Source organism: Mycobacterium colombiense CECT 3035 (genome assembly GCF_002105755.1).
GTDB lineage: Bacteria > Actinomycetota > Actinomycetes > Mycobacteriales > Mycobacteriaceae > Mycobacterium > Mycobacterium colombiense.
Map to the genome: position 1 here is coordinate 1,314,847 of NZ_CP020821.1, position 461,373 is coordinate 1,776,219.

General features: G+C 68.3%; 384 protein-coding genes, 1 tRNA gene, 36 pseudogenes and 1 riboswitch (2 of these 422 cut by a window edge). Of the genes and pseudogenes, 176 read left to right on the forward strand and 245 right to left on the reverse strand.

All coding sequences use genetic code 11. The annotated features are described in order from the left end of the window. From B9D87_RS06075 to ag85B, 7 genes are all read right to left on the reverse strand, one after another. On the reverse strand, window positions 1–655 hold the beginning of the coding sequence (locus B9D87_RS06075) for a cytochrome P450 (RefSeq protein ID WP_007771273.1). It extends 668 nt beyond the left edge of the window; only the first 655 of its 1,323 coding nucleotides appear in the window; it begins with the start codon at window positions 653–655; its stop codon lies off the left edge, out of view. Between the two features lie 56 nt (window positions 656–711). Then, complete coding sequence (locus B9D87_RS06080; RefSeq protein ID WP_007771272.1) at window positions 712–1,134, reverse strand: lipoprotein LpqH; 423 nt, start codon at window positions 1,132–1,134, stop codon at window positions 712–714. Between the two features lie 12 nt (window positions 1,135–1,146). After that, the gene (locus B9D87_RS06085; protein WP_007771271.1) at window positions 1,147–1,980 is read right to left on the reverse strand and encodes an SDR family oxidoreductase; all 834 of its coding nucleotides are present in this window, start codon (window positions 1,978–1,980) and stop codon (window positions 1,147–1,149) included. A 5-nt stretch (window positions 1,981–1,985) separates the two neighbouring features. After that, complete coding sequence (locus B9D87_RS06090; RefSeq protein ID WP_174320916.1) at window positions 1,986–2,459, reverse strand: SRPBCC family protein; 474 nt, start codon at window positions 2,457–2,459, stop codon at window positions 1,986–1,988. A 35-nt stretch (window positions 2,460–2,494) separates the two neighbouring features. Then, window positions 2,495–2,932 (reverse strand): resuscitation-promoting factor RpfC, encoded by a 438-nt coding sequence (gene rpfC, locus B9D87_RS06095; RefSeq protein WP_007771269.1) that lies wholly within the window; start codon window positions 2,930–2,932, stop codon window positions 2,495–2,497. A gap of 105 nt (window positions 2,933–3,037) precedes the next feature. Then, window positions 3,038–3,622 (reverse strand): chorismate mutase, encoded by a 585-nt coding sequence (locus B9D87_RS06100; protein ID WP_007771268.1) that lies wholly within the window; start codon window positions 3,620–3,622, stop codon window positions 3,038–3,040. Between the two features lie 110 nt (window positions 3,623–3,732). Beyond that, window positions 3,733–4,725, reverse strand: a complete 993-nt coding sequence (gene ag85B / locus B9D87_RS06105) for a diacylglycerol acyltransferase/mycolyltransferase Ag85B (RefSeq protein WP_007771267.1) — start codon at window positions 4,723–4,725, stop codon at window positions 3,733–3,735. Window positions 4,726–5,410: 685 nt separating this feature from the next. On the opposite strand from ag85B, the gene B9D87_RS06110 reads away from it, so the two are divergent. Then, window positions 5,411–6,538 (forward strand): DUF7159 family protein, encoded by a 1,128-nt coding sequence (locus B9D87_RS06110; RefSeq protein WP_040629853.1) that lies wholly within the window; start codon window positions 5,411–5,413, stop codon window positions 6,536–6,538. Window positions 6,539–6,566: 28 nt separating this feature from the next. Here the strand turns inward: B9D87_RS06110 and B9D87_RS06115 are convergent, their stop codons facing one another. The 3 genes from B9D87_RS06115 to B9D87_RS06125 are packed head-to-tail and all read right to left on the reverse strand — an operon-like array spanning window position 6,567 to window position 9,464. Continuing rightward, window positions 6,567–7,127 (reverse strand): YceI family protein, encoded by a 561-nt coding sequence (locus B9D87_RS06115; protein ID WP_007771265.1) that lies wholly within the window; start codon window positions 7,125–7,127, stop codon window positions 6,567–6,569. Between the two features lie 12 nt (window positions 7,128–7,139). Further along, the gene (locus B9D87_RS06120) at window positions 7,140–8,153 is read right to left on the reverse strand and encodes an alcohol dehydrogenase catalytic domain-containing protein (protein ID WP_007771264.1); all 1,014 of its coding nucleotides are present in this window, start codon (window positions 8,151–8,153) and stop codon (window positions 7,140–7,142) included. A gap of 12 nt (window positions 8,154–8,165) precedes the next feature. Continuing rightward, window positions 8,166–9,464 carry a cytochrome P450 gene (locus tag B9D87_RS06125; RefSeq protein ID WP_007771263.1) on the reverse strand — a complete coding sequence of 433 codons (1,299 nt, stop codon included), beginning with the start codon at window positions 9,462–9,464 and terminating at the stop codon, window positions 8,166–8,168. 247 nt (window positions 9,465–9,711) lie between these two features. Between B9D87_RS06125 and B9D87_RS06130 the strand changes: the two genes are divergently transcribed. From B9D87_RS06130 to B9D87_RS06140, 3 genes are all read left to right on the forward strand, one after another. Next, complete coding sequence (locus tag B9D87_RS06130) at window positions 9,712–10,110, forward strand: hypothetical protein (protein WP_007771261.1); 399 nt, start codon at window positions 9,712–9,714, stop codon at window positions 10,108–10,110. Between the two features lie 92 nt (window positions 10,111–10,202). Beyond that, window positions 10,203–10,406 (forward strand): hypothetical protein, encoded by a 204-nt coding sequence (locus B9D87_RS06135; protein WP_238553439.1) that lies wholly within the window; start codon window positions 10,203–10,205, stop codon window positions 10,404–10,406. A gap of 78 nt (window positions 10,407–10,484) precedes the next feature. Continuing rightward, window positions 10,485–10,706, forward strand: coding sequence for an Rv1893 family protein (locus B9D87_RS06140; protein ID WP_007771257.1), 222 nt, complete (start codon window positions 10,485–10,487; stop codon window positions 10,704–10,706). Between the two features lie 16 nt (window positions 10,707–10,722). On the opposite strand, the gene B9D87_RS06145 is transcribed toward B9D87_RS06140, so the two are convergent. Together B9D87_RS06145 and B9D87_RS06150 are read right to left on the reverse strand one after the other, a co-directional pair. Further along, window positions 10,723–11,853 (reverse strand): nitronate monooxygenase, encoded by a 1,131-nt coding sequence (locus tag B9D87_RS06145; protein WP_007771255.1) that lies wholly within the window; start codon window positions 11,851–11,853, stop codon window positions 10,723–10,725. 123 nt (window positions 11,854–11,976) lie between these two features. Then, window positions 11,977–12,441, reverse strand: a complete 465-nt coding sequence (locus B9D87_RS06150; RefSeq protein ID WP_007771254.1) for a hypothetical protein — start codon at window positions 12,439–12,441, stop codon at window positions 11,977–11,979. 164 nt (window positions 12,442–12,605) lie between these two features. Between B9D87_RS06150 and B9D87_RS06155 the strand changes: the two genes are divergently transcribed. The 3 genes from B9D87_RS06155 (at window position 12,606) to B9D87_RS06165 (ending at window position 16,434) form a co-directional block, all read left to right on the forward strand. Further along, window positions 12,606–13,274: a hypothetical protein gene (locus B9D87_RS06155; RefSeq protein ID WP_101896835.1), complete on the forward strand. Its 669-nt coding sequence runs from the start codon at window positions 12,606–12,608 to the stop codon at window positions 13,272–13,274. Between the two features lie 174 nt (window positions 13,275–13,448). Next, entirely contained in the window at window positions 13,449–15,398 is a 1,950-nt protein-coding gene (locus B9D87_RS06160) for a flavin-containing monooxygenase (RefSeq protein WP_007771252.1), read from the forward strand. Between the two features lie 10 nt (window positions 15,399–15,408). Then, window positions 15,409–16,434 carry an alcohol dehydrogenase catalytic domain-containing protein gene (locus B9D87_RS06165; RefSeq protein ID WP_007771251.1) on the forward strand — a complete coding sequence of 342 codons (1,026 nt, stop codon included), beginning with the start codon at window positions 15,409–15,411 and terminating at the stop codon, window positions 16,432–16,434. A gap of 4 nt (window positions 16,435–16,438) precedes the next feature. Here the strand turns inward: B9D87_RS06165 and B9D87_RS06170 are convergent. Then, window positions 16,439–17,351, reverse strand: a pseudogene (locus B9D87_RS06170) (class I SAM-dependent methyltransferase). Between the two features lie 70 nt (window positions 17,352–17,421). Then, window positions 17,422–17,853, reverse strand: coding sequence for a D-aminoacyl-tRNA deacylase (gene dtd, locus B9D87_RS06175; RefSeq protein WP_007771248.1), 432 nt, complete (start codon window positions 17,851–17,853; stop codon window positions 17,422–17,424). Between the two features lie 51 nt (window positions 17,854–17,904). On the opposite strand from dtd, the gene B9D87_RS06180 reads away from it, so the two are divergent. Continuing rightward, window positions 17,905–18,210 (forward strand): MTH1187 family thiamine-binding protein, encoded by a 306-nt coding sequence (locus B9D87_RS06180; RefSeq protein WP_007771247.1) that lies wholly within the window; start codon window positions 17,905–17,907, stop codon window positions 18,208–18,210. On the opposite strand, the gene B9D87_RS06185 is transcribed toward B9D87_RS06180, so the two are convergent. After that, entirely contained in the window at window positions 18,207–18,701 is a 495-nt protein-coding gene (locus tag B9D87_RS06185) for a macro domain-containing protein (protein ID WP_007771246.1), read from the reverse strand. The two genes, B9D87_RS06180 and B9D87_RS06185, sit on opposite strands and share 4 nt — an antisense overlap. A 39-nt stretch (window positions 18,702–18,740) precedes the next feature. Between B9D87_RS06185 and B9D87_RS06190 the strand changes: the two genes are divergently transcribed. Further along, on the forward strand, window positions 18,741–20,027 hold the full coding sequence (locus B9D87_RS06190; protein ID WP_007771245.1) for a competence/damage-inducible protein A: 1,287 nt from the start codon (window positions 18,741–18,743) through the stop codon (window positions 20,025–20,027). A 2-nt stretch (window positions 20,028–20,029) separates the two neighbouring features. Here B9D87_RS06190 and B9D87_RS06195 read toward each other — a convergent pair whose 3' ends face one another. Further along, window positions 20,030–21,226 (reverse strand): MFS transporter, encoded by a 1,197-nt coding sequence (locus B9D87_RS06195; RefSeq protein ID WP_234010103.1) that lies wholly within the window; start codon window positions 21,224–21,226, stop codon window positions 20,030–20,032. 154 nt (window positions 21,227–21,380) lie between these two features. Between B9D87_RS06195 and B9D87_RS06200 the strand changes: the two genes are divergently transcribed. The 3 genes from B9D87_RS06200 to B9D87_RS06210 all read left to right on the forward strand — a co-directional run bounded on the left by B9D87_RS06200 (window position 21,381) and on the right by B9D87_RS06210 (window position 24,934). Further along, window positions 21,381–22,448 (forward strand): amidohydrolase family protein, encoded by a 1,068-nt coding sequence (locus tag B9D87_RS06200; protein ID WP_007771243.1) that lies wholly within the window; start codon window positions 21,381–21,383, stop codon window positions 22,446–22,448. Window positions 22,449–22,566: 118 nt separating this feature from the next. Continuing rightward, window positions 22,567–22,773, forward strand: a riboswitch (cobalamin riboswitch). Between the two features lie 234 nt (window positions 22,774–23,007). Beyond that, window positions 23,008–24,315, forward strand: a complete 1,308-nt coding sequence (locus B9D87_RS06205; RefSeq protein WP_007771242.1) for a PPE family protein — start codon at window positions 23,008–23,010, stop codon at window positions 24,313–24,315. A gap of 223 nt (window positions 24,316–24,538) precedes the next feature. Then, window positions 24,539–24,934, forward strand: coding sequence for a phage holin family protein (locus B9D87_RS06210; protein WP_007771241.1), 396 nt, complete (start codon window positions 24,539–24,541; stop codon window positions 24,932–24,934). On the opposite strand, the gene B9D87_RS06215 is transcribed toward B9D87_RS06210, so the two are convergent. The 7 genes from B9D87_RS06215 to B9D87_RS06245 all read right to left on the reverse strand — a co-directional run bounded on the left by B9D87_RS06215 (window position 24,931) and on the right by B9D87_RS06245 (window position 29,785). Continuing rightward, window positions 24,931–25,896, reverse strand: coding sequence for an FAD-dependent oxidoreductase (locus B9D87_RS06215; protein WP_007771240.1), 966 nt, complete (start codon window positions 25,894–25,896; stop codon window positions 24,931–24,933). The genes B9D87_RS06210 and B9D87_RS06215 overlap by 4 nt on opposite strands. A 70-nt stretch (window positions 25,897–25,966) precedes the next feature. After that, window positions 25,967–26,641 carry an Rv1352/Rv1906c domain-containing protein gene (locus B9D87_RS06220; protein ID WP_040629850.1) on the reverse strand — a complete coding sequence of 225 codons (675 nt, stop codon included), beginning with the start codon at window positions 26,639–26,641 and terminating at the stop codon, window positions 25,967–25,969. Between the two features lie 71 nt (window positions 26,642–26,712). After that, complete coding sequence (locus tag B9D87_RS06225) at window positions 26,713–27,207, reverse strand: SRPBCC family protein (RefSeq protein WP_007771238.1); 495 nt, start codon at window positions 27,205–27,207, stop codon at window positions 26,713–26,715. Beyond that, window positions 27,207–27,848: a nitroreductase family protein gene (locus tag B9D87_RS06230; RefSeq protein WP_007771237.1), complete on the reverse strand. Its 642-nt coding sequence runs from the start codon at window positions 27,846–27,848 to the stop codon at window positions 27,207–27,209. The genes B9D87_RS06225 and B9D87_RS06230 overlap by 1 nt, the downstream gene beginning before the upstream one ends. Before the next feature lie 17 nt (window positions 27,849–27,865). Then, window positions 27,866–28,348, reverse strand: a complete 483-nt coding sequence (locus B9D87_RS06235) for a carboxymuconolactone decarboxylase family protein (RefSeq protein ID WP_007771236.1) — start codon at window positions 28,346–28,348, stop codon at window positions 27,866–27,868. A 64-nt stretch (window positions 28,349–28,412) separates the two neighbouring features. After that, entirely contained in the window at window positions 28,413–29,321 is a 909-nt protein-coding gene (locus tag B9D87_RS06240) for an NAD(P)H-dependent flavin oxidoreductase (RefSeq protein ID WP_238553438.1), read from the reverse strand. 71 nt (window positions 29,322–29,392) lie between these two features. After that, window positions 29,393–29,785: a tautomerase family protein gene (locus B9D87_RS06245; protein ID WP_007771232.1), complete on the reverse strand. Its 393-nt coding sequence runs from the start codon at window positions 29,783–29,785 to the stop codon at window positions 29,393–29,395. Window positions 29,786–29,889: 104 nt separating this feature from the next. On the opposite strand from B9D87_RS06245, the gene B9D87_RS06250 reads away from it, so the two are divergent. Then, window positions 29,890–30,759 carry a LysR family transcriptional regulator gene (locus B9D87_RS06250; protein ID WP_040629847.1) on the forward strand — a complete coding sequence of 290 codons (870 nt, stop codon included), beginning with the start codon at window positions 29,890–29,892 and terminating at the stop codon, window positions 30,757–30,759. 25 nt (window positions 30,760–30,784) lie between these two features. On the opposite strand, the gene B9D87_RS06255 is transcribed toward B9D87_RS06250, so the two are convergent. Beyond that, a complete protein-coding gene (locus tag B9D87_RS06255) occupies window positions 30,785–31,384 on the reverse strand; it encodes a TetR/AcrR family transcriptional regulator (protein WP_007771228.1) in 600 nt (199 codons plus the stop codon). Between the two features lie 112 nt (window positions 31,385–31,496). On the opposite strand from B9D87_RS06255, the gene B9D87_RS06260 reads away from it, so the two are divergent. Then, window positions 31,497–33,074 (forward strand): phytoene desaturase family protein, encoded by a 1,578-nt coding sequence (locus tag B9D87_RS06260; RefSeq protein WP_007771225.1) that lies wholly within the window; start codon window positions 31,497–31,499, stop codon window positions 33,072–33,074. 1 nt (window position 33,075) lies between these two features. On the opposite strand, the gene B9D87_RS06265 is transcribed toward B9D87_RS06260, so the two are convergent. The 3 genes from B9D87_RS06265 to B9D87_RS06275 all read right to left on the reverse strand — a co-directional run bounded on the left by B9D87_RS06265 (window position 33,076) and on the right by B9D87_RS06275 (window position 35,069). Then, on the reverse strand, window positions 33,076–33,930 hold the full coding sequence (locus B9D87_RS06265) for a lipase family protein (protein ID WP_007771224.1): 855 nt from the start codon (window positions 33,928–33,930) through the stop codon (window positions 33,076–33,078). 17 nt (window positions 33,931–33,947) lie between these two features. Further along, a complete protein-coding gene (locus B9D87_RS06270) occupies window positions 33,948–34,556 on the reverse strand; it encodes a YbhB/YbcL family Raf kinase inhibitor-like protein (RefSeq protein WP_007771223.1) in 609 nt (202 codons plus the stop codon). A 66-nt stretch (window positions 34,557–34,622) separates the two neighbouring features. Continuing rightward, complete coding sequence (locus B9D87_RS06275; RefSeq protein WP_007771222.1) at window positions 34,623–35,069, reverse strand: SRPBCC family protein; 447 nt, start codon at window positions 35,067–35,069, stop codon at window positions 34,623–34,625. 103 nt (window positions 35,070–35,172) lie between these two features. Here B9D87_RS06275 and B9D87_RS06280 point away from each other — a divergent pair, with 103 nt between their 5' ends. The 6 genes from B9D87_RS06280 (at window position 35,173) to B9D87_RS06305 (ending at window position 41,335) form a co-directional block, all read left to right on the forward strand. Then, on the forward strand, window positions 35,173–35,886 hold the full coding sequence (locus B9D87_RS06280) for an MBL fold metallo-hydrolase (protein ID WP_040629845.1): 714 nt from the start codon (window positions 35,173–35,175) through the stop codon (window positions 35,884–35,886). Window positions 35,887–36,132: 246 nt separating this feature from the next. Next, window positions 36,133–38,421, forward strand: a complete 2,289-nt coding sequence (gene aceA / locus B9D87_RS06285; protein WP_007771220.1) for an isocitrate lyase ICL2 — start codon at window positions 36,133–36,135, stop codon at window positions 38,419–38,421. 260 nt (window positions 38,422–38,681) lie between these two features. Next, window positions 38,682–38,900 (forward strand): hypothetical protein, encoded by a 219-nt coding sequence (locus B9D87_RS06290; RefSeq protein WP_007771219.1) that lies wholly within the window; start codon window positions 38,682–38,684, stop codon window positions 38,898–38,900. Window positions 38,901–39,051: 151 nt separating this feature from the next. Next, entirely contained in the window at window positions 39,052–39,447 is a 396-nt protein-coding gene (locus tag B9D87_RS26975) for a hypothetical protein (RefSeq protein ID WP_007771218.1), read from the forward strand. Between the two features lie 167 nt (window positions 39,448–39,614). Further along, window positions 39,615–40,778: an LLM class flavin-dependent oxidoreductase gene (locus tag B9D87_RS06300; RefSeq protein WP_007771217.1), complete on the forward strand. Its 1,164-nt coding sequence runs from the start codon at window positions 39,615–39,617 to the stop codon at window positions 40,776–40,778. Window positions 40,779–40,951: 173 nt separating this feature from the next. Continuing rightward, window positions 40,952–41,335, forward strand: a complete 384-nt coding sequence (locus B9D87_RS06305; RefSeq protein WP_007771216.1) for a hypothetical protein — start codon at window positions 40,952–40,954, stop codon at window positions 41,333–41,335. 57 nt (window positions 41,336–41,392) lie between these two features. Here B9D87_RS06305 and B9D87_RS06310 read toward each other — a convergent pair whose 3' ends face one another. Further along, the gene (locus tag B9D87_RS06310; protein WP_007771215.1) at window positions 41,393–41,860 is read right to left on the reverse strand and encodes an SRPBCC family protein; all 468 of its coding nucleotides are present in this window, start codon (window positions 41,858–41,860) and stop codon (window positions 41,393–41,395) included. A gap of 208 nt (window positions 41,861–42,068) precedes the next feature. Here B9D87_RS06310 and B9D87_RS06315 point away from each other — a divergent pair, with 208 nt between their 5' ends. The 3 genes from B9D87_RS06315 (at window position 42,069) to B9D87_RS06325 (ending at window position 45,929) form a co-directional block, all read left to right on the forward strand. After that, window positions 42,069–43,916 (forward strand): fatty acyl-AMP ligase, encoded by a 1,848-nt coding sequence (locus tag B9D87_RS06315; RefSeq protein ID WP_007771214.1) that lies wholly within the window; start codon window positions 42,069–42,071, stop codon window positions 43,914–43,916. Window positions 43,917–43,982: 66 nt separating this feature from the next. Next, entirely contained in the window at window positions 43,983–45,215 is a 1,233-nt protein-coding gene (locus B9D87_RS06320; RefSeq protein WP_007771212.1) for an EstA family serine hydrolase, read from the forward strand. Window positions 45,216–45,251: 36 nt separating this feature from the next. Beyond that, on the forward strand, window positions 45,252–45,929 hold the full coding sequence (locus B9D87_RS06325) for a hypothetical protein (protein WP_040629843.1): 678 nt from the start codon (window positions 45,252–45,254) through the stop codon (window positions 45,927–45,929). 9 nt (window positions 45,930–45,938) lie between these two features. On the opposite strand, the gene B9D87_RS06330 is transcribed toward B9D87_RS06325, so the two are convergent. Further along, window positions 45,939–46,709, reverse strand: coding sequence for an SDR family oxidoreductase (locus tag B9D87_RS06330; protein ID WP_007771209.1), 771 nt, complete (start codon window positions 46,707–46,709; stop codon window positions 45,939–45,941). A 57-nt stretch (window positions 46,710–46,766) separates the two neighbouring features. On the opposite strand from B9D87_RS06330, the gene B9D87_RS06335 reads away from it, so the two are divergent. Continuing rightward, window positions 46,767–47,243: a nuclear transport factor 2 family protein gene (locus B9D87_RS06335; RefSeq protein ID WP_007771208.1), complete on the forward strand. Its 477-nt coding sequence runs from the start codon at window positions 46,767–46,769 to the stop codon at window positions 47,241–47,243. 65 nt (window positions 47,244–47,308) lie between these two features. On the opposite strand, the gene B9D87_RS06340 is transcribed toward B9D87_RS06335, so the two are convergent. Both B9D87_RS06340 and B9D87_RS06345 read right to left on the reverse strand, forming a co-directional pair. Then, window positions 47,309–48,052: a DJ-1/PfpI family protein gene (locus tag B9D87_RS06340; protein ID WP_007771207.1), complete on the reverse strand. Its 744-nt coding sequence runs from the start codon at window positions 48,050–48,052 to the stop codon at window positions 47,309–47,311. A gap of 19 nt (window positions 48,053–48,071) precedes the next feature. Next, entirely contained in the window at window positions 48,072–49,022 is a 951-nt protein-coding gene (locus B9D87_RS06345; protein WP_007771206.1) for a GlxA family transcriptional regulator, read from the reverse strand. A 121-nt stretch (window positions 49,023–49,143) separates the two neighbouring features. Between B9D87_RS06345 and tpx the strand changes: the two genes are divergently transcribed. Further along, window positions 49,144–49,638 (forward strand): thiol peroxidase, encoded by a 495-nt coding sequence (tpx, locus tag B9D87_RS06350; RefSeq protein ID WP_007771205.1) that lies wholly within the window; start codon window positions 49,144–49,146, stop codon window positions 49,636–49,638. A 19-nt stretch (window positions 49,639–49,657) separates the two neighbouring features. Here tpx and B9D87_RS06355 read toward each other — a convergent pair. Next, window positions 49,658–50,544: pseudogene (locus B9D87_RS06355) on the reverse strand (NAD(P)H-dependent flavin oxidoreductase). Between the two features lie 77 nt (window positions 50,545–50,621). Further along, window positions 50,622–51,002 carry an NYN domain-containing protein gene (locus B9D87_RS06360; protein WP_040629841.1) on the reverse strand — a complete coding sequence of 127 codons (381 nt, stop codon included), beginning with the start codon at window positions 51,000–51,002 and terminating at the stop codon, window positions 50,622–50,624. Window positions 51,003–51,080: 78 nt separating this feature from the next. Here B9D87_RS06360 and B9D87_RS06365 point away from each other — a divergent pair, with 78 nt between their 5' ends. The 8 genes and pseudogenes from B9D87_RS06365 to B9D87_RS06400 all read left to right on the forward strand — a co-directional run bounded on the left by B9D87_RS06365 (window position 51,081) and on the right by B9D87_RS06400 (window position 64,126). After that, entirely contained in the window at window positions 51,081–52,265 is a 1,185-nt protein-coding gene (locus tag B9D87_RS06365) for an acyl-CoA dehydrogenase family protein (RefSeq protein ID WP_040630331.1), read from the forward strand. A 236-nt stretch (window positions 52,266–52,501) separates the two neighbouring features. Beyond that, window positions 52,502–53,953, forward strand: a complete 1,452-nt coding sequence (locus B9D87_RS06370; protein ID WP_007771199.1) for a condensation domain-containing protein — start codon at window positions 52,502–52,504, stop codon at window positions 53,951–53,953. Between the two features lie 22 nt (window positions 53,954–53,975). Continuing rightward, window positions 53,976–55,324 (forward strand): annotated as a pseudogene (locus B9D87_RS06375) (hypothetical protein). A gap of 154 nt (window positions 55,325–55,478) precedes the next feature. Next, on the forward strand, window positions 55,479–56,852 hold the full coding sequence (locus B9D87_RS06380) for an amino acid adenylation domain-containing protein (protein ID WP_007771196.1): 1,374 nt from the start codon (window positions 55,479–55,481) through the stop codon (window positions 56,850–56,852). Between the two features lie 189 nt (window positions 56,853–57,041). Next, window positions 57,042–58,397, forward strand: coding sequence for a non-ribosomal peptide synthetase family protein (locus B9D87_RS06385; RefSeq protein WP_007771189.1), 1,356 nt, complete (start codon window positions 57,042–57,044; stop codon window positions 58,395–58,397). 29 nt (window positions 58,398–58,426) lie between these two features. Further along, window positions 58,427–59,788 (forward strand): wax ester/triacylglycerol synthase domain-containing protein, encoded by a 1,362-nt coding sequence (locus B9D87_RS06390; RefSeq protein WP_007771187.1) that lies wholly within the window; start codon window positions 58,427–58,429, stop codon window positions 59,786–59,788. A 31-nt stretch (window positions 59,789–59,819) separates the two neighbouring features. Next, on the forward strand, window positions 59,820–61,196 hold the full coding sequence (locus B9D87_RS06395) for a WS/DGAT/MGAT family O-acyltransferase (protein ID WP_007771186.1): 1,377 nt from the start codon (window positions 59,820–59,822) through the stop codon (window positions 61,194–61,196). Window positions 61,197–61,279: 83 nt separating this feature from the next. After that, the gene (locus B9D87_RS06400; RefSeq protein WP_007771184.1) at window positions 61,280–64,126 is read left to right on the forward strand and encodes an MMPL/RND family transporter; all 2,847 of its coding nucleotides are present in this window, start codon (window positions 61,280–61,282) and stop codon (window positions 64,124–64,126) included. A 2-nt stretch (window positions 64,127–64,128) separates the two neighbouring features. On the opposite strand, the gene B9D87_RS06405 is transcribed toward B9D87_RS06400, so the two are convergent. Together B9D87_RS06405 and B9D87_RS06410 are read right to left on the reverse strand one after the other, a co-directional pair. Beyond that, window positions 64,129–64,812: a response regulator gene (locus B9D87_RS06405; RefSeq protein ID WP_007771183.1), complete on the reverse strand. Its 684-nt coding sequence runs from the start codon at window positions 64,810–64,812 to the stop codon at window positions 64,129–64,131. Beyond that, complete coding sequence (locus B9D87_RS06410; protein WP_052002478.1) at window positions 64,794–66,479, reverse strand: sensor histidine kinase; 1,686 nt, start codon at window positions 66,477–66,479, stop codon at window positions 64,794–64,796. The genes B9D87_RS06405 and B9D87_RS06410 overlap by 19 nt, the downstream gene beginning before the upstream one ends. 79 nt (window positions 66,480–66,558) lie before the next feature. On the opposite strand from B9D87_RS06410, the gene B9D87_RS06415 reads away from it, so the two are divergent. The 4 genes from B9D87_RS06415 (at window position 66,559) to B9D87_RS06430 (ending at window position 69,901) form a co-directional block, all read left to right on the forward strand. Continuing rightward, a complete protein-coding gene (locus tag B9D87_RS06415; RefSeq protein WP_007771181.1) occupies window positions 66,559–67,461 on the forward strand; it encodes an NAD-dependent epimerase/dehydratase family protein in 903 nt (300 codons plus the stop codon). Between the two features lie 14 nt (window positions 67,462–67,475). Continuing rightward, window positions 67,476–67,928 carry a helix-turn-helix transcriptional regulator gene (locus tag B9D87_RS06420; protein WP_007771178.1) on the forward strand — a complete coding sequence of 151 codons (453 nt, stop codon included), beginning with the start codon at window positions 67,476–67,478 and terminating at the stop codon, window positions 67,926–67,928. Between the two features lie 4 nt (window positions 67,929–67,932). Next, entirely contained in the window at window positions 67,933–68,343 is a 411-nt protein-coding gene (locus tag B9D87_RS06425) for a VOC family protein (protein ID WP_007771174.1), read from the forward strand. Between the two features lie 103 nt (window positions 68,344–68,446). After that, window positions 68,447–69,901 carry an aldehyde dehydrogenase family protein gene (locus tag B9D87_RS06430; RefSeq protein WP_007771172.1) on the forward strand — a complete coding sequence of 485 codons (1,455 nt, stop codon included), beginning with the start codon at window positions 68,447–68,449 and terminating at the stop codon, window positions 69,899–69,901. Window positions 69,902–69,968: 67 nt separating this feature from the next. Here the strand turns inward: B9D87_RS06430 and B9D87_RS06435 are convergent, their stop codons facing one another. Then, a complete protein-coding gene (locus B9D87_RS06435; RefSeq protein WP_007771171.1) occupies window positions 69,969–70,223 on the reverse strand; it encodes a hypothetical protein in 255 nt (84 codons plus the stop codon). 177 nt (window positions 70,224–70,400) lie between these two features. On the opposite strand from B9D87_RS06435, the gene B9D87_RS06440 reads away from it, so the two are divergent. Together B9D87_RS06440 and B9D87_RS06445 are read left to right on the forward strand one after the other, a co-directional pair. Further along, window positions 70,401–71,060 (forward strand): hypothetical protein, encoded by a 660-nt coding sequence (locus tag B9D87_RS06440; protein ID WP_007771170.1) that lies wholly within the window; start codon window positions 70,401–70,403, stop codon window positions 71,058–71,060. 30 nt (window positions 71,061–71,090) lie between these two features. After that, window positions 71,091–71,933 (forward strand): class I SAM-dependent methyltransferase, encoded by an 843-nt coding sequence (locus tag B9D87_RS06445; protein WP_007771169.1) that lies wholly within the window; start codon window positions 71,091–71,093, stop codon window positions 71,931–71,933. 15 nt (window positions 71,934–71,948) lie between these two features. Here the strand turns inward: B9D87_RS06445 and B9D87_RS06450 are convergent, their stop codons facing one another. After that, window positions 71,949–72,797, reverse strand: a complete 849-nt coding sequence (locus B9D87_RS06450) for a glycoside hydrolase family 16 protein (RefSeq protein ID WP_007771168.1) — start codon at window positions 72,795–72,797, stop codon at window positions 71,949–71,951. A 249-nt stretch (window positions 72,798–73,046) separates the two neighbouring features. Between B9D87_RS06450 and B9D87_RS26475 the strand changes: the two genes are divergently transcribed. Further along, window positions 73,047–73,262, forward strand: coding sequence for a hypothetical protein (locus B9D87_RS26475; protein WP_085977797.1), 216 nt, complete (start codon window positions 73,047–73,049; stop codon window positions 73,260–73,262). A 401-nt stretch (window positions 73,263–73,663) separates the two neighbouring features. Here B9D87_RS26475 and B9D87_RS06455 read toward each other — a convergent pair whose 3' ends face one another. Both B9D87_RS06455 and B9D87_RS06460 read right to left on the reverse strand, forming a co-directional pair. Next, window positions 73,664–74,305, reverse strand: coding sequence for a carboxymuconolactone decarboxylase family protein (locus B9D87_RS06455; protein ID WP_007771166.1), 642 nt, complete (start codon window positions 74,303–74,305; stop codon window positions 73,664–73,666). Window positions 74,306–74,507: 202 nt separating this feature from the next. Then, entirely contained in the window at window positions 74,508–75,149 is a 642-nt protein-coding gene (locus B9D87_RS06460) for a cutinase family protein (RefSeq protein WP_007771159.1), read from the reverse strand. A 175-nt stretch (window positions 75,150–75,324) separates the two neighbouring features. Here B9D87_RS06460 and B9D87_RS06465 point away from each other — a divergent pair, with 175 nt between their 5' ends. Further along, window positions 75,325–75,987, forward strand: a complete 663-nt coding sequence (locus B9D87_RS06465) for a class I SAM-dependent methyltransferase (RefSeq protein WP_007771158.1) — start codon at window positions 75,325–75,327, stop codon at window positions 75,985–75,987. Between the two features lie 12 nt (window positions 75,988–75,999). On the opposite strand, the gene mmpH is transcribed toward B9D87_RS06465, so the two are convergent. From mmpH to manT, 3 genes are read right to left on the reverse strand one after another with little or no spacing between them, the layout of a single operon-like run. Next, on the reverse strand, window positions 76,000–77,076 hold the full coding sequence (gene mmpH, locus B9D87_RS06470) for an MMP endo-(1,4)-3-O-methyl-alpha-D-mannosidase (protein ID WP_007771157.1): 1,077 nt from the start codon (window positions 77,074–77,076) through the stop codon (window positions 76,000–76,002). Continuing rightward, a complete protein-coding gene (locus B9D87_RS06475; RefSeq protein ID WP_007771156.1) occupies window positions 77,063–77,821 on the reverse strand; it encodes a class I SAM-dependent methyltransferase in 759 nt (252 codons plus the stop codon). The genes mmpH and B9D87_RS06475 overlap by 14 nt, the downstream gene beginning before the upstream one ends. Then, a complete protein-coding gene (manT, locus tag B9D87_RS06480; protein WP_007771154.1) occupies window positions 77,815–79,065 on the reverse strand; it encodes an MMP alpha-(1->4)-mannosyltransferase in 1,251 nt (416 codons plus the stop codon). The genes B9D87_RS06475 and manT overlap by 7 nt, the downstream gene beginning before the upstream one ends. A 321-nt stretch (window positions 79,066–79,386) precedes the next feature. Here manT and B9D87_RS06485 point away from each other — a divergent pair, with 321 nt between their 5' ends. Then, entirely contained in the window at window positions 79,387–80,187 is an 801-nt protein-coding gene (locus B9D87_RS06485) for a DUF1906 domain-containing protein (protein ID WP_007771152.1), read from the forward strand. A gap of 71 nt (window positions 80,188–80,258) precedes the next feature. Here the strand turns inward: B9D87_RS06485 and katG are convergent, their stop codons facing one another. The 3 genes from katG to B9D87_RS06500 all read right to left on the reverse strand — a co-directional run bounded on the left by katG (window position 80,259) and on the right by B9D87_RS06500 (window position 84,353). Further along, on the reverse strand, window positions 80,259–82,499 hold the full coding sequence (gene katG / locus B9D87_RS06490; protein WP_007771151.1) for a catalase/peroxidase HPI: 2,241 nt from the start codon (window positions 82,497–82,499) through the stop codon (window positions 80,259–80,261). A 36-nt stretch (window positions 82,500–82,535) separates the two neighbouring features. Next, window positions 82,536–82,976 carry a Fur family transcriptional regulator gene (locus B9D87_RS06495; RefSeq protein ID WP_007771149.1) on the reverse strand — a complete coding sequence of 147 codons (441 nt, stop codon included), beginning with the start codon at window positions 82,974–82,976 and terminating at the stop codon, window positions 82,536–82,538. A 90-nt stretch (window positions 82,977–83,066) separates the two neighbouring features. Beyond that, complete coding sequence (locus B9D87_RS06500; protein ID WP_007771147.1) at window positions 83,067–84,353, reverse strand: L,D-transpeptidase; 1,287 nt, start codon at window positions 84,351–84,353, stop codon at window positions 83,067–83,069. Between the two features lie 165 nt (window positions 84,354–84,518). Between B9D87_RS06500 and B9D87_RS06505 the strand changes: the two genes are divergently transcribed. Both B9D87_RS06505 and B9D87_RS06510 read left to right on the forward strand, forming a co-directional pair. Continuing rightward, entirely contained in the window at window positions 84,519–85,340 is an 822-nt protein-coding gene (locus tag B9D87_RS06505; RefSeq protein ID WP_007771145.1) for a hypothetical protein, read from the forward strand. Window positions 85,341–85,402: 62 nt separating this feature from the next. Continuing rightward, window positions 85,403–86,893, forward strand: a complete 1,491-nt coding sequence (locus tag B9D87_RS06510) for an FAD-dependent oxidoreductase (protein ID WP_040629835.1) — start codon at window positions 85,403–85,405, stop codon at window positions 86,891–86,893. An 8-nt stretch (window positions 86,894–86,901) separates the two neighbouring features. Here the strand turns inward: B9D87_RS06510 and B9D87_RS06515 are convergent, their stop codons facing one another. Next, the gene (locus tag B9D87_RS06515; RefSeq protein WP_007771141.1) at window positions 86,902–87,945 is read right to left on the reverse strand and encodes a class I SAM-dependent methyltransferase; all 1,044 of its coding nucleotides are present in this window, start codon (window positions 87,943–87,945) and stop codon (window positions 86,902–86,904) included. A 52-nt stretch (window positions 87,946–87,997) separates the two neighbouring features. After that, the gene (locus B9D87_RS06520) at window positions 87,998–89,164 is read right to left on the reverse strand and encodes a glycosyltransferase (RefSeq protein ID WP_040629834.1); all 1,167 of its coding nucleotides are present in this window, start codon (window positions 89,162–89,164) and stop codon (window positions 87,998–88,000) included. Between the two features lie 452 nt (window positions 89,165–89,616). Between B9D87_RS06520 and B9D87_RS06525 the strand changes: the two genes are divergently transcribed. The 3 genes from B9D87_RS06525 to B9D87_RS06535 all read left to right on the forward strand — a co-directional run bounded on the left by B9D87_RS06525 (window position 89,617) and on the right by B9D87_RS06535 (window position 92,777). Further along, window positions 89,617–90,993, forward strand: a complete 1,377-nt coding sequence (locus B9D87_RS06525; RefSeq protein WP_007771139.1) for a PPE family protein, SVP subgroup — start codon at window positions 89,617–89,619, stop codon at window positions 90,991–90,993. An 81-nt stretch (window positions 90,994–91,074) separates the two neighbouring features. Continuing rightward, window positions 91,075–91,872 (forward strand): C39 family peptidase, encoded by a 798-nt coding sequence (locus B9D87_RS06530; RefSeq protein ID WP_007771137.1) that lies wholly within the window; start codon window positions 91,075–91,077, stop codon window positions 91,870–91,872. 62 nt (window positions 91,873–91,934) lie between these two features. Then, on the forward strand, window positions 91,935–92,777 hold the full coding sequence (locus B9D87_RS06535; protein WP_007771136.1) for an MOSC domain-containing protein: 843 nt from the start codon (window positions 91,935–91,937) through the stop codon (window positions 92,775–92,777). 18 nt (window positions 92,778–92,795) lie between these two features. On the opposite strand, the gene B9D87_RS06540 is transcribed toward B9D87_RS06535, so the two are convergent. From B9D87_RS06540 to B9D87_RS06565, 6 genes are all read right to left on the reverse strand, one after another. Continuing rightward, the gene (locus tag B9D87_RS06540) at window positions 92,796–93,047 is read right to left on the reverse strand and encodes a hypothetical protein (protein WP_007771135.1); all 252 of its coding nucleotides are present in this window, start codon (window positions 93,045–93,047) and stop codon (window positions 92,796–92,798) included. Beyond that, entirely contained in the window at window positions 93,044–93,262 is a 219-nt protein-coding gene (locus tag B9D87_RS06545; RefSeq protein WP_007771134.1) for a DUF3072 domain-containing protein, read from the reverse strand. The genes B9D87_RS06540 and B9D87_RS06545 overlap by 4 nt, the downstream gene beginning before the upstream one ends. A gap of 64 nt (window positions 93,263–93,326) precedes the next feature. Continuing rightward, window positions 93,327–93,575, reverse strand: coding sequence for a DUF6480 family protein (locus tag B9D87_RS06550; RefSeq protein ID WP_040629833.1), 249 nt, complete (start codon window positions 93,573–93,575; stop codon window positions 93,327–93,329). Between the two features lie 280 nt (window positions 93,576–93,855). Then, complete coding sequence (locus B9D87_RS06555; protein WP_007771132.1) at window positions 93,856–94,110, reverse strand: hypothetical protein; 255 nt, start codon at window positions 94,108–94,110, stop codon at window positions 93,856–93,858. A gap of 65 nt (window positions 94,111–94,175) precedes the next feature. After that, entirely contained in the window at window positions 94,176–95,192 is a 1,017-nt protein-coding gene (locus tag B9D87_RS06560) for a zinc-dependent alcohol dehydrogenase family protein (protein ID WP_007771130.1), read from the reverse strand. A gap of 58 nt (window positions 95,193–95,250) precedes the next feature. Further along, complete coding sequence (locus tag B9D87_RS06565) at window positions 95,251–95,799, reverse strand: thioredoxin family protein (RefSeq protein WP_007771128.1); 549 nt, start codon at window positions 95,797–95,799, stop codon at window positions 95,251–95,253. Between the two features lie 213 nt (window positions 95,800–96,012). On the opposite strand from B9D87_RS06565, the gene B9D87_RS06570 reads away from it, so the two are divergent. Then, complete coding sequence (locus B9D87_RS06570; protein WP_007771127.1) at window positions 96,013–96,570, forward strand: CsbD family protein; 558 nt, start codon at window positions 96,013–96,015, stop codon at window positions 96,568–96,570. Window positions 96,571–96,597: 27 nt separating this feature from the next. Continuing rightward, window positions 96,598–97,272, forward strand: coding sequence for a hypothetical protein (locus tag B9D87_RS06575; protein ID WP_007771125.1), 675 nt, complete (start codon window positions 96,598–96,600; stop codon window positions 97,270–97,272). Window positions 97,273–97,279: 7 nt separating this feature from the next. On the opposite strand, the gene B9D87_RS06580 is transcribed toward B9D87_RS06575, so the two are convergent. From B9D87_RS06580 to B9D87_RS06600, 5 genes are all read right to left on the reverse strand, one after another. Continuing rightward, a complete protein-coding gene (locus B9D87_RS06580; protein WP_040629831.1) occupies window positions 97,280–97,942 on the reverse strand; it encodes a cutinase family protein in 663 nt (220 codons plus the stop codon). A gap of 107 nt (window positions 97,943–98,049) precedes the next feature. Further along, window positions 98,050–98,409, reverse strand: coding sequence for a DUF3253 domain-containing protein (locus tag B9D87_RS06585; RefSeq protein WP_238553423.1), 360 nt, complete (start codon window positions 98,407–98,409; stop codon window positions 98,050–98,052). Next, a complete protein-coding gene (locus tag B9D87_RS06590; protein WP_007771120.1) occupies window positions 98,406–99,179 on the reverse strand; it encodes an enoyl-CoA hydratase/isomerase family protein in 774 nt (257 codons plus the stop codon). Before B9D87_RS06590 ends, B9D87_RS06585 begins: the two co-directional genes overlap by 4 nt. Window positions 99,180–99,238: 59 nt before the next feature. After that, window positions 99,239–100,261: a YihY/virulence factor BrkB family protein gene (locus B9D87_RS06595; RefSeq protein WP_007771119.1), complete on the reverse strand. Its 1,023-nt coding sequence runs from the start codon at window positions 100,259–100,261 to the stop codon at window positions 99,239–99,241. Window positions 100,262–100,334: 73 nt separating this feature from the next. Then, complete coding sequence (locus B9D87_RS06600) at window positions 100,335–101,318, reverse strand: diguanylate cyclase (protein ID WP_040629828.1); 984 nt, start codon at window positions 101,316–101,318, stop codon at window positions 100,335–100,337. A 193-nt stretch (window positions 101,319–101,511) separates the two neighbouring features. On the opposite strand from B9D87_RS06600, the gene hrpA reads away from it, so the two are divergent. The 3 genes and pseudogenes from hrpA (at window position 101,512) to B9D87_RS06615 (ending at window position 108,103) form a co-directional block, all read left to right on the forward strand. Then, window positions 101,512–105,420: an ATP-dependent RNA helicase HrpA gene (gene hrpA, locus B9D87_RS06605; RefSeq protein ID WP_007771110.1), complete on the forward strand. Its 3,909-nt coding sequence runs from the start codon at window positions 101,512–101,514 to the stop codon at window positions 105,418–105,420. A 115-nt stretch (window positions 105,421–105,535) separates the two neighbouring features. After that, window positions 105,536–107,061: pseudogene (locus B9D87_RS06610) on the forward strand (FAD-dependent monooxygenase). Window positions 107,062–107,125: 64 nt separating this feature from the next. Continuing rightward, window positions 107,126–108,103, forward strand: coding sequence for a DUF1444 domain-containing protein (locus B9D87_RS06615; protein WP_007771100.1), 978 nt, complete (start codon window positions 107,126–107,128; stop codon window positions 108,101–108,103). Between the two features lie 4 nt (window positions 108,104–108,107). Here the strand turns inward: B9D87_RS06615 and B9D87_RS06620 are convergent, their stop codons facing one another. Further along, window positions 108,108–108,290: a hypothetical protein gene (locus tag B9D87_RS06620; protein WP_040629827.1), complete on the reverse strand. Its 183-nt coding sequence runs from the start codon at window positions 108,288–108,290 to the stop codon at window positions 108,108–108,110. 132 nt (window positions 108,291–108,422) lie between these two features. On the opposite strand from B9D87_RS06620, the gene zwf reads away from it, so the two are divergent. Beyond that, entirely contained in the window at window positions 108,423–109,922 is a 1,500-nt protein-coding gene (gene zwf / locus B9D87_RS06625) for a glucose-6-phosphate dehydrogenase (protein ID WP_007771096.1), read from the forward strand. Window positions 109,923–109,946: 24 nt separating this feature from the next. Here zwf and B9D87_RS06630 read toward each other — a convergent pair whose 3' ends face one another. Next, window positions 109,947–110,870 carry a class I SAM-dependent methyltransferase gene (locus tag B9D87_RS06630; RefSeq protein WP_007771095.1) on the reverse strand — a complete coding sequence of 308 codons (924 nt, stop codon included), beginning with the start codon at window positions 110,868–110,870 and terminating at the stop codon, window positions 109,947–109,949. A gap of 185 nt (window positions 110,871–111,055) precedes the next feature. Here B9D87_RS06630 and B9D87_RS06635 point away from each other — a divergent pair, with 185 nt between their 5' ends. Next, complete coding sequence (locus B9D87_RS06635; RefSeq protein WP_007771093.1) at window positions 111,056–111,937, forward strand: HpcH/HpaI aldolase/citrate lyase family protein; 882 nt, start codon at window positions 111,056–111,058, stop codon at window positions 111,935–111,937. Window positions 111,938–112,042: 105 nt separating this feature from the next. Then, window positions 112,043–113,278 carry an osmoprotectant NAGGN system M42 family peptidase gene (locus B9D87_RS06640; RefSeq protein WP_007771091.1) on the forward strand — a complete coding sequence of 412 codons (1,236 nt, stop codon included), beginning with the start codon at window positions 112,043–112,045 and terminating at the stop codon, window positions 113,276–113,278. On the opposite strand, the gene B9D87_RS06645 is transcribed toward B9D87_RS06640, so the two are convergent. Both B9D87_RS06645 and B9D87_RS06650 read right to left on the reverse strand, forming a co-directional pair. Further along, complete coding sequence (locus B9D87_RS06645; protein WP_080598538.1) at window positions 113,212–114,048, reverse strand: class I SAM-dependent methyltransferase; 837 nt, start codon at window positions 114,046–114,048, stop codon at window positions 113,212–113,214. The genes B9D87_RS06640 and B9D87_RS06645 overlap by 67 nt on opposite strands. Window positions 114,049–114,100: 52 nt before the next feature. Further along, on the reverse strand, window positions 114,101–114,784 hold the full coding sequence (locus tag B9D87_RS06650; RefSeq protein ID WP_007771089.1) for a GAP family protein: 684 nt from the start codon (window positions 114,782–114,784) through the stop codon (window positions 114,101–114,103). Between the two features lie 279 nt (window positions 114,785–115,063). Here B9D87_RS06650 and B9D87_RS06655 point away from each other — a divergent pair, with 279 nt between their 5' ends. After that, window positions 115,064–115,543 (forward strand): lipocalin-like domain-containing protein, encoded by a 480-nt coding sequence (locus B9D87_RS06655; RefSeq protein ID WP_007771088.1) that lies wholly within the window; start codon window positions 115,064–115,066, stop codon window positions 115,541–115,543. Beyond that, the gene (locus B9D87_RS06660; RefSeq protein ID WP_007771087.1) at window positions 115,544–116,305 is read left to right on the forward strand and encodes an SDR family NAD(P)-dependent oxidoreductase; all 762 of its coding nucleotides are present in this window, start codon (window positions 115,544–115,546) and stop codon (window positions 116,303–116,305) included. Between the two features lie 29 nt (window positions 116,306–116,334). Here B9D87_RS06660 and B9D87_RS06665 read toward each other — a convergent pair. Further along, a pseudogene (locus tag B9D87_RS06665) lies at window positions 116,335–116,987 on the reverse strand (biliverdin-producing heme oxygenase). Window positions 116,988–117,110: 123 nt separating this feature from the next. On the opposite strand from B9D87_RS06665, the gene B9D87_RS06670 reads away from it, so the two are divergent. After that, complete coding sequence (locus tag B9D87_RS06670; protein WP_007771085.1) at window positions 117,111–119,396, forward strand: SpoIIE family protein phosphatase; 2,286 nt, start codon at window positions 117,111–117,113, stop codon at window positions 119,394–119,396. 14 nt (window positions 119,397–119,410) lie between these two features. Further along, window positions 119,411–119,563, forward strand: a complete 153-nt coding sequence (locus B9D87_RS06675; protein ID WP_007771082.1) for a limonene-1,2-epoxide hydrolase family protein — start codon at window positions 119,411–119,413, stop codon at window positions 119,561–119,563. A gap of 30 nt (window positions 119,564–119,593) precedes the next feature. Here B9D87_RS06675 and B9D87_RS06680 read toward each other — a convergent pair whose 3' ends face one another. Together B9D87_RS06680 and B9D87_RS06685 are read right to left on the reverse strand one after the other, a co-directional pair. Beyond that, window positions 119,594–120,136, reverse strand: coding sequence for an FKBP-type peptidyl-prolyl cis-trans isomerase (locus B9D87_RS06680; RefSeq protein WP_415623565.1), 543 nt, complete (start codon window positions 120,134–120,136; stop codon window positions 119,594–119,596). An 81-nt stretch (window positions 120,137–120,217) separates the two neighbouring features. Next, window positions 120,218–120,652 carry a MarR family winged helix-turn-helix transcriptional regulator gene (locus tag B9D87_RS06685; RefSeq protein ID WP_007771079.1) on the reverse strand — a complete coding sequence of 145 codons (435 nt, stop codon included), beginning with the start codon at window positions 120,650–120,652 and terminating at the stop codon, window positions 120,218–120,220. A 96-nt stretch (window positions 120,653–120,748) separates the two neighbouring features. On the opposite strand from B9D87_RS06685, the gene B9D87_RS06690 reads away from it, so the two are divergent. After that, window positions 120,749–121,336, forward strand: a complete 588-nt coding sequence (locus B9D87_RS06690) for a TIGR03086 family metal-binding protein (protein ID WP_238553421.1) — start codon at window positions 120,749–120,751, stop codon at window positions 121,334–121,336. 22 nt (window positions 121,337–121,358) lie between these two features. On the opposite strand, the gene B9D87_RS06695 is transcribed toward B9D87_RS06690, so the two are convergent. From B9D87_RS06695 to B9D87_RS06710, 4 genes are all read right to left on the reverse strand, one after another. Next, window positions 121,359–121,712 carry a DUF732 domain-containing protein gene (locus tag B9D87_RS06695; RefSeq protein WP_007771077.1) on the reverse strand — a complete coding sequence of 118 codons (354 nt, stop codon included), beginning with the start codon at window positions 121,710–121,712 and terminating at the stop codon, window positions 121,359–121,361. 100 nt (window positions 121,713–121,812) lie between these two features. Beyond that, window positions 121,813–122,724: an NAD-dependent epimerase/dehydratase family protein gene (locus B9D87_RS06700; RefSeq protein ID WP_007771076.1), complete on the reverse strand. Its 912-nt coding sequence runs from the start codon at window positions 122,722–122,724 to the stop codon at window positions 121,813–121,815. Between the two features lie 3 nt (window positions 122,725–122,727). Then, the gene (locus B9D87_RS06705) at window positions 122,728–123,933 is read right to left on the reverse strand and encodes a cytochrome P450 (RefSeq protein WP_007771075.1); all 1,206 of its coding nucleotides are present in this window, start codon (window positions 123,931–123,933) and stop codon (window positions 122,728–122,730) included. After that, the gene (locus tag B9D87_RS06710) at window positions 123,920–125,347 is read right to left on the reverse strand and encodes an ABC1 kinase family protein (protein ID WP_007771074.1); all 1,428 of its coding nucleotides are present in this window, start codon (window positions 125,345–125,347) and stop codon (window positions 123,920–123,922) included. The genes B9D87_RS06705 and B9D87_RS06710 overlap by 14 nt, the downstream gene beginning before the upstream one ends. A 54-nt stretch (window positions 125,348–125,401) precedes the next feature. On the opposite strand from B9D87_RS06710, the gene B9D87_RS06715 reads away from it, so the two are divergent. After that, the gene (locus B9D87_RS06715) at window positions 125,402–126,031 is read left to right on the forward strand and encodes a TetR/AcrR family transcriptional regulator (RefSeq protein WP_040629825.1); all 630 of its coding nucleotides are present in this window, start codon (window positions 125,402–125,404) and stop codon (window positions 126,029–126,031) included. Between the two features lie 113 nt (window positions 126,032–126,144). Here B9D87_RS06715 and B9D87_RS06720 read toward each other — a convergent pair whose 3' ends face one another. The 5 genes from B9D87_RS06720 to B9D87_RS06740 form a co-directional block, all read right to left on the reverse strand. Then, a complete protein-coding gene (locus B9D87_RS06720) occupies window positions 126,145–127,311 on the reverse strand; it encodes a serine hydrolase domain-containing protein (RefSeq protein WP_007771071.1) in 1,167 nt (388 codons plus the stop codon). Continuing rightward, the gene (locus tag B9D87_RS06725; RefSeq protein ID WP_007771069.1) at window positions 127,308–128,768 is read right to left on the reverse strand and encodes a biotin carboxylase; all 1,461 of its coding nucleotides are present in this window, start codon (window positions 128,766–128,768) and stop codon (window positions 127,308–127,310) included. The genes B9D87_RS06720 and B9D87_RS06725 overlap by 4 nt, the downstream gene beginning before the upstream one ends. Window positions 128,769–128,898: 130 nt before the next feature. Continuing rightward, window positions 128,899–130,203, reverse strand: coding sequence for a cytochrome P450 (locus B9D87_RS06730; protein WP_007771068.1), 1,305 nt, complete (start codon window positions 130,201–130,203; stop codon window positions 128,899–128,901). A 64-nt stretch (window positions 130,204–130,267) separates the two neighbouring features. Then, window positions 130,268–130,741 (reverse strand): SRPBCC family protein, encoded by a 474-nt coding sequence (locus B9D87_RS06735; protein ID WP_007771067.1) that lies wholly within the window; start codon window positions 130,739–130,741, stop codon window positions 130,268–130,270. After that, the gene (locus B9D87_RS06740; protein WP_007771066.1) at window positions 130,738–131,433 is read right to left on the reverse strand and encodes a DUF899 domain-containing protein; all 696 of its coding nucleotides are present in this window, start codon (window positions 131,431–131,433) and stop codon (window positions 130,738–130,740) included. Before B9D87_RS06740 ends, B9D87_RS06735 begins: the two co-directional genes overlap by 4 nt. A 164-nt stretch (window positions 131,434–131,597) precedes the next feature. On the opposite strand from B9D87_RS06740, the pseudogene B9D87_RS27370 reads away from it, so the two are divergent. After that, window positions 131,598–131,917 (forward strand): annotated as a pseudogene (locus tag B9D87_RS27370) (hypothetical protein). A gap of 201 nt (window positions 131,918–132,118) precedes the next feature. Here the strand turns inward: B9D87_RS27370 and B9D87_RS06750 are convergent. From B9D87_RS06750 to B9D87_RS06760, 3 genes are read right to left on the reverse strand one after another with little or no spacing between them, the layout of a single operon-like run. After that, complete coding sequence (locus B9D87_RS06750; protein ID WP_007771064.1) at window positions 132,119–135,481, reverse strand: ATP-binding protein; 3,363 nt, start codon at window positions 135,479–135,481, stop codon at window positions 132,119–132,121. Continuing rightward, complete coding sequence (locus tag B9D87_RS06755; RefSeq protein WP_007771063.1) at window positions 135,474–136,181, reverse strand: DUF4194 domain-containing protein; 708 nt, start codon at window positions 136,179–136,181, stop codon at window positions 135,474–135,476. Before B9D87_RS06755 ends, B9D87_RS06750 begins: the two co-directional genes overlap by 8 nt. Beyond that, window positions 136,178–137,653: a DUF3375 domain-containing protein gene (locus B9D87_RS06760; protein WP_040630307.1), complete on the reverse strand. Its 1,476-nt coding sequence runs from the start codon at window positions 137,651–137,653 to the stop codon at window positions 136,178–136,180. The genes B9D87_RS06755 and B9D87_RS06760 overlap by 4 nt, the downstream gene beginning before the upstream one ends. Before the next feature lie 233 nt (window positions 137,654–137,886). Here B9D87_RS06760 and B9D87_RS06765 point away from each other — a divergent pair, with 233 nt between their 5' ends. Continuing rightward, window positions 137,887–138,135: a hypothetical protein gene (locus B9D87_RS06765; RefSeq protein ID WP_007771061.1), complete on the forward strand. Its 249-nt coding sequence runs from the start codon at window positions 137,887–137,889 to the stop codon at window positions 138,133–138,135. Here B9D87_RS06765 and B9D87_RS06770 read toward each other — a convergent pair. Further along, window positions 138,132–138,581, reverse strand: coding sequence for a hypothetical protein (locus B9D87_RS06770; protein WP_040629823.1), 450 nt, complete (start codon window positions 138,579–138,581; stop codon window positions 138,132–138,134). The genes B9D87_RS06765 and B9D87_RS06770 overlap by 4 nt on opposite strands. A 136-nt stretch (window positions 138,582–138,717) precedes the next feature. Between B9D87_RS06770 and B9D87_RS06775 the strand changes: the two genes are divergently transcribed. The 6 genes and pseudogenes from B9D87_RS06775 to B9D87_RS27375 form a co-directional block, all read left to right on the forward strand. Further along, window positions 138,718–139,530: a PPOX class F420-dependent oxidoreductase gene (locus B9D87_RS06775; RefSeq protein WP_007771056.1), complete on the forward strand. Its 813-nt coding sequence runs from the start codon at window positions 138,718–138,720 to the stop codon at window positions 139,528–139,530. Between the two features lie 162 nt (window positions 139,531–139,692). Further along, entirely contained in the window at window positions 139,693–140,118 is a 426-nt protein-coding gene (locus B9D87_RS06780; protein ID WP_040629822.1) for a helix-turn-helix domain-containing protein, read from the forward strand. Beyond that, window positions 140,115–140,714 carry an alpha/beta fold hydrolase gene (locus B9D87_RS06785; RefSeq protein WP_007771054.1) on the forward strand — a complete coding sequence of 200 codons (600 nt, stop codon included), beginning with the start codon at window positions 140,115–140,117 and terminating at the stop codon, window positions 140,712–140,714. The genes B9D87_RS06780 and B9D87_RS06785 overlap by 4 nt, the downstream gene beginning before the upstream one ends. Then, window positions 140,705–140,962, forward strand: a complete 258-nt coding sequence (locus tag B9D87_RS27235; protein WP_007771053.1) for a hypothetical protein — start codon at window positions 140,705–140,707, stop codon at window positions 140,960–140,962. Before B9D87_RS06785 ends, B9D87_RS27235 begins: the two co-directional genes overlap by 10 nt. Further along, window positions 140,959–141,378 (forward strand): hypothetical protein, encoded by a 420-nt coding sequence (locus B9D87_RS06790; protein ID WP_202950003.1) that lies wholly within the window; start codon window positions 140,959–140,961, stop codon window positions 141,376–141,378. Before B9D87_RS27235 ends, B9D87_RS06790 begins: the two co-directional genes overlap by 4 nt. A 127-nt stretch (window positions 141,379–141,505) precedes the next feature. Beyond that, window positions 141,506–141,703, forward strand: a pseudogene (locus tag B9D87_RS27375) (IS481 family transposase); the annotation flags it as partial. A 33-nt stretch (window positions 141,704–141,736) separates the two neighbouring features. On the opposite strand, the gene B9D87_RS06800 reads toward B9D87_RS27375, so the two are convergent. Beyond that, window positions 141,737–142,447, reverse strand: a complete 711-nt coding sequence (locus B9D87_RS06800; protein WP_040629819.1) for a cutinase family protein — start codon at window positions 142,445–142,447, stop codon at window positions 141,737–141,739. Between the two features lie 117 nt (window positions 142,448–142,564). Here B9D87_RS06800 and B9D87_RS06805 point away from each other — a divergent pair, with 117 nt between their 5' ends. The 3 genes from B9D87_RS06805 (at window position 142,565) to B9D87_RS06815 (ending at window position 144,618) form a co-directional block, all read left to right on the forward strand. Further along, window positions 142,565–143,146 carry a dihydrofolate reductase family protein gene (locus tag B9D87_RS06805; protein ID WP_007771048.1) on the forward strand — a complete coding sequence of 194 codons (582 nt, stop codon included), beginning with the start codon at window positions 142,565–142,567 and terminating at the stop codon, window positions 143,144–143,146. Between the two features lie 176 nt (window positions 143,147–143,322). Beyond that, window positions 143,323–143,751 (forward strand): cellulose-binding domain-containing protein, encoded by a 429-nt coding sequence (locus B9D87_RS06810; RefSeq protein ID WP_007771046.1) that lies wholly within the window; start codon window positions 143,323–143,325, stop codon window positions 143,749–143,751. A gap of 258 nt (window positions 143,752–144,009) precedes the next feature. Then, window positions 144,010–144,618, forward strand: coding sequence for an LGFP repeat-containing protein (locus tag B9D87_RS06815; RefSeq protein ID WP_007771044.1), 609 nt, complete (start codon window positions 144,010–144,012; stop codon window positions 144,616–144,618). A gap of 46 nt (window positions 144,619–144,664) precedes the next feature. On the opposite strand, the gene B9D87_RS06820 is transcribed toward B9D87_RS06815, so the two are convergent. From B9D87_RS06820 to B9D87_RS06830, 3 genes are all read right to left on the reverse strand, one after another. Further along, window positions 144,665–145,120 (reverse strand): MPT63 family protein, encoded by a 456-nt coding sequence (locus B9D87_RS06820; protein WP_040629817.1) that lies wholly within the window; start codon window positions 145,118–145,120, stop codon window positions 144,665–144,667. A gap of 372 nt (window positions 145,121–145,492) precedes the next feature. After that, window positions 145,493–146,320, reverse strand: coding sequence for a DUF1906 domain-containing protein (locus tag B9D87_RS06825; protein WP_007771042.1), 828 nt, complete (start codon window positions 146,318–146,320; stop codon window positions 145,493–145,495). 158 nt (window positions 146,321–146,478) lie between these two features. Further along, complete coding sequence (locus B9D87_RS06830) at window positions 146,479–148,173, reverse strand: GMC family oxidoreductase (protein WP_007771041.1); 1,695 nt, start codon at window positions 148,171–148,173, stop codon at window positions 146,479–146,481. A gap of 183 nt (window positions 148,174–148,356) precedes the next feature. On the opposite strand from B9D87_RS06830, the gene B9D87_RS06835 reads away from it, so the two are divergent. Both B9D87_RS06835 and B9D87_RS06840 read left to right on the forward strand, forming a co-directional pair. Next, window positions 148,357–148,923, forward strand: coding sequence for a dihydrofolate reductase family protein (locus tag B9D87_RS06835; protein WP_040630301.1), 567 nt, complete (start codon window positions 148,357–148,359; stop codon window positions 148,921–148,923). A 253-nt stretch (window positions 148,924–149,176) separates the two neighbouring features. After that, window positions 149,177–149,416 carry a hypothetical protein gene (locus tag B9D87_RS06840; protein WP_007771039.1) on the forward strand — a complete coding sequence of 80 codons (240 nt, stop codon included), beginning with the start codon at window positions 149,177–149,179 and terminating at the stop codon, window positions 149,414–149,416. 5 nt (window positions 149,417–149,421) lie between these two features. Here the strand turns inward: B9D87_RS06840 and B9D87_RS06845 are convergent, their stop codons facing one another. The 3 genes from B9D87_RS06845 to B9D87_RS06855 all read right to left on the reverse strand — a co-directional run bounded on the left by B9D87_RS06845 (window position 149,422) and on the right by B9D87_RS06855 (window position 151,935). Then, complete coding sequence (locus B9D87_RS06845) at window positions 149,422–150,276, reverse strand: alpha/beta hydrolase (protein WP_040629816.1); 855 nt, start codon at window positions 150,274–150,276, stop codon at window positions 149,422–149,424. Window positions 150,277–150,514: 238 nt separating this feature from the next. Continuing rightward, window positions 150,515–150,949 carry an SRPBCC family protein gene (locus B9D87_RS06850; RefSeq protein WP_007771034.1) on the reverse strand — a complete coding sequence of 145 codons (435 nt, stop codon included), beginning with the start codon at window positions 150,947–150,949 and terminating at the stop codon, window positions 150,515–150,517. Between the two features lie 260 nt (window positions 150,950–151,209). Next, window positions 151,210–151,935, reverse strand: coding sequence for a TetR/AcrR family transcriptional regulator (locus B9D87_RS06855; protein WP_007771033.1), 726 nt, complete (start codon window positions 151,933–151,935; stop codon window positions 151,210–151,212). Window positions 151,936–152,044: 109 nt separating this feature from the next. On the opposite strand from B9D87_RS06855, the pseudogene B9D87_RS06860 reads away from it, so the two are divergent. The 3 genes and pseudogenes from B9D87_RS06860 to mhpA all read left to right on the forward strand — a co-directional run bounded on the left by B9D87_RS06860 (window position 152,045) and on the right by mhpA (window position 155,701). Beyond that, window positions 152,045–153,186: pseudogene (locus B9D87_RS06860) on the forward strand (VOC family protein). Further along, window positions 153,183–154,121 (forward strand): fumarylacetoacetate hydrolase family protein, encoded by a 939-nt coding sequence (locus tag B9D87_RS06865; protein ID WP_007771029.1) that lies wholly within the window; start codon window positions 153,183–153,185, stop codon window positions 154,119–154,121. The pseudogene B9D87_RS06860 and the gene B9D87_RS06865 overlap by 4 nt, the downstream one beginning before the upstream one ends. After that, the gene (gene mhpA, locus B9D87_RS06870; RefSeq protein ID WP_040629814.1) at window positions 154,118–155,701 is read left to right on the forward strand and encodes a bifunctional 3-(3-hydroxy-phenyl)propionate/3-hydroxycinnamic acid hydroxylase MhpA; all 1,584 of its coding nucleotides are present in this window, start codon (window positions 154,118–154,120) and stop codon (window positions 155,699–155,701) included. The genes B9D87_RS06865 and mhpA overlap by 4 nt, the downstream gene beginning before the upstream one ends. 110 nt (window positions 155,702–155,811) lie before the next feature. On the opposite strand, the gene B9D87_RS27780 is transcribed toward mhpA, so the two are convergent. Beyond that, window positions 155,812–156,096: a hypothetical protein gene (locus B9D87_RS27780; protein WP_338010230.1), complete on the reverse strand. Its 285-nt coding sequence runs from the start codon at window positions 156,094–156,096 to the stop codon at window positions 155,812–155,814. Window positions 156,097–156,602: 506 nt separating this feature from the next. Here B9D87_RS27780 and B9D87_RS27785 point away from each other — a divergent pair. The 7 genes and pseudogenes from B9D87_RS27785 to B9D87_RS06905 all read left to right on the forward strand — a co-directional run bounded on the left by B9D87_RS27785 (window position 156,603) and on the right by B9D87_RS06905 (window position 161,285). Next, a complete protein-coding gene (locus tag B9D87_RS27785) occupies window positions 156,603–156,902 on the forward strand; it encodes a cytochrome P450 (RefSeq protein ID WP_367648964.1) in 300 nt (99 codons plus the stop codon). 219 nt (window positions 156,903–157,121) lie between these two features. Beyond that, window positions 157,122–157,327: pseudogene (locus B9D87_RS06880) on the forward strand (antitoxin MazE family protein). Then, window positions 157,324–157,656: a type II toxin-antitoxin system PemK/MazF family toxin gene (locus tag B9D87_RS06885; RefSeq protein ID WP_007771023.1), complete on the forward strand. Its 333-nt coding sequence runs from the start codon at window positions 157,324–157,326 to the stop codon at window positions 157,654–157,656. The pseudogene B9D87_RS06880 and the gene B9D87_RS06885 overlap by 4 nt, the downstream one beginning before the upstream one ends. A gap of 427 nt (window positions 157,657–158,083) precedes the next feature. After that, window positions 158,084–158,344: a hypothetical protein gene (locus tag B9D87_RS27380; RefSeq protein ID WP_007771021.1), complete on the forward strand. Its 261-nt coding sequence runs from the start codon at window positions 158,084–158,086 to the stop codon at window positions 158,342–158,344. A gap of 140 nt (window positions 158,345–158,484) precedes the next feature. Then, window positions 158,485–158,961 (forward strand): MarR family winged helix-turn-helix transcriptional regulator, encoded by a 477-nt coding sequence (locus tag B9D87_RS06895; RefSeq protein ID WP_007771020.1) that lies wholly within the window; start codon window positions 158,485–158,487, stop codon window positions 158,959–158,961. Between the two features lie 87 nt (window positions 158,962–159,048). Further along, window positions 159,049–159,705 (forward strand): NAD(P)-dependent oxidoreductase, encoded by a 657-nt coding sequence (locus B9D87_RS06900; RefSeq protein ID WP_007771019.1) that lies wholly within the window; start codon window positions 159,049–159,051, stop codon window positions 159,703–159,705. A 161-nt stretch (window positions 159,706–159,866) separates the two neighbouring features. Further along, window positions 159,867–161,285, forward strand: coding sequence for an arylsulfotransferase family protein (locus tag B9D87_RS06905; protein ID WP_007771017.1), 1,419 nt, complete (start codon window positions 159,867–159,869; stop codon window positions 161,283–161,285). A gap of 1,096 nt (window positions 161,286–162,381) precedes the next feature. Here the strand turns inward: B9D87_RS06905 and B9D87_RS06915 are convergent. The 3 genes from B9D87_RS06915 to B9D87_RS06925 all read right to left on the reverse strand — a co-directional run bounded on the left by B9D87_RS06915 (window position 162,382) and on the right by B9D87_RS06925 (window position 164,755). Continuing rightward, the gene (locus B9D87_RS06915) at window positions 162,382–162,612 is read right to left on the reverse strand and encodes a DUF6400 family protein (RefSeq protein ID WP_174320896.1); all 231 of its coding nucleotides are present in this window, start codon (window positions 162,610–162,612) and stop codon (window positions 162,382–162,384) included. A gap of 236 nt (window positions 162,613–162,848) precedes the next feature. Next, a complete protein-coding gene (locus B9D87_RS06920; protein ID WP_007771013.1) occupies window positions 162,849–163,724 on the reverse strand; it encodes an acyl-CoA thioesterase in 876 nt (291 codons plus the stop codon). 26 nt (window positions 163,725–163,750) lie between these two features. Continuing rightward, the gene (locus B9D87_RS06925; protein WP_040630293.1) at window positions 163,751–164,755 is read right to left on the reverse strand and encodes a CobW family GTP-binding protein; all 1,005 of its coding nucleotides are present in this window, start codon (window positions 164,753–164,755) and stop codon (window positions 163,751–163,753) included. A gap of 203 nt (window positions 164,756–164,958) precedes the next feature. Here B9D87_RS06925 and B9D87_RS06930 point away from each other — a divergent pair, with 203 nt between their 5' ends. From B9D87_RS06930 to B9D87_RS06960, 7 genes are all read left to right on the forward strand, one after another. Beyond that, window positions 164,959–165,576, forward strand: a complete 618-nt coding sequence (locus B9D87_RS06930; protein WP_040629812.1) for a TetR/AcrR family transcriptional regulator — start codon at window positions 164,959–164,961, stop codon at window positions 165,574–165,576. A 40-nt stretch (window positions 165,577–165,616) separates the two neighbouring features. Beyond that, on the forward strand, window positions 165,617–166,291 hold the full coding sequence (locus B9D87_RS06935) for an enoyl-CoA hydratase-related protein (RefSeq protein WP_040629811.1): 675 nt from the start codon (window positions 165,617–165,619) through the stop codon (window positions 166,289–166,291). Beyond that, window positions 166,288–166,791 carry a hotdog fold domain-containing protein gene (locus B9D87_RS06940; RefSeq protein WP_007771009.1) on the forward strand — a complete coding sequence of 168 codons (504 nt, stop codon included), beginning with the start codon at window positions 166,288–166,290 and terminating at the stop codon, window positions 166,789–166,791. The genes B9D87_RS06935 and B9D87_RS06940 overlap by 4 nt, the downstream gene beginning before the upstream one ends. A gap of 98 nt (window positions 166,792–166,889) precedes the next feature. Then, entirely contained in the window at window positions 166,890–167,816 is a 927-nt protein-coding gene (locus B9D87_RS06945; protein ID WP_007771008.1) for an alpha/beta hydrolase, read from the forward strand. Window positions 167,817–168,016: 200 nt separating this feature from the next. Beyond that, window positions 168,017–168,625, forward strand: coding sequence for a TetR family transcriptional regulator (locus tag B9D87_RS06950; protein ID WP_007771007.1), 609 nt, complete (start codon window positions 168,017–168,019; stop codon window positions 168,623–168,625). 302 nt (window positions 168,626–168,927) lie between these two features. Beyond that, window positions 168,928–169,362, forward strand: coding sequence for an MmpS family transport accessory protein (locus B9D87_RS06955; protein WP_274517467.1), 435 nt, complete (start codon window positions 168,928–168,930; stop codon window positions 169,360–169,362). Then, window positions 169,359–172,259 (forward strand): MMPL/RND family transporter, encoded by a 2,901-nt coding sequence (locus B9D87_RS06960; protein WP_007771005.1) that lies wholly within the window; start codon window positions 169,359–169,361, stop codon window positions 172,257–172,259. The genes B9D87_RS06955 and B9D87_RS06960 overlap by 4 nt, the downstream gene beginning before the upstream one ends. On the opposite strand, the gene B9D87_RS06965 is transcribed toward B9D87_RS06960, so the two are convergent. From B9D87_RS06965 to B9D87_RS07000, 7 genes are all read right to left on the reverse strand, one after another. Then, entirely contained in the window at window positions 172,252–173,034 is a 783-nt protein-coding gene (locus tag B9D87_RS06965) for an SDR family oxidoreductase (RefSeq protein ID WP_007771004.1), read from the reverse strand. The genes B9D87_RS06960 and B9D87_RS06965 overlap by 8 nt on opposite strands. Window positions 173,035–173,143: 109 nt before the next feature. Further along, a complete protein-coding gene (locus B9D87_RS06970) occupies window positions 173,144–174,067 on the reverse strand; it encodes a TIGR03564 family F420-dependent LLM class oxidoreductase (protein ID WP_040630291.1) in 924 nt (307 codons plus the stop codon). Window positions 174,068–174,178: 111 nt separating this feature from the next. Further along, window positions 174,179–175,063 carry a universal stress protein gene (locus B9D87_RS06975; protein ID WP_007771002.1) on the reverse strand — a complete coding sequence of 295 codons (885 nt, stop codon included), beginning with the start codon at window positions 175,061–175,063 and terminating at the stop codon, window positions 174,179–174,181. Window positions 175,064–175,285: 222 nt separating this feature from the next. Continuing rightward, complete coding sequence (locus tag B9D87_RS06985; protein ID WP_007771000.1) at window positions 175,286–175,654, reverse strand: SpoIIAA family protein; 369 nt, start codon at window positions 175,652–175,654, stop codon at window positions 175,286–175,288. A gap of 107 nt (window positions 175,655–175,761) precedes the next feature. After that, window positions 175,762–176,628: a hypothetical protein gene (locus B9D87_RS06990; protein ID WP_040629810.1), complete on the reverse strand. Its 867-nt coding sequence runs from the start codon at window positions 176,626–176,628 to the stop codon at window positions 175,762–175,764. A gap of 14 nt (window positions 176,629–176,642) precedes the next feature. Continuing rightward, a complete protein-coding gene (locus B9D87_RS06995; protein WP_007770997.1) occupies window positions 176,643–177,872 on the reverse strand; it encodes an acyl-CoA dehydrogenase family protein in 1,230 nt (409 codons plus the stop codon). 81 nt (window positions 177,873–177,953) lie between these two features. Next, window positions 177,954–178,217, reverse strand: coding sequence for a DUF1801 domain-containing protein (locus B9D87_RS07000; protein ID WP_007770995.1), 264 nt, complete (start codon window positions 178,215–178,217; stop codon window positions 177,954–177,956). A 194-nt stretch (window positions 178,218–178,411) separates the two neighbouring features. On the opposite strand from B9D87_RS07000, the gene B9D87_RS07005 reads away from it, so the two are divergent. The 3 genes from B9D87_RS07005 to B9D87_RS07015 all read left to right on the forward strand — a co-directional run bounded on the left by B9D87_RS07005 (window position 178,412) and on the right by B9D87_RS07015 (window position 180,908). Further along, complete coding sequence (locus tag B9D87_RS07005) at window positions 178,412–179,218, forward strand: acyl-CoA thioesterase (protein WP_007770989.1); 807 nt, start codon at window positions 178,412–178,414, stop codon at window positions 179,216–179,218. A gap of 63 nt (window positions 179,219–179,281) precedes the next feature. Beyond that, window positions 179,282–179,800: a nuclear transport factor 2 family protein gene (locus B9D87_RS07010; protein WP_007770987.1), complete on the forward strand. Its 519-nt coding sequence runs from the start codon at window positions 179,282–179,284 to the stop codon at window positions 179,798–179,800. A 7-nt stretch (window positions 179,801–179,807) separates the two neighbouring features. After that, window positions 179,808–180,908: an NAD-dependent epimerase/dehydratase family protein gene (locus B9D87_RS07015; protein ID WP_007770981.1), complete on the forward strand. Its 1,101-nt coding sequence runs from the start codon at window positions 179,808–179,810 to the stop codon at window positions 180,906–180,908. Here the strand turns inward: B9D87_RS07015 and B9D87_RS07020 are convergent. Then, a complete protein-coding gene (locus B9D87_RS07020; protein ID WP_007770980.1) occupies window positions 180,905–181,876 on the reverse strand; it encodes an aldo/keto reductase in 972 nt (323 codons plus the stop codon). The two genes, B9D87_RS07015 and B9D87_RS07020, sit on opposite strands and share 4 nt — an antisense overlap. Before the next feature lie 92 nt (window positions 181,877–181,968). Here B9D87_RS07020 and B9D87_RS07025 point away from each other — a divergent pair, with 92 nt between their 5' ends. Further along, window positions 181,969–183,303: an acyltransferase family protein gene (locus B9D87_RS07025; protein ID WP_007770979.1), complete on the forward strand. Its 1,335-nt coding sequence runs from the start codon at window positions 181,969–181,971 to the stop codon at window positions 183,301–183,303. Window positions 183,304–183,706: 403 nt separating this feature from the next. On the opposite strand, the gene B9D87_RS27390 is transcribed toward B9D87_RS07025, so the two are convergent. The 11 genes from B9D87_RS27390 to B9D87_RS07080 all read right to left on the reverse strand — a co-directional run bounded on the left by B9D87_RS27390 (window position 183,707) and on the right by B9D87_RS07080 (window position 193,908). Next, the gene (locus B9D87_RS27390; RefSeq protein ID WP_254425578.1) at window positions 183,707–183,928 is read right to left on the reverse strand and encodes a hypothetical protein; all 222 of its coding nucleotides are present in this window, start codon (window positions 183,926–183,928) and stop codon (window positions 183,707–183,709) included. Between the two features lie 348 nt (window positions 183,929–184,276). Further along, on the reverse strand, window positions 184,277–185,164 hold the full coding sequence (locus B9D87_RS07035) for a universal stress protein (RefSeq protein ID WP_007770972.1): 888 nt from the start codon (window positions 185,162–185,164) through the stop codon (window positions 184,277–184,279). 97 nt (window positions 185,165–185,261) lie between these two features. After that, entirely contained in the window at window positions 185,262–186,176 is a 915-nt protein-coding gene (locus B9D87_RS07040) for a formate/nitrite transporter family protein (RefSeq protein WP_007770971.1), read from the reverse strand. After that, entirely contained in the window at window positions 186,173–186,442 is a 270-nt protein-coding gene (locus B9D87_RS07045) for a hypothetical protein (RefSeq protein ID WP_007770963.1), read from the reverse strand. Before B9D87_RS07045 ends, B9D87_RS07040 begins: the two co-directional genes overlap by 4 nt. After that, window positions 186,439–187,071: an RNA polymerase sigma factor gene (locus B9D87_RS07050; RefSeq protein ID WP_007770960.1), complete on the reverse strand. Its 633-nt coding sequence runs from the start codon at window positions 187,069–187,071 to the stop codon at window positions 186,439–186,441. Before B9D87_RS07050 ends, B9D87_RS07045 begins: the two co-directional genes overlap by 4 nt. 10 nt (window positions 187,072–187,081) lie before the next feature. Next, a complete protein-coding gene (locus B9D87_RS07055; protein WP_007770958.1) occupies window positions 187,082–188,149 on the reverse strand; it encodes an acyl-CoA dehydrogenase family protein in 1,068 nt (355 codons plus the stop codon). Between the two features lie 5 nt (window positions 188,150–188,154). Then, complete coding sequence (locus tag B9D87_RS07060; protein ID WP_007770956.1) at window positions 188,155–188,679, reverse strand: OsmC family protein; 525 nt, start codon at window positions 188,677–188,679, stop codon at window positions 188,155–188,157. A gap of 164 nt (window positions 188,680–188,843) precedes the next feature. After that, complete coding sequence (efeB, locus tag B9D87_RS07065) at window positions 188,844–190,157, reverse strand: iron uptake transporter deferrochelatase/peroxidase subunit (protein WP_007770955.1); 1,314 nt, start codon at window positions 190,155–190,157, stop codon at window positions 188,844–188,846. A 2-nt stretch (window positions 190,158–190,159) separates the two neighbouring features. Next, on the reverse strand, window positions 190,160–191,335 hold the full coding sequence (gene efeO, locus B9D87_RS07070) for an iron uptake system protein EfeO (RefSeq protein ID WP_174320913.1): 1,176 nt from the start codon (window positions 191,333–191,335) through the stop codon (window positions 190,160–190,162). Between the two features lie 37 nt (window positions 191,336–191,372). Beyond that, a complete protein-coding gene (gene efeU / locus B9D87_RS07075) occupies window positions 191,373–192,983 on the reverse strand; it encodes an iron uptake transporter permease EfeU (RefSeq protein ID WP_007770953.1) in 1,611 nt (536 codons plus the stop codon). Between the two features lie 91 nt (window positions 192,984–193,074). Next, entirely contained in the window at window positions 193,075–193,908 is an 834-nt protein-coding gene (locus B9D87_RS07080) for a DUF3097 domain-containing protein (protein WP_007770952.1), read from the reverse strand. Window positions 193,909–194,128: 220 nt separating this feature from the next. Here B9D87_RS07080 and B9D87_RS07085 point away from each other — a divergent pair, with 220 nt between their 5' ends. Continuing rightward, window positions 194,129–194,416, forward strand: a complete 288-nt coding sequence (locus tag B9D87_RS07085) for a DUF3349 domain-containing protein (RefSeq protein ID WP_007770951.1) — start codon at window positions 194,129–194,131, stop codon at window positions 194,414–194,416. Between the two features lie 47 nt (window positions 194,417–194,463). On the opposite strand, the gene B9D87_RS07090 is transcribed toward B9D87_RS07085, so the two are convergent. The 5 genes and pseudogenes from B9D87_RS07090 to B9D87_RS07110 form a co-directional block, all read right to left on the reverse strand. Beyond that, window positions 194,464–195,534: an ABC transporter ATP-binding protein gene (locus tag B9D87_RS07090; protein WP_007770949.1), complete on the reverse strand. Its 1,071-nt coding sequence runs from the start codon at window positions 195,532–195,534 to the stop codon at window positions 194,464–194,466. A 2-nt stretch (window positions 195,535–195,536) separates the two neighbouring features. Continuing rightward, window positions 195,537–196,379 carry a carbohydrate ABC transporter permease gene (locus tag B9D87_RS07095; protein ID WP_040630282.1) on the reverse strand — a complete coding sequence of 281 codons (843 nt, stop codon included), beginning with the start codon at window positions 196,377–196,379 and terminating at the stop codon, window positions 195,537–195,539. Continuing rightward, window positions 196,366–197,279 (reverse strand): annotated as a pseudogene (locus B9D87_RS07100) (carbohydrate ABC transporter permease). The gene B9D87_RS07095 and the pseudogene B9D87_RS07100 overlap by 14 nt, the downstream one beginning before the upstream one ends. Window positions 197,280–197,330: 51 nt before the next feature. Next, the gene (locus tag B9D87_RS07105) at window positions 197,331–198,656 is read right to left on the reverse strand and encodes an ABC transporter substrate-binding protein (RefSeq protein WP_007770942.1); all 1,326 of its coding nucleotides are present in this window, start codon (window positions 198,654–198,656) and stop codon (window positions 197,331–197,333) included. Continuing rightward, on the reverse strand, window positions 198,646–199,641 hold the full coding sequence (locus tag B9D87_RS07110) for a sigma-70 family RNA polymerase sigma factor (protein ID WP_007770941.1): 996 nt from the start codon (window positions 199,639–199,641) through the stop codon (window positions 198,646–198,648). The genes B9D87_RS07105 and B9D87_RS07110 overlap by 11 nt, the downstream gene beginning before the upstream one ends. Window positions 199,642–199,810: 169 nt before the next feature. Between B9D87_RS07110 and B9D87_RS07115 the strand changes: the two genes are divergently transcribed. Then, window positions 199,811–200,161, forward strand: coding sequence for a DoxX family protein (locus B9D87_RS07115; protein WP_040630279.1), 351 nt, complete (start codon window positions 199,811–199,813; stop codon window positions 200,159–200,161). Window positions 200,162–200,173: 12 nt separating this feature from the next. Here B9D87_RS07115 and B9D87_RS07120 read toward each other — a convergent pair whose 3' ends face one another. Together B9D87_RS07120 and pncA are read right to left on the reverse strand one after the other, a co-directional pair. Continuing rightward, the gene (locus B9D87_RS07120) at window positions 200,174–200,974 is read right to left on the reverse strand and encodes a ketosteroid isomerase family protein (RefSeq protein ID WP_040629807.1); all 801 of its coding nucleotides are present in this window, start codon (window positions 200,972–200,974) and stop codon (window positions 200,174–200,176) included. Then, a complete protein-coding gene (gene pncA, locus B9D87_RS07125) occupies window positions 200,974–201,534 on the reverse strand; it encodes a pyrazinamidase PncA (RefSeq protein ID WP_007770935.1) in 561 nt (186 codons plus the stop codon). The genes B9D87_RS07120 and pncA overlap by 1 nt, the downstream gene beginning before the upstream one ends. A gap of 101 nt (window positions 201,535–201,635) precedes the next feature. Here pncA and B9D87_RS07130 point away from each other — a divergent pair, with 101 nt between their 5' ends. Beyond that, window positions 201,636–202,703, forward strand: a complete 1,068-nt coding sequence (locus tag B9D87_RS07130) for a DoxX family protein (RefSeq protein WP_052002472.1) — start codon at window positions 201,636–201,638, stop codon at window positions 202,701–202,703. 22 nt (window positions 202,704–202,725) lie between these two features. On the opposite strand, the gene B9D87_RS07135 is transcribed toward B9D87_RS07130, so the two are convergent. The 5 genes from B9D87_RS07135 to B9D87_RS07155 all read right to left on the reverse strand — a co-directional run bounded on the left by B9D87_RS07135 (window position 202,726) and on the right by B9D87_RS07155 (window position 207,835). After that, entirely contained in the window at window positions 202,726–203,304 is a 579-nt protein-coding gene (locus tag B9D87_RS07135; protein WP_007770932.1) for an ATPase, read from the reverse strand. Window positions 203,305–203,334: 30 nt separating this feature from the next. Further along, the gene (locus B9D87_RS07140; protein ID WP_007770931.1) at window positions 203,335–203,724 is read right to left on the reverse strand and encodes a TA system antitoxin ParD family protein; all 390 of its coding nucleotides are present in this window, start codon (window positions 203,722–203,724) and stop codon (window positions 203,335–203,337) included. A 67-nt stretch (window positions 203,725–203,791) separates the two neighbouring features. After that, the gene (locus tag B9D87_RS07145; RefSeq protein ID WP_007770930.1) at window positions 203,792–204,286 is read right to left on the reverse strand and encodes a gluconokinase; all 495 of its coding nucleotides are present in this window, start codon (window positions 204,284–204,286) and stop codon (window positions 203,792–203,794) included. Beyond that, on the reverse strand, window positions 204,287–206,299 hold the full coding sequence (locus B9D87_RS07150) for a DUF7064 domain-containing protein (RefSeq protein ID WP_007770929.1): 2,013 nt from the start codon (window positions 206,297–206,299) through the stop codon (window positions 204,287–204,289). It lies immediately after the preceding gene. Between the two features lie 18 nt (window positions 206,300–206,317). Then, window positions 206,318–207,835 (reverse strand): carboxylesterase/lipase family protein, encoded by a 1,518-nt coding sequence (locus B9D87_RS07155; RefSeq protein ID WP_007770928.1) that lies wholly within the window; start codon window positions 207,833–207,835, stop codon window positions 206,318–206,320. Between the two features lie 79 nt (window positions 207,836–207,914). Between B9D87_RS07155 and B9D87_RS07160 the strand changes: the two genes are divergently transcribed. Beyond that, on the forward strand, window positions 207,915–208,589 hold the full coding sequence (locus tag B9D87_RS07160; RefSeq protein WP_007770927.1) for a hypothetical protein: 675 nt from the start codon (window positions 207,915–207,917) through the stop codon (window positions 208,587–208,589). On the opposite strand, the pseudogene B9D87_RS07165 reads toward B9D87_RS07160, so the two are convergent. Together B9D87_RS07165 and B9D87_RS27400 are read right to left on the reverse strand one after the other, a co-directional pair. Continuing rightward, window positions 208,579–209,546: pseudogene (locus B9D87_RS07165) on the reverse strand (SDR family NAD(P)-dependent oxidoreductase). The gene B9D87_RS07160 and the pseudogene B9D87_RS07165 sit on opposite strands and share 11 nt — an antisense overlap. Next, entirely contained in the window at window positions 209,543–210,757 is a 1,215-nt protein-coding gene (locus B9D87_RS27400) for a cytochrome P450 (protein ID WP_007770922.1), read from the reverse strand. Before B9D87_RS27400 ends, B9D87_RS07165 begins: the two are co-directional and overlap by 4 nt. A gap of 92 nt (window positions 210,758–210,849) precedes the next feature. On the opposite strand from B9D87_RS27400, the gene B9D87_RS07175 reads away from it, so the two are divergent. Beyond that, entirely contained in the window at window positions 210,850–211,479 is a 630-nt protein-coding gene (locus B9D87_RS07175) for a TetR/AcrR family transcriptional regulator (protein WP_007770921.1), read from the forward strand. Window positions 211,480–211,490: 11 nt separating this feature from the next. On the opposite strand, the pseudogene B9D87_RS07180 reads toward B9D87_RS07175, so the two are convergent. The 3 genes and pseudogenes from B9D87_RS07180 to B9D87_RS07190 all read right to left on the reverse strand — a co-directional run bounded on the left by B9D87_RS07180 (window position 211,491) and on the right by B9D87_RS07190 (window position 214,177). Then, window positions 211,491–212,104 (reverse strand): annotated as a pseudogene (locus B9D87_RS07180) (hypothetical protein). Between the two features lie 136 nt (window positions 212,105–212,240). After that, window positions 212,241–213,323: an NAD(P)H-dependent amine dehydrogenase family protein gene (locus B9D87_RS07185; RefSeq protein WP_007770919.1), complete on the reverse strand. Its 1,083-nt coding sequence runs from the start codon at window positions 213,321–213,323 to the stop codon at window positions 212,241–212,243. 65 nt (window positions 213,324–213,388) lie between these two features. After that, window positions 213,389–214,177: an SDR family NAD(P)-dependent oxidoreductase gene (locus B9D87_RS07190; protein WP_007770918.1), complete on the reverse strand. Its 789-nt coding sequence runs from the start codon at window positions 214,175–214,177 to the stop codon at window positions 213,389–213,391. 207 nt (window positions 214,178–214,384) lie between these two features. On the opposite strand from B9D87_RS07190, the gene B9D87_RS07195 reads away from it, so the two are divergent. Next, window positions 214,385–214,984, forward strand: a complete 600-nt coding sequence (locus B9D87_RS07195) for a TetR/AcrR family transcriptional regulator (RefSeq protein WP_007770917.1) — start codon at window positions 214,385–214,387, stop codon at window positions 214,982–214,984. A 21-nt stretch (window positions 214,985–215,005) separates the two neighbouring features. Here the strand turns inward: B9D87_RS07195 and B9D87_RS07200 are convergent, their stop codons facing one another. After that, window positions 215,006–216,106, reverse strand: a complete 1,101-nt coding sequence (locus B9D87_RS07200) for an NAD(P)H-dependent amine dehydrogenase family protein (RefSeq protein WP_040629804.1) — start codon at window positions 216,104–216,106, stop codon at window positions 215,006–215,008. 298 nt (window positions 216,107–216,404) lie between these two features. Between B9D87_RS07200 and B9D87_RS07205 the strand changes: the two are divergent. The 6 genes and pseudogenes from B9D87_RS07205 to B9D87_RS07225 all read left to right on the forward strand — a co-directional run bounded on the left by B9D87_RS07205 (window position 216,405) and on the right by B9D87_RS07225 (window position 220,940). After that, window positions 216,405–217,114: pseudogene (locus B9D87_RS07205) on the forward strand (hypothetical protein). Between the two features lie 164 nt (window positions 217,115–217,278). Then, the gene (locus B9D87_RS07210) at window positions 217,279–218,817 is read left to right on the forward strand and encodes a nitric oxide reductase activation protein NorD (RefSeq protein WP_007770909.1); all 1,539 of its coding nucleotides are present in this window, start codon (window positions 217,279–217,281) and stop codon (window positions 218,815–218,817) included. Window positions 218,818–218,839: 22 nt separating this feature from the next. Continuing rightward, entirely contained in the window at window positions 218,840–219,649 is an 810-nt protein-coding gene (locus tag B9D87_RS07215) for a CbbQ/NirQ/NorQ/GpvN family protein (protein WP_007770906.1), read from the forward strand. Window positions 219,650–219,664: 15 nt separating this feature from the next. Continuing rightward, window positions 219,665–219,793, forward strand: coding sequence for a hypothetical protein (locus B9D87_RS27700; RefSeq protein WP_007770904.1), 129 nt, complete (start codon window positions 219,665–219,667; stop codon window positions 219,791–219,793). Continuing rightward, on the forward strand, window positions 219,790–220,485 hold the full coding sequence (locus tag B9D87_RS07220) for a hypothetical protein (RefSeq protein WP_040629802.1): 696 nt from the start codon (window positions 219,790–219,792) through the stop codon (window positions 220,483–220,485). The genes B9D87_RS27700 and B9D87_RS07220 overlap by 4 nt, the downstream gene beginning before the upstream one ends. 14 nt (window positions 220,486–220,499) lie before the next feature. Beyond that, complete coding sequence (locus tag B9D87_RS07225; RefSeq protein WP_007770901.1) at window positions 220,500–220,940, forward strand: hypothetical protein; 441 nt, start codon at window positions 220,500–220,502, stop codon at window positions 220,938–220,940. 16 nt (window positions 220,941–220,956) lie between these two features. On the opposite strand, the gene B9D87_RS07230 is transcribed toward B9D87_RS07225, so the two are convergent. The 3 genes from B9D87_RS07230 to B9D87_RS27240 form a co-directional block, all read right to left on the reverse strand. Beyond that, window positions 220,957–223,566 (reverse strand): sugar epimerase family protein, encoded by a 2,610-nt coding sequence (locus B9D87_RS07230; RefSeq protein ID WP_007770900.1) that lies wholly within the window; start codon window positions 223,564–223,566, stop codon window positions 220,957–220,959. A gap of 72 nt (window positions 223,567–223,638) precedes the next feature. Beyond that, window positions 223,639–236,169 carry a type I polyketide synthase gene (locus B9D87_RS07235; RefSeq protein ID WP_007770899.1) on the reverse strand — a complete coding sequence of 4,177 codons (12,531 nt, stop codon included), beginning with the start codon at window positions 236,167–236,169 and terminating at the stop codon, window positions 223,639–223,641. A 408-nt stretch (window positions 236,170–236,577) separates the two neighbouring features. Continuing rightward, a complete protein-coding gene (locus tag B9D87_RS27240; RefSeq protein WP_077092254.1) occupies window positions 236,578–236,925 on the reverse strand; it encodes a hypothetical protein in 348 nt (115 codons plus the stop codon). Between the two features lie 179 nt (window positions 236,926–237,104). Here B9D87_RS27240 and B9D87_RS07245 point away from each other — a divergent pair, with 179 nt between their 5' ends. Next, window positions 237,105–237,440 carry an RNA polymerase-binding protein RbpA gene (locus B9D87_RS07245; RefSeq protein WP_007770897.1) on the forward strand — a complete coding sequence of 112 codons (336 nt, stop codon included), beginning with the start codon at window positions 237,105–237,107 and terminating at the stop codon, window positions 237,438–237,440. Window positions 237,441–237,463: 23 nt separating this feature from the next. On the opposite strand, the pseudogene lnt reads toward B9D87_RS07245, so the two are convergent. From lnt to B9D87_RS07265, 3 genes and pseudogenes are all read right to left on the reverse strand, one after another. Further along, window positions 237,464–240,027, reverse strand: a pseudogene (lnt, locus tag B9D87_RS07255) (apolipoprotein N-acyltransferase). A 313-nt stretch (window positions 240,028–240,340) separates the two neighbouring features. After that, complete coding sequence (locus B9D87_RS07260; RefSeq protein WP_007770893.1) at window positions 240,341–241,930, reverse strand: amidohydrolase; 1,590 nt, start codon at window positions 241,928–241,930, stop codon at window positions 240,341–240,343. Window positions 241,931–242,023: 93 nt separating this feature from the next. Continuing rightward, window positions 242,024–242,569, reverse strand: a complete 546-nt coding sequence (locus B9D87_RS07265) for an FxsA family protein (protein ID WP_007770892.1) — start codon at window positions 242,567–242,569, stop codon at window positions 242,024–242,026. A 73-nt stretch (window positions 242,570–242,642) separates the two neighbouring features. On the opposite strand from B9D87_RS07265, the gene B9D87_RS07270 reads away from it, so the two are divergent. Beyond that, the gene (locus B9D87_RS07270; RefSeq protein ID WP_007770891.1) at window positions 242,643–243,350 is read left to right on the forward strand and encodes a dienelactone hydrolase family protein; all 708 of its coding nucleotides are present in this window, start codon (window positions 242,643–242,645) and stop codon (window positions 243,348–243,350) included. 4 nt (window positions 243,351–243,354) lie between these two features. On the opposite strand, the gene B9D87_RS07275 is transcribed toward B9D87_RS07270, so the two are convergent. Both B9D87_RS07275 and B9D87_RS07280 read right to left on the reverse strand, forming a co-directional pair. Beyond that, the gene (locus tag B9D87_RS07275) at window positions 243,355–244,218 is read right to left on the reverse strand and encodes a type 1 glutamine amidotransferase domain-containing protein (protein WP_007770890.1); all 864 of its coding nucleotides are present in this window, start codon (window positions 244,216–244,218) and stop codon (window positions 243,355–243,357) included. 13 nt (window positions 244,219–244,231) lie between these two features. Then, window positions 244,232–244,621 carry a PPOX class F420-dependent oxidoreductase gene (locus tag B9D87_RS07280; RefSeq protein WP_007770889.1) on the reverse strand — a complete coding sequence of 130 codons (390 nt, stop codon included), beginning with the start codon at window positions 244,619–244,621 and terminating at the stop codon, window positions 244,232–244,234. Window positions 244,622–244,749: 128 nt separating this feature from the next. Between B9D87_RS07280 and B9D87_RS07285 the strand changes: the two genes are divergently transcribed. From B9D87_RS07285 to B9D87_RS07300, 4 genes are read left to right on the forward strand one after another with little or no spacing between them, the layout of a single operon-like run. Beyond that, window positions 244,750–245,988, forward strand: a complete 1,239-nt coding sequence (locus B9D87_RS07285; protein ID WP_007770888.1) for a DUF1214 domain-containing protein — start codon at window positions 244,750–244,752, stop codon at window positions 245,986–245,988. Next, entirely contained in the window at window positions 245,985–247,130 is a 1,146-nt protein-coding gene (locus B9D87_RS07290) for a sulfotransferase family protein (RefSeq protein ID WP_007770887.1), read from the forward strand. Before B9D87_RS07285 ends, B9D87_RS07290 begins: the two co-directional genes overlap by 4 nt. Window positions 247,131–247,134: 4 nt before the next feature. Further along, complete coding sequence (locus B9D87_RS07295; protein ID WP_007770886.1) at window positions 247,135–247,746, forward strand: TetR/AcrR family transcriptional regulator; 612 nt, start codon at window positions 247,135–247,137, stop codon at window positions 247,744–247,746. Between the two features lie 24 nt (window positions 247,747–247,770). Then, a complete protein-coding gene (locus tag B9D87_RS07300; protein WP_007770885.1) occupies window positions 247,771–248,574 on the forward strand; it encodes an SDR family NAD(P)-dependent oxidoreductase in 804 nt (267 codons plus the stop codon). A gap of 111 nt (window positions 248,575–248,685) precedes the next feature. Here the strand turns inward: B9D87_RS07300 and cobN are convergent, their stop codons facing one another. The 5 genes from cobN to B9D87_RS07325 form a co-directional block, all read right to left on the reverse strand. Continuing rightward, the gene (gene cobN, locus B9D87_RS07305) at window positions 248,686–252,261 is read right to left on the reverse strand and encodes a cobaltochelatase subunit CobN (protein WP_007770884.1); all 3,576 of its coding nucleotides are present in this window, start codon (window positions 252,259–252,261) and stop codon (window positions 248,686–248,688) included. Between the two features lie 47 nt (window positions 252,262–252,308). Then, window positions 252,309–252,983 (reverse strand): alpha/beta hydrolase, encoded by a 675-nt coding sequence (locus tag B9D87_RS07310; protein ID WP_040630266.1) that lies wholly within the window; start codon window positions 252,981–252,983, stop codon window positions 252,309–252,311. Between the two features lie 107 nt (window positions 252,984–253,090). Beyond that, window positions 253,091–254,101 carry an ABC transporter substrate-binding protein gene (locus B9D87_RS07315; protein WP_007770878.1) on the reverse strand — a complete coding sequence of 337 codons (1,011 nt, stop codon included), beginning with the start codon at window positions 254,099–254,101 and terminating at the stop codon, window positions 253,091–253,093. After that, window positions 254,098–254,853: an ABC transporter ATP-binding protein gene (locus B9D87_RS07320; RefSeq protein ID WP_007770877.1), complete on the reverse strand. Its 756-nt coding sequence runs from the start codon at window positions 254,851–254,853 to the stop codon at window positions 254,098–254,100. The genes B9D87_RS07315 and B9D87_RS07320 overlap by 4 nt, the downstream gene beginning before the upstream one ends. A gap of 11 nt (window positions 254,854–254,864) precedes the next feature. Then, window positions 254,865–255,680, reverse strand: a complete 816-nt coding sequence (locus tag B9D87_RS07325; RefSeq protein ID WP_007770876.1) for an ABC transporter permease — start codon at window positions 255,678–255,680, stop codon at window positions 254,865–254,867. A gap of 100 nt (window positions 255,681–255,780) precedes the next feature. Between B9D87_RS07325 and cobG the strand changes: the two genes are divergently transcribed. Genes cobG through B9D87_RS07340 form a run of 3 tightly spaced genes read left to right on the forward strand, consistent with a single transcriptional unit; the run spans window position 255,781 to window position 259,022 of the window. Beyond that, window positions 255,781–256,875, forward strand: coding sequence for a precorrin-3B synthase (gene cobG / locus B9D87_RS07330; RefSeq protein ID WP_007770874.1), 1,095 nt, complete (start codon window positions 255,781–255,783; stop codon window positions 256,873–256,875). Window positions 256,876–256,920: 45 nt separating this feature from the next. Then, window positions 256,921–257,547: a precorrin-8X methylmutase gene (locus B9D87_RS07335; protein WP_007770872.1), complete on the forward strand. Its 627-nt coding sequence runs from the start codon at window positions 256,921–256,923 to the stop codon at window positions 257,545–257,547. Further along, window positions 257,544–259,022 (forward strand): precorrin-2 C(20)-methyltransferase, encoded by a 1,479-nt coding sequence (locus B9D87_RS07340; RefSeq protein ID WP_007770870.1) that lies wholly within the window; start codon window positions 257,544–257,546, stop codon window positions 259,020–259,022. The genes B9D87_RS07335 and B9D87_RS07340 overlap by 4 nt, the downstream gene beginning before the upstream one ends. On the opposite strand, the gene B9D87_RS07345 is transcribed toward B9D87_RS07340, so the two are convergent. After that, window positions 259,019–260,674: a PPE family protein gene (locus tag B9D87_RS07345; protein WP_007770869.1), complete on the reverse strand. Its 1,656-nt coding sequence runs from the start codon at window positions 260,672–260,674 to the stop codon at window positions 259,019–259,021. The two genes, B9D87_RS07340 and B9D87_RS07345, sit on opposite strands and share 4 nt — an antisense overlap. A gap of 177 nt (window positions 260,675–260,851) precedes the next feature. Here B9D87_RS07345 and B9D87_RS27405 point away from each other — a divergent pair. Both B9D87_RS27405 and sigC read left to right on the forward strand, forming a co-directional pair. Next, window positions 260,852–261,493 (forward strand): annotated as a pseudogene (locus B9D87_RS27405) (DUF2275 domain-containing protein); the annotation flags it as partial. 165 nt (window positions 261,494–261,658) lie between these two features. Beyond that, entirely contained in the window at window positions 261,659–262,213 is a 555-nt protein-coding gene (gene sigC / locus B9D87_RS27410; RefSeq protein WP_007770868.1) for an RNA polymerase sigma factor SigC, read from the forward strand. Here the strand turns inward: sigC and B9D87_RS27180 are convergent. The 4 genes and pseudogenes from B9D87_RS27180 to B9D87_RS07365 form a co-directional block, all read right to left on the reverse strand. Then, the gene (locus B9D87_RS27180; protein WP_040630255.1) at window positions 262,202–262,930 is read right to left on the reverse strand and encodes a cobalt-precorrin-6A reductase; all 729 of its coding nucleotides are present in this window, start codon (window positions 262,928–262,930) and stop codon (window positions 262,202–262,204) included. The genes sigC and B9D87_RS27180 overlap by 12 nt on opposite strands. A gap of 21 nt (window positions 262,931–262,951) precedes the next feature. Next, a pseudogene (cobM, locus tag B9D87_RS27185) lies at window positions 262,952–263,686 on the reverse strand (precorrin-4 C(11)-methyltransferase); the annotation flags it as partial. Beyond that, a complete protein-coding gene (locus B9D87_RS07360) occupies window positions 263,683–264,849 on the reverse strand; it encodes a bifunctional cobalt-precorrin-7 (C(5))-methyltransferase/cobalt-precorrin-6B (C(15))-methyltransferase (RefSeq protein ID WP_007770866.1) in 1,167 nt (388 codons plus the stop codon). The gene B9D87_RS07360 and the pseudogene cobM, both read right to left, overlap by 4 nt. Next, window positions 264,846–265,595 (reverse strand): SDR family NAD(P)-dependent oxidoreductase, encoded by a 750-nt coding sequence (locus B9D87_RS07365; protein WP_007770865.1) that lies wholly within the window; start codon window positions 265,593–265,595, stop codon window positions 264,846–264,848. The genes B9D87_RS07360 and B9D87_RS07365 overlap by 4 nt, the downstream gene beginning before the upstream one ends. Before the next feature lie 35 nt (window positions 265,596–265,630). Here B9D87_RS07365 and B9D87_RS07370 point away from each other — a divergent pair, with 35 nt between their 5' ends. Beyond that, the gene (locus tag B9D87_RS07370; RefSeq protein ID WP_007770864.1) at window positions 265,631–266,041 is read left to right on the forward strand and encodes a F420-dependent biliverdin reductase; all 411 of its coding nucleotides are present in this window, start codon (window positions 265,631–265,633) and stop codon (window positions 266,039–266,041) included. Window positions 266,042–266,091: 50 nt separating this feature from the next. Here B9D87_RS07370 and B9D87_RS07375 read toward each other — a convergent pair whose 3' ends face one another. The 4 genes and pseudogenes from B9D87_RS07375 to B9D87_RS07390 form a co-directional block, all read right to left on the reverse strand. Continuing rightward, window positions 266,092–266,922 carry a hypothetical protein gene (locus B9D87_RS07375; protein WP_007770863.1) on the reverse strand — a complete coding sequence of 277 codons (831 nt, stop codon included), beginning with the start codon at window positions 266,920–266,922 and terminating at the stop codon, window positions 266,092–266,094. Further along, window positions 266,919–269,245 (reverse strand): annotated as a pseudogene (locus B9D87_RS07380) (putative alpha/beta hydrolase). Before B9D87_RS07380 ends, B9D87_RS07375 begins: the two are co-directional and overlap by 4 nt. A 433-nt stretch (window positions 269,246–269,678) precedes the next feature. Beyond that, window positions 269,679–271,990: pseudogene (locus B9D87_RS07385) on the reverse strand (prolyl oligopeptidase family serine peptidase). Between the two features lie 5 nt (window positions 271,991–271,995). Next, a pseudogene (locus B9D87_RS07390) lies at window positions 271,996–273,122 on the reverse strand (M24 family metallopeptidase). 123 nt (window positions 273,123–273,245) lie between these two features. Between B9D87_RS07390 and B9D87_RS07395 the strand changes: the two are divergent. Further along, window positions 273,246–274,202, forward strand: coding sequence for a 5'-3' exonuclease (locus tag B9D87_RS07395; protein ID WP_007770857.1), 957 nt, complete (start codon window positions 273,246–273,248; stop codon window positions 274,200–274,202). Window positions 274,203–274,214: 12 nt separating this feature from the next. Here B9D87_RS07395 and B9D87_RS07400 read toward each other — a convergent pair whose 3' ends face one another. The 11 genes from B9D87_RS07400 to dop form a co-directional block, all read right to left on the reverse strand. Next, the gene (locus tag B9D87_RS07400; protein ID WP_007770856.1) at window positions 274,215–274,979 is read right to left on the reverse strand and encodes a DUF4333 domain-containing protein; all 765 of its coding nucleotides are present in this window, start codon (window positions 274,977–274,979) and stop codon (window positions 274,215–274,217) included. Window positions 274,980–275,045: 66 nt separating this feature from the next. After that, window positions 275,046–277,814, reverse strand: a complete 2,769-nt coding sequence (locus B9D87_RS07405) for a DEAD/DEAH box helicase (RefSeq protein WP_007770855.1) — start codon at window positions 277,812–277,814, stop codon at window positions 275,046–275,048. Between the two features lie 19 nt (window positions 277,815–277,833). After that, window positions 277,834–278,790, reverse strand: a complete 957-nt coding sequence (gene tatC / locus B9D87_RS07410; protein WP_085977795.1) for a twin-arginine translocase subunit TatC — start codon at window positions 278,788–278,790, stop codon at window positions 277,834–277,836. A 43-nt stretch (window positions 278,791–278,833) separates the two neighbouring features. Continuing rightward, window positions 278,834–279,112 carry a Sec-independent protein translocase subunit TatA gene (tatA, locus tag B9D87_RS07415; protein ID WP_007770853.1) on the reverse strand — a complete coding sequence of 93 codons (279 nt, stop codon included), beginning with the start codon at window positions 279,110–279,112 and terminating at the stop codon, window positions 278,834–278,836. Window positions 279,113–279,211: 99 nt separating this feature from the next. Next, a complete protein-coding gene (locus tag B9D87_RS07420) occupies window positions 279,212–280,180 on the reverse strand; it encodes a helix-turn-helix transcriptional regulator (RefSeq protein WP_007770852.1) in 969 nt (322 codons plus the stop codon). Next, complete coding sequence (locus B9D87_RS07425) at window positions 280,177–281,214, reverse strand: helix-turn-helix transcriptional regulator (protein WP_007770851.1); 1,038 nt, start codon at window positions 281,212–281,214, stop codon at window positions 280,177–280,179. The genes B9D87_RS07420 and B9D87_RS07425 overlap by 4 nt, the downstream gene beginning before the upstream one ends. A gap of 70 nt (window positions 281,215–281,284) precedes the next feature. After that, window positions 281,285–282,643, reverse strand: a complete 1,359-nt coding sequence (gene pafA, locus B9D87_RS07430) for a Pup--protein ligase (protein WP_007770849.1) — start codon at window positions 282,641–282,643, stop codon at window positions 281,285–281,287. A 209-nt stretch (window positions 282,644–282,852) separates the two neighbouring features. Beyond that, a complete protein-coding gene (prcA, locus tag B9D87_RS07435) occupies window positions 282,853–283,617 on the reverse strand; it encodes a proteasome subunit alpha (RefSeq protein ID WP_007770848.1) in 765 nt (254 codons plus the stop codon). After that, the gene (prcB, locus tag B9D87_RS07440; RefSeq protein WP_040629797.1) at window positions 283,614–284,504 is read right to left on the reverse strand and encodes a proteasome subunit beta; all 891 of its coding nucleotides are present in this window, start codon (window positions 284,502–284,504) and stop codon (window positions 283,614–283,616) included. The genes prcA and prcB overlap by 4 nt, the downstream gene beginning before the upstream one ends. Then, window positions 284,501–284,695 carry a ubiquitin-like protein Pup gene (locus tag B9D87_RS07445; RefSeq protein ID WP_007770846.1) on the reverse strand — a complete coding sequence of 65 codons (195 nt, stop codon included), beginning with the start codon at window positions 284,693–284,695 and terminating at the stop codon, window positions 284,501–284,503. The genes prcB and B9D87_RS07445 overlap by 4 nt, the downstream gene beginning before the upstream one ends. A 118-nt stretch (window positions 284,696–284,813) precedes the next feature. Further along, window positions 284,814–286,322 carry a pup deamidase/depupylase gene (gene dop / locus B9D87_RS07450; protein ID WP_007770845.1) on the reverse strand — a complete coding sequence of 503 codons (1,509 nt, stop codon included), beginning with the start codon at window positions 286,320–286,322 and terminating at the stop codon, window positions 284,814–284,816. Window positions 286,323–286,531: 209 nt separating this feature from the next. Here dop and B9D87_RS07455 point away from each other — a divergent pair, with 209 nt between their 5' ends. Beyond that, window positions 286,532–287,713 (forward strand): hypothetical protein, encoded by a 1,182-nt coding sequence (locus tag B9D87_RS07455; protein ID WP_007770844.1) that lies wholly within the window; start codon window positions 286,532–286,534, stop codon window positions 287,711–287,713. 9 nt (window positions 287,714–287,722) lie between these two features. Beyond that, the gene (locus B9D87_RS07460) at window positions 287,723–288,367 is read left to right on the forward strand and encodes a hypothetical protein (protein ID WP_007770842.1); all 645 of its coding nucleotides are present in this window, start codon (window positions 287,723–287,725) and stop codon (window positions 288,365–288,367) included. A gap of 19 nt (window positions 288,368–288,386) precedes the next feature. Here B9D87_RS07460 and arc read toward each other — a convergent pair whose 3' ends face one another. Beyond that, window positions 288,387–290,216: a proteasome ATPase gene (gene arc, locus B9D87_RS07465; RefSeq protein WP_007770841.1), complete on the reverse strand. Its 1,830-nt coding sequence runs from the start codon at window positions 290,214–290,216 to the stop codon at window positions 288,387–288,389. Between the two features lie 318 nt (window positions 290,217–290,534). On the opposite strand from arc, the pseudogene lppK reads away from it, so the two are divergent. Together lppK and B9D87_RS07475 are read left to right on the forward strand one after the other, a co-directional pair. Beyond that, window positions 290,535–291,134: pseudogene (gene lppK / locus B9D87_RS27415) on the forward strand (lipoprotein LppK); the annotation flags it as partial. A 97-nt stretch (window positions 291,135–291,231) separates the two neighbouring features. After that, complete coding sequence (locus B9D87_RS07475) at window positions 291,232–291,531, forward strand: DUF503 domain-containing protein (RefSeq protein ID WP_007770839.1); 300 nt, start codon at window positions 291,232–291,234, stop codon at window positions 291,529–291,531. Between the two features lie 47 nt (window positions 291,532–291,578). Here the strand turns inward: B9D87_RS07475 and trmI are convergent, their stop codons facing one another. Further along, the gene (gene trmI, locus B9D87_RS07480) at window positions 291,579–292,424 is read right to left on the reverse strand and encodes a tRNA (adenine(58)-N(1))-methyltransferase TrmI (RefSeq protein ID WP_007770838.1); all 846 of its coding nucleotides are present in this window, start codon (window positions 292,422–292,424) and stop codon (window positions 291,579–291,581) included. 74 nt (window positions 292,425–292,498) lie between these two features. On the opposite strand from trmI, the gene B9D87_RS07485 reads away from it, so the two are divergent. After that, window positions 292,499–293,407, forward strand: a complete 909-nt coding sequence (locus B9D87_RS07485; RefSeq protein ID WP_007770837.1) for a RecB family exonuclease — start codon at window positions 292,499–292,501, stop codon at window positions 293,405–293,407. 1 nt (window position 293,408) lies between these two features. On the opposite strand, the pseudogene B9D87_RS07490 reads toward B9D87_RS07485, so the two are convergent. From B9D87_RS07490 to B9D87_RS07510, 5 genes and pseudogenes are all read right to left on the reverse strand, one after another. Beyond that, window positions 293,409–294,790 (reverse strand): annotated as a pseudogene (locus B9D87_RS07490) (FAD-containing oxidoreductase). Further along, window positions 294,787–295,308 carry a membrane protein gene (locus tag B9D87_RS07495; protein ID WP_040629796.1) on the reverse strand — a complete coding sequence of 174 codons (522 nt, stop codon included), beginning with the start codon at window positions 295,306–295,308 and terminating at the stop codon, window positions 294,787–294,789. The pseudogene B9D87_RS07490 and the gene B9D87_RS07495 overlap by 4 nt, the downstream one beginning before the upstream one ends. Window positions 295,309–295,425: 117 nt before the next feature. After that, a complete protein-coding gene (hisG, locus tag B9D87_RS07500) occupies window positions 295,426–296,280 on the reverse strand; it encodes an ATP phosphoribosyltransferase (RefSeq protein WP_007770832.1) in 855 nt (284 codons plus the stop codon). Between the two features lie 2 nt (window positions 296,281–296,282). After that, a complete protein-coding gene (locus B9D87_RS07505) occupies window positions 296,283–296,564 on the reverse strand; it encodes a phosphoribosyl-ATP diphosphatase (protein WP_040629795.1) in 282 nt (93 codons plus the stop codon). A gap of 26 nt (window positions 296,565–296,590) precedes the next feature. Then, window positions 296,591–297,219, reverse strand: a pseudogene (locus B9D87_RS07510) (TetR family transcriptional regulator). A 305-nt stretch (window positions 297,220–297,524) separates the two neighbouring features. Here B9D87_RS07510 and B9D87_RS07515 point away from each other — a divergent pair. The 10 genes and pseudogenes from B9D87_RS07515 (at window position 297,525) to B9D87_RS07560 (ending at window position 307,961) form a co-directional block, all read left to right on the forward strand. Next, window positions 297,525–298,367 (forward strand): MlaE family ABC transporter permease, encoded by an 843-nt coding sequence (locus tag B9D87_RS07515; protein ID WP_007770829.1) that lies wholly within the window; start codon window positions 297,525–297,527, stop codon window positions 298,365–298,367. Between the two features lies 1 nt (window position 298,368). After that, window positions 298,369–299,232, forward strand: coding sequence for an ABC transporter permease (locus tag B9D87_RS07520; RefSeq protein WP_007770828.1), 864 nt, complete (start codon window positions 298,369–298,371; stop codon window positions 299,230–299,232). A gap of 11 nt (window positions 299,233–299,243) precedes the next feature. After that, window positions 299,244–300,811 (forward strand): annotated as a pseudogene (locus B9D87_RS07525) (MlaD family protein). Next, entirely contained in the window at window positions 300,808–301,863 is a 1,056-nt protein-coding gene (locus B9D87_RS07530) for an MlaD family protein (RefSeq protein ID WP_007770826.1), read from the forward strand. The pseudogene B9D87_RS07525 and the gene B9D87_RS07530 overlap by 4 nt, the downstream one beginning before the upstream one ends. Continuing rightward, on the forward strand, window positions 301,856–302,911 hold the full coding sequence (locus tag B9D87_RS07535; protein ID WP_007770824.1) for an MCE family protein: 1,056 nt from the start codon (window positions 301,856–301,858) through the stop codon (window positions 302,909–302,911). Before B9D87_RS07530 ends, B9D87_RS07535 begins: the two co-directional genes overlap by 8 nt. Further along, a complete protein-coding gene (locus B9D87_RS07540; RefSeq protein WP_415623712.1) occupies window positions 302,902–304,023 on the forward strand; it encodes an MCE family protein in 1,122 nt (373 codons plus the stop codon). Before B9D87_RS07535 ends, B9D87_RS07540 begins: the two co-directional genes overlap by 10 nt. Further along, the gene (locus B9D87_RS07545) at window positions 304,020–305,258 is read left to right on the forward strand and encodes an MlaD family protein (protein ID WP_040629792.1); all 1,239 of its coding nucleotides are present in this window, start codon (window positions 304,020–304,022) and stop codon (window positions 305,256–305,258) included. The genes B9D87_RS07540 and B9D87_RS07545 overlap by 4 nt, the downstream gene beginning before the upstream one ends. Further along, window positions 305,255–306,514: an MlaD family protein gene (locus tag B9D87_RS07550; protein WP_007770820.1), complete on the forward strand. Its 1,260-nt coding sequence runs from the start codon at window positions 305,255–305,257 to the stop codon at window positions 306,512–306,514. Before B9D87_RS07545 ends, B9D87_RS07550 begins: the two co-directional genes overlap by 4 nt. A gap of 32 nt (window positions 306,515–306,546) precedes the next feature. Then, the gene (locus tag B9D87_RS07555) at window positions 306,547–307,176 is read left to right on the forward strand and encodes an Rv1363c family protein (protein ID WP_007770819.1); all 630 of its coding nucleotides are present in this window, start codon (window positions 306,547–306,549) and stop codon (window positions 307,174–307,176) included. A 17-nt stretch (window positions 307,177–307,193) separates the two neighbouring features. After that, window positions 307,194–307,961, forward strand: coding sequence for a mannan-binding family protein (locus B9D87_RS07560; RefSeq protein WP_007770818.1), 768 nt, complete (start codon window positions 307,194–307,196; stop codon window positions 307,959–307,961). A 247-nt stretch (window positions 307,962–308,208) separates the two neighbouring features. Here B9D87_RS07560 and metH read toward each other — a convergent pair whose 3' ends face one another. Further along, window positions 308,209–311,970, reverse strand: coding sequence for a methionine synthase (metH, locus tag B9D87_RS07565; RefSeq protein ID WP_007770817.1), 3,762 nt, complete (start codon window positions 311,968–311,970; stop codon window positions 308,209–308,211). A gap of 450 nt (window positions 311,971–312,420) precedes the next feature. On the opposite strand from metH, the gene B9D87_RS07570 reads away from it, so the two are divergent. Next, window positions 312,421–313,323, forward strand: coding sequence for a PAC2 family protein (locus B9D87_RS07570; RefSeq protein WP_040629788.1), 903 nt, complete (start codon window positions 312,421–312,423; stop codon window positions 313,321–313,323). Window positions 313,324–313,469: 146 nt separating this feature from the next. Further along, window positions 313,470–314,906 carry an amino acid permease gene (locus B9D87_RS07575; protein WP_007770814.1) on the forward strand — a complete coding sequence of 479 codons (1,437 nt, stop codon included), beginning with the start codon at window positions 313,470–313,472 and terminating at the stop codon, window positions 314,904–314,906. On the opposite strand, the gene B9D87_RS07580 is transcribed toward B9D87_RS07575, so the two are convergent. The 12 genes and pseudogenes from B9D87_RS07580 to B9D87_RS07640 form a co-directional block, all read right to left on the reverse strand. Continuing rightward, window positions 314,903–315,781 carry an SDR family oxidoreductase gene (locus B9D87_RS07580; protein WP_007770813.1) on the reverse strand — a complete coding sequence of 293 codons (879 nt, stop codon included), beginning with the start codon at window positions 315,779–315,781 and terminating at the stop codon, window positions 314,903–314,905. The two genes, B9D87_RS07575 and B9D87_RS07580, sit on opposite strands and share 4 nt — an antisense overlap. A gap of 1,054 nt (window positions 315,782–316,835) precedes the next feature. Continuing rightward, entirely contained in the window at window positions 316,836–318,575 is a 1,740-nt protein-coding gene (locus B9D87_RS07585) for an AMP-binding protein (protein ID WP_007770811.1), read from the reverse strand. A 2-nt stretch (window positions 318,576–318,577) separates the two neighbouring features. Beyond that, window positions 318,578–319,345: a siderophore-interacting protein gene (locus B9D87_RS07590; RefSeq protein WP_174320894.1), complete on the reverse strand. Its 768-nt coding sequence runs from the start codon at window positions 319,343–319,345 to the stop codon at window positions 318,578–318,580. A 16-nt stretch (window positions 319,346–319,361) separates the two neighbouring features. After that, entirely contained in the window at window positions 319,362–319,700 is a 339-nt protein-coding gene (locus B9D87_RS07595) for a hemophore-related protein (RefSeq protein ID WP_080598535.1), read from the reverse strand. After that, window positions 319,678–320,997, reverse strand: coding sequence for a cytochrome P450 (locus B9D87_RS07600; RefSeq protein WP_007770806.1), 1,320 nt, complete (start codon window positions 320,995–320,997; stop codon window positions 319,678–319,680). The genes B9D87_RS07595 and B9D87_RS07600 overlap by 23 nt, the downstream gene beginning before the upstream one ends. 19 nt (window positions 320,998–321,016) lie before the next feature. Beyond that, window positions 321,017–327,441: pseudogene (gene pks2 / locus B9D87_RS07605) on the reverse strand (sulfolipid-1 biosynthesis phthioceranic/hydroxyphthioceranic acid synthase). Between the two features lie 429 nt (window positions 327,442–327,870). Further along, window positions 327,871–329,379, reverse strand: a complete 1,509-nt coding sequence (locus B9D87_RS07615) for an MFS transporter (RefSeq protein WP_085977810.1) — start codon at window positions 329,377–329,379, stop codon at window positions 327,871–327,873. 37 nt (window positions 329,380–329,416) lie between these two features. Then, entirely contained in the window at window positions 329,417–339,484 is a 10,068-nt protein-coding gene (locus B9D87_RS27420) for a non-ribosomal peptide synthetase (protein WP_302476093.1), read from the reverse strand. After that, window positions 339,433–347,309 (reverse strand): annotated as a pseudogene (locus tag B9D87_RS27425) (amino acid adenylation domain-containing protein). Before B9D87_RS27425 ends, B9D87_RS27420 begins: the two are co-directional and overlap by 52 nt. Before the next feature lie 17 nt (window positions 347,310–347,326). After that, complete coding sequence (locus B9D87_RS07625; protein WP_007770801.1) at window positions 347,327–347,557, reverse strand: MbtH family protein; 231 nt, start codon at window positions 347,555–347,557, stop codon at window positions 347,327–347,329. 617 nt (window positions 347,558–348,174) lie between these two features. After that, window positions 348,175–350,766: a LuxR C-terminal-related transcriptional regulator gene (locus tag B9D87_RS07635; protein WP_007770800.1), complete on the reverse strand. Its 2,592-nt coding sequence runs from the start codon at window positions 350,764–350,766 to the stop codon at window positions 348,175–348,177. A gap of 456 nt (window positions 350,767–351,222) precedes the next feature. Next, window positions 351,223–353,910, reverse strand: a complete 2,688-nt coding sequence (locus tag B9D87_RS07640) for a helix-turn-helix transcriptional regulator (RefSeq protein ID WP_007770799.1) — start codon at window positions 353,908–353,910, stop codon at window positions 351,223–351,225. A gap of 1,175 nt (window positions 353,911–355,085) precedes the next feature. Between B9D87_RS07640 and B9D87_RS07645 the strand changes: the two genes are divergently transcribed. The 3 genes from B9D87_RS07645 to B9D87_RS07655 are packed head-to-tail and all read left to right on the forward strand — an operon-like array spanning window position 355,086 to window position 357,161. Further along, window positions 355,086–355,487: a helix-turn-helix domain-containing protein gene (locus tag B9D87_RS07645; RefSeq protein WP_238553433.1), complete on the forward strand. Its 402-nt coding sequence runs from the start codon at window positions 355,086–355,088 to the stop codon at window positions 355,485–355,487. After that, window positions 355,456–355,953, forward strand: a complete 498-nt coding sequence (locus B9D87_RS07650) for a hypothetical protein (RefSeq protein WP_238553417.1) — start codon at window positions 355,456–355,458, stop codon at window positions 355,951–355,953. Before B9D87_RS07645 ends, B9D87_RS07650 begins: the two co-directional genes overlap by 32 nt. After that, on the forward strand, window positions 355,950–357,161 hold the full coding sequence (locus B9D87_RS07655; RefSeq protein WP_007770795.1) for a DUF6545 domain-containing protein: 1,212 nt from the start codon (window positions 355,950–355,952) through the stop codon (window positions 357,159–357,161). Before B9D87_RS07650 ends, B9D87_RS07655 begins: the two co-directional genes overlap by 4 nt. Window positions 357,162–357,181: 20 nt before the next feature. Here B9D87_RS07655 and mshC read toward each other — a convergent pair whose 3' ends face one another. The 6 genes from mshC to B9D87_RS07685 form a co-directional block, all read right to left on the reverse strand. Further along, window positions 357,182–358,417, reverse strand: a complete 1,236-nt coding sequence (gene mshC, locus B9D87_RS07660; protein WP_007770793.1) for a cysteine--1-D-myo-inosityl 2-amino-2-deoxy-alpha-D-glucopyranoside ligase — start codon at window positions 358,415–358,417, stop codon at window positions 357,182–357,184. Window positions 358,418–358,551: 134 nt separating this feature from the next. Further along, a complete protein-coding gene (locus B9D87_RS07665; protein WP_007770791.1) occupies window positions 358,552–359,355 on the reverse strand; it encodes a 3'(2'),5'-bisphosphate nucleotidase CysQ in 804 nt (267 codons plus the stop codon). 68 nt (window positions 359,356–359,423) lie between these two features. After that, complete coding sequence (locus B9D87_RS07670; protein WP_040629785.1) at window positions 359,424–360,239, reverse strand: SCO1664 family protein; 816 nt, start codon at window positions 360,237–360,239, stop codon at window positions 359,424–359,426. Then, entirely contained in the window at window positions 360,223–360,810 is a 588-nt protein-coding gene (locus B9D87_RS07675) for a DUF3090 domain-containing protein (RefSeq protein ID WP_007770786.1), read from the reverse strand. Before B9D87_RS07675 ends, B9D87_RS07670 begins: the two co-directional genes overlap by 17 nt. 72 nt (window positions 360,811–360,882) lie before the next feature. Then, window positions 360,883–361,632, reverse strand: a complete 750-nt coding sequence (locus B9D87_RS07680) for a histidine phosphatase family protein (RefSeq protein WP_007770784.1) — start codon at window positions 361,630–361,632, stop codon at window positions 360,883–360,885. 149 nt (window positions 361,633–361,781) lie between these two features. Further along, window positions 361,782–362,093 carry a hypothetical protein gene (locus B9D87_RS07685; protein ID WP_007770783.1) on the reverse strand — a complete coding sequence of 104 codons (312 nt, stop codon included), beginning with the start codon at window positions 362,091–362,093 and terminating at the stop codon, window positions 361,782–361,784. A 110-nt stretch (window positions 362,094–362,203) separates the two neighbouring features. On the opposite strand from B9D87_RS07685, the gene B9D87_RS07690 reads away from it, so the two are divergent. Genes B9D87_RS07690 through B9D87_RS07700 form a run of 3 tightly spaced genes read left to right on the forward strand, consistent with a single transcriptional unit; the run spans window position 362,204 to window position 364,640 of the window. Next, complete coding sequence (locus B9D87_RS07690) at window positions 362,204–363,271, forward strand: YncE family protein (protein ID WP_052002470.1); 1,068 nt, start codon at window positions 362,204–362,206, stop codon at window positions 363,269–363,271. After that, a complete protein-coding gene (locus tag B9D87_RS07695) occupies window positions 363,268–363,537 on the forward strand; it encodes a DUF5703 family protein (RefSeq protein WP_007770781.1) in 270 nt (89 codons plus the stop codon). The genes B9D87_RS07690 and B9D87_RS07695 overlap by 4 nt, the downstream gene beginning before the upstream one ends. Before the next feature lie 32 nt (window positions 363,538–363,569). Continuing rightward, window positions 363,570–364,640 (forward strand): quinone-dependent dihydroorotate dehydrogenase, encoded by a 1,071-nt coding sequence (locus B9D87_RS07700; RefSeq protein WP_167540312.1) that lies wholly within the window; start codon window positions 363,570–363,572, stop codon window positions 364,638–364,640. 20 nt (window positions 364,641–364,660) lie between these two features. Here B9D87_RS07700 and B9D87_RS07705 read toward each other — a convergent pair. The 4 genes and pseudogenes from B9D87_RS07705 to B9D87_RS07720 form a co-directional block, all read right to left on the reverse strand. Continuing rightward, window positions 364,661–366,021, reverse strand: a pseudogene (locus B9D87_RS07705) (HNH endonuclease signature motif containing protein). Continuing rightward, a complete protein-coding gene (locus tag B9D87_RS07710; protein ID WP_007770778.1) occupies window positions 366,018–366,227 on the reverse strand; it encodes a hypothetical protein in 210 nt (69 codons plus the stop codon). Before B9D87_RS07710 ends, B9D87_RS07705 begins: the two are co-directional and overlap by 4 nt. Before the next feature lie 139 nt (window positions 366,228–366,366). Then, a complete protein-coding gene (locus B9D87_RS07715) occupies window positions 366,367–366,897 on the reverse strand; it encodes a YbhB/YbcL family Raf kinase inhibitor-like protein (protein ID WP_007770777.1) in 531 nt (176 codons plus the stop codon). Between the two features lie 37 nt (window positions 366,898–366,934). Then, the gene (locus B9D87_RS07720) at window positions 366,935–368,290 is read right to left on the reverse strand and encodes a M20/M25/M40 family metallo-hydrolase (RefSeq protein WP_007770775.1); all 1,356 of its coding nucleotides are present in this window, start codon (window positions 368,288–368,290) and stop codon (window positions 366,935–366,937) included. Between the two features lie 131 nt (window positions 368,291–368,421). On the opposite strand from B9D87_RS07720, the gene B9D87_RS07725 reads away from it, so the two are divergent. From B9D87_RS07725 to B9D87_RS07730, 3 genes and pseudogenes are all read left to right on the forward strand, one after another. Then, window positions 368,422–368,507: transfer RNA gene (locus B9D87_RS07725), tRNA-Leu, on the forward strand. Window positions 368,508–368,688: 181 nt separating this feature from the next. Next, entirely contained in the window at window positions 368,689–368,853 is a 165-nt protein-coding gene (locus tag B9D87_RS26980) for a hypothetical protein (RefSeq protein ID WP_167669433.1), read from the forward strand. Window positions 368,854–368,992: 139 nt separating this feature from the next. Further along, window positions 368,993–369,670, forward strand: a pseudogene (locus B9D87_RS07730) (phosphoribosyltransferase); the annotation flags it as partial. A 21-nt stretch (window positions 369,671–369,691) separates the two neighbouring features. Here B9D87_RS07730 and B9D87_RS07735 read toward each other — a convergent pair. The 20 genes and pseudogenes from B9D87_RS07735 to B9D87_RS07835 all read right to left on the reverse strand — a co-directional run bounded on the left by B9D87_RS07735 (window position 369,692) and on the right by B9D87_RS07835 (window position 392,441). Beyond that, on the reverse strand, window positions 369,692–370,042 hold the full coding sequence (locus B9D87_RS07735) for an SUR7/PalI family protein (protein ID WP_007770772.1): 351 nt from the start codon (window positions 370,040–370,042) through the stop codon (window positions 369,692–369,694). A 92-nt stretch (window positions 370,043–370,134) separates the two neighbouring features. Continuing rightward, the gene (wag31, locus tag B9D87_RS07740) at window positions 370,135–370,938 is read right to left on the reverse strand and encodes a DivIVA-like cell division protein Wag31 (protein ID WP_007770771.1); all 804 of its coding nucleotides are present in this window, start codon (window positions 370,936–370,938) and stop codon (window positions 370,135–370,137) included. 282 nt (window positions 370,939–371,220) lie between these two features. Beyond that, window positions 371,221–371,511: a YggT family protein gene (locus B9D87_RS07745; protein ID WP_007770770.1), complete on the reverse strand. Its 291-nt coding sequence runs from the start codon at window positions 371,509–371,511 to the stop codon at window positions 371,221–371,223. Between the two features lie 166 nt (window positions 371,512–371,677). Next, window positions 371,678–372,322 (reverse strand): cell division protein SepF, encoded by a 645-nt coding sequence (locus tag B9D87_RS07750; RefSeq protein WP_007770769.1) that lies wholly within the window; start codon window positions 372,320–372,322, stop codon window positions 371,678–371,680. A 66-nt stretch (window positions 372,323–372,388) separates the two neighbouring features. Further along, the gene (locus tag B9D87_RS07755; protein ID WP_007770767.1) at window positions 372,389–373,165 is read right to left on the reverse strand and encodes a YggS family pyridoxal phosphate-dependent enzyme; all 777 of its coding nucleotides are present in this window, start codon (window positions 373,163–373,165) and stop codon (window positions 372,389–372,391) included. Window positions 373,166–373,170: 5 nt separating this feature from the next. Continuing rightward, window positions 373,171–373,878 (reverse strand): peptidoglycan editing factor PgeF, encoded by a 708-nt coding sequence (gene pgeF, locus B9D87_RS07760; RefSeq protein WP_007770766.1) that lies wholly within the window; start codon window positions 373,876–373,878, stop codon window positions 373,171–373,173. Between the two features lie 78 nt (window positions 373,879–373,956). Continuing rightward, the gene (gene ftsZ, locus B9D87_RS07765; RefSeq protein ID WP_007770764.1) at window positions 373,957–375,114 is read right to left on the reverse strand and encodes a cell division protein FtsZ; all 1,158 of its coding nucleotides are present in this window, start codon (window positions 375,112–375,114) and stop codon (window positions 373,957–373,959) included. A 286-nt stretch (window positions 375,115–375,400) separates the two neighbouring features. Next, a pseudogene (locus B9D87_RS07770) lies at window positions 375,401–376,409 on the reverse strand (cell division protein FtsQ/DivIB). Beyond that, the gene (murC, locus tag B9D87_RS07775; RefSeq protein WP_007770762.1) at window positions 376,406–377,872 is read right to left on the reverse strand and encodes a UDP-N-acetylmuramate--L-alanine ligase; all 1,467 of its coding nucleotides are present in this window, start codon (window positions 377,870–377,872) and stop codon (window positions 376,406–376,408) included. Before murC ends, B9D87_RS07770 begins: the two are co-directional and overlap by 4 nt. Further along, window positions 377,869–379,095, reverse strand: a complete 1,227-nt coding sequence (gene murG / locus B9D87_RS07780; RefSeq protein ID WP_007770761.1) for an undecaprenyldiphospho-muramoylpentapeptide beta-N-acetylglucosaminyltransferase — start codon at window positions 379,093–379,095, stop codon at window positions 377,869–377,871. The genes murC and murG overlap by 4 nt, the downstream gene beginning before the upstream one ends. Next, window positions 379,092–380,800 (reverse strand): annotated as a pseudogene (gene ftsW, locus B9D87_RS07785) (putative lipid II flippase FtsW). Before ftsW ends, murG begins: the two are co-directional and overlap by 4 nt. 7 nt (window positions 380,801–380,807) lie before the next feature. Then, complete coding sequence (murD, locus tag B9D87_RS07790; RefSeq protein ID WP_007770758.1) at window positions 380,808–382,277, reverse strand: UDP-N-acetylmuramoyl-L-alanine--D-glutamate ligase; 1,470 nt, start codon at window positions 382,275–382,277, stop codon at window positions 380,808–380,810. Then, window positions 382,277–383,356 carry a phospho-N-acetylmuramoyl-pentapeptide-transferase gene (gene mraY, locus B9D87_RS07795; RefSeq protein ID WP_007770757.1) on the reverse strand — a complete coding sequence of 360 codons (1,080 nt, stop codon included), beginning with the start codon at window positions 383,354–383,356 and terminating at the stop codon, window positions 382,277–382,279. The genes murD and mraY overlap by 1 nt, the downstream gene beginning before the upstream one ends. Next, a pseudogene (locus tag B9D87_RS07800) lies at window positions 383,353–384,899 on the reverse strand (UDP-N-acetylmuramoyl-tripeptide--D-alanyl-D-alanine ligase). The gene mraY and the pseudogene B9D87_RS07800 overlap by 4 nt, the downstream one beginning before the upstream one ends. After that, window positions 384,896–386,488 carry a UDP-N-acetylmuramoyl-L-alanyl-D-glutamate--2,6-diaminopimelate ligase gene (locus B9D87_RS07810; protein ID WP_007770755.1) on the reverse strand — a complete coding sequence of 531 codons (1,593 nt, stop codon included), beginning with the start codon at window positions 386,486–386,488 and terminating at the stop codon, window positions 384,896–384,898. The pseudogene B9D87_RS07800 and the gene B9D87_RS07810 overlap by 4 nt, the downstream one beginning before the upstream one ends. 128 nt (window positions 386,489–386,616) lie before the next feature. Then, window positions 386,617–388,692, reverse strand: a complete 2,076-nt coding sequence (locus B9D87_RS07815; protein WP_040629782.1) for a peptidoglycan D,D-transpeptidase FtsI family protein — start codon at window positions 388,690–388,692, stop codon at window positions 386,617–386,619. Continuing rightward, window positions 388,689–389,973, reverse strand: a pseudogene (gene ftsL / locus B9D87_RS07820) (cell division protein FtsL). The gene B9D87_RS07815 and the pseudogene ftsL overlap by 4 nt, the downstream one beginning before the upstream one ends. Then, window positions 389,970–391,235, reverse strand: a complete 1,266-nt coding sequence (gene rsmH / locus B9D87_RS07825) for a 16S rRNA (cytosine(1402)-N(4))-methyltransferase RsmH (RefSeq protein WP_101896837.1) — start codon at window positions 391,233–391,235, stop codon at window positions 389,970–389,972. Before rsmH ends, ftsL begins: the two are co-directional and overlap by 4 nt. Beyond that, on the reverse strand, window positions 391,210–391,641 hold the full coding sequence (mraZ, locus tag B9D87_RS07830) for a division/cell wall cluster transcriptional repressor MraZ (protein ID WP_007770750.1): 432 nt from the start codon (window positions 391,639–391,641) through the stop codon (window positions 391,210–391,212). Before mraZ ends, rsmH begins: the two co-directional genes overlap by 26 nt. A gap of 398 nt (window positions 391,642–392,039) precedes the next feature. After that, window positions 392,040–392,441 carry an SCO2097 family morphological protein gene (locus B9D87_RS07835; protein WP_007770749.1) on the reverse strand — a complete coding sequence of 134 codons (402 nt, stop codon included), beginning with the start codon at window positions 392,439–392,441 and terminating at the stop codon, window positions 392,040–392,042. A 338-nt stretch (window positions 392,442–392,779) separates the two neighbouring features. On the opposite strand from B9D87_RS07835, the gene B9D87_RS07840 reads away from it, so the two are divergent. Together B9D87_RS07840 and lppM are read left to right on the forward strand one after the other, a co-directional pair. Then, window positions 392,780–393,388 (forward strand): GNAT family N-acetyltransferase, encoded by a 609-nt coding sequence (locus B9D87_RS07840; RefSeq protein ID WP_007770748.1) that lies wholly within the window; start codon window positions 392,780–392,782, stop codon window positions 393,386–393,388. Window positions 393,389–393,530: 142 nt separating this feature from the next. Continuing rightward, on the forward strand, window positions 393,531–394,181 hold the full coding sequence (gene lppM / locus B9D87_RS07845) for a lipoprotein LppM (RefSeq protein WP_007770747.1): 651 nt from the start codon (window positions 393,531–393,533) through the stop codon (window positions 394,179–394,181). On the opposite strand, the gene B9D87_RS07850 is transcribed toward lppM, so the two are convergent. Beyond that, window positions 394,178–395,071 carry a mycobacterial-type methylenetetrahydrofolate reductase gene (locus B9D87_RS07850; protein WP_007770746.1) on the reverse strand — a complete coding sequence of 298 codons (894 nt, stop codon included), beginning with the start codon at window positions 395,069–395,071 and terminating at the stop codon, window positions 394,178–394,180. The two genes, lppM and B9D87_RS07850, sit on opposite strands and share 4 nt — an antisense overlap. A gap of 258 nt (window positions 395,072–395,329) precedes the next feature. Between B9D87_RS07850 and idsA2 the strand changes: the two genes are divergently transcribed. Both idsA2 and B9D87_RS07860 read left to right on the forward strand, forming a co-directional pair. Then, the gene (gene idsA2, locus B9D87_RS07855; protein ID WP_007770745.1) at window positions 395,330–396,379 is read left to right on the forward strand and encodes a bifunctional (2E,6E)-farnesyl/geranyl diphosphate synthase; all 1,050 of its coding nucleotides are present in this window, start codon (window positions 395,330–395,332) and stop codon (window positions 396,377–396,379) included. 4 nt (window positions 396,380–396,383) lie between these two features. Further along, window positions 396,384–397,925, forward strand: a complete 1,542-nt coding sequence (locus B9D87_RS07860) for an alpha-(1->6)-mannopyranosyltransferase A (protein WP_007770744.1) — start codon at window positions 396,384–396,386, stop codon at window positions 397,923–397,925. Between the two features lie 10 nt (window positions 397,926–397,935). Here the strand turns inward: B9D87_RS07860 and B9D87_RS07865 are convergent, their stop codons facing one another. Continuing rightward, window positions 397,936–398,340, reverse strand: a complete 405-nt coding sequence (locus tag B9D87_RS07865) for an Rv2175c family DNA-binding protein (RefSeq protein ID WP_007770743.1) — start codon at window positions 398,338–398,340, stop codon at window positions 397,936–397,938. Between the two features lie 80 nt (window positions 398,341–398,420). Here B9D87_RS07865 and B9D87_RS07870 point away from each other — a divergent pair. Then, window positions 398,421–399,754, forward strand: a pseudogene (locus tag B9D87_RS07870) (protein kinase domain-containing protein). Between the two features lie 149 nt (window positions 399,755–399,903). Further along, window positions 399,904–401,355 (forward strand): FAD-dependent oxidoreductase, encoded by a 1,452-nt coding sequence (locus tag B9D87_RS07875; protein ID WP_007770741.1) that lies wholly within the window; start codon window positions 399,904–399,906, stop codon window positions 401,353–401,355. On the opposite strand, the gene B9D87_RS07880 is transcribed toward B9D87_RS07875, so the two are convergent. The 3 genes from B9D87_RS07880 to B9D87_RS07890 all read right to left on the reverse strand — a co-directional run bounded on the left by B9D87_RS07880 (window position 401,352) and on the right by B9D87_RS07890 (window position 404,294). Further along, window positions 401,352–402,740 (reverse strand): class II 3-deoxy-7-phosphoheptulonate synthase, encoded by a 1,389-nt coding sequence (locus tag B9D87_RS07880; RefSeq protein ID WP_007770740.1) that lies wholly within the window; start codon window positions 402,738–402,740, stop codon window positions 401,352–401,354. The two genes, B9D87_RS07875 and B9D87_RS07880, sit on opposite strands and share 4 nt — an antisense overlap. An 84-nt stretch (window positions 402,741–402,824) precedes the next feature. Next, a complete protein-coding gene (locus tag B9D87_RS07885; RefSeq protein ID WP_007770739.1) occupies window positions 402,825–403,307 on the reverse strand; it encodes a polyadenylate-specific 3'-exoribonuclease AS in 483 nt (160 codons plus the stop codon). A gap of 117 nt (window positions 403,308–403,424) precedes the next feature. Then, window positions 403,425–404,294, reverse strand: a complete 870-nt coding sequence (locus B9D87_RS07890) for a hypothetical protein (protein ID WP_372494644.1) — start codon at window positions 404,292–404,294, stop codon at window positions 403,425–403,427. Between the two features lie 107 nt (window positions 404,295–404,401). On the opposite strand from B9D87_RS07890, the gene B9D87_RS07895 reads away from it, so the two are divergent. Beyond that, on the forward strand, window positions 404,402–405,694 hold the full coding sequence (locus tag B9D87_RS07895) for a glycosyltransferase 87 family protein (protein ID WP_174320892.1): 1,293 nt from the start codon (window positions 404,402–404,404) through the stop codon (window positions 405,692–405,694). Here the strand turns inward: B9D87_RS07895 and B9D87_RS07900 are convergent. From B9D87_RS07900 to B9D87_RS07920, 5 genes and pseudogenes are all read right to left on the reverse strand, one after another. Beyond that, complete coding sequence (locus B9D87_RS07900; RefSeq protein ID WP_007770734.1) at window positions 405,691–406,416, reverse strand: lysophospholipid acyltransferase family protein; 726 nt, start codon at window positions 406,414–406,416, stop codon at window positions 405,691–405,693. The two genes, B9D87_RS07895 and B9D87_RS07900, sit on opposite strands and share 4 nt — an antisense overlap. A gap of 84 nt (window positions 406,417–406,500) precedes the next feature. Then, window positions 406,501–406,892, reverse strand: a pseudogene (locus B9D87_RS27435) (hypothetical protein). Then, complete coding sequence (locus B9D87_RS07910) at window positions 406,889–408,169, reverse strand: ArsA family ATPase (protein ID WP_193787391.1); 1,281 nt, start codon at window positions 408,167–408,169, stop codon at window positions 406,889–406,891. The pseudogene B9D87_RS27435 and the gene B9D87_RS07910 overlap by 4 nt, the downstream one beginning before the upstream one ends. Next, a complete protein-coding gene (locus B9D87_RS07915) occupies window positions 408,162–408,599 on the reverse strand; it encodes an SRPBCC family protein (RefSeq protein ID WP_007770727.1) in 438 nt (145 codons plus the stop codon). Before B9D87_RS07915 ends, B9D87_RS07910 begins: the two co-directional genes overlap by 8 nt. Window positions 408,600–408,701: 102 nt before the next feature. Beyond that, window positions 408,702–409,091, reverse strand: a complete 390-nt coding sequence (locus B9D87_RS07920) for a hypothetical protein (protein WP_007770726.1) — start codon at window positions 409,089–409,091, stop codon at window positions 408,702–408,704. 176 nt (window positions 409,092–409,267) lie between these two features. On the opposite strand from B9D87_RS07920, the gene B9D87_RS07925 reads away from it, so the two are divergent. Continuing rightward, on the forward strand, window positions 409,268–411,070 hold the full coding sequence (locus B9D87_RS07925; RefSeq protein ID WP_007770725.1) for an AMP-dependent synthetase/ligase: 1,803 nt from the start codon (window positions 409,268–409,270) through the stop codon (window positions 411,068–411,070). Window positions 411,071–411,117: 47 nt separating this feature from the next. Here B9D87_RS07925 and pimB read toward each other — a convergent pair whose 3' ends face one another. From pimB to B9D87_RS07945, 4 genes are all read right to left on the reverse strand, one after another. Then, window positions 411,118–412,248, reverse strand: a complete 1,131-nt coding sequence (gene pimB, locus B9D87_RS07930; RefSeq protein WP_007770724.1) for a GDP-mannose-dependent alpha-(1-6)-phosphatidylinositol monomannoside mannosyltransferase — start codon at window positions 412,246–412,248, stop codon at window positions 411,118–411,120. A gap of 64 nt (window positions 412,249–412,312) precedes the next feature. Beyond that, window positions 412,313–413,155, reverse strand: coding sequence for a DUF4157 domain-containing protein (locus B9D87_RS07935; RefSeq protein ID WP_238553432.1), 843 nt, complete (start codon window positions 413,153–413,155; stop codon window positions 412,313–412,315). A gap of 34 nt (window positions 413,156–413,189) precedes the next feature. Then, the gene (ripC, locus tag B9D87_RS07940; RefSeq protein ID WP_007770722.1) at window positions 413,190–414,326 is read right to left on the reverse strand and encodes a peptidoglycan hydrolase RipC; all 1,137 of its coding nucleotides are present in this window, start codon (window positions 414,324–414,326) and stop codon (window positions 413,190–413,192) included. Between the two features lie 181 nt (window positions 414,327–414,507). Beyond that, a complete protein-coding gene (locus B9D87_RS07945) occupies window positions 414,508–414,762 on the reverse strand; it encodes a hypothetical protein (RefSeq protein ID WP_174320891.1) in 255 nt (84 codons plus the stop codon). A gap of 208 nt (window positions 414,763–414,970) precedes the next feature. On the opposite strand from B9D87_RS07945, the pseudogene B9D87_RS07950 reads away from it, so the two are divergent. Continuing rightward, a pseudogene (locus tag B9D87_RS07950) lies at window positions 414,971–416,764 on the forward strand (DEDD exonuclease domain-containing protein); the annotation flags it as partial. Here the strand turns inward: B9D87_RS07950 and trpD are convergent. Beyond that, window positions 416,702–417,781, reverse strand: a complete 1,080-nt coding sequence (gene trpD, locus B9D87_RS27440) for an anthranilate phosphoribosyltransferase (RefSeq protein WP_254425565.1) — start codon at window positions 417,779–417,781, stop codon at window positions 416,702–416,704. The pseudogene B9D87_RS07950 and the gene trpD sit on opposite strands and share 63 nt — an antisense overlap. A gap of 150 nt (window positions 417,782–417,931) precedes the next feature. Here trpD and ctaE point away from each other — a divergent pair, with 150 nt between their 5' ends. From ctaE to qcrB, 4 genes are read left to right on the forward strand one after another with little or no spacing between them, the layout of a single operon-like run. After that, window positions 417,932–418,543 (forward strand): aa3-type cytochrome oxidase subunit III, encoded by a 612-nt coding sequence (gene ctaE, locus B9D87_RS07960; RefSeq protein WP_007770719.1) that lies wholly within the window; start codon window positions 417,932–417,934, stop codon window positions 418,541–418,543. A gap of 29 nt (window positions 418,544–418,572) precedes the next feature. Further along, a complete protein-coding gene (gene qcrC / locus B9D87_RS07965; protein WP_007770718.1) occupies window positions 418,573–419,430 on the forward strand; it encodes a cytochrome bc1 complex diheme cytochrome c subunit in 858 nt (285 codons plus the stop codon). Then, complete coding sequence (qcrA, locus tag B9D87_RS07970; protein WP_007770717.1) at window positions 419,427–420,638, forward strand: cytochrome bc1 complex Rieske iron-sulfur subunit; 1,212 nt, start codon at window positions 419,427–419,429, stop codon at window positions 420,636–420,638. The genes qcrC and qcrA overlap by 4 nt, the downstream gene beginning before the upstream one ends. Continuing rightward, on the forward strand, window positions 420,635–422,335 hold the full coding sequence (qcrB, locus tag B9D87_RS07975) for a cytochrome bc1 complex cytochrome b subunit (protein ID WP_007770716.1): 1,701 nt from the start codon (window positions 420,635–420,637) through the stop codon (window positions 422,333–422,335). The genes qcrA and qcrB overlap by 4 nt, the downstream gene beginning before the upstream one ends. A 36-nt stretch (window positions 422,336–422,371) precedes the next feature. Here qcrB and B9D87_RS07980 read toward each other — a convergent pair whose 3' ends face one another. The 5 genes from B9D87_RS07980 to ctaC form a co-directional block, all read right to left on the reverse strand. Beyond that, the gene (locus B9D87_RS07980) at window positions 422,372–422,818 is read right to left on the reverse strand and encodes a DUF5994 family protein (RefSeq protein WP_007770713.1); all 447 of its coding nucleotides are present in this window, start codon (window positions 422,816–422,818) and stop codon (window positions 422,372–422,374) included. Window positions 422,819–423,020: 202 nt separating this feature from the next. Next, complete coding sequence (locus B9D87_RS07985) at window positions 423,021–423,671, reverse strand: DUF2561 family protein (RefSeq protein WP_007770712.1); 651 nt, start codon at window positions 423,669–423,671, stop codon at window positions 423,021–423,023. Next, entirely contained in the window at window positions 423,671–424,606 is a 936-nt protein-coding gene (locus tag B9D87_RS07990) for an MmpS family transport accessory protein (protein WP_007770711.1), read from the reverse strand. The genes B9D87_RS07985 and B9D87_RS07990 overlap by 1 nt, the downstream gene beginning before the upstream one ends. Window positions 424,607–424,793: 187 nt before the next feature. After that, the gene (locus B9D87_RS07995; RefSeq protein WP_007770710.1) at window positions 424,794–425,213 is read right to left on the reverse strand and encodes a cytochrome c oxidase subunit 4; all 420 of its coding nucleotides are present in this window, start codon (window positions 425,211–425,213) and stop codon (window positions 424,794–424,796) included. 13 nt (window positions 425,214–425,226) lie between these two features. Next, window positions 425,227–426,336: an aa3-type cytochrome oxidase subunit II gene (gene ctaC, locus B9D87_RS08000; protein WP_080598533.1), complete on the reverse strand. Its 1,110-nt coding sequence runs from the start codon at window positions 426,334–426,336 to the stop codon at window positions 425,227–425,229. 157 nt (window positions 426,337–426,493) lie between these two features. Here ctaC and asnB point away from each other — a divergent pair, with 157 nt between their 5' ends. After that, window positions 426,494–428,440, forward strand: coding sequence for an asparagine synthase (glutamine-hydrolyzing) (asnB, locus tag B9D87_RS08005; RefSeq protein ID WP_007770703.1), 1,947 nt, complete (start codon window positions 426,494–426,496; stop codon window positions 428,438–428,440). A 77-nt stretch (window positions 428,441–428,517) separates the two neighbouring features. Here the strand turns inward: asnB and B9D87_RS08010 are convergent, their stop codons facing one another. Continuing rightward, window positions 428,518–429,489, reverse strand: coding sequence for a carbohydrate kinase family protein (locus B9D87_RS08010; RefSeq protein WP_007770702.1), 972 nt, complete (start codon window positions 429,487–429,489; stop codon window positions 428,518–428,520). Window positions 429,490–429,685: 196 nt separating this feature from the next. Between B9D87_RS08010 and B9D87_RS08015 the strand changes: the two genes are divergently transcribed. Then, window positions 429,686–430,363 carry an Rv0361 family membrane protein gene (locus B9D87_RS08015; protein WP_007770701.1) on the forward strand — a complete coding sequence of 226 codons (678 nt, stop codon included), beginning with the start codon at window positions 429,686–429,688 and terminating at the stop codon, window positions 430,361–430,363. A 57-nt stretch (window positions 430,364–430,420) separates the two neighbouring features. On the opposite strand, the gene B9D87_RS08020 is transcribed toward B9D87_RS08015, so the two are convergent. Further along, window positions 430,421–430,780, reverse strand: a complete 360-nt coding sequence (locus tag B9D87_RS08020) for a HesB/IscA family protein (RefSeq protein WP_007770699.1) — start codon at window positions 430,778–430,780, stop codon at window positions 430,421–430,423. Between the two features lie 96 nt (window positions 430,781–430,876). Beyond that, window positions 430,877–431,953 carry a glycerate kinase family protein gene (locus B9D87_RS08025; RefSeq protein WP_007770697.1) on the reverse strand — a complete coding sequence of 359 codons (1,077 nt, stop codon included), beginning with the start codon at window positions 431,951–431,953 and terminating at the stop codon, window positions 430,877–430,879. A gap of 248 nt (window positions 431,954–432,201) precedes the next feature. Between B9D87_RS08025 and B9D87_RS08030 the strand changes: the two genes are divergently transcribed. From B9D87_RS08030 to B9D87_RS08045, 4 genes are read left to right on the forward strand one after another with little or no spacing between them, the layout of a single operon-like run. Further along, window positions 432,202–432,837, forward strand: coding sequence for a DUF3043 domain-containing protein (locus B9D87_RS08030; RefSeq protein ID WP_238553431.1), 636 nt, complete (start codon window positions 432,202–432,204; stop codon window positions 432,835–432,837). Window positions 432,838–432,864: 27 nt separating this feature from the next. Then, a complete protein-coding gene (locus tag B9D87_RS08035) occupies window positions 432,865–433,401 on the forward strand; it encodes a bifunctional adenosylcobinamide kinase/adenosylcobinamide-phosphate guanylyltransferase (protein ID WP_007770694.1) in 537 nt (178 codons plus the stop codon). Further along, window positions 433,398–434,453 carry a nicotinate-nucleotide--dimethylbenzimidazole phosphoribosyltransferase gene (gene cobT / locus B9D87_RS08040; RefSeq protein ID WP_085977808.1) on the forward strand — a complete coding sequence of 352 codons (1,056 nt, stop codon included), beginning with the start codon at window positions 433,398–433,400 and terminating at the stop codon, window positions 434,451–434,453. Before B9D87_RS08035 ends, cobT begins: the two co-directional genes overlap by 4 nt. After that, window positions 434,450–435,208 (forward strand): adenosylcobinamide-GDP ribazoletransferase, encoded by a 759-nt coding sequence (locus tag B9D87_RS08045; protein ID WP_007770692.1) that lies wholly within the window; start codon window positions 434,450–434,452, stop codon window positions 435,206–435,208. Before cobT ends, B9D87_RS08045 begins: the two co-directional genes overlap by 4 nt. 9 nt (window positions 435,209–435,217) lie before the next feature. On the opposite strand, the gene B9D87_RS08050 is transcribed toward B9D87_RS08045, so the two are convergent. The 3 genes from B9D87_RS08050 to gcvT all read right to left on the reverse strand — a co-directional run bounded on the left by B9D87_RS08050 (window position 435,218) and on the right by gcvT (window position 438,595). After that, entirely contained in the window at window positions 435,218–436,207 is a 990-nt protein-coding gene (locus tag B9D87_RS08050; RefSeq protein WP_007770691.1) for an IS481 family transposase, read from the reverse strand. A gap of 107 nt (window positions 436,208–436,314) precedes the next feature. Further along, complete coding sequence (locus B9D87_RS08055; protein WP_007770689.1) at window positions 436,315–437,424, reverse strand: branched-chain amino acid aminotransferase; 1,110 nt, start codon at window positions 437,422–437,424, stop codon at window positions 436,315–436,317. Between the two features lie 55 nt (window positions 437,425–437,479). Further along, entirely contained in the window at window positions 437,480–438,595 is a 1,116-nt protein-coding gene (gene gcvT, locus B9D87_RS08060; RefSeq protein WP_007770688.1) for a glycine cleavage system aminomethyltransferase GcvT, read from the reverse strand. A 50-nt stretch (window positions 438,596–438,645) separates the two neighbouring features. Here gcvT and B9D87_RS08065 point away from each other — a divergent pair, with 50 nt between their 5' ends. Next, entirely contained in the window at window positions 438,646–440,193 is a 1,548-nt protein-coding gene (locus B9D87_RS08065; protein WP_007770687.1) for a leucyl aminopeptidase, read from the forward strand. A 7-nt stretch (window positions 440,194–440,200) separates the two neighbouring features. On the opposite strand, the pseudogene B9D87_RS08070 reads toward B9D87_RS08065, so the two are convergent. After that, window positions 440,201–441,795, reverse strand: a pseudogene (locus B9D87_RS08070) (phytoene desaturase family protein). After that, window positions 441,792–442,241 carry an SRPBCC domain-containing protein gene (locus tag B9D87_RS08075; protein WP_007770685.1) on the reverse strand — a complete coding sequence of 150 codons (450 nt, stop codon included), beginning with the start codon at window positions 442,239–442,241 and terminating at the stop codon, window positions 441,792–441,794. Before B9D87_RS08075 ends, B9D87_RS08070 begins: the two are co-directional and overlap by 4 nt. Window positions 442,242–442,383: 142 nt before the next feature. Between B9D87_RS08075 and B9D87_RS08080 the strand changes: the two genes are divergently transcribed. Further along, window positions 442,384–442,725 (forward strand): hypothetical protein, encoded by a 342-nt coding sequence (locus B9D87_RS08080; RefSeq protein WP_007770683.1) that lies wholly within the window; start codon window positions 442,384–442,386, stop codon window positions 442,723–442,725. Between the two features lie 6 nt (window positions 442,726–442,731). On the opposite strand, the gene B9D87_RS08085 is transcribed toward B9D87_RS08080, so the two are convergent. Continuing rightward, a complete protein-coding gene (locus B9D87_RS08085; RefSeq protein WP_007770682.1) occupies window positions 442,732–444,510 on the reverse strand; it encodes an SDR family oxidoreductase in 1,779 nt (592 codons plus the stop codon). A gap of 196 nt (window positions 444,511–444,706) precedes the next feature. Between B9D87_RS08085 and sucB the strand changes: the two are divergent. The 5 genes and pseudogenes from sucB (at window position 444,707) to B9D87_RS08110 (ending at window position 449,937) form a co-directional block, all read left to right on the forward strand. Then, window positions 444,707–446,508, forward strand: a pseudogene (gene sucB, locus B9D87_RS08090) (2-oxoglutarate dehydrogenase, E2 component, dihydrolipoamide succinyltransferase). Between the two features lie 16 nt (window positions 446,509–446,524). Further along, the gene (locus tag B9D87_RS08095) at window positions 446,525–447,448 is read left to right on the forward strand and encodes a TIGR01777 family oxidoreductase (protein ID WP_007770680.1); all 924 of its coding nucleotides are present in this window, start codon (window positions 446,525–446,527) and stop codon (window positions 447,446–447,448) included. A gap of 58 nt (window positions 447,449–447,506) precedes the next feature. Next, window positions 447,507–448,208, forward strand: a complete 702-nt coding sequence (gene lipB, locus B9D87_RS08100) for a lipoyl(octanoyl) transferase LipB (RefSeq protein WP_007770679.1) — start codon at window positions 447,507–447,509, stop codon at window positions 448,206–448,208. After that, window positions 448,205–449,128 (forward strand): lipoyl synthase, encoded by a 924-nt coding sequence (gene lipA / locus B9D87_RS08105; RefSeq protein WP_007770678.1) that lies wholly within the window; start codon window positions 448,205–448,207, stop codon window positions 449,126–449,128. Before lipB ends, lipA begins: the two co-directional genes overlap by 4 nt. A gap of 56 nt (window positions 449,129–449,184) precedes the next feature. Beyond that, window positions 449,185–449,937 (forward strand): DUF4191 domain-containing protein, encoded by a 753-nt coding sequence (locus B9D87_RS08110; protein WP_007770677.1) that lies wholly within the window; start codon window positions 449,185–449,187, stop codon window positions 449,935–449,937. A gap of 15 nt (window positions 449,938–449,952) precedes the next feature. On the opposite strand, the gene B9D87_RS08115 is transcribed toward B9D87_RS08110, so the two are convergent. Then, on the reverse strand, window positions 449,953–450,375 hold the full coding sequence (locus B9D87_RS08115; RefSeq protein ID WP_077092324.1) for an RDD family protein: 423 nt from the start codon (window positions 450,373–450,375) through the stop codon (window positions 449,953–449,955). A 244-nt stretch (window positions 450,376–450,619) separates the two neighbouring features. Here B9D87_RS08115 and glnA point away from each other — a divergent pair, with 244 nt between their 5' ends. Continuing rightward, a complete protein-coding gene (glnA, locus tag B9D87_RS08120; protein WP_007770674.1) occupies window positions 450,620–452,056 on the forward strand; it encodes a type I glutamate--ammonia ligase in 1,437 nt (478 codons plus the stop codon). Between the two features lie 79 nt (window positions 452,057–452,135). Here the strand turns inward: glnA and B9D87_RS08125 are convergent, their stop codons facing one another. Continuing rightward, a complete protein-coding gene (locus B9D87_RS08125; RefSeq protein WP_040629778.1) occupies window positions 452,136–452,624 on the reverse strand; it encodes a hypothetical protein in 489 nt (162 codons plus the stop codon). Window positions 452,625–452,727: 103 nt separating this feature from the next. Next, window positions 452,728–453,291 carry a TetR/AcrR family transcriptional regulator gene (locus B9D87_RS08130; RefSeq protein ID WP_202950002.1) on the reverse strand — a complete coding sequence of 188 codons (564 nt, stop codon included), beginning with the start codon at window positions 453,289–453,291 and terminating at the stop codon, window positions 452,728–452,730. Window positions 453,292–453,492: 201 nt separating this feature from the next. Between B9D87_RS08130 and B9D87_RS08135 the strand changes: the two genes are divergently transcribed. The 3 genes from B9D87_RS08135 to B9D87_RS08145 are packed head-to-tail and all read left to right on the forward strand — an operon-like array spanning window position 453,493 to window position 456,738. Continuing rightward, window positions 453,493–454,452: an NADP-dependent oxidoreductase gene (locus B9D87_RS08135; RefSeq protein ID WP_040629777.1), complete on the forward strand. Its 960-nt coding sequence runs from the start codon at window positions 453,493–453,495 to the stop codon at window positions 454,450–454,452. Window positions 454,453–454,502: 50 nt separating this feature from the next. After that, window positions 454,503–455,672 carry an oxidoreductase gene (locus B9D87_RS08140; protein WP_007770670.1) on the forward strand — a complete coding sequence of 390 codons (1,170 nt, stop codon included), beginning with the start codon at window positions 454,503–454,505 and terminating at the stop codon, window positions 455,670–455,672. A 52-nt stretch (window positions 455,673–455,724) separates the two neighbouring features. Beyond that, complete coding sequence (locus B9D87_RS08145; protein ID WP_007770669.1) at window positions 455,725–456,738, forward strand: zinc-dependent alcohol dehydrogenase family protein; 1,014 nt, start codon at window positions 455,725–455,727, stop codon at window positions 456,736–456,738. A gap of 667 nt (window positions 456,739–457,405) precedes the next feature. On the opposite strand, the gene B9D87_RS26835 is transcribed toward B9D87_RS08145, so the two are convergent. From B9D87_RS26835 to B9D87_RS08165, 4 genes are all read right to left on the reverse strand, one after another. Next, the gene (locus B9D87_RS26835; protein ID WP_148664686.1) at window positions 457,406–457,705 is read right to left on the reverse strand and encodes a hypothetical protein; all 300 of its coding nucleotides are present in this window, start codon (window positions 457,703–457,705) and stop codon (window positions 457,406–457,408) included. A gap of 378 nt (window positions 457,706–458,083) precedes the next feature. Next, window positions 458,084–458,944: a TIGR03619 family F420-dependent LLM class oxidoreductase gene (locus tag B9D87_RS08155; protein ID WP_007770668.1), complete on the reverse strand. Its 861-nt coding sequence runs from the start codon at window positions 458,942–458,944 to the stop codon at window positions 458,084–458,086. Further along, window positions 458,941–459,585 carry a PaaI family thioesterase gene (locus B9D87_RS08160; protein WP_007770667.1) on the reverse strand — a complete coding sequence of 215 codons (645 nt, stop codon included), beginning with the start codon at window positions 459,583–459,585 and terminating at the stop codon, window positions 458,941–458,943. Before B9D87_RS08160 ends, B9D87_RS08155 begins: the two co-directional genes overlap by 4 nt. Continuing rightward, window positions 459,582–461,373, reverse strand: the 3' portion of a protein-coding gene (locus B9D87_RS08165) for a bifunctional [glutamine synthetase] adenylyltransferase/[glutamine synthetase]-adenylyl-L-tyrosine phosphorylase (protein ID WP_040629775.1). The gene runs 1,205 nt beyond the window's last position; only the last 1,792 of its 2,997 coding nucleotides appear in the window; its start codon lies beyond the right edge, outside the window; it ends in the stop codon at window positions 459,582–459,584. The genes B9D87_RS08160 and B9D87_RS08165 overlap by 4 nt, the downstream gene beginning before the upstream one ends.

Sequence of the window (461,373 nt, forward strand, 5' to 3'; positions counted from 1 at the left end):
AGCCGGCGATGCCATCCTGCACGCTGCGGTACTGCCGCCACGGCAATCCGATGTCAAGACTCGGCGCGGCCAGTTCACCGAACTCCAGCACGCGGCGCCGCTCGGCCTCCGGCACCCCGAGGATCTCGCTGATGATCGAAACCGGAAGTTGCGCGCAGTACCGCCGGACGATGTCCACGACACCCAGCTCGCCGGCCAGCCGATCCAACAGCTCGGCGGCAGTCTGCTCCACCCGATCTCGCAGCGCGGCAACCGCTCTGGGGGTGAACACCGCCGATACGGTCTTGCGGTAGCGGGTATGGTCGGGCGGCTCGACCGCCAGTAACGACGGCGCCCGCAGCGGATGCAGAAGGTCGTCGCGGGTCCGGCGCTCCAGCCATCGCAGCGGCGCAGGCAGGTTCGACCCGAAGATCAGCACCCGGAAGTCATCGGACCGCAGCAGCTCGTGAGCGAGCGCGTGATCGGCCGTCAGATAGGCGACTCGGCCCTTCACCAGCTTGCCCCGGGCGCGGACCTCGTCGTAGTAGCGCACCGGGTCGGCGGCCACCGCCGGATCGGCGATCAGCCTGGCCTGAACATCACCGCGCCGGGCCCCGAGCGCCGCGGCTCCGCGGATGAAGCCGTGCATCGCGAACCAGTGCAATCGTTCCTTCACCGGCCCTCCCTCGTTCGGGGTGTCGGTACGAGCCTAGGCCCCGATCGCCTGGAGAGTCAGCACTGCGCGACGATTTTGAAGTCGGTGGTCACCACTTTGTTGGGGTTGCTGCTGTTGATGCCGTACGCGCTGCCGGTGATGGTGTACGCGTCGTTGGTGAGGTCGACGTGCGCGTCTCCCACCCCGCCTTGCCAGAAGCTGCCGGTGAAGCCGTCGACGTTGCGAATCTTCACCCACTGCGGCATCACCCGGTAACCGCTGAGCAGCACCACCGCCTCGACTCCGCCATCGTGGTCCGGGATGTCGATGCTGCGGTACATCTGGTCCTGGTGGCACGCCGGGGGTCGCGTCGTATGGGTGGCGCCGTCGATGGTCAGGCGCGCGGCCCGGCGCGGTGTCGTCTGGGCCGCGCTGCACCCCGCGACGCTCACGACGACCGCCGTCAGGGCCAAAGCGACTGCGAGCAACCGATTTCGCACCAGCCGACCTCCTTATCGTTGCTTCGGCACAAGCCTGGGTAGGGATTTGACGATGCTGCGTCGCACGAATTCCGGGCTCAGGCCTTTGAACAAGTCGATCAGCCGAATGCTCTTCGGCACGTACCAGTGCAACCGCTTCTGATTGTGGTAGGCCTGCCACGCCGTCTCGGCCACGCTGCTCGCCGGCATCAACCGGAGCATGCCCTTCTTGGGCGCGGTGGCCCGTAGTTGCTCGGCTGTCATGGGTGCGGCGCCGTCGTCGGAGTGGTTGGTCGTCGTCGTGAGGATGGCGGTGTCGATCAGACCGGGCAGCACGTCGGCGACGCGCACCCCGTGCCGCTGCCACTCCACGCTCAGGGCCTCGGTGAGCCCTTTGACCGCGTGCTTGGTGGACGAGTAGACGGCCAGGCGCGGCATGCCATAGGTGCCCGAGGAGGACGACGTCGAAAACATCAGGCTGCCAGGGGATTTCTTCAGGTAGGGCAGCGAGGCGTAGGCGCCGGTGAGTACCGCCTTGAAGTTCACGTCGACGACGCGCATCGCGGCGTCGTAAGGCACGTCCTCGAACCAGCCGGATTCGCCGATGCCGGCGTTGTTCCACATCATGTCCAGGCCGCCACCGGCGTTGCCGGCGCAGAAGTCGGCCAGGGCGCCGTCGAGGGCCGCCTTGTCCGTCACATCGACGGCGCGGGTCCACAGCCGATCGGTACCGAGCTCGCCGGCCAGGGCCGCCAGGCCGGCGTCGTTGCGGTCGACCGCGCCCACCCGCCAACCCTTGGCGTGGAACAGCTTTGCTCCCTCGCGGCCCATGCCGCTGCCCGCGCCGGTGATGAAGACCGATTTCACGCGCGTCAGCCCGCCTCGACGACGTCTTTGATGCGGTTCAGCGTCTTGGTCATGTCGCGGATATTGCGGCGCTTGCGCAGAAAGCCGCCGAACAACCAGTACACGCCGAGCCATGGTGCCGGGTTGAGCCGGAACGACTCGGTGACGTCGGTCCCGCCGTCGCTGGGCGCCAGGCGATAATGCCAGTTGTTGACCGGCCTGTCACCGAGCAGCACCGTGAACCCGAATTCGCGGCCCGGTTCACACGCGGTGACCTTGCACGTCGTCCAGTACACCGGGCCCATCTCGTTGCGCTTGACGTGGCCGCGGAATTTGGCACCGAGCGCCGGGCCGGTCGCGTCGCCCAGCCACTCGGCTTCAAAAACCTCCGGGGAGAACTTTCCGGTGTTGCGGACATCTGCGATGAGATCCCAGATCTTGGCCGCAGGCGCCGCCATGTGAACAGTCGCCGAACCTTCCATGGGCTGATCCAAACACAGCAGGGCGCCGGGTCATAGACCGCAGGTGCGTTTCGTCAGTGCGGGACGGCCGCCTGGATCAGGCCGTTGATGATCTGCTTGATGCCCTGCGCCGGGTGCGAGTACCAACCGATCGGCAGCCCGGAATTCGCGCCGCACTTCGGCCAGGCCTCCACGCCCTCTTCGGCGAAAACCCGGTTGGCCACGGCGATTTGCTGCTCCCTGGACGCGGCTGCGGGGTTCCCGACGCCGCCGTAACGGGCCCACGTGCTCGGTTTGAATTGCAGCCCACCGTATTCGCCGTTCCCGGTGTTGGCGTGCCAGTTGCCACCGGATTCGCATTGAGCGATCGCGTCCCAGTTGGGGGTGGGTTCCGCGCTCACCACACCCGCGGACGAAGCCATCGACGCTGCAATGAACCCGCCGACCGCTACGGACTTGACGAGAAGCTTGCAGAGATATTTCATGTCCAGGATTTCGGCGCGTGTGGCCAAAGCGTTACCTATTCGAAAATGGCGTGAGATATGCCATCTATCTGCGGAGATCGCTTTTTTAGCAGGCCAAATCGGACCGTTAGAAATCGGTGAGGAAAAATTAAATTATCGCTGGCAATACGACTGCGTCGCTGATGAGAGGGCCTTTTGGTACAGGCCGTCGAGCCGGCGATCACGGATGACCTCGTTCCGCGCCGCGCCCAGTTGCGCGGCGCATTCCGGAGAGTGCAGCAGGTTCCAGTCGTCCGAAATCTGGGCCACCATCGCCCGGTTGAAGGCGTCGATCGATGAGCGCGAGGCCGACAGGTCCGGCGAATCGCCCGGAGCGCTTGCCGGGTTCAGCTTCCAGTCCGCGAACCGGCTGTATTCGATGGCCTCGGTGGCGCCGATCTGGTCCCCGAAGACCCGGGTGACGTAGTCGCGGTCGACGTGCGCGGCGTCGGCCTCGTCGCCCAGCCTGGCCAACTCCTGCTGGACGCGGACCGGGTCTTCGATGGCGCCGTGCTGATTCCACTTGTAGGCGGCGACCGGCTCGGCAACCTGCAGCCGTTGCGCGGCGGCGTCGACCAAGGGGGTCAGCGGGCTCGCCGGGTCGGCCCGAACCGGTGCCGCGAGCATCGCAAGGCCCACGGTCACCGCGCCACACCGCGCGGCTGCGGTCAGGCGCGGCCGGTGAACGCTGCGGTGCATGACGACGATTCTGGCGTGTCGGTCACCCGCGCCGGGCAGCCGGACCCCTTGACGCACTACTGCGCCTGACGAAGTTGTCAGGCGCAGTAGTGAACGAGCCGGGCGAAGCGCTATCCGCCGCCGCCCTGAGTGGCGCCGAGGGCGCCTTGCAGGTCGGGCTTCATGGCGTTGAGCTGCGCTCCCCAGTACTCCCAGCTGTGCGTGCCGTTGGCGTCGAAGTTGAATACGGCGTTGTGGCCGCCGGCGCCGTTGTAGGCGTCCCGGAACTTCAGGTTGCTGCTGCGCACGAAGTTCTCCAGGAACTCGGCCGGCATGTTCGCCCCACCGAGCTCGGACGGCGTGCCGTTACCGCAGTACACCCAGAGCCGGGTGTTGTTGCCGACCAGCTTCGGGATCTGGATGGTCGGGTCGTTGCGAGCCCAGGCCGGGTCGCTCGACGGCCCCCACATGTCGTTGGCCTTGTAACCGCCGGCGTCTCCCATCGCCAAGCCGATCAGCGACGGGCCCATGCCCTGCGAGGGATCCATCAGGGCCGACAGCGAGCCGGCGTAGACGAACTGCGCCGGGTGGTAGGCGGCCAGGATCAACGCCGAGGAACCGGCCATCGAGATGCCGATCGCTGCGCTTCCGTTGGGCTTCACACTCTTGTTGGACTGCAGGTACTGCGGCAGCTCGCTGGTCAGGAAGGTCTCCCACTTGTACGTCTGGCAACCGGCCTTACCGCACGCCTGGTTGTACCAGTCGCTGTAGAAGCTGGATTGTCCGCCGACCGGCATGACGACCGACAGGCCCGACTGGTAGTACCACTCGAACGCAGGGGTGTTGATGTCCCACCCGTTGTAGTCGTCTTGAGCCCGCAGACCGTCCAGCAGATACACCGCGGGAGAGCCGTTGCCGCCGCTCTGGAACTGGACCTTGATGTTGCGGCCCATGCCCGCGGACGGCACCTGCAGGTACTCGACGGGCAGACCCGGACGCGAAAACGCGTTCGCTGTCGGGGCACCGCCGGCAAGACCGATCAGGCCCGGCAGTGTGGCTGCCGCCGCTGTGCCGACCAAAAGCCGGCGCCCCCAGGCCCGGACCTTCTCGCTCAGATCTGTCATACCTGCCCCTTGTCGATGTGGTCAGTGTGATCGTGGTCTCACAGGAATTTACCGTGTGACTCCGCGAAATGTCGATTGGGACGCGAACGCGTCTCGTTTCGGCATCGCTTTTCACCTCATAATTTCGCCACCCGGCACACCCGGGCGGCGATAGGCCACGCGTACCCGCTCGCCGGGCGGCCCAACCCGTCGCGTCGGAAAGCGCCAGGCAGCGCCGCCCTTGAGGGGTTGTGGGCGCCGCGGGCACCGCGATCGCCACGTTATAGAAGGCACCCAATACGAGCCCGGGATTAGATTTCGGCGCGCACCGCCACCGAACGGCGACGTGTCGCATCTTTGATCGGTTTGAGGCCTCGCCGCCGCGCGCCGACACCCGACGAATATTTGCCCGGCCGATAAATCGGTGTGGAATTTGCCGCAGAACTGCCGCCGCCCACCTCCGCGGGCGCGTCGGCAGCCGCGCCGCCGTTGCGGGCGCCGCCGTGTTCATCTGGCGATTCCCCAGCGATGACTGACCGGGGCAGCCGGACTTGCGCCGACCGCGTAGGCTCTCTCGGAGCAAGCCGACGAAGACCACGCTATCCCGTGTCTGTTCCGGCTCTCACGAATCACCGCGCCTGCGGCTTCATGGTGCGCGTCGGTGCGGCTGAGGGCGTCGGGCGCGGGACCGATTGGGGCATAGATTTTGGACACGGTTCTTGGCCTGTCAGTGACGCCGACCGCCGTTGGTTGGGTGGTCGCCGAAGGACACGGCGCGGACGGCACCATCCTCGATCACCAGGAGCTCGCGCTGCGTGCAGGCCACGGCGTGCGCGCCGTGGGTACCGCGGAGCAGGTAGTGGACGAGGTGTTGCGGGCCGAAACCACTGCGGCCGCAAGCGACCACCGCCTGCGGGTCATCGGAGTCACCTGGACCGACGAAGCATCCGCACAGGCCGCGCTGGTGCTGGAGGCGTTGACCGACGCGGGATTCGACAACGTCGTGCCAATTCGATTCCTGGACGCCGTCGAGACGCTGGCTCAGGCCATCGCGCCCGTCATCGGCTATGAGCAGACGGCGGTCTGCATCCTCGACCACGACGTGACAACCGTCGCCATGGTCGACACGCACGACGGGGAGACCCAGACGGCCACCAAGCACGTGCGCGGCGGCTTCGACGGCCTGACCCGATGGCTTACCGGCATGTTCGAACGCAACGGTTGGCAACCGGGCGGCGTGGTGGTGGTCGGCGGCCATAGCGACATCGACGGGCTCTCCTGGCAACTCGAAAAGACTTTGCCCGTACCGGTTTTCGTGCAGTCGATGGCCCAGGTGACCATTGCGCGCGGCGCCGCGCTGTCCGCGGCCCGCAGCACCGAATTCACCGACGAGCAGTTGGTGGAGCACGTCAGCGAACCCGTTCCGGCACCGGCTCAGAAGCGGCAGTTGTCCTACTCCGGGGCGCTGACCGCGCTGGCGGCCGGAGCCATCACCTTCGTCGGCTCGGTGTCACTCGCGGTGGGGATCCACGTCGGCCCCGCCAGCGCGGCGCCCGCGCCGAAGCACGCTACGCACCCGCCGACGCCGCAGATCGCCGAGGCGGTCACGGCCGTGGCGCCGCTTCCGGCGGCCCCTCCGACGAAGCCGGCGGCTGCGCAGGCCAAGCCGCCTGCCGGAGAACCGGTTTCGCAGCCGAGCCCCCCTGAGGAGCAGCCGGGCACCGGCGGCGACCGGCAGCCGTATCTGACCCGGGTACTGGAGCACATTCCCGGCGACACCGGCGAGCCTGCGGCTGAGGACACCCCGCGCGCAGCGACCGACCCGCAGCCCTGATTTCCCACCGGCGCCGCGCCCGCGGCGTTCAGCTGTTCCGGGCGTGAACCGCGGAGAAGGTCAACGACACCTCGTCGGCGACCTGGACCGAACCCATCAGCAGCGAGTAGGGCTTGATGCCGTAGTCGGACTGGCGGACGGCGGATTCGACTGACATCCGCCACGAGTCCCCGAGATCTTCTGTGCGGACGTCGATCACGTGGCCTCGCGACTTTCCCCGGATGTCCAGCGTGCCGGTCAGGTGGTACCCGCCGTCCGCCTCATCGATGACGTCCGCGGTGTAGCGGATCTCGGGAAATCGACTGGCGGACAACGACTTCAGCGCATTGGTGCGTACCAATGCCTTCTCCGCCCCGGACAGCCCTTTGACACCGCCGTCGCCGCGCAGCACCTCGAACGAATCCGTCTCGACCGCGAGTTGTGCGCTGACGGGCCGAGAACCGGCCCAGCTCACGGTGGCGCGCCAGCGCGTCATCGCGACGGTGAGCCGATGCCCCATCCGTGCCGCCCTACCGGCAACACCGGTGTGCAGCAACAATTCACCGTCAGTCGGACCGATCGTCCACACCGAGTTTTTGTCGGAGGTCACGGACCGAGGGTGTCACATGGTCAAAACGGTGCGGTAGTGCGCCCGACCTTCTTCCAGGGCCGCATAGCCCTCCCTGGCCTGTGACAGCGGAAGTTCCTCGATCCACGCCCGCACGCCGGACAGGACAGCGAAGTGCATCGTGTCTTCGACATCCTTCGCGGTCCCGGAGGGATGGCCGACGATGCTGACGCCCGGCGTAATCAGTTGCACCGGACTGATCGGCAGCGGCTCGGGCGTGACCCCGATGGTGACCAGTTCGCCTTGGGGGAGTATGCCGCCGACCGTGGCGGCCATGGCTTGTGAATTGCCGGCGGTGGCCAGGACGACGGTCGCGCCGCCCAGGTCCTTCAGCGCCTCGGCCGGGTCGCTGGCCGTGGAGTCGATGTAGTGATGGGCGCCCAACTTCCGGGCATCGTCGGCCTTGCCGGTACCGCGGTTGATCGCAATGGTTTCGAAGCCCATCGCCCGGGCGAACTGCACGCCCAGGTGGCCCAGGCCGCCGACACCGAGGATCGCCACCCGGTCACCGGGCAGCGCCTTGGTGTGCCGCAGAGCGTTGTAAGTGGTCACGCCCGCACACCCCATCGGGGCGGCTTCGGCGTCGGAAAGCTCGGCCGGGATTCGCGCCAGCGCGCTCACCGGCACGGTCACCGACTCCGCGTACCCGCCGGGATACTGCCAACTCGGCACCTTGCCGTTCTCGCAGTGAATGAACTGACCCTTACCGCATTGGTTGCAGCGGTGGCAGCATCCGCCGAACCAGCCGACCGCGACGCGATCACCGATCGCGAAATCCTGTACGCCATCGCCGATCTCGGCGACCTTGCCGGCGATCTCATGTCCGGGAGTCAGCGGCCAGGACATGCCCGGGAACCCGCCGTTGACGAAGTGCGCGTCGGTGCCGCAGATGCCGCACGCGGCGACCGTCAGCCGTACCTCGTCGCGACCCGGTGGTTTGGTTTCGGCATCGACCAGCTCCAAAGCTGCGCCTGCGGACGGGACATGGACGGCTCGATGCGTGGGCATGCCCCTAGCTTGTCACCCCTGCGCCTGATGCGCGACAGGGCATTGCTGGGCGCCGTTGGTGTGATAGTCGACCTGCCAGTGCTTGATTCCGTTGAGCCAGCCCGACCGGAGCCGTTCGGGCTTGCCGGCCGATTCCAGATTGGGCATGGCGTCGGCGATCGCGTTGAACATCAGGTCGATTGTCATCCGCGCCAGGTTGGCCCCGAGGCAGTAGTGCGCGCCGGTGCCACCGAAGCCCACGTGCGGGTTGGGATCCCGCAGAATGTTGAAGGTGAACGGGTCGTCGAACACGTCCTCATCGAAATTGGCTGAGCGATAGACCATTACGACCCGTTGGCCCTTCTTGATCTGCACGCCGGACAGCTCGTAGTCCTGCAGCGCGGTCCGCTGGAATGAGGTGACCGGCGTCGCCCAGCGCACGATCTCGTCGGCGGTGGTGACGGGGCGCTCGCGCTTGTAGAGCTCCCACTGATCCGGGAAGTCGGTGAAGGCCATCATGCCCTGGGTGATCGAGTTGCGCGTCGTCTCGTTGCCGGCGACCGCCAGCAGGATCACGAAGAAGCCGAACTCGTCGTCGGAGAGCTTGTGCCCGTCGACGTCGGCCTCGATCAGCTTGGTGACGATGTCATCGCCGGGGTTTTGCTTACGGTCGGCGGCCATCTGCATGGCGTAGGTGATCAGTTCGACCGAGGCGCCCATCGCGTCGTTGCGCGCGAACTCGGGATCCTGGTCGCCCACCATCTCGTTCGACCAGTGGAACAGCTTCATGCGGTCCTCTTGCGGCACCCCCATCAGACCGGCGATCGCCTGCAGGGGCAGCTCGCAGGACACCTGCTCGACGAAGTCGCCGGAACCCTCTGCGGCCGCGGCCGCGACGATGCGTCGGGCGCGCTCGTTCAGGTCATCGCGCAGCAGCTCGACGGCGCGGGGGGTGAACCCGCGGGAGATGATTTTGCGGAGGTGGGTGTGCTGCGGGGCGTCCATGTTGAGCAAGACGAACTTGCCGGTCTCCCGCTGCTCGCGCACCGTGCCCTCTTTGTATCGGGGCAGGGCGGTGTTCTCCAGGCTGGAGAACACGTCGCTGCGCCGCGAGATCTCTTTGACGTCCTTGTGCTTGGACACCACCCAGAAGCCGCCGTCATCGAATCCGCCCACCCCGTCCGGCTGTTCGTTCCACCAGATCGGCGCGGTACGGCGCAGCTCGGCCAGTTCTTCCACCGGGAGCCGCTCGGCGTGGATGTCCGGGTCGGTGAAGTCGAAGCCGGGAGGCAGATTGGGGACCGGCTTGGCGGATGGCTCGACGGTTGGCATGGCCCGCTCCTCGATGACGAAGTGGTCTAGTCGTCCTTGTGCAAGGAAACCACTGCCGCACCTTGGTTGGGAAGCATTGGCGCAAGATCCCCGGGCACGAATTGGAACGTGTTCTTCACCGGCGGTTTCTCACCGCGGGGCGGGTCTACGCCGGCGCTCGCGCCGGTACACCGGAACGGTCTTGTGGCCGGCGGTCCGACCGATATGCTTTGGTGCAGGTCACCGGCGACGACAGGCGGGGTAGGACATGATTCGGGAACTGCTCAGCGCCGCTTCGATAGCGGGCATCACGATCGGCTTGGCGCCGTGCGCGGCCGCCGGCTACGACGGCGACGTACCGGGGATGAACTATCAGGCCTCGCTGGGCGCTCCGTGCGACAACTACGAGAGTTTCATCTTCGGGCGAGGGCCCAGTGGCCAGGCCGAGGCCTGTCACTTCCCGCCGCCCAACCAGTTCCCGGCGGCCACCACCGGATATTGGGTGGCGTCCTACCCGCTGTACGGGGTCCAGCAGCCCGGCGCGAAATGCCCGGGGCCGCAGGCCGCGGCGCAATCGGATCGCGGACTGCCGATGCTGTGCCTGGGCGCCCAAGGGTGGCAAGAGGGATGGTTCACCGGCGCAGGGTTCTTCCCGCCTTCGGGATAACGGCGATGCGCGAACCCACGCCGACCCAAAATCCGATTCCCCGCTGGCTGCGTTTCGTGCTGGCCTCCGATCGCGCCGGGTCGGCGTGATACATCGGCACCGGGTTCTTCTTCGCGCCGGTGCTCGCGATGCTCTCCCCGTGGCCCACCGTCACCGCGGTGCTGTGGGGCGTCATCGCACTGGCCGGGCTGTGGCTGGGACTGCTGGGCATCGCGATGGCCGCCGGGCTGGCGCGAATAATGCGCTCCGGGGCCGAGATTCCCGACGACTACTGGCGTTCGTTGGTGCATTACTAGGCCGCGACGCCGACGAGAAATGGTGCGCGACCCCGTCTAGAGTCGAGGCGACCGCCCTGCGACCAAAGGAGACTCGAGATGGCCTTCAATCCCAAAGATGCAGTCGACGCGGCGAGGGACATCGCGACCAACGCCGTCGAGAAAGCCTCCGACATCGTCGAACACGCCAGCGACATCATCCGCGGCGACCTCGCCGGGGGCGCCAGCGGCATCGTTGCGAATTCGATCGACATCGGCACGTACGCGCTGGACCGGACGAAGGAAGTGTTCACCGGTCGCGACGAAGTCGACGACGTGTAGGGGCGACGCCTCCGCGCTAGACGGAGGCGGCCTCGTTGAGCTCGTCGAGCCGGTTGGTGGCTTCCAGGTACTCCTGCACCCAGCGCTCGATGACCGTTGAGGTCTTCTCCACCTTGGTGAACTGGCCGACCACCTGACCGACGGGGTTGAACGCCACGTCGACGGATTCGTTGGGGTACCTGTTGGTGGCGCGGACGGCCATGCCAGACACCATGTACTGCAACGGCATTCCGAGCGGCTTCGGGTTTTCCGGCGCCTCCCATGCCTCGGTCCAGTCGTTGCGCAGCATGCGCGCCGGCTTGCCGGTGAACGAGCGGCTGCGGACGGTGTCGCGGCTGCCCGCCTTGACGTAGGCCTGCTGCTGGACCGGGGTGTTCGAGGACTCCTCGACCATCAGCCACTGCGATCCGGTCCACGCGCCCTGCGCGCCGAGCGCCAGCGCGGCCGCGATCTGCTCACCGCTGCCGATGCCACCCGCGGCCAGCACCGGAACCGGGGCGACCTCCTTGACGACCTGCGGCCACAGCACGATCGAGCCGACCTCGCCGCAGTGCCCGCCGGCCTCACCGCCCTGGGCGATGATGATGTCGACGCCCGCGTCGGCGTGCTTGCGAGCCTGCGAGGGGGAGCCGCACAGCGCCGCCACCTTGAGCCCCGCGTCGTGGATGTGCTTGATCATCTCGGCCGGCGGGGTGCCCAGCGCGTTGGCGATCATCTTCACCTTCGGGTGCTTGAGCGCCACCTCCACCTGGGGCGTGGCGGTCGCCTCGGTCCAGCCGAGCAGCTGCAGGGTGTCGCCGTCGCTGTCCTCGACCGGCACGCCGTGGTCGGCGAGGATCTTCTTGCCGAAGTCCAGGTGCTCCTGTGGCACCATCTTGCGCAGCGTCTCGGCCAGCTCCTCCGCCGACAGGTGGGAGTCCATGCCCTCGTACTTGTTCGGGATCACGATGTCGACGCCGTAGGGGTGGTCGCCGATGTTCTCGTCGATCCAGTTGAGTTCGATCTCCAGCTGCTCGGGGGTGAAGCCGACCGCTCCGAGCACGCCGAACCCCCCAGCCTTGCTGACCGCCACGACGACGTCGCGGCAGTGGGTGAAGGCGAAAATCGGGAACTCGATCCCGAGTTCGTCGCAGATAGGGGTGTGCATTACAACTCCTAGGAGCTCGCCGAATTGGAACGTGTTCTAGTTTAGTACGTGGCTCACTGACGTGGCCAGCGGGTCCCGGCCTGCGCCTCGTTACTACGGTCCGTCGTGGGTCCGTCGTGCGTGTCAGATCGCGATGCTGGTCGCCACCCACAGGATGAGAAACGTGAGCATGCAGGCGGCGGAGAGCAGATGGTCTCGACAGATCGATCGCGCCAGGCGCGTCTGCTCGGACGGGCTGTCCGTGCGACGCCCGAGTTGTTTCGCATCGGGAACGGTGTGCGTCAACGCCAACATGGTCGGAATGCCGGCAATCGGGGCCGAGGTCACCAGCAGCCAGCCCGGGTCGTGTCCACGCGCGGCCTGCAGGACGAGCACCCCCAGCAACGTCAACATGACGACCGCGATCAGGCGGTTCATCGGCCGCGACGTGGTGGTCGCGCGGTGGTAGTACGCCGCGATGGACGCGAGCACGGGCTCGGGAAGTTCGGTCGGCGCCTTCCGGTAGCGGAGAACCTGGACGTCGAAAATCAAGTCCATCCACAAGACGGCGAACAGGAACCCGCCGCAGGCCATGAGCAACGAGGCCATGGCTCTCACCCACCTCTGATCCATCCCGGGCGGCGTGCCGCGACGCGGTCGCCACTTGGACCCATTGTTCTCGGCAGCGCAAGGGGCATCGGGGGCCGGCAAAGCCTCGGGCCACTCCTCGCGATTCGCATGCGGAACGCCGATCGTAAGCCTAGGGTCGGCGAATGAACTGGATGACGCTGGTGATGAATGCCGTCGTACCGCTTGCATCCGTGATTTCGAGCGCAACCGTCGCGATCTGGACGAAGCGCATCGACGCCAAGAACAAGGCCGAAGACCGCCGCCACGAACGTGTGCTCGACTTCGAGAAGCGGGCGGCCGAGGACAAGAAGGCCGTATTGAAGTCGCTGATCTCCGCGACGATCTACGTCAAACGCGCGGCGCAGTACGAAGGCGTCGGCACCGCCGAGGAGGTCGCGAGCCAGCGGCGCGCCGAGGCCATCCGTGAGCTCTACGACTTCCGTATGCGCCTGGGCCTGGACGACGGCGTGGCCGAGCTGTTGGTCTACGCCGCGCCACCGGTGCGCGACCTGGTCAGCCTGCTACTCGACGAGTGGGATCGGCAGTTCCGCGAGCACGGCTACTCACTCACTCAATTGGATTCGTGCAAACGGCAATTGGCGCAGAGCACGGCCTGCCCCGCCCCCCGCGAGGACGTGACCGTGTATTACGAGGGCGAGCTCAAGTGGTCGGAGCTGAGGAAGGTGGAGACGGTCTGGCTGGACAGGTTGGGCAGGGAATCGGATCTCGATCTCGAAGCACTCGTGGACCTGTGCGATCGCACCCTGGAGGCCGCGCACAAGGACTTGCGGGGCGGATACGGGCTCGAGTAACGCGGCGCCCATCACGCAGCGACGCCTTCCACCGTTGATGCGGGCGACGAGGCCGGCGAGCCGTGGCCCCGGATCCCTTGATCCGGCGCCGAGCGACCGGGTACCGTAGTGCTGCCAATTACGAAACTCTGCGTAGCGTAATTGGCTGCCACGCCACACGGAGAGGATCCCTTGATGCGCAGCCGCTACGCGGGCGATCCCTTCACCACATCCACACCCGAGATCGCCGCCGCGCTAAAGGATGTCAGCATCCCTACGATGTTGCTCTCACTCGTCCACATCACCGGCGATCCCAGATTCATCCGCGACTTCAAGCAGATGGGCATCTTCCTCAACGAGGTACAGGGATTCATGTCGGAGGAGGATAAGGCGCGCGCCCGCGCGGAAGCCCTGACGGTGATCACGCAGTACCGGGACCGCGGTTGCCCCGAACCGCCGCCGCTGCGCCCGGAACTCATCAGGGAGATGATGGATTGGGCGGCGTGCGAGCACGTTCCGGACGACTACCTGCCGCTGGTCGCCGAGGAACTCGACCTCGACGGTGCCGACCCCCGGCGACCCGCCGCATTACCGGCCGGGCGCGCCGCCGAGCTTCCGGTCCTGGTCATCGGGTGCGGCGAATCCGGCATCCTGGCCGGCGTCCGCCTCAAGCAGGCCAACATCCCGTTCACCATCGTGGAGAAGAACGCGGGGCCCGGCGGAACATGGTGGGAGAACAGGTATCCCGGCGCCCGGGTGGACGTGGCGAATCATTTCTATTGCTACAGCTTCGAGCCCAACAACGACTGGACGCACTTCTTCGCCGAGCAATACGAGCTGCAGGACTATTTCACCAAGGTCATCGACACACACCACCTGGGTGAGCACGTGCGGTGGCGGACCGAGGCCGTGGCGGCCGAGTGGAACGACGACGACGGCACCTGGAGCGTGTCGCTGCGTTCGGCCGACGGCGCGACGACCGACGTGCGGGCACGTGCGCTCATCACCGCGGTGGGTCAGCTGAACCGTCCCAACATTCCGGCTTTCGACGGGGCGGACACGTTCCAGGGACCGTCTTTTCACTCGGCGGCCTGGGACCATTCCGTGGACCTGACGGGTAAGCGGGTCGCGCTGGTCGGCGCGGGCGCCAGCGGCTTCCAGATCGCCCCGGCGATCGCCGGGGACGTCGAGCAGTTGACCGTGTTCCAGCGGACCGCGCAGTGGATGTTCCCCAATCCGATGTATCACGACGAGGTCGGCGACGGGGTGCGCTGGGCGATGCGCCACCTTCCGTTCTACGGGCGGTGGTATCGCTTCCTGGTGCTCTGGCCCGGTTCGGACAAAGGCCTCGACGCCGCCGAAGGCGACCCGGGCTACGCCGACCAGGATCACGCCGTCAGCGACATCAACGCCGCCGCGCACATGATGTTCTCGCAATGGATCACCAGCCAGGTCAGCGCCGACTCGGAGTTGCTGGCCAAGGTGATGCCGGACTATCCCGCGTGCGGCAAACGGACCCTGCAGGACAACGGCAGCTGGCTGCGGACGCTGCAGCGCGGCAACGTCGAACTGGTTCGCACACCCATCGCCGAGATCACGCCGCACGGCATCGTCACGGATGACGGCGTGACGCACGACGCCGATGTCATCGTGTACGCCACCGGGTTTCGGCACACCGAGGTGCTGTGGCCGCTGAAGGTCACCGGCCGAGACGGGACCGACCTGCACGAGATGTGGGGGAGCCGGCCCTATGCCTACCTCGGGATCACCGTCCCGCAATTCCCGAACTTCTTCGTCGTCTACGGCCCGGGAACGCACCTCGCGCACGGCGGCAGCCTGATCTTCCAGTCCGAACTGCAGATGCGCTACGTCGACCAGTGCCTGGCGCGACTGGCCGAGCCCGGTGTGTACTCCCTGGAACCCAGGCCCGAGGCCGCCGCGGACTGGCATCGGCGGACGCAGAGCCAGATCAAGAAGATGGTGTGGTCACATCCGGCGGTCAAGCATTCGTATTTCAAGAACGCCGACGGGGAGATCCACACCGTGAGCCCATGGCGGCTCAACGAATACTGGTCGGCGGTGCGCGAGCCCGACTGGTCACAATTCTTCGTGCGAACGAAAGATTCAGCGCAACAAGGAAAGTGAGCACATCCCTATGCGCACCGTAGTCGTCGACGGCCCCCGCAGCATCCGGGTGGACACCCGGCCCGATCCAACTCTGCCCGGGCCCGACGGGGCGATCGTGGAGGTGAGCGCCGCCGGCATCTGCGGATCCGATCTGCACTTCTACGAGGCCGACTTCCCGATGCCCGACCCGATCGCGCTCGGCCACGAGGCCATCGGAACGGTGGTGGACGCCGGGCCAGACGTCCGCAACGTGAAGGTCGGCGAGAAGGTCCTGGTGTCGTCGGTCACCGGCTGCGGAGCGTGCCCGGGATGCGCCACCCACGATCCGGTGATGTGCCACTCCGGCTTTCAGATCTTCGGTGGCGGTGTGCTCGGCGGTGCGCAAGCAGACCTGCTGGCGGTGCCCGCCGCCGACTTCCAGCTGCTGAAGATACCCGAGGGCATCAGCACCGAACAGGCACTGCTGCTCACCGACAACCTGGCCACCGGCTGGGCCGCGGCGCAGCGCGCCGATATTCCGTTCGGCGGCACGGTGGCGGTCATCGGACTTGGCGCGGTTGGGCTGTGCTCGCTGCGCAGTGCGCTTTTTCAGGGCGCGGCAACGGTTTTCGCCGTCGACCAGGTCGACGGCCGACTGGAGCGCGCCGCCCGGTGGGGCGCGACACCGCTCAAAGTGCCGGCGCTCGAGGCGATCATGGCCGCCACCGGTGGCCGCGGCGCCGACGCGGTGATCGACGCCGTCGCCACGGACGCCTCCCTGACCGACGCGATCAACGCCGTGCGGCCCGGCGGGACCGTCTCGGTCGTCGGGGTGCACGACATGAATCCGTTCCCGCTCAACGCCCTGGGCTGCCTGATCCGCAGCACGACGGTGCGATTCACCACCGCACCGGTGCAACGCACCTGGCCGGAACTGATACCGCTGCTGCAGTCGGGCCGGCTGGACGTCGAGGGCATCTTCACCAGCACGATGCCGTTGGATGATGCGGCCAAGGGCTACGCGACCGCGGAATTGCGATCGGGCGACGACGTGAAGATCCTGCTGAAGCCCTAGGCCGTCACCTGGTCGCCGTGATGTATTGCGAGCGCATGAAACTGTCGATTCTTCACGTCGACGTCCGGCGGGGTCATGCCGTACCCGGCTTGCAGCTCGAGCGTGTTGCGGACGGGCTCGACGTTCCATCCATGGGCGGTGAGCCACTCCGCCGGATCCGACTGGGGCTCGTAGGTCAGCGCCGAAAAGTCCACGTTGCCCGACACATTGACCCCCGGGTGGTTGGTCTCCAGCGCGTTGAGCTGGTCGTGGTCCAGTCGCGAGCCCAGCGCGCCGATGGCGATCCGGCTGCCCGGGGCGCTCAGGCCGCTGATCCGGGTGAACAGCGCGTGTTGCGCCTCGTCGGTCAGGTAGGGCAGGAGCCCCTCCACGGACCAGGCGCTGGGACTCTCCACGTCAAACCCGGCCGCTTCCAGCGGCCGCGACCAATCGGTGCGCAGATCGGCGGCGACCTCGACGCGGTGCGCCCGCGGTGTGGCGCCCTGCTCCCCGAGAACGCGCGCCTTGAATTCGAGGACCTTGGGCAGGTCGACTTCGAAGACCCTTGCGCCGTCCGGCCATTCGAGCCGATATGCCCGCGAATCCAGGCCGGCGGCGACGATCACCGCCTGCCGGATGCCGGCCGCGCCGGCGGCCTCGAAGAAGTCGTCGAAGAAGCGGGTCTGCACGCCGTACAGGCGCGGGAAGGCCGTCTCGTCGTCGGAGCTACCCGGGTTCGCCAGCACGCCCGCCAAATACGGGTCCTGCGAGGCGGCGATGAAGACTTTCGCGTACTCGTCGCGCACCAAGGGCCGCGGGCTCACGGCATGCAGCGCGCGCCATCCCGCCACCAGCAGCGCGGTGTACCCGACGCTGCTGACGATGTCCCAGTTGTCATCGTCGGAACGCAGCGACCCGAATTCGGGTGTCGTGCTCATGCCTGCCCCTCCCGTCGGCCCCGGCTCCGGCCCCGAGAGCCAACGCTTCCACGGTACCCGCGGCACGGCCTCAGAGCTCCAAAATCACCGTCACCGGACCGTCATTCACGAGTTCGACCTGCATGTCTGCGCCGAACACCCCGGTCTGCACCTCGGCGCCGAGTCGCCGCAACGCGTCGGCGAACTCCGCGATCAGCGGCTCGGCGACCGCTGCGGGGGCGGCCGCGTTCCATGACGGGCGCCGCCCCTTGGCGGTGTCGGCGTACAGCGTGAACTGGCTGACGACCAAGATGGGCGCCCGGGCATCGGCCGCGGAGCGCTCGTCGGCGAGAATCCTTAGCTGCCAGAGCTTCTCGGCCAGCCGGCGCGCCGTGTCGGGATCGTCGCTGTGGGTGACGCCGACGAATGCCAGCAGACCCTGGCCATCCGGCCGGATGGCCCCGACCACCGCGCCGCCCACCGAGACCGTTGCCGACGAGACCCGTTGCACCAACACCCGCATGGGCCTCGATGGTGCCAGATCGGTCCTTCGCGGGTTGGGTACGCTCGTGGGGTGTCCGTCCTCGTCGCGTTTTCCGTCACCCCGATGGGGGTGGGCGAGGGCGTCGGCGAGATCGTCGCCGAAGCGGTTCGCGTGGTTCGCGAATCGGGGCTGCCCAACAAGACGGATTCGATGTTCACCGTCATCGAAGGCGAAACCTGGGCGGAAGTGATGGCCGTGGTGCAGCGCGCGGTCGAGGCCGTGGCCGCCCGCGCGCCCAGGGTCAGCACGGTGATCAAGGCGGATTGGCGGGCCGGCACCTCCGACGCGATGACGAAGAAGGTCGCCACCGTCGAGCGTTACCTCTCCGGGAGCTAGCCGCGCACGGCGGCGCGAAAGGCCCGTTCGGCCGGCTCACCGTGCACGGCGAACACCACCCTGCGCAGCGAACTCGGGTGGTGCCGCCGCACCGCGTCGACCATCAGCCGCGCCGCCTCGTCGAGCGGGAAGCCGCCCACGCCGGTGCCGAAGGCCACCAGCGCGAGCGAGGCACAGCCGAGCTCGTCGGCCTTGCGCAGCGTCGAGGCCGTGGCGTCGGCGATGATCTCGGCCGAGGTGGGGCCGCCGAGCTCCATCGTCGCGGCGTGGATGACGTAGCGCGCCGGCATGTCGCCGGCCGTCGTCTCGACCGCTTCGCCGAGACCGATTGGCGCCTTTTCCGTCGATTCCCGCTGCACGGCGGGCCCGCCCGCGCGCGAGATGGCCGCGGCGACGCCGCCGCCGTGGCGCAGCTGCGTGTTGGCCGCGTTCGTGATCGCGTCGAGTTCGAGCTTGGTTACGTCGGCCTGGATCACCTCTAACTCGATCATCAGCTCATTGTCCCGCACCCCATGCGTAGGCTCAGGGCGGTGAGCGCACGCGCAGGAATCGTTGTCACCGGAACCGAGGTCCTCACCGGCCGCGTCCAAGATGCGAACGGGCCCTGGATCGCCGATCGCCTCCTGGAACTGGGCGTCGAGCTGGCACACATCACGATCTGCGGCGACCGGCCGGGCGACATCGAAGCGCAGCTTCGGTTCCTCGCCGACCAGGGCGTGGACCTGATCGTCACCAGCGGCGGCCTGGGGCCGACGGCCGACGATATGACGGTCGAGGTGGTGGCCCGCTTCTGCGGACGCGAGCTGGTGCTGGACGCCGAGGTCGAAGAGAAGATCGCCGACATCCTCAGGAAACTGATGGCGCGTAACCCCGCGTTCCAATCCGCCTTGGACCCGGGCACTTTCGAGTCACTGCGCGCCGCCAACCGCAAGCAGGCCATGGTGCCCGCGGGGGCGCAGGTGCTCGACCCGGTCGGTACCGCGCCCGGCGTCGTCGTGCCCGGCGCGCCGACGGTGATCGTGCTGCCGGGTCCGCCGCGCGAGCTGCAGCCCATGTGGCACACCGCCATCGCGACCCCCGGGGCGCAGGACGCGATCGCCGGCCGAACCGTCTACCGGCAGGAGATGCTGCGCATGTTCGGGCTGCCCGAGTCGGGCCTGGCCGAAACGCTGCGCGACGCCGAACGGGCCGTCCCCGGCTTCGGGCAACTCGAGATCACCACCTGCCTGCGGCGCGGGGAGATCGAGATGGTCACCCGCTACGAGCCGGACGCCGCCGACGCGTACGCCCAACTGGTCAAGCTGCTGCGGGAGAGGCACGGACACCAGCTCTACTCCGAGGACGGCTCGCGCGTCGACGATCTGGTCGCGCAACTCCTGGCCGGCCACCGGATCGCGACCGCGGAGTCCTGCACCGCGGGGCTGCTGGCGGCGCGCCTGACCGACCGGGCCGGCTCGTCGGATTACGTGGCCGGCGGTGTGGTGTCCTACTCGAACGAGGCGAAGACGGAACTCCTCGGCGTCGACCCGGCGCTGATCCAAGCGCACGGCGCGGTGTCCGAACCGGTGGCCGAGGCGATGGCCGCGGGTGCGCTGCAACGCTTCGGCGCCGACACTGCGGTCGCGATCACCGGAATCGCCGGCCCCGGCGGGGGAACCGAGGAAAAACCAGTGGGCACAGTCTGTTTCAGCGTGACGGCGGGCGGCCGCACCGACACCCGCACGTTGCGGCTCCCCGGTAACCGCTCGGATGTCCGGGAGCGCTCGACCACCGTGGCCATGCACCTGCTGCGGCGGCTACTTGACGACGGCGCTTAACCTCACGTCATTTCGGTTGCCAGGAAGGCGCTTTCGGTGGTGCCGAACCGGATTCCGGTGGCGTCCTTGCCGATCAGCGTCAGCACCGCGACTGCGATCAGCACCGGCACGATCGTCGCCGCCAGAGCAAACGGGTAACCGTGTGATTCGGCGAGGCGTTCCTGGATCGGCAAGTTGAACGCCGCCAGCAGGTTTCCTAATTGGTAGGTCACGCCGGGGTAGAGGCCGCGGATGGCGTCCGGGGACATCTCGGTGAGGTGGGCGGGAATCACGCCCCAGGCGCCCTGCACGAACAACTGCATCAAAAACGAGCCGAGGCACAGCATCGCCGCGCCGCGTGAGTAGGCGAACAACGGCACGATCGGCAGCGCCAAGACCGCGCAGAAGACCACGGTGTAGCGGCGGCTGAACCGCTGGGACAGGGTGCCGAAGACGAGCCCACCGATGATGGCGCCGACGTTGTACACCACCACGATCCACTTGACCGTCGTGCTGGACAGAGTCGCACCCTGGTTGGCGTGCGCCCCCAGGAAGGTGGGGTAGACGTCCTGCGTGCCGTGGCTCATCCAGTTGAACGCCGTCATCAGCAACGCCAGGTAGACGAACCGCCGGATGATCGCGCCGTTGCGCAGCACGTCGCGGATTCGGGTGCTGGTGAGCCTCATCTGATCCTGCGCGGCCTCCCACACCTCGGACTCCTCCACCCGATAGCGGATCACCAGGCTGATCAGGGCGGGGACGATGCTCAGGCCGAACAGCCAGCGCCACGACAATCCGAGCCAGTCGATCACCACCAGCGAGGCCACACTCGCCAGCAGGTAGCCGAATGCGTACCCCTCCTGCAGCAGCCCGGAGAAGAACCCTCGCCGCGCAACGGGGACCTTCTCCATGGCGAGCGCGGCGCCGAGCCCCCACTCACCGCCCATGCCGATGCCGTAGAGCAGGCGCAGGATGACCAGCACGGTGAAGTTCGGCGCGAACGCGCACAGGAAGCCCACCACGGAATAGAACATGACGTCGACCATCAGCGGCAGCCGCCTGCCGACGCGGTCGGCCCACAGCCCGAAGAGCAGCGCGCCGACGGGCCGCATGATCAGGGTGGCCGTGGTGACGAACGCGACCTCCGCCTTGCTGTGATGGAACGTCTTGGCGATGTCGGCGTAGACGAGCACCACGATGAAGTAGTCGAAGGCGTCCATCGTCCAGCCCAGCAGCGCCGCGATGAAGGAGTTCCGCTGATCGGCGGTCAACTTCTCTTTAGGACTTTGTGTGGTCACGTCAGCATCGTGCAGTACGCGGCGCGATACCGCGACCTGTTCCACCATGCGGGCTCCGAGAGTAAGTTCCGGATACATGCGGATCATCGACGCCGACGGGCATGTGGCCGAGAATTCCTCGCTGGCAATCGAAGCGATCAAACGATGGCCGCAGCACGTCAAGCTCAGCACGGACGGGCGGCCGGGGCTGACGCTGGAAGGCCGCAATTACCCCGAGGACACCGGCCCTGGCGCGGGTTGCCCACCCGAGCATGGGATCAGCAAGGCCCCCGACATCAATTGCCGCTCACCGGAGGGCGTGCTGGGCGACGCGGACCTCGATCACATCGACACGATGGTGCTGTATCCGAGCATGGGGCTGTGCGCGCCCAGTCTCGAGGATCCCGAATTCGCCGCCGGATTCTCCCGCCTGTACAACGAGTGGATCGCGGACTACTGCGCCTCGTCGGGCGGGCGGCTGCGCGGCGTCGCGGTGACGCCGATCGAACACGGCCGGGTGGCCATCGACGTGATGACCGAGGCCAAAGAGCTTGGGCTGATTGCGACTTTGGTGCCGCCGGCGCTCAAGAGCCGCAACCTCGACCATCCCGACCTCGACCCGTTCTACGCCGCCGCCGTCGAACTCGGCATGCCGTTGGGCGTGCACGGCGCCCCGGGCATCCACCTGCCCAAGATCGGCGTCGACCGTTTCACAAACTACATCCAGGTGCACTGCATCAGTTTTCCGTTCGACCAGATGACGGCGATGACCGCGATGGTGTCCGGCGGTGTCTTTGAGCGCCACCCGCAACTGCGGGTCGCCTTCCTGGAGGCGGGCGCGGGCTGGGTGCCCTTCTTCATGGATCGGCTGCACGAGCACTACGAGAAGCGCGGCGACTGGGTGCAGGGCGGCTGGCGCCGGGATCCGCACGACTATCTGGCCGCGGGCAACATCTGGGTGACGTGCGAGCCGGAGGAACCGATCCTGCCCGGCGTCATCGATGTGCTCGGCGACGATTTCATCATGTTCGCCAGCGACTACCCGCACTGGGACGGCGAGTGGCCGGAGAGCACCAAGCACCTGCGCACGCGCGGCGACATCAGCGAGGGCTCCCGGGAAAAGATCGGTGGCTTGAACGCGCAGCGCTTTTACAACCTGAACTGAGCGGCGGCGACGGCCGTACGCCGGGTCAAACGCGGCTCAGCGGATTCTCAGATTCTGCCGGCGTTGGGGTAATGTGCTCCGCGCAGCTGGTTTGCCAGGGTCACCGTGGGTGTCCCCGGCACCGAGTGGGGGCGCTGGTAGAGGCCCATCGCGAGAGGGAACCCGGTGTGAATCCGGGACTGTCCCGCAGCGGTATGCAGGAACGACCGCCGTCAGAGTTTTTGGCAAGCACTGGTCGCAAGACTGGGAAGCGACGGCCATTAGGGGCACCGTATTTCGGTGCGTGCCTGCGAGTCCGAAGACCTGCCAGTTGCGCCGGGCGCGCCGCGCCCGGCGTGCGCGTCGCCTCGTGGATTGGGCAGATGGCCGTGGGCAGGACAGCTGTGATGCCGATTTATCGGTGCGCTGACCGCGCCTGCGGCTGAACGTCTTTGGAGCGACGAGCATCCCGTCGCACCGAAGGACGATTGATGGCACCGCCGCGTATCACCACGACCATGCCTGCCGCGCCTGGCTTTACCGCCCAGCGCCCCGGGGCTGAACGAACGAGCCGTCAGTCATGACCGCGGTGCTGGATTATGGCCTGTTGCCGCCCGAGATCAACTCCGGGCGTATGTATTCCGGGCCGGGGCCGGCCCCGCTGCTGACCGCCGCAGCCGCCTGGAATGGGCTGGCCGCGGAGCTGAGGTCGATGGCCTCGTCCCAGAACTCGGTGATCGCCGCGCTCGTCGATCAGTGGCATGGTTCGGCCGCGGCGTCGATGGCCGCCTCTGCCGCGCCCTATGCGGAGTGGATGAGCGCCACCGCCGCCCAAGCCGAGCAGACTGCCGCTCAAGCCACCGCCGCGGCGACGGCTTATGAAACGGCGTTCGCGGCGACGGTGCCGCCACCGGTGATCGCCGCCAACCGCACCCTGCTGATGTCGCTGATCGCGACGAACTTCCTGGGCCAGAACACCGCCGCCATCGCGGCCGTTGAGGCCCACTACGGCGAAATGTGGGCGCAGGATGCCGCCGCCATGTACGGCTATGCCGGCGATTCGGCGATCGCCTCGGCGGTGACCCCCTTCGCCCCGCCTCCTCAGACCACCACTGCGACAGGGCAGGCCACGCAGGCCGACGCGGTCACGCAGGCCACCGCCACCTCGGCCGCGTCGAATACGCAGACCGCGCTGTCGCAACTGCAGACCGCGCTGCCGACGACTCTCCAAAGCCTCGCGATGCCCTCGTCGGTGTCGTCGCCCACGTCGGATTTGATCGATTGGCTGGGATTCGGCGGGGCGGACTTCTCCAGTCCGAAGGGAATCCTGAACTTCCTGGCCGGAACGGATGGGTCCCCGATGGGTGCCTTTCTCAACAACAACTTGCTGAACACCATATTTTCGTCAGGGTTCTACATGCCGGGTAACTACCTGGGCACTATGACCGACTTCGCCGGCATGGCGAGCTCCGGTGGCGCCGCGAGCGCCGGAGCGGCGGCCGAGGGTGCCGCCGCGGGAGCGGGCTCAGTCGAAGCTGCGCTCGCGAACGCGGTCAGCCCGCTGGGGCCGACGGGTCTGGGCGGTGCGGTATCGGCGGGCCTGAACCAGGCTTCGTCGGTCGGGGCTCTGTCGGTTCCGTACGGGTGGACCACCGCCGCCCCGGAAATCACCCTCGCCGCGCAGGCGTTGCCCAGTGGCGGGCTCGGCGCGGCACCCGCCGTCGCGGCGGGGGCCGAGGGAAGCCTGCTCAACGAATTGGCCCTGGCGGGATTGGCGGGACGCGGGGTGAGCGGCATGGGCACGGGCGGACGCTCGATGGGGGTCACCGCTGCCCAAAACCGGCCGCTGCCCATCGTCATCGTAAAACCACCCCCGTCGGCCGAATGACCCGACTTCGGCGGCCCGGGCCGTCGACCGGACAGCGGCACGCTCCTCAATCATGCTGCGCAGCAACGTCATCGCTACCCGTCATCGCTACGCCGCCACCGGGGAAAGCACGGGCCGCGGTTGGGCCGCGCGGCTCGCCGGTTCGGTTCCTCCGACGCCGGTGACAATCGCGCGCCGCTTGCCGGCTTACCTCCCGGCCGGGCGGGTGGCAGGATCTCGGGGCATGGGCCCTTTTCTGTTGCGCGCCGCATTGACCGGATTGGCGTTGTGGATCGTCACCCTGTTCGTGCACGGCCTGACCTTCGTGGGTGGCGACACGAAGCTGGAGCGGGTCGGCATCATCTTCGTGGTCGCCGTGATCTTCGGTCTCGTCAACGCCTTCATCAAGCCGATCGTCCAGATCCTGTCGATCCCGCTGTACATCCTGACGCTCGGCCTGTTCCACGTCGTCGTCAACGCGCTGATGCTGTGGATCACCGCGTGGATCACCGAGCACACCACGCATTGGGGACTGCAGATCGACCACTTCTGGTGGACCGCGATTTGGGCCGCGATCGTGCTGTCGATCGTTAGTTGGTTGCTGTCCTTGGTGATTCGGCGCACCGGCGCCGGACGCTAGCCCTCGGTTGCCAGGCTTACGACGTCGCGCGCGCAACCCCAGGACAGGGTGACGCCGTTGCCGCCGTGCCCGTAATTGTGGATGCACCGCGCCCGTCCCAACGGCTCGGCCTCCACCCGCACCGACGGGCGGTCGGGACGCAGCCCGGTGATCACCTCGATCACCTCGGCGTCGTTGAGCCTCGGCTCGACGGCGCGGCAGCGCCGCAGGATGCGTTCGGTCAGATCCGGTTCCGCCGCGGTGTCCCAGCGGTCGGGGATGCTGATGCCGCCGCAGACCACCCGCCGCGGGTGGGGGAAGTAGCAGGTCCATTCCGGACCGTCGTTGATGTGCACAAACGGTTGCCGCAGACCGGGATTGGTGAGCACCACGTGCTGGCCGAACAACGGCCGCACGGTGTCGTCACCGGTCAGCGCGCCCGCGGCCAGGCCGGTGCAGTTGACGACGATCGCGGCGGCGTCGGCGGCCTCCGCCAGGGATTGCACGGGATGTTCCTCGATTTCGCAGCCGGCCGACGCCAGCCTGCGGGTCAGGTAGTCGAGGTAGTGCGGCATGTCGATCATCGGCACGGTCGCGCGAAATCCGGTGCCGAAGCCGCCGGGCATGTCGGTCGGGTCGGCCGGGCGCAGGTCGGGGATCAGCGCCGCCGCCGACGATGACATCGCCTGGCCCGCGCTCAACTCACCGACGGCCAGCACCGGCGCCAGCTGAACCCCGGAATCGGGGTCCTGCGCCAGCTCGGTGAACACCCGCAGCGAGTGCTCGACCCAGCCCACCGTCTCGGCCGCGCGCTCGGCGGGTCGCGGTGGAAGCCAGATAGCACCGGCCACCGCCGACGTCGTTTGCTTCAGTGTCGCGGCCGCCCATACCCGGACCGGCCAGCCCGCCTCGGCAAGACAGATGGCCGACGTCAATCCGCTGACGCCTGCGCCGACGACAACGACCTGCTGCGAATGTGCCACGGCGCCACCGTAGCGAAAAGGCCCCGTCGCGGGTGGCGCCGCGGTCAGCGGCGAGCGCTCGTCAGGCGGGTCAGGAATGCGCGGCCTGCGGGGCCGCCGAGGTTGCCGGTGCGGCCGGTGCGGCGGCCGGAGCCTGCGGGGCCGGTGCAGCCGCCGGTGCTTGCGGGGCCGGTGACGCGGCCGGAGCCTGCGGGGCCGGCGAGGCCGGCTTCGCCTGCTGCTGACCGCCCAGCAGGCTGTTGAGGATGCCGAGCGTGCCCTGGACGCCCGCGGGCGGTGCCGTGGAGGGCGGAACGGCGTCCGGCGTCAGCTGCCAGGGCTGGCAGCCGGAAGTCTTGAACGCCTTGTCGCCCGCATCGATCTGCACCACCTGCGGCTTCTTCGACATGGCGTTGTCGATGAGGGCGCCGTCCGGGTTGCTCATCCGCTTCCAATAGCAGGTGCCGTTGTCGACGGGACCACCGGAGCTGTAGATGCCCGGCACGATGTCCGTGCCGACCGCATAGATGCCGTCCTTGTCGATGGACGTCTTCGGCCCGGCGGGTGCCGGCGAGGCGTCCGGCGACGGCGCGGCCGACGGCGCCGCTGACGCGGCCGGTGCCGGTGATGCCGCCCCGGGTGCCGGCCCTGGTGCCGGTCCGTGTGTCTCGTCCGGATCGGCGCTGGCGACCACGGTGGACGCGGCCCAGCCCGCGACCATCAGGCTCGCAGCAACCAGCCTTGCCGCAGTAGCTACTCCACCCATAGAGACCGAGGGTACCGGGGTCAACAACCTAATTCATATCGTTGTGAAATCGGCGCTGCGGCAAATGCCGCCTAGGCGAGCCGGTGCACCCGCCCCGCGTAACCGAGCGCGTGCTCATAGGTCTCGAGGTTGTCGCGGGAAATCTTCGCGTGCACCGGGCGTTCGAGGAAGAAGCGCAGCACCGGGTTGTAGGCGTGATAGGTCTCGTGGAAGGTCAGCACGGTGGTGCCGTCGGGCTGCTCTTCGAGGCGGTGATAGCCCTCGGCGCGGGACCATAGCGGAGCGCCGACGGCGACATAGCGCGACAGCTTGTTGAGCTCTGCCTCGGTCACCGTTTCCCACGATCGCGCCCTGCCGCCGGTCAGCAGGTATTTGGGCACTGCGAAGACGCAGGTGCGGACCAGGCCCTCACCGGCTTCGTTGCCCTCGTTGAGGATTTCCATGCTGCCGGTGGGCCAGGTAAGCACCCGCGGACGCGGGGCGTTCGGCGGCGCCGGCGGATGCAGGACCCGCCAGACTTTCCGCGGCGGGGCGTCGATGTGGAATCGCACGGTGTAGGACTGCATCAGCTCTCCCCATCGGCTGGCATCCAGCTGTTCCAGAACGTGATGGACTCGGCGGGGGGCCGCTTGGCCGGCCGGAAGTCAGTGCCGATCGTGTAGGCGACGGGGAACAGCGCGGCCTGCGTGACGGTGGGCGGGATGCCGAGCAGCTCGGCCACCTCCTGCTCCTTGAACAGATGCATCGTCGTCCACACCGACCCCAGCCCGCGCGAACGCAGTGCCAGCAGAAAGCTCCAGCCGGCCGGGATGATCGAGGCCCAGGCCGCAGCGGCGATGCCCAATGGGGCGCCGTCGACGCGCTGTTCGATGCACGGGATGACGTGGACCGGTACGTCCGCCAGCGTCCCGGTCAGACTCATCGCGCTCTGATACACCCGCTGCGTTTGCGGATCTGTCGCGCTGTTGGCCGCATACTCCAGGTATTGCGCGCCGATGCTGCGGTAGATCTCGGCGATCGCGGCTCGCTTGTCCGCATCGGTGATCACCAGCCACCGCCAGTCCTGCGTGTTGCTGGCCGTGGGCGCCTGCATCGCCAGCTGGATGCACTCCAGGATCACCTCGCGACTTACCGGGCGGGTCAGGTCGAGGCGTTTGCGAACCGACCGCGTGGTGCTCAGCAATTCGTCAACGGTGGCGATGTCCATTGGTTCCTTCCGAGTCGTCAGAGGTCGATGGCGCAGGACTGCTCGACGCCCAACACGCTCAGCGAGCGTCCCAGGCCGAGAAACACCGCGACGCACAGCGTGAGATCCAGGATCTCCTCGTCGGAGAAGGACGCCCGAAGGCGTTGAAAGAAGGCGTCATCCAGCGAGGCGTGGTCGGTGGCGAAGCGCTCGGCGTACTCGATGCAAAGGCGTTGTCGCGGGGTGTATCCCGGGTAGCGGGCGTACGCGGCGACGTTGTCGTACAGCTCGGGGGCCAGGCCGGCATCCAGCACCGACCGGGCCCGAAAATCCGAGCAGGCCACGCAGTCGTTGATCTGGGCGATGCGCATCCTGGCCAGCTCCCGCTCGTCGGCCGGAAGGATGCTCTGCTGATAGGCGCCGCGGATCATGCGTTCGACCATGCCGCCGAGTTCGGGCCGCAGCGTCCAGATCATGGCGGCGTCGCCGCCGGGACCATCCGGCACGTCGAGACGGGCCATCTGCGAACTCCTGCCCGCGAAAGTGAACTACCAGCTGAGCAAACCAGACCCGCCGCTGGGCTGTCTAGGGCGCGCCGTCCCGGTTGAGGATGCGCTTGGCTTCGCGGGCCATGTCGGTGACGATCTCAGCGGCGGGGCGAACGTCACGGATGCACCCCACCCCTTCGCCGGTGAGTATGGCGGCGGTGTCGAAATCCTCTGCAGCGACTGCCTTTTCGTAGGCGCTGATCGCTTCGGGCAGTTGCGCCGACAGCTCGGCCTCGTTGCCGTGCCAGGTGTCCAGGAAGGCGTTGCTCAGCGCCCGGGCGTCGTAACCGGCGGGCCAACCGAGGCGGCGCACAAGGTCATAGACCCGGGTGCGCACGGTGTCGTCCCCGCCGGCCGAAACGGCGCGCCGCTGGGCTCGTGGTGAGACCAGCGCCTCCGGGGTCGCCCAGAACCGGGTTCCGACGACAGCGCCATCGGCCCCCAGCGCCAGCGCGGCCGCCAGGCCGCGACCATCGCTCACGCCGCCCGCGGCCGCCACCAACGTCTCGGGCGAGCGATCCGCCACAAAATCGACGACCTCGGGCACCAGGGTGAAGGTCGACCGCACGCTCATGCCATGACCGCCGGCCTCTCCGCCCTGAGCCACAATGACTTCCGCCCCCGCGTCCAAGGCCTGACCCGCCTGATCGAGGGTCTGCACCTGCGCGAGGAGCGGAACGCCGGCGGCGTGAATGCGGTCGGCGAAAGGCCGTAGCTCACCGAACGACAGCATCACGGCCGCCGGACGACGGTCCAGGGCGATGTCGAGCACCCCCGGGTTTCGGGCCAGGCTCCAAGTGATGAAGCCGTATCCCACCCGGGCGTCGGCGGCCCGCTCGATCTGCGCCCGCAGCCATTCGGCGTCGGGGTAGCCCCCACCGATGAGGCCCAGGCCGCCCGCCCGCGTCACGGCGGCCGCCAGCTCGCCTCCGGAGACCAGCGCCATCGGCGCGAGCACGATGGGATGCTCGATCCCGAACAGCTCGGTGAGTCGCGTCGTCAAACCCGGGGCGGCGCTCACTTGAGCTCACCGGTGAGGAACTGCGCCCTGCCGAGGCCGAAAGACCAGTCCTCGTCGCCATTTTCGGTGACCGCGACGATGAGGTCGGCAGGATCGAGTCCGCAGCGGTCCGAGAGACGCGACGCCAGCAGCTCATAGAACTTCTGCTTGAGCTCGCGCGGGCGTCGCCGGCTCACCACGTGCAGGACGACCTGGCGAGACGAACGGTCGATGCCCAGACCGGTGTCCAGCGTGACGATCTCGTGGGCCGGATGGGTGCGCACCACCTGGTAGCGATCCCGCTCCGGGACGCCGAACGCCTCGACCACCGCGTCGTGAATCGTGTCCAGCAGTGCACGAACCTCCGGCGCCGAACGGCCCTCGACGAGGTCGACATACAACAACGGCATTTTTCCTCCTGCGATTAGCGGATTACGCATCCGTTGCAACCGACGGTAGGCCCGCGGGAATCCCGCGTGAAATGCCTTCTGTAGGGCATCTATGCTCGTCAGGCATGGATGTAGTGCAGGCAGGCCGGGTCGAGTTGCGCCACCTGCGGGCATTCGAGGCGGTGGCGCGCCTCGCGTCGTTCACGCAGGCCGCCCAGGAACTCAGCATCACCCAGCCCGCGCTGAGCAGGACCATCCAGCAGCTCGAGGACGCGCTGGAAGCGACGCTGCTGGACCGGAGTTCGCGACACGTGACGACCACCTCGGCCGGGCGGATTTTTTTCGACCACGTCGAGCGGGTCCTCGCCGAGCTGGGACGCGGCGTGGACGCCGTCCGGCAGCAGGCGAGCATCCGCCTCGGGTTCAGTTGGCTGCTGCCCGACCCGTGGGCGCAGGACACCGTCGCGCGCTTCGAGCGGGCCGCCCGGACCACGGTCAACCTGATCCGCACCGACGACGCGCTCGGCGCGGTCCAGCAGGGCAGAGTCGACATCGCGCTGGTGCGTGGGCATGTCACGTCGACCGCCATCCGGATCGTGCACCTCTTCGACGAGCCACGCGTGGCCGTGTGTTCGGTCCACTCGCCCCTCGCAGAGCGGGCGACGTTGGACTGGACCGAGGTGCCACGGTGGCCGCTGGTGGTGAACACCACCAGTGGCACCACCGGGCCCTGGTCGTGGCCCGCGGGCGGGGGTCCCGAAATCGTGGTCGAGACAACGAATTTCGATGAGTGGATCGAATCCGTCGCGGCCGGCCGGGGCATCGGGGTCATCCCCGACGTCGCCGTCAGACGCAACATCCACCCGGGCGTGCGGTTCGTCGGGCTGCGGGGCGCCCCCGACATCCCCGTCGCGCTGGCGTTTTTGAAGCGGTCCAACGGGCCCGTGCTGCGCCGCTTCATCGAGGCGGCGGTGGACGCCGCGACCGAGCCGTGACGGATCGCCCCCGCGGGCACCGCCGTCAGGCGAGCGGCGCCAGGCCCGAACGCACCAGATCCAGACTCGATGCCACGTCTGCCCCAAGGTCGCCGGAACAACCCCTGCGACCCCAATTCTCCACTGCCGCAACGAGAGCCGCGGCAATCGCGGAGCCCGCGACCTCGGCGGCCAGGTCGATGTTCGGCAGTTCGGGATTCCGCTGTCTGACGAAGTCGGTGAGGACCCGGGCGAACGAGGACTGCACGACCCGCAGGTGACCGGCGATCCGCTCGGCGCTGATCAGCTCGGCACGAGCGGCCGCGGCCTGGCGCACCACTTCGAGGTCGTGCGGAAAAGCGGCGACGCTGGCCAACACCGCGTCGAACAGCGATTCCGAGTCCGGGCGCTGGGCAAGCGCCTCGGCCAGCCACTCCAACTGGGTCTCGTAGTCCTGGAAGAGCACGGCTTCCTTGGTCGGGAAGTGCCGGAAGAAGGTGCGTTCGGTGACACCGGCCTCGCGGGCCAGCTCGGTGACGGTGACGTTGGTAAACCCCTTGTGGGCGAAGCTCTTCAACGCCGCTTGGCGAAGTGCGTCGTGCGTCGATCGTCGTCGTTGCTCGTGACGGTTGCCCGGGGAGGTCATCTCAGCGGCGATCGTATCCCAGGCGAGCGGGACACAACTGACATCTTCCAATTATGTCAGTACTGACATATTGTTGGCCGCGACGATCCGACGGAGGCGAAGGGCCGACATCATGACCGACACCGAGTACGACGCCATCGTGGTGGGCGCCGGACACAACGGGCTGACCGCCGCGGCGATCCTGCAACGGGCCGGCCTGCGAACCCTGTGCCTGGAGGCCAACACCTACGCGGGCGGCATGGCCGCGACCGTCGAATTGATCGACGGCTTCCGGTACGAGATCGCCGGTTCGGTGCAGTTCCCCTTGGCGAGCCAGCTCACCAAGGACCTCGGCCTCGACACGCTGCCCGCGGTGGAACCCGACGTGATGTCCGTCAACATCGGCGAACACGGGGAGGAGCCGATGATCTTCTACCGCGATCCGATGCGCCTGATGACACATCTGAGCGACAGGCACGGCCTCGAGGCGGTCACCGGCATGGCCGAACTGATCGGCTGGAGTCAGGGCCCGGCGAAGGCGCTGGGCCGCTTCGACGTGCGCCAGGCGCCCAAGACTTTCGACGAGATGTATGCCTGCGCGGCCGACGACTCCGAACGCCGGGCGATTCACGAGATGCTGTTCGGCTCGGCGATGGACGTGATCGACCGCTACCTGCCCGACAAGGACAAGCACGCCGTCATGCGCGGGATGCTGGCATTCCTGGCCGTCAACTCGACCTACCGTGGCCCGTACACACCGGGCAGCGCGACCTGTCTGGCCTTCGCCCTGGCAGTGCCCCAGGACGACACGGCCGGCACCGCGATGATGACCAAGCTGAAGGGCGGCATCGGCGCGCTCACCGAACACCTGCGCGAGCTCTTCATCGGCCACGGCGGCGAGATCCGGTTCCGCACCAAGGCCGAGGAAATCCTCGTCGACCGCGGCAAAGTGACCGGTGTGCGGCTGCGCGACGGATCGACGATATCGGCGCCGATCGTGATGTCCAACCTGTCGCCGGACGTCACCCTCACCGAACTGATTGCACCCGAGCATGTTCCGGCATCGCTGGCCGCACGAGTCTGCGCCCGCGACCACCGAGCCTCGTTCGTGCAGATCCACTTCGCCCTGGACGGGTTGCCCGAATTCGCCCCGCCGTATGAGTTCCTGAACACCGACGGCATGCAACAGTCGGTCGGGATCTTCGGGTCACCCGAATCCCAGCAGCTGCACTGGGAGAACTGCCGGCGGGGCGTCGTTCCGGACAACCCGTCGATGGGAATGCAGATCCCGTCGGTGCACGACCCCGCCATGGCGCCGCCCGGCAAGCACGCGGCGAGCGCGTTCGCCTACGCGTTCCCGGTCGAAACCAGCCGCGATCAGCACGGGCACCTCAAAAATGAGATGGCGCAACGGGTTATCGACAAGATCACCCGCCTGGCGCCGAACTTCAAGGACATCGTGATCCGCCACATCACGTTCGCGCCCTACCACATGAACACCATGTTCGGCGCGCCGTCGGGCGACTTCTGCCACGGGCTGCTGCACCCAGACCTGATGGGTCCCAACCGCCCCGGGCCGAAGGGCTTCCTCGACATGCCCATCGGAATCGACGGCCTCTACCTCGCGGGCGCCGGATGCCATGGGGGACCGGGCATCACCTTCACCCCCGGTTACAACGCCGCCTATCAGGCGCTCGACGACATGGCCTGAATCAGGGTTTGCATGCGGCCTCGAGCGCAAGCACGGGGCCACCGGATTGCAGCGACAACAGATACAGGTAGGTCGCGAGCGAATGTTCGCATGCCACCGTGTATTTCACCAGGGCCTTGGGCGGAAGCGGAACCAGCCGGATCGGGTTCAGCTCAACCGGATTGAGCACGTGCTCGTAGTCGATGGGCGGGGGCAGGGCGGGGACGATGTCCAGGCGGTTCGCCACGCGGTAGGAGTCCTTGACGACCTGGTCGAACGTGCCCGCAAACAGCGCATCACCGGTGCGTGGACTGCCGTAGGTGTAGACGGCCGGATTGGTGAACGCCGTGTTCGCGGCCACGTCGAGAGCGAGCAGTGTCGCGAGCGCCCCGCCCAGGCTGTGCCCGCAAACCGTCACCGAGCCGACGGGTTGCGCAAACGGGAGCGTCCCGAGCGCGCCGACCACCGCCGGCGAACCCGGCGCGGCTCCGGTGCGCAGGGACTCGTACATCTGGGTGAAGCCGTCCTCCGTGTGGCCGGCGCCGGCCAGGAACGGGCATGGCACCTGGAGAAAGTCGGCGTCGTGAATCCATTCCAGCCATCCCTCGGTGCCACGGATTGCGATCGCGACGTCGCCGGTCTTGACCTCCTGGCAGATCAGCCCCATGGACACTTCGTCGACGCCGCGGGCCGGGTTCATGTCCGTCGCCAGATCGTTCGCGTAGATCGTGGTCACCACGGTGTAGTCGACACCGCCGGCGCTCAGGGCTTGACCCGCCTTATTCGTCAGATCGCCGGGCAACGTCCCGTAGGTCGCATTGACGAGCTGAGCGAATTGTATTGCCCGCGTTGCGTCGAACGTCGGTGGTGTTGGCATGGCGCTCCCGCTCGGATTCAGCCGCCGAACATTCCGGTGAGTTGCGCCTGCGCGGTCGCGGCGCCGGCGATCGCCTGGGCCGCCGGAACGCCGGCCAGGCCGCCGGGCAGTTGGTAGTCGTTGGGCAGCTGGTAAAGGGTGAACCGGTAATGATGCGTGCCGGTTCCGGCCGGCGGGCAGGGGCCCTGGTACGCGGATTGGCCCGCCGTGTTCGGCAGGGTGGTCGCCCCGGCCGGGGTCTGACCGTCGGCGGTGCTGCCCGAGCCGGGGGCGATCCCGACGACGACCCAGTGGATGTACAGGCCGTTGACGGCGTCGGGATCGTCCACGACGAGGGCCGCCCCCAGCGGCGCCGACCAGGTCAGCGGGGGCGCGATGCCGGCGCCTTTGCAGGTGTACTGCACCGGAATCGCCGCGCCGTCGGCGAAAGCCGGGCTGCTGATCGTCAGCGGTCCGTCCGCGGGCGCGTTCGGCGCCGTGCGGCCGAGGGTGGTGATCTTCGGCGCGGGCGGTGTGGTCTGGTGGCTGTTACCGTGGCCGCCGCAGCCGGCCAAGCCCGGCGCGATCGCCAGCGCACCGATGATCGCCGCGATTCGGTGCAGCGTGCCCGCGGGCGTGGATTCCATGCATAACAGTCTGACTCGCGCACCGGCGGTGCGGAAGGACCCGATTTTCACCGGACCTCGATGCCGCTACTTGCCGCGCTTTTCGACTTCGAGCACCCGCTTGCGCAGCCCCTCGGTGGCCGTATCCATCAGGCTCTTGGCGCCCTTCTTGACCAGGAACCCGGGAACCGGCGCCACCAGGTCCACCATGAGCTCGAAGTGGACGCGGGTGGAGTCGCCTTCGGGGGTGAGCGTGTACCGACCTTCTTGAGCGCGTTGCTGTTTGGAGCTGACCAGGGTCCAGCCGACGCCGTCGTCGTGAACGGTGTACTCCAGCTCCTGTTCGTCACTGACGCCGACGAGTTTCACGACCTGCCGGGATCTGGTCGGGTGGTTCTGGTCGTCGCGCTCGAGCACTTCGACCTTCTTGTGGGCCGACGACCACTCGGGCAGCGACTCGATGTCGAACAGCACATCCTTGATCTCGTCGGGTGTCGCCTCGATGACGACTTCCCGGGAATCCGTGATAGCCATGTCCTGGGAAGTAGCCGGTGCGGCGCGGCTCGAAACCCAGCCGAACGACGCGTCAGGGGCTCGGCTGGGCAGCAGCCGGCCGGTGGGCTTACCTTCGGAGGGTATGCGTCTCGCCTGGGAACGACTGAGCAGCGGCGTGCAGCGCTGCCGGCTCCCGTTCTGCGACGTGACCGTCGGGCTGGTGTGGGGCAGCGGCGCGGCGTTGCTGGTCGACACCGGCACCACGCTCACCGAGGCGGCCGCGATCGACGCCGACGTCCGGCGGTTCGCCGGACGGACAGCGAGCCATATTGTCTTGACGCACAAGCACTTCGACCACGTACTCGGTTCGGGACTGTTCACCGGGGCGCGGGTGCACTGCGCCCCCGAGGTGGCCCAACACCTGTCCTCGGCAACCGGCCAGCTCCGCGAGGACGCCCTGCGGCATGGCGCCGACCCCGTCGAGGTGGACGCGGCGATCGCCGCGCTGCGGCCCGCGAACGGCGGCGGTCACGACGCCGTCGTCGACCTGGGGGACCGGACGGTGGCGATCGCCCACCTCGGTCGTGGCCACACCGCGTCGGACTTGGTGGTGGTCGCCCCCGGAAGGGACGGTGGCGAGCGGGTCGTGGTGTTCACCGGTGACTTGGTGGAGGAGTCCGCCGACCCCGCGATCGACGCCGACTCCGATGTCGCGGCCTGGCCCGCGACCCTGGACCGGCTGCTGGCGGTCGGCGGCCCCGACGCGATCTACGTCCCGGGCCATGGCGGCGTCGTCGACGCGGGCTTCGTCCGGCGCCAGCGGGACTGGCTGGCCCGCCGGGCGGCCGCAACGTGATCGACCCCGCACCGAAAAGCATTGTGTCCCAAGGCGTTGACGCCGTCCGCGAGCATGGCAACCCGGCGGACCCGCGTTGCGGGCGGGCAGCGGTGCGGGCCGGGCACCGCCCCCCAGCCGAAAAGCTCTCGCAAGTACAGGGCGCGGCAACAGTTTTGGCTCGAGTCCTTCGACCCCTGATTGAACTGCCGTTTCCGGGGATAGACTCACGTTCAGTGGAATCGTGTGCGAAGAGGAGCGTAAGACATGGCGATCATTGATAGGGACACGCAAGTCCGGCCATCGTTCGAGGACGAGGTCGCTGCCACGCAGCAGTACTTCGACGACCCGCGCTTTTCTCGCATCACCCGGCTGTTCACCGCCCGCCAGGTCGCGGAGCAGCGCGGCACCATCCCCACCGACTACACCGTCGCCCGCAACGCGGCGGCCGCCTTCTACGAGCGCCTGCGCGAGCTGTTCGCCGAGAAGAAGAGCATCACGACCTTCGGCCCGTACTCGCCCGGCCAGGCTGTCGCGATGAAGCGCATGGGCATCGAGGGGATCTATCTGGGCGGTTGGGCGACGTCCGCGAAGGGCTCCACCACCGAGGACCCCGGCCCCGACCTCGCCAGCTACCCCCTGAGTCAGGTGCCCGACGACGCCGCGGTGCTGGTGCGCGCGCTGCTGACCGCCGACCGCAACCAGCAGTACCAGCGCCTGAACATGAGCGAGCAGCAGCGGGCCACCGCCACGGAGTACGACTACCGGCCGTTCATCATCGCCGACGCCGACACCGGCCACGGCGGCGACCCGCACGTCCGCAACCTGATCCGCCGCTTCGTCGAGGTCGGCGTGCCCGGGTACCACATCGAGGACCAGCGCCCCGGCACCAAGAAGTGTGGCCACCAGGGCGGCAAGGTGCTGGTCCCGTCGGACGAGCAGATCAAGCGCCTCAACGCCGCGCGTTTCCAGCTCGACATCATGAAGGTGCCCGGCATCATCGTCGCCCGCACCGACGCCGAGGCGGCCAACCTGCTCGACAGCCGGGCCGACGAGCGCGACCAGCCCTTCCTGTTGGGCGCCACCAACCTGAACATCCCGTCGTACAAGTCGTGCTTCCTGGCGATGGTGCGCCGCTTCTACGAGCTGGGCGTCAAAGAGCTCAACGGTCACCTCCTCTACGCGCTGCCGGAGGGGGAGTACGCCGAGGCCACCGCCTGGCTGGAGCGGCAGGGCATCCAGGGCGTGATCTCCGACGCCGTCAACGCCTGGCGCGAGAACGGCCGGCAGTCGATCGACGACCTGTTCGACCAGGTCGAGTCCCGGTTCGTTTCGGCCTGGGAGGACGACGCCGGGCTGATGACGTACGGCGAGGCCGTGGCCGAGGTGCTCGAATTCGATGCGAGTGAGGGCGAGCCGGCCGACATGAGCGTCGACGAGTGGCGCGCCTTCGCGGCGCGCGCGTCGCTGTACTCCGCCAAGACCAAGGCGAAGGAGCTCGGCGTCGACCCCGGCTGGGACTGCGAGCTGTCCAAGACCCCCGAGGGCTACTACCAGATCCGCGGCGGTATCCCGTACGCCATCGCCAAGTCACTGGCGGCCGCGCCGTTCGCCGACATCCTCTGGATGGAGACCAAGACCGCCGACCTGGCCGACGCCAAGCAGTTCGCCGACGCCATCCACGCCGAGTTCCCCGACCAGATGCTGGCCTACAACCTGTCGCCGTCGTTCAACTGGGACACCACCGGCATGACCGACGAACAGATGAAGCAGTTCCCCGAGGAACTGGGCAAGATGGGCTTCGTCTTCAACTTCATCACCTACGGCGGACACCAGATCGACGGCGTCGCGGCCGAGGAGTTCGCCACCTCGCTGCAGCAAGACGGCATGCTGGCGCTGGCCCGGCTGCAGCGCAAGATGCGCCTGGTCGAATCGCCTTACCGCACACCGCAAACGCTGGTCGGCGGGCCGCGCAGCGACGCGGCGCTGACCGCCTCTTCCGGGCGCACCGCGACCACCAAGGCGATGGGCGAGGGCTCGACCCAGCACCAGCACCTGGTGCAGACCGAGGTGCCGAAGAAGCTGCTCGAGGAGTGGCTGGCGATGTGGAGCGAGAACTACAACCTCGGTGAGAAGCTCCGTGTGCAACTGCGGCCCCGGCGGGCCGGCTCGGACGTGCTGGAGCTGGGTATCTACGGCAACGACGACGAGCAGCTGGCCAACGTCGTCGTCGACCCGATCAAGGACCGGCACGGCCGCAGCATCCTCCAAGTGCGCGACCAGAACACCTTCGCCGAAAAGCTGCGGCAGAAGCGGCTGATGACGTTGATCCACCTCTGGCTGGTGCATCGCTTCAAGGCCGACGCGGTGATCTACGTGACGCCGACCGAGGACAACCAGTATCAGACCGAGAAGATGAAATCGCACGGCATCTTCAGCGAGGTCTACCAGGAGGTCGGCGAGATCATCGTCGCCGAGGTGAACCGGCCCCGCATCGCCGAGCTGCTGCAGCCCGACCGCGTCGCGCTGCGCAAGCTGATCACCAAGGAAAATTAGCCAGCCGGTCACCAGCGGCCGCCCCGTCGACCAACGCGGCGGCCGCTGACCGCTGCCATCCATCCAGGCCGGCACGCTTTTGCCGGTGATGCGCCACCCGGCTCGGGCCAGCCCGTCGCGCGCGCGGCCGGCGCGTGCCGTTTCGCCACCGTCCGCGATGCCAAAAATTTACCGTGCGAACAGTTGCACAAGTATATGATTTAGCTTGTAACAAACGTGCGTTCAATTTAACAAACGGCCGGAACAGAGAGGAGCGCCTGATGAGAACCCCGATCACGAAGGCGATCGCCGCGTTCGGTGGTGCGGCAGCGGTGGTTCTGGCGGTCGGAATCGGTGCCGGCGGTGTTAGCCCGACGGGCGACGCGCCGTCGGCGGCGACGCACCCGTCGCCCGGTGTCACGACGACACAGCCCGGCACACCCGCGCCGGGCGTGCACATCGCCACGCTCGCCGGTTGCATCCCGGGAGCCAACTGCTAGCCGATCACCATTCGCGATGGCCCGTCACACCGCTGTGATGGGCCACTTCGTCTGCCGCAATCTCGGCGCCGAAATCTGTTTGCACGGCGGCGGCCGGGGGTAAGAAAAGGTGGGCGGGGCGAAGTGACGCAAGTGCAGATTGGGGGATCCGATGAGATCTGGACCGAGGACGGCGGTCGCGCTGTTCGGCGGTGCGGCCATGCTCGTGCTGTCGGTCGCGTGCGGCGGCGGCCATAAAGGCGGCCCCAGCAGCACGACCACCCCGACGACTACCCCGTCGTCCAGCGTCGCGCCCACGACTGCACCCGGTGGCGGCGAGCCCGGCGGTCCGACCGGTGGCGGCGGCCCCGGCGGTGGCGGCGGCGGTGTGCCCGGCGGTCCGACCGGTGGCGGCGGCCCCGGCGGTGGCGGCGGCGGTGTGCCCGGCGGTCCGACCGGTGGCGGCGGCCCCGGCGGAGGCGGCGGCAGCATTCCCGGCGTCGGCGGTGGTGGCGGCGGACCGGGCGGTGGCGGCGGTTGTGTCGGCAACGTCTGCGGCGGCTACTGATCGCCGAGTCGCGTTGACCCCGCGCTGAAGCGCACCACACATACTTGTTTCGCTAGCCGGTGGGGCCGGGATTACCTGGCCCCATCGGCTGAACCCTTGTCTGGGCCTAGGGCCGAGCCCGCAATCCGAGTTATGGTTCTGGCCAACTCGGATGCAAGGGGACTTCAATGTCGAAGCTGCGGTTCGGATACTTCATCGCCCCGTTCCACCGCGCGGGTACCAACCCGACGCTGGCCCTGCAGCGGGATCTCGCGTTCGTCGAGCACCTCGACGCCCTCGGCTTCGACGAGGTGTGGCTGGGTGAACACCATTCGGCCGGCAGCGAAATCATCAGTTCCCCAGAGATTTTCATCGCGGCGGCCGCCGAACGGGCTAAGCGCATCCGATTCGGCACCGGGGTCATTTCGCTGTCCTATCACAACCCACTCTGGGTCGCCGACCGCCTGATGCTGCTGGATCACCTGACGCACGGCCGCATCATCGGCGGCATGGGTCCCGGCTCGCTGCCCAGCGACTCGTCGATGATCGGACTCACCCCCACCGACACGCGAGAGCTGCTGGAGACCAACCTCGACATCGTCGTGCGGTTGCTGGCGGGCGAGACGGTCAGCGCCAAGACCGCAACCCACCAGCTCTTCGACGCCAAGCTGCAGCTCGCCCCCTACTCCGACGGCGGGATCCCGCTGTCCGTCGCCGCGGTGGCCTCGCCGACGGGCGCGCGGCTGGCCGGCAAGCACGGCATCGGCCTGCTGTCCATCGGGGCGACGCTGACCGTCGAGGGTTTCAATGCGCTGTCCTACCACTGGGGCATCGTCGAGGAGCGTGCCGCGGCCTTCGGCACGCAGGTCGACCGCAAGAACTGGAGCCTGGTCGGCCTGTTCCACCTCGCCGAGACCGAGAAGCAGGCCCGCGAAGAGGTCAAGTTCGGCATCGAGCCGTGGTTCCGCTACTTCCAGAAGGTGGCCGCGTTCCCGCAGATGACGATGCCGGGGGAGCAGCTCGACGAAATGATCGACGTCATCAACGACAACGGGGCGGGCGTCATCGGCACGCCCGACCGGGCGCGCGAACAGGTACAGCGGTTATGGGATCAGTCCGGCGGTTTCGGCTGCATGCTGCAGATGGGCCACGAATGGGCCAACCCCGCCGCCACCCGGCGGTCCGCCGAATTGTTCGCCGCCGAGGTGATGCCGCACTTCCAGGGGCAGGCGCAGCCGACGCTGGACGCCGCCGCGCGCGCCGGCCAAGCCCGCGAGAACCTCGCGCAGTCGCAGTTGGACGCCGTGGCGCACATGACCAAGAAGTATCAGGATGAGGTCGACGCGAAGTAGCGTCTTCTCCGCAGCCACCCGAATTCCCTTGGCGGCCCGCATAATTCGCCGGTATCCGGCGTGGATTCCGGCTGCGGCCGGGGCCGGCGGCCATCCCGCGGCCGCGCAGGTTTCACATCCAGGCGACAGCCGGGACCCAGGGGGCAGCTACGGACGCGGCGCATACCTGGAGGATGACCACCAACACCCCTCACCCCACGACCGCCGGCCGACGCCGCCGGCGATTACTACGCCTGTGTCTCGCGGGTGCCGCAGCCCTTGCCGTCCTGGCCTTCTACGGCGCGGCGCAGCCGCAGATCCGCGGGACCACCGCGGGATCCGGATCGGTACGCCTGATCGACGCGGCCTTGTCACCCCAGGCGCCGCCGGGCCTGACCGGCGGCGCCCTGGCGGCCGATGACGACGACGACCAGGCCCAACTGCAACAGCAGCTGAATCAGCAGCAGCTGCAGCAGTCCATGCAGCAGGCCGAGGAGCAAAACGAGCAGGCCCAGCAGCAGTTCAATCAGGACATGCAGCAGCAACAGACCTACGAGAACCAGTTCAACAACCCGTAAATCGTGAATCCAAGCGTGGCGGCCGCTGTGCGCGGTCGTCACGCGCCATGCCAGAACCTAGCGGCCGCCGGTGGATTCGCGCTCGGCCGCCTTCACCAGCCGGCCCGCGAAGAACCGGACCGCCCCGCCCATGGCGGCGCGCATCAGCGGGCCGGTCCCGCGAACGCCTTCGGTGAACGAGCCGGTCCAGCGGATGTCGGTGCCGCCCGACGCATTCGGCGTGAGGATTACCTCGCCGGCGTAGTCCTTCACCGGGGTGGCGGGGCCCACCAGCTTGTAGGCGTGGCGACGGTCCGGTTCGTACGCGACCGTCTCCTCCTGTACGTAGACCGGCCACATGCCCACCTTGCGGATCGCGCCCACGCCGCCCGGCGCCGGATCGCCCTGGCGAGCCCAACTCGAATGCATGACAATCGGCTTGGCCCACTGCGACCAGTTGGCGCCGTCGGCTACCAGCCGGAACACCGTCGCGGGGGATGCGCTGCTGGTGCGGGTGATTTCGAAAGAAAAGTTCCGGCCCGGCATGACGACTCCTGGTGGATAGCAGACGGACGGCGCTGGACGCCGCTCGCCGGTAGGCTACCGCCCACGCCGGGCGCCGGCCGGGCCGGGTGGATCGCCGCCGTCAGCCCGGCGATCGGACGCCTGCCGGAATCGGCGAATGCGCCCGCCGCTCTTGATGTTTGCCGTTTGCCGCAGGGGAGCGCCGTATCGGCTTGCCTAGACTGCAGCTATGGATCGCGGTTCCCGGCAGGACAGCCCAGGCGCCGCTGGCCTGCTTCGGATCGAGGACTGCCTGGACGCGGCCGGCCGGGTCGTGCTGCCGCCCGGGGTCAACCTGATCTCGCTCATCGACCGCAACATCGCCAACGTCGGCGACACCGTGGCGTATCGCTACCTCGACTACAGCCGATCGGCCGACGGGCACGCCGAAGAAGTGACGTGGGATCGGTTCGGCGTCCGGCTGCAGGCCATCGGCGCGCGCATCCAGCAAGTGGCCGGTCACGGTGAGCGGGTTGCGGTCCTCGCGCCGCAGGGCATCGACTACGTCGCGGGCTTCTACGCGGCGGTCAAGGCCGGAACCATCGCGGTGCCGTTGTTCGCCCCGGAACTGCCCGGGCACGCCGAACGGCTGGAGACGGCGCTGCGCGATTCGGAGCCCAGCGTCGTACTCACGACGACGCCCGCCCGGGAGGCGGTGGAGAAGTTCCTGGCCCGCCACCCGCGCCTGCGCCGGCCGCGGGTGATCGCCGTCGACCAGATACCCGATTCGGCGGGGGAGTCGTTCGTGCCCACCGAGCTTGGCATGGACGACGTCTCGCACCTGCAGTACACGTCGGGCTCGACCCGGCCGCCGGTCGGGGTCGAGATCACCCACCGCGCGGTGGGCACCAACCTGGTGCAGATGATCCTGTCGATCGACCTGCTGGACCGAAATACCCACGGCGTCAGCTGGTTACCGCTCTACCACGACATGGGCCTGTCGATGATCGGCTTCCCGGCCGTCTACGGCGGCCACTCCACGCTGATGTCTCCCACCGCATTCGTGCGCCGGCCACAGCGATGGATCCACGCCCTGTCCGACGGCTCGCGGCAGGGCAATGTCGTCACCGCCGCCCCGAACTTCGCCTACGAGTGGGCGGCGCAGCGCGGCCTGCCCGGCCGCGGTGCGGACGTCGACCTGCGCAACGTCGTGATGATCATCGGCTCCGAACCCGTCAGCATCGATGCGATCACGACCTTCAGCAAGGCGTTCGCGCCGTACGGATTGCCGCGGACGGCGTTCAAGCCGTCCTACGGCATCGCCGAGGGCACTTTGTTCGTCGCGACCATCGCCCCCGCCGCCGAGGCCACGGCGGTGTACTTCGACTCCGAACGGCTGGGCGCGGGACACGCGGTGCGCGTCGACCCGGACGATCCCAACGCCGTCGCGCAGGTGTCGTGCGGCCAGGTCGCGCGCAGCGCATGGGCCGTCATCGTCGACCCCGCCCGCGGATCCGAATTGCCGGACGGCGCGGTGGGCGAGATCTGGTTGCAGGGCAACAACGTCGGACGCGGCTACTGGGGGCTGCCGGACGAGACGCGGCGGGCCTTCGGCGCCGAGCTGCGATCGCGGCTCGCCGAGGGCAGCCACGCCGACGGCGCGGATCCGGACCGCTCCTGGCTGCGCACCGGCGACCTGGGCGTCTACCTGGACGGTGAGCTGTACGTGACGGGCCGGATCGCGGACCTGGTCACGATCGGCGGCCGCAACCACTATCCGCAACACATCGAGGCCACGGTCGCCGACGCCGCGGAGATCGTCCGGCGCGGATACGTGACGGCGTTTTCCGTGCCGGACGGCGATGACCCGGATGCCGCCCGGCTCGTCGTGATCGCCGAACGCGCCGCGGGCACCAGCCGTCAGGATCCGCAACCGGCGATCGAGGCGATCGGTGCCGCGGTCGCGCAGCGGCACGGCCTGACCGTCTGGGACGTGCGCCTGCTGCCGGCCGGGGCCATCCCGCGCACCACCAGCGGCAAGCTGGCCCGCCGGGCCTGCCGGGCGGAATACCTGGGGCGCACCCTGGGCGTCCGCTGACCCGGCGAACGCGCAAAAGGGCCTGCGCGCGAACGCGGCTGGCTAGTCTCCACTCGGAGGCGTGAGATGGTTCTCAAATTGCGGGTGTCACCCGATCTGATCGGCGGCGACGTGGACGCCGGCTATGGCAAGGTGGCCGACGCGTTCCGGGCGACCTTCCGCGACGGCGCCGAAGTCGGCGCGGCCGTCGCCGTCTACTGCGACGGCGTCAAGGTGGTCGACCTGTGGGGCGGCTACCGCAACGGGCTGACCAAGGATCCGTGGCAGGCCGACACGATGGTGAACATGTTCTCCACGACCAAAGGGGTCGCCGCCCTGGTCGTGGCGGTGGCGGCCGCGCGCGGGCTCATCTCCTACGACGCCAGGGTCGCCGACTACTGGCCGGAATTCGCGCAGGCCGGCAAGGGCGACGTCACCGTCCGCCAACTCCTGGCGCATCAGGCCGGAGTCTGCGCGCTCAAGCCGAAGCCGACGCTGGCCGACGTGGCCGATCCACGACGGTTGTCGCGGATCCTGGCGGCCCAGGTGCCGGCGTGGCGGCCGGGCACCCGGCACGGCTACCACGCGATCACGCTGGGCTGGTACGAGTCCGAGTTGATCCGCCGGACCGATCCGGCCGGCCGCACGCTGGGCAGGTTCCTGGCCGACGAGATCGTCGCCCCTACGGGGCTCGACCTGCACATCGGCCTGCCCGCTTCGGTCGACCGCGCCCGGGTCGCCCATATTCACAATTGGGCGCGCGCGGAAACGATGCTGCATCTGGGCGTCATGCCCGCCGGATTCGTGGGCGCGTCGCTGAATCCGGTCGGCCTGACGGCCCGCACCATCGCGGTCCCGCGCGGGGTCAACCCGTTCAACGGGGACTACAACCGTGACGACGTCCGGGCCGTCGAGATCCCGTCGGCCAACGGGATCGGCACCGCCCGGTCGGTGGCGCGGATGTACGGCAGCGCGGTGCGCGGCGGCGCCGAGGTGCCGCTGAGCACGGACGTCCTGAAGGCGCTGACGGCCCCGGCGGTTGCGCCGAGCCATGGCGCGCGCGACAAGGTGATGCACATCGACGTCGCGTATTCCCTCGGTTTCTGTAAGCCGGTGCCGCAGTTCACCTTCGGTTCGTCCGACCGGGCGTTCGGCACGCCGGGCTTCGGGGGTTCCTTCGGCTGCGCCGACCCCGATACCGGCGTCGGGTTCGCCTACGTCATGAATCGGCTCGGGTTTCACCTGTGGAGCGATCCGCGGGAACTGGCGTTGCGGCAGGCGTTGTTTCGCGATGTGCTCGGGGTGCGCCCGCAGAGTTGAGCCAACACCGGCCGGTGCGGGTGGCATCCTGGCCAGGTGGGTTTGATATTCCGGTTGGCGGAGCTGCTGATCTTGATCCTGCCGCTGACCGGCGCGATCGTCGCCGCGGTGCGCGCATTCGGCGCCTACCGCCGGCGCGCCGACGAGCGGGCGCGCGAAATCGACGCCACACCGGCAGCCGACGCGGCCACCGCGGACGGGGCGGGCGTGAACCAGGCGGCCCGGTGGCGCTCGATCCGCCGCGTCCTCGACGAGCACGCCCGCACGGACGGGCGCTGGCTGGAGTACGAACTCGACGTCGCCAAGCTGCTGGACTTCCCGCTGATGACCGACATGCGCGACGCCAACACGATCGCGTTCCACAAGGCCAAGCTGCGGGCCGACTTTCTGCGCCCCGTCAAGGCCGAGGACCTGCTCGACGACCGCGACGGCGCCGCGCGATACATGGCCGCCGTCGAGGACTACGTCACCGCGTTCGACGCCGCCGAGTCCGAGGCGATTCGCCGCCGCCGCACCGATTTCTCCCAGGCGGATCAGCAGCGAATCACGCGGGCGCAGAGCCTGTTACGGGTCGCGGCCGATCCCGGGGCGGCGCCACACGAACGCCAGCGCGCCTATGACGTGGCCCGCAGCGAACTCGACGGCCTGCTGGTGCTGCCGTCGGCCACACAGGCCAACCTCGAACGCGGGATCTCCGGCGAGCTGGAGCGATAGCCGGCCGCGCTAGGGGCAGGTGTAGCCGCCGTCGATCACGACGTCCGAACCGGTCATGTAGCTGGAAGCCTCGCTGGCCAGATAGACGTAGAGGCCGGTGAGCTCCTCGGGGCGCCCGATGCGCCCGAGCGGGATCTTCGGTTCCCACTGGCGGTGGTACTCGGTCAACGGCTCGACGAGCTCGGTGAGGATGTAGCCGGGGCTGACGCTGTTGACCCGAATGTTGTGCGGCGCGAACTCGACCGCCATGGCCTTGGTCAGGTGGATGACGGCCGCCTTGGAGGCGCAGTAGTGGCCGACCCGCTGCGGGACGTTGATGATGCTGCCCGACATCGACGCGGTGGTGATGATGGCGCCGCCGCGGCCCTGCGCCACCATCGCCCGGGCCGCCGCCTGCGCGGTCAGGAACACTCCGGTCACGTTGGTGTCCTGGATGCGCTGGAATTCTTCGGGCGACATGTCCAGCATCGGGACGACGTCGATGACGCCGGCGTTGCAGACCGCGACGTCGAGGCCGCCCAGCTCCGCGATCACCCGGTCGACCATTCCGGTCACCTGGTCGGGTTGGGTCACGTCGCACCGGATCGGCACCACCTTGCCGTCACCGTCGGCCGCCAGCTCGGCGGCGATGCGTTGCAGCGCCTCGACATTCCGCGCCGCGATGGCCACGTCGGCGCCGGCCTGCACGTAGGCCTGGGCCACCTTCCTGCCGATGCCGCTGGACGCCCCGGTGACCACCGCCCTCTTGCCGCGCAGGCCGAACAAGTCCATCACGTTCATCCGAGATCCCCGTTCATACGAGCCGCCCAAAACCGGAACACGTTCTAGTGTGTCCGCATGGGCAAATTCAGCAGGGCAGAAATCGACAACGCGGTCGATAACTACACCAAAGTCGTCGAAGGGTGCAGCGCTTCGGGCGACTGGCGGCCGTTTGCGGACCTCTTCACCGAGGACGTCGTCTACACCGAGCATCACTACGGCGTCTTCCACGGCCGCGAGGCGGTCCGTGACTGGATCGTCGCGGTGATGGCGCCGTTCCCGCACATGCGTTTTCCCAATGACTGGGTCGCTCACGACGAGGACAACGATGCCGTCGTCGTCATGATCAAGAACCTGCTCGATCACCCGACCGACCCGAGCGGCGAACCGTTCTGGTTTCCGAACTGGACCCGGCTGGTGTACGCCGGCGACGGGCTGTTCTCCAGCGAGGAGGACATTTACAACCCGGAGCGCGACGCTCCCGGCGTCGTTGCGGCGTGGATGCAGGCCGGCGGCCAGCTCGCCACGACCGACATCCTGCAGCCCGGCGCCTGACGTCGGGCAGCGATAGCGGTTGCGCGCGAACCGCTATCGGCGGCGCTGGCTGTTTTCTGGTCCGCCTAGGACATGCCGGAGGCGACCGTCCGCCCGCGGCGCCGCGACCGGACCCTGCCCAGCGCCTGCTCCCAGGCGAGCAGGGTCGTGGCTTTCACGTTCGCGGGCTTCACGCTGTCGCGGGACAGCAGCGCCGTCGCGGCGGCCTTGGTGGTCGCCGACGCCTTCGACATGTGGCCCGAGTCGAACGGCGGCTGCGGGTCGTATTCGAGCGCGAGCTGAATCGCCTTCGCGCGGAATTCGCCGGCGATCTGGCCGGCCAGCCACAGCGCGAGGTCGAGCCCGGCGGACACGCCCGCGCTGGTGACGACGTCATCGCAGTGCACGATCCGTTCGTCGGCCACGGGCACCGCGCCGAATGCCTTCAGCGCCGGGATCGTCAGCCAGTGCGACGTCGCCCGCCGGCCGTCCAGCAGGCCGGCGGCCGCAAGGATCACCGACCCCGAGCACACCGACGTCGTCCAGCTCGCGCCCTGGTGGGCCTGCCGCAGCCACTCGAGCAGCACGTCGTCACGGGCGTGTACGGGCGTCGACGGGCCCCCGGGCACGAGAACCACGTCGGGGGAGGGGGTTTCGGCCAGCGAGTGGGTGGCGCCGATCACCAGCACGCCGGAGTCCGCGGTGATCGGTCCGGCTTGGTGCCACACGAAGCGCACCTCGGCGCCCGGCAGGTTGCGCAGCACCTCGTAGGGACCGATCATGTCCAGCGCGGTGAATCCCGGATAGGCCACCATGGCGATTTGGGTCATCGGAGTCGTCCTTTCGATGTCAGGCGAAGGCCTTGCGGTATTGGTCGGGCGAAATGCCAACGCGGCGAAGGAAATTGCGGCGCATGGTTTCCGCGGTGCCGAAGCCGCACCGAGCGGCGATGGCGACGACGGTGTCGTCGGTCTCCTCCAGCTGCCGGCGCGCGGCTTCGGTGCGGATGCGTTCGACGTATTGGCCTGGCGCCTCACCGATTTCGGCGGTGAACACCCGGGTGAAGTGCCGCGGGCTCATCGCGGCGCGGCGAGCCAGCTCGTCGATGCTGTGCGGTCGTCCCGGTTCGGCCTCGATCGCCTCCTGCACCTCGCGGATGGAGTCCCGTCTGGCGCGCGGCATCCACACCGGCGCGGCGAACTGCGTCTGGCCGCCCGGCCGGCGCAGATACAGCACGAGCCAGCGGGCGACCGTCTGCGCGAGCTCGGTGCCGTGGTCGTCTTCGATCAGCGCGAGCGTCAGGTCGATGCCCGCGGTGACGCCCGCGGCGGTCCACAGGGTGTCCGAGCTGCGCACGAAGATCGGGTCGGCATCGACGTCGACGGCGGGATATTCGCTCGCCAACCGCTCGGCGAAGGCCCAGTGCGTGGTCACGCGGCGCCCGTCCAGCAGACCCGCCTCGGCGGCGAGAAACGCACCGGTGCACACCGTCACCACCCGGCGTGCGCGGGTGGCGACGGCCTTGGTCCAGGCGACCAGGTCGGCGTCGCGGCGCGCGGCGTCCACGCCGGCGCCGCCGGGCAGAACGACCGTGTCGATCGGGTCGCCCGGGTCCGGCAACGGGCTCGCCACGAAGGCCAGGCCGGTGGCCGTCTGCACCGGTTGGCCACCGACCGAGGCCATCGCGACCTCGTAGCCGCCGCCCGTCAACAGCGATGCGCCGGTGAACACGTCGTACGGTCCCACCACGTCCAGCGCCTGCACGCCGGGAAAACCGGCGATGACCACCTTGCGAGGCATGGATACAGTGTTGGACACGCCGGGTCCTGTCGTCTACGCCATGCATCCCACTGATTAGGACATGGGACCTGTGCGCACCCTGCCCCGAGGCGACCACAGCGGCCTTGGCAGACTGTTGCCCATGGCACAGATAACGTTGCGTGGAAACCCGATCAACACTGTCGGCGAGCTGCCTGCCGTCGGATCCAAAGCCCCGGCCTTCAGTCTGGTCGGCGGCGATCTGGCTCCGGTGAGCAGTGACCAATTCGGCGGTAAGCCGTTGGTGCTCAACATCTTTCCGTCCATCGACACGCCGGTGTGCGCCGCCAGCGTGCGCACCTTCAACGAGCGCGCCGCCGGCGGCGGGGCGACCGTGGTGAATGTCTCGAAGGACCTGCCGTTCGCGCAGGCGCGATTCTGTGGCGCCGAGGGCATCGAGAACGTCAAGAGCGGTTCGGCGTTCCGCGACAGCTTCGGTGAGGACTACGGGGTCACCATCACCGACGGCCCGATGGCCGGACTGCTGGCGCGGGCCATCGTGGTGATCGGCGCCGACGGCAACGTCGCCTACACCGAGCTGGTGCCCGAAATCGCCCAGGAGCCCAACTACGACGCGGCGCTGGCGGCGGCGGGCTGACCTCGGCGCCCGCCTCGGGCTAGGCCCGCTCGGGCCCGGCCCGGCCCACCCGTTTCGAGGTGGCCGCGAGCACCTCGCGGCAGCCTCGCCACATCTCGTTAATGATGTCGGCGGCCGGGGCAGATCCTGGATGCGCCCGGCCACCTGACCGGTGTTGGCGACGCTGGCGTCCAGGTCGCCGTCGAAATACAGGCGCTGCACCCGCTGTAGTGCCGCGGCGCCCGCTTCGGCGGACGTCGCGGCGTCGAGCCGCTCGGCGGCCGCGGTGCGGATGACGCGCATCATCCGCGTGCCGTCGAGGGGGAGCAGCACCGTGCCGGTCTCGTCGGCGTCGACGACCGCTTGCTTGAGGTTGCCGTGCACCGGCGAATCCGCCGAGGCCAGCAGCCGCGTGCCCATCTGCACCGCTTCGGCGCCGAGAACAAACGCGGCCGCCATCGACCGCGCGTCGCAGATCCCGCCGGCCGCCACGATCGGGATGTCGACGTGGGCCGCCACCAGCGGCAGCAGCACCATGGTCGACGCGCCGAACCGGTTCTTGAATCCGCCTCCCTCGACGCCCTCGACCACCAGCCCGTCCACCCCGGCGTCGACGGCCTTCTTCGCCGCGGCCAGCGTGCCCACCACGTGGAACACGGTGATGCCGGCGTCGTGCAGGCGTTCGGTGAACACCGATGGGCTGCCGGCCGAGGTGGTGACGAACCGAATGTCGTTGGCGACGAGCAGATCCAGCATCGCCGGGTCGCGGTTGAACAGCAACGCGATGTTCGCGCCGACGGCACCGCCGGTCAGCTCGCGCACCCGTCGCAGATCGGCCTTGCCCTGGTCCGAGGTGGTCTCGATGATGCCCAGGGCACCGGCGTTCGAGACCGCGGCGGCCAGTTGGGCGCCGGCGATGTAGGTCATCGGCGCCTGGATGATCGGGATGTCGATGCGCGCGAGCTCGCAGACCCGGTTGGGTGCGGGGCTCGGGCCACCGGCGGTCATCGGCCCCGCGGATCGATGAGGTCGCGGAAGCCCTCCGACCGGTGGACCGACGCGCCGAGGCTGCGCACTCGCTCGGTCAACGCCCGATCGGACGTCACGACGCGAATGTCGTGCGGCGCAGCGTCGGCCGCGACCAGCCGGACGATTTCGTCGTCGGCCGAATTCGCGGCCGCCCTGGGCGCGTGCGCAATCTCGACCACCGATGACGCGATGGCCGTCGACGGCGGCCGTTCAAAAACCACTGTCACCGTTTCTCCTTGACCCGACGCCCATCGATCCAGGCTTTCCACCAATGTGACCATCGCACCGTTGCGGTCTTTCCACCAGCCGTCGGGACGACTTCCGATCACATTCATGCCGTCGACGATCCAGCGCACAACCCACACCGTAAACGACCTGGCGCGAGCCATTGATTTTCGTTCGAGAAGCCATCCGTGGTTGATACGGTCACCGTCATGACCTCGATCGCCGACACCGAAGACAGGGTGATCGCGCTGGCCCGCGGTATGCGGGACCTGGTGCGCGCCGAAGCCGCCGAATCCGAGCGGATGCGCACCCTGACCCCGGCGATCGTCGACGCGATGTGGGCCGGCGGCCTGATGTCCGCGTTCAACCCGGTGGCCGCCGGCGGTGTCGAGCCGTCGTTCACCGAGATGATCGAAACCTGGATCGAAATGGCTTGGCAGGACGGGTCCTTCGGCTGGGTGGGCATCGCCAATCTGCCGTCGTCCTTCGCCGCGGCGGCCTACCTGCCCGACGAGGGCTTCGCCGAAGTGTTTACCGCGCACGACAACCGGGTCACCATGGGCGGCCAGTTCTTTCCCAACGGGCAAGGCGCCGCCGTCGACGGCGGCTACCGGGTGACCGGCGCGTGGAACTTCGGCTCGGGCACCGGTCACGCGCAATACGTTGCGGCCGGCTTCCTGCCGACGGACAACGGCGAGATGCGCTGGGTCAGTGAGGGTTTCCCGGAGATGCGGGTCGCCGTGATCCCACGCGAGGAGATCAGCTTCAACGACGGCTGGTTCGTGCAAGGGCTGAAGGGCACCGGCTCCTACGACTACAGCGCTTCGGACCTGTTCGTGCCCGAGAGCCGCACGTTCGAGCTGTTCGCGCGGCAGCCCTACCGGGGGACCTCGCCGGCCACCCGGATGGGGCTGATGCCCGTGACCGCCGCCGGGCACGCCTCGTGGGCGCTGGGCGTGGCCAGGAGCATGCTCGACGACGTCCAGGAGTTGGCCGCGACGAAGTTCCGGATGAGTGACATGGCGGCCCTGGCCAGCCGGCCCACCTTCCAGAAGGGGTTGGCGCATCACCGCGCGGCCTGGCGTGCGGCCCGGCTCCTGGTGCTCGACGCCTTCACCACCGCCGAGGCGGCGGTGGCGGCGGGGCGCGACCTCACGCCGGCGCTTCGCGCCGACATGCGCGTGGCCGCCGTCTACGCCACCGATGTGGCGCGCGGCTGCGCCGAGTGGGCCCACCTGGTCGCCGGGACCAGCTCGATCCGCGAGGGCAGCCGGCTCGAGCGTGCCTTCCGGGACATCTACACCGGAACACAGCACGCCTTCATCAGCGAGAAGGTCGCCATCGACGTCGCCCAGATCTGGCTGGGCATCATCGACGACCAGCCCGGCTTGTGAGTCGCTGAACCACAGCCGCATCGGCTCCACCGAGCGAGCACAACGCGCAAAACCCCGTAATCGTCGGTTATCCCGACTATCGCCTACAAGCGCGACACCGCTGCGGGCGCGCCGTAACTTCGGTTTCACCGAAAACCGAATACGCCGACCGGCCGCAGCGTGAAATCCCTTCCGCGATAGCACTTTGCGGGCTCGGCGCCGCGCAAGATCGGCATTGCAGAGAACAGGATTCAGACATGGTCACGCTGGGCAAGATCACCGGATGGCAGCCACCGGCCGGTTCAGTCACCACCTGGATGGCCTCACCCGCGGCGCGGGCAGCGGCACGGAACGCTCCGCGAAGCGATCCGCCGCCGAGCTACCAGCGGGCCCGGCACCTGCGCACCGCCTACGATGCCGCGGCAACGGGCAGGCAGCTTCCGCGGCTGATGGTGGTGGCGTGGGATGTCCCCGGCGTGTGCGACGTCGCGGCCATGACGGCGACGATCAATACGCACGTCCGCCGGCATGACACCTACCACGATGCGTTCGAATTCGCCGACGGCGTCGTCGTCCGCCGGACCATCGACGACCCAGGGGTCATCGACTTCGCCCCAATGGAATTCGGGTACCTGACACCGGAGGAAATCCGCGAGCACGCGTTGACGACGACACCGGGCACGCTCGAGTGGGACTGCTTCACGTTCGGCATCGTCCAGCACACCGACCACTTCTCCTTCTACGCCAGCGTCGACCATCTCCACATCGACGGCATGTCCGCCGGCCTGATCTTCTTCGACATCCATTTGACGTACCAGGCCATCGCGAACGGAGCCGCGGGGCCGGCCATTTTTCCGCAGACCGCCAGCTATCACGGCTACACCCGACGCCAGCACGACAAGCTGGCGGGGCTGACCCTGGCGTCCCCCGAGGTCGAGGCCTGGGTCGAGTTCGCCCGCGACACCGCGGGCGAGTGGCCGAGCTTCCCGCTTCCCCTGGGCGCGAACGAGGTCGACACCGCGGGCGACTTCGTGACCGTCGACCTGCTGGACGCCGCCCAGACGGAGTCGTTCGATACCGCCTGCCACGCGGCAGGGGCCCGGTTCAGCGGGGGAGTCCTGGCGTGCGCCGCGTTGACCGAGCACGAGTTGACGGGCGACGACACGTTTCACGGTTTCACGCCGTACGACACGCGGACGCCGGCACTGGACTCGATGACCGTGGGCTGGTTCGCCAGCCTCATCCCGGTCACCGTGCCGACCGTCGCCGGCTCCTTCCCGGAGGCGGCGCGGGCCGCCCAGGAATCCTTCGACGGCGCCAGGCATCTCGCCGCCGTCCCGCTCGACCGGGCCATCGAGTTGGCCGACCCGCGTGGAGTGTGGATCCAGCCGCCCACCGCCCGCGCGATGATGGTGTCGTTCATCGACTTCCGCGCCGTGCCCGCCGCGGACCTGCTGGACGCCAACAACTTCGGAACCTACGCCGACAACCTGTCGCACGGCGGGATCAACCTGTGGATCAACCGCCACGCCGACAAGACCACGGCCACCATCTCGTTCCCGGACAACGCCGAGGCGCGCGCGTCGGTGCAGCACTACCTCGAGGCGCTGATCCGGTCGTTCGCCCGGGCAGTCAAGACCACCTCCGACTGGGTGGATGCGGTTGCCGCGCATGCGAACTGCGGCCACCGCACAGCCATCAACGCCTAACACCGAAGGGAGACCGAGGAACATGGACAACGTACTCGACCTGGTCGACGACACCTTCTTCCGCGTCGAGCGGGCGGCCGGCGTCACCAACGTGATTCAGTGCATCTGGGTGTACGACCGGGCCGTCGACATCGACGGCCTGCGCCGGTTCCACCGCCACCTCCAGCGCGGCCGGTTGTCGCGGCGCATCGAACGCTCGCCCCTGCCGTTCGGGCGCCACCGCTGGGTCGCGCCCGCCGATCAGCCGGCGATCGAGTTCGTCGAAACCGCCCGGCCGCGCGCGGAATTCGACGACTGGTGCGATGAGCAGTCCAACACCCGGCTGGACGCCGAAAGCGGACCGGGATGGCACCTCGCGGTGCTGCCGTTCACCGATGGCGGCGCCGGGATCAGCGTGATCGCCTCGCACTGCCTCACCGACGCCGTCGGCCTGTGCCAGGCCCTGGCCGCCGCGGCCGCCGGTGACGACAGCGCGGTCGACTGGCCCGCCGCCGGGTCCCGCGGGCGCTGGCGGGCGCTGCGCGACGACGCCCGCCAAACCGCGCGCGACATCCCCGCGATCGGGCGCGCCGCCGTCGCCGCCGCACGTTTCCTTCGCGACGGCGCCCCGCCGCACCGGCTGCCGCGACGCCGCCCCTCGCCGCCGCCGTCGACGAGAACATCACGCTCCCGGCGGCGACCTTCTTCGTCGACGCCGGCGACTGGGACGCCCGCGCCCACTGTCTGGGCGGAACCGGCAACGGGTTGTTCGTCGCGTTGGCGGCCCGCCTCGCCCAGCGGGTCGGGCGCGTGGGAGCGGACGGTTCGGTTGCGGTGACGATGGCCGTCAACGAGCGCACCGACGGCGACACCCGCGCCAACGCCATCACCAACGTCGACTTCACGGTGGACCCCGGCCCGGCGGCCATGGACCTGAGCGGGATTCGCGCCGCGACCAAGCGGGCGCTGGTCCGCTCGCAGCACGAGCCCGACGCACGATGGACCCTGCTGCCGCTGATGCCGCTGATACCCGAACGACTCGGCAAGCGATGGGTCGGTGCCGCCACCAACAGCGCGGCCACCGTCGGCTCGTCCAACATCGGCGCGGTCGACCCCGCCACGAATCGCCCGGACGGCAGCGACGCCGATCACTTCGCCATCCGGTCGCTGAGTGCGCGCATGACCACCGGCGTCATGCGCCAGCTCGGCGGCCTGCTGTCCCTGCTCTCGGGAAGGGTGAACGGACGGGTTTTCGTCTCGGTGGTCTGCTACAACCCGGCCGGCGTCAACTCCGGCCACGCCCTGCGGCAATGCATTTCGAGCGTGCTGGACGAATTCTCACTCGCGTCGACCCTGGGCTGGCCGTGCGCCGATCCGGTCCGCGGGCGGTGAGCACAATGCGCACAATCAAGCCGATCGCCGCTAATTCCGACTAACGCCCACAAGCGTGACACCGCGGCCGTCCCCACCCTACGTTGAATCTCAATCGAACCACCCAATGCCGTTCGCCCCCATGGCAACTGGCTCAGGCAAAGGACTCTGCGACATGGACAACGTTCTCGATTTGGTCGACCAGACCTTCTTTCGCCTCGGGGCGGCGGCCGGCGTCGGTCAGAACGTCTGGGTGTACAACCGCGAGGTCGACCTCGATGGTCTGCGCCGCTTTCATCGCCATCTGCAGCAGGGCCGGCTGGCACGTCGCATCGAACGCTCACCGCTGCGGTTCGGCCGGCATCGCTGGGTCGCGCCGAGCGATCGCGACGGGCTCGAGATCGCGGCGCCCCGTCCGCGCGCGGAGTTCGACGCCTGGCTGGGCGAGCAGGCCGGCATCCCCCTGGACGCCGAGCGGGGGCCCGGATGGCACCTCGCGGTGCTCCCGTTCACCGACGGCGGCGCCGGGGTGAGCTTCGTCGTCACGCATTGCCTCACCGACGGCATCGGAGGGTGCCTGGCCCTCGTGGAAGCGGCGTGCGGCTACGACCACCCGATGGACGTGCCCGCCGCCGGGTCGCGCCCGCGGGGGCGGGCACTGCGCGAAGACGCCCGCCAGACCGCACGCGACCTCCCCGCCATCCGGCGAGCCGTGAGTGCCGCGGTCGGCGCGGCGCGATCGGCGCGGCGCGACCGCCGCGCCGCCGGATCGGTGACCCGGCCCCTTTCTCAGGCCCGTCCCGCGCTGTCGATCGCCGGAGCCGACGACATCGTCACGATTCCGACGGCGGCCTTCTTTCTGGACGCGGACGAGTGGGACGCGCGCGCAGCCTCACTCGGCGGGACCAGCAACACGCTGCTCGCGGGAGTGGCGGCCCGGCTCGCCCAACGGGTGGGACGAATCGGCCCGGACGGTTCGGTCGCCCTGGCGCTCCCCGTCAGCGAGCGAACCGCCGACGACACCCGCGCCAACGCCGTCACGATGGTCGACATCAGCGTCGACCCGGCACCCGCGGCGACGGACCTGCGCGACATCCGCGCCACGACCAAGCAGGCGCTGATCCGCCACCGGGAGGTGCCCGACGAGCGCCGCACATTGCTGCCGCTGGTGCCCCTGCTGCCCGAGCGGCTGATCAAGAAAATGGTCGGCGTGGCCACGGGCGGCGCGACGAACGTCGTGGTCGCCTCCAACATCGGCGCGGCCCCGCCGGCGGCCAACCGGCCGGACGGCACCGACGCCGACTACGTCGCGCTGCTGTCTCGCTACCCGGGCCTGACCCGGGCGATGATGGACCAGCTCGGCGGCCTGATGGTGGTGCACTCCGCGACGGTGCACCGCCAGGTCTTCATCTCGGTGCTCGCCTATCAGCCGGGCCGGCTGACTTCGAATGACGGTTTGCGACAGCACGTTTCGAGCGCCCTGGACGACTTCTCGCTCACCGCCACCACCGGCTGGAGCGCGATGAACCGGTCGCCGGCGGCGCGGTAGACGGCGCCGAAAGCCGCCGATTCCGCGGGTGAGCACAATGCGCGAAACCGGGGAATCGCGGCTAAGCCCCACTATCAAGCACAAGCGCGACGGGCGGCGCCCGGCGCCATACGGTGAATCCAAGCGAGGCAAAAGCACTTCGTCCCACCGAATCCGGCAGCGCGACAGGCGAAAAGGAGCTGAAGAACGATGGGCAACGTACTCGACCTGTATGACCAGGCCTACTTCGACTTCGAGCGGGCGGCCGGAGCCACCTGCGCGTTGCAGTGCGTGTGGGTGTACGACCGCGGGATCGACATCGACGGCCTGCGTTCGTTCCACCACCGGCTGCGGCGGGGACGGTTGGCGAGGCGCATGGAACGCTCGCCCCTGCCATTCGCCCGGCATCGCTGGGTCGCGGCCGGCAACCAGGCCGACCTTGAGATCGCCGAAACGCCGCGCGCACGCGAGGATTTCGACACCTGGCTGGCCGAGCAGGCCGACACCCCGCTGGACGCCGAGCACGGGCCCGGATGGCACCTGGCGGTGCTGCCGTTCACCGACGGCGGCGCCGGGGTGAGCCTGGTCGTCTCGCACTGCCTCATCGACGGCGTCGGCTTGTGCGAGGCGCTGACGGAAGCCGCTACCGGACAACATCACCCGGACGACTGGCCGGCGGCCGCGTCGCGCCCGCGGTGGCAGGCCCTGCGCGAAGACGCCCGCCAGACCGCGCGCGACCTTCCCGCCATCGGCCGCGCCGTCGTCGCCGCAGCGCGATTCGCTCGACGCGACCCCGCCGCGGCGCCGATGGCCACGCCGGCCGCGCCGTGCTGCGGACCCGGCGAAAAAGCCACTCTGTCAACGGCAACCATCTTTCTCGATGCCGATCAGTGGGACGCCCGCGCGCGGGCGCTCGGAGGAACCAGCAACACCCTGCTCGCGGCGGTGGCGGCCCGCCTCGCCCAGCGGGTGGGGCGGCTCACCGCGGACGGGCGGGCCACTCCGTCGATTCCGGTCAACGAGCGCACCGCCGGCGACACCCGCGCCAACGCCATCACCAACGTCGACATCACTGTCGACCCCGCACTCGCGGACACGGACCTGCGGGAAATCCGGGCGGCAACCAAGCAGGCGCTGATCCGGCACCGCGACGTGCCCGACGAGCGGTGGGCCCTGCTGCCCCTGGTTCCGCTGCTGCCTCGGCGGTTGGTCAGGCGACTGGTCGGCGTGGCCACCGGCGGTACCACCAACGTCGTGTCGTCCAACCTGGGCGTCCTGCACGCCGCCGCCGTCCGGCCGGACGGCACCGAAGCCGACCACTTCGCCATGAAGTCCCTCTATCCGGGCGTGACCACCGCGATAATGCGCCGCACCGGCGGGGTTTTGGCGTTGCTGTCCGGAAGGGTGCACCGACAGATCTTCGTCTCGGTGCTTGCGCATCAGCCGGGCCGCCCCAACTCGAACAACATTCTGCGGCATGACATCTCGACCGTTCTGAGCGACTTCTCGCTCACCGCCTCGATCGGCTGGCCGGGCCCCGTGCCGGCGGCCGACCTGGCGGCGTAGGCCAGCGAGGAAGAAAGGACCCCACGACAATGAGCAACGTACTCGACCTGTTCGACCAGACGGTGTTCCTGGGCGAGCGAGCGACCGGCGCCACCAACCTGCTGCAGTGCGTGTGGATCTACCAGCGCGCGATCGACATCGACGGCCTGCGCCGGTTCCATCGCCACCTGGCGCAGGGGCGGTTGTCCCGCCGCATCGAGCCGTCGCCCCTGCCGTTCGGGCGCCATCGCTGGGTCGCACCGAAGGGGCAGTCCGACCTGGAGATCGTCGCGGCGCCGCGCTCGCGGGAGGACCTCGACGCCTGGCTGGGCGAGCAAGCCGACACCCCGCTCGACGCCGAGAACGGACCCGGCTGGCACCTCGCGGTGCTGCCGTTCACCGACGGCGGCGCGGCGGTGAGCCTGGTCATCTCGCACTGCCTCACCGACGGCGTGGGGCTGTGCGAGGCGTTGGCGGACGCGGCGGCCGGACGCCGCGACCCGATCACCTGGCCCGCGGCCGGGTCGCGCGGGTGGTGGCGGGCCGTGCGCGAGGACGCCCACCAAACCGTGCGCGACGTCCCGGGTATCGGGCGCGCGGTCGTGGCCGCGGCGCGCAGGGCGCGGCGTCCCAGCGCCGGCGCCGCGGCACCGCTCGCGGAGCCGCCTGTCCTCTCCGGCAGCGCCGACGAGCGCGTCACCCTGCCGACGGCGACGATCTTCGTCGACGCCGACGAATGGGACGCTCGCGCGGAGTCACTGGGCGGGACCGGCAACACGCTGCTCGCGGGACTGGCGGCGCAGCTGGCCCTTCGGGTGGGACGCATCGCGGCGGACGGCTCGGTCGCCGTGACCATGCCCGTCAACGAACGCGCCGCCGCCGACACGCGCGCCAACGCCATCATCAATGTCGACTTCGCCGTCGACCCCGCACCCGCCACGACGGATCTGGGCGAGATCCGGGCCACCATCAAGCAGGCGCTGATCCGCTCGCACGACGAGACGAACGCGCGGTGGGAGCTGCTGCACCTTGCTCCGCTGTTGCCGCAGTGGCTGGTCAGGCGGTGCGTGGGCGTTTCGGCTAACGGCGCGGCCAGCGTCATCTCGTCCAACCTCGGTGCGGTCGACCCGGCCTCGCGCCGGCCGGACGGAACCGCCGCCGACCACTTCGTCATGAAGCCGCTCGCCCCGGGCGTGACCAGGGGGGTCATGCACCGGCTCGGCGGCTTGCTGGTGTTGCTGTCGGGGAGAACGAATGGGCGCGTCTTCGTTTCGGTCCTGGCGTATCAGCCGGGCGGTTCCAACTCGAATTCCGCTTTGGCGCAGACCCTTTCGAGCACACTGAGCGACTTCGCGCTCACCGCCACGCTCGGTTGGCCGGACCCGGTGCCGGTTGCCGGCCTGACGGCGTAGGCAACCGAGGCAGACAAGGATCGTGAGAAAAATGGACAACGTCATCGACCTCGTCGACCAGAGCGCGTTTCTGGGCGAGCGGGCGACCGCAACCACCAACCTGCTGCAGTGCGTGTGGATCTACCACCACGCGATCGACATCGACGGCCTTCGGCAGTTCCACCGGCATCTACAGCGGGGACGGCTGTCCCGCCGCATCGAGCGGTCAGCCTTGCCGTTCGGCCGCCATCGCTGGGTCTCACCCGGCACCCAGTCCGACCTGGAGATCGTCGAAAGCCCCCGCCCACGCGAAGAATTCGAGGCCTGGCTCACCGAGCAGGCCGGCACCCCGCTGGATTCCGAGCAGGGTCCCGGCTGGCACCTCGCGGTGCTGCCGTTCACCGACGGCGGCGCGGGCGTGAGCTTTGTCATCTCGCACAGCCTCATCGACGGCGTCGGATTGTGCGAGGCGCTGGCGGACGCGGCCAGCGGCCGCCGCGACCCGATCACCTGGCCCGCCGCCGGGACGCGCCCGCGTTGGCGAGCGCTGCGCGAGGACGTCGGCCAGACCGCGCGCGACGTCCCCGGCATCGGCCGCGCCGTCGTGGCGGGGGCACGATTCGCCCGCCGCAACCGCCGCGGCTCCGGCGCCGAGGCGCCCAGCGCGCCGCGCGCGCCGTTCGCCGGACCTGACGCACGCGTCGATCTCCCGAAGGTGACGTTCTTCGTCGACGCCGGCGAGTGGGATGTCCGCGCGCGGGCGCTCGACGGAACCGGCAACGCGCTCCTCGCGGGATTCGCGGGCCGCCTTGCCCAACGGATGGGACGGGTCGCCGCGGACGGCGCGGCCACGGTGGCGATACCGGTCAACGAGCGCACCGACGGCGATACTCGCGCCAACGCGATCACCAGTGTCGACATCACGATCGACCCCGCGGGCGCGGCGGCGGATCTGCGCGAGATCCGGGCCGCGATCAAGCAAGCGCTGATCCGCCATCAGGAGGTCCCCGACGAGCGATTGGCGCTGCTGCCACTGGCCCCGCTGATGCCGCGGTGGCTGGTCCGGCGCATGGCCGGCGTGGCCCTCGGCGGCGCCACCACCAGCGGATCGTCCAACCTCGGTGCCGTCAGCCCGGCCGCCAACCGGCCGGATGGCACGGATGCCGACCACTTTGCCGTCAGGTTGCTCGCCCCGGGGGTCACCAAGGCGACGGTGCACCGGACCGGTGGACTGCTGGGCCTGCTCTCGGGACGGGCCCACGGACGGGTCTTCGTCTCGGTCGTCGCGTATGAGCTGGGCCGCCCCAATTCGGATGACGCGTTACGGCAGCATATTTCGAGCGTTCTGGAGGACTTCTCGCTCACCGCGACGATCGGCTGGCCGTGCCCGGCGCGAGCACAATGCGCAGAACCGCAAGATCGCCGGTAACGGCGACTATCGCTGACAAGCGCGACACGGGTGTCGCGGCGCCATAGATTCGGTGTCGACGATCGTCGACGAAGGGTTTCACCATGATCAAACGTCCAGGCGCGCTTGACATCTCGGCACCTTCCGGCGTGTTCGCGGCGTTGGGTCGCTGCTCCGTGCGCGCGCCCTGGCTCATCATCGCCGCGTGGGTCGCCGCGGTAGCCGTGCTGACCGTTGCCTTCCCGGCGTTGACGAAGGTGGTCGAAGGCCAGACGGTACAGCCGCTGCCGCCGCAGGCCATGGCCGCAACGGAGCAGATGGCCAAGGACTTCGGTGAATCCGGGCAGAACATCCTGATTGTCGTGCTCACCGACGGCCGGGGCCTGCAACCGGCCGACGAGGACGCCTACCGCGAGCTGGCCGCCACATTTCGCGGCGAGACCAAAGACGTGGCCGGCGTGCAGGACATCGTCGCCACACCCGCGCTGCGGTCGTTGATGGTCAGCGCGGACCACAAAGCGTTCTACCTCGCGGTGATCCTGCGGGCCCCCGTCGGTTCGCCCGAGTCGTCGCAGGCCTACCAGCGCATCACGGAGATCGCCAAGCGCGCCACCGCGGGCACGCCCTTGGCCGCACAGGTGACGGGACAGGGTGCGATGGCGGGCGACCTGGCGATCGTCACCGCTCACGACATGCAGACGATCGAGACGGTCACCGCATTGTTCGTCCTGATCATCCTGCTGGTGATCTACCGGCGACCCGTGACCGTGCTGCTGCCGTTGATCACCATCGGCGTTTCGGTCGCGTCGGCCCAGGGCCTGGTGTCCGGACTCGTTCAGCTCGGGCTCGGGGTGTCCTCGATGACGATCGCCTTGATGACGGCGATGATCTTCGGCGCCGGTACCGACTACGCCGTCTTCTTGATCAGCCGCTACCACGAGTGCCTCCGCTCCGGCATCGACTCCGACCTGGCCGTGCAAAAGGCACTGAGCTCGATCGGTGAGGTGATCGCCGCGTCGGCGGCCACCGTTGCCGTCACCTTCTTCGGCATGGTGTTCACCCGCCTACCCGCGTTCACGAGTATCGGCCCGGCGCTGGCGGTTTCGATCGGGGTCGCGTTCCTTGCCGCGATAACGCTGCTGCCCGCCGTGCTCGTTCTCGCCGGCCGGCGCGGATGGGTCACGCCGCGTGCGGCGCTCACCGGCCGCCTGTGGCAGCGCTCTGCCGTTGCGCTGGTGCGTCGGCCCAAAGCGCATCTGCTGGGGAGCCTCGCGGTGTTGCTCACGCTGGCCGGATGCGCGGCGTTCCTGCGGCCCACGTTCGACGACCGGCTGCAACTGCCGCGGTCGGCACCGAGCAATGCCGGCTTTTCGACGATGGCGCAACACTTTTCGGAAAGTATGTTGCTGCCGCAGTACATCTACGTCCGGTCGCCGCGCGACCTGCGGACGCCGCGGGCGCTGGCCGACCTGGACCAGATGGCTCAGCGCGTCGCTCAGCTGCCCAATATCGCTGCGGTGCGCGGCATCACCCGACCCGGCGGCCAGCCGTTGGATCAGGCCAAGATCAGCTTTCAAGCCGGGGAGGTCGGCGGCAAGCTCGAAGACGCCTCGACACAGATCAACGACAGGACGAGTGACCTCGACGCGCTGACCAACGGCGCAGACCAACTGGCGACGGCCCTCGCGCGGGTGCGCGATGAAATCCGCGGCGCCAGTGGGCCGATGACCAGCGTCACCGCGACACTGAACCAGGTGCAGCAGCAGCTCGCCACCGCGGCGAGCGCCCTGGACAACGTCCGTGGGCTCACGAACGGGTCCGTCTCGGCACTCGCCAACAGCGTCGTCGCGGCGGCGGGCCCGATGTTCGACGGTTTGACCAAGCAGTCGGCGGTTCCGGGCGTGCAGGCGGCCGTGCAAAGTCTGAGCGCTCAATTGGCAACGGCGACTGGCGGTCTGCGGGCGCTGCGTGGCAACGTCGCCGGCATGCAGCGCACGATCGCGGGAATGCAGGCAGCGGCCGATCAGCTCGCCGATGGCAGCCGGCGGCTGGCCGACGGCGTCCGGACACTCGTCGACAAGGTCAAGCAGATGGGCCTGGGCATGAACCAGGCGGCCGACCTGCTGCTGTCGGTGAAGCGTGACGCCACCGCGCCCTCGATGTCGGGCATGTACATCCCGCCCCAGGTGCTCACCTCGGACGAATTCAAGAACGCCGCGAAGCTGTTCTTCTCGCCCGACGGCCATTCGGTGCGCTATCTGGTCGAATCGAGATTCACCCCGTTCAGTCCGCCCGCGATGGACCAGGTTTCCTCGATTCTGGACACGGCGCGCGGCGCCCAGCCCAACACCGCGCTGGCGGACGCATCGATCTCCATGGTCGGGCTCAACGGGATGTACAGCACGCTGCGCGACTACTACGACGACGACTTCGGGCTGATCGTCGTCATGACGCTGCTCATCGTCTTCGCAATCCTGGTCATCTTGCTCCGCGCGATCGTGGCGCCGCTGTATCTGATTGTCTCCGTGGCGATCTCGTACCTGTCGGCGGTGGGGATGGGCGTCGCCTTCTTCCAGTTCCTGCTGCATCAGGCGATGTCGTGGAACGTGCAGGCCACCGCCTTCATCGTGCTGGTCGCCGTCGGGGCGGACTATAACCTGCTGCTGATCACGCGAATTCGCGAAGAGTCGCGCACGGGCATCCGCTCCGGCATCGTCCGGGCGGTCCGTTCCACGGGTGGTGTCATCACCTCGGCAGGCATAATCTTCGCCGCCTCGATGTTCGGCCTGCTGTTCGGCAGCCTGGCCACCATGGTGCAGACGGGCCTGGTCATCGGCGTGGGCCTGTTGATCGACACCTTTGTGGTTCGCACCGTCACCGTGCCGGCCATGGCGGCGCTGGTCGGCAAGGCCAACTGGTGGCCGGCCAAGAGGATCAACACCGGCCGCTAGGCTCAGCGCGGCGGCCCGGCCGGCCGCTTGGCGGCGGCCGCGAACTCTTGCTCGGGTCGTCCGGTCGTCCCGTACCGCAGGCCGACGGTGACGTCGCGGGCGGTGGCCAGCGCCGCCAGATAGCGTTGCGCGGTCGCCCGAGATATTCCGATCGCGGCGGAGACCTCGGCCGCCGACATCGGCCGCTGGGACGTTCGTAATGCCTGCAGCACAAGCTGTTTGGTCGATGAGGCCGCGATGGTGGCGGTTGGCGGGGGAGCGACCCTGGGCCGCAGCGCGTCGAGTGCCGCGTCCACGTCGCCGGCGGTCAGGTTGGGGCCGGCCAACACCTTGCGGTAGCGCGCGTAGCCGGCGAGCCGCGCGGCCAGCTCCGGGGGTGCGAACGGCTTGACGAGGTAGCTCAGCGCCCCGGCGGACAGCGCGGCCCGGATCGTCGCCGCCTCGGTGGCCGCGCTCAGCACCATGCTGTCGCCGTCACGTTCGCGGACAAAGTCGACTCCCGACCCGTCAGGCAGGTAGACGTCGACCAGGGCCAGGTCGACGGGATCGGCCTTGCGCGCGGCCTCGAGCGTGTTCGCCGTGCCGCTCACCGCGAAACCGGGAAGCGTGTTGACCACCTCGGCGTGTAGATTCGCCACGCGGAAGTCGTCGTCAATCACCAGCACCGTCAGCTCTGGGTCGCCCATTGCTCCTCCTCCACCATCACGCCCGGCAGCCGGGCGATGAATTCCGCACCGCGCAGCCGCAGCTCGGCGTCGCCGGCGCTGGCCAGCCACAGGTCACCGCCCAGCGCGCGAGAAATCTGGCGCGACAACGCAAGCCCGATGCCGCGGCCGCCCGGTATCCCCGAGTCGGGCTTGGTCGTGGTGCCCTCGGTGAAGAGGTGATCGACGAAATCGGGTGCCACGCCGCCGCCGCTGTCGGCGACGGTGATGTGCAGCGTCGAACCATTCTGCAGCAGTTCGACTTCCACTTCCTTCACGTCGTTGCCACCCGTCCGGGCCGCATCGATCGCGTTGTCGAGCAAGTTGCCCAGCACGGTGGTGACATCGACGGGCAGCCCGAGACGGCCGGACACCCAGGTGTTTTCACCGATCGTCATCGTCACCCCGGCCTCGCGGGCCGCCGCGGCCTTGGCCGCCAGAAATGCTTGCAGGTAGGCATCGCGGATGGCCTCGATGCCGGGCAGCGCGGATCCCAGCGGGCCCGACCCGAGAATTTCTTCCAGGTATTGCAATCCCTCGTCCACATGACCGCCCTGCAACAGCCCGTTCAGCAGGTGCAGGCGGTTGGCGAATTCGTGGCGTTGTGCGCGCAGCACCGTGCTCATCACCTGCACCGCGTCGAGTTGCCGCGTGAGGGATTCCACGTCCGTTCGGTCCCGCACCACCAAAACCGTTCCCAGCGCCCGCCCTTCGCGCGATACCGGCCGGGCCGAGACGACGATGATGCGCTCGCCCACGCTGGCCAACACCGGGGTCGAATCGGCGGCCTCGAACACGTCGAGAACCCGTGGGGTCAGGCCGATCTGGTCGACCGGCCGCCCCGTCTTGTTGGAGATCTCCAGGAGCCGGCATGCCTCGTCGTTGACGAACGTGGTGTAGCCGGACGTGTCCGCCGCGAGAACGCCTTCGCCGATTCCCTGCAGCACCGCCGCCTGCGTTCGCACCAGCCCGGTGATCTCCGCCGGCCGCAGACCCAGTGTCAGCCCCCGCCAGCGCCGGGCCAATACCGCCGAGCCGGCGACAGCGATGACCAGCAGGGCACCGGCCATCGCGGCCAATACGCGGAGGTTCCTCGAGAACTGCTCGTCGAATGCCTTGGTGGACAGGCCGACGATGACCACCCCCAGCACCCGGTCGGAACCCGATTCGAACACCGGGATTTTCGCCACGATCGCGCGTCCCATATAGGTGTCGTCATGTGATGTCACCTCGTGCCCGGCCAGCGGAGCCGCGATGTCGGCGGCAACGTGGGCTGCCAACCTGTCGCGCTGGGGGCACGCGACCCTGATGCCGCTCGCATTGGCGATGACGACGAACAACACGTGGGTGCGTTGTTCGACCCGGGATGCCACGCCCTGAATCGGACCCGTGGCGAGTTCGTCCACCAGCTCGGGGGTCGGGCTCAACGGGCCGCTGTCGTAGCGCGCGATGTTGGCGATCACCGTGGGGGAGGAGGCGACCACGCGGGCCATATCGGTGGCGTGGACGTGATATTGGCTGTCCAGGCGCGCCCGGTTGAATGCGGCGAAGAGCCCGAAAGCGACGATCAACGTCAGCGTCACGATGACGAGCTGCAGCAGCATCACCTGGGTGGCGAGTCGCAAGTCGATGCGACCCCTGGGGGCCATGGACAGACACTACCGCGCAGGTGAGCAGAATGCGCGAAAGCATGATCATCTCCGTCGCGATGTCGCTACCATTGCGCGCATGCGCGGCTCAAAAATCCTGATCACCGGCCCGACCGGTCAGATCGCCACCCCCATCGCCCGGGCGCTTGCCGCCGACAACGAGGTCTGGGGAATCGCCCGGTTCACCGATCCCGTCGCGCGAGAAGGTCTCGAGAAGGCCGGGATTCGTTGCGAGAAGGTGAATCTGGCGGCCGGCGACTTCGCGGCGCTGCCAACGGATTTCGACTATGTCCTGAACCTGGCGGTGGCCAAGAGCGGAAGCTGGGACAAGGACCTGGCGGCCAACGCGGAGTCGGTCGGCCTGCTGATGGCCCACTGCCGCAACGCGAAGGCCTTCCTGCACTGCTCGTCGGCCGCCGTATACGACCCGCCCGACGACGACCCCCGCAGCGAGCGATCCGCGCTGGGCGACAACCACAAGCCGTTGTTCCCGACCTACTCCATCTCCAAGATCGCCGGCGAGGTCGTCGCCCGGTCGGTGGCGCGCGTCCTCGGAGTGCCCACCACGATCGCAAGGCTCAACGTCCCCTACGGCGACAATGGCGGGTGGCCGTTCTATCACATGGAGATGATGTTGGGCGGCATCCCGATTCCCGTTCCACCCGGCGAACCCGCCCGCTACAACCCCATTCACGAGGACGACATCATCGCGACCATCCCCAAGCTGCTCGAGGTCGCGTCCGTCCCGGCGACCACGGTCAACTGGTGCGGCGACCAGACGGTCAGCCTGCAGGAGTGGTGCGACTACCTCGGCTCGCTCGTCGGCAGGGAGCCGATCTTCGAGGCGAGCGAACAGGCGCTGCGCGGCAATCCCACCACCATCGACCGGATGCACGAACTGATCGGCGGCACCTCGGTCGACTGGCGCGACGGAATCCGCCGCATGGCGGCCAAATTCCATCCCGAGCTCGTCGGCGTCTAGGGCCGGCGTCGCGAGTGGCCATCAGTTCCGAGGCGGCGGCGCAGCGCCTGCGCACGCTGGTCCTGTTGCGCCGCGTCCGCGACCGCATCGACCGGGACCACACGCAGCCACTGGACGTCGAGGCCCTCGCGAGGGGGGTGCACATGTCCGCCGGCCACCTCAGCCGCGAGTTCCGGAAGGCCTACGGCGAATCGCCCTACTCCTACTTGATGACTCGACGCATCGAGCGAGCGATGGCGCTGTTGCGCCGAGGCGATGTGAGCGTCACCGAGGTGTGCTTCGCGGTCGGGTGCTCGTCCTTGGGCACCTTCAGCACGCGGTTCACCGAACTGGTCGGCGTGCCGCCCAGCACCTACCGGCGCCGAGCGGCCGGTGCGCTGGCGGGCATGCCGCCGTGCGTGGCCAAGCAGGTGACGAGACCGATCAGGAATCGAGAAGCATCCGCCGTCGGACCGCACCTAGCCTGACCGCATGAACATCACCATTCACTCGAGCTTCCTTCCCCACCAGGACCCGGAAGCGTCGCTCGCCTTCTACCGCGACGTCCTCGGGTTCGAGGTCCGCCTCGACGTCGGCAAGGGCACGATGCGCTGGATCACGGTGGGTCCGCCGAACCAGCCCGACACGTCCATCGTGCTGAACCCGCCCGCCGCCAACCCGGGCCTCACCGACGACGAGCGCCGCACCATCGCCGAGATGATGGCCAAGGGCAGCTACGCCACACTGCTGCTGGCCACCAAGGACCTCGACGGCACCTTCGAACTGCTGCAGGCCGGCGACGTCGACATCGTCCAGGAGCCCACCGACCAGCCGTACGGGCTTCGCGACTGCGCCGTACGCGATCCCGCGGGAAACCTCATCCGCATCCAGCAACTGCCCTGAGCCGGTCGTGCTTGACCATCCGTGTGCACAATGCTAAGCAAGTGCTCAGCACTGAGCGCATTGGGCGCTGAGGCGCCACGACCGGCAATACGAAAGGGATCAGATGACGGTGCAGGCGGTATTGGACGACATTCGCAAGCGCCCCGGAACGGGTGACGTCATCTCGGTCATCGATCCCGCGACCGAGGAGACGATCACCGAATTCACCGACTGCGGGCAAGAAGCGGTCAACGAGGCCGCGGCCACCGCGAAGGCGACCTTCGAGTCGGGGGTCTGGTCGGACCTGCCGGGCCGCGAGCGGGCCAAGATCCTGTGGCGGATCGGCGAGCTGATCGACGAACACGCCGAGGAGTTCGCTCAACTCGACTCCCTCAACACCGGCATGCCGCTGATGCAGGCCCAGCTGCAGATGTCGACCTGTTCGGAGTTCTTCCGCTACTACGCCGGTTGGTGTTCGAAGATCAACGGCGTCGCCTACGACGTGAAGACGGACGGCATCGCGACCGACAACTACGTCAACATGCACGCCTACACGCTCAAGGAGCCGTACAGCGTGGTGGGCCTGATCTTCCCGTGGAACGGCCCCATCTTCAACGCCAGCGCGAAGCTCGCACCGGCCCTGGCCGCCGGCGGCAGCCTGCTCGTCAAGCCGGCCGAGGAGACGCCGCTGTCGGCTCTGCTGCTGGACCAGCTGATCCACGAGGCCGGCGTGCCCGAGGGCGTGGTCAACCTGCTGACCGGTTACGGCCACACCGCGGGTGCGGCGATCACCGCGCACCCCGACGTCCAGAAGGTCGCCTTCACCGGTTCGACCGAGGTCGGCAAGGAGATCGTGCGGGCCTCGGCGGACAACCTCAAGAAGGTCACGCTCGAACTCGGCGGCAAATCGCCGGTGCTGATCTTCGACGACGCCAACCTGGACAACGCCATCATGATGGCGTCGCTGGGCATCTTCGTGCACTCCGGCCAGGGTTGCGTGTGCGGGTCGCGCATCTTCGCCCAGCGCGGCGTCTACGACCGGGTCGTGGAAGGCATTGCGATGATGGCGAATTCGTTCAAGCTGGGCGCCCCCAGCGAGGAAGGCTGCGTCAGCGGCCCGCTGATCAGCGAGAAGCAGCTGAACCGCGTCATGGGCTTCATCGACGAGGGCAAGAGGGACGGCGTCGAGGTGGTCACCGGCGGCCACCGCCTGGACCGCAAGGGCTACTTCGTCCACCCGACGGTGCTCACCAACGTCGACACCAGCATGCGGCTGTACCAGCAGGAGATCTTCGGTCCGGTGGTCACCATCCTGCCGTTCGACGACGAGGACGAGGCCGTGGCTCTGGCCAACGACACCACCTACGGCCTGGCGGCCACCGCCTGGACGGAAAACCTGGGCCGGGCCCACCGCATCATGAGGCGGCTGCAGGCCGGCAGCGTTCAGGTCAACTGCCAGTTGGTCTTCGACCACGACGTGCCGTTCGGCGGTTACAAGCAGTCCGGCTGGGGACACGAGTTCGGCAAAGAGGGCCTGGAGATCTACCTGAAGACGAAGTCGGTGTGGGCCCAGCTCTAAGGTGCGTATAACGAAAAGTCCCGGGCCCCAACGGGGTCCGGGACTTTTCGATGTCGGCCCGAAGGCGTCAAGATCTCTTGTTGTAGCGGGTGAGGAACCCGACGGAGGCCACCGCGGCGGCGGTCCCGATCACGCCCCACAGCACCACCTGGAACGCCATCGCGCCGAAGAACCAGCCGAATGTCATCCCGAGGTAAAGCATCCAGATCAGCCGGTAGACGCTCCAGATCGCGAGCAGGCCAGTGCTGATCCCGATGTACAGGCTCCGTTGGCGATCGACACGGTTGATCTGCTCCTGGATGCTGGTCGGCACGATGTTCATCTGCTGTCTTCCTTTCGTGGGGCGCCGCCTCCGTGGCGGCGTCGTTGCGGTAAGTACAGACCCGCGAACCGGCTACCGATCCCAATCACGGCCGCCGATTCCGGGCCGCCGGCCCCGCGGGCGCTCTACCCTGCACAACGGGGGCCCGCTCGACCGGAGGTGCGCTCGATGAACGCGATGTGGCGACTTGTCCTGGTATCGGTCGCGGCGGGCGTCGCTTTCGTCGAGCCCGGCGTCGCGGCCGCCGATCCGCCCGCCACCCAGGTGATCACGGTGATGGCCGTCGGACCCGGCGGCGAAGCGATCAACGGCTACCGGGTGGCATCCGGGCCGGGCAACGTCGGTCAGGCCAGCGACTGCTCGGAACCGTCACCGTCGGCGGTCGCCGACGATGTCTACTACTGTTCGCCGAGCGCGGCAGGTGCCGGTACCTGCTGGCCCTCGACACCGGGATCGCTTCTGTGCGTGGACAATCCGTGGGACATGCAGATGCACCGGGTGATGTTCGACGGTCAGCTCCCGCCCGTGCACCCCAACGCCACCCCGGATCCGTTCGCGCTCGCCCTCGACGACGGCACCCGCTGCCTACTGCGCAACGGCGGCGCGTGGGGTGGGCGAGCCGACGGGTACACCGGGGTGTACGGATGCGGCGGCGCCGGCAGCGACCTTGCCGTGCTGTGGCTGCCCAGCCAGGGCGCCGGATCGTGCATCGACCGCTCGGCGTCGGCGTGGACCGTCAAGGTCGGTCGCCTCGGCGCTCCGGACGCCGTCCTGCCACCGCCCGCGACCCGCACCGTGACACAGGCCTGGTTCGCCGGGGGCAGGGCTGGGCAGTAGGGCCACGACGGTACTGCTATAACGCAACCTATGTCTGGTCCAGCGCACACCATTACCCATGTCTCCGATACGGCCCGGTGGACGGCCCTGCACCGGGCGACCGAAACGGCCCGTCCCGATGCGCTATTCAGCGACCCGCTCGCCGAGCGACTCGCCGGTGAACAGGGCCGCGCGATCGTCGACAACGTTCGATGGGCGGATCGCAGCGGATGGTGGCTGGTCGCACGCACCAAGCTCATCGACGATGCCCTCGCCGACGCACTCGCGCACGGCTGTGACCGTGTCCTGAATCTGGCTGCCGGCCTGGATACCCGGCCCTACCGCTTAGATCTCCCGTCCGATCTCACCTGGATCGAAGCCGATTTACCCAAGCTGCTCGCGGAGAAGACGCAAATACTCGCCGATCAGACTCCGCGCTGCCGGCTCACTCGCATAGCGGTTGACCTTGCCGACCCGCACGCCCGAGACGCCTTCTTCACCGAAGCGCTGGACGGCGCGGCGACGGCCTTTGTGCTGACCGAGGGTCTGTCGATGTACCTGGAGACCTCCGACATCGCGGCGCTGTCGGGTGCGATCAAGCGACCCGAGGTCGCCTGGTGGATGCTCGATTTCGCGTTCCCCGGCCTGCGGAAGCGGATCAACAAGAATATGGCCGGGATTGCGGCAAACGCCCCGTTCAAGTTCGCGCCCGAGAACGGGCTGGCCTTCTTCGAAGACCTCGGCTGGCGAGCTGTCGAAGCGGAAACGGTGCTGGTGGCAGCCCACCGGCTGCGCCGCTTACCGATATGGATGCGCCCACTCGCCTGGCGGCAGCCGGACTTGCGCCGTCCTGGCAACAAGCCCTCCAGTGCGGTCGCCCTGCTCACGCACTGAGGCGCCCGCACCCGCCTACCAGACGCGTATCCAGTCGATGAGCATGTCGGCGGGGTAGCTGCCCGGGCCGGGGTCTTCGCCACCCGAACCGGCGACCGCGAGGTTGAACACCGGATAGACCGTGTAACCCGCGCCGTTGAACGGCCAATCGGGCAGCGAACTCGCCGGCACGTCGAAGTAGGGCGCAGCGCCGTCGGTGTAGTCCTTCCAGAAGCGGATGCCCGCCTCGTCCCACTGCGTGCGCCAGGTGTGCCAGGCGCTGTCCACCGCGATGTTGTGGGTCTTCCATTCGCCGCCGTTGGCCTTGGCGTGGACGGTGGTCGCCGAGGGCCATTTGCCGTTGCCGTACCACTCCATCACGTCGATCTCGCCCTGATCGTCGTTGCCGAGCCAATACGCCGGCCAGGCTCCCGGGGTCAGGCAGTTCAGTTTGATCCGGGCTTCCCAGGTGTGGCCGACGCCGCCGCGCCACAGGCTTTGCACCTTGCCGCTGTAGTACGTGGGACCGTCCTTGGCCGCGCGCAGCACCAGGTTGGAATTGCCGTCGACGAACACGTTGCGGCGATCGTCGCGATACTGCCCGATGTGCTCGGGCAGCTCCCAAAAGGTCGGGTCCTTGATCGTCTCGCGGGCTTTGGCGATCGCCCACTTCGACGCGTCGGGGGCGGAGCCGGCCGGACCATCGAATTCGTCCGAGAAGATGTAGCTCCCGGATTGGCCGCTGGGCGCCGCGGGCGGCGGTATCCGGCCGGCAGGTTCGTCCTGCCGGGGCGGGTAGGCCCAGGCTCTCGAGGCCGGCAGCGTGGCTGCCAGCACGCCGATCCCGGTTGTCAAAATCATGCGGCGGCGGTCGATCTCCGGCATAAGCAAGGGACCCTAGCAGCCGACCGTGCATGACGCTCAAACGGGAATTCTGTCGGTGCCCGTCGCTATGGTTCTGATCGCGGTCGTACCAGCACGGACGGCAGCACGGCAGTGGCAACGGATTACGTTCGCAAATTCACGGCCAATTCTCACCTTGACGGGTGGTTTGGTCTCAGGATTCGGCGGGCATTCTGGAATCACGATCCGATAACCACACTGTTGTAGCTTTTGCGGGTGGTACTGAGAGGAGTGACGATCGTGGCGAATACACAAGAAGGCACGGTTATCTTCCTTCAATCCCATCCAGCATGGGCCGCCGCCCAACGACGCGAACGCGAACGCAATGAGGCAATGCGCCGTCATCCGTCGTTCCGCGCCCGCCAGCGCGCCGCAGCCGCTGGTAACCCGGTGGTTCCGATGGTCCGCAACTTCAAGCTGTACTCCAGCGGCAATACCCCCGCCTGAATTCGCCGTCCCATTGGCGCGATCCCGTTCGCATCCGGATCCCGGAATGCCGGCCGCGGAGCAAACGATTAATCCGACCGCATCGGCCGGAACTCTCAAGTTGTAGTTGAGGTATTTACCGACCGTTTCCGGCCTTACTACCGTGCGTAGTAGACATTGGTGGGGAACCGCAATATGGACGGACGGGATGCGGCGAGACCGCACCGTTCGCAAACTGCAGCCGTTGCCTTCGCCGGCTCGGTTTGGCGCCCCAAGTACTCGATCATTTCGGCAGGGGACGTTTTCGTGGCTCGCCGCCGTGACATCGGGGCGGGGCGATCCTCGGCCGTCGCGAGCATGCGGGTGAGGCGCGAAGCGGCCACCCCTTTGGACGCCGTTTGAGTACCGCTTAACGCGTCACGTCAGTCGCGCCCGGAGGTCGCGGCACCGATATCGAGCGCACCGCCGCCCGCTGGATCGTCGACCTCGACGATCGGGTCGTCAACGTCATCGAATTCCAGCCGCAGCGCCCGCGACATGATCGCGTGCATCACGTACATGGTCGTGGTGTAGGTGAATTCGAGGATCTCGGTGTCGGTGAAGACCTCACGCAACCGAGTGAACAACCGCTCGGGCACTCGGCCATGCTGTCCCGCAAGGCAATCGGCATAGGCCAGCAACAGCCGCTCGGTCTGGTCGAAACACTCGGCGGTCTGCCAGGACGGTATGGCCGCGATCTTCTCCTCGGACAGTCCCGCGGAACGGCAGGCCTTGCAGTGTTGGGAGAAGACAAACTGGCTGCCGACCACCCAGCCCGCCCGGATCTGGCCCAACTCTCGATGGTCGGCCCGGATGGAGACCTCTTCGCGGTAAAGGCGGAAGCCGCGCACCGCATGGCGCAGCGCGGCGGGGGATTGGGCCATCACCGTCCACCAGTTGCCGGGAGTGCCGCCGACGGCGCCCGGCTCCGCCACGGGATCGCGCTCGCCGAACATGAAGTCGTACATCTTCAGCGTGAATTCGTCGCTGACTTCACCCCGCGGTATCGGATCAAGACGCGGCATCGCGTCTCCTCTCGGCTGGCGGCCGACCTGGCATGACCGCAGATTGCTTTCGATCCTAGGTTCCGCGGGTGTCGTAACCCAGTTCACGGCGGCTCGGCGGCCGTTGGGCGATAGCCGCCAGTCCCGGCGACCATGCCGCACCGCACACGACCATGGACCGGCTCGCGAATCCGCTGCTAGCGCATGCGCCGTCGCGAGCCGGTCAGAGCTTGCTCGCGACGAAGTCCGCCGCTTGGTTGGCCATGCCGGCGTCGATGTAGGCGCCGGCCAGATGCTGGGGCCAGTTTTCCTTCCAGGTGTTCGGGTCGGCCGGGTTGCAGATCGGATCGGCGCCGTGGCACAGCTCGATGGTCCGGTCGTTGTAGGTCGGGTTGAAGTTGGTGATCGGACCCACCCACTGGCTGCCGTTGCCGAACAGTGCGACGGCGGCGATGTGCTGATCGACGCCCGGCGGCAGCGGGCTGTCGAAACCGAACGCACCGATCGGCGCGGCCAGCACGACGTCGGTGACCGCCGCGCCCAGCGAGTAGCCGCCCAGCACCAGCCGGGTGTCGGGGCAGTTGTTGACCATGTCCTGGACGTGGTGGCTCATGTCGTTGGCGCCCTGGGCGACCTCGGTGTCGGCCGGATACTGCACCGCGTAGGTGCCGACGGTCCTGTTCACCTTGCTGCGCACGTCGCTGATGAACGCGTTGCCCAGCACGCCCGGACCGGGTGATTCGTTGCGGCCGCGGGCGAACACGATTTGCACCGGCGGGCAGTTCGCGGCCCCGGCCGGCGGCGCGGCCCCCGGCGTCCCGGGCGGAAGCAGCGCGGCGGGCAACATCAGGGCGGCCGCGGCCATCACCGCGGCGAGGCCGACAACAGCAAATTTGCGGATAGGCAAGGCGCGCACCAGATGATGGTAGAGCGAACCCGCCCGGTCCGCTGGCCAGCCGTGATACAGATCGCGGATGATCGCTCAGCGCGAACAACGACCACGATGTCGGCGGTCCGGATCGAGACGATAGGTTCAGCTGATGAGTCACGTCGACGCGGATGCGCCCGAGCGCCTGTTCGCGCTGGCCGAACAGGTGCAAGGTTTCATGCCGGCCGACGAGGGTCGCGCGCTGTACGACGCCGCGCTGCGATATCTCGGCGGCGGCATCGGCGTCGAGATCGGCACGTACTGCGGCAAATCCACCCTCCTGCTGGGCGCAGCGGCGCAACAGACCGGCGGCGTGGTCTACACGGTCGACCACCATCACGGTTCCGAGGAGCACCAGGCCGGGTGGGAGTATCACGACGCGTCGATGGTGGACGAGGTCACCGGACTGTTCGACACGCTGCCGACGTTTCGCCGTGCGCTCGATACCGCCCGGCTGGACGAGCACGTCGTCGCGATCGTCGGCAAGTCACCGCTGGTGGCGCGGGGCTGGCGCGCACCGCTGCGGTTCCTGTTCATCGACGGCGGCCACAGCGAGGCCGCCGCGAACCAGGACTTCGACGGCTGGGCCAAATGGGTCGACATCGGTGGGGCGCTGGTCATCCACGACGTGTTCCCCGACCCGAAGGACGGCGGGCGGCCACCGTATTACATCTACTGCCGCGCACTCGATTCCGGACAGTTCCGGGAAGTCTCGGCCACCGGATCGCTGCGGCTGCTCGAACGTGTCAGTGGCGAGCCGGGGGAGCAGCTCTAGCGGAGCGGCGGTCTATCGGCCAGGACCGGTGACAACGCATTCGCAATCGAAGTCGGTCTGCAGGCCCACCGGCAACGCGTCGCCGCGGAAGATTCCCGCCCCGGCGGTGGTGTTCGACAAGGCGTCTGCCGCCAGGATCATCGCCGCACCGGTCCACGTGGTGCGCTCTTCGGGCCACCGCTTGCCGTCCGCGAAAACCAGTCCCGTCCAATACGATCCGTCGTCTTCGCGCAGATGCTGCATCGCGGCGAACTGGCGGCGAGCGTCCGCGTGCCGCCCGATGGCGTCCAGCGCCATCACCAGCTCGCAGGTTTCGGCGCCGGTCACCCAGGGACGATCGCCGACACACCGGATGCCCAGGCCGTCGACCACGAATGCGTCCCAGCGCTGCTTGATGCGCGCGGCCGCCGCCGGACCCCGCAGGGCGCTACCGAGGATGGGGTAGTACCAATCCATCGAGTAGCGGTCCTTTTCGGTGAACGCCTCCGGGTGGGCGGAGATGGCGTGGCCCAGCCGGCCCAGCGCCAACTCCCACTCCGGCTGCGGATCCTCGACCAGGGCGGCCAGGGCAAGCGCGCAGCGGATGCTGTGGAAGATGCTCGAACACCCGGTCAGCAGAGCTTCCGGCAGCACGCCGGCTTCGCTTCGCGCCCAGCCGATCTCGCCGTTGCCGAATTGCATGTCGATGACGAAGTCGATCGCCTTGCGCACCACCGGCCACATCTCGGCCGCGAACGTCTGGTCGCCGGTGACCAGGACGTGGTGCCACACGCCGGCGCCGATGTAGGCGCAGAAGTTGCTGTCGCTGTTGGCGTCTTCGATGACGCCCGCGCGGAATTGGATGGGCCACGAGCCATCGGGGCGCTGGGTGCGGCGGCTCCAGGCGAAGGCGGCCCGCGCCGGCTCCAGCAGCCCGGCGGTGGTGAGCGCCATCGCGCACTCGATGTGGTCCCACGGATCGGTATGGCCGCCCTCGAACCAGGGGATGGCACCCGATGGTTCCTGTTCGGCGGCGATGGAAAGCGCGGTCTGTCGGCATTGTTCGGGAGTCAGAACCCCCGGAACTGCGGGTAGGTTAGACCGATGCAACTGAATACCCTTCAGTCGCTTCGCTTTTCGCCTCCTGCGGTTTGACGAAGTACATCGCTACGCTCTTGCCCACCAGCGGATTGAGCAGCGACTCCGCCAGCTGGGTGATCTTCGGGCGCTGCATCAGGTCCCACACCAGTAGTTTGTGGTAGGCGGTCACCGCGCGGTGGTCGGTGTTCTCTACGCCCACAGCGCATTTGAGCCACCAGAACGGGGAGTGCAGCGCGTGGGCGTGGTGGGTGTGGGTCAGTTCCAGTCCGCCGCCGGAGATCTTGCCGCGCAGCTCGCTGGCCCGGTAGATGCGGACATGGCCACCCTCGTTGGCGTGGTACTCGTCGGACAGCCACCAGCACACCTGCTCAGGCAGCCACCGCGGCACGCTGACCGCCAGCGTGCCACCGACTTTGAGCACCCTGATCAGCTCCGCGATCGCCGCATCGTCATGGGGGATGTGCTCCAAGATCTCCGACGCGATGACGCAGTCGAACGTCTGGTCGGCGTAGGGCAGCTTCAGCGCGTCGCCGACGACCACCGTCGCCGAGGCGCCGGCGGGCGCCTCGCCGGTTTCGGCCATCGCGCGCAGAATGCTGTCCACCGAGCGCAATTCGGCCTCGTCGCGGTCGAAGGCGACGACGTCCGCGCCGCGCCGATACGCTTCGAACGCGTGCCGGCCGGCACCGCACCCCACGTCGATGACCTTGGTCGACGGCCCGATACCGAGCCGGTCGAAATCGACTGTCAGCATGGCGCCCCGTTCTGCGCGCTGCGGGCGATCGCCCGCTCGTACACCCGAACGGTTTGCGCGGCCACGGCTTCCCAGCTGAAGACGTTGACGGCACGGGTGCGGCCCGCCTTGCCGAGGCTGCGGCGCTTTTCCGGGGAGTCCAGGAGTGCGCCGAGCGCGTGGGTCAGCGCATCCACGTCTGCGGGCGGCACCAATTCGGCGCAAGCACCGTCGGTGCCAAGGACTTCCGGCAGCGCGCCGACCCGACTGGCGACGATCGGGGTGCCGCTGGCCATGGCCTCCACCGCGGGCAGCGAAAACCCTTCGTAGAGCGAGGGGATGCAGGCGACCTCCGCGGACGCGAACAGGGCGGCCAGCTCGGCATCGGACAGCCCGCTGGTGATGTGCACGATGTCGGAGATCCCGAGTTCGGCGATGAGCTTGTGGGTGGGGCCATTGGGCTCGACCTTGGCGACCAACCGCAACTCGAGATCGCGGACGGTGCGCAGCCGGGCGACCGCCTGCAGCAGGGTGCGCACGCCCTTCAGCGGGGTATCGGCGCTGGCGATCGCGATGATGCGACCGGGCTCGCGGGGGCCGGATCCGGGTTTGAACAGTTCGGTGTTCACGCCCAGCGGCACCACGTGAAGTTGCTCCGGTGCCACGCCGAAGTCGGCGATGATGTCCGACGCCGACGACGACGAGACGGTCAACAGGTCGGCGATGTGCCGGGCCACCTCTTGCTGCATGTCCAAGAACCCATACCAGCGGCGCACCAACGGCTTTCGCCACCATCGCGCGGCGGCCAGATCCAGCACCCGATCGCGGGTGATCGGGTGGTGCACGGTGGCCACCACGGGAAGCCCCGCCTGGGCGATGCTGAGCAGTCCGGTGCCCAGGCTCTGGTTGTCGTGCACGACGTCGAAATCGGCTGTCCGCTGGGCAAGTAACCGCGCGGCCCGCATCGTGAACGTTCGCGGTTCGGGAAAGCCCGCGGTCCATGTGGTGAGCAGTTCCAAGAGGTCGATGGAGTCACGAATCTCGCTCGGCCGCGGTACCCGGAAGGGATCGGGTTCCCGGTAAAGATCGAGGCTGGGCACCTCGGTGAGGCGGACCCGCGGATCGAGCAGGTCGGGATACGGCTGTCCGGAAAACACCTCGACGTCGTGACCGAGCTCCACCAGACCGTGGCTGAGATGGCGCACGTAGACGCCCTGTCCGCCGCAATGGGTCTTACTACGGTAGGACAGCAGGGCAATTCGCATACTCAACTCTTCTTTGCTGGAAAATGACCGCGGAATGGCGCCGAATCCATCGCGATCAACGGACTCCCGAACTCCGTGACAGCAAACTGGACATGTGTCCAGACTATAGTTCGATCACCTAATCGAGCGCAACGAGCCGGAGATCCGCCGTCCCGCGCGTAGGCGGCCCCCTGGATGTCCGACACGCAAAGATCATGCCACCCGTCGATGTCCGCCATCTTTCCGGCCGGTCGGTCCCGACCGGCCGGGCGCCGCAGGTGACCTGCGCTGACCGGCGAAGATCGGCCGAAGGAAGGCCCGCGTTTTTGTTACCATCGCGCGGTGCGGGATTCGGGCGGACGCGGCGATCGGCGATCGCCTTCGCGGCGCGACCTCTTCAAATATGCGGGCGCCTATGCCGTGGCGCCGGCACTGCTGACCCTGGGTGCGGGCGCCGCGGCCCCGAAGGCGTCGGCGGCCGGGATGAGGCTGATCGATTTCGCCGAGCGCCGGATCGCTCCCGACGAGATCAAGGCGGCCGGCTACGACGGCGTGGTGAATTATGTGTCGCAGTCGCGGCCGGGCGCCAACTTCGAGGCCAAGCCGCTGACCCGGGACTACGCCGACGCGCTGCGCGCCGCGGGCCTGCATATCGTCAGCAACTTCCAGTACGGCAAGCCCGGCTGGCCCGACCCGTCGGATTTCACCCGGGGCTATGACGGCGGCGTGGCCGACGCCCACACGGCCATGCAGTTGCACTCCGCGGCGGGCGGCCCGAACTCGGCGCCCATCTTCTTCAGCGTCGATGACGCCATCGACGCCAACGCGTGGAATAGCGCTGCGGTCCAATGGTTTCGCGGGATCAACTCGGTGTTGGGCGTGGGCCGTACCGGCATCTACGGAGACGCCCAGGTATGTGGATGGGCGATCAGGGACGGCGTCATCGGGCACTCCAGCACCCCCGGGCACCTGTGGGCGTGGCAGACCAGGGCATGGTCGAACGGCGACCGCGAACCCGCCGCGGTCCTCTACCAGACGGTCGTCAACAGCCCGAGCAATCCGGGGCCGCTGCTGGGCGGCATCAATGTCGATGTCGACGATGTGCTCGCTGCCGACTTCGGGCAGTGGGATCTCGATCGCTGACCCGGACGTGAAAGAACGGCACCCCGCGAGCCGGTCGCTCGCGGGGTGCCGCTTTCGATCAAGACCCTTTCCTACTTGAGGTCGAAGCGGTCGTTGTTCATCACCTTGACCCACGCCGCGACGAAGTCCTCCACGAACTTGCCCTGGGCGTCGTCCTGGGCGTAGACCTCGGCCAGCCCGCGAAGCACCGAGTTGGAGCCGAACACAAGGTCATTCGCGGTCGCGGTCCACTTCTGCTGGCCCGTGGAGCGGTCGACGACCAGGTAGACGTTCTCCGCCGACTCCGACGCCTTCCACTCATTGCCCATGTCGACCAGGTTGACGAAGAAGTCGTTGGTCAACGCGCCCGGCCGGTCGGTGAACACGCCGTGCTTGCTGCCGCCGTGATTGGCACCCAGGGCACGCAGCCCACCGATGAGCACCGTCATTTCCGGACCGGTCACGCCCAGCAGGTAGGCGCGCTCCAGCAACAGCTGCTCCAGCGGCGCCTTCTCCCCGGGACGGGTGTAGTTGCGGAACCCATCGGCCCGCGGCTCGAGCACCGCGAACGAGTCCACGTCGGTGTTCTCCTGCGATGCGTCGGTACGCCCGGGTGCGAAGTGCACCGAGATCTCGTATCCGGCGTCCTTGGCCGCCTTCTCGACCGCCGCCGAACCGGCCAGCACGATCAGGTCGGCCAGGGAGATCTTCTTGCCGCCGGACGCCGAGGCATTGAAGTCCTGCTGGATCTTCTCCAGGACGGGCAGCACCTTGTCCAACTCGGCGGGCTCGTTGACCTCCCAGCTCCGTTGCGGCTCGAGACGAAGCCGCCCGCCGTTCGCGCCACCGCGCTTGTCGGTGTTGCGGTAGCTCGAGGCCGCCGACCACGCGGTCTTGACCAGCTGGGGAACGGAGAGGCCGGACGCCAGCACCTTGCTCTTCAGAGCCGCGACGTCCTTGTCGTCGACCAGCTCATGGTCGACGGCCGGAACCGGGTCCTGCCACAGCTGCGGTTCGGGGATCCACGGCCCGAGGTAGCGGGTGATGGGCCCCATGTCGCGGTGCAGCAACTTGTACCACGCCTTGGCGAACGCGTCGGCGAGCTCCTCGGGATGGTCCAGCCAGCGCCGGGTGATGTCGCGGTAGATCGGCGACTCGCGCATCGAGATGTCGGTGACCAGCATCGTCGGGGCGCGGCCCGGCCCGCCGAACGGGTCCGGGATGGTGCCCGCCCCGGCGCCGTCCTTCGCCGTGAACTGCCAGGCGCCGGCGGGACTCTTGGTCAGCTCCCACTCGTACCCGTACAGCGTCTCCAGGAAGGAGTTGTCCCACTTCGTCGGCGTCGGCGTCCAGACGACCTCCAGGCCGCTGGTGATGGCGTCCTTGCCGACGCCGCTGCCAAACGAGCTCTTCCAGCCCAGCCCCTGCTGCTCGATCGGGGCGGCCTCCGGCTCGGGACCGATCAGGTCTGCGTCACCGGCACCGTGGGTCTTGCCGAAGGTGTGGCCTCCGACGATGAGGGCGGCGGTCTCCTCATCGTTCATCGCCATCCGTCCGAAAGTCTCACGGATGTCGATGCCCGCGGCGACCGGGTCCGGCTTGCCTTCGGGGCCTTCCGGATTCACGTAGATCAGACCCATGGTGGTGGCACCGTAGGGTTGCGCGAGATCGCGCTCGCCGGAGTAGCGCTTGTCGGTGCCCAACCATTCTTCCTCTTCTCCCCAGAGGATCTCTTCGGGCTCCCAGACGTCCTCGCGGCCGAAGGCGAAGCCGAACGTCTTGAATCCCATCGACTCCAGGGCGCAGTTCCCCGCGAAGATGATGAGGTCCGCCCAGGAGATCTTGTTGCCGTACTTCTTCTTGACCGGCCACAGCAGCCGGCGGGCCTTGTCCAGACTCACGTTGTCCGGCCAGCTGTTGAGCGGGGCGAAGCGCTGCATGCCCTGGCCGCCGCCGCCGCGGCCGTCGTGAATGCGGTAGGTACCCGCCGCATGCCAGCTCATCCGGATGAACAGGCCCCCATAGTGGCCGTAGTCCGCGGGCCACCAGTCCTGCGAGGTGGTCATCACCGAGATCACGTCGGCCTTGAGCGCATCGACGTCAAGTTTGGCGAACTCCGCCGGGTAGTCGAAGTCCTCGCCGAGCGGGTTGGACTGGGCGACGTGCGGGTGCAACTTCGACACGTCGATCTGATCCGGCCACCAGTCCCGGTTCGTCAGGGGCGCATGCGATTTCGGCGTAGGGGATGGGATTGCCGGGTTTTCGCTTTCGCTTTTACTAGCCGTCCCGGCGTCTGGCTGGGGCGGACGGCTAGCGGATGTATCAGATGACACAACATTCCTTTCCGGGGTGGGTGAATCGGCTGCGATCTAGGAACCCGTGGTCGAGCAATCGGCGCACAGGCCCCAGTAGATGACTTCGGCCTCGTCGAGAACGAAGCCATCAAGAACGTTGTCGTCGTCCGAGGGCGTGAGGCAGGGGGCGTCGCCGACGGCGCAGTCGATGTCGGCGATGATCCCGCAGGACCGGCAGACGATGTGGTGGTGGTTGTCGCCGACGCGAGACTCGTAGCGCGCCACCATCCCGAGCGGCTGGATGCGACGCACCAGACCGACGGCGGTCAGCGCATTGAGTACGTCGTAGACGGCTTGGCGCGAGACGTCGGGCAGGCCGACGCGGACCGCCGAGAAGATCGTCTCGGTGTCGGCGTGCGGATTGGCGTCCACGACTTCCAGCACGGCGACCCTGGGCCGGGTCACCCGCAGATCGGCCCTCCGCAACCTGTCCGCGTAATCGGCCGTCGATGACACGCCACCAATATGACGCACTTATTTGGAACGAGTCAAGACTTTATTGTGAAGTGGGGCACAACTGCGGGTGACAAATGAGCTGCGTCACGGTCAGGTCGGCTTCAGCGCGCTGCCCTTGCGCCAATCGTCCCAGCTGAGTGTCCAGTCGCCGTTCTGCGCCAGCGTCAACGGAGGCCCGCCGCTGTTGCGCACCTCGACCACGTCGCCGGGCACCGAAAAGTCGAAGAACCATTTCGCGTTGTCGGCATTGAGGTTCAGGCAGCCGTGCGAGGTGTCGCGGTGCCCCTGGGCCCAGACCGTCGCGTCGAGCTCGTGCAGATAGATGCCGTCCGAGCTGATCTTGGTGGCCCAGTTGATGGTCTCGCGGTAGCCGAGCCTCGAGTTCTTCGGCAGACCGAACGTCGAGGAGTCCATGATGACGGGATTGCCCTTGTCCAGGACGGTGTAGACGCCGGATGGGGTCCACAGCGAGATGGTTCTGCCGCCGACGTCCTCGGTGCCGCCCATTCCCATGCTGGTGGGCATCGTGCGCTGCAGGACTCCGTTGCTGAACACGCTGACCTGGTGGGTGGCGTCGTCGGCGATCGATACGTGCGCATCGCCGACACGGAACGACACCTTGGTGTCGTCCTGCCCGAACAGGCCGTCGCCCAAGGCGATTCCGTAGATCTTCGCCTCGGCCGTGACGTTGGTGCCCGGGGCGTAATAGCGCTCGGGCCGCCAGTGCGCGTTCTGGCCGTCGACCCAGTACCAGGAACCCTCGACTTTCGGGGTGGTGGTCACCGACAGCTGCCGCTCGGCGGTGGCGCGATCGGCGATCTTCTCGTCGAAGTGCGCCACGATCACCGTTCCGACGCCGTAGGTGCCGCCGTCGTGCAGCGCGGCTTCCGACGTGGTGGTGAACGACACCTTGGTCTGGTTGGACGGCTTGAGCGTGGAGAACGACGAAACCTGCTTGGCCGCAACGCCACTGACGCCGCTGCTGGTGACCGTCAGCGTGTAGGTCCGCCCGTAGCCCAGCGGGGCGGTGGGCTTCCACACCGTGTTGTCCGGGGTCATGACGCCCTCGATCGTTTTGCCGCTCTCGTTGACCATGTCGACGCCCGTGAGGGTCCCGTTGTCGGCTTTGACCATGACCGGGGCGACGGGGTCGACGTCGTGAGCGTCGGCGCCGGGGGTGATCGTGATCTGTGCCGGGCCTGCGGTTTTCGCGGGGGCGCCGCGCTGACCGCAGTCGCCGGTCGGGCAATGGGAGGCCGCCGTGAGATGTATCGCGCCGACCAGGGCGACGATCACGAACACCGCAAACAAGAATCGGCGGGGCCGGCTGACGCCGAGGATCCGGCCGACGAACTGATCGCTGGACTTGGACGTCATGAAGTTGCCGAAACCCTGCCTTCTGTTGCGCGCAGGCCGCGAACTTCTGCCCGGCGGTTCGATGTTGTAGATGAGGTATCCCGCGACGTGCGGGTTTTAAACCGCCGCGCGGTTGGGCGTGGTCACTGACGCCGCCGCCGGCCGCCGGCGAGAGATCATGGCCTCATGGCCGATGGGGAACTGGACAGCCTCTACGAGGCGCCGCCGAAGGAGTTCACCGCGGAGCGCGCCAGATTGGCCGCCGCGGCCAAGCAGCGCGGCGATACCGCGGCCGCGAAACGGATTTCCGCCGCCAACAAACCGACGACGGCGGCCTGGATCATCAACCGGCTCGCCCTGCGGCATGCCGACACCCGGCAGCGGCTGACGGACCTCGGGGAACGACTGCGCGACGCGCACGCGGCGATGGACGGTGGGCGGATCCGGGACCTGTCGGCCGAGCAACGCAACCTCATCGACGACCTCACCCGCACGGCGCTGCGGGAGGCCGACCTGACGCGACCGTCGGCGACCGTGCGCGAAGACCTGACCAGCACGCTGCAGGCCGCGATCGCCGATCCGCAGATCGGCGATCGACTGGGCAGATTGACCCGTCCCGAGCAGTGGTCGGGTTTCGGCGCCTTCGGCGGTGCGGTGCCGGAATCGATGGACGCCGCCGGCGAACCGGCGAAGCCGCGGCGCGCGCCCGCGCGGAAACGGCCCGCGAAGCGGCCGGCGCGCGACAAGGCGCAGGACCGACGGCGCGAGAAACTCGACGCGGCCGTCGCCACCGCAGAGCGCGCCAAGGCCGAGGCCGGCGACCTGGTGGCCGAGCGACGGGCCCGGCGGGACGCCGCCCGGCAGCGCCGTGACGATGCCGCCCGGGCGCTGCGCGCGGCCGAGCGGGAACTCAGTGCCGCCGAAAAGGACTACGACACGGCGCGGGACGCCGGCCGGACCGCCGCGGACGCTGTGCGGGAGGCCAAAGCCCGGTTGCGGCGGGCGTGAGCCGGGCGCGGCGTTTCCCCGCGCCGCGCAGGGGTATCAGCTCAGCCGTGACTTCTTTGTGGATGACCGAACGCAGCGAACAGCCTTGGGCCCCAAGCCGGCTTGATCAGGGACCGTTGTCCGCCGATGTCATCGTCGTGGGCGCGGGCATCACCGGCCTGATGACGGCGGTGCTGCTGGCCCGCGCCGGCAAGGATGTGCTGGTGCTGGAGGCGCGCACCGTGGGGGCGTGCGCCACCGGAAACACCACCGCGAAAATCAGCCTGCTGCAGGGCAGCCAGCTCTCCAAGGTGTTGCCACGGCACGGCCGGGACGTCGCGCGCGCGTACGTCGACGGCAACCGCGAAGGACAGGAGTGGGTGCTGGGCCACTGCGAGGCGCGCGGCGTGGCGGTGCAGCGCGAGGACGCCTACACCTACGCCCAATCCGTGCGGGGCGTCCCGTCGGCGCGCGCCGAGCTCGCGGCGTGTCAGGCGGTCGGGCTGCCGGTGACGTGGGACGACGACGCCGAGGTGCCGTTCGCCTATCACGGCGGTGTGCGGCTGGCCGATCAGGCCCAGTTCGACCCCATGCCCTTCCTCGACTCGCTGGCCGTCGAGCTGTTGGGGCACGGCGGACGGCTGGTCGAGCACACCCGCGTGCGGCGGGTCTCCTGGCGCGGCAAGGGGGTGCGTGTGCATGTCACTGACGCCGCCCAGCGGGACGTCGAACTGCAGGCGCCCCAACTGGTGCTCGCCACCGGGATCCCGATCCTGGATCGCGGCGGGTATTTCGCGCGGGTGAAGCCGAGCCGGTCCTACTGTCTGGCGTTCAAGGTGCCGGGCAACATCACCCGGCCGATGATGATCTCCACCGACTCGCCGACACGGTCGGTGCGGTACGCGCCGGTCGCGGACGGGGAGCGGCTGATCGTGGGCGGGGCCGGCCATACCGTGGGCCGTGAGAAGAGCCCGTCCGAGGCGCTGGACGAGCTGTCGACGTGGACGCGCAAGCACTATCCGGGGGCCGTGCAGACCCACTTCTGGTCGGCGCAGGACTACACACCCATCGACCATCTGCCGTACGTCGGCCCCATCCTGCCGAACACCGAAAGCATCTTCGTCGCAACGGGTTTCAACAAGTGGGGGATGACCAACGGCCCCGCCGCGGCGTTGGCGCTGTCCAGCCGCATCCTGGGCGGGCGGATGGACTGGGCCCGCGCGTTCGCCAGCTGGAGTCCGCACGAGCTGACGGGACTGGCGACGGCCCTGCAAGCCAACCTCGAAGTCGGCTTCAACCTGACGAAGGGCTGGATCACCCCGGCGATACGGACGCACCGCCGCAGCCCGGTCGACGGCGAAGGCGGTGTGGTGAGCGGCCCACCGTGGCACCTGGAGGCCCGCTGCCGCGTCGACGGGACCGAGCACCGCGTCTCCCCGGTGTGCCCGCACCTGGGTGGGATCGTGAACTGGAACGACGCCGACAACGCGTGGGAGTGTCCGCTGCACGGGTCGCGGTTCGCGCCCGACGGCACCTTGCTCGAGGGCCCGGCCACCCGCGACCTGACCGCGTAGCGCCGCAGTCAGCCCGCCTTCTCAAACACCAGCCAGCGCAACTCGATTGGGGAGTCGTCACGTTGGACGTCGAACACATCGAGGCCGCCTGCCCAGCCCTCGAACCAGCCCGTGGGCGGCCAGGAGTCCGGCGGTAACTGGGCCTTCTCGTATTCGTAGGCCGAGTCGTCGGCGATCGGTTCGAGGGGCAGCCCGGCGGCCGCGGCGGCCACCTCGTCGCGCGTGAAGATCATGCTGTTGCACTGCTGACTGAATTGCACCGCGACGTCGTCGGGAACGTAGCCGTCGCGGGGCAGGAAGGTGTTGAAAACCAACCGCCCGCCGCGGGCCAGGCAATCGGTGGCGAGTTCGAACATGCCGCGCAACTCGTGCGGCGTGCGGAAGTCGGACACCACCTCCGAGACCACCATCAGCTGATACTGATCGCGTACGCCCTCCATCGCGGTGAAGATGTCGCTTTGAATGACGTTGACGCTCAACGATTCACCAGCGGCTTCGGCGACAATCACCTCGGCGAACTTGGCTGTCATCTCGACCGCGTCGACGGGGTGCCCGCGCCGGGCCAGGGCCAGCGCGTTGCGCCCGGTGCCGGCGCCGACATCCAGCACCCGGTAGGCCGACGGGTCGGCCGCCTCGGCCGCCAGTGCCAGCACGCGCGCATCCGGTTCGGTGCCGAACAGCGGCGGTGGGCGGATCTGCGTCCACTGTTCGTAGTCGGCCTCGACCGTGCGCCAATCGGCTTGGACCCGGAAATTCACGCCCGTCCCGAATGGAGCCTCATAGGAGATGAGGACCTCGGAACGGGGCGAGGCCTTGAAGGCCTTCGCCAACTCGGCTTGCAGCGCGGCCCGCAACTGCGCGGACTGCTCGGGGGGACACCAGACGCCGAGGGTCGCGCAGACGTTGTTGCACAGCTGGACGTACTCGTCGATCAGGCCCGGCACCGCAGGCACCCGGATGTGGCCCTCGGCCGACAACCGCCGATACAGCCGCCTGATCATCGCCTCGCGCAGCATCGACGGGTCGAACGACGCATTCGGCGGATCCTGCACCAGAACCTTTTACACGACCGGCCGGCTTTGCACCACCGCTGGGCGCAAGCGGCTATGCCCGCCGGGCGGCGGATTCGAGAAGGTCGGCCGCCGCGGCGACGCTTTCGGCGGGCGCAATCATCTGCGTGGCCACCTCCCGGGCACGGGTGAGGTAGTGCGCGGAACGCACCGAGCGCAGGTCGGCGACCAGCGAGTCCAGGGTGGAGGCCGAGAATGCCCGGCCCACGCCGACTTCCAGTCGGCTGACCGCGTCCGCCCAGATCGGCTGATCGAGCCAGAGCCACAGGATCAACATCGGCACCCCCGCCCGCATGCCCGCGGCGGTGGTGCCGGCGCCGCCATGGTGGACGATCGCGCGGCACGCCGGAAAGACGGCGGCGTGATTCACTGCCTCCACGATCTTCACGTGGTCGGCGGGCGGGATGTGGGTGAAATCGTTTGGGCCACTGCAAATCAACGCCCGCTCACCGATCTGCGTGCAGGCCGCGCTGATCACCGCGACCGTCTCGGCGGGCGAGGTGACCGGCGTGCTGCCGAATCCGAAATAGATCGGCGGCGTCCCGTCGGCGATCCAGGACAACACCTCGTCGTCCGCATCGCCCGGCAATCCGAGGGTCAGCGAACCGACGAAAGGCCGTCGGTAGCCCGGCCCGGCCCATTGCTTTGCCAGTTCGGGTGCCCACAACTCGTCATACGTCTGAATCTCGAGCGGCGGTGGCGTCGCCGCGTGGTCGGACAGACCGAGCGCCCGGCGCTGGGCCGCTTCGGCCGCGCCGGTGACTTCGGACTGCAGCCGGCCGAGTTCCAGGGTCTCTGCGGGGAAGAAGTGCAGCGCCGCCAGCGGTATGCCGAGATGCTCCCCGACGTTGGCGGCAAGCCGCTGCTCGTTCATCCCGGCCACCAGCAGGTCGGCCCCGGCCGCCACCGAGGTCAGCGTCTCGCTCTTGCCGGTCCACACCGTGGTGACGCGCTCGATGAGTTGCGGCAGCGCGCTCACCGGATTCGCGACGTTGCGGACGAAGTTGGTCGCCATGGTGACCTGCTCGCGGCTGTCGGGGCCGTACGCGACCGCGGACAGCCCCGCCGACTCGGCCATGCCGAGCTTGTCGGGCGGCACGGCGATCACGACGTCGTGCCCTCGGCCGTGCAACTCCCGTGCGACGGCGACGCAGGGCTCGACGTCGCCGCGGCTGCCGTAGGCGGCCAGCACCATTTTCATCTAAAGACCTCACTCGGGGGGACGCCACAAATCCAAGCAGAAGCGGCGGCGCCAGACCCGCTGGGCGCACCCCCGACCCCTGAACAGGGCTTTTGCGGACGCCGGGTATACGAGCAGCCGCCGCCCGGACCGATCCCGTGCGTTGAGAGCCCGCTGAGAGTGATTTGCGCAATACGCGCCGAACCCTTGTGAGTTTCGGCCGTCATGTGCAGGTAACCTATCGTTAACCATCGGCAACAATTTCGCTGTATTCGTTGACGTGGGGGCACCTGCAGATGCGCGAGACCGGTCCGCTAGCACTGGGGACGGTCTTATTCGGCCGCCCTCGTTCGCGGCACTGGCAGCACCGGAGGGAATGCGATTTGTTTGCTGCTCTGTTGGCTATCCCCATACGACGCGCATCGATGCCGTCGATGCCCTCGCGGCCCTGAAAGCGATCGGAGGAGAACGGCATGGACTTCGCAGTACTGCCGCCGGAGGTTAACTCCGCGCGCATGTACGCCGGTCCGGGCTCGGGTCCGATGCTGGCCGCCGCGATGGCGTGGGACGAAGTGGCCGCCGCGCTGCAAACGACCGCGAACTCCTATCAGGCCGAGATCACGGCCCTGACGTCGGGCCCGTGGGTCGGCCCCTCGTCGGCGGCCATGGTCGCGGCAATCACCCCCTATCTGGAGTGGATGAGGACCGCCGGCGCCCAGGCCGAAGAAACCGCCAACCAGGCCAGGACGGCGGCCTTCGCGTACGAGACGGCGTTCGCCGAGACGGTGCCGCCCCCGGTGGTCACGGCCAACCGGACCCAGCTGGCGGCGCTCGTCGCGACCAACGTCCTCGGCCAGAACACGCCCGCGATCGCCGCGACCGAGGCGGAGTACGGCGAGATGTGGGCTCGAGACACCGCGGCCATGTTCGGTTACGCGGGTACGACGGCCTCCGCGACGCGATTGACGCCGTTTTCCCAACCCGACCCGACCAGCAATTCCGGCGCCGGCCAATCCGAAGCGGTGGCCCAGGCCGGCACCGCCGCGGGTAGCACTCGTAACACCGTGCAACAGTCGTTCTCGGCGGTACCCAACCTGTTGTCGAACGCGGCGCTGAGCCCGGCCGCCATAAGCCCGACGTCGGCGACGGACCTGCTGGGCCTGGAGAGCGACCTCATCGCGATCTTCCTCGACGCGCCGGCCAGCGTCGCCGGCCTGGGCATCGACGCGCCGGGCACCTTGGTCGCGCTGCCCTTCGACGTGGCCGGTGCGCTGACCGGTTTCCACACCGACGACATCGTCAGCGGCTGGGCCGGCGTGCAGGCCTGGCCGGGCACCGGCGCCGTGCCGCCATCGCCGTTCCCGGTCATCACGAACCCGGCGGGCGGATTCGGCACGTTGGCGTCCGCCGGGCTGGGGCAGGCCAGCACGGTCGGCGGCCTGTCGGTCCCGCCCGGCTGGACGGCGGCCGCCCCCGCGATTCGCCCGGCCGCCTTGGTGCTGCCGGCCACCACCGCGGGCGCCGCCGCGCCGGCCGCCGCCGCGGCGGCTTCCACCGGCACCGGCAGCTTGTTCGGCGAGATGGCCACGGCCAGCATGGCCGGGCGCGCGATGGCTGGTACCGGTGGCGCCCTGGGCCGCGAGCGGGCCCGGGCCGGTGAGATCGAGAAGGCAACGCGCTCGGCGCCGAAGGAGCCGACGACCGTGCCGACGGAACCACCCCAGGTCGCCGCGGGCGGCCCGATCACCAGCATCGCCGCCGAGTTGCGCGAACTGGCTTCGCTGCGCGACGCCGGAATCTTGACGCAGCAGGAATTCGAAGAGCAGAAAAAGCGCCTGCTGCCTGGCTGATCGGATCATTAGGACGACCGCGGTGCCGCGCGGGTGCTAACGTTTGCTGGCCATCGACCGTCGACGGGACCCCGTTCGCTCATGCTCACATTTCGGTTCGCCCCGGCGGCCCGTGCCGCGGCTATCGGCGCATGCATCGATTTGGCCACCGCGGCGCTCGTCGCGGGGTGCGGGGGCGGCCCGACGGCGACCACCTCCGCCACCACCTCGTTGACCACAGTCGTTGCGGCACAGACTAATTCACCCGCCCAGGGAAACGGTACCGCGGCGCCGACCGGCCCCCGCATGTACGGCAACCCGGCGGCCGCGGCCCGGTATTGGGTGGCGCAATCGCTCGAGGACAACTGCGGACTCGTGTCGATCGCCGACGTGGTGGGCGAGGTCACCGGCAACGCACCCACCGAGCGGCAGATGCTGGACCTGGCAGAGTCGATGCCGTCGGGGGCCAACCCCGGACCGATTTACGCGCCGCGGAACGACCCGAGCCACTCCGGGCCGAACAGCGGCATCTCGATGTCCGACCTGGTGATCCTGCTCGACCACTTCGGTATCAAATCCGAGATGACCGACACGTCCGACCGGGACCAGAACGGGCTCGCGCTCCTCGAGCAATACCTGGCCAAGGACCGCAAGATCATCGCCTTCGTGAACTCCTCGGTCATCTTGAACGCCGACGACCAGCGCACCAAGGCCGACCACTTCCTGGTCGTGACGGGCATCGACACCGGCACCGGCACCGGCACCGGCACCGGCACCGGGATCGTGCACCTCAACGATCCCGGTATCGATCACGCCGACGAACAGGTCGGCTTCGCCACGTTCATGGCCGCCTGGCAGACCAGCGATCAGTCGATCGTGGTGACCGCGGCGCCCGGCTGATCCCTGGTGACGCCAGGTCATTTCGGGCACAGTGGGCAGTGAGACTTCAGTAAAGGCGCGTGATGGACAACTCGACCGCCCATACCTCCGGTGCCGCGCCCATGCGGGTGCAGGCGTTGCTTCGCTATCCGGTCAAGTCGATGCTCGGCGAAACCCTCGATCGCCTGCTGGTCGACGAACGCGGCGCCGAGGGCGACCGGCGGCTGGCGCTCCTCGACGGCGAGACCGGGCACGTGGCCAGCGCCAAGAATCCGCGGCTGTGGCGTGATCTGTTGACGTGCACCGCGCATGCCGATGCCGAGGGTGTGCGCATCAGCCTGCCCGACGGGACCGACGTGGCCGCCGACGATCCCGGCGTCGATGAGCTGATCTCGCGGCTGACCGGCCGCCCGGTCCGGCTGGTCCGCCAACGCCCCGACGGCGCGACACTGGTGCGCCCCGACCCAGAGCAGTTGCTGGAACTCGGTCTGGACGCCGAGGTCGACGGGCGCATCCTGCGGATCGCCGCGGCCACCCCGGGCGAGTCGTTCACCGACGAAGCCCCGTTGCATGCGATCACGACGGCCACCCTCGACCACATCGGCGTGGAGGCGCTGCGTTACCGCCCGAATCTGGTGATCGCGACGCCGCCGGACTATCCGCCCTATGCCGAAAACGACTGGGTGGGTGGCGAAATCGCCGTCGGGGAGGCGTGGCTGCGCGTCCTGACGGCGACGTCGCGCTGCGTCGTCCCCACGCTCGAGCACGGTCCGTTGCCGCGAGCCCCGCAGGCGCTTCGCGTTCCGGCGGCCGAAAACCGTTTGAACACAGGCGGTCACGGCGCACAACCCTGCGCGGGGGCCTACCTCGCGGTGGTGACCGAGGGCGTCATCCGCGTCGGTGACCGCGTCACCGTGGGGCCTTAACGGCCGCCCGGCGACTCGTCAGCCGCCCAAGTTACGCAGCGCCGTGTCGAGTTCTTCGGCCTGCTCGGTCACCTCACGGTCGGAGAGCTCCGGGTGTCCGACTCGCTGCTCCAATTCCCGGCGCGTCGCGACCTGCAGGGCCCCGCGGTATTCGGTGGAGTCCAGATCAGCCGGTGTGACGACCGCGGCGCGCCCCTCGATCACCACCAGCGTCGCGTCGGCGTCCGGGCTGGCGAGGAGCCGTCGCACGTCCTCGGCGGTGATCGTCATGCCCCGCCGCCCCGCCCGGTTCGCTGTTGCAGCTCGTCGATCAGGCGGGAGGCCTGGGCCTTGGTGAGGTTGTCCGGGATCTCTTGGCCCGCCTCCTGCGCCAGCGTGTTCAGGTAGCTGCGCTGCGGCCCGGTCATGGGTTCGTCGCCGGTCACCCACTGCGACTGGTCCTTCTCCGGGTTCTCCTGTGGCGCCTGCGCGGCATCGTCGACCATGCATGTGGCTATGCCCGCAACCGGGCCGGCGTAATCAGGAAGTGGCGTCGACGGTTTCGGCACGTTATCCGCCCGCCCCGATCATCTTCATCACCAGCAGCACCGCCACCGCGACGAAAGCGACGACGAAGATGCAGACGGCGACCACGGTCAGCACCGAGCTCGGGGTGAATCGCCGGGTATTCGGCGGTTGCGGCTCGGACAGCCCGGAGGTTTGGGGCGCGGCCGGGGGAGTGCTGCCCGGTGCGGCGCCTCCCCCTGGCTCCAGCCCGGGTATCTGCGTCGGGTCAGGATCTGGAGGTTGCGCGGTCATGGGTGCCTCCGGCCCTGTTGCCGTGGGCGGAGCCGTAAGCGTTCGGCCGGGCCGCCACCGGCGTGCGAGTGTTCTCGTGGTTCGGCAACGGGTCTCATCGCGTGCTCCCTCCGTCGGGGCATGGCGGTACCCGCCTGGACGCCCCCCAAACGGCCGGTGCGCCCGCGGCTTGGGCGGCGGGCCGGCCCGGCCGTCGCGATGCCTCGAGACGTCGGGCGTTTAGGGGATGAAACGGGTTGTCCGCCAACACGTTCCGGATGCAAACGCGCTGACGGCTGCGTCAGTTCCCGGAGTTGGGCGTCGGGCTCTGTGCGGATTCCCACTTCGCCTCGAGGGACCGTGTCACCCGGGTGCCGGCCGCCAGATCGAGTTGAAAGGTCTCACCGCCGTCGGTCTCGAAGGTGATGAGATACCCCGCGTCGCTGGGATCCTTGAAGACGACTTTGTAGGGCTGTTCACCCGAGCCGCGGTCCACGGCGATGATGTCGCCAGGGGAGACGTCGTCGATCAGCTCGTTGCCGGAGACTTTGGACATACGCCCGACGTTAGCCGAAAAGACGCGGTGGGCGTCGGGCCGGCCTTCGCGGTGACCGAGCTCACCTAGGGCTGCAGGAAGGCCTTGATGGCACGGCGCTCATCCATGGCCCGATAGGCCTCGGCGACCTGCTCGAGCGGCAGGCGCAGGTCAAACACCTTGCCGGGGTTGATCTTTCCGTCAAGCACCGACTCGATCAGGGAGGGCAGGAAGTGCCGGACCGGGGCGGGCCCGCCGCGCAGCCCGACCTGGGTGCTGAACAGTTGCTCTCCGGTGATGGCGACATCGTGGGGGACGCCCACGAACCCGACGAAGGCGCCCGGGCGGGCGGATTGGATGGCTTGTTGCATGGCCTGCCCGGTCCCCACGCATTCCAGCACCGCGTCGGCGCCGACGCCTTCGGTCATCTCCTTGATGACGGCGACCCCGTCGTCGCCGCGTTCGGTGACGATGTCGGTGGCGCCGAATTCACGGGCCAGCTTCTGCCGCGGCTCGTGGCGGCTCATCGCGATGATCCGCTCGGCGCCCTTTTCGCGGGCGGCCAGCACCGCGCACAGCCCCACCGCGCCGTCACCCACCACCGCCACCGTCATGCCCGTGGCGACATTGGCCGCCTCGGCGGCGAACCACCCGGTGCCCATCACGTCCGACAGGGTCAGCAGGTCGGGGATCAATTCCTCGTCGGGTTGGGCGGGCAGCGCCACCAGGCTGCCGTCGGCCCAGGGGATGCGCACGGCCTCCGCTTGGCAGCCGCCCATCAGCACGCGGTTTACGCACGAACTCTGAACGCCGTTGCGGCAATTCGGACAGGTGCCATCGGAGGCGTAGAAGGATCCGATGACGAACTGGCCGGGCTTGACCGAGGTGACGTCGCTGCCGACGGCTTCGACGACACCGCAGTACTCATGACCGAACGGCTTGGGCTCGGGAACGGGGTTGATGCCGCGGTAGTCCCACAGATCCGAGCCGCACACGCAGGTCGCCGTGGTGCGGACGATCGCGTCGGTGGGGTCGACGATCCCGGGTTCCGGCAGATCTTCGAATCGGACATCGCCGGCGCCGTAGATCACAGCTCCTCGCATAACGTCTCCCTCTCGCCGCAGTAGGAAGCCCGGCTACCCGAAATCGTTCGACCGCGGCTCAACGCCATTTGATGCCGCACCCGATGGACGGGCGCTGGTCGGGATTCACCGGTCGCCCGGCCAAGACCGCGTCGACGGCGGCGCGCACGTCCGAGGCCGTGACCGGAAGGCCGTTTTTCGGCCGGGAGTCGTCAAGCTGGCCGCGGTAGACCAGCCGGCGTTCGCCGTCGAACACAAAGGTGTCGGGGGTGCAGGCGGCCGAGTAGGCGCGGGCAACGTCTTGGGTTTCGTCGTACAGGTACGGGAACGTCCAGCCGTGGCTGCGGGCCTCCACGACCATCTGATCGGGCCCGTCCTGCGGGTAGGTGACCACGTCATTGCTCGAAATGCCCACCATCGCAACGCCTTGCTCGGCGAGGTCACGACCGAGCGCGGCGAGCCCGGCGGCGACGTGCTTCACGTACGGGCAGTGATTGCAGATGAACGTGACGACCAGGGCGGGGCCGGTCAGATCGTCGCGGCTGAGCGTGCGGCCGGTGGCCGGCTCGGGCAGCGTGAAGGCCGGGGCGACGGTACCGAGGGCGAGCATGGTGGACTCGATGGCCATGCCGGCCAGCGTATCGTCACATCGCCCGTCCGCGCATCACGCGACGCGAAGACCGCGGAAGATGTTGTAACAGGCCATAATTCAACCTTGATGCCGCAATTTTTGCGGCTGGCACCCCGTGGCCCGGGACATGTCCGTGTTTGATCGGCCCGGTTCGTGGAATCACACACCTGACACGCACGAACGTTTTTGGCCAACGCCTCAAGGAGAATGATGAGTGAGCACCACAAGGCCGACGAAGCGCGTAGGGGCCTGATCGACCCGGTCAAGGGCAAAGCCAAAGAGGTCGTCGGCGCGGTCACGGGCAACGATTCGCTGACCGCCGAGGGGCAACTCGAGCAGACCCAGGCGCATGAACGCAAAGAAGCGAATGCGACCGAGGCCGTGGCCGAAGCCCAGGCCAAACAGGCCCAAGAGGACGCGGCCGAAGTTCGCGCCGAAGGCGCCCAGCAGCGCCTTGCGGCGAACGCCCAGGCCGTGGCCGCCGAGGATTCGATCCAGGCCCAGGAGGCCGCCCAGAAGCGTGCGGCCGACCGCGCGGCGCATCAACAGGCGGTCGCCGCCAAGACCCAGGCCGAGGCGGACGCGCAGCGCGACATCCACCTCGCGAAGGCCGAAGAGCGCGCGGAGATCCGCGAGGCGTCCGAGGAGATCGTCGGCGCCGTCGCCGAGCACCAGAGCGCGGTCCAGGTGGCCCGTAACGAAGAGTCCGAGGCCGACCGGCTGCGGCGCCAGGCCCAGAACGTGACCGACGAAGCCGACCTGCCCTGACGGCGGGCCTCACCCCAGGAGAAGCTGATGAAAATTTCCGAAGTCCCGCTGGCGGTCCTGCGGTTTCACTACCAACTCGCCCGATTCCCGCTGCAGCTGATCGAGGACCGGGTCGTCAACCGCATTCCCACGGAGGCGCCGGCGCGACTGCTGTACGAGCGTTCGCTGGGCATGCTCGACAGCACCGTCGGCAATGCGCTCGGCGACGCGACGCTCGCCGAGCGGGGGGCCGCCCTGGTCGAACGCAGCGACACGCTGGGCCGCGCGGCTCAGCTGGACGCGCAGGCCGCGGTCCGGAAGGCACAGGCCGACGCCAAGCTCAGAAGCGCCCGCGACGAGGCGATCCAGGAGCGCGAGGAAGCGCAGAAGGCCACCCAGCAGGAAGTCAAGGAGGCCCGGATCGGCGCCGAGCAACGCAAACGCGCAGCCGCGCAAACGGCGCAGCAGCAGAGCGCCGCGGCCAAGCGGCGCGCCGACGAGACGGCCTCGCAGCGCAAGCAGACCGTCGAATCCGCCAAGCGCCAGGTGGAAGACAGGACTCATGCCGCCGAGAAGGCCGTGGCCAAGGCTGCCGCGGCCACAGTGGACGAGGCCGAGGACAAGCTCGGTGAGGCCGCCGAGCAGCGCGCCGAGGCGGATCGCGTGGCGCAGCTGGCCGAGGCCGAGAAGCGGCAGCGCCGGGAGGAGCGCGCTAACGACTGACGGGGTGTCAGACGCTCGGGGCGCCCTGGTTGATCTTGTTGGCCGCAAACGTGGCGGCCTGGGCCGTCATTCCGGCGTCGATGTAGGACACGTGCGCCATGATGTTGCCGCCGCCGGAGCAGATCGGGTCGTCGGGCGCGCAAATGCTGGTGACCTTGGAGCCGTACGCCGGGTTGATCGTCGGTAGCGGCTGGCCGCCCCACAGCATGGTGGAAAACTGGCTGGTGGGCTCGCCGAACAGGGCAACGGCGGCGACGTGGTCGGCCACCGAGGTCGGCATCGCGTTGGTGGCCAGGTCGATCACCGTCGAGCCCTGGGAGTAGCCGCCGAGCACGATCTTGGAGTTCGGGCAGCTGGCGACGACGTCCTGGATGTGGGCGCTGGCGTCGTTGGCGCCGGCGTTTGCGCTGTTGTGGTAGTCGTCGTTGGCGGGATAGTTCACCGCATAGACGTCGACGGACTTACCGCCGAGCTGCGACGTGAGCGAGTCGACGAACGCCTGTCCTATGTTGCCCAGACCGGGCTCCTGGTGGGTGCCCCGGGCGAAAACCACCGAGACGTCCGAGCAGCCATCGGCGACGGCAGTGGGGGTTCCGAGGGGTGCACTCAACAGCGCCCACGTCGTCGCAACCGAGATACCAACCCAGCGGGCCAATTTACGTGCACTCATGGGAGAAATCCTGTCATATCGCCGGTCGTGGCCGTGCCGGCGGTTGAGGCCGGGACGGCGGGCCGACACCCTCGCGGATGAATGGCGTTGCAGCACAACGTCACTGCCTATGGGCCGGGGATTCGGATCCGGATGGGGCCGGACCAGTCGCCGCCGGGGTCGACGGGCTTGCCGCGCTGCGTGATCTCCACGTCGCCCGACCTCGCGAGCCGGCGCGCGGCCGCGCGGGCGTCGTCCATCAGCTCGCGCCAACCGGAGCCGCCGACGGCGCGGGCGGCGTCCGACGGGCAGATGCTGCTATGGGGTCCACGATGTTGTGCCAGCGCCCGGATCGACGACTCGAGTCGCTGTGACATCGGCCCGTCGCCGAGGGCTATCTCGGCGTCGTCGGCCCCGCGGCGCCGGCGGTCGAGCACGCGGCACAATTCGGCGCGCAATCGCTCACCCGCCCCACCAGTCGAGGTCACCGGCCGCGCCACTGCGGTTTGCGCTTCTCGGCCCAGGCGCGCAACCCCTCGGCGACGTCCTCGGTCGCGCCGGCCACCTTGCGCATGGTCTCGCCGAAGCGCACGGATTCGATCCAGCCCATGTCGGCGGTTCGCCACGCCACCTCCTTGGTCGCCCGCTGGGCCAGCGGTGCGGCCTCGGTGAGGGTGCGTGCCCAGGCCCGCGCTTCGACCTGCAGCTGGTCGGGCTCGACCAGCTTCCAGACCAGTCCGATTTCCTTGGCCCGCTCGGCGCTCATGGGTTTGCCGGTCAACAGCAGCTCCATGGCGTTGGCCCAGCCGACCCGCTGCGGGAGCCGAATGGCCCCGACGATGGTGGGCACCCCGATCGACACCTCGGGGAAGCAGAACGTGGCCTCGGTGCTGGCGATGACGAAGTCGCAGAACAGCACGCCGGTCACCCCGTAGCCGATACAGGGACCGTGCACGGCGGCGATGGTCGGTTTGAACAATTCCATGCCGGACTCGAACGAGTTGATGGTCGGCTTCTCCCAGAAGGTGCCGCCGAAGGTGCCGACCGAGCCTTCGCCGTCCTTGAGGTCGCCGCCGGCGCAGAAGACGTCTCCGTTGGCCGTCAGGATCCCGACCCACGCGTCCAGATCGTCGCGGAAGCGATCCCAGGCGGCGTTGAGGTCCCGGCGCAGTGCACCATTGATGGCGTTGCGCGCCTCGGGGCGGTTCAGGGTGATGGTGGCAACGTGGTCTTGCAGCTCATAGGTGACCAGACTCATGACTGCAGACTATTGCGCCGGGTTACACACCTCGCCACAAGCCGGAGACAAACCCGTTGTCATGGCGTGCGGTGGCGGCGAAAATCGTGGAATATCCCAAGGCGCCCAGCGGTTTTCGCCGGGAGGCGTTTGACGTCGTCGAAGTGTACGTGGACCCGCTCGAAGGCTTTCACCCGTTCGGCTTTGACCTTGTTGGTGTAGGTCCGCCGGTCGGCGAAGGTCAGGTCCGCGTCGTCGCTGAACGCGCCGAGCAGCGCGCGCGGGTAGAGCCGCTCCACCAAGACGACATTGATCTCCGCGCACATCACCAGGGCCACCGACGCGAGGAACAGGAATGCCAACGCCCCCAACACCAGCGCGAACACACTGTTGGTCGCGCTGGCCCTTTTCACGGTGTGCGCCACATAGCCGGCGCCGAACCACTGCAGCATCTGCCAAATGAACGCTGCGGCAACGGCTCCCGGCAACACCTCGCGATACGTGAGGGCCCGCGCGGTGGTCACCCGGAAGGCCACCAGGCAGATCAGGGCGTTGATCGCGACCGCGGCGAGGGCCAGACCGATCTTGCTGAAGATGCCGAGGGCCCCGGTGGCGTGGCCCGCCGCGGCCAACAGGGTGGCGGCGACGGCGGCCGAGCCGAGCACCAACAGCAGCATCAGGCTGCGCAACCGGGACCGGATCGGGTTGGGGCGCTTGTGCTTCGGTACCGCCCACACGGTGTCCATCGCGTTCTGCAGTGCCTGACCCACCCCGAGACCGCCGTAGAGCGCGCCGAGCAGGCCGACGATCACGCCCACCGTTCCTCCGCTGAGGCCCTCGGGGTGGTGCAGCTGGGCGCCGAGCACCGGAAACTGGCTCAACGTGCTGTGCAGCACCTGGGCTTGCAGATCGGGCCGGCCGGCCAGTACCACCCCGAGACCGGTCGTCAACAGCAGCAGCATCGGGAACAGCGACACCAGCCCGTAGTACGTGATCAGGGCCGCCAGGTAGCCGCCCTGATCGTCGTTGTACTTGTAGACAACACCGACGATCACGCCGACGACCCGATTACGCCGCTGCAGCTCGTCCAGCCAACCGACCATCGCCGATCACTTCCCCCACCAGCCGGCATCCAATTCGATGCACTCGGCACGTGATACCCGCATTCGGCTCCAGTCAACCTCGCGACGGCCGCAGATCGGGGCCGCGTCTCTCACGTTTGACGCTGTACAGCACCGCGTCGGCCGCCGCGTACAGCGAGGTGATGTCCGCGCTCTCACCGCTGCATGAGGCGGTGCCGACGCTGGTGCCCGGCGTGTGCTCGCGGACGCAGGCAACGAACTCCTCCGCTTGGGCACTCGACGGACGACGGTCGGCGATGCACACCGCGAACTCGTCGCCGCCAAATCTGGCCAGAACGGCAGTGGCGGGCGCGACTTGTCGCCAAAGGGCCGCGCAGCTGATCAGATGCTCGTCACCGGCGACGTGGCCCTGGGTGTCGTTGAGAGTTTTGAAGTTATCGATGTCCATCGCGATGACGGTGATTGTCGTTGCGGTCGAACGGGATCGCGCCAACAGGTCCGCGGTGGCGATTTCCCACCCTGCACGGTTGAGCAGGCCCGTGAGGGGATCGGTGCACGCCGCTGCGACGAGGGCGCGCGTCAGCAACCCGAATGATTCAGCCGCGCCGACGATCGCGATCACGAAAATGACATAGTCGATCCACAATTTCGGCGCGGGCGCGACCGCGAGGCCCGCAACCGACAGCCCGGTGAGCACAGCCACCATGGTCGCGCCGCGGCGTGGCGAGTAGAACGCTCGTAGGTACATCGCCAGGAACATCGGTCCGATCAGGCAGACGAACTCCGCAATGACCGCACGGTGGAACGCCATCACGATGGGTGTGGCCACGATCGCCGCTACCGTCGCGGGCCCGGGTTTGTCGGGCCGGGCGGCCAGCCAGATTAGTGCCCCCAAACCGAGGCCGACCGCCACGATTCCCCCGGTCGGATTCGACAGGATCAGCCCTGGACGGATCGGGAACAAGGTGAACACCACACCGTAGGCGTACAGGAATGTGGTGGCCCCGAAGAAGATTCGCAGCATCCGCGCCTGTTGTGCACGGTAGAAGACCGTTCCGGCATCGGCGCGCAGCCGCAATCGATATCGGCGCGTGTCCCGACCGCCGTATGGACCACCGAAACGATGACGCATCCCGTCATATCTCCTCGTCACCCCCGTGATGGCGACGTGCGGCAAATTGCTGCATTGCCATTTTGACACCACGGCGACCTCCGCAGCATCACCGACGCCTCATGGCTGGCGGCGCCGGATGACGCCTATCGTTGCAGCAGTGGCCGGACCGTCTGCAGCGCAGTTGCGCAACCAGCTCGACGGTGTGTCATTGCGCGACGCCGTCCGCCTCGGCCGGCGTCTGAAGAACCTCCGCGGCGCCTCGCCCGAGAAACTGCGGCAGCTCGCCGACCAGGTCGCGGCCGCGCGCGCGGTCGTGGCCGCCCGGCAAGCCGCCGTCCCCACCATCACCTACCCCGACCTGCCGGTCAGCGAGCGGCGCGACGAGATCGCCGAGGCGATACGAGCGCATCAGGTGGTGGTGATCGCGGGGGAGACCGGGTCGGGGAAGACCACCCAGCTGCCCAAGATCTGCCTCGATGCCGGCCGCGGCATCCGCGGAACCATCGGGCACACCCAGCCCCGCCGGCTGGCCGCCCGCACCGTCGCCCAGCGCATCGCCGACGAGCTGGGCAGCCCGCTCGGCGACACCGTCGGCTACACCGTGCGCTTCACCGACCAGGTCAGCGACCGCACGCTGATCAAGCTGATGACCGACGGCATTCTGCTCGCCGAGATCCAGCGCGACCGCCGCCTGCTGCGCTACGACACGCTGATCCTGGACGAGGCGCACGAGCGCAGCCTCAACATCGACTTCCTGCTCGGGTACCTGCGGGAGTTGTTGCCGCGCCGCCCCGATCTGAAGGTGATCATCACGTCGGCGACGATCGAGCCGCTGCGCTTCGCGGCGCACTTCGACGACGCACCGATCATCGAGGTATCTGGGCGGACGTATCCGGTCGAGATCCGCTACCGGCCGCTGGAGGTCGCCGTGCCGTCGGCCGCCGATGACGACCCGGACGACCCGGACCACGAGATCGTGCGTACCGAAACCCGCGACGAGGTCGAGGCGATCGTCGACGCGATCGGTGAACTCGAAGCCGAGCCGCCGGGAGATATCCTGGTGTTCCTCTCCGGTGAGCGCGAAATCCGCGATACCGCAGAGGCATTGAGTGGACTCAAGCACACCGAGGTGCTCCCGCTGTACGCGCGGCTACCCACCGCCGAGCAGCAGAGGGTGTTCGCGCCGCACACGGGGCGCCGCGTCGTGCTGGCGACCAACGTCGCCGAAACGTCCTTGACGGTGCCGGGGATCCGCTACGTCATCGACCCCGGCAACGCCCGGAGTTCGCGCTACAGCCGGCGCCTGAAGGTGCAGCGGCTGCCGATCGAGCCCATCTCACAGGCGTCGGCCGCGCAGCGGGCCGGCCGATGCGGCCGGGTCGCGCCCGGCGTGTGCATCCGGCTCTATTCAGAGCAGGACTTCGCGGCGCGCCCGCGCTACACCGAACCCGAGATCCTGCGGACGAACCTCGCCGCCGTGCTGCTGCAGATGGCGGCCCTGCAGCTCGGCGACATCGAGCAGTTTCCCTTCCTCGATCCGCCGGACCGGCGCAGCGTGCGCGACGGCGTGCAACTGCTAGCCGAGCTCGGCGCGTTCGACCAGCACGGCGCCATCACCGATCTCGGCCGCCGCCTCGCGCGGCTGCCGGTCGACCCGAGACTGGGCCGGATGGTCCTGCAGGCGCAGACCGAGGGGTGCGTGCGCGAGATGCTGGTGCTGGCCGCGGCGCTGACGATCCCGGATCCGCGGGAACGCCCGAGCGACCGCGAGGAGGCGGCCCGCGCAAAGCACGCCCGTTTCGCCGACGAGCACTCCGACTTCATGTCCTATCAGAACCTGTGGCACTATCTCCGCGAGCAACGGAAGTCATTGTCCGGCAATGCATTTCGCCGGATGTGCCGATCGGAGTTCCTGCATTACCTGCGCATCCGCGAATGGCAGGATCTGGTCGGGCAGCTGCGCAGCATCGCCCGCGACCTGGGCATCGTCGAAGAGGCCGCGTCCGGGGAACCGGCCGAGCCGGCGCGGGTGCACGCGGCGCTGCTGGCGGGGCTGTTGTCGCACGTGGGGATGCGCCGCGAGGACACCCGCGAATACCTGGGCGCCCGCAACTCGCACTTCGTGCTCGCGCCAGGGTCGGCGCTCGCCAAACGGCCGCCGCGCTGGGTCGTGGTGGCGGAGCTGGTCGAGACCAGCCGCCTGTACGGGCGCACCGCCGCCCGCATCCAGCCCGAGGCGGTGGAGCGGGTCGCCGGCGACCTGGTGCAGCGCACGCACAGCGAGCCGCATTGGGACGCCAAACGCGGCGAGGTGATGGCCTACGAGCGGGTGACGTTGTACGGGCTGCCGCTGGCCGTGCGCCGCCGCGTCGGATACGCGCGCATCGAGCCGGTGGTCGCGCGCGAGTTGTTCATCCGCCACGCGCTGGTGGAGGGCCAGTGGCACACCCGCCATCACTTCTTCGCCGACAACGCCCGGCTGCGGGCCGAGCTCGAGGAGCTCGAGGAGCGGGCCCGCCGCCGCGACCTGCTGGTCGGCGACGACGGCGTGTACGCGCTCTACGACGCCCGCATTCCCGCGGACGTCGTCTCCGCGCGGCATTTCGACGCCTGGTGGAAGAAGCAGCGGCACAAGACACCTGACCTGTTGACGTTCACCCGTGCCGACCTGCTGCGCACCGACGAGACCGCCGACGCGGACCGGCCGAGCACGTGGCGCGCCGGCGATGTCGCGTTGCCGTTGACCTACCGGTTCGAGCCGGGAGCCGCCGACGACGGCGTCACCGTGCACGTGCCGATGGACGTGCTGGCGCGCCTGGGTGGCGACGAGTTCGCCTGGCAGGTGCCGGCCCTGCGCGAGGAACTGGTGACCGCCTTGATCCGCTCACTGCCGAAAGAGTTGCGCCGCAACTTCGTTCCCGCACCCGACGCGGCCCGCGCGGTGCTGGCCGCGATCGATCCGGCCACCGAGCCGCTGCTGCCGGCGCTGCAACACGAGTTGCGCCGTCGCACCGGGGTTTTGGTGCCCGTCGACGCCTTCGATCTGGACAAGCTGCCCCCGCACCTGCGGGTGACCTTCGCGGTCGAGTCCGGCGACGGCGTCGAGGTGGCTCGCGGCAAGGACCTGTGGGCACTGCAGGAGCGGCTCACGGCGCCGGCCCGGCGGGCCGTCGCGCACGCCGTCGCGGGCGAGCTGGAGCGCGCGGGGTTGCGCGCCTGGCCCGAGGACCTCGACGAACTGCCGCGCGTCGTCGAACGCACGATTGACGGGCGCACCGTGCGGGGCTTTCCCGCGTTCGTCGACACGGGCGGCACCGTCGCGCTTCGCGTGTTCGCCACAGCGGCCGAGCAGGACAAGGCGATGGGGCCCGGCATCCGGCGGCTGGTACGGCTCGGCGTCGCCTCACCGGTGAAAGCCATTGCGCGCCAACTCGATGCACGGACCCGGCTGGCTCTGGGCGCCAACCCCGATGGCGATCTGCCCGCGCTGCTGGAGGACTGCGCCGACGCCGCGACCGACGCGCTCGTGTCGGCGCCGGTGTGGACGCGCGCGGAGTTCGCCGCCCTGCAACAGCGGGTGGGAACGTCTTTGCAAAAAACAACCGCCGACATCGTGGGCCGTGTCGAGAGGGTGCTGGCCGCGGCTCAGGAGGTGCAGCTGCTGCTGCCCGCGAATCCGCCGCCCGCGCACACCGACGCGATCGCCGACGTCCGTGCGCAACTGGATCGGCTGTTGCCGGCCGGTTTCGTCGCCGCTACCGGCGCCGCGCAGCTCGCCGATCTCACCCGCTATCTGCTCGCAATCCGTCGCCGCCTCGACGCGCTGCCTCGCGCGGCCGAGGCCGATCGGGAGCGCATGCAGCGGGTGCACGCTGTGCAGGAGGCCTTCGGCGAGCTGGTGCGGGAGCTGCCGCAACCGGCGAGGGCGTCCGTCGAAGTTCGCGATATCGCCCGGCAGATCGAGGAACTCAGGGTGAGCCTGTGGGCCCAGCAGCTCGGCACGCCTCGCCCGGTCAGCGAGCAGCGGATCTACCGCGCCATCGACGCGGTGCGCGACCGTTGGTGATTGTTTTCCCCGCCACTTTCAACCTATAGCGCATACGGGGGCTTGCCGCAAGACCGGGGTGGTGATGCAAAATCGCTGTCCTCGACCGGAATTCAGGTGAAGCGGGGTTGACGAAGTGGACGTTTCGGGGGTAGCACACGACGGCGGCATCGAGCACGCGGTGCTCATCGCCGGGGCGGCCCGACCGGGCTGATGCTGGCGGGCGAGTTGGCTTTGGCGGGAGTCGACGCCGCCATCGTGGAGCGGCGCACCAGTCAGGACCTGATCGGAGCGCGGGCCGGCGGCCTGCATTCCCGCACCATCGAAGTTCTGGATCAGCGTGGCATCGCCGATCGGTTCCTGTCGCGGGGCCAGGTGGCGCAGGTCGCCGGGTTCTCCCAGATCCGGCTGAACATCAGCGACTTTCCCACCCGGCACCCCTACGGACTTGCGCTGTGGCAGAACGAGATCGAACGCATCCTGGCCGAGTGGGTCGGCGAGCTCGGCGTGCCGGTCTACCGGGGCGGGCAGGTGTCAACGTTCGCCCAGGACGGCAGCGGCGTCGACGTCGGCCTGGCCGACGGTCGAACCATGCGGGGCGAGTATCTGGTCGGGTGCGACGGAGGGCGCAGCGTGATCCGCAAGACGGCCGGCATCGAATTTCCCGGCTGGGACGCCACGACCAGCTATCTGCTCGCCGAGGTCGAAATGGACTTTCCGACCGGACAATCGCCGCAGTGGGGCATCCGGCACGACGCGCTCGGCGTCCACGCCCTGTCCACCGCCGAGGAGGACGGGCCGGTTCGGGTGATGGTCACCGAGGCGCAGCTTGGACCGGGCACCGCACCCACGCTGCGCGAGCTGAGCCAGGCCCTCGTCGCCGTGTACGGGACCGACTACGGAATCCACAGCCCCAGTTGGATTTCCCGGTTCACCGACGCGGCGCGGCAGGCCGCCGCCTACCGCCGCGGGCGGGTCCTGCTCGCCGGGGACGCCGCGCATATCCACCACCCGGTGGGCGGGCAGGGCCTCAACACCGGCGTCCAGGATGCGGTGAATCTCGGCTGGAAGCTGGGCCAGGTGGTCAACAAGACATCGCCCGACAGCCTCCTGGACAGCTACCACACCGAACGGCACCCGGTTGCCCGGCGGGTGCTGCGCAACGCGTTGGCGCAGATGGCGCTCTTGCACCCCGACGAACGCACCCAGGCACTGCGCGACACCGTGTCCGACCTCCTCGCCATGGACGAACCCCGCACAAGCTTCGCCGCGATGATGTCCGGCCTGGACATTCATTACGACCTGGGCGAGGGGCATCCGCTGGTCGGCCGCCGCATGCCCGATCTGGACCTGGTCACCGCCGACGGTTCGCTGCGCGTGTTCGACCTGCTCCGGCCCGCCCGCCCGGTACTGCTCAATTTCGGCGAGGCCGGCGGCATCGACATCTCGCGATGGGCGGACCGGGTCCGCACCGTCGACGCGAAACACGTCGGCCGCTGCGCACTCCCGGTGCTCGGCACCGTGACGGTGCCGCCGGCGGTGTTGATCCGGCCGGACGGACACGTCGCCTGGGCGGGCGACGGCACGGACCCCGCGCTACGCGACGCCCTCGCCATCTGGTTCGGGCCTGCCACCACGACGCAGACAGACCGAAAAGGGTGACTTGTGCCGGCCTGCGCAGGGTGTAACGTGCGTGTTCGCTGTTCGAGAGCAGGAAGCACCGACCGTGACCATGGCAACCGACCAACCGCCGACTCCGCCCATGAATTGGGCCGAGGCCCAACCGTTGCTCCGGCCGGTGCTGCGCCCGCAAAGCTACGTCAACGGCTTGGTCAACACCGGCGCTCAGCCCTGGGTCCGCCCGGTGTTCCCCTTCATCAACGAGATGGTGGTCGTCGACCTGCCCACCGTGCGGGCCGTGGTGTCGCCGGCGGAGACGAACGCGTGGGGCATCACCGGCGATCAGGCGTTCGCGGTGGCCAGGGACAACCTTTCCGCGCGTCAGCAGGCCTTCGCGCCGGGGGAGAAGTTCCTGCTGAAGGACGCGGACGGGGGCACCTACGTCGATTCGATGATCCTGGCCGCCGGCTGGCTGGGTTCGCTGGCGGCCACCGGCGGGCACCGCCCACTGGTGTTCTTCCCCGGCGACGGCGTGTTGCTGCTGGGCACCGATGCGCCGGACGACGCCGAGGATCTCTTCGAGGCCGCCGAGCAGATGTACCTCGACGCCGACCAACCCATCTCACCGCAGGGTTACACCATCGTGGGCAACGTCATCGCGCCGTTCGACCAGGCCGGCCCACACCCCCTGCGCGGGTTGGCGTTGCGGGCCCGAACCCTCTTGGCCACAAGGGAATACAACCACCAGGCCGAATTCCTACGGGAGCACTATGAGCGCGAGTTGTTCCCGCAATACGTCGGCGAAGCGCAGATGATCGAGACGGCCTGGGGTCGGCGCACCAATGCGGTGTGGGGGCAGGGGATCCCGTGGGAGCTGCCGCAGACCGATTACGTGACGTTCGTGGCCGGCGACCCGTCGAATGTGACCGACAAGTTCACCGTGCCGTTCCCGACGGTGGTCGACGCGGTGGGCATCCTGCCCGTCGCGGGAATCAATCCGGTCCGCTACCGGGCCGAGGAATGGCCGGCGGCCGAGCTGCTGGCGACGCTGAAGGCGCACGCCATCGCCATACCGGGCGAATGACCCGCTAGTCCGGCGGCTCGCTGGTGGTGCCGCGGACAGCGGCTTGTTCCCGATCGCTGCGGTTGCCGGGAACGCCTTCGGCTTCGCTCTCCTCGGTAACCTTCTCCTCGAGCTGATCGACGATGTTTTCCAGCTCCTGAGCGCGGCTCAGCGGGTCTTTGTCGGGTTTGGTCATATCGCTTTCCATGGGCGTTGGGGGGACGGGCCCCGGCGCCGGGAACCCGCCGCTAACCCATACCCGATTGCGCGTTCGTTAACCAGATCAAGGGGCCGCCAAACGAACGAGACACAGCGCCGTGGCGATGGAAGTATCGCAAGAGTGGCTACCGAGAAACCTCAGACCATCGCCTACCCCGCTGCCGACGCCCGTCCGCGTCGCCACCATGCCGATCCGCTCGACCCGCACGTCATCGTCCTTTTCGGGGCGACGGGCGATCTGGCGAAACGAAAGCTGATCCCCGGCCTGGCGTACCTGGACCAGTCCGAGTTGGCGCCCGATATCCAGATCGTCGCCACGTCGCTGGAAGACCTGAGTCAAGACGAATTCCGCGATCTCGCCAAAAAGTCGGTCGATTCCTTCGGCACGCACAAACTCACGCCCGAACAGTGGTCGAACTTCGCCAACATCGTCACCTACGTCCCCCAGGGCGCCGGCCCCGAGGCGCTGGCCGAGGCGGTGGCGCAGGCCGAGGACAACCTGGGGCCCAACGTCCGGCGACTGCATTACCTGTCGGTGCCGCCCAAGGCGGCGCGCGCCGTCATCACCATGCTGAGCGACGCCAAGCTGGTCGAGCGCTCACGGGTGGTGATGGAGAAGCCGTTCGGCACCGACCTGGCCAGCGCGGTGGCGTTGAACGACTTCGTGCACGAAACCTTCGAGGAATCACAGATTTTCCGCATCGACCACTTCCTGGGCAAGGAAGCCGCGCAGAACATCCTGGCCTTCCGTTTTGCCAACGGGCTCTTCGAGCCGATCTGGAACCGCAACTTCATCGACCACATTCAGATCGACATCCCCGAGGCCCTGGGCCTGGACCAGCGGGCGAACTTCTACGAAGAGACCGGCGCCTATAAGGACATGGTGGTCACCCACCTGTTCCAGGTGATGGCGTTCGTGGTGATGGAACCGCCGACGGCGCTGGAACCGTTCGCTATCAGCGAGGAAAAGAACAAGGTGTTCCGGTCGATGCTGCCGGTCAAGCCGTCGAACGTGGTCCGTGGTCAATACAACGGCTACCGCGAAGAAGACGGGGTGGCACAGGATTCCGACACCGAGACGTTCATCGCGCTCAAGGTCGGCATCGACAACTGGCGATGGGCCGGGGTGCCCATCTACCTGCGCACCGGCAAGAAGATGGCCGAGGGGATCCGCATCATCTCGATCGCGTTCAAAGAGGCCCCGCGAACCATGTTCCCGCCCGGGTCCGGGGTGGGCACCCAGGGTCCCGATCACCTCACCTTCGACCTCGCCGACAACTCGAAGGTCTCGCTGTCCTTCTACGGCAAGCGGCCCGGGCCCGGCATGAAGCTGGACAAGCTGTCCATGCAGTTCTCCTCGCAGGAGATCGACACCGTCGTGGACGTGCTGGAGGCCTACGAACGATTGATCCTCGACGCGATGCGGGGCGACCACACGCTGTTCAACACCGCGGAAGGCATCGAATCATTGTGGGAGCGTTCGGAAGACCTGCTCACCGATCCGCCGCCGGCCAAGCTGTATCAGCCCGGCACGTGGGGCCCCAACGCGATTCACCAATTGATCGCACCGAACGCGTGGCGCCTGCCGTTCGAACGAGGGTGGCGCGAGGCCAGGCCATAGCGTCGGCGCTGAAGTTCCTGGGGCTCAGCGCAATTCGGCACTGAGATAACTGATTGCGTGACGGAATTCCTTGAGGATCTCGTTGTCCGGCAGCGCAAATCCGTAATCGGCGTAAACCTGTTCGGTGGGGTGGCGGGTGACGTTCCAGCCGGTGGCGCCCAGATGCTCAGCGGCGGGGCGGCGCTCCCCGAGCCAAATCAGCTCGGCGACATCGATGTCCAGTCCATGTCGCCGCCAGGTGCTGCGCATCGCCCGGGCCCGTTCGTCGGTGAAAACCGCCATGTCGGTGATGTTCTCGGTGGCCAGCCGGCTGCCCGGCGCGCTGAGCGCGGTGATGTTGTCCAACAGCCGGTCCTGGGCATCGGGCGGTAGGTACGGCAGCAGGCCCTCGGCGATCCACGCGGTGCGGGAGCCGGTGTCAAAGCCGCTGCCGTGCAGTGCGGTTGGCCAATCATCGCGGAGATCGATGGCGACGGTCCGGCGCTCGGCGGTCGGTTCCGCACCGATCTGGGCGAGCGTGGCGGTCTTGAAGGCGATCACTTCAGGCTGGTCGACCTCGAACACCACGGTGCCCGACGGCCACGGCAACCGATAGGCCCGTGCATCCAGTCCGGCGGCCAAGATGACAGCCTGCCGGATTCCGGCCGCGGAGGCGGCGCCGAAGAAATCGTCGAAAAACCTCGTCCGCGCCGCCATCTGCTCGCGCCGCTGCTGCAGCGTCATCGGCATGTCGTCGGTGTCGAGCGGGATCTGACCATCCAGCATGCGGGTGAAGAAGGGATGCCCGACCGCCCGCACCAACGGCTCGGCGAACCGGTCATCCAGTAGCGGGTCCGGGTCGCGCGACGCCAGCGCTCGGGAGGCCGCGACCATCGTCGCGGTCGCCCCCACGCTGGAGGCCAGGTCCCAGCTGTCGCCCTCGGTACGCGCCGAGCCGGATGATGACATTCGCTTTCCCCTTCCGAGATCTACCCGCCGCGGCGGCCAATTCGCCCTCGGGGCCGCTCACCACCGGCGACTGCACCACCGGTACCGAAGGGTACTTTCTGGCTATGCCGCGCGCACCACGCACCCGTCGCGCGGGCATCTGACTCCGGTCCCGCCGCACGACGACCGCGAAAGCGAATCACTTCATGGCACCGACCCTGCGCCCCCGGCGATCCGCCCTGTACCTGCCGGGCAACAAGCCTCGCGCCCTGGAGAAGGGCAAGTCGCTGCCGGCGGACGTGCTGATATTCGACCTCGAGGATGCGGTCGGACCGGACGCGAAAGCCGATGCGAGGACGACGGTGTGCGACGCGATTTCGTCGGAGAGCTACCGGCCCCGTGAGGTCGTGGTGCGGATCAACGGGTTGGACACCGAATGGCACTCCGACGACCTGGCCGCCGTGGCCGAATCGACGGCCGACGGCGTGCTGGTGCCGAAAGTCGAGACGGGCCAACAGGTTCAAGCGCTCGCCGAGGCGCTCGACGACTTGGGAGCGCCGAAATCGTTGCAGCTGTGGGTGATGATCGAAACGCCCCGGGCCTTTCTGCGGGCCGAAGAGGTCGCGTCGGCCAGCGATCGCCTGGCCGGGTTGGTGGTGGGCACCAACGACCTGGTCAACGAGCTGCACGGCCTGCACGTCCCCGGCCGCGCGCCCGCGGTACCGGCCCTGGGCCTGGCCTTGTTGGGAGCGAGGGCGGCCGGCAAGGTGATCTTGGATGGCGTGTTCAACGACATCACCGACGAGGCCGCGTTCCGGGCCGAGGCCCAGCAGGGCCGCGAAATGGGATTCGACGGCAAGACCCTGATCCACCCGTCGCAGATCGCCCCCGCCAACGAGCTGTTCGGTCCGTCACACAAGGAACTGGAGGACGCCCGCAAGATCGTCTCGGCCTACGAGCAGGCGCAGGCGGCCGGCACCAGCGTGATCACGGTCGATGGCCGCATGATCGAGAGCCTGCACGTCCGCGACGCCCAGCGAATCCTGACCCTGGCGGATTTGATCTCGACGATGGAATCCGCCTCCTAGGGGCGGTGGACAGATCGCGGGCCCGCGACGACGGCCCGCAGCGGGCGTCCGGTGCCGGACACACGGTAGGTTGAACGCGTTCGCGACGACTCGAGAGGAGATGACGTGGGCCAGACCGCGGCCATGGCCGAGGCCGACCGCGCGTGGATGATCGACACGCTGCTCGCGCTGCTGCAGACCCCGAGCCCGTCGGGACGCACGGACGCGGTGATGCAGGTCATCGGCGACATTTTCGACGACTTCGGGGTGCCGTTCACCCTGACCCGGCGCGGCGCGCTGACGGCCGAACTGGCCGGTGAGTCCGCGACCACCGACCGGGCGCTGGTGGTCCACTCCGACACCATCGGCTGCATGGTCCGCGACCTCAAGGACAACGGCCGCCTCGAAATCGTTCCCGTCGGCACCTTTTCGGCGCGGTTCGCCGCGGGCGCCCGGGTGCGCATCTTCATCGACGACCCCGACGAGTTCATCACCGGCACGGTCATGCCGCTGAAGGCCAGTGGGCACGCGTTCGGCGACGAGATCGACACCCAGCCCACGGACTGGGAGCACGTCGAGGTTCGCATCGACCGCAGGGTCTCAACGCGGGAGGACCTGGTTCGGCTGGGCCTGCAGGTCGGCGATTTCGTGGCCTTGATCACCAGCCCCGAGCTCACCGCCGACGGTTTCATCGTCTCCCGTCATCTGGACGGGAAGGCGGGCGTGGCGATCGCGCTCGCCCTGGCCAAGAACTTCTCCGAGAACAAAGTGGTGCTGCCGCACCGCACCACGATCATGGTCACCATCACCGAGGAGGTCGGCCACGGGGCCAGTCACGGCCTGCCCGCGGACGTCGCCGAGTTGGTATCGGTGGACAACGCGGTGTGCGCGCCCGGCCAGCATTCCCTCGAGGACGGTGTGACGATCCCGATGGCCGACATGCACGGCCCGTTCGACTATCACCTGACCCGGAAGCTCTGCCGGCTCGCACAGGAGCAGGGAATTCCGTTCGCCCGCGACATTTTTCGCTACTACCGCTCCGATGCGGCCGCGGCCATCGAGGCCGGGGCCAACACCCGTGCGGCGCTGGTCGGCTTCGGGCTCGACGGCAGTCATGGCTGGGAACGCACGCACATTGACTCGCTGGAGGCCGCCTACAACCTCCTGCACTGCTGGCTGCAGACACCGTTGACGTTCGCCAAATGGGACGCCAAGCCGACGGGCAGTCTGCGCGACTTTCCCTCGTCGAAGCAGCCCGCACCCAGCGAGCGGTGGGTGCCGCTGTCCCGCGGCGATTACGAAAGTCCCGGCGACGCGTCGCCCGGGACGGTCTGGCCACCATCGGAGGGCCCGCAGGCCTGAGGCCGCTGGCCGCGGGCGATCCGGTCGGCGCGCCAGCACCGGGACTGCATCGGGATGTCGATCGAATCGGCGCCGGGAAAACGTTCGGCCAGGACGGCTCGGGCGTTGGCGAGCCGCTGCGCGCGGTCATCCGGCGAGGCGATGATCACCCGGCTGTAGGTGGCAAGCATCGCGACGACGTCGTCGATCTTCATGGTCCGCACGAACCCGAAGGTTTCCCGCGCGACGTTGTGGAAGATCTGCGGATCGGGGAGCACGACGTTTTCGTGGCGCCGGCGGAACCGGTCGGGCGCATCCAATTCGGACGAGTCGTCCTTGGGCAGCACCTCGAGGTCGCGGACCCAGTCGACGTCGCGGTCTCGACTGGTCCAGATCAGCCCGAACCGCCCGCCGTCGCGCAGCACCCGGCCGATCTCCGGCACCGCCCGTTCGGGATCCATCCAGTGCCACGCCGACGACACGAACACCGCGTCCGCGGAATCGTCGGGGAGAGGGATCGCCTCGCCGGTGCCCGCCACGGCGCGCACCCCGGGCGACCGCTCGGCCAGCACCGCACGCATCCGCGCATCGGGCTCGACGGCGACGACATGGGCCGCCCGCCCGACGAGCGTGCGGGTGAACAACCCGGTGCCCGCACCGACGTCGACGGCGACCTCACACCCCGGTGGCAACAGCCAGTCCACCGCCTGCTGCGGTGGATGCGGCCGCAGCCCGTCGTAGTCCTCGGCGATCGAACCGAAGGACATCGCGCGTTCTTGACGATCAGTCACACGCGACAAGGTAATCCGGCTCGCTGTGCAACAGATGAGAAGTGGTGGCGCGTCACCACAGTGCGCTGTGATTGACGAGCGCATCGGCGATCAGGCCGGTGCCGAAAACCAGGAACAACAGCCGCACCGACATCGGCCCGTAGCGGGTGAGAGCGCGCACGATCGCGCGCTGAATGCGCTTGGCGCGCATGGTTTTTCTCGTCGAGAGGCCGAGGATCAGCAGCGGCGGCGACAGGGCGATGGCCCAGTAGGCGATGATGATCAGCGGCCAGAGCGGTGGCCGCGGGTGCAGCGCGGCGAGCATCGCCAAGCCGGTGAGGTACGGCACGGCGGTCGGGGCCTGGCCACCGCCCACCGCCAGCCCCAGAAATCCGAGCAGCCACGGCCGTTGCCGCATCGCCGCCAGCGCCCAACCCGGCGCCGAGGATTGTGCCGTCAGCGGGAAGTAGGCCAAGCCGATCAGGACGATACCCAGCAACAGTTCGCCCCGGAAGCGGATGGCCGGTGTCAGGTGGAAGTCGAGCACCTCGGTGATGAAGCCGATGCCCAGCACGGTGCAGACGCCGAAGGCGGTCGTCACCGCGAACACGCCCGCGATGTAGCTCAAGGCACCCGGAATCGGCGATCGGCGCCCCAGCCGGCTGTCGAAGATGACGGCCGAGACCACTCCCACGTTGAGCACATTGAGCGAGTCGAGAAACGCCAGTCCGGCAAGCGCCAACGCCAGGGCCGCCACGCGTCTGTACCGGGCCTAACGTCCGGACTCACCGGCCGCCCGCGGCGGGCGGCGCACTGACCACGGCGACAGGACCGAAGCGGCGAGCATGCTGCAGACTTTAGTTCGACTGCGAACGTGACGGGCGAGTCGCCGGCTGTCACGGTTCTCACAGCTGATGCGGGGGCGATCGCGTTGAGGCGGGTGCCGCGCGGCATTATCGATCCGTCGACGGCGGGCGCACTCGGATCCGTGCTCGACGGAGCCGAGCGGTGACAACACATCACGAAGGGGCCAGCCATGACCACACCCACCACGCAGGATCTGCGGGAGTACCTCGTCGGGGCCTGGACGTTGGAGTCCTACGAGACCTCCGATGTGGACGGCTCGAACGTGCGTTATCCGCTGGGCACCGACGCCCGCGGAATCATTCTGTACACCGCCGACGGCTACATGTCCGCCCAGCTCATGCGCGCGGACCGGCCGCCGATCGCCCGCGGCGACCTGCAACTCGCCACCGGCGACGAATTGGCCGCGGCGGCCAGGGGATACCTGGCCTACGCGGGCCCGTACAGCGTTCTCGACGACGGCGTGATCGCGCACCACGTCGACGTCAGCCTGCTACCCAACTGGATCGGTGGAACGCAGTACCGCGCAGCGCAGGTCGGCGACGACCGCCTGCAGCTCGGGCCCGCCGAGCCCGTGCTCATCAAGGGCAAGCTCCGCAACGGACGCCTGATCTGGCAGCGCGCGAAATCAGCGCGATCTCAGGAGAACTGAATGGGACTGCTGGACAACAAGACCGCCGTCATCACCGGGGCCAACTCCGGAATCGGACTGGCCACCGCGCAACGGTTCCTTGACGAGGGCGCCGAAAGGGTCTTCATCACGGGCCGGCGCCAGGCCGAACTCGACAGTGCGGCAACCACATTGGGTCCGCGTGCCACCGCGGTGCGCGGTGACGTCGGAATACCGGAGGACCTGGACCGGCTCTACGCCGAGGTCGCGGCGGCCGGCAACGGTCTCGACATCGTGATGGCGAACGCCGGTTCGACGAGGGTGGCGCGGCTGGGCGAGATCACCGACGACGATCTCGACTCCCTGCTGACCACCAACGTCAAGGGCGTCGTCTATACCGTGCAGAAGGCGCTGCCGCTGCTCAACGACGGCGCCTCGGTCATCCTGACCGGCTCCACCACCGCCGACCGGGGACGCGCCGGGCTCAGCATCTACGCCGCCACCAAGGCGGCCGTCCGGTCGCTGGCGCGAGCGTGGGCCAACGAACTCGCCGACCGCAACATCCGGGTCAACGTGATCGTGGCGGGATCGACGGCCACACCGGGAAGCAACGCGTTGGCCGCGCAGACCGATCCCGACGCGTCGATCGAAGAGTTCCGCGCCGAACGCATCGCTACGATCCCGCTGGGCCGATTCGCCGATCCGGCCGAGATCGCCAATGCCGCAGTGTTTTTGGCCAGCGATCTGTCCAGCTTCAGCACCGGATCCACGGTCACCGCCGACGGCGGATTCAACCAGGTCTGACGGGTTCGCCCGGCGCCCACGGGCGCGCGTCAGCGCTGAGGTTCCGCGATGCTGTCGGCCAATTCGTCGAAGATGGCCTGGTTCAGGCCGAAGGCGATTTTCACCTCGCCAACGATGCGATCGATGTCGCCGGCGTCGGCGGCAAGGGCATCGAGGCGAGTGCGGTAGGCGTCTTTGTAGGGTTTGGGCCGCACCGGAAAGTCGTAGAAGGCAAGGCCGGCGCCGCCGAGATCGAACGTGCGATCCAGGATCTTGCCGATGCCCCGGCCGCCGGAGAGATCGCCGAGGTAGCGCGTGTAGTGGTGGGCCACCAGCGCACCTCCCCAGGTGAGGGCGCCGAGCCGCTCCGCGTAGGCCGTCGCCGCGGGGGAGTCGACGTCGCGCGCGGCGCCGGGGGCAGCCAGTGTTCGAGGTCGCCGTCGATAGCCGTCAGGCGCTCCAGTGCGGGGTCATACACGGCGGCCACCATCGCGTCGTCGCTGCGGGCTCGCACCGCGTCCTCGAGGGCGGCGTACACCACGCGCAATCGGAGCAGATAGTCGGAATAGCCCGCCGCGCCGATCCGTCCGGCGAGCAGCTCGGACATGAACGGGCTCTGCTCGGCGGCATCGTGTTCGGCCGCGGAGCCCTCCTTCATCGCGACCGAAAGGCGGCGGCTTGCTGGGACGGCGATCGAGCACATGACCTGCTCAGATTACATTGGTGATCGCGGCGGGGCGGATCACCGCGTCGGATGAATGGCGACACACATTGATAGCGTGGAGGTCTGGCTGCTACCCCTGATCATTCCGATAAAGCCGCTCGCGTGACCGACGACGAGCGGTTCACCCGGCCCTCGGCACCCGTGGATCAGCCGAGCGACGATCTCGTGCCGGTCGGCACCCCGATCGACCTGGACAACTGCGCGCGTGAGCCCATCCACATCCCCGGCAGCATCCAGCCGCGTGGTGTGCTCGCGGTGGTGCGTGAGCCCGCGTTCGAGGTGCGTCAGGTCAGCGCCAACGTCGCCGACCTGCTCGGACGTCCCGTCGACGCGGTCTTGGGCCGGCATCTGTCGGAGTTGATCGGTTCCGAGCAAGCCGCCCGCATCGAGCAGGCCGCGGTAACCTTCGGCAGCCTCCGTCAGAACAACCCGCTCGAGTGCACCATCGAGGTCGGCGGCGAGCCGCGCGCCTTCGACGCCATCCTGCACCGCGAGCCCGGGGGCGTGGTGCTGGTGGAGCTCGAGATCGCCTACGGCAAGCGGCCGTTCTCCTTCCCTAACACGTATCAGGCGGTCCGCGGCGCGGTCGAGGAGTTGAACCGGGCGTCCACGCTGACCGAGCTGTACGCCACCGCCGCGCGCGCCGTCCGCGATCTGACCGGCTTCGACCGCGTCATGGTGTACCGCTACGACGAGGAATACAACGGCGAGGTTGTCGCAGAGTCCAAGCGCGACGACCTCAACTCCTTCCTCGGCCTGCATTACCCGTCGACCGACATCCCGGCGCAGGCGCGCGCGCTGTACGAGAAGAACTGGATTCGGCTGATCTCCGACGTCGACTACACGCCGGCACCGCTGGTGCCCAGCGTCGACCCCGCGACCGATACCCCGCTGGATCTGACGTATGCCACGTTGCGCAGCGTGTCGCCCATCCATATTGAATATCTGCAGAACATGGGCGTGCACGCCTCGATGTCGATCTCGCTGCTGCGGCAGGGACGGCTGTGGGGGCTGATCGCCTGCCACCATTACGCCGGTCCGCACCTGCCGCCGTTCGGCACCCGGGCCGCCGCCGAGTTCCTCGGCTCCACCCTGTCGCTGCGACTCGTCGACCGGTTCGAGGACGAGCAACTGCACAAGCGGTTGGCCGCGCAAGCCATCCTGGCCAAGCTCACGGCCGCCACGCTGGACGATGGCGAACCGCTGTCGCAGGCGCTGCTCGGCGCGCCCGACCTGCTCGACCTGGTGCCCGCCGACGGAGTGGTCGTCGATATCGGGGGCGATCGACGGACGCGTGGCGCGGTTCCACCGCCGGACATCGTCTCGGCCGTCGCCGCCTGGGCGCGCGACGTGGACGACGACATCGCCAGCAGCGAATGCCTGTCCCGCGCGCTGCCCGAGCTCGGCCTCGATCCCCAGGTGGCCGCCGGGGCGCTGGCGCTCAACCTGCCTGACGGCCAACACGCCATCTGGTTCCGGCGAGAGGTGCTGCGCTCGGTCGACTGGGGCGGCGACCCGTACAACAAGGCGATCGCAGTCAGCGAGGACGACCAGCTTCGGCTCAGCCCGCGCAAATCGTTCGACCGGTGGCGCGAGATCGTCCACCAACGCGGCGAGCCGTGGTCGCTGAGCGAGACCGAATCCGCCGCCTCGTTGCGGCGTTACCTGGTCGAGTCGCTGTACCGCCGCACGCGCGGGGCGCTGCGCGTGGCAGAGGCGCTGCAGCGCAGCCTGCTGCCCGAGTCGATTCCGGTGCTCGAAAGCTGGGAACTGTCGGCGCATTACGAGCCGGCGTCGGGGGACAACGTCGGTGGCGACTGGTACGACGCGTTCGAGCTGCGCGACGGCCGGCTGATCGTGCTGATCGGCGACGTCGCCGGGCACGGCATCGCCGCGGCCGGCACCATGGCCGCGCTCCGCAACGCCCTGCGCGCCCAATTGTTCGCCGGCGCCGCACCGGCCGAGGCGCTGGCGCAGCTCAACGACTTCTGCCTGCACATGCTGCGCGGCGCGTTCGCCACCGTCATCGCGGCGCGGGTCGATCTCGACTCGGGGCGGGTGGAGGCGGCCTCTGCCGGCCACTTGATGCCCTACCTGACGAACTCCTCGGCGCCGGCGGTGCCGGCACCGATCAAGCTCTCGCCACCCATCGGCATCAAAGGCGTGACGTACGCACCCAGTACCTTCACCGTCGAGCGCGGGCACGGCGTGGTCCTGTTCTCCGACGGCCTCGTGGAACGCCGCGGTGAATCGATCGACGACGGTCTGGACCTGCTGGCCGAAAACCTCGGCCGGGCCGGCGATGCCACGGCGACCGGAATCTGGACGGCGATGGCATCGGGCCACACCGACGACGACGTCACCATCATCACGCTGCGCCGTCCCTGAACTCCCGCTAGGCCATGAACGGCGCCGCGGTCACGTTCCACGTCACGGCGCTCTTCGAGGTGCGCGACGACGCGATCACGCACTGGCGTGAGTATTGGGACACCACTCACGTCGCCCAACAGCTCGGGATCGATCCCGCGCTCATGTTCGCGCCGTTGGGCGATTGACCTACGGCACAAGGTATTTCGTGGGCCTTGCTAACCCGTGGCGTTGAGGATCTTGATCGCGAACACCAGCGAGTCGCCGGGCTGGATCCCGGCGCTGGGCTGGCCCTGGGGGTAGCCGTCGGCGGGGACCATCGCGACGGCGACCGTCGACCCGACCTTCTGCCCTGCGATGGCCTTCTGGAAGCCGGGCACGACACCGGTCAGCGGGAAATCGACCGGGGCGCCCCGCTGGTAGCTGCTGTCGAACACTGACCCGTCACGCCCGTTGACGCCCATGTAGCAGACCGAGACCCTGGCGGTGTTGGACACCACCGGACCATCGCCGGCATGCAGCGTGTGCACCTGGGTCTGGCTCACGCTGAACGGTGCGGTCACGTTCACCACCGGAGCGGTCGTATCCGTGGAACCGGTGACCGCGACGCTGCCGGTGGTGCCGCTCAGCGTCCAGTCGGGCGTCCCGCCGTTCTGCGGCGCGGCGGTGGGGCATGAACCGGCCGCGGCGGCCGTGCCGGCACCGCCGACCGCCATGACGGTCGCCGCGACAGAAGCCGCGAGCGCGACCGAGGAGTACATCCGGGAGGTCTTCACGGCGGTCACGCTACAGGCCACATTGCTTCTCGAGAGTCGCGGGGCACCACCAATCGCCCGGTGAGGTCAATCATCAGTTGGGCGAGGCGTGATTTGTTGAAGGATGCGCAACAGCGACTTGCGGTCCGACGGAGTCAGCTGGCATAGCCAACGCTCTTCGCCACGCTGAATCGCTTGCTGCGCCTGTCTTTTGACTGTCCTTCCGCGCTCGGAGAGCTCAAGCAGCCGGACCCGACGGTCGTCAGGATCGGGGCGGCGGTCAATTAACCCGAGCTGCTGCAGATCGTCGAGGACGGCGATGATGCGGGTCTTGTCCGCGCCGATAGCCGCGGCCAGGGCGGCTTGTGTGCGCACAGGTGAGTTGTCCAGTTCGGTCAGCACGGTGTAACCCCACATCGATAGCCCGTGGCGCTCAAGAATCGGCAACTCGGCAGCCACGAGCTCGCGCACCAACGGTCCGAGCATCGCCGCAAGATCAGGCCGGGACTGCCCTTTGGTCATGGCGCGATAGTAGAGGAAACAGGATTATGTGCGTATGTTTACGATATGACTACGCATACGATAGAGACTCTGCGAACACACCACCGCGAGGCCGTGATGGCCACCATCGACATTGTTCAGAGGGTCAGCACCAGCGACCTCGAGCGCCCAACCCCATGCAGCGACTGGACTCTGCTTGGACTGCTGGCACATATGACCGCGCAGCATCGAGGGTTCGCCGCGGCCGCTCACGGCGCCGGCGCCGATCCCGCGGTGTGGGAGACGTCTGCGGTGATCGACGCGGTAGCGGCCGACCCCGCAGGCAGTTATGCGGCCGCCGCTTGCGAGTTGCTCACGGCAATCGCCAAGGACGAGACGCTTGCCGTGTCCTTCGAACTACCCGACTTCGGCAAGGGTGCTGGGTTTCCCTTCGAGCAGGCGATCGGGTTTCACTTCGTCGACTACGTCGTGCACGGTTGGGATGTGGCCCGCGCAGTTCACGTCCCATTCAAATTGTCCGACAACGTGATCGACGCGGCGCTGGTGCTCGGATTGCAAGTTCCGGGCGGAAACTACCGCACCGGCGCTTCCGCCCCATTTGGGCCGGCGCTCGACCAAGTGCCGGACGGCACTGGCTTCGACCGCCTATTGCGTCATCTCGGTCGCTCGCCGGCATGGAGTTCACCCGACAAACGACCGGCGTGACCTCCTCCGGCGGCGTGCGGCCTCAGGTGCAAAGACTGGGGGCGTCACACACGTTGCCGGGGCAATAGATCGAATGCGCGGCGTTGACCAGGCTTCCGACGTCGAGCAACGTGACGCCCTTGGTGTCCAGGCGGGCGTGTAGGTCGTCGGCGATCTGCTGCGGCGTCCAACCCCACGTCAGGTCGTAACACACATCGTGCGCCTCGGCGATCAGCGCCTCGTCCGTCTTCGGCGGCCAGGTGAGGCCGACGGCGTGCAATTGCGCGAGGTACGCGTCGTCCTGGGGGGTCGCGGCCGCGATGCCCGCGCTGCTCAACAAAGCAGCGGCAACCAGGACGGGGACAGCGATGATGACCCGCTTTCGAGGTGAGGACATTTTGATTTCTTCTTTCTCCCTGGAGTCAGAAGCGTGCCGGTCCAAGGCTGCGCGAATATGAAGAATAGCGAAACGCCGAATGGCAGCCATCGGGAACGACTCAGTTCCGCGCCTTCGCCATGGCTCGGTAGCCCTCTCGCACGCTGGGGAATCGAGGCTTCCAGGTGGTGGCCGAGCGGAAGCGAGCGTTACTGACGCGCAGTGATCGCGTCATCGAGGTGGTGCGGTCTCCGAGCAACAGCGCGAGCCGTCCGGGCGTATGGATCCAGGGTTTCGCGCCGACGGCATCGGCCATTGCCAAAGCGTTGTCACGGCCGTTAACAGGGGCGTCATCGACGACGTTGTAGACACCGCCGGCACAATCGAGCGCGGCGACGACCGCGGTTGCGGCATCGGCCAGGTGGATTGAGGACACATAGCCACGCGGGTCACCGGCCCGGAAGCCGATGTGGCGGCGCGCCATGGCCATGATCTGTTCGCTGTGCGCGGCACCATGGCCGTAGAAGATGCCGAACCGCAAGACGACTGCGGTGCAGCCAGTTTCGCCGAATCGGCGGGCGTTGGCCTCGGCCGCATGGTTGCCGGCGGCGATGGGGTAGTGGTCGGTCGGCCAATCCTCGTCGAGCCACCGGTCGGCTCCATCGCGGTAGATCATCGCGACCGACTCCTGCACCACCCGGGAAACGCCGGCGTCAAGCGCGGCATCGACCACGGTGGCCGACCCCTCGGTGCGGACGCGCTGGCACTCCGCCCAGGCCGACTTGAGCACGAACCGCTGCGGTGACGGCAGCGCCGAGGCAAGATTCACCACGATGTCGTGACCGGCGAACGCGGTGCTGAGGCTCCAGCGGTCGAACAGCGACACCGCCACCGGGGTGGCGCCTTGCTCACGAAGAACCCTCGCCTTGTCATCGGTGCGCGCCAGGGCCGAGACCAGGTGCCCCGCAGCGATCAACGCGGGCACCGCGTACCCGCCGACCGCTCCGGTTCCACCAGTCACGAATACGCGCACGGGCTACCGTCCTTCTTGGCCGGGCTCAGGTGCCGTGAACACGATGGGTACGTTCAGCGGTCCGCGGACGGCAGGGGTGTCACGCCATTGCACCGGGCCGGCCAAGACGGGTTTGCGGGCAAGAATTTTCGGTATCGCGGTGCTCAGTTCGAGTTGTGCCAGGGCTGCGCCCAGGCAGTAATGCGCCCCATACCCGAACGACAACGGTGCCGGCGCGTCACGGTCGAGCCGAAACCGGCCGGGCTCGTCGAAGACCATGGGATCGCGGTTGGCGGCCGCGATCACCGCCAGAACGCTTTGCCCGGATTGGATTTCGACACCGGCGATCACGTGGTCGGCGGTGGCGGTGCGTGCGGTGGACTGTACGGGACCGTTGAGTCTGAGCAGTTCGGTCACCAAACCGCTATCGGCGGGATCGATGCGGTCGACGATCCGACTCCCTTCGTCGGCGGGCGTGAGCATCGTAACGAGTCCGGCGCCAAGCATATTGGCAGTCGTCTCGTGGCCCGCGACGGCGATGAGTATCGCCGTCATGACGACCTCTTCCAGTAACAACTCTGAGTCAGCGGCGATGAAGCTGAGCAAGTCGTCTTGGGGGTGGGCTCGCCGGTCCGCGGCGAGGGGGAGGAATTCGGCCGTCAGTGCGACCGATGCGGCCGCGCCGGCGGCGACTTCCTGAGGGTCGGCCAGTGTGCCCAGCATGCGGATGATCACCGGCGACAGCTCACGCAGCAGCTGCGCGCTGCCCGGCTCGAGGTTGAGCCATTCGCCGATCACCGCGACCGGTAACGGCAGCGCGACCTCTGCCATGAAGTCGAACGGGGTGCCTACCGGCTGCTCGTCGACGAGAGCCGCGGCGAGCGCTTCGACGCCGGCGCTGAGGTTGGTGACGAATGATCGGGTGAATACGTCGCGAACGGACGCACGCAGCCGTTGATGATCGGGACCGTCGGCGAAAAGCATGGACTTCTTGACGAAGTCCTGGCTGACGAGATCGATGGCGGCCCGCGCCAGCGGGTTGGCCAGCGGGTCGCTGGTCCATCCGGTTCCCGCCAGCACTTCCCGGACCGCGTCGTAGCTTAGGGCTAGCCACGCTTGGGCGGTGTCGTCCCAGACGACGTCGCCTTCGTCGCGCCGCGCCTCATAGAACTCGTACGGGTTGGCCGCGTCCCAGGGCAGACGGGCACTCGTAACGTCAGCGGTCGTCATGGCAGTCCGTCCCGAACGGCAGGCCGCGCTCGCGGACCCACGCAATGTGTTGGCGGCCAAGGTCGGTGATCGCAGGCGCCAGGCCGTCCATGTCTTCGACCATGGCCCGGGCATGAATGGTGGCCCTGAGCCCGGAAAAGACGGCGTTCATCGAGAAATTGAGCCGGGAGAAGAACACGAAGTCGGCAGGCACCGACATCCTGCGCATGGGGTGATCCGCGGAACGCACGTCGAGCAGGAAATGGATGGCACGTTGGGACGCCTGCTCGGTGTAGGTGACCGGTTGCGGCGCCAGCAGTTCGAAGATGATTCCCTCGTACCACTGATAGGCCTCGTCTGCGGTGAGAGTGCACCCGGTTGACAGGAACCCGCTTTCGCTCATCAGTTCGCGCAGGTCGTCCTTGCGCCCCTCGAGGGCGGCTCGCAGCATGTCGACGATCTGGCGGCGTTGGTGCTCACTCAGAACCTTGACGCAGCCGAAATCGACGAATCCGACCGTTCCGTCCTCACCGAAGCGATAGTTGCCGGGGTGCGGATCGGCGTGGAACAGGTTGGCGTGCCGGTAGGAGCCGGTGACAAACCGCGCGATCACCTCGGCCCACGTATTTTTCAGCTCCTGGTCGGCGTGTTGCGCTGCAGCCCAGTCCAATCCGTCCAGATAGGTCATGGTCAGCACCTGATCGGTCGACGCCTCGGGGACCACCTCCGGGACCAGGATGAACGGATGCCCGCGGTACAACTCACTGAATGCGGTGATATTGGCGGCCTCTTGCCGATAATCGAGCTCCTCGAAAATGCGCGAAGAGATCTCATCGGTGACCTCCTCGATCTCCGGCATCGCGACGCCAAAAGCTCCGGCGGCCCCCGCGGTGAACCGGAACACCGTCGCCAGCAGTTCGGTGTTGGACAGGTCGTCCCGAATAGCCTGCGCCACACCGGGATACTGGATCTTGACGGCGACCTGGCGCCCGTCATGCAGGACGGCGCGATGCACCTGGCCGATTGAGGCTGCCGCCATCGGCTCCGGCTTGAAATCGGCAAAGACCACGTCGGCGGGTCCGCCGAGCTCGGCTTCCAAGACTTCCAGCGCCAGCGCCGAGTCCATCGGTGGCGCATCGGCCTGCAACCGCGTCAGCGCCTGCTGATACGGGGACAGCTCCCCGGCACCGAGCGCGGCTGCGTCGACCATCGACACCAACTGCCCGGCCTTCATCAAGACACCCTTGGAGTGGCCGAGCAACTCGACGTAACGCTCGGCGGTGCGTTCATGAAACCGCTGCATCGCGCCGGCGTCACCGGCCTTTTCTCGCAACGAGGCGAGCATGCGCCCGCCGGCGGCGCGGGCCGTGAAGCCGGCCATCGGCATCGTGCGGCGCATCCGGCCGTGGGGCACCGCCCGATCGTTCTCCGCCATCTGGGGCCTCCCCTCGCGTCGGCCACCTTGCTATAGTGACCTACTACAGAATATATGTACTCACTTATAGGATGGTCAAGGGTGGAAACCTCGACAAAAGAGCGCCTGGTCCGCGAGGCCATGCGGCTTTTCAGCCAGCAGGGCTACCGCGCGACCAGCATCAATCAAATTGAGAAGGCCGCCGGCCTGGTGCCCGGCTGCGGCGCGCTCTACAACCACTTCAAGTCCAAAGATGCGCTGCTGGCCGCGGGTATCGATCGCCAGCTCGACCGACGCCGCGCGATGCATGACATCAGCGCCGTATTCGCCGGGCAAGGCGACCTGCGCACCGAACTGTCGCTATTGTGCCGGTACCTGATGAGCGTTCTCGATCGGGAAAGCGAATTCCTCCAAGTCGCAGCCCGAACCCCCGCCGATCAGTCGCCTCGCCTGAACCACGCCTACGCCGCCCTCGTCGACGGGCTCTACAGCGAACTCGCCGACTGGATAAAGGGTTGCGCGCCAACGGTCAACGACACTGAAGCCAAGAGGATCGCCGTCGTCGCCATCAATGCTCTGCTCGGAAAACGCGCTACCCGCATCGTCTTCCATAGTCCCCAAGTCGACACACCCGATGACGAATTCGTCAGCGACTGGACGGCGATGTTGGCAGGTCGAATCGAACAGCCCGCCAGGCCGCAGTGACTCGGGTGGGCCCGTTCGCAATAGGTTGGTTGGCGCGGGATCCGAATCCCGGTGACCGGCACGCTCTTCTAAAAGGTGTGTAGGGATTCGCGGCGTGAACCAGACCCGGCCGGTCAATCCAATTCGCGTGCTACTGCGTCGAATGCGAGCAACGTGTCGAGCATGTGCGGTTCGTGCGAGTCCAATTGGGTGGACACCTTCGCGGCGACCAGCCCCGCGCGACGGTTGACGTAGATCATCTGACCGCACATGCCCTGGCACAACACGACGTCGTTGCCCGGATACGGAAACCACATCTGGTTGCGGTACATCCCGCCGGGCATCTCGTTGTCGTCGGGGCTGGCGGCGAACGCCTGTCGCGAGTCGGCGCCGCCATCGAGGGTGTCGGCGATCCACGCGGCCGGCACCGCTTGTTGGCCGGTCAGCGAAACCCCGTCGCGCACAAAGAGCGAACCGAATCGGATCATGTCGGTAAGGCAGCCACTGATGCCGCCGTCGAAAAACCCTGTGCCTTCGGCGTCCACGCCGATGGTTGCGTCGCATTCGGCGCCGATGCGACTCCACAGCAGTTCCGACATCAACGCGGGCATGCGCAGGCCGCCGGCGACCTCGCAGATCCAGCCCAGCACATCGGTTTCGCAGGAACGGTATTCGAACGGGCCGCCATGAGGCGACTTCTGCCGCAAGGTCAACAGGAACTCCTGCAACGTGGCGGGGGCGTCGGGACTGTTCCTGGGCGCCCAGCCCATTGCCTGGTCGAGGAGGTGTATTTCGGCGGCCGGGTCTTGATAGTTCTCCGAGAAGCCGATGCCCGACCTCATGTCCAGCAGCTGGCGCACCGTTGCGCCCGCGTAACCGCAATCTGCAAGTGCTGGAACATATTTCGACACCGGAGCGTCGAGCGAAAGCACGCCGGCACCGTGCAGCGCACCGGCGACCGCCGCCACCAGCGACTTGCTCACGGAGAACAGTAGGTGCCGCGTCCGCGCCCCCAGATCACCGAGGTATTCCTCGGCCACCATCGACCCGCGGTGACAGACGGCCCACCCGTCGGTGCCGGTGGTGGCCATCACGCCCCCCACGGTGGTGGTCACCCCGCCATTGCTGGTCACCGGGATCTCCGAGAGCGCAGAGGTGGCCGCGGGCAACGCCGCGACCGGTCGGGTCCCGCGCGAGATCGTCGCAGTCGGCACGAAGTCTTCGACGTGCTGGAAAGACCACTGCGCGTAGGGCGCCGCGAGCCAGTTGTCCAGTGAGATGCCAGCCGGGGCGCCTTTCACGCGCGTGCGACGAGCCGGGAGACGATCGGCGCGGCGGGCGTCAGGGGCGTCGAGACGAACTTCGCCTTCATCCCCTTGACCCAGCGCTGGCAGCGCTCGCTGAGCCGATAATCGTCCGTCTGCAGGTGTGAGCGGGTGACGAGCACGCCGAGTTGGGCGCCCTCCGAACGTAAGTCGCCTGGCGCCGCGACCCGCATGTAAAAGGCCTCGGAGCCGTCGAGCAGCGTGGCCCAGTCGTTGGCGGTCCGCGAAAAGGAGACCCGGCCATCGTCGTCGATGCGCCACACGCCGGTGCGGGGCGTCGCGGTGAACATCTCGATATCCGGCGAGGTCTCGGTCAGTATCACCTGGCCCCAGACCTCGTCCTCGCCATAACCGCGCTCCCAGCGGGTGTTGATCTCATCGATATCGAGCTCGTACTCCACACCCATGTACTCGAGCAGGTGAAAGAGGAACAGCGGCATGTCGGCGTAGGCCTCGGCGGTGAGGTTCGTCATCGGGCTCGCGCCACTCAGCCGCGGATTCACCTCGCCGAGGTAGAGCTCGTCGGCGTCGAGGTCATGCAGAAGGTCCACTTCGAAGTAGCCGAGGTAACCCTCGTGGCGCATGACGTCGCCGAGCTTGGTCACCATTTCTCGCGCGGCATGCGTCTGGGCCGGCGGCAGCACCTCGTGCCAGATGTCGTTGCCACACCAGCTGCCCCGGCTCGGCGTGAGTTCCGAATAACCGACCAGGCTCGTCATGGCGGGCCCGACGACCGTGCCGTGGCGCGTCACGGCCCCCTCGAGGCACACCTCCACGTTGCGGATCCGCTTCATCACCTTGAGGTCCTGCCCGACCAGGTCGCCGGCATGCTCGTCCCAGTCGCGCTGACCGTGCACAAAGAACGTCCCGCTGCCGGCGTTGCCGTACGCGATCGAGATGACAAGGTCGTCTCCCAAGCCAGCGCCGTCGGCGAGCGCCCGCAATTCGTCGTAGGAGACGGCCCGCCCGATTGTGTTGGGCACACTGGGCACTCCCGCCTCGTCGGCCAGGCGCGTCATGACGATCTTGGAGCCCAGGCGCTGGCGCAACTCGATCGGCGGATGCATGACCTCGAGACCTGCCGACCGCGCGAGCGCCTGGATTTCCTCGTTCATCATCACAAAGCAGCACTTGCCGCCGGGGCCTTTGCCCGCGATGAACTCGAGCGTCTCGGGATCGGATAGCAGGTGGCTGCACACCTCGTCCATCGACTCGAAATCGCGGCGGTCGCGCCGTCGGGGCACGAACACGCGCGAGTGCGTGCCCTCGAAAGAGTCAAAGTAGGTCAGGTAGAAGAAGTTTCGTATCCAGCGGTCTACGCCGAGCAGGTTGAACGGGGTGGGAGAGATGAAGTACAGCGGCACCTTGTTGGTGTGAAAGAACGCGCGTATGTCCGAAAGCCCGTTCAGCGTCCGGCGCGGCTCTTGTCCCATCACGTGCCCAGCGGTGGTGCGGTCAGGGCAGCGGCGATGACATGACATACCTCCATTCGACAAGTGTGCGCCCTAGCCGTGCGTGTGTCGAAGGATCGAATGCCTGAACACCGGCCGACGATTGCGGATCTCAGCCGGCGCCAACCCTGGCGGGTCCGAGGTGGACGGGGAGGTACTTGATGCCGTGCAGCAGGGTGCTGTCGTTGGGGATCGGCGCGCCCGCGAGCGTGAGGTCGGGAAAGCGCTCGAAGAGCGCCTGCAGACCGACGTTCAGCTCCATGCGGGCGAGCGGCGCGCCCAGGCAGGCGTGAACACCCGTGCCGAACCCGATGTGATCCCGCGCGTTGACGCGGGTGGCGTCGAATTCGTCGGGGCGCTCGAAGACGGCTGGATCGCGGTTGGCTCCGGCGATGCTGAGGAAGACGGTCGAGCCTTCCAGCACGGTGTGACCGTCGATCTGCACCGTTTGGCTGGCCACCCGGGCGCCGAATTGGGCGACGCAGTTGTAGCGCAGCGTCTCTTCGATCGCGTTGGGCCAGCCGTCGGGATTCGCCCGAAGGCGGGCCAACTGGTCGGGGTGATCGACGAGCGTCACCACGGCGTTACCGAATGCGTGGGTGGTGGTGATGAACCCGGCACCGAGCAGCAGGCCAGCGAACATCCTGACTTCGAGGCGGGTCAGCTCGGTTTCTTCCAGGACCGCAGACAAGATGCTGGTGTCGCCGCCACTGCGGCGGAGCCGTTCGATGTGCGCGTCTATGTAGCGTTCGAACTCGCGCAACGCCGTCAGCGCCGTCTGGAAATCCGCCCACGACGGCACCGTGGTGGTGAGCAGCTTGGCGCCCGGTTCGGCCAACGTGTGCAGATAGGGAATTTCTTCGCGGGGGATGCCCAGCAGCTCGGCGATGACCTCGATGGGGATCCGCGAGGCGTAGTCGGCGATCAGGTCGCAACCCGCGTGGCCGTCGAGATCGTCGACCACGGCGTTGGCGATCTCCTGGATGCGGTGGCGCAGCCGGTCGATCGCCCGCGGAGTGAACGCCCGCGACACCAGGCGCCGGAGGCGTTCATGCTCGGGTGGGTCGATGACCAGCAAAGACGGCGGCTCCAGACCGTTCAGCACACCGGGATTCGTTTTCGCCAACGCCCACTGAGCGATCCGAAAGGGCGACCGGTCGTGGGGTTTGGCGGTACGAAACCTGTCGTCACGCAACATCTCACGCACGAGCTGCGCGTCGGCGGTGACCCAGCCGGCGATCACCGGCGACATACGCCCCCGCGCGCGGAGCTGCTCGATGAGGCGAAGCGCGTTGTCGGGCCGGTTGTTATCGATCACCAACTCCGCGAAGGGATCTCGCCGTCGAGCGAGCACCTTCAGCGTCGCGCGAGCCAGCCCGTAGCCGAAGAACCAATGCAACCGGGTTTTGAGGTCCATTCCCGCATTGTTCGCTCTGCCAAGCCATATGGATAGGGGTGCACACCGCCGGTCGCCCGGCCGCTTAGCTCGCGACCGATCGCTCAAGGGTGGCCAGCGACGCGCCGAGGTAATCCTCGCCGAAAATCGGCATCTGTCCGACGCGGTCCCGGAATGCCTGCGGCGTCCCGCTCCAGTCATAGGTGAGGGTGACGTCCGTGCGATCACCGTTTGGGGCGAGGTCGTAACGCCAGAACCAACCGCCGGGAGTGTGGTTACCCGAATCGTCGAGGATGCCCGGTAGCCACCCGATGGCGCGGTCGCGCTCGAACACATTCACCAGGTTGTGCGTGACGTAGTCGCCGCCCGCCTGCGTGAGGTACATGTTCATCGCGAACATCTGGCCCGCGCCCGTGATCGGCGCGGTGTCCACCGCGTCGCGGACCCAGTCGGTGGGCTCGGTGTTCCGATGGCGGGACGGGTCGGCGAGGACGGCGAAAACCTCGGCCGCGGTGGCGGCGATGGTCCTTGTGACGACGTATCGTTCGGCGGCGCTCATGATCGGTCCGGTCCGTATGCGGCCGCGATAGCGGGGGAGTCGAGCCACCCCGAGTAGGTGGGCCGCGCGGGCCAGCCCTCGGGCGAATCGAGCCATTCCTCCTGGCGACCCCACGGCAGGATGTCGATCAGCCCGAAGGAGTGACTGAGCTGCTCGGTGCCTCGCCCGTTGGTATGCCACGTGCGATACACCGTGTCGCCGTCGCGTAAGAACACGTTGACCCCGAAACCACCGCCCGGCGGCGCGTCCATGTCGGCGCCGAACGTGCTCTGCGATGACGAATACCAGTCCATCCGATTGCCCACCCGGTGCTTGTAGGCGAGCGCTTCCTCGATCGGTCCGTTGGTGACGATGACGAACCGGGCGTCGTAGTTGTCGAGGAACTCCAGCCGGGTGAATTGCGATGTGAAGCCCGTGCATCCGCCGCATTGCCACTGCGCGCCGTCCGACCACATGTGGTGGTAGACGATCAACTGCGAACGGCCGTCGAAGATGTCGGTCAGCCGGATTGGACCGTCGGCACCGATCAGGGTGTAGTCGGCCAGTTCGACCATTGGCAGCCGCCGACGCTGGGCGGCGATCGCATCCAGTTCACGGGTCGCGGCTTTCTCGCGTTTCCGCAATTCGTCGAGCGCGGCGCGCCAGGTGTGCTGATCGACGACCGGGGGCAACGCCGTGTATTTCGTGGTCATGTGTCCACCTTTGCTCTCGATTCGTCCGTCTGGAAGGTCTGACCGGCGCACGGTGCGAAATTCATCGGTGAAGGCGCGGCCTTCACCACTCGATTGCGCAAAATGCTCTTGACCCCCGTGCCCGGTGCTGGGTTCGATATTGAAAGAACGATGGGAGGCCCGCGATGAGGACGTTTATTCGCCATTGTGTAGTCATCGTCATGTTGGCGTTCGCGTCCATGGCGGCGGTGACGATCATGACGCCGGCGGTGAGTAAGGCCGACTGCGCGGACGGCGAGTGGTGGGACCCGACCGGCAAGGTCTGCCGACCGCTCGGAGTGGGGCCGCAACCCTTGGCCTGCGACCCGGGCCAGTGGTGGGATCCGACGGCGAACGTGTGCCGGCCCTCGGTGTCGGGCCGCAACCACTCGCGTGCGACAACGGCTGGTGGTGGGATCCGGGCGCCAACGAATGCCGTCCGCCCGCGGTGCCGCCGGCCGGCTGATACGCGGTGGCATAGCGGCGCTTTCGCCCCCGGGTCGTCAACCGTGGATCACGGGGTTCCCGAACACATGAAGGGGAATCCGCACCACGGCTTCCGCGTCGCCCCCGGTGACGCCGAAAGCTTGCGAAAGTCTTGCGTTTTTGCGCGGCTACCGATCCCAACAAGACGCTCGCGGTAGGCGCCCCGCCTCCGCGAAGAGCGTCACACCCCGGCCGGGACCAGCGCCGCCGACGTTCGCATCTCGTGCCGCAGCGCGGTGAAGTCGGTGATCGTCTTGGTGCTGACCGTCGCCACCGGACGGGCGTTGCGCCCGGTGGCTTCGCGCTTGGACACCATCACCACGCTGTCGATGTAGGGCTGGATGGTGGTGGCGTTCTGCACGGTCGCCACGATTACCAGCTGGAAGCCGAACTTGCGGAAGGCCTGCAGCGCCTGCTGCGCGAACTGCGGGTCGGACTTGGAGAACGCTTCGTCGAGCATCAGCTGGGCGAAAACCGGTTTGTTGTCCGCACTTTCGGGATTGGCCAGGTTGAAGCTCAGCGCACCGGCCAGGCAGAAGGCCATCAGCTTCTCCTGCTCGCCGCCCGAGTTGTCGCCGGCGTTGCTGTGGGTGCGGATCAGCTCGTCGGTGCTGACATCCCACTCGGCGCAGTCGAAGGTGAACCGGTTGCGGACGTCGAGGGCGTCGCGCGTCCAGGCCTTGTCTTCCGGCGCGGTCGATGCCAATCGGTTGCGCAGCCGCAAGATGTCGGCGTACTGATCCAGGATGGCCTGCTTGTCGCCGAGGCCGACCTCGGCGATGCGCCGCGAGATGGCCCGCACGATCTCGGTGAGTTCGGCGACGGCGGTCAGGCTGCGCGAGGTGGCGCGCAGGGTGAGGCGGGTGCCGCGGTTGAACTCGACCGCCCCCAGACCGGTGTTGACGCGTTCGATCTGTTCGCTGATCCGCCGGGCCTCCTGCTCGGCGACCCGGTGCAGGGTCAGGATGGCGTCGGGCGCCTGCTCGGTGACCAGTCGCATCATGCGCTCGTAGGCCTCGGGCAGTTCCCGCTCGTCGATGTGGCGGCACAGCGCGACGTAATCGTGCACGCGTTCGTCGAACACGTCGCTGTCGTTGGGGATCGCGTCGGGGAACGCGGTGTCGAAGGTGTTGAGGATGCGCGCGAGCTCATCGTATGAGCGCCTGCGGCTTTCGCGCAGTTGTTCGCGTTCGCGCCGGATCGCGGTGAAGACCGCGTCGCGGTGCGGTTCCGGGTTGAGCAGGTCCAGGGCAACCGGCACGTCGACGGCGTAGCGGTTCAGCAGGTCGGTCAAGGGCTCGGACACGAACGCCGGAGCGAGCCGTTCCTGCAACTCGAGCAGCTGGGTGCGGCGACCGTCGAGGTCGTCGCGGCGGGTCTGGATGGCGCCGCGGCGGGTCATCAAAGCCTGGATCTGCTCCCAGCACTCCTCGGCGCGGGCCGTGAGGGCCTCGATATCGGGATTGTCGGCGAGCAGCAGTTCGAACTGCTCGCGCAGCCGATCGGCGTGCCCGTCGGCGGTCTCGGTGTCGACGTGGGTCCACTGCTCGAATTGATCGCAGATCGCCTTGAACGCCGCGGCCCGGTCCCGCCACTGCTGACGCTCGGCGGCGATCTGGTCGGCGACGCCGCGGGCGCGGCGAAACGCCTCTTCGGCGTTGGCGAGATCCACGGTCAGCGCGTCGACCTTGGCGGCCACATCGCCCTGGTAGATGTAGTCGGCCTGCTTGAGCGGCCGGCGGTCGTCCTTGATGGCGAGACGCTCGGAGTCCTTGTAAAGGCCGGTGTCGGTGACCGCGCGCCGGAAGCGGGCGAACACATCGGGGGTGTCGACGCAGATGTGATCACCGGCTGCGGCGATGACGTCGGCTGCCTCGGCGGCGCAGGCGTGGGTCGGGTCGACCACGAACAGCTTGCCCGCCAACGTGTTCGGCTCGGCCTCGGCGACCTCCGCGCCGACGAACCGGGCGCGGACGTGATGCAGCTGCAGTCGCCCACCCATGTTGGTCTCGTTGACGAACCGCAGCACCGCCGCGTAGTGGCTGTCGGGGACGAGCAGCCGCAGGCCCACACCGCGCAGCACCTTTTCGACCGCGACGCGCCAGCGGCTCTGCTCGGGCCGCAGATCCATCAACTCGGCGATATAGGGCAGCTCACCGGGATCGATACCCACAGCGGCGCAGATGTGTTCGCGCATGGTGAGCGCGAATTCCGGAAGCGCCGAGCCGACACGCTCGACGCGTTTGAGTTCCCTGGCGGCGTCATCGCGGGCGATGCGGGCGACCTTCTGGGCGTACTCGGCATCGGTCGAGGCTTCCCGGCCGCGATCCAGTTTGGCCAACAGCTCGGTGGCCCGCGTGCTGAGTTCCTCGCGCAGATTCCAGAATTCGTCGGCGGTGTCCGGGATGTCGAGACCATGCGTGGTGAGCATCGATTCGTAGGCGGTGCGCCGGCGCGAGACCTGCTCGGCCTGCGCCTCTGCGGCGGCCACCTGCGACTGCAGCGGCCCGAGGCTGGTGCTGGATCCGCTGATCTGCGCGTGCAGCGAATCACCTTCGGCCTTGGCAAGATTGAGCTGGCGGGTGACGTCTTCGTATTCGTTGCCGAGCTGGTCGATGGTGGCGTCGAGCGATTCGATCTGCGCGGGGCACTGCGCGAGCCGGACATGATCGGTGTAGGCGCGGACCATCGGCAGGTCGACGAGGTCGATGATCCCCAGGTCGGACGACTCCGAGGCGTAGCGCTGCTGGATCTTTTCGATGTCGCCGAGGATCTTGCGTTTGCGTTGCGCGACGGCCAGCAGTTCACGGGCGTCGACCAAGGGGTCGATCTGCTTGAGCGCTTCGGGCAGCCGGCTCAGGCTGCTGGGCTCGTCGAGCATGAACTCGCGAACGAACTGCTCAAGGCCGCCAACACTTTTCAGTGATTTGGCCTTGCCGAGCAGCTGCTGCGCGGCGTCTGAGGCGCGGATGCCGATGGTGGCGTACAGCTGGGCGAGGTACTGCGATTCCACCTTGGTGGAGAACCGCCAGTCGTCCTTGAACACCGAGGCGTCGAATCGGCCCGCGGCCCAGCGGTTGCAGACGTTCTCGATGTCGCGGTCACCGTCGGCCAGCACGAACCGGCTCGAAGAGTCAGACCGAGAGTCGCCGGTGAGCCACTTGAGCACCAAGCCGGTGACGGTGCGGCCGGTGTTGCTGCGGTAGGTGACGGCGATCGCCGACCACGCGGTGCCATCGCCGCGCAGGTACATGACCTTGCTGGTGCCGGCGTCGCTGCGCTGACCCCAGGCGCCGCGGACGTATTTGTCGACGGTCCGCCTGCCCGCGCTCGATCCGGCGGCCGTGTTGTCGCCGGAGGCATTGAAGTTGCGCCGGTTGAACGGCAGGAAGCCCAGCGAAATGGCGTCCAGCAGTGAGGATTTGCCGCTGCCGGAAGCGCCGGCGATCAGCGCGCCACCCTCGCTGAACCCGATGGAGTGATAGCCGTCGAAGACACCCCAGTTGATGACCTGCAGGCGCAACAGGTGGAACTGTTCAGTCATCGTCACCCTCCTCGTCGTCGTGGCCCCGCTCGTCGGGGACGCCGCCGCGCAGCAGGATCTCGAACTGCTGCTGCAGTTCGGTGATCACCGAGGCCGTCATCACGGCGTTGATGACCGGGCTGACGGTGTAGCTGTCCTCGTCGTCGCGGGTCTTGCGCAGGATCTCCAGCGATGTCAGGCGCGCGATGGCCCCGTCGATGCGGGCGGTGAACGTGACGGCGTCGCGGTCGACGTCGTTGAGCACACCGGAGAACAGCCCGTGCATTTCGTCGCGGCTGATCACGACGGCCTGATCACCCGAGGCGCGCATCATCTGCGCCAGGTGCAACGCCAGGATCGAGTCGTAGGTGCCCAGCGGTTCACGACGCAAAAGCTTGACGCCCCGGGCGGATTCGTAGCGGGCCTGTTCGACGAACGCGACGTCAGCGCCCTCGACGATGCGAAGCAGCAGGTCCAATTCGGACAGCCTGACCGACAGTTGCGCGCGGTACTCCAGCACCCAGGTGTAGACGTCGCGATCGGCTTCGGCACTGATGTAGCGGCGCGTCAGCAGCTGTTGCAATGCCCAGCAGGCGCGGTCGGGCAGCTCGGACACGTCGCCGTCGAACCGGGGACGGCGCTGCTGCGGGACGCGGGCCGTCTGGTCGACCTGGGGGAGCGCGGAGAACCCGCTGTAGTCGACGGTCTCTTCGACGGTCACGCGGTAGCCCCCAGCAGGGTGGAAACCGGTTCGGTGAACATCAAGTGCGGCACCTCCATTTCGCGGTCCCGCCCGTCCAGGGACTGGAAGCGGACCGTCACCGACTCGGAACCCTGTGCGGATTCCGGCTGCTTGAGCGCCCAGGACCACAGCACGATGACGTGGCCGAGGTAGGCCGAATCGAGCATCGCGACCGCATCCGGGAGGGACAGTGGCGCCCCGGAACTGATTGCGGTGTTGATCATCTCCGACATCGCGGGGGCGTCGACCTGAGTGGTCAGCGAGGCGAAACTGGTCAGATCGACCTCGCCCTCGGCAACCTCGGCGGGCTTCGGGTTGGACAGGTCGCCGATCCGGAAGCTCAGCGCGCCAACCGAACTGAACGCGTGGCGGGCCAGGGGGAGTTCGATGTCCAGCCGGGAGTCGATCAGCGACGCTTTGAGCAGGTTGCGGGCGGCGCCGATCGCCTCGTTGAGCTGACGGGCCACGCCACGGCTCTGTTCGAGGGTGCCGAACGCGGTGAACCGTTTGACGCGCTGCGCGCAGCGCTGCTGGATGCGTTCCACTTCGTCGATCTGATGGCCGACCAGTTCGAAGAAACCGGCCATCACCTTGCGCAGGGCGGGGTCGAGGGCGGGGAGGGCTTCGGCGACGGCGGCGACGTCGGCTTCGAACTCGGCGCGCTGGTCGGGATCGTTGATCATGCGCAGGAAGGCGCGGTGCGAGTCGCGGCCCTGGGAATCCCAGGCGGCCTCGTAATCGGCGTACATGCGTCGCTGCCGGTCGCGGTATTCGACGTTGCTCTCGATCGGCTCGTCGAGCGCGGCGGTGGCCCGTTCGATCATGACCCCGTACTGGCCGATGTCGGTGATCAGGCGTTCCATCTGCAAGGCGATGGCGTGGGCTTCGTCGTAGGCGTCGGTGAGGTCGACGTCCTGGCTGTGCTCACCCGGACCGGCGTCGTGGTCGAGGGCATCGAGTTCGGTTTGTAGCGCGGCGATTTCGGCCGCTATGCCGGCGCGGATCCGTTCGGGGTCATTGCCGACGCGCAGCGCGACCTGCTTGAGGCGGGCCGCGATGCCGTTGATCGAGCCGCCGGTGGCGATGGTGTCCTGCCGGCGCATGCCGCGCAGGAAGTCGAGCGCCCGGCGCGCCTCCTGGGTCAGGTAACACAGGTTGCGTTCGACGCCGGAGCGCTGGTCGGCGACGCGGTGCAGCCACCCCTGGCTGGCCCAGGACTTGATCAGGGCCAGGCCGGACTGTTCGCCGGCCTGATCGAGTTCGGCGAGGTCGCGCTCGAGGCGTACGACGAGGTCGGTCTCGGGGACCACGCCGCCGCTGAGCTGGCGTTCCATCAGCGTGGCATAGAGGTTGAGGTTCAGCGTGGCCAGCAGGCGGACCGTCGGTGAGCCCTGGAGGCCACGATTGAGTTCGAGCAGGTCGGCAGGCGACAGCGTGGTGTCGTCGTCCAGCACATGCCCTCCGTCTCGTTCGATCGTGGCTCGGACGATCCAAGATATGGCACGGAGGCGACAATCGGCGCCCAGCGGCAGGGGTGTCGGGGGATGGTTTGGGGTCAGTGGGTCCCAGTGGTCCCAGGCATCGCTCGAGTCTCAGTAGTCACCGGCTCGACGATCGGATGGACGGTTGATCGGCACTGCGGGAACGGCGAGGCCTTCTCGCCTTGACGACTAGGATTCGCTCCATGACCGCACTCCTGGTTGCCAAAGCGCTATTGCTGGGCTTTCTCATTGTGGGCTGCGGCATCCTCACGGTGACGTACGTGCGCCGGCGTCGCGCCGGCGTGCAGCCGTGGAGAAACCCTTACGCCGCACCGTATCTCGACATGTATCACGGCGGACTGCCTCCGATCCCGCCGCCGCCCTCGTCGTCCTACGAGCGGCCCGCTGACGGCGAGCCTTCCTCGCGCGGCCCCGACGGGATTGCCAGTTAGCCCCAGTAGGCGAAGTTGCAGGTGGGCCGCGGTTCGCTCTTGAGGGACACGACCTTGTCGCCATCCATGATGATCGTGCAGATGAGTGCGGCGTCCCCGCCGTCGGCGGTTACCTGCGACTCCAGTTGGTCGTAGACGGGGTACTGCTTTTCCCACGGCAGCGGCGCATTGGCCTCGGTCTGTTCTGGGCCCCCGTTGATCCGGTACCGGATCGTCACCGGGCCGCTGCCACCGCTGACCTTCATCACCGCCGTCCCGACCGGCTGGCCGGTGGGCGCCGCGGACGCCGGCGTCGGTGGTGCCGACGAGGCCAACTGTGGGGTGGAACCCACACCGCTGGTCGTGTGTACCGCCTGTCCGGAGGTGCTCTTGGTGCATGCCGTCGCGGCAATCCCGGCCGCTGCGACGCTGACGATCACCGCGACGGCACACCGACTCGAGCGCATGCCCAGAGCCTACGATGAGCGGCTCCGAGCCGGGAGCAAACCATGCCGCCACATGATCCGGATCGCGCGCGCCGTCACACGCTGATGCCCTGCGTCGTCATCAATGAGGAAGAGAAGGAATTATCGGAAGGGCGCAATGATGGGTCGCTTGAATACGGTGGCGCGGATCTACCTGATCGCGGTGACAGCAGCCACGGCGATCGTCACCGCAGGGATCGGCATCTGGTGCCTGGTCGAGCCGGCGTCATTCGCCGATGCCGTCGGCTTCGAAGCGCACCGGCACTTCCTACATGACGTGGGTGCCTTCCAGCTGGGCCTCGGCGTCATCCTGCTTCTTGCGCTGATCTGGTCCGACGCGTTGGCTACGGCGCTCGCCGGATTCCTCGTGGCCAACACCGTGCACACGGTCAATCACATTGTGGACCTCGACGTGGGTGGTTCCGCCGCGCAAGTGTGGGCCCTTGGTGCGGTGTCTGTGGCGTTGGTTCTGGCGTTGGTGTTGCGGCTGCGTCAGCTCGGCTATGTGCTGGGAACCGTTGGCGCGGCGACCGATTCGGCATTGGCACCGTTCGTGCGGCAGAAGACCATCTCGCTCACCACCTTTCGTAAGAACGGCGACCCCGGCGCTAGTCCGGTCAGCATCGTGGTGGACGGCGACCGCGCCTACTTTCGCAGTTTTGAGCGAGCGGTCAAAGTGCGCCGGATCCGGCGCAATCCGAGGATCGAATTCGCGGCGGCGACGGGGTCCGGCAAACCGACGGGACCCGCGCTGTGCGGCACCGCACGCCGGTTGGATGGAGCCGAATACGCAAAAGCGGCGCGTCTGCTGCGGCAAAAGTATCCGATCCTGCACGGCGTGTTGGTGCCGCTGGCGCACCGGCTCATGCGGTCCAAATATGGCCGCACCACACACTTCGAGTTGACGCCGGCACCCGAGTTCGCCCGCTAACTGTTGCGGGGTCATGAGGTTGTTTACGGTCGCCCGGAATCAAGACCGGCATGCCGCGGCGTCGCCGGCCTGCGGGCCGGCCTCTTGCGCATAACCTTCCGTATTAGACCCTAAATGTCCCTATTTTCGGGGTTTTAGGGAACTATGCGGTAGGTTGTAGGGGTGAGCGTTGCTGTGTATTCGGCTGAACAGGTTGCCGACATTCTGGGACTGCACGTACGCACAGTGCGCGGATACGTCCGCGACGGCCGCCTGCGCGCCGTGCGGATGGGCAAGCAGTACCGGATCACCGACCGGGACTTGCGCGTTTTCACCGGCTCGGTGCCCGACGAGCCGGCCAGCAGCCCGCATGCGTACGTCTCGACTGTCGTGCACATCGACAATGTCGACCGCCTCACGATGGACCGGATCACCGCACATCTCACCGCTGCGGCGATCAGCGACTCCCGTCACCCGGCCCAGCTCAACGTCCACTCGACCTACGACGAATCTGCTTGCCGTCTCACCATTTTCGTCGTCGGCGACCCAGAGTCCACGGCAGCTGTGGTCGGATTGATTGGCGCCTTGACACGTCAGGATGAGACGTGAGCACCGGCGTCTACCGCTCCTTATCTGGGCAGGAGGCGGTCGAGCGTAGCTACCGGGATCACCTCCAGCGATGGACGGTGCCGCTGCGGCACCGCACCGTCGCCACGTGTGAGGGCGAGACCTTCGTCTTGGACTGCGGATCCGCCAATGCGCCACCGGTGGTGTTGCTGCACGGCGCGGGGAGCAACAGCGCGATCTGGCAGGCAGATGCGCCGCGCTGGTCGCAGAACCACAGGCTGTACATGGTCGATGTCATCGGCGAGCCTGGACTGAGCGCGCCCTCCCGGCCCTCCCTTGACTCTGAGGGCTATGCGCTATGGCTTGACGACGTACTCGACGAACTTGGCGTCGACGCACCTGCTCTGGTGGGGGTCTCGTTGGGTGGGTGGCTGGCTATCGATTACGCGATCCGCCGGCCCGGCCGCGTCGAACGACTGGCTCTGCTGGCCCCGGGGGTGTCGGCCGTCAACGCTACGGGGCGGTCCTGGCAGCGCTGGCCCTTATGCCGTTCGGAGAGCGCGCCACACGACTGGCCCTTCAGATTGCACTTGGACCGGGCAGCATTCCTGCCCCTGTCATCGACTACATGCTGGTGATCCAACGCAACTATCGACCGCGCCACGACACGCTGCCCGTCTTTTCCGACGAACAGCTAAAGGCCATCACCGCACCACTTTTCGTCATGTTAGGTGGACGTGACCGCATGCTTGACTCGCACGACACCGTTGCACGCTTGGTACGCCTGCAGCCCACAGCATCGATCAAGCTCGCTGACGCGGGTCATGGCCTGCTCGACGGCGGGGAGGAGCTGCGTACCTTCCTGGACCAAGGCATGTGCCTGTGAAACGGGCAGAGGACTCCTGGGCGTTCCGCGACGGACTGCGCCGCGACCTTCGGGCAGCACTGAAATCACGCCAACCTGAAACGATCTCAGCGCTACGAACAATGATCGCCGCGATCGATAACGCCGAAGCCATCCAACCAGACACAGGCTCGGCGCGACCTGCTGATGGCGTCATCGCCCACTCCTCGCCCGGAGTCGGCTCAACCGAGGCGATGCGCCGCGTGCTGCACATGACAGACATCCAAGCGATCGTGGTGAACCTTATCGCCGAGTACGACACACAGGCAGAGCACTACCACTACGTTCACCAAAGCGAAGCAGCCGAACGGCTTCGACGACAGGCCAGCATCCTGCTCGCCTACCTCGAAGCAACGGGGGCAAGGCCGGGTTCGATCCGCCGGGTGCGACCATCGTGACACCACGTCCGTCGCCCAAGACGAAGTAGCCGCATCAATTCGTGGACCTTGTCGACGTCCTGACCGAGTTCAGCCGCCCCTTCCCACCTGATGACTTCTACCTAGACGCAGTCGACACGAGTGCGATATCGCCATCAGCCGTCGCACCGTCTCGCGAATACTGCTCGACGTCGGCCTGAATCGCCGACGCTTCATCGACGCAGACGGGCAGTCCAATCGAACGCCGCGCACGGTCAACGCTCGTCACCCAGGCCACATGATCCACGTCGACGTCAAGAGAGTGGGTCGCATCCCAGACGACGGCGGTTGGCGCGTCCACGGCCGGCAGGGGAAGCTAACAGGCAAAGACCTTTACCGACTAAAGGTGACTTGCAGCGAAGTCCGCGCCCTGGCCCACCATTCCGTTGGCCGCGTACATGGTGTGCGCGATGCCGGGCGGTCCAGGAGGCGCGCCGTTGCAGACGGTGTCGTCCGGGGCGCACAGCTGGATGGTCTTGGGCGCGTAGAGGGGACCAATCGTGATCGGCGGCGCGCCGGCACCGCGCAGGAACTCATTGGACGGAGTTCCGAACAGGACCACCGCGGCAACATGATTCGCCACCGACGGCGGCATCGGCTGAGGTACGTAGGCCACAAACTCCTGCGGGATCTCCTTTGGCACGGTCGCCGAGGTGACGAATCCGGCCACGGCGGCGCCCTGGGAGTACCCGCCGAGCACTACTCGGGTGTTCGGACAATTCGACGCCGTGGACTCGATGTGCGTGCCGGCGTCCCTGATCCCATCCACGACGGTTCTGGCGAATGCGACGCCGCCGTTGAAGTCGCTACTCGCCTCGTAGTTGACCGGATAGACCCCGACCGACTTTCCACCCACCCGTGACCCGAGCGCATCGACGAACGCCTGCCCGATCCCGCCGACACCGGGCGGCTCGCCGGTGCCTCGGGCGAACACGACTTCAACGTTGGGACACGGGTCGGCGGAGGCCGGCGGGGTGGGTGCGCAGATTGTCCCCGCCCACGCCGCCATTGCCGCGGTAGCGAGGTAACAAATGGTTCGTAGCGAGCTCATGACTGCGAATGCCCAAACGCGATTGCACCGAAACGAGAAGTCCGGGGCGATTAATTCCGGCATCGGTCCCAGTCTGTATCCCCGACACGGCGTCAACTGCACTCGAGGAGAGCACCCATGACTGCTACCTATACCTTCGACGTCTTTTCCAGCCTCGACGGCTTCGGCGGCGTCAGCGGCGGCGATTGGGGCGGCTACTGGGGCAAGCAGGGCCCAGAATTGCTCGACCGCCGCCTCGCATTGTACGGCGAGAAGCAGCGAATGGTCCTGGGCGCCAACACTTACCGGTTGTTCGCACAGATGCTGGCCGTGAGCACCGAGGATTCCGACGTGCGCGACCCGTGGGTCACCCGGATGAGACACCTTCCGGCGACGGTTGTGTCGACCAGCCTGGATGGACCTCTCGAGTGGCCCGACGCGACTGTCGTGCGCGGCGACGCCGTCGACGTCGTTGGCAGGCTCAAGGAGGAGTCCGAGGTGCCGTTGCGCTCGCACGGCAGCCTGTCGATGAACCGGGCGCTGATGGCCGCCGGCCTGGTCGACCGGGTCCAGGTGACGCTTTTCCCGGTGATCACCGGTCAGACCGGCGATGACCGGATCTTCCAGGGTGCGGCCGACTTCGACCTCGAGCTGATCGAGAGCCGAACACTGGACGGCGATATCCAAGAGCTCGTGTACCGGCCCACCCTGCATCCCTGAGCCCCAGGGGCGCACGTGTCCGTACATCGACGTCGTCGACGCCCCCGGCGACGGGGGAGCGAGAAGCGGTCGGATCGAGGCCAACATTTCAGGACGATGTCAGTTGGGCAAAGGAACTGCAGCTTAGCCGTGTGCGGCGGCCGGCATCGGCCCGTTTCGCTTTAATGTCGGCAACTATGGCCCGACAGACAAGTGGCGTGAAGTGCTGGCGCACAGCGCTTCACGTAACCGTGTCGGCACTGATGGTTGCCATCCTCGGACTCGCCATCAGCCCCGCGGCCCACGCGGCCGCGGCGATGGCGACGTTGTCGGTGGCACATACGTGGCAGACCGGTTTCATCGCCAACTTCACCGTTACCAACTCGAGCATGGCGCCGCTATCGGATTGGAAGCTCGAATTCGACATGCCGCCGGGACAATCCGTCTTGCACACGTGGAATAGCACCGTCGCCCAATCCGGCACGCATTTTGTTCTCACCCCTGCGAATTGGAATCGCGTCATTGCGCCCGGTGGTTCGGCCACCGGTGGTTTCAGGGGCGTGCTGAGCGGTACCTACTCGCCACCGGCGAATTGTGTGCTCAACGGGCAATATCGGTGCGCCTAGAGGCGACCGTGCGCTAGGGCTCGACGGCGTCACGACGACCGAACACGTTGCCGGGTGACTCCGCGCGTCGCCGCCTGAGTCGAGCCATTTCGAGAAGCACCCATTCGGTCGAGGGTTGCCGGCCGCGTTCGAACCAGGGGCTCGGCTGGGTGCACTGGCTCGCCGTCAATGAGCCCGGCGTAAGTTCGTTCGAAGCCCCGGCCGGGCGAGGGGGATCAGCCGGCCGCAGCTTGACCCACAAGACGCGAGAGGAAGCTCATGAGAACGATCGCACCCCGCCACGCCACCGTCGTCGGTCTGGCCGCCGTCGCGCTCATCACCGCGGGCTGCAGCAATGGCAAGAGCGTCGAGGCGTCGGCACCGCCTCAGGCCGGGGTGAGCGCCACCTCTACGGTTAAAACCCCAGCGCCGCCCACCGAGGTGAAGATCGTCGGTGACCGCGACGTGGAGGTGACTCTGACCGGCCCCATCGCTGCCAAGTACTCGTCGGCAACGGAGGATCAGAAGAAGGCTCTCGGCAAGCCGCTGACGGGCGACCGCAACGCGGGGACACGGGACAGCGGTCTGGTATTCCAGCAGTTCCAGGGCGGCGTGATCACCGCCAGGAACGGTGACGTCGGCACGCCCGCCTACATCACGCTGGGCAAGATACGGGAGGCCTGGAATGTTCCGCGCAACCCCGACGGCACGCCTGCGATCACCGGCACTAACGGTTCGGCAGGTCCGCTCGGCTTTCCCACCAGCGACCAGAACGCCGTCGGCGATCAGCTCGTGTCGAACTTCGAGCACGGCACGATCGGGTACAACCCGCAGACCGGCCAGGTCGAGGTGACGGTCAACGGGAAGCTCGTGCCGTCCGGGCTGTAGCCCGAAAGGTATAGCCGGGTACCGGCGTTACTGGCTGGGCGAGTTGCTAGCTTTTCCAGACGACCTTGTCCGTGCCTCCGGCGTCCCGGTAGACGACGCTGTCGGGGTTCGTACCGTTGCGGACGTCGAAGTAAAGGCGCCCCGTAACCGGGCTGCCCAAGGGAAGCGGTCCCTCAGGGAGGCCGTCGGTCTGGTTGCCTTTCATCACCGCGAACGTGGAGCTGTTGACGGCCCGCGCGTTGAAGTCGGCAATGTTCGGGGTCGCGTTACCGCTCACGCCTTTCGCTGTGACGTCGGAGTACCAAATGCCGTCGTTGTGGCCGCTGGGCTGCAGGTTGCTCACCGTGTAGTCGATGGTGCCGCCATTACTGGAAATCTCGGCCATCTGGCCGAATTGCAGCACTTGCGGATCGGCGAATGCCGGGGCCGCCATGAAAAGTCCGACCGCCGCCAATGCAGCGGTTGCTGCGGTTGTTTTCGATGCAATGTGTGAGAACGCCACGTCGGGCTCCCTTCGTGATGTGCCGGCTATCCAGGAGCGGCAGCTGAATTGAGTTCTATCCAAAGCTCGGAATTTCAAACCTGACGCTTATTAATGGCGCTTGTCGGATCCTGCGCACTGGTCACTCAGGTGCTTTGGTCGCCCTCTGTAACCGCGCGAATGGAACCCATGAGAACGATCGCGTACCGCCTCCCGGCAGCACCAGGGCGGCGTGAGCACCACGGTAAACCGGAAGGTCGTCCTGCGGGGGCCGTAGCCCGGCAATACCAAGACGCCGGTCGCGCTCATCGCAGGTCAGCTTCTACGTCAAATATGTTGTAGTGCAACATATTTCGCGCACATGAACTCTGGCTTGGGAAGTGGCAGCAACGCCTATCGCACATCGCCGCTTGGGCGACCCCCATGGAGGTTCCACTGGCCGCAGTCGGGGGCCAGGACGTCGTTGACGTCCACTTCGAGTCCGCCGACCTTCGGCCCGGGATTGGACGCGGTGCTCACGATGCGCTGGTAGAGAACAGCGGCGGGGTGAACCTGGCTGCCGGACCAGGCTTTGGTTTGCCAGACCCACCGGCGGCCGGGTGTGCTCGAAGACCCGACAACGCCATCGGCCGCGGCCCACTGGCACACCCTGACGCCTCCGTAGACCCCGGTGCGCTGAACCCCAAGAACCGAGTTGATTCCGCGAAACCACGGCAGCGCGGTGTGATTCCAGGTGTCGCGATTGATGTCCTCGTCGATGGTGAAGAAAATCGGCGCACTCTGGCCGCCGCCTGCCGCGGTGTGCAAACCCCAGGCAGTACGCGCATCTGCGATGCCGCCCGCGTAGCCCCGGGTGAAGTCCGACGGTGCCGACCCACCCGGCTTACCGAATTGGTAGTTGCTGACGATCGCCAAGCCGGCGGCTGTCAGCGAGTCGGCGTAGGACCGAGTGATCGGCTTGGCGCCAAACGACGAGCCGGGACGCGACATCGAAACGTAGTTGACCACCCCGCTATAGCCGGCAGCGCGGATCTGCTGCGCCGGGATCTGGCGGGCGGCGAAGTCGATCAGCTGAGGGGGAGCGGCGGCAGCCGCCCTGGGCATGCCGCAGGCTATCGATGCGGCGCCCAGGCCGGCCAACGCGGCGGCGTAGCGCAGCGCGTCGCGCCGGGAAACCGCGCCCAGCCGCACTTCGCTGGCCGGCGGGGGCAAACTCTGCATCGCGCGATGTTAACGATGCGACTGTTGTTACCGATAGACCTGCGCCAGCCGAAACGCGGTTGCATTCCCAAATAGATACCAAGTGGTGACCGTTCGGCTATGAACTTCCCAGCCGCGCGCGAAACAACGCCCCGTGCAAGCAGATTGATGTCTCGCCGCTAACCGGCTTGTCCCACGATCGCCCGCGCCGCGCGCTCGGCGATGAGCATGACCGGCGCGTTGGTGTTGCCCGAAGTGATGGTGGGCATCGCCGAAGCATCGACCACTCGAAGGCCGGCGACGCGATACACGCGGCAGTCGGTGTCGAGCACCGTGGCGGCCGAGCGCGGCCGACCATGTGCGTCAAAGGCTCCCATCGCGCAGGTGCCCACCGGGTGGAAAATAGTCGTACCGAGTTCACTAGCCGCATTCTGCAGCTCTTCGTCGCTCGACAATTGCGGGCCGGGAAGCAACTCTTGGGGGCGGTAGCGGGCGAGAGCTGGCGCCGCCATGATCTGCCGGGTCATCCGGAGGCCAATCACGGCGGTTTGACGATCGGCGTCGGTCGACAGGTAATTGCAGGAAAGCTTCGGGTGGGTCAGTGGATCTGCGTCGGCCATGCGCACATGGCCACGCGAACTGGGTCGCAGATTGCAAACCGAGGGAGTGATGGCTCCGAAGGGGTGCAAGGGTTCGCTGAACTTCGGCAAAGACAAGGGCTGGACGTGCCACTCCATATTGGGACTGCTTAGCGCGGGGTCGCTCTTGGCGAAAGCCCCCAGGGTGGACGGCGGCATGGTCATGGGCCCCGATCGCAACAGCAGATACTGAAGTCCCATGCCGGCGCGGGTGATCCAATTCCGGTACAGCGTGTTGACGGTAGGGGCGCCCCGGATCCGGTAGACCGTTCGAAGCTGCAGATGGTCCTGGAGGTTCTCGCCCACTCCCGGCAGGTCGACGGCCACCGGCACCTGATGCTGGGCAAGCAGGCCGGCCGGGCCCAGACCCGAGACTTGCATCAGGTGCGGCGAGCCGATGGCTCCGGCGCTCAGGATCACCTCCCGGCGGGCTCGGACGTCGATGATTCGATCACCTCTGAGCAGCCGCACGCCGGTGACGCGGTGCTGCGCCGCGGTCCAGGCACCGCGGCGCAGATCATCGTGGACCTGGTCGTCCATCAGAATCCGCAAGGCCTGGGTCTGGGTGTAGACGGTGAGGTTGGGTCGGTGGGCGACGGGATGCAGGAAAGCATCGGCCATCGACCAGCGGCGGCCCCGCTTTTGGTTGACATGAAAGTACGCGCTGCCGGCGTTGTCGCCGCGGTTGAACTCCTCGATGGGTGCGATGCCCACCTGCGCGGCGGCGGCCTGCCAGGCGTCCAAGATCTTCCAGCTCACGCGCGGCCGCTCGACGCGGATCTCACCACCGGCGCCATGCCAGTCGTCGGCGCCGGCGAAGTAGTCCTCCAACTTCTTGTAGATCGCCAGCGTCTCGCCTGGGGAGCCCGAGCCGCCCCAAAGCCATCGCTCGTCACCGGTGGCCCGCGCCCACAGCTCGTAATCGCTGGCCTGCCCGCGCATGTGGATCATCGCGTTGATCGACGAGCAGCCACCGATCACGCGGCCCCGCGCGTAGAGAATGCTGCGGCCGGCCAGACCTGGGTCGGCCTCGGTGGTGAAACCCCAATCGGTACGGGGGTTGGCCATTGTGTACAAGTAGCCCACCGGCACTTTGATCCAGAACCAGTCGTCTCTGCCGCCGGCCTCGATGAGGAGCACACGGTGATCGGGGTTGGCGCTGAGCCGATTGGCGAGCAGGCAGCCCGCGCTGCCTGCTCCCACGATGATGAAGTCGAATTCGGCGACCGTGCTCATTGCGGTATCGGTCCTCCAAGCGTCGGATGCGCGTCCTAGTGTGCGCGACGATGGCCTCGTCCCGTCGGGGAATGAGTGGCCCCCACCAAGAGTCGTCCGTTGACCAAGCACAACGCTTGAGCCTTGGCATCTGAAACTGTAGGTGGCGCGATGAGTTTCGCCCTCCGGTGCAGTCTGATCTTCATGGGCAAACTCATCTATGGCTTCAACGTGTCGGTGGACGGGTATATCGCCGACGCACAAGGCAGTATCGACTGGGCTGATCCGAGCGACGAACTGCACCAATACTGGAATGACGTCGAGCGCGAGACCGCGTGCGCGTTCTACGGTCGTCGGCTCTACGAACTGATGTCCGCGTACTGGCCGACCGCCGACAAGGCCCCGGACGCCACCCCGATGATCGTCGACTTCGCCCACATCTGGCGCGACATGCCCAAGGTCGTGTTCTCGCGCACCCTGGAATCCGTCGACTGGAACTCCCGTCTGGAACGCGGCGACCCGGTCGAGGTGGTGACGAATCTGAAAGCCGAAACCGACGGCACGTTGGAGGTAGCCGGCGCGACGCTGGCCGCCCCGATCGTGCAGGCCGGACTGGTGGACGAGTACCGCATCGTGGTCGCGCCCACCCTCGTGGGCGGCGGCACCCCGTTCTTCCCGACGCTGCCGTCGTGGATCTCGCTGCGACTCTTGGAAAACCGCACCTTTCCGGGCGGCACGGTCCTGCTGAGGTACGAGGCCATACACGAGTGACCCGAATACACTGCTCAACGAGCGGCGGACACACGGTGCGAGTCCAAATGCGCTGGCGTGCAATCGAAATGGAATGGTTTGACGGCGGCTTACACGGCCCGTCGCACAGTGCGGGAGCAGGATTGTGTGCTGTGACCGTTAATGATCGTTACCGCAATCGTGATCTCGCACTCGTATCGTCGGATATACGAGGTAGCTGAAGCTTTCGACCGTCAATAACGCCAATCGGCGTTCGCAAGCCCGGGGGACTGACATGACGACCGCAATCGCCGCGCACAACCCAGTCGAGGAAGACGCAGCTGACGGCCATGACGATCTCCTGTTGGCGGTCGCGAAACTCAACGCGATGGCGCTCGGGGACACCGTTCGCGTCGAAAAGCAGCGCCCGAAACTCACGGAAGAAGAGATCGTGCGCGCCGCGATGACGGTGATTTTGGTATCCCTTGTGACGGTGATTGGCATCGCCGCGGGCGCAATCTTGACAATGGGTTAGCGCGCTTACAGCGGACGGCAGGTCCTGAGATAACTGAGGAACGAGGCCTGCAAGCCGGTGACGTGCGTTTCGTGCAGGATCTCGCTGGTGACCGCTTCGCCGCGCGAGGTGAGGAGATGACGGATCGTGGCCGTGTTCTTCGCGAGGCGTTGGTAAACGGCAAGGTCACCGAGAAGCTCTCGGTCGTTGAAGGTCAGGTGAAGCTTGGCGGCACGCCGGCTGTCACCCATCTCGTCGATCTGGGCGAAGATCTGACTGTCTTCGGCGATGACGCCGGGGCTGCCCGCTCCGATGCTCTCGAAGAGGGCGGTGCCGGTGAGCCAGGTGTAGAGGCTGAAAAGTCCGCCGTAGGAGTAGCCGAAGAGGCCGTGACCGCGTCTGGCGGTGCCGTAGTCGTGCTCGATCCGTGGGTGTAGTTCCGCGGCGAGGAACCTCAGAAACGCATCGGCGTGGGTGTCGCGCAATTCGGCGAGATAGGCGTCGGCCTCCTCGCGTGTCCTCGCACCCGCTTCCACTCCCATCTCCACGGCATCGATGAGCTCCTCCGCGATCGGCTCGCCGGGTGGAACAAAGTCTCTGTTGCGCAGCCGATCCCAGTCACGTGCTTGCTCGCCCGCGTAGCCAACGCTGACCTGGATGTAGGGCTGGATCCGTTGCATGGGGTCCATCTGGGTGACGATCAGCGGAGCCGTCAGACCCACAGCCCAGTTCCCGTCGAGCACATACACCACAGGCACTTGCGTCGCGGCGCGGTCGGAGCCCGGTGGCGTGGTAACCCAGACGCCGTAGTCATGCCCACCGCTGGAACGCATCTCGAAATAGTCGGTGTCGGCGAGACAGCCTTGCCACATGGAGCTCATCCAAAGTCCTTCACGCTGCGCCGTCCGATTGTCTCGTGCAAGCGAACGCGATGCGCCGCTCCTGTCGGCCCCATGTACCCATGACTATCAGTGTGCAGCAACAGGAAGCGACGGACGGGGAGTGGTGTGAGCGTTAGCCACGCATCCGATGACCTGTAGGTGCCACAGGCCGGGATCGCTGGCGTCGACTACCCCCTCGTGGATGAAAGCTACAACCGTCCAACGAGCACGATGGTGTTCAGGCGCGGCGTTCGGCGGCGGAGATGCCGCCTTTGAGGAGCTCGTCGATGACCTTCTTGAACACCGGCAGCATCAGCCGGTCAACACCGGCGATCTTCAGCGTTGACCGTAGATGCCAGCTGACCTCGGTCCCTGTGTCTGCTTCACGCAGCTGGATCGTGCCGATGTGATTCCGGGTCGGTGCGCCCGAGAGCATCTTGTACGCGTAGCGGGTGGGTCGCTCATATTCGATGACCTCCTCGACGAATGGGGGTCCGATCACCACCAGACGTCTGATCGCGCCGACACCGTTTGGTGCGGGGGTTCCCTCTCGATCGAGCGTGCTGCGCCGGCATGCCCACACGTAGTCCGCGATCCCGCGGTGGTCGGTCATGGCGTCGAACACGGTCTCGATCGGCGCCGTCGAGGTCCGGGTAAGGGTGAACTCGATCATCCGCACCCCATGCTGCCCGTGCGCGCTGCCAGTATCCGGTTGTCCGCCGTCATGATCCGTCCCCTCTCGCTACGGAGAACATAGCCCCATGGCCTGAAGCTCATCGAGGCCGCACAAGCCCGCTGGCGTGAAGTCAACGCATCGGAAACGGGTCGCCCTGCCGAACCTCTTCGACAGGCTGTGCAGGGCGTGGCTAAGCGCAATGTAGGTGAGGATTTCGGTATCCCACCCGCAGGCTCCTTGGCGATACCGCAAAGATCTCAGTTGGGGTGGGGGTCGATGGAGTTGGATGTTATGGGGGTGGGCCAATCGACGGGCGATTCGCGCAGTGACGAGATGTCGGGCAGCGGCTTGCGGCACAGCGCGCTGGCCTGCTTGGGCGTCATGCCGAGCGTCCGCAGGACACGTTCGGCCACCGCGTCGACGGTGGCATCGGTGTCACGTTCGGGACGCTCGCGCAGCAGCGTGGTCAGGCCGATGAACATGCCCCCGGCGATCGCCAAGCCCAGTTCAGCATCGCCAATCGTGAACCGCCCCTGATCGATCGCCGCGGCGATGTCGCGACGCGCCCGCGGAGACAATCCGCGGTCAGACAGGATGAGTGAATCTCCGTGCGCCAGCAGCAGCGCGGCCTCCTGCGGGCGGTAACGGAACAGTCGCCCGCTCAGTCGGTAGTTGGCGGCAAAGGCTTCGGCTGGGTCGGAGATCGATCCGGTGAAGCCGTCGAGCAGGGCGCCGAGATCATCGAGGGCGTCGGTCACGGCCGCGGCGAACAGCTCCTCCTTGCTCGAGAAGTGGTTGTAGAAGGACCCCATACCCACATCGGCGGCCTGGGTGATCTCCAGGATGGGAATGCCGATTTTGCCTTGCGCGATAAACCCTTTCGCGGCCCGCACCAGAGCGTTGCGGGTGCGCAGCTTGCGCCGCTCCAGGCGGTTGACCGGCGTGTTCGACAACTCGGCGGCATCGCGCTCGGGCACGTCCATGGGCACAGGTTATCAGTTCGGCTCAATTCTGAGGATATCGTCAGAACTCTTGACTGAGCTTTTATACGTATGTGACGATTTCGTCAGCTTGAAGTGGAGGAAGCAACGCATGGCACATACGGTGACGCCGATGAGCGATGGGCACGCGGGTCTGCACAGCGAGCAGGGTGCCTTGCGCGGCGAACATCCCGGCCGGTCGCGGGATCCGATTATTCGGGTGGCCGACATCGCCTGGCTGGAGTTCGACAAGCCCGACCTGGTCCGCGCGGAGGCGTTCGCCCGGGCCTTCGGGTTCGGCGTCGCCGTGCGCGATCCCCACCAGCTGCATCTGCGCGGCACCAACGCCGGTTCGGCGTGCGTCGTCCTGCGTCGCGGGCCGCGCACCCGGTTCGCCGGACTCGCCTTGCGCGCGGCCGACGAGGTCGACCTGGTGCGGCTGGCAGACAAGACCGGCGCCTCGCTGCAGCCGCTTCCGGAGTCGCTCGGGGGAGTGGCGGTGCATCTGACTGATCCCAACGGCGTGGCGCTCAAGGTCGTCGCCGGTCTTCACCAGTTGCCGGCCCAACCCGCTCAGGTACCGCAGGTCTTCAACACCGGTCCCGATGACGCGCGGATCAATGCGACCGTGCGGCCCCTTGCGTGCCCGCCCGCGTGCAACGCCTCGGTCACGTCGTGCTGCAGTCCACCACCTATCTGCGCACACTCAACTGGTACCTGGACACGTTCGGGATGATCGTCAGCGACTTCCTGTTCTTCCCCGGCCAGCGCGCCCGCGGGCCGGCGATGAGTTTCATCCGCTGCGACCGCGGCACCACCCCGGCCGACCATCACACCCTCGCCCTGGTCCTCGGTCCGGCCAACCGCTATGTCCATTCCGCCTACGAAGTCAGCGATCTCGACGCGCTGGCGGCCGGCGGCGAATACCTGCGTGAACGCGGCTACTACCGGTCCTGGGGTATCGGTCGCCACATCCAGGGCAGCCAACTGTTCGACTACTGGCGCGACCCGGACGGCTTCCTCGTCGAACACTTCACCGACGGCGACATGTTCGACAACACCCTCGAACCCGGCTGGGCCCCCTTCACCGCATCGGGCCTGGCGCAGTGGGGGCCACCGGCGACAAAGGACTTCCTCGACACCGACCCCCGCGCCGCCCGCCACCAGGTGACCGCGATGCTCACCGCCCTGCGCGCGGACAACGAATTCGACCTCAACCGTCTCATCGGATTACTGAAAGTAGCGATCTCGTGACCATTTCCGTCCTCCGCACCGCCGACGGCTGGTGGGCGCAAAACCCGACGGGTGCAGCCCGCATCGACACCAGCGCCACCACCACAGCCGAACTCCTCGCCGACAGAGCCGCGATCGACGCGGCTGCCGCCACCGCCGGCACCGTCGCCCTCGACGAACTGCAGTTGCTGTCGCCGGTGACTACCCCGTGCCGCGTCGTCGCCCAGATGACCAACTTCGAATCCCACGTGGTCGACGCCGGCATGGACCCAAAGACGGTGCCGCTGACCTTCTTTCGGAAGTCCTCGGCGTCCATCACCGGACCCTTCGGCGAGATCGTCCGCCCGCAGCACGTGGGTCTGCTGGATTACGAAGTCGAAATCGGCCTCGTGATCGGGCGCGACATCCCGGTGGGCACCACCATCACCGACGCGAACCTGGCCGAGTACATCGCCGGTCTGACCATCACCAATGACGTGTCCGCTCGTGACATCCAACTGCCGCAAACGCAGTTCTACGAGGCGAAGTCGTACCCGACCTTCACGCCGGTGGGGCCGGCGTTGGTGCTCGTCGACCCTGCCGAGTTGGCCCGATTCGGCGACCTGCGGCTGCGGCTGAGTGTCAGCGGTGAGGAACGCCAGAATTCGGTCGTCGACGGCGACATGCTCTACCGGCCGCTACAAGCACTGCAATCGCTGACACGATTCCAAGACCTCGCGGCCGGCGACCTGATCCTCACCGGCACCCCGGCCGGCACCGCGCTGACCGCTCCGCCCAAGCCGATCGAGATCATCGGCAACCTGCTACCGCCGGCCGTCAAATGGAAAGCCTTCTTCTCCCGTCAGGCGAAGAACCCGAAGTACCTGCAGCACGGCGACGTCGTCGAGGCTTGCATTGCCACCGACGACGGCGCCATCGATCTCGGTACCCAGAGGTTGGCGGTGCGCCACGCATGAGCGCCCCCAATGGTGCACCTGCCGAGCACGTCTCGGTGGCTATTGTGGGCGGCGGTCCGACCGGTATCACCGCGGCGACCCTGCTCGCGCAGTACGGCGTGGACACCCTGGTGCTGGACCGGTGGCCGCAGGTCTATCCGCAGCCGCGCGCCGTGCACCTCGACGACGAGGTTTACCGGATCCTGGCCCGGCTCGGCATCGCCGAAGAGTTCGCCGCGATCTCCCGTCCAGCCCGCGGACTGCGCTTGGTGGACCGAGAGCTGAAGGTACTGGCCGAATTCCGGCGCGACACCCCGGTGACGCAGAACGGCTTTCCAGCGGCGAGCATGTTTGACCAACCCGAACTCGAGGAGTTGCTTCGCCGCAATCTCGCCCGCTTTCCGCACGCCCGGTTCCGCGGTGACGTCGAGGTCCTCGGGGTTACCGCAAGCGCGGCGGCAGGCCCGCTGCACCTACGGATCCGCGACCGCATGACCAACCTCGAGTCGGTGATCAGCGCCGACTACGTGCTGGGCTGCGACGGCGCCAACAGCACGGTGCGCGGTGCCATCGGCGCCTCGATGCGCAACCTGAAATTCGACCAGCGCTGGCTGGTCGTCGACATCACCACCACCGCCGACCTGCAGCAGTGGGACGGCGTGCATCAGGTCTGCGACGGGCAGCGGGCGGGGACTTACATGCGGATCGGCCCCTGCAGGTACCGCTGGGAGTTCGCGCTACTCGATCACGAATCGGTCGACGACTACGCCACGCTGACCGCCCTGCGGCCGCTGATCGCCCCATGGACGCGACACGTTGCCGACGCGGACCTGCGCGTCATGCGGGCCGCCGAGTACACCTTCCGCGCTCAGATCGCCGACCGCTGGCGGCGCGGGAACATCTTCCTGCTCGGCGACGCCGCCCACCTCACGCCGCCGTTCATCGGTCAGGGCATGGGTGCCGGACTGCGCGACGCGATGAACTTGGCGTGGAAGATCGTGGCCGTCCACCGCCGAAGTCTCGCGCCCAGCGTGCTCGACAGCTACGAAGCGGAGCGACGGCCGCACGCCCGGGTCATGATCGCCTTGGCGCTCAATGTCGGACGGGCCATGACCTTTGGTGGCCGGCTCGGCGCGGCCGCGCGCGCCGTCGTGCTGCCCCGCGTGCACTTGGTGCCGGGGCTACGGGCGAAGGTCGCCGATTCACAGACCCCACCACTACGGTCCTCGACGCTGGTCCAGCGGACACTGGCCACCCGCCGTATCACGGGACGGCTCTGCCCAAACCCATTCCTGGCCAACGACTGCCGACTCGATGACGTGTTGGGTTCAGGCTTCGGCGTGATCACCACCGTAGAGCTGAGCCCGCCGCAGCAGGACATCGTGGCGGCACGTGGCGCCCGCACGGTCCACGCCGCCGCCGGGTCCGAGCTGGCTCGGTGGCTGAACCGCCATCACGTCAAGGCCGCAGTGATTCGACCCGACCGCACCGTCATGATCGCCGGCCGCAACCTCACCGCTCTGTGCCGCGCTGTCCCGCTGTTCCTGGTGGACCAGGCGTCGGCCCCCTCGCCACATACCGCGCCGGCCCACTACGAATAGGAATCGTCCACGTGTTTCGTCGCCCCCCTGCCGTGCCGGTGTACCGGCCCGACATCTACACCCGCGCAGCGATCCTCGATCCCCACCCGCACTACCGCGCCTTGCGCGAACTAGGTCCCGTTGTGTGGCTGGCCCGCCACCGCCTCTATGCCCTGCCGCGCTACGCCGCATGCAAGGCCACCCTGCGCGACGACGGCCGGTTCCTGTCCGGACACGGAGTCGCAGCCAACCCGCTGACCAACCGACTGTCGCGCGGCACCACCCTCAACAGCGACGGCGCAGACCATGACCGGCGCCGAAAACTCCTCGCGCACCGCATGATGCCCCGGGCCCTGCGTGCGCTCGGCGACGACATCGATGCCCAGGCCCGCGCCATCGTCGAGGTCGCCGTGCACCGGGAACGGGTGGACGCGGTCGCCGATCTCGCCACGGCCCTGCCGCTGGCCGTTGTGCCCGATCTGGTGGGGTGGCCTCGCGATGAACGAGCCCGGTTACTCGACTGGGGCGCAGCCACATTCGACGTCCTCGGACCGGCGAACCTGCAGGCGCTCAGGGCCGTACCACGCAGCCTACAAATGCTGCGCTTCGCACGCCGCGTCGTACGCGACCGCAATGTGCTGCCCGGCAGCATGGCCCATGAACTCCTCACTGCGGTCGACGAGGGCAACCTCGCCGTCGAGGAAGTACCGCCGCTGCTGATCGATTACATCGCCCCGTCCCTGGACACCACCATCAGCGCTATCTCTAATGCCATCTACCTGTTCGCCAGACACCCCGACCAATGGGAACTGCTCAAAAGCGATCCCGCTTTGATCCCCAACGCCGTCAACGAAGTCGTGCGCTACGAATCCCGCTCAGCGCCTTCACCCGAAAGACATTGCACAGCACAGAGATCGAGGGGGTGCCCATCGCTGCGGGCGCCCGGCTGCTGGTCATTTACGCCTCAGCCAACCGTGACGAACGCGAATGGGATGCTCCCGACGTCTTCGACATCCGCAACGACGCCGGACGCCACGTCGGGTTCGGCAACGGCGCGCACGCCTGCGCCGGCCAAGCCCTTGCGCGGCTCGAGACCACCGCAATGCTCAAAGCCCTCACCGAGGCCGTCGAGCGCATCGAGATCGCCGCCGAGCCGACCTGGGCGATCAACAACATCATCCACCGCCACGAACACCTGCCGCTGCGGCTGATCGCGGCCTGAACTCGGCGGCGGTGCCTCAGACTTCCCACTGACGTGTCGAAGTGCGCGGCCCCGCAAGGGGGAGAGGCGTTGCGGCGCCCTCCGGCTCACCGCCGACACCTTTTCTTCAGACGCCGAAGCATCTGCCAACTTCATCGGGCGCACATGGCCAGTCGCGGGGGTGTGTACGGGCCACACTATTCGGCTGCCCAGATTCCGCGTTACATGTAACATGGCGGCATGGCAGTGAGGGACAGGGTCGGCGAGTACCGACGGCGGATGCGGGAGCGGGCCTGCGGCCCCTGCAGGTCTGGGTGCCTGACGTGCGCACTGAGAGTTTTGCCGCCGAGGCGCATCGGCAGGCTTCGTTGGTCGCACGAGCGGACGAAAGCACCGATGACCAGGACTTCATTGAGGCAATCTCGACGCCATGGGACGAGGAGTGAACAGAGGGGAGATCTGGACCGTAGCGGGGGGTGTCTACGCGACCAAACCGCGTCCCGCGGTCATTGTTCAGGATGATCTCTTTGCTGCCACGAGTTCAGTGACGGTTGCTCCGATGTCCAGCACGCTGTTGGACGCGCCGTTGATGCGCATCCGGATAGCCGGCGGAGACGGCCGGTTATCCGGACTTGATCACGACAGTGACGTGATGATCGACAAGCTCACAACAGTCAAAAGATCGAACGTCCACACACGAGTCGGTCGGCTGACAGCGGAGCAAGTCGTCGAGATCGAGCGAGCGATGATGGCATTCCTCGGCCTTGCGCGATAGACGAGTGTCCGTTCCGGACAAGCTTGGATAAGGAAGGGGCAGAGTTGATGTCGCCCAATGCAATGCGGCCTACTTGACATAATGTCGCTTATCGGCAAAAACCATGCGAGTTGTATCAGATGAAAGTGCTCGCACCGGTTGATGATTGGCTCATCTACGCAGTTCTCGGCGCTGTTCCGACGCTCCAGTGTTCGAACGAGCCGCGTCCAGGATGCCGAGGCTGGCGTGTCTTTCAATCACTTAGTGAATGATTCGGGCGTTAGGTGAAAGGCCCGTCCGCCCGGCGTCATAGCCGGCAGCCCGCGGCCCGCCCCGCCCTGCGCCTAGCCGCCCACAATACGTCACTGTGACGAATTGTATTGGGCGGCGAGGCTTTTGATGCTTCAGATTCGTTCGATCGTCAGCACGATCTCGGATAGCGGCCGACATGGCTGACGAGTTGCCGGGTTTCATTCCGCAGGTTTTGAGGCTCGATGACGTTTCGCTGCTCCGAGCTGACGAGACGGTGCTCGATGCGATGTTTGACGGCTGGCGCGCTCAGCTCGTAACCGCCAAGCCCGAGCGCCGCGGCTCCAGCCACTGCTGCCGTGCCTCCGAGAACCGTCTGCCGAGCAATCTCCGCGGCAGGAGGTTAGCCCATCTTCCTAAGTTTCGCCGAACCGATATACTTAATGTATCGATGTACTAGCAGCTGCGCACATACTGCGTATGAGGCGATATGCGTTGGGATGCGAGTCTCCCCTACGTGGTTCACACCGCCACGGAAATTGGACGGAGCCAGCCCCGGCCCGATTACATTAGGACATGATGTAGGCTGGCGGCGTGAACATGTCGGACAACGGTATGGACAGGATCGCCGAAAGCGTCCGACAAGCTGCGCTCTTGGCGATGCGCAACCTTCTCAATCGCGATGAACTCAGCGTGTCCGCGATGGAGGTGCTTCACACGTTGAGCGTCGAAGGTCCAACTCGGCTCACGGCGCTCTCCGAGGCCATTCATGTGAGCCAGCCGGCTATGACGCAGCTGATCCAGCGACTCGAGCGTCGCGACCTGGTCGCTCGCGTGGCCGATCCTGAGGACGGCCGCGCAACCATCGTCGACGTCACTGAGAGTGCACGAGATCTGTTGCGCAGGCTGCGCAGCGAAGACAACGAAAAGCTCGCCACCCTTCTCGCGACACTCCCCGGGAGCGATCAAGAGGCGCTACGGCTCGCCTTGTACGTCGCCGGCCCGATCATTCAACGACTGAACGAGAATGCCGCGCTCCTCGCGCTGGCCACTACCGGGCCCGCGATGAGCAGATGAACCGAAACTAACCGACCTAGCGACCGCACGCACAGCTCGGTCGCTGCGGTCATGGGGCCCCGAGAGGGATCCACTGAAGGGAGAACAATGACCAATCTGCTTGTCCTCGGAGGCAGCGGACGCACCGGGGTCCATGTACTCGCGTACGCCGCCGCGCGCGGTCACCGCGTACGGGCTCTGGTGCGCAACCCCGACGTCGTCCAGGCTCCCGCTGGAGTGGAACTCATTGCGGGTACGCCGTCCAACATCGATGACGTTCGCAAGGCCGCCCAGGGCACCGAGGCGGTGATCAGCACCCTCAACAATGCGCGCGCATCGGACAATCCCTGGGCCAAGCCCGTCAGCCCGCCGATGTTCATGACCGACGCAACCTGCAACGTCCTAACCGTGATGGGCGAGCAGAACATCGGCCGGATCGTCATCACTTCGACGATGGGCGCGGGCGACGACTGGGCCCGCATCAACCCGATGTTCAAGTTCCTCGTCAATATCTCCAACATCAAGGTCGGCTTCGTCGATCACACCGGTGTCGACAAGCTCGTGCGCATCTCCGATACCGACTGGACTCTCGCCAGGGCAGTCGCCCTTACCGACAAGCCGGCCAGCGGGTTCGTGCGGGCCGCGGAAGCAGGCACCGATAAGCCCGGCATGCGGATCACCCGCGCCGATCTCGCCGCGTTTCTCGTCGACACCGTCGAGGACGGCACTTGGATCCGCCAGGCACCGATCGTTTGGAGTTCGTGATGCGCGCCCCTATGACATCAGTAAAGTCGTCAACCGCTGTCGTGGTGGCAGCCATCGCGTTGGTCTCTGCATGCTCTCCGGCACCCAGTAAAGCGCCTCAATCCGCAGGTTCCGCGACGCCCAGTATTTCCGCAGCGCCCGGTATCAAGGATCTTGGGGCGGTGCCGCAGACACAGCTGGCGCCGCCGCCGCTGAACGTCACGGTGAACCAGCCGGATGGCGGTTCGGGTTTAGTGTTCATCAATGGTGGCGAACCGGGGGCGGCGAATCTGTTCGGCACCGGGAACACCGGAATCCCGTCAGGCCCGGAAATCCTGGATAAAAAAGGGCGGCCGGTGTGGTTTTTGCAGATCCCCGGCGACCAGGATGCCGTGAATTTCCAGGCGCAGACCTATCAAGGTAAACCGGTGCTGACGTGGTTCCAGGGCGACAAGCTGGCCGGTGCCGATTACATCGCCGATACGAACTACAACATCATCAAGAAGATCACCACAGAGGACGCCCCGTCGGATCTTCATGAGTTTCGGCTTACCCCGGATGGGCATGCGCTGATCACATCGGTGAAGGAGGTCGATGCCGACCTGTCTGGTATCGGCGGGCCCAAAACCGGGAAAATCGCCGACAGCTTTGTCAACGTTGTCGATGTTGCTTCGGGAAAGACGGTGCTCGCGTGGGATTCGGCGCAGCACCTTCCAGTGACCGATAGTGTGCTTAATTACACTCAGCTGCAGGGCATTCCGGGTGAAGGGGTGCTTCCGCTGCATGTCAATTCGATTGCCCCCGACCCAGATGGAAATATGCTGGTGTCGGTGCGTTCGGCCAATGAGCTGGTCGATGTGAATCCGCAAACCGGCGCGATCAACTGGAAACTGGGTGGGAAAAATTCGGATTTCAAACTCGGCCCAGGGGTGGACTTCGCCGGACAGCATGACCCGACATTCGTGGACGAGAACACGATCATGCTGTTCAACAACAACGTCGATCTGGGTGGAACACGCCATGGCCCTTCGAGCATCATGTGGATCCGGCTGGACCGGCAGGCCAAGACCGCAAACCTGTTGCGGAACTGGGTCCAGCCCGAACCGGTAGACACCTTCACCCAAGGCAGCGCGCAAGCACTTGCCGACGGCAACACGTTCAGCGGCTGGGGCGACGCTAACCACATCACCGAATTTGCCCCCGACGGACGCATCCTGTGGAATGCCACCCAGCCCAAAACCTCGACGCAACACGTCGGCACTGGCCCCAAAGCATTGGCAGTCGGGGATGGGACATACCGCGCGTTTTTGCAGCAATGGAGCGGGCATCCCACCCAGAAGCCCGAGCTGACCATGTCCAACGACAACGGCCAACCCATCGTGCACGCGGTGTGGAACGGCGCCACCGACGTCACCCAGTGGCGGGTCCTGTCCGGCCCCTCGCCTGACAAGCTCACGCCACTGGCAACCACCGACTGGAACGGCCTGAACACCCCGGTGGCACTGCCCGCAGGCACCGCCACCTCCGGCAATTACTTCACGATCGAGGCCCTAGACATAAACGGCGCCACCATCGCCGCCAGTGACCCCATGAAAGCCTGACCCAAGCGAGCTTCCCGGCAAGCGCTGGCTGCCGAGAAGTTTCGGCGGACAGCAGTTCCATTCACAGGCACGACGCTGGTGAGGAACACGCCGCTGACTGACCGCGACGGGCCGGGCGATACCCTGCCCGTTGCGGTCACGCGGCGACTGTTCGGCGACAGACAAGGGCCGCGCGCTTTCGTCACTGTGACACTTCTCCCCTGTTTCGGTAACAGGAAAGTCACTGCCGCACTGGGTTTTTGCCCGAACACTTCACACGCGGCCAAACGCCGCCAGCACTTGGGCGCCCGAAGACCGTGTAGTGGTCTGACCTGATGCAACTCTCTTGGTGGCGGCCCTGCACTTCACCGTGAACAACTCGCACCTGTCGAGCACGCACCGTTACCAGTTGGCAATTCGCAGCTCACGCCAGCACGCCGGCGACCTGACCTTTTACGACCTCGCCGCACCTCCGCACCGACTCGCCCGCCATCGCGCCGATATGCGTTCCCGCCGGGCGCCGGCGACCGGATGCCGCGGGCCCAATGAAAGAACGATCGACGCCAGCCGCCGGTCACCGGTCGGGTGCGGTGCGGTGCGCAACGAGCGGTCGCTTACCCCTCCCGCCTTCCCGGGCTTCCCAGGGATCAATACGTCACAGTGACGAATCACCGTCCACCGCAGGCGCTTTGGAGATGTCACCCACAGGGTCTTACGAACGGACGCTCGACGCTGTCCAGCACTGGGCGCAGGGCAACGGTTCCCCACACCCGGGTCGGCGCGGGTCAGGTAGAGCCCCGGACACGCCATCCCCTCTCCCCGCCCCATCGCCCTCAATACGTCACTGTGACGAATAATGTTGCGGCGCAGGGTTATTAAGGTGTGGCGCTACCAGGTGTTAGTTCGGCGTGTGCCCCCACGCGTGCGGCGGTGGGTGTCGGTCGACCAGAGGTGGCCGCAATCCGAGCACTGCAGATGCACCAGGGTGCCCTTGTTGCTCAGGAGGTACTGCCAGTGCGTGTCGCAATTGCGACTGCTTCGGCAGTCACCACACTTGGCGCCGTGATCGCAGCGCGGGCACGCCAACCATGCGCGGCGGCCGCGATCCGCGGTCGGATCAATCGGTAGCACGAGCGGCCGTCCGTTCGGGCAGGACGCCGGCGCGGACCAACTCGTCGTAGACCCGCTGCTGCTCCTCGTCGAGATTCGAGTACAGCATGTCGTACGCCTGCTCTTCCTCGGTCAGGACGGCGATGGGATCCCAGTCGTCACCCATCGCTTCGAACATGGCGCTGCGCCTACGCGCCTCGTCGAGGGTCAGGTCATAGGCAAAGTCGAGGTCGGCCATCGCGCTCCCAGCCATTAGATATGCAAACGAAGGGCCAGGATGACCCCAATGACGCCGCCCGGTCTATGACCTAGGTCACCGTTGCCGGTTGAGGTTCGTCACACTCTGTGCTGACCACCGACGATTCGGAGGCGGCGGATCGACACGACGGCGACCGGACCGGGGCTGGCTGTCGCAACCCTGGAAGGGGTCTGCCGAGCCCCCACTTTCCCTCCCCGCCCATCGGCCGCAATACGTCACTGTGACGAATACCCTTGCAGGGCAGCGCTTTTGGCGACCCCCTGGCATGTGGTGTGCGGCGGAAAGTACATCTCCTGCTTTACCGTGCACACCAATTCGCCGTTGCGGTTGAACATCGTCCCACTCGCCAGCGCCAGGGACCCGGCGCTGCTCGGTGACGACCGATCGTAGAGAAGCCAGTCCGACAACGCGGCCGGCGCGTGGAACCACACCGAATGATCACGCTGAGCAGATGCCCCGACCCCGCCGCGTGCCGCATACGCCGGCTCGGTCAACGTCACCGCCGACAGATAGGCCACCAGGCTGGCGGTCAGCGGCGCATCATCGGGAACCTCGCCGTCGGGTCGCCACCACATCGGCGCCCGAGCGGGTGGCGTGACCTCCGAGTCGATGATCCGGCGCTCGAACCAGCGCAGGCTCGACCACCGCCCCGGGGCGCTCTCGTCGGACTCCGCCAAATGCGGCGCAACCCACGGCAGGGACTCCGGGCTGGCAGCCGCCGGCATGGGTGGTTGGTAGGCGACCCGCGTGGGCGCGGAATCGGCGACTTTGAACGACGACATCGCCTCCATCAGGATCTTGCCGTCCTGGCGCGCGGTGACCCGTCGCGCCGAAAACGTCCGGCCTTCCTGGAGGTCGACGACCTCGAAGTCCACCGGCCGGCGCGAATCGCCGGGCCGCAGGAAGTACGTGTGGACGCTGTGTGGGGTGCGCCCCGGCGCGGTGTGGCTTGCCGCCAATAAAGCCTGGGCGGAGATGTGGCCGCCCAGAATATGGTTGGCGGGTGCGGGTAGTTGCTGGCCGACGAAGACCCACTGGTCGACCCTCTCGAGCTCCAAGGTGGCGAGCACGTCGCCCAGCGAAGATGACATCGCAACGTATCTTGCCGGATCGCTTCTCACGCGCCGAGTCGCCGGTACCTCTGCAGCCGCCGTAGAGCCTGCGCCGATGCCGGCCCGGACGACGGAAGCAGCGCCTTGTCGAGTCGCGCACGGATACCGTCGATGTCGAGATGCATCCCGATCGCCACCAGACAATTGGCCGCGGCCCCCTGGGGCGCCTTGTCGATATCGATCGCACCGCCCACCAGGTTGACGACGTAGTCGCGGACGGTCGCGCGCTGGCGCACCGCCACAACGCCTTTCATCCTGAACACCTGCGGCGGCGGATCTTCGAGCAGATCGACCAGGGCATCGGGGTCGACGCAGCCCGTGCTGCATGCCGTGACGGCGTCGGCGTGGACGTGGTCATGGTCGTGCTCGGGCTCCAAATCCAGAAACGACAGCTGCCCGGCCTGGCCGGGCGCGGACGCGTCGAAGAGCAGCTCCGGATCTATCCGGCCAGCCGAAGTGCCCACGACATGTACGCGCGGATTGCGTTGCGCCGCACGTTGTGTGACGCGTTGCACCACCGCCGACCGCTCATCCTCGGGAATTCGGTCGAGCTTGTTGACCACAATCAGCGAGGCCGCACCGTAGCGCACCGGCGGCAGTGTGCCGCAATCCACGGTGTCGAAATGGTTCACGGCATCCACAACGTCGATGAGGCCGCCCGCACGCACGCCGCGGATCTCACTGAACCCGATGATCCGGGCGATCGCCACGGGGTCGGCCAGCCCGCTGGCCTCGACGACGATGGCGTCGAGGCCCCGGGCCGGGTCGGCGAGCTTGATCAGCGCCTCATCGAGCCCGCCGTCGTCGGGCAGGCAACAGATGCATCCTCCGGCGATCGAGGCCGGCTCGTCGACCTGGCCCGCCACCAGACCGGCGTCGATGTTGATATCGCCGAAGTCGTTGACCACCACGCCGATCCGGGTGCCAGGGTGCCGCAGCAGGTGGTTGAGCAGCGTCGTCTTACCGGCTCCGAGATGACCGGTAAGCGCGATGACGGGTATCGCAGCCAAACGCTCGCCCTCCACATCGACGTCGGGACACCCGATGCTAACGGGCGTGTGCACTGCATGTGGACGCCGTACGCCGCTTTGTGTCTGTCCGGGTGGCAGTGGCGGCACAACGACGGTCCCGATGATGCCCAGCAATTGGCACAGGTGAGCCCGGCGGTGGCCGGGCGAGCATAACAGAGCAATTGCTCTGTTATAGTGGCCGCATGCCACGCCCACGTGTCCACGATCGCGATGTGGTGCTCGATGCCGTCGAGGACCTGGTGGCTCGATCGGGCCCAACCGCGGTGACCATCCGCGCGATCAGCGCGGCGGTGGGTATGTCCAACGGCGCCGTGTACCACACGTTTACATCGCGGGCCGGCCTGATGGGCCAGGCTTGGCTGCGGGCGGGTCAGCGCTTTGTGGCGGTGCAGACCTCGTTGGCCGACGAAGCAATTGCCGGCGGCAGCCCCGCCGAGGCCGTGGTGGCCGCCGCCGACGCGGCCGTGGTGTTCACCGAGCGGTATCCCGGTTCGTCGACGCTGGTGCTTCGCGTGCGCCGCGAGGAGGTGCTCGCCGATGACGTGCCCGCCGATGTCGCCGACGAGCTGCGGCGTCTGCACCAACTGCTCGTCGCGCTGATGGTGCGGCTTGCCATCGCAGTCTGGGACCGCAAGGACGCGGTGGCGGTGGACACGATAACGAGCTGTGTCGTCGACCTGCCCACCGCGCTGCTGCTGCGCCGCGACCGGCTCGGGAGCGCCACCGCACGCGCGCAGCTGCACGCGGCCGTACGCGCCGTGCTGGCGGTGGGACCGGCACCACGACAGCGCCGTGGCTGACGAATCTTTCTATTTACCAAGCTGACTCAGGAGGAAGTACATGACAGTGAGACTGGAATACGCTGACAAGATCGCGATCATCCGGCTGGGTGAGGACGAGAACCGTTTCTCCCCTGCGTTTCTGGACGACATCGATGATGCGCTCAACCAAGCCGTCTCCGACGGCGCGCAGGGGCTGGTCACCACCGCCGGCGGAAAGTTCTACTCCAACGGCCTGGATCTGGAATGGCTGGGCGCTCATACCGACCAGGGGCAGTGGTACATCGGCCGGGTGCACCGCCTGCTGGCACGGATGCTGACCCTGCCCCTACCCACCGCAGCCGCGGTGGTGGGTCACGCGTTCGGCGCCGGCGCGATGCTGGCCGTCGCGCACGACTTTCGCGTGATGCGCGCCGACCGCGGCTACTTCTGTTTTCCCGAGGTGGACATCCGCATCCCGTTCAACCCCGGCATGGCCGCGCTCATCCAAGCCAAGCTCACGCCCCGCGCCGCCGTCGCGTCCATGACCACCGGCCGACGCTTCAGTGGTGCCGAGGCAGAAGAATTCGGCATCGTCGACGCCGCCTGCCCCGAGCGTGCGGTCACCGACACCGCCGTCGACATGCTGCGACCGCTGCACGGCAAAGATCCGGGCACGCTGGGCGCGATCAAACAGACGATGTTCGATCACGTGGTGCGCGCCCTGGTCGATGACGAGGACGGAGCGACATCATGACCGGAGGGAACCCCGTCACCGCACCCGGTACCATCCTTGGAATCTGGAACAGGCTGCAGCGCTTGCCTTTCGGCAACAAGATATTCAGCTGGGCAGTGTGTTTGAAGGCGCCATACTTCGCCAGCGTGCACCCCACCATCACGGTGTTGCGGCCGAGGCGCTGCGAAGTGCGTGCACCGAACCGCCGAGGCAGCCACAACCACCTGGGTACCTATCACGCGATCGCGTCATGCAATCTTGCCGAATTGGCCGCCGGCATGATGACCGAGGCCACCCTGCCGAAATCCCACCGGTGGATCCCGGTGGGAATGACCGTCGAGTACCTGGCCAAGGCGGACACCGACATGCACGCCACCGCATCGGTGGATTCCATGCCGGAGTTCGGCGATGAGCCCACCACGCTGGTCGTGCCGGTGCAGGTCACCATGGCCGACGGAACCCTGGCGGTGCGCGCGGAAATCACCATGCACATCTCACCGCGGCAGTCCCGGCCCCACTGATCCGCCGTCCAACCCCCGTTCGCATTTCCGCGTTGGACACCAAGGCCGTTCCTGTATGGTCAGCGATGTCTGCCGGCGCGAGGGAACAGGGGCTTTCGATGGCAAACAGGCTCCCCAACAACGCCTTCACGTCCCCGCAGGTTCTGGATCCCGGCTTACGCAAGGTGGCGCGGTTCGTGCCGCGCGGTTACGCCCTGCACCGCGGTCTGAGGTTTCAGCGCGCGGTCATGAACCTGATGGGCAACGCGGGACGCCTTCGCGCCGTGCCCGTGGCCGCCGTCAACGAGCACGTCACCGTCCGTCTGCATCGTCCGACCGGCCTTCCCGACCGCGCACCCGCGCTGCTGTGGATCCACGGCGGCGGCACCATCATGGGGCACGCGGCCCAGGACGATAAGTATCTGCGCAAGCTGTCTCACCGCACCGGGTTCGCGATTGCGGCGGTCGAACATCGGTTGGCTCCCGAACACCCCTACCCGATACCGGTCGAAGACTGTTATGCAGCGCTGCTGTGGCTGGCCCGCCAGCCGTGGGTCGACCCGGATCGGGTCGCCATCGGCGGCGCCAGCGCGGGCGGGCATTTCGCCGCCGCGGTCGCGCAGCGGGCGCTTGACCGCAACGACGTCCGCATCGCCTTCCAAATGCTGGTCTATCCGATGCTTGACGATCGCACCGGCGCCAAGCGCGACGGCCCCCGGCGAATCATGTGGACCGAATCCGACAATCAACTGGCCTGGCAGTGGTACCTCAACGGCGCCGATCCCGAAGAGGCGGCACCGGCGCGCCGGACGGATTTGTCGGGCTTACCGCCCGCCTGGATCGGAGTCGGAACCTTGGATCTCTTCTATCAGGAGAGCGTGGAGTACGCCCGGCGCCTGCGCGAGGCGGGCGTACCGGTGCACGAGGAGATCGTCCCGGGCGCGTTTCATGCGTTCGATCAGCTCGCCGAGAAGGCACCGATATCGACGAGGTTCTTCGAGAGCCAGTGCGATTATCTGCGGGGCGCACTTGCGCCCAGCGGATGACCGTCGCCATTGAGCGCATCATGTCCGAATTAGCTTGCACGGCAATGGCTTAGGCTGTAATACCGTGCCCCGCCGCACGTCACTTCGGTCAATGATCTCGGTCGGCCACAGTTTGCTGCCGGACCTGACACGCGAGGCCGCCGACCCCGAACGCGGCACCTTTCGACTGCAAAGTGTGCATAACGTGCAACTATAAAGGTATGGGCAATCCCGTAGGGCTACGAGAGCGCCGTCGCCGCCAGACGAGCGCCGACATCCGCGACGCCGCGGTGCGCCTCACGCTGGAACGGGGGTTCGACAAGGTCACCGTCGACGAGATCTGCGCCGAAGCCGGAATCGCCACGCGCACCTTTTTCAACTACTTCCCCAACAAGGAATCCGCGCTCGCCTACGGCCCCTCGGACATACCTCCCGAACTGGTGGAGGAGTTCGTCGCCGCAGGTCCGGCCCCCTACTCGGTGGTGTTGGCGGAGCTGATCACCCTGGCCGCACACCACCTCCGCGACGTGCCCCCGCAACGCGAACACGCGGCCCACATGCTGGAACTCGCCAAGACCTCGCCGGCCGTGCTGGCGGCGTTCCTCGCCGACCTGGAGCGGTTTCAAAAGCAGTTGACCGACATCATCGTGCGGCGCCAGGCCATGAAGCCCGACGACGAGATGGCGGCGTTGATCTCCGCGCTGGCGCTGACGGCGGTGCGTTCTGGGATTGAGCGGTGGGCCAGCGGCGAGCCGAATGAAACCGCCGACACGCCGATGCCCTATGTTGAGCGTGCCGCCGCCCTGGTGAACAGCATCTTCACAAAGTGACCTGAAACACCAGTAGCAAATGTTGCATGCACTGCAAGATATGCACATCATGTACTATGCGCTGGTGGCGGTGCCCGGGGAGGCTTCAGCAACAAGGTGAGCCGGGTGTCGGCGCCGGGAACGTAAGCCGGTGTGGGTGGGCAGCATTCACCGCGCTTGACGCTCCAGCGCGCGCGAACCGTAGCAATCGACGTACTCCGTTGTTGGCCAATGCGACTTGCGGGCACTCACCTGCCCGGGACCTCCGGTCGCGCAAACGCTGATCCACGTCACGACCGCGTGGCGAGGAAGGGATCACCTAGGTGCAGATATCGAGACTTGTGCGCAACGCCTGGTTGCCGCTGCTGATCGTGGCGGTCGTGGTGGTCGGCGGCTTTGCGGTCGTCCGGGTCAAATCGTTTTTCGGTGCGCAGGACACCGGCATCATGACCAGCCCGCGGCTCGATGACTCGAAGCCGTTCAAGCCCAAGGTGGTCAAGTACGAGGTCTTCGGCTCGGCCAGCCAGGCCAACGTCAACTACTTGGACCTGTCCGCCGATCCGCGGCGGATCGACGGCGCGCCGCTGCCGTGGACGCTGGTCCTGAGCACCACCGCGCCCTCGGTGTTCCCCAACCTTTCGGCGCAAAGCGATGGCAACTCCCTCGGCTGCCGCATCACGATCGATGACGAAGTCAAGGCCGAGAACATCACCCACGGCGTGCACGCCCTGACCTTCTGCTTGGTGAAATCCGCATGAGCACAACAGTCGACGACACCCGAACCGACGCCATCCCCGTCGTCAAAGAACCCGTGCACGACAAGATCCCCCGGATCATCCGCACGTTGGCCGTGCCGATCATCCTGGGCTGGATCGCGCTCATCGCGGTGCTCAACACCGTCGTCCCACAGCTGGACGAGGTCGGCAAGATGCGTTCGGTGTCAATGGCACCCGACGATGCGCAATCGGTGGTCGCGACCAAGCGCATGGGCGCGATATTCAACGAGTACAAATCGAACAGCTCGGTGATGATCGTCCTCGAGGGCCAGAATCCCCTCGGTGCCGACGCGCACGCCTACTACGACCAGATCGTCAAGAAGCTCGACGCCGACACCAAACACGTTGAGCACGTTCAGGATATGTGGAGCGATCCACTGACCGGGGCGGGCGCGCAGAGCAATGACGGCAAGGCCGCCTACGTCCAGGTCTACCTCGCCGGTAACCAGGGTGAGGCCTTGGCCAACGAGTCGGTGGAATCCGTCCAGAAGATCGTCAAGAGCGTGCAGCCCCCCAACGGGGTCAAGACCTACGTCACCGGCCCCGCGGCGCTGTCGGCGGACCAACACGAGGCAGGCGACCGCAGCCTGCAGCTCATCACATTGGCCACCTTCACCGTGATCATCGGCATGCTGCTGCTGGTCTATCGGTCGGTCATCACGGTGCTGCTGACGCTGGTGATGGTGGTACTCGAGCTCTCGGCCGCGCGCGGCATGGTGGCTTTCCTCGGCTACTTCAACCTCATCGGGCTCTCGACGTTCGCCACCAACCTGTTGGTCACGTTGGGAATCGCGGCCGCCACCGACTACGCGATCTTCCTGATCGGGCGATATCAGGAAGCCCGCGCCATCGGGGAGACCCGCGAAGAGGCGTACTACACCATGTACAAGGGCACCGCCCACGTGGTGCTCGGATCGGGCTTGACCATCGCCGGCGCGACATTCTGCCTGCACTTCACGAACCTGCCGTATTTCCAGACGCTGGGCATTCCGCTCGCCATCGGCATGGTGGTGGTGGTCGCAGCGGCATTGACGCTCGGTGCGGCCGTCATCGCGGTGGCCACGCGCTTCGGCAAGACACTCGAACCGAAACGGACGCAACGGATTCGCGGGTGGCGCAAGATCGGCGCCCTCGTCGTCCGCTGGCCCGGTCCGATCCTGGTGATGACCATCGGGGTCGCGCTGGTGGGCCTGCTGACCCTGCCGGGCTACCGGACCAACTACAACGACCGCAACTACCTACCGGCGGACCTGCCCGCGAACGAGGGTTACGCGGCCGCGGACCGGCACTTCTCCCAGGCCCGGATGAATCCCGAGGTGTTGATGATCGAGAGCGATCACGATCTGCGCAACTCGGCGGACTTCCTGGTGATCGACAAGATCGCGAAGACGATCTTCCGGGTGCCGGGAATCGGTCGCGTGCAAGCCATCACCCGCCCCCAGGGCACGCCGATCGAGCACACCTCGATCCCGTTCCAGATCAGCATGCAGGGCGTCAGCCAGCAGATGAACCAGAAGTACCAGGAAGACCAGATGGCCGACATGCTGCATCAGGCCGACATGATGCAGACGACCATCGACAGCATGGAAAAGATGTCCAGCATCACCGTGCAGATGTCGAACGACATGCACCAGATGGTCAAGAAGATGCACGACATGACCATCGACATCAACGAATTACGCGATCACATGGCGGATTTCGAGGACTTCTTCCGGCCGATCCGAAGCTATCTCTACTGGGAAAAGCATTGCTACGACATCCCGGTGTGCTGGTCGCTTCGCTCGGTCTTTGACGGCCTCGACGGCATCGACACGATGACCGACGACATCCAAAGCCTGCTGCCGATCATGGATCACCTCGACACGCTGATGCCCCAGATGGTGGCGTTGATGCCCTCCATGATCGAGAACATGAAGGCCATGAAAACGACGATGCTGACCATGTATTCGACCCAGAAAGGTCTGCAGGATCAGCAGAAGGAGGCGCAGAAGAACTCCAGCGCCATGGGTAAGGCGTTCGACGCCTCCAAGAACGACGACTCGTTCTACCTGCCCCCGGAGACCTTCAACAACAAAGAGTTCAAGAAGGGCATGAAGAACTTCATCTCCCCCGACGGGCACGCCGTGCGCTTCATCATCAGCCATGACGGCGATCCGATGTCGCAGGAAGGTATTTCGCACATCCCGTTGATCAAGAAGGCCGCCTACGAAGCGTTGAAGGGCACGCCGCTGGAGGGCTCGAAGATCTATCTCGCCGGCACCGCGTCGATCTACAAAGACCTCAGCGACGGCAACACCTACGACCTGTTGATCGCCGGGATCTCGTCGCTGTGCCTGATTTTCATCATCATGCTGATCATCACGCGGGGCGTGGTGGCGTCGGCGGTGATCGTGGGAACCGTCTTGCTCTCGCTGGGCGCGTCCTTCGGGCTCTCGGTGCTGATCTGGCAGCACCTGATCGGCGTCGAGCTGCACTGGATGGTGCTGGCGATGTCGGTCATCATCCTGCTGGCCGTCGGCGCGGACTACAACCTGCTGCTGGTGGCGCGGTTCAAGGAGGAGATCCACGCCGGCCTGAACACCGGCATCATCCGGTCGATGGGCGGCACCGGTTCGGTGGTGACATCGGCGGGACTGGTGTTCGCCTTCACGATGATGACTATGGCGGTCAGCGAGCTGACTGTCATCGGCCAGGTCGGCACCACGATCGGATTGGGTCTGCTGTTCGACACCCTGATCGTGCGGTCGCTGATGACACCGTCCATCGCTGCGCTGCTGGGCAAGTGGTTCTGGTGGCCGCAACGGGTCCGTCAGCGCCCGGTCCCGTCACCCTGGCCTCAGCCGGCCAAGGAACGCGAAACGGTAAGCGCCGCTACGTAACCCAGTCCGGCTGGTCGGCGGTCTCGACGTTGGAGAAATCCTTGTGGCCCAGGCCGGCGGTGGTGCCGCCGTCGACGACGAACTCCGAGCCGGTGGAGTAGCTCGACTCGTCGCTGGCCAGGTACACCACCAGGTTGGAGACTTCCACCGGTTGGGCCGCGCGGCCCAGCGCGGTCTGGAAGATATCGTCGGGAACCCAATCGGTCATCGGCGTCTTGATGAGCCCGGGATGGATCGAGTTGACCCGGATTCCGCTGGGGCCCAGTTCGAGCGCGGCCGACTTGGTCAGTCCACGAACGGCGAATTTCGTTGCGGTGTAGCCGTGGCAGGCGATGGTGCCCGCCATGCCCTCGATCGAGGAGATGTTGATGATCGAGCCCCGGCCCGCTTCCTTCATGGGTTTGACCACGGCGCGGATGCCGAGAAACACGCCGGTCAAATTGATGTCGAGGATGCGCTGCCACTCCGAGAGCGCGTAATCCTCCAGCGTGCCGATGTTGATGATGCCGGCGTTGTTGACCAGCACATCGATGCGGCCGAACTCGCCCAGGGCGGTGGCCACCGCCGCATCCCAGTCCTCGGGCTTGGTCACGTCGAGGTGCAGGTAGCGGGCGGCGTCGCCGACCTCCGCCGCCACCGCCTTGCCCTCATCGTCGAGGATGTCGCCGAACACCACCTTGGCACCCTCGGCGACCAGCGTCCGCACGTGCGATGCGCCCATCCCCCGGGCGCCGCCGCTGATCAGGGCGACCTTGCCCGCCAACCGTTCTGCCACTGCGTTCTCCTGTCGTGTGAATTCGTCTCTGCACCATACGTACCGGAGGCTCTGTATGGCCATAGTCAGAAAGATGCGACATGCCAGGGCTGCGCCGGGCGACCTGGAGTCAGGAGTCGTACGCGCGCAGCAGCGCCCGCGTGCGTGCCCGGCCCTCCGGCGACGGATCGAACGCCGCGGCAACGTATTCGTCGACGCCCGCTGCACGCAGTTCGTCGAGCCGGCCGCGGACCGTGTCCTCGTCGCCGATGATGGCGGCATCCTCCGGCCCGGCATAGCCTTCGCGATCGAGCATCGCGCGGTACGACGGCAGCTGGCCGTAGATGGCGAACTGTTCGGCCGCCTGCTTGCGGGCGGCGTCGACGTCGTCGGTGACGCTGACGGGCAACGACGCGGCGACGCGCACCTGGCCCTCACGCCCGGCATCGGCGGCGGCCTGGCGCAGCGTCGGCGCGACGTGCTGTGCCAGCGTGGCGGGTCCCGTCATCCAGGTGCACGTGCCCGAGGTGCGCCGGCCGGCGAGCTTGAGCAGTTGGGGACCCAGCGCCGCGATGTAGACGTCGGGCCGCGGTGCGCCCGAAATCATCAGCGCGCCGCGCGTGGTCACTGTCTCCCCCGCCGCGTCGGCGCGTTCACCGGCCAGCAGGGGCAGCAGCCCGTCGAGAAATTCGTTGAGCCTGCGCACCGGCTTGTCCCACGGAATGCCCCACATCCCCTCGGTGACCGCCTGGTGGGTCATGCCGAGCCCGAGAGTGAACCGGCCGCCCGACGCGAGGCTCACCGTGAGGGCGCGCTGGGCCATCTGCATCGGATGCTGATTCTGGATGGGCACCACACCGCTGGCCACCTCGATCGTGTCGACCTCATGCAAGGCGATAGCCAGGATAGTGAGAAGGTCAGGCTCGTAAGGCAATTGGCTCATCCACACGCGTTTGAAGCCTTCATCGCGAAGCATCGCGAGGTTGGCGATCGTCGCGTCGATCGGCGATTCACTGCCCGTTCCGCTGAGTTGCCCGAACATACTGACCTGCATGACCACACGCTCCTCTGCGTCGGTTTGCGCGGCGGGAAGGTTGCCGTCGTTCAACTCTACGGCCAGCGCTTGCCCGGCCCGCATCGCCGGAGGTCACCGAACGCAACAACCTCAGGATGGCCGGGCCACGATCACCGGCATCCGAACGGAGTGCACGACGGCGTTGCTCACCGAGCCCAGCAGTGCACCGGTCAAGCAGCCGCGGCCGTGGCTACCGACGACGGTCAGCTGCGCGGTCTCTGACTGCTCGACCAGCTGCCGAGCCGGGCGGTCGCTCACGACAATTCGGTGCACGGTGACGTCGGGGTAGCGTTCCTGCCAGCCCGCCAGCCGCTCGGACAGGCTCCGTTCCGCTTCCGACTTCACAGCCGCCCTGTCCACTCCGGGCAGCTCGAAGATTCCGGTGTCGCTCCACGCGTGTACCGCGTTGAGCTCAACTCCCCTCCGTGACGCTTCGTCGAAGGCGATGGTCGTGGCGAGCTCGGAGGCCGGAGATCCATCGATGCCAACCAGCACGGGCGCCTGTTGCGGGTACGGCATCAAGGGGTCTTCGTCATGGATGACGGCGACCGGACAGCTTGCGCGCCGCACGATCCCGGAACTGACCGACCCGAGTAGCGCCCGGCCAATGGCCCCGCGCCCATAGGATCCGACGACGACCATGACTGCCTCCTCCGACATTCTGGCCAGGGTCGGCGCCGGGGGTGCATGCCACAGTTCGCTGGCGATGTCGACATTCCGGCTTGTCCTGGTGGCGTCTTCGGCGATCTTGACCGCCTCCTGGAGCAGCCGGCGGCCGTCGTCCTCCTGCCACGCCAGCGCTTCGGCCGCCATCGGCACCTGCGGCCAGACCGTCGTGGCGTTCACCATGTGGACCAAGGTCAACGGAACATTACGCAGCGCCGCGTCGCGCGCCGCCCAGCAGACAGCGAAATTCGACGCGGGCGACCCGTCGACTCCGACGACGACGCCGTGGCGCTTTGTGGATGCAGTCATGTCGGTCTCCTAGCTCATCCACAACGCTATTGCTTTAACCCAGCCAGGTCATGAGGCTTTCGTCCCCAACCGGGTGGACCAGAGACCCTCGACGGGCAACCGAGTCCTCGGACGGCAACGCGTTGCCGGCGAGGTCACATGTCGCCAAATCGCCTTGGCGCGGCGGTATTTCAGGGCTGCCGCCGGCCGGCCGAAAGGAATGCGGCGTAGAGATCCCAGACCTCAGCCGGCCGCCCACTCCTTGGCGCGCTCCAGGTCGTCGAGCCCGAACACCGCGAGCTCGCCCGGGACCATCCACGCGAGCGCGTGCAAGGTGTGGGCGACCCATTCCTTGTCCGACACCACCGCTATTCGCTTGAAAGCCGAGTAATGCGTCAGCACGGTACCCAGACCCAGCTTGAGATCCTCGACGAAACCACCGGGCCCGAAGCCCTCGTAATCGGGCGCGATCACCTCGACGATCCGGACCTCACCGGTCTTCACCGTCTCCTCGAGGACGGGCCTGACCTCGCGCAGTTCATCCCCTCGCAGCCGGCCCGACACGCGGATTCCGGTCACGCCGTCCGGCATGTCCGGCAGCACCTCAATCATCGATGACTCCTTCCCACACGCTCTAGCCTGTGCGCGACGGCGAAGGCTGCCTAGTGCCGTAAGTCCTCATGCCGCATACCAGATGGCCACCCGGCACCGAGCCGGACTCAGCCGACGATGTCGAAGACCGCGGCGGCCGACGTGACCGCCTTGTCGGCGTTGCCCTCGTCGTGAAGCAACATGCGTACGCCGACGCGCCCGGGTCCACCCGGATGCGCGGTGCCCTCGACGCGGAAGGGCCCCACCTTGCCGCGCGACATGAACATCACATGCCAGCTGACGACTTGCAGCTTCTTGGTCCCGGCGACCTCGGCCGCGAGGTCGATCGCCGCGGTCTCGAGGACGACGTGCTGGGGCCCGATGTGCAGCGCGGCATCCGGCGACGCGAGTTCGGTGCTCAGCTCGGGCAGTGTCCAGTGGCCGTCGCCCCGCCGGCTGGCACCGAAGGCCTGCCACAACGGCGGAAGATCGGGCGAGTCCTCGATCACCAGTTCGGTGCCCGAAACATCCATGCGGTCCAGGCCTTCCGGCGGGATACCGATGATGGCGCCCTGCCCCTCGTTGAAGGCGATCACCCGGCTGGGATTGTCCGCGTCGACGATGGTGCAGCGCCCGTAGCCCATGGTGCGCCCCTGGTGCACGATGCCCGACCCGACGATCTCGATTCTTTCGACGTCGTAGCCGGGATCGACGATCTGCACCGACGCGATGACCGGGTTGGGCACGGCGACCATGTCGGTCTGGCAGCCCTCAGGGGAGGAAATGGCCAACGGCGCCACCATGATTCCGCCCGCTTCGTTGCGCATGTCGCGGCGGATCGCGACGGTGTCGTCGGCCTCGCCGAGGTCCATTGACGAGTGTTTGCGACCGATGTAGCGGTAGCTCAGCAGGCCCGTCCAACGCCGGTACAGTTCCTCGCGGTAGGCGTCGGAGTCTCCCATCAACTCCCGGATATCACGAAGTTGACCGCTCAATTCCGTTTGCCTCCTTAGCTTTTGCCGCGGCGCACCTGGTTGAAAGGCACACCGCGGTCGTCGGCACGCTCACGCGGAAAGTTCAGCACCCGCTCGCCGATCACGTTGCGCGCCATCTCGGTGGTGCCGCCGCCGATGCTGGCGGTCTGCCGCCCCAGATAGCGCGTCCCGATATCGACCAACCCGCCCTCGTCGTCAACCACGGCCGCCGGGCCCGCCACGGCCAGCGCGGTATCGGTCTCGACGTCGTGCACCTCGGCCATGTACAGCCGGATGATCGACCCGGCGGCGGGTGGCAGGGATCCGTCGGCCACGGCGTGAAAGACGTGTTCACTGAGCTGCCCATGCACGGCCCGGTGCACCAGCGCCCGGCCGACCATCTCCTCGAGTCGCTGGTTGCCGGCCTGGTCAGTCTTATCCAGCAGCGTTATCAGGTCGACCGAAACATCGTGGGCCTCAGCGATTCCCGGCCCGCTGGTGTACTCCGACCCGTCCCCCATCGTGCGCCGCTCGTGGTAGAGCTGTCGCGACGCGACGTCCCATCCCTTGCCCGGTTCGCCGAGGACGGCGTCATCGCCCACGTCGACGTCGTCGAAGAACTCCTCGCAGAACTCGATGGATCCGTTGACCTGCTGGATGCGGTTGATGGTGACGCCGGGATGGTGCAACGGCACCAGGAACATGGTCAGCCCATCGTGTTTGGGCACCTCCCAGTTGGTCCTGGCCAGGCACAGGCCGTAGTCGGCGGCGAACGCCCACGTGCTCCAGGTCTTGGCGCCGTTGATGATCCATCGTCCGTCGCGGCGCTCGGCGCGAGTGATGACGCCCGCCAGATCCGATCCACCGTTGGGTTCGGACAGCAGCTGCACCAGCACCTCGTCGCCGCGCAACGCGGCCGCGATGTGCGCGCGCTTCTGTTCCTCGCTGCCCATGTCGAGAATCGTTGCGCAGCAGATGGCGAACGACGGGACGTTGAGCAGGAGCGGAGTCTCGTAGCCCTGGGACTCGATGTCGAACGCCTTTTTGTATTCGTAGCCCAGTCCGAGCCCGCCATACTCGCGCGGGAAACAGATCCCGGCGAATCCGCCGTCCCACAGCAACTTTTGCAGCTCGCGAGCCCGGTGCCAGGCCGGCAACGCATCGCGCTCCAGCTGCGCCGCCTTGGCGGGGTCGAGTCGTGGCATCGTCGCGGCGAGCCAGGCCCTGGCCCGGCTCCGGAACTTTTCGACCGACTCGGAAGTCACACCGATGGCCTCTCGTTCGAGCGTCGACCTTGTGCTGGGCGACTGTACAGCACCGCCACGCGCGGTGTACAGGTTGGCGCCTCAGGCGTCGTTCAACGACACCGCGGCGCGAATGAGCGCCGTCAACGCCTTCTCATCGATCTCGTCGCCCTCGTGGAGATCGATCGCGCGTCTGGTGTTTCCGTCCCGCCACTTCCACTCTTCGACCACGTCCGGGTCGGCCGCTCTGATCAATCGCCTGATGCGCGCGAGCATCTCACCGCGCCAATCCCCCAATTCCTTGATCCTGGCGTCGATCAGTTCGGCCGGAGATTTGGTTGCGGCGTCGTCCTTGCGGTTCGCCATCGTGGCTCACTTTCGGTGAGGTGGTCGCTCGCCGGACCGTACATCAACCGATGCTCGCCGCGGCCCGCGCGCCGTGACCCCGTGTCCGGCGGCGGGGCCGCCCGCAAGTAATCTGCGGTCGACCCGTGCCGGGGCCTGTGGCGATTGGCGGCCCGCCGTACGGCGCTGCCCGCTCTGGCGAACAGGAACCGACAATGACCGACACACATCCCTTCGACGAAGCCCTCCGGCTCGACCCGGTTGGCGCGGGCGTCTGGCGTGGGCGCACCCACCCGGAGTGGGCCAACATGGTCGGACCTTTCGGGGGGATCACCGCCGCCGTGATGCTGCACGCCGTCGAGGCGCACCCCGATCGCATCGGGGAACCGCTGGCCCTGACCGTCAACTACGCCGCCCCCATCGCCGACGGCGACTTCGACGTCACGCTGCGGGCCGCGCGCACCAACCGCACCAATCAGCACTGGATCGTCGAGCTCAGCCAGGACGACGTGGTCAAGACGACGGCGACCGCGATCTTCGCGGTTCGGCGCGAGAGTTGGGCCGACACGGAGGGCCACCCACCGGGCGCACCGGCGCCCGAGCAGGTGCCCGCGGTCGATCCGGGCCTCGTTCGATGGACCAGCCTTTACGACACGCGGTACGTCGAGGGCGCAATGCCCGCAAGGGGTGGGGGCCCTAGCGCGTCGTCGACGTCCACCCTGTGGGTCCGCGACGGCGCGGGACGCCCGGTCGACTATCCCGCGCTCGCCGCGCTGTGTGACATCTTCTACCCGCGGGTTTTCCTGCGCCGCGGCGGCTTCGTCCCGTCCGGGACCATCTCGCTGACCACGTACTTCCACGCCGACCAGTCCCAGCTCGACGCCGTGCAGAACGACTTCGTGCTGGCCACCGCGCACGCCAACCGCTTTTCCCGCGGCTATTTCGACCAGAGCGCGAAAGTGTGGACCGCCGACGGCGGGCTGCTGGCCACCACGCATCAGATCGTCTACTTCAAAGGATGACGGGGTTTACACTTCGCCAGTGAAACGTCACGTCGGGACGCTTACCGAAAGAATCGAGCCGCAATGACAGAGCGCGCGGAGGGCCTGGTGGCCGAGACGCTGCCGGCGATCGAATCCATCAAGCGGCTCAAAGCCCGCTACTGCCGCCACCTGGATACCAAGGACTGGGTGGCGTGGCGCACGATTTTCGCCGACGATTTCGTCAGCGACACATCCGAAGCCGGCGGCAAGGTGATCGCCGGCGCCGACGATTTCGTCGCGTTCACCCGTCAGGCCCTTGGCCGCCCGACACAGCCCACCGCCCACCAGGTGCACACACCCGAAATCGAGCTCACGTCGGAGACGACGGCGCGCGGCATTTGGGCGCTGCAAGACGTGGTCCGATTCGGGCCCGGGGTAACCTTGGTCGGCTACGGCCACTACCACGAGACCTACGAGAACATCGCCGGCCAGTGGCTTATCAAGAGCTCCAAGCTAACTCGACTCCGCGAGGACATCGTGACGCCGTTCTTCTCGATCTACGTATCGCCCCGCATCCGCGCGCTGATCGGCAGGATCGCCGACCGGATGATGGATCGGTGACGCGCCCATGACTGTCGACACCGTGTTGGTCACCGGCGCGTTCGGGCAAGTCGGCAAGCGCTGCACGCAGATCCTGCTGGAGCGGGGGCGGACCGTCGTCGCGATGGACCTGCGCAACGACAACACCGTCGCCACCGAAAAGGAACTCGCCGCCGGCGGGTACCCGGGGACGCTAATCCCCGCGTACACCGATCTGCTGGACGCCGATGCGGTCAGCGAGCTCGTCGCGACCCATCCCCCGGAAGCCGTCGTCCACTTGGCCGCCGTCGTCTCCCCGCTGTCCTACCGCAATCCGGAGCTGGCCCGGCGCGTGAATGTCGGTGGCACCGAGAACCTGTTGGCGGCCTGTTCGGCACTCCCGCGCCCGCCACTGTTCTTGATGGCCTCCAGCGCCGCGGTCTACGGATCGCGCAACCCCTACCGTCAACCCGAGCGCATCACCCCGGCCACCCCGGTTAACCCCATCGATCAATACGGCCAGGACAAGGTGCTCGCGGAGGCGGCCATCCGCGGCAGCGGACTTCCGTACGCGCTCTTCCGGCTGGGCGGCGTCATCTCTCCGGACACCAACTCGACCGTCAACGGCGATTCCCTGCTGCTGATGCGGTCGATGCCGGGTGACAACCGCATGCATGCGGTGGACGCGCGCGACGTGGCGCTGGCGTTCGCCAACGGGGTCGATCGCGGGGCGACCATTTCCGGCAAGGTCGTGCTCATCGGCGGCAACGAGTCCTACGTGCTGACACAGCGAGCCCTCGAGGACAGCCTGATGGAGGCCTTCGGCCTGGGCCCGCTGGGCCCGTCGGCCAGCCTGCCGGGTGACCCTGGCGACGATCGCGGCTGGAGTTTCACCGGCTGGTACGACACCACCGAGGCACAGGCGCTGCTGGACTTTCAGGAGCACGACTGGAGCCAGACGCTGGAGTGGCTTGCCGAATCGCAGGGGCGTCTGCGCCTGCTGCTGCGGGTGCTCGGCCCGGTGCTGCGGCCGGCACTGCGTGCCGTCCTGATGGTGCTGCGCCGGCTCGAGGGACGCGGCCCCTACGCCGACCCATGGTCGCTGATCGAAAAGAAGTACGGCACAGCCGCATTGGCGAGCGTCGACTAGCGGTCGATCCAGGCCATCTGCGCCTCGGCGTGATGCCCTCCGACGGGCGGGGTGAGCCGGTCGAGCCTGGCCAGTTGGTCGGCGGTCAGCTCCACCGCGTCGGCACCGACGTTTTCTTCCAGGCGGGCGACGCGCTTGGTTCCCGGAATGGGCACGATGTCAGGGCCTTTCGCGAGCAGCCAGGCCAGGGCCACCTGAGCCGGCGTCGCGCCGACGTCCGCGCTGATGTCGCGGACCTCGTCCGCGCACCGCAGGTTGTGCGCAAAGTTGTCGTCGAAGAACCGCGGGTTGGTCTTGCGGTAGTCGGTGTCGGGCAGCTCCCGGGTGGAGCGGATGGCGCCGGTGAGGAAACCACGGCCCAATGGCGAATAGGCGACGAACCCGATGCCCAACTCGCGCAGGGCCGGCAGGATCTCGTCTTCCTGATCGCGTGTCCACAGCGAATATTCCGATTGGACGGCCGTGATGGGATGCACCGCGTGGGCGCGGCGGATGGTGTCGACGCCGACTTCGGACAGGCCGAGGTGCAAGATCTTGCCGGCGGCGACCAGCTCGGCCAGCGCACCGACCGTCTCTTCGATCGGGGTCTGGCGGTCGAGGCGGTGCTGGTAATACAGATCGATGTGGTCGGTCGCCAACCGTTGCAGCGAGCCGTCCACGGCGATGCGGATGCTGGCGGGGCTGCTGTCCAGGCCGTCGCGGCCGGTATGCGAGATAAGGCCGAATTTAGTTGCCAGGACTACGTGATCGCGCCGCCCCCGGAGGGCACGGGCGAGCAGTTCCTCGTTCACATAGGGGCCGTAAACCTCGGCGGTGTCGATCAGCGTGACACCCAGGTCGATGGCGCGATGAACGGTGCGGATCGACTCGTCGTCGTCGCTGCCCGCACCGGCGTACGCCACCGACATCCCCATCGCGCCCAATCCGAGACGACCGACTTGCAACTCGCCGAGTTGAGCCAACTTCATGGGATGTCTCCTGTTCTACCGTTGCGCGAGACCCCGCCGAGGGCTGGGCGGTACCGTGGCGCTGTGTGTCGCGTCGAGCTTCCCCCGATCTGATGGACCGCGCAAACACCCCGCGGCCGGCCCGCAATCTGGCGGTCGACTACTTCCGGGTATCGGGCGTGGTGCTGATCGTGGTGGGACACTGGCTGGCCGGATCGGTGACCTACCACGACGGACAGTTCGGCCGGCAGAACCCGCTCGTGGACCTGCCCTGGACCCAGTGGCTGACGTGGCCCTTCCAGGCGGTGCCGGCGTTCTTCCTGGTTGCCGGCTACGCCGGCGCCGTGTCCTGGACCCATCGGCACGACACCGACGGCGTTTCGCGCCGAACCTGGGTGCAGCACCGAGTGGCGCGGGTGCTCGGGCCCACGGCGGCGTACATCGTGCTGGTGTCGGTCGTCGTGGTGGTCTTGGGCGCGCTCGGTGTGGCCGGCTCGGTGCTCGAGTACGCCGGCTGGGCGGTGGCGATGCACCTGTGGTTTCTGGCCGTGTATCTGGTGGTGGTATCGCTGACACCGGTTGCCATTGCCGCACAACGCCGTTGGGGGCTGCTGGTGCCCGGGGCGCTCGCGTTGGTCGTCGCGGCGGTGGATGTCGCCCGGCTCGCCGGACACGTCCCCTACCTCAACTGGGTGAACTATCTGCTCGGCTGGGGCACCCTGTATCAGCTCGGGATCGCTTGGCACGGTGGCTCATTGGCCGGGCGCAGGCCCTGGCTACTGGCCGGAGTTTCCGCGGTGGCGCTGGCGCTGCTGATTGGGCTGAAGCTCTATCCGGTCAGCATGATCGGCGTTCCCGGGCAGACCATCGACAACACGACACCACCGACCGTGGCGCTGTTGGCATTCGGCTGCGCCCAGACCGGAATCGCGATGGCGGTCACGCCGGCGCTCAACCGCGCCCTGCGCGCCATCCGCGTCGAGCGCGCGTTGTCGATCGCCAACAACAACATCATGGCCCTCTACCTGTGGCACATGATTCCCGTCGTGATCGTGGCGATCGTCGGTTATCCGGCCGGGCTGTTGCCGCAGCCGCCCGAAGGAAGCGCGGACTGGTGGCTGGCCCGGCTGGAATGGGTGGTCATCCTGAGCGTCGTGACCGCGGTCGAGATCTTGCTCTTGTTCTGGGCGCGAAGGCTTTTCGCCGCTCCCCTGCCCCTGCTCGGTGTCCCGCTCACCGAGCGCTGGGTGGAACCGGTGATGCTGGCCGGTGCCGCGATGGCGGCCTACGCGCTGTCCATGATTGCCGCCGAGGGCTTCGCTCCCGACGGGCGCTTCCCGTGGCTGACCGCGGTGATCTTCGCGGCCGGAGCCGTACTGGCCGCGTTTCGCCCCGCGACCCGCTCGGCGCCTCGTGCGCAGAGGGCGCAGCTGGACCGAGAGGCCTAAGCGCCCGCCGACCAAGGTCATGCGTGGCGGCAGGAAGCATCGCGTCGGTGACGTTGTTACGACGAATATGGCCGCGACGGGGTTTCACGAGGGAGAGCTCGCAGTGCAGCGCCGAGCGGGTGTCGAGGCCCAAGCCGGGCGGCTCGAGAACATGCTCGACTCGTCGGGTCTGTCCGAAGGTGCCGCACGCTTTCTCGCATTACAGCGGTTCGCCACGCTGACCGGACGTGACCACGACGGCGTCCTCTGGGCCTCGCCGTTGGCCGCGCCACCAGGTTTTCTCCGCGGGGACGAGGGCGTCTTGCACGTGTCAGCCTGTCCCCGAAAGGGGGATCCCCTGCACGAGATCCAGGCGGGTCAACAGGTCGGCCTGATCGCGGTCGACTTCGCGACCCGCCGCCGGCTACGAGTAAACGGCGAACTCGTCGGTGCCGACCGCGCCGGCATGACCGTCCGCGTCGACCAGTCGTACGGCAATTGCCCCAAGTACATTCACCGCCACGGGATCGATGTCGCCGGTCTTGCCGCCTCTCCGTCGAAACCACCAGGTCGCGCAACACTTCTCGGCCCCTCCGATCGAGCAATGATTGCGACGTCCGACACGTTCTTTCTCGGCACCAGTCATCCAACCCGCGGTAGCGATGCATCACACCGCGGCGGCCCGCCCGGATTTGTCCGAGTCAACTCACCGGACCGGCTGTGGTGGCCGGATTTCCCGGGAAACAACGTGTTCAACAGCTATGGCAACCTGGCCGTCGACGATGAAGCCGCCTTGCTGTTCCTTGATTTCGAAACCGGCGCCACTTTGCATATCAGTGGGACCGCGCACGTGCGGTGGACCACGCCCGGGCGGCCGGTGATGACGGCGCCGTTGGAAGGAATGTGGCATTCTCGGTCGGCGCCGTCACCGCGGTCGCCGGTCCCGGCATGCATCACTAGCGACGGCCGGAGTGCTCGCGCCGCAGTGACGGCTTTATGCGGAGGGCGGGCGAGCGACGATGATCGGCACCCGGACGGCGTGCAGGACCGCGTTGCTGACCGAGCCCAACAGCATCCTGCTCAGACCACCCCGGCCGTGACTGCCGACGACCACCAGCTGCGCACCATCGGCCTTGTCGATGAGGTGCCGCGCCGCCCGATCCCGCGCGACGACTCGATGCACGCAGACATCGGGATAGCGTTCCTGCCAGCCCGCCAGGCTCTCGGCCAGGCTGCGTTGCGCTTCGCCTTCGACCGCCGGCCAGTCGATGTCGAAGACTTCGACCACCGCCGCGTCGCTCCAGGCGTGAATGGCCACCAGGTCCACACCGCGACGCGACGCCTCGTCGAAGGCGATTTCCGTCGCCAGCTCGGACGCCGGTGAGCCATCGGTGCCCAACAGGACGTAACCGTCGCGCGGATCCGGCAGCTCTCCGTCACGGACGACCGCGACCGGACAATTCGCGTGCCGCACGACGGCCGAGCTCACCGACCCGAGCAGACCTCGGGCCAGCCGCCCACGGCCGGAGCTGCCCACGACGATCATCTCCGCCGTATCGGACATCTTCAGCAGGGCCGGCGTCGGAGCGGCGTAGACCAGTTTCCTGCCGATGGGGGCCGCGCGCTCGGCCGGCATCGCGTCTTCGGCGACTTTCATCGCGTGCATGATCGCCTTTTTGCCTTCATCTTCCAGGCCGGTGACAAGCGACTCGGGGTATGGAACCGGCGGGAACGTCGCGGTGGGAGTCGACACCGCGTGCGCGACGGTCAGCGGGATGTTTCTCATCGCCGCCTCTCGGGCCGCCCAGCCCGCGGCGGCAGTCGACGCCGGCGAGCCGTCGACCGCGACGACGATACCGAGTTCTTTGACAGGTGCGGACATTACGTTCTCCCTCCATCGTTTCCGACGCTATCCGAGGAGGGCGCCCCAGTCGTGAGACTTTAGTCCTCAACGGTCGGGGCCGGAGGACTCCCGCCGCCTAGATCCTGCGGCCTTGCAGCTGCGCGATGATCCAGAACGGCAACGCCACGAACACGGTGCCGCCGACAAGATTGCCCAGGGTGGTGATGCCGATGTTGGCAAGCAAACCGTGCTGGCCGAAGCCCCACTCGATCGCGCCACGTGGTGCCACCGGGTGAAAGAGGTTGAGCAGCAGGGGAAGACCGAGGAATCCGACGTTGGCGATCACGTGCTGGGTACCCCCGATGACGAACGCGAACGGCCCATAGAACGCAAAAGCCATCCGGGCGATGTCACTGCGCGCCTTGAAGAACATGCACATCGAGGTCTGCAGGAACCACGTGCACAGCACGGCGAGCAGCAGTGCGGTCCAGAAGGGTTGGCCTGCCTTCAACGTTCCGACGGTCGCCGCTCGCTCGGCGAAGGCGCCCAGGTAGGGGCCGCCGGCCGCGGCGCACACCGTGACGAACACCAGCGCGCCGAGAATGTTGCCGATGAGTCCGACGGTCACCAAGACGATGTAGCCGCGCACGCTCAGTGTGTGTTTGAGCACGGCAAGAAAGCCGGCGGCCATGTCCGCGGTGATCAGCGACATGCCCGACACCAGGATGAGGACGAAGGACATCCCGAAGGCCAGGCCCATCAAAAGGCTTGCCACACCGGGGGTCTTGACGCCGGTGCTCACCACCAGCGACAGCAGGGACCCGAACGCCACCATCACACCGCCCACCACGGAGCGCATCAGGAATGCCCAGGGATGCGCTGCCTTTTCCACCGCCATGGCCGCCACCCGATCCACCATGGCGCCCACCGACAGCGGCTCGAACGGATCATCGGGCGGCCCGCTTGCCCTGACACCGGAAGGGAACGCGGTCACGTTTGCCGCGACCACCGCATCGCTGTGCAGCTGCGGCGCTTCGGCGTTGATCGTCATCGGTGTTCGCCTTTCTTCAAGGTGTTGATCGCGTTGATGACACCGGCAATGTGGTCCTCGCTGAGCCGCTCGCCGTCGAAGACGTGGCTGAGCAAGATCTTGAGGTCGAGCATCTGTTGCAGATAGATCAGGCAGGGTGGGCATTCGTCGAGGTGTTTGGCGACGATCGGTCCCCACTGCCGCGGATCGGAGTCGACGAGATCGTCGACCAGCCGCACGAAGTCGACGCAATCGATGGCGGGAACGGTGTTGTCATGGACGGTCATCGTTGATACCGCTTTTCCAATTCGGCTCGGAGGTTTCCCCGGGCGCGGTAGAGCAGCGCCCGCTGCGCCTCGGCGGACAGCTCGAGAAGCGCGGCCGCCTCGTCGGCCGAGGTTCCGACGATGTCACGCAAGATCACCAGTTGCCGCTGCCGTTCGGGTAAGGAGTCCAGCGCCGCCCGCACGTAGCCGAGGAGTTCGGTTTCGACGGTGTGATCCTCGGGGAGAAAACGCCGCGACGGCGGCAGGCGCCAATGTCCGGCGTCGGGGTGACCGGCGGGATGCATGCGGCCCGCCAACGGGTCGTCGGCCTCACCCTCCGTGGCGACGGCCAGCACCTCATGATGGCGGATCCGCGATTCCCGTCGCCGGTGCCGGGATGCGGTGTGTTTGACGATGCCGAACAGCCAGGTGCTCACCGACGAACGTCCCTGGAACGAATCGGCCGACTGCAGCACCTGGACCCACGCCTCCTGGACGGCTTCCTCGGCGACCGTCGCCGAATCCACCATGGTGCGAGCGAAATTGACCATCGGGCGGTGAAAGTCGCGCACCAGGCTGGCCAGCGGGACCCCGCCGACCAGGCGTTCGGATTCGGTGCCCTCCGGCGGCACCGCCACCGGACTCACCATCGACCGGCGCTCAGGCGCATCTGGCCAGTTCCCAGCGCAGCTGCCCTTCGGACGGTGACTGGACGGGGATGAACGCGGCCTCCCGATAGCGCCGGCTGGCCGGCGTCCTGCTCGCGTATCCCTTTCCGCCGGCGGTCCGGATCTCCAGATCGGCGCTGGCTCCGGATAATTCGGCCGCCGCGAGCCGCAGGGACAGCAGCTCCTTCCTGGCGGGCGGCTGCGCTCCGCCCACGGCCGCGGCCAGGTCCGCCAGCCTGGTTTCGGCACCGACCAGCTTCTGCGTGGCGCGGTCGACATCGTCGGCGAACACCGCATTGACGCCATGGAGGCCCTGCCGGGCCTGATCCAGGGCCGTCCGCGTCAGCCCCAAGCACATGGCCGACTGCAGGACAAGGAACGTCGGGCGCACCGCCTGCAGGAAGCCCTCGAAGTCGCGCGACAGCACCTGTCCGGCGGGAACGTAGGCGCCGTCCAGGTTCAGGCAGGAGGAGGCGGTGCTGCCCAAGGCCACCAGCTCGAAATGCTCGCCGACGACCACCCCGGGTGTGCCCAGCGGCAGCGCGAGAATGAGTCTCTCGCCGGCATCGGTACGCACCGCGGTCACCATCGTCGAATCGGGATACAGGTTGCTGGCCCACCTGATCGGGCCGGACACCCGGTAGCCGCCGGCCACGGCCGCGGCGGTCAACTCCAGGCTGCCGCAACCGGCCGCCTCCTTGAACGCCGCGGCCATGCCGGTGACCCCCAGCGCCGTTCCCGCAAGCAACGGCGCGACCGCCGCACTGGCGAATTCGGTTGCGGCCGTGAGCAAGTACTCGATCGTCATGCGATGCGCCCACAACGAGAACCCGGTGCTCATGCACGCCCCGGAGATCAACCCGATCACCTCGGCCATCGCCGGAAGCCGGTTGTCGATGTTGCCCGGGGCGCCGATCCCGAGCAGACCGGCCTTCCCCAGCCCGGTGAAGCTGCGACGCGAGTGCTCCTCGCCGCGGTCCAATGCCGCGGCGTGAGCCCGAATATCCTCCAGCAGTTCGACATTCAACGTGCCGGTCGCGGGATCCACGGTCGCCGTCATTTCGCTCATTCGCCGATCAAGGCCGACTCGACGGTCACCGGGTTGCGGAACGTGTTCACCACCGGTGACCAGGCGATGGCGTTGTCGTGGATCTCTTTCAGGGTGGCATCGTCGGCATCGCCGGCCAGCCGCACCCTGCAGCGCACCGCGCTGAATCCCAGGCGCTTGTCCCGCGGGGTGTCCCCCACGCCCCACACCGCGGAGATGTCGATGTCGCCTTCCATCTCGACCTCGATCTTGGTCAACGTCACGCCGCGATGGGTCGCGTTGGCCAACAGGCCCACCGACACGCACGAGCCCAGCGCGGCCAGCGCGGTCTCCGAGGGATTGGGGGCCGAGTCATCACCCAGAAGCGCGGGTGGCTCGCCCACCAGCATCGGCGCCAGGTCCCGGACGTAGGTCATGTTGCGGAACCCGGCCTCGCACACCGTCGTGGCCTTGAGCGTCTTCCTTCCTGTTCCGGGGTCGGCCTTGGCGTTACACGACAGCCGGTCGAGGCCTTCGGCGTCGATGACGAGCGCATCGGTCATGTGACTCTCTCCGTTTCTCGCTGATTCTGCGGCTTCACGGAGTTAGTGCGCGCCGCGCGCCGATGCGTGACGGCGGGCGCGCGTGATTTACCGGCCCGACACGAAACATCACACGTCTGAAACGCCGCGCCGCCTGACCGGTCACCGCCGATCGCGAGATTTGCTCAGCTGAACAGGCTTTGCCCGATGTAATGGCCTTCAACCGGTGGCGGGGGCACCGCGAAGATTGCTGATCCGATGTGGCGGATGTATTCGTTGAGCAGGTCGTGCGCACCCAGCCGGTTCTGTAGCCGGATAAAATCTTGGGGATCTTTTTGGTATGAGATGAACAGCAGACCGGCGTTGAGTTGGCCGTTGGCGTCGAGACCGTCGGTGTAGTTGTAGGAGCGTCGGCGGATCATGATGCCGTCGTTGTTTTCCCGGGCGGCAAGGCCGACGTGAGACATCGGGTCGATGAGCGGGTTGCCGTCGGCGCCTTTGGCGGCGAAGTTCGGTGTGTCGAATTCATGCTTGCCGCTCAGTGGCGCACCCTCTTGCTTGGTGCGCCCGAAGATCCTCTGCTGATTGCCGATCCGGTCGACGTCCCATGTCTCCATCAACATCCGGATCTTCCGGACCACCTGGTACGTCCCGCCGTTCATCCACGGCTGGTCGCTGTTGTCGACCCAGACGTGACGCGCGTACTCCTCGTCGGTAGCGATGTTGCGGGTACCGTCCTTGAACCCCAACAGGTTTCGCGGCGTGTGCTGACCGGGGCCGGCGGAGGCGCGACCGAAACCCAACACCGCCCAGTATGGCGAGACGATGTTGCGCCCGAGCCGGGCCAGGTTGCGCACGGCGTGGTAGCAGACCTGGGGATCGTCGGCGCACGCCTGCACGGACAGATCGCCACCGTGCAGGCGGGGATCCAGATTGTCGCCGTTGAGCGGCGGCAGGTCGGTGAACACCGCGGGTCGCCGGGCGGCCAGGCCGAACCGGTCGCCGAACAGCGACGGGCCCAACCCGATGGTGACGGTGAGGCTGGCGGGGCTCAGCCCGTAGGCCTCGCCGGTGTCGACGGGCGGCTGCACCTCGACCTGAGGCTGGACCGTGCCGACCGGCTTGCCCTGCTGCAGGATCGAGGCGGCGGCCGACCAGCGCGCCAACAGGGTCTGCAGCTCGCTGCGGCCCGCGCCGCCGGCAACCGAGAAGGACATGAACATGGCGTAACGCTGTGGCGGCGTGTCGATTCCGCCTTGGTGGGGCTGGCCGTAGAACGGGTAGCTGCGGCGCAGATCGACGGTGTCGTCGTCGTCACCGCGCTGTCCCGCCGCCATCGCGTGACCGGCGAAACCGCCACCGACGGCACCGATGGCGGCACCGCCCAGCCCGGCCAGCATGGCGCCGCCGAGTGCCCGCCGACGCGACACCGGGGTGGCGTCTGACGGTGTGCCGGAGTCGTTCTCGCCGTCGGAGGGTCCGGTGCTGTCGTCGGTCATGATCAGCCGGCCGTGACGACTTTTTGGGCGACGGTGGACAGGCTCTGGTGTAGCGGCTGGATCACCGCGGTCAACTTCGGTGCGTCGCTGGCCTTCAGCGCCGGGGTGTAGGTCTTGTAACCGCCCAGCGCGGCCGGGTCGCGATACCCGTCCAGGGTGGCGAGAACGGCTTGGAACTGCTGATCGATCTGGTGGACCAGATTGGCGTCGATCTTCTCCAAGCCCGGCCGCAGCGACGCGTACGCCTGCTGGGCGCCTTCGACGTTGCCCGAAAAGTCCACCAGGTCAATGTGGCTGAAGGCCTCTTCCTCGCCGGTGATCTTGGTGTTCTGGATCTCTTCGATCAGGTCGCTCGCGCCGTTGGCCAAATCCTCGGGTTTGTACTGCAAACCCGCGACGATGCCGTTCAATTTGCCGACGTTGCCCACCAATTCGGTGCTGAACGCCTTCGTCCCGGGCGTGATCGCGCCGCCCTGCCACAGATCGCGCTCGATGGCGTGGAAGCCCTTCCAGCCGACCTTGGCATCGACCGGCGTGGACTCACGCATGTCGATCAGATAGTCCAGGCTGCCGGCATTGTCGCCGACCGGGAAGCCCGGCAACACGAAACCCTCCACGGTGGATTCCGAACGCTCCCAGAACAATCGGGCCTTGGCATACGCCGCCTTCGCCGCGTCGACATTGCCCGATTGGACGGCGGCATCGAGTGCCTTCACCCCGTCGTTGAGCTGACCGATCTGGTTCACGATGTAGCCGGCGTAGTCCTTGGTGCCCTGACCGAGGATGCTGGCGACGGTGCCCGTCGGCGTCGCCGGCGCTTTACCCGTCACCGTCAGGGTCTGGTATTCGGTGCTCGCCCCCGGGCAGTAGAGCTGGTAGGCCCCGCCGTCCAGCGAGACGGTGAACGACACCGGGTCCAGGCCGGGCGCAAGGTTTTCCTTTTCGCCCACAATCCGCTGGTCCCTGAGCAGTTCGACCTCGCTGATACCGGGCGCATTCGTGTTGGCGACCGTGAAGGTCACCGGGCCGGCGGGCACGCTGGTGGTGTCCAGTGCGCAGCCGTCAGTGCCGCCGTTGTTGGCCAGGGTCACCTTGACCGAGTTGGCGTTCCCGGGCTTCGGCGGCTGAGCGTGGCTCGAGTTGTCGCCCGGGTGGCTGCAGGCGGTCACCGGCAACACCGCCGCCGCAACGAGAACCGTTGCGGTCAACCAGCAGTCACGAGACCGGCACGTCGCCGAGGCGATGCGTCTCACCATCAATCGATTTCCTCTCATCGGTCTGCCTGCGGGCCACGCGCACCGAGGCTATCGCCGACAGCGCGCAGGCCAGTGCAAATCCCGCTAATACCAGTGGAAGCCAGACGTTCCACAGCTGCCGCTCCCCGCGATCGCGGTCGGCGGCGACGATCTCAGCCACCGCCGCGTGGTCTTCGGCGGCGGACGTGGACCAGTCCGTCGCCAGCCCGCCGAGACTGACGGTCTTGGCCCCCGGCAACCCACCGCCGGTCAAGATCGCCGTGCGATTGCTCGTCGTGTGCGCACTGACCACGGAGTCACCCCGCGCGAACACCGTGTAGCCGGTGGTCGTCGACCATTGGCCCTGAAACGGCCCCGGAGTCCGGCCGGCCGCGAGACCGACCGGCAGCCGGCCCCCCGCCATGCCCAGCAACTGATCCAGCGTGACTTCCGGCGCTCCGTCGGCGCCCGCGGCCTCGGAAGCCTGCCACACCTGTACGGGCACGCCGTCCACCGTTTGGTCGTCCGCGGGGATCAGCACGACGCTGTGGACGGTCGAGGTGCCCTGAGCGACGACGGTCAGCTCGCGCCCATGCGGCCCGGTCACCATCGACACCGCGGAGGTATGGCCGTCGCGGTCGGTCACGGTGCGCACCCGCGGCGGCTGCGACGAGCCGGCAGCGGGCGTCGTGAGGGCCAGCCCCGCCCCGGCGAGGAGCAGCGCCGCCGACGTCGCCGCCAGCAGCCTGCTACGGGTGCGCGGCGTCGAGGCGAGCCGGGCGGGCCAGAGGAAAACGGCCAGCACCGGCACGGCATACAACAGCCAGCCCAGCACCTCGATGAGGCGGGGGTCGGCGGGGATGCCGAACACCCCCGTTGTCGCGGCCCCCAGCACCGAATTGCTGGGTATCCAGCCGGACAGGTCGAGCACCTGTTGCTGGCCGATGGTCACCCACCCGGCCTCGTGCGCGGTGCGCAGCGCGCCCAGCACCAGCCCGGCGGCGATCAGCACCAGGAACACCCCGGTGACCCGGAAGAACCGGCCGAGGTTGATCCGCAGGCCGCCGTAGTACAGCCCGACGCCGAGCCCGATCGACGTGACGATGCCCACGGCGCCGCCCAGCACGGCGAACCACCGGTTGCCGTGCGACGTCTGGGCGGCCGCCAGCAAGAACACCGACGTCTCGAAGCCCTCCTTCAGCACGGCGAGGAACGCCATGACGGCCAGGGCGATCGCGCCACCACGGTTGACGGCCTGGCGGGCTTCGCGCTCGAGTTCCCCCTTGAGCTGCGCGGCGTTGCCGTTCATCCAGATGATCATCGACGTCACAAACACCACCGCGATGGCGTTGATGATGGTCTCCATCATCTCTTGCTGGGCCTGCGGCAGGCTGGCGGCGAACAGGTCGAGGCCGACGCCCACGCCGACGCTCAGCAGCACGGCCAGGGTCACACCGGCGAACATCGGGCGGATGGACTGGCCGTTTCGCTTGAGGAAGGCAGCGACGATGCTCACGATGAGCGACGCCTCGAGGCCTTCACGAAGACCGATGAGGAACGTGCCGATGAATACGCCGAATACGCCCTGCATACGCCCTGTTTCCGTCCCGCCGATCGGGACTGTCGGCTTAGCGTAGCCTAACTAACCGGCGAGCATTAGCCCTGGTCCGCTGGCTGCGGCGTCAGGGCACCGGCGCGGTGACGAAGTCGATGAGTTCTTCGACCCGGCTGATCAGTGCCGGCTCCAGATCGTTCCAGTCGCGCACCCGCGAGCGGATATGCCGCCAGGCCCTGGCGATGTCCGCCTGATCGGCGTGCGGCAAACCGAGGGCCTCGCATACGCCGTGTTTCCACTCCACCTGCCGCGGCACCTTCGGCCAGGCGCCCAGCCCCAATCGCTGTGGTTTGACGGCCTGCCAGATGTCGACGTAGGGATGGCCGACGACCAACGTGTCGGTGCCGCCCGGGCCCCGTCGCACCGCATCGGCGATCCGCGCCTCCTTGGAACCCGCGACAAGGTGGTCGACGAGCACCCCCAGCCGGCGCCCCGGCCCCGGGCCGAATTCGGCGACGATGTCCACCAGGTCGTCGACGCCACCGAGTTGTTCCACGACGACGCCTTCGATGCGCAAGTCCTCACCCCACACCTGCGCGATGAGCTCGGCGTCGTGGCGACCCTCGACGTAGATGCGGCTGGCCCGGGCGCCGCGGGCGCGCACACCCGACACGGCGACCGAACCGGACGCGGTCCTGCCTGCGGCGGTCGGCGCCGGCCGCCGCGGCGCGATAAGGATGACGGGACGTCCCTCGAGTAAATACCCTGGGCCCAAAGGGAAGCCACGCACGTGACCGCGCCGGTCCTCCAGGTCCACCCGACCGTATTCCACGCGCACTATCGCGCCGACGTAACCCGTCTGTACGTCCTCGACCACCAGGCCTAGTTCGGCCGGGTGCTCGGTCGAGCGCGGCTTGCGCCGCCCCGCGGCGAGGACATCCGTTCCATAGCGATCCACCACGCGGCAATACTAGAAAGCCTTGCGGTCAAATACCGTTACGGCGCGCCACGTCCGGCGAATCGTCACCCATGTCACTGTCGGTGCGCCTGCGCCTCCGGTGTAAAAATTGCGTTTTAACTGTGTGGCGTTACGCAGCTGATGGGCTCGCCGATGGTACGTTGCTAGCCAAGGTAAGCACTGCCGCGTACGCGCGAGTTGCGGCGGTTAGCGAGGTGGATAGATGGACCTGTCGCATTGGGTGACGAGCATTGTGGCTTTTGTGCGGGCCGGCTACCCCTCCGGCATGCCCGCCACCGGGTACGTACCGTTGGTGGCGTTGACGCGCCGACGCCTCTGCGACGACGACATCACCGCCATCGCAAGCGATCTCATCGCGCGTCGGCTCTGGCCGATCGGATCCGTTGATGTCGGCGTCGAGATCACCCGGATCACCAACCAGCTGCCCTCCCCCGACGACGTCGCGCGCATCCAGCGGCGCGTTCATGCCCTTCGCTGCTCCCGCGGATAGGCGACGCGGGGCGATTCGCCACCGGCACGGTTGAGTTCGCGCCGGGTTCAGCAGATTCGGCGGCCATCCACGCCGAAGAAGTGCAGGTGCCCGGGTTCCGGATGCAGACGCACCCTGGCGCCTTTCTCCGGTGGGTTACGCCCGTCGGCCCGAGCGACGATGGGCGCGTCGATTACCTTGCCGGAACCGGTGATTCGCCCATAGAGGTACGCGTCTGCGCCCAGCTCCTCCACCACATCGACCTCCATCTCGACCCCGAGGCCGCCCAGCTCGAAATGTTCGGGGCGGACCCCGACCACCACCTCACCGGCGGCACCGGCGATCTCCCGGGGCACAGTTATAGGCCAATCACCCAGCGACACAACAGAATCCACGATGGGAAGGGTGAACAAATTCATCGCCGGCGATCCGATGAAGCCCGCCACGAAGACGTTGTCCGGGTTCCGGTAGAGCTCGCGGGGTGGCGCGAACTGTTGCAGCACTCCGTCGCGCAGGACGGCGACGCGATCACCCATGGTCATGGCCTCGACCTGGTCGTGGGTGACGTAGACGGTGGTCGTGCCCAGCCGCCGCTGCAACGCGGCGATCTGGTTACGCGTCTGCACCCGGAGTTTCGCGTCGAGATTGGACAGCGGTTCGTCCATCAGGAACACGTGCGGCCGACGCACGATGGCGCGGCCCATCGCCACTCGCTGACGCTGCCCGCCGGAAAGATCCTTCGGCTTGCGATCGAGATAAGGCTGCAGATCAAGCAGTTTCGCCGCGTCCAACACCCGATCACGAATCTGGTCCTTCGGCGTCTTGGCGATCTTCATGGCAAAGCCCATGTTCTGGGCCACCGTCATGTGTGGGTAGAGCGCGTAGTTCTGAAAGACCATGGCGACGTCGCGATCCTTGGGATCGACGTTGGTGACGTCGCGGTCGCCGATCAGGATGCGCCCGGAGTCCACGGCTTCCAGCCCGGCCACCATGCGCAGCGACGTGGTCTTGCCGCACCCGGACGGTCCGACCAGGACGACGAATTCGCCGTCTGCCACGACGAGGTCCAGGTTGTCCAGGGCCGGGCGGTCGGCTCCCGGGTAGCGCCGGGTCGCTTGCTCGAATGACACCGAGGCCATGGCTAGCCGCCCATTCCGGTGACGGCGATCCCTCGGACGAACGAGCGTTGCGCGATGGCGTAGATGACGATCAGGGGCAGCATGATGAGCATCGAGGTTGCCATCAGAACCGGCCACCGGGCAACATATTCGCCCTTCATCCTGACCAGGCCCAGGGTCAGGGTGGCCAGGCTGTTGCGCTGAAGCATCAGCAACGGCCACAGGAAATCGTTCCAGACGTTGACCCAGGTGAGCACGGCCAGCACCATCACCGCCGGCCGCGCATGGGGCAGCAGGATTCGCCAATAGACCTGCCACGGCGTACACCCGTCGAGGATCGCGGCCTCCTCCAGATCGGTGGGCAGGGTGCGGAAGAACTGCCGCATCAGGTATGTGCCGAAGGCGCTGCCGAAGAAACCCGGCGCGATCATCGCCCACGGGGTGTCGACCCAGCCCAGGGTCCGCATCACCAGGAACTGCGGGATCACGGTCACCGTCAGGGGCACCATCAACGTGCCGAGGTAGACGACGAACAGCGCGTCGCGGCCGCGGAAATCCAGTCGCGCGAAGGCATATCCGGCCAGTGAGCAAAAGAAGACATGCCCCGCGGTGACGCACCCCGCGTACAGCACGGTGTTGAAGAACATGCGCCCGAATGGCATCAGCGCGAACACCTCGGTGTAGTTGGACCACCGCGGGTGGGCGGGCAGCAGCGTCGGCTCGCTGACCTCGCCCTCCGTTTTCAGTGATCCCGACACCGCCCACGCGATCGGAAACAGCGCGCACCAGGCGACGGCGAGCAGCCCCCCATAGACGATGCCGCCGCGCAGCACGGTGCGCCTGATGACACCCTCACTTAAGCCCACGCGAAGTCTCCAAGGATCGTCGGTGGCTGACGCGCAACTGCACCACGGTGAGCACCAGCAAGACGGCGAACATCACCCACGCCAGCGCGGAGGCGTATCCGAATTCGAGGAACGAGAACGCGTGCTGGAACAGCATGATGCCCAGGACGTAGGTCGCCGACTCCGGCCCGCCGCTGGGGCCGTTGAGGACATAGACCATGTCAAACGCCTGGAAGGCGTGGATGACCGAGATGATGATCACGAACGATATCGACCCTCGGATCAGCGGAACGGTGATGGAGATGAATTGCCTTATCTCGCTGGCGCCGTCGATCTTGGCCGCCTCATACACCGTTCCCGGAACGCCTTGCATCGCGGCCAGCAAAACGACGGTGGCGAAGGGCACGCTGCGCCAGACGCTGACGATGCACAGCGAGGCCATGGCCCAGTGGGGGTCGACCAACCACGGGACCGGGCCGATCCCGACCCAGCCGAGCATGATGTTGAGCAGGCCGTTGTCGGTGTTGAAAACGAACTGCCACACCACCGCCATCACGACCGACGAGATGGCCAGCGGCAGAAAGACGATCGTGCGGAAGATGCCGATCCCCCGGACCTTCTGGTTCAGCACCCCCGCGACGACCAGGCTGATGAGGATCGTCGGCACCACCGTTCCGAGGGTGAAGATCACCGTGTTGCGGATCGCGATGAGGAAGAGCGGATCGGAGGTGAACAGGTCACCGAAGTTCTTCAGGCCGACAAACTTTGGCGGGGTGAACACATCCCATTGCTGGAAGCTCATGTACAGCGAGAAGCCCAGCGGAAAGAGCATGAACACGGCGACCGCCGCCATGTTGGGGGCGACGAACAACCTGCCGGCCCAGGCGTGCCGGCGCCACGGGCTCGGGTCGTCCGGGGTATTCCGCGTCGCCGCTGGGGCGGGGGCGGTCGCACCAGGTGCGTCCCTCGATGTCATGGGCTGCGCAGCACTTCGTCGACGGAGCGGGACAGCCCGCTCAAGGACGTGGCCGGCTGGCGGCCCCGCAGGACGGGCCCAAAGTTGCGGTCCATCAAGGCATTGACCTTCTCCCATGCCGGCGTGATCGGCAAGCCCTGCGAAAAAGCCGGCCCATCGGTGAGCACGCTGAGGTTGCCGAGCCGTCGATGGGCGTTGGCGAATCCGTCCGAGCGCAGCGCCGATCGCAGCACCGGAACGAACAGGCAGGATTCACCGATCAACGCTTGCCCGATGGGCCCGGTCGCGAACTTCACGAATTCCCACGCCTGCTCCTTGCGGGGGCTGCTCGCCGAGATCGCCAGCCCGGTGGCGCCGATGTCGGAACACGCCGCGTGACCCTTTCCCAACGCCGGGCCGACCGGCAGCGGGGCGACGTCGAAATCCAGGTCCTCGGCGCGGATGTAGGTCTGGTAGCGCCAGTGTCCGCCGAGCGCGATCGCCGCCCGGCCCACCGCAAAGAGGTTGGGAGTCGACATCGACTGCGTCTCGGATGCGTTGGGCGCAACCCGGTATTCGTTGGCCAGATCGGCGTAGAACTGCACCGCTTCCTGGAACGCCGCGTTGTCGAAGTTGAAATGGGTCGGGTTCAGCCGCGGGTTGGACCAGGCGACGCCGTTGTTCATCGCGAACAGGCCGGCCGAGTAGTAGGAGCCCCAGGTGTTGACGAAACCGTACTGCGCGGCCCGCCCGGATGCGTCACGCTTGGTCAGCGCGCGAGCCGCGTCCAGGAATTCGGCGAAATCCCAAGGCTGTTCCCACGTCTTGGGCGGTGCGGGCACCCCGGCTTCGGCGAAGAGCCGCTTGTTGTAGAAGAGGTAGTTGCCCGACCACTGTTCGGGCAGCGCGTACTGCTTGTCGTTGAAGGTGAAGGTTTCATACAGCGCCGGGATGCTGTCCGCCTTGAGCTGGTCGGCGAATGCCTTGTCGCGCGCCAGCAGCGTGTTCATGTCCAGCAGCACGCCGCGGTCGGCGAGTTCGGCGTAGGACAGTTCCCAGGCCATCAGCACGTCGGGGCACTTGCCGCCCACACAAAACGTCGAAAGCTGTTGCATGACACCCGGACCGGACTGCACTGGCCGAACCTTGATATCGGGATGGCGGCGCACAAACTCGTCGACGATGCGCATCCTGGCGTCCCGCTCGTCCGGGTTGGCCGCGAAGAAGAACGTGAGGGCGTCGTCGTCGGAAGCGCACCCCGCCGGCCACGGCGCCAGCGCCGCCGCGGAAAGCGCGCCGGCGCCCCGCAGCAGGTCGCGCCGTCCGAACGGCTTATCGAGCATGGCTCTCCCGGTCTTGGCCCGCGGCCGGTTTCCCGGCCGATCGTGTCTGACGTCCTTGGTACCCGATCAGCTTGTGATGTTCCTGGATCGGCCACCGCGGCAGCGTCAGCGCGGCCCGACGGATTCGCTCGGCATCGCCGGTGATGTCGATCGTGTGGATGCGATCGTCGGCGTCGATGCCGATCACCAGCAGGACCTGAGCGCGCCCGCGGGCCGCGAGCACGATGCCCGGTGCCCCGTCGATGAGCATGACAGCACCGGCGCGCGCCCGCTGGGCGAACCGGCGGGTCTCCCCGGCGACCTCGCGGGCGCCGCGCAACGTGGTTGGCACATCCGCCGGAACGAGGGCCGGATCGACCGTGCGCACCACCTCGGGAGCCAGCAGGTCGAGCAGGCCGGCGATGTCACCGTCGCGCGATGCCGTCAGAAAGGCCTCGACCACCTGCAGGTGCGCGGCCGTGCGGCGGGGCGGGGCTGCCGGGTCGGCGTGCAGGCGCCCGCGCGCCCTACTGGCCAGCTTCTTGGTGGCCTCCGGTGATCGATCCATCAGCCCGGCGATCTGCTCGAACGGCATGGCGAAGACGTCGTGGAGCACGAACGCGACACGCTGCGCCGGGGAAAGCCGGTCGAGAACGACCAGCAGGGCGCCGCTCACCGACTCCGCCAGCAGCACGTCCTCGTCGGCGGCCGACGACGCCGTCCGGGCCAGTCGGTCCAGTTCGTCGGCCCCGCCGAGCGGTTGCTCGGCGCGACGCTTGCGCGCCCGGAGCTGATCGAACGCCTCGCGCGCGGTGATCGTCGTGAACCAGCCCGAGAGATTGTCGACGGCAGCGAAGTCCGCACGGCTGGCCTTGAGCCATGCCGACTGCACGGCGTCGTCGGCGTCGGCCACCGAGCCCAGCAGCTGGAACGCGACCGACCTCAGGTGCCGTCGATCGGCGTCGAAACGCCGTGCCAGATCGGTCAAATCCTGTGTTGCGCTCATGGGGTCACCTTTTCCGCACGAAAGTCGTCAAAAGGGTGACCGCGTCCAACGGACTTCCTGTGGCAAAGGAGACCAGCACCATGACCCTACCGATTGTGCGCCGCGGCTCGCGGTGCGCGCATTCGACCCGCCGCGGCGGAAATCGCTGCGCGACAAAGGATTGATCCAGATGAGCACCGCACTTGTTGTGATCACGCTGATCACCGCCGCCATCACCGCCGCGATCGCCATCGCCGACTTCGTTCCGGCACGCTTCGTTTTGGCGAACTCTGCCGAGGTCGGGGTGCCGCGGTCGTGGTTGCCCGCGCTGGGCGCGCTGAAGCTGGCGGGAGCAGTCGGGATCGTCGCCGGCCTGCTGGGCTTGCGGGAATTGGGCATCGCCGCCGCGGCCGGACTGGTCGCGTTCTTCATCGGTGCGGTGGCGACGCATCTGCGGGCACGCGTCCTGTACAACATCGCGTTTCCCGGCGCGTTTTTGTGCCTGTCCGCCGCGTCGCTGGCGCTGATGGTGGTCCGGTGAGGCATGCGTGGGTCAGCCGGGAAAGTACCTGACCCGATTGATCGCGCTGCCGCGCCACGCCACGTCGGCGAACACGATGGCGCGCCCGTGGCCCGAGTTGAGCGACACCGCGACGGTGGAGCCCGCGCTGATCATCTTGGTCGCGCCGGCCCCGCCCAGTTGCTCCGCCAGCTCGCCCAGTTCGAGTGGGTCGCGATCGCCCAAAGTTATTGCGGCATCCGATGACAGCAGCCGTGCAGCGGCGAAGGTGTCTTTCCGCGCGACCGCGTCGAGGAACGTGGTGACCAGCCGCTGATGACGCGCCCCCACGCGCCGGAATCCGGTCATGAAACCCGCGGTCCCGCGCCAGCCTTGGTTGCCCACCAGCCCCTTCGACAGGCTCAGCGCGGGGCGCACCGCGCCGGAGCCGGTGCGCAGAAACTGCAACATCATGGCCGGAAGCTCCCAGTAGGCCCGCAGTTCGCCAATCTTCCACTCGCCGTTGGTTTCTCGTAGGTCATAGCGCAGGAAGGCCGGAATGTACATCGTCACGGCCGGGCCCATCGCCACCTCGAGCTCGAGGTCACGCAATACCGCCGTGCCGACGACGACGTCGAGATCGCGATGGAACCTGATGTCACGCGGACCGATGAATGTGTCGTAGAAACGGCCGATCTGCTCGCGCCCGACGTGCGGGCGAGAGCCCACCGGGTCCTCGACCCGGCCGTCACCGGTGAACAGTCCAACCCACCCGTCGCGATCATGGGCGGCGGCCGCCTGCGGCGAGCGCTCCACGGCGGCGAGCAGATGTTCGCGATCCAGCGGCACCACCATCACGGCGCCCCGACCAACTCGATACCGGCGGAGCGCATTTCCGCCAGCGCCTCGGCGGCGGAGTCCGCGGCCGAGGCCGCCGTCAGATCCACCAGCACCCTGGTGGTCAGGCCCGCAGCCGCCGCGTCCTCGGCGGTTCGCCGCACGCAGAAGTCGGTGGCGATGCCGACCACGTCGACCGCGTCGACGCCGCGCCGCCGCAACCAGTCGAGCAGCGTCGTCCCGTTCTCGTCGGCGCCCTCGAAACCGCTGTAGGCGGCGGCGTGAGCGCCTTTGCGGAAGACCGCATCGATGTGCCGGGTGTCCAGATCGGGCCGAAACTTCGCGCCCGCGCTTCCGGCGACGCAGTGCACAGGCCAGGAGGACGAGAAGTCCGGCCGGTCGGAGAAGTGATCGCCCGGATCGACGTGGTAGTCCTGGGTGGCCACGATGTAGTGGTAGCCCGGGTCGCAGGACAGGTAGTCATTGATCGCGGGTGCCACCGCGGCGCCGCGCGCCGTCGGCACGGAGCCACCCTCGCAGAAATCGTTTTGCACGTCGACGATGATCAACGCTCGCACGCGCTCCACCCTATCCGTGTGCATCTCTTTGTCTATGGCGGTCTAGCTGGGGATATCGACGCCACGGTTTGCTCGACAGGCAGCCGGGTAATACACCGGCCATGGTGCTCAGGAGAATCGCGCGACCCCTGTTGTCAGTGGCTTTCATCGGGCAAGGAGTCAATTCACTGCTCAACCCGAAATCCGCGGCCGAGGCCGCGGCGCCCGCGGTGGACGGCCTTCAGGCGCTGCCGGATTCGGTGAGCAGCAGCATTCCCAGCGACCCCGAGACGGTCGCGCAGATCACGGCCGCCGTTCAGATCGGCGGCGGTCTGCTGCTTGCCACCGGCAAACTCCCCCGCATCGCGTCGGCGGCGCTCGCGGTGACGGTGTTGCCGGCCAACCTCGGAACGCATTCGTTCTGGAACGAGAGCGACCCGGTGGCCAAAGCCCAGAAACGCCAACAATTTCTCACCGACCTCAGCCTGTTGGGCGGCCTGTTGATCGCCTCCGCCGACACGGCCGGTAAGCCCTCACTCGGATGGCGTGGCCGGCGCGCGGCCGAACGGCTCTCCGAGCGGGTGTCGTCGGCGTGGCCCGGTTCTGACGACTCGGCCTTTGACGCCGATTTCTCCGAACTCGGTGAGCGGATCGCGCACGGCTTGCAGGTCGGCGCCGAGCGAGGCCGCGAACTGGCCAGCACCGCGGCCGAACGTGGCGCGCCCTACGCCGAGGCCGCACTCGAACGCGGCCGCGAACTCGCCAGCACCGCGGCCGAACGTGGCGCGCCCTACGCCGAGGCCGCACTCGAACGCGGCCGCGAACTGGCCAGCACCGCGGCCGATCGCAGCAGGCCGCTGGCGAAGAAGGCGCGCAAGCGCGGGGAGGAATGGGCCGACGAGGCCGCCGACCGCGCCGCTTACCTGGCCGAGAAGGCCCGCAAGCGCGGCGAGGACCTCGCCGACGAGGCCGCCGACCGGGCAGCGCCGCTGGCCAAGAAGGCCCGCAAGCGCAGCGAGAAACTGGCCAAGAAGGCGCGCAAACGCAGCGAGAAGCTGGCCAGCACGGCGCGGGCGCGCGGCGAGGACTTCGCCGAAACCGCCCGTCAGCGCGGCAGCGAGCTGGCCGACACCGCGCGCGAGCGCGTCGGCGGTCAGGTCGAGACCGGCCGCCGCAAGCTGTCCTGGTGATCGCGGGGTCTAGCGCGCAGGGCTACGCGGGCCAGCGAGCCCGCAGGTTTTCCGGCGTCCACGCCGGCCACTCGGGCGCGCCGACCGTCGGGCCGCCGCTGAGCCGCGCGATGATCCGCGGGCCGCGCAGCCGACTGTTGTCATACACCGTCGCGAGATCGGACAAGGCGATGGCCTCGGCGACCGGCGTCCACAACCGGCGGTGGCGCTCGCGGATCTTGACTTCCGGCACATCGTGGCCGCCGGCCCGCACCCGGTGTCGGACGCGTTCCACCGCAAGGTCTTCCGGGACGAGCAGCACGTGCAGCACAACGGTGAAGCCCGCGTGGCGCGCGGTGTGGATGAGGTCCAGCTTGGAGGGATGGGAAAACACCGTCTCGGCGACGAAGGACCGACCCAGGTCGATCAGCTTGGCGCGGGTGTCGGCGGCGATGCGCGCGGCGTCGTAGGAGTGCGAGGCCGGGTCCTCCGGCCAGCGTTGCCTGGCGATCTCGTCGGCGTTGACCACGAGGCTGCCCGGCAAGAGCGGCGCCAGGGTGAAGGCGATGAAGGTGGATTTACCGGCGCCGTTCGGCCCGACCACCAGGTCAAGTCGGTCCATCGGGCCGCCGAACCGCCGACGATCGCCGGGTCAGCGCCCGCCCGCCAGCACCACCGCGGCGCCGTCGGGGCGGTGCTCGACGATCTCGCCGTCGTCGTTCAGCGCGACGGTGGTGACCCCCTGCCCGGCCAGCGTCGCCCCGTAGTGGGTGCGCGCCAGGCTTTCTTCGATGGCCGCGGAGATCTCGGCGTTGAACACCACGCCCTCTTCGACGGTGAGCTCGCTCGTCGCGAGCTGGCCGGCCAGAGCGGCCTCCACCCGTCGCCGCGGGGCGGTGTGCTGGCTGGACACCGCTCGCCCGACCCGCGCCCAGTGGTCGAGTTGCTGCTTGGCCGAGCGGCTCTGCCGGGCCCCCTCAGCCGCCGCGCTGTCCATCAGGTCGGATGCGACCCTGGTGACACGATCGAGAGCCTCGGCCATGGCGTCCTCCAATGCAACACTCCGTTACAAGCTGTAGCATAATGCTACACGGTTGGGCGGGTCCCGGCTACCCGTGAGCCCGCACGACGGTGTCCACGATCGCGTCGACCCCGGGACCCACGTCGACCGTCATGCCGGCTTCGTCGGGGCCGAGGGGTTCCAGGGTGTCCAGTTGCGAGCGCAGCAGCGCGGCCGGCATGAAGTGATCCGTCCGCGCCGCCAGCCGGGCGCCGATCAGCTCCGCCGGGCCCGAAAGGTGCAGGAATTCCACGCCGGGGCAGCGCGCGCGCAGCCGGTCGCGATATTTCCGCTTCAGCGCCGAACAGCTCACCACCGCGCCGTCGGGGTGGGCCGCCAACCAATCGCCGACCCGCTCCAACCAGGGATAGCGGTCGCCGTCGTCCAGCGGTTCACCGGCGGCCATCTTGGCGATGTTGGCCGCCGGGTGCAGCGCGTCGGCGTCGACGAACGGGACGCGCCAGCGCTGCGCGAGCGCCGCGCCCACCGTCGACTTGCCCGATCCGGAGACGCCCATCACCACGACGGGGGCCGATCCGCTCACCTAGGTGTGGTCGCCGAGGTTGCGGTTCCATTCCAGCCAACCGACACCGGTGCGCCCGTCGGCCGTGCCGATCGTCGACCACACGCGGGGAAACTGGCTGACCCGCCCGTCCGTCGCGACCAGCCGGACCGGCGCCTGACCGCGCACGTTCACGTCCGCGGTGATCCCCACCGGCGCGAGCTGCAAGGTCGCATTGAGCGGTAATCCGTTGTCTGCGAACGACTCTCGCGAATCAACGACCTGCAGCTCGGTGACCTTGCCGTCGGCGCCCTGTTCGTAACCGATGCTGAACGCGGGTGCGCCGGGAATCCGGATGTTCACGCCGTGCAGGTGGGTGCCGTCGTTCAGGTGCAGCGCGCTCCAGATCCAGTCCATGCCCCACCAATCGCGCACCCCCCACGAGTGATCACGCTGTCCGGGAACCGATTCCAGACGGTAGCCGGTGCCGTCGATCGTGACGTCGCCGGAGACGGTGCACGGAATTTCGTAGCGCGTCGTCAACCCGTATTTGTACGGCGTGCCATCGGTGGCCCACACCAGGTTCATGGTCAGCTCGGCCGGGGATCCCGGCTCCCCACGCAACAGCGCGGACGGATCGGCGTAGGCCTGGCCCCGCGCCCGCACATCGACGCGGTAGCTCTGCAGCGGCGCCTCGGCGGCATGGCCGAGCTCGACGTCGTCGGTGCGCACGATCCACGGGTCCGGCGGCAGCGGCACCTGCGCGTCGACGGCGACGGTCGGCATGTCGGGGCCGCACAACAGCACGTGCACCCAGGCGGTCCCCTCGTTGGCCACCCGGCCCAACCGGAACCAGCCGCCCAATCCCTGTGCCACGTCGGCGAAGTCGGCGTACCAGCTCTCGCTCCAGAGCGGTTCCGCGGTGGGATCGTGGGCGAGTTCGTCCTCGTCCGACGGCCGCAACGGCTCGGGCGCGACCGGTGCCGGCAGGGTCGACAGCGCGTCCGTGTCGAGCACATGGTCGCAGTGCCGTCGCAGCATCGTCATGAACAACCGGTCGCCGCGGTCGGTGCGCTCCACCAGCATCGACGAGACGATCGCCATCATCACCCCGAAGAAGCTCTGCCGGCGCACTCCGTCGGCGACGTCGGCCAGGGTGAGCGGGGCCCGCGGACCCAGCGCCTCGTGGTAGGCGCGCAGCAGGTCGTCGTAGTGCTGCCGACGGTCCTCGGTGGACAACGCACACCCGAGGAAGTAGGCCAGGTCGGTCAGGGCCGGGCCCCAGGACACGGTCTGCCAATCGACCACGGTCAGCGCGCGTTCGGCGCCCTCGGTACCGAACAGCATGTTGTCCAGGCGGTAGTCGCCGTGCACCAGGCCCTGGAGGCGGCCGCGCTCGGACGCCTCCGCCTCCTGACCCAGGTAGCCGTCGAAGGCGCCCACCAGGCGTTCGCACACCACGCGGTGCTCCGGCGCGATCTGGTCGCCGTAGCGGTCGACGAAACCCGCGTACAGCGGGGTGATCATGGCCTGGTTCAGCGGCGGCTCGCGGTTGAGCCACGGCGCCTCGGCCAGCGAGGCGTCGCCGAGCAGCGGCCCCTGCAGCCGCCCCAGTTCGACGGCCCCCAGGCGGGCCTGTTCGACTGTGGCGCCCGCGATTTCATCGCCGACAACGGCCGGACCGGCATCGCCCAGCAGCAGATCGAACACGCCCGTCGAGGTGTCGACGGCCGCGTGATAGCAGGGCGCGACGGGCCCACCCAGCCGCGGCGCGATGTCGCCGTAGAACCGCACCTCCCGCTCGTAGAGCCCCAGCGCCAGCCCGGTCTGCCGGCTGACCGGGTCGGTGGCCGCGACCTTCAGGACCACCGACTCCGGTCCCTGCGACGGGCCCTCGGCATAGCTGAGCCGGACGCGGTAGCACTCGCTCATCTGGCCGGTCCCGATGCGTTCCACCGAGAAGTCCGCGATGGGTCCGGTGCCGATGACCGCGGCCAGCCACGAGGCGGTGAGGTCACTGGGTCGTTCGATGACTTGCTCGGTCTCGGCATGCATGAGGGTTAGCGTGCCAGGTCAACGCGCCAGTGAGAAGCCGTCCCATGCCATTCGGCGATGCGGATGCGGATCGAACTCGACGCGGGACTTGCGGTCGAAGACCATCACGGCCCGGTCGTCGGCGGTGTAGGCGGGCCAGTCCTCCCCCGGCACGCCGGTGCGGCTGAAGGCCCGCCAGCGCCGCTGCACCTGATTGCTCACCCGCAAGGCGGCCCGCCGGTCCGCGGCCGCGGTCAACAACGCGCCGAATCTGGTGCGGTAGACGTCGAAAACCGCGAGCAACTCGGTGGCATGGGTGGCTCCGAATCCCGACCAGCGCAGCGTGCGCGGGGCGTAGTCGTAGCGGTAGAGGTACGTCGGCGCGTGCGCGCCGTGGGCCTCCGCGATCTGCCAGGCCGCCGAGGCGAACGCGAAGTCACCGCCGAGCTGGATGCAGGCCGCTCGCTGCGGGTAGTCCGGATATGCCGCGGTAATGCGTTCGCGGATAGCGGGTTCCGCCTCGGCCAGCAGCTCTTCGACCATCGTCTCGTTGGTCGGCAACATCGCCAGGAACCGAGTGAACAGCCGGCCTTCTTCGGCGTTCGTGCCCACGATCAACGGGATCCGGTGGGCCTCGCCGCGCCGCATCGCCTCCACCGGATCCAGCGGCAGGATGTCGTCACCGAAGACGGGGCCGATCGGGAAGGCGCCCAGCCTGTTTCGCATGCCCTCGTCGATCAATTGGTGTTGGGTTTTCACCAGTTGGGCAGCGGACACCTGCATCAGCGCGTTGGCCGCGTCCTGCCTGCGCACCCCGAGCAGGTTGGCGAAGCGGTTCGCGAACTCTGCCGCGACCTCTTTCGGCCGCACCAGTCCCGAGGCCGGGCTTTCCGAGATCGCCCGGGCGAACAGGCCTTTGGCGGCTGGCACGGCCAGCAGGGAGGCGGTGATGCACGCGCCGGCGCTCTCGCCGAAGATGGTGACGTTGTCCGGGTCACCGCCGAATCCCGCGATGTTCTCGCGAATCCACTGCAGCGCCAGCACCAGATCGCGCAGATACAGGTTGCTGTCGATGCGGATCTCCGGTGTCGACAGCGACGAGAAGTCAACGCATCCCAGCGCGCCCAGCCGGTAGTTCACCGATACGTACACGCACCCCCGGCGCGCCAGGGCGGCGCCGTCATACAGTGGCGTCGCCGAGCTGCCCAGGAAATAGCCGCCGCCGTGGATGAACACCATGACGGGCAGCGGTCCCTCGGCCGCACCCTCAGGCGCCACGACGTTGAGGGTGAGGCAGTCCTCGCTCATCGGCTGGTAGCGGCCCCCCAACCCCGACATGCCGAGCAGGGTGTAGCGGCGCTGCTGGGGCGCGCAGTTGCCGAAGCCATGGCAGTGCCGGACACCCGACCACGGCTGGGCCGGCTGCGGCGCGCGGAAGCGCAGATTTCCCACCGGTGGACGGGCGTACGGGATCGACCGCCACCGGGTGACCCCGTCGCGGGTGAAGCCTTCGACGGTGCCGATGGCCGTGTGTGCGCGGACAGTGCGCTGATGCATAACCCGACGGTAACCGACATGACGGTCGTAACGCGCGCGCAGCGCCTTAATTGCCGGGCGCGGCGGTTAGCCTGACTGAATGCGGATAGCTGCGCTGATCGCCGCGTCGATACTGGTCGCCGGGTGCTCACACACCACGGGCGGCCAGTCCGGGCCCGGCGGAAGCACCACCCAGGCCTCGACCGGCACCGTCGCGCCGGGAAGCAAGTCCCCGGGACCCGCCGCCGCGCCGGCCGCCGGAGCGGCGATCTCCGACGTCATCGCGTGGATCGAGGCCGGTCACCCGGCCGATCCGGGCCGCTTTCACACGGCCACGCGCGACGGGGCGGCCACTCCGCTGGGCGACGACACCGCGCTGACGGTGCTGGCGGGCAAGGTCTCCTGCATGACCGACGCCAAACACACCGGCGACGCGCTGGCCTGCCTGGTCAAGCTGACCAACCCGCCGCCGGCGCCCGCGACAGCCTATGGCCAGTGGCAAGGCGGCTGGATCAGCTTCGACGGGGTGAACCTGCAGGTGGGATCCGCGCGTGCCGATCCCGGTCCGTTCATCAACGGCAACGGGCCGGAGCTGGCGAACGGGGATTCGCTGGCGTTCGGCGACTACCGGTGCCGCGCCGACCAGTCCGGTCTGTATTGCGTGAACTATGCGCACCAGTCGGCGGCCAAGTTCGGCCCCGCCGGCATCGAACCGTTCGGCTGCCTGAAGCCGGCGCCACCGCCGGACGGGGTCGGCACGGCGTTCAGTTGCTGAGGCCGGCCATGATGGTCGCGAAAAGCTCGCTCATCTCGTCGGCGGTTCCGCCCGGCACCGTATAGCCGCTTTCGTCGCGGATTTCCGCGAGGTGATCGCGCACGTCCTCGACAGACAACCCGGGACGGTAGAAGCCCTTCGTCCTGCCGATGAAGAACCGCGAAACATGGCCTGCGCCAACGGTGTAGATCTCCCCGGTCACCGGGCAGTCACGGTGGGTCAGGAAGGCGGCCACCGGGGCCACCAGCGCTGGATCGAGCTTCTGAAGGTATTGGCCCACAAGGTCGTCCAGCACCGCCTGCGCGGCGGGGTCGTCGGGTTGCGCGGCGCCGTCCAGCGAGTGCGCCAGCATCCGGGTGAAGGCGATCGGGGCCACCGCATTGACCTTGATGTTGCGGTCGGCGCCTTCGGCGGCCAGCACCCGGGTCAGGCCGATCAATCCGGCCTTCGCCGACCCATAGTTGCTCATGCCGATGGCCCCGAGTACCCCTGCCGCCGAACAGGTATGGAGGATGCGGCCGTATCCCTGCTCGCGCATGACTTTCCAGGCCGGCCTCGTCACGTGGAACGCGCCCTTGAGATGCACGTCCAGCAGTGGCTCGAACCGTTCCGCGGTCATGTCCTCGAACGGTGCGTCCCCGACGATGCCGGCGTTGTTGATCACGATGCCGACTCGCCCCACGCGTTCAGCGCGGTGTCGATGATCGCCTGTCCGCCTTCGGGACTGGTGACACTGTGGCTGTCGGCTACGGCGTCACCGCCCAGGCCGCGGATCTCGGCCGCGGCGGCGTCGGCGGCCCCGCTGTCGGTGCCGTCTCCGGTCACCGAGCCGCCCAGATCGTTGACCACGATGCGTGCACCACGGGAGGCCAGCAGCAGCGCGTATTGCTTGCCCAAACCGCCACCGGCGCCGGTGATGACGGCGACCTGGTCGTCAAACCTCAGCTCGCCGCTCACCAGCTCACCGGAAGTTCGTTCATGCCATAGATGTTGGCGTCTTTGAAGCTCAGCCGCTCCGGCGGCACCGCAAGTCTGAGCCCCGGCAGGCGGCGGGCCAGCGTGGCGAAGGCGACCTGCATTTCGACGCGGGCCAGGTTCGCGCCGATGCATTGATGGACGCCGTAGCCGAAGCCCAGGTGTCCGCGGGTGTTTCGGTCGACGTCGAAGGATTCGGGATTGTCGACGAACTCGGCATCCCAGTTCCCGGCGAGCAGGCTCATCATGACGTACTCCCCCGCACGAATCAGCTGACCGCCGATCATCACGTCTTCGGTCGCGATGCGGTCGACCTGGCTGTGCACGATGCTGAGGTAGCGCATGAGTTCTTCGACGATGTTGGCGACGACGGCGGGGTCGTCGGTTCGCCCGAGCCGCTCGAACACCTCCGGATGTTGCAGCAGCGCAACCGTTCCCAGTGAGATCATGTTGGCGGTGGTCTCGTGCCCGGCCTGCATCATGATCACGCCGTTCATAGCCGTGGTGGCATTGTCGAGTTGGCCCGTCGACACGTATTCGGTGACCAGCCGGCTGATCAGGTCGTCCCCCGGTTCGCGCGCTTTGCGCTCCACCAGTTCCTGGATGTAGGCGTACATGGCCCCGAACGCCTGCCCCTTTTCCGTGTCGGTGGATTTCTGGTCGAGCCCTTTGGTGGTGTTGCGCTGGAACAGTTCGAGGTCTTCGGGCGGCACCCCGAGCAACAACGCGATCACCATGGACGGCACCGGCAGGGCGAATTCACGCACCAGATCGGCCGGTGCGCCGCCCTCGATCATCTGGCCGAGATAGTGGTCGACCCATCCCTGAATGTCCGGTCGCATCGATTCGCAACGCCGGAAGGTGAAGTTGCTCGTCATCATGCGCCGCAACCGATGATGCTCGGGATCGTCGGTCCGCGCGAACATCACCGGGACCTTGTTCTGCTCGTCCTTCGGCATGATCGAGTCCGGAATAGTCTTCGCGGACAACCGCGGATCGACCAGTGCCGCCCTGATGTCCTGATAGCGGCTCACCACCCAGACCGGGTTGCCCTGGAACATCGCCTGTCGGAGCCCGGGTTGCGCCCGCCAGTCCACGAATTCGAACGGGGCCGCGAGCGGGCAGCGTGCGGGCCGCGGTAGCGGCAGCACCGGGAGATCGGCGTCGGAACGCGCTCCGGAAGTTGTTGACATGGACCGTGTTTCCTATTAAGTGTCACATGACTGTCAGTTGTAGAGCGTAAAGCCGGCCTAGTTGGCAGTCAACCGTCAGTTAGGCTGTCACCATGACCGCGGTGGAAGACCGGCCGTTGCGGGCCGACGCGGCGCGCAACGTCGAGCGCATCCTGCGCGCGGCGCGTGAGGTCTATAGCGAGTTGGGGCCGGACGCCCCGATGGAAGCGGTGGCGCGCCGCGCGGGCGTCGGTGAGCGAACCCTCTACCGCAGGTTTCCGACGAAGGCCGACCTGGTCCGCGCCGCCCTGGATCAAAGCATCGCCGAGGACCTCACGCCGGTGATCGACCGCGCCCGCCAGGCCAAGGATCCGCTTCGCGGCCTCACTGCGCTGATCGAAGCCGCGATCTCGCTGGGCGCCCGGGAGCACCACCTGCTGACGGCCGCGCGCCGGGCCGGGTCACTCACACCCGACATCTCGGTGTCGCTCAACGCCGCGCTCGGCGAGCTTGCCCGCGCGGGCCAGCGAGCCGGCAGCATTCGCGCCGACCTGGTCACCGACGACCTGCCCCGCCTGGTCGCAATGCTGTTCGGCGTGCTGTCGACCATGGATGCGGGCAGCGACGGCTGGCGACGCTATGTCGCCCTGGTGGTCGACGCGATTTCGGTCAGCGACCGTCGGCCGCTGCCTCCGGCCGCGGCCTTGCGTTATGAGGTGCGGCCGGACAGCTGGCCGCTGTGACGAGCGGCGGTTCAGCCGGCCGGCAGGCCCGCTTTGACCGCGTCGTCCTGCTTACGGGCGAGATCGAGCATGACGTCGGCCGGCGTGGGATTGCCGATGACACAGTCCGACTCCAGGTCGACCATGGCCCTGCCCTCGACGAACACCGCCTCGGAGATCTCCATCGGGTTGGCGGGGTCGGTGCCCTGCCCGATCACCATGAACCCGTTGGTGCCGACGTCGATGGGCTGCTGCTGCCCGTTGACCTTCTTGCCGACGACGTCGCGCATGTTCGCCGCGGTCTGGGTGGCCGTGGCCGCTTCGGGGAACACCGCGATCGTGTCGATGATGGTGCGCTTGCCGTCGGGGTTCTTGAAAACCTGTCCGACGCCGGTGATGCCGCTGGGATTCTGGCTCGGCGGGCCGTCGGCGGTGGCGTTGGGGCCGACGTCGGTCGGCTTGATCAGCAGATTGCTGTAGTCCGCCGGCGCTCCCGGTGACGCGCTGGCCGGGGGCCCGACGAGGTGGCCGAGCTGGGCGACGAGGCCGAACCGGATGACGCGGTGGGGCTCTTGCCCCCGCCGCAGCCCACCACCGCCGCGCCGATCAACACCGCGGTAGCCGTCAAGCCGAGCACCGTCTTCATAAGGTTCTCCTTCGAGAAGTCAGCTCTTTTGTATCCGTTACCGCGCGCGCCGGTGGCCCGAACACGCGAAAGCCGCCACATAAAAGTCCATCAGAGAGCCCAGCCTATGGGCTGGACGCGATCTCAGTAAGGGCGACTAGCGCTCTTTCCACATCGCGCCGCGCATGGTTGCCGAGAGCGGAATTTCCTCGACACCGATGAGGCCCCGCGGAGCGCGGCACACCCAGTCGATCGCGTTGACGACCCGGCCGGCCGTCGAAATGCAGCCGGCATCAGTGGAATCGAACAGCGGATGGGAAACGTGGGTGTTGATCTCGACCCGCGGCTCGCCGTCCACGACGACGCGATGCACCCCGGTGTGACCCTGGGGCGGGAATTCCCAGTCGGGCGCGGCGGCCTGGGTGAGCCTGGTGACGTGCTCGAGGGTGATGACCGGCGCGCCGTCGCGCACGCCCTCGGTGGCGAACCGGACGGCGGCCATCTGCCCCGGCTCTACCGTCATCATGGTGCAGTCGATCCGTTCCGGTGTGTACCAAGGTTCGACGCGCTGACGCACGTCGTCGAGCTTGATGCCCAGGTTGTCCGCCAGGGAGCGGACCTGGCCGCCCCACATCGACACGATCACCCCGGGCAGGAACATCATCGGCGTGTCGTCGTCCGGAGTGGATCCGAAACCCATTGCGGCACCGGTGAACTCCGCGTCGTCGTAGTTGCCGTAGTCGAAAATCTCCTGCACCGTGATCGACGACACCCTCGTGGTCAGACTGACCGCCGAGTGCACCAGCGTGTCACCGGAGAACCCGGGGTCGATGCCGTTGACGTAGAGCGAGGCGTTGCCGGCCGCGCAGGCACGCTCGAGCGGTTCCCGCAGCCAATCGTCGGCGTGGCGGGGGGTGACCAGCCAGACCATCGATGTACCGACCACGTTGGTGCCCGCGGCAAGGAACTTGGACATCTGCTCGATGGCTTCCATCGGCCGTGTCTCACCCTGCGAGGTGTAGACGACGCAGTCGGCGCCGAGGGCCAGCAGGGCGTCGATGTCGTCGGTGGCGACGATGCCGGTCGGTTCGCCGAGCCCGCACAACTGCGCCGCGTCCCGCCCGACCTTGTCCGCGCTGACGGCGTGCACGCCGACCAGTTCCAGATCCGGCCTGCCGATGATCGCCCGCAACGAATGCCGGCCGACGTTTCCGGTGGAGAATTGGATGACTCTGCGCACGGCTGCCCTCGTCTTCCTGGCGGTGGGTGACGACCCATCATGACGCGTTCGAACGCGGCGCAGGGTCAGTAATCCGGTATCGGCAGCGGCGAATTGTTCGAGTCGATGCCGCCGTCGACGTGAAAGATCGCGTTGGTCGCATAACAGTCGCGCGTGGACAGGTACACCGTCAGCCGCCCGAGGTCCTCCACGTCGCCCAGCCGATGCAACGGCGTGGCCTCTTGCATCTTCTCCAGCGACCCGGGCATCAGGTCCAGGCTGCCCCGCAGGCCGTCGGTGGCGAAAGAGCCCAGGGCAATGGCGTTGACGCGGATCTTGGGTGCGAGTTCCTGCGCCATGGCGCGGGTGAGCGCTTCGAGGCCGCCCTTTGCGACGCAGTACGCCGTCAATGCCCGGATGCCGAACCGGGCCGAACCGGACGAGATGTTGACGATGGAACCGTGTCCCGCGGCGAGCATGTGCGGGGCCACGAGCTGGCTCATGATGAAGGCCGACGTCACGCACCAGTCGAAGGTGTGCCGGAAATCCTCGTCGGTGATGTCCAGAAAACGCGCATAGGTGGAACCACCGACATTGTTGACCAGAATGTCGATGCGACCGAACCGCTCCATGGCGGTGTTCACGACGCGCTCCGAGTCCGGGCGGCTCATCGCGTCGGCGACCAGCGGCAGGCCCTTGCCACCCGCGGCCTCGATTCCCGCAATCGTGCCAACGACATCCGCTTCGGTGCGTGCCGTCCCGACGACCGTGGCGCCGGCCTCCGCCAACACCCGGGCAATGCCCGCGCCGACACCCTTCCCGGCGCCCGTGACGATCGCGACCTGTCCATCCAGCCGGAATTGCTCCAATGCCATGCCGGACTCCCTCGACCGAGTGTGTGCGCCGTTCAATCTAAGGAGATTACTGACTAAAGTCAATGAAGAGCCGCGGCGGATACCGGCGATCATTGAACGGCCCCAAGAATGGTCAAGTTATGCAAGCGTTTCTGGCGCCGGCACGGCATAATGATTGATTGAGCCTGGCCACTTCGACATGAGTCAGGTCAACCGTGAGGACTGGCAATGGCTGTGACGGACAGGCCGTCGGCGCGAGAAGCCAAGCGCCTGCAGACGCGCGAGCGTTTGATGGGGGCCGCGATCGCGGAGTTCGCTCGCGCCGGCATGGCCGAGGCCGACGTCAGCTCGATCGTCGCCGCCGCCGGAGTTGCCCACGGCACGTTCTTCTTCCACTTCCCCACCAAGGAGCACGTGCTGCTGGAGCTGGAGCGGCGCGAAGAGGAACGGATTGCCAAACAGTTCGCGCAATTCCTCAAGTCCACGCATGATCTCGCTTCCGCGTTGAACGAGGCGGTCCGCTTGGTGGTCGGATTGGAACGCCGGCTGGGCGACCTGCTCTTCAATGACTTTCTCGCGCTGCACTTCTCCCAAACCCGTCCGCAGACCGAGGACGGCCGCGACCACCCGTTGATCGTGTTGGTCGCCCGCGAAATCGAGATTGCCCAGCAGCGCGGTGAGACCGACCAAGAGGTCAATCCGATGAACAGCGCGGTGTTCTTTCTGCTGGGCCTCTACGCGCTGCTGATCACCACCAACCACTGGCCCACGGGGCATACCCTGCTGGAGGACTTCGTGGCGAGGACGTTGCGCAGCCTGAAGCCCTGACGCCGCAGCGTCTTTGGCGCGCTAGCGGACTACGCCGAGCAACGGCACCAACCCGAGCTCCCTGTGCGTCAGGAAACCCGGCGCGGCATCACACACGGCCGGAACGGTATTCGCCGGGCCCATCGCCGTCCAGGTGTAGCCCGGTTTGGGGTAATTACCCTGCGGATCCGCGGGCGCCTGCAGGATCAGCTCGGTGGGCTCGTCGCCCGCGATCACGATGCGGTAATGATAGTGCCCGCCCCAATCCGGTTGCGGGTCAATCGCATCGTATTCATCCATCGTGTACATCTCGTGGAAGGTGATCAACGGCCTGCCGTCGACCCACGTCATCCACTTGTGATGCTGCGAGGCGACGGTGCCCTTCTTGATGGCGCCCTTGAAGCCCGGCATGTCGCTGGTCGGGCCTCCCTCAAACGGGATGTCGCGGATCGCGGTTCCCAACTCGACCTCGGTGGTGTACTCGTCGACCGTCTTGCCAAAGCCGTCGACCACCATGGCCATCGATTGAGCGAACAACGGCCAGGCGTTGCCGAGCAGGTTGGGCCCGGCATGGAACTCCTCGGGGGTAGCTCCCATTCCCATCTCGTAGAGATACTTCAACGTGTCCTTGCCGAAATTCACCACCTCGTAGATATGGATGGCGTCGATTCGGCTGACGATGCGGGCCAGCGTGAGGACCAGCAGGTCTCCGGCGAATCCCGGGTTGACGCCACCGGCATGAAACGACGTCCCGCCCTCGTGGCACGCCGCGTCGATCTTGTCGATGTCCGCCTGGCTGTGCTCGGTGCGAAACCACCAGGCACCGCCGGAGGCAACGACATTCTTGCCCGAACGCAATAACCGACAGACTTCCTCGGGATCCGACCATAGCGGCGCGTAGAACACGCAGTCGGCGTCGAGCGCTTCGATCGCCTCCTTGTCGGTGGTCGCCAGCACCCCGATCGGCGCGACACCGACCAGTTCTCCGGCGTCCCTGCCCACCTTCTCCGGGCGGTTACACAGCACGCCGACCACCTCGAAGGCGGGGTTATGCGCGAAATGGCGCAATGCCACTGTCCCGACATTGCCTATGCCCCATTGGATTACGCGATATCTTTTCTCGGCCGGGGCGTCGGGCGTCATTGCTACTCCTTTGCGGGCCGGAACGGCTGAGCGCCCGCTGAGCGTAGGCGTCCCAGCAACGGCGTGTCAACGATCCTGAGCTGACTTTCGTCAGTAGACCGAGCATGTCGCTACGGCCCACGGGGCCGCGTTCGACGCCGGTCTCGCCGTTTTATCAGGTAATGGCAACGCTGACCGCCCGACCACGGTCTGAATGGTCCGACCGCGTGTTTACTCAAACCAGCGACTTATGCTGACTGTAGTCAGCCTGTTATAGTGCAGACGCCGATCCAATCAGTGCCGATGACGGGGAGGGTTCGTGAACCTGCCGAAGCTCGAGTCAACCGGCGCCGCGTCAACGGCTCTGACCATCGACGAGCACCTGGACCGCTCACAACTCGCGCAGCGCCAGGCCGACAAATGGCTCATCTCCGGCAGCCTGCTGATCGGCACCGCGGCCCTGGGTATCTTCGGCCTGCCGCTATTCCTCTGGGGGTGCGGTTGTTGCGCCGGGCCCAACGCGACGGCCTGTCGGTGCGGCCGATGCTCGTCACGCTGCTCGGCTACCTGGTCATCATCGACGCCGCGATCAACACCGTCGGATGGGCCCTCGACCTGGTGGCAAACCACACCATCCTGGCCCGCGTGCTGCTCAACGGGTGGGGCAACATGTTCGACGCCGGCTACTTCTGGCACTACAACGAGCTGTGGGTCGGGGGCGCGGCCGGGCCCGGGGAAAAGGCGTTGGAAGTCGGCCTGATCCTGACCGTCTTCACCATGCGCATCGCCGCGGCCATCGGCTTCCTGCAGATGAAGCGCTGGGGCCATCAGTGGATGGTCATCACCTGCTGGATGGGCGTGGTCATCTGGATAACCTACGTCTTCAACATGACCATGTTCGCCGACGTGCGCTTCGCCGGAGTCGTGCTGCCGGTCGTCGGCTGGTGGCTCTACGACATCTTCTACATCACCCCGTTCCTGGCGATCCCCTACCTGCACACGGTCAGCCGCGAACTCTTCTCCGATTGAAATGCGCGACCTGAAACCCACTACGCCACCGAGGAAGTCACATCATGGGCTATCTATGGGAGATCCTTCGCTACGTCGCCGCCTGGGGCGGCACGGGGCTGATCATCTGGTTCTGGTACTGGCTGTTCTCCAACATCGGCACGTTCTGAACCGCGGATTCGCCGATGATTAACCAGTCCGACATCCATGCGATGGCGCTGGAACGGGGTTGCTCCGTGACGGCGGTCGCCCTGAGCGACCAACGTCGTGAAGGCGTCCGCCTGGTCACCGGTGAGCGGCGGGGTTTCGGTGTGAACGCGGCGCTCACGTTCGTTCATGTCCCGTACCCCGCCCCATCGGATTGGACACGCAGGACCCTGACTTGCGGTGTGGCGCTGCAGTGTTCGCCGTCGAAAGAACGCGTCACCCAATATCGCCTCCATGAGCTCTCGGCCCGCGAGCTGCGTGCGCTGACGCTGGTCGAGGCCGGCGTCGCGCTCGGCTGGATCGCGTCGCGGTGGCCCGGCCTGCTGCCCGAAGCTCGACGATGGCTGCCCGAAGTCCACATCGAAAACGGCGACATGCCTGCCGTTGAGATGTTCGACCTGGCAATCGCATTGGCGGCCACGCGCCAGGAATTGACGCTTCATCCCCTGCTGGGTTCGTTGCCGCCGGCATACACCGCGCCGCACGGACTGGCCGACCGGCTGCGGCGCAGCTTCGGCAGGATGCCTTGGACCACAACACAGAAGCGGCTGCCGCGGCCGTACTCGGTCCCGGTCGGCGGCGACGGCGGCGTCCGCAACCCCAACCTGCCGCCGCCGAGCCGGCCGCAGGACAACGATCTCGACGTCACACCGCAACATCGGCCCGGGATCCCCTATCCCGAATGGAACATGTGGACACAACGATTCATGCAAGACCACGTCGCCCTGATAGAGCGGGTCGAGCACGCCGACGCCGGGCACGCGCGCCGCACCATGCCGGTGGCCGTCGACGTCCGCAAGTGGTTCGAAGAACACACCCACCGCGCGATGACGAGCCGCCTCGAGGACGGCTCCGACCTCGATGTCGACCAATACGTCAGCCACTACATCGATCTGGCGACCGGCGCGGCCAAGGAGCCGAAGGTGTTCCGCGACCTGCTGCCCAGCAGCCGCGACGTCACCACGGCGCTGCTGCTCGACGGCAGTTCGTCGCTGGGGGTGCACGGCGGGCGCGTATTCCGGCTGGAATTGTCCTGTGCCGACGCGCTTTCGCGAGCCATGACGCTGGCGCGCGAACGGCACGGCGTGTTCGTCTTCACCGGCAACACCCGCCATCGCGTCGAAGTCCGCTGCCTGAAGGACTTCGAAGACCGTCGGTTCGTGCCGCCGAGCGGGCTCGGCCTGTCCACTCGCGGCTATACCAGACTCGGTGCCCCGCTTCGGCATTTGACGAACCGGTTGCTGGCGCAGCCCTGCGAGCGCCGCCTGCTGATCGTCATCGGCGACGGACTGATCTCCGACGAGGGATACGAGGGCCGGTACGCCTGGGCCGATACCGCGCACGCGGTCGAGGAGGCCAACGAGGCCGGGGTCTCGATCTACTACGTGGGGGTGGGACCCACCCGCGTCGATCCGCTGCCGGAGGTGTTCGGGCCTCGCCGCTCGCAGCGGATCCGGCGCATCGAGGAGCTGCCCCGGGTATTGGCCCATGTCCACCGTGAACTGGTCGCCGCGTGAGCGCCGGCCTGCTGAGGAAGAGATGACGACCGACACATACTTCGCTAACGGCAACGAGGTTCAGCTGTTCGAGCAGGCCTTCCACCGGCGCATCCCGGTGATGCTCACCGGTCCGACCGGCTGCGGCAAGACTCGCTTCGTCGAGCACATGGGCTCGTTGCTGCAGCGGCCGGTGCTCACCATCAGTTGTCACGACGACCTGACCAGCTCCGACCTCGTCGGCCGCTTCATGGTGACCGGCGGCGACGTCGTCTGGACCGACGGCCCGCTGACCCGGGCCGTCAAAGCCGGCGCGATCTGCTATCTCGACGAAGTCGTCGAGGCCCGCCACGACTCCCTGGCGATTCTGCATTCGCTCACCGATCACCGGCGGTCGCTGTACCTCGACCGCGCCGGCGAGGTTGTGCAGGCACCCGGCGAGTTCATGCTGGTGTGTTCCTACAACCCGGCCTACCGCAGCTCGCTCAAGGAGCTCAAACCGTCGTTCCGCCAACGCTTTGCCACGCTGGCAATGCACTACCTGCCGCCGGACCGCGAGGCGGAGGTGATCGTCGCCGAATCCGGAATCCCGTTGGCCACGGCGCGGCGGCTGGTCGCCTGCGCGGTCGCGATCCGCACCGCCGACCAAGCATTCCATTTCGAGCCGCCGTCGACGCGGGTGCTGGTCACGGCCGCTCAGTTGATCGCCGCCGGCGCAACCGAACTGGATGCGGCCGACGCCTGCATACTCGCGCCGCTGAGCACCGACGGCGCCGTCACCGACGGCCTCCGTGAAGTCGCGGCCGCCAGCCTGGGCGCGCCGGACACATCAGACGCGTCGAGCAGTTCGTAGAAAGGAGCAACCGGCATGGACCGACAAGAGGAGAAGCGCAAGAGGGCGCTCATCATCTTCCAGATCTTCATTTATGGCTACCTCCTGGCGATGTTCGGCGTCCAGCTCTACATGTCGTTTGCGCGCGGGTGGTGGGATCTGTGACTCTGCCTGCGGCGCAGGCGGATTCGGTGGGCCTCGAGGATCATCACGACGAATCCCGCCAGGCCCAGCGCCGCGCCGATAAGTGGATGATCGTCGGCGCCGGCCTGATGGGCATGTGGGCGCCCGGCCTGATCGGCTTTCCCATATTCATGCGCGGGGTGTGGCTGCAGCGCCAGGCCCTGCGCGCCGGGCTGTCGGTCCGGCCCATGATCGTCACCCTGATCGGCTACCTGGTGCTGATCGACGGAATGCTCAACAGCCTGGGCTGGGCCCTGGACCTGGTGGCCAACCACACGCTGATCAACCGCGTGCTGATGGTCGGTTGGGGCAACATGTTCGACGCCGGTTATTTCTGGCACTACAACGAACTTTGGGTCGGCGGCGCCGCCGGTCCGGGTGAGAAGGCCTATGTGGCCGGCCTGATCCTCACGGTCTTCTCCATGCGGGTGGCCGCGGCGATCGGCTTCCTGCAGATGAAGCGGTGGGGTCATCAGTGGATGGTCGTCACGTGCTGGATGGGCGTGGTGATCTGGTCGGCCTACGTCTTCAACATGACCATGTTCGCCGACGTGCGGTACGCGGGCGTCGTCTTCCCGGTCATCGGCTGGTGGCTCTATGACATCTTCTACATCACCCCATTCCTCGCCATCCCCTATCTGCACACCGTCAATCGCGAAATCTTCTCCGACTAGCAAGGAGTCGTGCCATGACAAGCCCTTCCACACCGGCGTCCACCGAAGTCAAAGACCCGAGCACCGAACTCGAGCCGGGGACGACGCCGTACTACGCGCGGATGCACAAATGGATCAAGCGGGCCGTGCTGGTATGCCTGGTGGCCCTGGTGATCGAGGGTGCGTTCACGTTGCCGTTCATGGCCGTCTACTACGGCTACCCGACGCTGAGCCTCACCCAGATCTGCAGTGAGCTACTCAAGATCCGGTACTCCAACGACACGCTCGAATGCAAGTACCCCTACCCACCGTTCGGGCCGCCCGAGGGCGCCGAGGGCAAGGCGACCGCGCAGGACGTGTGGGGCATTCAGCCGATACCGAAATATCATCGGCTGGGATTCCGCGAACTCGTCAAGATCCACAACGACCGGCTGGCCCGCCAAGCGGCCCAGCAACAGGCGGCGTCGCACCCATGACGGGGCTGGAGTTCGACTAGTTCAGCGAGTCATCCGCGGCCAGCTCGAGCACCCGAATCTCGCCGGTGGTGCCGTCGACCTCGATGAGCGCGCCCTGCGGCAATGACCGGGTGGCCCCCTGGACGTCGACGACGCAGGGGAAGCCGAATTCGCGGGCCACCACCGCCGCGTGCGACATCGGGCCGCCGAGTTCGGTCACCACCGCGGCGGCATAGCAGAACGCCGCGGTGTAGCCGACGTCGGTGACCTCCGCGACGAGGACCTCCCCGGGTTGCAAATCGTCGATGGTTTCGGGACGCACGATGCGCACCCGGCCGCGGACCCGTCCCCCGCAGACGCCGACGCCGCGCAGGGTGTCGCCACTGGTCAGGGGTGGCGGAAAGGCTTCGGTGGGCTGCCAGCTCCCGCTGAACACCGTGGGCGGGGAGATGGCGACCAGGCGGCGCTGCTCGGCGCGGCGCCGGGCCACCAGCGAGGCGACATCCGCCGGAAGTGCATCGAGCTCGTCGACGAGCAGATAGAAGACGTCGTCGACGCTGTCGAAGAGCCCGGCTTCGACCAACCTGCGGCCGTACTCGCGCATCAAGTTACGCAGCACCCAGTTGGCCCGCACCACCTTGTCGCGCCGAACTTCGCGATCGCGCAGCTGGCGTGCCGCCACGCGCGCAACAGGCTTGGCCCGCAGAGGGATCCGGGGAGGCGACGGCGGCGGCGTGGGAGCCGCGCTCATCGCCCTGGTCACCATGCGGACGAGCAACTCGGGATCGTCGGCGTAGCTGGTCGAGAGCATCTCGAGCTCGGCCGGGCCTCGATGGCCGATCAGCGCCAGCTCGGCCAGCACCGCCGCGTGGAACTCGGGGGCCTCGACGGCCAGCTTCCCCAGCCGCTCCCCCGGTTCGGCCAGCAGGGCAGTCACTTTGGAGTCGCGCTGCGCGGCAACCACCAACCGCTGCATCGCCTCGACCGAGCGGGCGCTGACCAATTCCGGCCCAGCCGGTGCGGCGGTGTCTCGCCCACACAGTCCCCGCAGCAACACGTTGAACGCCGCGCACAGCATGAACGACGCCGAGGCCAGCACCCAGCCGTGCACAACCTCGTCGCGCGCCAGCGAGATCAGGCTGAGCAGCCTGCGAGTGTCGAGTTGGGTGACGTCGTCGCCGGCCAAGCGTTCCAGTCGATCGACATCGGCAACGAACTCATGGGTGTCCGCCGACGACCCGGCGGACAGGCCGATCAGGTTGACGCCGAACACGCCGATGTTGCGCGGGGTGCGCAGTAGCTTTCGGAGGCGGCCGGTTTCGGCGCGCGGCCGCTCCGCACCGAAGACGGGAAGTGCGGCCATGCTGGGGCCGAAAAACCCGCTGTTGCTGACGATCATCGCGGGCTTGGCGAACGGGACCACCTCGGCCATGTAGTGCGCCGAGGTGATGGCGCCGTAGAGGCGGTGCGCGAACACCGCAACGGTGCGCATCGCGATTTCACGCTGGATGATCCCGCCGGGCCGAAGCCGCTCGGCGATCGCCACGCCGCCGGCGCGCAGCCCCCGCACGGTCACCGACGCCGACGCCGGAGAGAACGGGCCGGGTAGGGCCTCCGACAAATTGGTGGCCAGGAAGGTCGGAAAGCGCGGGTCGATCGGGGTGTCGAATTCTCCGTTATCCCCTGCCGGGCCGGCCCAATCGGGCTTCACGCCGTCCTCGGAGGGCGCATCGACTGACGGTAGGTCGTCGATGGTGGCCATCCGCCACGGTAGGGATATCACTCGGTTGCCGATGGTGACCCGTCCGCGCACCGCGAGCGCGAAATCCTCGACGCATTCACCGGAGCTCCACGCCGGCCGAAATCCCCACTGGTCACGCAATCGCGCAGTGTCCATGAATGCGGCGCCGTGCACTCGTTGCAGCTCGGACCGCCCCGGGCCCCACCGCACCACCGGGCGTCCGAGCGTCGCCGCGATGCGCCGGAAGGTCAGCTCGCCCGGTGCAGCGAGATTAACCGGACCACTGCCGATTTCGGCGTCCACGATCGCCCGGTCGAACAGCCGAAGCGCGTCGTCGAGGTGGACGACCTGGATGCGCCGGTCGGGCGATTCGTCGGGGAACACCGGCAGCGCCAGCACTCGGCGCACCCAATTGTCGACACTGCGGCCGAGGATCAGCGCGCAGCGGATCGCGATCCATTCCATGCCGGATTCCGCAAGCATCTGTTCGACCCGGGCTTTGTGCCGGCCATCGGTGCCGGCCGGGGTTGTCGCGTCGTGCTCGGTCCTCGGCGCATCTCCGCCGCCGTACACGTGTGCCGACGACGGAAAGACGATGCGACGAGTGCCCGTGTCTACCACCGCCGCAAGGACATTGGCCGTTCCGTCGATGTTGACCTGCGAGCTCGTCCCGTCATCAGCTCCGGGGCTCGTCTGCCATGCGCAGTGCGCGACGACGTCCGCGCCGGCAAGGCCGCGTGTGACGGCGGTGGCATCACGGATGTCGGCGGCGACGAACTGCGCTGCGCTCGGCCAGCTGTCGGGCCTCCGGCGCGCGAGGCCGACGACATCGTGGCCTGCACTCAGCAGCCGGGTGGTGAGGCCGCGGCCGAGCACGCCGCCGGCCCCGGTGACCGCGATTCTCACAAAGAGCCCTCACTCAATTGCGCCGCTCCTCCTCATCGCTGCGCTCTGCATCGTCGCCGGCGCGGCTCATTGCTATTCGTCGTCGTCCAGCAGCGCGGCGTTGACCAGGTCGTCGAGGTCCATGTCGGCGATGTCCTTCTCCGCGGTCGGCTCGGACGGCGCACTGCCACCGGACGATTCGTTGGCCAGGGCCAGCAGCAGCTCCAGCACGCCGGCCTGGCGAAGGCGCTTGACCGGGATCGACCCCACCACCCGCTGAATCTCGGCTTCGCCCGGCGCGGCCGCGGCCGCTGGCTGATCCGACGAGCCGACCAATTCGCGATACATGTAGCCGGCCAGCGCCGCGGAGTTCGGGTAATCGAAGATGAGCGTCGGCGAAAGGGCCAGTCCGGTGGCGGCTTTGAGCCGGTTGCGCATCTCTACCGCGGTCAGCGAATCGAAGCCGAGTTCCTGGAACGCCCGGTCCGGGTGGATCGCCTCGGGGCTGGCGCTGCCCAGCACCGTGGCGATGTTGGCGCGCACCAGGTCCAGCAGGATGGCCTGTTGCTCATCCTCGGGAAGCCCTTCGAGGCGTTGCAGCAGAGCGGATTTCGACTTGGCGGCGGCCAGCGAGTCGTCGACCTGGCGGCGCGTCGGCGCGTTGATCAGATCGACGAACATCGGCGGCAGCGTGCCGCCGTCGAACTTGACCCGCAACGCCGCGAGGTCGATGTGGGCGGGCAGCATGAACGGCTCGTCCACGATCAGCGCGGTGTCCATCAGCTCCAACGCCTGGTCCGAGGACATCGCGACGATGCCGTCCCGGCCGAACCGGGCGCGGTCGGCGGCGCCCAGCCCACCGGTCATGGCGCTGGCCTGATCCCACAGACCCCAGCCCAGCGAGATCGCCGGCAGCCCGTGCGCGCGTCGATGCGCGGCCAGCCCATCCAGGAACGAGTTGCCGGCCGCGTAGTTGGCCTGACCCGACGCGCCCGCGAGCCCGGCGATCGACGAGAACATCACGAACGCCGACACATCCAGCTCGCGGGTCAGTTCGTGCAGGTTCCACGCCGCATCGACCTTGGACCGCAACACCGATTCGATCCGGTCGGGCGTCAGCGACGTCACCACCGCGTCGTGCAGGACACCGGCGGCATGGATCACCCCGGTCAGCGGATGCTGCATCGGGATTTCGGCGATCACCTTGGCCAGGGCCTCGCGGTCGGCGGCATCGCACGCCACCGCCTCCACGTGCGCACCGGCCGCACTGAGTTCGGCGACCAGCTCCGCGGCACCCGGCGCATCCAGGCCGCGGCGGCTGACCAACACCAGATTCCGTGCGCCGTGCCGGGATACGACGTGACGCGCGACCGCCGAACCCGCCATGCCGGTGGCTCCGGTGATCAACACCGTGCCGGCCGTCCAGGCGTCGGGCATGGTCATCACGACCTTGCCGACGTGGCGGGCCTGGCTCAGGTAGCGCAGCGCGGCGGGCGCGCGCCGCACATCGAACCTGGTGACCGGCAACGGCCGCAGCACGTCTTCGCCGAACATGGCGGCCAGCTCGTCGAGCATCTGCGCGATCCGATCCGGCCCGGCCTCGAACAGGTCGAAGGCGCGGTAGCGCACGCCGGCATGTTCCCGGGCCACGACCTCGGGGTCGCGGATGTCGGTCTTGCCCATCTCCAGGAAGACGCCGCCGGGTGCCGTCAGACGCAGCGAGGCGTCGACGAAATCACCGGACAGCGAGTCGAGGACGATATCCATCCCGCGGCCAGCCGTGACCGCCCGGAACTTGTCCTCGAACCCGAGGCTGCGCGAGTCGGCGATGTGATCGTCGTCAAAGCCCATCTCCCGCAGCGTGTCCCACTTGCCGCGGCTGGCGGTCGCGAACACTTCAAGGCCGATGTGACGAGCCAGCTGGACCGCGGCCATCCCAACCCCGCCGGCCGCGGCGTGCACCAGCACCCGCTGACCGGGCTTGGCGCCGGCCAGGTCCACCAGGGCGTAGTTCGCGGTGGCGAACACCACCGACGCCGTCGCGGCGGCGGTGTGTGACCATCCCGCCGGCACCTTGACGAGCAGGCGCTGGTCGGTCTTGGCGATGGTTCCGGTGCCGTCCGGGAACAGCCCCATCACCCGGTCACCGACCGCGAAACGCCCGTCCGGCGAGGCGGTTTCGATCACCACACCGGACGCCTCGATGCCCATGATCGCCTCGGGGTCGGGGTAAAGCCCCAACGCGATCATGACGTCACGGAAGTTGGCGGCGATGGCCGACAGGGCGACCCGCACCTGGCCGTGCCCCAACGGCGCATCGGCGTCGGGAATCCGCTCTATCCGCAGGTTTTCGATGGTGCCGTAGCTGCTCATGCCGAGCCGCCACGGCCCGTCGTCCGGGGGCAGCAACAGACCGCCGACGGCGCGGCTGCCGAGCACCCGCGCGGTGTAGACCGTCCCGTTGCGCAGGATCGCCTGCGGCTCGGCGAGCGCCAGGACCGCCGCGACCGCGTCGGCATCCAGCGGCGCGTCCGTGTCGACGAGCACGATGCGGCCGGGGTGCTCGGTCTGCGCCGACCGCACCAGCCCCCAGACCGCCGCGCCGGCCAGGTCGGTGACGTCCTCGCCCGGCAGCGTCATCGCGCCCCGCGTCGCTACCACCAGCGTTGCGGCGTCGTCGCGGGACAACCACGACTGCAACACCGGCAGCACCGCCCGCGTCGCCGCGTACACCTCGGTGATCACGTCGCCGGACACCGGCTGCGATTCGAACAGCACCGCCGACCGCTCGGCGCCGGTGCCGTCCAATTCCGCTGTCCCCCAAGCGGACAGCGATACCGGCTGCACCGCAGCGGACGGCTGCGCGGACCAGATGACCTCGAAGAGCCGGTCCGGTCCCGAATTCGACACCGCGGCCAGCAGCTGCTTGTCGGTGACCGGGCGGGCGACCATCGACGCCACCGAGAGCACCGGCAGCCCCAGCCCGTCGGCCAATTCGATCGAGACGGTGGAGGGGCTGACCGGCACGATCCGTGCGCGCACCGCGCCGGCCCCCGCGGCGTGCAACGACACCTGCTGCCAGGAGAACGGCACCAGCATCGAGCCCTCGGGCAGTTCGTCGCTGTCGGAGGCCAACATGACCGCGTGCAGCGCCGCGTCGAGCATCGCCGGGTGGACACCGAACCCGGCCGGCGAAACCCCGGCATCGGTTGGGAGTGACACCTCGGCGAAGACTTCGTCGCCGCGGCGCCACATCGACGTCAGGCCGCGGAAGGCGGGCCCGTATGCGTAACCACGCTCGGCCAGTTGCTCGTACCCGTCGCCCACATCCACCGGGACCGCACCCACCGGCGGCCACGCCGACAAGTCCGCACTCGGCTGCACCGACCCTGCGCGCAGCGCGCCTTCGGCATGCAGCGACCAGCCCGAACCCGCTTCGGCCCGCGAAAACACCGACACGGCACGGGAACCCGAATCATCCGGGCCGCCGACCACGACCTGAACGGCGACCGACCCGCCGGCCGGCAACACCAGCGGCGCCGCGAGATTCAGCTCCTCGACCACTCCGCAGCCCACCTCGTCGCCGGCGCGGATCGCCAATTCGACAAATCCCGCACCCGGGAACAGCACCACGCCGCCGACGGCGTGATCGGCCAGCCAGCCCTGCGTGCCAGGCGACAGCCGGCCGGTCAGCACTACTCCGCCCGAGGCCGGCAGTTCCACCACCGCACCCAACAGCGCGTGCTCACCGGCGGCCAGGCCCAGGCCCGCGGCGTCGGCCGGGGCGCCGTCGGCGGCCAGCCAAAAGCGCCGCCGGTCAAAGGCATACGTGGGCAGCTCGACCAGATTCCCCTCGCCCAGGGCGCCGCGCCAGTCGACATCCATCCCGGCGACGTATCCCTGCGCGACGGCGTTCACCAGGCTCAGCGGCTCGGGGCGATCCTTGCGCAGCGCGGACATGGTGGTCACGGACGCCGCCATCGGATCGGCAGCCAGCGATTCCTCGATCGACGCCGTCAGGCCGCTGCCGGGCCCGACTTCGAGGAAGCGGTTTGCGCCGGCGGAGTGCACGAAGCGCACGCTGTCGGCGAATCGGACCGCCTCGCGCACGTGCCGCTTCCAGTACGCCACCGACGCGTAGTCGTCACCGGCCAGCTGCCCGGTCACGTTGGACACGATCGGGATGGCGGGCTTGCCGACGGTCAGTCCCGCCGCGACGGTGCCGAATTCGTCGATCATCGGGTCCATCAACGGGGAGTGGAAGGCGTGCGACACGGAGAGCCGGTGCACGCGGTGTCCGTCGGCGCGGAGCCGATCGGCCACCGCGGCCACCGCTTCGTGTGCGCCCGAAATCACCACCGAGGTGGGCCCGTTGACCGCGGCGATGCCCACACTTGCCTGGTCGGAGCCCACCAGCAGCGCCCGCACCTCGTCCTCGGTGGCCTGCACCGCGACCATCGCGCCGCCCTCCGGCAGTGCCTGCATGAACCGGCCCCGCGCCGCCACCAGCACCGCGGCGTTCTGCAGGGACAGCACCCCGGCGACGTGCGCGGCCGCCAGCTCGCCGATCGAGTGGCCCATCACGAAGTCGGGTCGCACACCCCAGGATTCGAGCAACCGGAACAACGCGACTTCCACCGCGAACAGCGCGGGTTGGGCGAACTCGGTGCTGTTCAACAGGGTTTCGTCATCCCCCCACATCACCTCGCGCAGCGGGCGAAGCAGGTGCTGATCCAGTTCGGCCACCACCGTGTCGAACGCCTCGGCGAAGACCGGATAGCCGGCGTGCAATCCCCTTCCCATGCCCAGTGTTTGGGAGCCCTGGCCCGGGAAGACGAAGGCCGTCTTGCCGGCGGTCGCCGTGCCCTGGATGATCGAGCCGCCCAGGTTGTCGCCGGCGAGTTCCTCCAGCCCCGCCAGCAGCCCGTCGCGGTCGCCGCCGACGACGACGGCCCGCTGCTCGAAGGCCGACCGGCCCGCCAGCGACCACCCCACATCGGCGATGTCCAGGTCCGGGTGGGCGCGCAGGTGGGCCGCCAGCCGCGTGGCCTGAGAGGTCAACGCCGACAGCGATTTCGCCGAGACCGGCCACGGCACGACCGGCGCCGCCGGACCGTCAACGACGCGCGGCTGCCCGGCAGGCACCGCCTCGATGATGACGTGCGCGTTGGTGCCGCTGATGCCGAAGGACGACACGCCCGCCCGGCGTGGACGGTCGTCGGGCTTGGGCTTCCAGTCCCGCGCCTGCGTCAGCAACGACACCGAACCGGTCGACCAGTCGACGTGGGGGCTGGGCTCGTCGACATGCAGTGTCGCGGGCAATATCTCGTGACGCATCGCCAGGACCATCTTGATCACCCCGGCGACACCGGCGGCGGCCTGAGTGTGACCCATGTTCGACTTGATCGAACCCAGCCACAGCGGTTCGCCGCGATCCTGACCGTAGGTCGCCAACAGGGCCTGCGCCTCGATCGGGTCACCCAATGTGGTTCCGGTGCCATGTCCTTCGACGACATCCACCTCCGCCGGCGTCAATCCGGCGTTGGCCAACGCGGCACGCACCACCCGCTGCTGCGAGGGGCCGTTGGGCGCGGTCAGCCCGTTGGATGCGCCGTCTTGGTTGATCGCCGAGCCGCGCACCATGGCCAGCACCGGATGTCCCAGGCGTTGGGCATCGGACAGGCGCTCTACCACCAGCATGCCGCCGCCCTCGGAGAATCCGGTGCCGTCGGCCGCGCCGGCATAGGCCTTGCACCGGCCGTCCTCGGACAACCCGCGCATGCGGCTGAATTCGACGAAGATGTCCGGCGTGGCGTTGACGGTGACGCCGCCGGCCAGGGCCAGGTCGCACTCGCCCGAGCGCAGCGACTGCGCGGCCATGTGCAATGCCACCAACGACGACGAGCATGCGGTGTCCACCGACACCGCGGGGCCCTCCAGCCCCAGCACATAGGAGACCCGGCCGGACGCCACGCTCGAGGACTGGCCGGTCAGCCGGAAGCCCTCCGCGGTCGGTGCCGCCCCCATGCCGTAGCCCTGCGTGTACACCCCGGCGAACATTCCGGTGGCGCTGCCACGCAACTTACCGGGGTCTATTCCGGCCCGCTCCAACGCTTCCCACGACAGCTCGAGGAACATGCGCTGCTGCGGATCCATGGACAGCGCCTCGCTGGGGGCGATGCCGAAGAACGCCGGGTCGAAGTCCGCGACACCGTCCACGAAGCCGCCGGTGCGCGTGTAGCAGGTGCCCGGGACGTCGGGATCCGGGTTGTACACACCGGCCAGGTCCCAGCCACGGTCGGTCGGGAACTCGGAGAGCACGTCGCGGCCCTCGGTCAGCATGTCCCACAGGTCGTCCGGGGAACTCACCCCGCCCGGGTAGCGGCATGCCATGCCGACGATGACGATCGGATCGTCGCCGGTGGCGCGCGCGACCGGCGCATGCTTGATCTCCTGGGGGACCCCGGCGAGTTGGGTGCGGATGTAGCCGGCCAGGCCGTTGGGCGTCGGGTAGTCGAAGATCAGGGTGGGTGAAAGCGCCAGTCCGGTAGCGGTTTTGAGGCGGTTGCGCATCTCGACCGCGGTCAGCGAGTCGAAACCCAGCTCCTGGAACGCCTTGTCGGGGTCGATCGCCTCGGCGGTGGTGTTGCCCAGCACCGTGGCGATGTGCGAGCGCACCAGATCCAGGAGCACGGCGTGCTGCTCGGCTTCGGACAGCCCGTCCAGGCGATGCGCCAGCGCCGATTTCGACTTCGCGGCGGCCAGCGAGTCGTCCACCCGGCGGCGCGTCGGGGCGTTGACCAGGTCCGTGAACATCGGCGGCACCGCGACCGCGTGGGCGCGCAGCGCGCCGAGGTCGATGCGGGCCGGCGCCAGGAACGCCTCGTCGACGATCAGTGCGGTGTCGAAGAGGTCCATGGCCTCGTCCGAGGACAGCGCCAAGATCCCGTCGCGGCCCAACCGGGCGAGGTCGGCGGCGTCCAGTCCGCCGGTCATGGCGCTGGCCTGATCCCACAGGCCCCAGGCCAGCGAGATCGCCGGCAGGCCGTGCGCCCGCCGGTGCGCGGCCAACCCGTCCAGGAACGAGTTCGCCGCCGCGTAGTTACCCTGGCCCGACGAGCCGACCAGGCCGGCCATCGACGAAAACATCACGAAGGCAGACAGATTCAGCTCTCGGGTCAACTCGTGCAGATTCCAGGCCGCGTCGACCTTGGCCCGCAATACCGCGTCGATCCGGTCGGGGGTCAGTGACGTGACCATCGCGTCGTCCAGCACACCGGTCGCGTGAATCACGCCCGACAGCGGCCGCCGCGCCGAAATGCCGTCGATCACCTGCGCCAGCGCCGCCCGGTCGGCCGCGTCGCAGGCGACCACGCGAGCCCGCGCACCCGCGGATTCCAGCTCCGCGATCAACTCGGCGGATCCGGGCGCATCCGGACCGCGGCGGCTCAGCAGCACCAGGTCCTCGACACCGTGGTGTGCCACCAGGTGGCGTGCCAGCGTCGAACCCGCCATGCCGGTTCCGCCGGTGATGAGCACCGTGCCGGCCGACAGTCCGGCGCCGGGCCCGGACGGCACGGTCATGACGACCTTGCCGATGTGACGGGCCTGGCTCAAGTACCGCAGCGCCGTCCGTGCGCGTCGCACGTCAAACGTGGTGACCGGCAACGGCTCCAGCACCCCGGCGTCGAACAGCCCGGCGAGCTCCTGCATCCACTGATGCATCCGGGGGCGGCCGGGCTCGAACAGGTCGAACGCGCGGTAGCGGACACCCGGGTACTCCTGGGCGACCGCGCCCGGGTCGCGGATGTCGGTCTTGCCCATCTCCAGGAACACCCCGCCGGGGGCGACCAGCCGCAGTGAGGCGTCGACGAATTCACCGGCCAGCGAGTCGAGCACCACATCCATCCCAGCCGTACCGGTCCTGCCGGTGACCGCCCGGAACTTCTCCTCGAATTCCAGGGTGCGCGAATCCGCGATGTGGTCATCGTCAAAGCCCATGGCCCGCAACGTGTCCCACTTGCCGCGGCTGGCGGTCGCGAACACCTCCAGGCCCAGGTGCCGGCCCAGCTGCACCGCGGCCATCCCGACACCGCCGGCCGCGGCGTGCACCAGCACCCGCTGCCCCGGCTTGACATCGGCCAGGTGGATGAACGCCATGTAGGCGGTGGTGAACACCGCCGAGATGCCGGCCGCTTCGGCGTAGGACCAGTGGGCGGGCTTGTGCTGCAGCAGGCGCACGTCGCCGGGCACCAGGGTGCCGCTGCCGTCGGGGAAGAAGCCGTACACCGAATCGCCGACCGCGAACTCGGTGACCCCCGGCCCGACCTCGACCACCACGCCGGCGCCCTCGCCGCCGAGCAGGGCCTCGTGGGTGAACATGCCCAGCGTGATCATCACGTCGCGGAAGTTGGTCGCGATGGCGCGCATGGCGACCCGAACCTGGCCGGGCTCCAGCGCGGCGCCGGCGTTGGGAACCGGCTCCAATTGCAGGTTTTCGAACGTGCCCGCGCTGCTGATCCCCAGCCGCCAGGGTCCGTCGGCGGGGGGCGTCATGATGCCGTCCACCGCGCGGCTGCCGTGCACCCGCGCGATGTAGGCCGTGCCGTCGCGCAGCAGGACAGCGGGCTCGCCGACCGCCAGGACGGTCGCTATCGCGTGATCGTCAAGGGCCGTATCGGAATCCACCAGCACGATCCGGCCGGGATGCTCGGTCTGCGCCGATCGCACCAGCCCCCACACCGCCGCACCGGCCAGATCGGTGATGTCCTCCCCCGCCAGCCCCATCGCGTGCCGGGTCGCGACGATCAGCACCCCGGAGTCGCGGTCGGTCAACCACGACTGCACCGCCGCCAGGGCCCGATGCGTGCGCTCGTACGATCCGGAGACCGGATCTTCGCCGGCCGCAACGGATTCGAATACCTCGTGTGCGGGCGGCTCGGCGCCCACGGTCGACGTGGCGGCGGGCGACCACGCCAGCTCGAACAGCCGGTCCGGCCCCGACGCCGACACCGCCGCGCGCAGCTGCCGCTCGCTGACCGGGCGCGCGACCATCGCGCGCACCGACAGCACCGGCAGTCCCAGCCCGTCGGCGAGCTCGATCGAGACACTCGACGGGCCGGCGGGTGCGATGCGCGCACGCACCGCCGACGCGCCCGCGGCATGCAACGACACGCCCTGCCACGAGAACGGCAGCACCACTTCGTCGGTCTGACCGGTGATGTGGCGGCCGACGATCAGCGCGTGCATGGCCGCGTCAAGCAACGCCGGGTGAACGCCGAAACCGTTGACGCCGCCGGCCGCGTCGGGCAGCCGCACCTCGGCGAACACCTCGTCGTCGCGCACCCACGCCGCGGTCAGGCCCTGGAATGCCGGGCCGTAGCCGTAGCCACGCGCCGCCAGCTGTTCGTACCCGTCGGCCGCGTCGACCTTGACGGCCCCCGCCGGCGGCCAGGCCGACAGCTCTGCGCCCGGCTCGACCGAGCCGGTGCTCAGCGTTCCCTCGGCGTTGCACACCCAGCCGGAGCCGGCGTCGGGGCGGGAGAAGATCGACACCCCGCGCTGACCGGATTCTTCGACGGGGCCGACGACGACCTGCACGGCGACCGACGCCGAGCCGGAGTCCTTGGCCGGCAACATCAACGGCGCCTGCAACGTCAGTTCGTCCACCGTCGAGCAACCGACCTCGTCGCCGGCGCGAATCGCCAGCTCCACGAAGCCGGACCCGGGGAAGACGGCCGTGCCGGACACGGCGTGATCGGACAGCCAGCCCTGCCGGCTCGGCGACAGCCGGCCGGTCAGCACCACGCCGCCCGAGGCGGGCAGCTCGACGACCGCGCTCAGCAGCGGGTGCTCGCTGGTGCCCAGGCCCAGTCCCGAGGCGTCCGCGGCGACGCCCTCCCCGGACAGCCAAAACCGGCGCCGGTCAAAGGCATACGTCGGCAACTCGACGAAGGCGGCCCCGTCCAGCGCACCGCGCCAGCGCACGCTCACTCCCGCGACGAACGCGGCGGCGGCCGACGTCAAAAACCTGTCGAGACCGCCGTCGTCGCGGCCCAGGGTGGGGATGACGGTGACTTCGGCACCATCGGCGCCGCCGCCGACATGGTCATCGGCGGTGTCCTCGATGCCCGCGATCAGTGCCGGATGCGGGCTGGATTCGATGAACGTCCGGTAACCGTGCTCGCAGGCGCTGCGCACCGCCTGGTCGAACTGCACGGTCTGCCGGATGTTGCGATACCAGTAGTCGGCGTCCAATCCGGCCGTGTCCAAACGGCTTCCGGTCACCGTGGAGAAGAACGCGATCCGCGAGGAGCGCGGCTCGATGCCGGACAGCACCTCCGCGAGGTCGGCGCGGATCGCCTCGACCTCAACCGAGTGTGAGGCGTAGTCCACATCGATCCGCCGGGTCCGCAGCTCAAGGTCGGCGCAGAAGCCGACCAGCTCGTCGAGGGCGGCCCCCTCGCCCGACACCACGACGGCAGACCGGCCGTTGACGGCCGCGATGCTGACTCGATTCCCGTAGGGCGCCAACAACTCCCGGGCCCGCTCGGTGCTGCACGCGATGGACAGCATCCCGCCGGGGCCGGCCAGCGCCGTCAGCAACTTGCTGCGCAACGTGACCACCCGGGCCGCGTCCCGCAGCGACAGCGCCCCGGCGACGTAGGCGGCGGCGATCTCGCCCTGCGAATGCCCGATCACCGCATCCGGATTCACCCCGACCGACTTCCACAGCTCGGCCAGCGACACCATCACCGCGAAGAGCACCGGCTGCACGACGTCGACGCGGTCCAGCCCCGGAGCGTCGGGGGCGCCGCGCAGCACACCGGTGAGCGACCAGTCCACGAATTCCGCGAAGGCCTCCTCGCATTCCCGGATCTGCTGGGCGAATACCGGTGCGGCATCCAGCAATTCAACCGCCATGCCCGCCCATTGGGAGCCCTGGCCGGGAAAGACGAACACGGTCTTGCCCGAAGGCGTCGCGACGCCCCGGATGACCGATCCGGTGGGGTCATCGTTGGCCAGTTCATCGAGCCCGGCCAGCAGCCGGTCGCGGTCAGCGCCGATGACGACCGCGCGGTGCTCGAACGCCGCGCGGCCCGCCAGCGACCACCCGATGTCGGCCACGTCCAGATCACGGTGCGCGCGAACGTATTCGGCCAACCGCGCCGCCTGTGCCGCCAGCGCCGACGGCGATTTCGCCGACACGGCCCACGGCACCACCGGCCGCGCCGGTCCGGCCTCCCGTTCCGGCTGCGCCGGCGCCGCCTCGACGATGACGTGCGCGTTGGTGCCGCTGATGCCGAACGACGACACGCCCGCCCGGCGCGGCCGCTCGACGTTCCAGGGTCGCGCCTCGGTCAGCAGCGACACCGCACCCGCCGACCAGTCCACGTGCGGACTCGGCGCGTCCACGTGCAGCGTCGCGGGCAGCGTCTCGTGACGCATCGCCTGCACCATCTTGATGACGCCGGCCACGCCGGCGGCGGCCTGTGTGTGGCCCATGTTCGACTTGATCGAGCCCAGCCACAGCGGCTCGCTGCGGTCCTGCCCGTAGGTGGCCAGCAGCGCCTGCGCCTCGATCGGGTCACCCAGGGTGGTTCCGGTGCCGTGACCCTCGACGACGTCGACGTCGGCCACGGACAACCCGGCGTTGGCCAGCGCCGCACGCACCACCCGCTGCTGCGAGGGGCCGTTGGGCGCGGTCAGCCCGTTGGACGCGCCGTCCTGATTGACCGCCGAACCGCGGACCACGGCCAGCACCGGGTGCCCCAGCCGCTGCGCATCCGACAGGCGTTCCACGACCAGCATGGCGCCGCCCTCGGACCAGCCGACGCCGTCGGCCGCACCCGCGTAGGCCTTGCATCGTCCGTCCGGCGCCAACCCGCGGTGCCGGCTGAACTCCACGAAGACCGTCGGCGTCGCGTTCACGGTCGCGCCGCCGGCCAGGGCCAGGTCGCACTCCCCCGAGCGCAACGACTGCACGGCCATGTGCAACGCGACCAGCGACGACGAGCACGCCGTGTCCACGGAGACCGCCGGGCCCTCCAGGCCCAGCACGTAGGACACCCGCCCCGACGCCACGCTGGAGGTCATTCCGGTCAGCCGGTAGCCCTCGATCTCCTCGGCGAGCATGCCGTAGCCCTGAACGATCAGCCCGGCGAACACGCCGGTGGCGCTGCCGCGCAACCCGCTGGGGTCAATTCCGGCCCGCTCCAACGCTTCCCAGGACAGCTCGAGCAGCATTCGATGCTGGGGGTCCATCGCGAGCGCCTCGCTGGGCGCGATGCCGAAGAAGGCCGGATCGAAGTCCGCGACGCCGTCGACGAACCCGCCGGTGTTCACGTAACACTTGTGCCGCGCGTCGGGGTCGGGGTCATACAGGCTCGCGACGTCCCAGCCGCGGTCGGCGGGAAACTCCGAGATGACGTCGCGGCCGTCGGCGACCATTTGCCACAGCGCCTCCGGGCTGTCGACGCCACCCGGGAAGCGGCACGACATACCGACGATCGCGATCGGCTCGTTGGACCGCTCCAGCAGCGCCCGGTTGGTGCGCTTCAGGCGCTCAACCTGGACCAGCGCTTTGCGCAGCGCTTCGGTCGCATGCTGGAGTTGATCAACCATTCCAAACCTCACCTAACGACGTTCGGCCGTCTTTCACCGCCGGATGCGGTTTTCGCCGAGTGACGGACTTTGCTGCACGAGGCGACGCCGTTTCCCGTTCGACCAGCGTCGTGCAGCTCTCCGACCCAAGAATATTGCTGGTGAGTATGGCCAACTCCGACTGGATTTCAAAACGTCCGCTGCTCGCGGGTGCTACGGGAGGACCGGCATGGACCGCTGCGCCGCGCCGCGCACAGAAGATGTGAGGCCGGGCGGCCGAGGTGCCCGTTGCACAAGGGTGCGCTGTAGACACGGCCCGACGTCCATGGCGCGACTGTACCCGGCTGACCATAACTGGTGGTCAGACGCGGGTCGTGCAAAGCCTGGCGCAGCGCGGGGCCCCTGGCCGCCGCGATCCGGACGGCGCGGTCACACACCCGCCCGGCGCCAGCCGTCGGCGGCCCGGGCGGCCTGGATCAGCGCGTCGCACAACTGGCGTAGCTCGGTGGCCCCGGCGCCTTCGTCGACGGCCGTCGCGACGTCCTCGGCCGCACACCGCACCTGATAGACGCGATCCGACAGGTCGGCGGCATCCTCGGCCGACAGCACCACCGCGTCCTCGGGCACGACCGCGCCGTTGCGGTTCAGCGAGGCCCGTTGTTCGTACGCGCGCTGCCGGCACGACTGCCGGCAGTACTGGCGGCGACGGCCCAATCCCGCATCGGTAACGTCACGGCCGCACCAGCGACAGGGCTGCGGGCGGGTGCGGCGGCTCACGCCTGCCGACTGTAGTCGGGTTTTCACGGCGATCCCGGTATCATTGAGGGTCGCGTCGCGTATGCCGGTCCCGGCCGGGAACTGCGCAGATCGCCGCAGCGTTTGCTAACTGGACAGATTGCATTGAACTGCAGTAAGGGAGCCGCAGAGCTCCGAGAAGACCTGAAGGAGTAGCAGCCATGGCTGATCGCGTACTGAGAGGCAGTCGCCTCGGGGCCGTGAGCTACGAGACTGACCGCAACCACGACCTGGCGCCGCGTCAGCTCGCGAAGTACCGGACCGAGAACGGCGAGGAGTTCGAGGTTCCCTTCGCCGACGACGCCGAGATCCCCGGCACCTGGCTGTGCCGCAACGGCCTGGAAGGCACCCTGATCGAGGGCGACCTGCCCGAGCCGAAGAAGGTGAAGCCGCCGCGGACGCACTGGGACATGCTGCTGGAGCGTCGCTCGGTCGAGGAACTCGAAGAGCTGCTCAAAGAGCGCCTCGAGATCATCAAGACCCGCCGCCGGGGCTGACCCCGCGGTAGGGCCTGCGTCGGTCAGGTGCGGTTGTCGGCCCTGGTGGCCCGGGCTCCCGACCGCCGCCCCTGGACACCCCAGCGGGTGACCTTGACCAGCGCCTCGCGGATGTTGGATCCGCTCATCTTGGACACGCCGAGCTCGCGCTCGGTGAAGGTGATGGGCACCTCGGCGATGGTGAACCCGTTGCAGATCGTGCGCCAGGTCAGGTCGATCTGGAAGCAGTAGCCCTTGGAGTCGACGCCGTCGAGATCGATCGCTTCGAGCACTTCGCGGCGGTAAGCGCGGTAGCCGGCGGTGATGTCGTGCACGCCGATGCCCAGCGCCAGCCGGGCGTAGGTGTTGGCCGTCCAGGACAGCGCCCAGCGCCGCCACGGCCAGTTGCGCACGGTGCCGCCCTCGACGTAACGCGACCCGATGGCCAGGTCGGCGCCGGCGTCGACGGCGTCCAGCAGGCGGTGCAGCTGCTCGGGCGCGTGGCTGCCGTCGGCGTCCATTTCGACTAGGACCGAGTAGTCACGGCTCAACCCCCACGCGAAACCCGCCAAGTACGCCGCGCCCAGGCCGTCCTTGGCGGTGCGGTGCATGACGTGCGTGCGGCCGCCATCGGCCGCCGCCAGTTCCTCGGCGAGCCGGCCGGTGCCGTCGGGGCTGCTGTCGTCGACGACAAGCAGGTGCACATGCGGGCACGCTTCTTTGAGCCGCCGGTGGATCACCGGCAGGTTCTCCAGCTCGTTGTAGGTGGGGATGATCACCAGGACGCGCTGGCTGGGGCGATTGCCCGGGTCCCGGGGCGCCGGCTGGCCGGTGGTCATGTAGCTCCTCTGTGTTGCCCGAAATCGATGCAGTTCGGCCGTCCAGGTCGGACGGAGGGTGGTCAGTCGCCGTCGTCTGCCGGCGTGCGGTCCCGAGAGTCGGGCGGGGGTTTGCCCGGGGTTGCACCGGCCCCTTGCGATTGGCGTGTGGACGGCCGACGTACCGAACGCGGGAACCATCCATTGTGCCGTATCCCGGCCAGAATCACCGCTCCGGCCGCCAGGACCATGATCCATTGCACCAGCGGCCCCCACCGCGTCGCCGGCGTCAGCCGGGTCTTGAGCCGCACCTGCATGTCCAGATAGGCGGGCTGGAAGAAGTCGGTGCGGGCCAGCTCGCCGCCGTCGGGCGCCACCACGGCGCTGATCCCCGTGGTGCCGGCGACCACGACGTAGCGGTCGTGCTCGACGGCCCGGACCTTGGCGAATGCCAGCTGCTGCTCACTCATCCTCTTGTTGAAGGTGGCGTTGTTGGCCGGCACGGCCAGCAGCTGGGCGCCGCCGAGCACCGCCTGCCGCGGGACCCGGTCGAAGATCACTTCCCAGCAGGTGGCGACGCCGAGCGGCACTCCCGCGATGTGCACCACCCCGGAGCCCGGTCGGGGCACGAAGCTTCCGGCGCGGCCGGCGTAGCCGGACAGGTGTTTGAACAGCCACGGCATCGGCAGGTATTCGCCGAACGGCTGGACGATTTCCTTGTCGTGGCGATCGGCCGGGCCGGTGGCCGGAGCCCAGACGATCATGGTGTTGGTGTAGTTCGGATCCTGCGGCGAGCGTCCGGGCACCTCGAGCACGCTGCCGATCAGGATCGGAGCGCCGATCGCCGCCGCGGCCTGCGAGATCTCCAGGGCGGCGTCGTGGTTGACCAGCGGGTCGATGTCCGACGAGTCTTCCGGCCAGATCACGAACTGCGGTTGCGGGGCGGCCCCGGCGCGCACGTCCTCGGCCAGCCGCAGGGTTTCCTGGACGTGGTTGTCCAGCACCGCGCGCCGCTGTTCGTTGAACTCGAAGCCCAGCCGCGGCACGTTGCCCTGCACGGCCGCGACGGTCACCGCCGGCTCCCCGCCCGACCCGGTGCCGGCGTGGCGCACCTGCGGCCAGACGATGAGCGACGCGAAGAGCACCAGGCAGATGCAGACGCCCGGCAGCACCACCGCGGGCGGCGCCTGGTCGGGCTGCGCGGCGTCCGCGGCGCCGCTGTCCCCGGCGCCAGGGCGCGCCGGATGGCCGGAGTGCCACCACTTGACGATCTCCAGCGCGATGGCCGTCGCGCTGAAGCCCACCAGCATGATCGCCATGGACAGCAGCGCCACGCCGCCGAGCTGGACCAGCGGCAGGAACGGACCGTGGGTCTGACCGAACGCCACCGAACCCCAGGGGAAGCCACCGAACGGCAGGATCGACTTGAGCCACTCCTGGGCCGCCCAGATCAGCGCGAACCAGATGGGCCAGCCGGGCAGCCGCCGCACGGTGACGGCGCACAGGCCGAAGAGGGCGGGAAACAGCGCGCAGACGGTCGCGAGCGCGATCCACGGGATGGGGCCGACCAGCAGCCCGACCCACGGCAGCAGCGGCAGGTAGAACGCCAGCCCGAACAGGAACGCGTAACCCAGGCCGCCCGCGGGCGTGGTCGCGGCGTGGGTCAGCACCCATGCCAGCAATGCGGCGCCCAGCACCGCACCCCACCACCAGTTCAGCGACGGGAAACTGGCGCAGAACAGTAAGCCGCCCAGCACTGCGCAGCTCAGCCGGGACAGGCGGGGCAGCATCGCGGCCTGGGCGGCGGGCAGCCGCGCGATCACCGCGGCCACCAGTCCGGTTACCGCGCCGCGCGCCGCCGCCCCCAGCCGACCACCCGGGCTCACGTCGCCGGGCGCGCGCGCCTCCGGCGATGCCGGTGCCGCGACCTCCTCGTCCCGGTCGGGTTCGGGGTCGCGCTCGTCGCCCCGGGCTTCGGGTTCGGGAGAAACCTCGACGGGGTCGTCGTCGCGGTCCGACTCGGCCTCGTCGCCGATGGGGTCGGTGTCGGGCCGCCGCGGCAGGTTCTCGTCGGCGGCATCGGTGTGGTCCGCGGGCCGGTCGCTAGCCATGGATTACAGCGCCCCGATGCACCGTTCGCCGGCACCGCGGTAGGGCGTCGTCGCGCCCCAATCGCGGCAGCGCCGGCACGCGCGACCGCGGGTCGGTCGACCAGCGCTGGACGGTATCGCGCGGGGCGTGCACCTCGAGGTCCCCGGCGTCCCAGACGACGTAAGAGGCCGGCGCTCCCGGCACCAGCGTGCCCGTCCTGCCGTCGCGGACACCGGCGGCCCGCCAGCCGCCGCGGGTGGCGGCGGCAAACGCGGCCCGGGCCGAAACCCCGCTGCCGGGGGTGCGGTGGTTGACCGCCGCGCGCACACTCACCCACGGGTCGAAGCCCGTGACCGGAGCGTCGGAACCGAGCGCGAGGGGCACGCCTTGGGATGCTAACAGCGCAAAGGGGTTGAGCCGACTGCCTCGCTGGGCACCGAGCCGCCGCGCGTACATGCCGTCGGCCCCGCCCCAGAGCGCATCGAAATTGGGCTGCACGCTCGCGATGACGCCCCACTGGCCCAGCTTGGCGGCCTGATCGGCGCTGACCATCTCGACGTGCTCGAGCCGGTGCCCGCAGCGGGCGACCGCGACGGGCCCGAGGTCGGCGACGACGCGCTCGAAAGCACCCACCACCGTGGCGACCGCGGCGTCCCCGATGACGTGGAAACCGGCGGTGACCTCGGCCTGGGTGCACGCCCGCAGGTGCGCCTCGACGGCCCCGGAATCCAGGTAGCAGGTTCCGGTGCACTCCGGGGCGTCCGCGTACGGCTCGTGCAGCCACGCGGTGCGCGACCCCAGGGCCCCGTCGACGAACAGGTCGCCGGCCAGCCCGTGGGCTCCGGTCGCCGCCATCAGCTCGCGCGCCTGCGCGGGGCTGCTCACCGGCTCACCCCAATAGCCGATCACCTCGACGCCGTGATCGAGGCCCCGCAGTTGCAGCCAGTCGTCGAGGCCGCCGATCTCGGGCCCGGCGCATTCGTGCACCGCGACGATGCCTGCCGCCGCGGCGGCCCGCAGCGCCGCGGCGCGGGCCTCGGCAAGCTGTTCGGCCGTCAGCAGTCCGCGGGCGGTGGCCCGCACCAGATGGTGTGCGTCGCCGACCAGCGGCCCCTCAGCGCTGAAACCCGGCGCCGCCGGGAGCCCAGCCACCAGCCGGCGCAGGCCCGTCGACGCCAGCGCGGAGTGCACGTCCACGCGGGCCAGGTAGGCCGGCCGGTCGCCGAGGACAGCGTCCAGGTCGGCGATGCCGGGCGGGGCGTTCTCCGGCCACGAGGTCTCGTCCCAGCCGTGGCCCCACACCGGCCGGCCGGGGTGTGCGGCCGCGTACTCTGCGACCATCCGCAGGCACTGGGCGCGCGAGGCCGCCGGGCGCAGGTCCAGCCCGCTGAACGTCAGGCCGGTGGCGGTGAGATGGATGTGGCTGTCCACGAACCCCGGCGCCACGAACCCGCCCAGGAGATCTTCGACGTCGGCGTCGGGAAACATGCGGCGGCCGACCTCGTCGCCGCCCAGCCATGCCACCACGCCGTCGCGGACGGCCATCGCGGTCGCGCCGGGCTGGGCCGGGCTGTGCACCCGGCCGTTGACCAGCAGGGTCACCGGTGCGGGACTAACGGTCACTATCGGTCACAGGCCAAAACTACGTGCAACTGGTCGGAGGGCGATAACGGTCGGCGGGTGCCCCGCGCCGCGTCAGCGTCCGTCGAATCGCGGCGGCCGCGGCGGCGCCTCGACGTCGTGGACGTCGATGACCTCGCCGTCGATGTAGTCGCCGCGCCCATAGCCGGCATCCGAACCGGCATCCGAATAGAAGCCGCCGGGGTACGACGCCGGGTGCGGCGTCGCGCGAAAGGCGCTGGCGTAACTGAGTCCCGGCATCTGGCGCTGCAGCTTGCGCACCGCCAAGGCCGTCAACCCGGGGCCGGCGAGCGACCGCACCGGCGGGATCAGCAGCGCCAACCCGAGCGCCGTGCTGACCAGGCCGGGGACGAGGACGAGGAGCGCGACCAGGCTGACGAGGGCGCCGTCGCTCGCGGCGCGTTGGTCGGTCACTCCCGAGCGCAGCTGCCCGATCCGCCGGATGAGGTGCGACCCGGCCATCGGGGCCACGATGCCCCAGCCGAGCAGGAAGGTCCCCACCAGCGCCAGCAGGGTCCAGCCCCAGCCGATCGTCGACACCAGCGCGAAGATCACCGCGAGTTCGACGACGGCGTAGATCAGCAACAACCGCGAGACCATGTCACACCAACGTGTGCCGACCACGCCCGAGTTCCCGTGGTGCTGCCGTGTGTGGTTGCAGTTAGATGACGCTATGACGACGATTCAGATCGATACCCCGGACGGACCGATCGATGCGTTACTGAGCACGCCCTCGGGGCAGGGCCCGTGGCCGGGGGTGGTGGTGATCCACGACGCGATCGGCTACGGCCGGGACAAGCAGTCGATCAACGACCGCATCGCCGCGGCGGGTTACCTGGCGCTCACCCCGAACCTGTACTCGCGCGGGGGACGCATCCGCTGCATCTCGCGCGTCATGAAGGAGCTGCAGACGCAGCGCGGCCGCGCGCTCGACGACATCCTGGCCGCACGTGATCACCTCACGGCCATGCCGCAATGTTCCGGCCAGGTCGGCATCGCGGGATTCTGCATGGGCGGTCAGTTCGCTCTTGTCATGTCGCCCAAGGGTTTCGGCGCCTCCGCCCCGTTCTATGGCACTCCCCTGCCGCGCAACCTGGACAAGACGCTGGACGGCGCGTGCCCGGTCGTGGCCAGCTTCGGCGGCCGTGACCCGCTGGGCCGGGGCGCGCCCGAGAAGCTGAGCAAGACCATCGCCGCCAAGAACATCACCGCCGATGTGAAGACGTATCCGGGCGTCGGGCACAGCTTCGCCAACGATCTGCCCGGCCAACCGTTGCTTCGCATCGCGGGTTTCGGCTACGACCACGAGGCCACCGAGGACGCGTGGCGGCGGGTGTTCGCGTTCTTCGGCGAGCATCTGCGAGCGGGCGCCGCGACGTAACCGGTCAGCGCGGCGCGTTCAGCTTCCGCGCCAGCACCGTTGCGAAGGTGTGGGTGTCGCCGGGCCAGCGCGCCGACACGTAGCCGCCGTCATCGACGACGAATGCGGGCCGCGAGTCGGTCGCGGTATCGCGCGCCATGCCCGAGGTTTTCCGCCGCCAGTGTGGTGACCCGCGGGTGACGTCGCGGAAGTCGCTCGGATCTTCAAGCGCGCGTGTGACTTCCGACTGCACCGACATGTACCCGGCGGGTTGGCCCGGCTCCTCGGTATAGGTCCGGTAGTAGTCGCGGTCCCAAAGCCGGGTGAATCGGGTGAGGCGCCAGGCCGACCTCTCCATCGCCCACGTCAACGCCGTGGTCTTGCGTCCGTACAGGACCGAACGGCCGGTCCCCGGATCGATGCTGCGCGCCGCGAGCAGCACCCCGTGACAGATGGCCGCCACCACCAGCCCGCGGGCGAAGGCCGCCACGACCAGCCGGTGCAGGACGTCGCTGTCGATGTAGCTGCGCATCCCGCGGGCGCGGTGCCCACCCGGCAACAGCAGCGCATCGACGCCGTCGAGGCTGGCCGCCGCCCAGGTGAGCGGATGCCGAAACTCATTGGACTGCACCATGTCCCGGTAGGAGTTGCGGCCGTCGCTGTTGGCGCGCAGCAGCAGCCCGATCAGCGGAATGGCGCCCAGCAGTGGCAGCGCGGACCAGAGGTCCAGTCCGCGGCCCGTCACCATGATGTCGTCGGCGACGCCGGGCGTGCCGCTTTCGGTCGCGAAGATCACCCGGTGGCCGCTTCGCGTCAACACCTTCCAGCTGACCGCGACCTCGGTCGGGTCGAAGTCGCGGTCCGGGACCGGGATCAGGACGGTGGCCACGGAGCCTTGGCGGTCAGGCCACTTTCAGCTCGAGGCCGACGTTGTTGTCCATGCCGCCGCGCAGCTTGCTGAAGAAGTTGAACACCTTGCCCACGACGCCGTAGCGCTTGCCGATCGCGTCGTAGACCGCGGCCGTTTCCGACTTGTCCAGGATGGCCGCGGTCCCCTCGACCGCCTCGCTGGTGGGGCGGCCGTTCATGGTGCAGGTGGCCAGCGTGACCCGCGGGGTGTTGCGGATTCGCTTGACCTTCCAGGAGTTCTCTCCGGTGATGACCAGGAGTCGATCCCCGGCCTGCTTGTCCAGGGCGGCCCAGATCGGCGTCGGCTTGGGCTTGCCGTCCTTGGTGAACGTGGTCAGCAGGATGTACTGCGTCTTGGCAAGGTCGGCGAAGGTCGGCGTCACCAGAACAACGTACCGCTGCGGGGTCGGGGCGTTGACATTCTGAGCGCTCGGCTGCGATAGTCGTGGCAACTTAAATGAAAACGCTATTTTCACTTAAGAACGCGGAGCACCGATCGAGGTAGGCAATCATGGGCGATCCGAACAAGCCGCTGGCGTGGTTGCCGTTCACGATCGCCGAGGCGGCCTTGGAATCGCCGGCCGGGACGAGCGATCCCGATCTGTTTGCGGCATGGTCACAGCTCTTGAGCCGGCTCAACGACGCCGCGCAGACCGTCGAATCCGAGCCGGCAAGCCGCAATCGGATCGACGCCGCCGCCGGGATCCGGCACCTGCTGGTGCTGCTGGCCGCGGGTGTCGACGAAGCGCTGCGGTTCGATCCGAATCCCGCGCTGCGCGTCCAGCGCACCAGCACCGACGACATCGTGACCTGGGGAATGGAGTGCCCGGACTGCCTCTACACCCGCGCCGCATTGCGGGGAGGCGAGAGCTATCGGCTGTACGGCAACCGCGGCACCGCCCGCTACGTCGGGCTGCAGACGATGAACGGCATCACCGCAACCGCCAACGAGTTGGTCGACGAGCTCGAAACGGATCCCGACGGGAATTTCGAGGTGGTGCTGTCGGCCTCGAAACAGCCGGGGCGAGCGGGCAATTGGATGCGCATCGACGGTGAGCATCCCACGCTGACGGTGCGGCACTTCTTCTACGACTGGGATACCGAGGTGGCATCGTCGCTGCGCATCGAGCGACTCGGTGACCCGGTCCGCGCGACACCCCGCCCGGTCGATCCCTACTCGGCGGTCACACGGCAACTGACCGCGCTCGGCGACTTCGTCGCGGACAACCTGGCGTTCTTTTTGCAGTTCGGGGCCGCCGCACCGCCCAACGGCTTCCTGCCCGCGATCGATCGCACCGACATGGGGGCCGCGGCGGAGAACCGGCCGGTGATCGGCCGGTGGGAGCTGCAGCCGGGCCAGGCCTTGGTGGTCGAGGTGGAACCACCGCGCGGCGTCTACTGGAGCTTCTCGATCGGCAACCCGTGGTGGGAGACGATCCATTACGGGCGCCACCAGTCCAGCCTGAATGCCCACCAGGCCGCCGTGGATTCCGATGGATTGGTCCGCGTGGTGCTGTGCGACCGTGACCCCGGGATCGCCAACTGGCTGGACACCGCCGGCCACAGCAACGGCCCGATCATCCTGCGCTGCGTGCGGACCGAAACGGCGCCCACCCCGAGGACACGGGTGGTGCCGTTCGACGCCATCCGCACCGAATTGCCCTCGGACACCAGACAAGTCAACCCCGAAGAGCGCGCGGCCATCCTCGCGGCACGGCGGCGCGCGGTGCACGAAAGGTTCGGACGGTGACCTTCGATGCTGACGAGCTGGAGGACGGCGCTCGAAGCGCAACCGGCCTCGACGATTTCGGGTCGTCCTACTACCGCGAGGGACTCGAACGCATCGTCGACGCGCTGAACAGCGAGGCGGACCTCAACGACATCGGGCGGGTCATCCAGCACGCCACCGTCAGCAACGCGCTGATCCAACGGCTCAAGGTCGAGGATGTCTACCGGCAGCACCCCGAGATCGACGACCAGACGGTCGGTGGCCCCGTCTTCGTGATCGGCCTGCCCCGCACCGGAACCACCGCGCTGAGCCAGCTGGTGGCCGCCGATCCGCAGTTCCGATCGCTGCGGATGTGGGAGTCGCAGGCGCCCACCCCGCCGCCGGAATCCGCCACCGAACACAGCGACCCGCGGATCGCGCAGGCCGAGGCCGGCCTGAAGATGCTCGACGACATGTTTCCGTTGATGAAGACGCTGTACAACTCCGAGGCCACAGCGCCGACCGAATGCCAGGACCTGATGGGAATGAGCTTCCGCACCTTCCACTTTGACGGCGCCGTGCGCGCACCCGGGTATCTCGCGTGGTTGATGGGCTGCGACATGCGCGAGACCTACATCTTTCACCGGCGGGTGCTCCAGCTGCTGCAGTGGCACTGCCCGCCGGTGCTGTGGCATCTCAAGACACCTGTGCACATGTTCGCCCTCGACGCGCTCGTCGAGGCATATCCCGACGCCAAATTCCTTTGGAGTCATCGCGATCCGGCCAAAGTGATGGGGTCGGTCTGCAGTCTGATCCGGTACGTGCGTAGCTGGAGCAGCGACCGCGACGACGCGACCGAACTCGGCGCCGAGCAAGTCGACAGCTGGGTCGAAGGTGTCCGCCGGGCGATGGATTTCCGCAGCCGGATGGGCGATGACCGGTTCGCCGACGTCTCGTTCGCGGACCTTCAGACGGATCCGGTCGGCACGCTGCAAACCAGTTACGCCACCCTCGGCTTGACCTTCACCGACGACACCCTCGGGGCCGTCACGCGCTGGGCCACGGAGCACCGGCCCGGCTCACGCGGCACGCATGACTATGACCTGGCCGACTACGGCCTGACACCCCAAGGCGTTCGCGAGCGGTTCGCGGACTATCTCGCCGCCTACGACGCGACCGCCTGAATCCGTGAGCTCCCCCCGCACGCGGCGACGCGAAAAACTCGGCCCGGACGCCACGGTGCGCCGCGATATCCTGGCCGCCGCCTCAACCATCCTGCGGGAGCAGGGAATTGGAAAACTCAGCATCGGCGCGGTGCTGGAGGAGGCCGCCCTGGGCACCCGGGCGTTCTATCGGCACTTCGATTCGAAGGACGATCTGCTGACCGCGTTGTTTCTCGACATGGCGCGCGCGGAGGAACGGCGGCTGCGACGCCGGATGGCGTCTGCGGCCACGGAGGTCGACGCGGTCGCGGCGTGGATCGACGGACGACTCGACCTGGCGTTCGATCACGCCATCAAATCCGACTTGCGTCGTGTGTCGATCCAGGCCCAGTCGCAGTCCTCCGCGCTGATACAACCCGCGTACGCGGAGATGCTCAAGCCGCTCGGCGAGGCGCTGCAGCGCGGCCTGCGCAGCGGGGTGTTCCACGGCGTCGACCCGGTGACGGACGCCCAGTTCATCCACGGGGTGGTCTGGGCGGGCATCAACCGGCACTGGGCGACCGGCGATTGCGACCGCAACGTTCTCCGCGAACGCATGCTGCAGTTCTGCCTGCGTGGGCTGGGCGTGCGGGCCTGAAGTACCGATCAAAGGAGACGAGCGATGGACCTGGGCTTTGCCGGATCGACGGCCGTGGTCACCGGCGGCAGCAAGGGCATGGGACTGGCCATCGCAGAAACCCTTGCGGCCGAAGGGGCCAGCGTGGCGGTGATGGCCAGAGGCCACCGCGCGCTCGAGGCCGCCGTCTCGTCGCTGCGCCGGGCCGGCGCTCCGGATGCCGTGGGCGTCAGCGTGGATATGACCGACGCCGCGTCCATCAGCGCCGGCTTCGCGGCCGTCGCACAGCGTTGGGGACAACTCAACACCCTCGTCCACACGATCGGACCGGGCGACGGCTATTTCGAGCAGATGGACGACGCACAATGGGACGAGGCGTTCACCCTCGGCACGATGTCGGGCGTCCGATCGATTCGCGCCGCCCTGCCGCTGCTGCGCTCCGCGGACTGGGCCCGCATCGTGACGCTGTCCGCGCATTCGATTCAGCGCCAAAACCCGCGGATCGTCGCCTACACGGCGGCGAAATCGGCGTTGGCCAGCGTCACCAAGAATCTATCGAAAAGCCTTGCCAAGGACGGCATTCTGGTCAACTGCGTGTGCCCGGGCACCATCGTCACCGCAAGCTTCACCGAAGCGCTCAGGGACATCCTCGCGGCCGACGGCCTGGACGCCACCGATCCGGTCGACGTCATGACCTGGATCGACGACAACTTTCACCAGCCCTGTGACCTCGGCCGCGCCGGGCTGCCCGAAGAGGTCGCCTCCCTGACCGCCTACCTGGCGTCGCGGCGCAACGGCTATGTCACCGGCGCGACGGTCAACGTGGACGGCGGGTCGGACTTCATCTAGGGGGACCCGTCAGCGCTCACCCGTCAGCTCGAGTGTGACGGCACAGTCACTTTGGTGCTCCAGCGTGACTGCACCGTCACACTCGCGGTCGCGTGGTGCGCCGGCACTGGCTCAGCCTTCCAGATCGCCCTCGGTTTCCAGCAGCGCCTGGCGCAAGCCGTCGAGGGTTTCGCGCTGCGGCTCCGCCCACATGCCACGCCCGGCCGCCTCCAGCAGCCGCTCGGCCATGCCGTGCAGCGCCCAGGGGTTGGATTCCGACATGAACTTGCGGTTCTCCGGGTCCAGCACGTAGCGCTCGGTGAGCTGTTCGTACATCCAGTCGGCCATGACCCCGGCCGTCGCGTCGTAGCCGAACAGGTAGTCCACGGTCGCCGCCATCTCGAACGCGCCCTTGTATCCGTGCCGCCGCATCGCCGACATCCAGCGCGGATTGACCACCCGCGCCCGGAACACGCGGGTGGTCTCCTCCGACAGGGTGCGGGTGCGGATCGCGTCGGGGCGGGTGTTGTCGCCGATATAGGCGGCGGGCGCCTGCCCGGTCAGTGCGCGCACCGTGGCCACCATGCCCCCGTGGTACTGGAAATAGTCGTCGGAGTCGGCGATGTCGTGTTCGCGGGTGTCGGTGTTCTTCGCTGCCACCGCGATGCGCCGGTACTGCCGGTTCATGTCGTCGACGGCCTCGCGGCCATCGAGGTCCCGGCCGTAGGCGAAGCCGCCCCACGCGGTGTACACGGCGGCGAGGTCGGCGTCGTCGCGCCAGTTGCGGCTGTCGATCAGCTGCAGCAGGCCCGCGCCGTAGGTGCCCGGCTTGGAGCCGAAAATCCTTGTGGTGGAACGGCGTTGGTCGCCGTGCTGGGCCAGGTCGGCCTGGGCGTGCGCGCGGACGAAGTTGTCCTCGTCGGGCTCGTCGAGCTCGGCGACCAGCCGCACCGCGTCGTCGAGCATCGTCACGACGTGCGGGAAGGCATCCCGGAAGAAACCGGAGATGCGCACCGTCACGTCGATGCGCGGGCGGTCCAGCTCGGCCAGCGGAATCGCCGCCAGATCGACGACGCGCCGCGACGCGTCGTCCCACACCGGCCGAACACCGAGCAGGGCAAGGACTTCGGCGATGTCGTCACCGGCGGTGCGCATGGCCGAGGTGCCCCACACCGACAACCCGACCGATTGCGGCCACCGCCCGTGGTCGTCGCGGTAGCGGGCCAGCAGCGAATCCGCCAGTGCCACGCCGGCTTCCCAGGCCAGCCGGGACGGGACCGCCTTGGGGTCGACGGAATAGAAGTTGCGGCCGGTGGGCAGCACGTTGACCAGGCCGCGCAGCGGGGATCCGGACGGCCCGGCCGGGATGAACCGGCCGTCCAGGGCGCGCAACACCTGCTCGATTTCGGCGGCGGTGCCGGCGAGCCGCGGCACCACTTCGGTGGCGGCGAATCGCAGCACCGCGGCGACCTCAGCGTTGTCGGTGATCCGTTCGGCCGCATCGGCATCCCACCCGCTCGCCTGCAGGGCACCCACGAGCTCGCGGGCCACGCGCTCGGTGCGATCGACCGCCGCGCGGTCGTCGGTGCCGTCCTCGGCCAGGCCCAGGGCCTGCCGCAATCCGGGCAGGGTATGCTCGCCGCCGAACAGTTGGCGGGCGCGCAGGATCGCCAGCACCAGGTCGAGTTCGGCTTGCCCCGTTGGCTTTTGCCCCAGGATGTGCAGGCCGTCGCGGATCTGGACGTCCTTGATCTCGCACAGCCAGCCGTCGACGTGCAGCAGCATGTCGTCGAACGAGTCTTCCTCGGGCCGTTCGGTCAACCCCAGATCGTGGTCCATCTTCGCGGCCCGCATCAGCGTCCAGATCTGCTGGCGGATGGCGGGCAGCTTGCCGGGGTCCAGCGCGGCGACGTTGGCGTGCTCGTCCAGCAGCTGTTCCAAACGCGCGATGTCACCGTAGGATTCGGCGCGCGCCATCGGCGGGATGAGATGGTCGACCAGAACGGCGTGCGCGCGCCTTTTGGCCTGCGTGCCCTCGCCGGGATCGTTGACCAGGAACGGGTAGATCATCGGCAGGTCGCCCAGCGCGGCGTCGGGGCCGCAGGCCGCCGACATGCCCAGCGTCTTGCCGGGCAGCCATTCCAGGTTGCCGTGCTTGCCCAGATGCACCACGGCGTGCGACCCGAACCCGACGTCCAGCCAGTGGTAGGCGGCCAGGTAGTGGTGGCTGGGCGGCAGGTCCGGGTCGTGGTAGATGGCGACCGGGTTTTCCCCGAAGCCGCGGGGCGGCTGCACCATCAGCACCAGGTTGTCCGATTGCATTGCGGCGATCACGATTTCGCCGTCGGGATCGTGGCTGCGGTCGACGAAAAGATTCCCGGGCGCCGGGCCCCAGTGCTCGGTGACGGCGTCGGTGAATTCGGTGGGCAAGGTTGCGAACCAATCGCGGTAATCCTTGGCGGACACCCGGATCGGGTTGCCCGCCAGCTGGCCCTCGGTGAGCCAGTCGGGGTCCTGGCCGCCCCGCTCGATCAGCGCGTGGATCAGGGCGTCGCCGTCGTCGGCCTCGACGCCCGGCAGCTCACCCACCCGGTAGCCGTGCTCGCGCATCGCTCGCAGCAGTGCGACCGCACTGGCCGGCGTGTCCAACCCGACCGCGTTACCGATGCGGGCGTGCTTGGTGGGATAGGCGGAGAACACCAGGGCCACCCGCTTGTCCGCCGGCGCGACGCGACGCAGCCGCGCGTGGCGCACCGCCAGCCCCGCGACCCGGGCGCAGCGTTCCGCGTCGGCGACATACGAGATCAGGCCGTCGTCGTCGATCTCCTTGAAGGAGAACGGCACCGTGATGATGCGGCCGTCGAACTCGGGTACCGCCACCTGGCTTGCCACGTCGAGCGGGCTCAGGCCGTCGTCGTTGGCGCGCCATTGGGCCCGCGGGCTGGTCAGGCACAGCCCCTGCAGGATTGGAATATCCAGCGCGGCAAGGTGTTCGACGTTCCAGCTGTCGTCGGGACCACCGGCCGCCGCCTCCGCAGGCCTCAGTCCCCCGGCCGCCAGGACGGTGACCACCATGGCGTCGGCGTCGCCCAGCCGTTGCAGCAGTTCGGGTTCGGCGGTGCGCAGCGACGCGCAGTAGACCGGCATCGCCCGGGCGCCGGCGTCCTCGATGGCCCGGCACAGCGCCTCGACGTAGCCGGTGTTGCCGGCCAAGTGCTGCGCGCGGTAGTACAGCACGGCGATCGTCGGGCCGTCGGTGTCAACGGCGTTCGGCCGCGGGAGTTCCCCCCACGTCGGCGTCACGACCGGCGGGGTGAATCCGAACCCGGTCATCAGCACGGTGTCCGAGAGGAAGGCATGCAGCTGGCGCAGGTTGTCCACGCCGCCGTGGGCCAGGTAGATGTGCGCCTGCACCGCGATGCCGGCCGCAAGCGTGGACAGACCGGTCAACTCGGCGTCGGCGGCCTGCTCGCCGCTGACCAGCACCGTGGGCACCCCGCTGGCGATCACCGTGTCGATGCCGCTCTGCCACGCCCGGTAGCCGCCGAGGATTCGCACCACCACGATGGCGACGTCGGCCAGCAGGTGGGGCAGTTCGTCTTCGGACAGCCGCGACGGGTTGGCCCACCGATAGTTCTTCCCGCTGGAACGGGCGCTGATCAGGTCCGTATCGGACGTCGACAGCAGCAGGATGGTCGGCTCAGCCACCCGTCATTCGTACCGCAACGAGGCGCGCTCGCGCGTACTGGGACCGATCAACCACCCAGCATCGCCGCGATCCGGCCCGCGACCTGTTGCGCCATGATTCGGGCCGGGCCGTCCTTGGCCGGTTCGTAGCGGTCCGCGAGGGCGTCGTAGTCCGCGCCGGCGATCGACCCGTGATCGGCGTCGAGCTCCACCACCTCCACGGGCCAGCCGATGCGTTCCAGGCGGGCGGCGAAGTCCCTGCTGGCGTCCACCGGCACGACGTCATCGTCGAGGCCGTGCAGCAACGAGAACGGCGAACGGACCTCGGCGTCGCTCAGGCCGTCGGTCAGGGGCGCACCGGAGATCGGGTCGGGGACCATGAACGCTCCGGCGAGGCAGACCGTGTGCGCGGGAGTGAAGTCGAATTGCGCCGCGTGCAGTGTCACGCCCGCCGCGGCGGCGCCGCCCATCGACCACCCGACGAGCAGGATGCGCCCGGCGTCGACGGCGAGGTTGCGGGTGAACTCCAGCGACCGCAGCAGGTCCGCGCGGCCGCCGTCATCGGCGTGGGAGTTCCAGTCCGGTGCCACCACCACCGCGGAGCGCCCGGCCAGCATGCCGGCCAGGGGGCCGACGGCGGCGCGGGCATCGGTTTGCGCGCCGTGCCACAGCAAGATCGTCGACGGCGCCGGCTCGCCGAAGACGTCGGCCCACCGGCCCGGGGCATACTCCACCGTCCTCACGGCCACGAGGATGCCCGTACTGACGCGTGTTCAATCCTCGATCGGGCAGAACTCTTTGTCGCGGCCCGTTGCCGCGCAGGAGCGACTGTGCCGCCACGACTCTCGGATCAGCTCACCAGGCCCTGTCGCAACGCCTCGTTGAATCGACGATCGACCCAGTTGGCAAACCGGGGCGAGGACGCGAGCTGGCCTGCGGCCGCGAACAAATCGGCCAGCTTCTGTTCCGACGCGACGACGTCGTCGCCGAGCTCGGTCGGCAGCCGCAGGCTGCGCGTCGCCGCGACCGCCGCCACTTGAGGATCCAATCCCACTGCGGCGGAATAGTCTTGGGCCCATTGCTGGGGATGGGCCCTGGCCCACTGCACGGCCTTCTCGAAACGGACCAGCAGGTCGGACAGCGCGGTGTTGCGTTTCGGGTCGCCCAGTGCCTGGTCGGATGCGACGCCCACCCAGTCGCCGTTGGTGACGCCTTGCGCCTCGGCGATGCTGCGGACCGGGATCTGCTGTTCGGCCTGGGCGGTGTACGGATCCCAGATGGCCCAGGCGTCGGCCTGGTGCTGGCTGAACGCCGACAGCGCGTCGGCGGGCTGCAGGAACACGAACTTCACCTCGGCGGGTTTGAGCCCGGCCTTGTCCAGTTGGGCCAGCAGGTTGGCGTGCGACGAGCTGCCCTTGGCGACCGCGATCGCCTTGCCACGCAGGTCGGACACCGACGCGATGGGCGAATCGGCATGCACCAGAACGCGATTGCCCGCCCCGCCGCCGCCATACGCGGAGACCGCCTTGATCTTCGCGTTGCTGGCGGCCCCGAAGATGGGCGGCGTGTTACCGGTGATCGCGAAGTCGATCTTGCCCGCGGTGGCCGCCTCGACCTGTGGCGGTCCGGAGGTGAAGGTCGAGAACGCGACGCGGTAGGGCAGATTGTCCAGCTGTCCCGCGGCGCGCAGCAGCGCTTCGGTGCCACCCTTCTGATCCCCCACCTGCAGGGTGAGGCCCGACAACTCCGACAGCGGCACCGGGGCAGGCGGCGGCTTGGGGCCCGAATTCGCTGTGCGCGAGACACATCCGGCCACCAGGAATACGAGCGTCGCGGCCAGCGCGACGAAACGCCGCGTCACAGCCGGACGCCAAGGCGATCCAGCAACTCCGCGCGATGCCGCTCGGTGTGCGCACCGGGATCGCCGGGCGCGCGACGAGGCTCGTCGATGGTCAGCGTGTGGACGACCCGGCCTTCCTCGAGCACCAGCACGCGATCGGCGAGCGCGACCGCTTCGTCGACATCGTGGGTGATCAGCAGCACCCCGAACCCGTGTCGGCGCCACAGCTGTAGCAGCAGGGTGTGCATCGTCAGCCGGGTCAGCGCGTCCAGCGCCCCGAACGGCTCGTCGAGCAACAGCAGTTGCGGCTCGGCCACCAACGCCCGGGCCAGCGAAACGCGTTGCGCCTGACCGCCGGACAGGGTCAGCGGCCATGCCCCGGCGTGGTCGGCCAGCCCCACGTCGGCCAGCGCCCGCTCGGCGCGGTCCCGGATCTGCGCCCGCGGCAGGCGGCTGCGGGTGAGGCCGTAACCGACGTTGGTCCGCACATCGCGCCACGGGAACAGGCGCGGCTCCTGAAATGCCAGCGCCGGTGCGCCGGCCACCACACGCTGCCCGCCGTGGTCGGCCGACAGCCCGGCGAGCACCCGCAGCACCGTCGATTTGCCCGAGCCGCTGCGCCCCACCAGCGCGACGATCTCGCCGCGGCGCACCCGCACCGAAACGTCGTTGAGCACCTGCCGGTTCCCGTACCACTTGTCGACGTGGCGCAGTTCGCCGGCGATGTCGGTCCGCCCGCGGGTGGCGGCGGCCGGTTCCGCGATGAGTGTCAAGCCTGGACCTTTCAGTGTCGATACCGCAGCGTGCGGCGCTCGATGAGCCGGACCACCGCGTCGGTGACGATGCCCAGCAGCGCGTAGATGGTCAGCCCGAAGATGATGATGTCGATGCGCAGAAAATCGCGGGCGTTGTTGATCAGGAAACCAATCCCCTTGTCCGCGTTGATCTGCTCGGCGACGATCAAGGTCAGCCACGCGATGGCCAATGATTGGCGGAACCCGACGAGCACCTGTGGCGCCGTGCTGGGCACGATGATCCGGGTGAACCGCTGGGCAAACGAAAAGCCCAGCACCTGAGCGGTTTCCAGCATCTTGGGGTCGACCTGTCGGATCGCCGAAAAGGTGTTGAGGTAGAGCGGGAAAACCACACCCAGGGCGACGAGCAGCACCTTGGGCAGCTCGCCGATGCCGAACCAGAGGATGAACAGCGGGATCAGTCCCAGGTGCGGCAGCGCCCGGATCATCTGCATCGGCGGGTCCACGGTCGATTCGACCCAGCGGGACAGACCGACCGCAGCGCCCGCCACGATCCCGATGACCCCGCCCAGCAGCAGCCCCTCTACAACGCGGACGGTGGAGATGTGCAGCGCGTCGGCGAGCTGGCCGTTGCGGGTCAACTCGACGCCGGCCTCGAGGATCAGGGACGGCGCCGGGAGCACGTCGGCGGGGATCACGCCGAGCGCGCTGCCCAGCTGCCACAGCGCCAGCAGCGCCAGAGGCGACGCGACGCGCACGATTTCCCATTTGCGGCGCAGCCATAATCCGGCCGGGGCGCCGCCCGGCTTGCTCGGCGCAGCGTCGAGCGCGGTGGCGATGCTCACCGTTGCGACGCTATGGCGCGGCCGGGGCCGGGGTAAGGGTTTACGTCTGGCTGACGGCAATCCCGGTCGCCGTCCCCAGCGGGGGCCGTACCGTGGACGGGTGGCCAGGGCGCGGGACACCGACGCATGCCCGGGTGCGCTGCAGGTGCACCAGGCGGCCGACGGCGCCTTGGCCCGGGTCCGGCTGCCCGGCGGCATGATCACGGCGGCCCAGCTGGCCGCACTGGCCGCGGTGAGCAACGAGTCGGGTTCGGGAACGCTCGAGCTGACCGCCCGGGGCAACGTGCAACTGCGCGGCTTGACCGACGTGACCGCGGTGGGCGAGGCGCTCGCGGCCGCGGGCCTGTTGCCGTCGACGACGCACGAGCGGGTCCGCAACATCGTGGCGTCGCCGCTGTCGGGGCGCTCCGGCGGCAATGTCGACGTTCGGCGCTGGGTCGGCGAGCTCGATGCCGCGCTCTGCGCCGAGCCGAGGCTGGCCGAGCTGGGCGGCCGATTCTGGTTCAGCCTCGACGACGGGCGCGGCGACGTCTCGGGCCTGCGCGCCGACGTCGGCGTCCACGCCTTCCCCGACGGCTGTGCGCTCCTGCTGGCCGGACGAGACACCGGCGTCCGGCTGGCGGCGGGCGAGGTGGTCGAGACGCTGATCACCCTCGCGATGCGATTCGTCGACATCCGCGGAACGGCTTGGCGCGTCCAGGAATTGGACGACGTACGGCGGCTGCTGCCCGGCGCCGACCCGCACGCCACCGCCTTTTCGGCGGTCACCCGGGGGCCGGTGGGCTGGATCGGCCAGAACGACGGGCGGGTGACGCTGGGCGCCGCGGTGCCGCTCGGCATGCTGCCGGCACATGTCGCGGAGTACCTGGCCGCGATCGAGGCGCCGATGGTGATCACGCCGTGGCGGTCGGTGCTGGTGTGCGATCTCAGTGAAGAGGTGGCCGACACCGCGTTGCGAGTCCTGGCGCCCCTGGGCTTGGTGTTCGACGAGAACTCCCCGTGGCTGGCGGTCAGCGCCTGCACCGGCAGCCCTGGCTGCGCGCGCTCTGCCGCCGACGTGCGGGCCGACGCCGCGCACTCGCTGGATGCCGGGTCGACGGTGCACCGGCACTTCGTCGGCTGTGAACGCGCGTGCGGCAGCCCGCTCGCCGGCGAGGTGCTGGTGGCCACGCCGGACGGATACCGGCGGCTGTAGCCGGGCGCGGCGGGTCGCCGCGCGGACGAGCCTTAAAGTGGGCGGGTGCTCGACTACATCCGCGACGCGGCGGAGATCTATCGCCAGTCGTTCGCGACGATCCGCGCCGAAGCCGACCTGGCGCGATTCCCCGCCGACGTGGCACGGGTGGTCGTCCGGTTGATCCACACCTGCGGTCAGGTCGACGTAGCCGAGCACGTCGCGTTCACCGACGACGTCGTCGAGCGCGTCGGCGCGGCGCTGCGCGCCGGTGCTCCCGTGCTGTGCGATTCGTCGATGGTGGCCGCCGGGATCACCGCCGCGCGGCTGCCTGCCGACAACCAGGTGGTGTCGCTGGTGGGCGATCCGCGGGCGGCCGAGCTGGCCGCCCGCCGGCAGACCACGCGCTCGGCGGCCGGGGTCGAGTTGTGGGCGGACCGGCTGCCCGGCGCGGTGCTGGCGATCGGCAACGCCCCGACCGCCCTGTTCCGGCTGCTCGAACTGATCGACGACGGGCTCGCCCCGCCGGCCGGAGTGCTGGGCGGGCCGGTGGGTTTCGTCGGGTCGGCGCAGTCCAAGCAGGAGCTCATCGAAAACCCGCGCGGGACGTCGTATCTGGTGGTGCGGGGCCGCCGCGGCGGCAGTGCGATGGCCGCCGCGGCCGTCAACGCGATCGCGAGCGACCGCGAATGACCGCGCGGGGCACGCTCTGGGGCGTCGGCCTGGGGCCCGGTGACCCGGAACTGGTGACCGTCAAAGCCGCCCGGGTGATCGGCGAGGCCGACGTGGTGGCCTACCACAGCGCCCGGCACGGCCGCAGCATCGCCCGCGGCATCGCCGAACCGTATCTGCGGCCGGGCCAGATCGAGGAGCATCTGGTCTACCCGGTCACCACCGAGACGACCGACCATCCCGGCGGCTATGCCGGCGCGATCGAGGACTTCTACGTCGAGGCGACCGAGCGCATCGCGGGACACCTCGACGCCGGGCGCAATGTCGCCCTGCTGGCCGAGGGCGACCCGCTGTTCTACAGCTCCTACATGCACCTGCACACCCGGCTTACCGAGCGGTTCGACGCGGTCATCGTGCCCGGCGTGACGTCGGTGAGCGCCGCCTCGGCGGCCATCGCGACACCGTTGGTGGCCGGCGACGAGGTGCTGTCGGTGCTGCCGGGCACCTTGCCGGCCGAAGAGCTGACCCGCCGGCTCGCGGACGCCGACGCCGCCGTGGTGCTGAAGCTCGGGCGTTCGTATCATGCTGTGCGGGAAGCGCTTTCGGCATCGGGTCGGCTTGACGACGCGTTCTACGTGGAGCGAGCCAGCACCGCCGCGCAACGCATACTGCCCGCCGCCGACGTCGACGAGGCCGGCGTCCCGTACTTCTCGCTGGCCATCCTGCCGGGCGGGCAGCGCGGCCGGCCCGAGCCCGCGACGGGCAGCGTCACGGTGGTGGGCCTGGGCCCCGGGGACGTGGATTGGATGACGCCGCAGACCCGGCGCGAGCTCGCCGCGGCGAGCGACCTGATCGGCTACGGCGGCTACCTGGACCGCGTCCCGGCTCGCGACGGTCAGCGACGTCACCCCAGCGACAACCGTGACGAGCCCGAGAGGGCGCGGCTGGCCTGCGCGCTCGCCGAGCAGGGCCGCGCCGTCGCGGTGGTCTCGTCGGGCGACCCCGGTGTGTTCGCGATGGCCACCGCGGTGCTGGAAGAGGCCAAAGAATGGCCCGGCGTGCAGGTCCGGGTGATCCCGGCGATGACCGCCGCCCAGGCGGTGGCCAGCCGGGTCGGCGCCCCGTTGGGACACGACTATGCGGTGATCTCGTTATCCGACCGCCTCAAGCCATGGGAGGTGATCTCCGCGCGGCTGCGGGCCGCCGCGGCCGCCGACCTGGTGCTGGCCGTCTACAACCCGGCATCCAAGACACGAACCTGGCAGGTCGGCGAGATGCGCGACATCTTGCTGGCCCACCGCGAACCCGGCACCCCGGTGGTGATCGGCCGCAACGTCTCCGGCCCCGACGAAGACGTCCGCGTGGTCAGGCTGGCCGACCTCGATCCCGGCGAGATCGACATGCGCTGCCTGCTGATCGTCGGCTCGTCGCAAACCCAGTGGTACTCACACGATTCCACCGACCGGGTCTTCACACCGCGGCGCTACCAGGGCTAGTCGCGGTCCCAGGTGCTCGGCATCATCGGCACGGTGGGGCCGTCGCTCAACCCGTCACGGGTCAACGTCACCAACCCGGTCGCCTGCGCGCCACCGGATTTGGCTGCGGCACCGACGAATCCGAGCGGTCCGGCGCTGTCCTCGGAAGGGCTTGCGGCGTAACGGTCTTCGGCGTCACCGGTTGGATCCGCACCGTCGTCGAGGTCCATGAATTCGTAGCGGTATGCCCGCTCCGTGGCGGTGCCACCGCGACGCCGGCGGGCCCTGGCCTTCTTCTTGGCCGCGGCGCCCGCGGCCGCACCGGCGGGCGCGTCGACGTCGTCGGCCGAGGGTTCCTCCGACTTACGCCGTGACCGGCTGCTCGCGCTGCCGCGCGCCGACAGTCCCGAAAGCCCCACCGCATACAGGGCGTTGGACACGTTCGCCCCGATGCCGTCGGTCGCCGTGGGACCGAAGCCGACGCCGGGTCCCCCACCGGCCGGTCCGCCGCCGGCCGAGCCGGCGACCGTCGTCGCGGGGGCGGTCGACGGTGTCGGCACGTGGCTCACGCTGACCGGCGCGCTGGCGATCGCGGGCGCCGGAGCGGCCACCGGTGCGGGCGCCGCGGCGACGGCCGGCAACGGCGCCGGCGTCGAAAGTGGGACCGCGACGCTGATCGCGGTGACCGCGGCCGCCGCCCCGCCCGCCGCGGCAGCGCCGATCGCGGCGACGACGACCGGTGCGAGCACCACCGCCATCTGGATCGCGAGCTGGATGAACGGCCAGAAGATCATCAGGGTGTGGAAGATGGCCCAGCCCAGCGCGCTGGACAGGGCAGGCGACAGCCCGAGCTGCCCGAAGAACGAGGCGAGACTGTTCACCCACGGCACCGGTGGAAACGGCCAGCCGTTGGGGTTCAATTCTTCCGACACCGGCCAGGCGAAGTTCTGCGTGTACTGCTTCAACCACGCCGTGAGCTGGTCCTGCCAGGACGGGTAGGTCTGCGTCGCCGACGTGGCCTGCTGCTGGGCGCTCGAGGCGTCCGCCTTGTTGAGGTTGGAGCCGGAATCCGCCGCCGGTGCCACCGCGGCCGCCTGCGCCGCCGCCACGCCCGCGGTGCCCGCCTCGGCGCCCGGCACGACGATCGTCGGCGCCGGCGTCGTCGCCGGGACCGCCGCCAGGGCGGATGAACTGACCGCCTGGTAGGTGGTCATCGTGGTGGCGGCCTGTACCCACATGCGCGCGTAGTCGGCCTCGTTGACCGCGATCGGAATGGTGTTGATCCCAAAGAAGTTCGTGGCGACCAGCGTCCCGTGCACCGCGTGATTGGCCGCGAGCTCCCCCAGCGTCGGCATGGCGGCCAGCGCCGTGGTGTAGGCGGTGGCCGCGGTCTCGTGCAGGCTCGCCGCCGCCGTGCTCTTGGCCGCGCTCTCCAGCAGCCAGGCCTGGTAGGGGGCGTGTGCCGCGACGTACTGGTCCGCGCTGGGCCCGTCCCACGAACCCGCCTGCACGGCGCCCAGCACTCCGTCGAGCTCCGCGGCCGCGGTCGCATAGTCGGCGCTCAGCGACGACCATGCCGATGCGGCGGCCAGCAGCGGCGCGGGGCCGGGGCCGCTGCTGAGCAACGTCGAGTGCACTTCGGGTGGAAACGCGATCCAGATCGGGGCGGTCATCGTCGGGGGCCTTCAGGCAAGAGCACGAATACCTCTTCGGTGAATCTTCTGGATGGGCTGGGCGATGCGTACGACCAGAGGTCGGTTGCCGGCGCGGAAAAGTTCCCGGCGATGTCGTTGCGGCGCAAAATCTCGCGAGTCTTTGCGCAGGGCCGGGCCATGCGCAACGATGCAGGGATGCGGTGTGAGATTGCGCGCGAAGCGCTGTCGGCTCGACTGGACGGCGAGCGGCCCCAGGTGCTCGCGCAGCAGGTCGACGCCCACCTCGAATCCTGCCGCAGCTGCCGCTCCTGGCTGATCGGGGCGGCGGTGCAGACGCGCCGGTTCGCCTCGGTGACTCCGGGCGAGGGACCCGATCTGGTCGACAAGATCATGGCCAGCATCGGCGAGCAGCCCACCGGCCACCACGCCCGGATGCGCTGGCTGCGGTCGCACTACCGGCGCTGGGGATTGATCGCCGTCGGCCTCTTCCAGGTGGCGATCGCCGCCGCCCAGATCAGCGGAATCGATTTCGGCATGGTCTCCGGTCATATGCACGGCGCGATGTCCGGCGAGCACCTGATGCACGAGTCGACGGCCTGGTTGCTGGCGCTGGGCCTGGCCATGATCGCCGCCGGCGTCTGGCCCGCCTCCGCGTCGGGGGTGGCCGCGATCACCGGTGTCTACTCCGTTGCGCTGCTGGGTTATGTGATCGTCGACGCCTTCGACGCCGAAGTCACCGCGACCCGCATCGCCAGCCACATGCCCCTGTTGTTGGGCCTGGCGTTCGCATTGCTGGTGGCGCGGGAACGGGTGGGCTCGCACCGGCGGCGCGGCGCCGACGCCTCCGACGACTCCGACTTCCCCGCCTGGGCGGCGGACTCGCCCACCGGCCGGCGGCGCGGGCACCTGCGGCCGATCAATCGCGCGGCCATCGACCCCACCGCGTCCTCTACGACGAGCCGTCGTAGAATCGGAAAACTCGCACAACAAAGGTGGTTGGGCATGACCGCGCCGAGCGACGACGAGGCCGTAACCGAGCTCGCGTTGTCAGCCGCACGCGGAAACGCGCGAGCGCTCGAGTCGTTCATCAAGGCCACCCAGCAAGACGTGTGGCGGTTCGTCGCCTACCTGTCGGATACGGGCAACGCCGACGATCTGACCCAGGAGACCTTCCTGCGCGCCATCGGCGCCATCGAGCGATTCTCCGGGCGCTCGAGCGCGCGGACCTGGCTGCTGTCGATCGCGCGCCGCGTCGTGGCCGACCACATCCGGCACCTGCAATCACGGCCCCGCGCCGCCCTGGGCGCCGATCCCGAGCACGTGGTGCGCGGGGACCGGCACGCCCGCGGATTCGAGGACCTCGTCGAGGTGACGACGATGATCGCCAACCTCAACGCCGAACAGCGCGAAGCACTTCTGCTCACCCAACTGCTCGGCCTGCCCTACGCGGACGCCGCCGCGGTCTGCGGCTGCCCGGTGGGCACCATCCGCTCCCGTGTTGCCCGTGCCCGGGACGCGCTGCTGGCCGATGGGGAGCGCGGCCACCTAACCGGCTAGGGCGCCAACCCATTCGGCGGCCTCGGCCACCGAGCCGACGGTCAACACCCCGGCGGGCAGCGGCGGGCGCGCCACCATCACCACCGCAACGTCGAGCGCCGCGGCGGCATCCAGCTTCGCCCGGGTCATGTCCCCGCCGCTGTTCTTGGTGACCAGGACGTCGATGCGGTGCTCGCGCAGCAGCGCGAACTCGTCGTCGTAGCCGTAGGGTCCGCGGGACAGCAGCACCCGGTGATGACGCGGCAGCGCGGACGCGTCGGGGTCGGTGACCGCCCGGATCAGGAACCATGCGTCGCTGCCGGCGAAGGCCCGCACGCCCGAGCGTCCGGTGGTGAGGAACACCCGCGAATAACCCTGCCGGGCAACGGTTTCGGCGGCGTCAGCGTCCGAGTCGACCACGATGGCGCCGCCCGGATCCCACGCCGGGCGGGCCAGGATCAGGTGCGGGATCCGCGATTCGGCGCACGCGACGGCGGCGTGCGCCGTCATGGTCGCCGCGAACGGGTGGGTGGCGTCGACGACGGCGTCGATGCGTTCGTCTTGCAGCCAGCGCCGTAACCCGTCGACGCCGCCGAAGCCGCCGATGCGCACCGGCCCGACCGGCAGCGCCGGATCCGGAACGCGCCCGGCCAGGGAGCTGACGACGTCGACGCGCGGGTGCAGGGTTTTCGCCAGGGCGCGGGCCTCGCCGGTGCCGCCGAGCAGCAGGACGCGCATCAGTGCCTGCTCCCCCCGGGCGCGCCCGGCCGAGTACAGGTAGCTGTCGGTGAAGCCGCCGGCGGTCAGCGCGTCGCCGACCACGATGACGGCGGTCTTGGTGATGCCGGCCCGGTGCATCTGCCCGGCGATGTCCGCGAGGGTGCCGCGCAGCACCGTCTCTTGCGGCCAGCTCGCGAAAGCCACCACGGCAGCCGGTGTTTCGGGGCGATAGCCGGCTTCGAGGAGCTGCGGGACGATGGCGTCGATCTGCGCGGCGGCCAGATGCAGGACGAGGGTCCCGCCGCAGTGGGCCAGGGTCTTGAGGTCTTCGCCGGGCGGCATGGCCGTCGACAGCGTCGCGACCCGGCTCAGCGTCACGGTCTGCGCCACCCCGGGAACGGTGAGCTCGCGCTTCAGCGCGGCCGCCGCGGCGGTGAAAGCCGGTACGCCGGGCACGATTTCGTAGGCGATGCCCAGGGAGTCGAGCCGCCGGCATTGCTCGGCCAGCGCGCTGTAGAGCGACGGATCACCGGAATGCAGCCGCGCCACGTCCAGGCCGGCGGCGTGCGCCTCGCTCAGCTCGGCGACGATCTGGTCCAACGTCAGCGGGCCGGTGTCAACCACTTTCGCGTCCGGCGGGCACAGCGCCAGCAGGTCGTCGGGCATGATCGAGCCGGCGTACAGGCACACCCGGCAGGTTTGCAGCAGCCGCTGTCCGCGCACGGTGATGAGGTCGGCGGCTCCCGGGCCCGCGCCGATGAAATACACCGTCACTTGGCCACCGCCCACTGGGTGACGGGATACTGCGGGCGCCAGCCGGTGAACGCGCCGAGCGGCTCGCCGTGATAGTGCTGAAAGCGTCGCAGCTCGCCACCCAGGCGCTGGTGTGCTTGTGTCAGAACGGCTTCGGACTCGGTGGTGACCACGTTGGCGACCAGTCGCCCGCCGGCTGGCAGGTGGGCCCAGCAGGCGTCGAGCAGGCCGGGTTGGGTCAGCCCGCCGCCGATGAAGATCGCCGACGGCGCCTCGGCGCCGTCGAACGCGCCGGGTGCCTCGCCGCGCACTTCGATGCTGACCCCGAAGGCCGCGGCATTGACGCCGAGGTTGCGCCGGCGTTCTTCGTTGCTCTCGAAAACCACCGCGCTGCAACCGTGTCCGCTCAGGCACCACTGGACACTGATGCTGCCCGAGCCCGCCCCGACGTCCCACAATCGCTCCCCCGGGCGCGGCGCCAGGGCGGCCAGCGTCACCGCGCGGATGCCTTGCTTGGTGATCTGCCCGTCGTGGGTGAAGGCGTCGTCGGGCAGGGGTGCCACGCGTTCGTCGGGCAGGTAGCGCACGGCAATCACGTTGAGGTCGTCGAGGTCTCGGTCGTCGGCCCAGCCGTGCGCGGTGCCGTCGCGGCGGCGCTCGTCGGGGCCGCCGAGGCGTTCGAGAACGGTGAATTCCGAATCGCCGCGGCCGTGCGCGGCGAGCAGCGCGGCGAGTTCTGTTGGCGTGGAATTACTTTGGGACAACACGATCGCCTGACCGCCGCGACGCACCGCGGTGTGCGGGGGCGCGGTGACCAGACTGATCACCTCGGTGTCGTGGACGTTCCAGCCCATCCGCGCGCACGCCAGCGTCACCGACGACACGTGCGGCAGGACCCGGACGTTGTCGCGGCCGTGCAGGCGGATCAGGGTGCCCCCGATGCCGTGCAGCAGCGGATCGCCGCTGGCCACCACGTGCACGTCGCCCGTCTGCTCGCCGAGCAGCGTTTGCAGCGCGGGCAGCATCGGCGACGGCCACTGCCGACGCGGCGCGCGCACCGTGTCGTCGAGCAGGTCGAGTTGCCGCTTGGAGCCGTAAATGACTGCGGCGCTTCTGAGTTCGGCACGGGATGCCTCACCGAGCCCGGCCATGCCGTCGGCGCCGATACCGACCACGATGATCATCGGGGCATCCTGCGCCAGACGAACTGCGGCAGCAGTCGCATCACCGCGGCCGCGGGGCCCAGCGCCCACGGGATCCACACTGTGCGGCGGCCCTTCGCGAGCGCACGCGCGGTCGCGGCGGCCACCTGCGCGGGCGTGCTGGGCAGCGGTGCGGGCGCCATGCCTTCCGTCATGCGGCCGATGACGAATCCCGGCCGGGCGATCAGCAGCCGGACCCCGGTGCCGTGCAGCGCGTCGGCCAGGCCGCTGGCGAAGCCGTCCAGGCCGGCCTTGGCCGAGCCGTACACGTAGTTGGCGCGGCGCACGCGCGCCCCGGCGATCGAGGAGAACACCACCAGCCGGCCGGTGCCCGCTGCGCGCATGGCCGTGGCCAGGTGGGTGAGGAGGCTGATCTGGGCGAGGTAGTCGGTGTGGACGACGGCGACCGCATGCGCGGCGTCGGTTTCGGCGCGGGTCTGGTCGCCCAGGATGCCGAACGCCAGCACCGCGGTGCCGATGGGGCCGTGGTCGGCGACGATCGAGGCGACCAGCGGGCCGTGTGAGGCCAGGTCGTCGGCGTCGAACTCCCTGGTGTCGACCGCCGTCGCGCCGGCGGCTGTGAGCGCGTCGACCTGCTCAGCGAGCCGGTCGGCGTTGCGGGCGGCCAGCACGACCGTCGCGCCCGGCGCGAGCAGTCGCGCCAGCTCGATCCCGATCTCGCTGCGGCCGCCCAGGATTAGTACTGGTCCCGCGCCCGTGTCGTCCACGGCTGCGATTATCACCTGCGCTAGCGTGGGCGGTGATGGCGAATACCACTACCCGGCTCACCGACGACGCATTGGCGTTTCTGTCGGAACGCCATCTGGCCATGCTGACCACGCTGCGAGCCGACAATTCACCGCACGTGGTGGCGGTCGGTTTCACCTTCGACCCCAAGACGCACATCGCGCGGGTGATCACCACCGGGGGGTCGCAGAAGGCGGTGAACGCCGATCGCGGCGGGCTGGCCGTGCTCAGCCAGGTCGACGGCGCGCGGTGGCTGTCGCTGGAAGGCCGGTCCAAGGTCAACAGCGACGTCGACGCGGTGCGCGACGCGGAGTTGCGCTACGCCCAGCGCTATCGCACGCCGCGCCCCAACCCGCGACGCGTGGTCATCGAGGTTCAGATCGAGCGGGTGCTGGGGTCATCGGATCTTTTGGACCGGGGCGCCTGATCCCGCGCCAGGCGGAGCCGGTGAGCGCGCAAGCTTGCCCGCCTGGGTCCTCATGATGCCGCGTTCGGGGCCGGCCATCCCGGCGATGGCGGTTGGGTGGGAAAGTCGGCGCGCGGGTATTCGCCTCCGCGTTGGAGATCGGGGTGCTGGGGCGCCTTCGCCAGGCAGGTGTTTCTGTCTTCGGCGGCGTTCGGCCATTCGTCGCCGACTCCGGACCGGGCGAAGTAACCGCCCTGATGGCTGGTGATCCTCCAGCCGTTGAAGACGTCGACGGACGGCGCGCGGGCCGGTCCCTGCTGCGGAGCTTCCGGTCCGGGTTTGGCGGGGGCCGTCATGGTGATCCGCATCGGGTCGATGCCCGAATACGGCGGCGGCTGACCGATATTGGGCACGTAACCCTTGCGGGCCGGTTGGGCTGAGCCGAATGTGTATTCGCAGACCACCACCGTCACGTCCCGACCGGACGTCGTCACCGACGCGATGTGCGCCTGGTCGGTGCCCACCCAGGGCGTCTTCGCCGGATCGTCGGTCTTGGGCCACAGAAACTGGGTGCCGGTGGGATGGTCGACGGACTGGTTGGGATCGACCGACTGCGCGAAGCCGGGATAGAGGTATTTGTTGTCGCCCGTGACGGAGGCGAGCAGGTAGGACTCGGTGTAGGCGCGCACCGGCACAGCGGGCCCGGTGGTGACGTCGATCCCGGGTTCTGCGGTCCAGACCACGGTGAAATCGTTGAGGGCCGCCGGCCAACCGGCAGCGGGCGCAGGCTGCGTCGGGGCCCCCTCACGGTGTGCGTCCGAGCCGCATCCGGCCAGCGAGAACACGGCGAATATCGCGCACGCCCCGGCACCGCCGCCGAACCTGCGCGGAAGAGTCGTCATTTCGGGAGCCCCTGGTCCGCGTGCGGAACGCCGACGACATTGTCGTAGCGGGTGGCCATCCACTCATCCGGAGACATCTTTTCGTCGGGCGGCAACGCGATCGCGTGCGACAAGGCCGGGCCGATCACGCCGTCGTACTGACTGGCGGTGAGGCCGGGGAATTTCGCCCGCACTTCGTCGAGAGTCGCGAGTCGCCCGTGCGGATGTTGATCGTCGTACACGACATACCCTTCCGGAAGTGTGACGTTGTGCCCGGCGCCGAGCAGAGCGTTGGTCATTCCTTGATCCGCGATTCCGATGTCCATCGGTTGTATGGGGTTCTCCCCCGGTGCGCTCGGCGCGGGCCCGAGGATGCTGTTCTCGAGACCGTGTCCCAGAACGTTGAGCGCGGGGCCGGCCACCGTTCCCACGCCCGGCGGTAGCCCGGCCACCGTGCTCAGGCCGGTCAGCCCGGCCTCGTACGCCTGTTTCTTCAAATCGTATTCGGACAACTGTTGGTGATAGCCGTTCACCTCGTTTGCGTGATACGCGTTGTGAGTCCCGACGTCGACCAAACCCTTCAACGTCGCGGCGTCGTAAAGCTGGGGGTCGTAACCGGAGTGGGTCGTCTCGTTGCCGAAAGCGGCTTCGTGAGCGACGGCATGCGCATAGGCCTGGCCGTTGAAGTACTGACCGGCGGCCTGGTCGCTGTCGATGACCGAGAAAACGCCTTTAGCGATGGGCAACGCGCCCGATCGGGTATCACCCTCGCTGTCGAGGGGGTCGAAACCCGGCAGTCCACCGGTCGTACCGGCGATGTTGTCGACGTAAGGGCCCAACCCGTGGGCCATGCCCTGCACCAGATTCGGATTGACTTGTCCCAGAGTGTGATTGCCGGGCAGGTTCAACAGGTCCTGCTGGTGGCCGCCGACGTAGGCGCTGTAGGCGTGTGCGGTTTCGGCGGCGATCCTTGCCTCGGGCCCTTGGGTCGTATCCCCGGTCCAGGAGAACAGTGAGCTCACCGCCTGGCCGTGGTCCTGCCAGTAGTGGTGCGTGAGGTTCTGCAGGAACCGGTCGTGGTCGCCCGTGGTCATGGCGTCGTGCACGACCTGGTGATCCGGCGAGACCGCCGAGAGGACGTTGGACACCGTCGGGTCGATATTGGGTTTGAGATCGCCGGCCTGTCCTTCACCGGCGCGCCAGAACGGGTTATTCATCAGTGCCGATGCCTGTTTCACCATTCCCCGGTCCAAGTCGGTGTTGGCCTGCAGGCGCGGGTTCCCGTCTTTGACGATGCCGGCGAGCTGGTTCATCTGGCGCAGGTCCGGCCAGTGAGCGGTCAGCAGCCGCTGAACACTGTCGGGCAGCTGGGCGGCCCGCCTTTGACTGTGTCGGATCCCTGGTTGGCACCAATCGTCAACGGGGTCTTGGGGAAGGTGAGATTCGGGTTGCTCATCAGCTGCAACGAATTGCCGATCATGCCTTTCTGGTCGCCGAGGCGCTGCTCGGCGGTACTGAGCGCATCGACCGACATGCCATGTTCTTGCGCCTGCAGCTGGCTCAATACCGAAGCCTGCTCAGCGCTTAACGGCGCCCTGCCCGCCAATTGATCGGGGGTGATCGTATTCAGCACACCGTTGACCCGGGCGGCGGCCCCCTTGTCGCCCTTCAGCGCGTCCTGCACGTCGTGCTCGGCCTGGTCGGGCGTCTCGGCCTCGTGCCCGTCGACGCCCAACACCCGGCCCGGGTCATACCCGTCGTCGGCCAGATTCGTCTGTCCGTGATGCAGCGACTTCGCGTAGTCGTCGCGGATGGTATGCAGCTGGTGGAGAGCATCTTTGGTGTCGTTGACCGCTGCCCTCTTGAGCGCGTTGATGACCGCGTGTAGCTCTTGCTGGCTCTGCGCGTCGGGGTGGTCCCGCAGATCCTGCTCCGCCAAATCGATCAGGTGATCGAGCTGCTCCAACTCACCTTCCAAGGTGGCGATCTCTTGGTTTCCGGACTTCTGCGCATCGGCCAACGCGGCGGCGATGTTTTCCAGATCGGCACCGATCTTGGGCAACTTTTCAGACTGCGCGCCAAGCGATTTGACGGTGCGCTGCACTTCATCGGAGTCGTTGATCGGGCTCGCGCCGTCCTGATGGTTCCAGGCGGCATTGAAGCGTTGCTGGGCCTGCGCGAAGGCGGTGTCGGCCTCCGCGGTGTGGCGCCCCGCGCCGAAGAACGCCTTGGCGAGGTTGGAGATCTGCCCCGGCTGGCCGGCCTGCAGGGTCCGGTTGACCCCCCACGGGTCGCCGCCGGCCCCGGCGACCAGCTCGGCGATGGTGAGATGCTTCAGCTGCAGCACCGCGTCTCCATACCGCACGGCGGCGACCGGTCGACCGCGTCCTGCGCGCGAAGGTCAGCGCAGCACGGCCCGGAGTGCCGCGCGACGCTCCCGACGGGCACCGTCACCCCTTTCCGGCGCTCGCCGATCCGCCGCAGGCTGGTGATCAATTCACCCTGCACTCTAGGTGGGCGCGACTGTGGATCGTGGCGCCGGCGCCGCGGCGGGCATCGGTCCCGGCCGCTGTTACTCGCGAATCCGGCCGACGACGGGCTCGGGTCTGCGGCAATGCCGTCGCCGACGACGCTCACACCGGTGCCGGCGAGCAACATCGCGTCCGGATCGACAGCCAAGGGAGCCACGTGCGGAATTTTCGCTCAGGTCCGCCCGTCGCCGCTATTCACCCGATGATCGCTTCGCCAAACTAGCCACCGCCCCCCGGCGCGACAACTCAGCCATCAACAGCCGTCGCGGCCGTCAATGCGATGCGGTGCCGGCCAGGCGACACCGCGACGGTCGGCCCGGCTGGTTCGCCGTCGAGCCGAACGTCAACCGCCGCGGGCAAGCCACCCAGCGTGATCCGGGTGGCGACATCGGTGGACACCGTGATGGTCGACTTCGGCAACGCGGCCAGCCCGGCACGCGCGACATCGACCCGCAGAGCGGCAACCCCGTTGAGGCGCAGCGTGAGATACGGCAGCGGGCCCACCGGCCGTCCCACCTGCCAGTCCAGCTCGCTGTAGAGACCGGGCGTCGGCTCGAAGCCCGGAATGACGCCGCGGTGGTGCCTGATGGTGTGCGTGGGATCCGGGCGCGCGTACGAGCGCGCGTCGACTTCGGCGACGGCCCCCGCCGCGCGGTCACCTGGGGGTCGGCGGCCAGCTCCGACAACCACCACACCTGGTGCGGCCCGATCCCCAGATCGGTGCGCACCAGCTGCGGATACCAGGCGAACGTGATGTGTCCCGGATCCGCTTGGCGCGCAGCGGTTCCCATGTGGGAAATCGGATCCTCAAACTTGTCCTGGAACACCCAGGCGATGTGATCCTCCACGGGGTAGACACTGAACCGGTGCCGGTAACCCAGCCGGTCCAGCTCCAGCACCTGCTCGGCGGCCGACGCGAACGGCACCAGTTCGTCGAGCAGCCCGTGGGCGATCACGTACGGCAGCCACCGGGCGTTGGCCAACAGCTTCCAGGTGTCACCCTCGCGGGCACAGGGCGTGTCCGGATCGAGGTCGGCGGGGATGTCGACGTCGGGCAGCAGCCGCACACCGCACGTCGGCGGCCCCGCCAGCACCACCGCCTGCGAGAACACCTGCGGGTAGCTCAGCCCCAGCTTGTACGTCGCATACCCGCCCATCGAATAGCCGGAGATCACGGTGCGATTGGGATCGGTGCCCAGTTGTTCGGCGACCCGCGCCCACACTTCCCAGACGTCGAGCTCGCCGGTGTCGAAGTACCACGTGGACGGCCCGCGGGCCAGCGGCGTGACCACCACCGAGTCGCGGCCCTCGCACACTTCGTCCAACAGTCGCGGGTCGATCGCGGCGAACTGGCTCTGCCCGAGTGACAGGGAATGCAGCAGCAGGGTCAGCGGCAGAACGCGGCCCGGCGCGTAGCTCGACGGCAGGCAGATCGAATACGGCTGCACCCGGCCGAGGAATTGCGGTTTGGTGCTCAAGATGTCGTTGGCGGCCCAGCCCTGCTCCAGGCCCTGGCCGAGTTCGACCGACGACACGTACCACCGGGTGGAAGGGCCGGTGATCACCGGCTCGGGAGCGGTTTCGCGGGCCGCCAGCCGGGCCCACGGCACCGTCAGCGCGAACTCGGAGACGTCGCCGTGGGTCAGGGCGGCGGCCTGGGCCGCGTCCGACCAGAAGTTCAGGTGCGGCGGCTCCTGCTCGTTGGTGCGGAACGCCACGTTGTAGACGTTGGGTTGCCCGGGCAGCGCCCCGTGCAGGGCGGACACGTCGGCGAACCCGTCCCCCGCCGCGTTGGCCAGCCCCGCGACCAGGCGGACCGTCCAGCTTCCGGTGGGTTCCGCCAGCGCCCGCGGGACCTGCGCCAGGAACGACCGCGACGCCATGTCGACGCTGGCCTCGACCGGCGTCCTGACCTGAGTGGTGAGGTCGATCAGCGCGGCGCCGCTTCCCGAGACCAGCAGCGCCATGTCGATGCCCTTCGAGCGCACGCCGGCTCCGGCGGGCCAGTCCTCGGGCGCCGTTCGGGCCGGGTCGGTGTCGAAGGCGAACAGCGCGACCGGAATCGCGGCGTCCAGCAGCGTGTTCCAGTCGATCCGCCACCACGTGTGCGTCTCGGTGAGCCCGATGGCGACGCGGAAGACGTCGGCGCCGTTGCCGGCCGCGGGCCCGTCGGGATAGACGTAGGTTCCGCGCGGCGGCGCCTGAATCTTCAGGTCGCCGATCGGGATGCCCGTCGCGCCATGGTCGTCGTAGAGGAAGTCGGTCCAGAACAGGGCGCCGCCGGCCACCCGTCCGGCGCCGCACGTGCGCGGGAACTCCTCACCGAATGGCCACCCCGCGGGCGTGGGAAGCCGCGGCTCGGGGCGCCGGGCGGCGGGCGGCACGCCCTCGGGCATCCCGTCGACCACGATGAGCTCGCCCGGCGGCGCCGGCGCGGGTGCCGGTGCGGGTGCGGTGTGGTGCAGCACCGCGTCGGCGACGTGACGCGCGATGCGCAGCGGCAGCAGCGGGAGGTCCAGGATCGACACCTGCCCCAACGTACGCGGCGGGGCCGTCATCGCTGCTAGGACGCGGGCACCACGATCAGTTCGTGCGGCCGGTTGTTGACGGCCAGGGCACCGTCGGCGGTGACGACGACGATGTCCTCGATCCGGGCGCCCCAGCGGCCGGGAAAGTAGATGCCGGGCTCGATGGAGAACGCCATGCCGGCGGCCAGCGGCAGGTCGTTGCCGGCGACGATGTACGGCTCCTCGTGCACCGACAACCCGATGCCGTGCCCGGTGCGGTGCACGAAATACTCGGCGAGCCCGGCCCCGGCCAGCACGTCACGGGCGGCGGCGTCGACCTGCTCGGCCGTCACGCCCGGGCGCACCGCCTCATACGCCGCGCGCTGGGCGCGCTGCAGCACCGAATACTGTTGCGCCACTTCTGGATTCGGCTCACCGATGCTGTAGGTGCGCGTCGAGTCGGAGTTGTAGCCGGGTTCATAGGTGCCACCGATATCGACGACGACGATGTCACCGACCTGAAGTTCGCGATCCGAATACCCGTGGTGCGGGTCGGCGCCGTGCGGCCCGGAGCCGACGATGATGAACGCGACCTCCGAATGACCTTCGGCCACAATGGCATCCGCGATGTCGGCGGCCACGTCGGCCTCGGTGCGGCCCGGGACCAGAAACTCCGGCACCCGCGCGTGCACCCGATCGATGGCGGCGCCGGCTTTGCGAAGCGCGTCGACTTCGCATTCCTCCTTGACCATTCGCAACGTGCGCAACACATCGGTGGCCAGCACCGGCAGCACGCCGAGCACACCGGCCAGCGGCAGCAGGTGCAGCGCCGGCATGGCATCGGTGACGGCGGTCGCGGCGGGGCACCGCCCAACGCGGCGCCCACCAGATCGTAGGGGTTGTCGCCGTCGACCCAATCCCGTACGGCCAGGCCGAGTTCGGTGATGGCGGACCCCTTGAGCGAGGCCAGCTCCAGCCGCGGCACCACCACCGTCGGATCACCCGACGCCGGCAACACCAGCGCGGTGAACCGCTCCAGCGTCTGTGCGCGCGACCCGACGAGGTAGCGCAGGTCGTAGCCCGGCGTGATCACCAGCCCCGCCAGACCGGCGCCGGCCGCCGCCGCGGCGGCCGCGGCCAGGCGGCGCTCATACACTGCTGCGTCGAAGCGGTGAGACTCCATGGCAGCCAGGCTAATGCTCGATCGCACGCCGCCTCGCGGCGGCGTGAGACCATAACCGGCATGCCAGCACCCCCATCACCGCTGAGCTCGACGAGCGGCGACGCACCGCGCCCGGCTTCGCGCTTGCGATCGCCACTGGTACTGCTCGATGGCGCCAGCATGTGGTTCCGCTCCTACTTCGGGGTGCCGTCCTCGATCACCGCACCCGACGGGCGGCCCGTCAACGCCGTCCGGGGCTTCATCGACTCGGTGGCCGTGGTGATCACCCAGCAGCGACCCCGCCGGCTGGCCGTCTGCCTGGACCTCGATTGGCGGCCCCAGTTCCGGGTGGACCTGGTCCCGTCCTACAAGGCCCACCGGGTGGCCGAGGAAGAGCCGCAGAACGAGCCGGACATCGAGGAAGTCCCGGACGACCTGACGCCCCAGATCGACATGATCGCCGAACTCCTTGACGCGTTTGGGATTCCGACGGCCGGGGCGGCGGGTTTCGAGGCCGACGACGTGCTCGGCACGCTGGCGGCGCGGGAACGCAACGATCCGGTGGTGGTGGTCAGCGGCGACCGCGACCTGCTGCAGGTGGTGGCGGACGATCCCGTCCCGGTCCGGGTGCTCTACCTCGGCCGCGGGCTGAGCAGGGCCACCCTGTTCGGGCCCGACGAGGTGGCCGAACACTACGGCGTGCCGGTGGATCGGGCCGGCGCCGCCTACGCAGAACTCGCCCTGCTGCGCGGCGATCCCTCCGACGGCCTGCCCGGGGTTCCGGGCGTCGGCGAGAAAACCGCGGCAACCCTGCTGGCCCAGCACGGCTCCCTGGATCAGATCCTGGCCGCCGCCCACGACCCGAAGTCGAAGATGGCCAAGGGGATACGCACGAAACTGCTGGGCGCGCTGGACTACATCGAGGCGGCCGGGAAGGTGGTGCGGGTGGCCACCGACGCGCCGGTCACCTTCTCGACCCCCGACGACGAACTTCCGCTGGTCGCCGCCGATCCGCGGCGCACCGCCGAACTGGCGACCGAGCTGGGTGTCGGCTCGTCGATCGCCCGCCTGCAGAAGGCCCTGGACGCGCTGCCGAACTGACGCGGCCGCCGGCTACTGCGGCCGGCCGACCTCGTAGGTGCCCTTGTTGTCCTGGAACGTCACCGTCACGTGCTTGGGCGCGCCGTCGATGCTGACGTCGCAGTCGAACGTGGCGCCCTTCTTGACGGTGGGGTTCTGGCCGTGGTTGCACTTGACGTTCTGGACGTTCTTCGCGCCGTAGCCGTTGGTCTCGTCGCTGAGGACCTGCTGCACCCCGGCCTGCGCCTTGTTGACGTCCAGCTTGGTGGTGACAAAGAACCCCGGCTGCCAGAAGCCGAGCACCAGCACGACCGCGATGAGCAGAAAGGCGATCGCGCCGCCCACGCCGGCGATCAGCCCGACGGGTCGCTTCTTGCCGGGCTGCTCGTAGCCGGGGTACTGCTGCGGGTACTGGCCCGGCTGGCCGTACTGGCCGGGCTGCGGGTACTGACCGGGCTGGCCGTATTGACCGGGCTGCGGGTACTGGCCGGGCTGACCGTATTGGCCCGGCGGGGCGTACTGCCCGGGCTGGGCGTATTGGCCGGGCTGCCCGTACTGACCGGGCTGCGCATAGCCCGGCTGCTGCTGGGGGTACTGCTGCGGGTACGCCTGTTCGGCAGGCTGCTGATACTGCGGGTAGTCGGCGGGCGGCGTGTAGGCCGGGGCCTGCCACGACGTCTCCTGGTTCGACTGCTCGTTCCAGGTCGGTGCGACCTGAGTCGGCTCCGACGAGTGATCGCTACCTTGACCCTGACCAGGCGGTTGCCACTGCTGGTCCGATCCCTGCGGTCCGCTCATCTTTCTCCCTCAGCCTTGGTGTCTTGGCGTGAACTCTTCGGCGCTTAACGGTAGCTCCGGCCTAGCCTACCCGGCGTCAACTGCGACGACGCCGCGCCGAATGTCGTTGATGGCCCGTTTGGCGGTGGCCCGTAACTCGGCGTCCGGAGCGGCGTTGCGGACCTGGTCCAGCAGGTCGAGCGCCTGGCGGCACCAGCGCACGAAATCCCCCGCGAGCAGGGGTGATCCGGTGCCGGCCGGGTCGGCGGCCGCCAGCGCCGCGGCCAGATCCGCGGTCCTGGCCCAGCGGTAGATGACGTTGACGAAGCCGTCGTCGGGTTCGCGACTGGGGGCGATGCGGTGCGTTTGCTCGTCGGCGCGCAGCGCCATCGACAGCCGCGACGTCTGCTGCAGCGCCTGCCGCACCGGCTGGGTCGGCGCGTCGGCGGCGAAGCCCGCCCCGGGCCCCTCCCCACCCCGCGTTTCGTAGAGCACCGACGACACCACCGCCGCCAGCTCGGCAGGCTTCAGCCCCGACCACGCGCCGGTGCGCAGGCATTCGGCGACCAGCAGGTCGCTTTCGCTGTAGATACGCGCCAGCAGCCGGCCGTCGTCGGTGACGCGCGGGTCGCCGTCGCGCCCCTCGATGAAGCCGCGCTCGGTAAGCAACCCGACGATCCGGTCGAAGGTCCGCGCCAGCGAATTGGTGGCCGCCGCAACCTTTTTCTCCAATTGCGCGTTGTCGCGTTCGATCCGCAGGTAACGCTCGGCCTGCCGCACCTGCGCCTCCAGGCCGGGCGTGTTGTGCGACGGGTGCCGGCGCAGCTGTTCACGCAACGACGCCAGCTCCGGGTCATGGAAAGCACCGTCGGTGTCTCCGCGCCCGCCGCGGTGCCGGGACGGGATGGTCAGCCCGGCCGCGGCCGAGCGCAGCGCCGACGCCAGGTCGCGCCGCACCCGCGGCTGGCGGTGCTCGACCCGCTTGGGCAGCGACATCGAACCGACCGGTGCCGAGGCACCCGAGTAGTCGGCCGTCGAAATCCTGCCGGCCCAACGGTTTTCGGTGAGCACGAGCGGCCGCGGATCGGAGCTGTCGCGGGCCGATTCCAGCACCACCGCCAGGCCGCCGCGCCGGCCGTGGGTGATGTTGATGATGTCGCCGCGGCGCAGCGCGGCCAGCGCGTCGCTGGCGGCCTGCCGTCGCTGCAGCCGCGACGCGCGGGACTGTGCGCGCTCCATCTCGCTGATGCGGGCCCGCATCCGCGCGTATTCGAGGATCGGGGCCTGGGCTCCGCCGAGCTCCCCGGCGATCTCGTCGAGCATCGCGGTCCCGCGCTCGATGCCGCGCACCAGCCCGACCACGGAGCGGTCGGCCTGGTACTGCGCGAACGACTGCTCCAGCAACCGATGCGCCTGCTCGGGACCCATCTGCTGGACCAGGTTGATCGTCATGTTGTACGACGGGGCGAACGAGCTGCGCAGCGGGAAGGTGCGGGTGGAGGCCAGCCCGGCCACCGCGGACGGCTCGGTGGTCTCCTCGGTGGGATTCCACAGCACCACCGCGTGGCCCTCGACGTCGATGCCGCGCCGCCCGGCGCGCCCGGTGAGCTGCGTGTACTCCCCCGGTGTCAGCGCCACGTGCTGCTCGCCGTTGAACTTCACCAGGCGCTCGAGCACCACCGTGCGGGCCGGCATGTTGATGCCGAGCGCCAGCGTCTCGGTGGCGAACACGGCCTGGACCAGCCCGGCGGTGAACAGCTCCTCGACCGTGTGGCGGAAGACCGGCAACATGCCGGCGTGGTGGGCCGCCAGGCCGCGCAGCAGCCCCTCGCGCCACTCGTAGTAGCCCAGCACGCCGAGGTCCGCGTCGGCGAGGTCGCCGCACCGGTGCTCGATCACCTCGGCGATCTGTGCGCGCTCCTCCTGGGTGGTCAGCTGCAGGGGCGAGCGCAAGCACTGCTGCACCGCGGCGTCGCAGCCGGCCCGGGAGAACACGAACGTGATCGCCGGCAGCAGCCCCTCGGAGTCCAGGGTGGCGATCACGTCCGGCCGCGACGGCGTCCGGTAGAGGCGGGGACGCGACGGCCGCCCGGCGCCTCCCCTGCCCGCCTGGCGGCGGGGTTGCCAGTCGCTCATCCGGTCCGCCTCGCGGCGGTGCGAAATATGGCGCAGCAGTTCGGGATTGACGCGTGGCTGACGATCCGCGGCCGGTCTCTCGTGGTCGTAATCGAACAGATCCAGCAGCCGCTTGCCCACCAACACGTGTTGCCACAGCGGCACCGGCCGGTGCTCGTCGACCACCACCGTCGTGTCGCCGCGCACCGTCTGGATCCAGCCGCCGAATTCCTCGGCGTTGCTGACCGTCGCCGAGAGGCTGACCACCCGCACCTCGTCGGGCAGGTGCAGGATCACCTCCTCCCACACCGGGCCGCGCATCCGGTCGGCGAGGAAATGCACCTCGTCCATCACCACATACGAAAGCCCATGCAGCGCAGGCGAATCCGCGTAGAGCATGTTGCGCAGCACTTCGGTGGTCATGACCACCACGGGCGCGTCGGCGTTCACCGACATGTCGCCGGTGAGCAGGCCGATGCGGTCACGGCCGTAGCGCGCCGTCAGGTCGGTGTGCTTCTGGTTGCTCAGGGCTTTGAGCGGGGTGGTGTAGAAACACTTGCCGCCGGACGCCAGCGCCAGGTGCACGGCGAATTCGCCGACAACGGTCTTGCCGGCGCCGGTGGGCGCGCAGACCAGCACGCCGTGGCCCCGTTCGAGCGCCGCGCACGCCCGACGCTGGAAGCCGTCGAGGGCGAAGGGCAGTTCGGCGGTGAACCGGGTGAGCTCCACCAGCTCCGCCACGTCAGGGGGCGGCGACGGATCAGGTGACATCGTCGTGTTGCCCGGCGGTGACCGACGGCTCCGGTATCGCGGTGGGCGGTTCGATGACCGATGCTTCGTCGTCGGGGATCGCGGCCTGGGCTGCACGCTTGGCCTTGCGTCTGTCGTGCAGCCGGGAGATCTGGATGGCGAACTCCAAGAGGACGGACAGCGCCAACCCGAGCGCGGTCATCGAGAACGGGTCGGATCCGGGGGTGAAGATTGCCGCGAACGCGAACATCGCGAAGATCAGGCCGCGCCGCCACGCCTTGAGCCGCTCGTAGGGCAGCACGCCGATGGTGTTGAGCATGACGATGAGCAGCGGGAATTCGAAGCTGACGCCGAAGACGACCAGCAGGTTGATCAGGAAGCCGAAATACCGGTCGCCGGACAGCGCAGTCACCTGGACGTCGCTGCCGACGGTCAGCAGGAAGCCCAGCGCCTTGGCCAGCACGAAGTAGGCCAGCACCGCGCCGACGAGGAACAGCCCGACGGCGGGGATCACGAACGCGACCGCGAAGCGGCGCTCCTTCTGGTACAGGCCGGGCGTGATGAACGCCCACAGCTGGTAGAACCACACGGGGCAGGCCAGCACCACCCCGGCCGTCAGCCCCACCTTGAGCCGCAGCATGAACTGGTCGAACGGCGCGGTGGCCAGCAGCCGGCATTGCCCGCCGGGGCTGATCTCCGCGCGCGCCGACTGCGGCAGCGAACAGTACGGGTGGCGCAGCCACTCGCCGAGGCTCTCCAACCCGAAGATCGAGTGCGAGTACCAGACGAACCCGAAGATCGTGGTCACCAGAATGGCGGCCAGGGAGATCAGCAGCCGGGTGCGCAGCTCGGTCAGATGGTCGACCAGCGACATCGTCGCATCCGGGTTGGTTCGGCTGCGCCGGTTACGGGGGTTGAGGCGCCTCAGCAGGCCGGAAGTGCGCGCTGAAACCTTGAAGACTCTCACGATGCTCGGTCAGTGCGCTCGGGCAGCGCGACGGTGATGGCGGCTACGCCGGACGTGCTTCGGTGTGCCCCTGCTCGCTGGGCGACGGCGCGTCGACCCGCTGCGACTGCACGGGAGTGGGGTTCGCCGCGGGTGCCTCGCCCTGGGTCCCCAGGGCCGACGTCTCCGCTTTGTTCTCCGTCTGCATTTCGCGGAGCTCGGACTTGAAGATCCGCATCGACTTACCCAACGAACGCGCCGCATCGGGGAGCTTCTTGGCACCGAACAGCAAGATCACCACGACCGCGAGGATCGCCCAGTGCCACGGACTAAGACTGCCCACTTTGATTACCTCCAGACGTTCACCCGATGCTACCGCAGTTGCGCCGTGCGGCGGCGGGCCCGCGCCGTGCCGCGGTGCACCGCGTCGCCTGGGCTTTTATCAGTTCAGGGCCTCGTAGGCCGTCACGGCGGCCGCGGCGGCGTCGCGCACCCGCTGCGCCAGGGACGCGGGCTGCAGCACCTGCACGTCGGCCCCGAAGCCCAGCACCAGCCGCGTCATCCAATCCTCGGAGGCGTAGGTCATCACGGCCTCGCAGGAGCCGTCGGGCAATTCGCGCACGTCGCGCATCGGGTAGTACTCGAACATCCAGGACGCCGCGGGCGCCACCCGCAGCTTGGCCGACGGCAGCGACGGGTCGCCGTCGAACAGCGACGTGTCCGGCGGGGCCTGCAGCACCGGCTCGGGCGGTGCGGCCGGCTCGTCGAGCTCGCTGGCGTCGACGATCCGGTCGAAACGGAACAACCGAACGCCTTCGGCCTCGCGCGACCAGCCCTCCAGATAGCTCTGGCCGCCGATCAGCAGGACCCGGATGGGGTCGACGATCCGGCTGGTCAGCGTGTCGTGCGAGGCGGAGTAATAGTCGATGGCCAGCGCGCGCCGGGACTGGACGGCAGCGCGCACCGCGGCGGCGGCGCGGTTCTCCACCGGCGCGGGCTCGTCGACGGCCGACGCCGCGGCGGAGGCGTCGTGCCCGAGCGCGCCCGCGGCGCCCTCGATCTTGGCGATCGCGCTGCGCGCGGCCTGGGGGTCGACGACGCCCGGAATGTCGGCGAGCGCACGCAGCGCGACCAGCAGTCCGGTCGCCTCCGGCGAGGTGAGCTTGAGCGGGCGGTCGATGCCCGCGGAGAACGTCACATCGATGGTGTCGCCGGAGAACTCGAAATCGATGAGGTCACCGGGGGAATAGCCGGGCAGACCGCACATCCACAGCTGGTTGAGGTCGTCTTCGAGCTGCTTGGCCGACACCCCGAGGTCGGCGGCGGCCTTGGCTCGGGTGACCCGCGGGTTGGCCTGGAAATACGGCACCATGTTCAGCAGCCGGATCAGGCGGGTGGAGATGGGGGTCATGCGGACACGCCCCCGCGGCCCGGCGGTTGCCCCGCACCGACGGCGTCCACGCCCGCGTGCGCCCGCAACCGGGCCAGCACGTCGTCGCGCAGCGACTGCGGGTCGAGCACCAGGGCGTCGGCTGCGTAGCCGGCGATGTCACGGGCCAGCTGGTCGGCGGAGGAGATGTCGAGCTCGATCACCTCGCCGCCGCGACCGCCGACTTGGCGCGCGCCGACGGGCCTGCCGGCGCGGCGCAGCGCGGTGGCCCGTCCGTCGGCCACCCAGACCCGGGCCTGCCCGACGATCGGCGATGACACGTCGGTGACGGTCTGGGCCACGATCTTGCGCAGGTCAACGTCTTTCGGCACGGTGACGGCGCCCGGCGGGCCGATCGGTGTGACGTCCGGGCCGATCCGGGAGAGCCGGAAGGTGCGGGTCGCGTCGCGGTCGCGGTCGTGGCCCACCAGGTACCAGCGGCCCTTCTCGGTGACCACCCCCCAGGGCTCGACGGTGCGGGTGGCGTACGGCTCGGCCCGCGACGGCCGGTGCGGAAACTGCACGGCCTGGCCGGAATCGATGGCGGACAACAGGATTCCGAGGACTTCCTCCGAGCCACGCAGGCCCGGTACCCCGGCCGGCGACGCGATGGCGACCGGCGCGTCCGGATCGACGTCGACGCCGGCCGCGCGCAGTTTGAGCAGCGCGCCCTGGGTGGCGGTGATGAGTTCGGGTGACTCCCACAGCTGGGTCGCGACGGCCACCGCGGCCGCCTCGTCGGGGGTCAGGTCGACCGGCGCCAGCGAATAGGCGTCGCGGTTGATCCGGTAGCCCTCGGTGGGGTCCCAGGCCGACGCCCGGCCGACTTCGAGGGGGATGCCGAGGTCCCGCAGCTCGTTCTTGTCCCGCTCGAACATGCGCGAGAACGCCTCTGCGCTGGCGCTGTCCGAGTAACCAGCCACGCTCGACCTGATCTTCTCCGCCGAGATGTAGCCGCGGGTGGACAGCAGGGCGATGACCAGATTGACCAACCGCTCGACTTTTGACGTCGCCATTGGCTCCAGATTATTCGATGGACCTCGTCTGGCGCTTCCACGTCGGTCCGCGTCGCGGGCCGACGTGCGGCTACATGCTCGCGATCAGGCGCTTGACCCGCTCGTCGACCGCCCGGAAGGGGTCCTTGCACAACACGGTGCGCTGGGCCTGGTCGTTGAGCTTGAGGTGCACCCAGTCGACGGTGAAGTCCCGGCCGGCGGCCTGGGCCGCGCTGATGAACTCGCCGCGCAGCCGCGCCCGCGTGGTCTGCGGCGGGTTGTCGACGGCCTCGGCGATCTCCTCGTCGGTGGTGACCCGCGCGGCCAGCCCCTTGCGCTGCAGCAGATCGAAGACGCCGCGGCCGCGCTTGATGTCGTGGTACGCCAGGTCCAGCTGGGCGATCTTCGGATCGGACAGCTCCATGTTGTAGCGGTCCTGGTAGCGCTGGAAGAGCTTGCGCTTGATCACCCAGTCGATCTCGGTGTCGACTTTGGCGAAGTCCTGGCTCTCGACCGCGTCGAGCTGGCGGCCCCACAGGTCGACGATCTGCTCGATCTGCGCGTTGGGCTCCCGGGTCTGCAGGTGCTCGACGGCCCGGCTGTAGTACTCGCGCTGGATGTCCAGCGCGCTGGCCTGACGCCCGCCCGCCAGCCGCACCGGCCGGCGGCCGGTGACGTCGTGGCTGACCTCGCGGATGGCGCGGATGGGGTTGTCCAGCGAGAAGTCGCGGAAGGGGACGCCGGCTTCGATCATCTCCAGCACCAGCGCGGCCGTGCCCACCTTGAGCATGGTGGTGGTCTCGCACATGTTGGAGTCGCCCACGATCACGTGCAGGCGCCGGTACTTCTCGGCGTCCGCGTGCGGCTCGTCGCGGGTGTTGATGATCGGCCGGCTGCGCGTGGTGGCCGACGAGACACCCTCCCAGATGTGCTCGGCGCGTTGGGAAAGGCAGAACGTCGCGGCCTTGGGGGTCTGCAGCACCTTGCCTGCACCGCAGATCAGCTGGCGGGTGACCAGAAACGGCAGCAGCACGTCGGAGATCCGGGAGAACTCGCCGGCCCGCACGATCAAGTAATTCTCGTGGCACCCGTACGAGTTGCCCGCCGAGTCGGTGTTGTTCTTGAACAGGTAGATGTCGCCGCCGATGCCCTCGTCGGCGAGCCGCTGCTCGGCGTCGACGAGCAGGTCCTCCAGCACCCACTCCCCGGCGCGGTCGTGGGTGACCAGCTGCACCAGGCTGTCGCACTCGGCGGTGGCGTACTCGGGGTGACTGCCCACGTCGAGATACAGGCGCGCGCCGTTCCGCAGGAAGACGTTGGAGCTGCGGCCCCAGGACACGACGCGACGAAACAGGTAGCGGGCGACCTCATCCGGACTGAGCCGGCGGTGGCCATGGAACGTGCACGTCACGCCGAACTCGGTCTCGATGCCCATGATTCGTCGCTGCACGTAATCGAGGGTACTTGCTGTCCGACCGGGACGGTGAGCAAGCCGCGCGTATCAGTTCGACGAAGTTTGTCGCCGGCCCAGGGTGGCCGCGCGGGTGACGGTGGACCGCCCGCCGGTGCGCATCGGCGCCCCGGGCCAGCCGCTAGCTCACCTGTACCTCGCGCACCACCAGACCCAACGCAACCGGCGAAGGTGCGCCGCCGTCGGGTCTAGTCCGAGGACTCGCCGTCAGAGTCCGCCGGCTCGCCGTCGCCCCCCGAGCCGTCGGAATCCAGCTCTCGCAGCAAATTCTCCAGGGTGGCGCGATTGATCCGCCGGAAGGCCCGTCGCGGCCGGTTGACGTCCAAGATGGCGACTTCCAGGCTGCCCACGTCCAGGGCGTCCCCGTTCGAGGACTCGCTGCCGGCCCGCAGCGCTTTCACGGCGATGCGGGTGGCCTGCCGCAGATCGGCGTTCTCCGCATACGAATCCTTGAGCGCCGTCGTGATGGGTTCGGTGGTACCACCCATCACCACGAAATGCGGCTCGTCCGCGATCGACCCGTCGTAGGTGATCCGGTACAGCTCAGGCGGTTTGGTCTCGCCGTAATGCGCGACCTCGGCGACGCACAACTCCACCTCGTAGGGCTTGGCCTGCTCGGTGAAGATGGTGCCGAGCGTCTGCGCGTAGACGTTGGCCAGCTGGCGTCCCGTGACGTCGCGACGGTCGTAGGCGTAACCGCGGGTGTCGGCGAATTGGATTCCGCCGCGGCGCAAGTTGTCGAATTCGTTGAACTTGCCTGCGGCCGCGAAGCCGACGCGGTCGTAGAGTTCGCTGATCTTCTGCAACGACCGTGACGGGTTCTCCGCGACGAACAGCACACCGCCGGCGTAGACCAGGGCGACCACGCTCTTACCCCGCGCGATGCCTTTGCGCGCGAGCTCGCTGCGCTCGCGCATCGCCTGCTCAGGCGAGATGAAATACGGGAAGCTCACTTCTCACCACCATCGGGGCCGAAAGTATCAGCGCGCGAACGGCTTTGGATCACTTCGCGGGCCAGTTCGGCGATGCGCGCCTCCGGCACCTCCAGCGCGCCCTCGGCGCCGATGGTGACCGCGGTGGGATAGATCCCGCGCACCAGATCCGGTCCGCCGGTGGCGGAATCGTCGTCGGCCGCGTCGTAGAGCGCCTCGATCGCGACCCGCACCGCGGAGTCGGCGTCGGTGACCTGCGAGTACAACTTCTTCATCGACGACTTGGCGAAGATCGAGCCCGACCCCACCGACTGGTAGCCCTCCTCTTCCAGGTTCCAGCCGCCGGCGGCGTCGAAAGACACGATGCGGCCCGCCCCTTCGGGATCGGCCGCATCGATGTCGTAGCCCACCAGCAACGGCAGCGCGACCAGGCCCTGCATCGCGGCCGCCAGGTTTCCGCGCACCATGATCGCGAGCCGGTTCACCTTGCCGGCGAACGTGAGCGGCACGCCTTCGAGCTTTTCGTAATGCTCGAGTTCCACCGCATAGAGGCGGGCGAACTCGACGGCGATGGCGGCGGTGCCGGCGATGCCGGTGGCGGTGTAGTCGTCGGTGATGTAGACCTTTTTGACGTCGCGCCCGGCGATCATGTTGCCCTGCGTCGAACGCCGGTCGCCGGCGAGCACGACGCCGCCGGGGTATTTCAGCGCGACGATCGTGGTGCCGTGCGGCAGTTGCCCGGTGGCGGCATCCGATTGCGTGCCGGACAGGCTCGCCGGCAGCAATTCCGGAGCCTGGCGTCGCAGCAGATCAGCAAACGACGAGAGGTCTATAGCGGGGTCTCTGGAGAATGCGGAGCCGGGAAGTGCGGAATTGGTGGACAGGCGATTAGAGAAAGGCCAGGTCACTGTCCGCCCTTTTGGACATACGCGCGAACGAAGTCCTCAGCGTTCTCCTCGAGGACGTCGTCGATCTCGTCGAGCAGATCGTCGGTGTCCTCGGCTAGCTTCTCCCGGCGCTCTTGGCCCGCGGCGGTGCTGCTGGCGACGTCGTCTTCGTCGTCGCCACCACCGCCACGCTTGGTCTGCTCCTGAGCCATCGCCGCCTCCTGCGTTGTGTGGGCCCTTTGAATGGCTTATGCACCGATCAAGCCACACTGCCCGTTGGTCTTTCCTAGCCTACCGGTCAACCCCGACGTTCCCGCGGTGAACGGGTACCTAGCTGGTGAGTTGTTCCACCAGTTCGGCGGCGCTGTCCACCGAGTCCAGCAGCGCCCCGACGTGCGCCTTGCTGCCGCGCAGCGGCTCCAGCGTCGGGATGCGGACCAGCGAGTCACCACCCAGATCGAAAATCACCGAGTCCCAGCTCGCCGCGGCGATGTCGGCGCCGAACCTGCGCAGGCATTCGCCGCGGAAGTACGCGCGGGTGTCCGTCGGCGGCTTGTCCACCGCCTCGAGCACCTGGTGCTCGCTCACCAGGCGCTTCATCGAGCCGCGCGCCACCAGCCGGTTGTACAGGCCCTTGTCCAGCCGCACGTCGGAATATTGCAGGTCCACCAGGTGCAGCCGCGGCGCCGACCAGCTCAGGTTTTCGCGCTGCCGGAACCCTTCGAGCAGGCGCAGCTTGGCCGGCCAGTCCAGGATTTCCGCACATTCCATCGGGTCGCGCTCGAGCTGGTCGAGCACGTGCGCCCAGGTTTCGACGATGTCGGACGCGCGCGGGTCGGGGTCCCGGCTGTCGACCAGTTTGGCCACCCGGTCGAGGTAAACCCGTTGCAGCGCAAGCGCGGTCAGCTCGCGACCGTCGGCCAGGGCCACGGCGGTGCGCAGCGACGGATCGCGGCTGATCGCGTGGACCGCATGCACCGGCCGCGCCAGCGCCAGGTCGCTCAGGTCGATGCCGTGCGCCGGGCCCTCTTCGATCAGGTCGAGCACCAGCGCGGTGGTGCCCAACTTCAGATACGTGGACGTCTCGGCGAGGTTGGCGTCGCCGATGATGACGTGCAGCCGCCGGTAGCGGTCGGCGTCGGCGTGTGGTTCGTCGCGGGTGTTGATGATGCCGCGCTTGAGCGTGGTCTCCAGGCCGACCTCGACCTCGATGTAGTCCGAGCGCTGGGACAGCTGAAAGCCGGGCTCGTCACCGGAGGGCCCGATGCCGACGCGGCCGGAACCGGTGACCACCTGCCGGGAGACCAGAAAGGGGGTCAGCCCGGCGATGATCGCCGAAAACGGCGTCTGCCGCGACATCAGGTAGTTCTCGTGCGACCCGTACGAGGCGCCCTTGCCGTCGACGTTGTTCTTGTAGAGCTGCAGTTTCGCGGCCCCGGGCACGCTGGCGACGTGGCGCGCGGCGGCCTCCATCACGCGCTCGCCGGCTTTGTCCCAGATCACCGCGTCGAGCGGGTCCGTGCACTCGGGCGCGGAGTATTCGGGGTGCGCGTGGTCGACGTAGAGTCGCGCGCCGTTGGTCAAGATCATGTTCGCCGCGCCGACCTCGTCGGCATCGACCACCGGGGGCGGGCCGGCCGAGCGGCTCAGGTCGAAGCCGCGGGCGTCCCGCAACGGCGATTCCACCTCGTAGTCCCAGCGGGTGCGCTTGGCGCGCTGGATGCCCGCCGCGGCCGCATAAGCCAAAACCGCCTGCGTCGACGTGAGGATCGGGTTGGCCGTCGGGTCCGATGGCGATGAAATGCCGTATTCGACCTCCGTCCCGATGATTCGTTGCATGGCCTAAGCGTAGGCCGGGTGACGAAGCGGCCCGCGCGGCGGGGCGCGGAGAAGCCGGCCAATCACGTCGAGCCGGGTGACGAAGCGGCCCGCGCGGCGGGGCGCGGGAAAGCCGTTGCGCGGGCTCTCCGGTCTCGGGAAAACGCCGGCCCGGCAACCCGTCCGATAAGGGCAGCATGGGCGACGTGCCGGCCGTAGGGTGAGCCGGCATGGAGCTACTTCGCGGCCGCGCTCCAAGCCGCCGCGCCGAGCCGAGCGCGGCGGCCGAAAGCTGGTTTTTGGAGCGCGGTTTGCCGTCCGTACTCACCCGGCGCGCGCGATGGCGGCGCCTCTGGACGCGGTCGGCGCCCATTCTTGCCGCGTACGCGGCGCTGCAGGCCTGCATCCTGGCGGTCTATCTGATCACCGGCGGCCACGACGTCGAGATCAGCGGCGAACCGACAACCTCGGAATTGGTCGTGCTGGCCCTGCTCGCGCTGGCGCTGCCGTTGATGGCCGTCGTCGGCTGGCTGGCCTCGCGATCGCGAAGCCGCGCGACACGCACCGCGACAGCGACGACGGCGGCGCTGGCGGTGGCGTGCAGTGGAATCGTGATGGGCGACGTCGTGCAGGAGGCCGTCGTCGTTGCCGCCGTCCTGATCCTGACCGGCAGCGGCATCGGATCGGTCGTGGGCTGGGCCGTACGCATGATGCTGTCGCACCTTGCGACCGTGGGCGCCTTGGCCGTTCGGGCCTTGCCGGTCGTGCTGCTGACCGCGTTGGTGTTCTTCAATACCTACGTCTGGTTGATGGCAGCGACCATCAGCGGCAACCGGCTGGCGCTGGCCATGGCGTTCCTGGTGACCATCGCCGCGGCGTTCGTCAGCTCGGCCACGCGCGAGCGCGTCAGGCCGATGCTGCAATCGGCGACCGTGCCGCACGACGAACCCGAAAAGCTCGCGGGCACACCGTTCGCCACGCTGCCCGGCGCCACCGGCGGCGCGCCGCTGACGAAGTCGGAGCGCCTCAATGTCGTTTTCGTCCTGGTCGTTTCGCAGCTGGCGCAGATCATCGTGGTGGCGGTGGTGACCGCCGCGATCTATTTGGTTCTGGGGCTCATCGTGCTCAGCCCGGAACTGCTCAACGAGTGGACCCATACCTTCAAGAGCAGCGCGACGGTGCTCGGGTTCACGCTGCCGGTACCCGACTCACTGATCCACATGACGCTGTTCCTCGGCGCGCTCACGTTCATGTACCTCAGCGCCCGCGCGGCCGGCGATGCCGAATACCGGTCCACGTTCCTCGACCCGCTGATCGACGACCTGGACACGACTTTGGCGGCGCGCAATCGCTACCACGGCGCCGCGGGGGCCGCCGTCCGTCGTGTTGACGGCGCCGACACCAGTGACTAATTTCACCCTGTGTCCGCCCCCGAATCCGACCATGCCGTCGGTAAGCACGCACTCGACCTGTCCGGGAAGCGCTACGGCGAGGTACTCCTGGTAACACCGGGAGAGGCGGGCCCGCAGGCAACGGTGTACAACAGCTTCCCGCTCAACGACTGCCCTCAAGAGCTGTGGTCGGCGCTGGACGCGCACGCCATCGCCACCGAACACGGGGCGGCCGCCGCCCTGCTCAACGGTCCCCGGTATTGGCTGATGAACGCCATCGAAAAGGAAGCCCGGGGGCCGCAGATCACGAAATCCTTTGGCGGGATCGAGATGATCCAGCAGGCGACCGTCCTGCTGTCGTCGATGAACCCGGCGCCCTACATCCCCAACACGGTCAACCGCCACACGGTGTTCGTCTTCAACGCCGGCCAGGAGGTGTACGAGCTCATCGATCCCCAGAGCCGGCACTGGATCATGCAGACCTGGAGCCAGGTCGCCGACGCCACCCTGTCGCGCGCCGACCTGCCGGGCCTTGCCGATCGTCTCGACCTGCCGGCGGGGTGGGCCTACCAACCGCGCGTGCTCACCGACGAATTACGCGTGGACACCACGCAGCGGCCGGCGCAGGTGCTGCAGGACAACCTGACCAACAGCTATTCGCTGGTGGCCGACTGACCGCGGGCGATAACGAGCCCTACAGGTACTGACCCAGGTTGGATTCGGTGTCGATGGCGCGCGATGCGCTCGAGCTCTTGCCGGTGACCAGGGTGCGGATGTAAACGATCCGCTCGCCCTTCTTGCCCGAAATCCGCGCCCAGTCATCGGGGTTGGTGGTGTTGGGCAGGTCCTCGTTCTCGGCGAACTCGTCGACGATCGAGTCCAGCAGGTGCTGGATGCGCAGACCGGGCTGACCGGTCTCCAGCACCGACTTGATCGCGTTCTTCTTCGCGCGGTCGACGACGTTCTGGATCATCGCCCCGGAGTTGAAGTCCTTGAAGTACATGACTTCCTTGTCACCGTTGGCGTAGGTGACCTCCAGGAACCGGTTGTCGTCGATCTCGGCGTACATCCGGTCGACGACCTTTTCGATCATCGCCTTGATGCAGGCCGACCGGTCGCCGTCGAACTCGGCCAGGTCGTCGGCGTGCACCGGCAGCGACTCGGTGAGGTACTTCGAGAAGATGTCTTGCGCCGCTTCGGCATCCGGGCGCTCGATCTTGATCTTCACGTCGAGGCGTCCGGGGCGCAGGATGGCGGGGTCGATCATGTCCTCACGGTTGGAGGCGCCGATCACGATGACGTTCTCCAGCCCCTCCACACCGTCGATCTCGCTGAGCAGCTGCGGCACCACGGTCGTCTCGACGTCCGAGGACACGCCGGTGCCACGGGTGCGGAAGATGGAGTCCATCTCGTCGAAGAACACGATCACCGGTGTGCCCTCCGACGCCTTTTCACGGGCGCGCTGGAAGATCAGCCGGATGTGTCGCTCGGTCTCGCCGACGAACTTGTTGAGCAGCTCGGGACCCTTGATGTTCAAGAAGTAGGACTTGGCTTCGCGGGCATCGTCCCCGCGGACCTCGGCCATCTTCTTGGCCAACGAGTTCGCGACCGCCTTCGCGATCAGCGTCTTGCCGCAACCGGGCGGGCCGTAGAGCAGCACACCCTTGGGCGGGCGCAGCGCGTACTCGCGGTAGAGCTCCTTGTGCAGGAACGGCAGCTCGACGGCGTCGCGGATCTGCTCGATCTGGCGGGTCAGGCCGCCGATGTCCAGGTAGCTGACATCGGGCACCTCTTCCAGCACCAGATCCTCGACCTCGGCCTTGGGGATGCGCTCGAAGGCGTACCCGGCCTTGGTGTCGACCAGCAGCGAGTCACCTGGGCGCAGCCTCCGCGGGCGGGTGTCGTCGTTGAGGGCGTCGGGGTGGCCTTCGGGCAGGTCCTCGGCCACCAGCGGCTCGGCCAGCCACACGATGCGTTCCTCGTCGGCGTGCCCGACCACGAGGGCGCGGTGCCCGTCGGCCAGGAGTTCACGCAAGGTGGAAATCTCGCCGACCGATTCGTACGTGCCGGCCTCGACGACGGTGAGGGCCTCGTTGAGGCGGACCGTCTGCCCCTTGCGCAGCAACGGGACTTCGATGTTCGGCGAGCAGGTCAGCCGCATCTTGCGACCGGAGGTGAACACGTCGACGGTGTCGTCGTCGTGGGTGGCGAGCAGGACGCCGTAACCGCTCGGCGGCTGCCCCAGCCGATCGACTTCCTCACGCAGCGCCAGCAGTTGCTGGCGGGCCTCTTTGAGGGTCTCCATCAACTTGGAGTTCCGCGACGCAAGGGAGTCGATGCGCGCCTCCAGCTGATGCACGTCGCGCGTGGAGCGGGCGCCACCATGCGAGCCGGCGGCGTGCTCGAGTTGCTCGCGCAACATCGCCGCCTCGCGACGTAGTTGCTCCAACTCGGCCTCGTCGCCGCTGGACATGTCTGGTTCGTGGGGGTTTCCGAAAGCTTCAGAACGCTCTGAGCTACCCATGTTGCGCTCCTTTCCCACACCGAATTGGCGCGGCGGATACTTCAAAGCTACCGGCGATCGCCGATTGATGTGTGTAGTCAAATACCCACGAAAAGTTAAGATTTTCGTCACGCTGGTAATCTCGGCCACTAATCGTGATGATCGAAAGGGCCTTGGGAGGTGCCGGAGTGACCGCAAAAAGCCTCGCCACAGGCTCGGCTCGCGTCGCCGTCGTAGCCCCCACCGGCGGTGTGGCTTCCGTTGCACCCATCGGCCCGACCTTAGCGACACCCTTCCTCCGCGAAGCGGCCAGAGCCGCCTAGCCGGCCGACCGACTGGATGCACCGGCCACTGTTAGTAGCGCTGAGCGCCGCCACCGCCGCGGCGGCGGTTGGGCTCGCGGCGTGTTCCTCGCCGCACCCGAGGAGCGATTCGTCGGCCGTCTCTTCGCTGCCGCCGGTCCCGTCGAGTCAGATTGCTGCGCCGCCCACGACTCCCCTGCCGCCCCCCGAGGCGCTCACCGACGTGCTCGCCCGGCTCGCCGACCCGAACGTTCCGGGCGCCAGCAAGGTGAGTCTGGTGGAAGGCGCGACGCCGGAGAGCGCGGCCAGCTTGGACAAGTTCACCAATGCCTTGCGCGACAACGGCTACCTGCCCATGACTTTCAACGCGAACGACATCGCGTGGTCGGACAAGAACCCGTCGAACGTGAAAACCACCGTCGCCGTGCACACCGCCCAGGCCAACAACCCCAACTTCACCTTCCCGATGGAGTTCGCTCCCTTCCAGGGCGGTTGGCAACTCTCCCGGCACACCGCCGAAATGCTGCTGGCCCTGGGGAAGTCGCCGACGACTCCGACCTCGGAGCCACCGGCACCACCCCCGGCTCCGCCACCTCCGCCGCCCCCACCCGAACCCAGCCCGCCACCCGCGGCTCCCCCACCCGCACCACCGCCGCCGCCCGCGCCGGCCCCGAACCCGCTCCCGCTCCGGAGCCCGCCCCCGAGCAGCAAAACCCGCCGGGTTGATCCGCGGCATGTGGATCGGCTGGCTCGAGTTCGACGTGTTGCTCGGCGACGTGCGGTCGCTGAAACAGAAGCGGTCGGTCATTCGTCCGGTCGTCGCCGAGTTGCAGCGCAAGTTCAGCGTGTCGGCGGCCGAGACGGGTTCGCATGAGCTGTATCGGCGGGCCGGCATCGGCGTCGCCACGGTGTCCGGCGACCGCGGTCACGCCGTCGACGTCCTGGACGCGGCCGAGCGGCTGGTGGCCGCGCATCCCGAGTTCGAGCTGCTGTCGGTGCGACGGTCCCTGGTGCGCAGCGAGGATCTCGCGTAGCCGGTGGTGGCGACCCGCTGCGCCCGGCGACGACCGCGTTGCGATCGCTAGCCGTCGCGGCCTTCGCGCTTGCGGCCCAACGGCACCGGCGCGACGACGCCGGGCGCGAGCCGTCGCGTGAAGATCAGGAAGGCGGTGTGTCCGCGCATCGAATGCTGCGGCCGGACCGCGAGACCGACGACGTTCCAGCCGCGCTGCAGCGTCTCCCAGGAGCGTGGCTCGGTCCAGCACTGCTGCGCCCGCAGGGCCTCCACCGCGCGCGACAGCTGGGTGACGGTGGCCACGTAGATGATCAGCACGCCGCCGGGGATCAGCAGTCGCGCGACCGACTCCAGCACCTCCCACGGCGCGAGCATGTCGAGTACCGCGCGGTCGAAGGATCCGTCCGGCAGCTCGGAGTCGGCGATGTCGCCGATGATGAGCTGCCAGTTGTCGGGTGCCTGGCCGCCGTGAAACACCGAGACGTTGCGTTCGGCGTGCTCGGCGTGGTCGGCGCGCTGCTCATAGGAGGTCACCCGGCCCTCGGGCCCGACCGCGCGCAGCAGCGAACAGGTCAGCGCGCCGGAGCCGGCACCGGCCTCCAACACCCGCGCGCCCGGGAAGATGTCGCCCTCGTGCACGATCTGGGCGGCGTCCTTCGGATAGATCACCTGGGGCCCGCGCGGCATCGACATGACGTAGTCGATCAGCAGGGGCCGCATCACCAGGTACACGGCGTTGTTGCTGGACTTGATCACGCTGCCCTGCTCGAGCCCGATCAGCGCGTCGTGCGGAATCGCCCCGCGATGCGTGTGAAACTCGGCGCCCGGCGTGAGGACGACCGTGTAATGCCGACCCTTGGCATCGGTGAGCTGGACGCGCTCGCCCTCGGTGAACGGGCCGGTTACTGACACGCGGTCTAGCGTGCCAGCCGACTCGCCGCCGCAGGTGTTTGGGGGTTGTCGGCGCCCAGTCCTAGGCTGCCGACATGATCGTCCAGCCGGAGGCGCCCCAGTCGGCCCCCCAGGTTGATGAGCGCCCGGCGGGGCAGGTGTACCGCCCGGCCCTGTCACCGTCGCGGGCCGCGGACTTCAAGCAATGTCCGCTGCTGTACCGGTTCCGGGCCATCGATCGGCTGCCCGAGGCGCCGTCGGCCGCGCAACTGCGCGGATCGCTGGTCCATGCCACCCTGCAACAGCTCTACGACCTGCCCGCCGAACAGCGCGGCCCCGACACCGCCATGTCCCTGGTGGAGCCCGCGTGGGACCAGATCATCGCCGCGACACCCGAGATGACCGCCGACGTGGATCCCGTGCAGCGCACGCAGCTGCTCGCCGAGGCGCAGGCGTTGCTCGCCGGGTATTACCGGCTCGAGGACCCAACCGGGTTCAACCCCGAGTGTTGTGAGCAGCGGGTGGAGGTCGAGCTCGCCGACGGCACCCTGCTGCGGGGCTTCATCGACCGCATCGACGTCGCGGCCACCGGCGAGCTTCGGGTCGTCGACTACAAGACCGGCAAGGCGCCGCCGGCCGCGCGGGCGCTGGCCGAGTTCAAGGCCATGTTCCAGATGAAGTTCTACGCGGTGGCACTGTTGCGATCGCGCGGCGTGCAGCCCACCCGGCTGCGGCTCATCTACCTGGCCGACGGCCAGGTGCTCGACTACACGCCCGATCACGACGAGCTGCTGCGGTTCGAGAAGACGCTGATGGCGATCTGGCGGGCCATCCAACTCGCCGGGCGGACGGGCGATTTCCGTCCCACCCAGTCGCGGCTGTGCGACTGGTGTCCCCACCAGCAGCACTGCCCGTTGTTCGGCGGAACACCGCCGCCCTATCCGGGGTGGCCGGAATCCCTTGCGGCGCAGGCTGATTCGCATACCACCGAGCCGGCCGCCTAAGCTAGTCGAGCGGCGAAAGCTCCTGCAGCACCGTCGGAATCAGCTCGCTGACCGTGGGATGGATGTGCATGGTCCGCGACAGCGTGGTGTAGGGCGCCTTGGCCGACATGACGTCCAGGATGCCGTGGATCGCCTCGTCGCCGCCGACCCCGAAGACGGCGGCCCCCAGGATCTCCTTGGTGTCGGCGTCAACGACGACCTTCATGAAGCCTTGCGTCTCACCCTTTTCCACCGCGCGGCCCACCCGGGTCATCGGCCGCTTGCCGACCAGCGCCTTACGGCCCGACGCGCGCACCTGATCGGCGGTCATCCCGGCCCGCCCCAGCGGCGGATCGATGTAGAGCGCGTAGGTGGTGATCCGGTCGCTGACGAGCCGTGGCGGCTCGCCAGAATCTGTGTCCAGCAGATTCGCGGCGACGATCTCGAAGTCGTTGTACGAGGTATGGGTGAACGCGCCCTTGCCGTTGCAGTCGCCCATCGCCCAGATGTGATCGACGCTGGTCTTGAGTTGGTCGTCGACCACGATGTAGCCCCCGGGGCCGGTCTGCACCCCGGCCGCTTCCAGGCCGAGGTCGTCGGTATTGGGTCGTCGCCCCACCGCCAGCAGCAGATGGCTCCCCCGACGGGGGCGGTGCCCTGCCGAGGGGTCAGCTCGAACCCGTTGCCGGTCTTGACTATTCGCACATCATCGGCGCCGACGATGACGTCGATGTCTTCGGCCCGCAGGATGTCTTCGATGGTGGCCGAGACGTCCTCGTCTTCGCGCGACGCCAGCCGCGGCCCCCGTTCGACGACGGTCACCCGGGCCCCGAACCGCCGGTACATCTGCGCGAACTCCAGCGCGATGTAGCCGCCCCCGACGATGACGAGATGCGTTGGCACGGTGTCGAGTTCCAAAATCGAGACGTTGGTGAGGAAGTCGACGTCGGGCAGGCCCGGGATGTCGGGCACCACCGCGCGCCCACCGACGTTGAGGAAGATGCGGTCGGCGCGCAGCACATCGTCGCCGACCCGCAGCGTGTGCGGATCGGCGAAGACCGCGTGACCGCGAAACACGGTGCAGCCGTTCATGCCCTCGAGCCAATCCTCGACGCCCTTGCGGTCGCCGAGCATGATCTCGTCCTTGCGGGCCTTGACCTTCGCCATGTCGACGCTCACCGGCCCGGTCGCGACGCCGTATTCGGTGCCCCGGCGCGCCAGGTGCGCGGCGTGCGCGGAAGCCACCAGCGTCTTGGTCGGGATGCATCCGTTGTTGACGCAGGTTCCGCCGATCAGCTTGCGCTCCACCACCGCGACGCGCTGCCCGGCCGCGGTCAGCCGGCCTGCCAGCGGCGGGCCGGCCTGCCCGGCCCCGACGATGATCGCATCGAAATGTTCTGTCACTTAACCGCCGTCAGCAGGTACTCGGTCAAGACGTGACCCGTCGCCGCGAGGATGGCGAACCCGCCCAGGATCGCGACGGCGTCCTCCAGCAAGGCGATCGGCAGGTCCCTGCCGCCGGTCGCGGCGACCAGCCGTCTGCGCGCGTGGTAGCCGCCGAGGGTGCCCAGCACCGCACCGATGACGCCGGCGCCGAGCGCGGTGAACGTCCAGTGCGGCCACGCGCCCAGGGCCGCGCCCGCCAGCCCGCCCATGACGATGCGCGCCGCGAAGATCGGCGGCGCGGTGCGGGCCGGCGTCTTGGGCAGCTTGTCGTTGATCAGTTCGCCCACGGCGAGGACGGTGAAGACGATCACCGCGATGATGCTGGCCATCCAGCCCGCCCACGTGCCGTGCAGATCGATCCAGCCAAGGACCGCGGGATAGGCGGCCCAGGCGACCACGGCGGGCGCGGTCAGCGACCGCAGCCCGGCCACCACACCAATCAGTAGAGCCAGCAGGACAAGAAGTGCGTGTGTCACGGAAGACCCTCCTGGGAGACGTACGCCGGCGACCGATGCAGGGACGGCCCACACGCCAACCCGGGCAGTCCCCCGTGGCGGACGCTAACACAGCCGCGGGTTTTGCACCGTGCCCAATCAGAACCGGCAGAACCTGATGTCGGACGCCAGGATCGCCTTGGCGCCGATGGCGGCCAGCTCGTCCATGATCTCGTTGACGCCGCGACGCGGCACCAGCGCGCGGATGGCCACCCAGTCCGGGTCGGCGAGTGGCGCGATGGTGGGCGACTCCAGCCCCGGCGTGATCGCCGTGGCCTTGTCCAGCACCGAGCGGGGGCAGTCGTAGTCGAGCATCAGATATTGCTGGCCGAACACCACGCCCTGGATCCGCGCCACCAGTTGATCGCGCGCCGCCTGGGTCCCGGACTTGCTGCCGTGGTCGCTCTCGATCAGCACCGCTTCCGAATCGCACAGCGGTTCGCCGAAGGCCACCAGGTCGTGCAGGCTCAGGGTGCGCCCGGAACCCACCACGTCCGCGATGGCGTCGGCGACGCCGAGTTGTATCGAGATCTCCACCGCGCCGTCGAGCCTGATCACGGTTGCCTCAATACCGCGTCCGGACAAGTCTTTTCGCACCAGATTGGGGTACGCGGTGGCAATCCGCTTGCCGGCCAGATCGGCGATCTTCCAGTCGCGCCCGGCCGGTCCGGCGTAGCGGAAGCTCGACGAGCCGAACCCCAGCGCCAGCCGTTCGCGCACCGGTGCGTCCGAATCACCCACCAGGTCCCGTCCGGTGATGCCGAAATCCAGTTCGCCCGAACCCACATAGATGGCAATGTCTTTGGGCCGCAGGAAGAAGAACTCGACCTGGTTGGCCGGGTCGATGACGGTCAGGTCTTTGGAATCGGTGCGGCGCCGGTAGCCGGCCTCGGCGAGGATCTCGCTGGCCGGCTCGCTCAGCGTGCCCTTGTTGGGAACCGCAACCCGCAGCATGGTCATAACTTCCGATACACGTCGGCGAGGGTCAGCCCGCGCGCCACCATCAGCACCTGCGTCCAGTAGAGCAACTGGCTGATCTCCCCGGCCAGCGCGTCGTCGGATTCGTGTTCGGCGGCCAGCCACACTTCGCCGGCCTCCTCGAGGATCTTCTTACCCAGCCCGTGGACGCCGCCGTCGAGCGCGGCGACCGTCGCGCTGCCGGCCGGCCGGGTACGGGCACGCTCGCCCAGTTCGGCGAACAGATCCTCGAAGGTCTTCACGGCCAGCGATTGTTTCACGCGGCGGCGAGCAAAGTCACGGCGGTTTAGCCGCGGCCGGGTTCTGCGCCGCTTCCCCCGCCGAAACCGGCGAGCGTGATGCGCAGCGCTTCCTCCAACCGGACATGAAACGGTGAGCCCTGGGCCGTCTCCGAGGTCAACCACTCGCTGAGGACGAATTGGACGGTGGCCAAACTGGTGTGCACCAGCAGGGCCGGCCGAATGTCAAGTGCTGCATTGACATTCATCCGCTCCGCAACGTGCTGGATCAGGTTGCGGTGATCGGTTTCGCTCATCATCACGGACTTCCGCAGGAGGTGGGGGGCGGTCGCGACGGCGTGACCCCAGGTATCGAAGTTGCCTGCCGCACCGACCTCCCTCGCATGCGTGACGAACAGTTGGATCAACGCTTCGGCCGCAGACTCGTACGGCGGCCTGGTGCTGTAGGAACCCACGATCTCGGCGGCCGCCTCCCGGGCGGGATCGACCAGCAGGCCCTCCTTGGCGGGGCGTACCGGAAATACGTGCTGATGGAAACACCGGCGGCCGCGGCGATGTCCTCGGTGGTCACCGCCTCGAAGCCGCGTTCGGCGAACAGCCGGTGCGCGGTCCGCTGGATCTGGGAAAGCAGCTCAGCACGCCGTCGGTCCCGCAACGATATATTTGCTGAGGGCATGCCATCACCTTCGTCAATCCGACATTGAAACCCCGCGGCGTCGTCCAGCGACGAACTCAGATGAGTGACTCTACACTATTGAAAGTCGCTATCAAGTAGGCTAGTGTGATGCAGCGCACACCGATGAGCTGCGGAGTTCTCGCGCTTGTTGACACTATTTTAATAAGAATAGTGTCAGACGCCCGCTCGATGTCCTCCGCTCGGCACTCAGCGTTGAGGGGTGGGAAGAGGGCCGATGAACGCGGTAGCTGGTACGCGATGACCTGTGCCATGGATTTGCTAGACGGACGGCAGGTCACGCCGCTATGACGACGACCGAGCTCGATGGCGTCACCGCCATCCGGAACTGGTCCGTCGGGTACGTCAGGCGTCACCCGGTCGCCTCGCTGACGACGGTAGGCGAGCAGTTCGTCCTGGGTGTGCGAACCGCTCAATACTTCTTCTACGACCTGGCGACCGGGCGCTTCCAGTGGCAGGAATTCGTCCGCCAGGGCGCGTTCATGGCCGGCACCGCCGTGCTGCCGACGATCCTGGTGTCGCTGCCGATCAGCGTCACTTTGTCCATCCAGTTCGCGTTGCTGGCCGGCCAGGTCGGCGCCACGTCGCTGGCCGGGGCGGCCAGCGGGCTGGCGGTCATCCGGCAGGGGGCGTCGCTGGTGGCCGCGGTCCTGATGGCATCGGCGGTCGGGTCGGCCATCACCGCAGACCTGGGTTCGCGCACGATGCGCGAAGAGACCGACGCGATGGAGGTGATGGGCGTCTCGGTGATCCGCCGCTTGGTCGTCCCCCGCTTTGCCGCCGCGGTGATGATCGGCGTGGCCCTCACCGGCGTCGTGTGCTTCGCCGGATTCTTCGCCAGCTACATGTTCAACGTCTACTTCCAGAACGGGGCGCCCGGCAGCTTCGTGTCGACCTTCGCGTCGTTCGCGACCACCGGCGACATGATCCTGGCGCTGATCAAGGCCATCGTGTTCGGCGCCATCGTGGCCATCGTGTCGAGCCAGAAAGGCTTGTCCACCAAGGGCGGACCGACCGGCGTCGCGAACTCCGTGAATGCCGCTGTCGTCGAAGCGATCCTGCTGTTGATGATCGTCAACGTCGCCATCAGCCAGCTCTACATCATGTTGTCGCCCAGGACGGGGCTGTAACGTGACGGCCTCGGCTTATCAGCCTTTCGCACCCATTTCGGTGCCGCTCGTCCGCCTTTACCGGCGGGGCAAAGTGCCGATCATCCGGCTGGGCCATCTGCTCGTCTTCTTCGTCCGGGCGCTGGTCGCGGTGCCACTCGCCTTGCGCCAGTACAGCGCCGAGTTCCTCCGGCTGCTGTCGAACATCACCTGGGGCAACGGCTCGATCGTGGTGGGTGGGGGCACCGCCGGCGTGGCCGTCGTGCTCGGCATGACCGTCGGCGCCCTGGTGGGCATCGAGGGCTACAACTTCCTGGACCTGCTCGGCCTGGGGCCCGCCACCGGGTTCGTGTCGTCGTTGGTGAACACCCGCGAGCTGGCTCCCCTGATGGCGTCGCTCGCGTTCGCCATGCAGGGCGGCTGCCGCTTCACCGCGCAGTTGGGATCCATGCGCATCGCCGAGGAGATCGACGCGATGGAATCGATTGCCATCCGCCCGATCCCGTACCTGGTGACCACCCGGCTGATCGCGTCGGTGGTGGCGATCGTCCCGCTGTATGCCGCCTGCCTAGCGATCGGATACCTGAGCACGCAGGTGGTGGTGGGCATCGGTAGCGGCGGATCGACCGGCTCGTACCTGCACTACTTCACGCTGATGCTGGCGGGTCAGGACATCGTCTACTCGTTGATCAAGGCCGTCATCTTCGTGTGGATCGCATCGACGATCCAGTGCTACTACGGGTATTACGCGAGCGGCGGGCCGGAGGGCGTCGGGGTCGCCGCCGGGCACGGCATGCGGGCCAGCATCACCGTCGTGATCATCGTGAACATGCTGCTCACCATGGCGCTGTGGGGCGTCGACTCCGGCGCAAGGTTCGGCGGGTAGGTCGGTGGAACATGCCCAACTCCTTTGAGCTGGACGGCCGCGGTCCGTCGGACCGGCAGCTGTTCGGCATCGGCATCGCGGTGGTGCTGGTCAGCGCCCTGGTCACCATGGCGATGTTGGTCAAATCCACGGGCAGGCTTGACGATTACGTGCGCGTGGTGGCCGACCTGGTGAACGTGGGCGACGGTCTGCCGCAGAAGTCCGACGTCAAATACCACGGCGTGCTCGTCGGCATGGTCAACGGCGTCGTGCCGGCGGCGCACGGCAAGCCCAACTATGTCCACATCGACCTCAAAGAGAACTACGCCAAGTCGATTCCGGCCAACGTGACCGCCCGCGTGGTGCCCAGTAACGTCTTCGCCGTCTCGTCGGTCCAGCTGGTGGACAACCACAGTCCAAGTGCCCCGGCCGCGAAAATCCGCAACGGTGCCCACATCCTGGAGGACAAGCGGCTGCCGACCGTCCTGTTCCAGACGACCGTCAGCAAGCTGCGTGACCTGCTCGCCGCGGCGGGGCGGGCCGCGACGACAGGTCGGTGGGCATCCTGGCCGCGCTGGGTGCGGCCACCGACCACCGCCGCGTGAGCCTACTGAACGCCGGCGCACAGCTGAATCGTGCTCTCGATCAACTCAATTCGATCGTCAGCACCGATGCCGGCCCTTCGACGGTGTCGGCGTTGTTGGACGCGACGACCGGACTCGCCCAGACGGCGCCCGACCTGCTCGACGCCTTGCATCAGGCCGTCGAGCCGATGCGGACCTTCGCCGAGACCCGCGGGCAGTTGGCCTCGCTGCTGTCGGGCGCCGACTACACCGTCGGCACCACGCGCCAATCCTTCGACAACCACATCGACCAACTGATCAAGATCACCACCGATTTCACGCCGGTGCTCGGCGTCCTGGCGCAGAAGTCGAACAACTTCGTGCCCGCCGTCGCCAAGCTGGACAACCTGGCCAACCAGTTCATGGAACAGGTGTGGAACCCCCGGACCAACCTGGGCAACATGCGCGCGATGCTCACCTTCACGCCCAGTTCCACCTACACCCGCGCCGACTGTCCGCACTACGGCGAGCTCAAAGGGCCCAGTTGCTTCACCGCACCGCTGATTCCGGTGCGACCCGATCTGCCCGAGGTGCTGCTGCCGCAGAACTACCAGCCGCCCAAGGACCTGGCCCCCCCGCCCGGCACGGTGATCGGCCCGGACGGAAACCTGGTCGCGGTGGGCCCGCCGCTGATCAACCCCACTCCCAACCTGACCGATCCCAATCCGCCGCTGGCGCCGGGGATTACGCCGTCACCGCCGGTGCCCGGCAGCGCGAATCCCGACAACCCCACGCCCGGGGCGCCGGCCACACCGCAACCGCACGAACCGTGGGTCGCGCCGGTGGCGCCCAAGGCGCCGTGGATTCCGCAGGCCGCCTTCGGGGGGAACGTGGGACCGGTTGGCAGCCAATATGAACGAAACATGCTCGGCGTGATCACTGGTGGGCCCGCCACCGACGCCACCGATCTGCTGCTCGGCCCGGTGGCCCGCGGCACCACGGTGTCCCTGGCTCATCCGCCCGGGGAGGCCAAATGAGGTTTCGCGGCCCCCTCATCGCGCTGACCCTGTTCATGATCGTCTCGTTGACGCTGACCTGGCTGGTGTATGTGAGCCTGCGCCGGGACGTGGCCGGTGACACCGCCAGGTATTCGGCGGTGTTCAGCGACGTGTACGGGCTTCGGGAGGGCGACGACGTCCGCATGGCCGGGGTGCGCGTGGGCCGGGTCGAAAAGGTGGAACTGGACGGCACACTGGCCAAGGTCTCGTTCGTGGTGCAATCCGAACAGCGGCTGTTCGGCAACACCCTCGCGTCGGTGACCTACCAGAACATCGTCGGGCAGCGTTACCTCGGGCTGTCCCTGGGCAAGGAGGGCAGTCCGCAGCTGCTCCCCCCGGGCAGCACCATCCCGCTGGAACGCACCGAGCCGTCGTTCGACGTGACCACGCTGCTCAACGGCTACGAACCGCTGTTCAGCCTGCTGAACCCGCATGACGCCGACAACCTCACCAAGGGCATCATCTCCTCGCTACAGGGCGACACGTCCTCGCTCGCCACTCTGGTCGGTCAAACCTCTACGCTCACAGAGACATTCGCGGGGCGCGATCAGGCCCTCGGCAGCGTGATCACCAACCTCAACAAGGTGGTCGGCAACCTCGCCGAGCAGAACGACAATCTCGACGGCGTCATCACGCAGGCCCGCAGCGTCGTCGGTGAGCTCGACCGGCGCCGACCGGACCTGGTCGCCTCGGTCGGTTCGCTGGCCCGGGTGACCAACCGGCTGTCGGCCTCGGCGACGGACGTGTACCCGGCACTGCGCGAATTCATCGATCGCCAGCCCGGTGTCACCAAACACATCATGGACGTCGAACCGCAGGTGGCATTCTTCGGCGACAACATCCCGCTGCTGCTCAAAGGCCTTACCCGGGTGGGCAATCAGGGTGCCTACGGCAACGCCTACGTGTGCGACGTGAACTTCATGGGGTTCTTCCCCGGGCTCAACGACGTGGTGCCGATCATCATCAACGCCGCCACGCCGGGCAACCGGGCCTGGCACACCCCGCGCTGCAGGAGCACGGTCGATGGCTGAGGCGTCGGTGCGGCAACGGCTTTCGCGAATGACCAAGCGGCCGCTGGAAAGCTACAACAAGACCTGGCTCGGCTTCATCGCCGTCGCAGTGGTCGCGGTGGTGATCGGGGTCATGCTGCTGGTGCACACGATCGGCGCCGGCTACCGGCATTACACCGCGGAGTTCTTGCAGGCCGCCTCGCTGCGGGCCGGCAATCCGATCGTGGTCGCGGGCATCCCGGTGGGCAACGTCACCAGCATGAAGCTGGTGGGCGACCATGTCGAGGCGGGCTTGAAGGTCCGTGACGACATCAAGCTGGGCAAGGACTCCCGGGCGCAGATCAAGGTCACCACCATCCTGGGTTCGCGCTACCTCGCGCTGGAACCGAACGGGCCGGCGCGCCTGCCCAACAACACCTTCGACCTGGCGCACACCGAGGTGCCCTACGACCTGCAGGCCGCGTTGCAGGACGCCACCACGACGTTCGAGCAGGTCGACTCCGACAGGTTCGCGCAGTCGCTGGCGGTGCTGGGCAAGCAGCTCCAGGGCCTGCCCGCCGTTGTGCCGCAAGCGATCACGAACATCAACACGTTGTCGTCGATCATCGCGGTGCGGCGTGACCAACTGGGACAGCTGCTCCGCAGCACCGAGCAGGTGACGAACACGTTGCGGCGCCAGCAGGCCGGCATCGGCGCCCTGGTCGACCAGGGGCAAGACCTGCTGGGCCAATTCGTCGCCCGGCGCGCCGTTTTCCACGCGATGATGCAGTCGCTGTCCAGCCTCGTCGACACCATGAGCCAGGTGGTGGTCAACGACCGCTCCGGCCTGGACGCGCTGATCAAAGACATGCGCGACTTCACCAACCTGATGTCGGAACACGACGACCTGCTGCACAGCATGTTGCAGACCAGCCCGATCTTCTTCCGCGAGGCCGCCAACCTCACCGGCGATGGCAACGCGATCAACTTCAACGCCCCGAACGTCCCGCTGATCGACTCGTGGATGTGTGCAATCAGCGGCCGCGCCAAGCAGTTCGGCATGATCCAGTACTTCAAGGACTGCAAGTGAGGGGGCTTGGCGCCAGGACGCTGGCCATCGTCGCCGCGGTCGCGGTTATCGGCGCGGCGATCGGAATCGGCTGGTGGTCACTGAGTTCCGGTGAGGACACGATCACCGTGACGGCCCAATTCGACAGCGCCTCGGGCCTCTACGAGGGCAACGAGGTGGCGGTGCTGGGCATGCCGGTGGGCAAGATCACCAAGATCAACCCCAAGGGCGGCTACGTCGAGGTCGAGTTCACCATCGACCGTCACGTCAAAGTGCCCGCCACCGCGCAGGCCGTCACGGTGTCGACCTCCATCCTCACGGATCGACAGATCGAGCTGACGCCGCCCTACCGCGGCGGCCCGACCCTGCAGAACCACGACACCATCGGCCTGCCCCGGACCAAGACGCCCGTCGAATTCAGCAGCGTGCTCAACGTTTTGGACAAGGTGACCAAGTCGCTGGAGGGTGACGGCCACGGCGGCGGACCGATCGCCGACGTGCTGGGCGGCGGCACCGAGGTGGTCAAAGGCAACGGCGAGAAGATCAAGGCGGCCCTCGGCGAGCTGTCCAAGGCGCTGCGGCTGTCCAGCGACGGGGGCGCGACGACCCGCGAGCAGATCACCACGATCGTCAAGAACATCAGCACGCTGTTCGACGCGGTGGCCGCCAACGACACGAAACTGCGCGAATTCGCCTCCACCATCCACCAAGTCAGCCAGATCATGGCCGACGAGGACCTCGGCAGCGGCAGCACCGGCCACAAACTCGACCAGCTGATCCAGCGGGCCGGCGACCTGCTCGACGAAAATCGGGACAATGTCAAACAAGCCGTCCTGCACGGCAATGACACGCTCAAGACGGTGACCGACCAACGCCGCGACCTGGCCGAGCTGCTGGATCTGGCTCCGCTGGTGGCCGACAACGCCTACAACATGATCGACCGGGCCAACGGCAGCGTGCGGGCCCGCTTCCTGACGGATCGGTTGCTCTTCGACAGCCAGTACACCAAAGAGATCTGCAACCTGATGGGCCTTCGGCAACTGGGCTGCAGCACCGGGACGATCCAGGACTTCGGCCCCGATTTCGGGTTGACGTACGTGCTCGACGGCATGGCCGCCATGGGGCAGAAATGATGGCCACGGGCGCGCGGGGCGCGCTGACGGTGGTGGCCGCCGCGATGGTCACCGCGGGATGCGCCACGAACGGCCTTGCCAGCCTGCCCCTTCCGGCCCCGGGGCTGGGCTCGGGCGGGTATTCGCTGAACGCGGTGTTCTCCAACGCGCTCAACCTGCCGATGAACGCCAAGGTCAAGCTGGCCGGCGCCGACGTCGGGCAGCTCGAATCGATGGTGGCGCGCAACTACACCGCCGTCACCCGGCTGCGCATCCGGGACGGCGTGCTCCTGCCGCGCGGCAGCACCGCCGAATTGCGCACCGCGACACCGCTGGGCGACGTGTTCGTCGCGCTGAAGCCGCCGGCCGACGATCCCGCGGACACGCCGCTGCTGCACGACGGCGACACCATCGGCCTGGATTCGACCGCGGCCGCCGCGACCGTCGAGTCGGTGCTGAGCTCGGCCGCGATCCTGGTGAACGGCGGGGCGGTCCGCAATTTCACCAACATCATCAACGGTTTCGGCAAGGCGACCGGCGACCAGGGCCAGGCGTTCGGCGACATGATCCGTAAGTCCAACCAGTTGCTCGGGACCCTGGACGCCCGGTCCGACCAGATCTCGCACGCGCTGACCCAACTGTCGCACCTGGCCGACCAACTGGACGCCAAGAACCAGACCATCGGCGACCTGATGACGGCCGCCAGCCCCGCCACGTCGGCGCTGGCCGACAACACCAGCCAGCTTTCCAACCTGGCAGTGCAGGTGGGCGACACCTCCCGGTTGCTCGCCAGGTTCCCGTCGATCGGCGGGACCGACACCAGCGGCCGCAGCATGATCCGCGACCTGAACACGATCGCCGGGGCCGCCAATGACGTTGCCATGAGCCCGGATACCAGCTGGCTGTCGATCAACCGGCTGATCCCCGCGCTGGTCAAATCGACTGCCGGGAATTCGATCTCGGTGAACGTCGGCGTGGACAAGATCATGCTGGGGTCGCTTCCCGACATCGGCTTCCCCGGTGACATCGGCCTGCATGGACCGCACCACTACAACGTGAACCTGCTCGTCGGCACCCTGAAGTACACGCTGTGGCGGCTGCAGGAACGTATCGTCGGCCGCGGGCCGAACTCGCCACAGGTTCCGGTCATCCCGGATCCGAACATCCCGGGGCAGATCGACGTCGCACCCGGACCGCCGCCGGCACAAGCACCGCCGGCACCGGGTGCGCCACCACCGCCAGGAGCGCAACCATGATGCGCGCCGTCGCCGACTTCGCCAATGTCGTTGTCCGAGCGGTGCGTACGGGTCACCGGCAACAGGTCTGGCTGTCGGTGGCCGGCCTGGTGCTCATCCTGGTGGTGGCGACCGCCTACCTGCTCATCGGCGCGTTGCGGGTGAAGCCCTTCGCCTCGTCCTACCGGGTCACCGTGCAGTTGGCGGAATCCGGTGGCCTGCTGCCCAATCAGGACGTCGCGCTGCGCGGAGTCCGCATCGGCCGCGTCGAGTCGCTGCAGATCACCGACAACGGCGTCAACACCGTCGCCAGCATCACGTCGAAGGTTCGGATCCCGGCGAACAGCGTCGTGCACGTGTCGGCGCTCTCGCCGGCCGGTGAGCAGTACATCAACTTCGAAGCCGCGTCCGACGCCGGCCCGTATCTGCACGACGGCAGCCTCATCGCCTCGGACCACACCACAGTCCCGGTCAGCTTGGCCCAGTTGCTCGGCGACGCCGACGGATTGCTGGCCCAGGTGGACCCGCACAAGGTCGAGTTGATCAAGAAGGAATTGAGCCTGAGCAAGGAGGGCCCGGCGAAGCTGACCGCCATCGTCGACGGCGGCACGTTCCTGCTTTCGACGCTCGACTCGGTGCTGCCCCAGACCACCAGCATCATCAAGACCAGCCGCGTCGTGCTCACGCTGGCCAGCGACAAGAACAGCGGATTAGGCGCCGCCGCAACCGAACTCAACCACACGCTCACCGGTGTCGCCAGGATGCAGGCCGGCTACCGCCGGTTGACTGCGCAGACGCCGGGCACGCTGTCGGCCGTCGACAACCTGTTCGCCGACAACTCCGACACCATGGTGCAGCTGCTGGGCAGCATGGCCACGATGTCGCAGCTGTTCTACCTGCGGGTCCCGGCGCTCAACGCGCTGTTCCCCGACTACCGCGGGTCGGTATTGGACGCGGTGACGAGCGCATTCCACGACGGCGGTGTCTGGGCGACGGCCGACCTGTACCCGCGCTACGTGTGCGACTACGGGACGCCGTCGCACGCGCCGTCGGCAGCCGATTACTACGAACCGTTCATGTATACCTACTGCCGCGACGACGATCCGGCGGTCTCGATCCGCGGCGCCAAGAACGCGCCACGGCCGGGCGGCGACGACACCGCCGGCCCGCCGCCGGGCGCGAACCTGGGCCAGCGAACCGATCCGACCCCGCGGGGCCGCTACAGCATTCCCACCCCGTACGGCGGTCCGCAGCTGCCGATCGAACCGCCGCACTGAGCCCCGAGACCATCTGAGCCGATCCAGAGGAGATGACCGTGATCGTGACAACCGAGAAGAACCCGAAGGCCCGGGCGCAGGCCGAGGAGGAACCGGAGCCCGAAATCGCCGACGCCGCAGGCGAAGACGAGGCCGGTGGGCTGCTCAATCGCAAACGCCCCGGGACCGAGCGTCCCAAGCGGCCCTGGCGCCGATACCTGCGCCGCAGCGTGCTGCCGGCGTTACTCGTTGCCGCGCTTGCCGTTTCGGGATTCCTCGGCTGGCGACAGTGGCAGGACCATCAGTTGAAGGTGGCCGGTGAACAGGCGCAACAGGCGGCGATCGCCTACGCACAGGTGCTCACGAGCATCGACTCGAACAAGGTCGACGAGAACTTCAAGCAGGTGCTCGACGGCGCGAGCGGGGAATTCAAGGACATGTACACCCAGTCCAGCGTCAAGCTCCGGCAGCTGCTGATCGACAACAAGGCGACCGCGCACGGCGTGGTGGTCGACTCGGCCATCCAGTCCGAATCCACCGACAGGGTCGTCGTGCTGCTCTTCATCGACCAGACCGTCACCAACACCGCCGCACCCGATCCGCGCATCGACCGCAGCAGGATCAAGATGACCATGCAGAAGGTCGACGGCCGCTGGCGGGCAAGCAAAGTCCAACTCCTCTGAGCCGAGCGGAGGCCTTCATGCTCAAGAGATTGTCGGCGGCACTCGTATTGGCCGCGGCCGCAACGATTCCCGGCACCGCTACCACGCACGCGTCGGCGCCGTCATTCTGCGGCGACCTCGGCGGTGACTGGGACGGCCAGTACTGCCACACGTCGGTGACCTCGGAACGCAACGCCGTGCGCGACATCAAGGTCGCCGTGCCCGACGACCTCGTCGACAATCCGACCACCGGCCCGGTGATCCGGGACTACCTGCACACGCTGGTCAACAATTGGCGAAACGCCAACGGCAGCATGGCCGCCGACAGCTACGGCGAGGAGAATTTCGAGGTCTTCCGGCACGGCAACCTGCTCAGCGCGGTGTTCCACGAGGACTATCACGCCGACGGGCCCAAGCCCAACAACGCCTACCGGACCTTCACCTTCGACATGGCGGCCGGCAGGCGGGTGCAGCTGGCGGACCTGACGACGTCGAACCCGCTGACCGCCATTCCCCCACTGGCCCAGCCGTTTATCGAAACGGCACTCAATCAGGCCCCGCCACCGCATGATCCGGGAACCTACCCGTTCATCGTCGACCGTTGGACTCCCGACAAGGTGTACTCGGGCGCGTACAAGGCGTGGGCGCTGACGCCCGACGAGCTGATCCTCTACATGCCCGACTATCCGGTCGGCCACGACGAGCCGATCAACTTCTCCCCCGGCCTGCCGCAGTGGTTCATGGACGGCGGCACCGTGCAGGCGCACATCCCGCTGTCCGCATTGAGCCCGGTGCTGCGCGTTTAAGAGGACCCGACTCACACGAGTCACAGCAGTCCCTGAGTCCGGCGACTATCGAAGTGCCCGCCTCTGAGCGACAACGCCCTCGGCGGGACCAGTTGTCGCCCTCGGCGGGACCAGTTGTCGCCCTCGGCGGGACCAGTTGTCGCTCAAAGGCGGGCAAAAGCGTGTAGCCGCCGCGGACGGGACTCTTGTGGCTGCTGGGACTCAGACACCGGACTCAGACACCGGACTCCCACACCGCCACCCAGGCTCAGTCCTCCGGGTTGTAGCCCAGGTTGGGGGCGAGCCAGCGCTCGGCTTCCTGCAGAGTCCAGCCCTTGCGCTTGGCGTAGTCGGCGACCTGGTCCTGGGCCATCCGGCCGACCACGAAGTACTGCGACTGCGGGTGCGAGAAGTACCAGCCGCTGACGGCGGCACCGGGCCACATCGCCATCGACTCGGTCAACTCGATACCGGTCCGCTCCGTGACGTCCAGCAACTTCCACAGCGTCGCCTTCTCCGTGTGCTCCGGACAGGCCGGGTAGCCGGGGGCGGGCCGGATCCCGCGGTACTTCTCGTCGATGAGCGCCTCGTTGTCGAGCTGTTCGTCCGGCTGGAATCCCCAGAACTCCTTGCGGACCCGCTGGTGCATCCGCTCGGCGAAAGCCTCGGCCAGCCGGTCGGCGATCGACTCCAGCAAAATCGCGCTGTAGTCGTCGAGGGCGGCCTTGAACTCCGCGATCTTCTCCTGGCTGCCCAGCCCCGCCGTGACGGCGAAGGCGCCGACGTAGTCGGCCAGTCCGGTGTCCTTGGGCGCGATGAAGTCGCCTAGCGACCGGTTCGGGATGCCGTCGCGGTGCTCGCCCTGCTGGCGCAGGTTGTGCAACGTGGTCAGCACCTCGGTACGGGTGTCGTCGGTGTAGACCTCGATGTCGTCACCGACCGCGTTCGCCGGGAAGAAGCCGATCACCGCGTTGGCGGTCAGCCACTTCTCCTTGATCAGGGTGTCGAGCATCTGCTGGGCGTCGTCGTACAGCTTGCGGGCGGCCTCGCCCGAGGCCGGGTTGTTGAGGATGTCGGGGAAGCGGCCCTTCATCTCCCAGGCGTTGAAGAACGGCTGCCAGTCGATGTACTCGCGCAGCTCGGCGAGGTCGTAGTCCTGGAAATCCCGCACCCCGAGGCCCTGGGCGGGCACCGGCGGCGTGTAGCCGTCCCACTGGATCGGCGTCCGGTTCGCGCGGGCCTTCTCCAGCGTCACCATCGGCCGCTCGTTCTTCTGCGCGTGCCGTTCGCGCAGGGATGCGTAGTCCTTCTCGGTGGCCTCCAGCAGGGCCGGTCGCTGCTTGTCGTCGAGCAGCGCGGCGGCGACCGGCACCGAGCGGGACGCGTCCTTGACCCAGACCACCGGACCGCTGCGCCGCGGCGATATCTTCACGGCCGTGTGGGCGCGCGAGGTGGTCGCGCCGCCGATCAGCAGCGGGATCTCGAGGCCTTCGCGTTCCATCTCGACGGCGAAGTTGGACATCTCGTCCAGGGACGGGGTGATCAGCCCGGACAGCCCGATGATGTCGGCGTCGTGCTCCCTCGCCGCGGCCAGGATCTTGTCGGCGGGCACCATCACGCCGAGGTCGATCACTTCGAAGTTGTTGCACTGCAGCACAACTCCGACGATGTTCTTGCCGATGTCGTGGACGTCACCCTTCACCGTCGCCATCACGATGGTGCCGTTGGTGTCCTTGGAGCCGGCCGTGCCCGACTCTTCCTTCTCGGCTTCGATGAACGGCAGCAGGTAGGCGACGGCCTTCTTCATCACCCGGGCGGACTTCACCACCTGGGGCAGGAACATCTTGCCCGAGCCGAAGAGGTCACCGACGACGTTCATGCCGTCCATCAACGGGCCCTCGATCACCTCGATCGGGCGCCCGCCCGCGGCGGCGATCTCGGCCCGCAATTCCTCGGTGTCCTCGTCGACATGCGCGTCGATGCCCTTGACCAACGCGTGCGTGATCCGCTCGCGAACCGGGAGGCTGCGCCACTCCGCCGCCGCCGGGTCCTCGCCCTTTTCGGACTTGTTGAACCGCTCGGCGATCTCCAACAGCCGCTCGGCCGCGTCCTCGCGACGGTTCAGCACAACGTCCTCGATGCGGTCCCGCAACTCGGGGTCGATCGAGTCGTAGGGCACCAGCGCACCGGCGTTGACGATGCCCATGTCCAGGCCGGCCTTGATGGCGTGGTACAGGAACACCGCGTGGATCGCCTCGCGCACCGGGTTGTTGCCGCGGAACGAGAACGACACGTTGGAGATGCCGCCGGAGATGTGCACCCCCGGCAGGTTCTCCTTGATCCAGGCGCACGCCTCGATGAAGTCGATCCCGTAGGTCGCGTGCTCCTCGATGCCGGTCGCCAGCGCGAAACAGTTCGGGTCGAAGATGATGTCCTCGGGCGGGAAGCCGACCTCCTCGGTCAGGATCCGGTAGGCACGCCCGCAGATCTGCTTGCGGCGCTCCAGGTTGTCGGCCTGCCCCTGCTCGTCGAAGGCCATCACGACGACCGCGGCGCCGTATTTGCGGCACAGCCGCGCCTCGCGGATGAACTTCTCCTCGCCCTCCTTCATGGAGATCGAGTTGACGATCGGCTTGCCCTGCACGTTCTTCAGGCCCGCCTCGATGACCTCCCACTTGGAGGAGTCGATCATCACCGGGACGCGGCTGATGTCCGGCTCGGCCGCGATGAGCTTGGTGAACCGGTCCATCGCGGCGACGCCGTCGATCATGCCCTCGTCCATGTTGATGTCGATAACCTGCGCACCGACCTCGACCTGCTGCAGGGCGACCGACAGCGCGGTGTCGTAGTCCTCGGCCTTGATCAGGTTGCGGAACCGGGCGGAGCCGGTGATGTTGGTTCGCTCACCGATGTTCACGAACAGGGAGTCGTCGGTGATGTTGAGCGGTTCCAGGCCCGACAGCCGGGTGGCCACCTCGATCTTCGGGACCTCGCGCGGCGGCGTGCCCTCGACGACCTTGGCGATCTCGGCGATGTGTGGCGGCGCGGTCCCGCAGCAACCACCGACGAGGTTGACCAGCCCGGCCTCGGCGAAGTCGGCGATGTAACCGGCCTGACGCTCCGGGGTCTCGTCGTACTCGCCAAAGGCGTTGGGCAGACCGGCGTTCGGGTAGCAGGAGACGAATGTGTCTGCGATCCGCGACATCTCGGCGATGTAGGGCCTCATCTCCGGCGCGCCCAGGGCGCAGTTGAGCCCCACCGCAATCGGTTTGGCGTGCCGGATCGCGTTCCAGAACGCCTCGGTGACCTGACCGGACAACGTGCGCCCGGAGGCATCGGTGATGGTGCCCGAGATGATCAACGGCCACCGGCGCCCGCGCTGCTCGAACAGCGTCTCGACGGCGAACACCGCCGCCTTGGCGTTCAGCGAGTCGAAGATCGTCTCGATGATGAGCAGGTCGACACCACCGTCGACCAGGCCGTTGGCGGCTTCCAGGTAGGCGTCGACCAGCTGGTCGTAGGAGACGTTGCGTGCCCCGGGGTCGTTGACGTCCGGCGAGATCGACGCGGTTCGCGTCGTCGGCCCGATCGCGCCGGCGACATAGCGGGGCTTGTCCGGGGTGCTGTACTCGTCGGCGGCCGCCCGCGCCAGGGCGGCGCCGGCGTAGTTCAGCTCGTAGGCCAGGTCCGCCATGTCGTAGTCGGACAGCGAGATCGCGTTCGCGTTGAACGTGTTGGTCTCCACGATGTCGGCGCCCGCCTCGAGGTACTCGCGGTGGATACCCTCGATGATCTGCGGCTGCGTCAGCGTGAGCAGGTCGTTGTTGCCCTGCAGAGCGGTCGGCCATTCCGTGAACCGGTCGCCGCGGTAGCCGGCCTCGTCGGGCCGGTCGCGCTGGATCGCCGTGCCCATCGCGCCGTCGATCACCATGATCCGCTGGCGCAGAGCGGCCGTCAGTTCGTCGGTGCAGTCGGGGCGGATGTTCGGCGCGAAGGTGTTCGGCACCGTGCTCGATTCGGAGGCGCTCACATGAATCCCTTCCGTAGCGGAAGGCGTCCTTGACTCTGCCGAGCGTGGCGGACACCGGTGCGGGCCGGTATCCGTTGCAACGCCTCTCGACCAGAAAAGTCTACGTCGTCACCCGATCGACGTTTGGACGCCCAACTCATCGCCGCTATCGACAGCTCGCGGAGCCTGCCGGCGACATAGTAGTTACCAAGGTTAACGAAATCGCAGCCGAACCTATTTCGCCTCGACCGCGTCGACACCGGTGGTTGGGGCCCTCCGGGGTCTGTTCGTCAGCGGCAGTCACGCCATAAGAATAGTCGTCCTATGCAAAGCCCCCGGTTGAGCGCCAATCGGCCGGCGATCCTTGGCCACCGCGCCCGGGACATCGGGTTCGGAGTCCAATTTCCCGACTCGTAGCCGGACCACGCACGGTCCGCATCGTGGCCGGGCGGAAGGCCGTACGCTAATTCTGTGACCCCGCCCGACGGCCCCCCCTTCGGCCCCCCTAGTGGTCAGGCCGCGTTGCCCGAACTGCACGACACCGTCGTCGTGGCTGCGTTCGAGGGCTGGAACGACGCCGGCGACGCCGCCAGCGACGCGCTGGAACACCTCGAGGCCATCTGGGAAGCCGACCCGATCTTGGAGATCGACGACGAGGCGTATTACGACTACCAGGTGAACCGCCCGGTGATCCGCCAGGTCGACGGCGTGACGCGGGAACTGGTCTGGCCGGCGATGCGGATCTCGCACTGCAGGCCCCCGGGCAGCGACCGCGATGTCGTGCTGATGCACGGCGTCGAACCCAACATGCGCTGGCGCACCTTCTGCGCCGAACTGGTGGCCATCGCCGACAAGCTCAACGTGGACACCGTGGTGATCCTGGGCGCGCTGCTGGCCGACACCCCGCACACCCGGCCGGTCCCGGTGTCGGGCGCGGCGTACTCCCCCGAGTCCGCGAAACGCTTCGGCCTCGAGGAAAGCCGCTACGAGGGCCCGACCGGCATCGCCGGGGTGTTCCAGGACTCCTGCGTGGCCGCCGGTATTCCTGCGGTGACGTTCTGGGCGGCGGTGCCGCACTACGTCTCGCAGCCGCCGAACCCGAAGGCGACGGTGGCCCTGCTGCGCCGCGTCGAGGACGTCCTGGACATCGAAGTGCCGCTCGCCGACCTGCCGACGGACGCCGAGGACTGGGAGCAGGCGGTCACGGAGATGACGGCCGAGGACGAGGACCTCGCCGAGTACGTGCTGTCGCTCGAGCAACGCGGCGACGCCGAGGTCGACATGAACGAGGCGCTGGGCAAGATCGACGGCGACGCGCTGGCCGCCGAGTTCGAGCGCTATCTGCGCCGCCGGCGCCCCGGCTTCGGGCGCTAGTGGCGATCTCGGGCGCGGTCCAGCCGGGCGAAGCGGATCGCGGCCAGAGAGACTAACGCTCGTCATCGCCGTCGAATCTCGCTGAATTTGCCGTCGGCCGACCGCGTACGGAAGCATCGCTTCGCGACCTACCGATTGGACGTTTCATGGCCGCGTTGCCTGGTGATGGCAACCCAAATCCCGTAACCGGCGAAGACGCCGGTTATCGCAAGGGGCTCAAGCACCGGCAGGTGCAGATGATCGGCATCGGCGGCGCGATCGGCTCCGGGCTCTTCCTGGGCGCGGGCGGCCGGCTGGCCAAGGCGGGCCCCGGGATGTTTCTGGTCTACGCCGTCTGCGGCGTTTTCGTGTTCCTGATTCTGCGAGCGCTGGGCGAGTTGGTGCTGCATCGCCCGTCGTCGGGCTCGTTCGTGTCGTATTCGCGGGAGCTCTTCGGCGAGAAGGCGGCCTACGCGATCGGCTGGATGTACTTCCTGGGCTGGTCGATGACCGCCATCGTCGACACCACGGCGATCGCCACCTACCTGCGACGGTGGACGGCCTTCGAATCGATCCCCCAGTGGGTACTGGCGCTGCTCGCCCTGATCGTCGTGCTGTCGATGAACCTGATCTCGGTGGAGTGGTTCGGTGAGCTGGAATTCTGGGCGGCGCTGGTCAAGGTTCTGGCGCTGGTCGCCTTCCTGGTGGTCGGGGTCGTCTTCCTGGCGGGGCGGTATCGCATCGACGGTCACAGCACCGGGCTGAGTCTGTGGGCCGACCACGGCGGGCTGTTCCCGTCCGGCGTGCTGCCGGTCCTGTTGACCACCTCGGGCGTGGTATTCGCCTATGCCGCAATCGAATTGGTCGGCACGGCCGCCGGTGAGACCGCCGAGCCGGAGAAGGTCATGCCCCGTGCGATCAACGCGGTGATCGCGCGCATCGCGATCTTCTATGTCGGGTCGGTGGCGCTGCTGGCCCTGCTGCTGCCATACACGTCCTACAAGGCGACCGAAAGTCCTTTCGTCACTTTCTTTTCCAGGATCGGCTTCCACGGCGCCGGGGACCTGATGAACATCGTGGTGCTCACCGCCGCCCTGTCGAGCCTGAACGCGGGGCTGTATTCCACCGGCCGGATCATGCACTCGATGGCGTCCAGTGGTAGCGGACCCAGGTTCGCGATCCGGATGTCCAGGACGGGCGTGCCCTTCGTGGGCATCGCGATGGCCGCGGCCATCTGTCTGGTCGGCATCGCCCTGAATGCCGTCAACCCCGGCGAAGCGTTCGAGATCGTGCTCAACATCGTGGCGCCCGGCATCATCGCGTGCTGGGCGACCATCGTGCTGTGTCAGCTGCGCTTCTACCGGCTGGCCCAGGCCGGGCTCGTCGAACGGCCGCGGTTCCGGATGCCGTGGGCCCCCTACTCCGGCTACCTCACCCTGGCGTTCCTGGCCGGTGTCCTGGTCATGATGGCGTTCGACAAAGAGACCGGCGTCTGGACCATCGCGACGGTGGTATTCGTCGTCCCCGCGTTGAGCGCCGGATGGTTCCTGGTGCGCAACCGGGTGGCGGCCGTCGCATCGCAGGGCGCGACCAAGACCGGTTAGGACGTGCCGAGGTCTCGGTTGTAAGCGCTGGTGGAGCGGCCCAACGCGGCAACCTGGGCGTCCAGCTGGGGCAGCAGCTCGGCGGTGGATTTGTGCAGCGGCATCTCGCCGACCGGGCTGGACAGCACCGGCTTGACCCAACGGAACAGCGCCACCCAGCGCGGGCAGTAGACGCGGGTGCGCCGGCGCTCGATCCCCTTGACGAAGGCGGCGGCGCACTTGTCGACCGTGGTCGTCTTGCTCAGCGGCCACGGGAAGCTGGCCAGCAATGCGTTGAACGCCGGCAGGTCGGACTGGGTGTCACGGACCAGCGCCGTGTTGATCCAGGACATGTGCGCCGAGCCGACGGTGACGCCCCGGTGGGCCACCTCCAGCCGCAGCGCGTTGGCCAGCAGCTCGACGCCCGCCTTGGAGGCGTTGTACGGCGCCAGCCCGGGGCAGGCGGTGTAGGCGGCCAGCGACGAGACGATCAGCACGTAGCCGCGGCGCTCGATCAACGCCGGCAGAGTGGCGCGCACGGTGTGGAAGACGCCGAGCACGTTGATGTCGAGCACCCGCTTGAAGGCGTCGGGGTCCACTTGCAGCACCGAGCCGTAACTGGCGATACCGGCGTTGGCCACCACCACGTCGATGCCGCCGAATCGTTCGACCGCGCGGCCCGCGGCAGCCTCCATCGCCGACAAGTCACGCACGTCGGCGACGACGGTCAGCACCCGTTCCTCGCCGAGTTCGGCGGCCAGCGCCTTGAGGTCCGCCTCGTTCAGATCGGTCAGCACGAGCTTGGCGCCTTTGGCGCTCAGCCGGCGCGCGGTCTCGGCCCCGATCCCCCGGGCACCGCCGGTGATGAAAACGACTTTGTCCCGCAGCGATGTCATGCTCGCCAACGTACCGTGCGCTGTATCCGAGGGAGGGCGTCCGTCCGCGACGCCGACAGGTTCGCGCCGGCAACCTCCGGTCTGCGGTGGATCAGCGGCCCGATGAACTATTCAAGAATGGCGACACCGCACCGATGAAATTGACATCGCCGAAAGCCAGCGGTATTCAACGCGCGTCTTACGGATTTCGTGTGGGGGCGGTGTGAAAGTTGTTTATCTGCACCCGTTCTGGACCCACTCTTTCGCGGGATGATGCGGTGTGCTCGGTCGGTATCGGCGGAGTATTTCCGCGCCGTCGCTACGCTAACTGGGCGCTCCCACTACTCTATTTGGCTCGCACTCGGCCCAACGGCGCCAGAGCCGACCATAAGCTCCGGACATGACACGCAATTGCGCATGTCGCCGGGAGGTCGCCGGATGACAATCGACTGCTTAGCCCCACCGCCGGCGACGTCGGTAGTCCATTTGCGACGCACCGCCGCGCGTTATCGAAACAAAGGCAAATCGGCCATGTCCGGGCGGCCGGCGCGCGGTGGCACAGCCAACCCAGCTACCGCGCGCCGGACCCAACAGCGCGCTCCCGGAGCCGGCGCGTGGCCTTCGGCGAACCGGCCCGGCGGTGCGCACCGCCCACCGGGAGCAGCCGCCTTCGGTGCTGGCGCAGTTTTAAAGGGGCGGATGATGCATAAAAAATCGAATCCCCCTGATTTTCCGATGTGGAAATTTGTGTCGCATGCGAGCCTGGGCGATCTTGACACCTATCTGTGGCATCGTCAGGGCAGCAACCTATTCTGCTGGCGCCCGGTGGGAAAGTCCTGGGGCGCAGCGAAGAAGTAGGACGGCGCGGAATGACGGGCGTAACCGAAATCGCCCGCTAAAAACAGCGGAACCGGCGCTGTTTCGGTAGCGCGGGTGGACCGCACCAGAACTCGACCAGGCGATCCGGACCCGATCAGCATCAATGGCGTTCGGCAATGACAATTCAACTTTGTCGTCGTGGTCAACAACTCCGGCCGACCCGCAATGCCACGGAAAACCGCGCCGGTGATGGCGTCTAAGCGTTCAGGCGGGCGAACTGCCCCTGCCGGTACTGCTCGACGCACGCCGCCCGCCGAACCTTGCCGCTGGTGGTGATCGGTATCGAACCGGGTGTCACCAGCACCAGATCGGCGACGCCGACGCCGTGGGAGTTGGAGACCGCCGAGGTGACCTCGCGCTCGACGACGGCGAGCTTGTCCACCCCCTCTCCGTGGGACGCACCCTTCTTCTTGACTTCGATGATCACGACAAGCTTCTCCATGCCCCCGTGCGGAACCGCTATCGCCGCACATCGGCCCCGGGTGATCTCCTGGACCGTCGCTTCGATGTCGTCGGGTGAATGGTTGCGCCCGTAGACGATCAACAGATCCTTGATGCGGCCGATGATGAACAGTTCGCCGTCGAAGAAGAACCCCGAGTCGCCGGTGCGTAGCCACAACGACTCGGGCGTGCCTTCGGGCGGTGCGACGAGCCGATCGCCGAATGTGCGTTCGGTCTCTCGGGACTTCTCCCAGTAGCCCATTGCAACGTTGTCACCGTGAATCCAGATCTCGCCGACGGTTCCGTCCGGGCACTCGATCCTGGTGTCGGGATCGACGACGCGGATCATCGGTGACCGCGGCGCCCCGTAGCTGACTAGCGGTGTGCCGGTTGGGCTTTCGCAGCGCACCGCGGTTCCGGTGGCCAGCTTCTCGGATTCGAAGTGGACGATCTCGGGCGGCTGCGCCGGCGTTCGGGTCAACGCGTACACCGTTGCCTCCGCGAGCCCATAGGCCGGCCGCACCGCTTGGCCGGGCAGATTGAAGCGCGCGAACCGCTCGGTGAAACGCCGCAACGTCGCAGGGTGCACGCGTTCGCTGCCGCTGAGGATCACCAGCACATCCCCCAGATCCAGTCCGGCCATGTCCTCGCCCGATGTCTTGCGTGCCGCCAATTCGAAGGCGAAGTTCGGGGCCGCCGAAAATGCGTGACTTTCGGTGGCCAGCAATTGCATCCACCGGGCCGGTCGCTGCAGGAACGACACCGGACTCGTCAGCACCGCGCGAATCCCGCCCAGAACCGGTGCGCACACCCCCAGTATCAAACCCATGTCGTGATAGAACGGCAGCCACGAGACAATGGTCGTGTCCGGCGGGGCGACACCGCCGTGCTCCGCGCAAAAGTCGGACATCACCTGCCCGAAATTCGCCAACAGGTTCCGGTGCGAGACCATCACCCCGGCCGGTTGACGGGTCGATCCGGACGTGTACTGCAGATACGCCAGCTCTGGACGATCCGAGCACCCGGCACCGGATCCTGCCCGGGCGTCCAGGTCCAACCGGTCGACCTCGACGACGGATGGCTCGGGTCCGCCGGATTGCGACTTGACGTATCCGGCAATGGTTTCCGCGGCGGAGGACGTCGTGAGCACGACTGTCGGCGACGAGTCACGCAGCACCGAACTGACGCGCTCATCGCTGACTCCACCCAACGGAACGGCGAGCGGGACCGCGACCTGTCCCCCATGCAGTGCGCCGAGGAACGCCACGATGTAGTCGAGCCCCTGCGGGGCCATTATCACCGCGCGGTCACCCGTCGATCCGCAACGCTGCAGTGCCCGTGCGACATTCACCGTCCGCCGGTACAACTGCGACCACGTCAGGCTTTCGGCGATCCCGTTCCAGTCCTGCTCGTAGTCGACGAAGGTGAAGGCGGTGTCATTGGGCTGCAAGCTGGCGCGTTCGCACAGCAGGTCAGAAACCGAGGCCTCAAGCATGATCACTCCATCCCGATGCGGCCGGGTGTCCAAAAGGGTTTAGTGCGTATCTGGCGTCGGTCCCAGCCACGTTCGGTGATCAATATTCTGCGTAGGCTTTGTACGGTGCGGGCCTCGCCGGCGAGGTAGGCGACGCCGGGATAGCCGGGCAGCGGGAGGCTGCGCAGCCCGTCGGCGAGCACCGCAGAGTTCGCCGCCGCGGCGTCACCACGCTCGACCCGGGTCAGCGGTGCGGTGAGGGGAAGATGGTCGGCGTCGGTCGCGGCCTCGATCACTCCGTAGATCTCGGCGGTTGGGCGGATGGATCGAAGCATCGCGGCGAACGCGACCGAAGCGGTTTCCTCGCCGGCGAACACGTGGTAGGGCGCGTCGTGGCGGATGACGAAGTTGCCCTGGGGCCGGGTGAGATGAACGTGATCTCCGGCGGAGGCGGCCGTCGCCCAGCGGCTGGCGGGCGTCTTGCCCTTCGGCTCACCGTCGTGGTCGACCATTACGATGTCGAGCGCGCCGATGCCGGGGTCGGCGTCGTAGATGGAGTACGTGCGCAGCGCGGGGTATGGGCGCAGCCGCAGGACGGATTCACGCAGGCTCTCGACCTGCAGCCGGACATGCTGACCTGGCGTCCAGGCCAGGCCCCGCAGTCGCGGTCCGCTGAACCGGACGCGGCGCATTCTCGGTGACAGCCTTTCGATCTCGCTGACGGTTGCGGAGAGGAACACCGCGTCGCGCAGCGTGTTGACGAGCGGGAAACCTTCGATGAGGGTGGCCACGGAGAACTCCAACTGCTCAATAGTTGTTGCAGGTGTTGAAGACTCGCTGGACCAGTCCAAACTCCTGGTCGGCCCCTGGCTGACTGGCCAGCATCTGCGCCATCTGCTGGCGTTGACCCGGCGGCGAGGCGAGGAACTGGCGCAAGAAGGAGACGCTCTCCGGCGATGAGTTGAATTGTGCGGCCGCTTGGGGATCCGCCGCCTGCAGCGCCGATTGCACCTGATCGTAGTTACAGGTCGTATTGACAAACGGGCTCAGATCCCGATCGGCGGATGCGAGCCCGGCCCCGGCGGTCAACGACCACGTCAGGCCGCAAACCGCGGCCGCCAACCTAGTCCACGATCGCATGGCCATTTTTGGACACCTCCTGAACCGGAGTGAATTCGAGATGTAATTCCTTGAGGCGCCTGAACAATGGCGTGCGGTCCCATTTGAGCCGACGAGCGCCCGCCGGGCCGTGCTCGGCCTCGGAAAGCCGTATGTCGGCCATCCGGTCGAGGATTCGCTCCAGGCTCACCCGCACTTCGGCGCGCGCGATCGGGGCGCCCGGGCACGTGTGGATGCCGCGGCCGAATGCCATGTGATGCAGTATGTTTGGGCGGCCGAGGCGGAACTCATCGGGCTCGTCGAACCGCCGTGGATCGCGGTTGGCCGCACCGTTCATCACCAGCACGCTGGTGCCGGCTTGCACATCGAGGTCGCCGATCCTGGTGGTTCGCCGGGCCAGGCGGAAATTCGTCTTGATCGGGCTTTCGATGCGCAGCATTTCCTCGATGAAGGCGGGGATCTCCGAATTATCCTCGCGCAGTTGCTCTTGCAGGTCCGGGCGTTCCGCGAGCATCAGCATCGAGAGACTCAGCAGGTCGATCGTCGTGCCGTGGCCGGCCGCGTACATGAAGGTGGCGACGCGGGCGACGTCAATCACGTCGGGTGTCGTGCCGTCGGGAAACTTTGCCAAGGCCAGCTCGGTGAGGACGTCGTCGCGCGGCTCGCGCCGCCGCTGCTCGATGTACTCGACGAACCATTCCTCTTTCACGCCGACGAAGCCGCTGCGGTCGCCTTCGAGCCTGCTGGCATACGCCGCGGTGCGGAATCGCTCTCGGTCCGCCTCGGGCACGTCCAGCAGGTCGGTGATCGCGTCGAGCGTGAACGGGAAGTTGTAGTCGAGGACGATCTCGCACTTGCCGTCGGCGATGAAGCGGTTGAGTTGCTCGTCGGCAAGGCGCCACAGGAAGTCCTCGTTGTTCTTGAGCTGCTTGGGTGTGAACAGCCGGCTCAACAGCGAGCGGTGCGCGGTGTGCTTCGGAGGATCGAACGTGAGGAAGTAGTCGCCGAAGGTAAACCCGTGGCGGTGCCGTTCGATCAGGTCCGAGACGTCGTCGCTGTCGGTTTTGGTCGGAAGCCCCGACCACGGTCCGCTGACGATATTGCATACCGAGAAGGTCTTGTCGGCGTCGCGTTGCACGGCGAGGGCTTCGTCGTACCCGGACACCATCACCACGCCGTGGGCCGGCTCACGCCATACCGGGCAACGACGGATCGCATCGTAGTAGTCGTACGGGTCATCGACGAGCGACTTCTCGGTGAAGAAGTCGAGGCTCTCGGGTCCGCTCGGAGCGGACTTGCCGGTGGTCATGTTGTCAGGTGCCATGATTCAAAACCTTTCAGCCTCAAGCGGCCTCGGCGGGGGCCAGCTTTCCGTACAGCAGCTCCGCCAAACCGCGAATGGTGCCGATGGTGGCGATGTCGGCGGGCGTCACGCGGATGCCCGTTTCGGTCTGGATGCGGGTAAGTAGTTCGAGGCCGCCCAGCGAGTCGAGGCCGTACTCGGACAGCGGACGGTCGGGATCGATGTTGCGGCGCAGGATCAGGCTGACCTGATCGGAGATCAGGCGCCGCAACCGGGTGGGCCACTCGTCCAGGGCCAACTCGTCGAGCTCGGCACGCAGTTTGCTTGTGCCCGTGGAGCTCTGACCGGCCGAGCGGAACGCTTCGGCGAAGGGACTGCGCTGGGCGAAGGCGGTCAACCACGGTGTGTCCGTTATCGGCGCATACCCTGTGCAGGCGCGGTCGTGGCGCAGCAGTGCTTCGAACGCGTACGCGCCTTCGTCGGGAGCGATGGCAACGTCGGCGCCCGCGGCCAACGCGGTGCCGCGTCCTATCTGCGCCCAGGCCCCCCATGCGATCGCGGTGGCCGGCAGGCCCGGGCTCGGCGCCAGCGGGTGAAGGCGTCCAGCCAGCTGTTGGCCGCGGCGTAGGCGCCCTGCCCGGGCGACCCCACCAGCGCGGCGGCCGAGGAGAACGAGCAGAACCAGTCCAACGTCTGCTCGGCGCCGGCCCCCTGCAAAGCCCTGTGCAGATTCCACGCGCCGTAAACCTTTGGCGCCCAGTCACGCTCGATGAGCTCGTCGGTGATGTTGGCCAGCGTGGCATCCTCGATCACCGCCGCCAGGTGCAGCACGCCGCGCACCGGAAGCCCGGTCGCGGTCGCCGTGGCCACCAACCGCTCAGCCGTACCCGCCTCGGCTATGTCGCCGCGCTCCACCACGACGTCGGCACCGATCTCGCGGATGCGCTCGATCGTCTCCAGCGCTCCGGGCTCCGGTTGCGAGCGCGAGGACAGCACGATCCGCCGGCAACCCGCCCCCGAACCGGCAGAAGCCATCTTCTCGGCCAGGAACAGTCCCAGGCCGCCCAGCCCGCCGGTGATGATGTAGGCGCCATCGCCACGGAAGACCCCCACCTGCGCCGGCGGCACCACCACGCGGCTGCGGCCGGTGTGCGGGACATCGAGCACCAGCTTGCCGGTGTGCTGAGCGCCGCTCATCACCCGAATCGCGGTGGCGGCGTCGGCAAGCGGATGGCGGGTGCTTTGCGGCATCGGCAACGAACCGTCCGCGGTCAGGCGGTACACCGTGTCCAGCAACCCTCGCAGCCTGTCCGGGTGGCTGAACGACATCAACGCCAGGTCGAGGGCGTAGAACGTCAGGTTGCGACGGAACGGCAAGAGCCCCAATCGGGTGTCGCCGTAGATGTCGCGCTTGCCGATCTCGACGAATCGTCCACCGAACGCCAACAATTCGACGCCCGCGCGCTGAGCGGCGCCGACGACCGAGTTGAGCACGATGTCCACGCCATAGCCGTCGGTGTCACGGCGGATCAGGTCGGCGAACTCCACACTTCGCGAATCGTAGACGTGCTCGATACCCATGTCGCGCAATAACTGTCGACGCTGCTCGCTGCCCGCGGTGGCGAAGATCTCGGCTCCCGCGGCCCGCGCGATGGCGATCGCCGCCTGTCCGACACCGCCGGTCGCCGAGTGGATGAGCACCCGATCACCGGACCCGATGCGGGCCAGCTCGTGCAGGCCGTAATAGGCGGTGGCGTGCGCTGTTGTCACCGCCGCCGCCTGGTCCTCGGCCAGGCCGGCAGGCAGCGTGACGGCAAGGCGCGCGTCGCAGGTGAGGAAAGTACCCCAGCAACCGTTGGCGCTCAGGCCCCCGACGCGATCACCCACCTTGTGGCCGGTCACGTCCGGCCCGACCGCGGTCACCACGCCGGCGAAGTCGGTGCCCAGCTGCGGCAGCCGGCCCTCGAAGGCCGGGTACCGGCCGAACGCGACGAGCACGTCGGCGAAGTTGATGCTGGACGCGCTGACCGCGACCTCGATCTCCCCCGGTCCCGGCGGAACACGTTCGCAGGCAACGAGTTCGAGCGACTCCAGGTCACCGGGCGTACGGATCTGCAGGCGCATCCCGTCGTATTCGTGGTTGACGACGGCGGTCCGCCGCTCCTCGGGAAGCAGTGGAGCGGGGCACAGTCGCGCGTTGTACCACGCGCCATTTCGCCAGGCGGTCTCGTCCTCCTCCGACCCGGCGAGCAGTTGCCGTGCCAGCTGTTCGACATCGGTGGATTCGTCCAGATCGATCTGGCTGACGCCCAGATGCGGGTGTTCCATGCCGATTACCCGCACCAGCCCCCGCAACCCGGCCTGCCCGAGGTTGGGCACGTCGTTGGACACCACACTTTGTGCGTTGCGGGTCACGACATACAGGCGCGGCGGCTCGCCGGGAAGGTCCGTCAACTCGCGGGCGATGCGCACCAGATGTTGCACATAGTCGCGGCCCAGCAGCGCGCACTGGTCGTCGGTGTCGCCGTTTTTCGGACCGGTCAGGATCACCACACCGGTGAATCCGCCGCCGCGCAAGTGACTTCCGAGCTGCCCCACGTTCGAGGCGTGATCGGCGTGCTGCGGCCAGGACATCGTGGTGCAGTGCACCCCTTGGTTTTTCAGGGCGTCGGCCAACGTGCTGGCCACCACGTCCGCGGTGGTGGCAGTCCCGATCAGCAGCCAGCTTCCGGCGTCGGTGTGGTCGGGCTCGGGCAGTTCTCGTTGCCGCCATTCGACGGTCAACAGCCGCTCAGCCAGCACCCGATCTCTGGTGCCGCTCTCGGATGCGCTGGCGCCCACTCGCAGCCCCTGCACGGTCAGCAGGACCGCCCCGTGCTCGTCGAGCACGTCGATGTCGGCCTCGACCCCGGAGGTATCGGCTTTGGTCACCCGGGTGTAGCAGTAGTGGGCGTTGCGGGCGGCGCCGTAGGAGCGAAGCCGGCGGATACCCAATACCAAACCCAGCGCGCCTTCGCCGAGGGCCTGCACGTCCGGATGAGCCTCAACGGACTGGAAACAGGCATCCAGCAGCGCGGGGTGAACGCCGTAAGCCGCTTGTTGCGAGCGGATTTGGCGTGGTAGCGCCACCTCGGACAGCACGGTGCCGGTCGCCTCCTCACCGGTGTGGACGCGGCCCAGACCGGCGAACGCGGGACCGTACTGAACGCCACGCCGGTCCATACGCTTGCGTACCTCGGCGCCGTCGTCGCAACTCGCGTGCGCCGCGAGCAGCGCGGACACGTTATACGCGGGTGGCCGCTCATCCTCCGCCGCGCGGAGGACCGCCGCGGCGTGCCGCACCTGTTCGCCGCCCTGATTCGACTCAACGGTGAAGTCGACGACGCCCGGCGAGGACAACGACGCCGAGGCGCCGATCGTGGTCTGCTCATCCAGCAGCAGCGCCTGCTCGAAACGGATGTCCTGAATCTCCGCCGTCTCGCCCAGCACGGTACGCGCGGCCGCTAACGCCATCTCGCAGTACGCGGCGCCGGGAAGCACGGCCACGTTGCGGATCTGGTGGTCGGCGAGCCAGGGCTGGGCGGCGGTGCCGACCTCGGCCTGCCACAAGTGGCGCTCGGGTTCCTCCTGCAAGTGCACGTGCGAGCCCAGCAGCGGATGTACCGAAACGGTGCAACCGCCATGCGTCGGGGATTCCTGACCGCCGCCGCTCAACCACAGCCGACGGTGCGTCCAGGTCGGCAGCGGCGCGTCCACCAGCCGCCCACTCGGGTAGAGCTTGGCGAAATCGACCGCGGCGCCCGCGCTGTGCAGGTCCGCGACAAACCCTCGCAGCCCGTGCGGAAGCGCCTGTTCGCGGCGCATACCGGCCAGGGCGGCCATCGGCATCTCGCGACTGCGGGCGGTCTGCTCCAGAGCGCGGATGAGCAGCGGGTGGGGCGCCAGCTCGGCAAAGACCCGGTAGCCGTCCTCCAGCGCGGCCTGCACGGCCGTGGCGAACCGCACCATGCGGCGCATGTTGTTCGCCCAATAGCGGGCATCGCACACGGGCTGCTCGCGCGGGTCGAACAGGGTCGCCGAGTAGAAGGGAACTTCCGGTGTCGTCGGGCTGATCTCGGCGAGTGCCTCGGTCAGCTCGTCCATGATCGGATCGACTTGCGGCGAATGGAAGGCGACATCGGTGGGGACCTCGCGGGCCATCACCTCACGCCGCTCCCAGGCCGCGACCAGGTCGCGGACCGTTTGCGCGGCGCCTGCAATCACCGTGGATTGCGGCGACGCCACCACCGCCACCACGACGTCGTTGATACCGCGTGCGGTCAGCTCCGAAAGCACCTGCTGCGCAGGTAATTCCACTGATGCCGTGGCACCGGTACCGGCGACGCGGAACATCAGCCGCGAGCGGCGGCAGATGACACGCAGCCCGTCTTCCAGCGACAGCGCACCCGCGACGACGGCCGCGGCGGCCTCGCCGAGGGAGTGCCCGATGACCGCGCCCGGGCGGACTCCATAGGACCTCATGGTGGCCGCCAGCGCGACCTGCATGGTGAAGAGGGTCGGCTGGATGCGGTCTTGACCGGTCACGACCTGCGGCGCCGAAATCGCCTCCGTCACCGAAAACCCGGACTCCTGCGCGATCACCGACTCGGCCTGCGCCACGGTGGCGGCGAACACCGGTTCGACCGCCAACAGGTCGGCGCCCATCGCCGCCCATTGCGAACCCTGCCCGGAGAACACCCACACCGGTCCGCGGTCGTCCTGGCCGACCGCGGCCGGATAAGGAGTATCGCCGTCGGCAACCTCGCGCAAAGCCTCGGCGAGCTCCAGCCGGTTGCCGCCAATGACGGCGGTGCGCACCGGGCGGTGGGCGCGCCGGCGTGCCAGCGTGTACGCCAGGTCTGGCAACGCGAGGTCGTCATGCGCCCGCACCCAGTCGGCGAGGCGCCCGGCGGTGCGGCGCAGTTCGTCGGCCGAGGTGGACGACAGTGGGAACAGCAGCGGCGATCGCAAACCCGGCGAGGCCGTGCACAGCGGGTCGTCGCCGGCGAACAGTGGCGCCGTCACCGACAATTCTGCCGAGACCACCTCGGGCGCAACGGCTTCGGCGGCCCGCTCGGGTGCTTGTTCCACGATGGCGTGCACGTTGGTTCCCGAGAGCCCGTACGACGAGACCGCCGCCCGCCGCGGGTGGCGGCCGTTGCTGACCCACGGTGTAGTCTCTTGCGGCACAAAGAGGTTCGTATCGATCTGGGCGAGGTCATCGGGTAACCGGCTGAAGTGCAGGTTCCGGGGAACCACACCATGCTGCAGCGCCAGGATCGCCTTCATCATCCCCAGCGCTCCAGAGGCCGCCTGCGCATGGCCGAAGTTGGTCTTCACCGACGCCAGCGCGCAGGGGCCGTCGATGCCGTAAACGTTTGCCAGGCTTGCGTATTCGATCGGGTCACCCACCGGGGTGCCGGGCCCGTGCGCCTCGACCATGCCGACCGTGCGGGCGTCCACTCCCGCGGCGGTCAGAGCCGCCTGATACACCGCGGTCTGCGCGGTCTTCGACGGGGTCGCGATGTTCACCGTGTGACCGTCCTGATTGGCGGCCGTCCCCCGCACCACAGCCAGGATCCGATCGCCATCTCGTAGCGCGTCGGCCAGCCGCTTGAGTAGCAGCATGACGCTGCCCTCGCCGCCGACGAACCCGTCGGCCGCGACGTCGAAGGCGTGGCAGCGCCCGGTCGGCGACAGCATGCCCTCGGCTGAGCCCGCGGAGAATTTTCGCGGGTCCAGCGCCAGCGTGGCGCCGCCGGCCAGGGCAAGGTCGCTTTCGCCCTCGTGCAGGCTGCGGCAGGCCAGGTGTATCGCGGTCAGGCCCGACGAACACGCGGTGTCCACCGTCAGTGCGGGACCGTGGACCCCGAGCGCATAGGCGATGCGCCCGGACGCCAGGCTGAAGCTGCTGCCCGAAAAGCCGTACGCCCCTTCCACCGAGCGCGTGTCGGCGGCCAGCAATTGGTAGTCGCCATGCGTCAGTCCCAGGAACACCCCGGTCCGCGAGTCGGCGATTCGCTCCCGCGTGAGGCCGGCGTGTTCCATGGCCTCCCACGAGGTCTCCAATAGCAAGCGGTGTTGCGGGTCCATCGCGGTCGCTTCCCGGTCGTTGATCCCGAAGAACTCGGGATCGAAGCCGGCGACGTCGTCGATGAATGCGCCCCACCGCGATACCGACCGGCCCGGCACACCCGGCTCGGGGTCGTAATATTCGTCGGCGTCCCAGCGGTCGGGCGGGATCTCGGTGACCAGGTCGTCACCACGCAGCAGCGCCTCCCACAACTGCTCGGGGGAGTCGATGGCCCCGGGTAGCCGGCAAGCCATGCCGATCACGGCGACAGGAGTGACCGGTGTGGCGCCGATCGGCGGAGAGTCTGTCGAAGGGCAACGCTGCATGACGTCGTCGATCTGATGTGTAGTCATTTCGCCTCCTCGGAGCGACGACGAAGTAGCTTGTCCGTTGCGCGCACGCCGTCAGGTTTCACCAGTCCTCCAAATTTCGCTGTGGCACGAATAGTTCGGTGCACTAGCTGTTGCCGACGGGGCGCCCGAAAGCGGTCTCGACGAAGTGCATGATCCAGAGCGTCGTGGGTTTCAATCCCGTTGTCAGGCTTATCAAGTCGGTAGCGTAGTCAGGACCCACACATAGAGTGGTGGGCGCGGACCGACAGAGTGGCGGTTGGCCGGCGGCCGGAAATGACGCAGCCGCAAATGAGTGGGTCGGCACGGATTATACTCTGCGGCAGCACTTTTCGTCGATCTCGCCGCTTTCGTCGATACGGGGCGGCGCGGCGCTACCCGGGCCGGCGGCGCGGCGAGGCGGCCGGTCCGGTTGGCATACCCCTCGACGAGCTACATCGCCCCCGCGTCGGCGGCTTCCTTGGCTTCCTGCGCCCGGGCCACCTGCGCGGCGGTGTACCCGATCAACAGCGCCACCCCGCCGAGCAGCACGACCACCCCGGCCAGCCACAACAGTCCGTAGGTGTAGCCGCGGTCCAGCGCATGCAACTGGGCGGCGTTCATGGAGTTCACCGGACCGAGCGTGCCGCCCAGCCGCAGCGTGTGCGACGTGATGGCGGCCTGGATGACGACCAGCACCAGCGGTCCGCCCAGGGTCTGCAGCATCACCGCGATCGCCGAGGTGGGCCCGATCCGGTCGACGCCGACACTGGCGATCACCGACAGCGTGAGCGGGACGAAGATCGCGCCGATACCGATGGCGCCGATGCTGAGCGGCAGAACAAGGTTCGGGAAGTACGGGATCCCGGCGTTGAGGGTCGCGCCGTACAGCGTCGCGACCAGAATCAGGCCGCAGCTGGCGAGCACCACCACCCGCGGCGGCCACCACATCACCAGCTTCGACGCCACACCCACCCCGATGGCCACCCCGATGCCGAACGGGATGAAGGCGACGCCGGCGTGCAGCGGGCTGTAGCCCATGACCGTCTGCACATACAGGCCGACCACCACCGTGAGGGAGAAAAGTACCCCACCACCAAGGAACATGGCCGCGAACGCGGCCAGCCGGTTGCGGTCGAGGAACAGGCCGAACGGCACGATGGGGTTCTCGGCGGTGCGCTCCGCCAGGACGAACGCCACGAAGGCGGCCACGGCCACCGAGCCCGAACCGATCGTGATCGGCGACAGCCACCCCTGCTCCGGGCCCATCGACAGGCCGAACACCGCGGCGGTACAGCTCAACGTGGCCAGCGCAGCCCCGGTGGCGTCGAGCTTCATCCGCTCCTTTTGGGTTTCCTGCAGCATGATGACGGCCAGGCAGATCACCGCCAGCCCGATCGGCACGTTCACCAAAAACGCCAGCCGCCACGACACGTCGGTCAGCGCCCCGCCCACCACCAGGCCCAGCACCCCGCCGAGACCGGACATCGCGCCGAACACGCCCGTCGCGACGTTACGTGCCGAGCCCCTCGGGAAGGTGGTCGCTATCAGCGCCAAATTGGTAGGTGCCATGATCGCGGAAGCCGCGCCGTGCAGCAGCCGCGCCGATATCAGAGTGCCTCCGTCCCAAGCGATGCCGCACAAGGTCGAGGCGAAAGTGAACAGCGCGACCCCGGCGATGAAAGCGCGCTTGCGGCCGATCGTGTCACCCAGGCGACCGCCCAGCAGCATCAGGCCACCAAAGGTCAGCATGTAGGCGGTGATCACCCAGCTCCGCCCGGCATCCGACAGGCCCAGCTCGTTCTGGATCCTCGGCAGGGCGAAGATCGCGACGGGGCCGTCCATCGCCACCATCAGCTGCATGCCGCCGATCGCGACAATCACGGCGACGAACCGGCGCGACCGCAGCAACGCCGGAACGTGCCTCTTCGTCGGGCGCAGCGTGGTCGGTTCGACGGCCATCATGAACCGCTACTGCGCTGCGGCGCTTTCGGTTCGGTCATTCTGTGCGCGCGCCTTCGGGTTCCAAGAGGAATTTGAGTTGTCGGCCATACAGGCCGAGCGATTCGGGATTCATCATTTCTTGGTGCCCACAGTCGACCGGGTAGCTGTTGATGTCGCCCGTGACGTAGGGTCGCCAACTCTGCCGAGGAGGCAAACTCTGATCGCCCTCATCCCCCACAGCGGAGAATATGGTCACATCCCCATCGAAGACACCGGGTTCGTGGCCTTCAGACAACGCGCGGTTGCTGTCGATGTTGTGCACGCCCAGATCCAAAAGCTGTTTGTATCGGGCGAATTCGACAATGCCTCGTTCGCGAAGTAGTTCCTCGACCCGTTCGTAGGTAAGCGGCGCATCCCGAACGGGAACGTCTATATGACAGAACCGCAAAACCTCTTCCAGCACGTCCTGCTCACCCATGGCTGGCAGACTCGCACCGCTATCGATACGTAGAGCGTCGAGAAGGATAAGGTGCGCGACCGAGCATCCGCGACGCTGAAGCTCGATGGCGATCTCGTGGGCGACGACGCCCCCAAAAGACCAGCCGAGAAGGTGGTAGGGCCCGGCAGGATCAATCCCCTGGATCCGGTCGGCATAGTTTCTCGCCATATCGCGGATTGACGCCGCTTCGACCTCGCCATTTTGCGGGATTTGTTGAATGCCGACGATCGGGCAGTCCAGGTAATTACCTAGAGCGTGATACGGCCAGACCAGCCCGCCCCCGGGGTGAATGCAGAACAACGGATCACCGGTGCCCTCCTTGAGGAACTCGACTGGGACCACTTCGATCTCGCTGGCATCTTGGCCCAATTGCCGGCTCAGGCTTCTCACCGTCGGCGCGTGGAACAGGGTGCGCACCGCAAGGTTCGCGTCCAGGCTGGCGTTGATCGCGGCGATCAGGCGCATCGCCGACAGCGAATCCCCGCCCAGGTCGAAGAAGGAGTCGTCGACTCCGACCCGCTCGAGCCCGAGGACGTCGGCGTAGACGCCGGCCAGGATCTCCTCGGTGAGGGTGGCCGGGGCGCGGTAGCCATCGCCCTCGGTGTATTCCGGTGCCGGCAGGGCGCGCCTGTCCAGTTTGCCGTTGGCGGTCAACGGCAACGCGTCAAGTGCCACGACTGCCGCAGGCACCATGTAGGCCGGCAGCCGCTCGGCCAGGCCGGAGCGCGTCTCGGCCGGCTCTGCTGTCCCGGTGATGTAGCCGATCAGGCGCTTGTCGCCGGGGCGGTCCTCGCGAGCGATCACGACCGCCTGCTCGACACCGTCGAGTGCGGCCAGCGCCGCCCGGATCTCACCGAGTTCGATGCGGTACCCGCGGATCTTGACTTGCTCGTCGGCGCGGCCCAGGTAACGGAGCTGACCATCGGTCCCCCAACTCACCAGGTCCCCGGTGCGGTACATGCGGTGTCCGGGCGCGCCCGCGCCGCCGAAGGGGCAGGCCACGAACCGCGACCCGGTCAAAGCGGCCCGGCCCACGTAGCCAATCCCGACCCCGGTGCCGGCGACGTACAACTCCCCGACCACCCCGGCCGGCACCGGACGCAACGACGCGTCCAGCACGAAGAAGCCAAGATGGGCCAGCGGCACCCCGACGGGACTTGAAGCATTCTCGGCGTCGCCGTGGACGATCTCCCGGAACGAGGCATGCACCGTCGTCTCGGTGGTGCCATACAGGTTGAACAGGCGCGGCGTTCCCGGGTGGTGGTGCAGCCATGTCCCGAGACGCTGGGGTTCCAGCGCCTCGCCGGCGAACACCACGGCCTCAAGCTTGAGTTGGCGTCCCAGCTCGGGCTGCAACGCGTCCGCGGTTTGCAGCGCGTAAAACGCCGACGGGGTCTGGCTGAGCACGGTGACCTGTTCGGCGACCAACAAGGCGTGGAAGTCTTCCGGCGAACGGGCGACCGACTCGGGCGCCACCACCAGCCGCCCCCCGTACAACAGCGCGCCCCACATTTCGCAGACCGAGACGTCAAAGGCCAGGGAATGCCACTGCGACCACACCTGTCCCGCCAGATCCATCCGGACATCGAGTGCCCCCAGCAGCTGGGTGACGTTGTGGTGGGTGATGGCCACACCCTTGGGCACTCCGGTGGTGCCCGAGGTGTAGATGAGGTAGGCGATCTCCTCGGCAGCCGGCGCCGGCAGTGCCGTGCTGGGTTGGCTGTCAACCGCGGAATCGTTGACGTCGAGGACCAGCAGATCGTGCCCGTCCAGCCGGTGGGCCAGCTCGGCGGTGCTGATCGCGGCGATCGGTCCGGCATCGGCGAGCAGGAACCCGATTCGCGCGTCGGGATGGGCGGGGTCGATCGGCAGATAGGCCGCCCCGGTCTTGAGCACCGCCATAATGGCCACGATGGCTTCGGCGGAACGGGACAGCAGCAGCGCCACACGCTCACCCGGGCCTACCCCGTGGCCGGATAGCAAGTGCGCCAACCGGTTCGAAGCCTCGTCGAGCTCGCGATAGGTCATCGACCGGCCTGCACAGCTGATCGCCGCCGCCTCCGGTGTGCGCGCCACCTGAGCGGCGAACGACGCCGGAATCGACACTGCTGCCGCCGGCTGGGTCAACGCCGCCCGGTTACCCCACTCGTCCAGGCGGGCGTGCTCAGCCGCATCGAGCAGATCCATCGACGACAATCGCCGTCGAGGGTCGGCGGTCATCGCCACCAACACCCGCTCCAGCTTCGTGATGAGCGCATGGATGGTGGCCGCGTCGAACACATCGGTGCGAAACTCCACCGACCCGCCGATCCCCGCGGGCTCACCGGCGGCGTTCCACTGTTCGCCCAGGGTGAATGTCAAATCCATTCGGGCGGTTCGGGTTTCCGCCGACAGGGGCGTGACCTGCAGATCACCCACGGCCGGCCCGGCCACACGGTCATTGTCTTGCCCGGCGAAGTTCTGCCAGGCCAACAACACCTGCACCAGCGGGTGATGATTGAGGGCCCGGGTCGGGTTGAGCCGCTCGACCAGTACCTCGAAGGGCACGTCCTGGTGCTCGTAGGCGGCCAGGCTGCGCTGACGCACCTGGGCCAGCAGCTGGGCCACGGTGGGATCCCCCGCAACCTGCATCCGCAGCACCAAGGTGTTGACGAAGCAACCCACCAACTGATCGAGAGCGGGATCGCCGCGTCCGGCGATCGGGAACCCGACCGCGACGTCGTTGCTGGCGCTGAGCTTGGACAGCAGCACCGCCAGGGCGGCCTGGATCACCATGAAGCTGGTGGCGTTGTGCTCGCGGGCGACCCGAGCGATCTGCTGCTGCAGCTCTGCCGGCCAGTCCACGACCACGTGAGCGCCGCGGTAATCGGCCACCGGCGGGTAGGGCCGATCGGTGGGCAGCGCCAGCCGCTCGGGAAGCCCGGCCAGCTCCTGCTCCCAGTAGGCCAGCTGCGCCGCGATCGGGCTGTCGGCATCGGCCACATCACCGAGCTGCCCACGCTGCCACAGCGTGTAATCGGCATACTGCACCGCCAACGGCGCCCAACCCGGGGCATGACCCGCACACCGACTGGCATACGCCACCCCCAGATCCGATACCAGCGGGGTCATCGACAAGCCGTCACCCGCGATATGGTGCACCACCGCCACCAGCACGTGTTCGTCATCGGCAACACGGAAAAGCCGTACCCGCAAAGGGATCTCGGTGGCCAAATCAAACGAGTGACGCACCGCGGCACCGATCGCGTCGCCCAGCCGGCCTTCCGACCAGCCGGTGGCATCCACTACCTGCCAGCCGAAATCGACTTGTTCCCTAGGGATAACGACCTGCCGGGGTATCCCCTCGACGGCGGGGAACACCGTGCGCAGGCTTTCCTGGCGGGCCACCACATCGGCTAACGCCGCCCCCAACGCCTCGACGTCCAGGCTTCCGCTGAGCCGCAACGCCGCCACCATGTTGTACATCGGTGAAGGCCCGAGCAATTGGTCGATGAACCACAACCGCTGCTGGGCAAAAGACAACGGCACCACCGCCGGCCGCTCGAAAGCCACCAACGGCTCCCGCCGGCCGCCATCGGCACCAACGCGCAGCGCCAACTGGGTGACCGTGGGCGCTTCGAACACGGTGCGCACCGAAAGGTCGGCATCCAAGCCGGTCTCGATCGCGGCGACCAGGCGCATCGCCAACAGCGAATCGCCACCCAGATCGAAGAAGGAATCGTCGACCCCGACCCGCTCGAGCCCGAGTACCTCGGCGAACACGCCGGCCAGAATCTCTTCGACCGGGCCGGCCGGGGCGCGATACCCGCCATTCTGATACCCCGGCGCCGGCAGCGCGCGGGTGTCGAGTTTGCCGTTGGAGGTCAGCGGCAGCGCCGCCAACACCACCACCGCCGCGGGCACCATGTACTCCGGCAGCCGCTCGACCAGCTGAGTGCGCAGCGCGGCGGGATCGACTGTCCCGGTGCTCGATTCGGTGACGTAGGCCACCAGCCTCTTGTCGCCGGGGCGGTCCTCGCGGGCGATCACGACGGCCTGCTCCACACCGTCCAGGGCGGCCAGCGCCGCCTGAATCTCGCCGAGCTCGACGCGATACCCGCGGATCTTGACCTGCTCATCGGCGCGGCCCACATACCGCAGCTGCCCATCAGCACCCCACCACACCAGATCCCCGGTGCGATACATCCGCTGCCCCGGCGCCGCGAACGGGCACGCCACAAACCGCGACCCGGTCAAACCGGCCCGGCCCACATACCCACAAGCCAGTCCCCCGCCGGCGACATACAGCTCCCCGACCACCCCGGCGGGCACCGGGCGCAGCCAGCCATCAAGCACGAACAACGCCGCCCCGGGCACCGGCGCACCGATCGGCACCGCACCCGATCCCGCGGCCAGCGGCGCGCTCATCGACGCATACACCGTGACCTCGGTTGGGCCATAGGCGTTGACCATCACCCGCCCCGGCGCCCACCGATCCACCACCTCGGCCGCACACGCCTCGCCACCGACCAACAGCGCCACCGAGTCCAGCCCCTCTGTCGGCAACGCCGCCACCGCCGACGGCGTCTGGGTCAACACGCTGACCCGCTCGGCGATCAGCAAGGCGTGGAAGTCTTGCGGCGAGCCGGTCACCGGCTCAGGCACCACGACGAGGCGCCCACCGTGCAGCAACGCTCCCCAGATCTCCCACACCGAGAAGTCAAAGACGTAGGGGTGGCACTGCGTCCACACCCGTCCCGGCGGCAGGCCGGCGTTCAACGATTCCCATTGCTGGGTGAGGTTCTGATGGGTGATCGCCACGCCTTTGGGCACACCGGTGGTGCCCGAGGTGTAGATCAGGTAGGCGATGTCCTCGGGGGCCGGCGCCAACAGTGCCGTGCTGGGTTGCCTGTCAACCGCGGGATCGTCGACGTCGACGATCATCAGACCGTGCCCGTGCAGCCGGTGGGCTAGCTCGGTGGTGGTGATCGCCGCGACCGGCGCGGCGTCGGCGAGCAGGAATTCGATCCGCTCCGCCGGCGCCGCCGGATCGATCGGCAGATACGCCGCCCCCGCCTTGAGCACCGCCAACATCGCCACGACCGCATCGACCGAACGGGAAAACAGCAGTGCCACACAAGCTCCCGCGCCCACCCGCCGATCGGCCAGCAGGTGCGCCAACCGATTCGACGCCTCATCGAGCTCCCGATACGTCACACAGCGGCTACCGAACGTCACCGCCACCGCCTCCGGGGCGCGGGCCACCTGCGCGGCGAACAACGCCGGAATCGACACCGCCGCCGCGGGCCGGCTCAACGCCGCCCGGTTACCAATCTCATCCAACCGAGCGTGCTCGCACGCATCCAGCAGATCCACCGACGAAAGCCGCCGGGTGGGATCCGCCGTCATCGCCCCCAACACCCGCTCCAACCGCTCGACCATCGCCTGGATGGTTTCGGTGTCGAACACGTCGGTGCGGAATTCCACCGTCCCGGAAATGCCGGCCGGTTCACCGGCCTCGGTCCAGCGCTCCTTGAGGAAAAAGACCACGTCCATTTTCGCGGTCTGGGTGTCCCCGGTCAGCGGCGTGACCTGGAGGTCATTCAAGCTCAGTCCGGTCGCGGAGTCATTGACTTGCCCGGGGAAATTGTTCCAGGCGAACACCACCTGGATCAGCGGGTGATGGGCCAACGATCGGGCGGGATTGAGCCGCTCCACAAGCACTTCGAAGGGCACGTCCTGGTGCTCGTAGGCGGCCAGGCCGCGCGCCCGCACCTGCGCCAGCAACTCGGCCACGGTGGGATCGCCGGTCAGATCGACGCGCAGCACCAACGTGTTGACGAAAAACCCGACCAGCTCGTCGAGCGCGGGGTCGCGGCGTCCGGCGATCGGGAAGCCCACGGCCACATCGCTGCTGGCGCTGAGCTTGGCCAGCAGCACCGCCAGGGCGGCCTGCGTCACCATGAAACCCGTCGCGTTGTGCTCGCGCGCCACCCGGGCGACCTGCTGCTGCAGCTGCGCCGGCCACTCGAGCGTCACCCTGGCGCCGCGGTGATCGGCCACCGGCGGGTAGGGCCGATCGGTGGGTAGCTGCAGCCGCTCGGGCATTCCGGCCAGCGTCCGCTCCCAGTAGGCCAGCTGCGCGGCGATCCGGCTGTCCTTGTCGTCGAGATCGCCGAACTGCGCTCGTTGCCACAGCGTGTAATCGACATACTGCACCGGCAACGGCGCCCAGTCGGGGGCCCGCCCCGCGCACCGGCTGGTATAGGCCACACTCATGTCACGCACCAGCCGGGTCGTCGACCAGCCGTCGGCGGCGATCTCGTGCACTACGGCCACCATCACGTGTTCGCCGTCGGCGACGCGGAAAAGCCATGCGCGCAAAGGGATCTCGGTGGCCAGGTCGAATCGGTGCCGCACCGCGGCGCCAATGGCTTCCTCCAGCCGGTCAGCCGGCCACCCGGTGGCGTCGATGACGTCCCAGCCGACGTCGGCCCGCTCGGCCGGGATCACCACCTGCTGGGGTATCCCCTCGATCGCCGGGAACAGGGTGCGCAGGCTCTCGTGGCGGCCCACCACATCGGAAAGCGCCGCACCCAGCGCGTCCGCATCAAGGCGCCCACTCAGCCGCAACGGCACCACGACGTTGTACAGCGGTGACGGCCCCTGCAACTGGTCGATAAACCACAACCGGCTCTGGGCAAACGACAACGGCACTACCGGTGGCCGCTCAACGGGCACCAGCGGTTCCAGGCCCCCTCCTTGACCGATGCGGGGTGCCAATTGGGCCACCGTGGGCGCCTCGAACACCGCACGCACCGAAAGATCGGCATCCAGAGCGGTGTTGACCGCGGCGATCAGACGCATCGCCGACAGCGAATCCCCGCCCAGGTCGAAGAACGAGTCGTCGACCCCGACCTTGTCGATGCCCAGCACCTTGGCGTAGATGCCGGCGACGGTTTTTTCGGTCTCGGTCTGCGGCGCCCGGAAGGATGTGGTGGCAAACACCGGTTCCGGCAAGGCCTTTCGGTCGAGCTTGCCCGAGGAGGTCAGCGGGAACTCGTCGAGCACCACTATGTGCGCAGGCACCATGTATTCCGGCAACCACGCGCTCAATTGCTGGCGCACCGCGGTGATCTTGCTGTTGGTTTGGGGATCGTTGGCGTGAGTGCGGCATCGGTGAGCCCCGTCAGGTGGCAGATACACATCGGTCAGCGCCGGGTTCCGCTCGGCGTCGGCCGCAGCGATGAACACCGCCTCCACGGTGCCCGGTTGTGTGCCCCAGGTGACCGCGACGTGATATCCGGTGGTCTCGCCAAGGCCGTACAACCGTTCGGGGACAACGGCTTCGGCGCCCTCGGCGTGCGCCAGGGCGTCAGCCAGTGGCAGCCCGCCGGCGAGGGCTTGCTCGATGTGGACGTCGCCGATCAGTCCCGCGCGCGGGATCTCGGTGACGCGAACAGCGTTGGGACGTATCGATACCAACCGGTCGTGCAGCCCGTCCAGGCCCGCACATTCGGCCCACGCCCAGCTGTCCGCGGTGGCCATGGACCGCGCCGGTGCCGGGGCTTTGTGGATGCTGACGTCGTAGCGGTACCGGTTGAGTTCGTTGTCGGCCACTCCGCGTTTGACTTCGATGTCGAGTCCGGCCACCGACGGCTCCTCGTTCGCCCAAGTTGTGAAAAACTCTGGGGCGAGCAGCAATTCGGCTTCGCCGAGCATGGCGTGGTGAAGTCGTTGGCGAATCTCGGTGGCGTCGGCGGCCGCGTCCGTCGTGCGGGCCAGCGCGACGCCGGTCTGAAACGCGCCCTGCAGGGTGTGGTTGCGCACGTCGCCGATGAACAGTGCGCCGCCCGGCGCCAGCAATCGCATCGCGACCGCAAGCACATCAGTCAGATAGCGCGCGCTCGGGAAGTACTGGACCACCGAGTTGAGCACCACCAGATCGAAATGGCCCTCCGGCAACGCATCTGCAGCATCGGCGGGCTGCACCCGCAACCGCACCCGATCCCCCCACGGCTGCGCGGCCACGTCGTCCTGCAGGCGCTGAATCGTCGGCGCCGAGAAGTCGGTGGCCCAGTATTCGGAGCACACCGGGGCCAACTGGGAAAGCAACAGCCCCGAACCCACGCCGATCTCCAGCACCCGCGCGGGATGCAACTCGAGGATCCGATCGACCGCGGCCGAACGCCACTCCATCATCTGCTCGAGCGGGATCGGATCGCCGGTGTAGCTGCTGTTCCAGCCGCGGAAATCCATGCCGAACTCCGGCGACTCCGCGTCGGCGCCGTACGCCTCGTCATACAGGTGTTGCCACGCTTCGACGGTTTCGGCGTCGTGCTCGGCGGTGGTGGTCTGCTCGAGCGTGACATAGGCGACCAGATGCGAGCCGGCTCCGCCCTCACGCACGGTGGCGGCGGCCCGGGCGACCTGCGGGCAGCCCAGCAGGGTGTTTTCGACTTCGCCGAGTTCGATGCGGTGTCCGCGCAGCTTGATCTGTGCGTCGGCACGGCCGAGATAGTCCAGGGTTCCGCCGAGCGTCCAGCGCACCAGGTCGCCGGTCCGATAGAGCCGCGCGCCTGCGGGCCCGTAGGGATCTGCCACGAACCGTTCCGCGGTCAGGTCCGGCCGGCCCAGATAGCCACACGCCACCGCCGGTCCGCCCAGATACAGCTCGCCGACCACCCCGATCGGGGCGGGATTCAGCCGCGCGTCGAGCACCAGCGCGCGTATCCCGGGGAGCGGGGTGCCGATGCGGACCGGCTGCCCCGCCAACAGCGGCGCCGTGGTGGCCCAGATAGTGGTCTCGGTGGGGCCGTAGCCGTTGAACATGCGCCGTCCCGGCGCCCATGCGGTCACCAGCTCGTCCGGGCAGGCCTCGCCGCCGACGATCAGGGTGGACAACTCATCCAGCCGGGTCCGATCCAGCGACGACAGCAACGTCGGGGTCATCACCGCCGCGGTGACGCGTTGCTCTTGCAGCAGTGCGGTCAGAGCCTCGCCGGCGTAAACCTCCGGCGGCGCAACCACCAACGCTCCGCGCGATCCCACCGCGACCAACAACTCGCCGAGCGCGGCGTCGAATGTCGGGGAGAGCACCGCCAGCATTCGGGTATCCGCGCCCAGCCCGAACACCTCGCGGTGGGCCGCGGCTACCCCGGGCAGACCACCGTGGGTGACCGCCACGCCCTTGGGAGTACCGGTGGACCCCGACGTGAAGATCACGTACGCGGTGTTGTCCGGTCCCAGCGCCGCCAGGCGGTCGGTGTCCGTGATCGCCTCGGCGCACCGCCCGTACAGGTCCAGGCCGTCGATGCGCAGCACCGGGCGCGTCCTGGCCCCTGCCACCGTGTCGGCATCGCGGGTCAGGACACACAGCGCGTCCACCGAATCCAACACCGTGGCGATCCGCTCGACGGGGTGAGCGGGATCCACCGGCACATACACGCCGCCGGCTTTCTGCACCGCCCACCACGCCACCACCAGCTCGGTGGACCGGCCCATCGCGACGCCCACCGCGGATTCCGGGCCCACCCCCGCCTCGATCAGCACGCGCGCCAACCGCGTCGACCACCTGTCGAGCTCGCCGTAGGTCAAGCTTTGGGCGCGATCGACGATCGCCACCGCGTCCGGGTCAGCGGCCACCGCCGCGGCCAACAACTCCGGCGCCACCCCTGACGGCGCCCGACTCCGGCGCCGGACCACCGCGACAGCACCAGATCGCGCTCGCCGTCATCCAGCAACGCCAGGTCGCCCACCACCACCGACGCATCCGCGACAACGCCTTCGATCACCCGGCCGAACCAGGTGACGAAGCGCTCGACGGTCGCCCGGTCATAGAGATCGGTGGCATAGGTCACAACCCCGGCGGCCATTGGTGCGGTCGGGTCCGCGGAGGGCACCTCCCGCAGATCGACGTCCAGATCGAACTTGGCGGTGCGGCTGTCCACCGCGAGTGGCTCAACGCCGAGCCCGTCGAGCGCCACCTCGGGGCGCACATTGTTCTGGAAGGCCAAGGCCACCTGAAACACCGGATGATGCGCCGTGGAGCGCACCGGGTTGAGCTGCTCGACGAGCCGCTCGAACGGCACATCCTGATTGCTGTAGGCGTCCAGCGCCTTCTGCCGCACGCACGCAAGCACGTCACTGAACCGGTGCGCCGGTGTCACCGCCACCCGCAAGACCCAGGTGTTGACGAAGAACCCGACCAGTTCATCCAGCGCCGCATCCATCCGCCCGGCGATCGGGGTGCCCATCGTCACGTCCTCGCCGGCCCCGGCCCGGTGCAGCGCCACCACCATCGCCGCCTGCAACACCATCGAGGCGGTCGCGTTGTGCGCCGCCGCCAACGCCTTGATCCCCGCCCACAGCCGCGGGTCGAGCTGCATGTCCACCGCATCACCGCGGTAACTGGGCACCGGCGGGCGCGCCCGATCCGGCGGCAGCGACACCACCTCGGGCAGGTCAGCCAACTCCTGCCGCCAATAAGCCAACTGCCCGGCGATCACGCTGTCGGGATCAGACTCGACGCCCAGCGACTCCCGTTGCCAGAGCGTGTAATCGGCATACTGCACCGGCAACGGCGCCAACTGCGGCGCCCGGCCCTGCCGCCGCGCCCGATAGGCCTCGCCGATATCCCTGGCCATCGGAGCCAGCGACCAGCCGTCAAAAGCGATGTGGTGCACCACAATCCCCACGACGTGCTGCTCGGGGCCCACGGCATAGATCTGCGCACGAATCGGGATCTCGGTTGCCAAATCAAACCGATACCCCGCCAGCGCCACCAACTCGCCGAGCACATCCCGCTCGGTCAACGACACCACCGCCGCGTCCCCACGCCGCCACATCCCCGCCTCGGCCGGAACGACCTGCTGGAACGGCACGCCGTCGACATCGGGAAATATGGTGCGCAGCGCCTCATGGCGGGCGATCACATCATCGATGGCCGCCGTCAGCGCCTCGACATCCAGCGCCCCGCTGATCCGAAACGCGGTCGGCATGTTGTAGGTCGCCACCCCGCCCTCGAACCGGTCGAGGAACCACAACCGGCTCTGCGCATACGACAACGGCACCCCCGCCGGCCGCGCGCCGGCCACCAACGGCTTGCGCGTAGCACCGCCCCCGCCGATACGGGGCGCCAACTGGGCAACCGTCGGCGACTCGAACACGGTGCGCACCGCAAGACCGGCGTCCAAGGACTTGTTGATCGCGGCGATGACCCGCATCGCCGACAGCGAATCCCCGCCCAGGTCGAAGAAGGAGTCGTCGACTCCGACCCGCTCGAGCCCGAGGACGTCGGCGTAGACGCCGGCCAGGATCTCCTCGGTAGGGGTGGCCGGGGCGCGGTAGCCATCGCCCTCGGTGTATTCGGGTGCCGGCAGGGCGCGGGTGTCCAGTTTGCCGTTGACCGTCAGCGGCAGCGCATCGACGACCATCACCGCCGCCGGGACCATGTAGGCGGGGAGCCGCTGACCCAACCGGGCCCGAACGTCGGCCGGGTCAGCGGCTCCGGTGATGTAGCCGATCAGGCGCTTGTCGCCGGGGCGGTCCTCGCGAGCGATCACCGCCGCCTGCTCGACACCGTCGAGTGCGGCCAGCGCCGCCCGGATCTCACCGAGTTCGATGCGGTACCCGCGGATCTTGACTTGCTCGTCGGCGCGACCCAGGTAGTCCAGCTGGCCGTCGGCACCCCAGCACACCAGGTCCCCGGTGCGGTACATGCGTCGTCCGGGCGCTGCCGCGCCGCCGAAGGGGCAGGCCACGAACCGCGACCCGGTCAGAGCGGCCCGGCCCAGGTATCCGTACGCCAGTCCGCCGCCGGCCACATACAACTCCCCGACCACGCCGGGCGGCACCGGACGCAACGACGCGTCCAGCACGAAGAAACCAAGGTGCACCAGCGGTACCCCGATGGGGCTGACGCTGCGGTCGACGTCGGCCACGCTGATTTCGCGGAACGAGGCATGCACCGTCGTCTCGGTGATGCCATACATGTTGATAAGCCGCGGCGATCGCCGGTGGCGGTCCAACCAGGGACCGAGGCGCTGGGGTTCTAGCGCCTCGCCGCCGAACACGACCGTCTCCAGCTGCAGCTGAGATCCCGGCTCGGGTGCCCCCGCGCCCGCGGTTTGCAGCGCGTAAAACGCCGACGGCGTCTGACTCAACACGCTCACCTGTTCGGCAATCAGCAACGCGTGCAAGTCTTCCGGTGAACGCGTGACGGACTCCGGCACCACCACCAGCCGCCCGCCGTGCAACAACGCACCGAAGATCTCCCACACCGAGTAGTCGAAGGCCAGCGAATGGCACTGGGTCCATACTTGGCCCGCAGACAGCTCGAGGTCGGCGCTCAGCGCCATCAGCAGCCGCGTCACGTTGTGGTGGGGAATGGCGACGCCCTTGGGCACACCGGTGGTGCCCGAGGTGTAGATGAGGTAGGCGATCTCCTCGGGGGCCGGCACCGGCAGGTCCGTGGACGGGCAGCCGAGGGGGTGCGGGTCTTCGATATCGATGACCGGCAGCCCGTGGCCGTCGAAGCGCTCGGCCAGATCGACGGTGGTGATCGCCGCGATGGGTCCGGCGTCGGCAACCATGAACTCCATTCGCGCGGTCGGGTGCGCCGGGTCGATCGCCAGATAGGCCGCGCCGGTCTTGAGCACCGCCATTACCGCCAGGACCGCCTCGGCCGACCGTGGCAACAGCAGCGCCACGCACTCTCCCGGGCGGGCGCCCAGGGCGATCAACAGGTGTGCCAACCGGTTCGAAGCCTTGTCGAGTTCCCGGTAGGTCATCGACCGGCCTGCACAGGTAATCGCCGCGGCCTCCGGTGTGCGCGCCACCTGGGCGGCGAACACCGCCGGGATCGATGCCGCGGTGGGCACCGCCCGGGCCAACACCGCCCGGTTACCGATCTTGTCGAGGTGGGCGTGCTCCTCGGCATCCATCAGGTCCACCGATGACAACCGCCGGTTTTGGTCGGCGGTCATGGCCGTCAACACTCGCCGCAACCGCTCGATCAGTGCGCGGATGCTGGCGGCGTCGAACACATCGGTGCGAAACTCGACATCCCCGGCAATCCCGGCGGGCTCCCCGGTCTCGGTGAAACGTTCGGCCAGGTTGAACGTCAGATCCATTCGGGCGGTTCGGGTGTCCACGGGCACCGGGCTGACCTGCAGATCGCCCAGCGCCAAACTGGTGGCCGGGTCCCCGGCGAAGTTCTGCCAGGCCAACATCACCTGGACCAGCGGGTGATGATTGAGGGCCCGGGTCGGGTTGAGCCGCTCGACCAATACCTCGAAGGGCACGTCTTGGTGCTCGTAGGCGGCCAGGCTGCGCTGACGCACCTGGGCCAGCAGCTGGGCCACGGTGGGATCGCCGACCAAATCGACCCGCAACACCAGGGTGTTGACGAAAAAGCCCACCAGCTCATCCAGCGCGGGGTCACTCCGTCCGGCGATCGCGAATCCGACCGCGACGTCGTTGCTGGCGCTGAGCTTGGAGAGCAGCACCGCCAGGGCGGCCTGGATGACCATGAAGCTGGTGGCGTTGTGCTCGCGGGCCACCTGGGCGATCTGCTGCTGCAGTTCGGCCGGCCACTCCACGGCCACGTGAGCGCCGCGGTAATCGGCGACCGGTGGGTAGGGCCGATCGGTGGGCAGCGCCAGGCGCTCGGGAAGCCCGGCCAGCTCCTGCTCCCAGTAGGCCAGCTGCGCCGCGATCGGGCTGTCGGCATCGGCCACATCACCGAGCTGCCCACGCTGCCACAGCGTGTAATCGGCATACTGCACCGCCAACGGCGCCCAACCCGGGGCATGACCCGCACACCGGCTGGCATACGCCACCCCCAGATCCGATACCAGCGGGGCGATGGACAAGCCGTCGCCCGCGATATGGTGCACCACCGCCACCAGCACGTGTTCGTCATCGGCGACACGGAAAAGCCTTGTCTGCAAAGGGATCTCGGTTGTCAGGTCGAACGTGTGAACAGCCGACGCCTCGATCGCCTCGACCAGCCGGCTCTCTGACCACCCGCAGGCATCCACGACCTGCCAGTCGACGTCAGCCCGATCGGCCGGGATCACCACCTGCTGGGGTATGCCTTCGAACGCCGGGAACAGGGTGCGCAGGCTCTCGTGGCGGGCCACCACGTCGGCTAACGCCGCCCCCAACGCCTCGATGTCCAGGCTTCCGCTGAGCCGCAACGCCGCCGCCATGTTGTACATCGGTGAGGGCCCCTGCAATTGGTCGATGAACCACAGTCGCTGCTGGGCAAAAGACAAGGGCACCACGGCGGGCCGCTGCACCGCCATTAACGGCTCGAGACGACTTGCGCCCGAACCGATATGGACGGCCAACTGGGTGACCGTGGGCGCCTCGAACACGGTGCGCACCGAAAGGTCGGCATCCAGGCCCGTCTCGATCGCGGCGACCAGGCGCATCGCCAACAGCGAATCGCCACCCAGATCGAAGAAGGAATCGTCGACCCCGACCCGCTCGATCCCGAGTACCTCGGCGAACACGCCGGCCAGAATCTCTTCGACCGGGCCGGCCGGGGCGCGATACCCGCCATTCTGATACCCCGGCGCCGGTAGCGCGCGGGTGTCGAGTTTGCCGTTGGAGGTCAGCGGCAGCGCCGCCAACACCACCACCGCCGCGGGCACCATGTACTCCGGCAGCCGCTCGACCAGCTGAGTGCGCAGCGCGGCGGGATCGACTGTCCCGGTGCTCGATTCGGTGACGTAGGCCACCAGCCTCTTGTCGCCGGGGCGGTCCTCGCGGGCGATCACGACGGCCTGCTCCACACCGTCCAGGGCGGCCAGCGCCGCCTGAATCTCGCCGAGCTCGACGCGATAGCCGCGGATCTTGACCTGCTCATCGGCGCGGCCCACATACCGCAGCTGCCCATCGGCACCCCACCACACCAGATCCCCGGTGCGATACATCCGCTGCCCCGGCGCCGCGAACGGGCACGCCACAAACCGCGACCCGGTCAAACCGGCCCGGCCCACATACCCACAAGCCAGTCCCCCGCCGGCGACATACAGCTCCCCGACCACCCCGGCGGGCACCGGGCGCAGCCAGCCATCGAGCACGAACAACGCCGCCCGGGCACCGGCGCACCGATCGGCACCGCACCCGATCCCGCGGCCAGCGGCGCGCTCATCGACGCATAGATCGTGACCTCGGTTGGGCCGTAGGCGTTGACCATCACCCGCCCCGGCGCCCACCGATCCACCACCTCGGCCGCACACGCCTCGCCACCGACCAACAGCGCCACCGAGTCCAGCCCCTCTGTCGGCAACGCCGCCACCGCCGACGGCGTCTGGGTCAACACGCTGACCCGCTCGGCGATCAGCAAGGCGTGGAAGTCTTGCGGCGAGCCGGTCACCGGCTCAGGCACCACGACGAGGCGCCCACCGTGCAGCAACGCTCCCCAGATCTCCCACACCGAGAAGTCAAAGACGTAGGGGTGGCACTGCGTCCACACCCGTCCCGGCGGCAGGCCGGCGTTCAACGATTCCCATTGCTGGGTGAGGTTCTGATGGGTGATCGCCACGCCTTTGGGCACACCGGTGGTGCCCGAGGTGTAGATCAGGTAGGCGATGTCCTCGGGGGCCGGCGCCGGCAAATCGGTGCACGGCTGGGCGTCAACGGCGGGATCGTCGACGTCGATGACCATCACGTCACGGCCGTCGAACCGCTCGGCCAGCGCGCCGGTGGTGATCGCCGCGACCGGCGCGGCGTCGGCGAGCAGGAATTCGATCCGCTCCGCCGGCGCCGCCGGATCGATCGGCAGATACGCCGCCCCCGCCTTGAGCACCGCCAACATCGCCACGACCGCATCGACCGAACGGGAAAACAGCAGTGCCACACAAGCTCCCGCGCCCACCCGCCGATCGGCCAGCAGGTGCGCCAACCGATTCGACGCCTCATCGAGCTCCCGATACGTCACACAGCGGCTACCGAACGTCACCGCCACCGCCTCCGGCGCACGGGCCACCTGCGCGGCGAACAACGCCGGAATCGACACCGCCGCCGCGGGCCGGCTCAACGCCGCCCGGTTACCAATCTCATCCAACCGAGCACGCTCACCGCCACCAAGCAGATCCGCCGACGAAAGCCGCCGGGTGGGATCCGCCGTCATCGCCCCCAACACCCGCTCCAACCGCTCGACCAGATCGCGGACGTCACAACCAGAAAGCCATTGCCTAGATCCCACCAACCCACTCGTCGTCGCGCCGGGCTGGACGCCGAGCAAAAGCCGATCGTGATCGCTGAAAAAGTCCAGTCCGAATTGATCGATGAGATTCGTATGGGTCAGGGTCCCCGAAACCTCAGCACCAACGATATTCGCCAGGTTTGTGGTCGGAATAAAATTGAGAATTATGCGATTCGACGTTTGTACGGAACCCCGGAGGCGCTTGTTCTCGAGAGCGTGCACCGGGAATCGCTGGTGGTGTAGCGCTTCTCGCAGTCGCGTGTCGACATGCTCGCAAAAACTGGCGACGGTGGACTCCGCCGAAGCTTTCAACACCAGCGGGACATACCCGGTGACCATTCCGGGCACCGTCTGTGCCTCCGGACGGACCCGCCTGCTTACCGGAAATTCGAACACCACCTCCGAACTGGAGACGTCGCACCCGCCCACCAGCAGCGCGCACGCGGCAGCGATCACCGACGAGCGGCGCACCCCCAACGCCTGCGACAACTCCTGGATCCCGGCGACAGTGACGGGGTCGAATTCGACCGGTGGGGATGATTCATATGGGTCACGCTCGTCCGCGGCGGGCGCCAACCGATAACGCGGTTCGGTTTCCGTCGGCAGATTCTTGGCCCAATAGGCCTGATCCTCGAGATAGTCGGTGGACGATTCGTATTCTGACTCGCAAGCAATCAGATCACTCAGCGATCCAAAAAAGACCGGGGGAATCGGCGCCCCCGAAGCCAGCGCACTGTAGACGTCTCCGATCCGGTGACAAACCAGCGCGAGGCCGATTCCGTCCGCCACTATGTGGTGGCAGCAGACGAAAAGATAAAATTCATCTGCCCGCGTCTGCAGCAACGCAAACTTGAACAGCGGGCCACTCAGCGGCATCACGGTGCGCTGAATCGAGGATGCCAGCCGATAGGCTTCCTGGACGGGATCTTGGGAGCCCAGGCGCTGATAGCAAGCGAGCTCGACATCCGGGTAATCAACCGCCTTTTGGAAAACCTGGCCATCGACCTGGAAAAAGGCGGCCCTGAGTGGTTCGGCCTCGCGCACCACCTGACGGATCGTTTGCTCAAGCAACCACGGGTCGACGGTGCCCTCGATTCGCAGGAGATAGCCCAGCTGCCACCTCGCACCTTCGCGATCGGTTTCCTGCGCAAGCCATATATCGAGCTGTCCGCGCGTCAGCGGGAATGGCCCCACGTCAAGGTTCGTCAGCTGTTCGCGCCCAACCACCAGCGCCCGGTCATCAATCGTCATCGGAGTCCCTTTGCGGCTTACTTGCCAGAACCCTGGCGCTCTGCCAGCTTCTTTCGAAGGGTCTTCGGCCGGATGTCGGGCCAGTTCTGCTCGATGTACTCCAGGCAGGCGGCGCGATCCGCTTCGCCGTAAACCATCTGCCAGCCGGCCGGAATTTCGGCAAAGGCCGGCCACAGGCTGTGCTGCTCTTCGTCGTTCATCAGGACGCAAAAGCTGCCGTTGTCGTCGTCGAACGGATTGGTACTCATAAGTCCTCCCAAAGTCGCTTTGGCACGAGCTGAGCAGTTCGTTGCATTTGCCCTTGCCGACCGCACGCTGCGGGGATGTGCCCGGAGGCGGCCTCGACGAACTGCATGAACCCGAGCGTCGTGGGTTTCAATCCCGTTGTCAGGCTTATGAAGTCGATAGCGTAGTCAGAACCCGCACATAGAGTGGTAGGGGAACGCCAACCGAGTGGCGGCTCCGCCGGCGACGGCAGACGGTCCATCTGGAATGCGCGTGATAGCACGAATCATGTTGTTTACCAGTATATTTCGTGGATCAGTCGAGTCTCGGATCTTACCCGACACGGCTTCGCGAGACGGCAAAGTCGCGAAGCGAAGTTCGCGTTTATTTAGTACGGGTGTCCCATATTCTCACCCCGGGCGACGACCAACGCGCCGACTTGGACCGATCTGCGCCGTCCGCGCGCCATGCATCGTCGCGGCGCGTCCGTCATGACGCGCCGATGGCGTCGTGTGTCCTGGCCGGCTGGTCGCGTGGCGCCACCCCACCCGCTATTCCCTTGCGCAGGAGTGGTTTCGATGTTCGGTTGGTGGCGGCTAGCGCCGGTGTGGGCGGACCACGGTCCGGTGGCGGGGACGCTTCACGATGCGTCGCGGCTGATCAGGTGGATGAGTTGGTCCCGGTTGTTGATCCCGAGTTTGGTGAAAAGACGATAGAGGTGTCCCTCCACCGTGCGTACCGAGATGACCAACCGGTCGGCGATCTCGCGGTTGGATAGCCCGGCCGCGACCAAATTCACGATCTGACGTTCACGTCCACTGAAGGGAAGCGGGTGCGCGGCGGCCTCGAGCGCCGGCGTGCGTGACCCGCATTGGTTGGCCAACGCATGCGCCCACGTCGACGACTCGACCTCCTTGCGACGGTCGCCCCGGCGGGCATGTTCGCCGGCCGCCTGCGCCGCAGCGTCGGCGGCGAAAGCCAATGCGCCGAGCTCGGCGAATCGATGGGCCGCGGCATCGAGCAGGTCGCCGTCGTGTTGCGCCAGACCGCGGGCGTGCTCGGCGACCGCCTGTGCCGATGCGGAGTTCAATGTTCGGGCGAGCTCATCCACTCGCGTGGCCTGCGACCGATCACCGAAGCGAACGGCCGCATGGCGTGCCCGCATCTCGGCCAGGTGCATTCCGGCTGTCCGCGCAACCTGCGCCGCTTTCGCCGCATGTGTCTGGGCGCCCGCGGTGTCGCCGGCCGCTGCCCGCTCCCACGCGCGGGCGAGCTCGAGTTCCGGCAAGAAAACCGCGACATGTGGACCGTATGTCTCCTGCGCACGCTGCAACGCCGCCGCGGCCGCGGCATCGTCCCCGCGCGTACCCTCGGCCTGCGCCAGCAGGGCGGCCACCACCAGCAACCAAGGAGACGGAAAGCCTTGCGACAGTTGGGAGATGGACCGGGATAGGGTGGCGCACGCCGCCGGGAGCTCACCGCGGGTAACCTGCGCGAGACCGAGCATCGCGTCGACCATGGCCTCGGCTGCGGGAAGGCCGGCAGCCAGTGCGGCGTAGCGCTTGTGGATTCGGTCGGCCGCCGGATAGTCACCGGAGGCGGTCGCAGCCATAACCTCGGCCAGCCCGATGGCGAACCGCTGCGCTCCGGCCCTGGCGACCGCCGTCGCGCGCACGCCGGCAGCGGCTATGCGGCCGACTTCGGCGAACCGCCCGGCTGCCACCAGCGCACCGCATGTCGCCACCGCCGCCCACACGGTCGCCATCGGCGCCACACCGGGCTCACACAGTCCGGGCCCAAGCTCGATCGTCGTTTCGACGTCGCCGCGGAAGAACCCGACCGAAATCTCGAACGCATTGATCAGCTCGAGACCGCCCTCGGTCACGAGACGCTGTTTCACCTCGGTGAGTACGCGCATCGCGGTTTCGGCGTCACCGCATCCCCATGCCAGGTTCGCGGCGCGCAGGCAGCCCCACCGCGCGATCAACCACTCGTCGGCGTCATCGATGTCGACGTCCGAAAGGATGGACTCGGCCTCGTCGCCGCGGCCCTGCCAGCTCACCGCCTCCGCGAGCACCAACGCGGCCGGCAGCCCGCCGCCGCGATCGACCGCAAACCTCGCCAGCTCCTCACCCAGCGCCACATTCGACATCGCCAACGCATCCGCCGCCGCCTTGACAGCCACATCGAGGTCGGGCTCCAAGTCGCTACGCATCATGAACTGCGCCAGCTGGATACGGCCGCGGGGATCGGTGATCTGCGAGCGCCGCCCGACCGCCCGTAGATGGCGTCGAAGAGCTTTGGCCAATATGCCGTTGAGTTGCCGCGAGCGCACCACCCCGGCATGGCGGGCCGCGGCTTCACCGAGCATGGGGTGATTCAATTGCGCAACGGTGTGGGATCCGTCGGCAACCAACTGGATCAGACCGCGGCGCTCCAAATTTGCCATTGCGCCCGCATCGCAGATGTCACGCAGGATTTCCAACTCCAGCAGCTCGGCGGTGGCCAGGATCTCCACCACCTCCAGTTCCTCAGAACTCAGCGATTGCAGCCGAAACTCCAAGGCATCGTGAAGTTCGCGGTCCGCGCGCAGCGGGCCCTTAAGGTGCCAGCCCTGATCGGTGTGTACCAGAGCCCCGCTTTCCCGACCGGCGGTGAGAAAACCACGCAGCAGCAACAGATTTCCCGCGCTGCGCTCAAACAGCTCATCGACCAGACCGGAGTCGACCGGACCCCCCAGGACCGCGTCGGCCAAGAGGCCGGTCTGCTCGCGGGTGAAGGGATCGATGTGAACGGTCAACAAGAGTCGCTCTTTCAACAGCGCCGTCACCGCGTCCAAGACCGGATCACCGGACCGGATCGTCACGATCAACCGCGCACTACGGCCGGCCGCGAGTTGATTGACCAACGTCGCCGACAACGGATCGAGCAACTGCGCCTCGTCGACCACCACCACCAGGTTCTTGTCTTGTCCCAGGGTGTTGTGCGCGGCGGCCAGCATGATCGCCGGTTCATGTCCCACTCCGAGGCTGACCACACGAGAAAACGCGCCAAGCGGCACCGCACAACCCGTCTGAGTGCCCAGCGCGAATCGCACCGTGCGCCCTGCCGACTCGGCTGTCTTTGCCAGCATGCGGGCCAGAGTGGACTTGCCCACCCCGCTGTCCCCGACCAACGCCACCCCGTTGAACTCCCCGTTGTTGAGCGCCGCGAGCGACCGCCGGAACTCCACATCGCGTCCCACGATGGGCCACGTCGACCCATTAACCCGTTGCGTCAAATGAGCTATCTCCCACTCCCACCGAGGTGCCGGCATGGCAACCAGACTGTCGCTGGGCCGCTCACCGTTTGTCGTGAGCCATTGCCGGGTCCGCTGCTACATCAATGCCGAACTCGCTGCCGCCAGATAGAGCCGGAAGGAGTCACGCGGATCCGAGCCCACGCCCGAGTAGCCCGGTGGGGGTTGGTCCTCGACTACCTGAAATCCCCTCGGCGGGACCGTATCTGCGGGACCGGACGGGCCGCCATCGTGACCAGCGGTCACGGTCGTGTGCTTTCGACTACCTATCATGAGCCGGAGCGTATGGCCGCTCGAGAGGGCGCCGCCGGAATCTAAAGGGAAGTCGAGTGGTGCGCGCGCCGAGTTAGAGTAGCGGGCCTCAGAACTGCATAGCTTTCTTACACAAACTTAGCCTGCGTAGGGATGAGCATCGTCCCCGCAACCAAGCGGCCGGCCGTCGCGGCCCATCATCTCGCTCTCCGCAGTCAGCTCTGGAGTCGTCAGCAAGACGAGTTGCTCGCGACTGTTGACGCCGAACTTGGCGAACAGGCGATAGAGGTGTCCTTCCACCGTGCGCACCGAGATGACCAACCGCTCGGCGATCTCACGGTTCGACAAACCGGCCGCGACCAGACTCACGATCTGGCGCTCACGTTCACTGAAGGGGAGCGGGCACACGGCGGCCTCGACCGCCGGCGTGTGCAACTCGCAACGGCCCGCCAACGCGTGCGCCCAGGCCGACGACTCGAATCTCTTACCGCGCTCGCCCCGGCGGGCATGTTCGCCTGCCGCCTGCGCCGCGGCGTCGGCGGCGCACGCCAAGGCGCCGAGGTCGGCGAATAGATGTGCCGCGACGTCGAGCAGATCGCCGTCGCGTTGCGCCAAACCGCGAGCATGATCGGCGACTGCCCCGGCCAGCGCCGTGTCCAGAAGGTGGGCGAGCTTCTCCAGCCTCGCGGCCTGGGAACGATCGCCGAAGCGGACGGCCGCATGGCGTGCCCGCATCTCCATCACGTGCGTCCCCGCGGCGCGCGCGATCTCAGCCGCTTGCGTGGCATGGGTCTGGGCGGCCTTCACGTCACCGGCCGCCGCCCGCTCCCAGGCGCGGGCAAGCTCGAGTTCCGGCACAAACACCGCGACATGCGGTCCGTAGGCTTTGTCCGCGCGCCGCAACGCCGCGGCGGCCGCCGCAGTGTCGCCACGCGCGCCCTCCGCCTGGGCTTGCCAGGCGCCCACCACCACCAACCACGGCGACGCAAAACCCTTGGCGAGGACCGCGATCGAACTGTTGAACACGGCGCACGCCGCCGTCAGCTCTCCGCGGGTGAGTCGAACGAACCCCAGCATCGCGTCAATCATGGCCTCCGCCGCGGGAAGACCTCCGGTCATCGCGGCGTAACGCTTGTAGATTCGCTCGGCCGCGGAGTCGTCACCGGCGCCCGTCGCGGACATGATCTCGGTCATCCCGATGTTGAATCGATGCGGCCCCAATCCGCACAGCGCAGCCGCACGTACCCCGGCGTCCGCGATGCGGCCGACCTCGGAAAAACGCCCGGCCGCCGCCAATGCTCCGCAGGTCGGGAAAACCGCCCATGCGGTCGCCATCGGCACCGCGTCGGACTCGCACAGGCCCGGCCCGAGCTCGATCGTCGTCTCGACGTCCCCATGGAAGTAGGCCATGGACAGCTCCAACGCGTTGATCAGGGTCAGGCCGGCCTCGGACGAGACGCGTTTCTTCACTTCATCGAGTTCCCGGATGGCGGCCTCGACGTCCCCGCAGCCCCAGAAGAAGTTGGCGGCGCGCAGGCACCCCCATCGGGCGATCAACCAGTCGTCGCCGCCGTCGGGTTCGGGCTCGGGTTCGGCATCGACAAGCACCGAGTCCGCCTCGTCGCCGCGCCCCTGCCAGCTCACCGCCTCGGCAAGCGCCAAGGCGGCGGGCAGCCCGCCACCGCGATCGACCGCGAACCTCGCCAGTTCCTCACCCAGCACCACATTCGACATGGCCAGCGCGTCTTGCGCCGCCGCGATGACCACATCGAGGTCGGGTTCCAAGTCACTGTGGATCATGAACTGCGCCAACCGGATCCGGCGTTGCAGTCCGGGCCGTCCCAGGGGTCCGCCGCCCGCCTGCTCATGCTTCTGCAGCGCTCGCGCGATTTTGCCGTTGAGTTGCCGGGCGCGCACCATTCCGGCATGCCGGGTCGCGGCTTCACCGAGCATCGGATGACTCAACTGCGCCACGGTGTGAGATCCGTCGGCAACCAACTGAATCAGGCCACGACGCTCCAGGGTCGCGACGGCCTCCGCATCGCAGATGTCACGCAGGATTTCCCACTTCAGCCGTTCCGCGGTGGCCAACAGCTCCACCACCTCCAATTCCGCTGGGCTCAGCGATTGCAGCCGAAACCTGAGAACGTCATGAAGTTCGCGATCCGCGCGCAGCGGGCCCCGCAGTTGCCAGCCTTCCTCCGTGTGGACCAATGCGCCAGATTCCCGGCCGGCGGTCAGAAACCCCCTCAGCAGCAAGAGATTTCCCGCGCTGCGCTCAAACAACTCGTCAACCACCCCGGCCTCGACCGGACCACCCAGAACGGCGCCGGCCAAGAGACCCGTCTGCTCGCGGCTGAACGGTTCCACATGGACGGTCAGCAACAGGCGCTCTTTCAACAACGCCGTCACCGCATCCAGCACCGGCTCGCGCGACCGGATCGTCACGATCAACCGCGCGCTGCGGCCGGCTGCGAGCTGATTGATCAATGTGGCCGACAGCGGATCGAGCAACTGCGCGTCGTCGACCACCACCACCAGGTTCTTGTCCCTGCCCAAGGTGTCATGGGCCGCCGCCAGCAAGACCGCCGGTTCGTGCGCCACCTGGAGGCTGACCGCGCGGGAAAACGCGCCAAGCGGCACCGCGCAACCGGTTTGGGTGCCCAGCGCGAATCGCACCGTGCGCCCCGCCGACTCCACCGTCTTGGCCAGCAAGCGGGCCAGGGTGGACTTGCCCACCCCGGCGTCCCCAACCAACGCAACCCCATTGAACTCAGAGTTGTTCAGCGCGGTCAGCGACCGCCGCAGCTCTACATCGCGGCCCACGATAGGCCACGCCGACCCGACTTCCCCCGGCACCTTCAAACCTTAGATTTACTGAGAGAGCTTAGGCGCCAGGGCGTTTGGCAATTCCGAGCACGCGCCCGGTGGGCGACGTCTTGAATCCCGAACGAGCCCACGCCGAGCCCCGGCGACGGCAGCCAGGTGACGAACCGGCTGCCGAATATCGTCGCGTCTCGGCGGTCGGCGCAGCAGCCTGCCCACTGGCGGCCGCGCCCACTCGCTCTTCGTACGCACCGGACTTAACCCCTCCTGCAGCCCAGTATTTGCCCAAACGATACCCCTATGTCGGCGCGGCAGCAAACGCTCGTCCACCGTTAAGATTCGACACTCGTGTAAATTATTATGCGGGTTATACAGGTGTTTCATAGATTCACACCAGCCTCACGGAGGGATACACAGCAAATAATCATCGCGCCACGTCGCCTTCGGATGAGATTGCCGACCGCAGCGACGCCCGGGGACTTCCGGGGCTTGGATCGCATCATTGGCTAACAGCGCCGACGGTGTCGGCCGGTTGGGGAATTCGGCTTTAGTGGCGCCTCGGTATCTGAGTCGGGCGCCATGCATACAACGCCGAGAGCGGTTTGCGCCGGCCTTCGGGCTTCGGTTCGACTTTGCTGTGGTCAGCCACGGCATCGAGCCATGCTGGCCCGACTCGTCGGGCGCTGCTTCGCCAACCCGAAACACGCCACCGGAAGAGAGGTGAAACGCCGAGAGCATCGGGGTCACATGATCGACGGCCGGTCCGGCTCGAACGCATTGGCCCCACGGAGCCCGCCAGCAAAGCCGGGCCCCCGCAGCCGGCATCGACTGCGTCGGTCGCCGATTCACGGTGCCGAGCCCCGATGGCGGACTGTATACAGCAGTACACGCCACGCATTCAACCGTACGGTGAAGAAAATGTAAAACCGAACTGGGCGCCCCTGTGGATAACCGCGATGAAGCGCTTCACGAGGCATAGATTCCGAGGTCACGGCCGTGTTTCCCGAAGTCCTCGGGTGGCGAATCGGGACAACCCATTGCGGCCGAGGGTTTAACATGGGTACACATTCCTGGCGTTCCCATGAAATGAGAGTGCATTGAAAGTCGATGGCCTCCAGGCCAACGAGCCGGATGACAGCGGGCTGGCAGCACGCCTGAACAAGCTCTTCGAGCTGATGCGCAAGGCGGGCACTCCCCCGCTTTCCAACGCCGCCGCCGCGGCGGCGATCACCGACAAAACCGGCGTCCCGATCAGCCCGGCTTACCTTTGGCAACTCAGAAGCGGCCTCAAGACAAACCCAACCGTCGCCCACTTACGGGCGATCGCGGACTTTTTCGGCGTGCCGCCGTCCTATCTGATCGATCGCGGCACAGACCCGGCGATCGACGCGCAATTGAATCTCTTGCAGGCCTTGCGTGACAACGGCGTCCGCGACCTGGCGGCTCGCGCATCCGGCCTGACTCCCCAGGCCCTCAACAGCCTGGCGGCGATCGTCGATCACCTTCGCGAACTCGAACGGCTACCGCCTATCTCCTCCCGGCGAGATGACCAGCCCGATGGCGGCATCAAAAGCTGACCTGCTTGCGCTGATGCGCAAGCTACCGATCCCGGTGCCCTGGGACCGGAACGTTTTCATCGAGAACGTGGGCCACCTGCGCGGCCGGGCCATCCGGCTCGTCCCGGCGGACACGGCGGTGCTGGCGGACAGCCCGTGCGGGCTCTGGCTGGCCTGCGACGACGAAGACGTGATCCTGCATGAGACCGGAACCACCGACTACCACATCGACCAGATTGTGGGCCACGAGATCGGGCATATCCTGCTGGGCCATGGTCGCAGCGCCAGTCATGCCTGCGATGCGGCGGTGTGTCAGGCCCTGCCAGACCTCGATCCCGCCACGGTACGCGCGGTCTTGGGACGCGGGGACTATGCCAGTGATCAGGAGCGCGACGCCGAGATGTTCGCTTCCCTGTTGCTGATGGCCGCCGCTGAGGCCGCCGAACGTCACTCCATGATGCGCAGCGCCTTCTTCCGCCGCCAGTGACCTCCACCGTCTCAGGCGTCATCGCGTGGCCCGTGATCACGATCATGGCGATCGTTCTCGCGGCGCGTTTCCGGTGGTGCAGGGCCAACCTCTATCAGACTTACCTCAACAACGTGATGGCCTGGCTGCTGCTTGCCCAGCTGCTGCGTGAGCGCAAGGTCGAAGCGGTGTTAGTCAAAGGCGCTGTCTTGACCGTGACCGCCGCCCAGCAATTATCCTGCGTCGCAATGATTTTGGCGTGCGGTGAATTCATCGGGTTCACCATGCTGTGGAACAAGGTCTCACCGGAGGAAACGCGCCGCAGTCACCGCTATTACCGCCTGGCCGCCGTCGCGTTGTCTGTGGCATTCCTGGGTGCGGGTACCCGCGCGCGTGGTGCGGGGCAGACGCTCGAGGTGCTCGGCGGCTGGGACGCGATCTTGGCGTTGAGTCTGTACCTGACCTTGATTGTCACGTTGGTGGCGCGGCTGTTGTGGATGTTCGCCTCGGAGTGGAAGAAGGCCACCGAGTTCCGTGAATCGCTGCTTGCCGCCGCCGGAATACTTGCGGTGTGCGTGACGGCCGCAGCGTGCATGGAGGCGCTGTTGCTGGCGGTGGGCGACCAGCTCGGCTGGACCCACACCGTTGCATTCCGCAGCCGCGTGCATGGATCGGAATTCCTATGGATGGCCGTCGTCGTCTATCTCTTCGGCGCGGTGCCGCTCGTCGTCAGGCTGCATGCGTTTTTCGGGTTGGACCGGATCAGCCGCACCTGGAAGAGTTTGCAGCCACTGCGCCTCAGCATGACGGCCGTGGTGCCGGAAAGCGGATTCAGTATCGAGCATGACCACCGGCGATTTCAGAAGACCACCCTCCAGCTGCACCAAACCGTGATCGAAATCCGCGACGCGATCCTGCAGCTGCGCCGCTATGTGCGTAGTACGGCTCCGGACCAGCTGGCGCGATTTCTCCGGGAGCACTCTGTGCCGGTCGGCGAACGGGGCTCCGCGACAACCGCTTTCGAGCTGGCGCACGCCGCCGAGGCCAAGGCGGCCGGACATCGACCCGAGACACCTCACATGGCGGTTGCGCTGCACTCCCGTTCAACGAACCTCTACGAGGAGGCCGTGGATCTGCTGGCGCTCGCGAAATGGTGGACGCCCGCCCTGGCCGCGATCAGACAGGTCAACCCGGATGACTCCAGCGCGGGAACGGCTCAGCCGGCCTGACCGGGGCATGCCATCGCCGGCTAAAGGGCCACGCCCAGCAACGCATCAATGGCGTTCGCCGCCAGCGTGGGCGCCTCGGCGTCGTGGCCGCCGTATTCCAGCGCGTCGGTGGCCCAACCATCAAGCGCGGCAAGCGCTTTGGGGGTGTTGAGGTCGTCGGCCAGGTATTGACGCACCCGCGCGATCACGTCGGCGGCGTCGGGACCGGCCGGCAGCGCGGCCGCGCTGCGCCAGCGATGCAGCCGGGCGACGGCCTCGTCGAGCACCTGGTCGCTCCAATACCGGTCGCCGCGGTAGTGCCCGGCCAGCAGCCCCAACCGGATCGCCGCCGGCTCGACGCCCCGGGCGCGCAGCTGCGACACCAGCACCAGGTTGCCGCGGCTCTTGGACATCTTGTGCCCGTCCCAGCCGATCATCCCGGCGTGCACGTAGTGACGCGCGAATCTCCGCTCGCCGCGCACACATTCGGCGTGCGCCGCGGTGAATTCGTGATGCGGGAAGATCAGGTCGGTGCCCCCGCCCTGGATGTCCAGGCCGCTGCCGATGCGGCTGAGCGCGATCGCCGCGCACTCGACGTGCCAGCCCGGCCGGCCGGGGCCGAACGGCGAGGGCCAGCTCGGCTCCCCCGGCCGCGCGGCCCGCCAGAGCAGGGCATCGAGTTGGTCGGTCTTGCCGGGCCGCTGCGGGTCGCCCCCGCGCTCGGCGAACAGCCGCAGCATGGTGTCGCGGTCGTAGCCGGACTCGTAGCCGAATTGCGGCGTCGCGTCGGCGCGGTAGTAGATGTCCGGGTATTCGCCGTCGACGACGTAGGCCGCGCCCGAGGCCAGCATCTTCTCGACGAGTTCGACGACCTCGGCGATGGCCTCGGTCGCCCCGACGTATTCGCGAGGCGGCAGGATGCGCAGCGCCGCCATGTCCTCGCGGTAGAGCGACACCTCGCGCTCGGCAAGTTCGCGCCAGTCGATGCCGTCGCGCTCGGCGCGCTCCAGCAGCGGATCGTCGACGTCGGTGACGTTCTGGACGTAGTGGACGTCGTGGCCGAGATCCAGCCACTGCCGGTAGATCAGATCGAACGCCAGGTACGTCGCCGCGTGCCCCAGGTGGGTGGCGTCGTACGGGGTGATGCCGCAGACATACATCGTGGCGGTCGAGCCGGCCGCCACCGGGCGCACCTGCCGGTCGGACGTGTCGTACAGCCGAAGCTCCGGACCGCGTCCCGACAACACGGGAACCTGTGGGGAAGACCACGACTGCATGGCAATCAGCCTATGCGCGCCGACGATGCGGCCCGCGTGGCGGGCCGAGAAGGAGGCGCGCAATCAGCTCACACGCGCCGACGATGCGGCCCGCGTGGCGGGCCGGTTGGAGGCGCGGTGGCGGCGGCTCGGCGTCACCGCCCGCGGATGGCGCCCAGCAGGATGGGCGCCAGCTCGGCGCGGCACATCACGAAGTCGGGCAGATACGGGTCGAGTTGGTTGTAGCGCATCGGCGATCCGTCGAGCCGCGACGCGTGCATCCCGGCGGCCATCACCACCCCGGCCGGGGCAGCGGAATCCCACTCCCACTGCCCTCCCGCGTGTACGTACGCGTCGACGTGCCCATCGATGATGGCCATCGCCTTGGCGCCCGCCGAACCGATCGCGACGGGCTGGATGGGCAGCGTCTGCCGCATCCGGTGCAACACCGCGGGAGGGCGGGTCGCGCTGACGGCGATGCGGATGGTGTCGTTGACGCCGACGCGCGCGGCGTCGGCGGTCACGGTGTCACTGCGGTAGACGATGTTGCCGCGGGCCGGCAACGACACCGCCGCGTCGGTGATTTCGCGCTGGCCATTGCTGACGTCGCCGGTCGGGCGCTGCCACAGCGCGATGTGCACCGCCCAGTCGTCGCGCCCCGGCGTCGAGAACTCGCGGGTGCCGTCCAGGGGGTCGATGATCCACACCCGGTCGTGCTGCAGGCGGGACAGGTCGTCGTACGCCTCCTCGCTGAGCACCGCGTCGCCGGGCCTTTCCTCGTGCAGGCGCCGCAGGATCAGCGCGTTCGCCAGGCTGTCGCCCGCGTCGCCCAGCGCCCAGGGATATCCGAAGCCGACTTCGTCGCGGACTTTCAGCAGCAGCTCCCCCGCGTCGGCGGCGAGATCGGCGGCCAGGGCGGCATCGGAGACGTCTTCCGAATCGTCCGCGCGGTTGCTCACCGATTCAGTATCGCCGACGACCTACCGCCGCCTTCACCGATGGCGGTGCCGCGGGTGCGATCACCGGGTCAGAAGGCCGGCCAGGGAATGGGGCGATGCCGGTTGGGTCCGGGCATCACCGGGTTGTCCAGCAGCGCGTGCGCACGCTGGCGCAGCGCGGCGACCTCGGCGCGGGTGATCTGCTCGGCCAGTTCGTCGCCGAACTGATCATCCAGCGCCTCGGCCAGTCCGGCTACGGCCTTGCACATGTCGTCGTCGATCGGCTTGCCGGCCCATCCCCACAGCACCGTGCGCAGCTTGTCCTCGACGTGCAGGCATACGCCGTGGTCGACCCCGAAGATGTGGCCGTCGAGGTCGCGCAGCACATGGCCGCCCTTGCGGTCGGCGTTGTTGATCAACACGTCGAACACCGCCATCCGCCACAGCCGTATGTCGTCGGCGTGCATCAGGACGACCTCGTCGCCCGCATAGTCGAGGGCGCGCAGCACCGGGAGATAGCCCGGCTGTCTGGTGCCGGCGGGAAACAGGTCGACCAGATCGGGCCCCGGCCGCGGCTCGGTGTCCACCGCGTCGCCGGGTTGCTGCACCCACCGCTGCAGCATGCCCGGGCCCGCCGGCCCGTGCCGAATGATCGTGTAGGGCACGATATTCCAGCCCAACTTCGCGGAGACCAGATACGCGGCCCGTTCGCGGCCGGCCAGCGTACCGTCCGGGAAATCCCACAGCGGCGCCTCCCCGGCGACCGGCTTGTAGACGCAGTGCACGCTGGACTCGCCGAGCGTCGATTCGCATAAGAAGGTGCCGTTGCTGGCCGAGCGGATCCGTCCGATGACCGTCAGCTCGCCGTCGCGCAACACCTCACGGTCGTCAGACCTCGGGGTCATCGTCAGGCCCGAGCAGCGCACTGCGCCGATATCCGTTGGCGCGTGCGCAGATATGGCCCTCCGGGTCCAGCGGTTCGTCGCATAACGGACACGGTGGCCGCCCCGCGGAGATGACGCGATTGGAGCGGGTGGCGAATTGGCGCGCCGACTCCGGCGTCAGGAACACCCGCACCGCGTCGGGTCCCTCTTCGGTGTCGTCGAGCACCACCGACGCGTCGAACTCGGCGTCGGTGACCGCCAGCAACTCGACCACCACCGTCTGGGCCTCCGAATCCCAACCGAGCCCCATGGTTCCGACCCGGAACTCCGCGTCCACGGGGGTGACCAACGGATCGAGGTCCTCGATCTCGGCCGGCTCGGGCGGGACGGGCGTGCCGAACCTGCGGTTCACCTCGAGCAGCAGCGCGCCGATGCGTTCGGAGAGCACCGCCACCTGCTGCTTCTCCAAAATCACCGACACCACTCGGGCGTCGTGCACAGCCTGGATGTAGAACGTGCGATTTCCGGGCTGGCCGACGGTCCCGGCCACGAAGCGGTCGGGTGTGCGGAAGACATGAATTGCGCGGGCCATGGCACTTCCCAAAATACCGGCTGTTGCCACCGCTGTGCGATCCGATGGAGGTAGCCGCTCGATTAATCGCTATTAATCCGTGGAACCGCCGACTACCGCGTCGCTGGACGGTACCGCGGCGGTCGATTCCTGCGGCTCTCCGTTGGACTTGGGATCGGATTCCGGCTTCGCCTCTTCCTTCGCCGGGGGCCCGGCCCGCAGGGCGGCGGACAGCCGCGCGCCGGTGTGGTTGACGTGCAACACAAACGGGCGCAGCTCGGTGTAGCGGATCACACTCACCGACGCCGGGTCGGCGGTGACGCGCTGGAAGCCGTCCAGGTGGATGCCGTACGCGTCGGCGATGACCGCTTTGATGACATCACCGTGAGTGCATGCGACCCACAGCACATCGCCGCCGTGTTCGGCGGCCAGCCGGCGGTCGTGCTCGCGCACGGCGAACACCGCCCGCGCCTGCACCTGAGCCAGGCCCTCGCCGCCGGGGAACACCGCCGCGCTGGGATGCGCCTGAACGACTTTCCACAGCGGCTCGCTGACCAACTCGCCGAGTTTGCGTCCCGTCCACTCGCCGTAGTCCACCTCGGCGAGCCGATCGTCGACGACGGGCGTCAGGCACAGCGCGTCGGCCAACGGTTCGAGGGTGCGACGGCAGCGCAGCAGCGGCGAACTGATCAACTCCAGGATCGGCAGGTCACCGATCCGATCGATCAGGCCGTCCGCCTGTTCACGGCCCTTGTCATCGAGGTCGACGCCCTCGGAGCGACCGGCGAGTACGCCCGCCGTGTTCGAACTCGAGCGGCCGTGCCGTAACAGGATGACGGTCATATCGACCACGACGGTACCCGCTGGACGGGCCCGGGAAGGCTGGCGGGATGGCGGCGACCCGCCGCGCCCGGCTACGCCGCGCTTGCGATCGCCACAGGCGGGATGGCGGCGACCCGCCGCGCCCGGCTACGCCGCGCTTGCGATCGCCACTACCGGGATGGCGGCGAAACCGGCTCCGCGTGCGCCACGGAGTCTCGCACCGCAGCGCTCAGGCTGCGCTCGTCGGTGAGATCGATGTCGACCAGGCTGCGGACGGCCCTGGCGACCACCTCATCGGCCTGCGGGACGGGCCCGGCCAGGCGCGGCCGGTAAACCTCCACGACAAGGGATCGGTTCTCGATGTGGAACGAAAAGCTCCGCCCATCACCGACTTGTCCGTATCCGCTAGCGGAAATGCCTGTCGACATATCTTCGACAGCAAACTCATTCTGCGCCAAATGACGGTCAGCGGTGACGGCCATGAGCCGACCATACCTCGCCGGTAGGGAGCGATGCAGGCAGCATGGCCCTGTTGGACGCGAAAGCGTTCCTTAGAATTTGTGTTCCACCGCCGAACCACGAGGGAAAAGAATTGCTGTCACGGCATTCTCGTCACAAGCTGGCAGCTCAAGGCCGTGCGCTGGGGCTCGCGGTTTTGCTGAGCGCGGTAGCCGGATGTTCATCGAATCCGCTCGACACCGCGCCGCGCACCATCGAACCAGCCCACGCCGCCGTGTCGCCGCCGGCCTCGCAGCAGCCGGCCGGGGCGGTACGGCCGCTGGCCGGTCGCGCCGCGGCTGCGGTCTTCGACGGCGCCACACATCGGCTGGCGGTCCTGACACCGGGCAACGGCCCGACCGCACCCGCCAGCCTCACCATCTTCGGCGACCCGCAGGCCGCGCCGCACGTCGTCGAGTTGCCGGGGCCGGCGGGCGCACTGACCGACGACGGCCACGGCACCGCCTACCTGGCCACCCGCGGCGGCTACCTCGCGGTCGAGCTGTCCACCGGACGCGTGACCCAGGTGGCCGTCGCCGACGCCGCCCAGACCGAGTTCACCGCGGTGACGCAGCGCGCCGACGGCAGGCTGGTGCTGGGCAGCGCCGACGGCGCCGTCTACACCCTTAGCTCCCCTGCGCCGGGCACCGTGACAAGTGCGACGGTCACCAATCGCAACAAGATCTTCGCCCGCGTGGATTGGCTTGCCACACAAGGCAATACGACGGTGGTGCTGGACCGTGGACAGACGTCGGTGACGACGATCGACGCCGACGGCCATGCCCAGCAGGCGCTGCGCGCCGGCCGGGGCGCCACCACGATGGCCGCCGACCCGGCGGGGCGGGTGCTGGTCGCCGATACCCGCGGCGGCCAGCTGCTGGTGTACGGCGTGGATCCGCTGATCCTGCGCCAGGCCTACCCGGTCCCACAGGCGCCGTACGGCCTGGCCGGCTCCCGCGCGTTAGCCTGGGTTTCGCAGACCGTTTCCAATATCGTCATTGGTTACGATCTATCCACCGGAATTCCCGTCGAAAAGGTGCGTTACCCGACCGTGCAGCAACCGAACTCACTGGCCTTCGACGAAGCGTCGGACACCTTGTACGTGGTGTCGGGTTCCGGTGCGGGAGTTCAGGTCATCGAGCACGCGGCGGGTACGCGTTGACCGCCGCGCGGCGCAGCCGCCTGCCCGCGGACTGGGACACCGAGATGTCCGACGACTACGAATGGGCGCCGCTGCGCCTGCCGCCGGAGGTGACGCGGGTCAGCGCGTCCACCCGCTTGTCGATCGAGGCCGAATACCGCGGCTGGGAGTTGACCAGGGTACGGCTCTACACCGACGGCAGCAGACGAGTGCTGTTGCGCCGCAAGAAATCTCGTTTAGACGGTGTCGGCGCCGAGGGGCGACGGCCCGACCAGCCGGAACTGTGACACCCGCCCAGCCGCGCCAGGGCGAACACCGGATATACGGCCTGCTGCGACGGCTGTTCTTCGTGATCCCGCCCGAGCGGATCCACACGCTGGTGTTCGCGGTGCTGCGCGGTGTCACCGCGGCCGGCTGGACGCGACGGGCGCTGCGCCGGCTGCTGTCCCCGGCGGATCCGGCTCTGGCCAGCATGGTGTTCGGGGTGCGCTTCCCCGGGCCGCTGGGACTGGCGGCCGGCTTCGACAAGGACGGCCTCGGCCTGCTCACCTGGGGCGCGCTGGGTTTCGGGTACGCCGAGATCGGGACGGTGACGGCCAACCCGCAGCCGGGCAATCCCGCCCCGCGCATGTTCCGGCTGCCGGCCGATCGGGCGCTGCTGAACCGGATGGGCTTCAACAATCTCGGGGCGGGCGCACTCGCGATGCGGCTGTCGCGGCAGCGGCCCGAAGTGCCGATCGGAGTCAACATCGGCAAGACGAAGGTGACACCGGCCGAGCACGCCGTCGACGACTATCGGGCGAGCGCCCGGCTGGTCGGCCCGTTGGCCTCCTACCTGGTGGTCAACGTCAGCTCGCCGAACACGCCCGGGCTGCGTGATCTGCAGGCGGTCGAGTCGTTGCGGCCCATCCTGTCGGCGGTGCTCGCCGAGACGTCGACACCGGTGCTGGTGAAGATCGCGCCGGACCTTTCCGATTCCGATGTGGACGAGATCGCGGACCTGGCAGTGAAACTGGGGCTGGCCGGCATCGTCGCGACCAACACGACCGTGTCGCGGCAGGGTTTGAACACGCCAGGGGTCGACGAGCTGGGGCCGGGTGGCATCTCCGGGCCGCCGGTGGCGCGCCGCGCCGTCGAGGTGCTGCGCAGGCTGTATGGCCGCGTCGGGGATCGCCTGGTCCTGATCAGCGTCGGGGGCATCGAGACCGCGGACGACGCCTGGGAGCGGATCACCGCGGGCGCATCTCTGCTGCAGGGCTATACGGGCTTCATCTACGGAGGCGGCTTGTGGGCCAAGCGAATTCACCAGGGCATCGCGCAGCGGCTGCATGACGGCGGCTTCGCTTCGCTGGCCGATGCCGTCGGATCGGCGGCGCATACCCCGGATTGAGTCAAGCCGCGCCGATCGCGTCAGGCCGCACCATCTTCGTGCCCGCACAACAGATCCTCGGGGTGATGGAAGGTGTTGGTTCGCGGTTGCCCGCGATCGAGATGCGGCGGCGGTATCCATTCGGTATCGCCGTTGGCGCGTTTTCGGGTGGCCCAACCCTTCTCGAGCAGGCGGTGATGAGGGCCGCAGGCCAGGGTGAGTTGATCGACGTCGGTGCGATGCGTCCTGGCCCAATCTTCGACGTGGTGCACCTCGCAGTAATAGCCGGACGCGTCGCAGCCCGGATGTGAACACCCACGGTCCTTGGCGTACAGCACAATTCGTTGACCCGGCGACGCCAGGCGCCTGGTGTGGTACAGCGCCAGCGCCTTGCCCTTGTCGAAGATCGCCAGGTAATGATGGGCGTGACGGGCCAGGCGGATGACGTCGGACATCGGCAGGATGGTGCCGCCGCCGGTCAGACCCTTTCCGGCGGCGGCCTCGAGCTCTGTGAGGGTGGTGGTCACGACGATGCTGGCCGGTAATCCGTTGTGCTGACCCAGGTCTCCGCTGGCCAGCATCGCTCGCAGCGCCGCGCTGAGCCCGTCGTGATTGCGCTGGCCCGGGGTGCGGGTGTCGCGCTGTACCGCCTCTTCGGAGGGGGCGCCGTCCACGGCCGGCGTGTCATCGTCGGGGTTGCACATGCCGGGGGCGGCCAGCTTGGCCAGCACCGCCTCCCAGCTGGCTCTGGCTTCGGGAGTCAGCCATCCGCTCAGGCGCGACATGCCGTCGGCCTGCTGATTGCCGAGCACCAGCCCGCGCATCCGCGCCCGATCTTCGTCGGTGTAGCTGCCATCAGGATTGAGGCAATCCATCAGGCGGCGGGCGAGCTTGGCGAGCTGATCGGGCCGAAATTCGGTGGCCTTGGCCGCCAGATGCTTTTCGGCGTGCACACAGGTCTCGAGGTCGACGGACTCGGGCAGCTGGTGGAAAAACCGGCGAATCACCGCCACATGGTCGGCCCCGATGGCGCCGTCGCGCTGGGCCGCCGCAGTCGCGGGCAGCACCGGGGCAGCGGTTCGCCGGTCAGCGCCCGACGCGGGCCCAGATCGGCGGCCTCGGCGATCCGACGGCCGGCCTCGGCCCGGCTGATATGCAGCCGGTCGGCCAACACCCAGGACAGTTTGCCACCGAGCTCCGTTGAATCCCCTTGCTCACCAAGCTGATTGATGAGCTGATGGCTTGGCGCTTGAAGCTTGCGCGCCTCGCACTCGAGCACCTCCAGCATCTGCAGCCGCTCCGGGTTGGTCAGCGCATCATACGAATGCTCACGGAAGCGAGAGACGACGGCGCGCAAGGCGTCAACGTCGTGTTGTAGCTCTTCACGGTCGGACAAAGTCACGTGCGCCGCCCACTCGACCGTGCGAACGGGCTGAGCAGCTCATACTCGACTGCCTCGAGCCGGCCGATCAGAAAGGCGTACTCATCCAGGACGTCAACCAGCTCGGCGGGCGTCATCGTCTCCCAGGAAATCGCCTCGAAGCGGGAGAAGGCAGCGCTCAACGCGTCAATGTCGGCGGCAATCGCTTCGTAATATCTCGAACGCATGTTCGAATACTATGGCCGCCCACCGACAAATCGGCCCGAAGTGGGAGCCCTGGGACAGAAGTGGCACAAGCGATTTGGGGCTGAAGCCACTCCGGGCCGGAAGCCCGCTTTCGGGCAGGCCCCTACCCGAACCGAAGCCCTACTTCTGTTCGTAGGTGGCGTGGATGACCGCCCTGGCGATGGCGTGCTGGAACAGGTTGAACCCGAGGAAGGCCGGGCTGGCGTCCTCGGGAAGGTCCAGCTTCTCGGTGTCCACGGCGTGCACGGCGATGTAGTACCGGTGGGGACCGTGACCCGCCGGCGGGGCGGCGCCGATGTAGCGACGCTGCCCGGCGTCGTTCACCAGCGTCAACGCGTCTCCGGGCAGGTTGCTGCCATCGCCGACGCCCGCGGGCAGCTCGGTGACATCGGCCGGCAGGTTGGCCACGGCCCAGTGCCAGAATCCGGAGGCCGTCGGGGCGTCGGGGTCATAGACGGTGACGGCGAAGCTGCGGGTCTCGTCCGGGAATCCCGACCAGCTCAGCTGGGGGCTGACGTCCTCGCCTCCCGCACCCATGATCCCGCTGACCTGCGGATTGGCCAGCGGCTGCCCGTCGGTAACCGATTGGGAGGTCAGCGTGAAGGTCGGCAGCTTCGGCAACGATGCGTACGGGTCAGGAGCAGTGCTCATGGCGGTCCTCTCGTGTGATCGGCTTTGCGTTGGTCGTCTAGCAGTGGGTCAGGAAGTGGGCCAGCACGTCGGTGCCGAACCGCAGCGCATCGATGGGTACCCGCTCATCGACACCGTGGAACAGCGCGGTGAAATCCAGATCCGGCGGCAACCGCAGCGGGCTGAACCCGAAACAACGAATACCCAAGCGCGCGAACGACTTCGCGTCGGTACCACCGGAGAGCATATACGGCACGGTACGGGCGCCCGGGTCGTGCGCCAGCACCGCCTCGTTCATGGCGTCGACGAGGTCGCCGTCGAAGCTCGTCTCATACGACGAGAAGTCCTTGATCCACTCGCGCGTCACGTCCGGCCCGAGCAGCTCGTCGACCTCGGCCTCGAACGCCTCCTTGCGCCCCGGCAGGATGCGGCAGTCCACCACCGCTTCGGCGATGGCCGGCACGACGTTGGCCTTGTATCCGGCCTTGAGCATGGTGGGGTTCGCGGTGTCGTGCAGCACGGCCTTGAGCATGCGGGCCATCGGGCCCAGCTTTTCGATCGCTCCGCGCAGGTCGCCCGATTCGGTGTCGAAGGTCAACCCCGTCTCCTCGCTGACGGCGGCGAGGAACTCCGCGACCGTGTCGGTCAGCACGAGCGGAAACTGGTGGCGGCCCAGGCGGCCGACGGCCTCGGCGACGGCGGTGACGGCGTTCTGGTCGTGCACCATCGATCCGTGTCCGGCCGGGCCCCCGGCCGTGAGCTTCATCCAGGACAGCCCCTTCTCGGCCGTCTCGATCAGGTAGAGCCGGCGCTCCCCGCCATCCCGGCGCGGCACCGTCAGCGAGAAGCCACCCACCTCACCGATCGCCTCGGTGACGCCGGTGAAGAGCTCGGGCCGGTGGTCGACCAGCCACTGCGCTCCGAAGGTTCCGCCGTGTTCTTCGTCCGCGATGAACGCGAAGACCAGGTCGCGCGGCGGCACGATGCCCGCCCGCTTCAACTGGCGGGCCACCACGATCATCATGCCGACCATGTCCTTCATGTCGATCGCGCCGCGGCCCCAGACGAAGCCGTCTTTGATCGCGCCCGAGAACGGGTGGACGCTCCACTCGGTCGGCTCGGCCGGCACCACGTCGAGATGCCCGTGGATCAGCAGCGCGCCACGCGACCTGTCGGCGCCCGCCAGGCGGGCGAACACGTTGCCGCGGCCCGGGGCGCCGGACTCGACATACTGCGGCGCGTAGCCGACCTCGGCGAGCTGCTCGGCGACCCACTGCGCGCAGTCGGCCTCGCCTTTGGTCGTCTCCGGTTCACCGGTGTTGGTGGTGTCGAACCGGATCAACTTGCTGACCACCTCGACCACGTCGTCGCTACGGTTGGTCGGCACCTCGCTCGCCCCGCTCTGAAAGGTCACAACCACCTTTCCTACCATTGCCGAGGCCGCACGGCTCGATGCCGATCGCCGAGACGTCTCGAGGGAGCTGGATTGGGTTCGCGGCGCGCGATCCGATAGCCTTAGCTGCCAACCCATGCTGGTTTGGCCTTGTCCGAGTGGCGGAATGGCAGACGCGCTAGCTTGAGGTGCTAGTGCCCTACTAATGGGCGTGGGGGTTCAAGTCCCCCCTCGGACACACGACTGAGGCGAGCGAAATGGACGCTTGCGTCCATTTCCGAGCCGATGGAGTGTGTTGAGCCGCGAAGCGGCGAGCACACACGACTGAGCCGAATGGAATGAATGCTCGCATTCATTCCTGAGGCGATGGAGTGTGTTGAGCGGCGAAGCCGCGAGCACACCCGGTTCTATTGGCGGATATGCCGCTTCGGGGCGGGTACACGCCCCTGGCGATCGTCGCCGACAGCCACCCGATCGCCCAGCCGCCGCACACCAGCAGGAACGTGTGCCGGGAGGCGGCGTCGCCCGCCGTGGAAACCACCGCCAAAATGACCGCCCAGACGATCGCGCAGGCGATGCTGTAGGCCGTGTAGGTGCCGTAACGCCGTCTCATCTCGCCGATCCTCTCGTCGTGCTGACCCCGCAGCCAACCCGAACTTTGCCACCGCGCTCAGCCTTGCGCACGTAGCCTGGAGGAAGTCCATCAGCCGGGAGCGTTGACGAATGAACCCATCGAGTGGCTTTATCCGGCGGACATCAGCGAAGACGTTCGTCGACCGGCGTGAGGCCGGACGCGCGCTGGCTCAGCAGCTGGCGGCCTACCGTGGCCGCGACGACGTACTGGTATTCGGGCTGGCCCGTGGCGGTGTGCCGGTGGCCTGGGAGATCGCCGCGGCGCTCGGGGCGCCGCTCGACGTCTTCCTGGTGCGCAAGCTCGGGGTGCCGCAGTGGTCGGAATTGGCGATGGGCGCGCTGGCCAGCGGTGGCGGCGTGGTGATGAACGACGACGTGGTGGCCAGCCTGCGCGTCACCGACGAGCAGGTGCGCGAGGTGATCGACAGCGAGACGGCCGAGCTGGTGCGGCGCGAGCACGCCTACCGGGGCGGTCGCCCGATGGCCGACCTACGCGACAGGATCGTCATCCTGGTGGACGACGGAATCGCAACGGGCGCAAGCATGCTCGCCGCCGTGCGCGCCGTCCGGGCCGCCGGGCCGAAGTCGATCGTGGTCGCCGTTCCGGTGGGGCCGGAGTCGACCTGCCGCGAGCTGACGCGGGAGGCCGACGACGTGGTGTGCGCGACCATGCCGCCCGGATTCGAGGCGGTCGGGCAGGTCTACGACGACTTCCATCAGATCAGCGACGACGAGGTCCGCGACCTGCTCACGCCGTCGACCGGATGAGGCCGACGGTCGGGAAAAGAATTACTTGCCTGGCTCGTCGCCGCGGCCCTCGGCCACGACCTTGGACTCCTCGGTAGGCGCGGTCTCCCCCGTCGTCGCGGGTTCGCCCTCGTCCGTGACTTCCTCGGGGTAGTCGACGTAGTCGCCCTCGCCGGCCTGGGCCTCGCCGGCCTCGTGTTCCTCGGCATCTGTTGCCTCGTCGCCGCCGAGGTCACGCCGCTGGCGTTCGCGCAGGGCGTCGAGGATCAACAGCACCACGCCCACCACGCTGGCGGCGATGCACACCCAGGCCACCAGCTCGTTGCTGGTGACGACCGCGAACACCAACGCGACGAGCCCGATCAGGGCCAATACCAGCGCAATGATGAGCATCAGTCATCCTCCAAGCGACGAGCGGGACCGCGGTTTCAAGACCTAGTGTGCCAACCCCGTAGCTCGGCGAGCGACCGGCACGTCACAGAAGGCTAGTTGTTGCCCCGGTTGAACTGGTCGAAGCTGCCCGCATCGGCGCTGGAGTCCACCGGCGCCGCGGAGCCGCGCTGCCCGAGTTCCTCCAGCTGAGACTCCAGGTAGGTCTTGAGCCGGGTGCGGTATTCGCGCTCGAACGTGCGGAGCTGCTCGAGGCGGCCTTCCAGAACGGTGCGCTGCTGGTTGATGGTGCCCATGATTTCGGAGTGCTTGCGTTCGGCGTCGGCCTGCAGGGCGTCGGCCTTCTCCTGGGCCTGGCGCAGCTGGGTCTCGGAGCGGGTCTGCGCATCGGCGAGCATCGCGTCGGCGCGCTGCCGGGCCTCGGCGACCGTGGTCTCGGCGGTGCTGCGTGCCTCGCTGAGGATCTGGTCGGCGTTGGCGCGGGCGTCGGCCAGCATCTTCTCGGACTCGGTCTTGGCCGTGGTGGTCAGCCGGTCGGCGGTGTCCTGCGCCAGCGTCAGCACCCGAGCGGCCTTCATGGCCTGTTCCTCGTTGTTGGCCGCGGCCGCCGGGGCTGCGGCCGGCGCCGGCTTCACCGGTTCCGGTTCGGGCTCGCGCACAGGAATGGCCTGAGTGGGCGCGGCGGCCGCGGCCGGGGTGGCCGAGCCACCGCCGGAGGCCAGCTCGTGGTCCAGCTCTTCGATCCGCTGGCGCAGATCGCTGTTCTCTTCGATCAGCCGCGTCAGCTCGGCTTCCACCAGATCGAGGAAGGCATCCACCTCGTCTTCGTTGTAGCCCCGCTTGCCGATCGGTGGCTTACTGAACGCCACATTGTGGACGTCGGCTGGTGTAAGCGGCATTGTTTCGTCCCCTCAAGTTCCTGTCGAACGTTCTGGAAAGTGTAGAACGCAGTGGTAGCCGTAGTGCAACTGCCGTCCATCCTGTCACACCAGGCGCGACCGTTGCTGATTAGCCCAATAAATAAGAGCCAATTTCAAACAGTGAGGCCAATAAAATCCGAAACCTTAGAAATTTCAAATCGGGGGAACCAAACCGACGCTAAAACGTAGCCGAACCGTCTCCGGGCCGGAATGGGTCCGCGCTGACGGTCGCGCCGGCGGGCCGCGCGCGGCCCATGGAAGCTATGCCGCGGCGCCGAACGCCAGCTGCATGCCGATGAACGCGACGAGCAGCAGCACCATGATCGACAGGTCGAAGCGGACCGCCCCGATGGTGAGTTGCGGGATCAGCCTGCGCAGCAGTTTCACCGGCGGATCGGTGATCGACAGGATGATCTCCAGCACCACCACGGTGATGCCGGTGGGATGCCAGTCCCGGCTGAACGAGCGGATGAACTCGACGACGACCCGAGCGATGAGCAGCAGCCAGAAAATGAATAGCGCGAACCCAAGGATCTGAAAGAACAACACCAACTGAAGTGCCCCGACCTTACCCGTGAGAAGCCATGCGATGCCAAGCGCCGCCGACCGGCGCGGCGCTTGCCAGCGTACCGACTCCGGGTAAGAGGCCTTGTCTCACGTGGCCGCGGGACCCGTCGGCGATCCGGACCGCCCGCCGGGAAGCGGGCGACGGAGGCGCCTATTGGTAAGCGTAGAAACCGGTTTCGGCGATCCGGCGGCGCTCCTCCGGGGACACGTCCACGTCGGCGGGCGACAGCAGGAACACCTTGGTCGCGACCTTGTCGAAGGAGCCGCGCAGCGCGAAGGCCAGGCCGGCCGCGAAGTCGACGAGCCGTTTGGCGTCGGCGTTGTCCATCGACACCAGATCCATGATGACCGGGGTGCCGTCGCGGAAGCGCTCGCCGATGGTGCGGGCCTCGCTGTAGTCCTTGGGCCGCAGCGTGGTGATCTTCGACAGCGGGTGGCCCTCTTCGAACATCATCGCCATCCGTCGCGGGTCCATCGCCAGCGCGCCGCGGGTGGAGTTGCGCAACCACGAGCCGAAGCGCGGGCCGCCGCGCTCGCCGCGGTCGAACTCGCGCGGGTGCACGGCGCCGTAGCGGGGCTCGTCGCCGTAGCCGCCGCGGTAGCCGGCGGGCGGCGGGTAGTCGGCGGGCTCGCGGCGCGGGTCGTCGTAGTCGTCTTGCTCGTAGCGACCGTATCCGTCGTCAAATCGCGGGCGGGGAAAACCACGGGACGGCGCGTGGTCGTCGTAATACTCGTCCTCGTAGTCGTCCATTGGGGCCATACCGAAATAGGCCTTGACTTTGTGCAGTGTGCTCATTGCGTTGACCCTTCTAGCCCCTGGGAGTACTGGTGTTAGTGATAAAGCTGTTACTGCAGTGACTACTTACGGTGACGGTAACCGCCGTGGACCCAATAGCGCGGTACCGACACGCACACATGTCGAACCGTGTTTGACCGCAATTTCGAAGTCGTTCGACATGCCGGCGGACAGCCCGACGGCGTTGCGATGCGACTCGAGAACCCGGCGATGCTCGCATCGGAGCCGGTCAAAGGCCTCGTCGGGGTTCGAGTCCAGCGGCGGAATGCCCATCAGCCCGACCAGGTCCAGGTTCTTGGAGTCCTCGACCTGGTCGCACACCTGGTCGACCGCCCCCGGCCGGGAGATGTCGACGCCGCCGCGCGACTCGTCGCCGTCGAGGCTGACCTGGACATAGATCCGCATCGGGGCGGTGCGGCGGCCGTCGTCCAGCGCCGCCGCCACGCCCTTGTCGAGCGCCGACACCAGGTGCGCGCTGTCGACCGAGTGCGCGGTATGCGCCCAGCGCGCCACCGACCGGGCCTTATTGCGCTGGATATGACCCACCATGTGCCAGCGCGGATTTGCCACATCCTCGCGACCGGACGCCGCCAGCAATCGGGTGACTTCGGCCACTTTTGCCGTCGCTTCCTGATCCCGCGATTCGCCGATGACGCGACAACCCAATCGGGACAAAGTCACAACATCGGTTGCTGGGAAGTATTTGGTAATCGGCAGAACTTCGATTTCGCCGACATTGCGACCCGCCGCTTCCGCCGCCGCCGCAAGGCGAGAGCGCACCGACGCCAATGCATGCGTCAATTCCGATTCGCGGTCTCCCCCGGCAGGTATCTCTACCGCCATCGCGGTCACTCCATCCAGATCAGTGAGGCCAGCCGCCCGGTCGGTGCATCCCGGCGATGACTGAACAGCGCCGCGTCGTCCACCGTGCAGCGCGGATCGATGTCGATGGCGCTCACACCCAAATCCGTGAGCTGGCAAGCGATTCCGGCCCGCAAGTCGAGTCCGGGAGTCCCCTTGGCGGTGGTGGTCCTGCTACCCGGCAGCGCCGCCTCGACCTCGTCGGCCATCGCTGCGGGCACTTCGTAATTGCGGCCGCTGACCGCCGGGCCCAACAGCGCCGAGATGTCTTGAGGTTGCGCGCCGAGCTCCACCATCTTCTCCACCGTGCGGGCCACCACCCCACGCTGCGCACCCACCCGGCCGGCGTGCACCGCCGCGGCCACGCCGGCGCGCGCGTCGGCCATCAACACCGGGACGCAGTCGGCGGTGACCACCGCCAGGGCCAGCCGCGCGGTGCGGGTCACCAGCGCGTCGGTGTCGTCGAGCGCGGTGTCACGCGCTCCGTCGACCACCTCCACCCGGACACCGTGGACCTGGTTCATCCACACGACGCGCCCGGGACGCAGGCCGACGGTGGTTGCCAGCCGGGCCCGGTTCTCGGCGACCGCCGCCGGGTCGTCCCCGACGTGGTCGCCCAGGTTGAAGGTGTCGAAGGGCGGTTTCGAAACACCACCGGCGCGGGTGGTGGTCACCCGCCGGATGCGAACGCTCACATCACCAGTATCCGAGTTTCCCTGTCGGCCAAGCGGCCCCGACGGTCGCGGCCGGGGTCCAGGGTCAGGGGCATGTTCTCAGCGGCGCATGAACGGCGGCACGTCGACGTCGTCGTCATCGCCGCCGATATTCAAGGTCGAGCCGTTGGTGTGGACCGGCACGCTGACCGCGTCGACCGGCTCGAACAGCGTCGAGGTGAGCTTGCCCGCCTTCGCCGACTCGATCCGGTGCGCACCGCCCTTTTCTTCCTTGTCGGCACTGCCGCCGATCACGGGTTTGCGACCGGCGCCCGCGGCGTCGAAGCCCGCGGCGATGACGGTGACGCGCACCTCGTCGCCCAGCGAGTCGTCGATCACGGTGCCGAAGATGATGTTGGCGTCCTGGTGGGCGGCGTCCTGCACCAGCGAGGCCGCCTCGTTGATCTCGAACAGGCCCAGGTCGCTGCCGCCGGCGATCGACATCAGCACGCCGTGGGCGCCCTCCATCGAGGCTTCCAGCAGCGGCGAGTTGATGGCGATCTCGGCGGCCTTGAGCGAACGGCCCTCGCCGCGGGCCGAACCGATACCCATCAGGGCAGTGCCCGCGCCGGACATGATGCCCTTGACGTCGGCGAAGTCGACGTTGATCAGGCCCGGGGTGGTGATCAGGTCGGTGATGCCCTGCACACCGTTGAGCAGCACCTCGTCGGCGCTGCGGAACGCGTCCATCAGCGACACCGCGGCGTCGCCCATCTGCAGCAGCCGGTCGTTGGGGATCACGATCAGGGTGTCGCAGCTCTCGCGCAGCGCCGAGATGCCGCTCTCGGCCTGGTTGCCGCGGCGCTTGCCCTCGAACGAGAACGGCCGGGTGACCACGCCGACGGTCAGCGCCCCCAGCTTGCGCGCGATGCTGGCGACGACCGGCGCGCCGCCGGTGCCGGTCCCGCCGCCCTCGCCGGCGGTCACGAACACCATGTCCGCGCCGCGCAGCAGCTCTTCGATCTCGTCCTTGGCGTCCTCGGCGGCCTTGCGGCCCACCTCCGGGTCCGCCCCGGCCCCGAGGCCACGCGTGGACTCGCGCCCGACGTCGAGTTTGACGTCGGCGTCGCTCATCAACAGTGCCTGCGCGTCGGTGTTGATCGCGATGAACTCGACGCCTTTGAGGCCTTGTTCGATCATCCGGTTGACGGCGTTGACGCCGCCGCCACCGATACCCACGACCTTGATGACGGCCAGGTAGTTATGCGGGGGGGTCATCATTCGTCTTCCTCCCTGATGGGCTTGGCTCAGCTCTCCCGGCGGTGGGCTCCTCCGGACGTTCGCGGTCCTCCTCGAAATAAACCCTGAGCAAACCCTCAACCTCAACCATAGAGTTAGAGTTATGTCAAGTAGTTCCGCGCAACCAGAACGGTATGGGTATGGCGCGCCCTAACCCCGCAGGCGCGCCGACACGCGCCCCGCAAATTTTGGGCAATTTTCCCGCGTCGGGACGGCGTGCGCGCTGCTCGGCGGCGCATTGCGCGGCGCGGCGTGACGAAGATCGCTACTTGACCGTCGGCAGGTCGGGGCTGGACACGTCGTAGGTCTTGCCGGGCTGGGTCAGCAGCGCGGCCAGCTTCTCGGCCTTCTCGTCGGTGCGGTCGGTGGTCCCCCAGATCACCACCCGGCCGTCGCCGAGCGTCAGGGTGATCGAAGCCACCGACGGCGCGGCGATGCGCCCGACCTGGCCCTCGACCTCGGGACGCAGCGCGGTCAGCACCTGCAGGGCGGCCTTGGTCGCCGGGTCGTTCGGCCCGGGGTCGGCGACGTCGAGGTACGGCAGCGCCGGCGGCGGTGGCCCGGTCGCGAAGTCCACCCCGTCGCGGTCGAAGAGATGCGGGCCGTCGGGAAAGTCCTTGACCGCCACCGGGATTCGCTCGACGATGGTGATCCGAAGCGCCGACGGATACTGTCGCTGGACCCGCGCGCTGGCCACCCGCCGGATCGCCGCCACCCGGTCGGCGACCTGGTTGGTGTTGATCTGCAGCAGCGGCGTTCCGATCCGCACCCGCGCGGCGTCCAGGACCTCCTCCCGGGTCACCACCCCGGTGCCGACGACGACGATGTTGCGGGCCGACATCGCGGGGGTGAAATAGAGGATCAGGGCCAGCCCGACGCCGACGATCACCAGCAGGATCGTCGCCAGCAGCATCTTCAGCCCCCGAACCACGCCCGCGCAACGGGTTTGGGCTCGTTGACCGGCCGCCCGCTGGCCCGGCGCTTCGCCTCGCGGCGGGCCTCTTCGATGGCGGTGGCGCGGGCCTGCGCGGCGCGGCGTTCGGCCCGCTCCCCTCGCGCGCGCCGGCGGGGCCCTCGACCTCGGCCTGGCCGGCCTCCTGACCGTCGGCCCCCGTTCCGGTGGCGAGCGGTTCGGTGGCCGCGTTGTCGTCGCCGTTGTCGTCGGCCCTGCCGTGAGCCTCGTCGTGAGCGTTGTCGTCCGCGTCGCCGGCGTGCCGACCTTCGGCCGGTTCGCCGACCACGTCCGCCGGGACGGGGTCGTCCGGCTGGGTCATCGCAACGCCCCGGGCGCGCTGCGATTGGCGCGCACCCGCAACGCCGTGACGATCTCGGGCCCCAGCAGGGTCACGTCGCCGGCACCCATGGTGACGATGACGTCGCCGGGCCCGGCGGCCGCCGCCACCTGCTCGGCGGCCGCGGCGAAGTGTGGGAGATAGCGCACCGGCACGCTGACGTGCTCGGCGACGCTGGCCCCGCTGACGCCGGCCAGCGGTTGTTCGCGGGCGCCGTAGACGTCGAGAACGAAAACCTCGTCCGCCGCGTCCAGGGCGTGCCCGAACTCCTCGGCGAAAGCCTTTGTCCGCGAATACAAATGCGGCTGGAACACCGCGATGCTGCGACCGGCGCCGCTCTGCTCGAGCAGGGTGCGGACCGCCGCCAGCGTGGCGACGATCTCCGTGGGGTGGTGGGCGTAATCGTCGAACACCCGCACCGAGGCTGCGCTGCCGACCAGTTCGAACCGGCGGCGCACGCCCTCGAAACCGGCCAGGCCATCCAGCACCGCATCGATCGGGGCGCCGATCTCGAGCGCCGCCAGCAGCGCGCCCATCGCGTTGAGCGCCATGTGCCGTCCGGGCACCGACAACCGCATCACCAGCGGGTGCTGTGCCGGGTCCAGTTCGGGGGCCAGCCGGATCTGCGCGACGGCCTCGGTGCCCTGCTGTTCCCACGACAACAACGTGGCGGCGAGTTCGTCGCCGGAGCGCGGGGACCCGTAGCGCAGCACCCGGATGCCCAGCTCGGCCGTTCGGCGGGCCAGCGCCTCGGCCCCCGGGTCGTCGACGCACACCACCAGCGCCCCGCCGGGGGCCAGCCGCTCCACGAAGGCGTCGAACACGGCCACGTAGGCGTCGGCGCTGCCGTAGAAGTCCAGGTGGTCGGTCTCGATGTTGGTGACCACGGCGACGTTGGGCGTGTACTCCAGCAGCGAGCCGTCGCTCTCGTCGGCCTCCGCGACGAAGCAGTCGCCGCTGCCGTGGTGGGCGTTGGTGCCGGCCTCGCCCATCTCGCCGCCGACCGCGAACGACGGGTCGCGCCCGCAGTGCTGCAGCGCCACGATCAACATCGACGTCGTCGTCGTCTTGCCGTGCGTGCCGGTGACCATCAGCGTGGTGCGGCCGTTCATCAGCTTGGCCAGCACGGCGGGCCGCAGGATCACCGGGATGCCCCGCCGCCGGGCCTCGACGAGTTCCGGGTTGGTCTTCGGGATCGCGGCATGGGTGGTGATGACCGCGGTGGCGCCGCCGGGCAACAGATCCAGCGACGCCGCGTCGTGCCCGATGTTGATCTGCGCGCCACGGGCCCGCAACGCGTGAATGCCGCGGGACTCCTTGGCATCCGAGCCGGACACCAGCCCGCCGCGGTCGAGCAGGATGCGGGCGATGCCCGACATGCCGGCGCCCCCGATGCCGACCATGTGCACCCGCTGCAGCTCGGGCGGCAGCTGTTCGGTGGTCACCGGATTCTCCCGGTCCGCCGGCCGCTCGGGCGGTCGAGCTGCGCCTTCCTGGCGATGTCCAGCGCCGCCTGGGCGACCTCGCGAGCCGCCTCGGGATGCCCCACCCGCGCCGCGGCGGTGGTCATGGCCGCCAGACGCGGCGGGTCGCCCACCAGCCCCGCCACTTCGCGGGCCACCAGCTCGGGCGTCAGGTCGGCGTCGGCGACGATCATGCCGCCGCCCGCGTTGACCACCGGCAGGGCGTTGAGCCGCTGCTCGCCGTTGCCGATCGGCAGGGGCACGTAGATGGCCGGCAGGCCCACCGCCGACACCTCGGCGACCGTCATCGCGCCCGACCGGCAGATCACCAGGTCGGCGGCCGAATAAGCCAGGTCCATCCGGTCGAGGTAGGGCACCGCCACGTACGGCGGGTCGCCCGGCTGGGGCTGGGGCAGGTCGAGCGTGTTCTTGGGTCCGTGCGCGTGCAGGACGGCCACGCCGGCGGCGGCCAGCCCGGCGGCGGCCCCCGAGACGGCCCGGTTCAGCGAGACCGCGCCCTGCGAGCCGCCGAACACCAGCAACACCCGGTCGTCGGCGGCGAAACCGAAGAAGCGGCGCGCCTCGTCGCGCAGCGCCGCGCGGTCCAGCGAGGTGATGGTCTCGCGCACCGGCACCCCGACCACCTCGGCGCGCGGCAGCCCACAGTCGGCCACCGCGGACAGCACCCGCTCGGCGGTGCGGGCGCCCACCCGGTTGGCCAGCCCGGCGCTGGCGTTGGCCTCGTGGATCACCACCGGCACCCGCGGCCTGCGCGGCGAGACGCCGCGGGCGGCGAGGTAGGCCGGCAGCGCGACGTACCCGCCGAAGCCGATCACCACGTCGGCGTCGACCGCCCTGAGCACGGCGCGGGTCTCCCGGACCGCGCGCCACACCCGCGAGGGCAGCCGGGCCAGGTCACCGCTGGGTTTGCGCGGCAGCGGCACCGGCGTGATCAGTTCGAGGTCGTAGCCGCGGTCGGGCACCAGCCTGGTCTCCAGCCCCCGGGCGGTGCCCAACGCGGTGATCCTGACCTGCGGATCGAGGGCGCTCAGGGCGTCCGCGACGGCCATTGCGGGCTCGACGTGACCGGCCGTCCCGCCGCCGGCGAGCACCACCGACAGCGGCCTAAAAGACGACAACGCGGCACCGGCGGGCGAAGGGTTCACCCCCTGCCCGCCGGTCGGCTTGTTGACCGTGTCGTTCACCCGTAACGCTGACCTTCCAGTGCGCGAGCGCGTCGTGGCTGACGCTGGCCGGCCGCCTGGCTGACGCGGCGCTGGCCAGATCCATGATGCCTCGCCCGTGATCGAGCGGTGCCCCCAGTCTGGCGGGCCGCCCGCCCGCCGGTTCGCGGTAGCGCCGGCCGCAGCGGTGCGTCGGCATTCCGGGAGGCATTCCGGGCGGCCTTGCGGGGGCTTTCTGGGGGCTTTGCGCCCGGCGCGCCGGCGCCCTTGCGCGGCGGCTCGGCCGCCTTCGGGCGGGAGCGCTTGCGATCGCGGAACGCCTCCAGCCGCGTCGGCGAGTAGGGCTCGGGCAGCGGCAGGCGCAGGATCCGGTTCACCTTGTCGTCGCGGCCGGCCCGCAGCGCGGCCACCGCCTCGGGCTCGTGACGGGCCGCATTCGCCATGATGCCGATCATGAAAAGCGTTGCGGCGGTTGATGTCCCACCGGCGGAAATGAGCGGCAGCTGAATACCGGTGACCGGGAGGATGCCGATGACGTAGCCGATGTTGATGAAGGCCTGGCCCAGCACCCACATGGTCGTGGTGGCGGTCAGCAGCCGCAGGAACGGGTCGGCCGAGCGGCGGGCGATGCGCATCCCGGTGTAGGCGAACAGCCCGAACAGCACCAACAGCGCGAACGCACCGATGAATCCGAGCTCCTCGCCGATGATCGCGAAGATGAAGTCGTTGTGCGCGTTGGGCAGGTAGTTCCATTTGGCCACGCCCTGACCCAGGCCGTCGCCGAAGATACCGCCGTGCGCCAGCGCGAATTTGGCCTGCCGCGCCTGGTAGCCGGTGTCCTGCGGGTCGTTCTCGGGGTTGATCCAGGACCGCACCCGGTCCGACCGGTAGCCGGCCGACATGGCCAGGACCGCGCCCGCCACGAAGACGGCCAGCAGCGAGGTGACGAACACGCGCAGCGGCAGGCCCGCGTACCACAGCAGGGCCAGCAGGATGATGCCCAGCGACACCGTCTGCCCGAGGTCGGGCTGCGCCACGATCAGCGCCAGCGCGATCACCGCCGCCGGCACCAGTGGAATCAGCAGTTCGCGCAGGCTCGCCCGCTCCAGGCGACGGGCTGCCAGCATGTGCGCGCCCCAGATCGCGAACGCGATCTTGGCCAGCTCGGACGGCTGCATCGAGAAGCCCGCGACCACGAACCACTTCCGAGATCCGTTGGCCAGGTTGCCGATTCCGGGAACGAGCACCAGCACCAGCAGGATGACCGTGACGACGTAGCCGGTGAACGCGACGCGGCGGATGAACCGCACCGACATCCGTAACGAGGCGTAGCAGGCGACGAGCCCGATCACGGTCCACAGCACCTGCTTGCCGAAGATCACCCAGGCCGATCCGTCGGCGTCATAGGAGCGCACGCCGGACGCCGACAGCACCATGATCAGCCCGAGCGTGGTCAGCAACCCGGCCACGGCGATGATCAGGTGAAACGACGTCATGGGCCGGCCCAGCCAGGCGCCGAACCGGCCGTACGAACCGCCCTCGCCGGCCTTGTCGTTCTTGGCCTTGTGCGGCTTGTCGGCCTTCTTCTCGGCCTTGGCTTCCTTGTCGGTCTTGACTTCGGTCTCGTCCGTGGTGGCGTCGGCGTCGGCGGCCGGCCCGGCTCGGCCGCGGCGGTCTCGGTGGCGTCTTTGCCCCGGCCCAGCAGCCGGGTCAGTGCGTTACCCACGCTTGCCCTACCGGAGCGCCGCGCGCACGGCGGCCGCGAACGCGTCGCCGCGGTCGGCGTAACCCGCGAATTGGTCGAACGATGCGCCCGCCGGTGCCAGCAGGACGGTGTCGCCGGCCTGCGCCACGATCCGCGCCGCGGCCACCGCCGCGTTCATCACCGCCGCGCCCAGACTGTCACCGGTTTGTTTCACTTCTGTCACATCTGCCCCAGAGACCACAGCAGTCGCATCCATACCAGCATCCTCGCCTGTCACAACGTGAAGGACGGGGACATCCGGCGCGTGTCGCGATAACGCCTCTGCAACCTCTTGCCGATCCCGGCCGATGAGCACCGCCCCGACCAGCCGCGACGCCATCCTGGCGACCTCGGCATCGACCGAGGCGCCCTTGAGCAGGCCGCCGGCGATCCAGACGACGCGGGGGTAGGCCAGCACGGACGCCTCGGCGGCGTGGGGGTTGGTGGCCTTGGAGTCGTCGACATAGGTGATGCCGTCGGCGACGGCCACGACCTCGGCCCGGTGCCGGCCCACCCGGAAGGCGGCGATGGCCGCCGCGATTGCCTCGGCCGGCACGTCGACGCAGCGCGCCAGCGCCGCCGCGGCCAGCGCGTCGAGCACCCCGACGGGGCCCGGCACCGGGATGGAGTCGGCCCGCAGCAGGGCCAGGTCGTCGGCGAACGCGCGGTCGACCAGGTGGCCGTCGCGCACGCCGAGCTCCCCTGCCGCCGGTTCGCCCAGCCGGAAGCCGACCCGCACCGGCGCCCGCGCGGTGTCCAGCAGCGCCGCCGCCCGCGCGTCGTCCAAGCCCACCACCGCCACCCGGCCATCCAGCACCCGCGCCTTCGCCGCGGCGTAGGCGGCCAGGCTGCCGTGCCAGTCCAGGTGGTCTTCGGCGATGTTGAGCACCGCACCGGCCTCCGGTTGCAGCGAAGGCGCCCAATGCAATTGGAAGCTGGACAGCTCGACGGCCAGCAGCTCGGCGGGTTCGTCGGTGTCGTCCCCTAAGACGTCGAGCACCGGGTCGCCGATGTTGCCGCACAGCAGGCTACGCCGGCCGCCGGCGGTGAGCATGGCGTGCAGCATCGACGTGGTGGTCGTCTTGCCGTTCGTCCCGGTCACCACCAGCCAGCGCCGCGGTGGCCCGTAGTGGCCCGCGGCGTCGAGCCGCCACGCCAGCTCCACGTCGCCCCAGATCGGCACCCCGGCCGCTTGGGCGGCGACCAGCAGCGGCGTCGTCGGCGCGAAGCCGGGGCTGGTGACCACCAGCGCGTACCGGGAGATCTCGTCGATGGCCGTCGCGGTGGGCGCCGTCGCCACCCCCGCGCCGGCGTAGCCGCGCAGCCGGGCCGGGTCGTCGTCGCACAGCGTCGGCGCCGCGCCGAATCTCCGCAGCGCCGCCAGCACCGCCTTGCCCGTCACCCCGCCGCCGGCCACCAGCACCGGCGCGCCGGGCGCCAGGGGTTCAAGACCGCTCATCAGGCACCTATCGCGCCCAGCCACTCACCGTAGAAAAGGGCCACGCCCAGCCCGCAGGCGATCGCGGTGAGCAGCCAGAAGCGGATGATGACCGTGGTCTCGGCCCAGCCGGCCAGTTCGAAATGGTGGTGAAAGGGCGCCATCCGGAACACCCGGCGCCCGGTGGTGCGAAAAGTCAAGATCTGCAACACAACCGAGCTGACCTCGGCGACGAACAACGACCCCAGCACGACGGCGAGGATCTCGGTGCGGCTGGTGACCGACAGTCCCGCGATGATGCCGCCCAGGGCCAACGATCCGGTGTCGCCCATGAAGATCTTGGCGGGTGCGGCGTTCCACCACAGAAAGCCGATGCAGGCGCCCGCGGTGGCGGCCGCGACCAGCGCCAGGTCCAGCGGGTCGCGCACGTTGTAGCAGCCCAGCCCCGGCGCGGTGACGCAGGCGTTGCGGTACTGCCAGAAGGTGATCAGCACGTAGGCGGCGGTGACCATCGCCATGCTCCCGGCGGCCAGCCCGTCCAGGCCGTCGGTGAAGTTGACCGCGTTGGACCAGGCGCTGACGACGATGACACAGAACAACACGAACAGGCCCGGGGCCAGCGTGTAGGTGGCGATCTCGCGCACGTAGGACAGGTCCGCGCTGGCCGGTGTCAGGCCGTTGCTGTTGTGGAACCGCAGCGCCAGCACGCCGAAGATCACCGCGGCGCCGACCTGCCCGATCGTCTTGGCCGTCTTGTTCAAGCCGAGGTTGCGCGACCTGCGGATCTTGATGATGTCGTCGAGGAATCCGACGCCGCCGAGCACGGTCGCCAGGCCCAGCACCAACAGACCCGAGACGGTGACGCCCTCCCCGTCGAAGGCCATCCCGGCCAGGTGCGTGCCCAGGTAGCCCGCCCAGATCCCGGCCAAAATGGCCACGCCGCCCATCGACGGCGTGCCCCGTTTGGCGTGGTGGGTCGGCGGGCCGTCCTCGCGGGTGTGGTGGCCGAAGCCCTGGCGGGTGAACAGCCGGATCAGCGCCGGGGTCAGCAGGATCGACACGGTCAGCGCGACGGCGACGGCGATCAGAATCTGCCTCATGCGCTCGTCCCGCCGTCGGCCGCCAGGGCGTCGGCCAGCGCACCGAGTCCTGCCGAGTTGGAGGCCTTGACCAGCACGACGTCGCCGGGCCGCACCTCGGCCCGCAGCAGCGCCAGCGCGGCGTCGGCGTCGGCGACGTTGACCGCCCCCTTGTCGCCTGACTCCTCAGAGCCCCAGGAACCCTCCATGACCGCTCCGTGGTGCATGGCGCTCATCGACCTCCCACTTCCCACGACAACGAGTCGAGACACATCTAAGCGCACGGCGAGCCGGCCGATGCGATCGTGCTCGGCGATGGCGTCCTCACCCAGCTCGGCCATCTCGCCGAGCACCGCCCAGCTGCGCCTCGGTTGAACGCCCCCGTCGTCCCCGCCGCGGGCGATCCAGGCCAGCGCCTGCAACCCGGCCCGCATCGAATCGGGGTTGGCGTTGTAGGCATCGTCGATCACGGTAACCCCGTCGGCACGGGTGGTGACCTGCATGCGGTGCCGCGACACCGGACCCGTTGCGGCGAGCGCGGCGGCCACCTGCTCCAGCCCGGCGCCGCATTCCAGCGCGACCGCGGCCGCGCTCAGCGCGTTGCCCACCTGGTGATCGCCGTAGACGCCGAGTCGCACCGGCACCTGCGTCACGCCGGATGGCTCCCGTCGGTGCAGCGTGAACCGCGGCCTGGCCAGCTCGTCGAGCGACACCGGCCCGGCCCACAGGTCGCCGGGGCCGGCGTTGGTGCGCTCGGCGCGCCCGACCCGGACCACCCGGGCCGCGGTCACGTCCGCCATGGCCGCGACGGCCGGATCGTCGGCGTTCAGGATCACCACACCGGAAGCTGGAACAGATTGCGGCAGTTCGGATTTCGTCTGGGCGATGGCCTCGCGTGAACCGAATTCGCCCAGGTGCGCGGTGCCGACGTTGAGCACCACCCCGATGGACGGTGTGGCGATGTCGGCGAGCGCGGCGATGTTGCCGGGATGCCGGGCCGACATCTCGAGCACCAGGAAGTCGGTGTCGGCGGTCGCGCGCAGCACCGTCCACGGATGCCCCAGCTCGTTGTTGAACGACCCGGGCGGGGCCACCACCTCGCCCAGCGGCGCCAGCACCGCGGCCACCAGGTCCTTGGTCGACGTCTTCCCCGACGATCCGGTGATGCCGACGATGGTCAGCCCGCCGGCCACCAGTTCGGCGGCCACCGCCTTGGCCAGCTTGGCCAGCGCGGCCAGCACCGCGGCCCCCGAGCCGTCCGGGTCGTGCTCGAGCACCCCGGCGCGCGACCCCGAAGCCCCGCCGGCGTCACGACGATGGCGGGAACCCCGACCGGCCGCGCGGCCAGCACCGCGACCGCGCCGGCCGCCACGGCCGACGCCGCGTGGTCGTGCCCGTCCGAACGCGCGCCCGGCAGGGCCAGGAACAGCCCACCGGGACCGACGGCGCGCGAGTCGAATTCGACGGTTCCGGTGACGTGCCGGCGCGCGGCGTCCTGCGGCGAGATGTCGGACAACGTGCCGCCGACGATGTCGGCGATCTGGGCGAGGGTCAGGTCGATCACGCGCGATCCTCCAGCGCCCGCGCCAACTCGACGCGGTCGTCGAAGGGGCGGACCACGTCGCCGGTACGCTGCCCGGTTTCGTGGCCCTTGCCGGCGATCAGCACCACGTCACCGGCACCCGCCCAGGCGACGGCGTGCCGGATCGCGTCGCGCCGGTCGGCGATCTCGACAACCTCTGCTGCGCAACCGCTTTCGGTCGCACCGGCCAGGATTTCGCGGCGAATCGACGCGGGGTCCTCGCCGCGCGGGTTGTCGTCGGTGACGACGACCAGGTCGGCCAGCTCGGCGGCCGTCGCGCCCATCGGCCGTCGTTTGCCCGGATCGCGCTCGCCGCCCGCGCCGAACACCACCGCGACGCGGCGACCCGGACGCGCCAGCGTGGTGAGCACCGCGCGCAGCGCGCCCGGCTTGTGGGCGTAGTCGACCAGCGCCAGGAAGTCCTGCCCCGCGTCGATCTGTTCCATGCGTCCCGGCACGCGGGTCTGCCGCAGTCCCGGCGCCGCACGTTCGGGTGACACCCCCACCGCGTCCAGAAGGGCAAGCGCGACAAGGCAATTGGCGACGTTGTAGTGCCCAGGTAGCGGGATCCCGACGTGGTGCTGGGCGCCGGCGGGGTCGATCACGGTGAACTGTTGTCCCCCGGCGCCCATCGGGGCCACGTCGACGGCGCGCCAATGCGCGGGCCGGCCTTCGGCGCTGACGGTGATCGCGTCGCCGGCCCGAGCCGCCATGGCCCGCCCGGCCTCGTCGTCGATGCACACGACGGCGCGGCGCGCCCGCAGCGGCGAATTCGGCTCGAACAGCAGGGCTTTGGTGTCGAAGTAGTCTTCCATGGTCGGGTGAAAGTCGAGGTGATCGCGGGAAAGGTTGGTGAACCCGCCGACCGCGAAGCCGGTTCCGTCGACTCTGCCCAGCGCCAGCGCGTGGCTGGAGACCTCCATGACGACGGTGTCCACGCCCTGTTCGGCCATCGCCGCCAGCATCGCCTGCAGCGCGGGGGCCTCCGGGGTGGTGAGCGCGCTCGGGATGTCGACGCCGTCGATGCGAATGCCGATGGTGCCGATCAGCCCGGCCGTGCGGCCGGCGGCGCGCAGACCGGACTCGACCATATAGGTGGTGGTGGTCTTGCCGGAGGTGCCGGTAATGCCGATGACGGCCACCCGCTCCGACGGGCGCCCGTACACCGTGGCGGCCAGGCCGCCGAGCACGCCGCGTGGGTCGGGGTGTACCAGTGTCGGCACGGTCGGGGCGCCGGCCGCGGCCATCTCGGCGACCCCGGCGGGGTCGGTGAGCACGGCGGCCGCGCCCCGTTCGATCGCGTCGGCGGCGTAGCGGGCGCCGTGGGTGGTCAGGCCGGGCAGCGCGGCGAACAGGTCACCGGGCCGCACGTCCTGCGCGCGCAGCGTCACGCCGGTGATGGTCACGTCGGGCACCGCGGCGTCCTGACCTGGGGCGCCAGCCGGCTGCGCGCCGACCTGGCCGGCGAGCGCGGCCAGCCGCGCGCCCGTGGCGGCGCTGGGGCGCAACCCAGTGGGCACCGGCACAGTCACACCTCCCTCGGACGCCGCGTGATCCTCATGATCGGCCATGACACCCTACCTAGCCGCAACGGGCCGGGAGCCGATCCGCGCGCCGACGGGGCCGCTGGGTCGCTTGGCGGCTAGGTCGCTGCGCCCGGCTGCGCCGCGCTGGCGATCGCCGCTAGGTCGCCTGGTGGCTAGGTCGCCTGCAGCGTCAGCGGCGGACCGGGGTCCGGCGACAGCGGCACGTTCTCGCGCTGCATGAGCCAGCCGGCGATGTTGTGGAACAGCGGGGCCGCCGAGTGACCGGGCGTGCCGTCGGCGTTGCGTTCCGGGTTGTCCATCATGATGCCGATGACATACCGGGGGTTGTCGACGGTGGCCATCCCGGCGAACGTGATCCAGTAGACGTTGTCGAAGTAACAGCCGCAGGCGGGGTTGATCTGCTGCGCGGTGCCGGTCTTGCCGGCCATCTGGTAGCCCGTCACCGCGCCGGCGGAGCCGGTGCCCTGCTGGTAACCCATCGGGTCCTTCTGCACGACGGCGCGCAGCATGTTGCGCACGGTCTGCGCCGTCTGCGGCGAGACCACCCGCACGCCGTCCGGGCGCGGCTCCTCGGTGCGCGTGCCGTCGGGGGCGATGGTGGCCTTGATGATCCGCGGCGGTATCCGCAGCCCGTCGTTGGCGATGGCCTGGTACATGCCGGTCATCTGCAGCAGCGTCATCGAAAGGCCTTGGCCGATGGGCAGGTTCGAGAAGGTGCTGCCCGACCACTGGTCGATGGGCGGCACCAGTCCCGCGCTCTCGCCGGGCAGCCCCACGTTGGTGCGTTGCCCCAGTCCGAACTTGCGGACCATGTCGTAGAAGCGCTCCGGGCCGACGCGCTGGGCGAGCATCAAAGTGCCGACGTTGGAGGACTTTCCGAACACGCCGGTGGTGGTGTAGGGCATCACGCCGTGGTCCCAGGCGTCGTGGATGGACACCCCGCCCATCTGGATCGTGCCGGGGACCTGCAACACCTCATCGGGATTGGACAGGCCGTACTCGATGACGGACGACGCGGTGATCACCTTGTTCACCGAGCCGGGCTCGAACGGGGAGGACACCGCCAGGTTGCCCAGCTGCTTGTCGCCCTGCCGCCCGATGTCCTGGGAGGGGTCGAAGGTGTTGTCATTGGCCATGGCCAGCACTTCACCGGTCTTCGCGTCGAGCACGACGGCCGAAACATTGTGCGCGCCAGACACATTCTTGGCCTGCTGAACCTGCTGCTGCACGTAGAACTGGATGTCGTCGTCCAGGGTCAGCTGGACCATCGAGCCGTTGACCGCCCGATGCCGGTTGCGGTAACTGCCGGGGATGACCACGCCGTCGGATCCGCGGTCATAGGTGACCGAACCGTCGGTGCCCGACAGCACCGAGTCCATGGCCTCCTCCAGCCCCAGCAGGCCGTGGCCATCCCAGTCGATGCCGCCGACGATGTTGGCCGCCAGCGATCCGCCCGGATACTGGCGCAGGTCCTGGCGTTCGGAACCGACCTCGGGATACTTGTCCGAGATCGCGCTGGCGACAGCGGGATCGACGGCGCGGGCCAGATAGACGAAGTTGTCGTCGGTCTGCAGCTTCTTCAACACGGTCGCCGAGTCCGGCTTGTTGCCCAGGCGGCTGGAGACCTCCTTGGCGATGTCGCGCAACCGCTGCTGCGGATCGGGGGCGGCCGAGTTCTTGGCCTTCGCTTCCTCCAGCTGCTTGCGGATCCGCTTGGGCTGGAACGTCAGCGCACGCGACTCGATGGTGAAGGCAAGCTGGTCTTTGCGGCGGTCGATGATGCTGCCGCGCACAGCCTTTTCCACATCGGTGACCTTGAGCTGGCCTGCGGCCTGAGCGCGCAGCGACGGGGCGCTGGTCACCTGCAGGACGAACAGCTGGGAGGCGGCCACCAGCATGAGCACCAGGATGACCACGTTGCCGGCCCGGTGCCGGAACACGAACGACCCACCGCGGCTGGTCAATTCGACGAGCTGGCGGGTGCGACGCTCCCGCGCCGAGTGCCCGGCCGTCGCCGCCTCGGATCGCGGTGCCGCTCCGGCGCCCTTGGCCTGCTTGGCCTTCCGGAACCGCTTCGGCTCCCGCACGTCTCGGCCGGCGTCGGCTTGCTGCGGCTTCGGGCGACGTTTGGGTTGCCGTACGCCCTTGCCCGCCAAGTCCTTGCGGGGACCACGTGTCGGCCGTGCCGACTGCGACCGGCGCGCCCGCGGGGATTCTCCGCGGCTCACCTGGGCGCACCTGGCGGCGCGCCGGCCACCGGCCCGGGCAGGCCGTTAGCGGGCGCGGCGGGGGCCGCCGGTTGAGCCGGCGCCGCGGGACGGCCCAGCTGCAGCGGGACCGGGATCTCGGCGGGCAACGGCGCGGGCATCTGACCGGGGGCCGGAATCGGCAGTCCGCCCAACGGAATCGGCACCTCGGCCGGCACCGGCGCGGTCGCGGGCCCGGCCGGCATGGGCAGCCCCGGCGTCGGCAGCGCCGGCAGCACACCGGGTGCGCGCCCGGTGGGGGGCCGGTGGGCGTGGCGGGCAGCGCACCGGTGGCCGGGGCAGCGGGCATGCCGGGCAATGCACCGGTCAACGGTCCGCCTGGCATGCCGGGCAGCGTACCGGGCACCGGCACACCGGGGACGGCAGGCGCGCCGGGCACCGGGGGCAGTGCCGGCGCCAAGTGCTGACCGCCCAAGGTCGACGCGCCGTCGGGAGCGCGCAGCAGCGCCTCGGGCCCGGACCGGGCCGGAGCCGGGCCACCGGGGGCGGGCTCCAACCGCATCGAGACCTCCGGCGGAGCGGCCGGCGGCTTGGGGGCTGCGGCGCCTCGTCGGGGAGCTTGCTGTTCAGCGGGGGCGGCGGAACACCGTCGGCCGGCTTGGGGGTGCCGACCACCACCCAGTTCCCGGATGGGTCCTGGACCAGGTGCGCGGTGTCCCGGCTCGGGATCATGCCCTGCTTGCGGGCCGCCTCCGCCAGCGCCGGGGCGGCCTCGGCCTCGCGCACGTCGCGCTCCAGCGCTTCCTTCTGTTGCTGCAGCAGCCGGGTCCGTTCCCTGGCGTGGCTCAACTTGTAGGAGCGCTCGGCGGAGTCGGTGGACAGCCACAGCGTCAGGCCTAGCCCGAGGCCCAGCGCGCCGATGATCAGCACGACGAACGGCACCTTGCTGGCCAACGTCCGCGGCCGCAGGTCGATCGCCGCCAGCCGAGCGGCCAGCCGCTCGGTCAGGCGAGGTCGGACAACCTTGGGCGCCTTGGCCTTCCGCGCCTTGGCCCGCGCCTTGGCCTGGCTGGTGCTCTTGGGCCTGGCCGGCCGCTCGACCGGCCGGGCGAAGGGGCTGGTCTGCGGGCCTGACTTGGGCGCGCGGGCTTCGCGGGCCGGTGCCGTGGTCCGGCCGCCCCGGGCACGCCGGGCCGAACCGGATTCGGCCGTGGGCCGGCTGCTCCGCCGGGCAGAACCGTCGCGTCCGCCCCGGCGGTCGCTGCCGCCGCGCCGTTTGGACGTCTCGCGCTCTGCTCTCATGCGTCGCCTTTCCCGCTCGCCTGCTGTGATTCCATTCGTTGCAGCGCCCGCAATCGCACTGCGGCACTGCGTGGATTGCGTTCGACCTCGGTGGCGTCGGCGCGTCCGGCGCCGTGCGTGAGGGCCCGGAATCGCGGCTCATGGCCGGGAAGTTCGACCGGCAGGTCCACCGGGGTGCGCGACGCGACCGCCTGGGCGAAGAGCCGCTTGACGATCCGGTCCTCCAGCGATTGGTAGGCCATCACCACGATGCGCCCGCCGACGTCCAGCGCGTCCAGCGCGGCCGGGAGCGCGCGGCGCAGCGTGTCCAGCTCGTCGTTGACCGCGACCCGCAGCGCCTGGAACGTGCGCTTGGCCGGATGCCCGCCGGTGCGCCGGGCCGCGGCCGGAATCGCTTCGTAGAGCAGGGCTACCAGGTCTGAGGTCGAGGTGAACGGCTCGCGGGCGCGACGGCGCACGATGTGCGCGGCGATGCGACGCGCGAACCGCTCCTCGCCGTAGCGGTGCAAGATGTTCGCCAGCTCCGCCTCGTCGTAGGTGTTGACGATGTCGGCCGCGGTCAGCGGCGAGGAGGGGTCCATCCGCATGTCCAGCGGCGCGTCCTGGGCGTAGGCGAAGCCCCGCTCGGTGCGATCGAGCTGCATGGACGACACCCCGAGGTCGAAGAGCATCCCGTCTATCGATTCAGTTGCCGCATAACCGGATTCGTCCAGCGCCGCGGCGATGCCGTCGTAGCGTGTGTGCACCAGCGTGATCCGGTCGGCGAAGCGAGCCAGCCGGGTCCGCGCGATGTCCAGCGCGCTGGGATCGCGGTCCAGTCCGACCAGCCGCAGGCCCGGCAGGTCGGTGAGGAACCGTTCCGCGTGCCCGCCGGCGCCCAGGGTGGCGTCCAACAGGGTCGCCTCCGACCCGTCGGGGCTGTGCCGGGTCAGTGCGGGCGTGAGCAGTTCGACGCAGCGTTCCAGCAGGACGGGGACGTGCCCGTAATCGTCGGAACTCGAATTGTCAGCCACCGCAACGCCTCCACGGATCTGCCGGCACCCGTCGGCCACCCGGGCCGCCACGAGACGGGCCCTCGTGCCGCTTCGGGTCTGCGCCGCCCGGACCGGCCTTACCGGGTGCTCGGGAAGATGGGCAGCCCCTGCATCGAGGTCTCTGACCGAAGTCGCGAACCTGGCGTTGGGGAAGTACGCCAGGGTCGGTTCGGGCAGAGGCCACGTTGCACGGGCATGCGCCTCAGATGATGTCGCCGAGTGCTTCATCGCTGGCCGCGGAGAAGTTCTCTTCGTGGGTCTGTTGGTAGTCCTGCCAGGCCTGCGCGTCCCAGATCTCGAGGTTGTCGATCGCGCCGATGACCACGCAGTCCTTCGTGAGGTTTGCGTAGCGGCGGTGATCGGCGGACAACGTGATCCGGCCCTGCGCGTCCGGGTGCTGCTCGTCGGTGCCGGCGGCGAGGTTGCGGAGGAACGCCCGGGCCTCGGGGTTGCTCCGCGAGGTCTTGCTCGCGCGGCGGGCCAGTTGCTCGAATTCCGCCCGCGGGTAGACGGCGAGGCTGTGGTCCTGGCTCTTGGTGACCATCAACCCCCCTGCCAGCGCGTCGCGGAACTTGGCGGGCAGCGTCAGCCGCCCCTTGTCGTCGAGTTTGGGCGTGTAGGTGCCGAGAAACACCAGCTCACCTCCCCTATGGGGTCACCCAAACACTGCAGCCACCATACCCCACAATCCCCCACTACGCCCCATTCTTTGGGTGTCGTCGTGGCGTTTTCGGGGTTATCCGTCGTCAGGGGGCCGTCAATCGCGCATTCGGGGTGTGTCGCGGTGCTTCCCGGGCATGTTCCGGGAGTACGGGCAAAGGATGTCTACCAGGTAAAATACCCGCTGTGGGGCGTAGTGGGGAACTCTAGTGGGGCGCGGTGGGGCGTAGATGTCGCGACGCGCCTCGGTTCGGGCTCGATTGAGCTGCAAAACGGCATCGACGGTTGATTGTCACGGGCACGCCGGCCGCACCGGGCCCCGGAAAAACAAAACGGGGCAGCCGACGGCTACCCCGTTTTGTTTTGACGCGCTCAGTCGTCGAAGCGGCGGCGGAACCGATCTTCCATGCGACTGGTGAACGAACCCCCGCCCTTGTTGCGGCGCTGCCGCAGCGAGGTGGGCGCCGGGCCGGAAGGATCGGGCCTGCCGGACAACCGGGGGCCGGTGATCGCGAAGATCACGCCGCCAAACATGACGATGAACCCGAACACGCTGAGGATCGGGAAGTTTCCGATCATCGTCGCCTTGAACGCCACTCCGGAGACCAGCATCGCCAGACCGATGACGAACAACGCCACGCCCTGCAGCCGCCGCCGGGCGGTGGGCGCGCGGAACCCTCCCCCACGAACACTTGAGGCGAATTTGGGGTCCTCGGCGTAGAGAGCGCTCTCGATCTGATCGAGCATCCGCTGCTCATGATCGGAGAGTGGCATTCGTCCCTCCTTGCCGGCTGTTTGGCACGTGACTACCGGTAGCACGCGGATGCCCGTTGCGGGGGCAACTAATTGAATGATACGAGGTCAATCTGCCCCATACCACTGGTTCGGCGCCGATTCTATCCCGGCCGCCTCTGCACCCACCGCCAGACCGCAACGACCGTGCGCTACAACCGGCTTCCCAAACCTGACCGTTCCTCGCTCCGGTGCCACGACCGCCCGTCGGCTCGTCCCACACGGGTCCGATAATGGGCGATGACGGCCCGGTCCACAGCGACCACATGATGTCGAGGCGCCGCGCGAGCCGAGATCACCGACGAGGAGGAGACCGCGAGTTGGCGATATTCCTCATCGATCTGCTTCCGCACGACATGGAGCGGCGCCTGGGCGACGCCCTGGCGGTATACGTCGATGCGATGCGCTACCCGCGGGGTACCGAGAACCAGCGCGCCGCGATGTGGCTGGAACACATCCGGCGGCGCGGCTGGCAGGGCGCCGGCGTTGTCGAGACGCAGGGAGCCGAAGACGCAGGCGCACAACCGCCCTCGGCGGAGGACCTGGCCAGCGCCCCGCTGCTCGGGGTGGCCTACGGCTACCCCGGCGCGCCCGGGCAGTGGTGGCAGCAGCAGGTGGTGCTGGGCATGCAGCGCGGCGGCGCGCCGCCCCAGGAGATTTCCCGGCTGATGGACAGCTACTTCGAGCTGACCGAGCTGCACATCCATCCCCGCGCCCAGGGCCGCGGCCTCGGCGAGGCGCTGGCCCGGCGGCTGCTCGCCGGTCGCGCCGAGCGGAACGTGCTGCTCTCGACGCCGGAAACCAACGGCGAGCCCAACCGCGCCTGGCGGTTGTACCGGCGCCTGGGCTTCACCGACGTCATCCGCGGCTACCACTTCGCCGGCGACCCGCGGGCCTTTGCGATCTTGGGCCGCAAGCTCCCGCTGTAACCGCCGAACTCGCCGCACGCCACTTATTTAAGTGGCACATCGGATCTGGCACGATGACCTGGTGCGAGCCAGCTCTGTTCCGCCCCGCAGCCGAGGATCCCGAGCGTCTCGAGCTCGCCGGCGCCGCCTGACGGCCATCGCGATGCTGCTGCTGGTGGTGCCGTTGGCCACCGGATGCCTGCGGGTCCGGGCATCGCTCACCATCTCCCCCGACGACCTGGTGTCCGGCGAGATCGTCGCCGCCGCCAAACCCAAGACCTCCAAGGACACCGGTCCCCAGCTGGACAGCAACAACCTGCCGTTCAGCCAGAAGGTGGCGGTGTCGAACTACGACAGCGACGGCTACGTCGGCTCGCAGGCGGTGTTCTCCGATCTGACGTTCGCCGAGTTGCCGCAGCTGGCCAACATGAACTCCGACGCCTCCGGGGTGAACCTGACGCTGCGCCGCAACGGCAACCTGGTGATCCTCGAGGGCCGGGCGGATCTGACCTCGCTGACCGACCCCGAGGCCGACGTCGAGCTGACGGTGGCCTTCCCCGGCGTCGTGACCTCCACCAACGGCGACCGGGCCGAACCCGACGTCGTGACGTGGAAGCTCAAGCCGGGCGTGGTGACCACCATGACCGCCCAGGCCCGCTACACCGACCCCAACACCCGGTCCTTCACCGGTGCGGTGGTGTGGCTGTGCATCGCGTCGTTCGCGGCCGCGGGCGTGGTGGGGCTGCTGGCCTGGGTCAGCCGGGACAGGTCACCGCGGCTGACCGCGCCGCGCGACCAACCGCCGCCCGATTAACCGGGGGTCGGCGACCAGTAGGCGAGCATCTCCGCGAAGGTCTGGAAGGCCGGCCCGGAGTTCCCGTAGGTCGCCTCGAGGTGGATGCTCAGCGGGAAGCCGAGCTCCGCGACGCCGTCGATGACGCGTTTGTAGAGGTCGACCATCTGCCGGCGCTTCTGCGCCGGTTCGCCGGCGGCCAGCTCCTTGACGAACTCCTGCTCCGCGGCCACCGCCGGATTGCCCGGGTCCTGGATCAGCCAGTTGATCAGTCCGACCCGGCTCTCCATCTTCGGGACGAAGCCGAACGACAGCAGGATCTCCGGCCGATGATCGGTCTGACGGGCGAACTCGGTCAGGAAGCCCACGATCGCGTCGGAGTACAACAGCTGGGTCATCCCGTAGGTGGCGCCCTGGTCGCACTTGAAGTTGAACCGGCCCTGTTCGCCGTCGCGAGTGGGGATCAGGATGACGCCGCGGTTGCTCAGCAGCTCGCGGTAGATCGACAGGGCGTCGGTGGGCGCGACGCCGGAACCTTCGCCGTCGTTCATGGTGCGCGGCACGCCGACGAACACCACGCCTTCCATCCCGGCCGATGTCAGCTCGGTCAGCCGCGTGCGCAGCGACGGCTCGTCCATGAACGCGGTCACCTGCGTGCACAGGCCCTTGATGCCCGGCAGTTCCGGCCTGACCACCGACCAGAACTCGAGCACGTCCAGCTTCGGCTTCATCTGGATGGGACGGTCGTCGTCCTCGGCGATGATCCCCGGAATCATCACGTGCCGGATCCGGCCGTCCAGGCCGGCCTCGGCCGAATTCCGCACCACTTTCTGCGCCTCTTCGAGTGCCCGCTCGCGCCCCTCGTCGGCGTTCGGCGGCACCAGCTCGAGCGCAATGGTGTTGAGGGTCACGCGGCTTCTCTCCATCTGACGACTGTTGGCCCGGGGCTGGTCGCCGCGCGGTCTGCGCGCGGGTCCAGCGCACCCGCCAGCATAGGGGCGGGTTAGTGAGGCAGGCGAAGCAACTGGGTCCACCCCGCCCGGGTCACGTGCGAAGCGGCTCCGGTGACGCGGCGAATACACTGGTCGGGCCTGGATCACCCAGCCAGCCGAGCAGAAAGGGGCGCCGCGCTGAGCCTAGGAGCTTCAGAAGCAGCGGCAACCGTCGAGTTGACCGGCGCCATCACCGACCAATTGCGTCGGTACATGCATGACCGGCGCACCGAAACCGCGTACATCGGTGACGACTACAGCGGTCTGATCGCCGCGCTGGAAGATTTCGTACTCAACGGGGGCAAGCGGTTACGGCCCGCGTTCGCCTATTGGGGCTGGCGCGCCGTGACCACCGAAGCACCCGATGAGCAAGCGCTGCTGCTGTTTTCAGCACTCGAGCTGCTGCACGCCTGCGCGCTGGTGCACGACGACGTGATCGACGACTCCTCGACCCGCCGGGGCCGGCCGACCACGCACGTCCAGTTCGCGGCGCTGCATCGCGATCGGCACTGGCAGGGCTCGGCGGAGCAGTTCGGCGTTTCGGCCGCCATCCTGCTCGGTGACCTCGCTCTGGCCTGGGCCGACGACATCGTCTTCGGCGTCGAGTTGACGCCGCAGGCTTCCAGGCGGGTGCGCCGGGTGTGGGCCAACATCCGCACCGAGGTGCTCGGCGGGCAGTACCTCGACATCGTCGCCGAGGCCAGCGCGGCCGCCTCGATCGCCTCGGCGATGAACGTCGACACCTTCAAGACCGCCTGCTACACCGTGTCCCGGCCGCTGCAACTCGGGGCGGCCGCCGCGGCCGACCGGCCCGACGTCCACGACGTCTTCAGCCAGTTCGGCACGGACCTGGGGGTGGCGTTTCAGTTGCGCGACGACGTGCTGGGAGTTTTCGGTGATCCCGCGGTCACCGGCAAGCCGTCCGGGGACGACCTGCGATCCGGCAAGCGCACCGTACTGCTGGCCGAGGCGGTGGAGCTGGCGGAGAAGTCGGACCCGGTGGCGGCCAACCTGTTACGCACCTCGATCGGGGCCGCGCTGACCGACGCGCAAGTGGATCGGCTGCGCGACGTCATCGAGTCGGTGGGCGCCCTGGCCGCCGCCGAGCAACGGATCGCCACGCTGACCCAGCGGGCGCTGGCCACGCTGGCGGCCGCGCCCATCAACACCGCGGCCAAAGCGGGACTGTCCGAACTGGCCAAGCTGGCCACGAACCGGTCCGCCTGAACCGATGACGACGCCCACCGACGCCCCGGCAGCGGACTCACCGGCCGCCAAACCCTCTCGCGGCGAATGGTTTTCCCAGCTGAGGGCGTTCGTGGCGTCCGGCGACTCCGGTCCTGCGAAGCTGGGCGGGCTGGGATCGGTGCTGATCACCCTGGGCGGGCTGGGCGCGGGCAGCACCCGTCAGCACGACCCGCTGCTCGAGTCGATGCACATGTCCTGGTTGCGTTTTGGCCACGGCCTGGTGCTGTCGTCGATCGTGTTGTGGACCGGCGTCGGGCTGATGCTGATCGCGTGGCTGGCCCTGGGGCGCCGGGTGCTGGCCGGCGAGGCGAGCGAGTTCGTCATGAAAGCCACCACCGGCTTCTGGCTGGCACCGCTGCTGGTGTCGGTGCCCGTGTTCAGCCGGGACACCTACTCGTATCTGGCGCAGGGCGCGCTGCTGCGCGACGGCCTGGACCCGTACGCGGTGGGGCCGGTCGCCAACCCAAACAGCCTGCTGGACAACGTCAGTCCCATCTGGTCGATCACGACCGCGCCCTACGGCCCGGTGTTCATCCTGGTGGCGAAGATCATCACCATCGTCGTGGGCAACAACGTGGTGGCGGGCACCGCGTTGTTGCGGCTGTGCATGCTGCCCGGTCTGATGCTGCTGGTCTGGGCGACGCCCCGGGTGGCGCGGCATCTGGGCACCGACGGTTCGACGGCGCTGTGGATCTGTGTGCTCAATCCCCTGGTGCTCATCCATCTGATGGGCGGGGTGCACAACGAGATGCTGATGGTGGGGCTGATGGCCGCCGGCATCGCGCTGACGTTCGCGGGCCGCCACGTGGCGGGCATCGCGCTGATCACCGTCGCCATCGCGGTCAAGGCCACCGCAGGCATCGCCCTGCCGTTCCTGGTGTGGGTGTGGATGCGGCACCTGCGCGAGCGGCGGGGATATCGGCCGGTGCCAGCGTTTTTCGCGGCTACGGCGCTGTCGCTGCTGATCTTCGCCGTGGTGTTCGCGATCCTGTCCGCGGTCGCCGGCGTCGGCCTGGGCTGGCTGACCGCGCTGGCCGGATCGGTGAAAATCATCAACTGGCTGACCGTGCCGACGGCCGCCGCCAACCTGATCCACGCGATCGGCAGCGGGTTCTTCCCGGTGAGCTTCTACCCGATCCTGCGCGTCACCCGGCTGGTCGGCATCGCGGTCATCGCGATCTCGCTGCCGCTGTTGTGGTGGCGGTTCCGCCGCGACGACCGGGCCGCGCTGACCGGCATCGCGTGGTCGATGCTGATCGTGGTGCTGTTCGTGCCGGCCGCCCTGCCCTGGTACTACTCGTGGCCGCTGGCGATTGTGGCCCCGCTGGCCCAGTCGCGCCGGGCGGTCTCGATCATCGGCGGCCTGTCGACTTGGGTGATGGTGATCTTCAAACCCGATGGCTCGCATGGCATGTACTCGTGGCTGCACTTCTCGCTGGCCACCGCGTGCGCGCTGATCGCCGGGTACAGCCTGTACCGGGCTCCCGCGCGGCAGGCCGATCGGGCCGACGTCACCACCGGTTGAGCGAGCGGGTTCAGTAGGCCATCGCCTGCGCCCGGCGCACGACTTCCCGCGCCTGGTGGGCGTGCAGGGCGTCGACGGGACGGGCGTTGTTGAGGGCATCCCGGCTGCCGTCGCGGGTGACCGTCAACGACGGGTCCCGGGTGAACAGCCAGCGCACGATCTCGGTGTCGTGGTAACCGCCGTCGTGCAGGATCGTCAGCAATCCCGGCAGGCTCTTGACCACCTCACCGGACTTGGTGAAGAACACCTGCGGCACCACCAGTCCCTCGTCGCGGCGGACCGCAACCAGGTGCCCCTCCCGGAGTTGCTGGTGCACCTTGGTGACCGGCACCCCCATCAACTCGGCGACCCGCTTCAGGTCATAGATCGGCTCGTCGGGTTCCAGCACGTCGTCGCCGGCAGGAATACTGCTCATCCGGGCAAGTGTAGGCCTAGATGCGCACCTTGAGCCCGTGTTCTACCGGCCAATTACGGCCGCGCACCTACGATGGCCCCGTGGCCCAAGCTGAATCGCCCGGCGCTGGCCCGCGAGCGGGCGGGACACCGGCCCCGGGCCGGCCCGACCCGCAGCGTCGCCGACCCGGGTCCGGATCGGTCGACCCGCTGGACAACACTTTGCTGGACGGCCGCTACCTGGTCCAGTCCAGGATCGCCAGCGGCGGCACGTCGACGGTGTATCGCGGCCTGGACACCCGACTCGACCGCCCGGTCGCGGTCAAGGTGATGGATTCCCGCTACGCCGGCGACGAGCAATTCCTGACCCGCTTCCAGCGCGAGGCACAAACCGTGGCCCGGCTGAAGGATCCCGGGCTGGTGGCGGTCTATGACCAGGGCCTGGACGCCCGGCACCCGTTTCTGGTGATGGAGCTCATCGAGGGTGGCACGCTGCGCGAACTGCTGGGCGAACGCGGACCCATGCCGCCGTACGCCGTGGCGGCGGTGCTCCGTCCGGTGCTCGGCGGGCTGGCCGCCGCGCACCGGGCCGGCCTGGTGCATCGCGACGTCAAGCCCGAGAACGTGCTGATCTCCGACGAGGGCGAGGTGAAAATCGCCGACTTCGGGTTGGTCCGGGCCGTCGCGGCCGCCGGAATCACCTCCACCAGCGTGATTTTGGGCACCGCGGCCTACCTGTCACCCGAGCAGGTGCGTGACGGTGACGCCAGCCCGCGCAGCGACGTGTACTCCGCGGGGATCATGACCTATGAGCTGCTGACCGGGCGCACCCCGTTCACCGGTGACTCGCCGTTGTCGCTCGCCTACCAGCGGCTGGACACCGACGTGCCGCCGCCCAGCGCGGTCATCGACGGTGTGCCCGCGCAGTTCGACGAATTCGTCGAGCGCGCGACGTCGCGCGACCCGGCCGAACGGTATGCCGACGCGATCGAGATGCGCACCGACCTCGATGCGATCGCCGAAGAGCTTGCGCTGCCGGACTTTCGGGTGCCAGCGCCCCGCAACTCCGCGCAACACCGGTCGGCGGCGCTGCAGCGCAGCCAGGCCGCCCAGCGGCCGCCCGCCGCGCAGCAGCAGCCCAAGCCGCCGGGCCCGGCGCCGGTGCGTCAGCCCACTCGCCAGTTGACGCGGGGCCCGAGGACTGGGCGGAGCCGGTCCGCCCGGCGCAGACCGACGACGAGGACGACGACGAGCACGATTACGAATATGAGTCGGTCACAGGCGAATTCGCGGGGATCCCGATCAGCGAATTCGTCTGGGCGCGCCAGCATAACCGGCGCATGGTGCTGGTCTGGGTGGCGCTGGTGCTGGCGATCACCGGACTGGTCGCCGCCGCGGCGTGGACGATCGGAAGCAACCTGAACGGACTGCTGTAGCGGACCACGCGGCCGGCGCCCGCCCGGCAAGCACGCGCCTCCCGCCCGATCGGCAGTCCGGCGGGTCGACGGCGCTCCCGGCGACACGAATCTTAACGTAATCACAAAGTTCTCTTATTTTTCTTAATTTTGGTGTACCGTACTTCTGCATGGGTTCGACAACGCATAGCCTCGACTCGCCGAACCGGCTCGGCGAGCACGCGGTGGTACTGGGTGCCGGAATGGCGGGTTTGCTTGCCGCGCGCGTACTTTCGGAGTTCTACGATTCGGTCAGTGTGGTCGAGCGGGACCGGTTGCCCGACTACCCTTGCCACCGCAGGGGCATCCCCCAGGGCCGCCACGTGCACAACTTCCACAGCCGCGGCCTGCAGGTGCTGGAGGAACTGTTCCCCGGCCTGCTCGAGGACCTGTCCAGGGCGGGAGCCGTTGTCGTCGACGACGGTGATGTTTCGCGGTTCTACGTGCGCTTCGGGCGCTACGAGCTCAAACACTCGGGCGCGTTCACCGATCCGGACGCGCTGGCGCTGCACATGACGACCCGGCCGTTCATGGAGTTTCACCTGCGCCGGCGGGTCAAGGCCCTGCCCAACGTGACATTCCTCGACGGGCACGACGTGTCTGGACTCCTCACCACCGCGGACATCGTCAACGGTGTACGGATTACCCGGCGCTACAACGGTTTTCTCACCGCGTTGGACGCCGATCTGGTGGTCGACGCCATGGGACGCGCGGCGCGCACGCCGGCGTTCCTGGAGAGCCTGGGGTACGAACGACCGACCGAGGACCGCGCCGTCGCCAGATACGGCTACGCGAGCCAGCAGTTGAGCGTGCCCGAGGGATCGATCGCCCAGCGGCTGGTGATGTTCAACCCCGGCGGCGGCAGGCCGGGGGGTTTGTTGCTTGCCAACGAGCACGACACGTTCATGCTGGCGATCGGGGTGCCGGCCGACAGTGGCGAGCCACCAACCGATTTCGACGCGATGCTCGCGATGGCCGAGCCGTCGCTGCCCCCGGCCATCATCGAGGCCCTGCGTGGTGCATATCCCATCGGGGAAGCCGTGACCTATCAGCACGCCGCCGCGATCTGGCGACGCTACGACCACATGGCCGACTTCCCTGCGGGTTTACTGGTGATCGGCGACGCGCTGTGCAGCCTTGACCCGACCTACGGCCAGGGCATGACGATCGCCGCGCTGGAGGCGTTGACCCTGCGCGATTGCCTGCGCGCGGGAGATGCGCATCTGGCACAGCGCTTCTTCGGCGCCACCGCCCACTACATCGGCGAGACGTGGGCCGCCAATCAGGCCAGAGACCGGATGACCTCCGGCGTCAACCGGCCGCACGGGATGCGGCCGCGACTGCAGGGCTGGCTGTCCAGGGCGGCACTGAACGCCGCAACCCAGGATGTCGTCCTGACCGAGCGGTTGTTTCGAGTCTTCAACTTCATCGACCCGCCGTCGCGGCTCCGGGATCCCGCGCTGCTGCCCCGCATCGCGTGGGGCAACCTGCGAGCCCGGTTCACCCGGAAGCGAAGCCGCGCGGCCACCGCCGCGGTCGCGCCGCAACACCCGACCATTCAGCGGCTTGCGGTGCGCCGCTAGTCGCGCAGCATCTCGGCGACGAGGAAGGCCAACTCCAGCGACTGCTGGGTGTTGAGCCTTGGGTCGCAGGCGGTTTCGTAACGGCCGACCAGGTCGGTGTCCGAAATGTCTTGCGCCCCACCGAGACACTCGGTGACGTTGTCGCCGGTGATCTCGACGTGAATGCCGCCCGGGTGGGTGCCCAGCGCGCGGTGCACTTCGAAGAAGCCCTGCACCTCGTCGACGATGCGGTCGAAGTGCCGCGTCTTGTAGCCGTTGGACGATTCGTGGGTATTGCCGTGCATGGGGTCGCACTGCCAGATCACCTGGTGACCGGTGGCCTGGACCTTCTCCACGATCGGCGGTAAAAGATCACGCACCTTGTTGTTGCCCATCCTGCTCACCAGTGTCAGCCGGCCGGGCTTGTTGTGCGGGTCGAGCCGCTCGACGTATTCGACGGCCAGCTCCGGGGTGATCGTCGGGCCGATCTTGACGCCGATCGGGTTGGCGATCACCTCGGCAAACGCGATGTGCGCGCCGTCGAGCTGGCGGGTCCGCTCGCCGATCCACACGGTGTGCGCCGACAGGTCGTACAGCTGCGGTTTGCCGCTGCCGTCTTCGGACAGGCGCAGCATGGACCGTTCGTAGTCGAGCACCAAAGCCTCGTGGCTGGCGTAGATCTCGGCGGTCTGCAGGTTGCGGTCGGCCACGCCGCAGGCGCTCATGAAGCGCAGACCGCGGTCGATCTCGGTGGCCAGCGCCTCGTACCGTGCGCCGGCCGGCGAGGTCCGGACGAATTCGCGGTTCCAGTCGTGCACCAGGTGCAGCGAGGCCAGCCCCGAAGACGTCAGCGCCCGAACCAGATTCATCGCCGCGCTGGCGTTGGCGTAAGCGCGCACCAACCGTGACGGGTCGTGCTCTCGCACGGCGGCGTCCGGGGCGAAGCCGTTGATCATGTCGCCGCGGTAGGACTTCAAACCCAGCGCGTCGATGTCGGCCGAGCGCGGCTTGGCGTACTGCCCCGCGATGCGGGCCACCTTGACCACCGGCATGCTCGAGCCGTAGGTCAACACCACCGCCATCTGCAGCAGGGTGCGCACATTGCCGCGGATGTGGGGTTCGGTGTTCTCGGTGAACGTCTCCGCGCAGTCACCGCCCTGCAGCAGGAACGCCTCGCCGCGCGCCACCTGGGCCAGCTGCTCCTGCAACACGACAATCTCCGACGGCACCGTCACCGGCGGCACGCTCTCCAGGACCGTGCGCATCGCCGTCGCCCGGTCGGCGGGCCAGCTGGGCTGCTGCGCGGCCGGTTTGGCCAGCGCCGCGTCCAACCGCGCCCGAAGATCGGTCGGCAGCGGCGGCAGTGGCGGCAGCTGATCGATCGGTATGTCGACGGTCCAGTTCATCGGTTCATCTTAGCTGGGGCGCGGACGCCCCTGGTCAGGGCCGATTTGCGCGAAGCCGACCGGGCGGGCCGGCCGCCCACCGGCTCAGTCCCCGGACGTGATGAGCCGGTATCGGCGGAGCTGATCGCGCGCGTCGACCAGGGCGTCGTGCGCGTCGGACGGCCGCGGCGGCATCCGAGGGCTGCCCCGGTCCTCCCACAGTTGCCGCAGCTCGCGCGTGAAGCGGGGGATGGACCGCGGCAACTCCGGCATGGTCCCCCACAACTGGCACAAGGCCACGTGGTCATAGGCCGCTACCCACGCCCACAGTTCGATCGGCTCGGCACCGCCGACACCGAAGAACTCCTCCAGGTCTTCGCGGATCTGGCGGCGGGAGCGCCACAGCTGCGACGCCGGCGGCGGCAGTTTGGGCAACACGTTGGCGCGCACCCAGGGCCCGGCGCGCTCCGGGTCGAATTCCGTGGACACCGCGTAGTACTCGCGGCCGTCTTCGGCGGCCACCCCGATGGAGATCAGCTCGATGGTGCGGCCGTCCTCGATGAATTCGGTGTCATAGAAGTACCGCACCGGAGACAGCCTAGACCGGCGACGATGAGCGCCGGCACGGCGCGAAGGAGGAGCCGGTCCATCGGCAGACACCGGCGACGATGAGCGCCGGCACGCCGCGATGGAGGAGGCGGCGGGCTAGCGGCTGATCAGGATGGGACCGGTGGGTGCCGGTGCGGGGTGGATCTCGTGGTCGAGCGTCGCGTCGACCGTGCGTTCGTCGGGCAGCCGCGGCGTGCCGGCGATCGCGCACTGCAGGTACAGCTTGGCACGCACCACCGGGCGGCGCAGCGTCCGCTCGCGTTGCAGCGCGCGGCGCATCTTCTCCGGCTGGGTGGAATACCGCCAGCGGGCCCAGGGCGCGTGCGGGCGCGACAGCCGGATGGCACCGATGACCAGCAGGACGACGAAAAACATACCCAGCAGGCCGGTCCACACCTTGCCCTTGAGCACCACCACGACCGCCATCGGCAAGGTCAAGGCCATCGCGCCGGCCACCGCGGCCCGCAGCGCCGTCGAGCCGGCGCCGTGCCAGATCGGCAGGAAGAACATCAGCGGGTGCAGACCCAGCATCAACAGCCCGGCGACCGCCACCGCCGCGAAGACGGCGTCCACCGAGGTGCGGCCGTCTTCGGACCAGTAGACGTCGGACAGGTGCAGGATCAACGCATACTCGTCCAGAACCAGGGCGGCCCCGATCCCGAAAAGGGTTGCGGTAATGATGAACTCGGGCTCGTTGCCGTCGATGGACAACGTGACCAGCGTCAGGCCGGAGAGCAGGGTCAGGACCACCCCGAAGGTCACGTGGTGGATGTGCACTCCCCCGACATGCACGTTGCGCGGGTGCCACCACCGGGCGCGACGGCCGGTTTCGGCGCGGTGGCGGATGAACCGCACGAACGTTCGGGTGACGAAGAACGTCAGGATGAACGCGACCAGGCAGCACAGCAACGGCAGGTGGCCACTGTCGTGGATGTCATGGGCGAACCATCGGGTCACCTCGGCCACGAACGAATGAAGCACCCTTGAAACCTACGCCTGTCCGCGCCGGGGCCGTGGGACCCGCGCTGCACCAGGCGGGTCGGGGCCCGGCACCCATTACGCTGTTGTGCGACATGAGTACACGGCAGGCGCCCAGGGCGGGCTTCCCAGGTAAGCGTGGCGCCGGGTGGGTGCTGTGGTGGGTGCCGGCTTGGCTGGCGGCCGCCGCCGGGCTGGGTTATGCGGCGTGGCAGCTGTTCGGGCACACGCCCTATCGCATCGACATCGACGTCTATCAGATGGGCGCGCGGGCCTGGATGGACGGCCACCCGCTGTACCGCGGCGATGTGCTGTTCCACACGCCGATCGTGGATCTGCCGTTCACCTATCCCCCGCTGGCGGCCATCGTGTTCTGCCCGTTCGCGTGGATGCACATGCCCACCGCGAGCGTCGCGATCACCGCGCTGACGCTGGTGCTGCTGGTGGTGTCGACCGTGATTCTGCTGACCCGCCTCGACGTCTGGAGCACCTCCGCGGTGCTGCCCGGCCCGGCCTGGGTGCGCCGGTGGTGGCTGGCGATCGTCGCCGCGGCCGCGGCCACGGTGTGGCTGGAGCCGGTCAGCTCGAACTTCGCCTTCGGCCAGATCAACGTCGTGCTGATGACGCTGGTGATCGCCGACTGTCTGCCGCGGCGCACGCCGTGGCCGCGCGGGCTGCTGCTGGGCCTGGGCATGGCGCTCAAGCTGACCCCGGCGGTGTTCCTGCTCTATTTCCTGCTGCGGCGCGACAACCGCGCGGCGCTCACCGCGCTGGCGTCTTTCGCCGGGGCGACGCTGCTGGGTTTCGCGCTGGCGTGGAACGACTCCTTGGAGTATTGGACGCACACCCTGCTGCACACCGACCGCATCGGTTCCGCGTCCTTGAACACCGACCAGAACATCGCCGGCGCGCTGGCCCGGCTCGGGCTCGGACAGCAGGAACGGTCCCTGCTCTGGGTGGCCGCGTCGCTGCTCGTGCTGGCGGTGACGGTGTGGGCGATGCGACGGGTGCTACACGCCGACGAGCCGACGCTCGCGCTGGTGTGCGTCGCGCTGTTCGGGTTGGTGGTGTCGCCGGTGTCCTGGTCGCACCACTGGGTCTGGGTGCTGCCGGCGGTGCTGGTGACGGGGATCGTGGGCTGGCGGCGCCGCAACGCGGCGCTGCTGGTGGTCAGCGTCATCGGGGTTGCGCTGATGCGCTGGTCCCCGATCGACCTGTTGCCCAAGCATCACGAGGCCAGCGCGGTCTGGTGGCGTCAGCTGGCCGGGATGTCCTACGTCTGGTGGGCGCTCGCGGTCATCGTCACGGTGGGAGTCACCGTCACCGCCCGCGGTGTCGCGCGGGATGCGGCGCCGCAGCAGTTGGCGCCGGTTACCGCCGTCGGCTAACCGGCGGCGGTCTCGGGAATCCGCGCGGCCTCGCCGTCGGCCGCGTCGTTACCGCTCTTTTTCAGGCTCGCCGCGTAGATGTCGACGTATTCCTGGCCGGACAATCCCATCAGCTCGTAGATCACCTCGTCGGTGACGGCCCGCTCGATGAAGCGGTTGCCGGCCAGCCCGTCGAACCGGGAGAAGTCCATCGGCTTGCCGAAGCGGACGGTGACGCGGCCGAACCGCAGCATGTTCGTCCCGGGCGGGTTGACGACGTTGGTGCCGATCATCGCGACCGGGATCACCGGAACACCGGTCTCAAGGGCCAGCCGTGCCAGCCCCGTCTTGCCCTTGTAGAGCCGCCCGTCCGGGGACCGCGTGCCCTCGGGGTACATGCCCAGCAACTTGCCCTGGCTCAGCACCTGCTGCGCGGTGTTCAACGCCGCCTGGGCGCTGTCGGCGTCCGTCCGGTCGATCGGCACCTGGCCGACGGCGGTGAAGAACCACCGCTGGAACCAGCCCTTCAAACCGGTGCCGGTGAAGTATTCCGCCTTGGCCAAGAACGTGATGCGGCGCCGCACCACCAGCGGAAGGTAGAAGCTGTCCATCACCGCAAGATGGTTGCTGGCCAGGATCGCCGGCCCCGAACTCGGAACGTGTTCTAGGCCTTCAACTTTCGGCCGGCCCAGCAATGACAGCAGCGGGCCGAGGAGCACGTACTTGAATAGCCAGTACCACATGGCCCTCCCTCTCGGCTATACCGCTGATGTTCTGCGCCAACTGTACCCATCCCCACCCGAACCGACCACCTGCGACAAGCGCGCTCACTCCTCGAGCGTGACCGGGATGGGCTGATAGCGGGTCCGCGGCGCGGCGTCCGTGGTGTCTCCCGGCGCGCCGGGCCGCCGCCGGGCGGACCGTTCGGCGGTTCCGGCGGCGGCTTGGCGGACCGGTCGATGTCGTTGACGATGTCGCGGACCACCTCGAGCAGGGCGATGCTGTGGTCGGCGATCGCGGTCAGGAGCGGATGCTGGTCGCCGGTCGCCAACGCGGCCAGCGCGCACACAGGGCACCACACCTGCTGGCACTTGCCGGTGCCGACGCCGGCACCCGCCGTCAGCGCCGCCGCCGCACGCACCGCGGGGTCGATGCCGTCCAGGATCGTCTGGGCGAGCCTGCGCAGTTCCGGACCGATGTCGGAATGAGCCCCACTCACTTAGGCCACACCTCCGGATCTGGTCGAAAACGCACCGTCAACTCGCTACCCCGCAGATGTGCGTCCAGCACGGTGCACCGCCGAAGTACTGATGCCAACCTAACCCGGCGCCGCAAACCGCCTGCGCTGATGATCAGATCGTCATCGACGCGGCCCAACGTCAGGGCCGACGGATCGAGTTGCGGCAACGCTAGCCGCATTCGGTAGATGGACCCTAGACCCGTCCCGGATTCGAGGTCCACGGTGGGCCGCAGCGGTCCGGGCGGCGCCGTGCCGCCGCGCCGCCGCGCGGCGTCGAGCAGCCCGCTGAGCGCCTTGGGGCCGATCGGCTCGCCGGACAGGTGCGGGGTCATCACCAGCGCCACCTCACCGATGGTGGCGTCGAGCTCGTCGAGCACCCCCTGCTGCTCGGCGATGCGCTCGGTGTACCAGTAGAAGGCGGGATGATCGGGCAGGTTCCGGTATTCGTACGAGTCATCTTGCAGCAGAACCTGATTCACAATCATCTCTTCGACGCGCACCCCCATCAGCGCCAGCGATCCCAGCGTGCGGGCCGCCTCGGCCGCGACCACCCGCTCGGGCGTCAGCACCAGGTGCGCGCTGACCAGATCGCCGTCGGTGAGCAACGTGCTGAGCGACTCCACGCTCGAGCTGATCCGCTCGAGCAACGCGACCACCGCCGCCGACCGGGCGTCGTCGGCGGTGACGGACAGCCGGCGATGCCGCGGCCACGCCCGCTCGACATACAGCCCGAAGGTGGCGGGCAGCGTCAGCATCCGCAGGGCGTCGGCGGTCGATGCGCAGTCGACCACAACACGATCCCATGCCCCCGAGCGCGCCAGCTCGCCGACGGCGTGCAGACCGAGCACCTCCTGAACACCGGGCAGCGCCGAAAGCTCTTCGGGCGCAATGGTACTCAGCTCCGAGTCGGGAAAGCGCCGGTCCAGGGTTGCAACGACGTCGTGCCACCGGGCCTCGAGCAGCGCCAAAGTGTCCAATGCCAGCGCGTCGAGAAACCCGCCGCCGGCCTCCGCCTGCCCGGTTTCGAGGTCGGCGAGCACCCGCACCGCTTCGCCCTGACTGGGCGACACGGTGACGCCCAGGACGTCACCGAGCGAGTGCGCCTGGTCGGTGGAGACCACCAGCACCCGCTGCCCGGCGCTCGCGGCGCCGACAGCGGTGGCGCAAGCCAGGGTGGACTTCCCTACCCCGCCTTTGCCGACGAATAGGCTGATCCGGGCCGGGTCGGGCGCTCGGGATTCAGTGGACTCACTCAGCCTCGACTCGTTTCTTGAGATCCTTCAGCGCGGTGTCGGTCAACCGGCGCTCGGCCTTGCGCTTGAGCAGGCCGATCATCGGCATAGCCAGGTCGACGGAGAGTTCGTAGGTGACCTCGGTACCGGATCCCTTGCCCGCCAACCGATATGAGCCTTCGAGCGAACGCAGCAGCGAGCTCGACACCAGCGTCCAGCTCACCGACTGGCGATCCTTGGGCCACTCGTAGGACATCACCATCGTGTCCTTGATCACCGTGGCGTCCATGACGATCCGGGCGACCTTGGGATAGCCGTCGGCGTCCTTCTCCTGAACCTCGGCTTCCTTGTACTCCGAGATCCACTGCGGGTAGGAATCGATATCCGCGATCACCTGCATCACGGTGGCCGGGTCGGCTTCGATGTAGATGGTTTGCGTCGTCTTCTCCGCCACCTGGTTGCTGCCCTCTCTCCCGGGAACGGATCGACCCCTCCGATGTGGGGGACCCCGCGGGTCTCGGTCCGACACGGTACTCTCCGCGCGGACCCGACCCGGCTAAACTACCGGAGAAACTCCGACCGGACGTGACCGTTCCAGTGTCGTCTTGACCTCGAAGGCCATTTTCTTGCCCGCCACCCGACGGCGGTGCGTCATCTTCGCCAGGTTCAGCTTGGCCAGCTGCCAGGCCGCCACCCCGGTCGGCTCCGCGTGCAGAAAGTAGTGCAGCACGACGCCGTCGAGCGACGGTTCCAGCCAGATCTCCATGGTCCCGGTCAGCGCGCCGGTGACCGACCACCGGATGCCCTTCTCCTTGCGATCCTCGACGACCTGCAGCCGCAGGTCGGGCCACCAGCGGCGCCAGCTCGACTGGTCGGCGACCGCGGCGCCCACCCGCGCGCCGTCGGCGGCGACAAACGTCTCATCCGCGATCTGGATGCTGTTCATGACCACAGCTTCACACACCGGTACGCTGCGCCTCGCCGAGGGCGGCCCCTACCCGCGGCGGGCAATCGAGGACGGGGCTGAGCCACTCCGGCCGTGCTGGATCATTGCGCGGATTAGGCTGGTGACCAGCAACCCGGCTCCCGGGAATCTTCACGAGGTCAATCGAGGTCATAAGAGTGCGTGAGTACAGCGTTCCCGCCCGCTTTTCCGTCGGCGAACAGGACAACATCGCCGCGATGGTCTTCGAACACGAGCGCGACGACCCCAACTTCGTCATCTACCAGCGTCAAGTCGAGGGTGAGTGGACCGACGTCACCTGCGCCGAGGCGGCGAATCAGATCCGCTCCGCCGCATTGGGTTTGATCGCGCTGGGGGTGCAGGCCGGCGACCGGGTATCGATCTTCTGTGCCACCTGCTACGAGTGGGCGATCCTCGACCTGGCGATCCTGTCGGTGGGCGCGGTCACCGTGCCGATCTATGAGACGTCGTCGGCCGAGCAGGTGCGCTGGGTGCTGCAGGACTCCGAGGCGGTGCTGGCGTTCGCCGAGACCGACGAGCACGCGGCGATGGTCACCGAGCTGACCGCCGAACTGCCCGCGCTGCGCCGGGTGCTGCACATCGACGGTTCGGGCCCCAAGGCTCTCGACCAGCTGGTCGAGGCCGGCGCAGCGGTGGAACCGGCCGAGCTGACGGCCCGCCTCGACAAGCTGCGGGCCGAGGATCCGGCGACGCTCATCTACACGTCGGGCACGACCGGGCGGCCGAAGGGCTGCCAGCTGACGCATTCGAACCTGCTGTACGAGACCCGCGGCGCCAAGGAGAGCCTGCCGACGCTGCTCGACGAGGGGCAGCGGCTGCTGGTGTTCTTGCCGCTGGCGCACGTGCTGGCGCGCTCGCTGACGTTGTCCGCGTTCGCCAACAAGGTCACCGTCGGGTTCACCAGCGACATCAAGAACCTGGTGCCGTTGTTCGCGGTGTTCAAGCCGACCGTGGTGGTGTCGGTCCCGCGGGTGTTCGAGAAGGTTTACAACACCGCCGAGCAGAACGCCTCCAACGACGGCAAGGGACGGATCTTCGCGGCGGCCGTACAGACCGCCGTCGACTGGAGCGAGGCGCAGGACCGTGGCCGCCGCGGGCTGGCGCTGCGCGCCAAGCACGCCCTGTTCGACCGGCTGGTCTACAACAAACTGCGCGCCGCGCTGGGCGGCGACTGCCACGCGGCCGTCTCCGGCGGCGCGCCGCTGGGCTCGCGGCTGGGCCACTTCTACCGGGGCGTCGGCCTGACCATCCACGAGGGCTACGGCCTGACCGAGACCAGCTCGGCGATCACCGTCAATCAGGTCGGCAACGTCAAGATCGGCACCGTGGGCACGCTGGTGCCGGGCAACAGCATGCGCATCGCCGAGGACGGCGAGCTGCTGGTGCGCGGCGGCGTGGTGTTCAGCGGCTACTGGCGCAACGAACAGGCCACCGAGGACGCCTTCACCGAAGGCTGGTTCAGGACCGGCGACCTGGGCGTGCTCGACGAAGACGGCTTCTTGAAGATCACCGGCCGCAAGAAGGAAATCATCGTGACCGCGGGCGGCAAGAACGTCGCGCCGGCCGTCCTGGAAGATCGGCTGCGGGCCCACCCGCTGATCAGCCAGGCGATGGTCGTCGGGGACAACAAGCCGTTCATCGGCGCGTTGATCACCATCGATCCCGAGGCGTTCGACGGCTGGAAGCAGCGCAACCAGAAGGGCGCCGGCGCGTCGGTGAGCGATCTGACCACCGATCCCGACCTGGTCGCCGAGGTGGACGCGGCCATCAAAGACGCCAATCAGGCTGTGTCGCACGCCGAGTCGATCCGCAAGTTCCGCATCCTGCCGGTCGATTTCACCGAGGACACCGGGGAACTGACGCCGACGATGAAGGTCAAGCGCAACGTGGTGGCCGAGAAGTTCGCCTCCGACATCGAGGCCATCTACCAGAAGGACTAGCGGGCAGCATTAGCCGCCGAGCGCGACGCTCGCGGGGTCTTACCCGTTCAGCCGAGCAGCGCGCCCAACCGCGCCGCGAGGGTGTCCCAGCGCCACTGGGCCGTCACCCAGTCGCGCCCGGCCGCGCCCATCGCGGCGGCCCGGTCGCGATCGGTCAGCAGGCCGGCGACGGCGTCGACGATCTCGCCCACCTCTCGGCCGTCGACAACCAGCCCGGTCTTGTTGTGCTGCACCGTTTCCGGGGCTCCCCCCGACCTGCCGGCGACGACCGGCACGCCGGTCGCCGACGCCTCCAGGAACACGATGCCCAGCCCCTCGACGTCCAGCCCCGCGCCGCGGGTGCGGCAGGGCATCGCGAACACGTCGGCCAGCGCGTGATGCGTGGGTAGCTCCGCGGCCGGCACGCCGCCGGTGAAGGTGACATCGTCGGCCGCCCCGCACTCGCGGGCCAGCGCGCGCAACGAATCCTCATAGGGGCCGCCGCCGACGATGACCAGGGCGGCGCCGTCGACGCGTCGCCGGATCGACGGCAGGGCCTTGATGAGCATGTCCTGGCCTTTGCGCGGCACCAGCCGGGACACGCACACCACCGTGGGCCGCTCCCCCAACCCGTAGCGGTCGCGCAACCGCGCCCGGCCCGCCGGATCGGGCCGGAACCGGTCGATGTCCACCCCGGAGGGCAGGTATTCCAGCGACGCCCTGGGGCCGAAGGCCGGCGCGAAACGGGACCGGGTGTAGCGGCTGACGAACGTGACCACGTCGGTGTCGTCGCCGATGCGGCGCAACACCGAGCGCGCGACCGGGAGCATCGACCAGCCGACCTCGTGGCCGTGGGTGCTGGCCAGCACCCGGCTCGCCCCGGCCCCGCGGGCGCGCTGGGCCAGCAGCGCCAGCGGCGCGGCCGCCCCGAACCAGACGGTGTCGATGCCCTCCTCGGCGATCAGCCGCCGCATCCGGGTGTCGACCGCCGGGACGGGCAGCATCAACGTGCCGGGGTGGCGCACCACCCGATAGCGGGCGGCCGCGTCGTAAGCCTCGGCGCCCTTCCAGTGCGGCGCGTACACCGTCACCGAATGCGGCCCGGCGTCGACCAGCCGGTCGACGAACTCACCGAGGTACGACTGGATGCCGCCCCGGCGGGGCGGAAAGTCGTTGGTTACCAGCAGGACCCGACTCACCTGCGTCAGGCTAGCTTGGCGACGATGCCGACCCCGCACACGGCCCGAGCCGGGCGAGCCGGGCCTAGTGGGTCAGCCACTGCTGCCAGTGCGTGAGCAGGCCCGCCGGGCTGGCGCCCAGCACGTCCTGGCCGGCGGCGGCCATGTCGGCGTGCCGGATGCCGCAGGTGGCCAGGTAGAGGTCGCGCAATTTGGGCGGTCCGAAGGTGTCGGCGACGAAGCGGGCGAACCACCACGCGCGGTCGTAGGCCAGCGAGCGCTGCGCCCCGGGCACGTCCAGGTCGGCGTCGGTGGGCAGCGCCATGGGCAACAACGTGTCGGTGGGCACCCGCGCGGGTGGGCGGCCGACGAAGTCGGCCACCCCCTCGGTGAGCCAGCGGGGCGCGTCCGCGACGGTGTCGGCACGCGCGGCGTAGTGAAAAAGCTCGTGGGCCAACACGATTCGCAGCGATGCGGCGCTCATCTTGGCCGCGCCCGGCGCGAACACGATCCGCTGGCCGACGGCAACCCGGCGAACGGGATCGACGCGGTCGACGACCGTCACCGCCGCGATGTCGGCCCACTGGGAGGCCGGTCCGCCGCCGGCGGCGGCGCGGAACTCCTCGTCGGTGCCGGCCGCGACCACCGAGATCTCGCGCGGCCAGTCGACGCCCCAGAACGACTCCACCGCGGCGATCGCCGCGCCCATGGTCGAGGCCACCCTGGACAGCAGCCGGTCGCTGGCGGCCCCGCCGAGGCCCAGCAGCCGGACGGTGCGGTCACCGACGGTGATCGACTTCGTCGACGCATTGACTTGGCTGCGGGCGGGCGTGACCAGCTGGGCGGGCCGGATCCGGCTCTCGCGCACGGCGTCGAACGGTACGGCCGCGGCCACCAGCAGCTCGACGACGAATACCCAGGCCAGCAGTATCGGGAGCCGCCGGCGCCGCGGTCGAGGGTCTCTAGTAACGGCGCGCGTCGTAGATCGGGCCGCCGGCGCTCATCGGCGCCACCCGGACCGGCACGCCGTAGGTGGACGAGTGGATCATCATGCCGTCACCGATGTAGATGCCGGTGTGCGAGGCGTCGGAGTAGAAGGTGAGCACGTCGCCGGGCTGCAGATCTCCCAGCGAGACGGGCTGGCCACCGTGGGCCAGCGCCTGGCTGGAGTGCGGCAGCGAGATGCCGGCCTGCTGGAACGCCCACATCACCAGGCCGGAGCAGTCGAACCCGCCGGGCGCGGAGCCACCCCATACATAGGGCGACCCGACCTGGGTCAGCGCGGCCTGCACGACGGTGGCGCGGTCACCGCCGCCGACCCCGCCGGGCGCCATGCCGGGCAATCCGGGCATTCCGCCAGCGGGCGGCGCCTCGCCCGGCGCCTGCGCGGGAGGCGCGCCCGGGGGCAACGCTTCCGGTGCCGGTGCGCCGGGAGGCGGCGCGGGATTGGCCAGCGCGGTGCGCTGGTCTGCGGTCAAAGAAAGGTATTGCGACTTGACGACCGCGATCTGCACCTGCAGCTGGCTCTGTTTTGACTGCAGGCTCGCCCGGACCGCGGCGGCCTGCTCGGCTGCGCTCTTGGCGTCGGCGGCGGACTTGGCGGATTCCCGCTCGGCCTTGGCGGCCTGCTCCCCGGCGATCCGGTAGCTCTTCATCTGGCTGGCCATCTGCGTGGCCATCACCCGCTGCACCGCCAGCTTGTCGATCAGGCCCTGCGGCGAGCCCGCGGTCAGGATGGCCTCCATGCCGTCGACGCGACCGCCCATGTAGGTCGCGGCGGCCAGCTTGTTGACCGAGTCCTGGTACGACGACAGGTGCGCCTTGGCCGCATCGACCGCGGCCTGGTCGTCGGTGTGCTTCTTGTCCGCGGCGCGCTGGGCGGCCAGCTTGTCGTTCAGATCGAGCTGCGCGCTGTGCATCGCCTCGGTGGTCTGCTCGGCCTGCCGGGACAGTTGGTTGAGTTTTGCCGTGGCGTCTTCGGCCGGGTCGGCCCACACGGGGGCGGTCATGACGCCGGAGAAGATCGCGAAGCCAGCTAGTGCCCCTATGGCCGAACGTGTCAGGACACGCGCAACCGGGTACCTAGAGTCAAGCCTCAAGATTTGCTTCCTTAAACGGCCATCGACGACCGATCGGTCGTCGAGCTGGTTCAGGTCTCAAACAGGTTACGAAACGATATCGGCGTTTGTCCAAAGCGAGCGGTTAAGAAATTAGAAAGAATCCTGTCATTTCTATGTGAATCGTTTCGTGTGGCCCGAGGACCTTTGTGGGACAAGGCAATTAGGCTACACCAGAACCTCGATCGCGACGAATCGGGACGAGGCGAAGCCGCGGCGCCAAGCCAACCTCGGCGAGAACTTCTAATGCCGCCCGTTCATCTTGCAATAAAGTATCCGGGACCCCGAGTATCACGCTGACGACACAGTCGCGGCAGCCGGGGCCGCGCACCGCGCACTCGTCGCAGTCGATCACCACCGGTGTCCCCGGCTCGGGCGGCGTCATGCCGACGTCGGTAGGTCCAGTTCGTGCTGCCATCGGGATCGGTCCTCTCACTTCGGCTCCGGCAACTAGGTGGACGAACATCAACGCCGGACTGCCCGAACGGTAACCGCGGGCACCGACAGGTACCGCCGCCCGCATTCCGGCCGCCGCGCCCGGCGTGGGAGCCCCACGGGTGTCGGTCGCCGGCCTTAACGTCACCGCCGTGACTTCCCGGGGCGCGACTCAGCTGAGCTTCGCCGACGTGGGGTCACCGTTCACCCCCGACGAGCTCTCGCTGCGCGAGACCACCTTCGTGGTGGTCGACCTGGAGACCACCGGCGGGCGCACCAAGGGCACCGCGGGCGCGGTTCCCGACGCCATCACCGAAATCGGGGCGGTCAAGGTGCGCGGCGGCGTGGTGCTCGGCGAGTTCGCCACCCTGGTGGACCCGCAGCGCAGCATCCCGCCGCAGATCGTGCAGCTGACCGGCATCACCACCGCGATGATCTCCGACGCACCGACCATCGACGCCGTGCTGCCGATGTTCCTGGAGTTCGCCGGCTTGGACCTCGGCACGGTGCTCGTCGCGCACAACGCCGGGTTCGACGTCGGCTTCCTGCGCGCCGCCGCGCAGCAGTGCGACATCGCCTGGCCGCGGCCGCAGGTGCTGTGCACGGTCCGGCTGGCCCGCCGGGTGCTCAGCCGCGAGGAGGCCCCCAGCGTGCGGCTGGCGTCGCTGGCGCGGCTGTTCGCCGTCGCCACCCAGCCCACCCACCGCGCCCTGGACGACGCGCGCGCCACCGTCGACGTCCTGCACGCCCTCATCGAGCGGGTGGGCAACCAGGGCGTGCACACCTATGCCGACCTGCGCTCCTACCTGCCCGACGTGACACCGACCCAGCGCCGCAAGCGGGTGCTCGCCGAGGGCCTGCCGCGCCGGCCGGGCGTGTACCTGTTCCGCGGTCCCTCGGGCGAGGTGCTCTACGTCGGCACCGCCGTCGACCTGCGACGACGGGTCAGCCAGTACTTCACCGGCGCCGATCCCCGGGGCCGGATGAAGGAGATGGTCGCGCTGGCCGGCGCGGTCGACCACGTCGAGTGCGCCCACGCGCTGGAGGCCGGCGTACGCGAGCTGCGGCTGCTGGCCGCGCACGCCCCGCCGTACAACCGCCGGTCGAAGTTCCCGCGCCGCTGGTGGTGGGTGGCGCTGACCGACGAGGCCTTTCCCCGCCTCGCGGTGGTGCGGGCGCCGCGGCACGACCGCGCCGTCGGCCCGTTCCGGTCCCGCGCCGACGCCGCCGACACGGCCGCGCTGCTGGCGCGGTTCACCGGATTACGCACCTGCACCAACCGGCTGGGCCGCTCGGCGCTGCACGGGCCGCTGTGCGCCGAGGCGGAGGTGTCGCCGTGCCCGGCCGAGCGCGGTGTCACCGCCACCCAGTACGCCGCCGCCGTGGCGCGGGTCGCGGCGCTGGTCGACGGCGCGGACAACGACGCGCTGAGATCGGCCGTGGATCAGGTCGGTGCGCTCGCCCAGCGGCATCACTTCGAGAGCGCCGCCCGCCTGCGCGACCGCATCGTCACCACGGTCGAGACGCTGTGGCGCGGCCAGCGGCTGCGCGCCCTGGCCGCGCTGCCCGAGCTGATCGCCGCCGCACCCGACGCCGAGGGGGGCTATCACCTGGCGGTCATCCGCCACGGTCAGCTGGCCGCAGCCGGCAGCGCCCGGCGCGGGGTGCCGCCAATGCCGGTCGTCGACGCGATTGTTGCTGGGGCACAAGCGATTCTGCCCACGCCCGCGCCGCTGGGCGGCGCGCTGGTCGAGGAGACCGCGCTCATCGTGCGCTGGTTGACCGCCCCCGGGGTCCGCATCGTCCGGGTCGCCGAGGACGGCTGGGCTTCCCCGCTGCGGTCGGCGGGCGCCTGGTCGGCGTGGGCCGCGACGGCGCGCTCGGCACGACTGGCCGCCGAACAGGTTTCGGCGCAGGGGTTGTCAGACCTGCTGGCCGAACCGCACCCATCGCGCGAGCAGCTGTTCGGCCGCACCCGAGTCGATGGCCCTGCAGGCGCGGGCCAGCCCGTCCTCCCACGCCGGCAACCATTCAGCGCGGCTGGATAATCCGGCGTGCGCGACGATCGCGCCGGCGGCATTGAGGACGACGGCGTCACGCACCGGGCCCTTGCCGCCGGCCAGCACCGCGCGCACCTCGGCCGCGTTCGCCTGGGCGTCGCCCCCGAGCAGGTCGTCGAGATCGGCTCGGGGGAAACCGAATCCGGCGGGATCGAAGGTCAGCTTGTCCACCGTGCCGGCCTGCACCCGCCAGATCGTGCTGGTGGTGGTCGTCGTCAGCTCGTCGAGCCCGTCGTCGCCGTGCACCACCAGCACACTGGACCGGCGCGCGGCGAACACCCCGGCCATCACCTCGGAGAGCTCTTCGAACGCGCAGCCGATCAGTCCGGCCCGTGGCCTGGCCGGATTGGTAAGCGGCCCAAGCAGATTGAACACCGTCGGCACACCGATCTCGCGGCGCACGGCGGAGGTGTGCCGGTAGGACGGGTGGAACAGCGGCGCGTAGCAGAACCCGATGCCGACCTCGGCGAGGCTGCGTGCGACCTGCTCGGGGCCGAGGTCGATGCGGATGCCGAGCGCCTCGAGCGTGTCGGCGCCGCCGGACAACGACGAGGCTGCCCGGTTGCCGTGTTTGACCACCGGCACCCCCGCGGCCGCGGCCACCAGCGCCGCCATCGTGGACAGGTTCACCGTGTTGACGCCGTCGCCGCCGGTGCCGACGATGTCGACGGTGTCGTCGCGGATGGCACCGGGCGGCATCGGCAGCGCGTGGCTGAGCATGACGTCGGCCAGCTCGATGACCTCGGCCGAGGTGGGAACCTTCACCTGCATCGCCACCGCGAACGCCGCGATCTGGGCGGGGCTCGCGTCGCCGGCCATGATCCGGTCCATGGCCCACGCGGCCTGCCCGCGCGCCAGGTCCTGCCCGCCGGTCAGGCGGGACAGGATCCGCGGCCACGAGGTTGCGGGCGCGCCGGGGCCCCCGCGGACGGAGCCTTCGATGACAAAGCCACGCGCCGATGGTCCCACGACGACCACACCAGCCCCAACCGTCTCCGTGAGCCGGCCGCCGTGCACCCGCGCGCGCCGCGCCGGACACCAAATGCGGCCCCGGGTGGAGTTCAACAACTACAAAGCGTCATACTTGCGGATGTGACCAGCGCTGCCGGGACTTCGGGTACTGCAATTACGTCGCGGGTGCATTCGCTGAACCGACCCAACATGGTCAGCGTCGGCACCATCGTTTGGCTTTCCAGCGAGCTGATGTTTTTTGCTGGCCTCTTCGCGATGTACTTCACCGCTCGCGCCCAATCGGGCGGCAAGTGGCCGCCGCCGCCGACCGAGCTGAACCTGTACCAGGCCGTACCGGTCACGTTGGTGCTGATCGCGTCGTCGTTCACCTGCCAGATGGGGGTGTTCGCGGCCGAGCGCGGCGACGTGTTCGGGCTGCGCCGCTGGTACGTGCTCACGTTCCTGATGGGCCTGTTCTTCGTTTGCGGCCAGGGCTACGAGTACTACCACCTGATGACGCACGGGACGACCATCCCCGGCAGCGCCTACGGCAGCGTGTTCTACCTGGCGACCGGGTTCCACGGCCTGCACGTCACCGGCGGCCTGATCGCCTTCATCTTCTTGCTGGCCCGCACCGCGATGAGCAAGTTCACGCCGGCGCAGGCTACGGCCAGCATCGTCGTCTCGTACTACTGGCATTTCGTCGACATCGTGTGGATCGCGCTGTTCGCCGTGATCTATTTCATCCGATGAGCAGGCGCTGGACGAACAGGAGTGCTCGGTTGAAGAAACTGGGATCTACCCGATCCGGTGCGGCCAAGCCGCCACAGGGGCAGCGTGACCGGTCGCGACGGCGCCTGCGCCGCCGGCTGTCCGGCGGTCTGCTGCTGCTGATCGCGCTGACCATCGCCGGCGGCCTGGCCGCCATCCTGACCCCCCGGCCGCAGGTCGCCGTCGCCGACGAGTCCAACTCGGCGCTGCTGCGCACCGGCAAGCAGCTGTTCGACACCTCGTGCGTGTCGTGCCACGGCGCCAACCTGCAGGGTGTCCCCGACCGCGGGCCGAGCCTGATCGGCGTCGGCGAGGAGGCCGTCTACTTCCAGGTGTCGACGGGCCGGATGCCGGCGATGACCGGCGAGGCGCAGGCGCCGCGCAAGGAACCGATCTTCGACGAGGGCCAGGTCGACGCGCTGGGCGCCTACGTCCAGGCCAACGGCGGCGGCCCGACCACGGTGCGCAACCCGGACGGCAGCCTGGCGATGCGCTCGCTGCGCGGCGAGGACCTGGGCCGTGGTGGCGACCTGTTCCGGCTGAACTGCTCCTCTTGCCACAACTTCACCGGTAAGGGCGGGGCCTTGTCGTCCGGCAAGTTCGCGCCGGACCTGGAGCCCGCCAACGAGCAGCAGATCCTGGCGGCCATGCGGACCGGTCCGCAGAACATGCCGAAGTTCTCCGACCGTCAGCTGTCGTTCGAGGCCAAGAAGGACATCATCGGCTACATCAAGGCGGTGACCGAGGAGCGCCAGCCGGGCGGTTACGGCCTGGGCGGATTCGGTCCCGCACCCGAGGGCATGGCCGCCTGGATCATCGGGATGGTCGCGGCCATCGGGCTGGCACTGTGGATTGGGGCACGAGCATGAGCGATCAGGACGTTCGCGGCTCTGACACCGGCGGAAACCCGCACGGCACCGGCGAGAGGGAACCCGACGACGCGGCGCTGGCCGCCATGTCACAGCAGGAACTGGTGGCGCTGGGCGGCAAGCTGGACGGCGTCGACACGGTGTTCAAGGAACCCCGCTGGCCGATCGAGGGCACCAAAGCCGAAAAGCGCGCCGAGCGTGGCGTCGCCCTCTGGCTTTTGCTGGGCGGCTTCTTCGGGCTGGCGCTGCTGCTGATCTTCTTGTTCTGGCCCTGGGAGTACAAGCCCAAGGAGAGCGCCGGAAGCTTCCTCTACGACCTGACCACCCCGCTGTACGGTCTGACCTTCGGGATGGCGATCCTGTCGATCGGAATCGGCGTCATCCTCTACCAGAAACGCTTTATCCCCGAAGAGATTTCGATTCAGGACCGGCACGACGGCGCCTCGCGCGACGTCGACCGCAAGACGGTGGTGGCCAACCTGGCCGACGCCTATCAGGGGTCGACGGTCGGGCGGCGCAAGCTGATCGGCCTGTCGCTGGGAATGGGGCTGGGCGCCTTTGGTCTGTCCACCCTGGTCGCGTTTGCCGGCGGGTTGATCAAAAACCCGTGGAAGCCGGTCGTGCCCACCGCCGACGGCAAGAAGGCCGTGCTGTGGACCTCCGGGTGGAGCCCGCGCTACCACGGCGAGACCATCTTCCTGGCGCGCGCCACCGGCTCCGCCTCCACGTCGCCGTTCGTCAAGATGCGCCCCGAGGACCTCGACGCCGGCGGCATGGAAACCGTCTTCCCGTGGCGGGAGTCCGACGGCGACGGCACCACACCGGAATCGCAGGAAAAGCTGCGGGCCATCAACCAGGGTGTGCGAAACCCCGTGATGCTCATCCGTGTTCGGCCCACCGACATGAACCGTGTGGTCAAGCGGCAGGGCCAGGAGAGCTTCAACTTCGGCGAGTTCTTCGCCTACACCAAGGTCTGCTCGCACCTGGGTTGCCCCGCCTCGCTGTACGAGGAGCAGTCCTACCGGATCTTGTGCCCATGCCACCAGTCGCAGTTCGACGCGCTGCACTTCGCCAAGCCGATTTTCGGGCCGGCCGCGCGTGCGTTGGCGCAACTGCCGATCACCATCGACTCCAACGGGTATCTGGTCGCCAACGGTGACTTCGTCGAGCCCGTCGGACCGGCATTCTGGGAGAGGACGACGACATGAGTCCGAAATTGAGTCCCCCGAAGATCGGCGACGTCCTGGCCCGCCAAGGCGAGGACATCGACACGCGCTACCACCCGTCCGCGGCGGTCCGTAGACAGCTCAACAAGGTCTTCCCCACCCACTGGTCGTTCCTGCTGGGCGAGATCGCCATGTACAGCTTCATCGTGCTGCTGCTCACCGGCGTGTACCTGACGCTGTTCTTCGATCCCTCCATGGCGGAGATCACCTACAACGGCGCCTACCAGCCGCTGCGCGGCGTGGACATGTCGAAGGCCTTCGCGTCGACCCTCGACATCTCCTTCGAGGTGCGCGGCGGACTGTTCGTCCGTCAGGTCCACCACTGGGCCGCCCTGATCTTCTCCGCGTCGATCATGGTGCACCTGGCCCGCATCTTCTTCACCGGCGCCTTCCGGCGGCCTCGCGAGGCCAACTGGGTCATCGGTTCGCTGCTGCTGATCCTGGCGATGTTCGAGGGCTACTTCGGCTACTCGCTGCCCGACGACCTGCTGTCCGGCATCGGGTTGCGCGCCGCGCTGTCCTCGATCACGTTGGGCATGCCGGTGATCGGCACCTGGCTGCACTGGGCCCTGTTCGGCGGTGACTTCCCCTGCGGTGGCGTCGGAAACGAATGCGCCACAGCGGGTTACATCATCCCTCGGATGTATTCACTGCACATCCTGCTGCTGCCCGGAATCATCCTGGCGCTGATCGGGCTGCACCTGGCCATGGTGTGGTTCCAGAAGCACACCCAGTTCCCCGGCCCCGGTCGCACCGAGCACAACGTGGTCGGCGTGCGGGTGATGCCGGTGTTCGCCGTCAAGTCCGGCGCGTTCTTCGCCGCGATCGTCGGCGTGCTGGGCCTGCTGGGTGGTCTGCTGCAGATCAACCCGATCTGGAACCTGGGGCCCTACAAGCCATCTCACGTCTCGGCCGGCTCGCAGCCGGACTTCTACATGATGTGGACCGAGGGTCTGGCCCGTATCTGGCCGCCATGGGAGTTCTACTTCTGGCACCACACCATCCCGGCGGTGGTCTGGGTGGCGCTGATCATGGGCGGGGTGTTCGGCCTGCTGATCGTGTATCCGTTCCTGGAGAAGCGGTTCAGCGGCGACTATGCGCACCACAACCTGCTGCAGCGCCCGCGCGACGTGCCGGTGCGCACGTCGATCGGTGCGATGGCGATCGCGTTCTACATGCTGCTGACGCTGTGCGCGATGAACGACATCATCGCGTTCAAGTTCGACATCTCGCTGAACGCGACGACGTGGATCGGGCGCATCGGCATGGTGATCGTTCCGCCGGTGGTCTACTTCATCACCTACCGGTGGTGCATCGGGCTGCAGCGCAGCGACCGCGCGGTGCTCGAGCACGGCATCGAGACCGGCATCATCAAGCGGCTGCCGCACGGCGCCTACGTCGAGCTGCACCAGCCGCTGGGCCCGGTCGACGACCACGGCCACCCGCTGCCGCTCGAATACCAGGGCGCGCCATTGCCGAAGAAGATGAACAAGCTGGGTTCGGCCGGATCTCCGGGCCGGGGCAGCTTCCTGTTCGCCGATCCGGCGTCCGAGGACGCGGCGTTGCGCGAGGCCGCGCACGGCTCCGAACAGCGCGCCCTGACCGCGCTGCGTGAGCACCAGGACGGCCTGAACGGTTCGACGAACGGTTCGACAAACGGCGAGGGCGGCGAGCACTAGCTCGCTGCCCCACCGGTTTTCGTCGGCGTAACGCCCCTACGGCCGGGCGCAGGCCCCTTGCTGCTGGGCGGCGCGCAGGATTGCGGCGGCCGTGACGAACACCCGCTTGCCCATGTCGCGGGTTTCGACCGGCAGCCCGGCGGCACAGCGCAACACCATCAGGGCCAGCGCGCTGTACGTCGCGTACGGGACGATCAGCAGGTTGACCCGTGCGTCCGCGCCGACGACCGTGATCACGTGCTGGCGTTTGTGCTCCCAGCCCGGCCAGTTGAAGTCCGGCGGCCGCTGCAACGGTGGCCAGTTGACGTTGATGGAGTCGATCCCACCGAGCAAGGGCGTCAGCAGCGCGACCAGGCCGGGCAATTCGTTGGTGATGCGGTCCGCACGGGGCCACCAGGCGCCGTCGATGGTGCGGCCGAGCTCACAGCCCACCGAGACCCGGATGGGATTGGCGCGCGCTCGCCGTCTGTCCGCGGCATCCACTTGCGGTTTCCCCTCACGGTTGGCGTCCTTCGCCTCGACTGACCCGGCGAAGGGAGGGATCGCAGTGCCCGCGGCCGTCATCCGCACGGACTGCGGGACGGCCGCCGGCAACGAAACGGCTCGCGCCTGACGCTACGCCACCCCCGGCGCACCGGATCGGGCGGCGGGGGCCACGCGCGCCGACCGCGCGCGCCAGCGGCGGCTACTGTTCGGCGACGACCTGGCGGAGCTGACGAATGTGCAGCCACTCGACGACCGGCATGGCCGCGGTGATGACGCCGGCGAACCCGTAGCCGACCCACGAGCCGCCATCGTGGCCGATCGCCATCAGGTAGGTCGCCGCGGCAACCGCGATCAGCGCCGCACCCATGGTGCCGGTCAGAATCACGGTGCCGCGCAACCAGACTCGGTCGACGGCCTCGCCCGACCACTCGGCGCCCGGGCCGGGCGCGGCGGACTGGACGGTGGTGGTCCGTCCGGTCCCGGGGCGCAGGGCGCCGGTCCCCAGCCGCACCGAAGGCCTTGCCGGCCCGCGCGACGGCGCGGTCATCGCCTGCGCGGCCGGCTCGGCCTGCGACATCCGGCGGGCGCGCAACAGGATGGGGATCGCGCCCGCGATGATCAGCGCCGACACGATGATGACGGCGTACAGCACCCACGTGGTGTGCGGGCTGCTGGCCGCCTTGTGAAAGCCCCTGCCCAGGTCCGCCAGCGCGACGGCGGCCGCCACGCTGACGCCCAGCAGCACCAGGTAGATGGCGGCGCACGCGCCGATCAGGATGCGGTCGATGACCTCGGGCGCAATGGTGTCGTCGCCCACGCCACGCCGGTACGCCGAATATCTGCTGACCATCAGCAGCTCGTCTGCGGCGAGTCGTTGCTGTTCGACGAAAGCACCGTTCCGTCGCTGGTCGTGATCGAGCAATTGAGCCTGCTCACCCGGAACAGGCTGGACGCCTCCACCGAGCCCACGTCGGATTGCGAGATCGGGGTGACGGTCATCGACCACGGGATGTACACGTTGTGCTGCGTGCGGCGCCGGCCGGACGCGTCGACGTAGGTCACCGAGATGATGTCGCCCGGGGCTTTGGTGCCGGTCACCGAGTAGGTGACCTGGCGCGGACCCGCCGGGGTGCTGGGCGGCGGTGGCGCGGCCGCCGTCGACGTCGCCGGCGGCGGTGCCGGAGCGGGGGCGGGCGGGGGCGGCGGTGCCGGAGAAGGCGTCACCGTCACAGTCTGGGTCTCCGTTGCTGTCGGGGGCGGCGGCGGTTCGGTCGTGGGTGGCGGCGGGGGCGGAGGCGGCGGCTTGGTCGTCGTGATCTCGTCCTGCAGCGGCGGCGTGGACGGCGCGGTGGTGGTGCCGGGGTTGGCGAGCTTGGTGGTATCGGTGCGCGCGAACAGCAGCGATACCGACACGACGAGCGCGATCGCGGCCACGATCGCGGCCACCCCCACCACCCACGGCCAGCGCGCGGTGCTGCGCTCGTCGTCGGCGTCGGCGGACTCGTCGAAGTCGTCGTAGTCGTAGAGCCCCAGATCGGCCGGCAGGTAGGGGCCGCTGGTGAAGTGCTCGGACTCCGGAGCCGAGTAGGCCCGCGAGTAGGCGTCGGTCTCGTCGGTCTGGTTCGCCGCGAGTTCGGCGCTGTCCTCGAACGGCTCCGGCTCGGCGTCGGCGTCGGCGCCACGCCCCAGATCGTCCGGCTCGTCGCCGGGGTCCGGTTCGTGGCTGATCGGGTCGGCAGGGTCGGGTTCGTCAGGATCCCATCCCGGGGGTCTCGACCCGCTCATCTCTGCCTTTGCCTACCCTGTTCGACGGCCTCACCTGCGCACAAGACTCCGCGATCACATCGTTGCGGGCGCGCTGGGAGGCTTCTCGTTTGCCTGGGCAAAACACTACCGAACCCAAAAGGGGCAAAGCCGTCGTGGCGAACTGCCCACCAATCACGTGATCGGATTGTGACCTTTATGCCGCGAATCAGTGCTTCTCGGGACCGATGTAGTACTCGAAGACCAGTCCGGCCACCGACGTCAGGACGAACATCACCCCGGCGACGATCAGCCAAGGCAACCACAGCGCGATGCCCACCGCGACCACCGAGCCGGACAGCGCGATCAGAATCGGCCACCAGCTGTGCGGGCTGAAGAAGCCCAATTCGCCTGCTCCGTCGCTGATCTCAGCGCCCTCGTAGTCCTCGGGCCGGGTGTCCAGGCGGCGCGCCACGAAGCGGAAGAACGTCGCGGTGATCATCGCCAGGCCACCGGTCAGCACCAGCGCGGTGGTGCCCGCCCACTCCACGCCTCCGGTGGCGAAGAGGGCGGTCAGCACCCCGTAGAGCGCCGCGACCACAATGAAAAACCCGGCAATGAACTCGAATAGCCTGGCTTCGATATGCATTTGGTGTCCTAACCTACTGGCTTCCGGCCAATTGGCCGCGCTTGGTGTCGAACGGGTGGGTGGTCACCGCGACCGGGGGCTGCCCGATCGCCTGCAACGCCTCGGCGTTGCTCTTACCGTCCATCCGCTGCTGCAGGTAGGCCTTGAAGTCGTTGGGCGCCACCACCCGAACCTCGAAGTTCATCATCGAGTGATACGTGCCGCAGAACTCGGCGCAGTGGCCCACGAACGCGCCGGGCGTCTGGATCTCCTCGGTCTGGAAGACGTGCACCGAGTTGTTCGCGTCGGCGTTGGGGATCACGTCGCGCTTGAACAGGAACTCCGGCACCCAGAACGTGTGGATCACGTCCGCGGACGCCAGGTCGAATTCGATGCGCTTGCCGGTCGGCAGCACCAGCACCGGGATCTCCTCGCTGGAGCCCAGCGTCTCGACCTTGTCGAAGTTCAGGTACTGGCGGTCCGAGGTGTTCAGCCCGCGGACGGCGCCGACGCGCTCCTCGCCGTGGGCGTCCTTGCCCTCCGGCTTGGACAGCATCGCCTTCTTGCGCGCCGGGTCGGTGCCGTCGTAGGTCAGCGTGCCGTCTTTGAAGTTGACCTTCTGATAGCCGAACTTCCAGTTCCACTGGAAGGCCGTGACATCGATCACAACCTCGGGGTTCTTGTCCAGGTGCAGCATCTTCTCCTGCACCACGACGGTGAAGTAGAACAGCACGGAGATGATGAGGAAGGGCGTCACCGTGAGCGCCAGCTCCAGCGGCATGTTGTAGCCGAACTGCCTGGGCAGCACGGTGTCGGTGGCCTTCTTGCGGTGGAAAGCCGACGCCCAGAAGATCAGGCCGAACACGATGAGGCCGACGACCAGCGACGCGATCACGGCGCCGATCCACAGTTCGCGGTTGAGGTGGGCCTCCGGGGTGATGCCCCGCGGCCAGCCCAGCGCCAGCGCGTCGGCCCAGCTGCTGCATCCGCTCAGGAACAGCGCTAGCACGCCCAGCACGGCCGCCAGCGCGACGGGCCGGAGACGACGGGAAAGACCCTTCGCTCGGCGCCCGGAGCCCCCGGAACGGCGCCGAAACCTGCCCTGCGACAAACGTTGCGAACGGTCCTGCTCGCGAGGGGTCACGTTAGCGCCTCCTGCTCGGATATCGAATACTACGCAGCGTAGACCACGCGTCTGAGCCGGGCGACGAAACCCCGGCCCGCCGGGGCGTCCGGCCATTCACGACGTGCCCGGGTACGAGGTCCACGCACGCCCGTCAAGTGCGGCATACTGGGGCGCCGTGTGTGGTCTGCTGGCGTTCGTCGCCGCCCCGGAGGGCTCCGATAAAGAAGCGGCCGCCGCCCGCGCCGACGACGCCGTCGGTCACTCGTTACGCCTGATGCGGCACCGCGGCCCCGACGAACCCGGCGGCCTGGCCGCCGAGGGTGCAGTCGTGTTCGGCTTCAACCGGCTGTCGTTCATCGACATCGCGCATTCGCATCAGCCGCTGCGCTGGGGGCCGCCCGAGGCGCCCGACCGCTACGTGCTGGTGTTCAACGGCGAGATCTACAACTACCTCGAGCTGCGCGCCGAGCTGGGCGCCCAGCACGGCGCGGCGTTCGCCACGGACGGCGACGGCGAGGCGATCGTCGCCGGCTTCCACCACTGGGGCACCGACGTCTTGACCCGGCTGCGCGGCATGTTCGCGTTTGCGCTGTGGGACACCGTCACCCGCGAATTGTTCTGCGCCCGAGACCCTTTCGGCATCAAGCCGCTGTTCATGGCGACCGGCACCGGCGGCACGGCGGTGGCCAGCGAGAAGAAGTGCCTGCTGGATCTGGCCGAGCTGATCGGCTTCGACACCGGGATCGACGAGCGGGCCGTGCAGCACTACACCGTCCTGCAGTACGTGCCCGAGCCCGAGACGCTGCACCGCGGGGTGCGCCGGCTGGAATCGGGCTGCTACGCCCGCATCCGGCCCGGGCAGCGGCCGCAGACCACCCGCTACTTCACGCCGCGCTTCGCCGCGGTGCCGATCACCCGCGACACCGAACAGGCCCGCTACGACGAGATCACCGCGGTGCTCGAGGACTCGGTGGCCAAGCACATGCGCGCCGACGTCACCGTCGGGGCGTTCCTGTCCGGCGGGATCGACTCCACCGCCATCGCCGCGCTGGCCATCCGGCACAACCCCCGGCTGATCACGTTCACCACCGGCTTCGAGCGGGAGGGCTTCTCCGAGATCGACGTCGCGGTGGCCTCGGCCGAGGCGATCGGCGCCCGCCACATCGCCAAGGTGGTCAAGCCCGACGAGTTCGTCGCCGCCCTGCCCGAGATCGTCTGGTACCTCGACGAGCCGGTGGCCGACCCGGCGCTGGTGCCGCTGTTCTTCGTCGCCCGGGAAGCCCGCAAGCACGTCAAGGTGGTATTGAGCGGCGAGGGCGCCGACGAGCTGTTCGGCGGCTACACGATCTACCGGGAGCCGTTGTCGCTCAAGCCGTTTGACTATCTGCCCCGGCCGTTGCGGCGATCGGTGGGCAAGATGAGCAAGCCGCTGCCCGAGGGGATGCGCGGCAAGAGCCTGCTGCACCGCGGCTCCCTGACGCTCGAGGAGCGCTACTACGGCAACGCCCGCAGCTTCTCCGACGCGCAGCTGCGCGACGTGCTGCCCGGATTCCGCGAGGAATGGACCCACACCGACGTCACCGCGCCGGTGTACGCCGAGTCGGCGGGCTGGGACCCGGTGGCGCGCATGCAGCACGTCGACCTGTTCACCTGGCTGCGCGGCGACATCCTGGTCAAAGCCGACAAGATGACGATGGCCAACTCGCTGGAGCTGCGAGTGCCCTTCCTGGATCCCGAGGTGTTCGCCGTCGCCTCGCGGCTGCCGGTCGAGGCGAAGATCACCCGGACGACGACGAAGTACGCGCTGCGCCGGGCGTTGGAGCCGATCGTTCCGGCGCATGTGCTGCACCGGCCCAAGCTCGGATTCCCGGTGCCGATCCGGCACTGGCTGCGAGCCGGCGAGCTGCTGGAGTGGGCCTACGCGACGGTGGACGCCTCGCAGGCCGATCACCTGGTCGACAAGACCGCCGTGCGCCGGATGCTCGACGAGCACCGCAACGGCGTCAGCGATCACAGCCGCCGGCTGTGGACGCTGCTGATCTTCATGCTCTGGCACGCGATCTTCGTCGAGCACAGCGTGGTGCCCCAGATCAGCGAGCCCGTTTACCCCGTGCAGCTCTGAGTGTGGGCCGCGAGCGTAAGCGCACTGCGAACATCCAGCTCCAAAGCCGCAGCGTGCTTACGCTCGCGGGGAAGGAGCTAACCCAGCACCGCGGCGATCTCGGCGGCCGCCTCGTCGCCGTAGGCGCCGGCCAGCCGGGTCTTGGCGACCGCGGGGTCCCACGTCCACTCCTGGGTGCCGGTGGACTCCAGCACCAGCACGGCGACCAGCGAGCCCAGCTGCGCCGAGCGCTCGAGGCTGAGCCCGGCGGTGCGGCCGGTGAGGAAACCCGCCCGGAACGCGTCGCCGACGCCGGTGGGGTCGGTCTGGCTGATTTCGGGCACCACGCCGACGTGGGTGGTGGTCCCGTCGCGCTCGACGATGTCGACGCCCTTGGCGCCCAGCGTGGTCACCCGCAGGTCGACCTTCTGCTGCACGTCGGCTTCGGACCAGCCGGTCTTGGAGAGCAGCAGCTCCCATTCGTAGTCGTTGGTGAACAGATAGGCCGCGCCGTCGACGAGCTTGTCGATCTCGGCACCGGACAGGCGGGGCAGCTGCTGGGACGGGTCGGCGGCGAACGCCAGGCCGAGCTTGCGGCACTCCTCGGTGTGCACCACCATCGCGTCCGGGTCGTTGGCACCGATGATCACCAGGTCCGGCTTGCCCGCGGACGCGACGTCGGCGAGCTTGATGTTGCGGGCCTCCGACATGGCGCCGGGATAGAAGGATGCGATCTGGGCCATGTCCTCATCGGTGGTGCAGACGAATCGCGCCGTCTTCGCGGTTTGCGAGATCAGCACGTGGTCGCAGTTGACCCCGTGCGACTGCAGCCAGTCGCGGTACTCGCCGAAGTCGTCGCCGGCCGCCCCGACCAGCGCCACGTCGCCGCCCAGCACGCCGATGGCGAAGGCAATGTTGCCGGCCACTCCGCCGCGGTGAATCACCAGGTCGTCAACCAGAAAACTCAGCGACACCTTCTGCAGGTGCTCGGCCAGCAGGTGCTCGGAAAACCGGCCGGGAAACCGCATCAGATTGTCGGTCGCAATCGAACCTGTCACCGCGATCGTCACGAAAACTCCATCCTTCGTTAGCTAGGTTATCTAGCTTACTCACGGGCCTCGACCGTCGCTGTGTGGACTCCTCGGCGCGAGGGTGTGCGCTAGCCTCCCTTAGAAACCCACCCAGCAACTCACTCAAGTCGCCGGGATCACATTGCTCGGGCCGCAGCCCGCTTGCAGTCCCGTCTACCACCGTAGGAGAACCACGATGGCAGGTCCGCACTCGCCGAACCACACCGTCGGCGGCGAAGGACCAACACCCCCAAGCGAATCCCCGCCCCTGGAGTTCCCGGATGACCCCAACTCCGGTGGCCCGGGCTTCGCTTCCGCTGCGCAGGCAGGACCCGCGACAGCCAATTATGCCGGGCAGCCCCCCGCGCCGGTCCCGTACCCGCCGCAACGGTCCAAGCGTGGGCTGATCGTCGGCGTCGCGCTGGCCATCGCGCTGGTCGCGGTGCTGACGGTGGCCATCGTCTACGGGGTCCGCACCAACGGGGCCAACACCGGCGCCACGTTCTCCGAGGGCGCGGCGAGGACGGCCATCCAGGGCTATCTGGACGCGCTCGAGCACCGCGACATCGACGAGATCGCCCGCAACGCGTTGTGCGGGCTCTACGACGGCGTCCAGGACAAGCGATCCGACCAGGCCCTGGCCAAGCTCAGCAGCGACGCGTTCCGCAAGCAGTTCTCCGAGGTCGAACTGACCTCGATCGACAAGATCGTCTACCTGTCGCAGTACCAGGCCCAGGCGTTGTTCACGATGCGGGTGTCCCCGGTGAGCGGTGGCCCGATGCACGGGCAGGTGCAGGGCATCGCGCAGCTGCTGTTCCAGCGCGGCCAGATCATGGTCTGCTCGTACGTGCTGCGCACCGGCGGCTCGTACTGAACGCACGCCGTCAGCCGGGCTGTGCGGCCCGGCTGACGGATTCGCGGATCTAACCGATCAGTTGAAAGAGTCGCCGCAGGCGCACGAGCCGGTGGCGTTGGGGTTGTCGATGGTGAAGCCCTGCTTCTCGATGGTGTCCACGAAGTCGATGGACGCGCCTTCGACGTAGGGCGCGCTCATCCGGTCCACCGTCAACTTCACACCGCCGAACTCCGCGGTCAGGTCGCCGTCCAGCGCCCGGTCGTCGAAGAAGAGGTTGTAGCGCAGGCCGGCGCAGCCGCCCGGCTGCACGGCGATGCGCAGCGCCAGGTCGTCGCGGCCCTCCTGGTCCAGCAGGGACTTTGCCTTGGTGGCGGCGGCCTCGGTCAGGATCACGCCGTGGGTCGTCGTGGCGTTCGACTCGTTCTGCACCGTCATTGCTTCTCCTACGTGCCTCATTGTTGGGTGGGGTCGATCAAGCCCGAAATCGCCGGCTTGCGCCGGGCGATCCGGACCGCCCGAAAGTCCACTCCCTCAACGGTACCTTGCAGGACCGCTATTCCCGAGTCGCGCCGCAACTACCGATGCCAGCCCCATGAGCTGGTTGGCCGCGTCGGCCTGGGCCAGCCGCGCCGATCCGGCGTGCTCGGCGATGGATAACGCCGCCATGATGCCCGACGAGCGCACCGTCGCGTTGTCCAAGTCGACCTGGCCGGCCAGCACGACCACGGGAATCCCCCGCGGCCGGGCGGCGTCGGCGAGAAAGCCCACCACCTTGCCGTGCAGGGACTGCTCGTCGAACCGGCCCTCACCGGTGACGATCATGTCCGCGGTGTCCAGGTCGTCGGACAGCCGGGTGTGCTCGGCGATGATGGCCGCCCCGGACTCGCAGCGGCCGCCGAGCGCCAGCAGCCCCGCCCCGATGCCGCCGGCCGCGGCAGCGCCCGGCTCCGCGCTCACGTCCCGTCCGGCCACGGCTTCCAGGATCAGCGCCCACGCCTGCAGGCGCACCTCCAGCGCCGCGACGGTGGCCGTGTCGGCGCCCTTCTGCGGCCCGAACACCCGCGCCGCCCCCCACGGGCCCAGCAGCGGGTATTCGGTGTCGGAGGCGGCGATCAGCTCGACGTTGCCCAGCTGCCGCCGCGCGGTGTCCAGCCCGCCCAGTTCGGCGATCATGCCCTGGCCGCCGTCGGTGCAGGCGCTGCCGCCCAGCCCGACCACGATGCGCGTCGCGCCGACCCGCAGCGCCTCGGCGATCAGCTGCCCAACACCTTTGCTGTGCGCCGCCATGGCGGTCTCCGGGGTGGGCGGTCCGCCGACCAGCGCCAGGCCGCACGCCTGCGCGCACTCCAGGTAGGCGGTGGCCGAGCCCCGGTCGAACACCCAATCGGCTTCGACCATGGCTTTCAGGGGTCCGGACACCCGCAGGCGCCGCGTCTGCCCCAGCCTGCTGGCGAGCACCTCGACGAAGCCCGGGCCGCCGTCGGATTGGGGGGCGACGATGAACCGGTCGCCAGGCCGCGACCGCGTCCAACCGGTCGCGATGGCGGCGGCGGCTTCGAGGGCCGACATGCTGTCGCCGTAGCAGTCCGGTGCCACCAGGACCTGCATGGCGGGCAGTTGAAGGCGGCCGGGGGCCAGGCCGGGACCACCATCATCCGAGGCCATCGACCCGTCGTCCATCAAAGGCTGCCGTTCATCACGTGTAAGAGTAGGGCCAAGGGAGGTACTAACGCAGGTCTAATAGCAAGGCATTCCAGGCGAATTCCGGCGCGCGTCGCCGGCGAAGTAACCTGGCCCCTGTGAAGCTGTTGGGCCGCAAGAAGGACCAGGACACCGACCTCGACGAGAACGCCGCCATCGCGGGCGGCTCCGCCGTTGCTGGCGCCTCGGGCGACGCGACCCGCGAGGCGCAGCGGACGGGCCCCAAGGGGCGCCCCACGCCCAAGCGCAATGAGGCCCGCCGCAATGTGAGGAAGGGGCCGGTGGCGCCCGCGCCCATGACCGCCTCCGAGGCGCGGGCCAGGCGCAAGACGCTGGCCGGTCCCAAGCTCAGCCGCGAGGAGCGGCGGGCCGACAAGGCCGCGAACCGCGCCCGCATGTCGAACCGGCGGGAAAAGATGATGGCCGGCGAGGAGGGCTACCTGCTGCCGCGCGACCAGGGCCCCATCCGCCGCTACGTTCGCGACGTGGTGGACTCCCGTCGCAACCTGCTGGGCCTGTTCATGCCCTCGACCCTGTTCCTGATGTTCGTCATGTTCGGCGTCCCGCAGCTGCAGCTGTGGGTGTCGCCGGCCATGCTGGTGCTGATGGCCGTGATGAGCGTCGACGGCCTGATCCTGGGCCGCAAGGTCAGCAAGCTGGTCGACGCCAAGTTCCCGAGCAACACCGAAAGCCGTTGGAAGCTTGGCCTGTACGCCGCTGGCCGGGCCTCTCAGATGCGCCGGTTGCGCGCGCCGAGGCCCCAGGTCAAGCACGGCGCCAGTGTCGGCTGAAGCCCGCCGGAAGGCGGGCTGACACCGGTGCGCACCCTGGTGCTCGGCGGGATCAGGTCAGGCAAATCGCAGTGGGCGGAGGAAGCCATCGCCGACGGGTTGCCGGCCGGGCACGCGGTTAACTACCTGGCGCCCGGGCCGCCCGGCCACGACGACGCGGCCTGGGCGCACCGGATCGCCCAGCATCGCAGCCGCCGGCCCGAGCACTGGTCCACGATCGAAACCGACGACATCGCAACGCAATTGCGTCAATCGCCGGGCACGCCCACGCTGGTCGACGACTTGGGCACCTGGCTGACCAGCGCGCTGGACCGCACCGGCGCCTGGGACGGCGGCTCGGTGGCGGCTCCCGTCGATGACCTGCTGGCCGCGGTCGGCGACTTCGCTTCCCCGCTGGTGCTGGTCAGCCCGGAGGTCGGGTTGACCGTCGTGCCCGCCACCGCCGCCGGGCGCCGGTTCGCCGACGAACTGGGCGGGCTGAACCAGCGCCTCGCCCGGTTGTGCGACCGGGTGGTGCTGGTGGTGGCCGGGCAACCGGTGCCGATCAAACCGGCGGGCGCCTGATGGAATTCGCCACCGTCTCGCCGCCCGACGCCGGCGTCGCCGCGGCCGCCCGCGCCCGCCAGGACACCCTGACCAAGCCCCGGGGCGCGCTGGGCCGCCTCGAGGATTTGTCGGTGTGGGTCGCGTCGTGCCAAGGGCAGTGTCCGCCACAGCAATTCGAGCGCGCCCGGGTGGTCGTGTTCGCCGGCGACCACGGCGTCGCCCGCTCGGGGGTGTCGGCCTATCCGCCGGAGGTGACGGCGCAGATGGTCGCCAACTTCGACGCCGGCGGCGCCGCGATCAACGCCCTGGCCGACGTCGCCGGGGCGACGGTGCGGGTCGCGGACCTCGCGGTGGACGCCGACCCGCTGACCGAACGGATCGGCGCGCACAAGGTGCGGCGCGCCAGCGGGGACATCCGGGTCGAGGACGCGTTGAGCGACGACGAGACCGCGCGGGCGCTCGCCGCGGGAGCCGCCATCGCCGACGAGGAGGTCGACGCCGGCGCCGACCTGCTGATCGCGGGCGACATGGGAATCGGAAACACCACGGCCGCAACGGTATTGGTGGCGGCGCTGACGAACGTCGAGCCGGTCGTGGCGGTGGGCTTCGGGACCGGGATCGACGACGCCGGCTGGGCCCGCAAGACCGCCGCGGTGCGCGACGCCCTGTTCCGCGCGCGCCAGGTGCTGCCCGATCCGGTCGCACTGCTGCGCCGCGCCGGCGGCGCGGACCTGGCCGCGATGGCCGGCTTTTGCGCGCAGGCGGCGGTGCGGCGCACGCCGCTGCTGCTGGACGGCATGGCGGTGACGGCGGCCGCGCTGGTCGCCGAGCACCTGGCGCCGGGCGCGCGGCTGTGGTGGCAGGCCGGTCACCGGTCCACCGAACCCGCCCACGGGTTGGCGCTGACGGCGCTGGACCTGGAGCCGATCCTCGACCTGCGGATGCGGCTGGGCGAGGGCACCGGCGCCGCGGTCGCGCTGCCGGTGCTGCGCGCCGCGGTGGCCGCCCTGTCGTCGATGGCGACCTTCACCCAGGCCGGCGTGTCCGACCGGCCCGCTCCCCCATCGTGATCCGTTCGCTGGCAACGGCTTTCGCCTTCGGCACGGTGCTGCCCGTGCCGGGCAACGCCCCGATGGGCCGCGGCGCCATGACCGCGCTGCCGGTGGTGGGCGCCGCGCTGGGGGCGCTGGCCGCCGCCGTGACGTGGGGCGGCGGCTGGGTGTTCGGACGGTCCAGCCCGCTGCCCGGCCTGCTCGCGGTCGCGGTGCTGTTGCTCGCGACCCGCGGCCTGCATGTCGACGGCCTCGCCGACACCGCCGACGGCCTGGGCTGCTACGGGCCGCCGCAGCGGGCGCTGGCGGTGATGCGCGAGGGGGCGGCCGGGCCGTTCGGCGTCGCCGCCGTCGTCGTGGTGATCATGCTGCAGGCACTGGCGTTTTCGGCGCTGGGGGCCACCGGCCGGGTCGTTCCCGGGGTGGCTGCGGTGGCCGTGGCGGTTTTCGCGGGCCGGGTGGCCGCGGTGCTGGCCGGCCACCGGTCGGTGCCGGCCGCCGACGGCAGCGCCCTGGGCGTCCGCGTCGCCGGGACCCAGCCGACTCTGGTGGTGGCCGCCTGGGTGGCGGTGCTGCTGGCCGCCTCGGTGCCGGCCGGGTCGCGGCCGTGGCAGGGGCCGGCGGCGGTGCTGTTGGGCCTGGGCTGCGGAGCGGTCCTGGTGCGGCACTGCGTGCGCCGATTCGGCGGCATCACCGGTGACGTGCTGGGCGCCGCGATCGAGCTGACCACGACGGTGACCGCGGTGCTGCTCGCGGGCGCGGTGCGGTTCTAGCCCCGGGAGCTAGCTGTACTGACCTGAGAGGTTAAGTACGCGGCTGGCGGGTGGTTGGCCGCCGAGTGCGGTGTGGCCGCGATGGTGATTGTAGGTGTGTAGCCACCGGGGAAATTCTTCGCAGCGTTCGGTATCGCTGCGGTAGAGCCGTGCGTAGGCCCATTCATCGGCCAGGGTGCGGTGGAATCGCTCGACTTTGCCGTTGGTCTGGGGCCGGTAGGGCCGGGTGCGTCGGTGTTCGATGCCTGCCAGGGCCTCTCGAAAGGTGTGGGAGCGGTAGCAGGAACCATTGTCAGTCAACACCTTGCGGACGGTGATGCCGCACTCGGTAAACCAGGCGTTGGCCCGCGCCCAAAACGCGGCGGCGGTGTGCTGGCGCTCATCGCTGAGCAGTTCGCTGTAGGCCAACCGTGAGTAGCCATCGATCGCGGTATGCAGAAAGTGGTGGCCGTGGAGCGGATCACCATGCTTGCTGCGCTGGCCTGAACTCTTGTCGGCTCTGGTGTTGTGGTTACCGGCGATGCGGCCCAACATCCGCCAGCCGCCGCCAGCCGGGATTTTGCCAAGCTTTTTGACGTCAACATGCACCATGTCACCGCAGCTGGCGGGCTCCATCCGACGGACAACGCGGCCCGTACAGCGGTCCAACCACCGTAATTTGGCCATCCCGTAGCGGGTCAGTACCCGATGCACCGTGGAGGGATGAATGCCCAGCAGATACCCGATCCGTGCGGGCCCCCAGCGCCGCAGGACGCGGACTTTGATGATGCGACGCTCGGTACGAGTCGGAGTCCGCTGTGGGCTGCGGTGCGGGCGCGAACTGCGGTCGACCATGCCCGCAGCCCCCAACGTGCGGTACCGGTCGGCCCACCGCCACGCCGTCGTTGCTGACACCTGGAACCGTTCCGCGGCACGCCGCAGCGGCCATCCATCCTCGACAACACAACGAGCCAGCCGCAGACGGCCGGTTTCTGACAATGGAGCATTACGGTGGGACACGAAGACCTCCGAAGTGAGCAGTGCGTTCCTCGACAGCTCGCACTTCACTCGGAGGTCTTCGTCATGTCACCACGCCACGCCGTCACCAACGTCCGTGGTCAGTACAGCTAGCCCAGCCGGGCCATCCAGCCGTGGGTGTCGGCGAACGTGCCGCGCTGGATCCCGGTCAGCGTGTCCCGCAACGCCATCGTCACCTCGCCGGGCTGACCGTCGGCGACGGTGAATTCGGCGTCGCCGTATTTCACGTGCGAGACCGGCGTGATGACCGCGGCGGTGCCACAGGCGAACACCTCGGTGATCTCCCCGGCGGCGGCCTTCTTCTGCCACTCGTCGATATCGATCTTGCGCTCCTCGACGGAGAATCCGGCATCAATGGCCAACTGCAGCAAGGAGTTCCGGGTGATACCGGGCAGCAGCGAGCCGGACAGCTCCGGGGTGACCAGCCGCGCCGATCCGCCGCTGCCGAACACGAAGAAGATGTTCATCCCGCCCATCTCTTCGACGAAGCGTCGCTCCACGGCGTCCAGCCACACCACCTGGTCGCAGTCGTTGGCCGCGGCCTCGGCCTGGGCCGACAGCGAGGCCGCGTAGTTGCCGCCGAACTTGGCGGCGCCGGTGCCGCCGGGGCTGGCCCGCACGTACTCCGTCGACACCCAGACGGTGACCGGGCTGATGCCGCCCTTGAAATACGCGCCGGCCGGCGAGGCGATCAGCAGGTAGCGGTACCGCTTGGACGGCCGCACACCTAGCCCGGGCTCGGTGGCGATGACGAACGGGCGCAGGTACAGCGCCTCCTCGCCGCCGGCCGCCGGGACCCAGGCGTTGTCGACGGCGATCAGCTGGCGCAGCGACTCCATGAACAGCTCTTCGGGCAGCTCCGGGATGGCGAGCCGGCGCGCCGAGGACCGCAGCCGGGCGGCGTTGGCCTCAGCGCGAAACGACACGATCGAGCCGTCGGCCCAGCGGTACGCCTTGAGCCCCTCGAAGATCTCCTGCGCGTAGTGCAGCACGATCGCCGACGGGTCCAGCTCGATGGGGCCGTACGGGATGACGCGCGCGTCGTGCCAACCTTCACCGGCGTCGTCGTAATCGATCGACACCATGTGATCGGTGAAGTACTTGCCGAAACCCGGCTCGGCCAGGATGGTTTCGCGTTCGGCATCGGTTGCCGGACGTGCCGAGCGCGAAACCGTGAACTCGAGGGAGCCACTGGTCATTGGCCGATTGTATATCCGCCTACCGAATCGGATTTCGCCCGCGCACGCGGCGCCGCTAGCGGGTTTTCACCGCGACGAAGGGCGGGCCCACCACTTCGCACGCGGCGGGCCGGCCGCGGACGTCGACCGTGACCTGCTGGCCGTCCTCGATTCCGGCGTCGGCGTCGATGAGCGCCAGGGCGATCCCGGCCTGCAGCGTCGGCGAGAACGTGCCCGAGGTTGTGACCCCGACCGGCGCGTCGCCGGCGAGCACCGTCAGCCCGGCGCGCAGCACGCCGCGGCCCACCATCCGCAGCCCGCGCAGCAGCCGCGCCGGTCCGGCCTCCTTCTCGGCCAGCAGGGCGTCGCGGCCGAAGAACGCGTCCTTCTTCCAGCCGATCGCCCAACCGCAGCGGGCCTGCAGCGGGGAGATGTCGAGCGCGAGTTCGTGGCCGTGCAGCGGGTAGCCCATCTCGGTGCGCAGGGTGTCGCGCGCGCCCAGGCCGGCCGGCTCGCCGCCGGCCGCGCCGACCGCGGTGGCCAGGGCGTCGAACAGCACACCGGCGGAGTCCCACGGCGGCAGCAGCTCGTAGCCGTGCTCACCGGTGTAGCCGGTGCGGCAGACCCGCACCGGTACGCCGTCGAACGAGGTGTCGGCGTACGCCATGTAGTCCATCTCGGTGGGCAGGCCAAGCCGGCCGAGCACGTCGGCCGACCGCGGGCCCTGCACGGCCAGCACCGCGAACGAGCGGTGCTGGTTGGTGATGGTCAGCCCGGCCCCCGGCCCGGCCTCAGCGGCGGCCTGCAGCGCCTCGACCACCGCGGCGGTGTTGGCCGCGTTGGGCACCAGGAAGATCTCGTCGTCGTCGACGTAGTAGGCGATCAGGTCGTCGATGACGCCACCGGATTCGGTGCAGCACAACGTGTATTGCGCCTTGCCGGGCCCGATCCGGTTCAGGTCGTTGGTGAGCGCGGAGTTGACGAACTGCGCCGCCCCCGACCCGCGGACCAGCGCCTTGCCCAGGTGGCTGACGTCGAAGAGGCCGACCGCGTTGCGCGTGGCGTTGTGCTCGCTGACGGTGCCGGCATACGACACCGGCATCAGCCAGCCGCCGAATTCGGCGAAATTGGCGCCCAAGCTCCGGTGACGGTCTTCCAGCGGTCCGTGCAGCAGGTCGGCTTCAGTGCTCACGACTCTTCACCCTAATCAGCCGTAAAGAGCGGACCGTTAGGGTGATGCGGATGAGCACAGAACCCGGTTACGCCTCCCCCGCTGTCACCGTCGCCTCCTCGCTGCCGCGGCGCGCCGCCGCGTCCACCGTGCTGATCGTGCCCGTCGTCTCGACCGGCGAGGACGACAAGCCGGGCGCGGCCGTCGCCGCGGCCGAGCCGTTCCTGTCCTCCGACGCGGTCGCCGAGATCGAGTCCGGTCTGCGGGCGCTGGAGGCCACCGGTGGCGCCGAGCAGGTGCACCGGCTGGTGGTGGGCTCGCTGCCGGTGTCCAGCGTGCTGACCGTCGGCCTCGGCAAATCGCGATCCGACTGGCCGGCCGACACCATCCGTCGCGCCGCCGGCGTGGCCGCGCGATCGCTCGGCAAGACCGAATCGGTGATCACCACGCTGGGCGAGCTGCCCGGCGAGGGCATCGCCTCGGCCGCCGTCGAGGGCCTGATCCTGGGCAGCTACCGGTTCACCGAATTCCGCAGCGACAAGACGGCACCCAAAGACCAAGGGCTGCGCAAGATCACGGTGCTCGCTACCGCAAAGGACGCCAAGAACGACGCCGCGCACGGTGCCGCGGTGGCGACCGCCGTCGCCACCGCGCGCGACTTCGTCAACACCCCGCCCAGCCACCTCTTCCCCGCCGAATTCGCCAAGCGCGCAAGGGCTTTGGGTGAGTCCGTCGGCCTCGAGGTGGAGGTGCTGGACGACAAGGCGCTGCGCAACGGCGGCTACGGCGGCATCATCGGCGTCGGGCAGGGCTCGTCGCGTCCCCCGCGGCTGGTGCGCCTGATCCACCGCGGTTCCAAGCTGGCCAAGAAGCCCAAGCAGGCCAAGCGAGTCGCCCTGGTCGGCAAGGGCGTCACCTTCGACACCGGCGGCATCTCGATCAAGCCCGCGGCCGGCATGCACCACATGACCTCGGACATGGGCGGGGCCGCCGCGGTGATCGCGACCGTCGCGCTGGCCGCGCAACGCAAGCTTCCGATCGACGTGATCGCCACCGTGCCGATGGCCGAGAACATGCCCTCGGCCACCGCGCAGCGCCCGGGCGACGTGCTGACGCAGTACGGCGGCATCACGGTCGAGGTGCAGAACACCGACGCGGAGGGCCGGCTGATCCTGGCCGACGCCATCGTGCGGGCGTGCGAGGACGACCCCGACTACCTGATCGAGACGTCCACCCTGACCGGCGCGCAGACGGTGGCGCTGGGCGCCCGGATCCCCGGGGTGATGGGCAGCGACGAATTCCGCGACCGCGTCGCGTCGATCTCGCAACGGGTCGGCGAGAACGGCTGGCCGATGCCGCTGCCCGACGAGCTCAAGGAAGACCTGAAGTCCACGGTGGCCGACCTGTCCAACATCAGCGGGCAGCGCTTCGCCGGCATGCTGGTGGCCGGGGTGTTCCTGCGCGAGTTCGTCGCCGACGGCGTGGGCTGGGCGCACATCGACGTGGCCGGCCCGGCCTACAACACCGGCAGCCCGTGGGGCTACTCGCCCAAGGGTTCCACCGGCGTGCCGACCCGGACCATGTTCGCGGTCCTGGAGGACATCGCCGACAAGGGCTAGTAAACGGCTAGCCGGTCAGCCGTTTGAGCACGGCGCGGCCCAGCTTGCGGCGCGGCCAGCCGGTCGCGCCGTCGGCGGCCAGCGCGGCGTTGGCCGCGTTGCGCCCGCATGCCCCGTGCACCGAGCCCCCCGGCGTCGCCGACGCGCTGCCCAAATAGAGCCGCTCGACGGGTGTTTCGGCCCGCCCCATGCCCGGCGCCGGGCGAAAGACCAACATCTGTTGCAGCTGCGCGGTTCCGCCGTTGAGCGCCCCGAGATGCAGGTTGGCGTCGTTGGCCTCCAGGTCCGACGGCCGCTGCACGAACCTGCCGATCACCGCCGACCCGAAGCCCGGCGCATGCTCTTCGATGACTCGGTCCACCGCCGACGCCAACAGCTCCGCTGACGCGTCGTCGGACACATTCCGCGGCAAATGCGTGTAGGCCCAGACGCTTTCGGTGCCGGCCGGCGATCTGGTCGGATCCGCCGTGGTGGTCTGCCCCAACAACATGAACGGATGCTCGGGTATCACCCGGGTGTTCAGGTCGGCCATCCAGCGGGTCAGTCCGTCGCCGTCGGCCCCCAGGTGCACCGTGCCCACGGACCGCAGCTTTTCCGCACGCCACGGAATCGGTTCTGCCAGCGCATAGTTCACCTTCACCACAGGCGGATCCCACTCGTAGTGCTCGAGGTCGCGTCGCAGCGCCTGCGGCACCGCGTCGGCGGGCAGCATGTCGCAGAACAAGCGTGGCGCCGTCACGTCGGCCACCACCGCACGGCGGGCGGTCACCGAGCGCCCCGCGGAGGTGGTGACCCCGACCGCGCGGCCGGCCCGCACGTGGATGCGAGAAACGTTCTGATTGCATTCGATTCGCGCCCCGGCCGAGCAGGCGCGTTTCACCAGCGCCGCGGTGAGCTGGCCGGATCCGCCGACCGGCACCGGCCAGCCGCCGTCCTGGGCGAGCATCGTCATCAGGAAGCCCATGGCGCCGCTGATCGGCGCGTCCGGCGGGACGTCGGCGTGCATTGCATTGCCCAACAACAACACTCGCGGCGCCTCGCCCTCGAACAACTGACTCGCCATCGCGTTGGCCGGCTGCACCAGCAGGCGCGCGACCCGGACCGCTTCCGGCGTGCCGAGCCTGCGCAGCAGCCCGAGCAGGGGGCGCACCGGCGGGAAGGGGGCCAGCATCGCGTCGAGCAGCGGGGCCTTGATCTTGTTCCACAGCTCGACCAGGCGCCACCAGTTCTCGCCGTCGGCGGGCGTTCGCCGCGCGAATTCCGCTGCCGTCTTTGCGGGATCGTGATACACGATCGGCGGATCATCGTCGGCGGCGCTGCGCGGGTGCCCGACCACCGTCGGCGCATGCGACCAGCGCAGCCCGTGATCCTCCAACTTCAGCGCCGCCATCGCCGGGGACGCCACCGTCATCGGGTAGTACGAGCTGAACAGGTCGGTGATGTAGCCCGGCGTCAGCTCGGCGCTGCGCACCGCCCCGCCCGGCTCGGGCTGGGCTTCCAGCACCAGCACGTCCCAGCCCACGTCGGCCAGCATCGACGCCGCCACCAGGCCGTGGTGTCCCGCCCGATCACGACCGCATCGGCGGTGTCGCGCACGGTCACTTCACCTGGCTTGGCTCCAGGCGCTCCGACAACGCCGCCAGCCGCCACAGGCACTCCTTGTTGCGCGGGTAGGCCGCCGCCAGCGCAAGGGAATCGGGGACGGCCGCCATCGGGCCCTCGGCGGGCACTTCGATCATCTCGATCCGGCAGCCCTGCGGAATCTCGTGCAGCAGCATGGTGATTCGCGCCGCACCCATCGGGCCCAGCCGGGCAAGCAGCACCAGCTTGTGCGGCGGCTCGCACTCCTGGACGATGGTCGCGTCGTTGATCACCAACGGCCAGATCCCGATCGAGTGCCTGATCGAGGAACCCGGCTCCGGCCAGTGGGGATCGACCGCCCGCATGCGGCTGTTGCCCACCACCCACTGGGTGTAGGTCCAGCCCTGGGCCAGCACCTCCCACACCCGCTCACACGACTCGGGCACCTCACGCGTTGCAGTGATCACCTCAGAAACCCTCCATGTCCTTGGTTACCGCGGCGGATACCCGGCAAACGGTGGGTTATTCGGCCTGCGCCTCGGGTTTACCGGGGGCGGAGCGCGGTTAATCTCCCTAGCGGTCGAAAACCCGACGACGAAAGGCGAAGCCATGACGGTGCGACGGTTGATCATCGGTGTGGGCGCCGTGCTGTTATTGGCCGGAGTCATCGGTCTGTTGGCGCCGGTATCGGTTTCCGACAGCAACGGCCATTCGGTCGGCTGCGGAAACGCCGTGGCGACCGACCTTTCGGCGGCCCAGAGCGCGAACAACAGCAACGGGGCCAACATCCCGATCCTGAATCAGATCGTCCCGCACACCGACTACGTCGCGCAGTGCCAGTCGTCGGTGGGCAGCCGGCGCGCGTGGGCGATACCGCTGGCGGTGCTCGGGGTCATCGCGATCGGCGCGACGCTGTTGACCCGACGTCGCGGGGCGGTGTCGGGCGCCTAGCCCGCCTCAGATCACCCGCATCCGTGCGGCATTGCGCAGGCCCTGCGGCGCCAGGCGCGAAAGTCCGTACAGCGCATAGGCTTCCGGCGCCACCGGGCGAATGGGTTTCTTCTTCTTGACCGACGACAGGATGGCGTTGGCGACCTTGTCGGGGCCGTAGTGGCGCAGCGCGAACATCTTGCCCAGCTGCCCGCGGCGGCCGTCGACGTCGTCGGACTGCTTTCCCGCGGGCGCGTCGAATCGGGTGGTGTTGATGATGTTCGTGTCGATGACGCCGGGGCAGATCGTGGTGAGCCCCACCCCGGCGGCGTCGAGTTCGGCCCGCAGGCAGTCGGAGAACATGTAGGTCGCCGCCTTGGAGGTGCAGTAGGCGTTCAGCGACTGCAGCGGGGCGTAGGCCGCCATCGAGGACACGTTGACGATGTAGCCCCCGGTGCCGCGCTCCACCATTCGCCGCGCGAACGAGCGGCACCCGTTGACCACGCCGCCCAGGTTGACGTCGAGCACCCGGTCGAACTGCTCGGGCGGGGTGTCCAGGAATCCGCCCGCGTGCCCGATGCCGGCGTTGTTGACGACGATGTCCGGGACGCCGTGCTCGGTGCTGACCCGCTCGGCGAACGACTCCACCGCCTGCGCGTCGGACACGTCGAGCACGTAGGCGTGCGCGACGCCGCCACGGGTGGCGATCTCGGCCGCGGTGGCCTTCACCGCCGCCTCGTCGATATCGCTGATCACCAGCTCGGCGCCCTCGCGCGCGAAGGCGAACGCGGTCTCGCGGCCGATGCCGCTGCCGGCGCCGGTGACCGACACCAGGGTGTCGCCGAACGACCCGCGGGGACGCCCCACCTGCGCGCGCAGCAGCGCGCGGCTCGGCTGCTTGCCCTCGGCATGGTCGGCGAACTCGTGCACGGCCGCCGCCATCACCTGCGGGTGCGACATCGGCGAGAAGTGACCGGCCGCGACGTCGCGGCGCCACAGCCGCGGCACGAAACGCGGGGTGTGGTCGTAGCCGTAGGGCCGCACGTACTTGTCCTTGGTGTTGACGATGAGCTGCACCGGCGCGTCGATGACCGCGACGCCTTGCTTGCGACCGGAGAACGACCGAAAGTAGTTGGCGGGATAGGTTTTCACCGAGTGCGCGGCGTCGGAGGCCAGCTTCTCGGAGTGGTGGATCTGCTCGACGGAGATGTTGTCGACCGCGTTGCGCCGCAGCGCCGGGACCGACATGGTCAGCCGGAGGAACAGCGGCGCGAGCACCGGGATCGAGAAGAAGATCATGTAGGTCAGCCGCAGCGCCTGGCTGATCGCCCGTAGGAAGGTGCGCGGCTTCCACGGGGCCCGCAGGCCGCTGAAGATGTAGTCGACCAGCTGGTCCTGGGCGGGTCCGGAGACCGACGTGAACGTCGCGACCCGGTCGTTGGCGCCGGGACGCTTCAGGTAGTGCCACACCCCCACCGAGCCCCAGTCGTGGGCCAGCACGTGCACGGGCCGGCCCGGGCTCAGCTCGCCGGTCACGGCGGCGAAGTCGTCGGCGAAGCGGTCCATGCTGTAGGCGGACACCGGCTTGGGCACCGAGGACAGCCCGACGCCGCGGTTGTCGTAGCGGATGATCCGGAACCGCTCGGCCAGCAGCGGGACGACCCCGTCCCACAGCACGTGCGAGTCGGGGAAGCCGTGCACCAGCACGACGGTGGGGCCCTCGGGGTTGCCCTCTTCGTAGACCGCGATGCGGGCGCCGTCGGCGCTATCGACGAAATGCTGGGGTACTTGTGGTGATGGCGGCATCGGGACCTCCCCGCTCTGGCTGCAGTGGCCACACCGTAGCAAGCGTGATCGGCGTCACCCGCCCAGCGCGGGGTATCTGCCCTGGATGTGTGCCGACAACGGCGCAGTGACAGGATAGTTTTGGATTGCTACTTCGCCTTCCGCAAGAGCTGATCGACCCCGCCCCGACCCACGAGCGATCGAGGAGTCAAACAAGATGGCCTTCTCCGTCCAGATGCCGGCACTCGGTGAGAGCGTCACCGAGGGGACGGTCACCCGCTGGCTCAAGCAGGAAGGCGACACGGTCGAACTCGACGAACCGCTCGTCGAGGTGTCGACCGACAAGGTCGATACCGAAATCCCGTCGCCGGCCGCCGGCGTGCTGACCAAGATCGTCGCCCAGGAGGACGACACCGTCGAGGTGGGCGGCGAGCTGGCCGTCATCGGCGACGCCTCCGAAGGTGGTGGGGCCAGCGGCGCGCAGCCGGCCGCGCCGGCGCCGAGCCAGCCGGAGCCGCAGGCGCAGTCCGCGGCCCCGCCCAGCCCGAGCCGCAGCCGGAACCGCAGCAGCCCCAGGCCCAGCCCGAGCCCGCGCCCGCGCAGCAGAGTTCCGGTGGCGGCGACGCGACCCCGGTGTTGATGCCCGAGCTCGGCGAGTCGGTGGCCGAGGGCACCGTGACCCGCTGGCTCAAGAAGGTCGGCGACTCGGTCCAGGTCGACGACGCGCTCGTCGAGGTGTCCACGGACAAGGTCGACACCGAGATCCCGTCTCCGGTGGCCGGCGTGCTGATCAGCATCACCGCCGAGGAAGACGCCACCGTGCCGGTCGGCGGCGAGCTGGCGCGCATCGGCGCCGGTTCGCAGGCCCCGCGCCCGCGGCTCCCGCCGCCCCCAGCCCCGCCCGCGCCCAAGCCCGAGCCCACGCCGGAGCCGGCCCCCCAGCCGCAGGCGCAGCCCAAGCCCGAACCCTCGCCGGCCCCCGCGCCGCAGCAGCCCGCGCCGGCGCCGAAACCCCAACCGGCGCAGGCCCAGCCGGAACCGGCAGCGGCGGGGCCGGGTGCCGACGGGGCGCCCTACGTGACGCCGCTGGTGCGAAAGCTGGCCGCCGAAAACAACATCGACCTGAACTCGATCACCGGCACCGGGGTGGGCGGGCGCATCCGCAAGCAGGACGTGCTGGCCGCCGCCGAGGCCAAGAAGGCGCCCGCACCGGCCGCACCGGCCGCCGCGGCACCTGCCGCCGCAGCCGCCCCCAAGGCCGCCGCGGCGCCCACCCCGGCTCCGGCGCTGGCGCATCTGCGGGGCACCACCCAAAAAGCCAGCAGGATCCGCCAGATCACCGCGAACAAGACCCGCGAATCCCTGCAGGCCACAGCCCAACTCACCCAGACCCACGAGGTCGACATGACCAGGCTGGTCGGGTTGCGGGCCAGGGCCAAGGCGGCGTTCGCCGAGCGCGAGGGGGTGAACCTGACCTTCCTGCCGTTCATCGCCCGCGCGGTGATCGACGCGCTGAAGATCCACCCCAACGTCAACGCGAGCTACAACGAGGACACCAAGGAGATCACCTACTACGACGCCGAGCACCTCGGCTTCGCGGTCGACACCGAACAGGGCCTGCTCTCCCCCGTGGTGCACAACGCGGGTGACCTGTCGCTGGCCGGGCTGGCGAGGGCGATCGCCGACATCGCCGCGCGCGCCCGGTCGGGCAACCTGAAACCCGACGAGCTGTCCGGCGGCACGTTCACGATCACCAACATCGGCAGCCAGGGTGCGCTGTTCGACACCCCCATCCTGGTTCCGCCGCAGGCCGCCATGCTGGGCACCGGCGCGATCGTCAAGCGGCCGCGGGTGGTGGTCGACGACAGCGGCAACGAATCGATCGGCGTCCGCTCGATCTGCTATCTCCCGCTGACCTATGACCACCGGCTGATCGACGGCGCCGACGCCGGCCGCTTCCTGACCACGATCAAGCACCGGCTGGAAGAGGGAGCCTTCGAGGCCGACCTCGGCCTGTAAAGAAGGACAAGCGAACGTGGCTCGTGCTGGTCAGAATTCCGTCATCGCGATTGCGGGTTCGTCCGGACTGATCGGTTCCGCCCTGGCGGCGGCCCTGCGCGCCGCCAACCACCGGGTGCTGCGCATCGTGCGCCGCGCCCCGGCGAACGCCGACGAGCTGCACTGGAATCCCGAGACCGGCGATCTGGATCCCGACACGCTCGTCGACGTCGACGCCGTCGTGAACCTGTGCGGCGTCAACATCGGCAAGCGGCGGTGGTCGGGCGCCTTCAAGCAGAGCCTGCGCGACAGCCGCATCGCCCCCACCGAGGTGCTGGCGCACGCCGTCGCCGACGCGGGCGTGGCGACCTTGGTCAACGCCAGCGCGGTGGGCTTCTACGGCAACACCAAGGACCGCGTGGTCGATGAAAACGACCGCGCGGGAACGGGTTTCCTGGCCCGGCTGTGCGAAGACTGGGAGGCGGCCACGCTGCCCGCCCAGTACGGCGGCGCCCGAGTGGTGCTGGCCCGCACCGGGCTGGTGTTCTCCCCCGCCGGCGGCGCGTTGGGCCGGCTGCGGCCGCTGTTCCGCGCCGGCCTCGGCGCCCGGCTGGGCAGCGGGCGCCAATACATGTCGTGGATCACGCTGGAAGACGAGGTGCGCGCGCTGTTGTTCGCGATTTTCGACGCCGAACTGTCCGGCCCGGTGAACATGACGGGGCCCGCGCCGGTCACCAACGCTGAATTCACCACGGCTTTCGGGCGGGCGGTCAACCGCCCGACGCCGTTGATGGTGCCCGGTTTCGCGATTCGGGCCGCGCTGGGCGAATTCGCCGACGAGGGCCTGCTGATGGGGCAGCGCGCCATCCCGTCGGCGCTCGAGCGTGCCGGTTTCGTCTTCCACCACAACACCATTGGCGAGGCGCTCGCCTACGCCACCGCCCGGCGCGACCACGATTAGTGGGAATCGCGTCGCCCGGATTGTGCCCGGCCGGCCCGGGCCGAGTACCGTCGCGAACGTGATCGATTCCATCCGGTCGAGCCAGGCCCTGATCGACGTCCGCCGGCTCGGCGTCGTCGACTACCGCGTGGCCTGGCAGCAGCAACGTGATCTGGCCGACGCCCGGGTGGCCGGCGGCAACGACACGCTGCTGCTGCTCGAGCACCCCGCGGTCTACACCGCGGGCCGGCGCACCGAGCCGCACGAACGGCCGGTGGACGGCACTCCCGTCGTGGACACCGACCGCGGCGGCAAGATCACCTGGCACGGTCCCGGCCAGTTGGTCGGGTATCCGATCATCGGCCTGGCCGAACCCCTCGACGTGGTCAACTACGTCCGGCGACTGGAAGAGGCGCTGCTCAAGGTCTGCGCCGACCTGGGCGTGGACGCGGTCCGGGTGCCCGGCCGGTCCGGGGTGTGGGTGCCCGGCGGCGAGGGGCGGCCCGACCGCAAGGTGGCCGCCATCGGCGTCCGGGTGTCGCGGGCGACCACGCTGCACGGATTCGCCCTCAACTGCGACTGCGACCTGGACGCGTTCAGCGCGATCGTGCCGTGCGGCATCAGCGACGCCGGAGTGACGTCACTGTCGGCCGAACTGCGCCGCCCGGTGTCGGTCGAGGACGTCCAGACTTCGGTCGGCGACGCGGTCTGCGACGCCCTGGACGGGGTGCTGCCGGTGCAGGACCATGATCGCGGCGCCCGCGTAGCATCAGCGATGTGACTGTCGCACCCGAAGGACGCAAGCTGCTGCGCCTGGAAGTGCGCAACGCCGAGACCCCCATCGAGCGCAAGCCGCCGTGGATCAGGGTGCGGGCCCGGATGGGCCCGGAGTACACCCAACTCAAGAGCCTGGTCCGGCGCGAGGGCTTGCACACGGTGTGCGAGGAGGCCGGCTGCCCCAACATCTTCGAATGCTGGGAGGACCGCGAGGCCACCTTCTTGATCGGCGGCGACCAGTGCACCCGCCGCTGCGACTTCTGCCAGATCGACACCGGCAAGCCCGCCGAATTGGATCGCGACGAGCCGCGGCGGGTCGCCGACAGCGTGCACACGATGGGGCTGCGCTACGCCACGGTCACCGGGGTGGCCCGCGACGACCTGCCCGACGGCGGCGCCTGGCTGTACGCCGAGACGGTGCGCGCCATCAAGGAACTCAACCCGTCGACCGGCGTCGAGCTGTTGATCCCCGACTTCAACGGCGAGCCCGCCCGGCTGGCCGAGGTGTTCGAGTCGCGCCCGGAAGTGTTGGCGCACAACGTCGAAACCGTGCCGCGCATCTTCAAGCGGATCCGCCCCGCCTTTACCTACCGACGTAGCCTCGACGTGCTGACCGCCGCGCGCGACTTCGGGCTGGTCACCAAGAGCAACCTCATCCTCGGCATGGGCGAGACCCCCGACGAGGTGCGGACCGCCCTGGCCGACCTGCGCGACGCCGGCTGCGACATCATCACCATCACCCAGTACCTGCGCCCGTCGGCGCGTCACCACCCCGTCGAGCGCTGGGTGAAGCCGGAGGAATTCGTCGAGTTCGCGCAGCACGCCGAACAGCTGGGTTTCGCCGGGGTGCTGGCCGGGCCGCTGGTGCGCTCGTCCTATCGCGCGGGACGGCTCTACGAACAGGCCGCCCGCAGCCGCGCCTGACGGCGCCGCGGTCCGGTCGCGGCGACTGACGTCACGGCCCTACGTATTCTTTGACTATGGCTAAATCCCGCACCGCCGCGCAGAACAAGGCCGCCCGAGCGGAGGCGCAGGCCGCCCGCAAGGCCGCCGCGCGGGAGCGGCGCACCCAGTTGTGGCAGGCGTTCAACATTCAGCGCCAGGAGGACAAGCGCCTCCTGCCGTACATGATCGGCGCCTTCGTGCTGATCGTGGGCATCTCCGTGGGGGTGGGCATCTGGGCCGGCGGGCTGACGATGATCACGCTGATACCGCTCGGGGTGGTGCTGGGAGGGCTGGTCGCCTTCATCGTGTTCGGGCGCCGCGCCCAGAAGTCGGTGTACAGCAAGGCCGAAGGCCAAACCGGCGCCGCCGCATGGGCGTTGGACAACCTGCGCGGCAAGTGGCGCGTGACCCCTGGGGTGGCCGCGACCGGCCACTTCGACGCCGTGCACCGGGTGATCGGCCGGCCCGGCGTCATCCTGGTCGGCGAGGGGGCGGCGAGCCGGGTGCGCCCGCTGCTGGCGCAGGAGAAGAAGCGCACCGCGCGCCTGATCGGGGACGTGCCGATCTACGACATCGTCGTCGGCAACGGCGAGGACGAGGTGTCGCTGGCCAAGCTGGAGCGCCACCTCACCCGGTTGCCGGCCAACATCACCGTCAAGCAGATGGACACCCTGGAGTCGCGGCTGGCCGCGCTCGGGTCGCGGGCCGGAGCCGCCGTCATGCCCAAGGGGCCGCTGCCCAACTCGGGCAAGATGCGCGGTGTGCAGCGCACGGTGCGCCGCAAGTAGCTGGCCAGCGCGGGATCAGCGGCGCACCACGGCCGTGGCGGTCAACCGATCCTGCATCCCGCGGCCGTCGAAGTCGGTGAACAACGCCGGCACCACCGTCCCGACCAGCACGCCGCGCACGACGGCCCGGCCCAGGCCGACCGGCCCGCGGCCGTCCACCGTCACCACCTGCAGGCGTAGCGCCAGCTGGCCGGGCGTGAACCCGAACAAGCGCACAAAGACCACGCCCAGCAGGTACCAGATCACCAGGACCGCGGTGGCCAGCGCCGGTTGGGACAGCCAGCCGAAGCGCATGGCCAGCGCGGCCAGACCGTACGAGATCAACCAGTCGATCATCAGCGCGCCCAGCCGGCGCCCCATGGGCGCCAGCGATCCCGGCCCGCTCTGCGGAAATCCGAGCTTCTCCCCGGGGTACGCGGATGGTGATTCCGCCATCACCGGCGCGGACCGCGGTCCGAATAACCGGCGGGACCGACCGGGCGAGGAGGGCGGACGGTGCGTACGGCCACCGGAAAAGATACGATCTTGCGATCCATGGCCCCACAATAGAACCCGCCGCCGACGCGGCCACTTTTAGCGTGTGGCATGGTCACGTAACGTGCGCGCAACATCGGGTTGACTGACGGGCAACATCTGCTCCATAGCGTCAGGCCGCGGATCTCACCAAGTAAAGGAGCATTCTGTGACGGAAACGACGCCCGACGACGTCTTCAAACTCGCCAAGGACGAAAACGTCGAATTTGTCGACGTCCGGTTCTGTGACCTGCCCGGCATCATGCAGCACTTCACAATCCCGATTTCGTTTTTCGACGAGAGCGTTTTTGAGGACGGCTTAGCCTTCGACGGCTCGTCGATTCGCGGATTCCAGTCCATTCACGAATCCGACATGCTGCTCCTTCCCGATCCCGCGACCGCGCAGATCGACCTGTTCCGCGAAGCCAAGACGCTGAACCTCAACTTCTTCGTGCACGACCCGTTCACCCTCGAGCCGTACTCGCGCGACCCGCGCAACATCGCCCGCAAGGCCGAGAACTACCTGATCAGCACGGGCGTGGCCGACACCGCCTACTTCGGCGCCGAGGCCGAGTTCTACATCTTCGACTCGGTCAGCTTCGACTCGCGCACCAACGGCTCGTTCTACGAGATCGACGCGATCTCGGGCTGGTGGAACACCGGCTCGCCCAACGAGCTCGACGGCAGCCCGAACCGGGGTTACAAGGTGCGCCCCAAGGGTGGTTACTTCCCCGTCGCGCCCGTCGACCACTACGTCGACCTGCGCGACAAGATGCTGTCCAACCTGATCACGGCCGGCTTCGAGCTGGAGAAGGGCCACCACGAGGTGGGCACCGGCGGCCAGGCCGAGATCAACTACAAGTTCAACACGCTGCTGCACGCTGCCGACGACATGATGCTGTACAAGTACATCGTCAAGAACACGGCCTGGCAGAACGGCAAGACCGTCACGTTCATGCCCAAGCCGCTGTTCGGTGACAACGGCTCCGGCATGCACACCCACCAGTCGCTGTGGAAGGACGGCAGCCCGCTGATGTACGACGAGACCGGCTACGCCGGCCTGTCGGACACCGCCCGCCATTACATCGGTGGCCTGCTGCACCACGCGCCGTCGCTGCTGGCGTTCACCAACCCCACGGTGAACTCCTACAAGCGCCTGGTGCCCGGCTACGAGGCGCCGATCAACCTGGTCTACAGCCAGCGCAACCGCTCGGCGTGTGTCCGGATCCCGATCACCGGCACCAACCCGAAGGCCAAGCGGCTCGAGTTCCGTTGCCCCGACTCGTCGGGCAACCCGTACCTGGCGTTCTCGGCCATGCTGATGGCCGGCCTGGACGGCATCAAGAACAAGATCGAGCCGCAGGCGCCGGTCGACAAGGACCTCTACGAGCTCCCGCCGGAGGAGGCCGCCAACATTCCGCAGGCGCCCACGCAGCTGTCCGCGGTGATCGACCGGCTGGAAGAAGACCACGAATACCTCACCGAGGGCGGCGTGTTCACGCCCGACCTCATCGAGACGTGGATCAACTTCAAGCGTGAGAACGAGATCCTGCCGGTCCAAATCCGGCCGCACCCTTACGAATTCGCGCTGTACTACGACGTTTAAGGACGTTCAAGTCGGCTTGACGAAACCACCCGCGTGGAGATTGCCGCGCGGGTGGTTTCGCATTTTGCCGCCTCGGCTGTTATCCGGGGCGCGCGCAGTCCTCAGTGGCGGGCGCCGACGGCCACGCGCAGGCGTCGATGTCCGTCACGCCCCGCTCGCCCCCGCCGGTGAAGACACCGAAAGCGTTGCCGTTCCTGGCGGTGTACGTGGCACCGCCGCCATCCGGACCGCCACCGGTCCTGTCGACGATCAGCGTCCAGTTCATCCGCAACAGCGCGGCCTTGTATCCGCCCATCACCTCGGCAGGAGATCCGTCGACGAAGAAGTGCGAGCGGACGCCGCCGTCGTGAATGGGATCGGGGCCGTCGGTTCTGCTCGTCCTCGCCGGCGTCGGGATCAGCGACCGCAGATACGCGGCGGCGGCCGCGTTCGTCGCCTGCGACACGAGGGTGGTGACCGTGTTGGTGTGGTTTCCGCCCGTGCTCGTCGAAATGCCCACATACGGTGAACCACCGCACGCCGCCGCCAGTCCGGCGGCCGCAGCCGCAACGCAGACAGTGGGGCGCATCTCGACTCCGTTCGGTCCAAGGATTCCCGAAACATAGGCGATGGCGAGGCGCGCGGGCGTGCCATCGCCTCCGGTTAGGTGCCGGGTGGCCCCGAATGAGGTGTCAGGCCGATGGTCCGAAGACTTTCTCCACGGTTCGAGGTATGCGTTTGACGGCGGCGGGTCCAGTGAGGGCCAATTGCATCAGGTAGCCGGGCAGTACACACAACAGCAGGTCGGTGATCGCCGCCGCGTCACGGCCGGGGCGTTTGGGCGATCGTAGGAGCCGTGCCGCATCTGCGATCGAGTCGCGGAGTCGTTCCGCCAAAACGGGATTGCGCATCGCCTCCGACCAGACGAGCAACGCGATCGCGGCAAATCCATCCTCGGCGTGACGGGCGGTGACGAAGTCAAGGACGGCACCGATGGCCGCTTCCGCGGTCAAGCCGTCCCCGATCGACGCGCGGATCACGCTGACAACCTGATCAAGGTTCTCGGCGGCGATCGTCTCGATGACGGCGTCCTTGCTGGGAAAGTAGCGGTATACCGCCCCGGAGGAAACACCGGCCTCGTCGACAAGGTCCTGCATCGAAGTGCCATGGAAGCCGTCACGCACAAAGCATCTGCGTGCCGCGGCCAGGATGTGCGCGCGGCGTTCGGCGCGGTACTCGTGTGACACCTTCGGCATGGTCACACCCTAACTCAAACGCACACGATCGTTCGCGTTTGACGTCATCGAGCTACGGTGGCATCATAAAAAACGAACGCCCATTCTCTTATCTGGGCGACCGAACCGTACCCTGATCCCCTGCACTTTTCATAGTTCGTCGTCGGGTGGCACATGTCGACCCTCGGGAATAGGAGCGTCCATGATTGGTTGTGCTGAGGTATGAAAGCGATCGGCTACACGGAATTCGGTCCTCCAGAAGTCTTGCGCGTCTTGGAGTTACCGGAGCCTCACGCGGGGCGGGGGCAGGTTCGCGTCCGCGTCCAGGCGTGCGCTGTCAATCCTGCTGACACAGCGGCCCGGTCGGGCTGGATGCGCAGGACCTATGCGCCAGACACGCTCCCGGGAGGGAAATACCCCGAACCGCCGTACGTGCCTGGATGGGACTTCTGCGGTGTTGTCGACGAGTCCGCCGACGGCGCTGCGATCCCGGTCGGCCAACAGGTTATCGGCCTCACGCGCAGCCCGATGGGCGATGTCGGCGCGTACGCCGAATACGTGGTCACCGACGCTGGGTCGGTTGTGCGAGCACCCGGTAACGCCACAGCCGCTGCCGCGTCCACCCTTCTCATGAATGCGCTGACCGCCTACGCCATGCTCGAGGCACTGGCCGTCCCCGCCGGCGGCACCGTCGCGGTGACGGGAGCGGCCGGAGCTCTGGGCGGCTACGCCGTTCAATTAGCCAAAAGCCAAGGGCTGCAAGTGGTCGCTGATGCCGCGGAAACCGACGAGCAGCTGGTGAAGGAGTTAGGGGCAGACATCGTCGTCCGCCGCGGAGACAAGGTGGCCGACCGCATCCGTGGCGCGATACCTGACGGCGTCGACGGTGTCGTCGACGCGGCACTGTACAAGGACGCGATCGTTCCCGCGATCCGCGATGGCGGCGCCGCCACCTCCGCCCGCCAACATGTCGGCGTCACCGACCGAAACATTGTGTGGCACACAGTGTCCGTGACCGAACACACCACACGCACCGACGTCCTGAACACCCTGCGCGATCTCGCGGAGACCGGTGTCCTGACGCTACGGGTAGCGGACATCCTTCCGGCCGAGCAGGCCGCCGAGGCACATCGGCGGTTGGAGGCCGGCGGGCTGCGGGGCCGTCTCGTGCTCACCTGGTAGCTCACATAAGCCGCCGCACCGCGTCCTGATCGACGGCCGAGAGGAATCGAATGATGAAGGACTTTCGCCCACCCCACTCGTCTCAGGTGGACGACGCTGTCGACATCTCGGGCTTGCTGACTCCGTTGTCGGTGGGCTCGCTACGGCTGCCAAACCGGTTCGCACTCGCGCCGATGACGCGCTACGCGACCCCCGACGGCGTACCCACCGCGGCGTACGTCCCCTACCTTCGGCGGCGCGCCGCGGGCGGAATGGGCCTGTTGATCACCGAATCAGCCCTGATCCCCGACCCGAGCACCGCGATGGACCTCGACATGCTCAGCTACTTCCACGACAACGCGAAAGCCGCATGGAAGCCGGTGGTGGAGGCTGTCCACGACGAAGGTGCGGCAATTTTCTCCCAGCTGCTGCACGCAGGCGTCTACCGCGGCCACCGTCCCAGCATCTTTCCCGATGTCCCCACCGCCAGTCCGTCTGGAATCGACTTTTACGGTGAGCCTATCGGTAAGGCGTTGTCCACCAACGACATCGACAACATCATCGCGAGCTACGTGAAGGCGGCCCGCGACGCGCAGTGGGCGGGTTTCGACGGCATCGAAGTGCACGGTGCCCACGGATACCTTCCCGACCTGTTTTTATGGGAGCGCACCAACCAGCGTTCGGACCGCTACGGTGGCGCGTTGGCAGACAGGACACGCTTCGCGTGCGAACTGGTCGGCGCCCTACGCAGCGAACTCGGATCGGACACCGTGATCAGCTTCCGATTCTCCCAGTGGAAGGCCGACCTCTTCGACGCGCGAATCGCCAACACCCCAATCGAACTGGAAACGGTGCTCGGCCCGCTTACCGCCGCCGGAGTCGATATCTTTCATCCCTCGACACGCCGGCACTATGACGCCGCGTTCCCTGACCTCGGCGGCGCCGACGGTCGACTCAGCCTCGCCGGGTGGACCAAGAAGATCACCGGCCATCCCACTATCACCGTTGGATCGATCGCACTGACCAAGACCATCGGCGAATCAGGCGCCACGGCCGGCGGTCACGCGGACATCGCCTCCCTGCACGCCCTCGTTCGCCAGTACGAGCGCGGCGAGTTCGACATCGCAGCCATCGGGCGGGCCGCCCTGGCCAATCCCGACATCGTTCACAAGATCCACTCCGGACGTAGCCAGGAACTCATCCCTTACAACGAAAGCCGACACAAACTCACACTCCGGTGATGAGCGACACGAATCTCATCCGCGCCTGAGATCCGAGTGAAAGGAGATCACCATGCGCGCATATCGATTCGATAGCCACGGTGGGCTAGACGGTCTGCAGTTGCACGACGAACCTGTGCCCGCACCCCAACGAGGAGAACTCCTGCTGCGGGTCAAGGCGGTCTCGCTGAACTATCGCGACATAGCGATCCCACTGGGCCGTTACGTGCGTAAGGCCAAAGTCGGTTTGGTGCCGTGCAGCGACGCCGTTGCCGAAGTCGTCGAGATCGGTGAGGGCGTCGCTGACTATCGTCCCGGCGACCGGGTGGTAGGGACATTTCAACCCAGGTGGTTCGGTGGAACACTGCCGGCGACCGCAGAGTCCGACAGTTACGGCAGCGGACAGGACGGATGGCTCACCGAATACAAAGTGGTCTCACGGGAATCGGTCGTCGCCGTGCCACCCGCTCTGTCCGACGACCATGCCGCCACGCTGCCCTGCGCCGGTGTCACCGCCTGGAATGCGCTGGGCGGTCCGGCACCGATCCGCGCCGGCCAAACCGTATTGACGCTCGGTTCCGGCGGGGTGTCGGTGTTCGCCGTGCAACTGGCGAAACTTGCTGGGGCTCATGTCATCGCGACAACCTCGAGCACCCATAAGGCGCAGGTGTTGCAGTCGTTGGGGGCGGACGAGGTCATCAATTACCGCACCGATGCCCAGTGGGGCCAACGGGTGCGGCAATTGACCGAAGGCCGCGGGGTCGACCGCGTCGTCGAAGTCGGCGGACCGGCCACCATCGAGCAGTCATTGCGGGCGGTCGCCGTGGGCGGGGAGGTGACGTTGATCGGCTTCCTGAGCGAGGACAATCCCGGCATCGACTATTTCTTGCTCAAAGGCAGCGGCGCGATAACCCGGTCCATCACGGTCGGCGACCGCACCGAGCTGGAAAGTCTGGTGCGAGCCGTCACCACCACAGGGCTCACACCAGTAATCGACGAGATCTTCGAATTTTCCGACGCGAGAGCGGCATTCGAGCGACTGCGCGACGGAAAGCACCTGGGCAAGCTCGTCATCCGGGTCAGCTGAGTCGGTCGCACAGACCGTCGCGTCCTGTCGTTTGACAGCCCAGACGTGAGTCTCCTAATCGTGCGCTGAGCGACCGCGGCGTGATCTTGCGGCCGTGCCTCGCGTCGACCACCGCGATCCCGAGCTGTCCTTGGCCGCCGCGCGTGACCCCGCGCCCCGAGTGGATGCGTATTTGCGCTCGCGCCCGGATCGATCCTTCAGGTAATGCACACCCAAAACCGTTGCGCCGACGGGTAATAACACCGGCCACTCCACCAGCCCCACCGCACCCACAACGGCCACCGTAAGCGCCGCCGCGGGAACGGACCGACTGCCGCTGCTCAGGCCCCTTTGCGCACCTTCGACCGCACCGCGGACACCACCGACCACCCCATTGACGGCGGCACCACCGGCCGCCCCGGCGGCCGCGACGCTAGCCTCGATCGCGTCGCTGGCGACACGCATCGTACGTCTGAAGACATCCATGTTGGCTCCTCCACTGATGGGCCGGGCCGTATGATTCCGGCAACCTCACGTTATTTCCCCGTTCATCGTTCGTTAAACGACGACTCGACGGGTCCTATCCGTGGGCGTTGACGGCCGCAGCGCTACGAGGAACCGCGAAAGCGCTGGACCACACTTGGACCTATCGGCGAGAATCGCCACGGCGACCTCGAAGTGATGACCTTTACTGGAGATCAACCAATTGGGCTCTTGGCGAGGCGCCCGGCCCCGGCGGCAGCCTTCGCTGAGATGGGCGGTCGGCTTCCCGGCCGAGATACTTCTGTTCTAGCCGAGCGATGAGAGCTTCGGCCTCTTTGATATGTCGGCGCAGGGTCGTTGCTTCTACCCGCAATGCGCCTGCGCGGGCGTTGCTAGCCCTTGCAGTCTGACGCTCGATCCAGGCGAGCTTGCTGTTCATCTCGGTCAGCTTGACGCGCAAAGCTCGGGTGAACTCCACGGCCTGAGCGGTCTGCCATCGATCCATCCCGCGATCTCCCCCCCACGCCAGCTATCTACCCGATCGGTTCAGGCGTTAAAACCGGGCCGCGCCGAGGGAGGCAACAGCCTCTAAGTCGGCTTGACGAAACCACCCGCGTGGAGATTGCCGCGCGGGTGGTTTCGCATTTTGCCGCCTCGGCTGTTATCCGGGGCGCGCGCAGTCCTCAGTGGCGGGCGCCGACGATGCCCACATACGGTGAACCACCGCACGCCGCCAGTCCGGCGGCCGCAGCCGCAACGCAGACAGTGGGACGCATCTCGACTCCGTTCAGGGCAAAAATCCCCGAAACATAGGCGATGGCGAGGCGCGCGGGCGCTCCATCGCCTCCGGTTAGGTGCCGGGCAGCACCGAATGAGGTGTCGTCTAGCCGTCGAGCGCGAGGTCCTTGCGGAACCGCTGCATGCCGTCGATCTTGTCGTCCAGGCTGGCGTCGGGCCCCGCATAGAACATCCACGGCATGGTGATGATGCCGGTGATGCCGGCGTCCTCGACGCGTCGGTAGTCGGCGGTGGTGAACGCGTCGGTCAGCGGTGTCAGGATGGTGAAATCGTCCATGGTCAAACCGTTTTCGGCTCGCATCTCCCGCAGCCGGCCCACCGCTTCGATGGCCCGCTCGGACTTGATCAAATCGCCGATCCAGCCGTCGTTACGGGCGGCGCGGCGCAGCGCGATGTCGGACAGGCCACCGACGTACACCGGTATCGGCGGCGGGGTGGGCTGCATCTCCAGCCGCGGCGCCCGGTAGAACTGACCGTCGAACTCGGTCCAGCCCGGCGACCACAGCGCCCGCATCAGCTCGATCATCTCGTCGGTACGTTTCCCGCGAGCCTCGAATTGCTCACCCATCAAAGCGAATTCCTCGCGGCACCACCCCACGCCGATGCCCAGCTCTACCCGGCCGGACGCCAGGACCGCCGCCGTGCCGATGGCCTTCGCCGCCGAATAGGGGTTGCGCATCGCGGGGATGTAGACGGTGTTGACGAACCGCAACCGCGTGGTGACCTGGGCCAGCGCACCGACCAGCACCCACGGATCGGGCCAGTCGGTGAAGGGCTGCCAGCGCCGCTGGCCGTCTTTGGTGTACGGGTACGGGGTGTCCAGGGTCTCCAGGTTGACGACGTGGTCGGGGATGCCGATGCCGTCGTAGCCGAGCTCGTCGGCCGCCTTGGCGAGCTCGATGATCTCGCGGGTGTTCAGGAAGGCGCTGCTGATGTAGAACTTCACTGCGCCTCCTGCGCCCAGGCCGGCTCGATGAAGACGCCGTCGGCCTCGACCGTGACGCCGGCGGCATCCGAAATGGTGCCGCGCGCAAACACTTTGCGGCCTTCCTTGCCGTCGACCCATGCCTCGCAGCGGAGCGGCCCGAGCGGGGTGCCGCGCAGGTATTTCACGGTGATGGTGCCGGTGAAGCGCGCCTTCGACAACCCCTCGCTGGCCGCCTCGCCGAGCATGTGGTCGAGCACCAGGGCGCTGACGCCGCCGTGCACCAGTTTGGGCGGACCCTCGTAGGCCGAGCCGAGGGTGAACTCGCTCCAGCAGCGCCCCTCGCCCTCGTGGTGCACGACGATCGGCGGCGCGACGGGGTTGCACACGCCGATCGCGGCGTTGCCCAGCGGCAGCGGGCGGCCGTTGACGCGGTAGCTCACCCCGAGCGGGCGGGTGCGTTGCCGCAACGACGCCGTGACGGCCTCGATCGCCCGCTTGGCCTCGCCGACGACGTCGTCGTCGGCCTCGGTCCGGATGGTGGCGTCGACGAGCTCGCGGACCGCGTCGGCCAGCGGAGCGTACAGCGCTGTCACGCGATCGGCCTCCGCCGCGCTGAGCACCTCGAATGTGGCGTCCAACGCGCCGGCCTCCTGACTCAACTTCCAAACACCTTGCGCACCACCGCTTTTGCCCGTCGGGTCACCCGCAGATAGTTGTCCAGGAATTCCCCGCCCTCGTCGGTCGGCCAGCCCGCGGCCACCGCGACCGCGTTGAGCTGGCGCCCGGGGCCGGGCAGCTGGTCGGTGGGCTTACCGCGGACGAGCACCAGCGCGTTGCGGGCCCGGGTGGCGGTCAGCCAGGCCTGCCGCAGCAGCTCCACCTCGTCGGCGGGCACCAGGTCGGCCGCGGCGATCGCGTCCAGGCACTGCAGCGTCGAGGTGTTGTGCAGCGCGGGGATCTCGTGTGCGTGCCGCAGCTGCAGCAGCTGCACCGTCCATTCGATGTCGGCCAGTCCCCCGCGGCCCAGCTTGGTGTGCGTGTTGGGGTCCGCGCCGCGCGGCAACCGCTCGGAGTCGACGCGGGCCTTGATCCGCCGGATCTCCTGCATCGCCTCGGCGGACACCCCGTCGGCGGGGTACCGCGTCTTGTCGGCCATCAGCAGGAACCGCTGCCCCAGCTCCGCGTCGCCGGCGACCGAGTGCGCGCGCAGCAGCGCCTGGATCTCCCACGGCTGCGCCCACTGCTCGTAGTAGGCGGCGTAGGACGCCAGGGTGCGCACCAGCGGACCGTTGCGGCCCTCGGGCCGCAGGTTGGCGTCGACCTCCAGCGGCGGGTCGACGCTGGGCGTCCCCAGCAGCGCCCGCACCTGCTCGGCGACGCCGGTCGCCCAGCGCACCGCCGCGGAATCCTGGACACCGGGCGCGGGTTCGCAGACGAACATCACGTCGGCGTCGGATCCGTAGCCCAGCTCGGCGCCGCCCAGCCGGCCCATCCCGATCACCGCGATCGCGGCCGGCGCCTTGCCCTTTTCGGAGCCGCCGTCGGGCAGGTTGGCCCGGATCATCGCGTCCAGCGCGGCCTGCAGCACCGCCACCCATACCGAGGTCAGCGCCGCGCAGACGTCGGTGACCTCGAGCATGCCGAGCAGGTCGGCGGACGCGATGCGGGCCAGCTCGCGGCGCCGCAGCGTGCGCGCCCCGGCGATCGCGCGCACCGGGTCGGAGTAGCGGCTGGCCGAGGCGACCAGCGCGCGGGCCACCGAGGCCGGGTCGGTTTCGAGCAGTCGGGGGCCGGACGGGCCGTCGCCGTAGTCCTGAATGACCCGCGGCGCGCGCATCAACAGGTCCGGCACGTACGCCGACGTCCCCAGCACGTGCATCAGCCGGCGGGCCACCGCGGGCTTGTCGCGCAGCGTGGCCAGGTACCAGCTCTCCCCGGACAGCGCCTCTGACAGCCGCCGGTAGGCCAGCAGCCCGCCGTCGGGGTCCGGCGCGTAGGAGATCCAGTTCAGCAGCCGGGGCAGCAGCACCGACTGCACCCGGCCGCGCCGGCCGCTCAGGTTGACCAGGGCCGACATGTGCTTCAGCGCGGTCTGCGGACCCTCGTAGCCCAGCGCCGCCAGCTGGCGCTCGGCCGCTTCGGAGGTCATGCCGCGGGCGATCTCCAGCCCGGGCGGCCCGATCGACTCCAGCAGCGGCTGATAGAAGAGCTTGGCGTGCAGTTGGGACACTCGCAGGTTCTGGTGGCGCAGCTCCTCGCGCAGCACCCCGGCCGCGTCATGGCGCCCGTCCGGCCGGATGTGGGCGGCCCGCGCCAGCCAGCGCACCGCCTCCTCGTCGTCGGCCTCGGGCAGCAGGTGCGTGCGCTTGAGCCGCTGCAGCTGCAACCGGTGCTCGAGCAGCCGCAGAAACTCGTAGGAGGCGGTCAGGTTGGCCGCGTCCTCGCGG

Excerpts from the sequence above, each read along its gene's own strand:
- B9D87_RS06100 (WP_007771268.1), bottom strand. The coding sequence starts at position 3,622 with ATGCACCGCAGCGTTCACCGGCCGCGCCTGACCGCAGCCGCGCGGTGT.
- ag85B (WP_007771267.1), bottom strand. The coding sequence starts at position 4,725 with ATGACAGATCTGAGCGAGAAGGTCCGGGCCTGGGGGCGCCGGCTTTTG.
- B9D87_RS06120 (WP_007771264.1), bottom strand. The coding sequence starts at position 8,153 with ATGCCCACGCATCGAGCCGTCCATGTCCCGTCCGCAGGCGCAGCTTTG.
- B9D87_RS06125 (WP_007771263.1), bottom strand. The coding sequence starts at position 9,464 with ATGCCAACCGTCGAGCCATCCGCCAAGCCGGTCCCCAATCTGCCTCCC.
- B9D87_RS06130 (WP_007771261.1), top strand. The coding sequence starts at position 9,712 with ATGATTCGGGAACTGCTCAGCGCCGCTTCGATAGCGGGCATCACGATC.
- B9D87_RS06140 (WP_007771257.1), top strand. The coding sequence starts at position 10,485 with ATGGCCTTCAATCCCAAAGATGCAGTCGACGCGGCGAGGGACATCGCG.
- B9D87_RS06145 (WP_007771255.1), bottom strand. The coding sequence starts at position 11,853 with ATGCACACCCCTATCTGCGACGAACTCGGGATCGAGTTCCCGATTTTC.
- B9D87_RS06150 (WP_007771254.1), bottom strand. The coding sequence starts at position 12,441 with ATGGCCTCGTTGCTCATGGCCTGCGGCGGGTTCCTGTTCGCCGTCTTG.
- B9D87_RS06155 (WP_101896835.1), top strand. The coding sequence starts at position 12,606 with ATGAACTGGATGACGCTGGTGATGAATGCCGTCGTACCGCTTGCATCC.
- B9D87_RS06160 (WP_007771252.1), top strand. The coding sequence starts at position 13,449 with ATGCGCAGCCGCTACGCGGGCGATCCCTTCACCACATCCACACCCGAG.
- B9D87_RS06165 (WP_007771251.1), top strand. The coding sequence starts at position 15,409 with ATGCGCACCGTAGTCGTCGACGGCCCCCGCAGCATCCGGGTGGACACC.
- dtd (WP_007771248.1), bottom strand. The coding sequence starts at position 17,853 with ATGCGGGTGTTGGTGCAACGGGTCTCGTCGGCAACGGTCTCGGTGGGC.
- B9D87_RS06185 (WP_007771246.1), bottom strand. The coding sequence starts at position 18,701 with ATGATCGAGTTAGAGGTGATCCAGGCCGACGTAACCAAGCTCGAACTC.
- B9D87_RS06195 (WP_234010103.1), bottom strand. The coding sequence starts at position 21,226 with ATGGACGCCTTCGACTACTTCATCGTGGTGCTCGTCTACGCCGACATC.
- B9D87_RS06200 (WP_007771243.1), top strand. The coding sequence starts at position 21,381 with ATGCGGATCATCGACGCCGACGGGCATGTGGCCGAGAATTCCTCGCTG.
- B9D87_RS06205 (WP_007771242.1), top strand. The coding sequence starts at position 23,008 with ATGACCGCGGTGCTGGATTATGGCCTGTTGCCGCCCGAGATCAACTCC.
- B9D87_RS06210 (WP_007771241.1), top strand. The coding sequence starts at position 24,539 with ATGGGCCCTTTTCTGTTGCGCGCCGCATTGACCGGATTGGCGTTGTGG.
- B9D87_RS06220 (WP_040629850.1), bottom strand. The coding sequence starts at position 26,641 with ATGGGTGGAGTAGCTACTGCGGCAAGGCTGGTTGCTGCGAGCCTGATG.
- B9D87_RS06225 (WP_007771238.1), bottom strand. The coding sequence starts at position 27,207 with ATGCAGTCCTACACCGTGCGATTCCACATCGACGCCCCGCCGCGGAAA.
- B9D87_RS06230 (WP_007771237.1), bottom strand. The coding sequence starts at position 27,848 with ATGGACATCGCCACCGTTGACGAATTGCTGAGCACCACGCGGTCGGTT.
- B9D87_RS06235 (WP_007771236.1), bottom strand. The coding sequence starts at position 28,348 with ATGGCCCGTCTCGACGTGCCGGATGGTCCCGGCGGCGACGCCGCCATG.
- B9D87_RS06240 (WP_238553438.1), bottom strand. The coding sequence starts at position 29,321 with ATGGCGCTGGTCTCCGGAGGCGAGCTGGCGGCCGCCGTGACGCGGGCG.
- B9D87_RS06245 (WP_007771232.1), bottom strand. The coding sequence starts at position 29,785 with ATGCCGTTGTTGTATGTCGACCTCGTCGAGGGCCGTTCGGCGCCGGAG.
- B9D87_RS06250 (WP_040629847.1), top strand. The coding sequence starts at position 29,890 with ATGGATGTAGTGCAGGCAGGCCGGGTCGAGTTGCGCCACCTGCGGGCA.
- B9D87_RS06255 (WP_007771228.1), bottom strand. The coding sequence starts at position 31,384 with ATGACCTCCCCGGGCAACCGTCACGAGCAACGACGACGATCGACGCAC.
- B9D87_RS06260 (WP_007771225.1), top strand. The coding sequence starts at position 31,497 with ATGACCGACACCGAGTACGACGCCATCGTGGTGGGCGCCGGACACAAC.
- B9D87_RS06265 (WP_007771224.1), bottom strand. The coding sequence starts at position 33,930 with ATGCCAACACCACCGACGTTCGACGCAACGCGGGCAATACAATTCGCT.
- B9D87_RS06270 (WP_007771223.1), bottom strand. The coding sequence starts at position 34,556 with ATGGAATCCACGCCCGCGGGCACGCTGCACCGAATCGCGGCGATCATC.
- B9D87_RS06275 (WP_007771222.1), bottom strand. The coding sequence starts at position 35,069 with ATGGCTATCACGGATTCCCGGGAAGTCGTCATCGAGGCGACACCCGAC.
- B9D87_RS06280 (WP_040629845.1), top strand. The coding sequence starts at position 35,173 with ATGCGTCTCGCCTGGGAACGACTGAGCAGCGGCGTGCAGCGCTGCCGG.
- aceA (WP_007771220.1), top strand. The coding sequence starts at position 36,133 with ATGGCGATCATTGATAGGGACACGCAAGTCCGGCCATCGTTCGAGGAC.
- B9D87_RS06290 (WP_007771219.1), top strand. The coding sequence starts at position 38,682 with ATGAGAACCCCGATCACGAAGGCGATCGCCGCGTTCGGTGGTGCGGCA.
- B9D87_RS26975 (WP_007771218.1), top strand. The coding sequence starts at position 39,052 with ATGAGATCTGGACCGAGGACGGCGGTCGCGCTGTTCGGCGGTGCGGCC.
- B9D87_RS06300 (WP_007771217.1), top strand. The coding sequence starts at position 39,615 with ATGTCGAAGCTGCGGTTCGGATACTTCATCGCCCCGTTCCACCGCGCG.
- B9D87_RS06305 (WP_007771216.1), top strand. The coding sequence starts at position 40,952 with ATGACCACCAACACCCCTCACCCCACGACCGCCGGCCGACGCCGCCGG.
- B9D87_RS06310 (WP_007771215.1), bottom strand. The coding sequence starts at position 41,860 with ATGCCGGGCCGGAACTTTTCTTTCGAAATCACCCGCACCAGCAGCGCA.
- B9D87_RS06315 (WP_007771214.1), top strand. The coding sequence starts at position 42,069 with ATGGATCGCGGTTCCCGGCAGGACAGCCCAGGCGCCGCTGGCCTGCTT.
- B9D87_RS06320 (WP_007771212.1), top strand. The coding sequence starts at position 43,983 with ATGGTTCTCAAATTGCGGGTGTCACCCGATCTGATCGGCGGCGACGTG.
- B9D87_RS06330 (WP_007771209.1), bottom strand. The coding sequence starts at position 46,709 with ATGAACGTGATGGACTTGTTCGGCCTGCGCGGCAAGAGGGCGGTGGTC.
- B9D87_RS06335 (WP_007771208.1), top strand. The coding sequence starts at position 46,767 with ATGGGCAAATTCAGCAGGGCAGAAATCGACAACGCGGTCGATAACTAC.
- B9D87_RS06340 (WP_007771207.1), bottom strand. The coding sequence starts at position 48,052 with ATGACCCAAATCGCCATGGTGGCCTATCCGGGATTCACCGCGCTGGAC.
- B9D87_RS06345 (WP_007771206.1), bottom strand. The coding sequence starts at position 49,022 with ATGCCTCGCAAGGTGGTCATCGCCGGTTTTCCCGGCGTGCAGGCGCTG.
- tpx (WP_007771205.1), top strand. The coding sequence starts at position 49,144 with ATGGCACAGATAACGTTGCGTGGAAACCCGATCAACACTGTCGGCGAG.
- B9D87_RS06365 (WP_040630331.1), top strand. The coding sequence starts at position 51,081 with ATGACCTCGATCGCCGACACCGAAGACAGGGTGATCGCGCTGGCCCGC.
- B9D87_RS06370 (WP_007771199.1), top strand. The coding sequence starts at position 52,502 with ATGGTCACGCTGGGCAAGATCACCGGATGGCAGCCACCGGCCGGTTCA.
- B9D87_RS06380 (WP_007771196.1), top strand. The coding sequence starts at position 55,479 with ATGGACAACGTTCTCGATTTGGTCGACCAGACCTTCTTTCGCCTCGGG.
- B9D87_RS06385 (WP_007771189.1), top strand. The coding sequence starts at position 57,042 with ATGGGCAACGTACTCGACCTGTATGACCAGGCCTACTTCGACTTCGAG.
- B9D87_RS06390 (WP_007771187.1), top strand. The coding sequence starts at position 58,427 with ATGAGCAACGTACTCGACCTGTTCGACCAGACGGTGTTCCTGGGCGAG.
- B9D87_RS06395 (WP_007771186.1), top strand. The coding sequence starts at position 59,820 with ATGGACAACGTCATCGACCTCGTCGACCAGAGCGCGTTTCTGGGCGAG.
- B9D87_RS06400 (WP_007771184.1), top strand. The coding sequence starts at position 61,280 with ATGATCAAACGTCCAGGCGCGCTTGACATCTCGGCACCTTCCGGCGTG.
- B9D87_RS06405 (WP_007771183.1), bottom strand. The coding sequence starts at position 64,812 with ATGGGCGACCCAGAGCTGACGGTGCTGGTGATTGACGACGACTTCCGC.
- B9D87_RS06410 (WP_052002478.1), bottom strand. The coding sequence starts at position 66,479 with ATGGCCCCCAGGGGTCGCATCGACTTGCGACTCGCCACCCAGGTGATG.
- B9D87_RS06415 (WP_007771181.1), top strand. The coding sequence starts at position 66,559 with ATGCGCGGCTCAAAAATCCTGATCACCGGCCCGACCGGTCAGATCGCC.
- B9D87_RS06425 (WP_007771174.1), top strand. The coding sequence starts at position 67,933 with ATGAACATCACCATTCACTCGAGCTTCCTTCCCCACCAGGACCCGGAA.
- B9D87_RS06430 (WP_007771172.1), top strand. The coding sequence starts at position 68,447 with ATGACGGTGCAGGCGGTATTGGACGACATTCGCAAGCGCCCCGGAACG.
- B9D87_RS06435 (WP_007771171.1), bottom strand. The coding sequence starts at position 70,223 with ATGAACATCGTGCCGACCAGCATCCAGGAGCAGATCAACCGTGTCGAT.
- B9D87_RS06440 (WP_007771170.1), top strand. The coding sequence starts at position 70,401 with ATGTGGCGACTTGTCCTGGTATCGGTCGCGGCGGGCGTCGCTTTCGTC.
- B9D87_RS06445 (WP_007771169.1), top strand. The coding sequence starts at position 71,091 with ATGTCTGGTCCAGCGCACACCATTACCCATGTCTCCGATACGGCCCGG.
- B9D87_RS06450 (WP_007771168.1), bottom strand. The coding sequence starts at position 72,797 with ATGCCGGAGATCGACCGCCGCCGCATGATTTTGACAACCGGGATCGGC.
- B9D87_RS06455 (WP_007771166.1), bottom strand. The coding sequence starts at position 74,305 with ATGCCGCGTCTTGATCCGATACCGCGGGGTGAAGTCAGCGACGAATTC.
- B9D87_RS06460 (WP_007771159.1), bottom strand. The coding sequence starts at position 75,149 with ATGGCCGCGGCCGCCCTGATGTTGCCCGCCGCGCTGCTTCCGCCCGGG.
- B9D87_RS06465 (WP_007771158.1), top strand. The coding sequence starts at position 75,325 with ATGAGTCACGTCGACGCGGATGCGCCCGAGCGCCTGTTCGCGCTGGCC.
- B9D87_RS06475 (WP_007771156.1), bottom strand. The coding sequence starts at position 77,821 with ATGCTGACAGTCGATTTCGACCGGCTCGGTATCGGGCCGTCGACCAAG.
- manT (WP_007771154.1), bottom strand. The coding sequence starts at position 79,065 with ATGCGAATTGCCCTGCTGTCCTACCGTAGTAAGACCCATTGCGGCGGA.
- B9D87_RS06500 (WP_007771147.1), bottom strand. The coding sequence starts at position 84,353 with ATGACGTCCAAGTCCAGCGATCAGTTCGTCGGCCGGATCCTCGGCGTC.
- B9D87_RS06505 (WP_007771145.1), top strand. The coding sequence starts at position 84,519 with ATGGCCGATGGGGAACTGGACAGCCTCTACGAGGCGCCGCCGAAGGAG.
- B9D87_RS06510 (WP_040629835.1), top strand. The coding sequence starts at position 85,403 with ATGACCGAACGCAGCGAACAGCCTTGGGCCCCAAGCCGGCTTGATCAG.
- B9D87_RS06520 (WP_040629834.1), bottom strand. The coding sequence starts at position 89,164 with ATGAAAATGGTGCTGGCCGCCTACGGCAGCCGCGGCGACGTCGAGCCC.
- B9D87_RS06525 (WP_007771139.1), top strand. The coding sequence starts at position 89,617 with ATGGACTTCGCAGTACTGCCGCCGGAGGTTAACTCCGCGCGCATGTAC.
- B9D87_RS06530 (WP_007771137.1), top strand. The coding sequence starts at position 91,075 with ATGCTCACATTTCGGTTCGCCCCGGCGGCCCGTGCCGCGGCTATCGGC.
- B9D87_RS06535 (WP_007771136.1), top strand. The coding sequence starts at position 91,935 with ATGGACAACTCGACCGCCCATACCTCCGGTGCCGCGCCCATGCGGGTG.
- B9D87_RS06540 (WP_007771135.1), bottom strand. The coding sequence starts at position 93,047 with ATGACGATCACCGCCGAGGACGTGCGACGGCTCCTCGCCAGCCCGGAC.
- B9D87_RS06545 (WP_007771134.1), bottom strand. The coding sequence starts at position 93,262 with ATGGTCGACGATGCCGCGCAGGCGCCACAGGAGAACCCGGAGAAGGAC.
- B9D87_RS06550 (WP_040629833.1), bottom strand. The coding sequence starts at position 93,575 with ATGACCGCGCAACCTCCAGATCCTGACCCGACGCAGATACCCGGGCTG.
- B9D87_RS06555 (WP_007771132.1), bottom strand. The coding sequence starts at position 94,110 with ATGTCCAAAGTCTCCGGCAACGAGCTGATCGACGACGTCTCCCCTGGC.
- B9D87_RS06560 (WP_007771130.1), bottom strand. The coding sequence starts at position 95,192 with ATGCGAGGAGCTGTGATCTACGGCGCCGGCGATGTCCGATTCGAAGAT.
- B9D87_RS06565 (WP_007771128.1), bottom strand. The coding sequence starts at position 95,799 with ATGGCCATCGAGTCCACCATGCTCGCCCTCGGTACCGTCGCCCCGGCC.
- B9D87_RS06570 (WP_007771127.1), top strand. The coding sequence starts at position 96,013 with ATGAGTGAGCACCACAAGGCCGACGAAGCGCGTAGGGGCCTGATCGAC.
- B9D87_RS06575 (WP_007771125.1), top strand. The coding sequence starts at position 96,598 with ATGAAAATTTCCGAAGTCCCGCTGGCGGTCCTGCGGTTTCACTACCAA.
- B9D87_RS06580 (WP_040629831.1), bottom strand. The coding sequence starts at position 97,942 with ATGAGTGCACGTAAATTGGCCCGCTGGGTTGGTATCTCGGTTGCGACG.
- B9D87_RS06590 (WP_007771120.1), bottom strand. The coding sequence starts at position 99,179 with ATGAGTCTGGTCACCTATGAGCTGCAAGACCACGTTGCCACCATCACC.
- B9D87_RS06595 (WP_007771119.1), bottom strand. The coding sequence starts at position 100,261 with ATGGTCGGTTGGCTGGACGAGCTGCAGCGGCGTAATCGGGTCGTCGGC.
- B9D87_RS06620 (WP_040629827.1), bottom strand. The coding sequence starts at position 108,290 with ATGGAAAGCGATATGACCAAACCCGACAAAGACCCGCTGAGCCGCGCT.
- B9D87_RS06630 (WP_007771095.1), bottom strand. The coding sequence starts at position 110,870 with ATGTCATCATCCGGCTCGGCGCGTACCGAGGGCGACAGCTGGGACCTG.
- B9D87_RS06635 (WP_007771093.1), top strand. The coding sequence starts at position 111,056 with ATGGCACCGACCCTGCGCCCCCGGCGATCCGCCCTGTACCTGCCGGGC.
- B9D87_RS06655 (WP_007771088.1), top strand. The coding sequence starts at position 115,064 with ATGACCACACCCACCACGCAGGATCTGCGGGAGTACCTCGTCGGGGCC.
- B9D87_RS06660 (WP_007771087.1), top strand. The coding sequence starts at position 115,544 with ATGGGACTGCTGGACAACAAGACCGCCGTCATCACCGGGGCCAACTCC.
- B9D87_RS06675 (WP_007771082.1), top strand. The coding sequence starts at position 119,411 with ATGAACGGCGCCGCGGTCACGTTCCACGTCACGGCGCTCTTCGAGGTG.
- B9D87_RS06680 (WP_415623565.1), bottom strand. The coding sequence starts at position 120,136 with ATGTACTCCTCGGTCGCGCTCGCGGCTTCTGTCGCGGCGACCGTCATG.
- B9D87_RS06685 (WP_007771079.1), bottom strand. The coding sequence starts at position 120,652 with ATGACCAAAGGGCAGTCCCGGCCTGATCTTGCGGCGATGCTCGGACCG.
- B9D87_RS06690 (WP_238553421.1), top strand. The coding sequence starts at position 120,749 with ATGGCCACCATCGACATTGTTCAGAGGGTCAGCACCAGCGACCTCGAG.
- B9D87_RS06695 (WP_007771077.1), bottom strand. The coding sequence starts at position 121,712 with ATGTCCTCACCTCGAAAGCGGGTCATCATCGCTGTCCCCGTCCTGGTT.
- B9D87_RS06705 (WP_007771075.1), bottom strand. The coding sequence starts at position 123,933 with ATGACGACCGCTGACGTTACGAGTGCCCGTCTGCCCTGGGACGCGGCC.
- B9D87_RS06710 (WP_007771074.1), bottom strand. The coding sequence starts at position 125,347 with ATGGCGGAGAACGATCGGGCGGTGCCCCACGGCCGGATGCGCCGCACG.
- B9D87_RS06715 (WP_040629825.1), top strand. The coding sequence starts at position 125,402 with ATGTACTCACTTATAGGATGGTCAAGGGTGGAAACCTCGACAAAAGAG.
- B9D87_RS06725 (WP_007771069.1), bottom strand. The coding sequence starts at position 128,768 with ATGGGACAAGAGCCGCGCCGGACGCTGAACGGGCTTTCGGACATACGC.
- B9D87_RS06730 (WP_007771068.1), bottom strand. The coding sequence starts at position 130,203 with ATGGACCTCAAAACCCGGTTGCATTGGTTCTTCGGCTACGGGCTGGCT.
- B9D87_RS06735 (WP_007771067.1), bottom strand. The coding sequence starts at position 130,741 with ATGAGCGCCGCCGAACGATACGTCGTCACAAGGACCATCGCCGCCACC.
- B9D87_RS06740 (WP_007771066.1), bottom strand. The coding sequence starts at position 131,433 with ATGACCACGAAATACACGGCGTTGCCCCCGGTCGTCGATCAGCACACC.
- B9D87_RS06750 (WP_007771064.1), bottom strand. The coding sequence starts at position 135,481 with ATGACTGAACAGTTCCACCTGTTGCGCCTGCAGGTCATCAACTGGGGT.
- B9D87_RS06765 (WP_007771061.1), top strand. The coding sequence starts at position 137,887 with ATGACCGCACTCCTGGTTGCCAAAGCGCTATTGCTGGGCTTTCTCATT.
- B9D87_RS06770 (WP_040629823.1), bottom strand. The coding sequence starts at position 138,581 with ATGCGCTCGAGTCGGTGTGCCGTCGCGGTGATCGTCAGCGTCGCAGCG.
- B9D87_RS06775 (WP_007771056.1), top strand. The coding sequence starts at position 138,718 with ATGATGGGTCGCTTGAATACGGTGGCGCGGATCTACCTGATCGCGGTG.
- B9D87_RS27235 (WP_007771053.1), top strand. The coding sequence starts at position 140,705 with ATGCTGGTGATCCAACGCAACTATCGACCGCGCCACGACACGCTGCCC.
- B9D87_RS06800 (WP_040629819.1), bottom strand. The coding sequence starts at position 142,447 with ATGAGCTCGCTACGAACCATTTGTTACCTCGCTACCGCGGCAATGGCG.
- B9D87_RS06805 (WP_007771048.1), top strand. The coding sequence starts at position 142,565 with ATGACTGCTACCTATACCTTCGACGTCTTTTCCAGCCTCGACGGCTTC.
- B9D87_RS06810 (WP_007771046.1), top strand. The coding sequence starts at position 143,323 with ATGGCCCGACAGACAAGTGGCGTGAAGTGCTGGCGCACAGCGCTTCAC.
- B9D87_RS06815 (WP_007771044.1), top strand. The coding sequence starts at position 144,010 with ATGAGAACGATCGCACCCCGCCACGCCACCGTCGTCGGTCTGGCCGCC.
- B9D87_RS06825 (WP_007771042.1), bottom strand. The coding sequence starts at position 146,320 with ATGCAGAGTTTGCCCCCGCCGGCCAGCGAAGTGCGGCTGGGCGCGGTT.
- B9D87_RS06830 (WP_007771041.1), bottom strand. The coding sequence starts at position 148,173 with ATGAGCACGGTCGCCGAATTCGACTTCATCATCGTGGGAGCAGGCAGC.
- B9D87_RS06835 (WP_040630301.1), top strand. The coding sequence starts at position 148,357 with ATGGGCAAACTCATCTATGGCTTCAACGTGTCGGTGGACGGGTATATC.
- B9D87_RS06840 (WP_007771039.1), top strand. The coding sequence starts at position 149,177 with ATGACGACCGCAATCGCCGCGCACAACCCAGTCGAGGAAGACGCAGCT.
- B9D87_RS06845 (WP_040629816.1), bottom strand. The coding sequence starts at position 150,276 with ATGAGCTCCATGTGGCAAGGCTGTCTCGCCGACACCGACTATTTCGAG.
- B9D87_RS06850 (WP_007771034.1), bottom strand. The coding sequence starts at position 150,949 with ATGATCGAGTTCACCCTTACCCGGACCTCGACGGCGCCGATCGAGACC.
- B9D87_RS06855 (WP_007771033.1), bottom strand. The coding sequence starts at position 151,935 with ATGGACGTGCCCGAGCGCGATGCCGCCGAGTTGTCGAACACGCCGGTC.
- mhpA (WP_040629814.1), top strand. The coding sequence starts at position 154,118 with ATGAGCGCCCCCAATGGTGCACCTGCCGAGCACGTCTCGGTGGCTATT.
- B9D87_RS27380 (WP_007771021.1), top strand. The coding sequence starts at position 158,084 with ATGGCTGACGAGTTGCCGGGTTTCATTCCGCAGGTTTTGAGGCTCGAT.
- B9D87_RS06895 (WP_007771020.1), top strand. The coding sequence starts at position 158,485 with ATGTCGGACAACGGTATGGACAGGATCGCCGAAAGCGTCCGACAAGCT.
- B9D87_RS06900 (WP_007771019.1), top strand. The coding sequence starts at position 159,049 with ATGACCAATCTGCTTGTCCTCGGAGGCAGCGGACGCACCGGGGTCCAT.
- B9D87_RS06915 (WP_174320896.1), bottom strand. The coding sequence starts at position 162,612 with ATGGCCGACCTCGACTTTGCCTATGACCTGACCCTCGACGAGGCGCGT.
- B9D87_RS06920 (WP_007771013.1), bottom strand. The coding sequence starts at position 163,724 with ATGTCATCTTCGCTGGGCGACGTGCTCGCCACCTTGGAGCTCGAGAGG.
- B9D87_RS06930 (WP_040629812.1), top strand. The coding sequence starts at position 164,959 with ATGCCACGCCCACGTGTCCACGATCGCGATGTGGTGCTCGATGCCGTC.
- B9D87_RS06935 (WP_040629811.1), top strand. The coding sequence starts at position 165,617 with ATGACAGTGAGACTGGAATACGCTGACAAGATCGCGATCATCCGGCTG.
- B9D87_RS06940 (WP_007771009.1), top strand. The coding sequence starts at position 166,288 with ATGACCGGAGGGAACCCCGTCACCGCACCCGGTACCATCCTTGGAATC.
- B9D87_RS06945 (WP_007771008.1), top strand. The coding sequence starts at position 166,890 with ATGGCAAACAGGCTCCCCAACAACGCCTTCACGTCCCCGCAGGTTCTG.
- B9D87_RS06950 (WP_007771007.1), top strand. The coding sequence starts at position 168,017 with ATGGGCAATCCCGTAGGGCTACGAGAGCGCCGTCGCCGCCAGACGAGC.
- B9D87_RS06960 (WP_007771005.1), top strand. The coding sequence starts at position 169,359 with ATGAGCACAACAGTCGACGACACCCGAACCGACGCCATCCCCGTCGTC.
- B9D87_RS06970 (WP_040630291.1), bottom strand. The coding sequence starts at position 174,067 with ATGCAGGTCAGTATGTTCGGGCAACTCAGCGGAACGGGCAGTGAATCG.
- B9D87_RS06975 (WP_007771002.1), bottom strand. The coding sequence starts at position 175,063 with ATGACTGCATCCACAAAGCGCCACGGCGTCGTCGTCGGAGTCGACGGG.
- B9D87_RS06985 (WP_007771000.1), bottom strand. The coding sequence starts at position 175,654 with ATGATTGAGGTGCTGCCGGACATGCCGGACGGCGTGACCGGAATCCGC.
- B9D87_RS07000 (WP_007770995.1), bottom strand. The coding sequence starts at position 178,217 with ATGGCGAACCGCAAGGACGACGCCGCAACCAAATCTCCGGCCGAACTG.
- B9D87_RS07005 (WP_007770989.1), top strand. The coding sequence starts at position 178,412 with ATGACCGACACACATCCCTTCGACGAAGCCCTCCGGCTCGACCCGGTT.
- B9D87_RS07010 (WP_007770987.1), top strand. The coding sequence starts at position 179,282 with ATGACAGAGCGCGCGGAGGGCCTGGTGGCCGAGACGCTGCCGGCGATC.
- B9D87_RS07015 (WP_007770981.1), top strand. The coding sequence starts at position 179,808 with ATGACTGTCGACACCGTGTTGGTCACCGGCGCGTTCGGGCAAGTCGGC.
- B9D87_RS07020 (WP_007770980.1), bottom strand. The coding sequence starts at position 181,876 with ATGAAGTTGGCTCAACTCGGCGAGTTGCAAGTCGGTCGTCTCGGATTG.
- B9D87_RS07025 (WP_007770979.1), top strand. The coding sequence starts at position 181,969 with ATGGACCGCGCAAACACCCCGCGGCCGGCCCGCAATCTGGCGGTCGAC.
- B9D87_RS27390 (WP_254425578.1), bottom strand. The coding sequence starts at position 183,928 with ATGACTGGTGCCGAGAAAGAACGTGTCGGACGTCGCAATCATTGCTCG.
- B9D87_RS07035 (WP_007770972.1), bottom strand. The coding sequence starts at position 185,164 with ATGTCCGCACCTGTCAAAGAACTCGGTATCGTCGTCGCGGTCGACGGC.
- B9D87_RS07040 (WP_007770971.1), bottom strand. The coding sequence starts at position 186,176 with ATGACGATCAACGCCGAAGCGCCGCAGCTGCACAGCGATGCGGTGGTC.
- B9D87_RS07045 (WP_007770963.1), bottom strand. The coding sequence starts at position 186,442 with ATGACCGTCCATGACAACACCGTTCCCGCCATCGATTGCGTCGACTTC.
- B9D87_RS07050 (WP_007770960.1), bottom strand. The coding sequence starts at position 187,071 with ATGGTGAGTCCGGTGGCGGTGCCGCCGGAGGGCACCGAATCCGAACGC.
- B9D87_RS07055 (WP_007770958.1), bottom strand. The coding sequence starts at position 188,149 with ATGACGGCGACCGTGGATCCCGCGACCGGCACGTTGAATGTCGAACTG.
- B9D87_RS07060 (WP_007770956.1), bottom strand. The coding sequence starts at position 188,679 with ATGACCGATGCGCTCGTCATCGACGCCGAAGGCCTCGACCGGCTGTCG.
- efeB (WP_007770955.1), bottom strand. The coding sequence starts at position 190,157 with ATGACCGACGACAGCACCGGACCCTCCGACGGCGAGAACGACTCCGGC.
- efeU (WP_007770953.1), bottom strand. The coding sequence starts at position 192,983 with ATGCAGGGCGTATTCGGCGTATTCATCGGCACGTTCCTCATCGGTCTT.
- B9D87_RS07085 (WP_007770951.1), top strand. The coding sequence starts at position 194,129 with ATGGACCTGTCGCATTGGGTGACGAGCATTGTGGCTTTTGTGCGGGCC.
- B9D87_RS07090 (WP_007770949.1), bottom strand. The coding sequence starts at position 195,534 with ATGGCCTCGGTGTCATTCGAGCAAGCGACCCGGCGCTACCCGGGAGCC.
- B9D87_RS07105 (WP_007770942.1), bottom strand. The coding sequence starts at position 198,656 with ATGCTCGATAAGCCGTTCGGACGGCGCGACCTGCTGCGGGGCGCCGGC.
- B9D87_RS07110 (WP_007770941.1), bottom strand. The coding sequence starts at position 199,641 with ATGAGCGCAACACAGGATTTGACCGATCTGGCACGGCGTTTCGACGCC.
- B9D87_RS07115 (WP_040630279.1), top strand. The coding sequence starts at position 199,811 with ATGAGCACCGCACTTGTTGTGATCACGCTGATCACCGCCGCCATCACC.
- B9D87_RS07120 (WP_040629807.1), bottom strand. The coding sequence starts at position 200,974 with ATGGTGGTGCCGCTGGATCGCGAACATCTGCTCGCCGCCGTGGAGCGC.
- B9D87_RS07130 (WP_052002472.1), top strand. The coding sequence starts at position 201,636 with ATGGTGCTCAGGAGAATCGCGCGACCCCTGTTGTCAGTGGCTTTCATC.
- B9D87_RS07135 (WP_007770932.1), bottom strand. The coding sequence starts at position 203,304 with ATGGACCGACTTGACCTGGTGGTCGGGCCGAACGGCGCCGGTAAATCC.
- B9D87_RS07140 (WP_007770931.1), bottom strand. The coding sequence starts at position 203,724 with ATGGCCGAGGCTCTCGATCGTGTCACCAGGGTCGCATCCGACCTGATG.
- B9D87_RS07150 (WP_007770929.1), bottom strand. The coding sequence starts at position 206,299 with ATGCATGCCGAGACCGAGCAAGTCATCGAACGACCCAGTGACCTCACC.
- B9D87_RS07155 (WP_007770928.1), bottom strand. The coding sequence starts at position 207,835 with ATGCATCAGCGCACTGTCCGCGCACACACGGCCATCGGCACCGTCGAA.
- B9D87_RS07160 (WP_007770927.1), top strand. The coding sequence starts at position 207,915 with ATGCGGATAGCTGCGCTGATCGCCGCGTCGATACTGGTCGCCGGGTGC.
- B9D87_RS27400 (WP_007770922.1), bottom strand. The coding sequence starts at position 210,757 with ATGTCAACAACTTCCGGAGCGCGTTCCGACGCCGATCTCCCGGTGCTG.
- B9D87_RS07175 (WP_007770921.1), top strand. The coding sequence starts at position 210,850 with ATGACCGCGGTGGAAGACCGGCCGTTGCGGGCCGACGCGGCGCGCAAC.
- B9D87_RS07190 (WP_007770918.1), bottom strand. The coding sequence starts at position 214,177 with ATGGCATTGGAGCAATTCCGGCTGGATGGACAGGTCGCGATCGTCACG.
- B9D87_RS07195 (WP_007770917.1), top strand. The coding sequence starts at position 214,385 with ATGGCTGTGACGGACAGGCCGTCGGCGCGAGAAGCCAAGCGCCTGCAG.
- B9D87_RS07200 (WP_040629804.1), bottom strand. The coding sequence starts at position 216,106 with ATGACGCCCGACGCCCCGGCCGAGAAAAGATATCGCGTAATCCAATGG.
- B9D87_RS07210 (WP_007770909.1), top strand. The coding sequence starts at position 217,279 with ATGATTAACCAGTCCGACATCCATGCGATGGCGCTGGAACGGGGTTGC.
- B9D87_RS07215 (WP_007770906.1), top strand. The coding sequence starts at position 218,840 with ATGACGACCGACACATACTTCGCTAACGGCAACGAGGTTCAGCTGTTC.
- B9D87_RS27700 (WP_007770904.1), top strand. The coding sequence starts at position 219,665 with ATGGACCGACAAGAGGAGAAGCGCAAGAGGGCGCTCATCATCTTCCAG.
- B9D87_RS07225 (WP_007770901.1), top strand. The coding sequence starts at position 220,500 with ATGACAAGCCCTTCCACACCGGCGTCCACCGAAGTCAAAGACCCGAGC.
- B9D87_RS07235 (WP_007770899.1), bottom strand. The coding sequence starts at position 236,169 with ATGGTTGATCAACTCCAGCATGCGACCGAAGCGCTGCGCAAAGCGCTG.
- B9D87_RS07245 (WP_007770897.1), top strand. The coding sequence starts at position 237,105 with ATGGCTGATCGCGTACTGAGAGGCAGTCGCCTCGGGGCCGTGAGCTAC.
- B9D87_RS07265 (WP_007770892.1), bottom strand. The coding sequence starts at position 242,569 with ATGGTCTCGCGGTTGTTGCTGATCTACGCCGTCGTCGAACTCGCGGTG.
- B9D87_RS07270 (WP_007770891.1), top strand. The coding sequence starts at position 242,643 with ATGACGACGATTCAGATCGATACCCCGGACGGACCGATCGATGCGTTA.
- B9D87_RS07285 (WP_007770888.1), top strand. The coding sequence starts at position 244,750 with ATGGGCGATCCGAACAAGCCGCTGGCGTGGTTGCCGTTCACGATCGCC.
- B9D87_RS07300 (WP_007770885.1), top strand. The coding sequence starts at position 247,771 with ATGGACCTGGGCTTTGCCGGATCGACGGCCGTGGTCACCGGCGGCAGC.
- B9D87_RS07340 (WP_007770870.1), top strand. The coding sequence starts at position 257,544 with ATGACCGCGCGGGGCACGCTCTGGGGCGTCGGCCTGGGGCCCGGTGAC.
- B9D87_RS07345 (WP_007770869.1), bottom strand. The coding sequence starts at position 260,674 with ATGACCGCCCCGATCTGGATCGCGTTTCCACCCGAAGTGCACTCGACG.
- sigC (WP_007770868.1), top strand. The coding sequence starts at position 261,659 with ATGACCGCGCCGAGCGACGACGAGGCCGTAACCGAGCTCGCGTTGTCA.
- B9D87_RS27180 (WP_040630255.1), bottom strand. The coding sequence starts at position 262,930 with ATGCGCGTCCTGCTGCTCGGCGGCACCGGCGAGGCCCGCGCCCTGGCG.
- B9D87_RS07360 (WP_007770866.1), bottom strand. The coding sequence starts at position 264,849 with ATGATCATCGTGGTCGGTATCGGCGCCGACGGCATGGCCGGGCTCGGT.
- B9D87_RS07370 (WP_007770864.1), top strand. The coding sequence starts at position 265,631 with ATGGCGAATACCACTACCCGGCTCACCGACGACGCATTGGCGTTTCTG.
- B9D87_RS07375 (WP_007770863.1), bottom strand. The coding sequence starts at position 266,922 with ATGACGACTCTTCCGCGCAGGTTCGGCGGCGGTGCCGGGGCGTGCGCG.
- B9D87_RS07400 (WP_007770856.1), bottom strand. The coding sequence starts at position 274,979 with ATGAGCGGACCGCAGGGATCGGACCAGCAGTGGCAACCGCCTGGTCAG.
- B9D87_RS07420 (WP_007770852.1), bottom strand. The coding sequence starts at position 280,180 with ATGACCCCCATCTCCACCCGCCTGATCCGGCTGCTGAACATGGTGCCG.
- B9D87_RS07425 (WP_007770851.1), bottom strand. The coding sequence starts at position 281,214 with ATGGCGACGTCAAAAGTCGAGCGGTTGGTCAATCTGGTCATCGCCCTG.
- B9D87_RS07445 (WP_007770846.1), bottom strand. The coding sequence starts at position 284,695 with ATGGCTCAGGAGCAGACCAAGCGTGGCGGTGGTGGCGACGACGAAGAC.
- dop (WP_007770845.1), bottom strand. The coding sequence starts at position 286,322 with ATGCAACGAATCATCGGGACGGAGGTCGAATACGGCATTTCATCGCCA.
- B9D87_RS07455 (WP_007770844.1), top strand. The coding sequence starts at position 286,532 with ATGGAGCTACTTCGCGGCCGCGCTCCAAGCCGCCGCGCCGAGCCGAGC.
- arc (WP_007770841.1), bottom strand. The coding sequence starts at position 290,216 with ATGGGTAGCTCAGAGCGTTCTGAAGCTTTCGGAAACCCCCACGAACCA.
- B9D87_RS07475 (WP_007770839.1), top strand. The coding sequence starts at position 291,232 with ATGTGGATCGGCTGGCTCGAGTTCGACGTGTTGCTCGGCGACGTGCGG.
- B9D87_RS07485 (WP_007770837.1), top strand. The coding sequence starts at position 292,499 with ATGATCGTCCAGCCGGAGGCGCCCCAGTCGGCCCCCCAGGTTGATGAG.
- hisG (WP_007770832.1), bottom strand. The coding sequence starts at position 296,280 with ATGCTGCGGGTTGCGGTTCCCAACAAGGGCACGCTGAGCGAGCCGGCC.
- B9D87_RS07515 (WP_007770829.1), top strand. The coding sequence starts at position 297,525 with ATGACGACGACCGAGCTCGATGGCGTCACCGCCATCCGGAACTGGTCC.
- B9D87_RS07530 (WP_007770826.1), top strand. The coding sequence starts at position 300,808 with ATGAGGTTTCGCGGCCCCCTCATCGCGCTGACCCTGTTCATGATCGTC.
- B9D87_RS07535 (WP_007770824.1), top strand. The coding sequence starts at position 301,856 with ATGGCTGAGGCGTCGGTGCGGCAACGGCTTTCGCGAATGACCAAGCGG.
- B9D87_RS07545 (WP_040629792.1), top strand. The coding sequence starts at position 304,020 with ATGATGGCCACGGGCGCGCGGGGCGCGCTGACGGTGGTGGCCGCCGCG.
- B9D87_RS07550 (WP_007770820.1), top strand. The coding sequence starts at position 305,255 with ATGATGCGCGCCGTCGCCGACTTCGCCAATGTCGTTGTCCGAGCGGTG.
- B9D87_RS07555 (WP_007770819.1), top strand. The coding sequence starts at position 306,547 with ATGACCGTGATCGTGACAACCGAGAAGAACCCGAAGGCCCGGGCGCAG.
- B9D87_RS07560 (WP_007770818.1), top strand. The coding sequence starts at position 307,194 with ATGCTCAAGAGATTGTCGGCGGCACTCGTATTGGCCGCGGCCGCAACG.
- B9D87_RS07575 (WP_007770814.1), top strand. The coding sequence starts at position 313,470 with ATGGCCGCGTTGCCTGGTGATGGCAACCCAAATCCCGTAACCGGCGAA.
- B9D87_RS07580 (WP_007770813.1), bottom strand. The coding sequence starts at position 315,781 with ATGACATCGCTGCGGGACAAAGTCGTTTTCATCACCGGCGGTGCCCGG.
- B9D87_RS07585 (WP_007770811.1), bottom strand. The coding sequence starts at position 318,575 with ATGCTTGAGGCCTCGGTTTCTGACCTGCTGTGCGAACGCGCCAGCTTG.
- B9D87_RS07595 (WP_080598535.1), bottom strand. The coding sequence starts at position 319,700 with ATGGCCATGCGATCGTGGACTAGGTTGGCGGCCGCGGTTTGCGGCCTG.
- B9D87_RS07600 (WP_007770806.1), bottom strand. The coding sequence starts at position 320,997 with ATGGCACCTGACAACATGACCACCGGCAAGTCCGCTCCGAGCGGACCC.
- B9D87_RS07615 (WP_085977810.1), bottom strand. The coding sequence starts at position 329,379 with ATGGCCGTCGAACCGACCACGCTGCGCCCGACGAAGAGGCACGTTCCG.
- B9D87_RS07625 (WP_007770801.1), bottom strand. The coding sequence starts at position 347,557 with ATGAGTACCAATCCGTTCGACGACGACAACGGCAGCTTTTGCGTCCTG.
- B9D87_RS07645 (WP_238553433.1), top strand. The coding sequence starts at position 355,086 with ATGCGCAAGGCGGGCACTCCCCCGCTTTCCAACGCCGCCGCCGCGGCG.
- B9D87_RS07650 (WP_238553417.1), top strand. The coding sequence starts at position 355,456 with ATGACCAGCCCGATGGCGGCATCAAAAGCTGACCTGCTTGCGCTGATG.
- mshC (WP_007770793.1), bottom strand. The coding sequence starts at position 358,417 with ATGCAGTCGTGGTCTTCCCCACAGGTTCCCGTGTTGTCGGGACGCGGT.
- B9D87_RS07670 (WP_040629785.1), bottom strand. The coding sequence starts at position 360,239 with ATGACCCCGAGGTCTGACGACCGTGAGGTGTTGCGCGACGGCGAGCTG.
- B9D87_RS07675 (WP_007770786.1), bottom strand. The coding sequence starts at position 360,810 with ATGGCCCGCGCAATTCATGTCTTCCGCACACCCGACCGCTTCGTGGCC.
- B9D87_RS07680 (WP_007770784.1), bottom strand. The coding sequence starts at position 361,632 with ATGACCGTCATCCTGTTACGGCACGGCCGCTCGAGTTCGAACACGGCG.
- B9D87_RS07685 (WP_007770783.1), bottom strand. The coding sequence starts at position 362,093 with ATGGCCGTCACCGCTGACCGTCATTTGGCGCAGAATGAGTTTGCTGTC.
- B9D87_RS07710 (WP_007770778.1), bottom strand. The coding sequence starts at position 366,227 with ATGCGTTCGAGATATTACGAAGCGATTGCCGCCGACATTGACGCGTTG.
- B9D87_RS07715 (WP_007770777.1), bottom strand. The coding sequence starts at position 366,897 with ATGAGCACTGCTCCTGACCCGTACGCATCGTTGCCGAAGCTGCCGACC.
- B9D87_RS26980 (WP_167669433.1), top strand. The coding sequence starts at position 368,689 with ATGCCGCTTCGGGGCGGGTACACGCCCCTGGCGATCGTCGCCGACAGC.
- B9D87_RS07735 (WP_007770772.1), bottom strand. The coding sequence starts at position 370,042 with ATGCTCATCATTGCGCTGGTATTGGCCCTGATCGGGCTCGTCGCGTTG.
- wag31 (WP_007770771.1), bottom strand. The coding sequence starts at position 370,938 with ATGCCGCTTACACCAGCCGACGTCCACAATGTGGCGTTCAGTAAGCCA.
- B9D87_RS07750 (WP_007770769.1), bottom strand. The coding sequence starts at position 372,322 with ATGAGCACACTGCACAAAGTCAAGGCCTATTTCGGTATGGCCCCAATG.
- B9D87_RS07755 (WP_007770767.1), bottom strand. The coding sequence starts at position 373,165 with ATGGCGGTAGAGATACCTGCCGGGGGAGACCGCGAATCGGAATTGACG.
- ftsZ (WP_007770764.1), bottom strand. The coding sequence starts at position 375,114 with ATGACCCCCCCGCATAACTACCTGGCCGTCATCAAGGTCGTGGGTATC.
- murD (WP_007770758.1), bottom strand. The coding sequence starts at position 382,277 with ATGAGCGGTCTTGAACCCCTGGCGCCCGGCGCGCCGGTGCTGGTGGCC.
- mraY (WP_007770757.1), bottom strand. The coding sequence starts at position 383,356 with ATGAGGCAGATTCTGATCGCCGTCGCCGTCGCGCTGACCGTGTCGATC.
- B9D87_RS07810 (WP_007770755.1), bottom strand. The coding sequence starts at position 386,488 with ATGGCCGATCATGAGGATCACGCGGCGTCCGAGGGAGGTGTGACTGTG.
- rsmH (WP_101896837.1), bottom strand. The coding sequence starts at position 391,235 with ATGAAGCACTCGGCGACATCATCTGAGGCGCATGCCCGTGCAACGTGG.
- B9D87_RS07835 (WP_007770749.1), bottom strand. The coding sequence starts at position 392,441 with ATGCCACTCTCCGATCATGAGCAGCGGATGCTCGATCAGATCGAGAGC.
- lppM (WP_007770747.1), top strand. The coding sequence starts at position 393,531 with ATGCTGCTGCTGGTGGTGCCGTTGGCCACCGGATGCCTGCGGGTCCGG.
- B9D87_RS07860 (WP_007770744.1), top strand. The coding sequence starts at position 396,384 with ATGACGACGCCCACCGACGCCCCGGCAGCGGACTCACCGGCCGCCAAA.
- B9D87_RS07865 (WP_007770743.1), bottom strand. The coding sequence starts at position 398,340 with ATGAGCAGTATTCCTGCCGGCGACGACGTGCTGGAACCCGACGAGCCG.
- B9D87_RS07875 (WP_007770741.1), top strand. The coding sequence starts at position 399,904 with ATGGGTTCGACAACGCATAGCCTCGACTCGCCGAACCGGCTCGGCGAG.
- B9D87_RS07880 (WP_007770740.1), bottom strand. The coding sequence starts at position 402,740 with ATGAACTGGACCGTCGACATACCGATCGATCAGCTGCCGCCACTGCCG.
- B9D87_RS07895 (WP_174320892.1), top strand. The coding sequence starts at position 404,402 with ATGAGTACACGGCAGGCGCCCAGGGCGGGCTTCCCAGGTAAGCGTGGC.
- B9D87_RS07900 (WP_007770734.1), bottom strand. The coding sequence starts at position 406,416 with ATGTGGTACTGGCTATTCAAGTACGTGCTCCTCGGCCCGCTGCTGTCA.
- B9D87_RS07920 (WP_007770726.1), bottom strand. The coding sequence starts at position 409,091 with ATGAACAGCATCCAGATCGCGGATGAGACGTTTGTCGCCGCCGACGGC.
- B9D87_RS07945 (WP_174320891.1), bottom strand. The coding sequence starts at position 414,762 with ATGGCAGCACGAACTGGACCTACCGACGTCGGCATGACGCCGCCCGAG.
- qcrA (WP_007770717.1), top strand. The coding sequence starts at position 419,427 with ATGAGCGATCAGGACGTTCGCGGCTCTGACACCGGCGGAAACCCGCAC.
- qcrB (WP_007770716.1), top strand. The coding sequence starts at position 420,635 with ATGAGTCCGAAATTGAGTCCCCCGAAGATCGGCGACGTCCTGGCCCGC.
- B9D87_RS07985 (WP_007770712.1), bottom strand. The coding sequence starts at position 423,671 with ATGGTCAGCAGATATTCGGCGTACCGGCGTGGCGTGGGCGACGACACC.
- B9D87_RS07990 (WP_007770711.1), bottom strand. The coding sequence starts at position 424,606 with ATGAGCGGGTCGAGACCCCCGGGATGGGATCCTGACGAACCCGACCCT.
- B9D87_RS07995 (WP_007770710.1), bottom strand. The coding sequence starts at position 425,213 with ATGCATATCGAAGCCAGGCTATTCGAGTTCATTGCCGGGTTTTTCATT.
- B9D87_RS08015 (WP_007770701.1), top strand. The coding sequence starts at position 429,686 with ATGGCAGGTCCGCACTCGCCGAACCACACCGTCGGCGGCGAAGGACCA.
- B9D87_RS08020 (WP_007770699.1), bottom strand. The coding sequence starts at position 430,780 with ATGACGGTGCAGAACGAGTCGAACGCCACGACGACCCACGGCGTGATC.
- B9D87_RS08025 (WP_007770697.1), bottom strand. The coding sequence starts at position 431,953 with ATGCAGGTCCTGGTGGCACCGGACTGCTACGGCGACAGCATGTCGGCC.
- B9D87_RS08055 (WP_007770689.1), bottom strand. The coding sequence starts at position 437,424 with ATGACCAGTGGCTCCCTCGAGTTCACGGTTTCGCGCTCGGCACGTCCG.
- B9D87_RS08065 (WP_007770687.1), top strand. The coding sequence starts at position 438,646 with ATGAGCACAGAACCCGGTTACGCCTCCCCCGCTGTCACCGTCGCCTCC.
- B9D87_RS08080 (WP_007770683.1), top strand. The coding sequence starts at position 442,384 with ATGACGGTGCGACGGTTGATCATCGGTGTGGGCGCCGTGCTGTTATTG.
- B9D87_RS08085 (WP_007770682.1), bottom strand. The coding sequence starts at position 444,510 with ATGCCGCCATCACCACAAGTACCCCAGCATTTCGTCGATAGCGCCGAC.
- B9D87_RS08110 (WP_007770677.1), top strand. The coding sequence starts at position 449,185 with ATGGCTAAATCCCGCACCGCCGCGCAGAACAAGGCCGCCCGAGCGGAG.
- B9D87_RS08125 (WP_040629778.1), bottom strand. The coding sequence starts at position 452,624 with ATGCGCCCCACTGTCTGCGTTGCGGCTGCGGCCGCCGGACTGGCGGCG.
- B9D87_RS08130 (WP_202950002.1), bottom strand. The coding sequence starts at position 453,291 with ATGCCGAAGGTGTCACACGAGTACCGCGCCGAACGCCGCGCGCACATC.
- B9D87_RS08135 (WP_040629777.1), top strand. The coding sequence starts at position 453,493 with ATGAAAGCGATCGGCTACACGGAATTCGGTCCTCCAGAAGTCTTGCGC.
- B9D87_RS08140 (WP_007770670.1), top strand. The coding sequence starts at position 454,503 with ATGATGAAGGACTTTCGCCCACCCCACTCGTCTCAGGTGGACGACGCT.
- B9D87_RS08145 (WP_007770669.1), top strand. The coding sequence starts at position 455,725 with ATGCGCGCATATCGATTCGATAGCCACGGTGGGCTAGACGGTCTGCAG.
- B9D87_RS26835 (WP_148664686.1), bottom strand. The coding sequence starts at position 457,705 with ATGGATCGATGGCAGACCGCTCAGGCCGTGGAGTTCACCCGAGCTTTG.